General features: G+C 72.9%; 362 protein-coding genes, 1 tRNA gene, 4 pseudogenes and 1 riboswitch (2 of these 368 running past the window's edge). Of the genes and pseudogenes, 218 read left to right on the forward strand and 149 right to left on the reverse strand.

Annotated features, from left to right (window positions below):
* Positions 1-354, reverse strand: the 5' portion of a protein-coding gene (locus MUY14_RS10310) for a TetR/AcrR family transcriptional regulator (protein WP_247022729.1). Its footprint begins 258 nt before the window's first position; 354 of the gene's 612 nt are visible here — the first part of the coding sequence; it begins with the start codon at positions 352-354; its stop codon lies beyond the left edge, outside the window.
* Positions 355-595: 241 nt separating this feature from the next.
* Here MUY14_RS10310 and MUY14_RS10320 point away from each other — a divergent pair, with 241 nt between their 5' ends.
* The 6 genes from MUY14_RS10320 to MUY14_RS10345 all read left to right on the forward strand — a co-directional run bounded on the left by MUY14_RS10320 (position 596) and on the right by MUY14_RS10345 (position 8,559).
* Entirely contained in the window at positions 596-1,888 is a 1,293-nt protein-coding gene (locus MUY14_RS10320; RefSeq protein WP_247022730.1) for a hypothetical protein, read from the forward strand.
* Positions 1,885-2,889, forward strand: coding sequence for a hypothetical protein (locus MUY14_RS10325; protein ID WP_247022731.1), 1,005 nt, complete (start codon positions 1,885-1,887; stop codon positions 2,887-2,889). Before MUY14_RS10320 ends, MUY14_RS10325 begins: the two co-directional genes overlap by 4 nt.
* Position 2,890: 1 nt before the next feature.
* A complete protein-coding gene (locus MUY14_RS10330) occupies positions 2,891-5,884 on the forward strand; it encodes a hypothetical protein (RefSeq protein ID WP_247022732.1) in 2,994 nt (997 codons plus the stop codon).
* A gap of 479 nt (positions 5,885-6,363) precedes the next feature.
* Positions 6,364-6,891: a hypothetical protein gene (locus MUY14_RS10335; protein WP_247022733.1), complete on the forward strand. Its 528-nt coding sequence runs from the start codon at positions 6,364-6,366 to the stop codon at positions 6,889-6,891.
* A gap of 9 nt (positions 6,892-6,900) precedes the next feature.
* Entirely contained in the window at positions 6,901-7,713 is an 813-nt protein-coding gene (locus MUY14_RS10340) for a DUF3592 domain-containing protein (protein WP_247022734.1), read from the forward strand.
* Positions 7,714-7,722: 9 nt separating this feature from the next.
* Complete coding sequence (locus MUY14_RS10345; RefSeq protein ID WP_247022735.1) at positions 7,723-8,559, forward strand: hypothetical protein; 837 nt, start codon at positions 7,723-7,725, stop codon at positions 8,557-8,559.
* Between the two features lie 3 nt (positions 8,560-8,562).
* Here the strand turns inward: MUY14_RS10345 and MUY14_RS10350 are convergent, their stop codons facing one another.
* From MUY14_RS10350 to MUY14_RS10385, 8 genes are all read right to left on the reverse strand, one after another.
* The gene (locus MUY14_RS10350) at positions 8,563-8,979 is read right to left on the reverse strand and encodes an STAS domain-containing protein (RefSeq protein ID WP_247022736.1); all 417 of its coding nucleotides are present in this window, start codon (positions 8,977-8,979) and stop codon (positions 8,563-8,565) included.
* A gap of 132 nt (positions 8,980-9,111) precedes the next feature.
* Complete coding sequence (locus MUY14_RS10355) at positions 9,112-9,660, reverse strand: flavodoxin family protein (RefSeq protein WP_247022737.1); 549 nt, start codon at positions 9,658-9,660, stop codon at positions 9,112-9,114.
* Positions 9,661-9,772: 112 nt separating this feature from the next.
* On the reverse strand, positions 9,773-10,339 hold the full coding sequence (gene mug, locus MUY14_RS10360; RefSeq protein WP_247022738.1) for a G/U mismatch-specific DNA glycosylase: 567 nt from the start codon (positions 10,337-10,339) through the stop codon (positions 9,773-9,775).
* Positions 10,340-10,408: 69 nt separating this feature from the next.
* Positions 10,409-11,551, reverse strand: a complete 1,143-nt coding sequence (locus tag MUY14_RS10365; RefSeq protein WP_247022739.1) for an agmatine deiminase family protein — start codon at positions 11,549-11,551, stop codon at positions 10,409-10,411.
* Positions 11,552-11,628: 77 nt separating this feature from the next.
* Positions 11,629-12,183: a TetR/AcrR family transcriptional regulator gene (locus MUY14_RS10370; protein ID WP_247022740.1), complete on the reverse strand. Its 555-nt coding sequence runs from the start codon at positions 12,181-12,183 to the stop codon at positions 11,629-11,631.
* Positions 12,184-12,261: 78 nt separating this feature from the next.
* A complete protein-coding gene (locus tag MUY14_RS10375; protein ID WP_247022741.1) occupies positions 12,262-13,029 on the reverse strand; it encodes a thioesterase II family protein in 768 nt (255 codons plus the stop codon).
* Positions 13,030-13,042: 13 nt separating this feature from the next.
* A complete protein-coding gene (locus MUY14_RS10380; RefSeq protein WP_247022742.1) occupies positions 13,043-14,692 on the reverse strand; it encodes a non-ribosomal peptide synthetase in 1,650 nt (549 codons plus the stop codon).
* Complete coding sequence (locus MUY14_RS10385; protein ID WP_247022743.1) at positions 14,692-15,714, reverse strand: TauD/TfdA family dioxygenase; 1,023 nt, start codon at positions 15,712-15,714, stop codon at positions 14,692-14,694. The genes MUY14_RS10380 and MUY14_RS10385 overlap by 1 nt, the downstream gene beginning before the upstream one ends.
* A 207-nt stretch (positions 15,715-15,921) precedes the next feature.
* Here MUY14_RS10385 and MUY14_RS10390 point away from each other — a divergent pair, with 207 nt between their 5' ends.
* The 11 genes from MUY14_RS10390 (at position 15,922) to MUY14_RS10445 (ending at position 44,592) form a co-directional block, all read left to right on the forward strand.
* On the forward strand, positions 15,922-16,344 hold the full coding sequence (locus MUY14_RS10390) for a cobalamin B12-binding domain-containing protein (protein WP_247022744.1): 423 nt from the start codon (positions 15,922-15,924) through the stop codon (positions 16,342-16,344).
* Positions 16,341-18,599, forward strand: a complete 2,259-nt coding sequence (locus MUY14_RS47260) for an amino acid--tRNA ligase-related protein (RefSeq protein WP_396126780.1) — start codon at positions 16,341-16,343, stop codon at positions 18,597-18,599. The genes MUY14_RS10390 and MUY14_RS47260 overlap by 4 nt, the downstream gene beginning before the upstream one ends.
* A complete protein-coding gene (locus MUY14_RS10405; protein ID WP_247022745.1) occupies positions 18,596-19,837 on the forward strand; it encodes a glutamate synthase-related protein in 1,242 nt (413 codons plus the stop codon). Before MUY14_RS47260 ends, MUY14_RS10405 begins: the two co-directional genes overlap by 4 nt.
* Positions 19,838-19,943: 106 nt before the next feature.
* Positions 19,944-24,644 (forward strand): non-ribosomal peptide synthetase, encoded by a 4,701-nt coding sequence (locus MUY14_RS10410; RefSeq protein ID WP_247022746.1) that lies wholly within the window; start codon positions 19,944-19,946, stop codon positions 24,642-24,644.
* Complete coding sequence (locus MUY14_RS10415) at positions 24,641-28,960, forward strand: amino acid adenylation domain-containing protein (protein ID WP_247022747.1); 4,320 nt, start codon at positions 24,641-24,643, stop codon at positions 28,958-28,960. The genes MUY14_RS10410 and MUY14_RS10415 overlap by 4 nt, the downstream gene beginning before the upstream one ends.
* Positions 28,961-28,974: 14 nt before the next feature.
* Positions 28,975-29,169: an MbtH family NRPS accessory protein gene (locus MUY14_RS10420; RefSeq protein ID WP_247022748.1), complete on the forward strand. Its 195-nt coding sequence runs from the start codon at positions 28,975-28,977 to the stop codon at positions 29,167-29,169.
* A 1-nt stretch (position 29,170) separates the two neighbouring features.
* A complete protein-coding gene (locus tag MUY14_RS10425) occupies positions 29,171-29,437 on the forward strand; it encodes a phosphopantetheine-binding protein (RefSeq protein ID WP_247022749.1) in 267 nt (88 codons plus the stop codon).
* Positions 29,434-30,186, forward strand: a complete 753-nt coding sequence (locus MUY14_RS10430; protein ID WP_247022750.1) for a thioesterase II family protein — start codon at positions 29,434-29,436, stop codon at positions 30,184-30,186. Before MUY14_RS10425 ends, MUY14_RS10430 begins: the two co-directional genes overlap by 4 nt.
* Positions 30,187-30,691: 505 nt before the next feature.
* Entirely contained in the window at positions 30,692-31,861 is a 1,170-nt protein-coding gene (locus MUY14_RS10435; protein ID WP_247022751.1) for a cytochrome P450, read from the forward strand.
* 19 nt (positions 31,862-31,880) lie between these two features.
* Entirely contained in the window at positions 31,881-33,092 is a 1,212-nt protein-coding gene (locus MUY14_RS10440; protein ID WP_247022752.1) for an MFS transporter, read from the forward strand.
* A 13-nt stretch (positions 33,093-33,105) separates the two neighbouring features.
* Positions 33,106-44,592: a non-ribosomal peptide synthetase gene (locus MUY14_RS10445; protein ID WP_247022753.1), complete on the forward strand. Its 11,487-nt coding sequence runs from the start codon at positions 33,106-33,108 to the stop codon at positions 44,590-44,592.
* Between the two features lie 63 nt (positions 44,593-44,655).
* On the opposite strand, the gene MUY14_RS10450 is transcribed toward MUY14_RS10445, so the two are convergent.
* A complete protein-coding gene (locus tag MUY14_RS10450; RefSeq protein ID WP_247022754.1) occupies positions 44,656-45,864 on the reverse strand; it encodes a helix-turn-helix domain-containing protein in 1,209 nt (402 codons plus the stop codon).
* A gap of 218 nt (positions 45,865-46,082) precedes the next feature.
* On the opposite strand from MUY14_RS10450, the gene MUY14_RS10455 reads away from it, so the two are divergent.
* Positions 46,083-46,286, forward strand: coding sequence for a hypothetical protein (locus MUY14_RS10455; RefSeq protein ID WP_247022755.1), 204 nt, complete (start codon positions 46,083-46,085; stop codon positions 46,284-46,286).
* 47 nt (positions 46,287-46,333) lie between these two features.
* Here the strand turns inward: MUY14_RS10455 and MUY14_RS10460 are convergent, their stop codons facing one another.
* From MUY14_RS10460 to MUY14_RS10470, 3 genes are all read right to left on the reverse strand, one after another.
* Positions 46,334-49,189 carry an AfsR/SARP family transcriptional regulator gene (locus MUY14_RS10460; RefSeq protein ID WP_247022756.1) on the reverse strand — a complete coding sequence of 952 codons (2,856 nt, stop codon included), beginning with the start codon at positions 49,187-49,189 and terminating at the stop codon, positions 46,334-46,336.
* 48 nt (positions 49,190-49,237) lie between these two features.
* Positions 49,238-49,630 (reverse strand): nuclear transport factor 2 family protein, encoded by a 393-nt coding sequence (locus MUY14_RS10465; RefSeq protein WP_247022757.1) that lies wholly within the window; start codon positions 49,628-49,630, stop codon positions 49,238-49,240.
* Positions 49,631-49,973: 343 nt separating this feature from the next.
* Positions 49,974-50,990 carry an aldehyde reductase gene (locus tag MUY14_RS10470; protein WP_247022758.1) on the reverse strand — a complete coding sequence of 339 codons (1,017 nt, stop codon included), beginning with the start codon at positions 50,988-50,990 and terminating at the stop codon, positions 49,974-49,976.
* 115 nt (positions 50,991-51,105) lie between these two features.
* On the opposite strand from MUY14_RS10470, the gene MUY14_RS10475 reads away from it, so the two are divergent.
* Positions 51,106-51,642 carry a TetR/AcrR family transcriptional regulator gene (locus MUY14_RS10475; protein WP_247022759.1) on the forward strand — a complete coding sequence of 179 codons (537 nt, stop codon included), beginning with the start codon at positions 51,106-51,108 and terminating at the stop codon, positions 51,640-51,642.
* Positions 51,643-51,922: 280 nt separating this feature from the next.
* Positions 51,923-53,284 (forward strand): beta-1,3-glucanase family protein, encoded by a 1,362-nt coding sequence (locus MUY14_RS47100; protein WP_315863267.1) that lies wholly within the window; start codon positions 51,923-51,925, stop codon positions 53,282-53,284.
* A gap of 58 nt (positions 53,285-53,342) precedes the next feature.
* On the opposite strand, the gene MUY14_RS10490 is transcribed toward MUY14_RS47100, so the two are convergent.
* Positions 53,343-53,897 carry a CGNR zinc finger domain-containing protein gene (locus MUY14_RS10490; protein ID WP_247022760.1) on the reverse strand — a complete coding sequence of 185 codons (555 nt, stop codon included), beginning with the start codon at positions 53,895-53,897 and terminating at the stop codon, positions 53,343-53,345.
* A 167-nt stretch (positions 53,898-54,064) separates the two neighbouring features.
* Here MUY14_RS10490 and MUY14_RS10495 point away from each other — a divergent pair, with 167 nt between their 5' ends.
* The 3 genes from MUY14_RS10495 (at position 54,065) to MUY14_RS10505 (ending at position 56,506) form a co-directional block, all read left to right on the forward strand.
* Positions 54,065-54,748 carry an AzlC family ABC transporter permease gene (locus MUY14_RS10495; RefSeq protein WP_247022761.1) on the forward strand — a complete coding sequence of 228 codons (684 nt, stop codon included), beginning with the start codon at positions 54,065-54,067 and terminating at the stop codon, positions 54,746-54,748.
* The gene (locus MUY14_RS10500) at positions 54,745-55,065 is read left to right on the forward strand and encodes an AzlD domain-containing protein (protein WP_247022762.1); all 321 of its coding nucleotides are present in this window, start codon (positions 54,745-54,747) and stop codon (positions 55,063-55,065) included. Before MUY14_RS10495 ends, MUY14_RS10500 begins: the two co-directional genes overlap by 4 nt.
* Positions 55,066-55,597: 532 nt before the next feature.
* The gene (locus MUY14_RS10505; RefSeq protein ID WP_247022763.1) at positions 55,598-56,506 is read left to right on the forward strand and encodes a LysR family transcriptional regulator; all 909 of its coding nucleotides are present in this window, start codon (positions 55,598-55,600) and stop codon (positions 56,504-56,506) included.
* 429 nt (positions 56,507-56,935) lie between these two features.
* Here the strand turns inward: MUY14_RS10505 and MUY14_RS10510 are convergent, their stop codons facing one another.
* The 14 genes from MUY14_RS10510 to MUY14_RS10575 are packed head-to-tail and all read right to left on the reverse strand — an operon-like array spanning position 56,936 to position 70,882.
* Positions 56,936-57,454, reverse strand: coding sequence for a flavin reductase family protein (locus tag MUY14_RS10510; RefSeq protein ID WP_247022764.1), 519 nt, complete (start codon positions 57,452-57,454; stop codon positions 56,936-56,938).
* Positions 57,455-57,480: 26 nt separating this feature from the next.
* The gene (locus MUY14_RS10515; RefSeq protein ID WP_396126844.1) at positions 57,481-58,995 is read right to left on the reverse strand and encodes an amino acid adenylation domain-containing protein; all 1,515 of its coding nucleotides are present in this window, start codon (positions 58,993-58,995) and stop codon (positions 57,481-57,483) included.
* 5 nt (positions 58,996-59,000) lie between these two features.
* Positions 59,001-59,936, reverse strand: coding sequence for a hypothetical protein (locus MUY14_RS10520; RefSeq protein WP_247022766.1), 936 nt, complete (start codon positions 59,934-59,936; stop codon positions 59,001-59,003).
* A gap of 24 nt (positions 59,937-59,960) precedes the next feature.
* Entirely contained in the window at positions 59,961-60,899 is a 939-nt protein-coding gene (locus tag MUY14_RS10525) for a 4'-phosphopantetheinyl transferase superfamily protein (protein ID WP_247022767.1), read from the reverse strand.
* Positions 60,896-61,990, reverse strand: a complete 1,095-nt coding sequence (locus MUY14_RS10530) for an acyl-CoA dehydrogenase family protein (protein ID WP_247022768.1) — start codon at positions 61,988-61,990, stop codon at positions 60,896-60,898. Before MUY14_RS10530 ends, MUY14_RS10525 begins: the two co-directional genes overlap by 4 nt.
* Positions 61,983-63,134 (reverse strand): acyl-CoA dehydrogenase family protein, encoded by a 1,152-nt coding sequence (locus MUY14_RS10535; RefSeq protein WP_247022769.1) that lies wholly within the window; start codon positions 63,132-63,134, stop codon positions 61,983-61,985. The genes MUY14_RS10530 and MUY14_RS10535 overlap by 8 nt, the downstream gene beginning before the upstream one ends.
* Positions 63,131-63,382 carry a phosphopantetheine-binding protein gene (locus MUY14_RS10540; protein ID WP_247022770.1) on the reverse strand — a complete coding sequence of 84 codons (252 nt, stop codon included), beginning with the start codon at positions 63,380-63,382 and terminating at the stop codon, positions 63,131-63,133. Before MUY14_RS10540 ends, MUY14_RS10535 begins: the two co-directional genes overlap by 4 nt.
* Positions 63,383-63,384: 2 nt before the next feature.
* On the reverse strand, positions 63,385-64,662 hold the full coding sequence (locus tag MUY14_RS10545) for a type III PLP-dependent enzyme (protein WP_247022771.1): 1,278 nt from the start codon (positions 64,660-64,662) through the stop codon (positions 63,385-63,387).
* Positions 64,646-66,148, reverse strand: coding sequence for a class I adenylate-forming enzyme family protein (locus tag MUY14_RS10550; RefSeq protein ID WP_247022772.1), 1,503 nt, complete (start codon positions 66,146-66,148; stop codon positions 64,646-64,648). Before MUY14_RS10550 ends, MUY14_RS10545 begins: the two co-directional genes overlap by 17 nt.
* Complete coding sequence (locus MUY14_RS10555; protein ID WP_247022773.1) at positions 66,145-67,248, reverse strand: acyl carrier protein; 1,104 nt, start codon at positions 67,246-67,248, stop codon at positions 66,145-66,147. The genes MUY14_RS10550 and MUY14_RS10555 overlap by 4 nt, the downstream gene beginning before the upstream one ends.
* Complete coding sequence (locus MUY14_RS10560; RefSeq protein WP_247022774.1) at positions 67,241-68,593, reverse strand: TrpB-like pyridoxal phosphate-dependent enzyme; 1,353 nt, start codon at positions 68,591-68,593, stop codon at positions 67,241-67,243. The genes MUY14_RS10555 and MUY14_RS10560 overlap by 8 nt, the downstream gene beginning before the upstream one ends.
* Positions 68,590-68,877 carry an acyl carrier protein gene (locus MUY14_RS10565; protein ID WP_247022775.1) on the reverse strand — a complete coding sequence of 96 codons (288 nt, stop codon included), beginning with the start codon at positions 68,875-68,877 and terminating at the stop codon, positions 68,590-68,592. The genes MUY14_RS10560 and MUY14_RS10565 overlap by 4 nt, the downstream gene beginning before the upstream one ends.
* Positions 68,874-69,617, reverse strand: coding sequence for an alpha/beta fold hydrolase (locus MUY14_RS10570; RefSeq protein ID WP_247022776.1), 744 nt, complete (start codon positions 69,615-69,617; stop codon positions 68,874-68,876). The genes MUY14_RS10565 and MUY14_RS10570 overlap by 4 nt, the downstream gene beginning before the upstream one ends.
* Positions 69,617-70,882 carry a glutamate-5-semialdehyde dehydrogenase gene (locus tag MUY14_RS10575; RefSeq protein WP_247022777.1) on the reverse strand — a complete coding sequence of 422 codons (1,266 nt, stop codon included), beginning with the start codon at positions 70,880-70,882 and terminating at the stop codon, positions 69,617-69,619. Before MUY14_RS10575 ends, MUY14_RS10570 begins: the two co-directional genes overlap by 1 nt.
* 184 nt (positions 70,883-71,066) lie before the next feature.
* Here MUY14_RS10575 and MUY14_RS10580 point away from each other — a divergent pair, with 184 nt between their 5' ends.
* The 4 genes from MUY14_RS10580 to MUY14_RS10595 are packed head-to-tail and all read left to right on the forward strand — an operon-like array spanning position 71,067 to position 75,232.
* Positions 71,067-72,068, forward strand: coding sequence for an aldo/keto reductase family protein (locus MUY14_RS10580; protein ID WP_247022778.1), 1,002 nt, complete (start codon positions 71,067-71,069; stop codon positions 72,066-72,068).
* Between the two features lie 14 nt (positions 72,069-72,082).
* The gene (locus MUY14_RS10585) at positions 72,083-73,141 is read left to right on the forward strand and encodes a fatty acid desaturase family protein (protein ID WP_247022779.1); all 1,059 of its coding nucleotides are present in this window, start codon (positions 72,083-72,085) and stop codon (positions 73,139-73,141) included.
* Entirely contained in the window at positions 73,128-74,465 is a 1,338-nt protein-coding gene (locus tag MUY14_RS10590; RefSeq protein WP_247022780.1) for an O-acetylhomoserine aminocarboxypropyltransferase/cysteine synthase family protein, read from the forward strand. Before MUY14_RS10585 ends, MUY14_RS10590 begins: the two co-directional genes overlap by 14 nt.
* Positions 74,462-75,232: a gamma-glutamyl-gamma-aminobutyrate hydrolase family protein gene (locus MUY14_RS10595; RefSeq protein ID WP_247022781.1), complete on the forward strand. Its 771-nt coding sequence runs from the start codon at positions 74,462-74,464 to the stop codon at positions 75,230-75,232. The genes MUY14_RS10590 and MUY14_RS10595 overlap by 4 nt, the downstream gene beginning before the upstream one ends.
* Here MUY14_RS10595 and MUY14_RS10600 read toward each other — a convergent pair.
* Positions 75,181-75,810, reverse strand: a complete 630-nt coding sequence (locus MUY14_RS10600; protein ID WP_396126845.1) for a YitT family protein — start codon at positions 75,808-75,810, stop codon at positions 75,181-75,183. The genes MUY14_RS10595 and MUY14_RS10600 overlap by 52 nt on opposite strands.
* Positions 75,811-75,981: 171 nt before the next feature.
* Between MUY14_RS10600 and MUY14_RS10605 the strand changes: the two genes are divergently transcribed.
* Positions 75,982-76,290 (forward strand): EthD family reductase, encoded by a 309-nt coding sequence (locus MUY14_RS10605; RefSeq protein ID WP_247022783.1) that lies wholly within the window; start codon positions 75,982-75,984, stop codon positions 76,288-76,290.
* On the opposite strand, the gene eno is transcribed toward MUY14_RS10605, so the two are convergent.
* Positions 76,274-77,557: a phosphopyruvate hydratase gene (eno, locus tag MUY14_RS10610; RefSeq protein WP_247022784.1), complete on the reverse strand. Its 1,284-nt coding sequence runs from the start codon at positions 77,555-77,557 to the stop codon at positions 76,274-76,276. The genes MUY14_RS10605 and eno overlap by 17 nt on opposite strands.
* 184 nt (positions 77,558-77,741) lie before the next feature.
* Here eno and MUY14_RS10615 point away from each other — a divergent pair, with 184 nt between their 5' ends.
* Positions 77,742-78,092 carry a UBP-type zinc finger domain-containing protein gene (locus MUY14_RS10615; RefSeq protein ID WP_247022785.1) on the forward strand — a complete coding sequence of 117 codons (351 nt, stop codon included), beginning with the start codon at positions 77,742-77,744 and terminating at the stop codon, positions 78,090-78,092.
* Positions 78,093-78,194: 102 nt separating this feature from the next.
* On the opposite strand, the gene MUY14_RS10620 is transcribed toward MUY14_RS10615, so the two are convergent.
* Positions 78,195-78,767, reverse strand: a complete 573-nt coding sequence (locus MUY14_RS10620) for a VOC family protein (RefSeq protein WP_247022786.1) — start codon at positions 78,765-78,767, stop codon at positions 78,195-78,197.
* An 82-nt stretch (positions 78,768-78,849) separates the two neighbouring features.
* The gene (locus MUY14_RS10625; RefSeq protein WP_247022787.1) at positions 78,850-79,503 is read right to left on the reverse strand and encodes a DUF4230 domain-containing protein; all 654 of its coding nucleotides are present in this window, start codon (positions 79,501-79,503) and stop codon (positions 78,850-78,852) included.
* Positions 79,504-79,561: 58 nt separating this feature from the next.
* Between MUY14_RS10625 and MUY14_RS46840 the strand changes: the two genes are divergently transcribed.
* Entirely contained in the window at positions 79,562-79,693 is a 132-nt protein-coding gene (locus MUY14_RS46840) for a hypothetical protein (protein ID WP_281506280.1), read from the forward strand.
* A 4-nt stretch (positions 79,694-79,697) separates the two neighbouring features.
* Complete coding sequence (locus MUY14_RS10630) at positions 79,698-81,716, forward strand: hypothetical protein (protein WP_247022788.1); 2,019 nt, start codon at positions 79,698-79,700, stop codon at positions 81,714-81,716.
* Here MUY14_RS10630 and MUY14_RS10635 read toward each other — a convergent pair.
* Positions 81,713-82,318, reverse strand: coding sequence for a MarR family winged helix-turn-helix transcriptional regulator (locus MUY14_RS10635; RefSeq protein WP_247022789.1), 606 nt, complete (start codon positions 82,316-82,318; stop codon positions 81,713-81,715). The genes MUY14_RS10630 and MUY14_RS10635 overlap by 4 nt on opposite strands.
* Before the next feature lie 828 nt (positions 82,319-83,146).
* Here MUY14_RS10635 and MUY14_RS10640 point away from each other — a divergent pair.
* The 7 genes from MUY14_RS10640 to MUY14_RS10680 all read left to right on the forward strand — a co-directional run bounded on the left by MUY14_RS10640 (position 83,147) and on the right by MUY14_RS10680 (position 120,200).
* Positions 83,147-84,400: a serine hydrolase gene (locus tag MUY14_RS10640; RefSeq protein ID WP_247022790.1), complete on the forward strand. Its 1,254-nt coding sequence runs from the start codon at positions 83,147-83,149 to the stop codon at positions 84,398-84,400.
* Positions 84,401-84,472: 72 nt separating this feature from the next.
* Positions 84,473-102,076: a non-ribosomal peptide synthetase gene (locus tag MUY14_RS46845; protein ID WP_281506281.1), complete on the forward strand. Its 17,604-nt coding sequence runs from the start codon at positions 84,473-84,475 to the stop codon at positions 102,074-102,076.
* Positions 102,077-102,268: 192 nt separating this feature from the next.
* Entirely contained in the window at positions 102,269-117,019 is a 14,751-nt protein-coding gene (locus MUY14_RS10660; RefSeq protein WP_247022791.1) for a non-ribosomal peptide synthase/polyketide synthase, read from the forward strand.
* On the forward strand, positions 117,016-118,503 hold the full coding sequence (locus tag MUY14_RS10665; RefSeq protein ID WP_315863268.1) for an MFS transporter: 1,488 nt from the start codon (positions 117,016-117,018) through the stop codon (positions 118,501-118,503). The genes MUY14_RS10660 and MUY14_RS10665 overlap by 4 nt, the downstream gene beginning before the upstream one ends.
* Before the next feature lie 15 nt (positions 118,504-118,518).
* On the forward strand, positions 118,519-118,716 hold the full coding sequence (locus MUY14_RS10670) for an MbtH family NRPS accessory protein (protein WP_247022792.1): 198 nt from the start codon (positions 118,519-118,521) through the stop codon (positions 118,714-118,716).
* 329 nt (positions 118,717-119,045) lie between these two features.
* Positions 119,046-119,303: a toll/interleukin-1 receptor domain-containing protein gene (locus tag MUY14_RS10675; protein ID WP_247022793.1), complete on the forward strand. Its 258-nt coding sequence runs from the start codon at positions 119,046-119,048 to the stop codon at positions 119,301-119,303.
* Between the two features lie 24 nt (positions 119,304-119,327).
* On the forward strand, positions 119,328-120,200 hold the full coding sequence (locus tag MUY14_RS10680; RefSeq protein ID WP_247022794.1) for a hypothetical protein: 873 nt from the start codon (positions 119,328-119,330) through the stop codon (positions 120,198-120,200).
* A gap of 730 nt (positions 120,201-120,930) precedes the next feature.
* On the opposite strand, the gene MUY14_RS10685 is transcribed toward MUY14_RS10680, so the two are convergent.
* Positions 120,931-121,830: a LysR family transcriptional regulator gene (locus tag MUY14_RS10685; RefSeq protein ID WP_247022795.1), complete on the reverse strand. Its 900-nt coding sequence runs from the start codon at positions 121,828-121,830 to the stop codon at positions 120,931-120,933.
* An 82-nt stretch (positions 121,831-121,912) separates the two neighbouring features.
* Here MUY14_RS10685 and MUY14_RS10690 point away from each other — a divergent pair, with 82 nt between their 5' ends.
* The 5 genes from MUY14_RS10690 to MUY14_RS10710 are packed head-to-tail and all read left to right on the forward strand — an operon-like array spanning position 121,913 to position 127,002.
* On the forward strand, positions 121,913-122,872 hold the full coding sequence (locus MUY14_RS10690; protein WP_247022796.1) for a cyclase family protein: 960 nt from the start codon (positions 121,913-121,915) through the stop codon (positions 122,870-122,872).
* 9 nt (positions 122,873-122,881) lie between these two features.
* Positions 122,882-123,997: an FAD-dependent monooxygenase gene (locus tag MUY14_RS10695; RefSeq protein ID WP_247022797.1), complete on the forward strand. Its 1,116-nt coding sequence runs from the start codon at positions 122,882-122,884 to the stop codon at positions 123,995-123,997.
* A 9-nt stretch (positions 123,998-124,006) separates the two neighbouring features.
* A complete protein-coding gene (locus MUY14_RS10700) occupies positions 124,007-124,933 on the forward strand; it encodes a VOC family protein (RefSeq protein ID WP_247022798.1) in 927 nt (308 codons plus the stop codon).
* Positions 124,934-124,936: 3 nt separating this feature from the next.
* Entirely contained in the window at positions 124,937-125,863 is a 927-nt protein-coding gene (locus tag MUY14_RS10705) for a fumarylacetoacetate hydrolase family protein (RefSeq protein WP_247022799.1), read from the forward strand.
* Positions 125,864-125,874: 11 nt separating this feature from the next.
* The gene (locus MUY14_RS10710; RefSeq protein ID WP_247022800.1) at positions 125,875-127,002 is read left to right on the forward strand and encodes a S9 family peptidase; all 1,128 of its coding nucleotides are present in this window, start codon (positions 125,875-125,877) and stop codon (positions 127,000-127,002) included.
* Between the two features lie 3 nt (positions 127,003-127,005).
* On the opposite strand, the gene MUY14_RS10715 is transcribed toward MUY14_RS10710, so the two are convergent.
* A complete protein-coding gene (locus MUY14_RS10715) occupies positions 127,006-128,232 on the reverse strand; it encodes an NAD(P)/FAD-dependent oxidoreductase (protein WP_247022801.1) in 1,227 nt (408 codons plus the stop codon).
* A gap of 127 nt (positions 128,233-128,359) precedes the next feature.
* Between MUY14_RS10715 and MUY14_RS10720 the strand changes: the two genes are divergently transcribed.
* Positions 128,360-128,842, forward strand: coding sequence for a TspO/MBR family protein (locus MUY14_RS10720; RefSeq protein ID WP_247022802.1), 483 nt, complete (start codon positions 128,360-128,362; stop codon positions 128,840-128,842).
* A gap of 223 nt (positions 128,843-129,065) precedes the next feature.
* Here the strand turns inward: MUY14_RS10720 and MUY14_RS10725 are convergent, their stop codons facing one another.
* The 3 genes from MUY14_RS10725 to MUY14_RS10735 all read right to left on the reverse strand — a co-directional run bounded on the left by MUY14_RS10725 (position 129,066) and on the right by MUY14_RS10735 (position 131,230).
* Positions 129,066-129,278, reverse strand: coding sequence for a three-helix bundle dimerization domain-containing protein (locus MUY14_RS10725; RefSeq protein WP_247022803.1), 213 nt, complete (start codon positions 129,276-129,278; stop codon positions 129,066-129,068).
* An 85-nt stretch (positions 129,279-129,363) separates the two neighbouring features.
* Positions 129,364-130,872, reverse strand: a complete 1,509-nt coding sequence (locus MUY14_RS10730) for a phosphodiester glycosidase family protein (protein ID WP_247022804.1) — start codon at positions 130,870-130,872, stop codon at positions 129,364-129,366.
* A gap of 79 nt (positions 130,873-130,951) precedes the next feature.
* Positions 130,952-131,230 (reverse strand): hypothetical protein, encoded by a 279-nt coding sequence (locus MUY14_RS10735; RefSeq protein WP_247022805.1) that lies wholly within the window; start codon positions 131,228-131,230, stop codon positions 130,952-130,954.
* 140 nt (positions 131,231-131,370) lie between these two features.
* Between MUY14_RS10735 and MUY14_RS10740 the strand changes: the two genes are divergently transcribed.
* Together MUY14_RS10740 and MUY14_RS10745 are read left to right on the forward strand one after the other, a co-directional pair.
* Positions 131,371-131,769, forward strand: coding sequence for a hypothetical protein (locus MUY14_RS10740; RefSeq protein WP_247022806.1), 399 nt, complete (start codon positions 131,371-131,373; stop codon positions 131,767-131,769).
* Positions 131,770-131,839: 70 nt separating this feature from the next.
* Positions 131,840-133,285: an aldehyde dehydrogenase gene (locus tag MUY14_RS10745; protein WP_247022807.1), complete on the forward strand. Its 1,446-nt coding sequence runs from the start codon at positions 131,840-131,842 to the stop codon at positions 133,283-133,285.
* A 163-nt stretch (positions 133,286-133,448) separates the two neighbouring features.
* Here the strand turns inward: MUY14_RS10745 and MUY14_RS10750 are convergent, their stop codons facing one another.
* Positions 133,449-134,909 (reverse strand): hypothetical protein, encoded by a 1,461-nt coding sequence (locus MUY14_RS10750; protein ID WP_247022808.1) that lies wholly within the window; start codon positions 134,907-134,909, stop codon positions 133,449-133,451.
* A gap of 14 nt (positions 134,910-134,923) precedes the next feature.
* Positions 134,924-136,420 carry a PKD domain-containing protein gene (locus tag MUY14_RS10755; protein ID WP_247022809.1) on the reverse strand — a complete coding sequence of 499 codons (1,497 nt, stop codon included), beginning with the start codon at positions 136,418-136,420 and terminating at the stop codon, positions 134,924-134,926.
* A gap of 183 nt (positions 136,421-136,603) precedes the next feature.
* On the opposite strand from MUY14_RS10755, the gene MUY14_RS10760 reads away from it, so the two are divergent.
* Positions 136,604-136,741: a hypothetical protein gene (locus MUY14_RS10760; protein WP_247022810.1), complete on the forward strand. Its 138-nt coding sequence runs from the start codon at positions 136,604-136,606 to the stop codon at positions 136,739-136,741.
* 215 nt (positions 136,742-136,956) lie between these two features.
* Positions 136,957-141,783 carry an RHS repeat-associated core domain-containing protein gene (locus tag MUY14_RS10765; RefSeq protein ID WP_247022811.1) on the forward strand — a complete coding sequence of 1,609 codons (4,827 nt, stop codon included), beginning with the start codon at positions 136,957-136,959 and terminating at the stop codon, positions 141,781-141,783.
* 304 nt (positions 141,784-142,087) lie between these two features.
* Here MUY14_RS10765 and MUY14_RS10770 read toward each other — a convergent pair whose 3' ends face one another.
* Together MUY14_RS10770 and MUY14_RS10775 are read right to left on the reverse strand one after the other, a co-directional pair.
* Positions 142,088-145,099, reverse strand: coding sequence for a BTAD domain-containing putative transcriptional regulator (locus MUY14_RS10770; RefSeq protein WP_247022812.1), 3,012 nt, complete (start codon positions 145,097-145,099; stop codon positions 142,088-142,090).
* 65 nt (positions 145,100-145,164) lie between these two features.
* Positions 145,165-145,302, reverse strand: coding sequence for a hypothetical protein (locus MUY14_RS10775; protein WP_247022813.1), 138 nt, complete (start codon positions 145,300-145,302; stop codon positions 145,165-145,167).
* A 112-nt stretch (positions 145,303-145,414) separates the two neighbouring features.
* On the opposite strand from MUY14_RS10775, the gene MUY14_RS10780 reads away from it, so the two are divergent.
* Positions 145,415-145,675 carry a hypothetical protein gene (locus MUY14_RS10780; RefSeq protein ID WP_247022814.1) on the forward strand — a complete coding sequence of 87 codons (261 nt, stop codon included), beginning with the start codon at positions 145,415-145,417 and terminating at the stop codon, positions 145,673-145,675.
* Here the strand turns inward: MUY14_RS10780 and MUY14_RS10785 are convergent.
* Complete coding sequence (locus MUY14_RS10785; protein WP_247022815.1) at positions 145,656-147,533, reverse strand: hypothetical protein; 1,878 nt, start codon at positions 147,531-147,533, stop codon at positions 145,656-145,658. The genes MUY14_RS10780 and MUY14_RS10785 overlap by 20 nt on opposite strands.
* 89 nt (positions 147,534-147,622) lie before the next feature.
* On the opposite strand from MUY14_RS10785, the gene MUY14_RS10790 reads away from it, so the two are divergent.
* Together MUY14_RS10790 and MUY14_RS10795 are read left to right on the forward strand one after the other, a co-directional pair.
* Positions 147,623-148,387, forward strand: a complete 765-nt coding sequence (locus tag MUY14_RS10790; RefSeq protein ID WP_247022816.1) for a hypothetical protein — start codon at positions 147,623-147,625, stop codon at positions 148,385-148,387.
* Between the two features lie 114 nt (positions 148,388-148,501).
* The gene (locus MUY14_RS10795; protein ID WP_247022817.1) at positions 148,502-149,029 is read left to right on the forward strand and encodes a hypothetical protein; all 528 of its coding nucleotides are present in this window, start codon (positions 148,502-148,504) and stop codon (positions 149,027-149,029) included.
* A 413-nt stretch (positions 149,030-149,442) separates the two neighbouring features.
* Here MUY14_RS10795 and MUY14_RS10800 read toward each other — a convergent pair whose 3' ends face one another.
* Positions 149,443-150,048, reverse strand: a complete 606-nt coding sequence (locus MUY14_RS10800; RefSeq protein WP_247022818.1) for a DNA-binding response regulator — start codon at positions 150,046-150,048, stop codon at positions 149,443-149,445.
* Positions 150,045-151,178, reverse strand: coding sequence for a sensor histidine kinase (locus MUY14_RS10805; protein WP_247022819.1), 1,134 nt, complete (start codon positions 151,176-151,178; stop codon positions 150,045-150,047). The genes MUY14_RS10800 and MUY14_RS10805 overlap by 4 nt, the downstream gene beginning before the upstream one ends.
* A gap of 107 nt (positions 151,179-151,285) precedes the next feature.
* Between MUY14_RS10805 and MUY14_RS10810 the strand changes: the two genes are divergently transcribed.
* Complete coding sequence (locus tag MUY14_RS10810) at positions 151,286-152,782, forward strand: alpha/beta hydrolase (RefSeq protein WP_247022820.1); 1,497 nt, start codon at positions 151,286-151,288, stop codon at positions 152,780-152,782.
* Between the two features lie 404 nt (positions 152,783-153,186).
* On the opposite strand, the gene MUY14_RS10815 is transcribed toward MUY14_RS10810, so the two are convergent.
* Entirely contained in the window at positions 153,187-154,179 is a 993-nt protein-coding gene (locus MUY14_RS10815) for a hypothetical protein (RefSeq protein ID WP_247022821.1), read from the reverse strand.
* 159 nt (positions 154,180-154,338) lie between these two features.
* Between MUY14_RS10815 and MUY14_RS10820 the strand changes: the two genes are divergently transcribed.
* Together MUY14_RS10820 and MUY14_RS10825 are read left to right on the forward strand one after the other, a co-directional pair.
* On the forward strand, positions 154,339-155,910 hold the full coding sequence (locus MUY14_RS10820; protein ID WP_247022822.1) for a metallophosphoesterase family protein: 1,572 nt from the start codon (positions 154,339-154,341) through the stop codon (positions 155,908-155,910).
* Positions 155,911-155,924: 14 nt separating this feature from the next.
* Positions 155,925-157,343, forward strand: coding sequence for a metallophosphoesterase family protein (locus MUY14_RS10825; protein ID WP_247022823.1), 1,419 nt, complete (start codon positions 155,925-155,927; stop codon positions 157,341-157,343).
* Between the two features lies 1 nt (position 157,344).
* On the opposite strand, the gene MUY14_RS10830 is transcribed toward MUY14_RS10825, so the two are convergent.
* The gene (locus tag MUY14_RS10830; protein WP_247022824.1) at positions 157,345-157,779 is read right to left on the reverse strand and encodes a hypothetical protein; all 435 of its coding nucleotides are present in this window, start codon (positions 157,777-157,779) and stop codon (positions 157,345-157,347) included.
* Between the two features lie 321 nt (positions 157,780-158,100).
* On the opposite strand from MUY14_RS10830, the gene MUY14_RS47105 reads away from it, so the two are divergent.
* Together MUY14_RS47105 and MUY14_RS10850 are read left to right on the forward strand one after the other, a co-directional pair.
* On the forward strand, positions 158,101-160,446 hold the full coding sequence (locus MUY14_RS47105) for an ABC transporter permease subunit (protein WP_315863269.1): 2,346 nt from the start codon (positions 158,101-158,103) through the stop codon (positions 160,444-160,446).
* Between the two features lie 8 nt (positions 160,447-160,454).
* A complete protein-coding gene (locus MUY14_RS10850; protein WP_247022825.1) occupies positions 160,455-161,414 on the forward strand; it encodes a glycine betaine ABC transporter substrate-binding protein in 960 nt (319 codons plus the stop codon).
* A 6-nt stretch (positions 161,415-161,420) separates the two neighbouring features.
* Here MUY14_RS10850 and MUY14_RS10855 read toward each other — a convergent pair whose 3' ends face one another.
* Together MUY14_RS10855 and MUY14_RS10860 are read right to left on the reverse strand one after the other, a co-directional pair.
* Positions 161,421-163,553, reverse strand: a complete 2,133-nt coding sequence (locus MUY14_RS10855) for a hypothetical protein (protein ID WP_247022826.1) — start codon at positions 163,551-163,553, stop codon at positions 161,421-161,423.
* A gap of 66 nt (positions 163,554-163,619) precedes the next feature.
* The gene (locus MUY14_RS10860; protein ID WP_247022827.1) at positions 163,620-164,693 is read right to left on the reverse strand and encodes a spore photoproduct lyase family protein; all 1,074 of its coding nucleotides are present in this window, start codon (positions 164,691-164,693) and stop codon (positions 163,620-163,622) included.
* A 220-nt stretch (positions 164,694-164,913) separates the two neighbouring features.
* Between MUY14_RS10860 and MUY14_RS10865 the strand changes: the two genes are divergently transcribed.
* The 11 genes from MUY14_RS10865 to MUY14_RS10915 all read left to right on the forward strand — a co-directional run bounded on the left by MUY14_RS10865 (position 164,914) and on the right by MUY14_RS10915 (position 181,007).
* Positions 164,914-166,086 carry an ROK family transcriptional regulator gene (locus MUY14_RS10865; RefSeq protein ID WP_247025107.1) on the forward strand — a complete coding sequence of 391 codons (1,173 nt, stop codon included), beginning with the start codon at positions 164,914-164,916 and terminating at the stop codon, positions 166,084-166,086.
* A gap of 228 nt (positions 166,087-166,314) precedes the next feature.
* The gene (locus MUY14_RS10870; protein ID WP_247022828.1) at positions 166,315-167,499 is read left to right on the forward strand and encodes an ROK family transcriptional regulator; all 1,185 of its coding nucleotides are present in this window, start codon (positions 166,315-166,317) and stop codon (positions 167,497-167,499) included.
* Positions 167,496-168,995, forward strand: coding sequence for a sugar ABC transporter ATP-binding protein (locus MUY14_RS10875; protein ID WP_247022829.1), 1,500 nt, complete (start codon positions 167,496-167,498; stop codon positions 168,993-168,995). Before MUY14_RS10870 ends, MUY14_RS10875 begins: the two co-directional genes overlap by 4 nt.
* Positions 168,992-169,990: an ABC transporter permease gene (locus MUY14_RS10880; RefSeq protein WP_247022830.1), complete on the forward strand. Its 999-nt coding sequence runs from the start codon at positions 168,992-168,994 to the stop codon at positions 169,988-169,990. The genes MUY14_RS10875 and MUY14_RS10880 overlap by 4 nt, the downstream gene beginning before the upstream one ends.
* A gap of 20 nt (positions 169,991-170,010) precedes the next feature.
* Entirely contained in the window at positions 170,011-171,066 is a 1,056-nt protein-coding gene (locus MUY14_RS10885; RefSeq protein WP_247022831.1) for a substrate-binding domain-containing protein, read from the forward strand.
* Positions 171,067-171,098: 32 nt separating this feature from the next.
* Positions 171,099-172,247: a Gfo/Idh/MocA family protein gene (locus MUY14_RS10890; protein WP_247022832.1), complete on the forward strand. Its 1,149-nt coding sequence runs from the start codon at positions 171,099-171,101 to the stop codon at positions 172,245-172,247.
* Entirely contained in the window at positions 172,244-173,248 is a 1,005-nt protein-coding gene (locus tag MUY14_RS10895; protein WP_247022833.1) for a sugar phosphate isomerase/epimerase, read from the forward strand. Before MUY14_RS10890 ends, MUY14_RS10895 begins: the two co-directional genes overlap by 4 nt.
* A 9-nt stretch (positions 173,249-173,257) precedes the next feature.
* Positions 173,258-174,112, forward strand: a complete 855-nt coding sequence (locus MUY14_RS10900) for a TIM barrel protein (protein ID WP_247022834.1) — start codon at positions 173,258-173,260, stop codon at positions 174,110-174,112.
* Positions 174,113-174,131: 19 nt separating this feature from the next.
* On the forward strand, positions 174,132-175,109 hold the full coding sequence (locus tag MUY14_RS10905; protein ID WP_247022835.1) for a multicopper oxidase domain-containing protein: 978 nt from the start codon (positions 174,132-174,134) through the stop codon (positions 175,107-175,109).
* Complete coding sequence (locus MUY14_RS10910; protein ID WP_396126781.1) at positions 175,106-179,068, forward strand: ThuA domain-containing protein; 3,963 nt, start codon at positions 175,106-175,108, stop codon at positions 179,066-179,068. The genes MUY14_RS10905 and MUY14_RS10910 overlap by 4 nt, the downstream gene beginning before the upstream one ends.
* Before the next feature lie 82 nt (positions 179,069-179,150).
* A complete protein-coding gene (locus MUY14_RS10915) occupies positions 179,151-181,007 on the forward strand; it encodes an OmpL47-type beta-barrel domain-containing protein (protein ID WP_247022837.1) in 1,857 nt (618 codons plus the stop codon).
* A 233-nt stretch (positions 181,008-181,240) separates the two neighbouring features.
* Here the strand turns inward: MUY14_RS10915 and MUY14_RS10920 are convergent, their stop codons facing one another.
* The 3 genes from MUY14_RS10920 to MUY14_RS10930 form a co-directional block, all read right to left on the reverse strand.
* Positions 181,241-182,782, reverse strand: coding sequence for a hypothetical protein (locus tag MUY14_RS10920; protein ID WP_247022838.1), 1,542 nt, complete (start codon positions 182,780-182,782; stop codon positions 181,241-181,243).
* A 2-nt stretch (positions 182,783-182,784) separates the two neighbouring features.
* Entirely contained in the window at positions 182,785-184,758 is a 1,974-nt protein-coding gene (locus MUY14_RS10925) for a hypothetical protein (protein WP_247022839.1), read from the reverse strand.
* A gap of 588 nt (positions 184,759-185,346) precedes the next feature.
* A complete protein-coding gene (locus tag MUY14_RS10930) occupies positions 185,347-188,244 on the reverse strand; it encodes a BTAD domain-containing putative transcriptional regulator (protein WP_247022840.1) in 2,898 nt (965 codons plus the stop codon).
* 110 nt (positions 188,245-188,354) lie between these two features.
* Here MUY14_RS10930 and MUY14_RS10935 point away from each other — a divergent pair, with 110 nt between their 5' ends.
* From MUY14_RS10935 to MUY14_RS11015, 17 genes are read left to right on the forward strand one after another with little or no spacing between them, the layout of a single operon-like run.
* On the forward strand, positions 188,355-189,107 hold the full coding sequence (locus MUY14_RS10935) for a hypothetical protein (protein ID WP_247022841.1): 753 nt from the start codon (positions 188,355-188,357) through the stop codon (positions 189,105-189,107).
* A 59-nt stretch (positions 189,108-189,166) separates the two neighbouring features.
* A complete protein-coding gene (locus MUY14_RS10940; protein WP_247022842.1) occupies positions 189,167-190,363 on the forward strand; it encodes a hypothetical protein in 1,197 nt (398 codons plus the stop codon).
* A 13-nt stretch (positions 190,364-190,376) separates the two neighbouring features.
* The gene (locus tag MUY14_RS10945) at positions 190,377-190,838 is read left to right on the forward strand and encodes a hypothetical protein (RefSeq protein WP_247022843.1); all 462 of its coding nucleotides are present in this window, start codon (positions 190,377-190,379) and stop codon (positions 190,836-190,838) included.
* A 12-nt stretch (positions 190,839-190,850) separates the two neighbouring features.
* The gene (locus MUY14_RS10950; RefSeq protein ID WP_247022844.1) at positions 190,851-191,045 is read left to right on the forward strand and encodes a hypothetical protein; all 195 of its coding nucleotides are present in this window, start codon (positions 190,851-190,853) and stop codon (positions 191,043-191,045) included.
* Positions 191,042-193,696 carry a hypothetical protein gene (locus tag MUY14_RS10955; protein ID WP_247022845.1) on the forward strand — a complete coding sequence of 885 codons (2,655 nt, stop codon included), beginning with the start codon at positions 191,042-191,044 and terminating at the stop codon, positions 193,694-193,696. The genes MUY14_RS10950 and MUY14_RS10955 overlap by 4 nt, the downstream gene beginning before the upstream one ends.
* Positions 193,693-195,591, forward strand: coding sequence for a hypothetical protein (locus MUY14_RS10960; protein WP_247022846.1), 1,899 nt, complete (start codon positions 193,693-193,695; stop codon positions 195,589-195,591). Before MUY14_RS10955 ends, MUY14_RS10960 begins: the two co-directional genes overlap by 4 nt.
* The gene (locus tag MUY14_RS10965) at positions 195,588-196,079 is read left to right on the forward strand and encodes a hypothetical protein (protein ID WP_247022847.1); all 492 of its coding nucleotides are present in this window, start codon (positions 195,588-195,590) and stop codon (positions 196,077-196,079) included. The genes MUY14_RS10960 and MUY14_RS10965 overlap by 4 nt, the downstream gene beginning before the upstream one ends.
* Before the next feature lie 10 nt (positions 196,080-196,089).
* Positions 196,090-196,635, forward strand: coding sequence for a hypothetical protein (locus tag MUY14_RS10970; RefSeq protein WP_247022848.1), 546 nt, complete (start codon positions 196,090-196,092; stop codon positions 196,633-196,635).
* Positions 196,635-198,647, forward strand: coding sequence for a hypothetical protein (locus MUY14_RS10975; RefSeq protein ID WP_247022849.1), 2,013 nt, complete (start codon positions 196,635-196,637; stop codon positions 198,645-198,647). The genes MUY14_RS10970 and MUY14_RS10975 overlap by 1 nt, the downstream gene beginning before the upstream one ends.
* Complete coding sequence (locus MUY14_RS10980; protein WP_247022850.1) at positions 198,647-198,979, forward strand: hypothetical protein; 333 nt, start codon at positions 198,647-198,649, stop codon at positions 198,977-198,979. Before MUY14_RS10975 ends, MUY14_RS10980 begins: the two co-directional genes overlap by 1 nt.
* A 10-nt stretch (positions 198,980-198,989) precedes the next feature.
* Positions 198,990-199,511 (forward strand): hypothetical protein, encoded by a 522-nt coding sequence (locus MUY14_RS10985; RefSeq protein WP_247022851.1) that lies wholly within the window; start codon positions 198,990-198,992, stop codon positions 199,509-199,511.
* Positions 199,508-200,977, forward strand: coding sequence for a baseplate J/gp47 family protein (locus tag MUY14_RS10990; RefSeq protein WP_247022852.1), 1,470 nt, complete (start codon positions 199,508-199,510; stop codon positions 200,975-200,977). The genes MUY14_RS10985 and MUY14_RS10990 overlap by 4 nt, the downstream gene beginning before the upstream one ends.
* A gap of 4 nt (positions 200,978-200,981) precedes the next feature.
* Positions 200,982-203,234 carry a hypothetical protein gene (locus MUY14_RS10995; RefSeq protein ID WP_247022853.1) on the forward strand — a complete coding sequence of 751 codons (2,253 nt, stop codon included), beginning with the start codon at positions 200,982-200,984 and terminating at the stop codon, positions 203,232-203,234.
* Entirely contained in the window at positions 203,231-203,977 is a 747-nt protein-coding gene (locus MUY14_RS11000) for a hypothetical protein (RefSeq protein ID WP_247022854.1), read from the forward strand. The genes MUY14_RS10995 and MUY14_RS11000 overlap by 4 nt, the downstream gene beginning before the upstream one ends.
* Complete coding sequence (locus tag MUY14_RS11005; protein WP_247022855.1) at positions 203,977-205,401, forward strand: hypothetical protein; 1,425 nt, start codon at positions 203,977-203,979, stop codon at positions 205,399-205,401. The genes MUY14_RS11000 and MUY14_RS11005 overlap by 1 nt, the downstream gene beginning before the upstream one ends.
* Complete coding sequence (locus MUY14_RS11010; RefSeq protein ID WP_247022856.1) at positions 205,398-206,339, forward strand: RimK family alpha-L-glutamate ligase; 942 nt, start codon at positions 205,398-205,400, stop codon at positions 206,337-206,339. The genes MUY14_RS11005 and MUY14_RS11010 overlap by 4 nt, the downstream gene beginning before the upstream one ends.
* Complete coding sequence (locus MUY14_RS11015) at positions 206,336-207,067, forward strand: hypothetical protein (protein ID WP_247022857.1); 732 nt, start codon at positions 206,336-206,338, stop codon at positions 207,065-207,067. Before MUY14_RS11010 ends, MUY14_RS11015 begins: the two co-directional genes overlap by 4 nt.
* A 1-nt stretch (position 207,068) precedes the next feature.
* Here the strand turns inward: MUY14_RS11015 and MUY14_RS11020 are convergent, their stop codons facing one another.
* Entirely contained in the window at positions 207,069-208,031 is a 963-nt protein-coding gene (locus MUY14_RS11020; RefSeq protein WP_247022858.1) for a LysR family transcriptional regulator, read from the reverse strand.
* A gap of 136 nt (positions 208,032-208,167) precedes the next feature.
* On the opposite strand from MUY14_RS11020, the gene MUY14_RS11025 reads away from it, so the two are divergent.
* From MUY14_RS11025 to MUY14_RS11035, 3 genes are read left to right on the forward strand one after another with little or no spacing between them, the layout of a single operon-like run.
* On the forward strand, positions 208,168-208,968 hold the full coding sequence (locus MUY14_RS11025) for an alpha/beta hydrolase (protein WP_247022859.1): 801 nt from the start codon (positions 208,168-208,170) through the stop codon (positions 208,966-208,968).
* 4 nt (positions 208,969-208,972) lie between these two features.
* Positions 208,973-209,767, forward strand: a complete 795-nt coding sequence (locus MUY14_RS11030) for an SDR family NAD(P)-dependent oxidoreductase (RefSeq protein WP_247022860.1) — start codon at positions 208,973-208,975, stop codon at positions 209,765-209,767.
* A 32-nt stretch (positions 209,768-209,799) separates the two neighbouring features.
* Positions 209,800-210,126 carry a hypothetical protein gene (locus MUY14_RS11035; protein WP_247022861.1) on the forward strand — a complete coding sequence of 109 codons (327 nt, stop codon included), beginning with the start codon at positions 209,800-209,802 and terminating at the stop codon, positions 210,124-210,126.
* A gap of 4 nt (positions 210,127-210,130) precedes the next feature.
* Here MUY14_RS11035 and MUY14_RS11040 read toward each other — a convergent pair whose 3' ends face one another.
* The 3 genes from MUY14_RS11040 to MUY14_RS11050 all read right to left on the reverse strand — a co-directional run bounded on the left by MUY14_RS11040 (position 210,131) and on the right by MUY14_RS11050 (position 212,738).
* Positions 210,131-210,292, reverse strand: a complete 162-nt coding sequence (locus MUY14_RS11040) for a hypothetical protein (RefSeq protein ID WP_247022862.1) — start codon at positions 210,290-210,292, stop codon at positions 210,131-210,133.
* 254 nt (positions 210,293-210,546) lie between these two features.
* On the reverse strand, positions 210,547-212,208 hold the full coding sequence (locus MUY14_RS11045; protein WP_247022863.1) for an MOSC and FAD-binding oxidoreductase domain-containing protein: 1,662 nt from the start codon (positions 212,206-212,208) through the stop codon (positions 210,547-210,549).
* A gap of 11 nt (positions 212,209-212,219) precedes the next feature.
* Positions 212,220-212,738 carry a CGNR zinc finger domain-containing protein gene (locus MUY14_RS11050; RefSeq protein ID WP_247022864.1) on the reverse strand — a complete coding sequence of 173 codons (519 nt, stop codon included), beginning with the start codon at positions 212,736-212,738 and terminating at the stop codon, positions 212,220-212,222.
* 68 nt (positions 212,739-212,806) lie between these two features.
* On the opposite strand from MUY14_RS11050, the gene MUY14_RS11055 reads away from it, so the two are divergent.
* The 9 genes from MUY14_RS11055 (at position 212,807) to MUY14_RS11095 (ending at position 222,120) form a co-directional block, all read left to right on the forward strand.
* Positions 212,807-213,682: a DUF427 domain-containing protein gene (locus MUY14_RS11055; protein ID WP_247022865.1), complete on the forward strand. Its 876-nt coding sequence runs from the start codon at positions 212,807-212,809 to the stop codon at positions 213,680-213,682.
* A gap of 1 nt (position 213,683) precedes the next feature.
* Positions 213,684-214,388 (forward strand): SDR family oxidoreductase, encoded by a 705-nt coding sequence (locus MUY14_RS11060; protein WP_247022866.1) that lies wholly within the window; start codon positions 213,684-213,686, stop codon positions 214,386-214,388.
* Positions 214,381-214,806 carry a VOC family protein gene (locus tag MUY14_RS11065; protein WP_247022867.1) on the forward strand — a complete coding sequence of 142 codons (426 nt, stop codon included), beginning with the start codon at positions 214,381-214,383 and terminating at the stop codon, positions 214,804-214,806. Before MUY14_RS11060 ends, MUY14_RS11065 begins: the two co-directional genes overlap by 8 nt.
* Positions 214,807-214,825: 19 nt before the next feature.
* Positions 214,826-215,335: a 2'-5' RNA ligase family protein gene (locus MUY14_RS11070; protein ID WP_247022868.1), complete on the forward strand. Its 510-nt coding sequence runs from the start codon at positions 214,826-214,828 to the stop codon at positions 215,333-215,335.
* A gap of 112 nt (positions 215,336-215,447) precedes the next feature.
* Entirely contained in the window at positions 215,448-216,638 is a 1,191-nt protein-coding gene (locus tag MUY14_RS11075; RefSeq protein ID WP_247022869.1) for an acyl-CoA dehydrogenase family protein, read from the forward strand.
* 164 nt (positions 216,639-216,802) lie between these two features.
* On the forward strand, positions 216,803-217,726 hold the full coding sequence (locus MUY14_RS11080) for an ABC transporter permease (protein ID WP_247022870.1): 924 nt from the start codon (positions 216,803-216,805) through the stop codon (positions 217,724-217,726).
* The gene (locus MUY14_RS11085) at positions 217,726-218,721 is read left to right on the forward strand and encodes an ABC transporter permease (protein WP_247022871.1); all 996 of its coding nucleotides are present in this window, start codon (positions 217,726-217,728) and stop codon (positions 218,719-218,721) included. Before MUY14_RS11080 ends, MUY14_RS11085 begins: the two co-directional genes overlap by 1 nt.
* Before the next feature lie 10 nt (positions 218,722-218,731).
* Positions 218,732-220,414, forward strand: coding sequence for an ABC transporter substrate-binding protein (locus MUY14_RS11090; protein WP_247022872.1), 1,683 nt, complete (start codon positions 218,732-218,734; stop codon positions 220,412-220,414).
* Entirely contained in the window at positions 220,411-222,120 is a 1,710-nt protein-coding gene (locus MUY14_RS11095; protein WP_247022873.1) for an ABC transporter ATP-binding protein, read from the forward strand. The genes MUY14_RS11090 and MUY14_RS11095 overlap by 4 nt, the downstream gene beginning before the upstream one ends.
* Here the strand turns inward: MUY14_RS11095 and MUY14_RS11100 are convergent.
* Positions 222,108-222,602, reverse strand: coding sequence for a polyketide cyclase (locus MUY14_RS11100; protein ID WP_247022874.1), 495 nt, complete (start codon positions 222,600-222,602; stop codon positions 222,108-222,110). The two genes, MUY14_RS11095 and MUY14_RS11100, sit on opposite strands and share 13 nt — an antisense overlap.
* 102 nt (positions 222,603-222,704) lie before the next feature.
* Between MUY14_RS11100 and fxsT the strand changes: the two genes are divergently transcribed.
* Complete coding sequence (fxsT, locus tag MUY14_RS11105; protein ID WP_281506282.1) at positions 222,705-224,993, forward strand: FxSxx-COOH system tetratricopeptide repeat protein; 2,289 nt, start codon at positions 222,705-222,707, stop codon at positions 224,991-224,993.
* A 186-nt stretch (positions 224,994-225,179) separates the two neighbouring features.
* Positions 225,180-225,659: a hypothetical protein gene (locus tag MUY14_RS11110; RefSeq protein WP_247022875.1), complete on the forward strand. Its 480-nt coding sequence runs from the start codon at positions 225,180-225,182 to the stop codon at positions 225,657-225,659.
* A 365-nt stretch (positions 225,660-226,024) separates the two neighbouring features.
* Here the strand turns inward: MUY14_RS11110 and MUY14_RS11115 are convergent, their stop codons facing one another.
* Positions 226,025-226,597 (reverse strand): TetR/AcrR family transcriptional regulator, encoded by a 573-nt coding sequence (locus MUY14_RS11115; RefSeq protein ID WP_247022876.1) that lies wholly within the window; start codon positions 226,595-226,597, stop codon positions 226,025-226,027.
* A gap of 79 nt (positions 226,598-226,676) precedes the next feature.
* On the opposite strand from MUY14_RS11115, the gene MUY14_RS11120 reads away from it, so the two are divergent.
* Positions 226,677-227,567, forward strand: coding sequence for a class I SAM-dependent methyltransferase (locus tag MUY14_RS11120; protein ID WP_247022877.1), 891 nt, complete (start codon positions 226,677-226,679; stop codon positions 227,565-227,567).
* 46 nt (positions 227,568-227,613) lie between these two features.
* Here the strand turns inward: MUY14_RS11120 and MUY14_RS11125 are convergent, their stop codons facing one another.
* Together MUY14_RS11125 and MUY14_RS11130 are read right to left on the reverse strand one after the other, a co-directional pair.
* Complete coding sequence (locus tag MUY14_RS11125; RefSeq protein WP_247022878.1) at positions 227,614-229,524, reverse strand: type I polyketide synthase; 1,911 nt, start codon at positions 229,522-229,524, stop codon at positions 227,614-227,616.
* A gap of 36 nt (positions 229,525-229,560) precedes the next feature.
* Positions 229,561-230,250: an SDR family NAD(P)-dependent oxidoreductase gene (locus MUY14_RS11130; protein WP_247022879.1), complete on the reverse strand. Its 690-nt coding sequence runs from the start codon at positions 230,248-230,250 to the stop codon at positions 229,561-229,563.
* Positions 230,251-230,314: 64 nt separating this feature from the next.
* Here MUY14_RS11130 and MUY14_RS11135 point away from each other — a divergent pair, with 64 nt between their 5' ends.
* A complete protein-coding gene (locus tag MUY14_RS11135; RefSeq protein ID WP_247022880.1) occupies positions 230,315-230,755 on the forward strand; it encodes a MarR family winged helix-turn-helix transcriptional regulator in 441 nt (146 codons plus the stop codon).
* Here the strand turns inward: MUY14_RS11135 and MUY14_RS11140 are convergent.
* The 3 genes from MUY14_RS11140 to MUY14_RS11150 all read right to left on the reverse strand — a co-directional run bounded on the left by MUY14_RS11140 (position 230,740) and on the right by MUY14_RS11150 (position 233,354).
* Positions 230,740-231,519 (reverse strand): SDR family oxidoreductase, encoded by a 780-nt coding sequence (locus MUY14_RS11140; protein WP_247022881.1) that lies wholly within the window; start codon positions 231,517-231,519, stop codon positions 230,740-230,742. The two genes, MUY14_RS11135 and MUY14_RS11140, sit on opposite strands and share 16 nt — an antisense overlap.
* Positions 231,516-232,364 (reverse strand): helix-turn-helix domain-containing protein, encoded by an 849-nt coding sequence (locus tag MUY14_RS11145; protein WP_247022882.1) that lies wholly within the window; start codon positions 232,362-232,364, stop codon positions 231,516-231,518. The genes MUY14_RS11140 and MUY14_RS11145 overlap by 4 nt, the downstream gene beginning before the upstream one ends.
* Before the next feature lie 81 nt (positions 232,365-232,445).
* Complete coding sequence (locus MUY14_RS11150) at positions 232,446-233,354, reverse strand: SDR family NAD(P)-dependent oxidoreductase (RefSeq protein ID WP_247022883.1); 909 nt, start codon at positions 233,352-233,354, stop codon at positions 232,446-232,448.
* Between the two features lie 133 nt (positions 233,355-233,487).
* On the opposite strand from MUY14_RS11150, the gene MUY14_RS11155 reads away from it, so the two are divergent.
* Positions 233,488-234,156: a TetR/AcrR family transcriptional regulator gene (locus MUY14_RS11155; protein ID WP_247022884.1), complete on the forward strand. Its 669-nt coding sequence runs from the start codon at positions 233,488-233,490 to the stop codon at positions 234,154-234,156.
* A gap of 17 nt (positions 234,157-234,173) precedes the next feature.
* Here the strand turns inward: MUY14_RS11155 and MUY14_RS11160 are convergent, their stop codons facing one another.
* The 4 genes from MUY14_RS11160 to MUY14_RS11175 all read right to left on the reverse strand — a co-directional run bounded on the left by MUY14_RS11160 (position 234,174) and on the right by MUY14_RS11175 (position 237,045).
* Positions 234,174-235,007 (reverse strand): hypothetical protein, encoded by an 834-nt coding sequence (locus MUY14_RS11160; RefSeq protein ID WP_247022885.1) that lies wholly within the window; start codon positions 235,005-235,007, stop codon positions 234,174-234,176.
* A gap of 96 nt (positions 235,008-235,103) precedes the next feature.
* Entirely contained in the window at positions 235,104-235,799 is a 696-nt protein-coding gene (locus MUY14_RS11165) for a hypothetical protein (protein ID WP_247022886.1), read from the reverse strand.
* Positions 235,796-236,677, reverse strand: coding sequence for an ATP-binding cassette domain-containing protein (locus MUY14_RS11170; RefSeq protein WP_247022887.1), 882 nt, complete (start codon positions 236,675-236,677; stop codon positions 235,796-235,798). The genes MUY14_RS11165 and MUY14_RS11170 overlap by 4 nt, the downstream gene beginning before the upstream one ends.
* Positions 236,674-237,045, reverse strand: a complete 372-nt coding sequence (locus tag MUY14_RS11175) for a GntR family transcriptional regulator (RefSeq protein ID WP_247022888.1) — start codon at positions 237,043-237,045, stop codon at positions 236,674-236,676. Before MUY14_RS11175 ends, MUY14_RS11170 begins: the two co-directional genes overlap by 4 nt.
* Before the next feature lie 129 nt (positions 237,046-237,174).
* Here MUY14_RS11175 and MUY14_RS11180 point away from each other — a divergent pair, with 129 nt between their 5' ends.
* A complete protein-coding gene (locus tag MUY14_RS11180; RefSeq protein WP_247022889.1) occupies positions 237,175-237,966 on the forward strand; it encodes an alpha/beta fold hydrolase in 792 nt (263 codons plus the stop codon).
* A gap of 3 nt (positions 237,967-237,969) precedes the next feature.
* On the opposite strand, the gene MUY14_RS11185 is transcribed toward MUY14_RS11180, so the two are convergent.
* A complete protein-coding gene (locus MUY14_RS11185) occupies positions 237,970-238,266 on the reverse strand; it encodes a hypothetical protein (protein ID WP_247022890.1) in 297 nt (98 codons plus the stop codon).
* 305 nt (positions 238,267-238,571) lie between these two features.
* Here MUY14_RS11185 and MUY14_RS11190 point away from each other — a divergent pair, with 305 nt between their 5' ends.
* The 3 genes from MUY14_RS11190 to MUY14_RS11200 are packed head-to-tail and all read left to right on the forward strand — an operon-like array spanning position 238,572 to position 241,637.
* Positions 238,572-240,011 carry an NAD(P)/FAD-dependent oxidoreductase gene (locus MUY14_RS11190; protein ID WP_247022891.1) on the forward strand — a complete coding sequence of 480 codons (1,440 nt, stop codon included), beginning with the start codon at positions 238,572-238,574 and terminating at the stop codon, positions 240,009-240,011.
* Positions 240,008-241,009, forward strand: coding sequence for a hypothetical protein (locus MUY14_RS11195; RefSeq protein ID WP_247025109.1), 1,002 nt, complete (start codon positions 240,008-240,010; stop codon positions 241,007-241,009). The genes MUY14_RS11190 and MUY14_RS11195 overlap by 4 nt, the downstream gene beginning before the upstream one ends.
* A 28-nt stretch (positions 241,010-241,037) precedes the next feature.
* Positions 241,038-241,637 (forward strand): TetR/AcrR family transcriptional regulator, encoded by a 600-nt coding sequence (locus MUY14_RS11200; RefSeq protein WP_247022892.1) that lies wholly within the window; start codon positions 241,038-241,040, stop codon positions 241,635-241,637.
* A gap of 2 nt (positions 241,638-241,639) precedes the next feature.
* On the opposite strand, the gene MUY14_RS11205 is transcribed toward MUY14_RS11200, so the two are convergent.
* Positions 241,640-246,220 (reverse strand): DUF6531 domain-containing protein, encoded by a 4,581-nt coding sequence (locus tag MUY14_RS11205; RefSeq protein ID WP_247022893.1) that lies wholly within the window; start codon positions 246,218-246,220, stop codon positions 241,640-241,642.
* A 139-nt stretch (positions 246,221-246,359) separates the two neighbouring features.
* On the reverse strand, positions 246,360-247,403 hold the full coding sequence (locus MUY14_RS11210) for a DUF2235 domain-containing protein (RefSeq protein WP_247022894.1): 1,044 nt from the start codon (positions 247,401-247,403) through the stop codon (positions 246,360-246,362).
* A gap of 133 nt (positions 247,404-247,536) precedes the next feature.
* Here MUY14_RS11210 and MUY14_RS11215 point away from each other — a divergent pair, with 133 nt between their 5' ends.
* Positions 247,537-248,145 (forward strand): NAD(P)-dependent oxidoreductase, encoded by a 609-nt coding sequence (locus tag MUY14_RS11215; protein WP_247022895.1) that lies wholly within the window; start codon positions 247,537-247,539, stop codon positions 248,143-248,145.
* On the opposite strand, the gene MUY14_RS11220 is transcribed toward MUY14_RS11215, so the two are convergent.
* Positions 248,142-249,041, reverse strand: coding sequence for a LysR family transcriptional regulator (locus tag MUY14_RS11220; protein ID WP_247022896.1), 900 nt, complete (start codon positions 249,039-249,041; stop codon positions 248,142-248,144). The genes MUY14_RS11215 and MUY14_RS11220 overlap by 4 nt on opposite strands.
* A 27-nt stretch (positions 249,042-249,068) precedes the next feature.
* On the opposite strand from MUY14_RS11220, the gene MUY14_RS11225 reads away from it, so the two are divergent.
* Positions 249,069-249,839 carry an inositol monophosphatase gene (locus MUY14_RS11225; protein ID WP_247022897.1) on the forward strand — a complete coding sequence of 257 codons (771 nt, stop codon included), beginning with the start codon at positions 249,069-249,071 and terminating at the stop codon, positions 249,837-249,839.
* 65 nt (positions 249,840-249,904) lie between these two features.
* Here MUY14_RS11225 and MUY14_RS11230 read toward each other — a convergent pair whose 3' ends face one another.
* Entirely contained in the window at positions 249,905-250,270 is a 366-nt protein-coding gene (locus MUY14_RS11230; RefSeq protein WP_247022898.1) for a hypothetical protein, read from the reverse strand.
* A 28-nt stretch (positions 250,271-250,298) separates the two neighbouring features.
* The gene (locus MUY14_RS11235) at positions 250,299-251,234 is read right to left on the reverse strand and encodes a GlxA family transcriptional regulator (protein ID WP_247022899.1); all 936 of its coding nucleotides are present in this window, start codon (positions 251,232-251,234) and stop codon (positions 250,299-250,301) included.
* A 72-nt stretch (positions 251,235-251,306) separates the two neighbouring features.
* Between MUY14_RS11235 and MUY14_RS11240 the strand changes: the two genes are divergently transcribed.
* Entirely contained in the window at positions 251,307-251,642 is a 336-nt protein-coding gene (locus MUY14_RS11240) for a cupin domain-containing protein (RefSeq protein WP_247022900.1), read from the forward strand.
* Here the strand turns inward: MUY14_RS11240 and MUY14_RS11245 are convergent.
* Complete coding sequence (locus MUY14_RS11245) at positions 251,639-253,099, reverse strand: aldehyde dehydrogenase (RefSeq protein WP_247022901.1); 1,461 nt, start codon at positions 253,097-253,099, stop codon at positions 251,639-251,641. The genes MUY14_RS11240 and MUY14_RS11245 overlap by 4 nt on opposite strands.
* Before the next feature lie 103 nt (positions 253,100-253,202).
* Between MUY14_RS11245 and MUY14_RS11250 the strand changes: the two genes are divergently transcribed.
* Entirely contained in the window at positions 253,203-254,852 is a 1,650-nt protein-coding gene (locus MUY14_RS11250) for a DUF6461 domain-containing protein (RefSeq protein WP_247022902.1), read from the forward strand.
* 284 nt (positions 254,853-255,136) lie between these two features.
* Here the strand turns inward: MUY14_RS11250 and MUY14_RS11255 are convergent.
* A pseudogene (locus MUY14_RS11255) lies at positions 255,137-255,520 on the reverse strand (alpha/beta fold hydrolase); the annotation flags it as partial.
* Between the two features lie 19 nt (positions 255,521-255,539).
* Positions 255,540-256,301 (reverse strand): GNAT family N-acetyltransferase, encoded by a 762-nt coding sequence (locus MUY14_RS11260; protein ID WP_247022904.1) that lies wholly within the window; start codon positions 256,299-256,301, stop codon positions 255,540-255,542.
* A gap of 55 nt (positions 256,302-256,356) precedes the next feature.
* On the opposite strand from MUY14_RS11260, the gene MUY14_RS11265 reads away from it, so the two are divergent.
* Together MUY14_RS11265 and MUY14_RS11270 are read left to right on the forward strand one after the other, a co-directional pair.
* Positions 256,357-256,929 carry an ABATE domain-containing protein gene (locus MUY14_RS11265; protein ID WP_247022905.1) on the forward strand — a complete coding sequence of 191 codons (573 nt, stop codon included), beginning with the start codon at positions 256,357-256,359 and terminating at the stop codon, positions 256,927-256,929.
* 151 nt (positions 256,930-257,080) lie between these two features.
* On the forward strand, positions 257,081-257,566 hold the full coding sequence (locus MUY14_RS11270) for a carboxymuconolactone decarboxylase family protein (RefSeq protein ID WP_247022906.1): 486 nt from the start codon (positions 257,081-257,083) through the stop codon (positions 257,564-257,566).
* On the opposite strand, the gene MUY14_RS11275 is transcribed toward MUY14_RS11270, so the two are convergent.
* Together MUY14_RS11275 and MUY14_RS11280 are read right to left on the reverse strand one after the other, a co-directional pair.
* Complete coding sequence (locus MUY14_RS11275) at positions 257,530-258,912, reverse strand: MDR family MFS transporter (protein WP_247022907.1); 1,383 nt, start codon at positions 258,910-258,912, stop codon at positions 257,530-257,532. The two genes, MUY14_RS11270 and MUY14_RS11275, sit on opposite strands and share 37 nt — an antisense overlap.
* Positions 258,909-260,369 (reverse strand): aldehyde dehydrogenase, encoded by a 1,461-nt coding sequence (locus MUY14_RS11280; RefSeq protein WP_247022908.1) that lies wholly within the window; start codon positions 260,367-260,369, stop codon positions 258,909-258,911. The genes MUY14_RS11275 and MUY14_RS11280 overlap by 4 nt, the downstream gene beginning before the upstream one ends.
* 159 nt (positions 260,370-260,528) lie before the next feature.
* On the opposite strand from MUY14_RS11280, the gene MUY14_RS11285 reads away from it, so the two are divergent.
* Positions 260,529-262,889 (forward strand): BTAD domain-containing putative transcriptional regulator, encoded by a 2,361-nt coding sequence (locus MUY14_RS11285; protein ID WP_247022909.1) that lies wholly within the window; start codon positions 260,529-260,531, stop codon positions 262,887-262,889.
* On the opposite strand, the gene MUY14_RS11290 is transcribed toward MUY14_RS11285, so the two are convergent.
* Positions 262,868-264,433, reverse strand: coding sequence for a cytochrome c biogenesis protein DipZ (locus MUY14_RS11290; protein ID WP_247022910.1), 1,566 nt, complete (start codon positions 264,431-264,433; stop codon positions 262,868-262,870). The genes MUY14_RS11285 and MUY14_RS11290 overlap by 22 nt on opposite strands.
* A 126-nt stretch (positions 264,434-264,559) precedes the next feature.
* On the opposite strand from MUY14_RS11290, the gene MUY14_RS11295 reads away from it, so the two are divergent.
* From MUY14_RS11295 to MUY14_RS11310, 4 genes are all read left to right on the forward strand, one after another.
* On the forward strand, positions 264,560-265,105 hold the full coding sequence (locus MUY14_RS11295) for a TetR/AcrR family transcriptional regulator (RefSeq protein ID WP_247022911.1): 546 nt from the start codon (positions 264,560-264,562) through the stop codon (positions 265,103-265,105).
* Between the two features lie 265 nt (positions 265,106-265,370).
* Positions 265,371-266,309, forward strand: coding sequence for an alpha/beta hydrolase fold domain-containing protein (locus MUY14_RS11300; RefSeq protein ID WP_247022912.1), 939 nt, complete (start codon positions 265,371-265,373; stop codon positions 266,307-266,309).
* A gap of 33 nt (positions 266,310-266,342) precedes the next feature.
* On the forward strand, positions 266,343-266,795 hold the full coding sequence (locus MUY14_RS11305; RefSeq protein WP_247022913.1) for a MarR family winged helix-turn-helix transcriptional regulator: 453 nt from the start codon (positions 266,343-266,345) through the stop codon (positions 266,793-266,795).
* A 51-nt stretch (positions 266,796-266,846) separates the two neighbouring features.
* On the forward strand, positions 266,847-268,193 hold the full coding sequence (locus tag MUY14_RS11310) for an alpha/beta hydrolase (RefSeq protein ID WP_247022915.1): 1,347 nt from the start codon (positions 266,847-266,849) through the stop codon (positions 268,191-268,193).
* Here the strand turns inward: MUY14_RS11310 and MUY14_RS11315 are convergent.
* Together MUY14_RS11315 and MUY14_RS11320 are read right to left on the reverse strand one after the other, a co-directional pair.
* A complete protein-coding gene (locus MUY14_RS11315) occupies positions 268,177-269,850 on the reverse strand; it encodes an alpha/beta fold hydrolase (RefSeq protein WP_247022916.1) in 1,674 nt (557 codons plus the stop codon). The genes MUY14_RS11310 and MUY14_RS11315 overlap by 17 nt on opposite strands.
* A gap of 139 nt (positions 269,851-269,989) precedes the next feature.
* On the reverse strand, positions 269,990-270,457 hold the full coding sequence (locus tag MUY14_RS11320) for a hypothetical protein (RefSeq protein ID WP_247022917.1): 468 nt from the start codon (positions 270,455-270,457) through the stop codon (positions 269,990-269,992).
* 131 nt (positions 270,458-270,588) lie between these two features.
* Between MUY14_RS11320 and MUY14_RS11325 the strand changes: the two genes are divergently transcribed.
* The gene (locus tag MUY14_RS11325; protein WP_247022918.1) at positions 270,589-271,611 is read left to right on the forward strand and encodes an LLM class flavin-dependent oxidoreductase; all 1,023 of its coding nucleotides are present in this window, start codon (positions 270,589-270,591) and stop codon (positions 271,609-271,611) included.
* 168 nt (positions 271,612-271,779) lie between these two features.
* Positions 271,780-273,561, forward strand: coding sequence for an AIPR family protein (locus tag MUY14_RS11330; RefSeq protein ID WP_247022919.1), 1,782 nt, complete (start codon positions 271,780-271,782; stop codon positions 273,559-273,561).
* A gap of 39 nt (positions 273,562-273,600) precedes the next feature.
* Here MUY14_RS11330 and MUY14_RS11335 read toward each other — a convergent pair whose 3' ends face one another.
* Complete coding sequence (locus MUY14_RS11335; RefSeq protein WP_247022920.1) at positions 273,601-274,365, reverse strand: polysaccharide lyase family 7 protein; 765 nt, start codon at positions 274,363-274,365, stop codon at positions 273,601-273,603.
* Between the two features lie 243 nt (positions 274,366-274,608).
* On the opposite strand from MUY14_RS11335, the gene MUY14_RS11340 reads away from it, so the two are divergent.
* The 3 genes from MUY14_RS11340 to MUY14_RS11350 all read left to right on the forward strand — a co-directional run bounded on the left by MUY14_RS11340 (position 274,609) and on the right by MUY14_RS11350 (position 276,532).
* The gene (locus MUY14_RS11340; RefSeq protein WP_247022921.1) at positions 274,609-275,070 is read left to right on the forward strand and encodes a hypothetical protein; all 462 of its coding nucleotides are present in this window, start codon (positions 274,609-274,611) and stop codon (positions 275,068-275,070) included.
* Between the two features lie 25 nt (positions 275,071-275,095).
* Positions 275,096-275,713: a hypothetical protein gene (locus MUY14_RS11345; RefSeq protein ID WP_247022922.1), complete on the forward strand. Its 618-nt coding sequence runs from the start codon at positions 275,096-275,098 to the stop codon at positions 275,711-275,713.
* Positions 275,714-275,839: 126 nt separating this feature from the next.
* Entirely contained in the window at positions 275,840-276,532 is a 693-nt protein-coding gene (locus MUY14_RS11350) for a flavin reductase family protein (RefSeq protein WP_247022923.1), read from the forward strand.
* A gap of 102 nt (positions 276,533-276,634) precedes the next feature.
* Here the strand turns inward: MUY14_RS11350 and MUY14_RS11355 are convergent, their stop codons facing one another.
* Complete coding sequence (locus MUY14_RS11355; RefSeq protein ID WP_247022924.1) at positions 276,635-276,934, reverse strand: hypothetical protein; 300 nt, start codon at positions 276,932-276,934, stop codon at positions 276,635-276,637.
* 194 nt (positions 276,935-277,128) lie between these two features.
* On the opposite strand from MUY14_RS11355, the gene MUY14_RS11360 reads away from it, so the two are divergent.
* The 8 genes from MUY14_RS11360 to MUY14_RS11395 all read left to right on the forward strand — a co-directional run bounded on the left by MUY14_RS11360 (position 277,129) and on the right by MUY14_RS11395 (position 284,478).
* Positions 277,129-278,043 carry a 2-dehydropantoate 2-reductase gene (locus MUY14_RS11360; protein ID WP_247022925.1) on the forward strand — a complete coding sequence of 305 codons (915 nt, stop codon included), beginning with the start codon at positions 277,129-277,131 and terminating at the stop codon, positions 278,041-278,043.
* A 153-nt stretch (positions 278,044-278,196) separates the two neighbouring features.
* Positions 278,197-279,039 carry an ESX secretion-associated protein EspG gene (locus MUY14_RS11365; protein WP_247022926.1) on the forward strand — a complete coding sequence of 281 codons (843 nt, stop codon included), beginning with the start codon at positions 278,197-278,199 and terminating at the stop codon, positions 279,037-279,039.
* Positions 279,040-279,059: 20 nt separating this feature from the next.
* Positions 279,060-279,527, forward strand: a complete 468-nt coding sequence (locus MUY14_RS11370; RefSeq protein WP_247022927.1) for a hypothetical protein — start codon at positions 279,060-279,062, stop codon at positions 279,525-279,527.
* A gap of 8 nt (positions 279,528-279,535) precedes the next feature.
* Positions 279,536-281,527, forward strand: a complete 1,992-nt coding sequence (locus tag MUY14_RS11375) for a hypothetical protein (RefSeq protein ID WP_247022928.1) — start codon at positions 279,536-279,538, stop codon at positions 281,525-281,527.
* A 4-nt stretch (positions 281,528-281,531) separates the two neighbouring features.
* Positions 281,532-281,876, forward strand: a complete 345-nt coding sequence (locus MUY14_RS11380; protein ID WP_247022929.1) for a type VII secretion target — start codon at positions 281,532-281,534, stop codon at positions 281,874-281,876.
* Positions 281,873-282,430 carry a YbaB/EbfC family nucleoid-associated protein gene (locus MUY14_RS11385; RefSeq protein ID WP_247022930.1) on the forward strand — a complete coding sequence of 186 codons (558 nt, stop codon included), beginning with the start codon at positions 281,873-281,875 and terminating at the stop codon, positions 282,428-282,430. Before MUY14_RS11380 ends, MUY14_RS11385 begins: the two co-directional genes overlap by 4 nt.
* Before the next feature lie 231 nt (positions 282,431-282,661).
* A complete protein-coding gene (locus tag MUY14_RS11390) occupies positions 282,662-283,204 on the forward strand; it encodes a GNAT family N-acetyltransferase (RefSeq protein ID WP_247022931.1) in 543 nt (180 codons plus the stop codon).
* Positions 283,201-284,478: an MFS transporter gene (locus MUY14_RS11395; RefSeq protein WP_247022932.1), complete on the forward strand. Its 1,278-nt coding sequence runs from the start codon at positions 283,201-283,203 to the stop codon at positions 284,476-284,478. Before MUY14_RS11390 ends, MUY14_RS11395 begins: the two co-directional genes overlap by 4 nt.
* Here MUY14_RS11395 and MUY14_RS11400 read toward each other — a convergent pair.
* Positions 284,464-285,684, reverse strand: a complete 1,221-nt coding sequence (locus MUY14_RS11400; protein ID WP_247022933.1) for an SGNH/GDSL hydrolase family protein — start codon at positions 285,682-285,684, stop codon at positions 284,464-284,466. The genes MUY14_RS11395 and MUY14_RS11400 overlap by 15 nt on opposite strands.
* A gap of 410 nt (positions 285,685-286,094) precedes the next feature.
* Positions 286,095-286,358: a hypothetical protein gene (locus tag MUY14_RS11405; protein ID WP_247022934.1), complete on the reverse strand. Its 264-nt coding sequence runs from the start codon at positions 286,356-286,358 to the stop codon at positions 286,095-286,097.
* 227 nt (positions 286,359-286,585) lie between these two features.
* On the opposite strand from MUY14_RS11405, the gene MUY14_RS11410 reads away from it, so the two are divergent.
* Positions 286,586-288,937, forward strand: a complete 2,352-nt coding sequence (locus MUY14_RS11410) for an alpha-L-fucosidase (RefSeq protein WP_247022935.1) — start codon at positions 286,586-286,588, stop codon at positions 288,935-288,937.
* On the opposite strand, the gene MUY14_RS11415 is transcribed toward MUY14_RS11410, so the two are convergent.
* The 3 genes from MUY14_RS11415 to MUY14_RS11425 form a co-directional block, all read right to left on the reverse strand.
* On the reverse strand, positions 288,934-289,881 hold the full coding sequence (locus tag MUY14_RS11415; protein WP_247022936.1) for an FAD-dependent monooxygenase: 948 nt from the start codon (positions 289,879-289,881) through the stop codon (positions 288,934-288,936). The genes MUY14_RS11410 and MUY14_RS11415 overlap by 4 nt on opposite strands.
* 33 nt (positions 289,882-289,914) lie before the next feature.
* Positions 289,915-291,330 (reverse strand): glycosyltransferase family 39 protein, encoded by a 1,416-nt coding sequence (locus tag MUY14_RS11420; protein ID WP_247025110.1) that lies wholly within the window; start codon positions 291,328-291,330, stop codon positions 289,915-289,917.
* A 120-nt stretch (positions 291,331-291,450) separates the two neighbouring features.
* Positions 291,451-292,743, reverse strand: coding sequence for a diaminopimelate decarboxylase (locus MUY14_RS11425; protein ID WP_247022937.1), 1,293 nt, complete (start codon positions 292,741-292,743; stop codon positions 291,451-291,453).
* A gap of 81 nt (positions 292,744-292,824) precedes the next feature.
* Here MUY14_RS11425 and MUY14_RS11430 point away from each other — a divergent pair, with 81 nt between their 5' ends.
* The gene (locus tag MUY14_RS11430; RefSeq protein ID WP_247022938.1) at positions 292,825-293,730 is read left to right on the forward strand and encodes a LysR family transcriptional regulator; all 906 of its coding nucleotides are present in this window, start codon (positions 292,825-292,827) and stop codon (positions 293,728-293,730) included.
* A gap of 10 nt (positions 293,731-293,740) precedes the next feature.
* Positions 293,741-294,175, forward strand: a complete 435-nt coding sequence (locus tag MUY14_RS11435; protein ID WP_247022939.1) for a VOC family protein — start codon at positions 293,741-293,743, stop codon at positions 294,173-294,175.
* 35 nt (positions 294,176-294,210) lie between these two features.
* Here MUY14_RS11435 and MUY14_RS47265 read toward each other — a convergent pair.
* The 4 genes and pseudogenes from MUY14_RS47265 to MUY14_RS11450 all read right to left on the reverse strand — a co-directional run.
* Positions 294,211-294,645: pseudogene (locus MUY14_RS47265) on the reverse strand (DUF6338 family protein); the annotation flags it as partial.
* Between the two features lie 61 nt (positions 294,646-294,706).
* A complete protein-coding gene (locus MUY14_RS11440; protein ID WP_247022940.1) occupies positions 294,707-294,979 on the reverse strand; it encodes a hypothetical protein in 273 nt (90 codons plus the stop codon).
* A 26-nt stretch (positions 294,980-295,005) separates the two neighbouring features.
* Positions 295,006-295,554: a hypothetical protein gene (locus tag MUY14_RS11445; RefSeq protein ID WP_247022941.1), complete on the reverse strand. Its 549-nt coding sequence runs from the start codon at positions 295,552-295,554 to the stop codon at positions 295,006-295,008.
* Complete coding sequence (locus MUY14_RS11450) at positions 295,554-296,855, reverse strand: NAD(P)/FAD-dependent oxidoreductase (RefSeq protein ID WP_247022942.1); 1,302 nt, start codon at positions 296,853-296,855, stop codon at positions 295,554-295,556. The genes MUY14_RS11445 and MUY14_RS11450 overlap by 1 nt, the downstream gene beginning before the upstream one ends.
* Positions 296,856-297,019: 164 nt before the next feature.
* Between MUY14_RS11450 and MUY14_RS11455 the strand changes: the two genes are divergently transcribed.
* The gene (locus MUY14_RS11455; RefSeq protein ID WP_247022943.1) at positions 297,020-297,388 is read left to right on the forward strand and encodes an STAS domain-containing protein; all 369 of its coding nucleotides are present in this window, start codon (positions 297,020-297,022) and stop codon (positions 297,386-297,388) included.
* A gap of 52 nt (positions 297,389-297,440) precedes the next feature.
* Here the strand turns inward: MUY14_RS11455 and MUY14_RS11460 are convergent, their stop codons facing one another.
* Genes MUY14_RS11460 through MUY14_RS11470 form a run of 3 tightly spaced genes read right to left on the reverse strand, consistent with a single transcriptional unit; the run spans position 297,441 to position 298,419 of the window.
* Positions 297,441-297,704, reverse strand: a complete 264-nt coding sequence (locus MUY14_RS11460) for a DUF4235 domain-containing protein (RefSeq protein ID WP_247022944.1) — start codon at positions 297,702-297,704, stop codon at positions 297,441-297,443.
* The gene (locus MUY14_RS11465; protein WP_247022945.1) at positions 297,701-298,009 is read right to left on the reverse strand and encodes a DUF3618 domain-containing protein; all 309 of its coding nucleotides are present in this window, start codon (positions 298,007-298,009) and stop codon (positions 297,701-297,703) included. Before MUY14_RS11465 ends, MUY14_RS11460 begins: the two co-directional genes overlap by 4 nt.
* Positions 298,006-298,419: a phage holin family protein gene (locus MUY14_RS11470; RefSeq protein WP_247022946.1), complete on the reverse strand. Its 414-nt coding sequence runs from the start codon at positions 298,417-298,419 to the stop codon at positions 298,006-298,008. The genes MUY14_RS11465 and MUY14_RS11470 overlap by 4 nt, the downstream gene beginning before the upstream one ends.
* A 118-nt stretch (positions 298,420-298,537) precedes the next feature.
* On the opposite strand from MUY14_RS11470, the gene MUY14_RS11475 reads away from it, so the two are divergent.
* The 3 genes from MUY14_RS11475 (at position 298,538) to MUY14_RS11485 (ending at position 300,458) form a co-directional block, all read left to right on the forward strand.
* The gene (locus MUY14_RS11475) at positions 298,538-298,999 is read left to right on the forward strand and encodes an SRPBCC family protein (protein ID WP_247022947.1); all 462 of its coding nucleotides are present in this window, start codon (positions 298,538-298,540) and stop codon (positions 298,997-298,999) included.
* Positions 299,000-299,084: 85 nt separating this feature from the next.
* Positions 299,085-299,924, forward strand: coding sequence for an aldo/keto reductase (locus MUY14_RS11480; protein WP_247022948.1), 840 nt, complete (start codon positions 299,085-299,087; stop codon positions 299,922-299,924).
* 69 nt (positions 299,925-299,993) lie between these two features.
* Positions 299,994-300,458 (forward strand): hypothetical protein, encoded by a 465-nt coding sequence (locus tag MUY14_RS11485; RefSeq protein ID WP_247022949.1) that lies wholly within the window; start codon positions 299,994-299,996, stop codon positions 300,456-300,458.
* A 6-nt stretch (positions 300,459-300,464) separates the two neighbouring features.
* On the opposite strand, the gene MUY14_RS11490 is transcribed toward MUY14_RS11485, so the two are convergent.
* Both MUY14_RS11490 and MUY14_RS11495 read right to left on the reverse strand, forming a co-directional pair.
* Positions 300,465-301,271, reverse strand: a complete 807-nt coding sequence (locus tag MUY14_RS11490; protein ID WP_247022950.1) for a GAF and ANTAR domain-containing protein — start codon at positions 301,269-301,271, stop codon at positions 300,465-300,467.
* A gap of 37 nt (positions 301,272-301,308) precedes the next feature.
* Positions 301,309-301,851, reverse strand: coding sequence for a hemerythrin domain-containing protein (locus MUY14_RS11495; RefSeq protein WP_247022951.1), 543 nt, complete (start codon positions 301,849-301,851; stop codon positions 301,309-301,311).
* 123 nt (positions 301,852-301,974) lie between these two features.
* Here MUY14_RS11495 and MUY14_RS11500 point away from each other — a divergent pair, with 123 nt between their 5' ends.
* Positions 301,975-303,471, forward strand: a complete 1,497-nt coding sequence (locus MUY14_RS11500; RefSeq protein WP_247022953.1) for a CYTH and CHAD domain-containing protein — start codon at positions 301,975-301,977, stop codon at positions 303,469-303,471.
* A gap of 36 nt (positions 303,472-303,507) precedes the next feature.
* Here the strand turns inward: MUY14_RS11500 and MUY14_RS11505 are convergent, their stop codons facing one another.
* The 3 genes from MUY14_RS11505 to MUY14_RS11515 all read right to left on the reverse strand — a co-directional run bounded on the left by MUY14_RS11505 (position 303,508) and on the right by MUY14_RS11515 (position 305,149).
* Positions 303,508-304,299: a SigB/SigF/SigG family RNA polymerase sigma factor gene (locus MUY14_RS11505; protein WP_281506283.1), complete on the reverse strand. Its 792-nt coding sequence runs from the start codon at positions 304,297-304,299 to the stop codon at positions 303,508-303,510.
* Complete coding sequence (locus MUY14_RS11510; protein ID WP_247022954.1) at positions 304,296-304,742, reverse strand: ATP-binding protein; 447 nt, start codon at positions 304,740-304,742, stop codon at positions 304,296-304,298. Before MUY14_RS11510 ends, MUY14_RS11505 begins: the two co-directional genes overlap by 4 nt.
* Positions 304,743-304,819: 77 nt before the next feature.
* A complete protein-coding gene (locus tag MUY14_RS11515; RefSeq protein ID WP_247022955.1) occupies positions 304,820-305,149 on the reverse strand; it encodes a plasmid stabilization protein in 330 nt (109 codons plus the stop codon).
* 119 nt (positions 305,150-305,268) lie between these two features.
* Here MUY14_RS11515 and MUY14_RS11520 point away from each other — a divergent pair, with 119 nt between their 5' ends.
* The gene (locus tag MUY14_RS11520; RefSeq protein WP_247022956.1) at positions 305,269-306,231 is read left to right on the forward strand and encodes a TIGR03557 family F420-dependent LLM class oxidoreductase; all 963 of its coding nucleotides are present in this window, start codon (positions 305,269-305,271) and stop codon (positions 306,229-306,231) included.
* Here the strand turns inward: MUY14_RS11520 and MUY14_RS11525 are convergent.
* Positions 306,228-306,590: an STAS domain-containing protein gene (locus MUY14_RS11525; protein WP_247022957.1), complete on the reverse strand. Its 363-nt coding sequence runs from the start codon at positions 306,588-306,590 to the stop codon at positions 306,228-306,230. The genes MUY14_RS11520 and MUY14_RS11525 overlap by 4 nt on opposite strands.
* A 293-nt stretch (positions 306,591-306,883) precedes the next feature.
* Here MUY14_RS11525 and MUY14_RS11530 point away from each other — a divergent pair, with 293 nt between their 5' ends.
* Entirely contained in the window at positions 306,884-307,615 is a 732-nt protein-coding gene (locus MUY14_RS11530; protein ID WP_247025112.1) for an ANTAR domain-containing response regulator, read from the forward strand.
* Between the two features lie 837 nt (positions 307,616-308,452).
* Here MUY14_RS11530 and MUY14_RS11535 read toward each other — a convergent pair.
* Positions 308,453-308,662 carry a hypothetical protein gene (locus MUY14_RS11535; RefSeq protein ID WP_247022958.1) on the reverse strand — a complete coding sequence of 70 codons (210 nt, stop codon included), beginning with the start codon at positions 308,660-308,662 and terminating at the stop codon, positions 308,453-308,455.
* 189 nt (positions 308,663-308,851) lie between these two features.
* On the opposite strand from MUY14_RS11535, the gene MUY14_RS11540 reads away from it, so the two are divergent.
* The 4 genes from MUY14_RS11540 to ligD (MUY14_RS11555) all read left to right on the forward strand — a co-directional run bounded on the left by MUY14_RS11540 (position 308,852) and on the right by ligD (MUY14_RS11555) (position 311,846).
* On the forward strand, positions 308,852-309,049 hold the full coding sequence (locus tag MUY14_RS11540; protein ID WP_247022959.1) for a hypothetical protein: 198 nt from the start codon (positions 308,852-308,854) through the stop codon (positions 309,047-309,049).
* Positions 309,050-309,112: 63 nt separating this feature from the next.
* Entirely contained in the window at positions 309,113-310,045 is a 933-nt protein-coding gene (locus MUY14_RS11545; protein ID WP_247022960.1) for a Ku protein, read from the forward strand.
* Entirely contained in the window at positions 310,042-310,986 is a 945-nt protein-coding gene (gene ligD, locus MUY14_RS11550; RefSeq protein ID WP_247022961.1) for a non-homologous end-joining DNA ligase, read from the forward strand. The genes MUY14_RS11545 and ligD (MUY14_RS11550) overlap by 4 nt, the downstream gene beginning before the upstream one ends.
* Entirely contained in the window at positions 310,983-311,846 is an 864-nt protein-coding gene (gene ligD / locus MUY14_RS11555) for a non-homologous end-joining DNA ligase (protein WP_247022962.1), read from the forward strand. The genes ligD (MUY14_RS11550) and ligD (MUY14_RS11555) overlap by 4 nt, the downstream gene beginning before the upstream one ends.
* Before the next feature lie 11 nt (positions 311,847-311,857).
* On the opposite strand, the gene MUY14_RS11560 is transcribed toward ligD (MUY14_RS11555), so the two are convergent.
* The gene (locus MUY14_RS11560; protein ID WP_247022963.1) at positions 311,858-312,484 is read right to left on the reverse strand and encodes a UdgX family uracil-DNA binding protein; all 627 of its coding nucleotides are present in this window, start codon (positions 312,482-312,484) and stop codon (positions 311,858-311,860) included.
* Between the two features lie 84 nt (positions 312,485-312,568).
* On the opposite strand from MUY14_RS11560, the gene MUY14_RS11565 reads away from it, so the two are divergent.
* Positions 312,569-312,985, forward strand: a complete 417-nt coding sequence (locus MUY14_RS11565; protein WP_247022964.1) for a CBS domain-containing protein — start codon at positions 312,569-312,571, stop codon at positions 312,983-312,985.
* A 103-nt stretch (positions 312,986-313,088) separates the two neighbouring features.
* Here MUY14_RS11565 and MUY14_RS46850 read toward each other — a convergent pair whose 3' ends face one another.
* A complete protein-coding gene (locus tag MUY14_RS46850) occupies positions 313,089-313,214 on the reverse strand; it encodes a hypothetical protein (RefSeq protein ID WP_281506284.1) in 126 nt (41 codons plus the stop codon).
* 203 nt (positions 313,215-313,417) lie between these two features.
* Here MUY14_RS46850 and MUY14_RS11570 point away from each other — a divergent pair, with 203 nt between their 5' ends.
* The gene (locus tag MUY14_RS11570; RefSeq protein WP_247022966.1) at positions 313,418-313,960 is read left to right on the forward strand and encodes a malic enzyme-like NAD(P)-binding protein; all 543 of its coding nucleotides are present in this window, start codon (positions 313,418-313,420) and stop codon (positions 313,958-313,960) included.
* On the opposite strand, the gene MUY14_RS11575 is transcribed toward MUY14_RS11570, so the two are convergent.
* The 6 genes from MUY14_RS11575 to MUY14_RS11600 form a co-directional block, all read right to left on the reverse strand.
* Positions 313,957-314,265 carry a DUF3040 domain-containing protein gene (locus MUY14_RS11575; protein ID WP_247022967.1) on the reverse strand — a complete coding sequence of 103 codons (309 nt, stop codon included), beginning with the start codon at positions 314,263-314,265 and terminating at the stop codon, positions 313,957-313,959. The genes MUY14_RS11570 and MUY14_RS11575 overlap by 4 nt on opposite strands.
* 72 nt (positions 314,266-314,337) lie before the next feature.
* Positions 314,338-316,104: an IlvD/Edd family dehydratase gene (locus MUY14_RS11580; RefSeq protein WP_247022968.1), complete on the reverse strand. Its 1,767-nt coding sequence runs from the start codon at positions 316,102-316,104 to the stop codon at positions 314,338-314,340.
* Positions 316,105-316,530: 426 nt separating this feature from the next.
* Positions 316,531-317,943, reverse strand: coding sequence for a GH1 family beta-glucosidase (locus MUY14_RS11585; protein ID WP_247022969.1), 1,413 nt, complete (start codon positions 317,941-317,943; stop codon positions 316,531-316,533).
* Entirely contained in the window at positions 317,940-318,812 is an 873-nt protein-coding gene (locus tag MUY14_RS11590) for a carbohydrate ABC transporter permease (RefSeq protein WP_247022970.1), read from the reverse strand. The genes MUY14_RS11585 and MUY14_RS11590 overlap by 4 nt, the downstream gene beginning before the upstream one ends.
* Positions 318,809-319,798 (reverse strand): carbohydrate ABC transporter permease, encoded by a 990-nt coding sequence (locus tag MUY14_RS11595; RefSeq protein ID WP_247022972.1) that lies wholly within the window; start codon positions 319,796-319,798, stop codon positions 318,809-318,811. The genes MUY14_RS11590 and MUY14_RS11595 overlap by 4 nt, the downstream gene beginning before the upstream one ends.
* Positions 319,799-319,802: 4 nt before the next feature.
* On the reverse strand, positions 319,803-321,104 hold the full coding sequence (locus MUY14_RS11600) for an ABC transporter substrate-binding protein (RefSeq protein WP_247022974.1): 1,302 nt from the start codon (positions 321,102-321,104) through the stop codon (positions 319,803-319,805).
* A gap of 250 nt (positions 321,105-321,354) precedes the next feature.
* Here MUY14_RS11600 and MUY14_RS11605 point away from each other — a divergent pair, with 250 nt between their 5' ends.
* The 4 genes from MUY14_RS11605 (at position 321,355) to MUY14_RS11620 (ending at position 329,229) form a co-directional block, all read left to right on the forward strand.
* Positions 321,355-322,350 carry a LacI family DNA-binding transcriptional regulator gene (locus MUY14_RS11605; RefSeq protein ID WP_247025113.1) on the forward strand — a complete coding sequence of 332 codons (996 nt, stop codon included), beginning with the start codon at positions 321,355-321,357 and terminating at the stop codon, positions 322,348-322,350.
* Between the two features lie 519 nt (positions 322,351-322,869).
* Positions 322,870-325,800: a glycoside hydrolase family 48 protein gene (locus tag MUY14_RS11610; RefSeq protein ID WP_247022975.1), complete on the forward strand. Its 2,931-nt coding sequence runs from the start codon at positions 322,870-322,872 to the stop codon at positions 325,798-325,800.
* Positions 325,801-325,810: 10 nt separating this feature from the next.
* The gene (locus MUY14_RS11615; RefSeq protein ID WP_247022977.1) at positions 325,811-327,388 is read left to right on the forward strand and encodes a cellulase family glycosylhydrolase; all 1,578 of its coding nucleotides are present in this window, start codon (positions 325,811-325,813) and stop codon (positions 327,386-327,388) included.
* 32 nt (positions 327,389-327,420) lie between these two features.
* On the forward strand, positions 327,421-329,229 hold the full coding sequence (locus MUY14_RS11620) for a glycoside hydrolase family 6 protein (RefSeq protein WP_247022979.1): 1,809 nt from the start codon (positions 327,421-327,423) through the stop codon (positions 329,227-329,229).
* Positions 329,230-329,281: 52 nt separating this feature from the next.
* On the opposite strand, the gene MUY14_RS11625 is transcribed toward MUY14_RS11620, so the two are convergent.
* Positions 329,282-329,800, reverse strand: a complete 519-nt coding sequence (locus tag MUY14_RS11625) for a GNAT family N-acetyltransferase (protein ID WP_247022981.1) — start codon at positions 329,798-329,800, stop codon at positions 329,282-329,284.
* 48 nt (positions 329,801-329,848) lie between these two features.
* Positions 329,849-331,120, reverse strand: coding sequence for an ABC transporter substrate-binding protein (locus tag MUY14_RS11630; protein ID WP_247022983.1), 1,272 nt, complete (start codon positions 331,118-331,120; stop codon positions 329,849-329,851).
* A gap of 139 nt (positions 331,121-331,259) precedes the next feature.
* On the opposite strand from MUY14_RS11630, the gene MUY14_RS11635 reads away from it, so the two are divergent.
* Positions 331,260-332,216, forward strand: a complete 957-nt coding sequence (locus MUY14_RS11635) for a LacI family DNA-binding transcriptional regulator (RefSeq protein WP_247022984.1) — start codon at positions 331,260-331,262, stop codon at positions 332,214-332,216.
* A 52-nt stretch (positions 332,217-332,268) separates the two neighbouring features.
* Here MUY14_RS11635 and MUY14_RS11640 read toward each other — a convergent pair whose 3' ends face one another.
* Positions 332,269-333,339, reverse strand: a complete 1,071-nt coding sequence (locus tag MUY14_RS11640) for a lytic polysaccharide monooxygenase (RefSeq protein WP_247022985.1) — start codon at positions 333,337-333,339, stop codon at positions 332,269-332,271.
* A 156-nt stretch (positions 333,340-333,495) separates the two neighbouring features.
* Here MUY14_RS11640 and MUY14_RS11645 point away from each other — a divergent pair, with 156 nt between their 5' ends.
* Positions 333,496-334,689, forward strand: a complete 1,194-nt coding sequence (locus MUY14_RS11645; RefSeq protein ID WP_247022986.1) for an AGE family epimerase/isomerase — start codon at positions 333,496-333,498, stop codon at positions 334,687-334,689.
* A gap of 31 nt (positions 334,690-334,720) precedes the next feature.
* On the forward strand, positions 334,721-335,716 hold the full coding sequence (gene mgrA / locus MUY14_RS11650; RefSeq protein ID WP_247022987.1) for an L-glyceraldehyde 3-phosphate reductase: 996 nt from the start codon (positions 334,721-334,723) through the stop codon (positions 335,714-335,716).
* 1 nt (position 335,717) lies between these two features.
* Here mgrA and MUY14_RS11655 read toward each other — a convergent pair whose 3' ends face one another.
* Positions 335,718-336,866: a cellulose-binding domain-containing protein gene (locus MUY14_RS11655; RefSeq protein ID WP_247022988.1), complete on the reverse strand. Its 1,149-nt coding sequence runs from the start codon at positions 336,864-336,866 to the stop codon at positions 335,718-335,720.
* 661 nt (positions 336,867-337,527) lie between these two features.
* Between MUY14_RS11655 and MUY14_RS11660 the strand changes: the two genes are divergently transcribed.
* From MUY14_RS11660 to MUY14_RS11680, 5 genes are read left to right on the forward strand one after another with little or no spacing between them, the layout of a single operon-like run.
* The gene (locus MUY14_RS11660) at positions 337,528-338,976 is read left to right on the forward strand and encodes a hypothetical protein (protein WP_247022989.1); all 1,449 of its coding nucleotides are present in this window, start codon (positions 337,528-337,530) and stop codon (positions 338,974-338,976) included.
* A complete protein-coding gene (locus MUY14_RS11665; RefSeq protein WP_247022990.1) occupies positions 338,973-339,809 on the forward strand; it encodes an AfsA-related hotdog domain-containing protein in 837 nt (278 codons plus the stop codon). The genes MUY14_RS11660 and MUY14_RS11665 overlap by 4 nt, the downstream gene beginning before the upstream one ends.
* Before the next feature lie 35 nt (positions 339,810-339,844).
* Positions 339,845-340,648, forward strand: coding sequence for a carboxymuconolactone decarboxylase family protein (locus tag MUY14_RS11670; protein ID WP_247022991.1), 804 nt, complete (start codon positions 339,845-339,847; stop codon positions 340,646-340,648).
* Positions 340,645-341,346 carry an HAD family hydrolase gene (locus tag MUY14_RS11675; protein WP_247022992.1) on the forward strand — a complete coding sequence of 234 codons (702 nt, stop codon included), beginning with the start codon at positions 340,645-340,647 and terminating at the stop codon, positions 341,344-341,346. The genes MUY14_RS11670 and MUY14_RS11675 overlap by 4 nt, the downstream gene beginning before the upstream one ends.
* Positions 341,347-341,372: 26 nt before the next feature.
* Positions 341,373-342,374, forward strand: coding sequence for an NAD(P)-dependent alcohol dehydrogenase (locus tag MUY14_RS11680; RefSeq protein ID WP_247022993.1), 1,002 nt, complete (start codon positions 341,373-341,375; stop codon positions 342,372-342,374).
* A gap of 285 nt (positions 342,375-342,659) precedes the next feature.
* On the opposite strand, the gene MUY14_RS11685 is transcribed toward MUY14_RS11680, so the two are convergent.
* Entirely contained in the window at positions 342,660-345,386 is a 2,727-nt protein-coding gene (locus MUY14_RS11685) for a cellulose binding domain-containing protein (protein WP_281506285.1), read from the reverse strand.
* A 252-nt stretch (positions 345,387-345,638) separates the two neighbouring features.
* Between MUY14_RS11685 and MUY14_RS11690 the strand changes: the two genes are divergently transcribed.
* On the forward strand, positions 345,639-347,024 hold the full coding sequence (locus MUY14_RS11690) for a sugar porter family MFS transporter (RefSeq protein ID WP_247022994.1): 1,386 nt from the start codon (positions 345,639-345,641) through the stop codon (positions 347,022-347,024).
* An 81-nt stretch (positions 347,025-347,105) separates the two neighbouring features.
* Here the strand turns inward: MUY14_RS11690 and MUY14_RS11695 are convergent, their stop codons facing one another.
* The gene (locus tag MUY14_RS11695; RefSeq protein ID WP_247022995.1) at positions 347,106-347,963 is read right to left on the reverse strand and encodes an LLM class F420-dependent oxidoreductase; all 858 of its coding nucleotides are present in this window, start codon (positions 347,961-347,963) and stop codon (positions 347,106-347,108) included.
* Positions 347,964-348,258: 295 nt separating this feature from the next.
* A riboswitch (S-adenosyl-L-homocysteine riboswitch) is annotated at positions 348,259-348,337 on the forward strand.
* 14 nt (positions 348,338-348,351) lie between these two features.
* Between MUY14_RS11695 and metH the strand changes: the two genes are divergently transcribed.
* Positions 348,352-351,981, forward strand: coding sequence for a methionine synthase (metH, locus tag MUY14_RS11700; RefSeq protein WP_247022996.1), 3,630 nt, complete (start codon positions 348,352-348,354; stop codon positions 351,979-351,981).
* On the opposite strand, the gene MUY14_RS11705 is transcribed toward metH, so the two are convergent.
* The gene (locus tag MUY14_RS11705; RefSeq protein WP_247022997.1) at positions 351,963-353,114 is read right to left on the reverse strand and encodes an FAD-dependent monooxygenase; all 1,152 of its coding nucleotides are present in this window, start codon (positions 353,112-353,114) and stop codon (positions 351,963-351,965) included. The two genes, metH and MUY14_RS11705, sit on opposite strands and share 19 nt — an antisense overlap.
* A 52-nt stretch (positions 353,115-353,166) precedes the next feature.
* A complete protein-coding gene (locus tag MUY14_RS11710) occupies positions 353,167-354,564 on the reverse strand; it encodes a hypothetical protein (protein ID WP_247022998.1) in 1,398 nt (465 codons plus the stop codon).
* A gap of 268 nt (positions 354,565-354,832) precedes the next feature.
* On the opposite strand from MUY14_RS11710, the gene MUY14_RS11715 reads away from it, so the two are divergent.
* The 14 genes from MUY14_RS11715 to MUY14_RS11780 all read left to right on the forward strand — a co-directional run bounded on the left by MUY14_RS11715 (position 354,833) and on the right by MUY14_RS11780 (position 370,853).
* Positions 354,833-357,412: an AAA family ATPase gene (locus tag MUY14_RS11715; protein WP_247022999.1), complete on the forward strand. Its 2,580-nt coding sequence runs from the start codon at positions 354,833-354,835 to the stop codon at positions 357,410-357,412.
* A gap of 130 nt (positions 357,413-357,542) precedes the next feature.
* Complete coding sequence (locus tag MUY14_RS11720) at positions 357,543-358,604, forward strand: glycoprotein (RefSeq protein ID WP_247023000.1); 1,062 nt, start codon at positions 357,543-357,545, stop codon at positions 358,602-358,604.
* A 28-nt stretch (positions 358,605-358,632) separates the two neighbouring features.
* Positions 358,633-360,471 carry a dynamin family protein gene (locus tag MUY14_RS11725; RefSeq protein ID WP_247023001.1) on the forward strand — a complete coding sequence of 613 codons (1,839 nt, stop codon included), beginning with the start codon at positions 358,633-358,635 and terminating at the stop codon, positions 360,469-360,471.
* Positions 360,468-361,943, forward strand: coding sequence for a dynamin family protein (locus tag MUY14_RS11730; RefSeq protein ID WP_247023002.1), 1,476 nt, complete (start codon positions 360,468-360,470; stop codon positions 361,941-361,943). The genes MUY14_RS11725 and MUY14_RS11730 overlap by 4 nt, the downstream gene beginning before the upstream one ends.
* Complete coding sequence (locus MUY14_RS11735) at positions 361,940-363,136, forward strand: hypothetical protein (RefSeq protein WP_247023003.1); 1,197 nt, start codon at positions 361,940-361,942, stop codon at positions 363,134-363,136. The genes MUY14_RS11730 and MUY14_RS11735 overlap by 4 nt, the downstream gene beginning before the upstream one ends.
* A 1-nt stretch (position 363,137) precedes the next feature.
* Positions 363,138-364,667, forward strand: coding sequence for an Hsp70 family protein (locus tag MUY14_RS11740; RefSeq protein ID WP_247023004.1), 1,530 nt, complete (start codon positions 363,138-363,140; stop codon positions 364,665-364,667).
* A 392-nt stretch (positions 364,668-365,059) separates the two neighbouring features.
* Positions 365,060-366,238, forward strand: coding sequence for a nitrate/nitrite transporter (locus MUY14_RS11745; protein ID WP_247023005.1), 1,179 nt, complete (start codon positions 365,060-365,062; stop codon positions 366,236-366,238).
* A 9-nt stretch (positions 366,239-366,247) separates the two neighbouring features.
* Complete coding sequence (gene cutA, locus MUY14_RS11750) at positions 366,248-366,586, forward strand: divalent-cation tolerance protein CutA (protein ID WP_247023006.1); 339 nt, start codon at positions 366,248-366,250, stop codon at positions 366,584-366,586.
* 13 nt (positions 366,587-366,599) lie between these two features.
* Positions 366,600-367,298 (forward strand): RraA family protein, encoded by a 699-nt coding sequence (locus tag MUY14_RS11755; RefSeq protein ID WP_247023007.1) that lies wholly within the window; start codon positions 366,600-366,602, stop codon positions 367,296-367,298.
* Between the two features lie 55 nt (positions 367,299-367,353).
* A complete protein-coding gene (locus tag MUY14_RS11760) occupies positions 367,354-367,818 on the forward strand; it encodes a DUF6292 family protein (RefSeq protein ID WP_247023008.1) in 465 nt (154 codons plus the stop codon).
* A 68-nt stretch (positions 367,819-367,886) separates the two neighbouring features.
* Positions 367,887-368,531, forward strand: coding sequence for a response regulator transcription factor (locus tag MUY14_RS11765; protein WP_247023009.1), 645 nt, complete (start codon positions 367,887-367,889; stop codon positions 368,529-368,531).
* Positions 368,532-368,603: 72 nt separating this feature from the next.
* A complete protein-coding gene (locus MUY14_RS11770; protein WP_247023010.1) occupies positions 368,604-369,002 on the forward strand; it encodes an ATP-binding protein in 399 nt (132 codons plus the stop codon).
* A 52-nt stretch (positions 369,003-369,054) separates the two neighbouring features.
* The gene (locus tag MUY14_RS11775) at positions 369,055-370,476 is read left to right on the forward strand and encodes a PAS domain S-box protein (RefSeq protein ID WP_247023011.1); all 1,422 of its coding nucleotides are present in this window, start codon (positions 369,055-369,057) and stop codon (positions 370,474-370,476) included.
* A complete protein-coding gene (locus MUY14_RS11780) occupies positions 370,473-370,853 on the forward strand; it encodes a response regulator transcription factor (RefSeq protein WP_247023012.1) in 381 nt (126 codons plus the stop codon). The genes MUY14_RS11775 and MUY14_RS11780 overlap by 4 nt, the downstream gene beginning before the upstream one ends.
* Before the next feature lie 4 nt (positions 370,854-370,857).
* On the opposite strand, the gene MUY14_RS11785 is transcribed toward MUY14_RS11780, so the two are convergent.
* Positions 370,858-371,241, reverse strand: a complete 384-nt coding sequence (locus MUY14_RS11785) for an STAS domain-containing protein (RefSeq protein ID WP_247023013.1) — start codon at positions 371,239-371,241, stop codon at positions 370,858-370,860.
* A 233-nt stretch (positions 371,242-371,474) separates the two neighbouring features.
* On the opposite strand from MUY14_RS11785, the gene MUY14_RS11790 reads away from it, so the two are divergent.
* The 3 genes from MUY14_RS11790 (at position 371,475) to MUY14_RS11800 (ending at position 375,400) form a co-directional block, all read left to right on the forward strand.
* Positions 371,475-372,410 (forward strand): aminoglycoside phosphotransferase family protein, encoded by a 936-nt coding sequence (locus tag MUY14_RS11790; RefSeq protein WP_247023014.1) that lies wholly within the window; start codon positions 371,475-371,477, stop codon positions 372,408-372,410.
* 67 nt (positions 372,411-372,477) lie between these two features.
* On the forward strand, positions 372,478-372,786 hold the full coding sequence (locus MUY14_RS11795) for a DUF4326 domain-containing protein (protein ID WP_247023015.1): 309 nt from the start codon (positions 372,478-372,480) through the stop codon (positions 372,784-372,786).
* Between the two features lie 46 nt (positions 372,787-372,832).
* The gene (locus MUY14_RS11800) at positions 372,833-375,400 is read left to right on the forward strand and encodes a tetratricopeptide repeat protein (protein WP_247023016.1); all 2,568 of its coding nucleotides are present in this window, start codon (positions 372,833-372,835) and stop codon (positions 375,398-375,400) included.
* Here the strand turns inward: MUY14_RS11800 and MUY14_RS11805 are convergent.
* Positions 375,397-376,842, reverse strand: a complete 1,446-nt coding sequence (locus tag MUY14_RS11805) for a phenylacetate--CoA ligase family protein (RefSeq protein ID WP_247023017.1) — start codon at positions 376,840-376,842, stop codon at positions 375,397-375,399. The two genes, MUY14_RS11800 and MUY14_RS11805, sit on opposite strands and share 4 nt — an antisense overlap.
* 39 nt (positions 376,843-376,881) lie before the next feature.
* Between MUY14_RS11805 and MUY14_RS11810 the strand changes: the two genes are divergently transcribed.
* From MUY14_RS11810 to MUY14_RS11850, 9 genes are all read left to right on the forward strand, one after another.
* Positions 376,882-377,358, forward strand: coding sequence for a MarR family winged helix-turn-helix transcriptional regulator (locus MUY14_RS11810; protein WP_247023018.1), 477 nt, complete (start codon positions 376,882-376,884; stop codon positions 377,356-377,358).
* Between the two features lie 1,167 nt (positions 377,359-378,525).
* Positions 378,526-379,500, forward strand: a complete 975-nt coding sequence (locus MUY14_RS11815) for a hypothetical protein (protein ID WP_247023019.1) — start codon at positions 378,526-378,528, stop codon at positions 379,498-379,500.
* Between the two features lie 99 nt (positions 379,501-379,599).
* The gene (locus MUY14_RS11820; protein ID WP_247023020.1) at positions 379,600-379,905 is read left to right on the forward strand and encodes a DUF1883 domain-containing protein; all 306 of its coding nucleotides are present in this window, start codon (positions 379,600-379,602) and stop codon (positions 379,903-379,905) included.
* A gap of 82 nt (positions 379,906-379,987) precedes the next feature.
* Complete coding sequence (locus MUY14_RS11825; protein WP_247023021.1) at positions 379,988-380,464, forward strand: MSMEG_6728 family protein; 477 nt, start codon at positions 379,988-379,990, stop codon at positions 380,462-380,464.
* A gap of 469 nt (positions 380,465-380,933) precedes the next feature.
* A complete protein-coding gene (locus MUY14_RS11830) occupies positions 380,934-383,483 on the forward strand; it encodes a glutaminase domain-containing protein (RefSeq protein WP_247023022.1) in 2,550 nt (849 codons plus the stop codon).
* A 22-nt stretch (positions 383,484-383,505) separates the two neighbouring features.
* Complete coding sequence (locus MUY14_RS11835; RefSeq protein ID WP_247023023.1) at positions 383,506-384,648, forward strand: type III PLP-dependent enzyme; 1,143 nt, start codon at positions 383,506-383,508, stop codon at positions 384,646-384,648.
* Positions 384,641-385,000: an adenosylmethionine decarboxylase gene (gene speD, locus MUY14_RS11840; RefSeq protein WP_247023024.1), complete on the forward strand. Its 360-nt coding sequence runs from the start codon at positions 384,641-384,643 to the stop codon at positions 384,998-385,000. The genes MUY14_RS11835 and speD overlap by 8 nt, the downstream gene beginning before the upstream one ends.
* The gene (locus MUY14_RS11845) at positions 385,000-385,872 is read left to right on the forward strand and encodes a spermidine synthase (RefSeq protein ID WP_247023025.1); all 873 of its coding nucleotides are present in this window, start codon (positions 385,000-385,002) and stop codon (positions 385,870-385,872) included. Before speD ends, MUY14_RS11845 begins: the two co-directional genes overlap by 1 nt.
* Positions 385,873-386,054: 182 nt before the next feature.
* The gene (locus MUY14_RS11850) at positions 386,055-386,681 is read left to right on the forward strand and encodes a DUF4360 domain-containing protein (protein ID WP_247023026.1); all 627 of its coding nucleotides are present in this window, start codon (positions 386,055-386,057) and stop codon (positions 386,679-386,681) included.
* Between the two features lie 72 nt (positions 386,682-386,753).
* On the opposite strand, the gene MUY14_RS11855 is transcribed toward MUY14_RS11850, so the two are convergent.
* The 3 genes from MUY14_RS11855 to MUY14_RS11860 form a co-directional block, all read right to left on the reverse strand.
* Entirely contained in the window at positions 386,754-387,185 is a 432-nt protein-coding gene (locus MUY14_RS11855; protein ID WP_247023027.1) for a hypothetical protein, read from the reverse strand.
* Between the two features lie 116 nt (positions 387,186-387,301).
* Positions 387,302-387,424: a hypothetical protein gene (locus MUY14_RS46855; protein ID WP_281506286.1), complete on the reverse strand. Its 123-nt coding sequence runs from the start codon at positions 387,422-387,424 to the stop codon at positions 387,302-387,304.
* 30 nt (positions 387,425-387,454) lie between these two features.
* Positions 387,455-387,889, reverse strand: a complete 435-nt coding sequence (locus tag MUY14_RS11860) for a MarR family winged helix-turn-helix transcriptional regulator (protein ID WP_247023028.1) — start codon at positions 387,887-387,889, stop codon at positions 387,455-387,457.
* Between the two features lie 74 nt (positions 387,890-387,963).
* Here MUY14_RS11860 and MUY14_RS11865 point away from each other — a divergent pair, with 74 nt between their 5' ends.
* Positions 387,964-390,027, forward strand: a complete 2,064-nt coding sequence (locus MUY14_RS11865; protein ID WP_247023029.1) for an MMPL family transporter — start codon at positions 387,964-387,966, stop codon at positions 390,025-390,027.
* Between the two features lie 290 nt (positions 390,028-390,317).
* On the opposite strand, the gene MUY14_RS11870 is transcribed toward MUY14_RS11865, so the two are convergent.
* The 8 genes from MUY14_RS11870 to MUY14_RS11905 form a co-directional block, all read right to left on the reverse strand.
* Positions 390,318-391,541, reverse strand: coding sequence for an HNH endonuclease signature motif containing protein (locus MUY14_RS11870; RefSeq protein ID WP_247023030.1), 1,224 nt, complete (start codon positions 391,539-391,541; stop codon positions 390,318-390,320).
* A 60-nt stretch (positions 391,542-391,601) separates the two neighbouring features.
* Positions 391,602-391,955 carry an STAS domain-containing protein gene (locus MUY14_RS11875; RefSeq protein WP_247023031.1) on the reverse strand — a complete coding sequence of 118 codons (354 nt, stop codon included), beginning with the start codon at positions 391,953-391,955 and terminating at the stop codon, positions 391,602-391,604.
* Complete coding sequence (locus MUY14_RS11880; protein WP_247023032.1) at positions 391,952-393,022, reverse strand: B12-binding domain-containing protein; 1,071 nt, start codon at positions 393,020-393,022, stop codon at positions 391,952-391,954. The genes MUY14_RS11875 and MUY14_RS11880 overlap by 4 nt, the downstream gene beginning before the upstream one ends.
* Positions 393,019-394,644 carry a PP2C family protein-serine/threonine phosphatase gene (locus MUY14_RS11885; protein WP_247023033.1) on the reverse strand — a complete coding sequence of 542 codons (1,626 nt, stop codon included), beginning with the start codon at positions 394,642-394,644 and terminating at the stop codon, positions 393,019-393,021. The genes MUY14_RS11880 and MUY14_RS11885 overlap by 4 nt, the downstream gene beginning before the upstream one ends.
* Positions 394,637-395,035 (reverse strand): ATP-binding protein, encoded by a 399-nt coding sequence (locus MUY14_RS11890; RefSeq protein WP_247023034.1) that lies wholly within the window; start codon positions 395,033-395,035, stop codon positions 394,637-394,639. Before MUY14_RS11890 ends, MUY14_RS11885 begins: the two co-directional genes overlap by 8 nt.
* 92 nt (positions 395,036-395,127) lie before the next feature.
* On the reverse strand, positions 395,128-395,511 hold the full coding sequence (locus MUY14_RS11895; protein WP_247023035.1) for an STAS domain-containing protein: 384 nt from the start codon (positions 395,509-395,511) through the stop codon (positions 395,128-395,130).
* Between the two features lie 99 nt (positions 395,512-395,610).
* Positions 395,611-396,783, reverse strand: a complete 1,173-nt coding sequence (locus MUY14_RS11900) for a VanZ family protein (protein ID WP_247023036.1) — start codon at positions 396,781-396,783, stop codon at positions 395,611-395,613.
* Positions 396,784-396,857: 74 nt separating this feature from the next.
* Positions 396,858-397,052, reverse strand: a complete 195-nt coding sequence (locus MUY14_RS11905; protein ID WP_125316185.1) for an antitoxin — start codon at positions 397,050-397,052, stop codon at positions 396,858-396,860.
* A gap of 195 nt (positions 397,053-397,247) precedes the next feature.
* Here MUY14_RS11905 and MUY14_RS11910 point away from each other — a divergent pair, with 195 nt between their 5' ends.
* The 6 genes and pseudogenes from MUY14_RS11910 to MUY14_RS11935 all read left to right on the forward strand — a co-directional run.
* Positions 397,248-397,652, forward strand: a complete 405-nt coding sequence (locus MUY14_RS11910; protein WP_247023037.1) for a PPOX class F420-dependent oxidoreductase — start codon at positions 397,248-397,250, stop codon at positions 397,650-397,652.
* 96 nt (positions 397,653-397,748) lie between these two features.
* A complete protein-coding gene (locus tag MUY14_RS11915) occupies positions 397,749-399,413 on the forward strand; it encodes a sulfatase (protein ID WP_247023038.1) in 1,665 nt (554 codons plus the stop codon).
* Positions 399,414-399,580: 167 nt separating this feature from the next.
* The gene (locus MUY14_RS11920) at positions 399,581-399,910 is read left to right on the forward strand and encodes a hypothetical protein (RefSeq protein WP_247023039.1); all 330 of its coding nucleotides are present in this window, start codon (positions 399,581-399,583) and stop codon (positions 399,908-399,910) included.
* Between the two features lie 479 nt (positions 399,911-400,389).
* Positions 400,390-401,511 carry a S1 family peptidase gene (locus tag MUY14_RS11925; protein ID WP_247023040.1) on the forward strand — a complete coding sequence of 374 codons (1,122 nt, stop codon included), beginning with the start codon at positions 400,390-400,392 and terminating at the stop codon, positions 401,509-401,511.
* A 101-nt stretch (positions 401,512-401,612) separates the two neighbouring features.
* Entirely contained in the window at positions 401,613-402,191 is a 579-nt protein-coding gene (locus MUY14_RS11930; RefSeq protein ID WP_247023041.1) for a dihydrofolate reductase family protein, read from the forward strand.
* Between the two features lie 127 nt (positions 402,192-402,318).
* Positions 402,319-402,717: pseudogene (locus tag MUY14_RS11935) on the forward strand (IS481 family transposase); the annotation flags it as partial.
* Here MUY14_RS11935 and MUY14_RS11940 read toward each other — a convergent pair.
* From MUY14_RS11940 to MUY14_RS11950, 3 genes are read right to left on the reverse strand one after another with little or no spacing between them, the layout of a single operon-like run.
* Positions 402,714-403,304, reverse strand: a complete 591-nt coding sequence (locus tag MUY14_RS11940) for a TetR/AcrR family transcriptional regulator (protein WP_247023042.1) — start codon at positions 403,302-403,304, stop codon at positions 402,714-402,716. The pseudogene MUY14_RS11935 and the gene MUY14_RS11940 sit on opposite strands and share 4 nt — an antisense overlap.
* Before the next feature lie 4 nt (positions 403,305-403,308).
* On the reverse strand, positions 403,309-404,178 hold the full coding sequence (locus MUY14_RS11945; RefSeq protein WP_247023043.1) for an alpha/beta fold hydrolase: 870 nt from the start codon (positions 404,176-404,178) through the stop codon (positions 403,309-403,311).
* Positions 404,179-404,213: 35 nt separating this feature from the next.
* Positions 404,214-404,840 (reverse strand): NAD(P)-dependent oxidoreductase, encoded by a 627-nt coding sequence (locus MUY14_RS11950; protein ID WP_247023044.1) that lies wholly within the window; start codon positions 404,838-404,840, stop codon positions 404,214-404,216.
* A gap of 366 nt (positions 404,841-405,206) precedes the next feature.
* Here MUY14_RS11950 and MUY14_RS11955 point away from each other — a divergent pair, with 366 nt between their 5' ends.
* A complete protein-coding gene (locus MUY14_RS11955; RefSeq protein ID WP_247023045.1) occupies positions 405,207-405,719 on the forward strand; it encodes a VOC family protein in 513 nt (170 codons plus the stop codon).
* 51 nt (positions 405,720-405,770) lie between these two features.
* On the opposite strand, the gene MUY14_RS11960 is transcribed toward MUY14_RS11955, so the two are convergent.
* The gene (locus MUY14_RS11960) at positions 405,771-406,196 is read right to left on the reverse strand and encodes a DoxX family protein (protein ID WP_247023046.1); all 426 of its coding nucleotides are present in this window, start codon (positions 406,194-406,196) and stop codon (positions 405,771-405,773) included.
* A 375-nt stretch (positions 406,197-406,571) separates the two neighbouring features.
* Here MUY14_RS11960 and MUY14_RS11965 point away from each other — a divergent pair, with 375 nt between their 5' ends.
* The 5 genes from MUY14_RS11965 (at position 406,572) to MUY14_RS11985 (ending at position 410,672) form a co-directional block, all read left to right on the forward strand.
* A complete protein-coding gene (locus tag MUY14_RS11965; RefSeq protein ID WP_247023047.1) occupies positions 406,572-407,258 on the forward strand; it encodes a TetR/AcrR family transcriptional regulator in 687 nt (228 codons plus the stop codon).
* Positions 407,258-408,361 (forward strand): FAD-dependent oxidoreductase, encoded by a 1,104-nt coding sequence (locus tag MUY14_RS11970; RefSeq protein ID WP_396126787.1) that lies wholly within the window; start codon positions 407,258-407,260, stop codon positions 408,359-408,361. Before MUY14_RS11965 ends, MUY14_RS11970 begins: the two co-directional genes overlap by 1 nt.
* A gap of 14 nt (positions 408,362-408,375) precedes the next feature.
* A complete protein-coding gene (locus MUY14_RS11975; protein ID WP_247023048.1) occupies positions 408,376-409,059 on the forward strand; it encodes an alpha/beta fold hydrolase in 684 nt (227 codons plus the stop codon).
* 28 nt (positions 409,060-409,087) lie between these two features.
* Positions 409,088-410,338 (forward strand): CdaR family transcriptional regulator, encoded by a 1,251-nt coding sequence (locus MUY14_RS11980; RefSeq protein ID WP_247023049.1) that lies wholly within the window; start codon positions 409,088-409,090, stop codon positions 410,336-410,338.
* Positions 410,339-410,423: 85 nt separating this feature from the next.
* Complete coding sequence (locus MUY14_RS11985) at positions 410,424-410,672, forward strand: hypothetical protein (protein WP_247023050.1); 249 nt, start codon at positions 410,424-410,426, stop codon at positions 410,670-410,672.
* A 37-nt stretch (positions 410,673-410,709) separates the two neighbouring features.
* Here the strand turns inward: MUY14_RS11985 and MUY14_RS11990 are convergent, their stop codons facing one another.
* Complete coding sequence (locus MUY14_RS11990) at positions 410,710-411,573, reverse strand: LysR family transcriptional regulator (protein WP_247025116.1); 864 nt, start codon at positions 411,571-411,573, stop codon at positions 410,710-410,712.
* Between the two features lie 106 nt (positions 411,574-411,679).
* Between MUY14_RS11990 and MUY14_RS11995 the strand changes: the two genes are divergently transcribed.
* The 10 genes from MUY14_RS11995 to MUY14_RS12040 all read left to right on the forward strand — a co-directional run bounded on the left by MUY14_RS11995 (position 411,680) and on the right by MUY14_RS12040 (position 437,356).
* Positions 411,680-412,390, forward strand: a complete 711-nt coding sequence (locus MUY14_RS11995; RefSeq protein ID WP_247023051.1) for a type 1 glutamine amidotransferase domain-containing protein — start codon at positions 411,680-411,682, stop codon at positions 412,388-412,390.
* 311 nt (positions 412,391-412,701) lie between these two features.
* Positions 412,702-416,133, forward strand: a complete 3,432-nt coding sequence (locus tag MUY14_RS12000; RefSeq protein ID WP_247023052.1) for a beta-ketoacyl synthase N-terminal-like domain-containing protein — start codon at positions 412,702-412,704, stop codon at positions 416,131-416,133.
* Between the two features lie 57 nt (positions 416,134-416,190).
* A complete protein-coding gene (locus MUY14_RS12005; protein WP_247023053.1) occupies positions 416,191-419,631 on the forward strand; it encodes an acyl carrier protein in 3,441 nt (1,146 codons plus the stop codon).
* Positions 419,628-424,889 (forward strand): type I polyketide synthase, encoded by a 5,262-nt coding sequence (locus MUY14_RS12010; protein WP_247023054.1) that lies wholly within the window; start codon positions 419,628-419,630, stop codon positions 424,887-424,889. The genes MUY14_RS12005 and MUY14_RS12010 overlap by 4 nt, the downstream gene beginning before the upstream one ends.
* Before the next feature lie 10 nt (positions 424,890-424,899).
* Positions 424,900-427,884, forward strand: coding sequence for an amino acid adenylation domain-containing protein (locus MUY14_RS12015; RefSeq protein ID WP_247023055.1), 2,985 nt, complete (start codon positions 424,900-424,902; stop codon positions 427,882-427,884).
* Positions 427,881-433,274, forward strand: coding sequence for a non-ribosomal peptide synthetase (locus MUY14_RS12020; protein WP_247023056.1), 5,394 nt, complete (start codon positions 427,881-427,883; stop codon positions 433,272-433,274). The genes MUY14_RS12015 and MUY14_RS12020 overlap by 4 nt, the downstream gene beginning before the upstream one ends.
* Positions 433,271-434,533 (forward strand): ATP-grasp domain-containing protein, encoded by a 1,263-nt coding sequence (locus MUY14_RS12025; RefSeq protein ID WP_247023057.1) that lies wholly within the window; start codon positions 433,271-433,273, stop codon positions 434,531-434,533. Before MUY14_RS12020 ends, MUY14_RS12025 begins: the two co-directional genes overlap by 4 nt.
* A complete protein-coding gene (locus MUY14_RS12030; protein ID WP_247023058.1) occupies positions 434,530-435,783 on the forward strand; it encodes an ATP-grasp domain-containing protein in 1,254 nt (417 codons plus the stop codon). The genes MUY14_RS12025 and MUY14_RS12030 overlap by 4 nt, the downstream gene beginning before the upstream one ends.
* The gene (locus tag MUY14_RS12035; RefSeq protein WP_247023059.1) at positions 435,780-436,718 is read left to right on the forward strand and encodes a TauD/TfdA family dioxygenase; all 939 of its coding nucleotides are present in this window, start codon (positions 435,780-435,782) and stop codon (positions 436,716-436,718) included. Before MUY14_RS12030 ends, MUY14_RS12035 begins: the two co-directional genes overlap by 4 nt.
* A complete protein-coding gene (locus tag MUY14_RS12040) occupies positions 436,715-437,356 on the forward strand; it encodes an NAD(P)H-dependent oxidoreductase (protein WP_247023060.1) in 642 nt (213 codons plus the stop codon). The genes MUY14_RS12035 and MUY14_RS12040 overlap by 4 nt, the downstream gene beginning before the upstream one ends.
* A gap of 378 nt (positions 437,357-437,734) precedes the next feature.
* Here MUY14_RS12040 and bla read toward each other — a convergent pair whose 3' ends face one another.
* Positions 437,735-438,637, reverse strand: a complete 903-nt coding sequence (gene bla / locus MUY14_RS12045) for a class A beta-lactamase (protein ID WP_247023061.1) — start codon at positions 438,635-438,637, stop codon at positions 437,735-437,737.
* Positions 438,638-438,744: 107 nt separating this feature from the next.
* On the opposite strand from bla, the gene MUY14_RS12050 reads away from it, so the two are divergent.
* Together MUY14_RS12050 and MUY14_RS12055 are read left to right on the forward strand one after the other, a co-directional pair.
* A complete protein-coding gene (locus MUY14_RS12050) occupies positions 438,745-439,614 on the forward strand; it encodes a LysR family transcriptional regulator (RefSeq protein ID WP_247023062.1) in 870 nt (289 codons plus the stop codon).
* On the forward strand, positions 439,611-440,513 hold the full coding sequence (locus MUY14_RS12055; protein ID WP_247023063.1) for a serine hydrolase: 903 nt from the start codon (positions 439,611-439,613) through the stop codon (positions 440,511-440,513). The genes MUY14_RS12050 and MUY14_RS12055 overlap by 4 nt, the downstream gene beginning before the upstream one ends.
* A gap of 384 nt (positions 440,514-440,897) precedes the next feature.
* Here MUY14_RS12055 and MUY14_RS12060 read toward each other — a convergent pair whose 3' ends face one another.
* Positions 440,898-441,464 (reverse strand): isochorismatase family protein, encoded by a 567-nt coding sequence (locus tag MUY14_RS12060; RefSeq protein ID WP_247023064.1) that lies wholly within the window; start codon positions 441,462-441,464, stop codon positions 440,898-440,900.
* 53 nt (positions 441,465-441,517) lie between these two features.
* Between MUY14_RS12060 and MUY14_RS12065 the strand changes: the two genes are divergently transcribed.
* Positions 441,518-441,808 (forward strand): hypothetical protein, encoded by a 291-nt coding sequence (locus MUY14_RS12065; RefSeq protein ID WP_247023065.1) that lies wholly within the window; start codon positions 441,518-441,520, stop codon positions 441,806-441,808.
* 2 nt (positions 441,809-441,810) lie between these two features.
* Here MUY14_RS12065 and MUY14_RS12070 read toward each other — a convergent pair whose 3' ends face one another.
* Together MUY14_RS12070 and selD are read right to left on the reverse strand one after the other, a co-directional pair.
* A complete protein-coding gene (locus MUY14_RS12070; protein WP_247023066.1) occupies positions 441,811-442,023 on the reverse strand; it encodes a DUF2795 domain-containing protein in 213 nt (70 codons plus the stop codon).
* A 34-nt stretch (positions 442,024-442,057) separates the two neighbouring features.
* Positions 442,058-443,050: a selenide, water dikinase SelD gene (selD, locus tag MUY14_RS12075; RefSeq protein ID WP_247023067.1), complete on the reverse strand. Its 993-nt coding sequence runs from the start codon at positions 443,048-443,050 to the stop codon at positions 442,058-442,060.
* A 54-nt stretch (positions 443,051-443,104) separates the two neighbouring features.
* Here selD and MUY14_RS12080 point away from each other — a divergent pair.
* The 3 genes from MUY14_RS12080 (at position 443,105) to MUY14_RS12090 (ending at position 446,194) form a co-directional block, all read left to right on the forward strand.
* Positions 443,105-443,199, forward strand: a tRNA-Sec gene (locus tag MUY14_RS12080).
* Positions 443,199-444,482 (forward strand): L-seryl-tRNA(Sec) selenium transferase, encoded by a 1,284-nt coding sequence (gene selA, locus MUY14_RS12085; protein ID WP_247023068.1) that lies wholly within the window; start codon positions 443,199-443,201, stop codon positions 444,480-444,482. The genes MUY14_RS12080 and selA overlap by 1 nt, the downstream gene beginning before the upstream one ends.
* Positions 444,473-446,194 carry a SelB C-terminal domain-containing protein gene (locus MUY14_RS12090; protein WP_247023069.1) on the forward strand — a complete coding sequence of 574 codons (1,722 nt, stop codon included), beginning with the start codon at positions 444,473-444,475 and terminating at the stop codon, positions 446,192-446,194. The genes selA and MUY14_RS12090 overlap by 10 nt, the downstream gene beginning before the upstream one ends.
* 71 nt (positions 446,195-446,265) lie before the next feature.
* Here MUY14_RS12090 and MUY14_RS12095 read toward each other — a convergent pair whose 3' ends face one another.
* The 3 genes from MUY14_RS12095 to MUY14_RS12105 form a co-directional block, all read right to left on the reverse strand.
* Positions 446,266-447,138 (reverse strand): alpha/beta fold hydrolase, encoded by an 873-nt coding sequence (locus MUY14_RS12095; RefSeq protein WP_247023070.1) that lies wholly within the window; start codon positions 447,136-447,138, stop codon positions 446,266-446,268.
* A gap of 68 nt (positions 447,139-447,206) precedes the next feature.
* On the reverse strand, positions 447,207-447,389 hold the full coding sequence (locus MUY14_RS12100; RefSeq protein WP_247023071.1) for a CsbD family protein: 183 nt from the start codon (positions 447,387-447,389) through the stop codon (positions 447,207-447,209).
* Positions 447,390-447,484: 95 nt separating this feature from the next.
* Positions 447,485-448,744 (reverse strand): cation:proton antiporter, encoded by a 1,260-nt coding sequence (locus tag MUY14_RS12105; protein WP_247023072.1) that lies wholly within the window; start codon positions 448,742-448,744, stop codon positions 447,485-447,487.
* A gap of 183 nt (positions 448,745-448,927) precedes the next feature.
* Here MUY14_RS12105 and MUY14_RS12110 point away from each other — a divergent pair, with 183 nt between their 5' ends.
* Together MUY14_RS12110 and MUY14_RS47270 are read left to right on the forward strand one after the other, a co-directional pair.
* Positions 448,928-449,272, forward strand: coding sequence for a hypothetical protein (locus MUY14_RS12110; protein ID WP_247023073.1), 345 nt, complete (start codon positions 448,928-448,930; stop codon positions 449,270-449,272).
* A 39-nt stretch (positions 449,273-449,311) separates the two neighbouring features.
* A pseudogene (locus MUY14_RS47270) lies at positions 449,312-450,618 on the forward strand (cytochrome P450).
* A gap of 3 nt (positions 450,619-450,621) precedes the next feature.
* Here MUY14_RS47270 and MUY14_RS12120 read toward each other — a convergent pair.
* Together MUY14_RS12120 and MUY14_RS12125 are read right to left on the reverse strand one after the other, a co-directional pair.
* Positions 450,622-451,368, reverse strand: a complete 747-nt coding sequence (locus tag MUY14_RS12120) for a TRADD-N-associated membrane domain-containing protein (RefSeq protein ID WP_247023074.1) — start codon at positions 451,366-451,368, stop codon at positions 450,622-450,624.
* Positions 451,369-451,524: 156 nt separating this feature from the next.
* Complete coding sequence (locus MUY14_RS12125; protein ID WP_247023075.1) at positions 451,525-455,181, reverse strand: family 78 glycoside hydrolase catalytic domain; 3,657 nt, start codon at positions 455,179-455,181, stop codon at positions 451,525-451,527.
* 358 nt (positions 455,182-455,539) lie between these two features.
* Here MUY14_RS12125 and MUY14_RS12130 point away from each other — a divergent pair, with 358 nt between their 5' ends.
* Positions 455,540-456,997, forward strand: coding sequence for an alpha-L-arabinofuranosidase B (locus MUY14_RS12130; RefSeq protein WP_247023076.1), 1,458 nt, complete (start codon positions 455,540-455,542; stop codon positions 456,995-456,997).
* Here MUY14_RS12130 and MUY14_RS12135 read toward each other — a convergent pair.
* The 4 genes from MUY14_RS12135 to MUY14_RS12150 all read right to left on the reverse strand — a co-directional run bounded on the left by MUY14_RS12135 (position 456,963) and on the right by MUY14_RS12150 (position 460,491).
* A complete protein-coding gene (locus MUY14_RS12135; protein ID WP_247023077.1) occupies positions 456,963-458,273 on the reverse strand; it encodes a DJ-1/PfpI family protein in 1,311 nt (436 codons plus the stop codon). The two genes, MUY14_RS12130 and MUY14_RS12135, sit on opposite strands and share 35 nt — an antisense overlap.
* Position 458,274: 1 nt before the next feature.
* Positions 458,275-458,664: a hypothetical protein gene (locus tag MUY14_RS12140; protein WP_247023078.1), complete on the reverse strand. Its 390-nt coding sequence runs from the start codon at positions 458,662-458,664 to the stop codon at positions 458,275-458,277.
* A 94-nt stretch (positions 458,665-458,758) separates the two neighbouring features.
* Positions 458,759-459,412: a response regulator transcription factor gene (locus MUY14_RS12145; protein WP_247023079.1), complete on the reverse strand. Its 654-nt coding sequence runs from the start codon at positions 459,410-459,412 to the stop codon at positions 458,759-458,761.
* Entirely contained in the window at positions 459,409-460,491 is a 1,083-nt protein-coding gene (locus MUY14_RS12150; RefSeq protein WP_247023080.1) for a sensor histidine kinase, read from the reverse strand. The genes MUY14_RS12145 and MUY14_RS12150 overlap by 4 nt, the downstream gene beginning before the upstream one ends.
* A 138-nt stretch (positions 460,492-460,629) precedes the next feature.
* Between MUY14_RS12150 and MUY14_RS12155 the strand changes: the two genes are divergently transcribed.
* Positions 460,630-461,373, forward strand: partial view of a glycosyltransferase gene (locus MUY14_RS12155; protein ID WP_247023081.1) — the 5' end (the start) only. Its footprint extends 1,830 nt past the window's final position; 744 of the gene's 2,574 nt are visible here — the first part of the coding sequence; its start codon is at positions 460,630-460,632; the stop codon falls past the right edge of the window.

A 461,373-nucleotide genomic window follows, 5' to 3' on the forward strand; every position in this document is an offset into this window, starting at 1 on the left:
GATGCGCAGGAGCAGCGTCACGAACGGGAGCTGGTCGACCAGGACGCCGACGCTCGCGCGCACGAGGTGTTCGAGCTGGTCGACGGCACGGCCCTCGAACCCGGCCAGCGCGGCCGCTTCGGCGAAGAGGCCGTCGAGGGCGCGGTTCACCGCCAGGCGCAGCAGCTCGTCCTTGCTCGGCACGTGGTGGTAGATCGCCGACTTCGAAATGCCGAGCTTGCGGGAGAGGTCTTCCATGCTGGTGCCGTCGAAGCCGCGTTCGGTGAACGCCGAAACCGCCACGCGCAGCAGGGATTCCAGGTCGTACCCGGGCCTGCCGCGCCGGGCGGTCCGGTTCGTCGCGGTGTCGGCCATGCCGCCATTCTCGCAAGGGCCACCGCCGGACCGGACGTCCGGACGGCGATCCCGGAGTACCCGCACGAGACGCCGGGCGAGCGGTTCGCGCCGTCGCGGCTGCTGCGGGACGAGGTGGCCGCGGGCGAGGCGGGCCGCAAGACGGGACAGGACTTCCACAGCCGGCAGCAGCCGCGGCGCCTCGTCGTGGACCGGCCGCCGTCGCCGTCTCGTAAAGTACGGGGAGAGCGAGGGGGTGGCGGTGGCCGGATCGGGGGGTGCGCGGCTGCGGTCGGCCGTGCTCGCCGCCGCTTGGGCCGGCATTCCCGGGGTCGAAGTCCTGTCGGCCGCTGACGGCGGGCCGCTGACGCGCACCGTCAAGAAGATCATCGATCCGCTGGTCGTGCGCACCGCCGCGCGGCCGCGGCTGGGGCGGCCGCTGCTCGAACCGGCCGAGGCGGCGGAGCTGACCGCGCTGGTCGTCGCCGACGCCCCGCGGTTGCGGGCGACCGCCGCGTGGTTCACGCACCTCAAGCGGCAGCGGCGGGCCCTGCGCATCACCGCCGGCGACGTCCAGGACGTCTGCTTCCCCCTGGCCTACGAACTGGCGACCGGGTCCGGCGCACCCGGGCCGGACGCGCCGGAGACCGCCGCGGCCGCACTGCGCGAGCTGCACGGCGACGGCGAGGAAGCCGGCGTCGCGCGGCTCGCCGCGTACCTGGCCGATCCCCGGGTGGCGGCCGGCCTCACGACCCGGCTTCAGCGGCACTGGCAGGACGGGACCGATCCCGTTCTCGCGCCCGAAGCCGCCGTGGCGCTGCTCGACGCCTTCGCGGACGACCTCGGCGACGACGCCTGGCGCGCGCTCGAAGGCTCCGCCGCCGGGCACGCCCTGGGACTCGCTTTGCGGCGTCCCGGCGGCGTCGAAGCGGTCCCCGGTTCGCCGGAACTCGGGCTGCAGCGCGGCGATCGCACCGCCGTGCCCCCGCTGCGGCGCCGCGACGAAACCGGGCCCGAGCTGCTCGAACGCAGTGTCGAACGCCGGGTGCGTGCCACCCTGCGGCGGCTTCCCGCGGACGAACGCGGTGGCGTGCACACCCTGGTCGACGACGAGCTCGCCCGCGCCGCCGCCGGGTTCGGGCTCGGCCTGCCCGCGCTGGCCACCTGCTTCGCGCTCGGCGTCGTCCTCGCGCCCGCGCTGCGGCCGCTCGACGGTGGTGCGCCCGGTGCGTCCGCGTTCGCCCGGCAGCTCACCGCCCAGGTCGCGCGCGAGGGGTACGTGCTGCACGCCCGCCGGGCGCTGGCCGGCACCACGCCGCTCACCCCGCGGCCGGACCCCGAGCTCGTGCGCGACCTGCGGGAGTTCGCCAAGCAGTTCCTCGGCCGGCTGTGGATCCGGCTGCACGGCTTCGACGTCCGCGGCGAGCTCCCGGCCGGCGCCGGCGACGTCCGGGACCTCGTCACCGGCGTCGTCCGCTCCACCTCGCTGGACCTGCGGACGAAGGTGCGCCGCGCGCTCGTGGCCCGGCTGCCGGACCTGGAGGCCGTGTCGTGACGCACCCGGTGCACACCCCCGTCGTCGCGGCGGACGGCGGCCTCATCCGGTTCGCGCTGGCCGACCTGCTCGCCGGGGCGCCCGCGACGATGCGCGTCGAGCTGAGCGACGCCGCCGCCGCGGAACCGTGGCTGACGCGGCTCGTCGGCGAAGAGCACACGCTCGCGGCCCTCACCGCCGGGCACGTCGAGGTGCCGGCGCGGCCGGAACTGGCCGCGCTCGCGCTGCTCCTGTGGGCCCGCCGGTGGTGGCCCGCGAGCCCGGTCCTCGGCGTGCCGTCCCTGGACCCGGCGCTGCTGGACCTGGAAACCGCCGTCGCGACGACGGCCGTGGCCGAAGGCGTGCTCGACGGCTTCGAGGCCACGCCGGGGGAGCTGTTCGACGCCGCCGCGGAAGGACTCGCGGCAACCGCGGTTCCCGGCGAAGTCCGGGACCTGTGCCATCGGCTGTCCGCCTGGTTCGACGACCGGGACGACGTCGTGCGCGCCGAAGCCGCGGCCGGACTGGCCGCCGCCGTCTCGCCGGGACAGCGGGCGTACGCCCTGGCCGCGGGTTCCTCAGGAAGCCTGTCCGCGGAAGGGATCGTGGCCGGAGGCCGGACGAGCGTCGACTGGGCCCGGGTGCCGCCGGGGATCCTCGACGCCGCGGAGGACACCGTGACCTGGCGGATCGTCGCCGCGCCGACCGCCACCCGGCTGGAAGTCGAGGTCGCCGGAGCTTTCGCCGATGCGGCCCTCACGGCGTTCGCCACCCGTGACGGCGAGGTCGTCGCGGAAGTCCCCTTGCGGCTGGGTGCCGGGTACTTCGCCGGTGCGGCGGACCTGACCGGCGATGTCCACATCGGACTCGTCGTCGGCGTGACGGCCGAGGGCATCATCGGGACGACGCGGGAAGACCGGGCCGACGTGGTCGCGCTCGTCCGGGCCCGCGAGGCGGTGCCGCCGGAAGCCCGGACGCTGGCCGAGCGGGCAGCGGTCGCGGCCGACGGTGAGGAGTTCTGACGTGCTCGTCGGCCTGCCGCCGCCGCTCAACCCGCCGGACCGGCCGCTGCCCGCCGAACTGGCGGGGGCCGGCTCGCACGGCTACAACTGCCGGTGCGTGGCGCGGCACTTCGGCCTCGACCCGGCGCCGTACGGCGAATTGCCGGCGTGCTCGCTCACCGAAGCCGAGTACCGGCAGCTGCTCGGCGACGCCTCCGAGGCCCAGCAGCGGGCGAAGGGGCTCGCCGCGGCGCGGGACTTCGCGGGCGCGCACCAGGAATACGCCCGGTTGCGGCAGTTCGCGCAGCGGCTCGACCGGACCGACCTCGAACTGGCCGCCGTCAGCGATCTGGCGACCCTCCGCTACGCCGCGGGTGACCTGCGCACCGCCCGGCAGTGCGCCGAGGCCGTGCTGGCCGCCTTCCCGGTGAGCGCGGCCGCGGCCGTCCACTTCGGACAGTACGCCGAGCTGCGGATGGTCGAAGGATCCCGTGAGGTCGCCGACCGCGTGCTGATCTCATTGTCCACAGAGGAGGGTGACGTCGGCCGCGCCCGCGAATTGATCGCGGGCCAGCGGCACCGGGCGGCGCTGCGCAAGGCGGCCGGGCCGGGGCAGTACCCGCCCGAGCTGCTCGACCCGCACGGTACCGACGAGCTGGAGCTGCGCATCCTCGACGTGCGCGTCCAGGTGGCGGCGGGTGACCCGGCCGGCGCGCTGGCCGCGCTCGAAGAAATCCTCGCCGCGCTCGAAACCCTCCCCGGCGGAGCCCGCGACCAGGTCGTGTCGCTGCAGGTGATGGCGCGCGCCGAACGCGCCCGCCTCCGCCGAGCCGGCGGCGAGAACGCGGACGCGCGGGCCGACCTGGTCCGGCTCGACGCCCAGCACGAAGGCGCGAAGTTCGCCATCGACCTCGCCGCGGACCGCGCGCTGGGCGGCGACTTCCCGGGCGCGGTCGCGGCGATCGTCGCCGCCCGCGACGCCCTCGCGGCCACCGGCGCGACCGGTGACGTGGCGGAGGCGAGCCACGCGCTGGGCACGCTCCTGCTGCTCGCGGGCGACCCCCGCCAGGCTCGCGACCAGTTCGAGCACGCCGGGCAGCTCTGGAGGGCCAACGGCGACACGCCGGGCCTGCGCCGGCTCGACGTCGCGCTGGCCCGGTGCGCGGCCGCCGAGGGGGACTGGGCGACGGCGGAGGAGCACGTGACGCGCGCGCGGGCGTCCGGGGAGTGGCTGCAGCGCCTGCACACCGACTTCGTGGCGGCGACGATCGGCTTCGCCCGCGGCGAGGACCTGCCTGCGGTGCTGGATCTGCTGCTCCCGGTGGCGCTGGCGGCGGCGGACTACCGCTTCGAGTTCGCGTCGCCGCGGGCGCGCACGGCGTGGGCCCGCGACGTCGCGGGCCCGGCGACCGAACTGCTGATGACACTGCTGGCCCGGCTGAAGGAGCCGAGGCTGGCCGCGGAGCTGATCGAGCGCACCTGCGCGGTCGGCGCGTACACCGGCACCGGGGCACCCACGCTCGACCTGACCGGCACTCTGCCCGTCCCCGAGCCGGCCCCGCCCGCCGCCGGGCTTCCGCTGGCCGCGCTGGGTTCGGTCACAGCGTCGCTGCCGCTGCGGCTCGCCCCGCCGCCCGCGCTGCGCTGGTCGCCGGACTCGCCGATGGAGCTCGACCGCTGGCTCGACGTCGCCGCCGAGCGGTACGGCTCGCCCCGCCCGGCCGCCGGACCCGTCACGACGTGGCCCGCCGCGGAGCCCGGGCGCGAGACGTTCCTCCTGCGTTACGCCGACGCGGGCCACACCCACCTCAGCTGGCGGACCACCGGGGACCTCGGCACCGTGCACGTCCACCCGATCGGCGCCGCACTGGTCGCGACGGCTTGCGAGGTCCTGGCCGCCGCCTCGCCGACCCCGCGCGCGGGGGAGAGCGTCGCCGACGCCGTCCGGCGCTCCCTGGGTGCGGACGCCTTCGGTGGCTTCGCGGGCGAACAGCGCCTGGCCCGGGTGCTCGCGCTCAACCTGCTGCCCGCCGACCTCGTCGCGCGGCTGCGGGCGGCTGCCGCGGGTGGCCGGCGTCCGCTCCTGCGCGTGCAGCCCTCGCCCAGCCTCGCCGCGGTGCCGTGGGGCCTGCTCGCCCTGCCCGACCGCCGTCCGGACCATGTGCTGGAACCGGGCGAGGAAGGCACGTGCTTCGACGGCGACGAGCGTGTCCTCGACATCGCCGACGTCTCCCTGCTCGCGCCCGCCGGGATCCCGCGCCGCCTGCCGCGCGCCGCCGAGGGGCCGCCGGTGTACGTGCTCGACCCGCGGATCCCCGGCCAGAGCGCGTTCGGGGAGCTGGGTTCGGTGCTCGGCAAGCAGGAGCCGGCGTCGCCGCTGATCCGCCACCTGGACGCGCGGCTCGCTGCCGGTCCGGTCCGGCCGGCGGCCGAGCGCGGGCTCGACCTGGTCCGCCGCACCGACACCGACCGGCGGCTGCTCGCCCGGCTGCTGGCCGAGCCGTGTTCGCGGCTGGTGTTCGCCGGGCACGTCAGCCTGGTCCGCGACGAGCACGGCGCACAGACGGCGCTGCACCTGTCCTGCCCGGCCGAACTGCCCGGCACGGCGGACCCGATCGGGGCGCACCGCCCGTTCACCGCCGCCGACCTCGCCCTGTCCGGAGTGGCCGCGATGCCGGCACGGGTGGCGCTGATCGGCTGCGCCAGCGCAAGCGACTTCGGCCTGCCCGAGCCGTTCGGCGTGCTGCTCGCGGCGGTCGCGGCCGGAGCGAACCTGGTGGCCGCGACGGTATGGGCGCTCCCGACGTCGGCGGCGGTGCCCGGCGCGGACCCGATGGCCGAGCTGGTGATCGCGGTCGACACCGCGCTCGGCGGCGATGATCCGGTGGCCGAGCTGTGCGCGTGGCAGCGCTCCCGGCTCGCGCGGTGGCGTGAGCGGCCGGAGTCGGCGTGTTCGCCGGTCTTTTGGGCGGGGGTGACCTGTCTCGATGCTTCCGATGACGGGCAGGCCTGGTGATCGTGGTCGGTGGCGGGTGGCCCGGTCGCCGAGCTGCGCACCTGGCTTGCGGGGTGGTGTGAGCAGCCGGAGCTGTTTGCCTGTCTTTCCGGTGGCGTTGACCGGCCTGGACATCGCCGGCGACCGGAATCCTGGTGAGCGCGCTGGGTGGCGTCGACCCGGTCGCCGAGCTGCGTTCCCGGCTCGCGCGGTGGCGTGAGCGGCCGGAGTCGGCGTGTTCGCCGGTCTTTTGGGCGGGGTTGACCTGTCTCGATGCTTCCGATGACGGGCAGGCCTGGTGATCGTGGTCGGTGGCGGGTGGCCCGGTCGCTGAGCTGCGCACCGGCTCGCGCGGTGGCGTGAGCAGCCGGAGCCAGTCCGCTCACCCGTCCTCCGAGCGGCGCTGACCTGACCAAACACCTCCGGCGACGGGCAAACCTGGGTTCGGTAGCACCACGGGCCGCCGAAGCTGTGCACATCGCACAGAGAGGCAGGAGCCCATGTTCAAGAAGATCCGCCAGAAGGTCGACGAGGCCACCCAGCAGGGCGCGGCCCGCGGTGCGCAAGCTTTCCAGCAGCACGCGGAGCAGTTCCGGCGGGCGGCCGCGGCCCAGGGGCACGACATCACTCCGCAGCTGCCGACGCCGCAGCTCGCCGCGCAGGCTTTCCGGTCGATGACCGCCGATCCCGCGATGGCCGCGTTCCTGGCGCTGCCCGCCGAAGAGCAGCTGCGCCAGCAGCAGGAACTGCAGGCCTACGGCACCGAGCTGCGGCGGCTGTACGACACCGGCGAGCCGGCCACCCTCGTCGTCCGCGCGCTGGAGCCCACCGACCGGACGGTCGCCGGGCAGGCCCGGTACACCGCGACGCTGGAGGTCACCCGCGCCGACGGCAGCACCTACCGGACCGTCGCTCCGCTGATCACGCCGCTGGCGACGATCCAGCAGTACGCGCCCGGCACCCGGCACGAGGCCCGCGTCGACCCGGCCGACCCGGCGAAGGTCGCCGTGTTCGGCCCGATCGACTAGGGGGACGCGGTGTTCGCCTTCGGACTGCCGGGGGACCCGCGGCCGGGCCGGCGCGGGCGGCGGCTGTGGCTGCTCGGGGTGCCCACGACGCTCGCCTGGGCGGCCGCGGGCTGGTCCGGCTCGCTCGGGCTGCTGGACGGCTTCCGGCTGATGTCGCTGAACCGCGTCGACGCGTGGGGGGCCGACGCGGGCCCGACGGCTTCGCTGGTGCTGTTCTTCAGCCTCGCGATCACGGTCGCGTCCTCGCTCGGCTTCGCGATGCTGTGGGCGGCGGGCCCGTCCCTGGACCGGCTGGCCACCGGCTTCCGGGCGGGCTCGCTCACCACGGCGCTCGGCGTGGCGCTGGGCAGCGGGCTGGCGATCCCGTCGTGGACGCCGCCGGAGTCGGTGGGGCGGCGGCTGCCGTTCCTCGACGGCGACGCCGAGCCGTGGTCCGATGTGGACTGGGTCGTCTACTACGAGCCCTACCTGGTGCCGGCGGTGGCCGCGCTGGTGGCACTGGTGCTGATCGCGGTGCAGCTGCGGACGTCCCTCACCGAGGCGGAGGCCGACGACCGGGCCGAAGCCCTGCGCCGCACCGGCCGGGAAGTGACCGGCCACGTCACGCACGTCGAGTTCACCAACGTCTGGGTGCTGGGGAACCCGCGGTTCGTCGTCCACGTCCGGTTCCCGGCGGAGACGGGCGAGTGCACGGTGGTGACGACGATGATCACGCCGTTCCTCCAGGCCCCGACCCGCGGTTCCCGGGTGCGGGTCCGGTACGACCCCCAAAACCCGGAAGCCGTGCTGGTGGAACCGGATCCGGCCGAATCACCCTTCTGAGGAGCTTTCGTGTCCCTTGCCGCCCTGCTGCGCGGCTTCCTCGGCGGTGGTGTCGCCGGGGGCGCGCTGAGTGCCTTCGTCACCGGCATCATCCTCGAAGACGTCCCGCTCATCCTGACCGGCGTGGGCCTGCCCGTCGCCTACGGTGTGCTGCTGTTCGTGGCCGGCGTGCCACGCCGTGCCCGTGAGGCGGCCGTCGTTCCCCGCGTCGCGCTCGCGAAGATCGAAAGCCGGCGCGCCGGGGGTACGGAAACGGGCGACGTGCCGGTCACCCTCGTGCTCACCGTCGCTCCCGACGGGCAGCCGTCGTTCCGCGTCGAGATCGTCCACCACGTCAACCTGGCCGACCTGCCCGACGTCCGGGCGGGGGACGTCCTCGTGGTCCAGTACCCGCCGGACCGGCCGTGGCTGGCGAAGGTCGTGCCGGTCCCGGGGGCGCAGTGGCGGCGCCGGGCGGCGGACGCGGTCGTCGAGTCCGCGCCCGAGTCCGCCGTGGTCGCGCCGCCGCCGGAGGGGTGCGCGGTCACCGTGGCCGCCTTGCTGGGCCTGCTGCTCGGCGCCGCGATCGTCGTGGGGCCCCACCGGGTGGAGCTGTTCAGCAGCCACGAGGAGGAGCCGGGTTCGTCGTCCACCACGGTGGTGACGTCGTCCTCCTCGTCGGTGTCCATGACGATCGTCGTGGACTCGCCGGACGGATTGCGCGGTGCCCTCGAGTCTTCGGGACTGCCGGCGGAGCTGATCCCCGACCTGGAGCGGCAGGCGGCGAAGGCCCTCGACGCCGGAGGGCAGCGGAGGTGGCAGTTCACGGTCGGCGACGTCACCGTCCAGGTCATCCTGCCGCGCTGAGGCTCAGCTGAGGGCGGGCCGCCGGCTCGTCGACGCCGTGCAGAGCGCCAGCCGCTCGCGGGCGAGCGTCAGCGTCGGGTAGACCGGCAGCAGGTGCTCGAGGCGCAGCGCCGCGATCGGCCGCACGACGGCGTGCTGGTCGCTGGCGATCACGCACGGGATGCCGGCGGCGTGCGCTTCGCCGGTGGTCAGCAGCAGGATCCGCAGGGCTTCGGCCGAGCAGAAGCCGACCCGGGTGAGGTCCACGAGCAGCGCTTTCGGGCGCTTGCGCAGCTCCGCGGTGAGGCGGGCGAACAGGCGCTCGGCGATGTGCTGGTCGAGGTCGCCGACGGCGGCCAGCACAGTGGCCTCGCCGGTCGCGGTGATCGTGACGGTCGTGGTGCGCCGGTGGAACCGGGCTACCGGGTCGTCAGTGCGCATGGTTGCTGCCACCTCCGGTGTGGACGGCGGCTCCACGGAGCCAGGCCGACGCGAAGTGCGTCACGGCTGCTGGGTTGAACCGCGGATACCTGTGCTCTTACCCAGAACTCGCGCGGCTGAAGCACCGCGTTCTCACCCGGCCGGGTACTGCTCCTTTTCGAGCGGCCGGGCCAGGTGGACGGCGTTGCGCACCAGCGTGGCGTTGGTCGACGCGACGGCTTCGGGAGTCTCGTCGAGGTCGTTGTAGTCGCCGCCTTGCATGGCTTCGCCGTTCCAGTAGGTGCCGCCCTGCGCCGGGATCGAGAACCCGGTGTCGTTGAGCGCCTGGAACAGGTCGGCGATGATCTTGTGCGCGCCGTCCTCGTTCCCGACCGCGGCGGCCACAGCGACCTTGCCGAACATCGCCGGGCGGCCGTCCTCGTCCGTTTCGGACAATTCGGCGTCGAGCCGTTCCAGCACGCGCTGCGCGACGCTGGACATGTGCCCGACCCACGTCGGCGTGGCTATGAGCAGGATGTCGGCCTCGTGGATCTTGGCGCGGATCGACGGCCACGCGTCGCCGTGGCCCATGTCGGCTTCCACCCCGGGCCGGACGTCGTAGTCGACGACGCGCACGGTCTCGCCGGTCACGCCCTGCCGCGCGAAGAGCTCGAGCAGCCGCGACGTGATCAGGTCGCGCATCGGTACCTCCGTGATCGGCGTGGGCGCCGGGGTTTCCCCGCTCGCCGGGCGGTAAACCGCGGTCGATCTTGCTCGGCAAGGCACCCACGGCGTCACCGGCGACGCCGGCTGATCAGAGGAAGCTTTCGCCGAGGAGACCGGAGCGGTCCGGGATGCCGGCGGCGACGCGCAGCCGCGCGAACTCGATCGCCAGTGCCTCCGGGGGGAAGTGGGCGTTGAGGCCGCTGGGGTTGGGCACGATCCACACGCGGGCGCCGCCGATCGTCGTGGGCTGCGGGCCGAGCTGGGCGGCCGGGGCGCCGAACGCTGCCCGGTAACCCGTCACGCCCAGCACCGCCAGCCACTCCGGTCCGATCTCGCGGATCCGCTCGGCCAGGTCGCGGCCGCCGTCGGCGAGTTCGGCGCGGGACAGCTGGGCGGCGCGGGCCGTCGGGCGGCGGACGATGCTGGTGATGCCCAGGCCCCAGCCGAGCAGGAGACGCTCTTCCTCCGCGCGCAGGCGGCGGGGCGTGAACCCCGATCGGTGCAGGGCGGGCCAGAACCGGTTGCCCGGGGTGTGGAAGCTGTGCCCGGCCGCCGCCGACGTGAGGCCGGGGTTGATGCCGGCGAACACCACCCGCAGTCCCTCGGCCAGCACGTCCGGCAACACCGCGTCCGCACCACTTCCCGGATCCCGCACGCCTTCGACTTTACCGCCGGGCGGACCCGCCGGTGAGCACGTCCCGGCGCCGGTCGTGCGCACCTCGGATCAGCCCGGCATGTCGTGCGTCGAGCAGTGGATCCCGCCGCCGCCGGCGGCGATGGCGTCGATCGGGACCAGGACCACCTCGCGGCCCGGGAAGTGCTCCGCCAGGATGCCGTGGGCGCGGTCGTCAGCCGCGGAGTCGCCGAACTTCGGGAGGAACACCGCGCCGTTGGCCACGTAGAAGTTCGCGTACGACGACACGAACGCGTCGCCGCGGCCGGTGATCCGGTCCGGGTCGGGCTGGGGGAGGTCCACGACCTCGAGGCGCCGCCCGGCGGCGTCGGTGGCCTCGGTGAGCACTCCGCGGGCCTGGTCGCCGGCGCGGGACCAGACGTCCGGCGGCCCGCCCGGGAAAGCCTTGTCCAGCACCACGACCCCCGGCGCGACGTAGCGGACGAGGCAGTCGACGTGCGCGTCGGTGATGTCCTCGCCGCGCACGCCCGCGAGCCAGATCACCGTGCTGACGCCGAGGGTGGTCTTGAGCTCGGCTTCGACCCGCTGCCGGTCCTTGCCGGGGTTGCGGTTGTCGTTGACCAGCGAGCTTTCCGTGACCAGCAACGTGCCGCCGCCGTCGGTCTCCAGCGCGCCGCCCTCCGCGACCAGCGGGGCCACGACGCGGGGGAGCCGGTACTCCGCCAGCACCGCGCGCGCGACGCCGGAGTCGTTCGGGTGCTGCTGCTTGCCGCCCCAGCCGTTGAAGCCGAAGTCGATGCCGGCCGGCTTTCCGCCCTCCTGGACGAAAACCGGTGCCGTGTCGCGGGCCCACAGGTCGTCGGTCGGGATGGGGACGACCTCGACGTCGGTGCCCACGGCGGCCTGCGCCTGGTTCCGGTCCGCGGGTTTCGCGAGCAGGACGACGTTCTCGAACCCGGCCACGGCACGGGCCAGCCGCGCGATGTCCGCCTGGACGTCGGGCAGGTCGGCGCCCCAGATCCCCGCCGACGACGGCCAGGACATGAGCGTGCGGGCGTGGTGCTCCCATTCGGCACCGAAGGTCCGCGCGGCCGGGGCAGGGCTCACGGCCGGCGAGCCTGGCGAGCCTGGCGAGCCCGGCGGGGTCCGCGTGGTGCACGCGGCGAGGGCGGTGGCGCCCAGCCCGGCCAAAGCCGTGAGAGCGCCGCGGCGGGACAGGAGTTCGGGTGGCATGACCCCAGCGTGACACTGACTGAAAATTCAGTCAAATCGAAACCGACGGATCGTCAGTGACCTCCGCGACAAGGGGGTCAGGAGCCGAGTTCGGCCGTGATCGCGCCGGACAGCAAGTCGCGTGCCCTGGCCAGGGGGAGCGTCCCGGACAGCCACCGCTCCGACAGGCCTTCGACCAGCGCGGTCAGCCGCTCGGCGACGTCGTCCGCCGGGGCGGCCGGAGCCGCGGCCGCGACGAGCTCGGCGATCTCGGCGACCCACGTCCCGGTGGCGCCGGTCAGCCGGTCGCGCAGCCCGGGTTCGAACACCGCGCTGGCGCGCAGCTCGCCCCACGCGAGGCTGTTCTCCCGGACCTCGTCGACGTCCTGCAGCTCCAGCAGCAGGCTCTGCTCCAGCAGGACCCGCGCGTCCCCGGTGTCCGGCAGCGCCCGGGTCGTGTACCGCTCGGCGCGGTCGTTGACGTGGTCGAGCGTGGCGCTCAGCAGCCCGGCGCGGTCCTTGAAGTGGTAGTAGATGAGGCCCGTCGACGCCCCGGCTTCGGCCGCGACCTCTTCGACCCGCAGGCCGCGGACCCCGCTCCGCGCGATCACGGCGACCGCCGCCCGCAGGATGAGGTCGCGTTTGCCCGCCACGCCGCCGCCTTCCGTTGACCGAAGCTTCAGCCGACACCGTAGCGGGGTCCTCCGGGCCGGGAGGACCCCGCCGCGGGGTCAGCCGGCCGCCGGGAGCGGGGACAGGGCCGGGATCCGGGTGGGCAGGGTCCGCCAGATCTCCGGGGTGTAGAAGTGCCCACCGGGGAGTTCGACGTGCCGGTAGCCGTTCCCGGCCAGCGCCCGCCACTGCTCGGCCGCGTCCGGGACGATCACGTCGTCGTCGGCGCCGGTCAGCACCTCCAGCGGGACGCTCGCCGTCGCGCCTTCGGGGGCCCGGAACGTGTCGCGGACCCGGATGTCGGCCCGCATGAGCTCCAGGGCCATCTCGCTCAGCTCCGGGTCGTCGAGCACGTAGCCGGGTAGCAGGCCGTTGGTGCGCATCCACGCCACCAGCTGCTCGTCGGTGTCCTGCTGGGCCGGGAACATGTCCCGCGGGGTGAGCCCGCGGCTCGGCGCGTTCGCCGACGACACGATCAGCGTCTCCGGCAGCGGGCCGCCCCGCAGCCGCAGGCGGTGCGCCACCTCGAACGCCATCCAGCCGCCCATGCTGTGCCCGAACAACAGGTACGGGCGCGGGCGCGCGGCCGCGGTCACGGCGTCGGTCGCGTCTTCGGCGAGCGCGTCCCAGTCCGGGGCGAAGTCGTCGAGGAAACGGCCGTCGCGCCCCGGGTAGCAGATCGTCACCAGTTCGACGTCCGGCGGCAGCACGTCGGCCCACGGCAGGTACGGGCCGGAGCCGCCGCCGCAGAACCCGAGGCACACCAGCGTCTTCGCCGCGCCCGGGTTGGGTTTGGCGCGCACCACGGTGTTGCGGAGGTTGTCCATCGCCGTGCTCCTTTCAGCTCGTGGCGAGCGCCGAGACGTGCTTGGCGAGGTCGGCCAGCCGGGGGTGCCGGTAGACGTCCTTTGTGGACACAGGAACGCCGAAGTTCTTCTTCAGCCGGGCGACCACGCGCAGCGCGACCAGCGAGTGCCCGCCGAGGGCGAAGAAGTCGTCGTCGGCGCCGACGCCGTCGCGGCCCAGCACCTCCGCCCAGACGTCCGCGATCAGCTCCTCGACCGGTCCGCTCGGGGCCGGGCCGCCGTCGGCCTCCGGCTCGGGCAGCGCGGCGGTGTCGAGCTTGCCGTTCGGCGTGCGCGGGAGCGTCTCGAGCCGGACGAACGCGGCCGGGACCATGTGTTCCGGCAGCTTTTCGGCCGCCGTCGCACGCGGGTCTCCGCCGCCGACGTGGTAGGCGATCAGCCGGTCGTCGCGCAGCACGACCGCCGCGGCGGTGACGCCGGGGGCCTCGCACAGCACCGCCTCGATCTCGCCGAGCTCGATCCGGTAGCCGCGCAGCTTCACCTGGCGGTCGAGCCGGCCGGTGAACTCCAAGGTGCCGCCGCCGGTCCAGCGGACCTCGTCGCCGGTCCGGTACAACCGCGTGCCCGGCAGGCCGAAGGGGTCGGGCAGGAACCGTTCGGCGGTCAGGCCCGCCCGGCCGAGGTACCCGGCCGAGAGTCGCGGCCCGGACAGGTACAGCTCACCCGAGGGCGCCGGCCGCAGGGCGGCGTCGAGGACGTGGGCCCGGATCCCGGCCAGCGGCACGCCGATGTGCGGGGCCGGGCCGGTGACCCACGTCGCCGTGGCGTCCACAGTGGACTCGGTCGGGCCGTAGAGGTTCAGCGCCTCCAGCCGGCTCGCGGCCAGTTCCCGCCACATCGGCTCCGGGATCGGCTCCCCGCCGACGAACAGCCGCAGCGGGCGGTCGAGCAGGTGCTCCCGCAACGCCGTCCAGTGCGACGGCGTCAGGTCGAGATCGGTGACACCGCAGTCGTCCAGCCACGCGGCGAGCGCGGCCGGGTCGGTGCGGTGGGCGTCGTCGAGGACCACGACGGTGTCGCCGCGGCAGACGCGTGCCCACTGCTGCACGGAGGCGTCGAAGGACACGCTGGCGTTCCAGGCGACGACCCGGGGCCCGGCCGCGTACATGCCCGCCTGCTCGAGCGCGGCGACGAGCGCGGCCACCGCGCCGTGGTGCGCCGGGACGCCCTTGGGGCGCCCGGTCGAGCCGGACGTGTAGATCACGTAGGCGGGATCGAAGTCCGACACGGCGGTGTCGGCCGCGGCCGGTCCCTCCGCACCGGGTGCGACGACGACCGCGTCCGCCGGGAGCCAGCCCGGCGTCGTCGCCGAGACCAGGGCCCGGATCGCCGCGTCACCGGCCATGAAGGCCAGCCGGTCGGCCGGGTACGCCGGGTCGAGGGGGACGTAGGCGGCGCCGGTCCGCCAGACGGCGAGCAGGGCCACCACGAGGTCGGTGCCCCGGCCGAGAGCGACCCCGACGCGGTCGCCGCGCCCGACGCCGTGAGCGCGCAGGGCGCCGGCCAGCGCGGCGCTTCGGCGGTCGAGTTCGGCGAAGGTCAGCGCGGAATCGGTGTCCCGCACGGCGATCCGCTCGGGCGCGCGGCGGACCGCGTCGCGGAAGCGGGGGAGCAGGCCGGCCATCAGCGGGCCCCGGCCGGCGGGACGGTCGGCGCGCAGTCGGCGACGTCGACGGGCTCGCCCATCGCGACGACGATCTTGCGGTCGCCGCGGAACGGGTCGCGCCCGTGGGTGTTCAGGATGTTGTCGACGAGCAGCAGGTCGCCCGGCTGCCACTGCTTGCGCACGGTCGCGGCGTCGTAGGCGGCGTCCAGTGCGGCCATCTCCTCGCGGGTCAGCGGGCTGCCGTCGCCGATGGCGGTGTTGAACGGGAGGTCGTCGCGGCCGAACTCGTCGATCAGCGTCTCGCGCAGTTCCTCGTCGAGCGACCACTCGTTCCAGAAGGCCAGGTGGTTGAACCAGACCTCCTCGCCGGTGACCGGGTGGCTGATGACGCCGGGCCGCACCTGGCTGGTCCGCAGGTGCCCGTCGGCCTGCCAGCGGGCCGCGATGAGGTTCTCGGCGCAGTAGCGCTCGACGTCCTCGCGGGTGGTCGCGGCGAACGCGGTCCGCCAGTCGGTCGAGATGTGCTCGGAGTAGCTGCGGTCGAGCAGCCAGCCGTGCGCGCGGACCTTCGCCACGAGCTCCGCCGGCAGCGCGCGCAGCACCTTGCGGACGTCGGCGACCGGCGTCGCCCCGCCCTCGGTCGGCGCGATCAGGCAGGAGAACATCAGCAGGCCGGGGAAGGTGAGCGTGTAGCTGTTCTCGTTGTGCATCCGGATCCGCTGGGCGGCCGGCAGGTCGGTCGAGGAGAAGACGCCGTTGCCGAAGTCGCTGCGCGGGGTCGCCTTCTCGCGGTACGGCGTGCGGGCCGGCATCAGCGTGTCGCGGACGCGCCCGAAGTCCTCGACGCTCGCGATCGGCAGGCCGCGCAGGTGTACCGCGCCGTGGCGGTGCAACGCCGCCCGCAGCGACGGCGCCGCTTCGGCGAGCCACGCCACGGCGGCGTCGAGATCGGTCAGCTCGCGCACTTCGGCGCTCGCCGGCTCGCCGGGCTCGACCACCCAGTCGAGCGGCAGGAACTCTTTGACGCCCAGTGAACCCATCGTTTGTCCTTTCGCCGCACCCGCCGCGGGCGTCCACAGTGGAGCCACCCGGGTTCGCTCGTGAGCCGACGCTAGGCCGCGTCCCGGCCGCGCGGCGGCAGCCGGTGCGGCAGTGCGGCGGCAGTTTCGGTGCCCGCCGGGTTGCCGCCGCCCTCCTGCCGCCGCAACTGCCGGTCGGGCTCCGGTGCCCCGCTTAGGTTCGGGAACGTGACTTCGGAACTTCGCCCGGTCGCGGTGGTCAGCAGCACGGCCTCCGACGCGCACACCTGGAACCTCGTCTACCTGCAGCTGCTGCTCGAAGAGCTCGGCTTCGCGGTGACGAACCTCGGCGCGTGCGTGCCGGACGAGCTGGTGGTGCGCGAGTGCCGACGGCTGGACCCGGACGTGGTGGTGCTCAGCACGGTCAACGGCCACGGGCACACCGACGGCCTCCGCCTGGCCCCGCGCCTGCGGGCCGCGCTGGCCGGCGCGGCCCTGGTCATCGGCGGCAAGCTCGGCGTCGACGGCACCCGGGGCGTGGCGGCGGAAGCCGAGCTGCGCGCGGCGGGCTTCGACCGCGTCTTCGGCGACGGCGACATCGCCGCCTTCCGGCGCTACCTGGCCGCGCTGCCGGTGCGGGTGGCGTCGTGAGCGTGCCGTTCGGGGCGTTCGTCGCCCGGGAGCACGCGGCCGGCCGGCTGGTCGTCCAGCCGCGGATGGGTTTCCCGGCGCCGGAGGTCATGCGGGACGGCCTGCGCCGCACCCACGACGCGGCGGCCACCACGGTCGGCACGCTGACCCTCGACAGCTACACCCGCGTCGGGGACCTCGTGACGGCGGCCCGTGCGCTCGCCGACGGTGCGCCGCTCAACGGCTTCCCGCTCGTCACGCACGGCCCGGAGGTGACCCGCGAGGTGCTGGCCGGCGTGCTCGGCCCGGACTTCCCGGTCCAGGTGCGGCACGGTTCGGCCGCTCCGCGCGACATCGTCGCCACGCTCGTCGCCGCCGGCCTGGACGCGACCGAGGGCGGGCCGGTCTCGTACTGCCTGCCCTACAGCCGCACCCCGCTGCGGACGGCGGTGCGGCACTGGGCCGACGCCTGCGCCCGGCTGGCGGCGGCGAGCGGCACGGCCCACCTGGAGACGTTCGGCGGCTGCATGCTCGGCCAGCTCTGCCCGCCGGGCCTGCTGGTCGCGATCAGCGTCCTCGAAGCGATCTTCTTCGCCCAGCACGGACTCCGCAGCGTCTCGCTCAGCTACGCGCAGCAGACCGACCCGGCGCAGGACGAGGAAGCCGTCCGGGCGCTGCGCCTGCTGGCCGCCCGGTACCTGCCCGGCGTCGAGTGGCACGTCGTGGTCTACGCCTACATGGGCGTCTACCCGCGGACGCCGGCCGGCGCGGCCCGGCTGCTGACGTCCGCCGCGCGGCTCGCGGTGCGGTCCGGCGCGGCCCGGCTGATCGTCAAGACGGCCGCGGAAGCCCACCGGATCCCGACCGTCGCGGAGAACGTCGACGCGCTCGAGCTCGCCGCGCGCGTCGCCGCCGGGACGCCGGCCGGGGCCGGCACCGAGGACACCGGCATCCACGCCGAGGCCACCGCGCTCGTCGAAGCCGTGCTGGGCTTGGACGACGACCTGGCCGGCGCGCTGCCGACCGCGTTCGCCCGCGGCCTGCTCGACGTCCCGTACTGCCTGCACCCGGACAACGCCGGCCGGGCCCGCAGCTACCTCGACGCCGGCGGCCGCCTGCAGTGGGCGGACACCGGCGGGCTGCCGATCGGCCCGCCGTCGCGCGCCGCCCGGCCGCACCGGACCGGCTCGGCCGGGTTGCTGGCCGCGCTGTCGCACGTGGAACGGAAGTTCGACACGCCCCCGCCCGGCCGGGCCGGGGCCGGACCCGACAGGAGCGCCATGACCGACACCCCCGACGGGCAGCTGCCACCGCCGCTGCCCGTGCACCTCGCCTCGCCCGTCACCCAGGCCGCGCTGCGCGTCCAGCACCAGGTGCTGAACGCCGTGCGGGAGTTCCTCGGCGGCGAGGGGTTCACCGAGCTGCTGCCGCCGGTGATCGGCCCGGTCACCGACCCCGGTGTCCGCGGCTCGAAGCAGCTCGACGTCGACTACTACGGTCACCGCTACAAGCTGATGACCAGCGGGATCCTGTACAAGCAGGCGTCGCTGCTGGGCTTCGGCAAGATCTTCTACATCGCGCCGAACGTCCGCGCGGAACCGGTCGAGACGTGCTCGACGCGGCGGCACCTCGCCGAGTTCCACCAGATCGACGTCGAGGTCGCGGGCGCGAGCCGGGCGCAGGCCCAGGACGTCGCCGAACGGCTGCTCACGCACGTCGTGAAGCACGTGCTCGCGACGGTCCCCGGCGAGCTGACCGGGCTGGGCCGCGACCTCGCGGAGCTGACCGGCGTGCTGTCCGGGGCGTTCGGCCGCACCACGCACGCCGCCGCCGTCGCCCGGCTGCACGAGCTGGGCCACCCGCAGAGCCCGGACGCGGAGCTCGACTGGGCCGGCGAGGAACTGCTGTCCCGGGCCACCGACCGGCCGTTCTTCGTCGACGACTACCCCAAGGGCTCGCGCGGCTTCTACGACCGCGAAGCCACCACCGAGCCCGGCGTCCTGCGCAACTTCGACCTCCTCGCGCCCGGCGGCTTCGGCGAACTGGCCAGCGGCAGCGAACGCGAGTCCGACTACGCGCGGATCGTCACGCGGATGCGCGAGACCGGCGAGAACCCGGCCAAGTACGGCTGGTACCTCGACATGGTCCGCGAGGGCATCCCCGCGAGCGCGGGCTTCGGGCTGGGCCTGGAGCGGCTCGTCCGGTTCCTCACCGGCCTCGACGCGGTGTGGCGGGTCAACGCCTACCCGAAGGTCCCCGGGCTGGTGGCGCCGTGAAGGCCCCCGGCTTCCCCGAGGCGGCGGTCCGGGACCGGGCCGCGCGGGGCGCCGCCGCGGTGTTCCCGGCCGAATCCGCCTACGGCAGCGAGGTGTTCGGTGCGGCCGGACCGGAGGGCGACGAGCTGGACCGCGCGCGGCTGGTGCCACCGGTGTTCGTGCCACTGCGGCTGGAAAAGCTGATCGAGCTGGGCCGCGAACCGCTGTTCTCCGACGTCGAGCTGGCGACCGGGATCGGCGGGTTCGCCTCGCCGCTGCCGGTGTACCTCTCGGCGTTCGGCTCGACGCAGCTCGGCGGCGGTGACCTCGCGATGGCGGCGTCGCGCCAAGCCGGGCGGCTGGGCATCCCGATGGTGCTCGGCGAGAACGTCGTGCCGGTCAACGGGTACGCGAACGCCCTGCTCACGCGCGTGCGGGCGTACGCCGGAGAGGTGCCCGACGGGCTCGGCGGGGTCGTGGTGCAGCAGAGCACCGAGGACGCCGACGCCGAGGTCTGGAACCTCGTCTACAGCGACCCCGCGGCGTCGGCGCTGCTCGACGGCGGCCGGCTCGGGTTCGAGCTGAAGGTGGGGCAGGGCGCCAAGCCCGGGCTCGGCGGGATGACCCTGCTGGACGCGGCCGCCGCGGCGCGGGTCGACGGGCAGTACGCGCTCACCGGATTCGGCCCGCGGAAGTTGCGTTCGAGCAGTCCCGGGACGTTCACCGCCGAGATCCTGCGGCAGCAGGTCCGCTTGATGCGCAACAACTTCCCGCGCGCCCGCGTCTGGGTGAAGCTGCCGCCGGGCCGGGACGTCGCCGAAGCCGCCCGGGTCGCGTGGGCGGCCGGCGCGGACGCGGTCACCGTCGACGGCGCCGAAGGTGGCACGGGCTGGGCGCCCACGGCGTTCCTCGGCCACGTCGGGCTCCCGCTGGCCGAGTGCCTGCGCCGGATCGGGTCTCCCACGGGCTGCCTGCTGGCGGGCGGGCGGATGTGGGAGGGCACCCGGGTGGTGAAGGCGCTGGCCCACGGCGTCCGCGCGGCGGCGCTGGGCCGGGCGGCACTGGTCGCCGTCGACGAAGACCGCGCCGAGGGGCTGGTGCGGCTGGTCGAGGCGCTGGCGCTGGAGGCGCGGCTGCTGATCAGCGCGCTGGGCAAGTACCGCCCGGACGCGCTGGCCGCCGACGACGTCTGGCCTGCCGCTCCTGCCGCCGCGGAACTGCCGCTCGACCTGCCGGTCGCGGCGGTTCCCACCGCTTAGTTTTTCCCTCAGTGGCGCGGTCCCCGCGCCCAGCAGGTTCCGTGTCCGTCCTTTGTGGTCAGTTCGGGGTGAGCCCAGCATGTCGGTGCAGGACGAGAAACCGGCCGTGACGATCGATTCCACCCGCCCGGCCTTGCGGTGCGGGGCCCGGACGCGCACCTACGGCGAGCTCGAGGAGCTGGTCACGGCGACGGCCGAGCGCCTGACGGCGGCGGGCGCCCGGCCGGGTGACGTGGTCGCGGTGCGCAGCGAGGACCGGTTCGACCAGGTCACCGGGCTGCTCGCGGTCTGGCGGGCGGGCGGGGTGCACCTGCCCCTGGACCCGGCGGCGCCGGCCGGACGCACCGAGCGCTTGCTGGCGGGAGCCGGCGCAAGGCTGCTCCTGGACGGCGGGGCAGTGCGGCCCGGCGGCTGTGAGTCCGCGGTACCGGTCGGCGGCGTGGTGGGGGTCGTGCGGCCTGGCGGCAGTGAGTCCGCGGCACCGGTCGGCGGCGTGGTCCGGCCCGGTGGCAGCCGTCCCGAGCCCGCGGGCGGCGAGGCCCTCGCCTACCTCATCCACACCTCGGGCACCACGGGCGAGCCGAAGGCCGTCGCCGTCGGGCACCGCGCACTGGCCGCGCACGTCGAAGCCATCTCCGCTCGCTTCGACCTCCGCGCCGACGACGTCGTCCTCCACTTCGCGCGGTCCACTGTGGACGTCGCCGTCGAGCAGATCACCACCACCCTCGCCGCCGGTGCCTGCCTGGTCGTCCCCGAAGCGAAACTCCGGTCCGCCGAGGAGTTCTGGCAGCTGCTCGAAGCCGAACGCGTCACCGTCGCGAACGTCGCCGCCGGGTACTTCCACGACCTCGTCGCGTCGGTGCGGGCCGGCCGGGCCGTGCCGCCCACGCTGCGGACCATGGTCTCCGGCAGCGACCGGCTGTCCCCGGCCGCGGCCGCCACCTGGCTCGACCGGACCGGCGTCCGCCTGCTCAACGCCTACGGCCCGACCGAAACCGTCATCACCGCCACCGTGCACGAGGTCCGGCCCGGTCACCCGGTCACCGTCGGCAGCCCGGTCGGCGACCGCGTCGCGCACCTGCTCGACGAGCGCCTCCAGCCCGTCGACGAAGGCGAGCTCTACCTCGGCGGCTCCCTCCTCGCCGCCGGCTACCTCGGCGACGGCGGGCGCACCGCCGTCCGGTTCGTCGCCGACCCGTTCTCGGCCGAACCCGGCGCCCGGATGTACCGCACCGGCGACCGCGCCCGCCGCACCGCCGGTGGCGAGCTGGAGTTCCTCGGCCGCGTCGACGACCAGGTCAAGATCCGCGGCTTCCGCGTCGAGCCCGGCGAGGTGGAGAACGCGCTGGCCGCGCACCCCGCCGTCACCGCCTGCGCGGTCGTGCCGCACGAAGCCGCGAGCGGCACCCAGCTCGCCGCGTACGTCGTCGCCGAGCACCCGCTCGAATACCCGGAATTACGCGAGTTCCTCGCCCAGTCGTTGCCGGAGCACCTGATCCCGGCGAGCGTGACGCCCCTGCCGCAGCTGCCGCTCACCGCCGCCGGCAAGGTCGACCGCGCCGCGCTGCCGGAGCCGGCCCGTGCCGAAGCCGGCTACCGCGCCCCGCGCACCCCGGCCGAGCAGCTGCTCGCCGCGATCTGGGCGGACGTCCTCGGCGTCGGGCGCGTCGGCCTCGACGACAACTTCTTCCACCTCGGCGGCGACTCGCTGACCGCCGTGCGGGTGGCCGGTCGCGTGCTCGAAGTGTTCGGGCCCGTGTCGCCGTACCGGATCTTCGACGCGCCGACCCTGGAGCGCTTCGCCGCCGAGATGCACGACGGCGACGAGCGCCCCGGCCCGGTCCGCGCCCCGGCGTCCGACGCGCCGCTGTCCCGGTTCCAGCGCGGGTTGTGGCTGCTGGACGCCTGGCAGCCGGGCACGCCGACCTACAACGTGCCGTGGGTGTTCGACTTCGACGGCCCCCTCGACGCCGGCGTCCTGCGCGCGGCGCTGCAGCGGGTCGTGGATCGCCACGAGGCGCTGCGCACGACGTTCGAGGTCGCCGGGAGCCTGCCGCGCCAGGTGATCCACCCGCGCCTCGACGTCCCCTTCGAGATCACCGAGGCGGCCGACCCGGCCGGGCTGATCGCGGCCGACGCGCGGACGCCGTTCGACCTTGCGACCGGGCCGCTGCTGCGCGCCCGGCTGGTCCGGACGTCGGCGACGACCGCGACCCTGGCTCTCGTCTTCCACCACATCGTCTGGGACGAAGGCTCGCTCGCCGTGCTCGACCGCGAGCTGCGCGAGTGCTACACCGCGCTGCTCGAGGGCCGCGAGCCGCGGCTGCCGGACCTGGCCGTCCAGTACGGCGACTACGCGAACTGGTTGCGGGACAACGGGATCACCGAGGAACAGCTCGGCTTCTGGGCCGAGCACCTGCGCGGCCTGCCGGACCGCCCGGCCCTTCCGCCCGACCACCCGCGGCCCGCCGAACCGGCGCACCGCTGCGGCTACCACCGCTTCGCGTTCGACGCCGGCCTCGCCACCGCGGTCCGGGAGTTCGCACGGGAGGCCGACGCGACCCCGTTCATGGTGCTGCTGGCCGGCCTCGTGCTCGCGGTGCACCGGACCGGCGGCGCGGCCGACCTCGTCGTCGGCACCCCGGTCAGCGTCCGCGAACGGCCGGAGCTCGACGCCCTCATCGGCTACTTCATCACGCTCCTCCCGCTGCGGTTCCGCGTCGAGGCCGAGGCGACCCGGCGGGACGTGCTCGACCACGTCCGCGGCGTCGCCCTCGACGGCTACCGCCACCAGGACGTGCCGCTGGAGGAGATCACCGGCCGGGTGCTGGGGGAGCGCTCCGGCGACCGGAACCCGTTGTTCCAGCTGGTCTTCGAGATGCACACCGCCGACCCGGACCCGCTGCCCTACGGCGAAGCGAAGCTCTCGCGGCGGCTGCACGTCAACGAGCTGTCCCGGTTCGACCTGTCGTGGTCGGTCGAGGACGACGGCACCGGCTTCGGCGGCCGGATCGAATACGACACCGACCTGTTCGACGCCGCGACCCTGACCGCGCTCGGCGAAGCCTGGCTGACGGCGGTGACCGAGCTGGTCACCGAGCCGGACGAGTTCGTGCGGCCCGAGGAGACTGAGACCGCCGTCCTCCCCGTGCACGAGCTGTTCGAGCGGCAGGCCGCGCTGAGCCCGGATGCCGTCGCCCTCATCTCCGGCGACGACGAACTGAGCTACGCGGAGCTGAACGCGCGTGCCAACCGCGTCGCCCGGCGCCTGCGCGCCCACGGCGTGACCGAAGGCGCGGTCGCCGCCGTGCTGATCGAGCGGGACACCGACCTGGTCGTGGCCCTGCTCGGCGTCCTCAAGGCGGGCGCGGGCTACACACTGCTGGACCCGGAGCTGCCGGAAGCCCGCCGTGCGGACGCGATCGCGGCGTCGGGAGCCCGGTTGGTCGTGGACCGCGCGTTCGTCGCGGCCGCCGACGGTCCCGAGGACGACCTCGGCATCGCCGTCAGCGTCGACGCGGTGGCGTGCGTGATGTTCACGTCCGGCTCCACCGGCCGGCCGAAGGGCGTGGCGGCCTCGCACCGCGCCCTCGCCGGGACCTACCTGGACCAGGACTACGCGCTCTTCGCGCCCGGCGAGGTGTGGCTGCAGTGCTCGCCGGTGTCCTGGGACGCCTTCGGCCTGGAGGTCTACGGCCCGCTGCTGTTCGGCGGCACCTGCGTGCTGCACCCCGGCCAGCGGCCGGACCCGGAGACGATGACCGCGCTCGTCGCCCGGCACGGCGTCACGCAGCTGCAGCTGTCGGCCACGCTGTTCAACTTCCTCGTCGACGAGTTCCCGGCGATCTTCGCCGGCCTGCGGGTGGTGTTCACCGGCGGCGAGCGCGCCTCGGTCGCGCACGTGGCCCGGCTGCGCGAGCGGTACCCGCACGTGCGGATCGTCAACGGCTACGGCCCGGTCGAGAGCATGGGCTTCACCACCTGCCACGTCGTCGGCGCCGCGGACGTGACCGCGGCCGCGATCCCGATCGGCGTCCCGGTCACGCACAAGGACGTCCGGGTGCTCGACGAGCACTTCCGGCCGTCGGCCCAAGGTGAGCTCTACGCGACCGGGGCCGGGCTGGCCCTCGGGTACGTCGGGCAGCCGGGCCTGACCGCCGACCGGTTCCTGCCCGACCCGCTCGGCCCGCCGGGCTCGCGGATGTACCGCACCGGCGACGTCGGCGGCCGCACCACCGGCGGCCTGCTCACCATCACCGGGCGAGCCGACGACCAGGTGAAGATCCGCGGCTTCCGGGTCGAGCCCGGCGAGGTCACCGCGGCGCTGGCGCGCCACCCCGGCGTCAAGGACTGCGCGGTCGTCGCGCACGGCGGCGGGCTCGCGGCGTACATCGTGGCGCGGGACACCGCGCCCGGCTACCAGGACGTCTGCGACCACCTCGCCACGCTGGTGCCGGACTACATGATCCCGGCGAGCGTCACCGTGCTCGGCGCGCTTCCCTCGACCCCGAACGGAAAGCTCGACCGGGCCGCGCTGCCCGACCCGGACGGCGTCGTCGAGGCGGTGCCGGCGGAGCCCGCCGTCACCGAGGCCGAACGGCTGGTCTCGGCGGTGTGGGCCGAGGTCCTCGGGGTCGACGCGGTGGGTGTCGACGACAGCTTCTTCCGGCTCGGCGGCAACTCCCTCGCCGCGGTCCGCGTGGCGCTGCGGCTGTCCACCGAGACCGGCACCCGGGTCGCGCCGCGGCTGGTGTTCGCCTCCCGGACCGTCCGCGCGCTGGCCCGCCGGCTGGAGGTGCGGGCATGACCGGCCGCACCGCCCCGGTGTCCGGGCTCCAGCGCGGGCTGTGGTTCCTCGACCGCTGGAACCCCGGCTCCGCCGCCTACACCGTGCCGTGGGTGTTCACCTTCGACGCACCCGTCGACCCGGCCGTCCTGGAAAGCGCGCTCGGCGGGATCGTCCGGCGGCACGAGGTCCTGCGCACGACGTTCTCGGCCGGTCCGGACGGTCCACAGCAGACGGTCCACGACGACGTCCGGATCCCGGTGCACCGCGGCGAACCCGACCTGACCGCCGGGTTCGACCTCGAAACCGGTCCCTTGCTGCGGGCGACCCTGGCGGACCCGGTGACGCTGGTCCTCGTCGTGCACCACATCGTCTGGGACGGCTGGTCGTCCGGGGTGTTCGAGCGGGAGCTGGCGGAGCTCTACACCGCGGCCGTCGAAGGCCGGGCTCCCGTGCTGCCCGAGCTGACCACCCAGTACGCCGACTACGCCGCCGAACCCGAGCCGTACGACGAACCGCTGGCGTACTGGCGCGAGCAGCTGGCCGGCGCGCCCGAGCGCCTCGCGGTGCCGGCCGACCGGGAGGCGCCCGCCCGGCAGGACTTCGGCGGCGACACCCGCGAGTTCGCGCTCCCGGACGGGCTGGCCGCCCGGATCGGCGAGCTCGCCGCCGAGCTGGACGCGACTCCGTTCGTCGTTCAGCTGGCCGCGTTCGCCGCGCTCCTCAACCGCTACACCGGCGCGGCCGACCTGGTCGTCGGCACCCCGGTGACGACCCGCGACCGGCCGGAGCTGGCCGACCTGATCGGCTACTTCGTCAACATCCTGCCGCTGCGGCTGCGCGTCGACCGCGCCGCGGGCTTCCGCGACCTCGTGGAGCACGTGCGCGACACCGCGTTCGACGCCTACGCCTGCCTGGACGTGCCGTTCGACGTCGTGGTCGACGCGCTGGCCCTCGAGCGCTCGGCCCGGCACGCGCCGCTGGTGCAGGTCGTGTTCGGGGCGCACGCGGAGGAGTCCGAGCCGCTGCGGTTCGGGCCGGTCACCGCGACCCGGCGGGTGCACCACAACGGCACGAGCAAGTTCGACCTCACCTGGTCGACGTTCGACGACGGCGAGCTGCGCGGTGAGGTCGAATACCGCACCAGCCTGTTCGACGCGGCGACGATCGACCGGATGACCTTGCACTGGCGCACCCTGCTGGCCGCCGTGCTGTCCGAACCGGACAGTCCACTGTGGAAGGTCGAGCTGGCGCCTTCGCCGCCCGCTGCCGTCACCGCCGGCGAGTCCCGGTGCCTGCACGAGTCCTTCGAGGACACCGTGGACCGGTTCCCGGACCGGCCCGCGGTGACCTGCGACGGCGTGAGCGTGACCTACGCCGAGCTGGACCGGCGGGCCAACCGGCTCGCGCACGCCCTGATCGCGGCCGGCGTCCGCCCCGGCGACCGGGTCGGCCTGCTGCTGGAGCGCACCGACGCGATCGTCACGGCGATCCTGGCCGTGCTGAAGGCGGGCGCGGCCTACGTGCCGGTCGACCCGGCCGCGCCGGACGACCGCGCGGCGTTCGTCTTCGGCGACACCGGTGTGCGGCTGGTCGTCACCGACCAGGACACCGAGGGGCCGGTGTTCGACGTCGGGCAGGACGTTTCGGCCTACCCCGCGGACCGGCCGCGGGTGCCGGTCCGCCCCGGCGACCTGGCCTACGTGATCTTCACCTCCGGCTCGACGGGCCGGCCCAAGGGCGTCGCCGTGGCCCACGAGCACGCCGGGCGGCTGATGGCGTCCGGGCGCGCGCACTTCGCGTTCACCGAGACCGACGTCTGGACGCTGTTCCACAGCTACGCCTTCGACTGGACGGTCTGGGAGCTGTGGGGGCCGTTGCACCACGGTGGCCGCCTGGTCGTCGTGCCCTACCTGACCAGCCGGTCCCCGGAGGCGTTCGCCGAGCTGCTCGCGGCTGAGGGCGTCACCCAGCTGTGCCAGACGCCGTCGGCGTTGCGGCAGCTCGAAGCCACCCTCCGCACCGGGCCCGCGTTGCCCGCCCTGCGGCAGGTCATGCTCGGCGGCGAGGCGCTGGACCCGGCGGTGGTGCGCCGCTGGTTCGCGCTCGGGCTGTCCGCACCGCTGTGCAACCTCTACGGCATCACCGAGACCACCGTGCACGTCACCACCCACGACGTCACCGGACCGGACGGGTTCGCGCGCAGCCTGATCGGCGCGCCGCTGCCGCACCTGAGCGCCCACGTGCTCGACGAGTGGCTGCGGCCGTGCCCGGTCGGCGTGCCGGGCGAGCTGTACATCGGCGGCGGCGCGCTCGCCCACGGCTACTGGGGGCGGGCCGGGCTCACCGCGCAGCGGTTCCTGCCCGACCCGTTCTCGCCTTCGCCGGGCGCGCGGCTCTACCGCACCGGGGACGTCGCCCGTCGGCTTTCCGGCGGTGGTCTCGAGTACGTCGGCCGGTGCGACAGCCAGGTCAAGGTCCGCGGCTTCCGCATCGAGCTCGGCGAGATCGAGCACGCGCTGGGGACGCACCCTTCGGTCGGCGCCTGCGCGGTCACCGTGCACGACGACCGGCTGGCCGCCTACGTCACCGTGCCGCTGGACTACGCCGAGGTGCGGTCGTTCCTGGCGAAGTCGCTGCCGGAGCACATGATCCCGGCGACGGTGACCGTGCTCGACCGGCTGCCCGTCACGGTCAACGGCAAGCTCGACCGGGCGGCGCTGCCGGCGCCGTCCGCGCCCCGGCCGAAGCGGGAGTACGCCGCGCCGAGCACACCGGGGGAGCGGCTGCTCGCCGAGCTGTACGCCGACGTCCTCGGCGTGGACGGCGCCGGGGCGCACGACAACTTCTTCCACCTCGGCGGCGACTCCATCCGCGCGGTGCACCTGGCGGGCAAGCTGCGGGACCGCGGCTGGACGCTCACGCTGCCCGACCTTTTCGCCGCGCCCACCCCGGCGGCCCTCGCGCCGCTGCTGAAGCCGTGTGCCGCGGTGGCTCCGGCCGCGCGGCCGTTCGCCGGACTGTCCGAAAAGGACCTGGCGAAGCTGCCCGCGGACGTCGTCGACGCCTACCCGATGGCGGCGATGCAGCTCGGGATGATCTACCACATGGAGCTGTCGGGGGACGCCGGCGGCTACCACAACGTCAACAGCTACCGCGTCGCCGGCCGACTCGACGAGGACGCCCTGCGGGGGGCGGTCGCCGACGTCATCACGCGGCACCCGGTGCTGCGGACGACGTTCGACGTGATCGGCTACCGCGAGCCGATGCAGCTGGTGCACGCTTCGGCGCCTGCGCCGGTCTCCACTGCGGACCTTCGCGGCCTTTCTCCTGCCGCGCAGAGATCCGCGGTGGGGGAGGTGTTCGACGCGTTCTGCGCGATGCGCTTCGACCTGCGTTCCGCACCGCTGTTCCGGGTGTCCGCCCAGCGGCTGGCCGACGACCTCTTCCAGCTGACCATCGCCGAGCACCACTCCATTTTGGACGGCTGGAGCTTCACCTCGCTGCTCACGGAAATCCTGGAGCGGCACGCTTCGCCGGACTCGCCGCCGGCGCCACCGCCCGCGTCGACGTTCCGCGACTTCGTCGCCGCCGAACAGGCCGCCGCGGCTTCCGCGGAGAGCGAGCAGTTCTGGCGCTCTCGCCTGGCGGGCGCGGACGGTGCTCTCTGGTCGGCCGACTCCGGGTCCGCGGCGGCGACGGCGGAGATCCCGCGCACGGTCGAGCGGGTCCTGCCGGACGCCCCGGCCCAGCTCGCGGCGCTCGCGTCGGCGGCCGGCGTCCCGATCAAGGCGGCCGCGCTGGCCGCGCACGTCCGGGCGCTGTCGCGGATCACCGGCCGCGACCGGGTCACGACGGGCCTGTCGGTGAACGGCCGGCTGGAGGAACGCAGCGGCACCGAGGCGTACGGGCTGTTCCTGAACACGGTCCCGCTGGTCGTGGACGCTTTGCAGGCCGACCTCGTGCGCGCGGTGCACGAAGCCGAGGTCGAGCTGCTGCCGCACCGCCGGGTCCCGTTCGCCCGGCTGGCCCGGCTCATGGACTCGCCACGGCTCGAAGCGTGTTTCGCGTTCCTGCGGTTCCACGCACTCGGCCGGCTGGCGGGCTCGGCGACGAGCATCGTCGACGACCGGATCGGCTGCGAACCGGACATGCGGTACGAGCCGACCAACTTCGCGCTGGGAGTGGCACTGGTGCAGGACCCGGCTTCGGACCGGATCCTGCTGGCCGTGGACCACCTGCGGTCCTTGGTGCCGGACTCCCTCGCGGACGCGTACGTGACCGCGTACGCCGAAGAACTCGCCGCGCTGGTCGCGGAAAACCGTCAGCTGATCTGAGAGAGGAATCCACTGTGGACGCGTTCAAGGACTTCACGGTCGTCGTCAACGACGAGGAGCAGTATTCGATCTGGCCGGCTTCGCTGGACGTTCCGGCGGGCTGGCAGCCGGCGGGCAAGAGCGGCAGCCGCGAGGAGTGCGTGGCGTGGGTCGACGAGACGTGGACCGACATCCGCCCGAAGAGCCTGCGCGTCGCGCTCGGGGTTTGACGTGCTGGCGACGATCGCGGCGATGTGGGCCGAGGAGCTGGGCGTCCCCGAGGTGCGCCCCGAGGACGGTTTTTTCGAGCTGGGCGGGCATTCGCTGACCGCGTTGCGGGTGGTGTACCGGGTCCGCGACGAGTTCTCGGTCGACCTGTCCCTGCGCGACCTGATGGCGGCGGCGACGTTGACGGACTTCGTGTCGACGGTGGCCGCGGCCCGCGAGACCCCGGCCCGCCCGAAGGTGGCGCTGGTGGGCCGCCGGGGCACGCGATGACCCTCGCGGCCCCGCGCCCGGCCCTCGCGGGCGACTGGTGCTACCGCCCGTATCCGTTGACGGGCGGGGTGCCGCAGCTGGTGTGCTTCCCGCACGCGGGCGGCGACGTGACGGCGTTCAGCGGCCTGGCGGCGGAGCTGGTCCCGGACCTGGAGGTCTGGGCCATCCGCCTCCCGGCCCGCGGCGGCCGCTTCACGGACCGGATGCCGTCCGGTTTCCGTGAGCTGGTGACCGCGGTCGTGGCGGGGCTCGTCCCGCACCTGCGGCCGGGATCGGTGTTCTACGGTCAGAGCTTCGGGGCGCTGCTGGCTTACGAGGTCGCCCGTGCTTTGCCGGCGGATCGATGTCCCCGGCTGGTGGTCCCGGCGTGCGCGCCCCCACCATCCGCGTGGCCGGGCTCGATCCCGCCGACCGACGAGGGTGCCGCGGAGCTCCTCGCGCGATGCGGGCTGGCCGGGGCATTGCCGGACGACGAGACGATCCGCGAACTGGCGGTGGCGACGATCCGGACGGACCTGACGGTCTGCCGCACCTACCGCCCTCCCGGCGTTCCGGCGACGTTCGCGATCCACGCGGTGGCCGGTACTGAGGACGAAGCCCTGCCGCCGGGGACGCTCGCGGAGTGGTCGGCCGCGACGACGGGCCGCTTCACGACCTCGGTCGAGCCGGGCGGGCACCTGCTGGCGACGCCACTGACCCGCGGCCCGGCGGACTTGCTGCGCAAGCTCCACGCGGCCGCAGCCGCCTGACCCGGCCGACCAGCCGGCCCGGCGGACTTGCTGCGCAATTTCTACACGGCCGCGCCCGCCTGACCCGTGGCCCGGCGGACTTGCTGCGCAAGCTCTACGCGGCCGCACCGCTTGACCCGGCCGCCCAGCCGGCACTCCGGCAGCCGTGCCGGCTACGGCGGCAGCCGCCCAGCTGGCCAGCCGGCGCCGGGGTTGGCACCCGGCCGCCCAGCTGGCACTCCGGCAGTCGAGCCGGCCGGCGCCCGGCCACCCGGCCGGCGCCCGGCCACCCGGCCGGCACCCGGCACCCGGCACCCGGCACCCGGCCGGCACCCGGCCACCCGGCACCCGGCCGGCACCCGGCCGGCACCCGGCCGGCACCCGGCCGGGCCCGGCCACCCGGCCGGGCCCAGCCGCCCAGCTGGCCAGCCGGCACCCGGCGCCCCGGCTCGCAGATCCCGTCCGCCAACGAGCCACCACCCCAGCCACATCGCCGAAGCCGCTCATCCCGCCCGAGGAGGCGCCCGTGTCCACCGTTACCGTCGATCTCACCGACCCCGGGCTCTGGGCCCGGCCCGACGTCGGCGAAATCGTCGCCGACCTGCGCAGCCGGGCTCCCGTCCACCGCACCGAAACCGCGCTCGACGGGCCCGTCTGGTCCGTGCTCGGCTACCACCTCGGCTCCCGCGTCCTCACCGACGCCGCCACGTTCAGCTCCACCGGCGGCTCGCTCCTCGGCACCGGTGGCACCCCCGCCGGCGCCGGCAAGATGATGGCCCTCTCCGACGGTCCCCGGCACCGCGAACTCCGCGCCCCCGTCCTCCCGTACTTCTCACCCAAGGGCGTGCGCACCACCGCCGACCGCATCACCGAACTCGCCGCGGAAGTCGTCGAATCCGCCGTAGAGCAGGAAACCGTCGACCTCGTGGACGTCCTGGCCACCGTCCCGCTCGTCGTCATGTGCGACCTGCTCGGCATCCCGGGCGACGACCGCGACCTCGTCGTCGCCGTCTGCGACGAAGCCTTCCTCGCCCAGACACCGGACGCGCGCCGGGCCGGCCACCAGAAGCTGCTGCCCTACCTCTTCGAAAAAGTCGTGCAGCGGCGCAAGAACCCGGGTGACGACCTCATCAGCACCCTCGCCACCCACCGGATCAAGAACCGGCTGCTGCCCATCGAAGACGTCGTCTTCAACCTCGACAACATCGTCGTCGGCGGGGTGCAGACCGTGCGGCACACCGCCGCCATGAGCATCTGGGCGCTGATGAACCACCCCGCTGCTTGGCACCAGCTGAAAGACGCCGACCTCGACCTCGCCACCGACGAGCTGCTCCGCTACACCTCCGTCGGTCTCCACGTCCTGCGCACCGCCACGACCCAGGTCGAACTGGGCGGGCACGTCATCGACGCCGGGGACAAGGTCGCCGTCTGGACGTGGTCGGCCGATCACGACACCGCCGTCTTCGACCGGCCGCACGAACTCGTGCTCGACCGGTCGCCGAACCGGCACCTGGCCCTCGGGGTCGGGGCGCACTACTGCGTCGGCGCGCCGCTGGCGAAGGCCGAGCTCAAGGCCATCTACGCCGCGCTGCTCGACCAGGTCGCCGGGCTCGAGCTCGACGGCGAGCCGGTGCACAACCGGTCGATCATCAACTTCGGCTTCGACCACCTCCCGGTGCGCCTGCGGGCCCGCTGAGCGCGAACGGATACCAGCCATGACACAAGCTCCGGTGCACGAAGCCCGGCCCACCGCGCCCTGGGGCCGGGTGGGGCTGCTGCTCACCGGTCAGGGCGTCTCCCTGATCGGCGACCAGGTGTTCTTCATCGCCGCCGTCTGGGCCGCCGCCCAGCTCGGCGGGACGGCCGCGGTCACCTGGGTGACGCTGGCCGAATCGGTTCCCCGGGCCCTCGCGATGATCTTCGGCGGGGTGATCTGCGACGCCTTCGGGCCCCGCTCGGTCCTGCTGCGGACGACGTCGGTGCGGATCGCCGTGCTGGCCGTCTCGGTCGTCGTCGCGCTGTCCGCGCAGTCGGTGCCGCTGCTGGTCGTCGTGGCCGCGCTGGAAGGCGCGATGCTGGGCCTCGGCTCGCCGTCGTTCGGCACGCTCATGCCGCGCATGGTCCCGAAGGAACGGCTGAGCACGGCGAACTCGGTCCGCACCATGGTGGCGCGGTTCGCCCCGATCCTCGGGTCGCCGTTCGGGGCCTGGCTGGTCGCGACCGGGCACCTCGGGGTCGCGCTCGCCGTCGTCTGCGGCGGCTGCGTGGTCTCCCTCGCCTGCCTCGCCCCGGCGACGAAGGCGATCGACGCGCCGCGGACGGTGTCGAACGTCCCGCTGTGGAAGCGCTCGGGCGACGGCCTCAAGCTCCTGCGCGCCGACCGCCGGCTGCGGCTGCTGTTCCTTTCCGGGCTGTGCCTGGACTTCGCGTTCGCCTGGCCGATGAACCCCGGCCTGCCCGAAGTGGTCATCGAACGCGGCTGGGCGGTCTCCGCCGTCGGTCTGCTCATCGCCTGCTGGGCCGCCGGCGCGCTCGTGTCCGCCGGGCTCGGGGCGCTGCTCGGCGAGCGGGTGCCGATCTCCGTGCGGCTCGTCGGCAGCGGGATCGGCATCGGCGTCCTGCTCTTGGGCATGGTCCTGGTGACGTCGCTGCCCGCGATGGCCGCGATGGCCGTCGCGCTGGGCGTGTGCTCCGGGCAGAACGGCCCGGCCGCCGTGACGCTCTACCAGCAGGCCGCGCCCAGCGACCGGCTCGGCGTCGCCATGTCCATGGTCTCGCTGTCCGGCATCGGCTGCGCGCCGCTGGCCTACGCGGTCTCCGGCGCCATCGCCAGTTTCACCACCCCCGTCGTCGCCTGGATCTGCAGCGCCCTGCTCGCCTTCGGCGGGCCGGTGGCCGCGGCCCGGGCCCTGCGCCTGCCCGAGTGAAGGGATCCCTCCCGTGCGTCCGTTGTCGTTCGGCCAGCAGCGCCTGTGGTTCCTCGACCAGCTGGAAGGTCCCGGCGCGACCTACAACGTCCCCTTCCCGCTGCGGCTGCGCGGCCCGCTGGACCGCCGCGCGCTGCGGCACGCCGTCGCCGACGTCCTCGGCCGGCACGAGGTGCTGCGGACGGTCGTCCCGGTCGACGGCGGCGTCCCCGGCCAGCGGGTGCTACCGCTCGAGGAGGCGACCCGCCGGCTGGTCTTCGACGTCCGGCCGGGTGCCGGCCTCGCCGCGGCCATCGCCCGGCCGTTCGACCTCGCCGAGGACCTGCCCCTGCGGGTCACGCTGTTCGAGCTCGCGCCGGACGACCACATCCTGCTCCTCGTGCTGCACCACATCGCCTGCGACGGCTGGTCGCTCGGCCCGCTGGGCCGCGACCTCGCGGCCGCCTACACCGCACGGCTCGACGGCCAAGCGCCGGACTGGGCGCCGCTTCCCGTGCAGTACCTGGACTTCAGCGAGTGGCAGCGGGAGGTGCTCGGCACCGAGGACGACCCGGACAGCGTGCTGAGCGCCCAGCTCGCGTACTGGACCGAGCGGCTCGCGGACCTGCCGGGGCGGATGGTCCTGCCCGCGCACCGCACCGGCGGCACGACCGGCGCCGCGGGCCTCGTCGAGGTCGAGGTGCCCCAGAACCTGCACAACCGGCTCGTCGCGGTCACGCGGGCCGCGCGCTGCACGCCGTTCATGGGCCTGCAGGCGGCACTCGCCGCGCTGCTGCACCGGTGGGGCGCGGGCGACGACGTCGTCCTCGGCACCCCGGTGTCCGGCCGGAGCGAGGCGGCGCTGGCCGACCTCGTCGGGTTCTTCGTCAACACCCTCGTCCTGCGCACCGACCTGAGCGGCGACCCGAGCTTCACCGAACTGCTGGCGCGAGTCCGCGACACCGGCCTCGACGCCTACGCCCACCAGGACGTCCCCTTCGACCGGCTGGTCGAGCGCCTCGGCGCCGGCCGGTCCGCCGCCGCGCACCCGCTGTTCCAGGTGATGGTCGTCCTCCAGCACGACGACGGAACGGACCTCGCCCTGCCCGGTCTCGACGTCCGGCCGGTGCCGCTGGACCTCGCGACGGCCAAGCTGGACCTCAGCGTCGTCTTCGCCGAGCACGCGAACGGCGTCACGTGCCAGTTCGAGTACGCCGTCGACCTGTTCGAGAAGTCCACGGTGGACGAGATGGCCGCGATGCTGGTGCGGCTGCTCGAACTGGCGCTCGCGGACCCGGAGCGTCCACTCGGGACGCTCGAACTGGCGCAGGTCGAGGCCGTCGCCGTCGAAGCCGAGCCCGAGGACGAGCCGGTCGTGTTCCGGGCGGCCCGCACCGCGCGCGAAGAGATCCTCTGTGGACTTTTCGCCGACGTGCTCGGGCTCGACACCGTCGGCCTCGACGACGGCTTCTTCGCACTCGGCGGCCATTCCCTGCTCGCCACCCAGCTGATCAGCCGCGTCCGCACCGCGCTGCACGCCGAACTCGGCGTCCGCGCGCTGTTCCGGGCCCCGACCGTCGCCGGGATCCTGGCCACCCTCGACGCCCAGGCGCCCGGTCCCGTCCGCCCGGCCCTCACCCGGCGGCCGCGCCCGGATCGCGTCCCGCTGTCTTCAGCCCAGCGGCGGTTGTGGTTCCTCGCCGGGATCGACGGCCAGGACCGCGCCTACAACATCCCGCTGACCCTCGGCCTCGCCGGCCCGGTGGACGTCCCGGCACTGGCGGCCGCCTGCCGGGACGTCGTCGCCCGGCACGAGACCCTGCGCACGGTGTTCCCGGTCGAGCACGGCGAGCCGGGGCAGCACGTCCTCCCGGTGCCCGCCGACGTGCTGGAAGTCGCCGAGTTCACGCCGGCGGCGGTCGAGGCGGCCGGGAGCGCGCCGTTCGACCTGACCCGCGAGATCCCGCTGCGCGCCCGCCTGTTCCGGGACGGCGACGAGGCCGTTCTCGTGCTCTGCCTGCACCACATCGCCGCGGACGGCCGGTCGACCGGGCCGCTGCTGGCCGACCTCGCCACCGCCTACCGGGCCCGGCTCGACGGCGAGGCGCCGGCGTGGCCGCCGCTGCCCGTCCAGTACGCGGACTACGCGCTCTGGCAAGCCGAGCTGCTCGGCGACGAAGGCGATCCGGAGAGCCTGGCGGCTCGCCAGCTGACCTACTGGACCGAGGCGCTGGCCGGCCTGCCCGACGAACTCGCGCTGCCCGCCGACCGCCCCCGGCCCGCGGTGCCGACCCACCGCAAGGACGTCGTCTCGGCCGAGGTCGGCGCCGCCACCCGCACCGCGCTGGTCGCGCTGGCCCGCGACAACCAGGCGACGCTGTTCATGGTCGTCCAGGCGGCGTTCGCGTTGCTGCTGACCCGGCTCGGCGCGGGGGAGGACGTGCCGATCGGCACCCCGGTCGCCGGTCGCGCCGACGAAGCGCTCGACGACCTCGTCGGGTTCTTCGTCAACACGCTCGTCCTGCGCACCGACACCTCGGGCGCACCGGCGTTCCGCGAGCTGCTCACCCGGGTCCGCGACGCCGACCTCGGCGCCTTCGCCCACCAGGACCTGCCGTTCGAGCGGATCGTGGAGGAGCTGAACCCGCCCCGCGTGCTGGCCCGGCACCCGCTGTTCCAGGTGCTGCTGTCCTTCCTCGACGCGGACACCGCCGGGGGCGGCTGGACGCTGCCCGGGCTGACCGTGACCGCCGGCGACACCGTGTCGGGCACTGCCAAGTTCGACCTGAGCCTCACGGTCGAGGACCGCGGCACCGGGCTCGGCTGCAACCTCGAATACGCCACCGACCGGTTCGACCGGGCCACCGCGCAGGACGTCGCCGACCGCCTGGTCCGGCTCTTCGCGATCGTGGCCGCCGACCCCGAATCCCGGGTGGACAGTGCCGAGCTGCTGTCCGAAGTGGACAACCGAAGACTGGTGAGCTGGAACGACACCGCGGCCCCGGTCCCGGCGGCGACGCTGCCGGAGCTGTTCGCCCGGCAAGTCGCGCTGACCCCGGACGCGACCGCGGTCGTCTTCGAGGGCGAGTCGCTGACGTACGCGGAATTCGACGTCCGGGTGGACCGGCTCGCCCGGGTCCTGCGTGAGCGGGGTGTGCGGCCGGGCGACGTCGTCGCGGTGCAGCTGCCGCGCTCGATCGACCTGGTCACCGCCGTGTACGCGGTGCACCGCGCCGGCGCGGCCTACCTGCCGGTGGACCCCGGCTACCCGGCCGACCGGGTGGCGTTCATGCTCGCCGACGCCCGGCCCGCCCTCGTCCTCACGCCCGGATCGGACCTCGGGGAGCCCGCTTCCGATGCCCCGCTGCCCGCGGTCACCCCGGACCACCCGGCCTACGTGATCTACACGTCCGGGTCGACCGGGCGCCCCAAGGGCGTGCTCATGTCGCACGCCGGGATCGTCAACCACCTGGCGTGGATGCAGGCCGAGCACCCGCTTGCCGCCGGCGACCGGGTGCTGCAGAAGACACCGTCCAGCTTCGACGTCTCGGTGCTCGAGTTCTTCCGCCCGCTGATCGCGGGCGCGGCCCTGGTCGTCGCGAAACCGGACGGCCACCGCGATCCCGCCTACCTGCTGGACACCATCCGGCGCGAGCGGATCACCGTGCTGTACGTGGTGCCCGGCATCCTCGACGGGATCCTGAGCCTGTCCGAAGGGGACTCGCCGGCGCTGCGGCAGGTGTTCTGCGGCGGGGAAGTGCTGACCGCCGCGCTGGCCGAGCGCTGTGCGAAGACGTTGAGCGCCGAGCTGATCAACCTCTACGGCCCGACCGAGGTCGCGGTCGACGCCACCGCCCACGTCGTCACCGGCACCCCGATCCCCATCGGCGCGCCGGTGTGGAACACCCGCGCGCACGTGCTGGACGCGCGGCTGAGCCCGGTGCCGCCGGGCGTGCCGGGCGAGCTGTACCTCGCCGGGGCCCAGCTCGCGGACGGCTACCTCCACCGCGGCGGCCTGACCGCCGACCGGTTCCTCGCCGACCCGTTCGGCGGTCCCGGCGCGCGGATGTACCGCACCGGCGACCTCGTCCGCTGGACCGACGGCGGCGAGCTGGACTACCTCGGCCGGACCGACGAGCAGGTCAAGCTGCGCGGCCTGCGCGTCGAGCCGGGGGAGATCGCGGCCGTCGCCGCGGAGCACCCGGGCGTGCGGGAGGCCGCCGTCGTCCTGCGTGAGGAGCGGCTCGTGGCCTACGTCGTGGGCGACGTGGACCCGGCCGAGCTGGCGGAACACGTCGGCGCGTTCGTGCCGCGGCATCTCGTGCCCTCGGCGTTCGTCGTGCTCCCCGCCCTGCCGCGGACCCCGAACGGCAAGCTGGACCGTGGCGCGCTCCCGGCGCCGGACTACACCGCCGGGGTCTCGCGAGCGCCCCGGGACGCCCGCGAGGAGATCCTGTGCGGGCTGTTCGCCGACGTCCTCGGGGCCGAACGGGTCGGGATCGACGACGGGTTCTTCGACCTCGGCGGCCACTCCCTGCTCGCCACCAAGCTGGTCAGCCGGATCCGGGCCGCGTTCGACGCCGAGATCGGCATCGGCGACCTCTTCGACGCCCCGACCGTCGCCGAGCTGGCCCCGCGGCTCTCCGGCGCCGGTGCGGCCCGCCCGGCGCTGCGGCCGGTGCCGCGGCCCGAGCCGATGCCGCTTTCCCCGGCCCAGCAACGGCTCTGGTTCATCCTGCAGTTCGGCGACGACACCGGCGCGTACGACATGCCGCTCGCCTTGCGGCTGCGCGGTGAGCTGGACCGGGACGCGCTGAGCGCCGCCCTCGCCGACGTCGCCGAGCGGCACGAGGTCCTGCGCACGATCTTCCCGGCCGTCGACGGCGAGCCCCGCCAGGTGATCCTGGACGGCTGGCGACCCGAACTGACGGAGCCCGGGACACGGCCGTTCGACCTGTCTTGTGAGCCGCCGTTCCGCGCCTCGCTGGTCGCCGACGCCCCGGACGAGTACCTGCTCCTGCTGACGCTGCACCACATCGCGGCCGACGGCTGGTCGCTGGGCCCGCTGGTCGCCGACCTCGCCGAGGCGTACACCGCCCGCCGCGCGGGCCGGGCGCCGGAGTGGGCGCCGCTGCCGGTGCAGTACGCCGATTACACGCTCTGGCAACGGGATCTGCTCGGCGACGCGGCCGATCCGGAGTCGCTGCTGGCCGCCCAGCTGGCCTACTGGCGCACCCAGCTCGCCGGGGTCCCCGACGAACTGCCGCTGCCGTTCGACCGGCCCCGCCCCGCGGTGGCGTCGCACCGGGGCGACTCGGTGCCCGTCGAGATCGATGCCGGCCTCGACACCCGGCTCCGCGCGCTGGCCGGGTCCGCGCAGGTGACCCTGTTCATGGTGCTGCAGGCCGCGCTCGCCGCGGTGCTGACCCGCTCGGGCGCGGGGGAGGACGTCCCGATCGGCACGGCGATCGCCGGGCGCACCGACGAAGCCCTCGACGGGCTCATCGGCTTCTTCGTCAACACCCTCGTCCTGCGGACCGACACCAGCGGCGCGCCGAGCTTCCGCGAACTGCTCGACCGCGTCCGCGAAACCGACCTAGCCGCCTACGCCCGCCAGGACGTCCCGTTCGAACGGCTGGTGCACGAGCTCAACCCGGCCCGATCCCTGGCGCGGCACCCGCTGTTCCAGGTGTTCCTGGTGCTGCAGAACACCGGCGACGCCGGTCTGGCGCTGCCGGGCCTCGACGTCACGCCGGAGGTCCTGGACTCCGACGCGGTGAAGTTCGACCTCGGCCTGAACCTGGCCGAGCACGACGGCGGGATCAGCGGGTCCCTGTCCTACGCCGCCGACCTGTTCGACCGCGCCACCGCCGAGGCGCTGGCCGGCCGGCTGGTCCGCCTCCTCGACGCGGTCGCGGCCGACCCGGACACCCCGCTGGACCGGATCGGCCTGCTGTCCGAAGTGGACCTTCGCTCGCTCGCCGAGTGGACGGCGACCGGGGAACCGATCTCGGCGGAGACGTTGCCCGCGTTGTTCTCCCGCCAGGTGGCCCGCACGCCGGACGCGACGGCGGTGGTCTTCGAAGGCGAGTCGCTGAGCTACGCCGAGCTGGACGGCCGCGTCGAGCGGCTGGCGCGTGCGCTGAGCGCCCACGGGGTCCGGCCCGGCGACGTCGTCGCGGTGCAGCTGCCGCGTTCGTTCGACCTGGTGGTGGCGGTGCACGCCGTCCACCGCGCCGGTGCGGCCTACCTGCCGGTCGATCCCGGCTACCCGGCCGAGCGCATCGCCTTCCTCCTCGACGACGCCCGGCCGTCGCTGGTCCTCACCGCGGAGACGCGGCTGAGTGGCGACGGGCCGCTGCCCGAGATCACCACGGCCCACCCCGCCTACGTGATCTACACCTCCGGGTCGACCGGACGGCCGAAGGGCGTGCTGATGCCGCACGCCGGGATCGTCAACCACCTGGCGTGGATGCAGGCCGGCTACGCGCTCGGCGCGGACGACCGGGTGCTGCAGAAGACGCCGACCGGGTTCGACGTCTCGGTGTGGGAGCTGTTCTGGCCGCTGCTGACCGGGGCGGCCCTGGTGCTCGCGCGGCCCGAAGGGCACCGCGATCCCGCCTACCTGCGCGAACTCATCCGCACCGAAGGCGTCACCGTGGCGCACTTCGTGCCGGCGATGCTCGAAGCCTTCCTCGCCGAACCCGGTGCCGTGCCGTCGCTGCGGCAGGTGTTCTGCGGCGGCGAGGCGCTCACCCCGGCGCTGGCCGAGCGGTGCACGGCGGCCCTGGACACCCGGCTCTCCAACTTCTACGGCCCGACCGAGTTCGCCGTCGAGGCGAGCCACCACCCGTTCACCCCCGGCGAGCCCACTGTCCCCATCGGACGTCCGGTGTGGAACACCCGCGCGTACGTCCTCGATGGACGGTTAGCCCCTGTACCGCCCGGTGTGCCCGGCGAACTCTGGCTCGCCGGGATCCAGCTGGCCGACGGCTACCTGCACCGGCCCGGCCTCACCGCCGAGCGGTTCGTGCCCGACCCCGGCGCGCCGGGCGAGCGGATGTACCGCACCGGCGACCTCGTGCGCTGGACCCACGCCGGTGAGCTGGAGTACCTCGGCCGCACCGACGACCAGGTCAAGCTGCGCGGACAGCGCTTGGAACTCGGCGAAGTCTCCGGAGCCGCCACCCGGCACCCGGGCGTCACGCAAGCCGTCGCCGTCGTGCGCGAGGACGTCCCGGGTGACCGGCGGCTCGTCCTGTACTGCACCGGCACCGCCGAACCGGCCGACGTGCGGGGTCACCTCGCCGCTGTGCTGCCCGAGTACATGGTGCCGGCCGCGGTCGTCGTCCTGCCGGAACTTCCGCTGACCCCCAACGGGAAGGTCGACCGCCGGGCCCTGCCCGCCCCGGTCACCGAGCCCGGCTCGCTGCGGGCGCCCCGGAACCCGGCCGAAGAGATCCTTTGTGGACTGTACGCCGAGCTGCTCGGCGTCGGCCGCGTCGGGATCGACGACGGGTTCTTCGACCTCGGCGGCCACTCGCTGCTGGCGACGCGGTTGATCAGCCGGGCCCGCTCCGCGCTCGGCGTCGAACTGGGGATCCGGGACCTGTTCCAGGCCCCGACCGTCGCCGGGCTCGCCGCCCGGATCGACCACGGCCGCGCCGTCCGGCCCGCGCTGCGCCCGCGGCCGGTCCCGGACCGGATCCCGCTTTCCCACGCCCAGCAACGGCTCTGGTTCCTCAACCAGCTGCACGGCCGCGACGCCGGGTACGCCGTGGTCTGCGCGCTGCGGCTCACCGGCCACCTCGACCGGGGCGCGCTGACCGCCGCGCTGGCCGACGTCGCCGGCCGCCACGAAGCCTTGCGCACGATCTTCCCGGAGCTGGACGGCAGCCCGTGCCAGCAGGTCCTGGCCGCCGACGGTGCCCTCGACGTCCGGCCGATCGGCGAGTCCGGGCTGGCCGAGGCCCTCGACGCGGCCGCGGCGGCTACGTTCGACCTCACCACCGACCGGCCGTTCCGGCCCGAACTGCTCGTGCTCGGCGCGGACGAGCACGTCCTGGTGCTGGTGCAGCACCACATCGTCAGCGACGGCTGGTCGATGGGCCCGCTCGTCCGCGACCTCTCCGCGGCCTACACCGCCCGGTGCGCCGGCGACAGTCCGAAGTGGACTCCGCTGCCGGTCCAGTACCGCGACTACGCCCTGTGGCAGCACGAAGTCCTGGGCGACCCGGACGACGACGGCTCGATCCTGGGCGCCGAACTGGCGTACTGGCGCGAGCGGCTGGCCGGGCTGCCGGAGGAACTGGTGCTGCCGGCCGACCGGCCGCGGCCCGCGGTGGCCGGGCACGGCGGGGCGTCGGTCCCGGTCGAGATCGACGCGGCGCTGCACGCGGGGCTGCGCGACCTGGCCCGCGAGGGCGGGGTCACGCTCTTCATGGTGCTGCAGGCCGCGTTCGCCGTCCTGCTGAACCGGCTGGGCGCCGGGGACGACCTCCCGATCGGCACCCCGGTCGCCGGCCGCACCGACGAAGCCCTCGACGACCTCGTCGGGTTCTTCGTGAACACGCTGGTCCTGCGCGTCGACACGGCGGGTGCGCCGACGTTCCGGGAGCTGCTCGCCCGTGTCCGCGAGACGGATCTGGGCGCGTTCGCCCACCAGGACGTGCCGTTCGAGCGGCTGGTGCACGAGCTCAACCCGGCGCGGTCGCTGGCCCGGCACCCGCTGTTCCAGGTGCTGTTCGTGCTGCAGAACGCCGACGACGCCGAGCTCGAGCTGCCCGGCCTGCGGGTGAGCGGCGAGCCGGTCGCCGTCCGGACCGCGGCCTTCGACCTGGCGCTGTCGCTGCACGAACTCGACCCGGGCCGCGCGAGCGGGATCGGCGGCGGCCTCGCCTACCGCACCGACCTGTTCGACCGCGAGACCGTCACCGGCTTCGTCACGCGGCTGCTCCGGGTCCTCGCCGCGGCGATCGCGGCGCCGGACACCCCGATCGACCGGCTCGACGTGCTGGCCCCGGACGAGCGGCGCCGGTTGCTGACCGCGCCGGACCCGGTGGACTTCGGCCCGTGGCGCCCGGTTCCGGCGCAGATCGCCGACCGCACCGACGGTGTCGCCGTCGTCAGCGACGCCGGGGAACTCGGCTACGCGGAGCTGAACCGGCGGGCCAACCGGCTGGCCCACCACCTCGGGATCACCCGCGGCACCCTGGTCGGCGTCTGCCTGCCGCGCGGGCCGGAACTGCTCGTCGCCCAGCTCGCCGTGCTGCGGGCCGGCGGTGCGTACGTGCCGCTCGACCCGGGTTATCCGGCCGACCGGCTGGCGTTCATGCTCGCCGACGCCGCCGCGCCGGTCGTCATCACCACGACGGACCTCGCCCCGCGGGTCGAGGGGACCGCGCGGGTGCTGTGCCTCGACGCCGAAGCCGCCGCGATCGCCGCGCGGCCGGCGGAAGCGCCCTCGGTGACGCTGAGCCCGCGTGACGCCGCCTACGTCATCTACACGTCGGGGTCGACCGGGCGGCCGAAGGGCGTGGTGCTCGACCACACCGGGCTTTCGCACCTCTGCGCCTGGTACCACCGCGAATTCGGCGTCACGGCCGCGGACCGGGGCGGGCACGTCGCCGCGCTCGGGTTCGACGCCGCCGTGTTCGAGACGTGGCCGCTGCTCACCGCGGGCGCGTCGGTGCACCTGCCCGCCCAGCGCGTGCTGGACGACACCGGCGCGCTCGCCGACTGGCTCGCCGGGATCACGGTGGCGTTCCTGCCGACGCCCCGGCTGGAGCTGATGCTCGACGAACCCGGGTTTCCCAGCCCGGACCTGCGGGTCGTCGTCGCCGGCGGGGACCGGCTGCGCCGCCGTCCGCCCGCCGGGGCCGATTTCCGGCTGGTCAACGGCTATGGGCCGACCGAATGCAGCGTGATGGCCACCGGCGGGGACGTCACGCCGGACGGCGACGGGCCGCCCGACATCGGCGGGCCGGTGCCGAACACCCGGGTGTACGTCCTCGACCGGCGGCTGAACCCGGTGCCCGCCGGGGTGCCGGGGGAGCTGTACCTCGCCGGGAGCGGGCTGGCCCGCGGCTACCTCGGGCGGCCGGGCCTGACCGCCGCCGCCTTCGTCGCGGACCCGTTCGGCGAGCCGGGAGAGCGGATGTACCGCACCGGTGACGTCGTGCGGTGGCGGCGCGACGGCCGGCTCGACTTCCTCGGCCGGGCCGACCACCAGGTGAAGGTCCGCGGGGTGCGGATCGAGCTGGGCGAGATCGACGCCGTGCTCGGCCGCTGCTCCGGCGTCCGGCAGGCGGTGACCGTGCTGCGCGAGGACCGGCTCGTCGCCTACCTCGCGGCGGCCCCCGGCGTCTCGGCGAAGGCGCACTGCGAGGCGTTCCTGCCCGGGCACATGGTGCCGTCGGCGTTCGTGGTGCTCGACGACCTCCCGCTCACCCCGAACGGGAAGCTGGACCGCACCGCGCTCCCCGCCCCGGTCACCGCCGCAGTGGCGGGCCGGGCCCCGCGGACCGCCCTCGAACGCGCGTTGTGCGGCCTCTTCGGCGAAGTCCTCGACGTGCCCGACGTGTCGATCGACGACGGCTTCTTCGACCTCGGCGGGCATTCGCTCATCGCCGCGCGGCTGATCAGCCTGATCCGCCGGGAACTCGGCGCCGAGCTGGGCATCCGGGTGCTCTTCGAGACCCCGACCGTGGCCGGGCTGGCTCGCGCGCTGGGCACGGGCACCGCGACCGGTACCGACCGCGACGAACTGGCGGTCCTGCTGCCGTTGCGTTCGGCGGGCTCCGGCGCGCCGCTGTTCTGCGTCCACCCGGCCGCCGGCCTCGGCTGGGTGTACTCGGGGCTGCTGGCGCACGTCGACCGGCCCGTCTACGCCCTGCAGTCGCGGGGCCTCACCGAGCCCGACCGGCGGCCGGCGACGGTCGACGAGCTCGTCAAGGACTACCTGGAGCAGCTTCGCCAGGTGCGGCCGCGCGGGCCGTACCACCTGCTGGGCTGGTCGTTCGGCGCGCAGGTCGCGCACGCGATGGCCGCGCAGCTGCAGGAGCAGGGCGAGGAGGTCGGGCTGCTGGCGATGCTGGACGGCTACCCGCCGTCGGGTCCCGTGGCGGCCCCGCCCGACCCGCTGGCCGCGCTGCTGGCGTCGCTCGGGCACGATGTGCCCGACGCTGTGGACCTGGCCTCGTTCCGGTCGATCCTGCTTTCGGAGGGCAGTCCCTTGGCCGCCCTCGCGCCGTCGGTGGTGGACGCGCTGCCCGCGGTGTTCGCCCACAACAGCGCGCTCGCCCGCGCGCACCGGCCGGACGGGTTCGCCGGCGACGTCCTGTTCTTCCGCGCCACGGAAGGGAAGCACGTCGATTCGCCGAGGCCGTCTTCGTGGGAGCCGTACGTCGAGGGCCGGCTGGAGGTGCACGAAGTCGCGGTCCGGCACGGCGAGCTGACCACCCCGGCGGCGCTGTCCGCGGTCGGTCCGGTGGTGGCGCGCCGGCTCGAAGGTCGCGAATGACTCATTCGGGACCGCCGAGGTCGCGAATGGGTCATTCGCGACCTCGGCGGGGAGCCGCAGCGCTCAGACCGCGATCCGCTCGCCGAGGCCGAGGGCGTTCACCAGGTCCAAGGTGCGGAAGCGGGTGCGGTCCTGACCGGCCGGGCGGACCAGGCCGTGCAGGACGAGGCGGCGGACGAACCGGGCGCCGGTCGCCGCCGGGATCCCGGTGAGGCCGGCCACGTCGCCGATCGACCAGCCCGCGTCGAGCCCGGTCAGGCGCGCCAGCAGGGAGACTTCGGCGTCGTCCAGGCCGCGGACCGCCGAGTCGAGGGTGTCGCGCAGCCCCGGGCGGTGGTCCGCGGTGAGCGCGAACGGGTCGGTGCGCACGTGCTCCAGGACATCGGCCGGCTCGTAGACCAGGAACCAGCAGGCGGCCGCCTCGAGCGCGGCCGGGATGCCGTCGAGGCGGCGGCAGAGCGCGGCGACGTCGGCCGCCGTGGTCCGGTCGACGGTGAACCCGGGCCGGACCTGGCGCACTTCGCGGACCAGCAACCGGACCGACGGCACAGCCGCGAGCGCGCCGGGGTCGTCGACGCCGGCGTCGGGTACGGCGAGCGGCGACAGCGGGAAGACGCGCTCGCCGGGCAGGCCGAACGGCGCCGGTGCGGTGGCGAGGACCCGCAGCCCGCGGCACTCGCGCAGCAGGACGGCCAGGTCGTCGAGCCGGACGCGGTCGGCCGGGTGCCCGTCGAGGACCAGCAGCGCCGGGCGGTCGCCGACGAGGACGGCGAGTTCCCCGAGGCCGGTGGTTCTCAGCAGGTCTTGGTGGCTCGTCGCGGACGACCACAGCACGAGCACGCCGCCCGATTCGTGCGCCCCGACGGCCACCTCCTGGGCGAGCCGGCTCTTGCCGACGCCGCCGAGCCCGGTGATGGTCACCAGCCGGTGACTGCCCGCGGCCAGCAGCTCGTGGACGGCCGCGACCTCTTCGTCGCGGCCGAGCAGCGCGTCCAGCGGCGCCGGTGGTGGCGCCGGGTCGGCGCACCGGAGCCGGAAGTCGCCGTCCGCCGGGTGGGCACCGGCCGCCTCGAAGGCCGCACGTTCGCGGCCGCGCAAGCCCAGTCCGTCGGCGATCAGCCGCACGGTGTCCCGGCGCGGCCGGTGCGCGCGGCCCGACTCGAGGTCGCGGATGGCGCGAATGCTCACCGTGGACAGGTCCGCCAATTGCCGCTGGGTGGCGCCGCGTTTTGCGCGGTGCGCCTTCAGCAGTTCACCGAAATTCCGCTGCACGAATAGTCCGTTCTCGTCAGCGCCGTCCCCGATCGCGGGGCCCGGCTTGGTCCGGATGCGGTTTCCACCACGGACCGAGCATCGTGAGCGCGGCTATCCCGGCGGTATCACGCAGCCGCACGGTGGGGGATAACCCGCGTGATAGCGCGCCGATATCGGGATTTCCTAACGTCGGAGGCACAAATCCAGCGCCCACTCCGGACGAAAAGAGACCAACGGTGCGTATTCTCCCGGCCCTGACCGCGATCGCCGCGGCGCTCCTCCTCCCGCTCCTCGGCACCACGACGGCCCAGGCGGACCCGGCGGACACCCCGTGGTCGACGACGGCGGACACCCCGTGGAGCGCGAGCCCGGTCGACACCCCGTGGGCGGCCCCGCTGGACACTCCGTGGAACGGAACGTCGGCCGACACCCCGTGGTGAACCGGCCCGGCGCTCGGCCCGGCCGCGCCGGCAGCGCCCGGCTCCGCTCAGCCGGGCAGGGCCTCCAGCGCCGCGAGGTCGGCGCGGACGCCTTCATCCGGATCCCCGCCCGTGATGCGGTTCTGCAGGTCCAGCGCCTCCCGCAACAACTTCCCGGCCTCATCGCGGCGGCCGAGGTGGGCGTGGGCCAGGCCGAGCCGGTGCAGGATGCGGGCTTCGCCGGCCAGATCACGGGCCGCGCGGGCCCGCGTCAGCAGGCCCGTCAGCAACTCCACCGCTTCCTCGTGCCGGCCCTGGCGCATCAGCAGCCCGCCGAGCCGGTAGCGCAGCTGCACCTCGACCCGCGGTGTGCCCGTCCGGTCGCAGATCCGCAGCGCCTCCGCCAGGTACGCCCCGGCGCGCTCCTCGTGGCCCACGTCGAGCTCCGTCTGCGCCAGCCTGCCGAGCACGTACGCCTCGCCGACCGGGTCGCCGGCCAGCCGGAACTCGATGAGCGCGCACTCGAACCGGGCCTGGGCCTGTGACTCCGCGCCGCGGGCCTCGTCCAGCAGGGCCAGGTTGCGGTGCGCCATCGCCTTGCCGTGGGCGTCGCCCAGCTCCTCGAACGTCGCCAGCGCGAGGGCGAGCGGCTCGGCCGCCGCGTCCGGGCGCGCGCGGCTCAGGTGCAGCGAACCCAGTGAGCACAGCAACGCGGCCTCGCCCCGGCGGTTGGCCGACGCGCGGACGGCCGTCAGCGCCAGCCGGTGCGTGCGCTCCCAGTCGTCGAAGTAGCAGCGGTTTTCGAACAGCGCGACCAGCGTGACCGCCAGGTCCCACGCCCACTCGTCCAGCCCCGCCTCGGCGGCCAGCGCGACGATCGAGCACAGGTTGTCCTGCTCGTCCTCGAACCACACCAGCGGATCGGTGAGGATCCGGTCGACGGCGCCGGCCGGCGGGCTCAGCCGGGGCGCCGAGCCGTGCAGCACGGTGAAGTCGCCGCCGTAGATGCGGTGGTGCGCCTCGCGGGCCAGGCCCAGCCAGCCGCTCGCGACCCGGGCGAGCGCCGCGCGCCGGCCGGCCGCCTGCTCGTGCTCGTCGAGCTGCTCGCGGGCGAACAGCCGGATCAGGTCGTGGAAGCGGTAGCGCGGGCTGCCGTCCCGCTCGACGGCCGAGATCTCCAGCATCTGCGCGTCGACGAGCCGTTCGAGCAGGTCGGCCGCCCGCATCGGGTCGGTCTCCAGCAGTGTCGCCGCCACCCAGACCGGGAAGCTGAGCCGGTCCAGGCAGCTCAGCAGCCGCAGCAGGCGCCGGGCGTCGTCGGCCAGGCCGTCGTAGGTCAGGGCGAGGCTGGCCCGCACCATCAGCTCGCCGTGCGCGAGCTCGTCGAGCCGGCGCCGTTCGTCCGAAAGCCGCTCCAGCATCCACGCGAGCGACCAGCTCGGGCGCGCGGCGAGCCGGGCCGCGACGATCCGCAGCGCGAGCGGCAAACCGCCGACGAGCCGGACCAGCGCGGTGGCCGCGGCCGGCTCGGCGGCCACCCGCTCCGCCCCGATCATCGTGGCGAGCAGCCCGGTCGCCTGCTCCGGGTCGAGCACGTCGACGTCCAGCACGCCGGCCCCGGCCAGCCCGGTCAGCCGGACGCGGCTGGTCACCAGCACGACGCAGCTGGACCGGCCCGGCAGCAGCTCGCGGACCTGGCGCTCCGACTCGGCGTCGTCCAGCACCACCAGCATCCGCTTGCCCGCCAGCCGCTGCCGGTACAGCTCCGCGCGTTCGTCGACCGACGCGGGCACCGCCGGGCCGGGGACGCCGAGGGCACGCAGGAACCGGCCGAGGACGTCGAGCGGCTCGGCCGGGTGCGCGCGGGTCCCGCCGAGGTCGCAGTAGAGCTGGCCGTCGGGCCAGTGGTCGTCGGCGATCCGGTGGGCCACGTGCACCGCGAGCACGGTCTTGCCGACGCCGGGCTTGCCCGCCAGCACCACCACCGGCGTCGCGCGCCGGCCCGGGTCGCCCAGCAGCAGCCGTTCGGTGTGCTCGACGAGCGCGTCGCGGGCGCTGAAGTCGGCGATGTCGGCCGGCAGCTGGAACGGCACGACCGGCGGCTGCACCGGCGCCGCGGGTGCTTCGGGAACCGGGCTCCGCCGGAGCGCGACGTCGTCGAGGAGGATCGCGGACTCCAGCCGGCGCAGCTCATCACCCGGTTCGAGCCCGAGCTGCTCGACGAGCAGTTCCCGGCCCGCGCGGTAGGTTTCCAGCGCCTCGGCCTGCCGCCCGGACCGGAAGAGCGCGAGCATCAGCTGGCCGCGCAGGCGTTCCCGCAGCGGGTTCTCGCTCACCCGGCTCGCCAGCTCACCGATCAGCTGGTGGTGCCGGCCGAGCCGCAGCCCGAGGTCGAAATGGGCTTCGACGGCGCTGAGCCGCTGTTCGTCGAGGTGGTTGGCCTTCGCCTCCAGCAGCCGGCTCCCGGTGCCACTCAGCGCGGGGCCGCGCCAGAGGGCGAGCGCGGTGTCGAGCGTGCGGGAGGCGTCTTCGAGCGCACCCGCGCGCGTGAGCCCGGCGGCCTCGGCGACGAGGTCGGTGAACGTCCGGGCGTCGAGCTGCCCGTCGGCGACCTGCAGTTCGTAACCCGGGCCGCGCGTCACGAGCGTGTCGGGACCGACCGCGGCCGCCAGCGCGCGCCGCAGCCGGGAGACGCAGATCTGGACCTGCGTCCGCGCCGTCGCCGGGGGACTGGCGTACCAGATCGCTTCGATCAGCTGGTCCAGGCTGACCACCCGGTTCGCCTCGACCAGCAGCGCGGCGAGGACGATCTGCTGCCGCCCGGGCGGGATGCGCAGTTCGCCGCCGGTGGTGTCCCGGATCTCGAGGGGGCCGAGGATGCGGTAGACGGGCTGCTCGCCGGACGGCCCGCTCGTCGAACTCACGCTGTTCCTCAATGCCGATCCGTGGCCGGGCACCGCGCTGCCCCGCGCTCACCCGGCCGTTCGTGGATTCCCCCTGGAACCGAAGTCTGTCTTCTGGGTGCGGATAAGCCCATAGTCCGAAAGCGTGAAGCTGTCGACGAAGGCGGTATTTGTACTTCCGCCGTTCGGCCCAGCCACGGCAATGTCCCCTGCCGCCACGACCTCACCGTGCGTCACCGTCACGGTGTGCAGTGTGTACCGCCGGGTCGGACCGGTCACGCGGAATTGTTCAATGGCGCCCCGCCCACGGATCGGCGCCATTCCCGGGTAATGCAGAACGGCGTCGGCCGTGAAAAGCGAACCGTATCCGTCGATGTCCCCGATATCGAGGTAGTGGTAACTGAGCCGCACGTGGTCGATTCCGACGGCGACGGTGTGTTCCCCTGCCTCCGCAGGCGCCATTTCGGCGTCCCTCCGCTGGGTCGTCCCGGGCCGGGGCCCCGGGGTCGGCCGCCGCCAGGACCGGCGGGTGCGCCCAGCTTGACCGGGCCCGCTTCCGAACCGCTATCAGCGGGCTATCGTCGCGACAGGAGACCGTGGAAGCGTGCCCGATGCGGATTCCGGGCCGGCCGCGCTCGGCGAGGTCGGCTACCCGAGGTGACGATCTCCGCCGCCGGGTCCAGCCCGGACCCGGCAGGTCACGCTTTTGGCCGGGACGACACCGAAGCCGGCCGTCGCCGAGTGCGGTGCTGCTCGCGGCCGGGGTGCCACCGCGGCCGGGGACGCAGGTGGTGGTCGGCTGAGCTCAGGCGGCCTTCAACGCGAGCAGGCTCTCCGCGGTGTCGGCGATCGTGTCTTCGATCGGCCGCGGTGACCAGCCCAGCACCCGCTGCGCCTTCGCCGAAGTGGCGTCGTAGTTGCGGCCGAGCTGCGGGCCCAGGATGCGCAGGCCGGGGTTGATCCGGGCGAGGGCCCGCGCGGTCCACACCGGCAGTTCGCGCGTGGGCACCTTCGCCGCCCGGTCGCCGAGGCGCTCGCGCAGTACCGCCGCGATCTCGCGCACCCAGAGGCTGTGCCCGGAGATCGCGAGGAACCGCTCGCCCGCCGCGGCCGGGTCGGTCATCGCCCGCAGGTGCAGGTCCGCGACGTCGCGCACGTCCACATAACCCATGGCGAACTTGGGCAGCGCGGGCAGGTCCCCGGCCAGCATCCGCTGCACCAGCCCCAGCGACGGCGAGTAGTCCGAGCCGAGCACCGGCCCGAACACGCCCACCGGGTTCACGACGGCGAGTTCGATGCCGCCGTGCTCGTCGACGAACCGCCAGGCCGCCTTTTCCGCGAGCGTCTTGGACTTCTGGTACGCCGGGATCCCGGCGTCCACATCGGACCAGTCCGCTTCGGTGAACACCCGTGACTTCTCCGGGTGCCCCATCCCGACCGCGCCGAACGCCGAGGTCAGCACCACCCGCTTCACCCCGGCCCCGCGCGCGGCCCGCAGCACGCGCAGCACGCCGTCCCGCGCGGGCACGACCATCTCGTCGTCGTCCTTGGGCACCCTGGTGAGGGTCGGCGAAGCGACGTGGAGCACGTAGTCGCAGCCCTCGACCGCTTCGCGCCAGCCGGCGTCCTGCTCGAGGTCGGCCCGCAACACGGTCAGCTTCGCGTCCGAGGGCGCCCCACCCGCCGTGAGCATCGCCCGTACCGCGGGCTCCTTCTTCAGATCCCGCACGGTGGTGCGGACCGTGTGGCCGTCGGCCAGCAGCGCGAGCACGCACCAGCTGCCGATGTACCCGGAGCCGCCGGTGACCAGTACTTCGGCCATGAGAAACCTCGCAAGTCGGAGGGAGTGCCTGGCGGGACGAGCGGTGCTCGCCTATGGTTCTGGAGAGGTCTCCATCTAAGGTAGTGGAGACCTCTCCGGATGGCAAGGACGGCACATGGTTCGCTCGGACGCCCGGGAAAACCGGGCACGCATCCTGCAGGTCGCCCGCGAGGCGTTCACCGAAGGGGGCGACGTCTCGATGAACCGGGTCGCGCAGCTCGCGGGGGTGGGGCCCGGCACCCTGTACCGGAACTTCCCGACCCGGGAGGCGCTCGTGCTCGCCATCTACCAGGACGAGGTCGACCGGCTGCTCGCGTCCGTCGAGACGCTGCTCGCGGAGCTGCCGCCGCTGGAGGCGCTGCGGAGCTGGACGGTCGAGCTGGTGGCCGCGATGCGCAAGAAGCACGGCCTCGGAGACGCGCTCAGCCCCGGTGGCCACCAGGCGATCACGGAGCAGACGTACGGCCCGGTCATCGCCGCGATCACGCGGCTGCTCGACGCGGGCAAGACCGGCGGAACCATCCGCGCCGACGCCGACCCCCGCGACTTCCTGCAGCTCACGGGTGCCCTCTGGCGGGCGGCGTCGGGACCGGAGGATCGGTCGGGGTCGATGCTGGCGTTGATCCTCGACGGCTTGAGTGCCCGCCGCTGAAGCGTCGTGGGGTACCGCTGGGCATGGCTGACTCCTGGTGAGCCGGCCCCTGTGCGGGTGGCGGTGCCACGCAGGAGGATCGGGGTGGAACCGGTTCCGAGGATCGCTCCGCGGGGCCGAACTGTCAAGCCTTGACAGGCCGGTGCCGGTGGTATGAACCTTTCTACCGATCGTCCCCGCCGGCCCCCGTGGGCATCCGCCCGGCGCTCAGGGGCGAGCCGGACGACGCCGTCCCCTGACCGGCGGCGGGTCCGCCCACTTCCCCGGCCAGGGAGGAACCATGCCCACGAACGCCCCGCCGCGGCTGCGTCGCCGCGGACCCAGCACCCGGCTGGCGACCTTGGCGGCGGCCCTCGCGGTCGCCGTGCTGGGGCTCGCCGCCCCCGACGCGAACGCGGCCGACCCCCTGATCTCCCAAGGCAAAGCCGTCACCGCGTCCTCGGTCGAGAACGCCGGGACCCCCGCGACCGCCGCCGTGGACGGGAACACCGCCACCCGGTGGTCGTCGCAGTTCAGCGATCCACAGTGGATCCGGATCGACCTCGGCGGCGCCGCGACGGTGAGCCAGGTCGTGCTGCGCTGGGAGGCCGCCTACGCCACGGCGTACCAGATCCAGCTGTCCGACAACGGATCCACCTGGTCCACTGTGTACCAGACGACGACCGCCACCGGCGGCACCCAGACGCTGAACGTCACCGGCTCCGGGCGGTACGTGCGCCTGAACACCACCGCGCGGGCGACACCGTACGGCGTCTCGCTCTGGGAGTTCCAGGTCTACGGCACCGGCGGCGGCACCGTCCCGACGCAGCCCGGCACCCCGCCGGACTCGTTCTGGGGTGACACGAGCACCATTCCCGCCGCCCGCAACGTGCTCACCGTCAAGGTGCTCAACCGCACCAACGGCAAGTACCCGGACAGCCAGGTGTTCTGGAACTTCGGCGGCCAGACCCACTCGATCGCCGAGCAGCCCTACATCGACATGCCCGCCAACTCCGCCGGGCGGATGTACTTCTACCTCGGCACCCCGAACGGCCAGTACGCCGACTTCATCGAGTTCACCGTCGGGCCGGACGTCTTCAACGGCAACACCACCCGCGTCGACGCGTTCGCGCTGAAGCTGGCGATGCGGCTGCACGCCCACGACGGCTACGACGTCCAGGTGGGCGACGACTACCCGACCTTCCAGGAGGACCGGTCGGCCACCTTCGCGAAGTTCCAGGCCGAGGTGCCGGCGGAGTTCAAGGGCCTGGCGACGGTGAACGCGCCGTACCGGATCCCCGCGCCGGGCAGCGCGCCGGACTTCCGCGCCGGCGGCAAGTACGCGAACTACTTCACCGCCTACGCGCAGTCGGTGGGCGTCAACGAGCCCACGTCGAACATCACCGGGTGCGCCGGCTCGCTGGCCGGCAACCCCGACATGTGCGCGGCGCTCAACCGGCACACCGCGCACCTCCCGCAGTCGCAGTGGCAGGACCCGGCGCGGTACTACCAGGCGGCGCCGGCGAACTACTACGCGAAGTTCTGGCACGACCACGGCATCAACGGCCTCGCGTACGGCTTCCCGTACGACGACGTGGCGGCGCAGTCCTCGTTCGTGTCCCACGGTGACCCGCAGTGGCTGGTGGTCGCCGTCGGCTGGTGATCCCCGGTGACGACGGCGTGGCGGCCCCGGTCGCCACGCCGTCGTCCGCTGTCCGGGCTCAGCTCGTGGTCGCGGCGGCGCGGCGGGCGCGGTAGGCGCGCATCTTGTGGCGGGCGCCGCAGACCGACGTCTCGCACCAGCGGCTCACCGCGTTGGGGGAGCGGTCGTAGTAGGCCCACAGGCAGTCTTCGGCACCGCAGATCTTCAAGCGCGCCAACGAGCCGTCGAGGCGCGCGGTGACCAGCGTGGCCAGCACCCGGGTGATCGCCGTGTCCAGCGCGGTGGCGCCGTCGCCGACGAACTCCGCGCCGGGCGGGCCGGCCTGCAGGAGCGGGCGGGTGCCGGTGCGGGCCAGCTCGCCGTTGAGCACGGCCGCCGCGGCGGGTGCGCCCTCGCCGCCGTGCAGCAGCTGCCGCAGCGCCTCGCGGACCCGGCTCATCCGGGTCAGGTCCGCCTCCGACGGCCGGGCCGGGCAGGGCAGTCCCTGCGCTTCGGTCCACGCCAGCAGGCCGGCCGGCGCGGTGAAGTCGTCCCGGTCCTCCAGCAGCTCGCGGGTGTTCACCAGGCTCTGGAGCACGGTGAGCGGGGGTGGTGCCGCCGGTCTCGGGGTCATGACCAGCAGGTTACCAGTAAGTTCGTCCGCTGGTTACCACGAATGGCGCAATCCGGGGCGTTTCAGGTGTTTACCGAGAAATATTCCGGGTACTGCCACTCGGCTGGGTTACCAACACTCGGCTTGGTTGGTAACGTCGATCGTATCAAGCCGAGGAGGTGAACATCGTGACCGAAACCACCGCTGAACGCCGTTCACCGGCCCGGGTCGTGCGCCCGGTGCTGCCGGTGGCCGCGGCCGACCTGGCGGACGGCATGGCCTTCGGTGCCCTCGCGGCCTCGGTCGGGATGGGTGTGCTGGCCCCCGTGGCCATGTCGCTGCTGGTGTTCTCCGGCAGCGCCCAGTACGGCGCCGTCGCGGTCATCGGGCAGCACGGCTCGGTCTGGGCCGTGGTCGGTGCCGCGGCCGCGCTCAACGCGCGTTACCTGTTGATGGGCACCACGATCGCCCCGGCGCTGACCGGGTCGGCGTGGTCGCGGGCGGGGACGGCGCTGCTGATCACCGACGGGTCCTGGGCGATCGCCCACCGCGGTGACGGGCGCTACGACCTGCGGACCCTGCGCGTGGCCGGAGCGCTGTGCCTGTGCGGCTGGACGGCGGGGACGGCGCTGGGCGCCATCCTCGGCGACGCCATCGGCGACCCGGGCCGGCTCGGCCTGGACGCCGCCTACCCGGTGTTCTTCCTCGGCTTGCTGCGCGCGCACCTGAAAACCGCGCGTGCGTGGATCCTGGCGGTCCTCGGCGTCGTCGCGGCGGGTGCGCTGGTTTCGTGGGCGCCCCCGGGTGTCCCGGTGCTGGTCGCCGGCGCCGCGGGTGCCGTGGCCGGCGCGGCCTTGGGGGTGCGGCGATGACGTACCAATGGGTGATCGTGCTGGCGCTCGGCGCCACCGCGCTCACGTTGCGGGTGGTCGTGCCGCTCGCGGCGGGCGGGCGGGAACTGCCTCCCTGGCTGCGCAACGCGCTGACGTGCGCGACCCCGGCCCTCATCGCCGGGCTCGTGGTCACCTTGCTGTGGCCGACCTCGGGGGACGTGTCTTCGACGCGGACGCTCACCGCGCTGGCGGGCGTCGGCGCCGGGGTCGCGTTGCTGGCCGGCAAGCGGTCCATCCTGACCGCGATGATCGGCGCCGCCGTCGTGAGCGCTGTGCTGCGCCTCGTGTTCGGCTGATTCCGAAGTCGGGGCAAGCGACTCGGCCGTGAATCGCAGGAAAAGCTCGCAGGTTCGAAAAGTGTGCTCATCCCGCGGAGAGGATGAAGGGGATGACGGGGCGATGCTGGTCTTTTGGAGTGAAGGACGTTGCCGTACCGGCCACGGCGGGTGAAAGCGCCGAGAGCTGCCGCCCGCCCGATGGGAGCAGTTTCCCGGTCCGGGCCGGGTGGTATCCGCAAACCGGAAAACAAAAGGTCGTCCACCGGCGGGAAAACGCCGCGGATGCCGATCGGGGGAACGTCGTCGTGAAAGGTACCGTGCCGGTGGTTTGCCACCGGCCGCTGGGAGGTTTCGTGTCCGGGTCCGGGTTGCTCCACCGCCGCGAGGACGCGGCCGATCGGAGAACTGCTCAACGCGACCACGGCGTGCGTGCGGCGGTGCCGCGAAAATCCACCCCGTTCAGCGAAAGGAACACTCGCCCGGGTACGGGGTTCGAACCCCGTACCGCTCGCGCGGACCGGTGGTGAACCGAGCTGTGGACACCGCATCGTTGACGACCTTCCTGAGCGTCGCCGAGAAGTCCAGCTTCACCAAGGCGGCCGGTGACCTGAGCGTCGCCCAGCCGACGGTCACCGCCCGGATCAAGAAACTGGAGCGCGACCTCGCCTGCGACCTGTTCCACCGCACCGGCGCGCTCGTCCGGCTCACCACGGCGGGCCAGCGCTTCCGGCGCTACGCCCACAAGATCGTGAAGCTGAGCCGGCTGGCGGAGGAGACCGTGCTGGAAGGCACCGCGGTCGGCGACGTGCTGACCGTCGGCGCCGACAGCGGCCTCACGTCCTACCGGCTGGTGCCGATCGTCGAGTACCTGTACCGGCGGCACCCCGAGCTCGCACTGGAGATCCGGCCGCTGGAAGAAGACCCGTGGAGCCGGATCGGCGATTCCGATGTGGACTGTGCCTTTTTCATCGACGTCTGCGAATCGTCGTCGAAGGCCGACTCGACGTTGCTGTGCCCGGAGCCGCTCGTGGTGGTCGCCGGCCAGGACGGCCCGGTCGGCTCGGAGCCGGTCCCGACGGCGCGCTTGGCGCGGCAACCCCTGCTGTGCGCCCATCGGGGAAGCGGTTACCAGCGGCTGTTCGAGCGCACACTGGGCGACGCCGCCGACACCCGGGTGCGTGCCCTGACGTTCGGCTCGATCGACGCGGTGAAGCACGCGCTGACGGCGGGCCTGGGTATTTCCCTGCTGCCCCGCCTCAGCGTGGCGAAGGAGCTGGCGGAGGGCCGTCTGGTGGAGGTGCCGTGGACGGCGCCGTTCCAGGTCTTCACCCAGGTCGCCTGGCACCGCGAAATCCGCACGGACCCGAGGTTTTCGGTGTTGCTGGACGCGGCCGCCCGCGCGACGGCGGAGCAGGTCGCGGACGCGGGCATGCGCCCGGCTCGCCGTTCTGCTCTCTGAACCGAGTTCGCCCGGCAAGAAGCCCGGCCCGCCGATCCGGCGGACCGGGCTTTCGGGCTTCGAGCGTCTGGGATCGCCAAGGGGCCTGCCGCCGACGATTGCGGTGCGGGGTTGCGGCACGCAGACCTCGCGGGCTGGTGCCGATCCGGCTGGGGACGCGGCCGGCCGAAGGGCCGGCCTGCCGGAAGGCCGGCCTGCCGGAAGCGGGCGAGGGCGCGGGAAGCAGCCGAGCGCCGGGGCCGCCAAAGCAGCCGAGCGCCGGGCCCCGCCGGAAGCAGGCCGAGCGCCAGGCCTTCCGCGAAGCAGGTGCCGGGCGTTCCTGATCGCTCACCCCCGAGAGGGTTTCGCCGCCGCCCGTGAGGCACTGTGGCCAGCAGCGCTTAGCAAAAGCCCGGCCCGCCGATCCGGCGGGCCGGGCTCTCCGGCTCCTCAAGCCCCCAACGGGTACTGCTCCCTCCCGTAGAGCACCGTCGGGGCCGCGTTCGTGTCCCGCAGCCAGACCACCTTGCCCACCACCACCGTGTGATCCAGCAGCGTCGCGGTGTCTCCCACCTCGCAGACCAGCGCCATCCCCGCCGCCGAGAGCACCGGGATGCTGCGCTCCGGCTGCCACGGGACGCCGTCGAAGCGCTCGGCCGGGCTGCCCGTCGCGAACTTGCGGGTCAGCGCCCGCTGGGACCAGGACAGTGTGTTGACGGCGAACGATCCCGTGCCGAGGATCGCCGCGAGGGTGCGGCTGTGGGTGCCCAACGACACCAGGACGCTCGGGGTGTCCGCCGAAAGGGACATCACCGCGTTGGCCGTGCAGCCGACCGGGGTGTCCTCGGTGACCGTCGTCAACACCGTGACGCCGGTCGGCAGTTTCGCGATCGCGCGGCAAAACCCCTCCGTCGGCACCAGGTCCGGTACGGTGCCGAGCGGGGCCTTCGTGGCTTGTGCGGTTGCCATGGTCTTCCCTTCCGGTGCGCCGGCGGTCATCCGCGCTGCCCGATCGCGTGCGCGGTGAGTGCCGAACGGTCGATCTTGCCGTTGACGTTGAGCGGCAGCGTGTCCAGCACCGTGAGCCGGCGGGGCACCATGTACCCGGGCAGCCGGGCGGCCGCCGCGGTGAGCAGCCGGTCGGGGTCGAGGCCCGAACCCGTGCACACCGCTTCGAGCTCGGTCGTGCCGCCGCTGCCGGGCAGGGCCAGCACGATCGCGTCGCGCACCGCCTCCTGGTCCCGCAGCACGGCCTCGATCTCGCCGAGCTCGACGCGGTAGCCCTGCACCTTCACCTGCTGGTCCGACCGTCCCAAGTGGACGAGCGCACCGTCCTGCCAGGACACCCGGTCCCCGGTGCGGTACCAGGCGGTGTCGTCGAGCTCGTCGTCCGCGCCGTGCAGCCGCGCGGTCTCCTCGCCCGGGCCGAAGTGGTAGAACCGCCCTTCGTTGGCGGCCGGGTCGAGGTAGCCGGGGAAGCGCTGGGGGCCGCGGGCGCAGAGTTCGCCCTCCACGGCGGGACGGCCCTGGTCGTCGAGCACGACGTGGCTGACGCTGGGGTGGGGGCGCCCGATCGGCACGGTCCCGTTGGGCGTCACCGGCCAGTCCGCCGGGTCGGCCGGCAGCCGGAACTCGGCGCAGCTGATCGTCAGTTCCGTGGGCCCGTACAGGTTTTCCACGACGCCGCCGGGTGCGGCGCGCTGCCACGCCTCGGCCTGGTGCGTGGTCAGCGGCTCGCCGCAGAAGAGGCTCCAGCGCAGTGACGGCATGCTGTCCGGCCGCAGGCTGCGCAGCCGCTGGGCGTAGGACACCATCGACGGCACGGCGAACCAGTGCGTGAGCCGCTTCTCCGCGACGAACCGCACCGGCGCCAGCAGGTCCTCGCGGCTGGGGACGACGAGCGTCGCACCGCCGCTCCACGCCGTGAACATGTCGAACACCGACAGGTCGAAGGTCAGGTCGAACGTCTGCGAGACGCGGCTGCCCGGCGCCATCCCGTACCGCGGCACGACGTGGCCGAGGTAGGCGCAGACGTTGCGGTGCCGGATCGGGACGCCCTTGGGCTTCCCGGTCGAGCCCGAGGTGAACAGGATGTAGGCCAGGTCACCGGTGCGCGGCTCCGGCGGGGTGCGCGCGGCGCCGTCGCTAGGTTCGGCCATCACCAGTTCCGGCACGCCGAGCCCGGCCGTCTCCTCGGTGAGGACCAGGTCGAGGCCGGCGGCTTCGGCGATCATCCGGTTGCGCTCTTGGGGAAAGGCCGGGTTGAGCGGGACGGCGGTGCTGCCGAGCCGGTGCGCGGCCAGGTAACCGGCGTACGTCAGCACGCTGCGCTCGGCCAGGATGCCGATCCGGGCGGGCACGGACCCCACCGCGGTGACGGCTTCGGCGGCGATGTGCCCGGCGAGCTCTCGCAGTCCGGCGTAGGTCAGGGTGCGCGCTCCGACTTCGAGCGCTGGTTCGGCGGCGTGCTTTTCGGCCGACTCGGCGAACCACTGGTACAGGGTCTCCATGGTGCTCATGCCTCCGATACGGGCTCGGTGGTCGTCTTTTCCTGGACGCGCAGCAGGTCGTCGAAGGTCCGCCGCAGCAGGCCGGCGCGCGGCCGCCCCCGGACGGCGGATTCCGCGGCGAACCGGACGACCTTCGGCAGCTCGCCCCAGCTGACCGCCGCCGCGGCCGCGGCCTCCGCGCAGATGTCGCCGTTCGCGGCGAGCACTTCGAGGTGGTAGGTGTAGTGCCGGCTCGCCGCCCAGAGGTCGTCGCCGTAGCGGGCGGCGGCGGTCTCGTCCCCGGTCAGCACGTCGCTGACGCGCTCGAGCGTCTCGGGCAGGCCGTGCGTCCAGGGGGCCGGGTCGTCGGCGGGGGTTTCGCCGGTGGTGCGGGCCAGCCAGCGGAACCGGTCGGCGTGCACCGGTTCGGCGGCAGTGCCGAGCGCGTAGCGGTCGCGGTTGGCGATCTCCGCCGGCCACGGTGTGTGCGGGGCCAGCGCGCGCTCCAGCGTGGCGTCGTCCAGCCAGCCGAGGAACGGTTCCTGTTCGCCCAGCGGGGTCAGCGCGCGGAAGTGGTCGGCCACCAGCCACCGCCCGTCACGCCGGGCGAGCAGCAGCAGCCAGTGCGGTGAGTGCGCGGTCTCGTGCGCCGGCGACCAGGGCAGGTGGAAGGTGTCGGCGACGGTCAGCACCCGCCCCGACTGGGCGATCTCGGCGTGGAACCCGGCCGCGGCCCCCTCCCAGCCGGTCGCGCCGAAGTAGCCGAGCGGTGCGCCGTCTTCGACGCGGGTGTGCTGGGAGAACACCAGGTCCCCGGGCCCGCTGTCGCTGCGGACCGCCAGCCGGACGGCGTGCGCCAGCCGGGTCTTGACGCCGGGGTCGTCGACTTCGAGGTAGGCCACCAGGTTGGTGGTGTAGCAGCTGAGTTCCGGGACTACGTCCGGGGCGTTGATGAGGTGCACGTCGACCTCCCTTGTCGTGGTGGGTCACCGGTGGGGTGCGGGGTGGAAGGCGCAGCTCAGCGGCACCGGCGACCGGGTGCGCAAGCTCAGCCAGGTGAAGCCGCCCCAGCGCCCGGACAGCGTGCCGGGCGGGACGTCGATCGACCAGGGCCGCCCGCTCATGCCGGTGCCGGCCGCCTTGACGCACGCCTCCTGCACGGTCCACACCCAGGCGAACTCCTTCGCCCGCAGGAGCCGCGGCAGCCCGGCGACGGCGGCGGCGTGCGAGCCCAGGCACCGGCGGACGGCCGAGTCGCTCAGCCGGTCCGGCGGCAGCTGGACGTCGACGCCGACGTCCCCGTGCGCGCAGACGGCCGCCGCGATCCGCTCCCCGTCGTGGGAGACGGTGATGCCGGGCAGCGCGAGGTCCGGGGCGCCGTGCAGCCGGGGCTTCCCGGCCGGGTCGGCGTGGACGGGCAGCGCGGCCAGGTCGGGCCGCACCCGCCGGAGCAGGCGCCGGAGGAGGTGCCGCCCGGCGAGGAATTCGGGGCGGTGCCAGGCCGGCCGGGTGGCGGCTTCGGCGAGGTCGTCCGGGTGGACGGGTCCGTCGCCGAGGTCGGTGCGGTCGGCCGAGGCGACCCAGACGCCGGGAGCGACCTGGGTGCCGTCGGCGGTCACTTCGGGGTGACCGTGGGGGTCGACCCGCGGCTCGCCGAGGCCGGCGACGGTGACGGCCTGGCGGCGGGCGGCGGCGTATTCGCGGGAGAGCGCCGTTCCAAGGCCCGCACTTTCACGTGAAAGTGCGGGGGTGGTACCCGGGGGCGCGGCACTTTCACGTGAAAGTGCCGGTTCGAGGCCCGCACTTTCACGTGAAAGTGCGGGGGTGGGGGTGCTTTTGCGGGGAGGTGCGGGGGCGTGCCTGGCACCGTCATGGGAAAGCCCGAGGTGGTCTCGCGCCGGCCCGCCGTCCGCTCGGGTGCTCATGTCCGCAGCTCCGTGAGCAGGGACTCGGCGTCGTCGGCGATCGCGCCGAGCATCAGCTCGGTCACGCCGCCGCCGATGCCGAACACCGCCGCCTCCGCGCGGACCAGCTGGAGGCCGTCGTCGGCGAAGCCGTCGGCGCCGCGCCAGCGGGCGCAGCTGGACAGGACCTCGTCGGCCGTCAGGCCGATCGACGCCTTCAGCAGGGCCGCGCTCGTCGTGTCATGGTCCGTCACCACCCGCTCGCCCAGCGCCTCGTGCAGCGCGCGCAACGAGCGCACCCGCACCAGGCAGGCCGCGAACTCCTGGCGGATCGAGTCGTGGTCCCACAGCGCGCGGCCGTCGATCTCCCGCCGCGTCAACGACTCCCGCGTCTCCGCCAGCACCCGGCTGGTGAGCGCGGTGGCCCACTGGGCGCCGGCGAGGCGCTCGGTGCCCATGTGCCGGGCGAACAGCGCCAAACCGCGGCCCTGCCGGCCGAGCACCGCCGACGCGGGCAGCCGGACGTCGCAGAACTCGACGTGGCCGATGCCCGCGCCCGCCAGGAGCGTCGTCGTCGCCGGGGTGACGCGCACGCCCGCCGCGTCCGCCGGGACCAGGACCCAGGTGAAGGCCGTGAAGTGCCGCCCGGGCCGGTGCCGGGCCAGCACCAGGAAGTACGCCGCCCGGGTCGCCGTGGTCACCCACCGCTTCCCGCCGTCCAGCCGGACCGTGTCGCCGTCGAGCTCGACTTCGGTGCCGAGCCCGGTGAGGTCGGAGCCGGCCGCCGCGGTGTCCGTGGCGGCCAGCGCGACCTCGCAGTCGCCGTCGGCGACGCGGTCGAACTCCGGCCCGGTGCCGGCGGCCAGGATCGGCAGGGCGCTCGCCGACTGGACCAGCACGCTCAACGTGATCCCGTTGTCACCGCGGGCGTCGACCTCGCGCAGGGTGGCCGCGAGCCGCGCGGGGTCGGCGACCAGGCCGGTCGGCGTGCGCTGCCGGTACTGGTCGCGCAGCACGCCGGCCGAACCGAGCCGCCGCCACACCCGGGCGCCGCCGGCCGCCGCATCCACAGTGGACAGCACGCCGCCGTCCAGGAGGGCTGTGTCAGGCAAAGCGCACCTCCTGGTCGAGGAGGGTGAGCCGGCCGTCGGCGAGGTGCAGCCGGTCGTTGCTGTAGTTCAGCACCGCCGAACGCAGGTCCCGCAGCGACTGCTCCAGCCGCGTGGGGGAGTCCCGCAGGTAGCCGTGGCGCATCCCGATCGCGTCGACCAGCTCGTCGACCGCGCGGTAGCACTCCTCGGCCGCGGTGATCTTCACGGCGTTGATCAGCAGCTGCACCTTCGGCACGCTCAGGTCCGCGGTGGTCTCGACCACCTGGCGAGCGTGCCCGATCAGCGCGTGCACGGTGTCCAGCCGCTGGCGCGACCGCGACAGCCGCGTCAGCAGCAGCTCCGAGTTCAGGTCCGTCTTGCCGCGGCTGCCGCGCACCGACGCGATCACCCGCGACAGCGCCCCGGCCGCCGTGCCCAGCCAGCAGGACGCCCAGCCGAGGTGGGCCAGCGGCCCGAACACGGTGGTGACGATGGTGTGGAAGTCGCCGTGCCGCCCGACGACCTGGTGGGCGGGCAGCCGGCCGCGCAGCTTCATGGCCCCGCTGTCGCTGGCCCGCATGCCCAGCGGGTTCCAGCCACCGGCGGGCTCGATCTCCACCTGCTCGCGGGACGCGTAGACCAGCGACACCTGGTTGTCGGCTTCGGAGTCCGGCGACCGCATCGTGATGAGGAACCCGTCGGCCTGCTTGCCCCCGGTGACGATCGGGGCGAAGCGGTCGACGAGCAGCTCGCCGTTCTGCCACGCGGCGGCGGACTCGGCGGTCAGGAGGTGCCCGCCCTTGCCCGCCTCGGTGGTCACCGAGCCGAGGTAGAGCCGGCCCGCGGCGATCTCCGGCACGAGCTCCGCGCGCAGCTTGCCTTCGGCGTGCGCGAGCACGGCGGCGACCTGCTGGCAGTGCATCGCGAAGATCATCGCCAGCGACATGTCCACGCGGCCCAGCTCGGTGCTGGCCTCGAGCACGTCGGCCAGCGATCCGCCGAGCCCGCCGTCTTCGGCGGGCACGAGCAGCCCGAGCAGTCCGGTCGCGCGCAGCTCGTCGAGCGCCTCCACCGGGAACGTCGCTTCGTCGTCGGTCCGGCGGACGTGCTCCTCGGCGACCTTGGTCACGCGCCCGACGAGTTCGGCGAGCGGGGCGGTGGTCATGACGAGACCCCCTCGCGCTCGAGCTGGGCCTGCACGGCGGTCCACAGCGTGCCGCCGGTGGCGAAGGTCGCGTCGGTGATGTCCTCGTCCGGCAGGGAGACGCCGAAGACGTCCTCGATCTCGAACAGCACGTTGATCGACTGCATCGAGTCGAGCCCTCGCTCACGCAGGGAGTCGTCCGGGCCGAGCTCGCGGCCGTTGAGGAACTTCAGGTACGGGGTCAGCAGTTCGGCCATGCGGGGGTCCATGTTCACTCCTCATCTCGGGGGTCAGTGGTCCTGACCAGTTCCACGCGGGAGGTCCGCGCGGGGGCGCCGGGGCGGTCGCCGTCGACGACGACCTCCGCCGGCAGGGGGTGGCCCAGGAAGGCGACGAGGCTGGCGTACAGCCCGTAGGCGCCGACGTTCGGCACCGCGACCAGGTCGCCGGGGCTCAGTTCGGGCAGTTTCGCGGTGCGCGCCCAGGTGTCCAGCGGCGTGCACAGCGGACCGGCGACGAGCGCCTCCAGGACGTCCGGGCCGCCCGGGCCGAGCAGGCGGGGTGCGAGCGGGGGCAGCCGCCGCATCCCCGACATGCCGCCGAGGTGGTTGATGCCCGACTCCAGCACGACGATGTCCTTGCCGTGCGAGCGCTTGACGTCCAGCACCGCCGTGACCAGAGTGCCCGCTGTGCCGACGAGATAACGCCCGGATTCGAACACGATTTCCGGGCCTTCTTCGCGCCAGCCCGGCAGTTCCTCGGCGAACAGCGTCTCAAGGCCTTCACGCAGCCCGGGCAGGTCGACGGCGGTGCCGTCCTTCGCGAACGGGGCACCGAAACCGCCGCCCAGGTCGAGGGTCCGGAAGCGGACCCCGTGCGGTGCCAGGGCTTCCCGCAGCCGCGCGGCGGTGGCCAGCGCGCGGCGGAACTGCCCGAGCAGGTCGTCCACTTCGGTCAGGTTGGTGCCCATGTACAGGTGCAGCCCCACCGCCTCGGCGTGCTCGTCGCCGGCGAAGCGGGCGGGTTCGGCGACGATCCAGCCGGTGTCGGCGCCGAACTGCGAGGGCACGCCGGTCATCGCCAGGCCCTGGCCCGGCACCGGCTGGTCGTCGTTGACGCGCAGCAGGTAGCGGGCGCGGACCCCGGCCTCACCGGCGAGCCGGTCGAGCTGGGTGATGGCGTGCGGGGAGTCCACGGAGAACTCCCGCACGCCGGCCCGCAGCGCGGCCGTGATCTCGGCGTCCCGCTTGGCGGGTCCGGTGTAGAGCACCTGCGTGCCCGGCCAGCCGGCGTCGAGCGCGGCCCGCAGCTCGCCCGTGGAGCAGACCTCCGGGCGGGCACCGGCTTCGCGCAACGTGCTCAGCACGTCCGGGTGCGGGTTGGCCTTGAGCGAGTACAGCAGCCCGGTGCCCTCGGGCAGGGCGCCGTCGAGCCGCCGGTGGTTGCGGCGGACCTTGGCGAGGTCGTAGACGTAGGCGGGGGTGGACAGCCCGGCGAGTCCGCCGGGCAGCTCCGCGAGCCCCGCGGGTCGCTCAGCGAGCAGCTCCACCGGACACCTCCTCGGCCATCGACGCCAGCGCCGTGCGGTCGACCTTCCCGTTGCCGGTCAACGGAAGCGTCTCCACGCGCAGGCAGCTCGCCGGGATCTTGAACTCCTCGATCCGGGTGCGCATCCCGTCGAGCACGCCCTCGGCGGCCAGCTCGCCGGTGACGAACAGCCAGGCCGGCCGGGTGTCCTTCGGGACCAGCACCGCGGCTTCGCGGACACCGGGCACCCCGCGCGCGGCGGACTCGACTTCCGTGGCGCTGACGCGGAACCCGCGCTCCTTGTAGATGTCGTCGCGGCGGCCGTCGAAGTAGAGGTAGCCCTGCTCGTCGAGCCGGCCGTAGTCGCCGGTGCGCAGCTCCGGGAACAGCCCGTCCACCCGCGGGAACTTCTGCGCGGTGAGCTCGGGACGGCGCCAGTACCCGGCCATCACGTTCGGGCCGCGCACCACGATCTCGCCGACCTCCCCGGCGGGCAGCCGCTCGCCGGCGTCGTCGATGACGAAGACCTCCGTGCCGGGCAGGGCGCGGCCGCTGGAACCGGGCCGGTCCAGATCGCCGTCCACCGGCATGATGGTGGCGCGCTTGCACTCGGTCAGCCCGAACATCAGCTGCACGCGCAGGCCGGGGATGGCCGCACGCAGGGATTCCAGCGTGCCGGTGGGCATCGCCGCGCCGGTGTTGGTGAGCAGCCGCAGGTCGGGTGCGGGCTTCGGGCGGCGCCGCAGCAACGCGCTGAGCGCCTCGGCGACGGCCGGGACGGCGGGCAGCACGGTGGCGCCCGAGCGCACCAGGTTGCCGACCAGCGACGGTCCCACCTCGGTGGGGGCGCCCAGCACCAGGTTCGACCCCGCCGTGACGGACAGGAACACCTGGTACAGGCCGTAGTCGAAGGACAGCGGCAGCGGGCTGTAGACGACGTCGTCGGTGCGGTACTCGAGCACCGACGCGATCGCGCCGGTGGCGAACAGCAGCTGCTGGTGCGTGCTGACCACGGCCTTGGGCAGGGACGTCGTGCCCGAGGTGTAGATCAGGCACACCGGGTCGACCGGCAGCGGGGGAGCGGGTAGGTCGACGGTCCGGCCCGGACCGGCGGCCAGCTCCGCCACCGAAGCCGTCGGGACGCCGGCGGCTTCGGCCGACTTCCGCACGTCCTCGTCGTCGGTCACCACGAGCACCGGCTCGGAGTCGGCGAGCACGTGGTCGAGGCTGCTGCCGCGAACCTGTTCGTGCAGCAGCGAAAACGCGACCCCGGCCCGGGCGGCGCCGAAGACCACGGCGGGCAGCAGCGTGCTCGCCGGGGCGTTGATCAGCAGCCGGTCGCCGCGGCGGGCGCCCCGGACGGCGAGCGAAGCCGCGACCCGCTGGGCGGCGCCGGCGAGCTCCTCGTAGGTCGCCGAGGTGCCGCGGCAGGTCAGCGCGGTCCGGTTCGGCCACAGCCGGGCGGCGTGGTCGAGCAGTTCGTGGAGCACTCGCGGTGCGTAGGTCATCGGGTTCCTCCTGCGGCCAGGACAGCCCGGCACAGGCCGTCGACGTGGGTGAGTTTTTCCGGGACCAGGTCCTCGGCGGCGAATTCGACGCCGAGGTCGCTTTCGATCCGCTCGACGATCTCCATCATGCGGAACGAGCTGAAGCCGGGGATCTCGCCGAGCGTGCGGGCGTCGGCCGGGGGCGGGGTGCCCAGCACGGTCCCGATCACCGCGGTGACGGAGTCGCGCACCCCGGTCGGCACCTCGTCGTTGTCCACTGTGGACACGACGACCGGCTCGGTGGGCTCGGTGAACGCGACGTGGTCGGTCGCGAGGCACTCGAGGAGCCGGTCGTACACCGCGCGCGGTTCCGCCCGGCCCGCGGAGACCCGGCGGCTCGCCAGGTAGACCTGCTTCGCGAGCGCGTTCCACTCGTCGAGGTGCGCCCGGACGGTGTCGGTGTCCAGTCCCATGGCCGCGGCGTGCAGGTGGCGGCTGCGGCTCAGCAGCCACGTCTGCAGCGTCAGCCCCCGCACCGCCCGCACCCGGTCCGGGTGGTCGGCGTAGGCCGCGACGTACGTGCCGGCGTCGGCCAGTTCGACCAGCGGCGTCCGGTCGGCCGGACGGTCCCCGGCGGCGATGTCGAAAGTCAGCGCGCCTTCGGGAAGCGCTTCCGCGAGCTCCTCGCGGCTGAGGGGCCACCGGCCCGGCCGGGCCGCGCCCCACTGGGTGTCGTTGTGGTAGCCGTCCACGACGGCGACGCCGTCGCCGTCCGGCTCGACCAGGAAGCTGTGCTGCAGGTGCTCCTTGCGGTGGTAGGGGACCCACGGCAGGTGGTAGGCGTCAGCCACCGCGTAGCAGCCGGTGCCCGGTTCGAGTTCACCGGCGGAGGCGATCCGCGCACGGCGGGTGACGCGCAAGCCCAGCAGCGCGGCGGACTCGGCCACCTGCGAGTCGACCTGCGGCTCGACGGTGGGGAGCGCGTCCGCGCCCGGGCGGGGCCAGAAGCGCAGGACGCGGCCCATCGCGAGATGGGTGCCCGGGCCGTGCAGGCGGTCGGCGAGTTCGGCCAGGTTGACCTGGACGCAGTCGAAGAGGCGGTGGTCCAGCTGCTCAGCCATGGTGACCACTCCCCGCGACCGCCAGTCCCTGGACCGGCTTCAGCCGATCCATCGCCGACACGAGCGCCTGCTCCGCGGGCGGCTCGGCGGTGAGCTCGCCGTCGAGCAGCTGCTGGTAGGCCGATAGGTCGAGGTAGCCGTGCCCGCTCACGCAGGCGACCACGCCGCGGTCCGACCCGCCGTCGGTGGCCAGGCGCGCGGCGACGGCCAGCGCGTGCCCGGATTCCGGTGCGGGGAGCACCATTTCCGACCGCGTGAAGGCCCGGCCGGCCTCCAGCGCCTCGACCTGGCCGACGGCCTGCGCGGTGACCTGGTCCCGGTGCCGCATGGCGGAAATGACCTTCGCGGCACCGTGGAAGCGCAGGCCGGCCGAGTGCGAGTCGGGGATCGGGTAGCTGGAGCCGATCGTGTACATCGCCTCCATCGGGCTGACCCCGGTGGCGTCGGTCTTGTCGTAGGCGTAGACGCCTCGGGTGAGCTTCGGGGTGGTGCTGGACTCCGCGGCCACCAGCCGCGGGCACTCCGCCCCGGTCGTCGCGGCGTCGGCGAAGAAGGGCAGCGCGATCCCGCCGAAGTTCGAGCCGGCGCCGACGCAGCCGACCACACTGTCCACAGTGGCCTCCAGCTCGGCGAGCTGCTCGATGGTCTCCAGCCCGATCACGGACTGGTGCAGGATGCTGTAGGTCTCGCCGCTGCCGATGCAGAACGCGGCCCCTTCGGTGCGCCCGGCGTACTCGACGGCTTCCCCGATGGCCAGCGCGAGGCTGTTCACCCCGCCGCCGACACGGGCGGCGACGTCGGTCAGGTCGCTCGGGCTGGCGTGCACGGTGGCGCCGAGGGCCCGCATCAGCGTGCCCCGGTAGGGCTTCTTCTGCAGGCTCGTGCCGACCATGAACACCCGGCAGCGCAGCCCGAACATCGTGCAGGCGGCGGCGAGCGCGGTGCCCCACTGCCCGGCCCCGGTGCCGGTGACCAGCTCCTTCACCCCGGCCTTGGCGTAGTAGTGGGCCTGCGCGAGCGCGGTGTTCAGCTTGTGGCTGCCGGAGATGTTGCCGCCCTCGTACTTGACGTAGATCGGCACCCGCGCGCCGATGGCGTCCTCGAACCGGCGGGCCCGCCACAGCGGGGTGGGCCGGAAGCTGCGGTAGGCGTCGAGCACCTCGGCGGGGATGTCCCAGAACTCGCGGTTCTGGGTGGACTGGCGGACCAGCGCGAACGGCAGGTTCACCGACACGCCGGCGTCCGAGCCGCCCGCGGGCGACTCCGGGCTCCGGTCCGGGGGCAGCGGCTCGTCCAGGTGCGGCAGCACGCTGCGCCAGCTGGTGGGCAGGGAAGTGCGGCTCATCGCAGTGCCTCCGTTCCGGTGGCGCCTTCGGCGACGACGTCGACGAGGTCGTCGACGGTCTTGAACGTGCGGCCGACGAACAGGTCGTCGGGCAGGGTCACATCGAGCGCGTCTTCGAGGTGCACGAGTATGCCGACGAACCCCAGCGAGTTGAGGTGCAGCAGGTCGCCGTTGAGCGGTTCGTCGTCGTGGATCTCCTCCGGTGCCAGCGAAAGCCGGGATTCGGCGATCACCACGCGTTTGACCGAGTCGGAGACCGTGGTGCGATCGGGTCCGGTCGTCATCGTTGCCCTCCAAGGGGTTTCGGGGATCGGTTTCGTGCTCCGGTCAGGAATTCGTCGAGGTGGGCGAGTACGTCGGGTAGCGCTTTCCCGTCGAACACGTCGAAGTGGCCACAGTCCAGTTCGCGGACCCGCAGCCGCGGGGACAACCGGGTCCAGTTCTCGACCTGGGTGTCGCGGTGCGGGCTCGCGCAGGCCATCAGCAGCGCCGGGCCGGGGTGGGTGCTGGTCACCCGGTGCCGTCCCGACGCGGTGACGTGCGCGTGGGCGGTGGCTTCGGCCCAGCGCTGGTCGCGGGGCGCGACCTTGGCGTGCACCGACCGCATGATCCGCTCGACGACGTCGGCGCGGTGCACCGAGCCGAACTCGTCGCGGCGGGTGAAGCTGTCGATCATCACGACGGCGGGAGCGGGCCCGGTCCGGGCCAGGCGTGCGCCCAGTTCCCAGGCGAGGACGCCGCCCATCGACCAGCCGATGAGCAGTTCCGGGCGGCGGGGCAGGGTGTCCAGCAGCGGCAGGTACCTCTCGACCATGGTCTCGATGTCGTCGTCGGGCCGCTCACCGGCGAACAACCCGCCGGCCCGGATCCCGCTCACGCCGTTGCGGCGGCCCAGCCGCACGGCCAGCGGGGTGTAGGGGCTCAGGCCACCGCCGCCGGGGTGCACGAGCACCGCCTGCGACGCTTGCGGCCGCCGGCTGAGCGGCAGCAGCAACGGCGGCGGCGCCGTCGTCAGGGTCGGCATCAGCTCGCCTCGCGCAGCCGGCCGTTGGCCTCGATCACCCAGCAGTAGTTCACCAGCGCGGCCAGCGTGATCGGCCCGCGGGCGTGCAGCCTGCTGGTGCTGATCGCGATTTCCGAGCCCAGCTCCAGGGTCGGGCCGTCGTTGAGGCGCAGGGAACCGTTGACGACGATGGTGGCCGCGTCGACCCGGTTCGTGAACTCGCCGGTGACCGCCGGGTCGGTCGCCGCGATCGCCTCGCTGTGGCCGGAACCGTGCTGCTGGATGAATTCCACGGCCTCGCCGGGGGAGTCCACCGCCACCACACCGATCGTGCTGTCGAGGAACTCGCGGCCCAGGTCGTGCGCGCCCAGCGCTTCCACCCGCCAGTCGCCGGTCGTTTCCGGCTGCTGCAGGCCTTCGCCGACGCGGATGGTCAGCGGGCGGCCGTCGTGGCGGGCGCCTTCCAGCAACGCCTTCACGAACTCGTCGGCCACCGGCCGGTCGACCAGCGCGATCTCCAAGGAGGTGCAGCCGGCCGGCGCGGGGAGCTTGCTGTCCAGCGCGATCTCGACCGCCTGGGCCAGGTCGGCGCTCGAGTGCACGTAGAGGTGGTTGACGCCGCCGCCGCTGGCCAGCACCGGGATGGTGCTCGCGCGGTGGCAGTAGTCGATGAGGGACGGGCTGCCGCGCGGGATGAGCACGTCGATCGCGTCCGGGCGGCGCAGCAGGTCGCGCAGCACCGAGCGGCTGGGGTCGTCCAGCACGGAGACCAGGCCCGCCGGCAGTCCCGCGTCCGCCAGCGCGGTGGAGACGGCGGCGCCGAGCTCGGTGTTGGTCCGCGCGATCTCCTTGCCACCACGCAGGATCACCGCGTTCCCGGCGGCCACGTTCAGCAGCGCGCCCTCGACGGTGACGGTCGGCCGGGCCTCGAAGATCATCAGCACCACGCCCAGCGGCCGCGGCACGCGGTGCCGCACGCCCCAGTCGCCGATCGGGGTGCCCGGCGGGCGGCTGGTCAGCTCGTCCAGTTCGCCGGCGACCGTCGAAGTCAAGGTGACCAGTGCGGCGAGGTGGTCCTCGGTCAGCCGGAGCCGGTCGACGAGCACGTCGGGCAGGCCTTGCTCCCGCGCTCGTCCGACGTCGGTGTCGTTCGCTTCGCGGATCCGCGGCCACGCGGCGGTGAGCCGGTGGGCGAGCGCCGTGCAGAACCGCCCGTACGCCTCGGTGCCCAGCGGCGGTGCCGCGGTCGTCGCCGCACGTGCGGCGACGATGATCTTGTCGACCATTGTTCTCCCGATCTCGATTTCCCCCGTCGGATACCTCACGCTCCCAGCAGGAAATGATCCGGGCAAATGTGATCATGGACCGTTTGATGGGCTCATCAATACTTTTGATGAGCCCATTCGTGGCCCCTTCATTCGCGGCTTCAAACGTTGACTACGCGGAAATTTGCTTGGAGTGTCTTGAGGCATGGAACATCGACGACTCGGCCGCAGCGGCCTCTCCGTGAGCAGGATTTCGTACGGCAATTGGATCACCCACGGTTCGCAAGTGGCGGAAGAACAGGCCAGGAAATGCGTGGAAGCGGCGCTGGACGCCGGCATCACCACGTTCGACACCGCCGACATGTACGCGAACACCCGCGCCGAAGAGGTGCTGGGGCGCGCGCTGTCCGGCCTCCGCCGGGAGAGCCTGGAGATCTGCACCAAGGTCTACTGGCCGACCGGCCCCGGCGGCCCCAACGACCAGGGCCTGGGCCGCAAGCACATCATGGAGTCCGCGGACGGTTCCCTGCGCCGCCTCGGGACCGACTACCTCGACCTCTACCAGGCCCACCAGTTCGACCCCACGGTCGAACTGGAGGAGACCATGCTGGCCTTCGCCGATCTGGTGCGCCAGGGCAAGATCCTCTACGTCGGCGTCTCGGAGTGGACCGCCGAGCAGATCACCCGCGCCGCCGCGCTGGCCCGCGAGCTGCGGATCCCGCTGATCGGCAGCCAGAACCAGTATTCGATGCTGTGGCGGGTCATCGAGAGCCAGGTCATCCCGGCCTGCGAGCGGGAGGGCATGGGCCAGCTCGTCTGGTCCCCGATGGCGCAGGGCGTGCTGACCGGGAAGTACCTGCCGGGCAAGCAGCCGCCGGCCGGTTCCCGCGCCACGGACGGCGAAGGAAGCAGCTACATGGTCCGCTGGCTGCAGGACGACGTGCTGCGCCGCGTGCAGGAACTGCGCCCGGTCGCCGAGCAGCTCGGCCTGACCATGGCGCAGCTGGCCCTCGCGTGGGTGCTGCAGAACCCCAACGTCGCCACCGCCATCACCGGCGCCTCGCGCCCCGAGCAGCTCACGGACAACCTCAAGGCCGTGGACGTCGTGCTCGACGACGCCGTGATGCAGAAGATCGACGAGCTGCTCGACGGCGTCAGCCGCTTCGACCCGACGTTCATCGGCGTGCCGCTGACGGCCCTCGTCTGACCCAGGGAGGACCCGTGCCGGACACCGAGTGGGCCTACGACGGGAAGCGGTACCGGATGCACCGCTTCCCCGCGGAAGTGCGGGCCCGGATGAAACCCCTCAACCGCAGCGACAACTGGCACGCCGGGCTCGCCTGGCTCGAGGACGTCGGGTGGATCGCGGCCTGCGTGTGGCTGTGCGTCGCGGTTTCGTGGTGGTGCTACCCGCTCGCGGTGCTGGTCATCGGCGCCCGGCAGCGGGGGCTGTCCACGATCCTGCACGATTGCGCCCACGGCGTCGGGGCCGCCGACCACCGGGTGCGGATGCTGCTCGGCACCGTGCTCACCGCGTACCCGATCTTCCAGCAGCACTACGCCTACAAGGTTTCGCACGTGTTCACCCACCACCCGCGGCTCGGCGACCCGGACCGCGACCCGGACCTGCGGTTCTTCATCGAGCAGGGTGCCTACCGGGCCGCCTCGCCGCGGACCTACGTGCGCCGGGTGGTGCTGATGCCGCTGTTCGGCACGCAGACCTGGGCCTACCTGCGCTACCTCGTCCGCAACCGGTACCGCGTGCTGCGCGAGGGCCGCGGCCCGGAGGCGCCGCAAGCGGTCCGCGGTCCCAAGCGGGCGTTCGACCGCGCCGGGTTCTGGCTGTTCTGGGCCGCCGTCGCCGGCGTGTGCTGGGCGCAGGGGTGGACGCTCGAACTGCTGCTGTTCTGGTTCGTGCCGTACCTGACGAGCTTCCAGATCCTGGGCTGGTACATCGAACTCTCCGAGCACACGCCGCTCGTCCGCGACGCGCGGGTGGACCTGCACATGACGCGCAACCGCAAGAGCCGCGGCTGGGAGAAGTTCCTCACCGGCATCCACAACGACAACTACCACCTGGAACACCACCTCGATCCGCGCACGCCGTTCTGGAACCTCGGCAAGGCGAGGCGGGTGCGGCTGGCCGATCCGGACTACGCCGCGGTCGACGCCGTGCTGGGCGGGCTGTTCACCCGCGGTCCGCAGGGCCAGCCCAGCGCCGTCAGCGCGATCGTCACGTCCATGTCCGAACCGAGGGAGCTGTCCCATGCCGGTCACTGAACGCCCCGCCAGCACGCCTAAGCAGTTCCGGCGGGCCGAATCCGCCGTGATGCACGCGGGCGCCGAGCTGCGCGCCGGCCCGACCGCGCCGGTGATCACGCCCATCTTCCAGACCGCGGCCTACGAGCTGCCCGACACCGGTGCGGCCGCGGGCATCTTCGAGCTGAGCGAGGACGGGCACGCCTACACCCGCCTCAACAACCCGACCTGCGACGTGCTGGAAGCGCGGATCGCCGCGGTCGACGGCGCCCCGGCCGCGCTGGCCGTCTCCACCGGGCAGGCCGCGACCACGGTGGCCCTGCTGAACCTCTGCCAGGCCGGGGACAACATCGTCAGCTCCGACGAGCTCTACGGCGGCACGTGGAACCTGCTGGCCAACACCTTCAGGCGGTTCGGCGTCGAGACCCGGTTCGTCAGCCCGGAAGACCCGAAGAACTTCGCCGCCGCCACCGACGAGCGCACCCGCGCCTACTTCGGCGAGACGCTGCCCAACCCGAAGCTGCGCATCTTCCCGATCGAAGACGTCGCCGGGCTCGCCGAACAGGCGGAAGTGCCGCTGGTCCTGGACAACACGCTGCTGCCGATGGTCTGCAACCCGCTGGACTTCGGCGCGAACATCCTCGTCTATTCGGCGACGAAGTACATCGGCGGCCACGGCAGTGCCCTGGGCGGGCTCATCGTGGACGGCGGCACCTTCGACTGGACCCGCCACGCCGCGCGGCACCCGCTGCTGACCGAGCCCGACCCGGCGCACGGCGGCGCGGTGTGGACCGAGACCGGCGCCGGGCTCGACAGCGCGCTGGGCCGCAGCCCGTACCTGCTCAAAGCGCGGGAAACGCTGCTGCGCGACCTCGGGGCGTGCCTGAGCCCGTTCAACGCCTTCCTGCTGATCCAGGGCATCGAAACGCTTCCGCTGCGGATGCGCGCGCACGGCGAGAACGCGGCCGCGGTGGCGAAGTTCCTCGACGCGCACCCGGCGGTGGCCTCGGTCAGCCACCCGACGCTGGCCGGCGGCGAGCAGGAGGAACTGCTGCGGCGCTACCTCGGCGGCAACGGCGGGCCGCTGGTGCAGTTCGAGCTCACCGGCGGGCAGGCGGCCGGCCGCCGGTTCATCGAAGCGCTCCGCCTCTTCGCGCACGTGACCAACATCGGCGACGTCCGGTCGATGGCCACGCACCCGGCGTCCACCACCCACGCCCAGCTGCCCGAAGCCGACCAGCTGGCGGCGGGCGTCACCCCGGGCTCGATCCGGCTTTCGCTGGGCCTGGAGCACCCGGACGACCTGCTCGAAGACCTCACCCGCGCGCTGGCGGGGGCCCGGTGAGCGCCCGGCCGCTGGTCGCGCTCGCCGCGTCGGCCGAACCGATCGGCGTGGTGCCGCACCTCGCGGTGCGCGAGGTCTACGTCCGGGCGCTGGAACGGGTTTCCGGCTGCTCGGTGGCCGTCGTCGGTGGTCCGGCCCCGGACCTGGCGGAGCTGCTCGGCCGGTTCGACGGCGTCGTCTTCGGCGGCCACGAGACCGACGTCCAGGCCGCCCGCTACGGCGGTCCGCCCCAGGACGGGCCCGTCGATCCGGCCCGCGACGAACTCGCGCTGCGAGTGCTGCCGGCCGCGCTGCGGGCGGGGGTGCCGGTGCTGGGGATCTGCCGTGGGCTGCAGGAGCTGAACGTGGCACTGGGCGGCACGTTGCGCGACCTGCCAGGCGACGAGCACCGCGAGGACCTTTCCCAGCCCCGCGACCGGCAGTACCTGCCCGCGCACGACGTCGACCTCACCGAAGGCGGCGTGCTGCGGCAGCTGCTTGGCTATGCGCGCGTGCCGGTCAACTCGCTGCACCACCAGGCGATCGACCGGGTCGCGCCGGACCTGCGGGTGGAGGCGGTGGCCGCGGACGGCGTGGTCGAGGCCGCCTCGGCGGGCGACGGGTTCTGCCTCGCGGTGCAGTGGCACCCGGAGTGGTACGCCGAGACGGACCCGGTCTCCACCGCGATCTTCCACGGGTTCGGCGTGGCGGCCCGGCTCGCCGCCGGGCAGCGTGCTCAGGGAGTTCCCCTGCCCCGTCCCATGTCCAGCATCGGCATGAACAGCTGAGCGAGCGGCCCGATCGCGCAGGCGTACAGCAGGGTCCCGATGCCCACGGTGGCGCCGAGCGCGAACCCGATCACCAGCACCGCGATCTCGATGCCCCAGCGCACCGCCCAGATCGGGTGCCCGCGCCGGGCGAGCCCGGTCATCAGCCCGTCCCGCGGGCCCGGGCCCGCCTGCGCGCCGATGTAGCAGCCGGTGGCGAACCCGTTGAGCACGATGCCGGCGATCAGCACGACCCAGCGCAGCCACAGCTGGCCGAACGGCGGCAGCACCGCCAGCGCGAGGTCCATCGAGGTGCCGACGAGCAGGACGTTGCACAGCGTGCCCAGCCCCGGCTTCTGCTTCAGCGGGATCCACAGCAGCAGCACGGCGGCGCCGATCAGGTTGGTCCAGACGCCGATGCTGAGCCCGGCCGTGCGGGTCAGCCCCTGCGCGAGCGCGTCCCACGGCTCGACCCCGAGCCCGGCGGCGACCACCATCGCGTCGCTGAAGCCGTAGAGCACCAGCCCGGAGAGCAGCTGGGACACCCGCCGGACCGGCCGCCCGGGTGGCACCAGCGGTGACTGCACCAGTTCGGCCACCCGCACGCGTGCTCCCCCCGTTCGCCGGCACTTCGCCCTGCCAGGGTAACGGCGGCGAGGCTCGCCGGCCGGGCGGCGGGCGCTCGACCGTCCACACCGGACAGCCGGCCCGCGGCGCACCGCGGGCCGGGTTGTGCCAGGGTGGCGGGGACCACCTCCGAAAGGGAACCGATGCACCGGCTCACCGTGCTCTACCCGCCGCCCGCCGACGAAGCCCACTTCCGGGAGTACTACGCCGGCACCCACCTGCCGCTGGCCGCGAAGCTGCCCGGCCTCCTGCACTCGGAGTACTCCTTCGACGTGGCCTCCCTGGCGGGGGAGCGGAAGTACTTCGCCGTGTTCCACGCCGACTTCGAGTCAGCGGAGACGATGGCGACCGCGCTGGGTTCCGAAGCGGGCAAGGCTGTGGCCGCCGATGTTCCCCACTACGCCACCGGCGGCGTGGAGATGATCCACTACCCGCTCAGCGGCGGCCGCTGATCGTGCTCGCGCCGGCGTAGCGCGCCTCCGAACCGAGCTCCTCCTCGATGCGGATGAGCTGGTTGTACTTGGCGGTGCGGTCGGCGCGCGACAGCGAGCCGGTCTTGATCTGGCCGCAATTGGTGGCGACGGCGAGGTCGGCGATCGTGGTGTCCTCGGTTTCGCCGGAGCGGTGGGACATGACCACGGAGTAGCCCGCCTTGTGCGCGGTCTCGACCGTGGTCAGCGTCTCGGTGAGGGTGCCGATCTGGTTGACCTTGACCAGGATCGAGTTCCCGATGCCGCGCTCGATGCCGTCGTTCAGCAGGTTCACGTTGGTGCAGAAGACGTCGTCGCCGACGAGCTGCACGCGGTCGCCGATGGTGTCGGTGAGCTGCTTCCAGCCGTCGTAGTCGTCCTGGGCGAGGCCGTCTTCGATCGAGACGATGGGGTAGCGGGCGGTCAGGTCGGCGAGGTAGGCGACGTGCTCCTCGACGCTGCGCTTGCGGCCCTCGCCGGTGTAGTCGTAGACCTCGCCGGTGTAGAACTCCGACGCGGCCGGGTCGAGCAGCAGGGCGATGTCCTCGCCGGGGGTGTAGCCGGACTGCTCGATCGCGCGCAGCACGAACTCGAGCGCCTCGTCGGCGGAGCTGAGGTTGGGCGCGAACCCGCCTTCGTCGCCGACGTTGGTGCTGTGCCCGGCGTCGTGCAGCGACTTGCGCAGCGTGTGGAACACCTCGGAGCCCATCCGCACGGCCTCGGCGAACGTCGGCGCGCCGATCGGGCCGATCATGAACTCCTGGAAGTCGATCGGGTTGTCCGCGTGCGCGCCGCCGTTGATGATGTTCATCATCGGCATCGGCAGCAGGTGGGCGAACACGCCGCCGGCGTACCGGTAGAGCGGCAGCGAACTGGCGGCCGCGGCCGCCTTGACCACGGCGAGCGACACACCCAGCGTGGCGTTGGCGCCGAGGCGTGCCTTGTTCGCGGTGCCGTCCAGCGCGATCAGCGCCCGGTCGACCTCGGCTTGCGCTTCGGCGTCCAGGCCCACGACCGCTTCGGCGATCTCGGTGTTGACGGCGTCGACGGCCTTGCGCACGCCCTTGCCGTGGAACCGGGCCTTGTCCCCGTCACGCAGCTCGACCGCTTCCCGGGTCCCGGTGGAGGCGCCCGAGGGTACCGCGGCCCGCCCGAGCGACCCGTCCGCCAGCTCGACGTCGACCTCGACGGTCGGGTTGCCGCGGCTGTCCAGAACTTCGCGGCCCTTGACCCGGACGATGGCAGTCATTGCGCTCCTCGGTGAGTTCGCCTAACGGGGGCGGCGCCACGGTGAGCCGCGAGACAGGGGCGAGGCTAGCAGAAATCTCTGAATCGATCCCGAACTTTCCGCGGCGACCGGTCGGCCGATTCGGCAGCCCCCAGCGTTCGGATTAGAGTCGGGTCTGCCGGCAATGCTCAGCAGAGGAGTTCGCATGCAAGGAGTAGACCCCGCGGTGCCGCCCAGTGGCCCGGGCTGCGCGGACTGCGACGCCGCGGACCCGCAGGGCTGGTGGTTCCACCTCCGCCGCTGCGCGGAATGCGGCCGCATCGGCTGCTGCGACTCGTCACCGGGTCAGCACGCGAGCGCCCACGCGGCGGCCTCGGGCCACCGGATCGTCCGCAGCTTCGAGCCGGGCGAGGAGTGGTTCTGGGACTACGAGGAAGAGACGATGTACGAGTCCGGCCCCACGCTGGCGGCCCCGGAACACCACCCCCTGACCCAGTCGGCCCCGGGCCCGGCCGAGCGGCTGCCGGAGGACTGGCCCCAGCACCTGCACCGCTGAGGGGGATGGCCCGCGGAGTGCGCAGCGGGCTCGACGGGCGGGTCTCGGCCGGGCTGCCGCGCGGCCGAACCCGGAACCGCTCGAGATCCGGCGGCCCGCGGCTCAGGCGCCCTGGTGGTCCGCCATGTACCGCGCGTACCAGGCCGGCCATTGCTCGTCGTACTCCCCGGTCTCCTTCTCGTGCTCGCCGTGCGCCGCGGCGGCTTCGCGCAGGGCGCGCTCGAGTTCCTCGGCGGAGCCGTACGTCACGCCGTCGACCCGGCCCGGGAAGCGGTCGGTGATCTCCTGCAGCAGCCACGTGTTGCCGTCGGGGTCGCTGAACGAGGCGAACGACGAGTACGTGCCGCGGTCGGGGTGGATGCCCGGGGCGAAGGCGCCGGTGGCGTCGCGGTGGAAGACCTCGCTGACCGCGACCCCGTGCCCGGCGAGCTCGGCGCGGGCGGCTTCGACGTCGGTGACCACCAGGTAGGTGTTGCGCACGCCGCCGGAGGTGGCGTCGGTGATGCCGGTGCCGAAGTGCACCGACGTGCTCGATCCCGGCGGGGTCAGCTGGACGATCCGGGAGGCGCCGAAGTCGATGTCGGCGTCTTCGCGCCAGCCGAGGCTCCGGTAGAACTGCTTGGTCCGGTCGACGTCGGTGACGGGCAGGACCACGACTTCGAGCTTCATGTCCATGAGCGGAACTCCTTCGGGGGTGACGGCCGGTTCGCCGCGGCCCCCAGTGTCGTCCCGCGCGGGGCCGTTCGCCCCCGGTACCTCAGCCTCCGCGGGGGTTGTCGGCGTAGTTCACCGTGATGTTCTTGAAGCCGAGCGACTGCAGCAGGCCGGTCAGCATCGCCTTCGTGTTCCGCTCCGCGTCGGCGATCAGCGTGCTCTTCGCGGCCGCGGCCTGGATCTGCTTCTGGGCGAGCTCGTAGAGCGCCTGCTGCGAGTTCGGGTTGCCGCTGAGGAACTCGTTGACGCGGGTGAACAGGCCCTGCTGCTGCGCGTAGACGTGCGACTCGTGCACGTCCAGCGTCGCCGGCTCCAGCTGGGCGTGCGCCAGGGTGACCGTGGCGGAGAGGCGGTCGTCGGAGACCTGGACCGCATCGCCCTTCAGCCCGGAGAAGTCCACGTAGGCGTTGTCCGTGCCGACGCCGATGAACATCGTGTCGCTGCCCACGAGGAAACTGGGCAGCACCGAGCTGGTCGTGATGTCGACGACCACCTGGAACGACCCGCTGGCGGCCTCGTAGCGCGAGAGCTCGACGATCGACTGCAGCAGCACCGGACCGGAGTGCTCTTCGGTCTGCGTCGCGAACGGATTGCGCAATTGGGGTAACAGGTGCACCGCCGATCCGACGAGCGCCGCGACGGCGAGAACCACGATAGCGACGGCGATTCCGACGAGCCGCTTGCCCCATGCACCCATGCCGGAGGATTACCCAAGCGAGCGCTTGACGAACCGGTTCCGGGGGTACGTTGTGGTCGTGCGCAAGTTGTGGCTGTGGGTCCTGGCGATCGCCCTCGTCATCGTGCTCCTCGGCTTGATCTTCGGGGGCTACCGGAAGGGCACGAAGCTCGGCGAGCCCGCCGGACCGGTGGTGGTGCAGGTACGTTGAGGCGATGACCGACGGGGTCTCGAACGAGGTCGGCACCGCGTACGGGCCCGTCGTGCAGGCGCGAGACATCCACGGTGACGTCCACCTCCACCCGTCCCCGCCGGCGCCGCCCTTGGTCGAGCGGCCTATTTCCGGGTGGTCCGCGCGGGAGCTCGGCGTGCACGAAGCCATCACGCTGGATCCCGCGGCCTCTGCCGATCCGCCGTACTACGTCGTCCGGCCGCACGATGGCGAGATTCGCGGGCTGCTGAGGGATGCGGCCGGGTCGAGTTCGATGGTCGTGCTCGCCGGGGGTTCGGCGGCCGGGAAGACGCGCGCCGCCTACGAAGCCGTGCGGGCCGTGGCGCAGCTGGGGGAGTGGCCCGTCGTGCGGCCGAGCGGGCCGCGGCAGCTGGTGGACCTGCTGGCTCGCGGTCTTCCGCCGCGGCGGGTGGTGTGGCTGCCCGATCTGCAGCGGCGGTTCTTCGACCTGCCGCACGGGCCCGCGGTCGCGGAAGGGCTCGCTGACGTCCTGGGCGGGCCGGGGCCGGTGCTGGTGGTCGGCGACGTCTGGACCGGGCACTGGGCTGCTTTGTCCACTGTGGACTCACCGGCGGTGCGGGCGTTGCTCGATCTGCCGCAGGTGCGGATGGTGCGGATCGCGGACAGCTTCGCCGGTGCGCAAGCGGAACTGACCCGGTGCGCCAGGCTCGACCCGCGGCTGGCGCTGGCCGTGCGCACCGCCGGGGCGGCGGTCACCCAGGTGCTTTCCGGCGGACCGCAGCTGCTCCGCCACTACGTCGACGGCCTGCACGGCCCGCGGACGCACGCGGTCGTCACCGTGGCGATGGACGCGCGGCGGCTGGGTCACGAGAGTGCGATCAGCGCGGACGTCCTGCGCGCGGCCGCGGCGGACTACCTCGACGAGCGGGACCGCGTCGTCACCGGCGACTGGTTCGCCGACGCGCTGGCGGGCGCGACCCGGCAGCACCACGGCATCGCCGCCCTGACCCCCACGCGGAGCGCCCCGGGACTGGGACCGCCGGACGGCTACGTCCTGCACGACTTCCTGGACCACCACGCCCGCGACGCCCGGGAGGGTGAGCGGCCGCCGGCCGGTCTGTGGAACGCGCTGGCCGAGCACGTCACCGCGGCCGACGACCGCTCGCGGCTGGCCACCGCGGCCCTGCAGCGGGGGCTGTACCGGCTGGCCGCGCGGTACGCCGTGCCCGCGGCCGAGGCCGGGGACGTGCCCGCGATGCGGCTGCTCGCCTTCCTCCTGGAGTTGCGCGGTGCCACGGCGGAGGCGCACGCGTGGACGCAGCGCACCGGCGATCTGGACCGCACCCCGCTGCCTCTCGACCTGCTGCTGAACGGCGGCGGCGAACCTGAGGTCGAGCCGGATCCGCACGACGCCGTGTGGCAGCTGTTCCGGCTGCGCGAGGACGAGGGCCGCGACGACGAAGCCCTCGCCTTGCTGCGGCGGCTCGCCGAGACCCAGCCGCTCGCGGTGTCCATGCTGTCGGTCCGGCTGCGTTGCCGCGGCCTCGACCACGAAGCCGAAACGCTCCTTCGCGCCCACGCGGAGGCCGGCGATCCCGCGGCGATGTGGTACCTCGGGGAAATGCTCCGGGAAAGAAAAGAGATCGACGAGGCGGCCGGCTGGTTCCGGCGCAGTGCCGAACTCAGCCTGCTCGCGGTGCCGTTGCTGGCGGACGCACTGGCTGACCTGGGCCGGCTCGAAGAGGCCGAGGAGCCGTTGCTGATCCAGACGAGCAAGGGTCACCGGCCGGCGGCCAAGCACCTGGCAGCCTTGGTGGAGCGCCTCGGCCGCCCCGCGGAGGCCGAGGCGCGCTTGCGCGTGAAACTCGAAGAGGGCGGGGGCCAGGGGATGGTCCGGCCGGCCGAGCCGCACTGGATGAAACTGCTGACCGGCCTCCTGGACCGGGCCGGCCGCACGGACGAGGCGGAGCAGGTGCGCCGGTACGGGATCGAACCCGGCGGCAACACAGCGGCCGAGTGGGAACTTCCAATGCGTCCCTAGCCCGCGGCCGGCTCGTGCTCCGGGCAGTCGGTGCGCAGGGCGGTCCGGGGGATCGGGGTGCGCAGCAGGTGGCAGTGGTGGGGTACCGCGGGGTCGGGGTGCTCGTCCCGGCCGAAGAACCGGCACGTCGTGCACGTCCGCATCGCGCCCAGCACGCCGGAGCGCTGCAGGCCGCCGATGACGTCGAGCACCGTCTGCAGGGTGGCGGCGCGCTCCGCCACCGGGACGCCGGCCAGCGCCGTCGTCAGCGGATCGTCCCAAGTGGACAGTGCGCGGGCGATCGCGTCGCCCGCCCCGGTCAGTGACAGCACCCGGCGGCGGCCGTCGCTGGTGGGGGCGCGGCTGACCAGCCCTTTGCGCTCCAGCGCGGCGATCGCGTCGACCATGGTCGGGGTGGTGACGTCGGACTCCTTGGCCAGCGCCGCCACCTCGCGCCGGCCTTGCGGCTGCCGGGCCAGCGCGAGGACCGCCTGCTGCTGCAGCGGCGACAGCCCGTGCCCGCGCGCGGTCCGCTGGGCCAGCGAACGCAGGCCGTTGCCCAGCCGTTCGAGGGCGTCAGCCAGCCTGCGGTCGAGGTCGGCGGTGCCGTCGAGACCCGTCATGCGGTTCCCCTTCGGGTAGGAGTCCTAGCGATATCGTACCCGCGGCCCGGCCGGCACCTGCCGTGCAGGTCAGCCGTTTCCGGCGGGGCCGAGGGGGTTGCTCCGAGTGCGTTTGGTGAACGGCGGGAGGCGCGAAAACGGCCGGTGACCCTCCGAATTCCTAGCGCAATTTCGTTACGGTCCAATCGGGTGATCTGCTCCCTGTCCTGTTTCCCGGGCCGTGGGAACACCCCGAATTATGTGAAATAAAGACGGTAGCGGGGTGCACGATACGGTGCACGTGCGTCCGGCCGTGCTGGTTGACTCACCGGTAATTGACGCCGGGAAGATCGAGAATCGCGTTTCCGCAGTTGACGGGCCTGCGTGACCACCTCGATCCCGGGCCGCAAAAGTACCGCGAGATCCGTTGTTTGACCCCTTGTTGGGCCGGGTAACAGGCTTCAGCGGCCCCGGAACGGCTGACTGAACCAGCCGGCGGGGTGGTACGGCGATTGGCCGCTGCCCGCCGTTGTTCGACGTGTCCGCAAGTGCCGGAAACCGTCGGGTAAATGGCTGCTCAACTCGTGGAATGCTGTCGTTGTGGTTGCTACGTTGGGTAGCTCCGAACCGGCCCGATCGCAGGTTGGGATCCCACGATTGGCGGTACTGACGATCACCGGCAAACAGGCAGCGTATTAATTCCAGCGGTTCCGCGAGATGCGCTGGCGGGGATTGCGCGGGACGGCTGTGGTCTTGGTCATTCATTGTGGGCGAGCTTTTCTTGTGATATCGGAGGGTCGGGTCATGCAATCCGTGCGAGACGGTCGAAACGCCTCGGACAGACGACGGGTGACGGCGCAACAGCTGCACGCGGTGCTGGGGCGCGCCGCTCGACGGCACCGGGTGCCGGGGGCGCAGCTCGCGGTGCTGCGGGACGGCGAGCGGGTGGTGGTCCAGACCGGTGTCGAGGACCAGGACCGGGGCACGCCGATGACCGAAGACTCCGCGGTGCCGACCGGTTCGGTCACCAAGGTGGCCACGGCCACGGTGGTGATGGCCCTCGTGGCGGACGACGACCTCGAGCTGGATCAGCCCGTCGCCGACGTCCTCGGCGTGGCCGGCCTGTCCGGCGCGCTCACCCCGCGCCGGCTGCTCAGCCACACCAGCGGGCTCCCGTCCGACCCCGCCGACCCCACCGCGGGCTGCCTGAGAGAGGTGCGCGAGGCGGTCCCCGTCTGCCCGCCGGGCAGCGCCTTCTCCTACTCGAACCTCGGGTACGCGCTGGTCGGGGCCGTGATCGAAGCCGTGACCGGGATGACCTGGCGGGAGGCCGTCGAGGCGATCGTGCTGCGGCCGTCGAAGATCGAGCCGGTCTACGCCGGGAGCGCGCGCGGCGTCTCCGGCCACGGGCGGGCCGCCGGTCCGGCCGGGGCGCGGCCGGTCGAGCAGGTGCTGCCGCCGATGCTGGAGCCCGCCGGGGCGCTGGCGTTCAGCGCGCGTGACCTGGTCGAACTCGGCCGGATCCACCTGGGCAAGCCGGGGCTGCTCGACGTCGTGACCGCGGCCGACATGCACCGGCTCGTCCCGGAGGCCGACCCGTTCGGGCTCGCCGACGGCTGGGGCCTGGGCATCGCCCACTTCGGCACAGGCGACGACGTCTGGCTGGGCCACGACGGCACCGCCGACGGCACGTCCTGCCACCTGCGCATCGACCAGGCGGGCGCGTGCGTGGTCGCCTTCACCGCGAACGGCGCGGCCGGCACGGACATGTGGCACGAGGTCGCCGGCGACCTGCGTGAGCTGGGCTTCGACCTGCCCGAACAGCGCTTCGGCAAGCCCGGCGCGCGACCCGTGCCGGTCCCGGACGGCGACTTCGGCACCTACCGCAACGGTGCCATCGACTACACCGTCCGCGCCGACGGCGCGGGTGCCGCGCTCGTCGTCGACGGCGAGGTCTACCCCGGCCTCGTCCTGCACGACGACGGCAGCTTCACCGTCCGCGACCCCGCGACCGGCCGCGCCACCCCGTGCGGCCGCTTCCGCGGCGCGCCCGGCGCTTCGACCGCGGTCGAAATCGGTGGCCGCCTCGCGCGGCGCTGCTGACCGGAACTCCCCCTCCCCGGGCCCGCCGTGCCGGCGGGCTCCTCAGCCTGCGCCCGGAAGGTACGACCGACGATGACCGTGCAAGACACCCCGGCGAGAACCGGGGTCCTGACCGAGCTGTTCGCCGCCCGGGTCCGCGAAACCCCCGGCGCCGTCGCGGTGGACGGTGCCGATCGGCTCACCTACGCCGAGCTGGCCGAGCGCGCCGAGCGGCTCGCCGCCCACCTGCTCCGGCTGGGACTGTCCCCGGAGGACCGGGTCGGGTTGCTGCTGCGGCGCTCGGCCGAGCTCGTCGTCGCCGAGCTGGCGGTCGTGCTGGCCGGTGGCGCCTACGTGCCGCTCGACCTGCGGGCCCCCGACGACCGGCTCCGGCTGGTGCTCGCCACGGCCGGGGTTTCGGTGCTGGTGACCGACGAACCCGAGCGCGCCGCCCGCGTCCACGGTGGACCCGTGATCGTCGCCGGGCAGGAACTCCCGGAGCGGGACCGCGCGCTGCCCGATGTGGACGGTGACCGGCTGGCCTACCTCATGCACACCTCGGGCTCGACCGGCGCGCCGAAGGGCGTGGCGGTCCGGCACCGGGACGTGGCGGCGCTCGCCGCGGACCGCCGGTTCGCCGGCGACGCGCACCGCCGGGTGCTGCTGCACTCGCCGGCCGCGTTCGACGCGACGACGTACGAGCTGTGGGTACCGCTGCTGAGCGGCGGCACGGTGGTCGTCGCCCCGCCCGGCGACCTGGACGTGGAGACCCTGCGCGGCCTTATCGAGCGGCACGCCGTCACGGCGCTCTGGCTGACGGCCGGGCTCTTCCGGGTCGTGGCGCAGGAAGCGCCGGACTGCTTCCGCGGCGTGCGGGAGGTCTGGACCGGCGGGGACGTCGTCCCGGCCGCGGCCGTGCGGCGGGTGCTGGGCGCCTGCCCCGGCCTCACCGTCGTCGACGGGTACGGCCCCACCGAAACCACGACTTTCGCGACCAGCCACCGGATGCCGTCGGCGGACCGGGTGCCCGACGCGGTCCCCATCGGCCGCCCGCTCGACGACGTCGGCGTGCGGGTGCTGGACGCCGCGCTGAACCCGGTCCCGCCGGGCGAACCCGGTGAGCTGCACCTGGCCGGGGCCGGGCTGGCCCGCGGCTACTGGGCGCGGCCCGGTGCGACCGCGGACCGGTTCGTGGCCGACCCGGCCGGGGCGCCCGGCGAGCGGATGTACCGCACCGGCGACCTGGTGCGCCACAACGCCGAGGGCGAGCTCGAATTCCTCGGCCGTGCCGACGACCAGGTCAAGGTCCGCGGCTTCCGCGTCGAACTCGGTGAGATCGAGACGGTGCTCGCCGCCGCGCCCGGTGTCGCCGAGGCCGTCGTCGTGGCCCGGGAGGACCGGCCCGGCGCCAAGCGGCTGGTCGGCTACGTCGTCGCGGCTCCCGGTGCCGTGCTCGGCGACCTGGGGGACGTCGTCGGCGCGGCGCTGCCGGACTACATGGTGCCGTCGGTCTTCGTCCTCCTCGACGCGCTTCCTCTGAGCGGCAACGGGAAGGTCGACCGCCGGGCGCTGCCCGCGCCGCCCGCGGACCCGGGCGAGCGGGGCGCCGAGCCGCGGACCGAGGCCGAACGCGAGGTGGCCCGCGTGCTGGCCGACGTGCTGGGCGTACCCGGCCTCGGCGCCGACGACGACTTCTTCGCCATCGGTGGCGACTCGATCCTCGCCGTGCAGGCGTTGTCGCGGTTGCGCCGCACGTTCGGCGTAAGGCTTTCGGCCCGGGCGGTGTTCGACGCGCCGAGCGTCGCCGGGCTGGCCCGGCTGATCGAGGACGCGCCGCGCGCCGACGAGGCCGCGATCCCGGTCACCCCGCCCGCCGAGGTGCTCCCGCTGTCCCCGGCCCAGCGGCGCCTGTGGTTCCTCGACGAGCTCGTCGGCAGCAGCGCCGAGTACAACACCGCCGTCGGGCTCACGCTGTCCGGCCCGCTCGACGTCGACGCCCTGCGCGGGGCACTCGCCGCGTTGTGCGCCCGCCACGAGTCGCTGCGCACGACGTTCGACGCGGTGGACGGCGAGGGCGTGCAGCGGATCGCCCCGGCCGGCGAGATCCCGTTGCGCCTGGCCGGAGCCCCGGCGGACGACGACGTCCTCGCGGCCGAGCTGGGCACCCCGTTCGACCTGCGCACCGGGCCGCTGACCCGGGCCGTGCTCTACCCGCAGGGACCGGGCGAGCACCTGCTCGTGCTGTGCCAGCACCACATCGTGACCGACGGCCGGTCGATCGGCATCCTGACCGGCGAACTCCTCGACTTGTACGCCGGAGCCACCCTGCCGCCGCTCCCGCTGGGCTACGGCGACTACACGCGCTGGCAACAGCAGTCCGAAGTGGACAGCCAGGCCGCGTACTGGCGCGAACGGCTCGACGGCCTCGAGCCGCTCGGCGTGCCGACCGACCGCCCGCGCCCCGCACAGCGCGACACCGCGGGCGCCGTCCACCACCACGACCTGCCCGCCGGTCTCGTGCACCGCCTCACCGAAGCCGGCCGCCCGCTCGGGGCGACGCCGTTCATGACGCTGACCGCGGCCGTGCAGCTGCTCCTGGCGGCCTACGGCGGGCAGCGCGACATCGCCGTCGGCACCGCCGTGGCCGGGCGCGACCGGCCCGAACTCGAAGCGCTGACCGGGTTCTTCGTCAACACCCTCGTGCTGCGGTCCGCTGTGGACGGTGACCGGCCGTTCACGGACTTCCTCGCCGCGTTCCGGGAGACCGTGCTGGAGGCGTTCGCGCACGGCGACGTCCCCTTCGACCGCGTGGTCGAGGAGGTCCAGCCCGACCGCGACCCGTCCCGCACCCCGCTGGTGCAGGCCGTGGTCGTGCTGCAGACGCCCCTGGTCCGGCCGCGCGAGGTGGCCGGGCTGCGGGTGCGCGAGCACGACCTGCCGCGCCCGTCCGCCCGGTTCGACCTGGTGATCGAGTTCTGGCCGCGCGAGGACGGCCTGCGGGTCACCGTGGAGTACGCCACCGCGCTCTTCGACGCGGCCACGATCGCCCGGCTGACCGCGAGCCTCGAAGTACTCCTCGAAGGCATCGCCGCCGACCCCGCCCGCGCGGTCGGCGCGCTCCCGCTGCTCACCGCGGACGACCGCCGGTTCCTGCTCCCGGCCGCGGTGGGCGACCGGCCGGGGGACACCGTCACGGACGTCTTCGACCGCGTCGCGGCGAGCCGGCCCGAAGCGCCGGCCGTGCGCTGCGGCGACATCCGCTGGGACTACGGCGAACTGCGTGCCCGGGCCGACCGGCTCGCCGGGCGCCTGGCCCGGCTCGGCGTCCGCCCCGAGGACCGCGTCGGCGTGCTGATGGACCGCTCGGCCGACCTGGTCGTCGCCCTGCTGGCGATCCTCAAGGCCGGCGGCGCCTACCTCCCGCTGGACCTGCGCGCCCCGGAAGACCGGCTGCGGCTGCTGCTCGACGGGACCGATCTCCTGCTCACCGACGAGCGGTGGCACGGCACCGCGACGACCGTCCACGACGGACCGACGCTGATCGTGTCCGATGTGGACGAGCCGGCGACCGCTCCCGAGATCGCGATCGACCCCGAGAACCTGGCCTACGTCGAGTACACCTCCGGGTCGACCGGCCTGCCCAAGGGGGTCGCGGTCCGGCACGCCGACGTCGTGGCGCTGGCCGCCGACCCGCGGTTCGCCGGTGGCGCCCACGAGCGCGTGCTGGTGCACTCGCCGCTGGCGTTCGACGCGTCCACCTACGAACTCTGGGTGCCGCTGCTGACCGGCGGCACCGTCGTCGTCGCCCCGCCGGGTGACCTCGACGCCGACGTCGTCCGGACGCTCACCGCGGCCCACGGCGTCACCGCGATGTGGCTCACGGCGGGGCTGTTCCGGCTGTTCGCCGAGGACGCCCCGGACTGCTTCACCGGGCTGCGGGAGGTCTGGACCGGCGGGGACGTCGTCCCGCCCGACGCCGTGCGCCGCGTCCTGGCCGCCTGCCCCGGCCTGGCCGTCGTCGACGGGTACGGCCCGACCGAGACCACGACGTTCGCGACGTCCTTCCGGATGACCGGCGCGGTACCCGAAACCGTGCCGATCGGCACTCCGCTGGACGGCATGCGCGGGTACCTGCTGGACGAGCACCTGCGCCCGGTGCCGCGCGGCGCGCTCGGCGAGCTCTGCATCGCCGGGCCCGGCCTCGCCCGCGGGTACGCCGGCCGGCCGGGCGCGACCGCCGACCGGTTCGTCGCCTGCCCGTTCGGGAGCCCCGGCGAGCGGATGTACCGCACCGGCGACCGCGCCCGGTGGCGCACCGACGGGACCCTCGAATTCGCCGGCCGCGCCGACGACCAGGTCAAGATCCGCGGCTTCCGGGTCGAACCGGCCGAGGTGGAACGCGCGCTGGCCGCCGAACCCGCGGTGGCGCAGGCCGTCGTCGTGGTGCGGGTCACCGGCGGCCGCAAGCGGCTGGTCGGCTACGTCGTGCCGGCCGAAGAGACCACAGTGGACACCGAGGTGCTGCGCGGTGCGCTGGGACGCACGCTGCCGGACTACCTGGTGCCCTCGGCCATCGTCGTGCTGACCGCATTGCCCTTGAGCGCCAATGGCAAGGTCGATCGGCGGGCGCTGCCGGAACCGGCGTTCGAGGCCGGTGGCCGCGCGCCCCGCACCGAGCGGGAGGCCGTGCTCGCCGGGATCTGGGCGGAGGTGCTCGGCGTCGACCGCGTCGGCGTCGACGACAACTTCTTCGCACTCGGCGGCGACTCGATCCTCAGCATCCAGGTCAGCGCCCGCGCCCGGCGGGCCGGGCTCGCGGTGACCACCGCCGACCTGTTCCGGCACCAGACGATCGCGGCACTGGCCGCGGTGGTCACCGAGGCCGGGGCGGCCCCGGTGCGCGGGCCGGTGTCCGGCGCCGTCGTCCCGACCCCGATCCAGCGCTGGTTCTTCGAGACCGCGCTGGTGCCGGAGCGGTTCGACCAGGCGATCGCGGTCGAGCTGACCGAGGACGTCGACGTGGTGGCGCTCACGGCGGCGATGGCCGCGCTGGCGGAGCACCACGACGCCCTGCGGACCCGGTTCACCCGGGACGACGGCACGTGGCGGCTGCACAACGCCGGCGCCGGCGAGGGGCGTTCGCTGCTGCGCTGGTCGCTGTCGGGCCGCGTGCTGCACCTGGCCGCCCACCACCTCGTCGTCGACGGGGTCTCGTGGCGGATCCTCCTTGAGGACCTCGAAACCGCTTACCGCGGCGAGGACCTCGGGCCGCGCACCACGTCGGTCCAGGAGTGGGCCGCCCGCCTGGCCGCGCACGCCGACGCCGGCGGCTTCGACGACGAACTCGGCCACTGGCGGGCCGTACCGGCCGTCGCCCCGCTCCCGGTCGACGGCACCGGGCCCGACAGCGTGGCCCAGGAGCGCGCGGTCACCGTCCGGCTGTCGGCCGAGGAGACGCGGGCCTTGCTGCGGCAGGTCCCGGACGTCTACCGCACGCAGGTCAACGACGTCCTGCTGACCGCGCTGGGCCGGGTCCTGCGGGACTGGACCGGCGAGGTGCCGGTGATCGACCTCGAAGGCCACGGCCGCGAAGAGCTGTTCGACGGCGTCGACCTGTCGCGGACGGTCGGCTGGTTCACCAGCATGTTCCCGGTCGCCCTCGACGTCCCCGAGGACTGGGGCGAGGCGCTGAAGTCGGTGAAGGAGCAGCTGCGCGCGGTTCCCCGGCGGGGGATCGGCTACGGCGCGCTGCGGTACCTCACCGGTAGCGCCCCGGCCGTCGACCCGCAGGTGAGCTTCAACTACCTCGGCCGGTTCGACCTCCCCGGCGACTTCTACGCTGGCCCGCCCGGTGACGTCTCGCTGGACGCCGACCTCGCCGACCGCCGCCCGCACCTGCTCGACGTGGTCGGCCAGGCCGACGGCGACACCCTCGGGTTCACCTGGCACTACGCGGAAAACGTGCACGACGAGGCCACCGTCGCGCGGCTCGCCGAGAGCTTCCTCGACGCCTTGCGCGCGATCATCCGGCACTGCGCCGAGCCGGGCGCGGGCGGCCGCACGCCGTCGGACTTCCCGCTCGCCGGGCTCGACCAGGCCGGGGTGGACGCGCTGGGCGACGGCGTCGAGGACGCCTACCCGCTGACCCCGATGCAGGCCGGGATGGTCTTCCACGGCCTGGCCCGCCGCGGCGACCGCAACTACTTCGAACAGATCTCCTTCACCCTCGACGACGTGTCCGACCCACGGCGGCTCGGCGAAGCGTGGCAGCGGGTCGTCGACCGGACGCCGGTGCTGCGCAGCCGGATCGTCTGGGAGGGCGTACCTCAGCCACTGCAGATCGTCCAGCGGAGCGCGGAAGTCCCGGTGTCCTACCCGGACTGGTCCACAGTGGACGCGGACGCGGAGCTGCGGCGGCTGCTGGCCGGCGACCTCGCCGACGGGCTCGACCTGACGCGGGCCCCGCTCATGCGGCTGGTCATCGCGAAGGACTCGGCCACGTCGGTGCGGGTCGTGTGGACCTTCCACCACGTGCTGCTCGACGGCTGGAGCGTCTTCGGCGTCCTGTCCGACGTCCTCGCGGTGCTGCGCGGTGCGGAGCCGCCCGCGCGACGGCCGTTCCGCGACTACGCCACCTGGCTCGCCGCGCAGGACGACGAGCGCGCCGAAGCGCACTGGCGCGCCGAACTCGCCGGCGTGGCGCCGACGCCCCTGCCGGGCGGCCGGACCGCCACCCGCGCGCACACGGCCAGCTCGACCGGCCGTGTCCCGGTCGAGCTCGACGACGAGGCTTCGGCCGCGGTCCAGGCGTTCGCGCGGCGGCACCACCTGACGGTCAACACCGTCGTGCAGGGTGCCTGGGCGGCGCTGCTGGCTCGCTACAGCGGCGAGGCCGAGGTGTGCTTCGGCGCCACGGTGTCCGGCCGCCCGGCCGAACTGCCCGGCGCGGACGACATCGCCGGCCTGTTCATCAACACGCTGCCGGTGCGGGTGCGCCTCGACCGCGACCGCGGGGTCGCGGACTGGCTGCGTGACCTGCAGGCGAATCAGGCCGAGGCGCGCCGGTTCGGCCACCTCGGGCTGACCCGGTTGCAGGCCCTCGGCGAAAGCTCCGGGCAGAGCCTCTTCGACAGCATCGTCGTCTTCGAGAACTACCCCGCCGCCGAGGTGCCCGGGCTGCGGGACGTGCGGGCGGCCGAGCGCACCAACTACCCGCTCGGCGTCGTCGCCTACCCGGGCCGCCGGCTGTCGCTGGTGCTGAACCACGACCCGGACCTGATCGGCCCCGCGCTCGCCGGGCGGCTGGCGCACCACCTCGCCGCGCTGGTCCGCGGGTTCGCCGCCGCCCCGCACGAGCCGGTGACCCGGATCCCGATGCTGTCGGCCGCCGAGACCCGGGAGCTGCTGGAAGACCGCAACGCGACGGCGTGCCCGATCCCGGAAGACACGCTGCCCGAGCTGTTCGCCGCCGCCGTCCGGCGGGACCCCGGCGCGGTCGCGCTGGTCACCGACGACGAGTCCGTCACCTACGCCGAGCTGGACGCGCGGTCGAACCGCCTGGCCCATCGGCTGCTCGAGCTCGGCGTCCGGCCGGAAGACCGGGTCGCGGTGCTGATGGACCGCTCGCCCGCCCTCGTCGCCGCGGAGCTGGCGATCGTGAAGGCCGGCGGCGCCTACCTCCCGCTGGACCTGCGGGCCCCGGCCGAGCGGATGCGGCTGCTGCTGCGCGAGGCCGGCGCGGACGTCCTGGTGGCCGACGAGAAGTGGCTGGCCACGGCCGAAGACGTCCACAGTGGAGTGATCGTCACCGGCTCCGGCGATGCCCCGTCGAGCCCGCCGGCCGTCCCGACCCACCGCGACCAGCTCGCGTACGTCATCTACACCTCGGGCTCGACCGGGACGCCCAAGGGCGTGGCCGCGCGCCACCGCGACGTCGCCGCGCTGGCGGCCGACCGGCGCTTCGCCGCGCACGACCGCGTGCTGCTGCACTCCCAGCAGGCGTTCGACGCCGCCACCTACGAGCTGTGGGTGCCGCTGCTCAACGGCGGCACGGTCGTGCTCGCCCCGCCCGGCGACCTCGACGTGCACACGCTCGGCCGGGTGCTCACCACGCACGGCGTGACCGGCGCGTTCCTCACCACCGGCCTGTTCCGGCTGGTCGCCCAGGAGGCGCCGGAGGTCTTCGCCGGCGTCCGCGAGGTGTGGACCGGCGGGGACGCCGTGCCCGCGGTCGCCCTGCGCCGCGTCCAGGCGGCCTGCCCGGACACGCTGGTCGCCGACGTCTACGGGCCCACCGAGACCACGACGTTCGCGACCGTGCACCCGCTGCCCGGCGAGGTCCCGGACGTCGTGCCGATCGGCGCGCCGCTGGACAACACGCGCGTCTACGTCCTCGACGCCGAGCTCCGGCTCGTCCCGCCGGGCGCGCCCGGCGAGCTGCACATCGCCGGCGCCGGGCTGGCCCGCGGCTACCTCGGGCGCCCCGGCCTGAGCGCCGAGCGGTTCGTCGCGGACCCGTTCGGGCCGCCGGGGGAGCGGATGTACCGCACCGGCGACCTCGTGCGCTGGGACGACGAGGGCGCGCTCGAGTTCGTCGGCCGCGTCGACGAGCAGGTCAAGGTGCGCGGCTTCCGCGTCGAGCCGAGCGAGATCGAAGCCGCGCTGGGCGAGCACCCGGCCGTCGTGCAGGCTGCGGTGCTGGCCCGCGCGGACGGCGGCGTCAAGCGGCTGGTCGCCTACGTCGTCGGCGAGACCGAGGGCCTGGCCGAGTTCCTCGGCCGGACGCTGCCGGACTACATGGTCCCGGCCGCGTTCGTCCGCCTCGACCGCTTCCCGGTCAACGTCAACGGCAAGCTCGACCGCCAGGCCCTGCCCGCGCCGGACTTCGGCGGCCACGACCACGTCGCGCCGCGCACCGACCGGGAACGGGAGCTGACCGCGATCTGGGCCGAGGTGCTCGGCGTCGAACGCGTCGGGGTCACCGACGACTTCTTCGAGCTGGGCGGCGACTCGATCCTCAGCATCCAGGTGGTGTCCCGCGCCCGGCGCGCCGGGCTGGAACTGCTGCCCGGCGACCTGTTCACCCACCGCACCCCGGCCGCGCTCGCGGTGGCCGCCCGCGCCGCCGAGGAGGTCGCCGACCGCGGCCCGGTCAGCGGCCCGGTCCCGCTCACCCCGATCCAGCGCTGGTTCTTCGCGACCCAGACCGCCGAGCCGGCGCACTTCCACCAGTTCGTCCGCCTCGGCCCGGACCAGGTCGACGTCGCCGCGGCCCGCCAGGCCGTCGAGGCGCTGCTGGAGCACCACGACGCCCTGCGGATGCGGTTCACCGGCGAGCAGCAGGAGAACGGCCCGGTCGGCGCCGAGACCCCGTTGGTGCGCCTCGACGTTTCCGCGAGCGAAGTCCGCCTCGCCGTGCACCACCTCGTCGTCGACGGCGTTTCGTGGCGCGTGCTCGCCGAGGACTTCGACCGCGGCTACGCCCAGGCGCTGACCGGCGAGCCGATCGACCTCGGGCCGCGCACGACGTCGTTCCGCGAGTGGGCCACCCGGCTCACCGAGCACGCGGCGGCCGGCGGGTTCGACGACGAACTCGGCCACTGGCGCGGCCTGACCGGGGAGACCTCGGTCCCGGTCGACGGCGCCGGGCCGAACACCGTCGCCTCGATGCGCTCGGTCACCGTCCGGCTCTCCGCCGCGGAGACCGGAGCACTGCTGCGCGAGGTGCCCGCGGCCTACCGCACGCAGGTCAACGACGTCCTGCTGACCGCGCTCGGCCGGGTGCTGCGCGACTGGACCGGCGGGGTGCCCGTCGTCGACCTGGAAGGCCACGGCCGCGAGGACGTCTTCGACGGCGTCGACCTGTCGCGCACGGTCGGCTGGTTCACCAGCGTCTTCCCGGTCGCGCTGGACGTCCCCGACGACTGGGGCACCGCGCTCAAGTCGGTGAAGGAGCAGCTTCGCGCGGTGCCGCGCCGCGGCGTCGGCTACGGCGCCCTGCGGTACCTGAGCGGGACGGTCCCGGCGATCGACCCGCAGGTCAGCTTCAACTACCTCGGTCAGTTCGGCTCCGGCCGGCTGGAGTCCGACGAGAGCCCGCGCTCGGCACGGGCGCACCTGCTCGACGTCGTCGGCCGCGTCGAGAACGGCGAGCTGGAACTGACCTGGTACTACGCCGAAGGCGTGCACCGGGAGTCCACTGTGGAGCGGCTCGCCGCCGGGATGGCTTCGGCGCTGGGCGAAATCGTCCGGCACTGCGCGCAGCCGGGTGCCGGCGGCCGGACGCCGTCCGACTTCCCGCTGGTGCGGCTCGACCAGTCCACTGTGGACGAGCTGGTCGGGGACGGCCGCGCGGTCGAGGACGTCTACCCGCTCACCCCGATGCAGGGCGGCATGGTCTTCCACGCCCTCGCCCAGCGGCGCGAGGAGCGCGTCTACTTCCAGCAGGTCGCGTTCGTCCTCGAAGGTGTCAGCGATCCCGGTGCGCTCGCCCGGGCGTGGCAGCGGGTCGTCGACCGGACGCCGGTGCTGCGCACGCGGATCGTCTGGGAAGGCGTCCCCGAGCCGGTGCAGGTCGTGCAGCGGCAGGTCACCGTCCCGGTCACCCACCTCGACTGGCGGGGTGCCGAGCACGACCGGGCCTGGCAGGACGTCGTCGCCGCGGACCGCGCCGAAGGCCTCGAGCTCACCGCGAGCCCGCTGCAGCGGCTGACCCTCGTGCGGCTCTCCGGCACCGAAGTCCGCGTCCTGTGGACCTTCCACCACGTGCTGCTCGACGGCTGGAGCGTCTTCGGTGTGCTGTCGGACGTCTTCGCCGCCTACGCCGGTGGCGAGCTGCCCGAGCGGCCGCCGTTCCGCGACTACGTCGGCTGGCTCGCCCGCCAGGACGACGCCGAGGCGGAACGGTACTGGCGCGGCGAACTCGGCGACCTCGCCGCGCCCGCCCGGCTGCCGTTCGACCGGGCGCCGGCCCACGCCCACGCGACCCGCTCGTCGCAGTGGCTGCGGGTGCCGGTGGAAAGCTCGGCCCGGCTGCAGGACGCCGCCCGCCGCGCGGGCCTGACGATGAACACCGTCCTGCAGGGTGCGTGGGCGCTGCTGCTGTCCCGGCTGAGCGGCGAACGCGACGTCTGCTTCGGCACCACCGTGTCCGGCCGCCCGGTCGACCTGGCCGGCGCCGACGAGATCACCGGCATCTTCATCAACACCCTGCCGGTGCGGGTCACCGCCGACCGCGCGCCGGTCGCGGACTGGCTCGCAGCGCTGCAGGCCCGGCAGGTCGAGGCCCGGCGGTTCGGGCACCTGCCGCTGACGAAGCTGCAGGCGTGGAGCGGGACCACGGGGAGCCTCTTCGACAGCCTCGTCGTCTTCGAGAACTACCCGGTCGACGCGGCCGCGGGCGCGGCACAGGGGCTGCGGCTGCGCGACGTCGACGCCGCCGAGGCGACCAACTACCCGCTCAGCGTCGTCGCCTCGCCGGGGGAGCGGATCACCCTCGACGTCGGCTACGACCCGGACCTCTTCGACACCGCGACGGCCGAGCGGATCGCCCGGCAGCTCACCGGCGTCCTCGACGCCTTCGCCGAGGACCTGCGCCGCCCGCTCGACGGCATCGACCTGCTGACCGCGGCGGATCGCCACCAGGTGCTCGTCGCCTGGAACGACACCGCCCACCCGGTGCCGGACGGCACGCTGGCCGAGCTGTTCGCCGCGCAGGTGGCCCGGACCCCGGACGCCGTCGCGCTCGCCGGCGACGACGTCGAGATCAGCTACGCGGAGCTGGCCGAACGCGCCGGGCGGCTGGCCCGGCACCTGGCGTCCCTCGGCGCCGGGCCCGAAACGGTGGTCGGCGTGCTGCTGGACCGCTCGCCGGACCTGGTCGTCGCCGAACTCGCCACCGTCCTGGCCGGGGCGGCGTACCTGCCGCTCGACACCCGGGCGCCGGCCCCGCGGCTGAAAACGCTGCTGACCGGCGTGCCGATCCTCGTCACCGACGAGAACCGCTCGGCGGCCGCCACCGAAGTCCACAGTGGACACTTGGTGGTGCCCGGCGGCCCGCGCGGGGAAGCCTCGCCGCGGCAGGCCGTTCCGGAGAACCTCGCCTACGTCATGTACACCTCGGGCTCGACGGGCCGGCCGAAGGGCGTGGCCGTGCGCCAGCAGGACGTCGTGGCGCTGGCCTTCGACCGGCGGTTCGCCGCGCACGAGCGGGTGCTGCTGCACGCGTCCCCGGCGTTCGACGCCTCGACGTACGAACTCTGGGTGCCGCTGCTGTCCGGCGGCACGGTCGTCGTCGCCCCGCCGGGCGACCTCGACGTCGAGACCTACCGGCGGATCATCGCCGAGCACCGCGTGCACGGCGCGTTCTTCACCGCGGGCCTGTTCCGGCTGCTGGCCCAGGAAGCCCCGGACACCTTCCGCGGGATGCGCGAAGTCTGGGCCGGGGGCGACGCCGTCCCCGCCGCCGCGGTCCGCCGGGTGCGGGAAGCCTGCCCGGAGACCGCCGTCGTCGACGGCTACGGCCCGACCGAAACGACGACGTTCGCGACGTCGCACCCGATGCCGGGCGCGGTGCCCGAAGCCGTCCCGATCGGGAAGCCGCTGGACAACATGCGGGCCTACGTCCTCGACGCGGACCTGCGGCCGGTGCCGCCGGGCGCGCCGGGCGAGCTGCACCTGGCCGGCGCGGGCCTGGCTCGCGGGTACTTCGGCGATCCCGGCCTGACCGCCGACCGGTTCCGGCCCGACCCGTTCGGGCCGCCGGGGGAGCGGATGTACCGGACCGGCGACCTCGTCCGCTGGAACGCCCGCGGCGAACTGGAGTACACCGGCCGCGCCGACGAGCAGGTCAAGGTCCGCGGGTTCCGGATCGAACCCGGTGAGATCGAGGCCGCGCTGGCCGCGCACCCGGGCGTCGGCCAGGCCGCCGTGCTGGCCCGGGAGGACCACGGGATCAAGCGGCTCGTCGCGTACTACACCGGGGAAGCGGACGACCTCGCCGCGTTCCTCGGCCGGACGCTGCCCGACTACATGGTGCCCGCCGCGTTCGTCCGGCTCGAGCGCTTCCCGTTGACCGTCAACGGGAAGCTCGACCGGCGGGCCCTGCCCGCACCGGAGTTCGGCGCGGCCGGCGCGCGCACCGCCCTCACCACCGAAGCCGAGCGGACGCTGGCCGCGATCTGGGCCGACGTCCTCGGCACCGGCGACCTCGGCGCCGACGCGAACTTCTTCGCACTCGGCGGCGACTCGATCCTGAGCATCCAGGTCGTGTCGCGGGCTCGCCGGGCCGGGCTGACCCTGCTGCCGCACGACGTCTTCCGGCACCCGACGCTGGCCGCGCTGGCCGCGCACGCCGGCGGTGAAGCCGGACCGCGGGCCGAGCAGGGCCCGGTCACCGGCACGGCCCCGCTCACCCCGATCCAGCGCTGGTACTTCGCCACCCAGCCGGCCCGGTTCGACCAGCGCGTGGTGCTGGAGTTCGCCGAAGACGTCGACGTGCCCGCGTTGCGCCGGGCGCTCGACGCGGTCTGGGCCCACCACGACGCCCTCCGCCTGCGGTTCGAGCAGACCCCGCGCGGGCGCGTCCAGCACGGCGAACCGGTCTGGCCGGCGGGCTTGCTCACCGACGACGTCGATTTCGACGCCGGGCACGGGCCGCTGCTGGCCGCGGTGCTCGACGGGCGGCGGCTGCTGCTGGCCGTGCACCACCTCGTCGTCGACGGTGTGTCGTGGCGGATCCTCCTGGAGGACCTCGAAACCGCCTACCGCGGCGGCGAACCCGGGCCGAAGACGACGTCGTACCTCGACTGGGCCCGGCGGCTGGCCGGGCACGCCGCGGCCGGCGGCTTCGACGACGAGCTGGGCCACTGGCAGGCGCTCCCGCCGGTGCCGCCGCTGCCCATCGACGGCGACGGGCCGGCCACGATCGACGGGACCGCCGAGGTGACCGTCCGGCTCACCGGCGACGAGACGCGCGCGCTGCTGCGGGAAGTTCCCGACGTCTACCGCACGCAGGTCAACGACGTCCTGCTGGCCGCGCTGGGCCGCGTGCTGCACGACTGGACCGGCCACGCGCCGGTGATCGACCTCGAAGGCCACGGCCGCGAAGAACTGTTCGACGACGTCGATCTTTCGCGGACGGTCGGCTGGTTCACCACGATGTTCCCGATCGCCCTCGACGTCCCCGAAGACTGGGGCGAGGCGCTCAAGGCGGTGAAGGAGCAGCTGCGCGCGGTGCCGCGGCGGGGGATCGGCTACGGCGCTCTGCGGTACCTGACCGGCACCGCCCCGGACATCGACCCCCTGGTGAGCTTCAACTACCTCGGCCGTTTCGACGACACCGCGGAAGGCCCGTTCCGGACCGGGGCGCTCGACGCCGACGTCGATCCCGACGCGCCCCGGACCCACGCGCTCGACGTGGTCGGCCGGGTCACCGGCGGGACGCTGGAGCTGACCTGGTCGCACGCCACCGGCCTGCACCACCGCGAGACGGTCGAGGCGCTGGCCGGCCGGATGCTGGCCGCGTTGCGGGAGATCATCGCCCACTGCGCCGAGCCGGCCGCCGGCGGCCGCACGCCGTCCGACTTCCCGCTCGCCGCGCTCGACCAGGCAGGAGTGGACGAGCTGGCCGGCGACGGCCGGGCGGTCGAGGACGTCTACCCGCTCACCCCGATGCAGGGCGGGATGGTCTTCCACGGCCTTTCCCAGACCGAGCAAGGCATGTACGTCGAGCAGGCGACGTTCGTGCTCGACGGCGTCACCGACCCGGACCGGCTCGCCGAGGCGTGGCAGCGGGTCGTCGACCGCACCCCGGTCCTGCGCACGGCCTTCGTCTGGGCCGGCGTCGAGGAGCCGCTGCAGATCGTGCGGAACGGGGTGCGGCTGCCGGTCCGCCGGCTCGACTGGACCGGCCTCGACGCGGCCGCGGAACTGCCGCGGCTGCTCGCCGAGGACCGCGCACGGGGGCTCGACCTCGCCGTCGCGCCGCTGATGCGGGTCACGCTCGCCCGGGTGTCGGCGACGGAAGTCCAGGTGCTGTGGACGTTCCACCACGTGCTGCTCGACGGCTGGAGCGTCTTCCAGGTGCTTTCGGACGTCTGCACCGCCTACGCCGGGCAGCCGCTGCCGACCCGGCCGCCGTTCCGGGACTACCTGGCCTGGCTGGCCGGGCACGACCAGGCGGAAGCCGAACGCTTCTGGCGCGCGGCGCTCGCCGGGGTCGAAGGCCCCACGCCGATCCCGGGCGACCGGGCGTCGGGGAGTGTTCCCTGCTCCTCCGAGTGGCTGCCGGTGCACCTGGCCGAAGCCGAGACCGCGCGGCTCGACGCGTTCGTCAAACGGCACGGCCTCACCCACAACGTCGTGCTGCAGGGCGCGTGGGCGCTGCTGCTGGCGGCCTACAGCGGGCACGACGACGTCGTGTTCGGCGCGACCGCGTCCGGCCGCCCGGCCGAGATCGCGGGCGTGGACGAGATCACCGGCATCTTCATCAACACGCTGCCGGTCCGGGTCGCCGTCGACCGCGGTGCCGCGGTGGCGGGGTGGCTGGCCGCTCTGCAGGCCGCGCAGGCCGAGGCCCGCCGCCACGGCCACCTCCCGCTGGCCAAGGTCCAGGCCTGGGCCGGGCTGCCGGGCGGGGTGAACCTGTGCGAAAGCCTGGTGGTGTTCGAGAACTACCCGATCACCGCCGCCGAAGCCGGGCACGGCCTGACCGTGCGCGACCTGTCGGCGCGGGAGACGACCAACTTCCCGCTCACCGTCGTCGCTTCGCCGGGCCGCGAGCTGGCGGTCGACTTCGGGTACGACCCGGCGCTGTTCGACGCCGCCACGGCCACCCGGCTCGCCGGGCACCTGCTGACGCTGCTGCGGGAGCTGACCGCCGACGGCGACCGCCCGGTCGGCGCGGTCCGGATGCTCTCCCCGGCCGAGGACCGGCTGCTGCGCGAGTGGACGACGACCGGCGCGGAGCCGCCGTCCCGCTCGCTGCCGGAGCTGTTCGCCGAGCAGGTCCGCACCCGGCCGGACGCGGACGCGGCCGTCCTCGACGGCTTCGCGGTCAGCTACGCCGAGCTGAACCGGCGGGCGAACCGGCTGGCCAACCGGCTGGTCGGGCTCGGGCTGCGGCCGGAGGAGCCGGTCGGCCTCGCCGTCGGCCGGGCCGGCGCGGTGGTCGCCGAGCTCGCGGTAGTCAAGGCGGGCGGGGCCTACCTCCCGCTCGACACGCGCGCGCCCCTGGACCGGCAGCGGCTGCTGCTGGACGGCGTCCGGTTCGTCGTCGCGGAGGACGAGTACCCGCACGCGAACACGATCCTGCTGTCCTCCGTGGACGACGAGCCGGACACCGACCCGGTGGTCGCCGTCGACCCGGAGCAGATCGCGTACGTCATGTACACCTCCGGCTCGACCGGTACGCCGAAGGGTGTCGCGGTGCGCCACCGCGACGTCGCCGCGCTGGCCGCGGACGAGCGGTTCCGCGGCGGCGCGCACGAGCGGGTCCTGCTGCACTCGCCGCTGGCGTTCGACGCGACGACGTACGAGCTGTGGGTGCCGCTGCTGACCGGCGGCACGGTCGTCGCCGCACCCGGTGACGGCGTCGACGAAGTGGCGTTGCGGGCGCTGATCCGCGAGCACCGGCTGACCGCGATGTGGCTGACCGCCGGACTGTTCCGCGTGCTGGCGCAGGAAACCCCGGACTGCTTCGCGGGGCTGCGCGAGATCTGGACGGGCGGCGACGTCGTGCCCGCCGCCGCGGTGCGCCGGGTCCTGGCCGCCTGCCCGGGGCTGCGGGTCGTCGACGGCTACGGCCCGACCGAGACGACGACGTTCGCCACCGCGCACCCGATGGCCGACGTGGTCCCGGACCGGATCCCGATCGGCAGCCCGCTCGGCGGGATGCGCGCGTACGTGCTGGACCGCTCGCTGCGCCCGGTGCCGCCGGGCGTCCCGGGGGAGCTGTACCTCGCGGGGGCGGGCCTGGCCCGCGGCTACCGCGGCCGGCCCGGGCTGACCGCCGACCGGTTCGTCGCCGACCCGGCCGGCCCGCCCGGGGAACGCATGTACCGCACGGGGGACGTCGTCCGCTGGACGGCCGTGGGCACGCTGGAGTTCCTCGGCCGGGCCGACGACCAGGTCAAGCTGCGCGGCTTCCGCGTCGAACCCGGCGAGGTCGAGGCCGTGCTGGCCCAGCACCCGGCGGTGGCGCAGGCGGCGGTCGTCGTCCGCGAAGACCAGCCGGGCGTCAAGCAGCTCGTGGCGTACGTGGTTTCGGACGCCGACGTCCCGGTGTTGCGCGAGTTCCTGGCCGGCGTGTTGCCGGACTACCTGGTGCCGGCGGCGTTCGTCGCGCTGGAGCGCATCCCGGTGAGCGCCAACGGCAAGGTCGACCGGCGGGCACTGCCGGCACCGGCAGCCGCCGCGACCGGGTACGTCGAGCCGGCGACCGACACCGAACGTGCCCTCGCGGCGATCTGGGCCGAGGTCCTCGGCACGGACCGCGTCGGCGCCGAAGACAGCTTCTTCGCCCTCGGCGGCGATTCGCTGAAGAGCCTGCACATCGCGGCCAAGGCGAGCGCACTGTTCGCGGTCCGGGTAACCCCGGCCGACGTGCTCACCGCACGCACGGTCACCGGGCTCGCCGGCACCGTCGAGGAACTCATCCTGGGCGAGCTCGAAAGCCTCGCCTCCGACCAGGAAGCCTGAGGCGCCTATGACCGTGCGCCTCGTTCCGACGGCGGGCAAAGCGCCCCGATGTGGCGTTGGGTGCGTCCAACGCACCGAACGCCACATCGGGTGCGTCAGATGCACCGAACGCCACAGTGGGGGCATGCCTCCCGAACTCATCTTGGGCGAGCTCGAAAGCCTCGCCTCCGACCAGGAAGCGTGAGACCCCCCATGACTTCGTCCAGACAGGACCGCATCGCGGCACTTCCCGCCCACCTGCGGGAGAAGCTGCGGGCGCGGATGGCGGGCACGGCCGGCGCGGCTCCGGAGATCCCGGCCGCCGACCGTTCCCGTCCCTTGCCGCTGTCGTCCGCCCAGCGCCGGCTGTGGTTCCTCAGCCGGCTGCGCCCGGACGACCCGGAGTACAACAGCGCCTTCGCCCTGCGCCTGACCGGGGCGCTCGACGTCGCCGCCCTGGCGACGGCGCTGACCGCGCTGGTCGCCCGGCACGAACCGCTGCGCACGACGTTCGCGGAGGTCGACGGCGAACCCGTGCAGCGGATCGAGCCGCCGTACGAGGTCGTGCTGCCCGTCGTCGACGTCGACCCCGGTGACCTGGACGCCGTGCTGCGGGCCGAGTACGCGAAGCCGTTCGACCTCGGGCGCGGGCCGCTGCTGCGCGCCCTGCTGGCGAAGCTCGGCACGGACGAACACGTCCTGCTGGTGAGCGTGCACCACATCGCCACCGACGGTGCGTCGATGGGCGTGCTCACCTCGGACCTGGGCGTGCTCTACCGCGGCGGGGACCTGCCCGCGCAGGCGGTGCAGTACGCGGACTTCGCGGCTTGGCAGCACGAACGCCCGACGCGGGCGGCCGGGCTGGCGCACTGGAAGCGGCAGCTCGACGGCGTCGTCCCGCTGGAGCTGCCCACCGACCACCCGCGGCCGGCCGCCAAGGGCACGGCGGGTGCGGTGACCGAGTTCGCCGTGCCGGACGACGTTTCCGCGCGGCTCGCCGAGCTGGCGCGGACGTCGGAGACCACGCTGTTCACCGTGCTGCTGGCCGCGAGCCAGGCGCTGTTCGCCCGGTGGTCCGGGCAGGACGACATCGCGCTCGGGACGGTCGTGCAGGGGCGCGACCGCCCGGAGCTGGAGCGGGTCGTCGGGTTCTTCGTGAACACCGTCGTGCTGCGGTCCACTGTGGACACCGAACGGCCCTTCGCCGCGCACCTGGGGGTGGCACGGCAGACTGTGCTGGACGCGTTCGCCCACGACGACGTGCCCTTCGACGAACTGGTCGGCACCACCCGCGACCCGGGCCGCAACCCGCTGTTCGACGTGATGGTGCTGCTGCACACCGCGACCGGCGGCGGGATCTCCCTGCCGGGACTGGCGGTCGAGGCGGTCGGCGTCGGGCGCGACTCGTCGAACTTCGACCTCACGGTGGAGTTCGAGGAGTCCGGCGGCCGGCTGGCCGGTCTGGTGGAGTACAGCACCGAGCTGTTCGACGCGCCCACGATCGACCGGCTCGTCACGCACCTCGTGCGGCTGCTGTCGGCGATCGCGGCGGACCCCGGCCGGCCGATCGCGGAGCTGCCGCTGATGACCGGGGCGGAGGAGCGGCGGCTGCTGGAGTGGGGGACCCGCACCGGCGACGTCCCCGCCGGCACCGTCGTCGACTCGCTCGACCACCACGCCCGCACCCGCCCCGGCGCGACCGCGCTCGTCTGCGGCGCGACCCGGCTCACCTTCGCCGAACTGGCCGCCCGCACCGACGCCCTCGCCGCGGACCTCGCCGCCCGGGGCGCCGGGCCGGAGCGGGTCGTCGCCGTGCTGCTGCCGCGGTCCGCCGACGCCATCGTCGCGCTGTTCGCCGTGCTCAAGGCCGGTGCCGTGCACCTCTCGATCGACCCCGGCCTGCCGCCGGAACGGATCCGGGTGCTGCTGGCCGACACCGACCCGGTCGTCGTCCTCGAAGACGTCACCGCCCCGGCAGGTACGTGCTCCCGGAGACCGCGCCCGGCCGACGCCGCCTACGTCATCCACACCTCCGGCTCGAGCGGGACCCCCAAGGGCGTCGTCGTCGAACACGCGGCGCTGATGAACCTGCTCGCTGACCACCGCACCGTCTTCGGCGGCGAACCCCTGCGCGTCGCCCTCACCGCGACGCTGTCCTTCGACACCTCCTGGGAAGGCCCGGTCCTGCTCGCCGACGGGCACGAGCTGCACCTGATCGACGACGAGACCCGCCTCGACCCGGCCGCGCTGACCCGGTACGTGCGCGCCGAGCGCGTCGACTTCCTCGACGTCACCCCCTCCTACCTGCGCCAGCTGCTCCCGGCCGGCCTGCTCACCGGCGAGCACCGGCCGCGGTTCCTCATGGTCGGCGGCGAAGCCCTCGCCGACGACCTCTGGCGCGAACTCGCCGCCGCGGACACCCGCGCGCACAACTACTACGGGCCCACCGAGTCCACTGTGGACGCCACCCGCACGCTGATCGACGGCGAGCGGCCGGTGATCGGGCGGCCGCTCGGGAACGTCCGGGCGTACGTCCTCGACGAGCACCTCCGGCTCGTCCCGCCCGGCGTCCCCGGCGAACTCTGCCTCGCCGGTGCCCAGCTCGCCCGCGGCTACCTCGGCCGCCCGGGGCTGACCGCGGACCGGTTCACCGCCGACCCCTTCGGCGCGCCCGGGACCAGGCTCTACCGCACCGGCGACCGCGCGCGGTGGACCGCCGACGGGCAGCTGGAGCACCTCGGGCGCCTCGACGACCAGGTCAAGGTCCGCGGCTTCCGCATCGAACCCGGCGAAGTCGAAGCGGCGCTCCGGGCGCAACCCGGTGTAGCCGACGCCGCCGTGGACGCGCGCGGCGGGCGGCTCGTGGCCTACGTCGTCGGCACCACCGACGGCCTGCGCACCGCTCTGGGCCGGACCCTGCCCGCCCACCTCGTCCCGGCGGCCTTCGTCCCGCTCGACCGGCTGCCACTCACCCGGCACGGCAAGCTGGACCGCCGCGCCCTGCCCGACCCGGAACTCGCCGCCGCCACCGAATACGTCGCCCCGCGCACCGAGCGGGAGCAGCTCGTCGCCGAGGTCTGGGCGGAGGTCCTGGGTGTCGAGCGCGTCGGCGTCGACGACGACTTCTTCGACCTGGGCGGGGATTCCCTGCGCGGTATCCGCGTGGTCGCCCGGCTGCGGGACGCGCTCGGCACCGACGTCCCGGCCCGGCTGGTCTTCACCGCGCCGACCCCGGCCCGGCTGGCCGCCGAACTGCCCGACGCGGCCATCCCCGCCGAGCGGATCCCGCTCCTGCCGCGCGACGGCGGCCGCCTCGAAGCGCCGCTTTCCTTCGCGCAGCAACGGCTCTGGTTCCTCGACGAGTTCGAGCCGGGCAGCACCGAGTACGTCTCGCCGACTGCCCTGAGGCTGCGCGGCGAGCTGGACACCGCCGCGCTCGACCGGGCGTTCACCGCGCTGGTGGCCCGGCACGAATCCCTGCGCACGACGTTCGCCACGGTCGACGGCCACGGCGTCCAGATCGTCCACCCGCCGCACGCCGTGCGGGTGCCCGTGACCGACGGGGACCTGGACTCCGCGCTGGCCGGCGCGGCCGGGCCGGTGGACCTGCACACCGGGCCGCTGCTGCGGGTCGCGCTCACCCGGCTCGCCCCCGACGACCACGTGCTGACCCTGGTGCTGCACCACATCGTCACCGACGGCTGGTCCGCCGGCGTGCTGCTGGCCGAACTCGCCGCGCTCTACCGCGACGAGGAACTGCCGCCGTTGCCGATCCAGTACGCCGACTACGCGGTCTGGCAGCGCCGTCGCCTCGACGGCGCCGAGCTCGAAGGGCAGCTCAGCTACTGGCGCCATCGCCTCGACGGCGTCCCGGTGCTGGACCTGCCCACCGACCGGCCGCGCCCGGCCGTCCGCACGAAGAACGGTTCCCTGCACGAGTTCAGCATCCCGGCCGGGACCACCGCGCGCCTGCAGGAGCTGTCCCGCCGGCACGGCGGCACCCTGTTCATGACGCTGCTCGCCGCCTGCCAGCTCCTGTTCGCCCGCTGGTCCGGGCAGCGCGACATCGCGGTCGGCACCGTCGTCTCCGGCCGCGAGCGCACCGAACTCGAAGGCCTGGTCGGGTTCTTCGTCAACACCCTCGTCCTGCGGTCCACTGTGGACCTGAAGGCCGGCTTCGGCGAGTTCCTCGGCGGCGTCCGCGACACCGTGCTCGACGCGTTCGCCCACCAGGACGTCCCGTTCGACCGCGTCGTCGACGACCTGCAACCCGACCGCGACACCAGCCGCACCCCGCTGTGCCAGGCGATGGTCGTGCTGCACAACACCCCCGACGCGCGGCCGGCCATGCCCGGCCTGGACGTCGAGGAGCTGGCACCGCCGGTCGTCACCGCGGGCTTCGACCTGATGGTCCACTTCCAGGAGACGGCCGGCCGGCTCGACGGCGTCGTCAACTACAACACCGACCTCTTCGACGCGGCCACGATCGAGCGGCTGACCGGCTGGTTGCACACCCTCCTCGACGGCATCGCCGCGACCCCGGACCGCCCGCTCACCCGGCTGCCCTGGACCACCGCCGCCGACCGCGAGCTCGTCCTGACGCGGTGGAACCCGGCCGCGGTCGCCGCCGCGGAACCGACGTTGCCGGAGCTGTTCGCCGCGCAGGCCGCGCGCACGCCGGACGCCGTCGCGGTGACCAGCGGGCGCACCGAGCTGACCTACCGCGAGCTGGACCGGCGCGCGAACCGCCTCGCCCACCGGCTGATCGCCGAGGGGGCCGGGCCGGAGCGGCTGGTCGCGCTGCGGCTGCCGCGCTCGGCCGACCTCGTGGTGGCGGTGCTCGCCGTGCTCAAGGCCGGCGCCGGCTACCTGCCGATCGACCCCGCCTACCCGGCGGCGCGGATCGAGGCGATGCTGGCCGACGCGAACCCGGTGTGCGTCGTCGACAGCGTCGCCGCCGACGGGCGGCCCGACACCGATCCCGGGGTGCGCGTCGACCCCGGCAACACCGCCTACGTCATCTACACCTCGGGCTCGACCGGCGTGCCCAAGGGCGTGCTCGTCCCGCACGCCAACGTCACGCGCCTGTTCTCCTCGACCGCGCACTGGTTCGAGTTCGGCGAGCGGGACGTCTGGACGCTGTTCCACTCCTACGCCTTCGACTTCTCGGTGTGGGAGCTGTGGGGCGCGCTGCTGCACGGCGGCCGGCTCGTCGTCGTGCCCGCCGACACCGTCCGCTCGCCGGAGGACTTCCTCGCGCTGCTGGCCGAGCAGCGGGTGACCGTGCTCAACCAGACGCCCTCGGCGTTCTACCGGCTGGGCACGCTGCCGTCCCCGCCGCTGAGCCTGCGGTACGTGGTCTTCGGCGGCGAGGCGCTGGACGCGTCCCGGCTCGCCGACTGGCGGCGGCGGCACCCCGGCGGCCCGCGGCTGGTGAACATGTACGGCATCACCGAAACCACCGTGCACGTCACCCACCGGGTGCTCGACGAGCACGGTCCGGCCACCGCCGGCGTGCCGATCCCGGACCTGCGCGCGTACGTCCTCGACGCCGATCTCGAGCCGGTCCCGCCCGGCGTCACCGGCGAGCTGTACGTCGCCGGCGCGGGCCTGGCCCGCGGCTACCTGAACCGGGCGGGCCTGACGGCGTCCCGGTTCCTCGCCGACCCGTTCGGCGCGCCCGGCACGCGGATGTACCGCACCGGCGACCTGCTGCGCTGGACCGGCGGCGGCGAGCTGGACTACCGCGGCCGCGCCGACCAGCAGGTGAAGATCCGCGGCTTCCGCATCGAACTCGGCGAGGTCGAGGCGGCGCTGAGCGCGCACCCCGACGTCACCGGGGCGGCCGTGCTCGCCCACGGCACCGGCGACGCGCGCCGGCTCGTCGCCTACCTCACCGGCGCCGTCCCCGGCACGACGGCGTTGCGGGAGTTCCTCGCGCGGTCGCTGCCCGCGCACATGGTCCCCGCGGTGTTCGTGCCGCTGGAGAAGCTGCCGCTCAACGCCAACGGCAAGCTCGACCAGCGCGCGCTGCCCGAGCCGGGTGCGCGCACCGAAACCCGGTACGTGGCCCCGCGCACGGACGTCGAGACCACGCTCACCGGCGTGTGGTCGGCGGTGCTCGGCGTCGACCGGGTCGGCGTCGAGGACAACTTCTTCGGCCTGGGCGGCGACTCGATCCTCAGCATCCAGGTCGTCGCCCGGGCCCGGCAGGCCGGGCTGACGGTGTCGTCGAAGGACCTCTTCCGGCACCAGACCATCGCCGAGCTGGCCCGCGTCGTCACCGCGGGCGCCCCGGTGGCACCCGCACCGGAGGAACCGCGCGGCCCCGCGCCGCTCGGCCCCATCCAGTCGTGGCTGTTCGAGCACCTGGCCGAACCGTGGCGGCTCACCATGTCCGTCCACCTCGTACTGTCCTCGGTGGACGTTCCCGCGCTGGTTTCCGCGCTGCGCCGCGTCGCCGAGCGGCACGACGCCCTGCGGATGCGGTTCTCCCGCGGTGACGGCGGCTGGACGCAGGAACCCGCCGGAACCGAAGACGCCGACGTGCTGCGGCACGTCGATCTGTCCGAAGTGGACGACGTGCCCGCGGCCCTGCACGCCGAAGCGCTGCGCGCGCAGACGTCGCTCGACATCGTCGCCGGGCCGGTGTGGCGCGCGGTGCTGTTCACCTTCGCCGACCGCCCGCCGCAGCTGTTCCTGACCGCGCACCACCTGGTCATGGACGGCGTCTCGTGGCGCATCCTGCTCGCCGACCTCGACCGCGCCTACCACGGCGAAGCACTGGAACCGGTCGGTACGTCCTTCACGCACTGGGCCCGCACCCTGGCCGCGCACGCGAAACTGGGACACCTCGACAACCAGGTCGGGTACTGGGAAACTGCTCTGCGCGAGGCGCCGCCGGAACTCCCGGTCGACCGGTCCGGCCGCGCCACCGCCCGATCGGGGCGCGCGGTCTCGGTGTCACTTGGCCGGACCGAGACCGCGGCGCTCCTCCAGGACGTGCCCTCGGCGTACCGGACCGAGGTCAACGACGTCCTGCTGAGCGCGCTCGGCCGCGTGCTCGCCCGCTGGACCGGCCGCGAGCGCGTCCTGGTCGCGATGGAGGGCCACGGCCGCGAGGAAATCGCGGCACCGCACGAACTGTCCCGCACGATCGGCTGGTTCACCGCCCAGTACCCGCTGGCCCTCACCGTGCCCGGCGGCGACTGGGGCGAGGTCCTCAAGACCGTCAAGGAACAGCTGCGCGCGGTCCCCGACAAGGGCGCCGGCTACGAAGCCCTGCGCTACCTGGGCGACGCCGGCTTCCGCGACCACCCCGCACCGCGGATCTCGTTCAACTACCACGGCCGCTGGGACGTCGGGAGCGACGACGACGGCTGGTACCGCGGCCGGGGCGAGAGCCTCGGGCACGACGTCGACCCGGACGCCACCCGGCCCTACCTGCTCGACGTCATCGGCGTCGTCGAGGGCGGCGAGCTGCACCTGACCTGGGAGTACTCGACCGAAGTCCACGACGAGAGCACGGTCCGCGCGCTCGCCGAAGAGACCCTGGACGCCCTGCGCGGCATCATCGGCCACTGCGCCGAGGCGGGCGGGCGCACGCCGTCGGACTTCCCGCTGGCCCGGCTCGACCAGGCCGGTGTCGACCGCTTGGCGGGCGACGGCCGCGACGTCGAGGACATCTACCCGCTGACCCCGCTGCAGGCCGGCATGCTGTTCCACAGCCTGGTCGACCAGGGCTCGAACGCCTACTTCGACCAGTTCCGGCTGCGGCTCGCGGGCGTCGGCGATCCGGCCGCGCTCGCCGAGGCATGGCAGCGGGTCGTCGACCGCACGCCGATCCTGCGCACCAGCACCGTGTGGGACGGCGTCGAGGAACCGCTCCAGCGCGTCCACCGCGACGTGCGCGTGCCGGTCACGCACCACGACTGGCGCGGCCGCACCCCGGCCGAGCAGGAGGCCGGGCTGGCGGACCTGCTGGCCGCCGACCTGGCCGCGGGCATGGACCTGACCGCGCCGCCGCTGATGCGCCTGGCCATCGCCCGGCTCACCGACGACGAGGTCCAGCTGCTGTGGACCTCCCACCACGTCCTGCTCGACGGCTGGAGCACCGCGCAGGTGTTCGGCGAGGTCGTCGAGCAGTACGCGGCGATCGACGGCGGCCGGGCCGCGCGGCTGGTGCCCCGCCGTCCGTTCCGCGACTACCTCGGCTGGCTCGCCGGGCAGGACCGCGGTGAGGCCGAAGACCACTGGCGTGCCGCACTTTCCGGGTTCACCACGCCGACGCCGCTGCCGTACGACCGGCGCCCGCGCGAAGCCCACGGCGCCGAGTCCGCGGACGCGGTGCTCGTCGAGCTCACCCCGGAGGAGTCGGCCGGCGTGCACGCCGCGGCGAAGGCCGCCGCGCTGACCGTGAACACCGTCGTGCAAGGCGCGTGGGCGGTCCTGCTGTCCCGCTACGCCGGAGAATCCGACGTCCTGTTCGGCACCACCGTGTCCGGCCGCCCGGAGAACCTGCCGGGTGTCGAGGCGATGATCGGCATGTTCATCAACACCGTGCCGACCCGCGTGGAAGTCCGGAGTGGACAGCCGGTGGCCGGGTGGCTGCGCGAGCTGCAGGCGGCGCAGGCCGAGGCCCGCCGCCACGACTTCCTGGCGCTGTCCCAGGTGCAGGCGTTCACCGGGGTCCCGGCGGGCACCGCGCTGTTCGACAGCGTCGTGGTGTTCGAGAACTACCCGATCGAGGACAGCGGGCAGGACGGCGTGCGCGTGGTCGACGTCGATTCCCTCGACACCACGAGCTTCCCGCTGAACCTGACCGCCTACCTGCACGACCGGCTGGGCCTGGAGCTGTCCTACGACCCGCGGTTGTTCGACGAGGCCACCGCGCGGCGGCTGGCCGGGCAGCTCGCCGGGCTCGTCCGTGCCTTCGCCGCCGACCCGGAAGGCCGGCTCGGCGCGCTGTCGTCGCTGACCGCCGCCGAGCGGCACGACCTGCTGACGTGGGGCCGTGGTGAGCCGCGGGAGGTTCCCGAGGGCACGATCCTCGACGTCTTCGAGGCGACCGCCGCCCGCACCCCGCACGAGACCGCGCTCGTCTTCCGCGACACCGTCCTGGACTTCGCCGAGGTCGACGCGCGAGCCACCCGCCTGGCGCGGGAGCTGGTCGCCCGGGGAGCGGGGCCGGAGCGGGTGGTCGCGGTCGCGCTGCCGCGCTCGGCCGACGCCGTCATCGCCGTGCTGGCGATCTTCAAGGCGGGCGCGGTGTATCTGCCGATCGACCCGGACCTGCCCGAAGAACGCGTGCGGTTCCTGCTCGAAGACGCGCGCCCGGCGGTCGTCCTCGGCCGTCCCACCGACCCGGCACCCCCGACGGCGCCCGGGCGGGCGAGCGCGGACACGGCCGCGTACGTCATCTACACCTCCGGCTCGACCGGCACGCCCAAGGGCGTCGTGGTCGAGCACCGCGCCCTGGTGAACCTCCTGGCCGCCCACCGCGGTGGCTTCTTCGGCCGGACGCGGCAGCGGTTCGCGCTCACCGCGTCCCTGTCCTTCGACACCTCGTGGGAAGGGCTGCTGGCGCTGGCCGACGGGCACGAGCTACACGTGCTCGACGACGACACCCGGCTCGACCCGGCGGCCGCCGTCCGCTACCTGCACGGGCACCGGATCGACCTGCTCGACCTCACCCCGGCCTACCTGCGCCAGCTCGTGGACGCCGGGCTGCTGACCGGGGACCACCGGCCGGGCACGGTGATGGTCGGCGGCGAGGCGACCGGCGAGGCGCTCTGGCGGGAGCTGGCCGCGTCCGGCGTGACCTGCCTCAACTACTACGGCCCGACCGAAGTGACCGTCGACGCCGTGCACGAGCCGGTGACCGGGGACCGGCCGCTGATCGGGCGGCCGCTGCCGAACCTGGCCGCGTACGTGCTCGACGCCGACGGCGAACCGGTGCCCGCGGGGGTGCCGGGGGAGCTGTTCCTCGCCGGGCCCCAGCTCGCCCGCGGCTACCTCGGCCGCCCGGGGCTGACCGCGGACCGGTTCGTGGCCGATCCCTTCGGCCCGCCCGGGGGCCGGATGTACCGCACCGGCGACCGCGTCCGCTGGACCGGCGACGGCCGGCTCGACTACCTCGGCCGCGTCGACGACCAGGTCAAGATCCGCGGCTTCCGCGTCGAACCCGGCGAGGTCGAAGCGGTCCTGCGCCGGCACCCGGCGGTCGCCGACACGACCGTGGCCGCCCGCGAAGGCCGGCTCGTCGCCTACGTCGTCGGCGAGACCGGCGGCCTGCGCGACTGGCTGCGCGACCGGCTGCCCGGCCACCTCGTGCCGACGGCATACGTGTCACTGGACGCGTTGCCGCTGACCCGCAACGGCAAGGTCGACCGCCGCGCGCTGCCCGCGCCCGGCCTGGACGCGACGAGGGAGTTCGTGGCCCCGCGGACGGAAACCGAACGGCGGCTGGCCGCGATCTGGGCCGGCGTGCTCGGCCTCGACCGGGTGGGCGTCACCGACAGCTTCTTCGAGCTGGGCGGCGACTCCCTGCTCAGCATGAAGATCACCTCGCGGGTGCGCGCCGAACTCGGCGTCGAGGTCTCGCCGCGCGTGCTGTTCACCGCGCCGACGCTGGGCGGGTTCGCCGCCGCGCTGCCGGCCGGGCCGTCCGCGGTCGAGCCGATCCCGGTCGTCGCCCGCGACGGCGCCCTGCCGCTCTCCTTCGCCCAGCAACGGTTGTGGTTCCTCGACGAGTTCGAACCCGGCGGCACCGAGTACCTGTCGCCCACCGCGTTGCTGCTGCGCGGCGACCTCGACGTCGAGGCGCTGCGGCGGGCGCTGGACACGCTGGTCGCGCGGCACGAGTCGCTGCGCACGACGTTCGGCGCGGTCGACGGCCGCGGCGTCCAGTACGTGGGGGAGCCGTACGCGGTCGACTTGCCCGTCGAGGAGTTCGACGAGGACGCGCTCGCGCGGGAAGCCCTGCGGCCGTTCGACCTGCGCACCGGCCCGGTGCTGCGGGCGCGGCTGTTCCGGCGGTCGCCCACCGAGCACGTGCTCCTGCTGGCGATGCACCACATCGTCACCGACGGCTGGTCGGCCGGGGTGCTGGCCACCGAGCTCGACACCTGCTACGCGGCCCACCTCCGCGGAGACGAGCCGGACCTGCCGCCGTTGCCGGTGCAGTACGCGGACTTCGCGGCCTGGCACCGCGACCGGCCCGAGCCGGCCGAGCAGCTGGGCTTCTGGCGGGACCGGCTGGCCGGGCTCGCCCCGCTGGAGCTGCCCACCGACCGGCCGCGCCCGGCCGTGCGCACCACGGAAGGGGAGTGGCTCGGCTTCGACGTCCCGGCCGGCGTCGCGGCGAAACTGCGTGAGCTGGCGAGTGCCCAGGGCGGCACGCTGTTCATGACGCTCGTGGCCGCCTGCCAGGTGCTGCTGGCCCAGTGGGCCGGGCAGGACGACGTCGCCGTCGGCACGGTCACGGCCGGGCGGGACCGCGCCGAACTGGAGCGGCTCGTCGGGTTCTTCGTCGGGACGCTGACCCTGCGCTCCACAGTGGACACCCGCCGCACCTTCCGGGAGTTCGTGGCCGGGGTGCGCGAGACCGTGCTGGACGCGTTCGCGCACCAGGACGTGCCGTTCGAGCAGGTGGTGGACGCGGTGCAGCCGGTCCGCGACCCGAGCCGGACCCCGCTGTTCCAGGCGATGGTCGTGCTGCAGAACACCGGTGACCGGCCCGGCGGCGGCACGCTCGTCGCGGGCGAGGTCGCGCTGCCGGCGGTGTCGGCGCCGTTCGACCTGCTCGTGCAGTTCGAGGACGACGGCGGTGCGCTGACCGGCGCGGTCAACTACAACACCGGCCTGTTCGAAGCGGCGACCATCGACCGGCTGGTGGCCCGCCTGCGGACGCTGCTGACCGCGCTCGTCGCCGAACCGGACCGCCCGATGGCGACGCTCGCGCCGCTGCCCGCGGCCGAAGCGGACCGGTTGCGCGCCTGGAACGACACCGCGCGCGCGGTCCCGCCGGCGTCGCTGGCGGAGCTGGTCGAGGCGCAGGCGGACCGCACGCCGGACGCGGCCGCGCTGGTGTCGGAGGACGAGACGGTGACCTTCGCGGAGCTGAACGCGCGGGCGAACCGGCTGGCCCGGCTGCTCGCCGAGCGCGGCGCGGGCCCGGAGCGGGTCGTCGCCGTGCGGCTGCCGCGGTCGGTCGCGCTGGTCGTGACCGAACTCGCCGTGGCGAAGACGGGGGCCGCGTTCCTGCCGGTCGACCCCGGCTACCCGGCCGAGCGGATCCGGTTCATGCTCGAGGACGCCCGCCCGGTCTTCGTGGTCGACGCCGGGCTCGACGTGCCGGGCTACCCGGACACCAACCTCGGCCGGCCGGCCGACCCCGATTCACCGGCGTACGTGATCTACACGTCCGGCTCGACCGGGCGGCCCAAGGGCGTCGTCGTCACCCACCGCGGGCTGGCGTCGTTCTCCGCCGCCGAGATCGAGCACTGCGACGTGCGCACCGGGGACCGGGTGCTCGCGTTCAGCTCGCCGAGCTTCGACGCGTCGATCCTGGAGCTGTGCCTCTCGCTGCCCGCCGGGGCGGCGCTGGTCGTGCCGCCGGAGGGCCCGTTGCTCGGCGACCAGCTGGCGGATGTCCTGCGGCAGCGGGGGATCACGCACGCGCTGATCCCGCCGGTCGCGCTGGCGACCGTGCCCGACGTGGCCCTGCCGGACTTCCGCACGCTGCTCGTCGGCGGCGACGCGTGCCCGGCCGAGCTGGTGGCGCGGTGGGCGCCGGGCCGCCGGATGATCAACGCGTACGGCCCGACCGAGGCCACCGTCGTCACCTCGTGGAGCGGGCCGCTCGAACCGGGCGGCACCCCGCCGATCGGGCGGCCGATCGCGAACACCGCGGTGCACGTCCTGGACGCGGCGCTGCGGCCGGTGCCGATCGGGACGCCCGGCGAGCTGTACGTCAGCGGGGCCGGCCTGGCGCGGGGCTACCTGGACCGGCCGGGCCTGACCGCGGACCGGTTCGTCGCGAACCCCTTCGGCGAGCCGGGGTCCCGGATGTACCGGACCGGCGACGTCGTCCGCTGGACGGCCGCCGGGGAGCTGTGGTTCGCCGGGCGCGTCGACGAGCAGGTCAAGATCCGCGGGTTCCGGGTGGAGCTCGGCGAGATCGAGGCGGCGCTGCGGCGGCACCCGGACGTCCGGGAGGCCGTCGTGGTCGCCCGGGAGTTCGACGGGCACAAGCGGCTCGTCGCCTACGTCGTCGGCGAGGTGGCCGACCTGCGCACGCACCTGGGCGACTCGCTGCCGGACTACCTGGTGCCGTCGGTGTTCGTGCCGCTCGACGCCGTGCCGGTGACGGCGAACGGGAAGGTCGACCGCGCGGCGCTGCCGGAGCCGGACTTCACGGCGATGCCGACCGCGGAGTTCGTGGCCCCGCGCACGGACGTCGAGTCGACGCTCGCCGGGGTGTGGTCGGCGGTGCTCGGCCTGCCCCGGGTCGGCGTCACGGACAACTTCTTCGAGCTCGGCGGGGATTCGATCCTCGCCATCCAGGTCGTGCACCGGACGCGGCAGGCCGGGCTGGCGATGCGGTCGAAGGACCTGTTCACCCACCAGACGGTCGCCGAGCTGGCCACGGTCGTGCACGCGGCCGAGGACGCGGTCGAGGAGCGGGTGGCCGTCGTCGGCGACGTCCCGCTGACGCCGATCCAGCAGTGGTTCTTCGCCTCGGAGCCGGCGAACCCGGCGCACTTCAACCAGTCCGTGCTCGTCGAGCTGGCCGGCCCGGTGGACGAGGAAGCGTTGCGGCAGGCGCTCGACGAGGTGATCGCGCACCACGACGCTCTGCGGTTGCGCTTCGAGCGGACCGCCGACGGCTGGACGCAGCACAACGCGCCGGTGGAGGCGGGAGCCGCGCTGCGCGTGGTCCCCGCGGCGGACCTCGAGCGGGCCGCCGACGAGGCGCAGGCGAGCTTCGACCTCGCGCACCCGCCCCAGCTGCGCGCGCTGCTGTCCGACGACGACGATCCGCGGCTGTTCCTGGCCGCGCACCACCTCGTCGTCGACGCGGTGTCGTGGGGCATCCTGCTGGAGGACCTGGAGCGGGCGTACCGGCAGATCAAGGCGGGGGAGAAGGCCGACCTCGGCCCGAAGACGACGTCGTTCCGCGACTGGGCGCACCGGCTGCGGGAGTTCACCGAGGCCGGTGGCCTCGACGGCGAACGCGAGCACTGGGCACGTGACCTGCCGGGCTGCGCGATCCCCCGAGACCGGACCGCGTCTCCACCGGGCGCACCGGATCTGGTGACGGTCGGCATCGACGAGCGGGCGACGGATGCGTTGCTGCACCTGGCGCCCGGGGCGTACCGGACGCGCATCAACGACGTCCTGCTCGCCGCGCTGGCCCGGGCGCTCACCCGCTGGACGGGCGAGCCGGCCGTGTCGGTCGATCTGGAGGGGCACGGGCGCGAGGAAATCCTCGAGGGCGCGGACCTGTCGCGGACCGTCGGCTGGTTCACGACGCTGTTCCCGGTGGCGCTGACGGTGGACCCGGCGGCGGGGTGGCGTGACCTCGTGAAGGCGGTCCGGCGGCAGCTGCGGGCGGTGCCGGGCAACGGGTTCGGGTTCGGGGCGTTGCGGTGCTATCGCGACCCTTCGCTCGGCGCGCGGACCCCGGAGGTGGCGTTCAACTACCTGGGGCAGGGCGACCACGCGGGCGAGGGGGACGGGTTGTACCTGCGCGCCCACCCGCCGATCGGCCGCGAGCAGGACCCGGCGAACCGGCCACCGCACGTGCTGGAGGTGGTCGGCGGCGTGCGGGACGGGCGGCTGGAGTTCTCGTGGTTCTACCGCCCGGACCTGCACGAGCGGGCGACGGTGACGGCGGTGGCGACCGACTTCGCCGCGGCGCTGCGTGCAATCGCGGCCGACTGCCGGGGAGACCGCCCGTGACCCGCGGCGACCACTTGCCGGGCCAGGCTGCGGACGGCACCGACCCGGCCGCGCCAACCGGCGGCGCTGCTCGCGGCCACAGCAGCGACGGCAGCGGTTCCGGTGTCGCACCTGACCGCGCCGCTGGCGATCGCGGCCGCCAGCCGACCCAGCCTCGCCTCGGGGACAGCGGCCGCACCGCGGGCGCCGGTGGTGGCGCGACCGCCGGCGTCGGTGGTGCGGGCGATCGTGGCCGGTCGTCGGTCCCCGTCCGGCTCGGGGGGAACCGGGACTACCGGCTGCTCTGGACCGGGCAGGTCGTCTCCGAAGCCGGGTTCAGCACCACCATGATCGCGTTCCCCCTGCTCGTGCTGGCGCTGACCGGCTCCGCCGCGCAATCAGGTCTCGTCGTCGGTGCGGTCGCGATCGCGCAGCTCGTCGCGGGGCTGCCCGCCGGGGCGCTGGTCGATCGGTGGCCGCGCAAGCTGGTCATGCTCGCGTGTGAAGCGGTGCAAGCCGTTGCGGCCGCGGGGCTCGTGCTCGCTCTCTGGTGGGGCGGGGCCGGCGTGGGGCTGCTGGTCGTCGTCGCCGTCGTGATGGGGGTGTGCCGCGCGCTGTTCGAGCCGGCGGAAGAGGCGAGCCTGCCGCGGCTGGTGGCCGACGAACAGGTGCCGGCCGCGGTCGCGATGAACGCGGCGCGGACCAGTGCCGGGCAGCTGTCGGGCACCGCGCTCGGCGGGTTCCTGTTCGCCGTGGGGCGGCTGGTGCCGTTCGCCTTCGACGTGGTCGCGCACGTGTTCGCGTTCGTGTCGCTGGTGTTCGTGCGGCTGCCGGGCCGTCCCGCGCCGGCCGAGCGGGCGCCCGCGCACCTGGGGCGGGAGATCCTCGAAGGGTTGCGGTGGGTGTGGCAGCAGCCGCGGCTGCGCGTCACGGTCTTCTGCGTGGTGAGCCTGAACCTGTTCTTCTCCGCCTACTACCTGGTGATCATCGTGCTGGCGAACGAGCGCGGCGTGCCGTCCGGCGAAATCGGCGTGATGGCGGCGATGCTCGGCGCGGGCGGGATCCTCGGCGCGCTGGCGGCGCCGTACCTGCACCGCAAGCTCAGCCCGTACGTGCTGATCGCCGGGGTGTTCTGGGCGCTGACGGTGCTGACCCCGCTCGCCGTGTTCGTCCACAGTGGATACGTGATGGGCGCGCTGTTCGCCGTGATCGCGTTCCTGCCGCCGGCGGCCAACACGACGATCAGCACCTACCAGCTCCTGTTCACCCCCGACCACCTCCGCGGCCGCCTCGGCGGGGTCCTCGGCGTGACGGGCGGCCTCGCGGCGGCGCTCGGGCCGGCACTGGGCGGCTGGCTGGTGGAGGTCCTCCCCGGCCCGGCGGCGGTCCTGACCTGCGCGGCCGCCATCGCGGTGGTCACCCTCCTGACGACGTTCAGCGGCACCCTCCGCGGTTTCCCCGCGGTGGCGCAGCTGCGCGAGCTCGAAGAAACCCCCAACCCGTAACAGAAAGGAACCCCGATGGACGACAACACCACCTTCCAGGTCCTGGTCAACGACGAGGAGCAGTACTCCCTCTGGCCGGCGGACAAGGAGGTACCGGCGGGCTGGCGCCCGGACGGCACGACGGGCACCCGCCAGGAGTGCATGGACCACGTGGACGAGGTCTGGACGGACATGCGCCCCCGCAGCCTCCGCGACCGCATGGCGGCGCAGTAGCCGGACGGCTTGGCGGCCGGCTGACAGCGCCGCGACCGTGCGGCGGCGCAGTAGCCCGACAGCTCCGGCCGGGGCGGTTCCCGAGGTGGGGACCGCCCCGGCCGGTTTGCCACGCCGCCGGCCCGCGCCCGTACTTCGGCGGCGAGCCGACCGGGGCGAACCCGGCGCCGTCGATGAGCCCGCTGCGGCTGGGCGCGACCCGGCGCGGTCGCGGACTTCCGCCTGTTCGGCCGGGCATCGGGAACCGGCGGTGAATCGTTGTCGACCGATTCCCGGCCGGGCGGGGTTAAACTGTCCGGCTATCGACCCGTCGCCGGAGGGGGAAAGCCATGCCCGCCGTCTTCATTTCGCACTCGTCGGCGAACAAGACGTTCGTCAAGCGCCTGGCGATGGACCTGGCCCAGCGCGGTTTCGAAGTGTGGTACGACGAATGGCGCCTGGACGTCGGCGCCCGGCTGACCGAGACGATCCGCGCGAGCCTGGGTGCGTCGTCCTTCGTGCTGGTGGCCATGTCGGCCGAGATGCTGGCGTCGGACTGGGTGAAGCGGGAGATCGACCAGGCCCTCGAAATCGAGCGCACCGAATAGCGGGACATCATCCTGCCGGTACGGTTGGACGATTCCGAACTCCCCGCCAGTCTCGCCGACCGGTTGTACGCGGATTTCTCCCAGGGCGGTTATTTGCCTTCACTGCAGACGTTGTGCACCCAATTGCACCGGCAGCTCGACGGGCTCCCGGCCGGCCTCGAGCCGCACCGGGAAATCATCCCGCTGTTCGTCACCCGCGAGGTCGACCTCGACGTCGTCCAGCTCGAAGAGCGCGTCGGCCAGCTGGTGGCCCGCCACGGGACCGGGTACCCGGTCGACGCGACCCAGTTCCGGCTGCCCGACGAGCCGGAGTACCGGATGCTGCGGCGCCGGATGCTCGACCGGCTGGAGAACCTGAAGGAGGACCCGTACTACACGGCGGACTTCGCGATCGACTTCCGCCACCGCTACGCGGCCGTGCTGCGGGACGAAGAAGCGTTGCTGCGCAACCTGGCCACACTGGTGACCCGGCGCGGCATCGCCGGTGGCCGCTTCGCGTTCGCGACCGAGTCGTACCGCTGGTACTGGAAGCTGATGCGCACCCGGATCTTGTCGGCGCTCTGCACGATGCAGAACCCCGACCTGCCGAAGTCCGACCAGGTCGGCTACGACGCGACCCGGATGGACAGCCGCACGGAGGCCGTCTACGGCGTCGCCCGGACGGCGGGGGTCCACGTCATCGACCCGGCCACGCACGACTACTACTCGGTCGACATCGACGCGGCCTCCGGCCTGGTCCGCGACTGGGAGAGCACGTACTACGCGGGCCCGGAACGGCTGATGGCGTCGGGGGAGATGGACATGCTCGCCAAGTGGGTCATCCCGCAGGCCCTGGCTCAGGAGGGCAAGTTCGAACACTGGGACGCGGCCGACAGGCTGCTGATCGGCCTCCGCTGAGCGCCTACGCCGCCGCGGTGGCGGCCGCCCGGATCGGTGGCGGGTCGGGTTTCGCAGGTCGCCGGTTGGGGGCCGCGGGAGGGCTGCGGCGCGGATTGGCGCAGCCCTGGCGATCGAGAGGTCCGGCGCGTGGATCGCCGGCGGTCGTGGTGCGGCGCCCGCTGATCGGCCTCCGCTGAGCGCCTACGCCGCCGCGGTGGCGGCCGCCCGGACGGGTGGCGGGTCGGGTTTCGCAGGTCGCCGGTTGGGGGCCGCGGGAGGGCTGCGGCGCGGATTGGCGCAGCCCTGGCGATCGAGAGGTCCGGCGTGTGGATCGCTGGGGCGGCGGTCGTGGTGCGGCGTCCGCTGATCGGCCTCCGCTGAGCGCCTACGCCGCCGCGGTGGCGGCCGCCCGGACGGGTGGCGGGTCGGGTTTCGCAGGTCGCCGGTTGGGGGCCGCGGGAGGGCTGCGGCGCGGATTGGCGCAGCCCTGGCGATCGAGAGGTCCGGCGTGTGGATCGCTGGGGCGGCGGTCGTGGTGCGGCGCCCGCTGATCGGCCTCCGCTGAGCGCCTACGCCGCCGCGGTGGCGGCCGCCCGGACGGGTGGCGGGTCGGGTTTCGCAGGTCGCCGGTTGCGGGCCGCGGGAGGGCTGCGGCGCGGATTGGCGCAGCCCTGGCGATCGAGAGGTCCGGCGCGCCGATCGCTGGGGCGGCGGTCGTGGTGCGGCGCCCGCGTCGGGCACCGGGTCCCTACGCCGCCGCGGTGGCGGCCGCCCGGACCACCAGGTCCCGCAGGTACCGGTGCTCGGGGTCGTCGTCGTGGATGGGGTGCCACCACATCGCCTCGACCAGCTCGCCCGCGTCGAACGGGCACGGCAGCACGCGGATCCCCGACGACGGCGGGATCCGCCCGGCCAGGCGGCGCTGCAGCAGCGCGATCCGGTCCGAACCCGCCACGAGACCGGGAATGGTCAGGAACGTCTCCGTGACGATCTGCACCCGCGGCTCGATCCCGAGCGTGCGCAGGCGGCGCGCGGCCGGTGTCGACGCCGTCGGGCCGTGGTAGGTCACCACCCACGGGAGCGTCTCGAGCTGCTCGATCGTCAGCCGGTCGCCGACGGCGGCGTTGGTGGTCGCGACCAGGCAGACCCACTCGTCGCGGTAGAGGTCCTGATGGGGGAGTTCGGCGAGCAGGAAGCCGTGGGGGAGGACCAGCAAATCGGCGTTCACCAGCACCTGGGGCGCGTCGTCGACCGTCTCCGGGATGTTCGGCACGAACCGCAGCCGGGCGCCCGGGGCCTCCTCGGCGAGCAGGCGAGCGATCGTGTCGCCCAGAACCGCGATCGTGTAGTCGCTGATCAGGAGCTTGAACTCGCGGGTGGACGAGCCCGGGTCGAAGTCGGGGGCCGCCGCGAAGACGCGTTCGACGCCCGGGAGTGCCGTCTGGACGCGCTCCTTCACGCGGATGGCCAGCGGCGTCAGCCGGTACTGGTTGCCCGTCCTGGCCAGCAGCTCGTCGCCGAAGTGGCGGCGCAGCCGCGCGAGCTGCGCCGAGACCGCCGGCTGGCTCAGGCCCAGCCGCTCGGCCGCGCGCGACACGCTGCGCTCGCGCAGCAGCGCGTCCAGGGTGACGAGGAGGTTGAGATCCACTCCGCCACTATCCACCACGCTGATACTCCGTATCAACGATTTCGTCTTCCTGAATACTCCGTGGCTGCCCGAGAGTGAACGGGTGGATCGCACCGACCCCGAAAGCGCCATCGCCGCCGCTGCCGCCCGCTGTTCCAACCGCGGCCGGTGGGGCGACGACGACGTGCTCGGCACCCTGAACTTCCTCGACGACGCCAAACGCCGTGCGGGCGCCGCGCTCGTCCGCCGGGGCGCGAGCTTCTCGCTCGCCCAGACCTTCGACGCCGATGGCCCGCAACGGGGCTGGCGCCGCCGGACCAACCCCGTGCACACGATGCTGGACACCGGCGTCGACGCCGAGCGCGGCACCCAGGGCTTCCCGCACGGCCTCGGCGGCGCCGACGACGTCGTCTTCATGCCGCTGCAGGCCTCGACCCAGTGGGACGGCCTCGGCCACATCTTCGACCACGGCGTCGCCTACAACGGCCGCCGGGCCGGGGACGTCGTGACCAGCGAAGGCGACCGCGTCACCGGCATCGAGACCACCGCCGGGCGGATCGCCGGCCGCGGGGTGCTGCTCGACGTCGGCCGCGCGCTCGGGGACGGTGAACTGCCGGACGGCTTCGCGATCACCGCCGAGCACCTCGACGCGACGATCGCCGCGCAGGGCGAGACCGCGCGCGTCGGCCGGGGCGACCTGCTGCTGGTGCGGACCGGCCGGCTCGCCCGCGCCCGGCGCGAAGGCTGGGGCGACTACGCCGGCGGCGACTCGCCCGGGTTGTCGTTCACCACCGCGGACTGGCTGCACCGCACGGAGATCGCCGGGATCGCGACCGACACCTGGGGGTTCGAGGTGCGGCCCAACGAGTTCGACGTCGCCTTCCAGCCGCTGCACCAGGTCGTCATCCCGCACGTCGGGCTGTTCCTCGGCGAGATGTGGGACCTCGACGCGCTGGCGGCCGACTGCGCCGCCGACGGCGTCTTCGAGTTCTGGCTGACCGCCGCACCCCTGCCGGTGACCGGGGCCGTCGGCGCCCCGGTCGCGCCGATCGCCGTCAAGTAGGAGGCCGCCATGCCCGCCGTGAACACCGTCCTCGTGGTCGGCGCCGGCCTCGCCGGGACCGGCACCGCGATCCTGCTCGCCTCCCGCGGCGTCGCCGTCGACCTCGTCGAAACCCGGCCCGCGATCGGCGCCGGGGGATCGGGCATCACCTTGCAGGGCAACGCCTTGCGCGTGCTGCGCGACCTCGGCGTGTGGCCCGCCGTGCGGGCCGGGGGCTACTGCTTCGACAGCCTGGGCCTGCGCGCGCCGGACGGCACCCTGCTGGCCGAGTTCCCCGACGCCCGCACCGGCGGCCCGGACCTGCCCGCGACGCTGGGGATGCCGCGGCCCGCGCTCGCCCGCGTCCTCGGGGACCGAGCCCGCGAGGCGGGCGCGAAGATCCGCTTCGGGCTGTCGCCGACCGAGCTCACCGAGGACGGCGACGTCACCTTCTCGGACGGCTCGACCGGCCGCTACGACCTGGTCGTCGGCGCCGACGGGATCCGCTCCGCGACGCGCGGGCTGCTCGGCATCGACGCCCGGACCCGCGCGACCGGGATGGGGATCTGGCGCGCGTTCGGCCCGCGGCCGGCGTCGGTGACGCGGACGGACCTCTGCTACGGCGGCCCGTGCTACATCGCCGGCTACTGCCCGACCGGCGAGGATTCGCTGTACGCCTACGTCGTCGAAAAGGCCCGGAACCGGAGTTTCCTGACCCCGGAGCAGCGGCTCGCGACCCTGCGGGACCTCGCGGCGGGCTACCACGGTCCGTGGGACGAGATCCGCGAGACGCTCGTCGACCCGGCCCGCGTGAACTACACGTGGTTTGAGACCCACGTCGTCCCGCCGCCGTGGCACCGCGGCCGCGTCGTGCTCATCGGTGACGCCGCGCACGCCTGCCCGCCGACGCTGGCCCAAGGCGGCGCGCAGGCCCTCGAAGACGCCGCGGTGCTCGCCGAGCTCCTGCTCGCCGCCGACGCGCTCGACGACGACCTGCTGGCCGCGTTCACCGCCCGCCGGTACGGCCGCGCGCGGGCCGTCGTCGACGCCTCGAACCAGCTCGGCCAGTGGCTGCTCGACGGCGACCGCGGGGACGTCCCCGGCCTGATGCGCGAGATCGCCACCCTCGTCACCCCACCCGCCTGAGAGGAACCCATGATCACCCACCTGCGCCACGTCGACCTCGCCGTGCCCGACCTGGCCCGGCAGCGGGACTTCTTCACCGGCGCCTGGGGGCTGTCCGCCGAGCACACCGACTCGGGGATCGCCTTCCTCGCCGCCGAAGGCTCGCCGGAGCAGTACGTCGTCCGGCTCCGCGAGGCGGCCGACAAGCGCATCGACCTCGTCGCGTTCGGGGTGGCCTCGGTGTCCGATGTGGACACGCTGGCGGAGCGTCTCGCCGTCGCCGGCGTCACCTTGGTCTCCGAGCCGGGCGGCATGACCACGCCCGGCGGCGGCTACGGGTTCCGGTTCTTCGACAACGAGGGCCGCACGATCGAGATCAGCGCCGACGTCGCCGTGCGCCGGCACCGCAGGATCGAAGCGGGCGAGCACATCCCGGTCCGGCTGTCCCACGTCGTCCTCAACTCCGCGAACCCCGAGGAGACCCGCGCCTTCTACGAGAAGCACCTCGGGTTCCGGCTTTCGGACATCCTGATGCACCCGCGGATGGGTGAGATGATGTGGTTCCTGCGCATCAACTCCTGGCACCACAGCCTCGCCATCGCGCGCGGCCCGCACCCGTCGCTGCACCACGCGTCCTTCGAGCTGCGCGGGCTCGACGAGTACATGCGCGGCACCGGGAAGCTGCTGCGCGCGGGCGTCGAGAAGATCTGGGGCCCGGGCCGGCACCTGGCCGGCAACAACACCTTCTCCTACTTCCTCGACCCGCACGGCAACACCGTCGAGTACACGACCGAGCTGGAGCTGGTCGACGAGGACGCCTGGCACCCGCACCTCTACGACTTCAGCGACCCCGCGGTGAGCGACCAGTGGGGCACGGCGAACGCGATGGACGAGTTCGTCGCCCGCAAGTCGTTCAACGACCCGGACCGGGGCCTGTTCCTCGCGCCGCCGGTCTGAGCCGTGCGCTTCGCCACCTACCGCCACGACGGCGGCACGCACGCCGGAGTCGTCGCCGGCGACGGACTCCACCCGCTGCCCGAAGGCACCACCGTCCTGGGGCTCGTCCGAACAGGACTGCCCACCGCCCTGGCACTGGGGGAGCACGCGTTGGGCGCGCCCGCGGTGCCGATCGAGCGGGTCCGGCTGCTGCCGCCGCTGGACCCGCCGACCGTGCGCGACTTCGTCACCTTCGAAGCGCACGTCGAAGGGATCGCCGGCGGCGTCGTGCCGGAGTGGTACGAGGCCCCGACGTTCTACTTCACCAACCCGTACGCGCTCGTCGGCGCCCACGACGACGTGCCGGTGCCACCGGGCTCGCGGGCGTTCGACTTCGAGCTGGAAGTCGCCGCGGTGGTCGGCCGCGACGGCTCGTCGCTGACCCCGGCCGAGGCGCGCGACGCGATCTTCGGTTACACGATCCTCAACGACTGGTCCGCGCGGGACCTGCAGCGCCGCGAGATGAAGGTCAACCTGGGGCCCGCCAAGGGAAAGGACTCCGCGACGACGCTGGGGCCGTGGCTGGTCACCGCCGACGAGCTGGCGCCGTTCCACGACGCCGAAGGCTTCCTGACGCTGGAGATGCGGGTGTCGGTCAACGGAACCGAAGTCGGCCGTGACTCGCTGGCCCACATGGGCTGGCCGTTCGAAGACCTCGTTTCCTACGCCTCGCGCGGCACGTGGGTCCGTGCCGGCGACGTGCTCGGCTCGGGCACCTGCGGCAACGGCGGCTGCCTCGCCGAACTGTGGGGCCGTGGCCGGGAGGTCCCGCCGCTCGCACCCGGCGACGTCGTCGAGATGACCGTCGACGGGCTGGGCACGATCCGCAACACCGTCGTCGCCGGCCCCGACCTGCCACCCGTCGCGCCCGCGCGGCGGCGAACCTCCTGAAAGGACAGTCCGTGTTCGAGTACTTCCCCGGCAACTACGTCTGGAACCTGGGCGTCGTCGCGACGCTCAACAGCGGCGGCCTCATCGACGAGGTCGACCGGGCCTGCCGTCCCATCAAGGAAGCCGCGCAGCGCGGGGAAGACGCCGGGACGGCCGACTTCCTGCGGGCCTGGACCGAGCTGACCGACGAGCTCGCGGACCGGGCCGGGGAAGCCGAGCGGGCCGGGCACGTCCGGACCGCCAAGCAGCTCTACGCCCGCGCTACCAACTACCTCTGCCAGGCCGAGCGGATGCAGAGCGCGTCGGCGCCGGGCCGGCTCGACACCTACCGGCGCGTGCTCGCCCTGCAGGAGAAGGCGTTCGAGACGGTCACGCGCGTCGAAGTCCCGTACGAGGGCACCACGCTGCCCGCGTACTTCAGCCGCGCGGGCACGGGCCGGGCGCCGGTGGTGATTATGTGGAATGGGCTGGACTCCACCAAGGAGCACATGTACGCCTCGCGCCACTGGGAGGAACTGGCGGCGCGCGGGATCTCGTGCCTGATGGTCGACTGCCCGGGTTCCGGGGAGGCGCTGCGCCTGCAGGGGCTCACCGCCCGCGTCGACACCGAAGCCTGGGCGGCGGCGTGCGTCGACTACCTCGAAACCCGCGACGACGTCGACCCGGCCCGCGTCGGCCTGGTCGGCTGGTCACTCGGCGGTTACTACGCGCCCCGGGCGGCGGCGTTCGAGAAGCGGCTCGCCCTGGTCGTGGCCTGGGGCGCGAACCACGACTGGGGTGCGGTGCAGCGCCGCCGGCTGCAGCGCGAAGGCGAGCGCCCGGTGCCGCACTACTGGGAACACGTGCTGTGGGTGTGGGGGCACGACGACCTCGAGCGGTTCATCGACTTCGCCGGCGCGGTCACCCTCGACGGCGTCGTCGAGAAGATCACCGTGCCCTTCCTGATCTGCCACGGCGAGAACGACCGCCAGATCCCGCTCGAGTACGCCCACCGCTCCTACGACCAGGCGACGGCGAGCCCGGACCGGCGGCTGCGGATCTTCACCGCGGCCGAAGGCGGCGCCGAGCACATCGGGCTCGACCACCTTTCCCACCCCAGCACCTACATCGCCGACTGGGTCGCCGAAGTCTTCCGCTGAGCGTCAGGACCGGTCGGCCAGCAGGGCGCGCGCGGTCCGGCCGCCCGAGGCGAGCGCGCCCTGCAGCGAGCTCGTGTCGCGGTGGTCGCCGCACACGTAGATCCCGTCGCCCCAGCGGACTTCGCGGCGGATCGGGTGCGGCGCGGGCATGGCCGGGAGCGCGTGCGGGATCTCGTACCGGCCGATCACCGGCCAGCGGGTCGCGTCGGTGCGGTATATCCGGCCGAGCGCCCGCCGGACCTCGGGCTCGGCGACGGGCGTCAGCGTCGACGCGCTCACCAGGGCGCCGCCCGGTGGCGCGTAGGACGGGCACACTTCACTGAGCACGGCCGTGTTCACGACGGGGCCGCCGCGGGCGTCGACCATGATGACCGGCTCGTGCGACGGGCGCCGGTCCGGCGCGAAGTACCACGTCGTCACGCCGTTCCACAGCGGTTCGACTACGCCGTCGACCAGCCGCGACGCGGTCGAGCCGTCGGTCGCGACGACGATCGCGCGGGCGGTCCAGACGTCACCGCCCGCGGTGCGCACCTCGCCGGGCCCGATCCGGTCGACCGGCGAGCCGGTGCGCACCGAGCCGGCGGGCAGGCGGGCGGCCAGCTGCCGGGGGAGTGCGCCCATGCCTTCGGCGGGCAACGACGGCGCGGAGCGCAGGAAACTCCGCCAGACCAGCCGGAAGAACCGGCTCGACGTGCTGAGCTCGGCTTCGAGGAAGACGCCGGACAGGAAGGGGCGCAGCACGGTGGCCACGGCCCGGTCGGACAGCCCGGCCCGGCCCAGCTCGTCGGCGGTCGTCCCGTCGTCCCCGCGCACGATCGAGCGGGCGGACCCGGCGGCGACGCGGGCGGAGAGCGCACCGAGGGCGGCGAGGTCCTTCGCGGAGAGGTACCGGCGGGCGGCGACGTCCCGCAGCGCCTTCGGAGCGTCGAGCGGGTGGCCGAGCAGCGAGACCCGGTCGTCGTCGGCGACGCGGACCGCGCGCCAGAACCGGCCGAGGCGCAGGGCGTCGACGTCGACGAGCCGCCGGATCGCCGGGTAGGCGGGGTTGAGGACCTGGAAGCCGCGGTCGAGCCGGAAGCCGTCGACGACGTCGGTGCGCACGCGCCCCCCGACGTCGTCTCCCGCCTCGAGCACGGCGCATTCGACACCGGCCTCGTGCAACCGCCGGGCGGCGGCGAGCCCGGCAAGCCCCGCGCCGATGACGACGACGTCCGTTTCGTGGGTGGTCATGGATCGATACTGCATCGGATCGGCCCGCGGCGCATCGGACGTGAGTAGCGTTCATCGCGCGATTCCGCGATGGCGGCCTTAGGCTTCGATGACCGCGCATCGGCCGTGCATCGAGAGGTGAACCGACGTGACGACCCTGCCCCGTTCCCGCCCCGCCCCGGTGGCGGTCCTGGCCGGCTTCCTCGCCGCGGTGGCGGCGGTGGCCGTCGTGGGCGGCCTCGCGGCAACGAGATCGAGGGAGGTCTACGGCGCGCTGGTCCAGCCGCCGTGGGCCCCGCCGTCGTGGCTGTTCGGTCCGGTGTGGACGGTCCTGTACATCCTGATCGCGATCTCGGGCTGGCTGTTCTGGCGAGCGTCGGGAACCCGCCGGGAGTTCGCCTGGTACGCGGCGGGGTTGGTCCTGAACGCGGCGTGGACACCGTTGTTCTTCGCGGCGGGCGCTTACACGGTGGCGCTGGTGGAGATCGTGGTCTTGGACGTGGTGGTCGCGGGAACGCTGGTGGTGTTCCGCCGCCGTTCCCCGCTGGCGGCGGGTTTGCAGCTGCCGTACCTGGCGTGGACGCTGTTCGCGACGGCTCTGAACGCGGCGATCGTCTTCCTCAACCCGTGAGGGTGGTTTGAGGGCGCAGGCTCGCCGCGCGTTCATCGCCGCCTCCCGCGACCAGGCCGGTCCCTCGGCGGCCCGCGGGTGAAATTCCCGGCGCGCATCCCCAGGCGACGCGACGTTTCACGCCCAGCGCCGCGCCCGCAGCCGAGCGCCCACCGCGCGTTCATCGCCGCCTCCCGCGACCGGCCGGCCCCCCAGCCGGCCGGCCTCAGTCGTCAAGCCTGCCTCAGCGCGTCCCCAGCGCCGCCCGGACCGCTCGTTCCACCAGGATCGGCACGAACGCGTGGATGCGCGCCCCGGCGAAGCGGGCTCGTTCGTGGTCGACCAGGTCGTGCAGGCGGGGGCGGGCGATGTTCGCGTAGTCGTGGCCCAAGCGGTCCTCCAGCTGGGCGAAGTGGGTGTCGAGCGCTGCGGAAGCCATCGTGTCGAGCGTGCTCATCGTTCACCTTCCGGTTGCCGTCGTACCGGGAACATGCCCCGTGAGACGGCCGGAAGGTGAATCGGAGGTGAACACCGGACTTCGGTCAGCGGCGGGGCAGCACCACGACCGCGTCGCCGACCGGGCGCTCGCCCGTCGCGTCCGAGGGTGAGCTGACGAGCTTGCCGTCGATCGCCATCGCCGTCGAGCCGCCGCCGTCGAGGTTGATCGCCTCCACCGCGCCCAGGCGCTTCAGCAGCTCGGCGCCCTCCACCAGCGACAACCCCTCGCTGTAGCCCGGCTGGCGGCCGTCGGCGGTGACGATCAGCAGGCGGCCGCGGCGGTCGAGGCCGACCATCGTGCGCGGGTTGCGCTTGACGCCCCAGCCGTAGACGAACGACGGGTCGCCGGGGTGCACGATGCCGTCCGCCGCCGCGTTCACCGACACCCGGCCGTTGCGGACCAGCCACGGGCCGCCGTTGACCACGCCCGCCGGGTGGACCGGGTGGCCGTCCGCGAAGATCCGCGTGTCGACGCGCAGCCGGGTGCCCGGCCGCGCGTGCGCGGTCAGCCACGTCGCCGCCGCGCCGGTGCCCTGGACCGTGTGGCCGGCCGCCGGCACGTCGCCGCCCGGCGGCCGCAGCGCGGTGACGACGTCGTGGGCGTCGAGCACGGCTTCGACGCCGTCGCCCGCCGGGGTCGGGGTGCCGAGCTGCGGGGTGAACAGCACCAGCTCGTCCGGGTGGGTGCAGGTCGTGTCGTGCAGCGGCCGGTCGGTCGGGACATCGCCGGGCTCGCCGCAGTTGCGGATCACGCCCGGCTTGCGGTTGACGCCGTTCACGGCGTGGCCGCCGACGGTGACCGCGGTGCGCGGGACGCCGATCGACGGGCGCTCGCCCAGGAGCAGGGCAGGCCGCCCGGTGGTGGCCTCGCTCTGCAGCAGCCCCTGGTAGACGCCGGCGCCGGCGGGTTCGCCGGGGATGCCGTCGCGCGGGTCGATGACGAAGAACCCGCCGTTGGTCCCGACCAGCGCCCCGGCGGCGGCGGACAGCGCCGACGTCGTCCGCCGCCCGGCCACGGACTCCCCGTGCGAGGCCGCGACCCGCCCGGTGAACCGCTTCGGGTCGACGACGGCGACGCGCACGCGCTGCGGGCCGCCGGCTTCGGGGCCGTCCTGCCCGGTCCACTCGACGCCGCCGCCGAAGCCGTTCGCGCTCATCGCGCTCGCGGTGGCGGCCGCCTGCGCCCGGTCGGTGAAGGAGCCGACGCGCACCCGCCAGCCGAGCGGGCCCCGGGGCGTGTCGGCGAACGCGGGCCAGTCGACCCGCTCGGCACGCGCGTCGAAACCCTTGGCCCGCAACGACGTCACGAGCGCGTCGGCGTGCTCGCGGGTGCCGAGCGCGGACGGTGGCGCGTCGGGGTCGGGGCTCGACCCGCCGGGCACCTGCGTGGTGATCGTCCAGGTGTTGTGGCCGGTGCCTTCGCCGGTGAAGGTGGTGTAGACCGTCACGCCCGGCGCGAGCGCGCGGCCGCCGGTCGCGGCGGTGGCCGGGGTGCTGAGCGCGGCGGTGAGCGCGGCGGACAGGAACAGCGCGGCGGGCAGCTTCGTCTTCACGCGGGGCAACGTACCGGGCGCAGCCGGCTTCTTCCCCGGTTCCGGCCGAATTCCCGGTGTACGCCGGGCGGCGCCGGGCCTACCGCTCGCCGGCCAGGAACTCGGCCGCCCACTGCAGCGCCGTCGTGCAGGCCTCGGCCTCGCTGCCGCGGAAGTGCTCGACGACCTCGCCGCCGGACCACAGCATCAGCGCCACCGTGCCGGGGCGGATCGGGGTGAGGCCGAGGAGCCGCCGGTCGCCGTTGCGGTCGAGGGCGCGTTCGGCGGTGAGCCACTGCCCGGTCGTGCCGGTGCGGGTCACCACCCAGTCCGGGTCCGCGGCCAGGTCGGTCACGGACCGCGGTGCTTCGGCGTGCATGGGAACAAGCCTGACACAACTTCGGCTACGAGGTGTTCATCCGGTGAACGGAAGCTGAACACGTGGCGCGGTTCGGCCGGGGGACCGAGGTGATCGTTTACGGTGTGCCGACCTGGGGGCCGCGACCGCAGGGAGCCGTCATGCCCACCCGCACCACCGTGGCCGACTGGACGATCACCGCGTCCGGCGACACCGCGACGTTCACCCACGCCGTGTCGGCGCCGCTCGTGTCGGACGGCCGCGGGTTCGCGGTCGCGGAGACCGACCTCGCCGCGTTGGACAAGGTGCTGGGCGAAGTGATGAAGCTGCCGGTCTACTGGCTGGCCCGCGGCCGCCGGGACGCCGAGGCGGGCGAAGCGGCCGTGTGGTCCGAGCCGCGCTACGACGCCGAGGACGAATCCGTCCACTTCGCGGGTCCGTGCCGGGTGGCCGAGCCCGGCTTCGCCGTCGACCTGGTCCACCTGCGCGGGCTGCGGATCCGGATCGCGTCCTTCCGGGCCGCGGGCGCATGGCGTCCGCAGCACCGCACGAACGGATAATCGGCCTTCCCCCGGCGCTGCTTTACTGGCGGCAATGCCCGCGTCGGTGGTCGAAGGACGGAGTCGGACCGTGGAGCTGGTCTACGAATCCCTGTACATCGGCGGCAAGTGGGTCGCGCCTTCTTCGGCCCGGACCATCGAGGTCGTTTCGGCCAGCACGGAGCAGGTCATCGGCCGGGTGCCGGAAGCGGCCGAAGCCGACATCGACGCGGCGGTGGCGGCGGCCCGGACCGCGTTCGACGACCCGGTCGGCTGGAGCTCCTGGGAGCCGGCCGAGCGCGCGGCGGTGATGGAGCGGCTGGCGGTCGCGCTCGACGCGCGGGCCGGGGAGACGGCGCGGCGGGTGAGCAGCCAGAACGGCCTGCCGATCTCGATCGCCAACGCCGTCGAGGGCGGGTTCCCGCAGCTGATCCTGCGCTACTACGCGGGCCTGATCCGGACCGCGGTGCTCGACGAGGCCCGCGACGGGCTGCTGGGCGGCAAGGTCCGCGTGCGGCGGACGCCGGTCGGGGTGGTCGGCGCGATCGTGCCGTGGAACCTGCCGATGACGCTGGCCGCGTTCAAGCTCGGCCCGGCGCTCGCGGCGGGGTGCACGCTGGTCCTCAAGCCGAGCCCGGGCACGGTGCTGGACGCGCAGCTGTTCGCCGAGGCGGTCGACGAGGCCGGCTTCCCGCCGGGCGTGATCAACATCGTGCAGAGCGGCCGCGAGGGCGGCGCCCACCTGGTTTCGCACCCGGGCGTCGACAAGGTCGCGTTCACCGGCTCGACAGCGGCCGGCCGGCAGATCGCCGAGACGTGCGGCCGGCTGCTGCGCCCGGTGACGCTCGAGCTGGGCGGCAAGTCCGCGGCGATCGTGCTGGACGACGCCGACCTGAGCGCGAACCCGCAGGACCTGTTCCTGTCGACGATGGTCAACAACGGCCAGACCTGCCACCTGACCACCCGCATCCTGGCGCCGGCGAGCCGCTACGACGAGATCGTCGAGACGTTCACCGGCTTCGCGGCCGGCCTCGCGGTGGGCGACGCCCTCGACCCGGCCACCCAGATCGGCCCGCTGGCCTCGGCGGCCCAGCGCGAGCGCGTCGAGGGCTACATCGCGAAGGGCCTGGCCGAAGGCGCCCGCCTGACCACCGGCGGCGGCCGCCCGGCCGGGCAGCCCCGCGGCTGGTTCGTCGAGCCGACGGTGTTCGCCGACGTGGACAACCACTCGACGATCGCCCGCGAGGAAATCTTCGGCCCGGTCCTGTCGATCATCAAGTACGAGACCGACGAAGAGGCGATCACCCTCGCGAACGACTCCCCGTACGGCCTCGGCGGCACGGTCTGGACCACGGACCCGGCCCGCGGCCAGGCGGTCGCGAGCCGGATCCGCACGGGAACGATCGGCGTGAACACGTACACGGTCGACCCGGCGGCTCCTTTCGGCGGGGTGAAGGATTCGGGGCTGGGCCGGGAGCTGGGGCCGGAGGGGCTGACCGCTTACCAGGCGCTGCAGTCGATGCACCTGCAGGCCTGAGCGGGGCCTACCCGCCTGCTCGCTGACTGCTGCGCCCGTATGACGCGGGCCGGCTCGAGCTCGGCCCCGGTACACCTTCGAAGAGGTCACCACGGCACCCGCCGGTCGCGAGGGGGAAACAGGGTTCTGACCCTGTTTCCCACCCACGACACCGGTGCCGCGGTCAGCGGGTGCGGACCGCCGTCGTGCCGAGCAGCTCGTTGTCCTCGGGACGGGCGTCGCCGGGGTAGGGGGCGTCGATGCTCGCGACGACCTTGAACGCCGCCTTGCCCGCCGCGACGTCCGCCGCCGTGTACGTGTACGCGAAGGGGAACACCGTCTTGCGGCCCGCCGCCGCCGGCACCCACTGCTCCGACTGCCCGACCTGCTGGTAGTAGGTGCCCTGGTCGTTCAGCCGGTACAGCGTGACCGTGACGGTCTCGTCGTAGCGGGCGTTCGCCACCGACACCTTGATCTGCTTGGTGTCGTCGACCCGTGCCTTGGCCGGCACGACGAAGTCCGACAGCGCGACGTCGTGCGTTTCGACCTTGAGCGTGCCGGCGCCGGTTCCGGTGCGGCCGTCGGCGGTCGACCCGGTCACCTCGACCCGGTAGGTGCCGTCGGCCGCGTAGCGGTGGGTGATGGGCGCGCCGGTGATGGGGGCCGAGCCGCCGTCACCGAAGCGCACTTCGCCGCTGACGAACGGCCGGTTCAGGCTGTCGCCGGTGGACGGGGTCATGGTGACGTCGGAGTACACCGTCGGGGTGTCGGGGTAGGTGTTGACCCACGGCGAAAGGGGCGGCGCCACCTCGAGTTCGATGTTGTACAGCGACGCGGCGTCGACATCGTCGGCGACGCGGATCCGGTACGTCTCCCCGGCGACGCCGGAGAACACGGCGGGGCGGCGGTCGCCGGAGGCCACGCAGTCCACTTCGGACAGCGCGTCCGCGGCCGTGCCGCGGTACACCGTGATGCCCGGGCCCCAGTCGTACATCGCCCGCACGCTCACCGGCCGGGTGCGGTCCGGGGTGAACCGGAACCACACGGACCGCTCGGCGGCCGGGTCGCAGCTCGGCTTGACCTCGCCGGGCTCGGCCGAAGCCACCGTCAGGTCGCCGGCGTACTGCCCGGGCACCGTGACCGCCGGGCCGGTCGCGAAGTCGTCGTTCGGCGCCGGCGGCACCGCGGCGAACCCGACGGTCAGGTCGCCCTGGTTGTACTGCTGGGCGAGCAGGACGTGGTAGGTCGTCCCGGCGGTGGCGTGGAACGTCGCCGAGCCGGGGTTGCTCCACGCCGCGCAGGCGCCCGGCACCTGCGTCAGCGCCCCGCGGTCACCGGTGTAGACCGCGACGAACGGCCGCGAGGAGGTGCTCGACGACGGCGTCACCCGGACGATCGCGTCCGCGGCGGCGGTGTAGTCGTACCAGACGTTCCAGGTGGTGTAGGTCCCGCACGGCGTCGGGTCGCCGGGCGCGGTCGTCGCCTCGCGGGCGTCCTGGGACGCCTGGAACGGCAGCGCGGTGACGGGCGTGGCGGACCCGAAGTCGTCGTTGGACGGCGCCGCCGCGTGGGCGACGCCGGGAGCCAGCAGCGCGGCCGTGGCGGCCACGAGGCCCGCGAGCAGCGGGCGGATGGACGGTTTCATGGTGTTCCCCCTGGTCAGACGGCGGCGATGCGCGTGGCGGGCGGCTTGACGGTGGTGGCGATGGAGACCGCCGTGTTGTCCGCCGGGAAGGCGTCTTCCGCCGGGTACTGCAGCCGGACGTCGGCGCGGAACGCGACCTTGCCGGACAGCGCGTCGCCGGGGCCGAAGGTGTAGGAGAAGGGGAACCGGACCTTGCCGGTGGCCCGCGCGGGCACCTGGAGCGTGAGCCGGCCGACGTCGGTCCAGGAGTCCCCGGACAGCTTGGACAGCGCGACGGTGACCGTCTCGGCGTACCGGGTGTTGGTCACGTCCACGGAGATCGGCTTGCTTTCCCCCTGCCGCGCCGAGGTGGGCACGACGAACTTGGCGATCCCGACGTCGTGCGTGAGCACCGTGATCGGGACGTCGACCGTCTTGGTGCGCCCGTCGGGCGACTTCGCGTGGAGCGCGGCCGGGTAGACGCCGTCGGCCGCGTAGCGGTGGTACACGGTGTCCACGCCGACCGGGGCCGACTTGCCGTCGCCGAAGTCCCACGTCCCGCCGAGCGGCCGGTCGATCGCCTGGTACGAAGACGCGGAGAAGCCGACGTTGTCGAACACGGTCGCGGACGTCGGCGACACGTACACGTACGGGTCCAGCGGCGGCGCTGTGGCCAGTTCCAGCTCGACCGGCCCGTAACCGCGGTGCGGCCCGGTCACGCGGACGGCGTAGCGGGTGCCGGCCGCCGCCCCGAACGCGACCGGGTCGCCGGAGCTCCGCCTGCACGCGACCTGCGTCAGCTCCGCCAGCGAGTTCCCGGCGTACACGGTGACGGCGGCGGCCCCGTCGACCCGCGCGGTGAGCGAGCGCGCCGCGTCCGCTGCCGGCAGGGAGTACCAGACCGAGGGCTGGGCCTCGTCGTCCACGCAGGTCGACGCCGGCTCCCCGGCCTCGGTCGAGGCGAGCGAGAGGTCCGGCTGCCGCGTGAACGGCAGGGCGGTCACCGGCTCGGCGTCGGCGAAGGCGTCGTTGGCCGCCGGCGCGATCGTGTCGAGCGCGAACGACAGCGCGCCGCCCGGGGTCTCGATACCGGAGACCTGGAAGGAGTAGGTCGTCCCCGCGGTGGCCCGGAAGGTGATGGTGGCGTCCGTCCCGTAGTCGCAGCCGTCGGCCACGGGCTGCAGGTGCCCGCGCGCCCCGGTGCTCGCGGACAGGACGGTGCGGTGGTCGCTGCCCGTCGTCGTGGCGCGCAGCAGACCGTCCTGGGTCGCGGTGTACCGGAACCAGACCGTCCCGCTCGCCGCGTTCCCCTCGCACCAGACCGGGTCGTCGGCCGCTTCGGTGGCCCCGCCGGTGTCCTCCTGCGCGGTGAACGGCAGCGCGGCGACGGCGGCCGGGCTGTCGAAGTCGTCGTTGGCCGGCGGCGCCGCGGCGTGCGCGACCCCTGGCACGGCGGTGGCCAGCGCCGCGGCCAGCACGGCGACCACGGCCGTCCGCCCTCTCGAGCCGCTCGAGCGTGAAGAAAACAGCACGATTCGTTCCCCCTCGTGAACTTCCCCGCCCCCATGACGAAGATCCCTGCCGGACGTATCGGCGCTGCGCCGCCCGATGTGACCGGGTCGGGGCGGAATTAGACCGGATGCCGCAACAGCCGGGCACCGGCTGACAAAACCGGACACCCGGCGAGGGGTCCGTTCACGGCGAATCGGCTCTCGGTGGCCGCCTGTGGCTACGCTCGGGAGAAGAAGACGACGAAGCTGCGCGTCGCGGCAGCCATCAGTCCGTTCGTCATCGCCCTGACACTGGTCGAGCAGGTCGTGAACCTCATCAACCAGCTGAAGGATCTCTGGTGACGGGCCCGGACCAACCCCCCTCGTCGGGGCCCGGAAGTACTTCGGTGTGCCCCCACTCCGGCGTCCGGCCCCGGGTGGCCACGGGCACACTTCCGGGTGCGGTCGGGCAACCGCCGTCCCCCTTGCGCGCGTGGCCGAAAGGCCGTTGACGGCTTCGTGCTTTGATGGACGTTCAAGAAAGATTCACGGGGAGGTAGGGCGCCATCAGCAACCCGTTGGTCGCGGAGACCAAGGACTCGACCAAGGCGTACTCGGGCATCTCGCTGCTGGAGTCGGCGAACGACCTGAAATCCGCGATCGAATCAGGCGACTGGGCGTCGGTCGCGATGGGTGCCGTGGGCACCGCTCTGGACGCGTTGTCGATGGCGATGGACCCCTTCGGTGCCGTCCTCGCCGCCGGGGTCGGGTGGCTGATGGAGCACGTCGGCCCGCTGAAGGAGGCGCTCAACGGGCTGACCGGCAACGCCGACGAGATCGCCGCGCAATCCGAAACCTGGAAGAACGTCGCCACCGAGCTGGGCAGCATCGGTGAGGACCTGACCGGGATGGTGAAGGCCGACACCGCGTCCTGGACCGGTAACGCCGCTGATACTTACCGTCAGCGGGCGCAGGACACCGTCACTTTGCTGGAGACTGCGCAGAAGGGCTGCGAAGGCGCTTCCAGTGGGGTGAAGACCGCCGGTGAGGTGGTGGCGGCGGTGCGGGCGCTGGTGCGGGACATCATCGCGGAGCTGATCGGGCATTTGATCAGCTGGGCGTTGCAGGTGGTGTTCACCTTGGGTATCGGTCTGACGTGGGTGGTGCCGCAGGTGGTCGGTGCGGTGGCGAAGACGGCGTCGAAGATCGCGGATCTGGTGAAGCGGCTGGTCACGGCGTTGAAGGCGTTGGTGCCGTTGTTGAAGCGGGCGGGGGATTTGTTCGCGGATGCGGCGAAGGCGTTGAAGAACATCAAGCCGGGTAAGGCGGGGCCGCCGCCGAAGCACGCGGACATCAACGGCAACCCGAAGGGCATCGACGGACCCCACGGCAAAGGCGACGGGCCGAACGGCAAGCCCGGCGACGGGACTCACACCTCCGGCGCCAAGGGGCCTGACACCCCGCCCAAGACCGACCCGCCGCCGGCTTCGAAGGGCCCGGACGAGCCGCCGCCGAAGAGCCCGGAACCGCCGCCGCCCGCGACCCGGGGTGGGCCCGACGGGAACTCCACCACGCCTTCGGGCACGCCGAAGGGCAAGCCCAAGGACGGGCCGGACCCGGCCAAGAACAAGGAGCCCGACGAGAAGGTCTGCGAGTTCGACCCGATCGACGTCGCGACCGGCGACGTGCTGTTCACCGAGGTCGACCTCGTGGTGCCCGGCGCGCTCGGCGAGCTCGTCACCCGCAACCACGTGTCCTCCTACCGGGACGGCCGCTGGTTCGGCCCGTCCTGGACGGCGCTGCCCGACGAGCGGCTGACCCTCGACGCCGGCCTGGTGCGCTACCACTCGGCCGACGCGATGGTGCTCACGTTCCCGCTGCCCGCGCCCGGCGCCGGCACGACCTCCCAGCACGGCCCCCTGCGCCTGCTGCACGCCGACGGCGACGACTACGTCGTCACCGATCCCGGCCGCGGGCAGGCCCGGCGGTTCACCCCCGCCGGTGACGGCGAGCTGCTGCTGCGCGAAGTCCGGACCGAGGACGGCGAGTTCCTCGAACTCGACCGCGACCCCGCCGGCGCGCCGCTGCTGCTCACGCACTCCGCGGGCGCCCGGATCGCGTTCGACACCGCCGGCGGCCGCGTGCGGGCCATCCGGGCCGTCTCGCCCGGCGGGGACGTGCTCGTCGCGAACTACGACTACGACCGGTACGGGCACCTCGCGCAGCGCACCAACTCCACGCCCCGGCCCGCGCGCTACGACCACGACGCCGAGGGCAGGCTCACCGGCTGGACCGACCACAACGGCGCCTGGTACCGCTACGTCTACGACGAGGCGGGCCGCTGCGTCCGGACCGTCGGCGACCAGGGCTACCTCGACGGGGCCCTCGCCTACGCCGAAGGCCGCACCACGACCACCGACTCGCTGGGGCACCGGAAGGTGTTCGAGTTCGACGAGGCGGGCAACGTGGTCGCCGAGACCGACAAGCTCGGCGGCGTCACGCGCAGCGAATGGGGTCCGCACAACCGCCTGCTGGCCCGCACCGACCCGCTCGGGCGGCGCACGGAGTTCGAGCACGACGCCGCCGGGATCCTGCGCGCGGTGCTGCGCCCGGACGGCACCCGCGTGCTGCTGACCGAACGCACCGAAGACACGCTCGAAATCGAGGTCGAGGCCGCCGGGGGAGTGTTCCGCCGCCGCTACCCGGCCACGGCGCTGCCCGACCCCTACACCGACCCGCTCGGCGTGGCCGAAGACCAGGACGCCGAACAGCCGTCGACCGCCGAGCAGCCGCGCGACCCAGCCGCCCCGGCCGAGCCCGACCTGTTCGGCCGCCCGCGCGCGGTGCGCGAGGCCGGTGGCCGCACGGCGCTGACCTGGACGGTCGAGGGCGACCTGCGGGCCGTCGTGGCCGCCGACGGCGCCCGGCAGCTGTGGACCTACGACGGCGAGGGCGGGGAGACGTCGCACACCGACGCGCTCGGCCGCGTCACCGTCACCGAGCGCGGGCCGTTCGGGCTGGTCACCGCCACGGCCGACCCCACGGGCGCGCGCACCACCCGCCGCTACGACACCGAGCTGCGCCTGCTCGCCGTCGTCGACCCCGCCGGGCGGACCTGGGAGTACACCTACGACGCCGAGGGCAGGCTGCGCACGCAGTCCGACTTCGACGGCCGGGTCACCCGGTGCGCCTACGACGCCGCCGGGCAGCTGGTCCGCCTGGAGAACGCCGCCGGCGAGGTCGTCGAGTACCGCTACGACCCGCTCGGCAACCTGACCGAGCGCACCTCCGCCGCGGGCACCGAGACCTACCGTTACGACCCGGTCGGCCGGCTCGTGCACGCCGCCGGCCCGGGCACCGCGGTCGAGCTGGCCCACGACGCCGAGGGGCGGGTCGTCCGGCAGACCACCGGCGGCCGCACCACGACCTTCGGCTACGACAGCGAAACGGTGACCCGGCGGCGCACCCCGTCCGGAGTGGACGTCCGGTGGCACCGGACCGGCGACGCCGACCTGCTGGACGTCGCGGGCACCAGCCTGGCGCTGCAGCGCGACGACGCGGGGCGCACGGTCGCCGTAGCCGTCGGGGCGAACCCGTTGGTGCGCCAGGAGTTCGACGCCGCGGGCCGGCTCGCGGCGCAACGGACGCCCGCCGGGATCCGGCGCTACCACCGGCGTCCGGACGGCAGCGTCCTGGCGCGCGAAGACCCGGAAGGCGCGGTGCGGCACGAGTTCGACGTGACCGGCCGGATCACCGCGGTGCTGCGGCCCGGCACGGCCGAGCGCTACGCCTACGACGTCCTCGGCCACCTCGTGTCGTCGTCCCCGGGGACCGGTCCCGAAGCCGGCCCGCGCCGCTACACCGGTGGCGTGCTGGAGACGGCCGGCGCGGTGCGCTACGCCCACGACGCGCAGGGCCGGCTGGTCCGGCGGAGCGTCGGCGACCTGACCTGGACGTTCACCTGGGACGCCCAGGACCACCTGACGGCGGTGCGCACCCCGGACGGCGCCGACTGGCGCTACCACTACGACGCGCTGGACCGCCGGATCGCGAAGCAGCGGCTGGACGCGGCGGGCGCGGTCGCCGAGCAGGTCGAGTTCACCTGGGACGGCAACGCACTGGTCGAAGCCCGGCACACGCTGGGCGGCGCGCCGGTCGAGACGTGGACGTGGGTGCACCACCCCGACGACGGCCGGCCGGTGGCGCAGGCGGTCACCACCCCGGACGGCCGCACGCGGCTGGCCGCGCTGGTCACCGACGACGTGGGCACGCCGGTGGACCTGGTGGGCGTGGACGGCGTGGTCCGGGCGGTGCGGACGAGCCTGTGGGGCCTGTCCGGCGCGGGCGCGGCCGAGACCCCGCTGCGGTTCCCCGGCCAGTACCTCGACCGCGAAACCGGGCTGCACTACAACGTCTTCCGGTACTACGACCCGGCGAACGCCCGTTACATCTCGCCCGACCCGCTCGGCCTCGCGCCGGCGCCGAACCCGCTGACCTACGTCGGCGACCCGCTCGTGGCGGCCGACCCGCTCGGCCTCACCGCGGGCGGCTTCGGCTCGGACCCGAACGACCAGCGCCGGTTCTCCGGCCGATCGAACGCGGGCAAGTGCTCGAAGGCGGCCACCCAGGCGGCGGCGCCGTACCCGAAGACCAAGCCGAACAAGGGCAGCAGCTCCGGCGGGACGTCGTCGAACCAGCCGGGCCCGGCCGCCAAGCCGTGGGGCAGCAAGGACCCGGTCAGCGGCCGCACGACCTCGCAGGGCGGCGGCACGTCGTCCGGGAAGCAGACCCTCGACGGGTCGCCGCGCCCCGGCGGCTCGAAGCCGCAGCCGGGCGAGCTCACCGACGTCAAGGACCTGGAGACCACCAAGCATTCGAGCTACAGCCCGGAGCTGCAGAACGAGCTGAACAACGTCAACGGGTACAAGCCGGACGGCAAGAACCGCTGGATCCGCGGCCACCTGCAGAACGACAACCTCGGTGGCCCGGGTCTGTCGGACAACATGACGCCGCTGACGTCGACGGCGAACAAGAACATGTCCGGCAAGTTCGAGGGCCCGTTGAAGAACGCCAACGTCCGCTTGGAGCAGCTGAAGGCCAAGCCACCGACGGACGCCGAGCTGGGCCGCGCCGGCTTCAGCCCGAGCCAGTTCAACAAGGTCCGGGACGACATCCAGAACCTCAAGGTGGAGTACTCGGTCGAGGCCAGCCCGAACGTGAAGTTCCCGAACTCGCCCAACGGGTTCGAGAGGTCGATCCGCGACCACCTGGTGCTGAACGCGGAGTACAAGGGCCTCACCCCGGAGCTGCAGCAGTACATCGGCTTCGCGAAGGAGCCGAAGTTCCTCCCGCAGTTCCCGCCGGTCGGCACCAAGATGGACACCCTCACGGGCGCCTTCAGCTGACCGGCGGGCCCCGCGGGGCACCGGGCTCGTCGAGCCCGGCGAGTTCGGAGGCCCGGGCCCAGCTGCGCCGCGGTCCAGTGCGCCGCCGGATGGGGCCGTGGTCGCGGGCGCTTTCAGTTGACCGGCGGGCCCTGCGGGGCGCCGAGCCCGGCGAGCCCGGCGAGCTCGGCGAGCTCGGCGAGTTCGGTGGCGATGCGGTCGGCGATCGGGAGTTGGGCCGCCCGGGCCGGTGGCAGGGCGGCGGTCCAGTGTTCCGTCGCCGTGCGCAGGTCGGCGTCGGATGGGGCCGTGGTCGCGGGCGCTTTCAGTCGACCGGCCGGCCCTGCGGGGCATCGGGCTCGTCGAGCCCGGCGAGTTCGGTGGCGATGCGGTCGGCGATCGGGAGTTGGGCCGCCCGGGCCAGTGGCAGCGCCGCGGTCCAGTGCTCCGCCGCCGTGCGCAGGTCGCCGTCGGACCGGGCCACCCTGGCCAGGCCGTCGTGGGCCAGCACGTCGGCGTGGCTGTTGCGGTCCCGGCCGGTCAGGCGCAACGCTTCCGCGAAACAATCACGCGCCTCCGCCCGCGCGCCGGCCGCGGCGTGGATGCGCCCGAGCGTCGTCAGCGCCGCGCTCTCGACGTCCTTGTGGCCGATGTCCCTGGCGAGGGTCAGCGCGGTTCGGCCGTGCCCGAGCGCGTCCTCGTACCGGGCCCGGGCGCGGAAGCACTCGGCCAGGAACACCAGGCTGCGGGCTTCGACTTCGGTGGCGCCGATTGCCCGCGCCCGGGCCCGGGCCTGCTCCAGCAGCGGCAGGCTGACCTCGGTGTCTCCGCGCTCGGTGAGCGCGTAGCCGAGGTTGAGCAGGGCCGTGGCCTCGAGGTACGGGTTGTCGAGGCCGGGCAGGGCCAGCACGGCCCGGCTGCAGGCGATCGCCGCGTCGTGGTCCTCGACCCCGGCGTGGGCGACGGCGAGGTTGAGCAGGGGCGCCGCCCGGTCGCGGGCCGTCCCCGCGGCGGCGACCAGTTCCGTGGCGCGGAGCAGGGTGGGGATCGCCGCGCGGAAGTGGCCGAGGCGGATGTGCACGATCCCGATGTTGGTGTGCACGCGGCCCGCGCCGAGTTCGTCGCCGCGTTCCTCTTCGATGGCGAGCGCGATCCGCAGGGTGCGCAGCGCCTCGTCCAGCCGCTGGACCACGATGAGTGCCAGCCCCTTGCTCCGGTGCAGCACCGCCTCGGTCCCGCGGTCCCTGGCCACTTCGAGCCCGCGTTCGTAGACGTCGAGCGCGTCGTCGAGGTAGCCGCGCCGGACGAGCAGGGGCCCGAAGGTGGCCGCAACGTCCGACGCGATGTCCGGGACCTCGTGCCGGGCCGCCACCCGCAGCGCGGCGATCAGGTTGCGGTGCTCCGCCGCCACCACGGCCCGCGCCTCGTCGGCGGACGCGAAGACCGGGCCACCGGGCTCGCCGGCCGACCGGCCCGGGTCGAGGACCCGCTCGGCTGCCCGGCCGAGGGCGAGGTAGTGCGCGAGCAGCCGCCGGATCGCGGTGTGCCGCTCCGCGGCGGTGCACTCCCGGAGTGCTGTCGTGTGCGCGTACTGGCGGAGCAGGTCGTGGAAGTGGTAGCGCGTGGCGGCGTGCTGGGCCAGCAGGTTCGCGTCGACGAGTTCTTCGAGCAGGGGAGCGGCTTCGGACGGCGGTATCCCGAGGACCGCTGCCGCGGCCGGCGCGTCGAAGTCCCCGCCCGGCAGCAGCCCGAGCAGCCGGAAAGCGGCCTGTTCGGCCGCGTCGAGGTGCTGGTAGGACACGGCGAACGCGGCGGCTACGCTGCGATCGCCCGCGGCCAGCTCGCCGAGCCGGCGATCCTCGTTGCGCAGCAGCTCCGCGAGGAAGCCGAGGGTCCAGGACGGCCGCGCCCGCAGCCGCGACGCCGCGATCCGGATGGCCAGCGGCAGCCGGCCGCAGAGGTCCGCGATCTCCCGCACGAGGTCCGGGTCGAACGGCGGGCGGCCCGGCTCGGCGATCCGGCGGAACAGCTCGGCGGCTTCGGCGTCGCTGAGCAGGTCGAGGGACAGCGCGGTCGCGCCTTCCAGCATGGCGAGCCGCCGCCGGCTCGTCACGAGGACCTGGACGCCCGGGGTGCCCGGCAGCAGGGGCCGGACCTGGGCGGCGTCGGCGGCGTTGTCGAGCACCACCAGCATCCGGCGGCTGGCCACCGCGGCCCGCCACAGCTCGGCACGGCGGTCGAGCCCGTCCGGGACGCGTTCCGGCGGCACGCCGGCGCCGCGCAGCAGGACGTCCAGCGCGGCGGTGGCCGGCACCGGTGCCTGCCCCGGCGTGTGCCCGTGGAGGTCGAGGAAGAGCTGCCCGTCCGGATGCCGCTCGGAGAGCAGGTGCCCGACCCTGATCGCCAGCGTGGTCTTCCCGATGCCGGGCATCCCGTCGAGCGCGGTGATGACGACCGCGCTACCGTCGGCGTCGCGGGTCAGGCCGACGAGCCGGTCGATTTCCGCCGTCCGCCCGGTGAAGTCGGCGACGACCCGCGGCAGGTACTGACGTTCGCCGGCCGGCCGGACGACGTGCTCGGGGGTGCCGCCGAGGATGCGCTCGTGAAGCGCTTTCAGCTCCCGCCCGGGATCGACGCCCAGCTCGTCCGCCAAGCGGGCGCTCGTCCGCGCGTACACCTGGAGGGCCTCCGCCGTCCGGCCTTCGCCGTGCAGGACGGCCATCTGCTTCGCGACGAGCGTCTCGCGGTCGGGGTGGCGGGCGACGAGACCGGCCACCTCCGCGGCGAGGCCGCCGGTGTCACCCAGCTCGAGGCGCAGCTGGATCAGCAGTTCGCGGGCCGCCAGGCAGCGTTCCTCGAGAGCGACGGCGGCGTCGGCGAAGACCCGGCCGTCGAGGCTCGGCAGCGCGTCACCCCGCCACAGCCCCAGCGCCGCCTCGAGCAGTCGCTTCGCCGCTCTCGGGTCGGCCGCGGCCTGTTCCCGCGCCTGCGTGACGAGCCGGTCGAAGCGCAGGAAGTCGACGTCACCCTCCGCGACGACCAGGCGGTAGCTCCCGCCGTCCGTGGCGATGGCCGTGCGGGCGTCGCCCAGCGCGCCCCGCAGCTTGGCGACGGTGTTGTACACCTGGCTGCGCGCCGTCGACGGCGGTGCTTCGTCCCAGAGGGCGTCGATCACCTGACCGGGGTGGAGCGAGCGGTTGGCGTTGAGCGCGAGCAGCGCCAGCAGCCGCTGCTGGCGCCGGCCACCGGCGTTCAGCCGCCGGTCGCCCGACCACACCTCCAGCGGTCCGAGGATGCCCACGCGCAGCGTCCCGAGCCGTACCCCCTGAACTCCCACGCCGGCCAGTATCGCCCGGCGGCCGACCGGGAGTACAGCGACCGGGCCGCTTCACCCCGGAGGTGTCAGCAGCCCGTCCTCGAGCCGACGCACCCCGACGTCGGACTGGCCGGCGCGGCCGGCGAGGCTTGCGCCGTGACCGGCGTTGCGAACACGACGACGGCGGCCAGCGCGAGCGCCCACGCCGCTGCTTTCTTCACCATGACGATCCTCCCCTTGTCGTGCCGATAGCGTCCCGAAGGTCGCTATCCGATCGCTATCCGCGCCGGCTCCCGGGATGCGGAACGGATAGCCCGGCTCTTTAACGTCCCGTTCGTGCGAACACACGGCATCGCCGGACGAGTGTGCCTCGGCGCGTTGGCCGCGGCAGTGCTCCTCGGCCACGCCCCGGTCCCGGTGGCCGAAGCCGCCACCCCGACGGCGGTCCGGCTGCTGCGGAAGGTCGAGATCCGGACGCGCGTCCACTGCGCCCCCGCCGGTGACCGCGGTGTGTTCGGGTGTCACGCCCTCCGCGAACCGGCCGGCACGACCGTCGTCCTCCCGGGCGGGCCGCCGGTCACGGCCGCCGCGTGGTGATGGAGAGGTCGAACTCCTGGACCACGTACCCGGCGTACCGGTCGGCGGGCCGCTTCGCCGCGGGCATCGCCCTCAGCTGCTCCTCCGTGTAGCCGGTCAGGTCCGCCTTCTCGACCTGGGCCTTGACGTGGAAGTAACGCAGCTTGCCTTCGTCGAGCTGCGCCTGCATCAGGCGCGCGTGACCGGCTTCGGGTTCGCCGCGCTCGATCATCTTGGCGATGATGTTCCGGACGTACTCGGGGTGGCCCTGCTCGTAGCCGCCGTTGGCGTTGTAGCCGGCCGAGGGGCCCTTCGCCTCGACGATCACGTAGTTGCCGTCGGGGTCCACGTGCACCTGGTCGAAGTGGTTCGCACCCCGGTCGGGCACGTCGACGCGGCGCAGCGGCCGGTCGGCGAAGTCCGGCTGCCCGAGCCCGTCGCCGACGGCGTGGTCGGCGGCCAGGTCGCCCAGCCGGTTGTTCCAGTGGTTGCTCTGCACGTCGTTGAACCCGGCCTGGTCGATCCGGTCGAGCGCGGTGTCGAAGCGGCTGTCCGGCAGGGGAGTGCCGCGGACCGCGTGGTTGGCTTCGTCCAAATAGGACCAGATGTGCGGCCGCCCGGCGGCGAGGATGTCGGCGTCCTCCAGCAGCTGCGCCGACGCGGTGTCACGTCCGCCGGCCCGCCGGTGGGCGTCGATGGTCTCGGACTTGACGTTGGTCGGGCGGTCGTGGATTTCGTAGTCCCCGCCGGCGTTCCGGCGGAGCGCGGGGAGTTCGGCCCCGTCGTGCTGGACGTCGGTGTTCTTCCGCGCCAGGACGGTGTCGTTCCCCTCGGCCTGCCGCCAGTACTTGCGGAGCAGCTTTTCGGCTTCTTCGTCGTGCTTGTTGAGCCGGTCGACGAGCTCTTGCTGGACCTTCTTCTTGTGCGCCTCGGCGGCATCGTCACCCCGGGCGCGCGCGTCGTCGGCGTCGAGGCCCTCCTTGTCGTGCGCCCCGGGCGCGAACCCGTCGTCGCCGGCGCGGTGGGTGGTGCCGTCGGGGTGGTGGGTGTTCCATTCGCCGTCGGGTGGGATGCGGGGGCGCATGCGTCCGTCGGGGCCGATTTCGTAGTCGGAGGAGAAGACGCGTCCGTGGGAGTCGGTCCAGGCGGGTTTGGTGGGTGCGGTGACGTCGGTGTCGAGTTCGCGGGAGAGGCGGTGGGCGAAGTCGTTGGAGGAGGCGTCGCAGCCGATGAGCCGGATGGGGCGGCCGTCGTAGTCGCCGTTGTGGCGGAGGATGTCGGCGAATTGTTCGGGGGTGTAGTGGTGGTCGCCGATGCGTGCGTGTCCGTCGGGGGTGACGTGGACGTCGACGGTGTAGCGGCCGTGGGGGTCGGGTGGGACGCGGTGGGGGAGGTCGCCGATGGTGGGGTCGTCGGCGTGGTAGGAGCTGCCTGCGGGGGTGTTTTCGGCGTGGCGGGCGTTGATCTGGTCGGGGGTGGGGGGTTCGGGGTCGTGGTGGTGGGGGGTGCTGTCGGGGTCGGTGGGGGTGTGGTCGTGGGGTGCGTGGGTGGTGCCGTCGGTGCTGGGGGTGTGGCCGTCGGTGCCGTGCGGGCGGGTGCCGCTGTTGGTGCCGGGGGTGTGCCCGGTGGGTCGGGTGTCGGGGGCGTGGGTGCCGGGCCCGTAGCCGCCGCGGGCGGCGGGTGCGGGTGCGTCGGGTGTGCGGGGACGGCTGGTGGGCAGGTCCGCGCCGGTGCGGGGCCGTCCGGGTGCGTCGATGTGCGCGCCGGGGCTGCCCGGGGTGCCGGTCCAGCCCCCACCACCGCCGCCGGTGCGCGGGGTCCCGCCACCGAGCCCGCCGCCACCGGGTGTGCCGCCGGGCGGCATCCCGCCACCGGCCATGGGTGCGGCGCTTTGCGGTGGGGCACCGTCCCCGCCGCGGGGTTGGGGGGACGGTGCCGGGGTCGCTGGTGCGGGGGGTGGTGGGTGCGGTGCCGCTGGCGGAGGTGGTGCCGTCGGTGCGGGGAGGTGCGGCGCTGCTGGGTGTGTCGGTCCCGGGGTGCGAGCCCGGCGAGGCCCCGGTGTGGGTGAGGGACGGGCTGCTGCCCCCGGAGTGGCTGGCTGTGCTGTCGCCGCCACGGGTGGGCGAGGGACCGTTGTCGGCGGCGTGGGAGGGAGTGCCGTCGCTGCCGCGGGTCGGCGAGGGGCTGCTGTCGCTTGCTCGGGAGGGTGTGTTGTCGCTGGCGTGCGAGGGAGTGCTGTCGCTGCCGCGAGTGGGCGATGGGCTGCTATCCCCACCGCGGGACGGTGTGTTGTCCCCGCCGTGCGGGGGCGTGCCGTCGCTGCCACGGGTGGGCGAAGGGCTGCTGTCGCTCACCCGGGAGGGTGTGTTGTCGCTGGCGTGGGAGGGCGTGCCGTCGCTGCCACGGGTGGGTGAGGGACTGCTGTCGCCCGCGTGCGAGGGCTCGCTGCCACGGGTCGGCGACGGGCTCGAATCGCCTGCGTGGGAAGGAGAACGCGTCGGCGAGGGACTGCTGTCGCCGGCGTGCGACGGGCTCGAATCCCCGCTGCGGGAAGGCGAATCATCACTCGACCGCGCCGCCGAGGGGCTGCCCTCCGGCGAGCCATCGCCCGCGTGCGAAGGAGCACCATCCCCGTCCGGTGAACTGGATCCGTCGCGGCTGCGGCGGGAGCCCGCATCGGGTGAGGAGTCGGTGTTCATCGGGTCCGAACTCGTCGAATCCCCGTCCGCGTGACCCGAAGCCCCGTCCCCATCGCCGGAGTGCGAACCGTCCCCGCCGGAACCCCCGTCCGGGGAATCCCCGCCGCCATGCGCACGGGTGTGGACCCCGCCCTCACCCTGGGGGATCTTGTGGACGAACCCGCCCTCCTTCACCTTCAACCCGTCCAGCCCGCTGACCTTGCCCAGGACCTTCCCGAACACCTTCGCGATCTTCTCGAAGATGTCCACCAGCTTCGACAGCAGCGGCGAGACTTTCCGGATCGTGTCGGTCAGCTTCTTGAGCAGCTCCCCGATCTTCTTGCCCCACTTCGCGATCGCCGCCGACGCCTGCGCGACCACCACCGGGGTGCCGAAACCGAGGGAGAAGACCTCCTCCATCACCCACGCGATCAGCTTGCCGACCAGGTCCGCGATCAGCTGCCGGACCGTCTCGCGGACGAACGACACCACCTGGCCCATGATCATCGTGACCGTGCTGATCGCCCCGGCCACTGTCGCCGCGCCCGAGAGGGCATCGCTGTGCTCCGCGGCGAACGTGCGGTACGCGTCGGCTCCCGCGCCGGTCCAGCCGGTGGTGCCGTTCTTGACCGCGTTGTCGAAATCGGTTTTGCGTTCACCGAGTGCCTTGGACACGTTGCCCCACGTGTCGGCGTAGGACTGGATGACGGGCGGGTTCCCGGCCACGGAGTCGAGCATGTCCTTCAGTGGCTGGATGTGTTCCATCAGGAACGACGCGACTGAGGACATCAGGTACCCGAACGGGTCGATCGCGGCGCCGGCTATTTCCCCGGCGAGGGAGAGCATGCCGAGGCCGCCGGAGACCCAGTCGCCGTCTTTGATGCCGTTGAAGGCGTCCATGGAGGATTCGGCGATGCCGATGCCGCCGGCCCAGCCGTAGTCGCCGTTGCCGGCGGTGAACGCGCCGGGGCCGTCCGGGTCCTGCTTCGACTCCGCGACCAGCGGATTCCCCTCCGGCATCAGCACACCCCCGTTGAAAGCCCCCATACTGACGTCCCGCGGGAGGTCCCGGTTCCGGGAGACCGAGAATTGCGCCGAACGGTCCAGGGATTACAACCAGCCGTTGGTTTCCGCGATGCGCGCCGCTTCGACGCGGGTGCGTGTCTCCGTCTTGCCGATCGCCGCGGAGAGGTGGTTGCGGACCGTGCCGCGGGACAGGCCCAGCGCCGTCGCGATCTCCGCCACCGTGCCGCCGCCCGCCGCGGCTCGGAGGACGTCGGCTTCGCGGTCCGTCAGGGGGCTGGCGCCCGCGGCGAGGGACTCGGCGGCCAGTGCCGGGTCGACGAAACGCAGCCCCGCGTGGACGCGCCGGATCGCGTTGATCAGCTGCTCCGGCCGCGAATCCTTGACGACGAAGCCGGCCGCGCCCGCGGTCATCGCGCGGGAGAGGTAGCCGGGACGGCCGAACGTCGTGCAGATCACCACCCGGCACGCCGGGAGCGCGTGCCGCAGCTGCCCGGTCACCTCGATGCCGTCGCGCCCGGGCATCTGGACGTCGAGCAGCGCGATGTCCGGTGCCGTGCGCCGTGCCACCGCCAGCACCTCCGTGCCCGAACCGACTTCCGCGACCACGTCGAGGTCGGACTCCATCCGCAGCATCGCCGCCAGCGCGCCGCGCACCAGCGCCTGGTCGTCGGCCAGCAGGACCCGGATCACGCCGGCACCTCGGCGTACACCCGGAAGCCGCCGCGGGGGCCGCGGCCGTGTTCGAGCGCGCCCGACACCGCGGTCAGGCGTTCGGTGAGCCCGGTCAGGCCGTGCCCCGGTGCCGCGTCGGCAGTGGCGGTCCCGTCGTCGGTGACCTCCACCCACCCCGGCCCGAGCCGGACCCGGCACCTCGTCGCGTCCGAGTGGCGCAGCACGTTGGTGACGGCTTCGCGCACGACGTACCCGAACACGCCCCGCAGCGCCGGGTCGACGTCGGCGGCGGTGCCCGGCAGCTCGGCCCGCACACCCGCCGCACGCAGGGCCGCCCGCGCGCCGGCGAGTTCGGTGTCCAGCGTGACTTCGCGGTAGCCCGAAACGGTGGCCCGCACGTCGGAAAGCGATTGGTGGCACAGGTTTTCGAGGTCGCGGATCTCGGCGAGTGCGGGCTCGGGACTGCCCGGCGACTCCAGGATCCGCCGGGCCAGCCCCAGCTTCAGGCTCATCGTCGACAGGTTGTGCCCCAGGATGTCGTGCAGGTCGCGGGCGACGCGCTCGCGTTCCCGCGTCACGGCCAGGTTCCGGACCTGTTCGCGCGCGGCCTGCAGGTGCCCGATGGTGAAGATCAGCGCGAACACCGTGCCCAGCGCGATCGTGACCCCGGCGAGGGTGATCGGCCGCGACCAGGTCACGTGCCCGGTCCCCAGCGCCATCCACGTGATCTGCCCGGCCACCGTCGCGAAGCCGAGCGGCAGCGACCAGCGCAGCGGCAGCAGCATCAGCCCGAGCGCCACGGCGTAGGTCAGCTCGGTCAGGTAGTCGGGTGAGCCCAGGACGACGGCCGGGACGGCGCCGAGCGCGAACACCGCGGCCACGAGCGTGCCTCGCCGCCGGCGCGGCGCCGACGGTCCGGACCACAAGACGTACAGGTAGCCGGCGGCGTAGCAGCCGAGCGCGGCGAAGGCGATGCCGCTGCGCACCCCGCCGTGGTTGCCGTGGCCGATTTCGGCGACCTGGGCGGTCAGGCCGAGGACGGCGGCGGCGTTGACCGCGATCGTGGTGACCCGCTGGCGGCGGGTCCGCCGGAAACTCCAGTCCGGCCACCGGCGCGCCGGGAACCGGTCTTGATCACGTCCACCCACCCCGGTCACCTTACCGATCCGGGAGAAATCGCCCATGACAAATGGCACGGGGTGGGCTCGGCGAGGCGTGGTGTCGTGATCTTGTGCCGATGCGACGAGGAGTTCCGATGCGAAAGTTCTTACCGGCGGCGCTGGTCGCGGTGGCCGTGACGGCGGGAGCGCCGGCCGTCGCGGCGCCGAGAGCCGCTTTGACGTGGGGCGCGTGCCCGGCCGACGTGACCGCGCCCGGGCTGCGGTGCTCGACGCTCGACGTGCCGCTGGACTACCGCCACCCGGACGGGCCCACGATCAGCGTCGCCGTCTCGAAGCTGGCGAGCGCCGACCCGGCGAAACGCCGCGGCGTCCTGCTGCTCAACCAGGGCGGACCCGGGCTGACCGGCCTGGACTTCGCGGCCACGCTCGTCAAGGGCGGCCTGCCGCAGGCGGTGCGCGACAGCTACGACCTGATCGGCTTCGACCCGCGCGGCATCGGCCACAGCACGCCGCTGACCTGCGACCTCACGCCCGAGCAGCGGGGGACCGCGCTGAACCCGCCCACTCCGCGCACCGCCGCCGACGTCGTCACGGCGGCCGGAACCGCCGAAACCGTGGCCCGGCAGTGCGCCGGTTCCGCGACCGGCGGCCTCCTGCCGCACATCACCACGGCGAACACCGCGCGGGATGTGGACCGGATCCGGGCCGCGCTGGGGGAGCCGAAGATCTCCTACTACGGCGCTTCGTACGGCACCTACCTCGGCGCGGTGTACGCGACGCTGTTCCCGGACCGCGGCGACCGGATCGTGCTCGACAGCAGCCTCGGTCCCGACGGCTACGACGTCGACGCGCTGCGCAGCCAGGCCCTCGGCTTCCAGACGCGGTTCCCCGACTTCGCGAAGGTCGCCGCGGCCGAGCCGGCGAAGTACGGCCTGGGCGCGACGCCCGCGGCGGTGACCGCGAAGTTCTTCGAGCTCGCCGGGCGCCTGGACAAGTCGCCGGTGCAGGGGATCGACGGCACCACGTTCCGCACGGTGACAGCGTTCTACCTGCGTTCGGAAGCCCTCCTGCCCGGCCTGGCCGAGCTCTGGCACGACCTCGACACGAACCAGCTGGCGAAACCGGCCGCCGCGGCCGCCGAGACGACCGACAATTTCGCCGCGGGCTACCTCGGCGTCGTCTGCGGTGACTCGAAGTGGCCGGGTTCGGTTCGCACTTACCAGCGCACCGTCGCCGTCGACGGGATCCGCTACCCGATGTACGGCGCGTTCGCGGCCAACATCCGGCCGTGCGCGTTCTGGCCGGCCCCGAGCGAGCCGCGAGTGCGGATCGGCGACCGGGGCCCGGCGGACGTCCTCATGATGCAGAACCTCCGCGACCCGGCGACGCCGCTGCCCGGCGCGCTGCGCCTGCGGTCCGCGTTCGGCGACCGCGCCCGGCTGGTGACCGTCGACCAGGGCGGGCACGGCGTGTACGTCTTCGCGACGAACAAGTGCGGCAACGACTCGGTGACCGATTACCTGGTCACGGGCCGCCGCGCGGGTCACGACACCTTCTGCGCCGCGGACCAGGGTCTGTATCGAAGTCGGCTACACGGCCCGCCACGAGTAATGCGTAAGTCTGGGTGGTGACCGGCGGCGGACGAAGGGAGGCCCGCCGGCTACGGTTCCTGCCCGGCCAATCCGGCTACAACCGCCGCCTGCGTGCCGCACTGCCACCGATCAAGCGCGTCACGCGCTGGCCGGCGGCCGACACCGACCTGTGGAGTGCGGCCGGTCCCGGCCCACGGTCAAGCGTTCGGAGCTGGCCGGCTGGGCCAAGTAGGGCTTCTGCCGCTCACACTGGCGCTGGTTCTGGGGACTGCGGCTGCACCTGGTCTGCACCCCGGCCGGAACTGCCGATCGCCTGGGCGCCGGCCGGCCCGACGGTCGACGAGCGGCAGGTGCCCATGGCGATCTGCGACCACGAACCCCACCGAGCGCGGGATCCGGCTGATTCGTTCGTCCTACCGCAACCGCAAGCGCGCATTACTCGGCTAGGCGCAGGGGAGCGTGCCGGTCCGCAGGGCGTGGTCGCCGTCGTTGCCGTCGTCGGCCCACACCACCGCCTTGCGGCCGGACGCGCACGTCGAACCCGGGGCGATCGCGAAGCCCTCGTTGTTGTAGTTCGGCATCTTCGACGGCCGCGCGTAGGTGGCCGAGACGGTGAACTTGCCGTTGACCAGCTTCAGCGTCGCTGTCTTGCCGGAGCAGGTGTCGTCGCAGACCGACCAGAGGCTGCCGGTCGCCGGCTCGAACTCCAGCTCCATCACCTTCGGGAACCCGGACGCGATGGTCGCCACCTTGGTGAACCCGCCGCCGGCCTGGTCGAGCGCGTAGGCGTAGATCTTGCCTTCGTCCTCGAGCCCGACGAAGTAGAGGCCGGTGCCGTGCCCGGCGTAGGTGGCCGGGTTGTACGCGGCTTTCGTGTGGTCGTCGCGGAAGCCGCCCGCGGTCAGGAAGGAGTCCGGGATCCAGGTGATGCCCTCGAAGCCGCCGTTGTCGTCGACGGCGGGCAGGTCGTCGGTGAGGTCCCACTCGGCGGTCGCGTTCAGGGACTTCGCCGAGGACGTCGTGTCGTACCGCAGCACCTTGAGCAGGCTGCCGTCGCCGTCGTTGTCGCGCTCGGTCGCGGCGAAGACGCCGTCGGGGGTGGCCACCACGCCCTCGGCGTCCGGGTCGCCGCTGCCGCCGCGGTAGTGCAGGGCTTTCCCGGACGACCAGCCGTTCGCGGGGTCCGGGCCCCAGGTGGTGCCGGTGCGGACGAGCCGGTACAGCGTGCCCGGGCCGTTCTTGACCGCCCACAGCACGTCGGCGCCCGCGAACGAGAGCCCGCTGAGGTTTTCGCCGAAGACGCCGGCGGCGTCGGCGACCGCGACGGCCGGGTCGCCCGGCCACTTCGCGGTGGCGGCGTGGGCGGTGCCGGCCGGGGCGGCTAGTACCGCCGCGAGGAGGATTGCGGGTGCCGTGAACCGGCGGAATGTGCGCACGTGTGCTCCTAAAGGCCATGGGGGCTCGGGCGAAACAACGCGGCGTTGCCAAGGAAACCTCTTGACGGACCGGACTGTACCGACTTGATCGACTAGGGGCAACCGTCGGTGTCCGGTCGTGCTCTTGACGTAGTTAGGAAAGTTTCTTAACTTGAGGGCATGGAACTGCGGCTCGCCGAGTGGTACGACCACAACGTCCGGAAGTACACGCGGCGCAGTGTGTTCCGCGGTGCCGCGGCCGGCGGTGCCGCGCTGGCCGCGGGGCGCCTCCTGCTGCCGGGAACCGCCGAGGCCGCCCCGGCCGGACCGGCCGTGCTGCTGCGCGCGGAAACCGTGCCGGGCTCGACGCTGCGGCCCTTCGGCCGGCACCTCGCCTACGGTGCCGACGCCTCGCGGCAAGTCGTCGTCTCGTGGCAGACACCGGCCCAGGTGACCGCGCCGTACCTCCGGATCGGTACGTCCGAAGGGGATTACGGCGCGACCGTGCCCGCCGAGGTGCGCGCGCTGAAGAGCGACTTGTCGTGGCAGACCGCGACGCACACCTTCTCACCGCACAGCCCGTCCGCGATCACGCAGTACTACCAGCACGTCAAGCTGGACAACCTGGTGCCGAACACGACGTACTACTACGTGCTCGGCCACCAGGGCTACGACCCGGCCACCAGCGGCCGGACCGGCGAGGCCGGCACCTTCCGCACCGCGCCGGCGGCGGGCCGCACCGAGGGCTTCTCCTTCACGGCGTTCGGCGACCAGGGCGTCGGCTACAACGCGTTGGCCACCAACAGCCTCATCGCCGACCTGGGCCCGCGGTTCCACCTCGCCATGGGGGACATGAGCTACGCGCTCAACGGCGAAGGCGGGCACCCGGACGAAGACGAGTACGACGCCCGAAAGTGGGACTCGTTCTTCGCGCAGAACGAACCCGTCGCGGCCGGGATCCCGTGGATGGTCGCCATCGGCAACCACGAGATGGAGGGCTGGTACGACGACCACGGCTACGGCGGCATGCGCGCCCGGTTCGCCATGCCGGACAACGCGTGGGACGGCTCGACGTGCATCTACTCCTGGCGCTACCAGAACGTCGGCCTGATCAGCCTGGACGGCAACGACATCTGCTACAACAGCCAGTCCAACCTGGACTACACTGAGGGCAGGCAGACGGCCTGGCTGAAGAGCCGGCTCGCGAAGTTCCGCGACGACCCGACGATCGAGTTCATCGTCGTCTACTGCCACCAGTGCACCTATTCCACTTCGGACGCGAACGGCGCCGAGCTCGGCGCGCAGCAGAAGTGGGCCCCGCTCTTCGACCAGTACCAGGTCGACCTGGTGCTCAACGGGCACAACCACCTCTACGAGCGCACCGACCCGATCAAGGCGGGCCAGGGCACCAAGCAGGTCGCGCCCGGCGGCACGGTGAACTCGAAGACCGACGGGGTCACCTACATCACCGCGGGCGGTGGCGGCGAGAGCATCAACGACTGGATCGACGAGGCAGCGGGCGATTCCTACCTCGGGCACGTCCACGACGCGACGGTCACCATGCGGTGGGACGACGAAGACGGTGGCGGGCACCGGAAGAAGGTGACCTGGTCGCGGGTGCGCTTCCGCGGCTACAGCCTGGTGCACGTCGACGTCACGCCGGCCGCCGGCGGGAAACCCGGCCGGCTGAAGGTGCGGGCGCTGACCGAAGACAACGTCCTCGTCGACGACCTGACCATCCGCCGCGGCTGACCGGAGGACACGCGATGACCACGAACCTTTCCCGGCGCGCGCTGTTCCGGGCCGCCGCCCCGGCCGCCGGGGCCACACTGCGCCCGTTCGGCAGGCACCTGGCGTTCGGCGCGGACCCGGCCACGCAGGTCACCGTGTCGTGGCAGGTGCCCGGCAAGGTGACCGGGTCCTACGTCCGCGTCGGCACTTCGCCGACGACGCTGGGGGCGCCGATCGCCGCCGAAGCGCGCCCGCTGGAGAGCAAGCTGTCCTGGCAGCAGCCGGAGGAGCACGACTTCCCGCCGCACGCGCCGGCCACCTCCACGCAGTACTACCTGCACGCGAAGCTGACCGGGCTGGCGCCGGGCACGACGTACCACTACGTGCTCGGGCACGCGGGTTACGACCCCGTCGCCGCGGACCGGCTCGGGGAGGTCGCGAGCTTCCGCACGGCGGGCACTTCCGGCGCGTTCACCTTCACCGCGGCGGGCGAGCAGGGGGTCGGCTACAACGCGATCGCGTCGAACAGCCGGGTCGCGGACCTCGCCCCGGCGTTCCACCTGGCACTGGGCGGCCTGAGCTATGCGATGCACGAGCCCGGGGACAAGCCCGCCTCGGAGGACTTCGAGTACGACGCGCGGAAGTGGGACTCCTTCTTCGCGCAGAACGACCCGGTGGCGTCCGGGATCCCGTGGCTGGTCACGCCCGGCCACCGTGAGTACGAGAAGTTCCACGACAGCAACGGAAACGGGGGCATGCGGGCCCGGTTCGCCATGCCGGACAACGCGTGGAGCGGGTCCACCGGGATCTATTCGTGGCGCTACCACAACGTCGGGTTCCTGAGCCTCGACGCCGGTGATGTCTGCTACCGCTTCCCGGCCAAGCTCGACTACACCGCCGGCAAACAGCTGAAGTGGCTGGACGCGCAGCTCGGGAAGTTCCGCGCCGACCCGGCCGTCGAGTTCGTCGTGGTCTATTGCAACCACTCCGTGTACAGCACGGGCGACCGCTACGGCGCCGAGCGCGGCGCGCAGGAGAAGTGGGCGCCGCTGTTCGACAAGCACGGCGTCGACCTGGTGCTCACCGCGCACAACCGGCTCTACGAGCGCACCGACCCCATCAAGGCGGGGAAGGGGACCAAGAAGACCGGCGTGGTGAACCCGAAGACCGACGGCACCACCTACGTCACGGCCGGGGGCGGCGGGCAGGCCCTGGACGCGTTCTACCGGAAGGCGCCCGAGAGCTACCTGGGGCACGAGAACGACTCCGCGGCCACGATGAAGTCGTACAAGAAGGGCAGCACGACCCCGACGGTCGCGTTGGTGACGTGGTCACGGGTCCGCTACCGCGGCTACGGGCTGGTGGCGGTGGACGTCACGCCGGGGCAGCTGACGGTGCGCGCGCTCGGCGAAGCCGGCGACAAGATCGACGAAGTGGTGCTGCGGCGCGGGTGACCTACCGGGCGGGCTTGGTCTCGCACCGCACCTGGGGTGCCGCTTCGGTGCCGGACGCGACGCAGTCGACGGTCCGGCCCGGCGCGGGAACGGGGTAGCTGAACACGATCGGCCCGTCGCCGTCCCGGCCGGCCGAGAACTTGACGACGGTCGGCGTCCAGGACCCGGTGCCGTGCACCGTCTTCGAGTAGGACGTCGTGCGCGGCCCGATGGCGGTGCCCGTGCCCTGGCCGTCGTCGTCGAGTTCGTGCACGTTCAGCACGTAGTCCCCGGCGGTGTACTTGCCCTCGTTCTCGTGCCCGGCGTCGGCCGGCGTCGCGCTGACGACCTCGGGCGCGACGGGATCGGCGGCGGCCATCACGGTCGCCCCGATGGCGACCGCCGCGGCCCCGGCGGCGACCACGGCGACCCCGACGCGCTTCGCGGTGAACTCCATGGTCGTCAAGCTAGGGGAGCGCCCCGGCCGGTCACCTCGGCCGAAGGGACAGCGGACCTCGTCCTTTCGGCCGATACCCGCGGTCGGACCTGGTTGGCGCGCCGTATCCCCGTCGAAGATCGAGCCGCGGCGTGGCGGAAGCGACGGATAGGGGTACCCGGCGGTGGACAGGAGCACCGTCGGCGTGTTGGGCTGGAGCCCGGCCGCACTCCGGACGCGGCCGGTGGACCGCCGCCCGCGACGTCGAGGAGCACAGCCCTGAGCTGGTGGGAGTACCTCCGCGAGAACTGGATCGACGTCGTCAACGACGCCATCCTGCACGTGGACCTCACCCTCGCCGCGGTCGCGCTGGCCGTGGTGATCGGCACCGGTCTCGGCGTGCTGACCTACCGGCGGCGCTGGCTCGGCTCCCTCGCGACCACGACCACCGCCGCCTTCCTGACCATCCCCTCGATCGCGCTGCTGGGCATCCTGATCGGCCCGTTCGGACTCGGGCTGACCAACGTCCTTTTCGCGCTGGTGCTCTACGCGCTGCTGCCGATCACGCGCAACACGATCGTCGGGCTGCGCGGGGTCGACCCGGCCGTCGTCGACGCTGCCCACGGGATGGGGCTCGGCCGCGTGCGGGTGCTGTGGCGGGTGCGGCTGCCGCTGGCCTGGCCGGTGATCCTGTCCGGCATCCGGGTGTCGACGCAGATCACGATCGGGATCGCGGCCATCGGCGCCTACGTCAAGGGGCCCGGCCTCGGCAACGAGATCTTCGACGGCCTCGGCCGGTTCGGCTCGGTCAACTCCCTCAACCAGGTGCTGACCGGGACGGTCGGGATCATGGTGCTGGCGCTGCTGTTCGACCTGGCGTTCGTGCTCGTCGGCAAGCTGACGGCGTGGCGGCGCCCGCGCGCCCGCCTCGAAGCGGCGCCGGGGGAGCCGACCGGCACCGGCGGCGAGACGATCGAACTGCGCGAGGTCAGCAAGCTCTACCCGGGCCGCGCGGTTCCCGCGGTCGACGGCCTCTCGATGCGGATCCCGGCGGGCGAGATCGTCGTGCTCACCGGCCCGTCGGGCTGCGGCAAGACGACGACCATGCGGATGATCAACCGGCTGGTCGAGCCCACCTCGGGGGTCGTCACGATCGGCGGCACCGACGTCTCGGCGCTCGACCTCGACGAGCACCGGCGCCACACCGGGTACGTCATCCAGCAGGTCGGGCTCTTTCCGCACCTGCGGGTCGACGCCAACATCGGCGTGGTGCCGCGGGTGCTCGGCTGGACCCGGCGGCGCATCGCCGGGCGCGTGCGCGAGCTGCTCGACGTCGTCGGGCTGACCGCCGAGCACGGCCTCCGCTACCCGCGTGAGCTCTCCGGCGGCCAGCAGCAGCGCGTCGGCGTGGCGCGGGCGATGGCCGCGGACCCGCCGGTGCTGCTGATGGACGAGCCGTTCGGCTCCACCGACCCGATCACCCGTGCCCGGCTGCAGGACGAGCTCCTGCGCCTGCAGCGGCAGGTGCGCAAGACGATCGTGTTCGTCACGCACGACTTCGACGAGGCCCTCAAGCTCGGCGACCGGATCGCGGTGCTGCGGCCGCGGTCGGTGCTCGCGCAGTACGACACGCCCCAGGCGATCCTGGCCGCGCCGGCCGACGACTACGTGTCGGCCTTCGTCGGCTCGAAGCGGAACCTCAAGCGGCTCGCGCTGATCCCGGTGGCCGACGTGCCGCTCGGCCCGGCCGCGGACGGGCTGCCGTCCGTACCCGCCACGGCCACGCTGCGGGACGCGCTGGACACGATGGTCCGCACCGGCAGCACCGCGGTCTCGCTGACCGGGAACGGCGGTGTCTGCGACGTCGCCCGCCTGGTCGCGGCGCTCGAGCCGGCCGTCGGACCGCCGCCTCCCGCGGTGGTCGAGACGCCGGAGAAGACCGCGGCGCCGGAGAAGCGGCGGCGCCGCCGGCTGGGGCTGCTCGTGCGCCCGGTCCTGCTCGCCCTCGCGCTGCTGGCGTTGTTCCTGATCGTGCGCGCGCACCCGATCGACTCGATCGAACAGCGCTACCTCAACCCGGGCGAGATCTTCGCCGAACTCGGCGCGCACCTGCGGTTGACGCTGATCTCGACGGTGTGCACCATCGCCATCGCGCTGCCGCTGGGCATCCTGCTCACCCGCGCGGGCGCGCGCTGGGCCCGGCCGATCGGGCTGGGCCTGGGCAACCTCGGCCAGGCGATCCCGTCGATCGGGCTCGTCGTCCTGCTCGCGCTGTGGATCGGCACGGGCACCACGACGGCGGTGACGGCGCTGGTCGTCTACGCGACGTTGCCGGTGCTGCGCAACACGATCGTCGGGCTGGACGGCGTCGACCCGACGCTCGTGGACGCCGCGCGCGGCATGGGCATGACGAGGACGGCGATCCTGTGGCGGATCGAACTCCCGCTGGCGGTCCCGGTGATCCTCGCCGGGATCCGGACGGCGCTGGTGCTCACCGTCGCGAGCGCGACGCTGGCGACGTTCATCGACGGCGGCGGTCTCGGCGGCGGGCTCGTCGCCGGGATCGGGCTGTACCGCCCGATGCTGAGCCTGACCTTCGGCATCGTCGTCGCCGCGCTGGCGCTCTTCGCCGACTGGCTGGGCCTGCTCGCCGAGGAAGTCCTGCACCCGCGCGGAATGCAACCCTAGGAGGACCCATGCGACGCACGCTCGCCGCCGTTTCCGCACTCGTCGTGGTGCTGGCCGCCGGCTGCACGATCGGCAAGGACGAGTCCGGCCCCCAAGTGGGTCAGGGGTCGATCAAGAAGATCGACGCGCTGAGCGGCGCGCAGATCCGGGTCAGCTCCAAGGAGTTCGACGAACAGCTGCTGCTGGGCCAGATCGCCGTCGTCGCGCTGCAGGCGGCGGGGGCGAGCCCGCAGGACAAGACGAACATCACCGGCTCGAGCAACGTCCGCCAGGCGCTGACCAGCGGCGCGGTCGACCTGTACTGGGAGTACACCGGCACCGCCTGGATCAGCTACCTCAAGCAGACCAAGCCGATCGCCGACGCGCAGGCGCAGTACGACGCGGTCAAGCAGGCCGACGCCGCGAACAAGGTCACGTGGTGGGCGCGTTCGCCGGCGAACGACACCTACGCGCTGGCCGGCAACCCGGCGGCGATCGCCCGCACCGGCGTCAAGACGCTCTCGGACTACGCGGCACTGGTGAAGCGCGACCCCGCCGCGGCCTCGACGTGCATCGGCCCGGAGTTCAAGAGCCGCGACGACGGCTTCCCGGGCCTGGAGAAGACGTACGGCTTCGACCTGCCGGCCCCGCAGGAGCACCTGCTCAACGACGCGGTGATCTATCCGACGGTCGGCAAGGGCGACACGTGCGGCTTCGGCGAGGTGGCCTCGACGGACGGCCGCGTGGCGGGGCAGAAGCTGGTCGTGCTGGAGGACGACAAGCACTTCTTCCCGACGTACAACCCGGCCATCTCGATCGCGTCGGGGGTGGCGCAGAAGTACCCGCAGCTCGAGCAGGTCTTCACGCCGATCGCGGCGAAGCTGGACACGGCGACGTTGACGGAGCTGAACAAGAAGGTGAGCGTGGACGGCCAGAAGCCGGCGGAGGTGGCCCGCGACTGGCTGAAGTCGGCGGGCTTCATCAGCTGAGGCCGGTCACCGCCGGAGGTGGTTCTGGGCCCGTTCCCGGAGGCTGGCCGGGATCGACGGGTCGGTCGCCAGTGCTTCTACCAGGAGCCGGCCACGTTTCGGATCGATGTCCCAGGCCTGTTCGGCGGCGTCCAGCCGGACGGGCGCCCGCTCGCGGCGGTCCTCGGCGATGGTGGCGAGCGCGCCCACCACCGCGGATCCGGGGAGGCATTTCGCCGCGTCGATCCGGACCCGGCCCGGCGTCGCCCGCTTGACCAGCTGCTCCAAGGCCTTCCGCCCACTGGACCGGTCGATCTTGTACAGCGCCTTGGCCGCGTTGAGCCGCAGGGAGTCGGGACGTCCCTTCTGCGCCAGGCTCAGCAACGTGTTCCTGCCGTGCGGACCTGCTTCGCGTGCCGCGTCGAGCCGGAACTCGGGCTTCTCGTCCGTCCGGTCGGCCACCTTCCCCATCAGCCGCGGGCCGTCGGGGTGGCCCATGGCGATGACCTTCTTCGCGGCGGTCTTGGCGCTCTCGCCATCGGCGGTGGCGACGATCTCGGCGTACAGCCCGATGACGACGGCGGTGCCCAGCGTCGTGGCCACGAGTTCGACTGCGCGCACCCGGGTCGGCCCGGCGACGTGCTTGTCCTTGATCAGCTCCGTGATCGCGCCGACGGCCTGCCGTGAGTCGATCCGGTGGGCCTGTCGCAGGAGGGTGAGCCGGCCGGCGTCGGGCGGCCCCGACTTCGAGATGGTCACCAGCAACCGCGCACTGGTCTCGGGATCGGTTTCTTCGAGCGTCTCGGCGGCCTCGGCCCGGTCCGCCCACGCCAGGCGCGGAGCGTTCGCCAGCGCGACGACCGCGTCGATCGGCCCGCGGTGCTCGGTCACGATGCCCGTGGCGGCCCGGAGCCGGACCCGGAAGGTCGCGGCGTCGCTTTCGGACAGCCGGCGCAACGCGGGAACGGCCTGCGCCGGGTCGATCCCGCCGATCAGGAGCACCGCCCGGTACCGCACTTCACTGTCGGCTCGCTTGTCTTCCCGCTCGGCGGTCCTGGTCGCCATCCGCAGCGCCGCCGGGCCGTCGAACGGCCGGACCAGCTCGGCGATCCGCAGCGGAGTCTCTTCGTCCGCCGCGGTCTCCGCGAACCGTTCGGCGGCCGTGATCGCGGTTCCGGGTTCCACCGGCAGGAGTTCCCCGAGCGCTCGCAAGCGTGCGTCGTCGGACAGGTCGCCTCCACCCGTGACGAGCTCGCTCAGCAGATCGGGGCGGTGGAGGACGATCGCGGCGTCCACGCGCAGATCGCCCATGCCTTCGGTGCCCGCCAGCTGCTGCATGGCCACCACGCCCGCGGCCTCGTCGAGTTCGCCGATGAGGATCGCCGTGTCGAAGCGGTCTTGAGCGGTGCCGGTCGGATTCCGTGCCAGGATCTTCAGCGCCTTCATTCCCCGCGCCCGGTCGTAGTCGATCAGCGCGACGACGGCGTGGTACCGGCGAAGTGCACTGGCGGTCGGCACGGCGAAGGTGATCATCGCGTCGAGTTCGTCCGCGGCCACGGCCGGATCGATCAGCTGGAGCTGCTCGACCGATGCCGCCCACCGGTCGTCGTCCAGCTCGTCGTCACGGATCGCGTCGCGCAGGACGTCGATCGTCCGCCGGCGAAGATCACTGTCCGGCACCAGATTCCGGCGGAGCAGGTCGACGACGAACCGGACGTTGGGCTCGCGGTGCCGCTTGTGCAGGAGGTTCCCGAGCCGCCGTTCGACCGCGGGTTTCGCGGGCTGCCACCAGAGCGCGGCCAGGAAGGCCTGCACCCCGGCGTCGGGCCACGGCCAGTTCTTCCGGGGGACGAAGTACTTCCACGTCGCCGGCGCCGCCAGCCGGGGACCACGCGGGTGGCGGCGGACCACGTGGTGCGCGGCCAGGTAGTCCCGGACGTCCGGCCGCGCGAACCGCGATCGCCCGTTCTCGGTGCGGAAGAGGCCCGTGCTGGTGTCGACGGGTTCCGGGCCGATTTCCCCGTCACGGCAACGGTGAGCGAGCTCTTCCAGGAACGCCCGCGCGTCGGGCGGCGGGTGTTCCGTCCGGCTCGGCGTCCGCTCCGCCGATCGGACGATTGCTTCGAGTTCTTCGATTTCCCCGCGCGCCCCGTCCGTCACACATCGGCATGCTAGTTCAGCGATCGCCGCCCGCACAGGTCAAAGACGGGACAGCACCAGGGCGGTTCAGAAGGCGTAGCGCACCCGCAGATAGGGCGCGTGCACGGCGATCAGATCCAGCAGCTCGTCCAGCAAAGCCCGCTTCTGCCCGGCCCGGTACCGGACGTTGACGCCGCCGCCCTCGCTGCGCTTGGTCTCCTGGAGGTCGGGACGCCACAGCACCTGCTCGGCCTTCGGGTGCCAGCCGAGGTTGACCTCGTGGAGGGCGCGGTTGTGGGTCAGCATGATGATCTCCGCGGCCAGCTGGGCCTTCGTGGCCGCGTCCGTCGCGTCGCCGAGGTCCTTCAGCAGGGCGGTCCAGTCGTCGAGCCAGCCCGGGTAGACGACGACCGGGCTGAGGTTCACGTGGACCTCGTACCCCGCTTCGACGAAGTCGTCCAGTGCCTGGAGCCGGTCGGTGATCGGGCTCGTGCGCAGGTCCAGCAACTTCGCCGGCCGCTCGGGCATGAGCGAGAACCGGACGCGGGTGCGGCCGCGGGGGGACAGACCGAGCAGGCCGCGGTTGACGTACTTGGTGGCGAACGACGCCTTCGCGGTCGGCTGCCCGGCGAACAGTGCGATCAGGTCGCTGACGTTGTCGCTGATCAAGGCGTCGACCGAGCAGTCGGAGTTCTCGCCGATGTCGTAGACCCACGCTTCGGGGTCGCACTGGTTCGGCTCCGGCTTCGGGCCCTGCCTGCCGATGTGGCGGGTCAGGTAGCCGGTGATCTGCTCGATGTTCGCGAAGACCGTGATCGGGTTCGAATAACCCTTGCGCCGCGGGACGTAGCAGTAGGCGCACGCCATCGCGCAGCCGTTCGACGTGGAGGGGGCGATGAAGTCGGCGGAGCGGCCGTTGGGGCGCGCGGTGAGCGACTTCTTGGTGCCCAGTACGAGGGCTTCGCGCTTGATCCGCACCCAGCGCCGGACGTTGGTCTCGTCGCCGTGCAGTTCGGGGATCCGCCAGTGGCTGTCGACCTCGACCCGCGTCGCGTCCGGAAAGCGGTCGAGCACCTGGCGGCCGCGGGGGAGCTCGGCGGCGGCGGGCTCGACGTAGATGCGCGACGGCGCCAGCAGCCGGTCCCGTTCGGCGTCGCTCACCGGACCGAGCTTACCGACCGTAGCCGACGGCGGTTCGTGGTGTGGCCGAGGCCGTCGATCGTTTCTTCCGAACGGAAAGGGGAGCCCGTGCATTTTGGCCCCGCCGCGGGAAGGGCGGAGATTCGCGCACCGGGGTCCGTCCACTCGGGACGCGGCGAAGCCGGGCGGGCGACGCAGTAGGCTGAGGCGAATGAGCGCGGTATCCGGCACGGAGCACTCGATGGTCGAAACCCGGCACCAGACCCGGCTGCTCACCCTGCTCCGGGACGAAGGCCCGATGTCACGGGTCGAACTGGGGGAGCGGCTCGAGCTGCCGCGGGCGCGGGTCGGAGCTGAAGTGGCGCGGCTCGCGGAGGTCGGGCTCGTCGAGGCCGCGGGGCCCTCGGCCAGCCGGGGCGGGCGGCGGTCGACCCTCGTCCGGCTCGCCGGTGACCTCCGGGTGCTCGCGGTGGACGTCGGCGCGACGTCGGTCGGGGTGGCGGTCACCGACGCCTCCTGCGAGGTGCTCGCGCACGCCGTCGAGGACTGCGACGTGCGGCAGGGGCCGCACCCCGTGCTGCGGCGGGTCGCCGCGCTCGCCGAGAAGGTCCGGGACGAGGCGCCCGGGCGGCTGGTCGCCGCCGGGATCGGGCTGCCGGGGCCGGTCAGCTTCGCCGAGGGCATGGCCGTCGCGCCGCCGATCATGCCGGGGTGGGACCGGTTCAGCGTGCGCGACCACCTCGGCGGCTTGTGGGGCTGCCCGGTGGCGGTGGACAACGACGTCAACGCGATGGCGCTCGGGGAGCGGCACGCCGGGGTCGCGCGCTCGACCGACGACCTGATGTTCGTCAAGATCGGCACCGGGATCGGCTGCGGCATCGTGCTCGGCGGCAAGGTGTACCGCGGGGTCGCGGGCACGGCGGGCGACATCGGGCACATCCGGCTCGACGACTTCGGCCCGACCTGCGCGTGCGGCGAGGTCGGCTGCCTGGAGGCCTACTTCGGCGGCGCGGCGCTGGCCCGCGACGGGCTGGCGCTGGCCCGCAGCGGCCGGTCGGCGCACCTCGCCGAGGTGGCCGCCGACGGCGGGGCGGTCACCGCGCGTGACGTCGGCCGCGCGGCGGCGGCGGGGGACTTCGGTGCGGTCAACCTCATCCGCGACGGCGGGCGCCGGCTCGGCCAGGTCATCGCGTCGCTGGTCTGCTTCATCAACCCGGGGATGGTCGTGATCGGCGGCGGGGTGGCCCAGCTCGGGCACCAGCTGCTGGCCGAGGTGCGCAGCGCGGTGTACCGGCGGTCGCTGCCGCTGGCGACGGGCAACCTGCCGATCGTGCTGTCCGAGCTCGGCGAGACGGCGGGCGTGATCGGCGCGGCCTGGTCGGCCACCGACCGGGCCTTCACGCTCAGCAGCTGAACGGGCGCGGTGGCTCACGCTCGGTTGCCGAGCAACGTCGCCTAGTAATGTCTGAACCGGACAGACTTTTGCATCGAAAGTGCGAAAGTCTGTCCGGTTTCGCACGTCTATCCGGGTGAAAACCGGGCGCAGGGCGCCCACCTCACCTTGACGAGTGATGCGCGCCACCTTACTTTCGCTGCCTGAGAGACAAAGTCCGTTCAGGGCGCAGCACAAGTTGGGGGCACCGTGGCCGTCACCGGGACGAGGCGAGCCGATCCGGCGAGCCCCCGGACCGCGAACCTGGCCGCGGTCCTGCGCGCGCTGCGGACCGGGCCGCTCTCGCGGACGCAGCTGGCCGCCCGGTGCGGGATCGCGAAGTCGGCGGTGCCCGGCTTGCTCACCGACCTCGCCGGGCGCGGGCTGGTCCGGCCCGCCGGGGTCCTCCCCGGCAACGGGCGGCCGAGCCGGCTGGTCGAGCTGCACGGCGAAGACGCCTACGCGCTGGCGCTGGGCATCGAGGCCGACCGGCTGTCGGCGGTGGTCACCGACCTCACCGGCCGGGTGCTGGCCGAACGGGTCGAAACCGTCGACGTCGCCGCGCTCGGCCTGCAGAGAGGCATGGACGAACTCGCCCACCTCGCCCACCGGGTGCTGCCCGGCCCGCCGGTCGGGGTGGCGATCGCGGTGCCCGGGCTGGTCGACTCGGCCGCCGCCGTGCTGAGACTCGCACCGGCGCTGCGCTGGCGGGACGCCGAAATCGCCGGCCTGATGGCGGCGCGGCTGGCCGTCCCGGCCGAGGCCATCGCCGTCGACAACGATGCCAACCTCGGCGCGCTCGCCGAATCGGTCGAGGGTCCCGCGGAGCTGTTCTACCTCAGCGGCGGGACGACCGTCGGCGGCGGGCTCGTCTCCGGCGGCGCCATCCTGCGCGGTGCTCGGGGCTTCGCGGGCGAGGTCGGGCACATCGCCGTCGACCCGTCCGGTGAACGCTGCGTGTGCGGCCGGACCGGCTGCCTGGAAACGAAAGCGAACCTGGCCGCGGTCGTGAGAGCCGCGGCCCCGCCCGGCGATCCGCTGCACGACCCCGCCCTCGGCGTCGAAGGGCGGGTCGGCCTGCTCGCCCACCGCGTCCGGCGAGGCGACCAGCGCGCGGTCACGGCGGTGCACGAACTCGGCGTCGCGCTCGGCGTCGCACTGTCCACTGTGGTCGACGTGCTCGACCCGGACGTCGTCGTGCTCGGCGGCTACTTCGCCGAACTCGGCGAGTGGCTGGTCGAACCGGTCCGCGTCGAGCTCGCCGCCCGGCCGCTCGGCCACGCCCGGGTCGTGCCGTCGCGGCTCGGCCTGAAGGCCCCGCTGCGCGGAGCCGCCCACCTGGCGGCCGAGCGGCTGTTCGCGAACCCGACGCTCGTCGAGGAGGCCACGGTATGAGCTTGTTGTCGGTCCGCGGGATCGTGAAGAGCTTTCCCGGCGTCCGCGCGCTCGACGGCGTCGACCTCGACGTCGAACCGGGCGAGGTGCACTGCCTGCTCGGGCAGAACGGCGCCGGCAAGTCGACGCTCATCAAGGTCCTCGCCGGCGCCCACCAGCCCGACACGGGGGAGATCACCTGGCAGGGCGAACCCGTCTCGCTCGGCTCCCCGGTCGACGCCCTGCGCCTGGGCATCGCCACCATGTACCAGGAACTCGACCTGGTGCCCGGGCTTTCGGTGGCCGACAACATCTTCCTCGGCCACGAACGCGCCCGCTTCGGGTTCACGCGCATCTCGCAGGCCCGTGACGAAGCCGCCCGGCTGATGGCCCGGCTCGGCCACCCCGGCATCCGCCCGTCGACCGAGGTCGGCAAGCTCTCCGCCGCCGGGCAGCAGCTGGTGTCGATGGCCCGCGCGCTGGCCCACGACGCCCGGCTGCTCGTGATGGACGAACCCACCGCCGCGTTGGCCGGCGAGGAGGTCGACAACCTCTTCCGCATCGTCGGCGAGCTGACCGCCGACGGCGTCGCGGTCGTCTACATCTCACACCGGCTCGAGGAACTGCGCCGGATCGGGCACCGGGTGACCGTGCTCAAGGACGGCCGGACCGTCGGCACCGGACTCGACGCCCGCACGACGCCGACCGCCGACCTGGTCGCGCTGATGGCCGGGCGCAAGGTCGAGACCGTCTTCGGCCCGCGTCACGAGGGGCACGCCAAGACCACGCCGGTGCTCGAAGTCGCGAACCTGGCCCGGACCGGCGAGTTCGAGGACGTCAGCTTCACCGTGCACGCCGGCGAGGTCGTCGGCATCGCCGGGCTGGTCGGCTCCGGCCGCAGCGAGCTGCTGGAGACGATCTTCGGCGCGCGCAAGGCCGACCGCGGGACCGTGGCCGTGCAGGGGAAACCGCTGCGGCCCGGCAGCGTGCTCAACGCCGTCAAGGCCGGCATCGGCCTCGCGCCGGAGGAGCGCAAGAGCCAGGGCCTGCTGCTGGACCTGCCGGTGGTGCACAACGTGACCCTGGCCAGCCTCGGCCGCTACGCCAAGCTCGGCTTCACCGAGCGGTCCCGGGAACTGGACGACGCCGGCGCGAGCCTGCGCCGCCTCGACCTGCGGCCCGCCGATCCCCGGCGGATCGTCCGCACGCTGTCCGGCGGCAACCAGCAGAAGGCCGTGCTCGCGCGGTGGCTGGTCCGCGGGTGCCGGGTGCTGCTGCTCGATGAGCCGACACGCGGCGTCGACGTCGGTGCCCGCGCCGAGCTGTACCGGCTGATCGACGAGCTGGCCGCGACCGGCGTGGCGATCGTGCTGGTGTCCAGCGAAATCCCCGAGGTGCTCGGGCTGTCCGACCGGGTACTGGTGCTGCGCGAGGGCCGCGTCCTCGCCGACCGGCCCTCCGGCGGGCTGACCGAGGCCGAGGTGCTCGACGTGATCCTGGAAGGCAGCGCGGCATGACCGAAACCCAAGCACCACCACAGGAAGCGCTTCCCGCGCAGCGGCGGCGGTTCACCTTCTCCGCCGACCCGCGGCTGCTCGGCCTGGCCGGCGTGCTCGTCGTGCTGTGCCTGGTCGGCCAGTTCACCCGGCCCGAATTGTTCTTCACCGAAAGCAACATCTCGACGATCCTGCGGCTGGCCGCCGCGATCGGCGTGGTCAGCGTCGGGATGACGTTCGTGATCATCAGCGGCGGCATCGACCTGTCCGTCGGCTCGATGGTCGGCCTGGCCGGCGTCTGGCTGACGACGCTGGCGACGCAGTCCTACGGGCCCTTCGTGATGGTGGTCTGCGGGCTCGCCGTCGGCCTCGGCTGCGGGCTGGTCAACGGCGTGCTCGTCGCCTACGGCAAGGTCGTGCCGTTCATCGCGACGCTCGCGATGTACGTCTCGGCGCGCGGGCTCGCCGAGCGGATCAGCGGCCGGCGCACCCAGGTCGTCGCCGACCAGGGCTTCCTCACCTTCTTCCGGGGCAGCTTCCTCGGCATCCCGACGTTGATCTGGCTGTTCGCGCTGGTGTTCGCGGTCGGCTGGGTCGTGCTCAACCGGACCACGTTCGGGCGCCGGACGTACGCGGTGGGCGGCAACGCGGAGGCGTCGCGGCTGGCCGGGATCAATGTCAAGCGCCACCTCGCGCTCGTCTACGGCGTGGCCGGGCTGTGCTGCGGGATCGCCGCGCTCATGGTCGTCGCGCGGACGACGGCGGGGGCGTCGACCAACGGCATGTTCTACGAACTCGACGCGATCGCGGCGGTGGTCATCGGCGGCACGCTGCTGACCGGCGGCCGCGGTTCGCTGATCGGCACCCTGATCGGCGTGCTGATCTTCACGGTGCTGTCGAACATCTTCACGCTCAACAACCTGGACACCGACATCCAGAACATCGCCAAAGGCGTGATCATCGTGCTCGCCGTGCTCTTGCAGTTCCGGGCCAGGAAAGCCAGGACCGGTCCGTAGTACCACCTTTGGAGGCCGTCATGACCGAACAACCCTTCCTCGGCCGCCGGGGATTCCTGCTGGGCGGGGCCGCCGTCGGCGCCGGCGCGCTGCTGGCCGGCTGCACGTCGAACACGCCCGCGAACTCGGAGTCCAACGCGCCGGTCGCCAACGCGGGCACCAACGCCCAGCCCGGCAAGCCGGTCACCATCGGCTTCTCCGCGCCGGCCGCCGACCACGGCTGGATCGCGGCGATCACCAAGAACGCCAAGGCGCAGGCGCAGAAGTTCAGCGAGGTGAAGTTCAACGCCACCGAGGGCACCAACGACGTCAACCAGCAGATCTCCCAGGTGGAGACGCTGATCAACGCGAAGGTCGACGTCCTGGTGATCCTGCCCTTCGACGGCAAGGCGCTCACGTCGGTCGGGCAGCAGGCGATGGACGCCGGCATCCCGGTGATCAACCTGGACCGCATCTTCGACACGCCGCTGGCGTACCGGACGTGGATCGGCGGCGACAACTACCGGATGGGCGTCAACGCGGGCAACTACATCGCCGCGGAGCTCAAGAAGAAGAACGTCGCGAACCCGGTCATCGGCGAGGTCGCGGGCATCGACTCGCTGCCGCTGACCCAGGAACGCAGCAAGGGCTTCGCGGACGCGCTGGGGCGCAGCGGGTTCAAGGTCGGCCCGCGGGTTTCGGCGCAGTTCACGTCGGAGTCCGGCGAGCAGCAGACGGCGAACCTGCTCCAGGGCGCACCCAAGCTGGACGCGCTGTGGAACCACGACGACGACCAGGGCATCGGCGTCAACGCCGCGATCGACACCGCGGGCCGCAAGGAGTTCATCATGGTCGGCGGCGCCGGCTCGAAGAACATGATGAACCTGATCAAGGCCGACTCGTCGCCGATCAAGGCGACCGTGCTCTACAGCCCGTCGATGGCCTCGACCGCGGTCGCGCTGGCCCGGCTGCTCGGGCAGGCCAAGGGGATCGGCGACCTGGCCGAGCACGACATCCCGGCCGAGATCAAGACGTACTCGGCGGTCGTCACCAAGGAGAACGTCGACCAGTACCTGGACGTCGGCTTCGACTCCTGACGCGGACTTTCCAGCTGAACCAAAGGAGGGGTATGAGCCCGGGACGGGAAACCATCGGGATCGGCATGGTCGGCCACGCGTTCATGGGTGCGGTGCATTCGCACGCCTGGCGCAGCGTCCACCGGTTCTTCGATCCACCGCTGGTGCCGAGACTCGCCGTCCTCGGCGGCCGGGACGAGGCCCGGGCCAAGGCCGCCGCGGAAAAGTTCGGCTGGGAGGACGTCGAGACGGACTGGCGGAAGCTGGTCGCCCGGGACGACGTCGGCCTGGTCGACGTCTGCACGCCGGGGGACAGCCACGCGGAGATCGCAATCGCCGCGCTGGAGGCCGGGAAGCACGTGCTATGCGAGAAGCCGCTCGCCAACTCGGTCGCCGAGGCCGAAGCGATGGCGGCGGCGGCCCGGAAGGCCCGGGACCGCGGGGTGCGGGCCATGGTCGCGTTCAACTACCGCCGGGTGCCCGCGCTCGCGCACGCCAGGAAGCTGGTCGCGAGCGGGGCGCTCGGGGAGATCCGGCACGTGCGGTCGGTGTACCTGCAGGACTGGCTGTCCGATCCGGAAGCGCCGATGACCTGGCGGCTCCGCAGGGAATCCGCCGGTTCGGGTGCGCTCGGCGACCTGGGCGCGCACATCGTCGACGCGGCCCAGTTCGTCACCGGCGACCTGATCACCGGCGTCTCGGCGCTGACGAACACCTTCGTCAAGCAGCGGCCCGCCGAGAACGGCGGGACGGACGACGTGACGGTCGACGACACCGCGCTGTTCCTCGCGCGGCTGTCCGGCGGAGCGGTGGCGACCTTCGAAGCGACCCGGTTCGCGCTGGGCCGCAAGAACGCGATGCGGCTGGAGATCAACGGGTCGAAGGCGAGCCTGGCGTTCGACTTCGAGGCGATGAACGAGCTCCAGTGGTACGAGGACAGCGGCACCGAAGCCGGGTTCCGGCGGATCCTCGTCACCGAGCCGCAGCACCCGTACGTCGGCGCGTGGTGGCCGCCGGGGCACCTGCTCGGCTATGAGCACACGTTCACCCACGAGGTCGCCGACCTGCTGGACGCCATCGGCGCGGGCACCGATCCGGCGCCGAGCTTCGACGACGGCCTGCGCGTCCAGCGGGTGCTGGACGCCGTCGAGCAGAGCGCGGCGGCCGATGCGGCCTGGACCGCGGTGGAGGAGCGGAAATGAGCCGTCCGGTCACGCTGTTCACCGGCCAGTGGGCCGACCTGCCGTTCACCGAGGTCTGCAAGCTCGCCGCCGAGTGGGGGTACGACGGCCTGGAAATCGCTTGCTCGGGCGACCACTTCGAGGTCGACCGCGCGCTGGCCGAGCCGGACTACGTGCCGGCGCGGCTGGCTTTGCTGGCCGAGCACGGGCTCAAGGTGTGGGCGATTTCGAACCACCTCGTCGGCCAGGCCGTCTGCGACGACCCGATCGACGCCCGGCACCGCGCGATCCTGCCGTCCCGGATCTGGGGCGACGGCGAACCGGAGGGCGTCCGGCAGCGGGCGGCGGCCGAAATGGCCGACACCGCGCGGGCGGCGGCGAAGCTCGGCGTGGACACCGTCATCGGCTTCACCGGGTCGAAGATCTGGAAGTACGTGGCGATGTTCCCGCCGGTCACGCGCGATGACATCGATGACGGTTATGCGGACTTCGCCCGTCGCTGGCACCCGATCCTCGACGTCTTCGACGAGGTCGGCGTCCGGTTCGCGCACGAGGTGCACCCGTCCGAGATCGCCTACGACTACTGGACGACCAAGCGCGCGCTCGAAGCCGTCGGCCACCGGCCGGCGTTCGGGCTGAACTGGGACCCGTCGCACTTCGTCTGGCAGGACCTCGACCCGGTCGGGTTCATCCTCGACTTCGCCGACCGGATCTACCACGTCGACTGCAAGGACACGAGAAAGCGCTTCGACGGCCGCAACGGCCGGCTCGGTTCGCACCTGGCCTGGGCCGACCCGCGCCGCGGCTGGGACTTCGTGTCCGTCGGCCACGGCGACGTCCCGTGGGAGGACTGCTTCCGGGCGCTGAACTCGATCGGCTACACCGGCCCGATCTCGGTGGAGTGGGAAGACGCCGGGATGGACCGGCTCCGGGGCGCGGCGGAGGCGGTGAAGTACCTGCGCGAGCACTTGTTCGACCAGCCGTCGGCGGCTTTCGACGCGGCTTTCAGCAACCAGAGATGAGGGAGTTCCATGTGCGGTGACCGGCCAGAGCAGCACTCCCGACGGACATTCCTGAACGTGGCGACAGCGGCTCTCACGGTGGGGGCGGCGGCGGTGGCCCTGCCCGGCACCGCGAGCGCGTCGGCGGCCCGGCAGCGGGTCCCGCTCGACAAGATCAGCATCCAGCTCTACTCCCTGCGGTCGCTCCTGCAGAACGACCCCGAAGGCACGCTGTCCGCGCTGGCCGACATCGGCTACCGGAAGGTCGAGCTGGCCGGGACGTACGGCCGCAGCGCCACCGAGTTCCGCGCCATCCTCGACCGGTGCCACCTCAAGGCGTCCTCGACGCACGTGGGCATCGACGGCGACCTGAACCAGACCATCGCCGACGCGAAGATCCTCGGCAACCGCTCCGCCGTCGTGCCGTACGCGAACTTCGGCACCATCGCCGAGTGGGAAGCCTTCGCGGGCCGCATGAACACCGCCGCGGCCGCCTTCAAGAAGGCCGGGCTCGCGCTCGGATACCACAACCACGACCACGAGTTCGCCCCGATCGGCGGTGTGGTGCCCTACGACGTGCTCACCGCGAAGACGGACAAGCGGCTCGTGCACCTGGAGATCGACCTCTTCTGGGCGGTGAACGGCGGCGCGGACCCGGTCGAGCTGTTCCGGCGCAACTACCCGCGCGTGACGCAGTACCACGTCAAGGACCGGACCGCGGACGGGCAGATGGTCGACCCGGGCGCCGGCGTCATCAACTTCCCGCGCATCTTCGCCGCGTCCTGCCACACCATCGGCGAATACATCGTCGAGCACGACCAGCCGGCCGACCCGCTGAGCACCGCCAAGGTCGGGTTCGAGTACCTCCGCACCGTGCGCTTCTGAGACCCCGGGGGAATTTCGCATGCGAGTGTCACGTCGGTCGATGCTGGCCGGAACCGCCGCGGGCGTCCTCGTGCCCGCGGTCGGGATGGCCGATTCGGCCTACGCGGCGGGCTTGAACCGCCAGATCACCCTCTACGCCGAAGCCCTGCCCGGCGGTCTCTACGGCTACGGCCTCGAGCCGGGCAAGGCCACCATCCCCGGGCCGCTGCTGGAGATCTACGAGGGCGACACCCTCGAGATCGAACTGGTCAACCGGACCGACCAGCGGCTCTCGATCCACCCGCACGGCGTCAACTACGACACCGGGTCCGACGGCGCCCCGCTCAACGCGTCGTTCAACAAGCCGGGCGAGACGCGGACCTACACCTGGAAGACCCGGGCCCGGTACGACGCGGGCGGCGGGTTCTGGATGCCGGGCAACGCCGGCTACTGGCACTACCACGACCACGCGATGGGCACCGACCACGGCACCGCGGGCCTCGCGCGCGGGCTCTACGGCGGGCTGATCGTGCGCAAGCGCGGTGATCTGCTGCCCAGCAAGCAGTACACCGTCGTGTTCAACGAGATGATGATCAACCACAAGATGGCACCCGACACGCCGATCCTCGAGGCCCGGCTCGGCGAGCGCGTCGAGTGGGTCTGCATCGGGTACGGCAGCCTGCCGCACACGTTCCACCTGCACGCGCACCGCTGGGCCGACACCCGCACCGGGATGCTCAGCGGCGCCGCTGACAACGCTGCCATCGTCGACAACAAGAACCTCGACCCCGGCAGTTCCTTCGGCTTCCAGGTGATCGCCGGCGAAGGCGTCGGCCCGGGGGCGTGGATGTACCACTGCCACGTCCAGACCCACTCCGACGGCGGGATGGTGGGCCTGTTCCTGGTCCGCAACGCCGACGGCAGCCTGCCCGACGGCGCGCAGGAAGCGATCGACCGGTTCAAGGAGCACGGCCACGCCGGGCACGACATGAACCCCGACGGCCGGACACACGCATGAGGACGGGAGCTATGAAAAGACGATGGTTCGGAAGGCGCGGGGCGCTCGTGCTCGCCATCGGCTCGGTCCTGGCGGCCGGGGCCCCGCTGATCACGATGCCGGTCGCGCAGGCCGCGCCCGCCGCGGTGAACGTGCCGGTCAACGTGCTGGTCTTCCACGGCGCCGCCGCGGACCAGAAGGACCCCGTGCTGCGCGCGGCGGACGCGATCGCGCGGCTGGGCTCGGACAACGGCATCACCGTGACGGCGTCGTCGGATCCGGCCGTGTTCAGCACGGCGAACCTGGCCCGCTACCGCGGTGTCGTGTACCTGTCCGCGCAGGGCGTGACGCTCGCGCGTGAGCAGGAAGCCGCGCTGCAGGCGTACATGAAGGCCGGCGGCGGGTTCCTCGGCATCTCCGACGCCGCCCGCGCGCAGGACTCGTCCCAGTGGTTCACCGGCCTGATCGGGGCTCGCCCGGTCGGTGCGCGCCCGACGCCCGAAGCGGTGGCGTCGGTGACCGCGAGCGCGGAGAACCCGCCGAACGAGACCAAGGAGAAACTGGCCGACAACAACGAGAACACCAAGTGGCTGACCTTCGCCACGACCGGCTGGGCGGCCTACAAGATGGCCACGCCGGTCGCGGTCAGCAGCTACTCGCTGGTGTCGGCCAACGACTTCCCCGGCCGCGACCCGAAGAACTGGACCCTGCAGGGTTCGGCCGACGGGAGCACCTGGGTCGACCTGGACACGCGCACGAACGAGGTGTTCGGAGAACGGTTCCAGACCCGGACGTTCACCTTCGCCAACACGACGGTGTACCCGAACTACCGGCTGAACATCACCGCGAACTCGGGTGAGCCGCTGATCCAGCTCGCCGACCTCAAGCTGTTCAAGGACACCTCGACGACCCCGCCGCCGCCCGAACCGGCGCCGCAGCAAGCGGTCGTCGACGTCCTCGACGCGCAGCACCCGGCCACCGCCGGGCTGCCGCAGAACTGGACGCGCACCGACCGCTGGCTCAACTGGGAGACCAACCCGGTCGGCACCGTCCACACGGTCGCGCAGGTGGAGGAGAAGGGCTACAACCCGGGCGTCGGCGCGAACGGCGCGTTCCACCCGGTCTCCTGGTGCCGCGACTACGACGGCGGGCGCTCCTTCTACACCGGCATGGGCCGCACCGAGGCGTCCTACGGCGAGGACAAGTTCCGCAGCCACCTGCTCGGCGCGTTGCGCTGGACCACCGGCATGGTGCGCGGCGACTGCCAGGCCGGGATCTCCGCGAACTACAAGATCGAGAAGCTGACCGGCAAGAACGCCGCCGGGCAGCTCGACCAGATCGGCGAGCCGCACGGGCTGACCATCGCGCCGGACGGCAAGGTGTTCTACATCGGCAAGGCGGCCTGCCCGACCGGGCCGGTCGTGAGCTGGGACGACCCGAACGTCGGCCTCGGCTGCGGCACGATCCACCAGTGGGACCCGGTCAGCAAGAAGCCCAAGCTGCTCACGACGTTGCGCGTGATGGGCAACCGGGGCAGCGGTGACGAGCTCGTCAAGAACGAAGAGGGCCTGCTCGGGCTGACGCTGGACCCGAAGTTCGCCGAGAACGGCTACCTGTACGCCTACTGGATGCCGCACGAGTCGATCGACCGCGACAAGCGGATCGGCAAGCGCACGGTCTCGCGGTTCACCTACAACCTGACCGCGCAGACCCTCGACCAGGCGACCCGCAAGGACCTGCTGTCCTGGGACGTCCAGATCCACAGCTGCTGCCACGCCGGCGGCGGGATGGCGTTCGACAAGGACGGCAACCTCTACATCGGGTCCGGGGACAACAACTCCTCGGGCGGCTCGAACGGGTACTCGGGCAACAACTGGACGCTCGACTACAAGGGCATCTCGTTCCAGGACGCGCGCCGCACCGCGGGCAACACGAACGACCTGGACGGCAAGATCCTGCGCATCCACCCGGAGGCGAACGGGACGTACACGATCCCGCAGGGCAACCTCTTCCCGAACGGACCGGCGGACAAGACGCGCCCGGAGATCTACGTGATGGGCGTCCGCAACATCTCGCGGCTGCAGATCGACCCGGTGCACAACTGGATGACCGCGGGCTGGGTCGGCCCCGACGCGTCTTCGCCGAGCCCGGAACTCGGGCCGGCGAAGTACGAGACGGCGACCATCATCACCGAGGCGGGCAACCACGGCTGGCCGTACTGCATGGGCAACCGGCAGCCCTACCGCGACCGCAGCAGCACCAACGCGGCCGAGCTGACCGGCTGGTACGACTGCGACAACCCGGTCAACACCTCGCCGCGCAACACGGGCCTGGTGAACCTGCCGCCGATCAAGGACAACATGATCTGGTACTCGCCCGACGGCGGCGGGCCGGTGTTCCCGAAGCGGCCGGGCTCGTCCATCCCGACCTACGTCGCGGCGGACGCCACCTACACCCAGCCGTACCTGCGGGGCGGCGGCCAGGCGGTCATGTCCGGGCCGACGTACCACCGCTCGCTGGTCAACACGAACAGCGGCGTCGCGTGGCCGGCGTACTGGGACAACAAGTGGTTCATCGGCGACGAGTCGAACGCGCAGAACCGGGTCGCGGTGACCGTCGACCCGGCGGGCGTGCCGACGCACCAGCCGCCGGTGTTCGCCGAGACGTTCCGGCAGATCATCCCCGGCGGCGCGGGTGACACCCGGGTGCAGAGCTGGATGGACGCCAAGTTCGGGCCGGACGGCGCGCTGTACGTCCTGGACTACGGCAACGGGTTCTTCTCGCTCGACGCCAACCAGAAGCTGCTGAAGATCAGCTACACGGGTGGCGCGCCGACCCCGGCGCCGGCGGCGACGTCGACGATGGTGCAGAACAAGGCGCTGACGGCGGCGTTCACCGGCTCGAAGTCCGGCGGGGTGTCCTACCGCTGGGAGTTCGGCGACGGCTCGGTGTCCACCCAGGCCGACCCGCGGCACACCTACCCGCGCACCGGCCTCTTCACCGCCAAGCTCACCGTGACCTACGCGAACGGCGAGGCGGTGACCACCCGGACCTCGGTGAACGTCGGCTGCGTGGTGGCCGATCCGAGCCCGGTGGTGACCTTGGGCGACAGCATCACGAAGGTGGTGAACCGCAACGCCGGCGGTGGCTGCACGGTCGACGACTTCATCGACGACGAGAGCACGTGGAGCACGCACGCGGCGTTCGTCAACCACGTCGAGCAGGCCACCGGGACGCTGTCGGACCTCGGGGTGCTGAACGACGCCGAGGTGGCCGAGCTGAACGCGGCGGCCGAGGCGTCGCCGATCGGGAAGCCGGGCACGACGGGCTACGACGCGCTGTTCGACGGCACGGCGGCGTCGCTGCGCGGCTGGGAACAGGCACCGTCGGGTCAGTTCACGCTGCAACCCGACGGGTCGATCCGCTCGGCCGGCGGGCTGGGCATGCTCTGGTACGCCCAGCGCCAGTTCGGCGACTTCTCGGTGAAGGTGCAGTTCAAGGACATCGCACCGGACGGCTTCCGGGCCAACAGCGGCGTGTTCGTCCGGTTCCCGGATCCGCGGACACCGCCGGCCCAGCGCCCGCCGGGCAGCTGCGGCACGGTCGGGTCGGCGCGGGACTCGCAGGCGTGGGTCGCGATCTACTGCGGTCACGAGATCCAGATCTACGACGGCGACTCCGGTGAGCCGCAGAAGACCGGGTCGGTCTACAACTTCGACCCGCGCCCGCTCGACCAGGCGGGCGCCCGGCCGAAGGGCACGTGGAACGAGTACGAGATCAAGGTCGTCGGGCAGCACTACACGATGATCCGCAACGGCGTGGTGATCAACGAGTTCGACAACACGCCGGGCCAGCAGTCGTCGCGCGCGGGTGACCCGCCGACCGACCTGCGGCAGTTCGTCAGCGGGTTCATCGGATTGCAGAACCACAGCGACAACGACCTGATCGAGTTCCGCAACATCCGGGTGCGGCAGCTGTAGCTCCGCCGCGGGTCGTGAGCGGGAAACAGTGTTCCAAACACTGTTTCCCACTCACGCCCCCTTCAGGAAGGGTCTTCCGGCGATGTCCCCACGACTGATCACAGTGCTGCTGGCCGGGTTGCTGGCCGTGCTCGGGCTGGCCACCCCCGCGGTGGCGGCGCCGGTCCAGACGCTGACCTGGACCGGGAACAACAGCACCACCGAATACGCGTCCGCGCCCACCGGCGCGCTGCCCGGCGAGACCACCATCGTCTTCGAGAACAGCGAAGCCACCGGCAACACGACCGGGATGTCGCACACGCTGACGTTCGACACCTCGACGCCGGGCTACAACCACGACGTCCCGCTCAACATCCTGGCCAACCCGTTCGACCCGCAGAACGGGCGGCACGAAGCGACCGTGACGCTGACGCCGGGCAAGTACCGGTACTTCTGCACGATCCCGGGCCACACGTCGATGGTGGGGGAGTTCGTCGTCTCCGACGGCACCGGCGACACGACCCCGCCGGTCGTGACGGCCGCCGTGGCCGGTGACCGCGACCCGTCCGGCAACTACATCGAGTCGGCCACGGTCTCCCTTTCGGCGACCGACGCGGGATCCGGGGTGGCCTCGGTCGAGTACCAGCTCGACGGCGGCACCTGGACCGCGTACTCGGCACCGGTGGTGGTGTCCGCGGTGGGCATGCACATGCTGCACTACCGGGCGACCGACGTCGCCGGGAACGCGTCCGAAGAGGGGATGGCGCACTTCACGATCGTCGAGGGACAGGGCGACACCACACCGCCGACGGTGACCGCTTCCCTCTCGGGTGACCGCGATCCCGCGGGCAACTACCTCGACGTCGCCACGGTTTCCTTGACGGCGACCGACGCGGATTCCGCGGTCGCTTCGGTGGAGTACCAGCTGGACGGCGGAGCTTGGACCCGCTACACGGCGCCGGTCGCGGTGACCGGTGCGGGCGAGCACATGGTCCACTTCCGCGCGACCGACGCCGCCGGGAACACGTCCCCGGAGGGCATGTCGCACTTCACGGTGGTCAAGCGGGACACGACCGCACCGGTGGTCTCGGCTTCGGTGGCGGGCACCCAGGACGCGGACGGCAACTACGTCGGCAAGGCGACGGTCACGGTGACGGCTTCGGACACCGGTTCCGGCGTCGGCGCGGTGGAGTACAAGGTGGACGGTGGGGCATGGACCGCCTACAGTGCACCGGTTCCGGTGACCGCGGCAGGCGCGCACACGGTGGGCTACCGCGCCCGGGACGTCGCCGGGAACGCGTCTCCCGAGGGTTCGGTGTCGTTCGCCGTGGTCGCGGGCGGGGACACCACGGCACCTGCTGTTTCGCTGCAGGTCACCGGAAAGCAGGACGGCGGCTGGAACTACGTGGGTTCGGCGACGGTCACGGTTCTTTCTTCCGACGCGGAGTCCGGTGTGGACTCCGTCGAGTACAAACTGGACAGTGGTGCGTGGACGCGGTACGCGGCCCCGGTGGTCGTGCCCGCGCTGGGCGCGCACACGGTGCGTTCCCGGGCCACGGACGTCGCGGGGAACGTCTCGGCGGAGGTGTCGGGGACGTTCACGGTGGTCGCGGCCCCGCCCCCACCGGACGCGTGCCCGAACTCGGACACCCGCGACACGGTGGTGATCGGCGGCGTCGACAGCCAGGTGGAGAACATCGACACGGGCAACGGCTGCACGATCAACGACGTCATCGACGAGACCGCGGAGTACGCGTCGCACGACCGTTTCGTGAAGCACGTGAAGGCAGTGACGCAGGAGTTGGTGGGCAACGGGGTGCTGTCGTCGGGTGACCGCAACCGGATAGTGACGGCGGCGATCGAGTCGGACATCGGCGGCGCTCCGGCGACGAGCACCGGAACTGGCACCGGCACCGGTGCCAAGCCCCACGCGAAGCCGGAGGTGAAGAAGCGCCTGTAGGTGCCCTGCCGCAGCGGGTCGTGAGTGGAAAACAGGGTTAGAACACTGTTTCCCACTCACGACCGGCTGCGGGTCAGGAGCGGGTTGGGGTGGTCGGGACGACTCTAGGCGGCGATTCCGACGAAGGACGCCGGCAGGTCACGTGCGAGATGTTGGTCGCCGCCTAAAGCCGAAGCGGCTGCTGACCTGGGCCTTGGTGATCATCCCGCTCCCAGCGGCGGTGCGCTGAAGCGTCAGGAGTAGGTCCAGTGGCCGAGCCAGGACTCGCGCCACGCGACCGTCAGCTCGCTCACCCCGTCCACCCCCGACCGGTCCACCTGGGCCTTCCACGCCTCCTCCACCATCGCGCACAGCTTCGACGCCGGCAGCTCGTTCCCACCCGACGCGAACTGGCGCAGGACCGACTTCGGGATCGCGAGCTTCGCCTTGCCGCGGATCACCGACTGCTCCGTCGCGCGGCAGATGAGGTACTCGACCGTGGCCAGGTCGCCCGCCGAGGCGACCTGGCTCAGGGCGCGGTACAGGCAGTCCAGGGGTGCGGCCAGGCCGCGGTGCTGGCGGGCGATCTCCCACGAGACCCAGACCGCCAGGCAGTCCGGCATCTGGAACGGCCGGTAGGCGAACGCCGGGCCGGCGAACGTCTGGTAGTCGGCCGTCGGGTCCGCCGTGGTCTCCGCCGGGCCGTCCGGGTCCGGGGGCAGGCCGAGGCGCTTGAACAGCTCGCGCAGCAGCTTGTGCGGGCGGGCCGGGGTCGAGGACTCGGCGAGCAGCTTGGCCAGGATGCGGTTCAGCCGGTCCGCCGCCACGCCGTGGATCGACAGCTGCAGGTGGACGAACGCCACGTCGGCCAGCGTCGTGCCCGCGCAGCCCGCCACCCCCACCTGCGGGTAGCGCTGCAGGAACGAGACGATCGCGTGCGTCGAGCCGATGCGGGCCGGGCCGACGAAGGTCACCGGGAGGCACGCGCCGACGCGCTGGCGGGAGCGGAGGTCGCCCTTGTACAGCGGGGAAAACTCGCCGTCGGCGTGGTAGACCTCGAACCAGTTGCCCTGCCGGTGGCCGGGCCGCGTGTCGGCGAGCCAGAAGCTGTAGCCGTGCTTCTCGCACAGCTCGCGGAACCGGTCGGCCAGCTCGAACCGCGCGGCCGCGGACACGTCCCGCAGCGCGATCGCGAACCGCACCGCCAGCGACGCGCACGGCGACGCGACCTCCTTGCGCGTGCGCAGGTCGTGGTTGCGGGTCTTCACGACCAGCGGCAGCTGCGCCGGGCACTGCAGCGACAACAGCGGCGCGTCGATGAACGCGGCCGCCGCGTCGGAGACCTCCTTCACCAGGTCCCGCACGGCCAAGCCGTGCCACTCGCAGACCTCGCGCGCCGCCGGGTCGATCGCGATCAGGCCCTCGAAGGTCTGCTCGGACTCGTAGATGAACGTCGGGTTCGGCGACGTCGTCTGGTGGAAGACCCAGCCGCCGTCGTTCTGCTGCGGGGGTTCCGCCGGCCGGCGGCCGTCGACGTGCTCGACGACTTCGGTGCCGTCGAGGGGTTTGCGGGTGCGGGTGCCGATCACGACGCCGGCGCCGTTCGTGGCCGAGCACAGCGTCTCCAGGAACACGGCGTCGCCGTCGTCCGCGGTCACCAGCTCGCGCAGGTAGCCGTGCCGGGCCATCGCGTGGTGCACCTCGAAGTCCACTTTGGTCACCGGCTGCCGCGCGATTTCGAAGCCCGCGCGCGCCAGGTCGGCGACGTTGCGCACGGAGACCCGTTGGCCGCGCATCCTCACCATCCCCCCGAAGAGTCGAACCGGACGTCGGCTTCCAGCGGTTGACGGCGGTCCCACGCCCCGGCGCCCGCCCACCGCGGTGCGCCGATGCGCGAGAGCGGGATCGCCGATTCGCGCCAGGACGCCTGCCCGAACAGCACGAGCGCGGCGATGACCGGCAGTGCCACCGCGACGGTCAGCGCCACCTGCACGACTTCGCCCCGGCTCTGTGTCGCGACGGTCGCGGCGAACCCGGCGATGGCCGCGATGCTGAGCTGGACCAGCGCCTGCGGCAGCGTCCCGAGGTAGCCGAGCACGGTGCGGCGCGGCGGCAGCGACAGCCGGCTGTAGAGGAAACCGGGCAACAGCAGCAGCATGGTGATCACGGACTGGCCGTCGCCGATGTGCCCGAGCGCTTCGGTGGCTTCGCGGCCGTACGGCCACGGGCTGCCGACCAGCAGCCAGCCGAGCACGAACGACACCGTCGCGACGGCGAGCGCGTAGAACGTCACGTTGAGCGGACCGGACTTCGTGGAGTCCTTGAGCACGAGCGTCGCGCGCACGCGGACGTGGTCGCCGCGCGAATCGCGGCCGCCGGAACGACGCCAGTACGCGCGTGCCTCGTTGTCGGAGATACCGTTGACCAGCACGAGGTCCTGCCCGAACTCGCGGTCGGTCAGCTCGCGCGCGGCCTCGCGCAGGTTCGCGGCGGTGAACTCCGGGTGCCGCCGCAGCGAGTTGTCCAGCTCGTTGGTGCCCGTCCGCACCGCTTCGCCCGTGGTGGCCGCGGCGGCGAGCCGGTGGCTGGCGGGCAGGCTGCGCGGGGAAAGCTCGACGCCGGACTGGCCGGCCTCCCACTTGCGGCGGCGCAGCAGGTCGGCGAGGCGGCGCAGCACGGTCTGCGCCTGCAGCTCCAGGATCTTGTGCCGGGCACCGTCGGCCTCCTGCAGCGGCGCGGCGTCCTGCCGTTCGGCCAGCGACCCGAGGTCCGCGGCGAGGCCTTCGACCTGGTGCTGATCGGCGTCGGTGGACAGGTACATCCGCGAGATCTCGGCTTGCGGCGCGGTCCGGGCCACCAGGTGGTAGGACTTGAGCGTCGCCGGGATCATCGTCTGGTAGCTCACGACGTAGCCGCGCCGGCTCGCCGCCAGCCGTCGCCACTGCTCTTTCGCGACGGGCTGCCGCGCGTCGACGTGCAGTGGCGTTTCGTAGCTGAGCCGGTGTTCTTCGACGGAGTCGTCGAGGGCCACCACGAGCATGTAGTCCCGGACGGCGACGTTGAGCAGGTACGCGTATTCGACCAGCAGCTCGGCACAGCCGTCGAGGATGCCGAGCGCGAGCTCGCGGCACTGCCGCCCGTAGCCGGGCACGGTGCCGCCGGTCGTGGCCAGCGCGAACTCCTCCTCGGGGTGGTTCCGCTCGGTGAGCAGCGTCAGCAGCGCCTGCTGGATGAGCCAGCGCGGTTCGTGCACCTGGAAGAGGAAGGTGTTCAGCTCGTGCTTGGCGGTCTGCGCGTTCTCGTCGCTGCCGAGGATCCCGCGCAGCAACCGGTAGAGCCCGGCGGCGACCAGCCGCGACGCTTCGTGCTGGGTGAGCCGCGGCAGTTTCTGGCCGGAGCTGTCGAAGACGTCGATGGGGGAGACGTCCCGGCGCGGCAGCCGGGCCAGCGGCACCCACAGCGACCGCTGCCGCGCCGGACGGGAGGCGGCCCGCTCGCCGTGTTCCTGGCCGATGAGGTCCTGCAGCTGCGCGGTGGCCTGGCGTTGTCCTTCGTCGAGGAGCTTGAGGCTGACGTCGACTTCGGTGCTGCGCCGCGCGGTCCCGTGCTCGACGACGGTCAGCCGTTCGGTCAGCCGCCGCACGTGGTTGAGCCGCAGCGAGGTGTCGAGCAGCGCGAGCCCGACGGCGGCCCCCTGCCGCGACAGCCGGGGCGGGGCGCCGGGGATGGGGATGGTTTCGATGGCGTGCCGGAGACTGTCGATGCCGTCCACACCACTGAGAGTATGAGGTGCGGGGTCTTGATACGAGCAGAATGAGTCATTCAGGACCTCCGAAGACCTGAATGACTCAGTAAAGACGGACGGGATGTGCCCGGGCGCGGTGGCGGGTGGTGGCTTCTGTGCGTCGCGAATGACTTATTGGCGGCGTTGGTGGTCCCCGATGGGTTCATTCGCGGCGTTCGTGGCCGGGTCAGGTGCGTGGTGCGCGGGGTTCGGTGGCGTGAGGCCGAACGGGGTTGGGTGGTGCGCGAGGAGGGGCGGCTCGAGGCCGATCGGCGGTGCTGGGTGCGGTGTGCCCGGTCGCGGCGGCGGTGGTGGCTTTTGTGTGTCGCGAATGACTCAATGGCGGCGTTGGTGGTCTCCGATGGGTTCATTCGCGGCGTTCGTGGCCGGGTCAGGTGGGCGCTGGCGGAACGGGCGCGGATGGGTTGGCCGGGTGGAGGCGGCCCGCGTCGGTCCGGCGGTGCTGGGTGAGGTGTGCCCGGTCGCGGCGGCGGGCGGCAACTTCCGTGTGCCGCGAATGACCCATTGGCGGCGTCGGTGGTCCCCCATGAGCCATTCGTGACGTTCGCCGCCGGGTCAGGTGGGTGGGCCAGGGGGAGGCGGGGCGGAAGCGCGAGCGCAACCGGAGTTCGCCGCTCGCTTCTCCACCTCGTCCGCCGCCGGGTGCAGGCCGCGGGCTCGGTACAGGTCGATCGACTGCTGCCATGCCTCACGCGCCTGTCCCGGGTGGCCGAGGGCGTGGTGCGCGTCGCCCATCGCGGCGAGCGTGCCCGCCTGGCGGTACGTGTTGTCCAGGTGGCGCCACAACGTCAGCGCCTGGTGGGACTGGCCCAGTGCCTCGCCGTACCGGCCGGTCTCCGCCGCGATCGTCGCGAGGCTGTCGAGCGCGTCGGCCTCGCCGTAGACGTCCTCGCGTTCGCGGCACAGGGCCAGGCCGGACTCCGCGTGGCCGCGGGCTTCCTCGTGCCTGCCCAGCCGGCTCAGGCACGCGCCGATCAGGCTGTACGCGCGGGCTTCCCACTTGCCGTCTTCGAGGGTCCGGTACAGCTCGAGCGCGCTCATCGCGTGGCCGAGCGCGCGCTCGTCGTCCTTCTCGTGCGTCCAGTGCAATGCCAGCACGAAGTGGACGCCCGCCTGGCCGAGCGTGTCGCGGATCTCCTTGGCCAGTGTCAAGGACCGGTTCAGGTGGTGCAGTGCCTCGGACGCCTGCCCGAACGGCCCGTAGACGAGGCCGAGGCGGCGGTGCGCGCGCGCCTGCACCGCGAGGTCCTCCAGCCGTTCCGCCGCCGCGAGGCCCGCCAGCCACGACGTGATGTTCGCCTGCAGGTGGCCGCGGCGGTAGTGGAAGTTGTCGAGCGTCCAGGCCAGCTGCCAGACGCACGTGTCCCACCCGGCGTCCTCGGCCGCCTTCCGGGCCGCCAGCACGCATTCGTGGTTGACGTCGAACCAGGTCATCGCGGCGCCGTCGTCGGCGAGCGGGGCTGGGACGCAGCCCTCCGGTGGCTCGCCCACCTCGATCGGCGGGTGCTGCTGGTCGAGCAGGCGGCTGCCGCGGTGACCGGTGTGCAGGTGGAAGCCGATCAGCCGGCGCAACGCCGTTCGCCGCCCGGGTTCGGGCTCCTCGGTGTGGGCCGTGGTCTGCGCGTGCTGGCGGACGAGGTCGTGGAAGCGGAACCGGCCGGTCACCGGCTGCTGGAGCAGGTGGTCGTCGACGAGGCTTTCGAGCAGCCGCTCGGCTTCGAAGGGGGAGACGGCGGCGAGCGCGGCGGCGGCGGGGACGTCGATGTCCGGGCCCGGGTTCAGGCCCAGCAGCCGGAACATGCGCTGCTGCGCGGCATCGAGGTGCTCGTAGGACAGAGCGAACGCGGCGGCGACGCTGCGGTCGCCCGCGGACAGCTCGGCCAGTGCCCGGCCCGCCTGGCGCAGCCGGTCGGCCAGGTGCGCCACCGTCCACGCGGGCCGCGTGCGCAGCCGGGCCGCCGCGATGCGGATCGCCAGCGGCAGGTGCCCGCACAGCTCGACGACGTCGAGGACGGCGCCGGGTTCGGTCGCGGGCCGGTCGTCGGCGACGACGCCGGCGAACAGGTCGACCGCGGTCGTTTCCGGAAGCACGTCCAGGGAAAGGGTGTGCGCCGCCTCCAAGCCGACCAGCCGCCGCCGGCTGGTGATCAGCAGCAGGGCGCGCGCGCTGCCCGGCAGCAGCGGCCGGACCTGGGCGGCGTCCGCGGCGTTGTCCAGCACCACGAGCATCGAGCGGCCGGCGAGTTCCGCCCGCCACAGCGCGGAGCGGGCGTCGGGGTCGACGGGGATCCGGTCCGCCGCCACGCCCAGCGCGCGCAGCAGCGTGTCGAGCGCCGCGGCCGGGGTGACCGGTGCCTGCCCGGACGTGTGCCCGTGCAGGTCGATGAACAGCTGCGCGTCGCGGTACTGCCCGGCGAGCCGGTGCGCCGCGTGGATGGCGAGCGTCGTCTTGCCGATGCCGGCCATCCCGTCGATCGCCTCGATCACCACGGCGGTGGGCGCGGTGTGCGCGACACCGTCCCGGGCGGACAGCAGCCGGGACAGTTCCGGTTCGCGGCCGGCGAAGTCGGCGATGTCGCCGGGCAGGTCGTTGCGGCCCGCGGCGACGGTGACCGGCCGTGCCGGTGCGGTCGCGACGGGCAGCAGCCGGACGTCGTTGTCGAGGATCCGGCGGTGAATTTCGGCCAGCCGGGGCGAAGGGTCCAAACCGAACTGATCGACGAGCACCGCCCGGGCGCGCGAGAACGCGTCCAGCGCGTCGGCCTGGCGGCCCGCCCGGTACAGCGCCGTCATCAGCTGGCCCCACAACCGTTCGTGGCCGGGGTGCCGCTCGCTCAACGCGGTCAGCTCGCCGATCAGCGCCTCGCCCGCGCCGGTCGCGAGGTCGGCGTCGACGCGGTCTTCGACGGCGCCGAGCCGCAACGCGTGCAGCCGCCGCGTTTCCCCCAGCAACGCCACGGAGCCGCCGAAGTCCTCGTAGGCGTCACCGCGCCACAGCGCCAACGCGCGTGACAACCGGTCCGCCGCTGTCACGGGATCGCTTGCGGCCAAGGCGGTCCGCCCGGCCGTGACCAGCTGTTCGAACTCGCGGGCGTCGACGAGCACCGGGTCGAGGCGCAGGGCGTAACCGGCCGCGCGGGTCTCGATCAGGTCGGCCGCGCCGAGGGCTTCGGCGACCGGGGCGAGCGAGCGGCGCACGCGGGACATGTACGTCCGCACCGTGCGCGGGGTGCCGGGAGTGGCGTCCACGTCCCACAACGCGTCCGCCATGGTGTCCACTCCGGTCACCCGCCCGGCGTTCGCGATCAGCAGCGCGAGCAGCGTGCGGATGCGGGGACCGCCCAGGTCGAGCGGCCTGCCGTGCAGCCGGACCTCGAACGCGCCGAGCACGCGGAACTCCGCTCGTGCCTGTCCCTGAGCCGCGCCGGTACCGCTCGGGCTGTCCGTCCCCATCTCTTTCAGGAGTACCGGGCGCCGGTGTGGATACAGGTCCGTTCGGCCCAACTCCCGTGCTGTCGACCGGTTGTCGACGGGTTGTCGACCGGCCTTGCCACGGTGGTCCCATGGACGTCGCCAGCGAGATCGTGCTGCGGCTCGCCGATCCGGCGGCCCGCGCTTCCGTGCTGACCGCCGATGCGCTGCTCGCGATCGGCACCGTGGCCTACGAACTGGACCCGGCGCTCGTGACCGAACCGGTGACGGGCGTCTTCGGCCGGTTCGACCTCGCGGTGCCGCTCGACGCCCGGGTGTCGGCGCTGGCCCAGTTCCGCAAGACCGGGGAACCGGTGCCGTGGGAGGTCGCCGCGTCCTGGGACACCGGGCAGGTCCCGCCGGTCGCCGCCGACGCGGTGTGGTCCGGTGCCGTCGTGGTCCGGACGGCGGTCCTGGACGGCACCATTGTGGACGTCACCGCGAAGCAGTCCGGTGTGGACGATCCGGTCGCACTCGACGCCACCGTCCGGATGGGAACGCCGGGGGCCGATCCGCCGGTGGCGCCGGTCCCGCTGCCCGTGCTCGTGGCGTTCCTCGCCGCGGGCGCGGACACCAGCCCGCGGGACCTGCTGCGGGCGACGCCGGCCGCCCGGCTCGGCGCCGCCCGCTACCCCGTCGCCGACGCCCCGCCCGGGGCGCCGGAGCGCCGGTTCGACCGGCTCGTCTGCTGGGTCGTGCCCGGCACCGCGTTCGACGACCCCGGCTGGCCCGGGGCGCGGACCGGCGCGACACCGGACCAGGGGCGGGCGGACCGGCTGGGCGCCGCGCGGAGCTGGCTCGCCGGCCAGGGCGTCGCCGTCATCACCACCACGGAGCCCGCATGACCACCAAGTCCCGCGCGAAACGCGCATCGACCACGCCCGAACCACCTACGGAGATCGGTATGGCCACCCTCGTGCAACCGGCTTTCCCCTTTGTCGACGTCGTCATCGACACCAGCGCGCTGGTCCCGGCCGCGCAACGCTCGCCCGGCGTCGTCGCCGTCGTCGGCAACGCCGACGGTGCCACCGCGCCCGCGTCGACGCCGCTGGTCGTCACCGCCCACGCCGACGCGCTCGCGCTGTTCGGCAAGGCCGGCGCGGCGACCGCGCTGAGCAAGAGCCTCGACCTGGTGCTCGCCCAGGACCCGCGGCCCACCAAGATCTACGGCGTCCGCACGCCGGCGGCGGGCAACTACGCCGCCGCGCTCGCCGGGCTCGAGGCCGCGGACGACGTCACGTTCGTCTGCCTGGCCGGGGAGACCAACGTCGGCGCGGCCACCAACGGCGGGACCCCCGCGACCGGGCTGCGCGCGCTCGCCGAGCACGTCGAGAACACGTCGGCGGCGGGCAACCGGCGGCTTGCGGTCGCGATGATCGACCCGGCCACCGCGCGGTCCGCGACCTACGTGGACACCGTGCTGGCGGCCAACTCCTACGGCGCGCTCAAGAGCGCGACCGGCCGGATGATCCTCGTCGCCGCGCGCGGCGCGACCACCGACGAGACGGTGAGCCCGAACCCGGTCGCCGACGCGGCCGCGGCCGTGATGGGCGCGATCGCCGGCCAGGCCCCGGCCACCAGCGTCGTGCTCAAGCAGGTGCGCGGCTTCACCATCCCGGTCACCCAGCAGTACGTGCCCGCCGAGGTCACCGGGCTGGCCGGCCAGGGCGCCATCCCGCTGATCGACCCGGCGCTGGTGCCCGGCACCGGGCTGTTCCTCGGCGACGGTGGCACGTTCTCGTCGGACCCGGCGCGCAACTACGTCGACATCTGCCGGGTGCTCGACGACATCGAGTTCCGGCTGCGGGCCGGGCTGATCGGCACGATCGGGGACGCACGCGTCACCAAGGCCGGCCTGACCGCGGTGCGCGTGCGGGTGGAGGGCATCCTCGGCCCGCTGCGGCTGGGCGCGGTGATCGACGACTTCGCCGTCAGCATCCCGCTGCTGGCGATCCTCGCGCTGCCGGAAAGCGCCCGCAGCACCGCCGAGCAGGCCCAGGTGGTCACCGCCCGCCAGACCCGGCAGGTGTCCGTCCTCATCAGCATCACGTACGGGCCCGCGGTGCACCGGCTCAACGTGACCCTCGCCCCGCAATTCTGACCCAGGAGCCACCATGTCGAGTCCCGAAACCAGCTGGAACACCCGCCTCGCCGTGCGCTACACCGACGACAAGGGCGTGGACCACGAGATCTCGCCGATCCAGTCGTTCACGCCGACGTTCGCCACCACGGCCGAGCCGCTGCACAGCATCGAGCGCACGCACGTCGGCGTGGTCGTCCAGCCGTATTCGCTGACCTTTTCGCTGACGGTCAACGCGATCGGCCCGGCCACCGCGCAGCTGACCGCGCTCGCGCTGAACGCGAGCGAGTTCAGCATCTCGATGCAGGAGCGCAGCGGCGACGACTGGTCGTTCTCCACGATCGTGCTCAGCCGGTGCGTCATCACGAGCGCGGCGCCCACGGCGGCGACGGTGGCCGGCGCCCCGCAGGCGACGTTCTCCGGCTTCTCGATGCAGGTGGACGCCACCGACGCCGGCGGCGCGAAGACGTCCGGTCCGCTGCAGTCGGCGCTGTAAGAGGAGGAAACCGTGCTCGACGACCTGGTTCCCGGTGAGGGCAGCGGTGTCATCCTGCCGTCCGAGGGTGACGAGTCCGGGCCGGCCGAGCTCGTGTTCCAGTTCCCGGTGGAGATCGAGGTGCGCGTGGTCGCGCCGTACGACCCGGACCAGCTGGTGACCACGGCTCTGGACCGGCTGACCGCGGCGTTGCAGGGGCTGACGTGACGACCGTGCGCATGCCGGTGCGGATCCGGCTGGACCTGACCGGCGATCCGCTGGACACCCACGTGCTGGACCTGGTGCGGGAAGCGGCCGTCGAGGCCGCGGCCCGGACCGCCGGCCGGGCGTCCCGGGCCGGGCTCCCGGCCGGCACCGGCCCGGCACCCGACGTGAGCGTGCGGTTCCTCGGCGCGCCCGTGCCGGCGTGGGCGGCCGCGCACCTGGAAGCCAGCGCGCACGCCGCGGTCCGGACCGCCGTCGCGAAATTGCGATCGGTGGCCGCGCCGGTGCCGCCGGGCCGCACGACCACCCGGCTGCGGCGGTTCGCCACCGGCGACGAGCTGCTCGACGCGCTCGCCGTCCGGTACGGCGGGGACCCGCGCCCGCCCCGCGTGCTCGTGATCGCGGCGGATTCCGCCGGTGCCGCGGTGATGCTGTTCGTCGACGCCGGCGGCGACGGGTCGTTCGGCGTGGCGTGGAGCACCCAGCTGAACCGGTTCGTGCTGCCGCCGGACGGGCGGGACGCGGAGGCGGTGCCCGGCTACGCGGCCGGGCACCCCGACTCGTTCCACCTCGTGGCCGAAGCCGCCGACGAAGCCGCCTTCCGCAAGGAGCTGAGCGCGGCACTGGTGCGGATCTGGCGCGCGGCCACCCCGGAGGTTCCCGAGCCCCGGCTCGCGGCGCGGGCGGCGGCCCGTGCCCAGCGGTACCGGCTGAAGGGAGCGCTGTACGAATACCGGTTCGGGGGCACCCCGGTGGCGTGGTTCGCCGGCCGTGCGGGCCTGACCGACCGGGCCGGGCTGCCGGTGCTCGTGCTCACCGAGGAGGTGCCGCAGACCCCCGGCAAGCCGTACGGCAGCGACTGCGAGCCCCTGCGCTACGACCCGGACGCGGCCGAAAACGCCGACCCGGACCGGCCCTACCTGCACGAGCTGGAGGTGTCCGACTGGGACGACGGTTCGTTCGGCGACCTGATCGACACGATCACCGCCGAGCTCACCCTGCCCGCGCCGCGGTTCATCGGGTCGTTCCTCTTCGCCGCGCTCGCCGTCATCGCGCGGCGCAGCGAAGGGCTGGGGTGGCTCGTGGGCACGCAGGCTCGCCAGGACGTGCTCCGCCACCTCGTGACGGCCCTGGAAGCGGTGAACGTCCTGTTCTTCGCCTACACCAGGGCGGTGCTGGCCCGCGACAAGGCGCGGAAGCTGCCCTGCCCGCTGGCCGGGCACGCCGCGGAGTGGGCGGGCTACCTGCACCGCGACTACTTCCCGCTGCGCCGCAAGGTGGTCGCGTCGCTGTTCATCGCCGCCTGCCAGGACGCGCTGCTGGAACGCCTGGAGCAAAGCGCGACCGACATCGTCGGCCGGCTGGCGAGCACGGACTGGCTGCCCGCCACCCGCGCCGTGCTGTCGGTTCTGCTCGCCGAGCTCCCCGAACTGTCCGAGCTGCTCGCGAAGCTGCGCCGGGCCAAGGCGATCAACGACGGCACCGCCCGGATCGGCCCGGAGCCGGGGCACGACTACAAGTCGGTGGACGGGGTCGAGGTCGTGCGGACCCCGGTCTTCCCCGGCCGGACCGATCCCGCTCGCGACCCGTTCCGCACCGGGTACCGGATCCAGGACGCCCAAGGCGGCTGGCACACGCTCGAAGAGGTGGAGGCCGAGGTGAAGAACCTGCGGTCGACCGCCCAGCTGACGGATCCGTTCCTGGAGAAGCTCGCCGACCTCGCCGGTGTGGTGCGCCGGCTGCGCACCGCGCGGCAGCTGGACAGCGCGGGCGCGCAGACCGCCGGGCGGGTGGTGACCGACGCCGTCGACCGCGAGTTCTTCGCGGTGCTGGCAGAGATCCAGCAGACCAACCGCGAGAAGACGCAGGAAGCGCGCGAAGACCGGATGGTCGCGTACGGGCTGGCGAGCTTCGAGCCGGACGAGAGCACCGAGCTGCACGCCCGGCTGACCGGGGTGCACAACCTGGCCGACGAGCGGCTGCGGGGCATGTTCACCCAGGGCAAGAGCGGCGCGTCGATCTTCGGCGACGAGCACATCTACGTCGAAGGACTGGCGGCGCTGGCCGGGCACGAGATCGCGAAGGCCCGGTTCCGCGAGTTCTTCGAGCTGGCCGGCTTCACGCTGCTGGCCGTGTTCTTCCCCGAAGCGGCGTTCGTCCTCGGGCTGTTCCAGGCCGCGGAGGGCATCCACACCGCGCACGAGCACGTCGACCTGCAGCGGTCGCTGCTCGGCGGGGACGACATCCTCTCCCGCGCGCAGGTCGAGGCGGAGCTGGCCGGCGCGTGGCTGCAGGGCTTCCTCGCCATCGCTCCGGAGCTGCCCACCCTGGTGCGCAACGCGCTCACCGACGTGCGGGCGCTGGCCAAGGGCGAGCTGAACGCGGTCACGTCGGCGGCGTTGCGGCGGAGCCTGGAGGAGGTGGCGGGGCACCTGGCCGCGATCACCGCGGAGCACTTCGTCAAGAGCTTCCTCACCCAGCTCACCACCGGCTACGTGCTGAACCTGGCGCTGTCGGCGGTGGTCGGCGAATTCGCCGAGTCCGTGGCGGCCGAGTACCGGCTGGGCGGCACGGTCCCGAAGGCCGAGATCGCCGGGCACGCCAAGCGGACGCTGGCCGCCGCGGTGGCCGCGAACCCGGGGGAGGGGTCGTGACGGGCCGCGTCCGGGTCGTCGTCGACCCCGCGGCCGCGGCGCGAGTGAGCGCGCGCGTGCGGGAGTTCCCGCGGCTGCGCGAAGCGGTCGAGAACATCTCCAAGGCCGCCGGCATCCCCGAAAAGCTGGTCGGCGAACACCTCGACCGGTCGGTGCTGCGGGCCCTCGAAAACCTCGGCGAGCGCTACGTGACCGAGATGGGTGCGGCGGTCGAGCGGGTCGGCCAGCTGCGCCAGGAGGTGGACGGCTACTACCGGAAGGCGTTCCGCGCGAAGCTGCGGACCGAGGAGCTGGCGGGGCTGCGCGCGGCGCTGGAACGGCTGCGCAAGGCGAGCAAGGAGCTGGTCCCGCCCGACGTCTGGGCCCAGCAGCAGCTGCGCACCGCGACCGAAGCACCCGCCGCCGCGCCGGAAGCGGTGCCGCAGGCGCCGCCGGAGCCGGTGGCGGACCCGTTCGCGGACCTCGACGCCCAGGCGCCCGCCCGGGCCCCGGCGCCGCGGCCGGCGGACGGGCCGCGGTGGGCGGCCCGGCGCGTGAACCAGCGGATCGACGCGCTGCCCGAGCCGCTGCGCCTGGCGGTCCGCCGGGCCCGGCACCTGCGGCGGTCCACAGTGGACGCCGCACTCGAAGGCAGGCCCGGGGCGGCGATCCGGGTGCTGGAGGAACTGAACGGCCTACTGGGGCACCAGGAACTGGCCCAGGTGACGGAGGCGATCGGCATGACACGCACGCCCGACACGGCGTACGCGCTCGGCGGCGGCCTGCGCGGCAGCCGCCCGCCGGACGCGCGGGTGCAGGCCACCTACCACGTGCTGCCCACGGGGGAGCGGGCGGTGCTCGACCGCGTCGCGGCCGTCGACCCCGAATTCGTGCGGGCCATGGCCCTCGGCGAGGAACGGCCCGGCCAGGCGCAGGGGGTTCCCGTGCCGTGGCGCACGGCGGAAATGGACCGGTTCGCCGCGGAAAACGGGCTCGGCGCGGACGAACGGGCCGGCCTCGAACGCGCGCTCATCGCGCTGAACCGGGCGCGGGAGGCGGAACGGCGTGCGGTGGAAGCCGGCGTCGGCGGTTCGCCCGACGCCCGCTCCCGGGCCGCTCAGCTGGACCGCCAGGTGACCGCGCTCGGGCTGCCGCCGGCCGGGCAGGTCGCCGAGGCCCTGCGGAGTTCCGCGCTGCTGCGGGACCTCGGCACCCGCAACCCCGATCACCTGCAGGAGCTTTCCGGCGCCTGGCTGGAAAAGGCGGTGCGGGACGCGGCCGAAGGCAAACCCCTGGTCCCGCTGGAGGTCTACGTCCGCGACGTGATCATGAGCAAGCACGTCCGTGGCATGGTCGGCGAGTTCGCCGCGGTGTTCCAGCTGGGCAAGGACGTGCTCGTGCTGAAGGCGCCGGACATCGGCGTCACCGTGGGCGGCACCGACTTCATCGTGCTCGTCAAGGGCAGCCGGGAAATCTGGCTCTGCGACAACAAGACGCTCTCGCAGGCCGGGCTCGGCGAGGTGAGCAGCCTGGTCGAGAACATCGGCAAGAACGTGCAGAAGGACGTCGTCGAGCTGACCAAGCGCGTGCGGGACCTCCCGGACCCGCTCACCGGGGAAGCGTCGGGGGTGGCGGACGCCGTCGCCCGCCTCACGAAGGCGCGAGACCGGCTGAAGGGCTTGTCCGCCGCGGAACTCGCCACGCCCGAGGGACAGGCCAAGGCGGCCGCGATCCTCGACGACCCGGACATCCGGGTCCGGCGCGTGATCACGAACGCCGGCGGCGAGCTGAGCTACCTGCAGCAGCGCCTGCAGGACCTGAAGATCGACTTCGCCGACCTGCGCACGCGGTTCACCGAGATCCAGCAACGGCTGCGCAAGCCGGGCACCGAGCCCCGCGGAGGGGAAACACGATGAGCTTCTTCGAACCGTACCTGCACACCCCGAGCGCCGTGCTCTCCGACGGCATCGTGCCGGTGCCGCTGTGGGCGGTGACCCAGCTGTCGATCGACTCGGCGTACTTCGTGCCGCAGGTCGGCGGGACCCGGCGGCGGGTCGCGGTGGTCAGCCACGACGACTCGCTGTCGCTGAGCGCCGTGCTGCTCGGCCCGTTGCGCTTCACCTGGAAGGTCGCGCTGGAAAACCTCGCGGAGTCCAGCAGGCAGGGCACCGCGCTGTCCCGGGTCACCGGTGGCACGCAGAGCGGCCTGGTGCTGATCACGACCGCGACCATCCGGACCGACCTCGCGGTGCAGTCGCTGACGTTCTCGCAGAGCGCGCAGCGGCGGGACACCCTCGACGTGGCGCTGCGGCTGGTGCACCTGCCGCGCCCGGGCAGCCTCGCGAAGCTGCTCGACGTCTCGTCGATCGGTGTCGGCGCCCTGACCGACGCGCTGCCGGTCTGAGGGGGCGACGATGTCCAGGACCCTGCCCGCGCTGATCTCCCGCCCGTTGCTCGCGGTCACCGCGCCCCCGCCGGACCCGGCCGTCCAGGTCGTCCGGCAGGAGCTGACCGCCGGGCTGCCCGTCCGGATCGACCTCGACGCGGCTCGCGCGCTCGTGCTCGCGGTACCGCTCGGGGTGGCCCGTGCGGTGCTCGCCGCCGACCCGTCCGCCGTCGTGTTCACCACCGCGGACCCCGGTGACGGCACGGCTTTCCGCGAGTACGCCGCCGCGTGGCCGCGGCTGACCCTGCTCGTCACCGGGGCGATCGGGGCGACGGTCCCGGTCGTGGCCGGTGTCGGAGTCCGCCTGACCGGCGCGCCGGGAACGGCCGCCGTCGAGGTGACCGTCGACGAACTCGTGCTCACCGCGGGTTCCCTGCGCAGCCCCGGCCGGTTCGGCAGCCGGCTTTCCCTGCGCTGGCGCGATCTCGCGCCGGCGCCGGACGACGGCCCGCCGCACCCGGTGGGCGACCCCGGTGTCCCGGTGTTGCTGTCCCAGCTGGGAAAGGAGAGGTGATGGCCTTCAAGGGCTTCACGTTCGAGCGCGGCCAGGAGGTCGTGCCCGGCACGGTGCCCGCGTGGGCGCTGGTGTTCCGCCACGGCGTCCGCGGCACCGAGCTGTGCACCGTCGGCAGCGACACCTATTCCGGCACGGTGAGCGCGTCGTTGCCGGCCGGCCTGACCGGGGGCAGCTACGAGTTCGTCGTCGAGGGCATGACGGCCGAGGACTACCGGAAGATCAGCCTCGCGCCCGGCACCCCGCTGGACGCGTCCCTGCACCTGTGGTGGAAGGACGCGCCGACCGGGGTGCTCGGCGGGCTCGCGAGGTTCACCGGGCTGGACAACCCGCTGTCGGCGACCACCCCGGTCCCGCCGGACGGCAGCCTGGTCGCCGAGCTCCGGGTGGACCGGTTGTGGCGGCGGCCCGGCCCGCGGCGGATGGACGTCGTGGTGAAGGCGCGCGAACGGGTGGTGGCCCGGCTGGCCGAGCGCCGCGTCGAGGGCCGCTGCTTCGCCGGCCGGGCGAACGCGAACGGCCTCGAGGTGGCGATCAGGAACGTCGCGGGCGACGACGTGCCCGTGGTCGGCCACGGGCTGGGGAAGGCCCAGCCCACGCCGGGGGTGCGGGACTACGCAGCCGTCCCGCCCGGCACCGCGCTGGCCGCCATGGCCGAGCTGAGCACGCAGGTGCAGGGCACGCTCGGGCTCTACAGCCAGGAAACGGCCGTGATCCGCGACGGGACCCTGCACGTGGGCAAGTGGACCGAGGACGGGGCGGACGCTCCGCGGCTGGACGGCGAGCGGCCGATGGACGACGAGAGCGGCCTGCTCGCCGTCGAGCGCGGCGCGGACCTGCCCCGGGACTCCCGGCTCCCGCCGGGGCTGTTCGGCCCGCGGGCGCCGCGGAGCACGTTCTCCGTGACGGCGCTGGGACGACCGGACCTGAAACCGGGCGACCGAGTCTCCCCGGTGCTGCCACCGGAGGACTTCGCCGTCACCGAACCGCCGAGCCTGGGCGCGACCCTGCTGACCTCGGTGCCGAACCTGCCGGCCGGGGTCGCCGACCCGGACGCCGACGCGTCGGTGTGCCGGATCATCGAGGTGCGCCACGAGATTTCGCGCGAACGCGGGTTCCTCACGACGATCCGCGCGGTCGTGCTGGCCGGCGCGGACGACGGGTGGGACGAGATCACGCCCGGGACGGCCAAGGAGGCCCAGCGGGCCCGGCGGTCCGGCGTCCCGTTCGCCGACAGCGCCCAGGGCGCGGCGAGCACCATCGGCGACGTCATCGGGGACCTGACCGGCCGGGCGTTCGGCGTGACGCGCGCGCGGCCGGCGGTGATCCACGACCACGCCGTGTCGCCGGACACGCCCAAGCACACCAGCGAGGTCTGGCACTCCGACACCGCACCCGACGGACGGCCGCAGGCGGCGCAGCGCACCGAGATCACCGCCGACGCGCACGCGGAGCTGACCCAGGTGCCGTACGTGACGCCGTTCGCGTGGGGCAGCTACGGCCTCGTGCTGCCGCGCTACCCCGGCACCCGGGTGGTGCTGGCCAACGTCGGCGGCAGCTCGGCGGACTTCGTCGACGTCGGGGCGCTGTGGCGGCAGGGCGGGGGTCCGGACGCCCGGCCGGGGGACTACTGGCTGGCGTTGCCCGTGGGGATCGACCAGCGGGAGCACCTGCAGGACCCGGCCCGGCAGGTCCCGCCGGACGGCCTCGCGAGCCACGACCTGGTCGACGGGGACGGCACCCGCGTGATCGAGACCGCGCGGTTCGTGCTGCGGGTGACCGACCAGCTCACCAGGGTCCCGGACCGGCCGGCGCCCGATGACGGGCTCGACGACGGCAGCGTGCTCATCGAAAGCCGCTCCGGTGCCGGGGCCGCGCGGATCGTGCTGAAGGGCGACGGCAGCGTCACGATCAGCGCCAAGTCGATCACGTTCGACGCCGAGGACCGGATCGAGCTGAACACCAAGGACGTCCGGGTGCAGCTCGACGGCGGCACGATGGACGTGAGCTGATGGCCTTCCCCGTCACCGAAAACGGCTCGGTCGGGTGCGACCACCAGGGTGCCGTGTCCCTGCCCGCGGTCAGCGACGGGCGGCTCACCGTCGGCGGCGGGAAAGCCGTGCTCTTCGCCGGGCTCCTCCAGCAGCCGTACGTGAACTGCGTCGCGCCCAGTCCGCCCGGCGTCTGCGTCAGCACCCTGCCGGCTCCGCCCGATGCCGGCCGGTCCGCCCGGCTGACCGTGGGCGGCGCCCCGGTCCTGCTCGACTCGCTGACCGCCGACTCCCTGCCCTCGGCCACCCCCGTGACGGTCGCCGCCGGGCAATCCGTTCTCACCGCCTCGTGAAGGAGCACCGATGACTTCCCTGCCCCCGCCCCCGACGCCCCCGGGCGCCGCGCCGGGCGACGACTCCGCCGCCCGCCGCCGCGCGCTGCTCGGCGTCGGCGTGCGCGCCGACCTGACCGACCCCGCCGACACCGCGCGGGACCTGGTGCTGCGCGGCACCGGCGGCGGCGTCGACCTCGACCTCGTCGACGGCGTGGACGCGCTCTGCCAGGACCTCGCGGTCGGGCTGACCACGCTGCGCGGCAGCGACCCGTTCAACCTGCGCTTCGGTTTCCTCGGCCTGACGCCGATGGTCGAGCAGACGTCCCCGGTGCTGGCGCGGGAAGGCCTGCGCAGCGCCGTGGTCGAGCTGGTCGCGGCCGACCCGCGGGTGCGCCGGGTGGTCGACCTGTCCGCGCCGTCGCCCACCGGCGACGTCGCTTCCCGCCGGCTCGACATCACCGTCTCGTTCGAAGCGGTCAGCGGCGACCCGGCCACGTTGAACACCGGTGGCCTCGCCTCCGGCACGCCGTTCGGGGAGGTGGCCCCGTGAGCGACGAGACCAGCATCGACCTGACCGACGTCCTCGCCGTCGACGAGACCGTCACCCGGACCACCGGCAGCGCCGGCTTCGGCGTGACCCCGGCGGGGTTCCTGCCCAAGCCGTTCACCCGGCTGCTGGCCGAGAAGATCGCGCTCGCGCAGCAGCTGATCGACCCGGCCATCGACCTCTCCAGCGGCAGCGTCGTGCGCAAGCTCCTCGAGGTCACCGCGCTGGAGGACGCGCGGACCTGGGCCGCGCTGGCGGCGGAGTACGACGACAGCTTCGTCGGCACCGCCCGCGGCCGCGCGCTGTCCGACCTCGGCGAGGAGCTCGGGATCACCCGGCCGTTCCTCGCCGCGACCGGCTCCGTCACGCTGACGCTGGCGAAGGCGCTGCCCGCCAGCGTGCCGAAACTGGTGCTGCCACGCGGTTCCCGGCTGTCGACACCGGGCGGGCACCGCGTCGCGCTGGCCGCCGCCGTCCAGTTCACGACCGGGGTGAGCACCGCCGTCGTGCCGGTGACGAGCTTCGACCCCGGACCGGTGGGCAACCTCGACCCGGCCGTCGCCGACGCCGGTGGCGGGCACCCGCAGCGGATCGACCGGTGGGAGGTCGCCGACGCGAAGCTCGCCGGGATGATCGCGGCCGACGTGGCGGCCGGCTTCCTCGCCACGGCGTCGTCGATCGGCCAGGGCCTGGTCCGCGTCCAGCACACGCAGGCGCTGACCGGCGGCAACGCCCAGTTCGACGACGACCGCTACCGGGCGCTGCTGCTCGCCGCGCCGCGGTCGCTGTGGACGGCGGACTCGATCGCCGCCACGGTGGCGCTGGTCGCCGGCGTGCGGCAGGTCGTGGTGCGCGACGGCTGGGGCGGGCTGGACCTGTCCCAGTCGATCTTCGGCCAGTTCGCCTTCTTCGAGCGGCTGTTCGCGGCCGACCGCGACCTGTCTTCGCCGTTCTTCGTCACGGTGCTGGTGGCCCCCACCGAGGCCGCGGTCTGGGACGGCGCGTCCGGGCTGCGCGCGGCGGTGCAGCAGGCGATCCGGGACGTCCGCCCGGTCGGGATCTTTCCCGACGTCGTGCGGGCCGAGCAGGTGTTCTTCACCGTCCAGTCCGACGTGGTCACCGCGGGCCTGCCGCTGCCGTCGGGGTCGGTCGCCGGCCGCAACCTGAGTCCCGCCGCGCTGGCGCTCAAGCAGCGGCTCGCGGCCCGGCTGCGCGGGGTCGTCGACGGGCTGTCGCTGGCCGAACCGGTGCGGGCCGCGGCGCTGTCCGCGGCGATGATGGCCGAGCCCGGCGTCGTCGACGTCGGCGACCTGCACCTGATGCGGTTCCCGTACGCGGTCGACGGCGTGGGATCCGGTGGGGAGAGCGACACCTCGCCCGACGTGCTCGACCAGGACGAGAACCTCGTCCTGGGGGCCGACCAGATCGCGGTCTTCGTCGAGTCGCCCGGCCGATTGACGGTGCGGTGAAGCCATGACCACCCGTTCCCTGCTCGACCCGAACCACCTCGGCGCCGGGGTGCTGGCTGCCGCGGCGGCCGAACTGATCGGGCCGCTGTCCCCGGCGGCCACCCCGCGCCCGCTGACCCTGAAAGCCACGACCTCGCCCGGCCAGGCCGAGGCGGTGGTCGACACGACGACCCGGCACCCGCTGGTGCTGTGCACCGTGCTGTCCGATGTGGACGTACAGGGGCTGACCATCCTGCCCGCGGTGAAGACCGGCGGCGGGGCGCCGCAATCCCTGCCGGTGGTGACGTTCGCGCCGCACACCGCGGCGGGCACCGCGCTGGTGACCGCGCTGCCGCCGGCGGGCAAGGGCGACGTCACGGCGCCGTTTTCGGTGCTGGCGCGCGGGATCCTCGGCGGCGAGCTCGGCGTCGGGCTGAGCACCGCGCAGCTGCTCGCCGCGGTCCGGTTCGACCTCGTCGAGGGCGTGCTCGGGCGGCTGCTCACCGTGCTGCTCGACGAGAAGGGCCGGATCCGGCGCACCGCGCGGGAAATCCGCGCGTCGCGGACCCTGGCGGTGGCGAGCGGCAACGCGCTCGACCGGATCGGCGCCGACCTGTCCAGCCCGCGCTTCTCCGACGAGCTGTTCTGGGACGCGGCCGGCCAGACCCCCGCCACCCGGCCGCTCCAGCCGGAGGGCACCCGGGAGGACGACGAGTCCTACCGGGACCGGCTGCGGGTCCTGCGTGGCGTGCGGCTGCCCAGCCCGCCGTGGATCGGCTCCGCGCTGGCCGACTTCCTCGCCGACGTCGGCGTGCCGGGCACGGTGGGCGCCGACGAGGTGGCGGACCCGCAGCTGATCGCCCTGCGGCTGGTGGCTCCGGGCGCGCCGGCCGCGATCGGGCAGCTGCTCAACGCGATCCGGCGGGTGCACCTGGTCTGGCCGGCCGGCAGCACCGAAGGCGACGACGCGCACGCCCACCGCCTGCTGCCTCCGGACTTCGCCGCGCACGTGGACACCCAGCGCGCGGCGCTCGCCACCTGGCAGGTGCAGCCGTTCCAGCCCCTCGCGCCCAGCGTGGCCGAAGCACTGACCACATTGGACGCGCGGTGCGTTCGGCTGGGGGCCCGGCCGTGGCCGAAGGTGCTCAGGGGACAGGACAACGCCGGCGGCTCCCGGTTCGAGCTCGGGTTCGGCGCGCAGCTGGCAGCGCCGGTGGCCGCCCAGCTCGACGCGGCGGTCACCGCGGCGGGCAAGCTGAAGGACCCGAACCTGGTGCCCCAGCCCAGGTCCGCGGACCCGGCCGGGGCGTGGCTGCTCAAGGCGTGCGGCCTGCACACGGTCGAGCCGGACGCCGACGGCACGGTGTTCGTCAGCACCGCGCCGATGGGCCCGCTCGTGGTGGACGTCGAGCCGGACGCCGCCGGGGACGTCCCGCTGACGCTGTCCGCGCGGCTGGTCTCGGCCACCGACCCGGCCCACGACGTCCCGGTGGTCTCGGTGATCACCGCGCTCGCGGGCGCCGGGCTGACCCCGGTCGCGAACCCCGCGGCGGCACTGGCGGCGGCGCGGTCCACCAGCACGGTTTCCGGGCTGGACGCCGCGCTGGACAGCCGGAGCGTGCCGAAGGTGACCGACGTCGCCGCGTTCACCCGCCAGCTGGCCACCGTTTCGCCCCGCGACTACGTGCTCTTCGACCTCGGCGCCACGCGCACGGCGGCGGTGCTCGCGAACTCGGCCGTGCTGAGCCCGCTGTTCACCACGGCCACCGCCGCCGGCGCGAGCAGCGTCGTCGCGCTGGTGACCGGCACCGGGACGCTGGCGCTGCTGTTCGGCGTCACCGGGCTCCCGCTGGCGGGCGCGAACCTGGCGGGGGAGCACACGCTGGTCCACCGCTGGCAGGTGCGCGGGCTCGGCGACCAGCACGCGACGCTGTCGTCGAGGCGCGGTCCCGTCGTCACGATCCCGTTGTTCAACAACGGCATCAGCGTCGTGTCGTGCGTGGTGGGGCAGCGCTCGGGCGCCAACGACCCGTACACGTGGCGGCCGTCGCTGCCCGACGGCACGCTGCTGAGCCTGCGCCAGTACGAGCACCTGCTCAACATCGTCGAGCTGGTGACGCCCGTCGGGGTGCGGGCCGACACCTTCGCCATCCGGCGGCAGCACGTCGACGTGGACGGCTCCGGCCATCCCACGGGCCTGAACATCGCCGCCGCACGGGCCTACCGGCACTACCGCCTGGCGCCGTCCGCGCGGGCAGGACAAGGAGAGATCTCATGAGCGACGAACAACTCGTCTACGGCGTCCCGGCCCACACGATCGTCGAAGCCCTGCGCGGCGCGGGCGTCGCAGAGGACGACGTCGTCGCGGTGCTGGGCCGCGCGATCGCTCGCTCGTCGGGCCCCGGCCTGGCGGCGACGGTGAGCCCGCCGTTCGTGTTCCAGACGAGCGTGCCCCAGTCGGCGCCCCAGTGCGAACTGCACTTCGAGCCGGTGTTCACGCACCCGGACTTCATCGACGGCGTGACGGTGGTGCAGGCGGGCGAGACGCCGACGGAAATCGGGTTCAACCACCGGTTCCACGCCCTCGAGACCGACCTCGGCGGGGTCGCGGAGGCGCTGCGCACGGTCAGCAACTGCATCAAGGAGCTGCGGCTGGAGCTGTTCGGGGTGGTCCAGGAGCTGCAGGTGAAGATCACCGCGATCGACCGGCGGATCGACCCGATCAAGGACAAGACCGAGACCAAGGAGTCCAAGGAGAAGGAGAAGGACAGCAAGGAGGGCAAGGAGTCCAAGGAGAAGGAAGGCAAGGACAACAAGGAGAGCAAGGAGAAGGACAGCAAGGAAGGCAAGGAGAAGGACCGGGGCAAGGACGGGCAGAAGGAGTTCGTCGACCTCGCCGGCACCTTCCCGCCTTCTTCGTCCGACCCCGCGTCCGTTCCGGAGGGCGACGAGCGGACGTTCATCTCCCTCGAGGACCGCCCCGACGTCGGCCGCGACGCACTGTCCGAAGAGGACAGCTGATGCTGCTGATCCTGGCCCACGCCCACGATGCCGCCGCCCGCGCCCTGGCGGACCGCTGGGGCGACGAGGCGCTGTTGCTGACGGTCGACGAGCTGCACCGGGCCCAGTGGGCGCTCTCGATCGACCGATCCGGGCGGGTGCGGGCGGAGCTTTCCCTGGGAAGTCCCGTTTCGGTGACGGGCGTGGTGAACCGGCTGGGGGTGCTCACCGGCGCGGACCTGGCGCGGGTGCGCCGTGAAGACCGCTCGTACGCGGCGGCGGAGCTGACGGCGTTCCTGCTGGCGTGGCTCGACGCGTGTCCGGCGCCGGTGCTGAACCCGCCGAACCCGCGCTGCCTCAACGGCCCGGCGTGGAACCCGGAGGAGTGGGCGGACGCGGCCGCCGCGGTGGGCCTGCGCGTGGCGGCGGTCCACCGTTCGGTCGGGTTCGCCCCGCCCGTGGCGGCCGTTCCGGAGGGGGGCCACCGCGTGCACGTGGTGGGGGAGGTGTGCATCGGCGAGGTGCACCCCACGGTGGGGCGGCAGCTGCGCGAGCTGGCTTCACTGGCAGGAGCACCGTTGCTGACAGCGACGGTGTCCGGGCTCGGCGCACGGGCGGAGGTGCGGGAGATTTCGGCATGGCCGGACCTGGCCGACCCGGCGGTGGCCGACGCCCTCGCGGTGGCTTTGGGCCGGGCCGCGAGTGGTGGGTTGGTGACGGAGGTGGGGGAGTCGCCGGGGCACGTTCCGGAGGCGCCGGCGGGGTATTCGCCGCTTGCCGCTGTGTCTCGGGGGCCGGTCGGCGGTGGGGAGGCGGGTGCCGGGGCCTCGGGCCGCCGGGGCAGTTCCGCGTCGGTCGGGGTGGGGGAGTCGTCGGGGCACGTTCCGGAGGCGGCGGCTGGCTACTCGCCGCTTGCCGCTGTGCTTCGGGGGCCGGTCGGCGGTGGGGAGTTGGGCGCCGGGGCCTTGGGCCGCCGGGGCAGTTCCGCGTCGGTCGGGGTGGGGGAGTCGTCGGGGCATGTTCCCGGAGCGCCGCGGGGGCAGGCGGCCGCTGCTTCCCCGGGCCAGCGGGGCAGTTCCGCGCCGGTCGGGGTGGGGGAGTCGTTGGGGCATGTTCCCGAAGTGCCGCGGGGGCAGGCGGCCGCCACCTCCTCAGGCCGCCGGGGCAGTTCCGCGCCGGTCGAGGTGCGCCAGTCGCCGGGCCATGTCCCCGAGGCGCCGGGCGGCTACTCGCCGCTTGCCGCCGTGCCTCAGGGGCCGGTCGGCGGTGGGGAGGCGGCCGACCCGGCGGTGGCCCGGGGCCGGGCCGCGAGCGGCGGGGCGGTGGCGGAGCCGCCAGACCATGTCCCCGAAGCGCCGCGCGGGCACGCGCCCGCTGCCTCCCCAGGCCGCCGAAGCACCTCCGCACCGGCCGATTCCTCCGGCGTCAAGGCGGTGGCCGGATGACCATCCTCCTCTGGGGCCTGGTCCGCGACCAGCCGATGGCCGCCGTCCGCACTCAGCTCGAGCGGCTCGGTGCGCCGGTCCGGTTCCTCGACCAGCGCCAAGTCCTCGAAACCACCGTCCAGGTCGATGGCGGCCGCACCAGCCGGACCGTCGTGACCGTCGCCGGCCGGGCCTTCGACCTCGACCGCGTCCAAGCCGCCTACGTTCGCCCGCACGACAGCACCCAGCTGCCCGGCCTGCGCACCCGGCCGCCCGGCTCGGTGGAGTGGCGGCACGCCGCCGAAGTGGATCAGGTGCTCAACGCCTGGACCGACCGGACCGGCGCCTACGTGCTGAACCGGCCAGAAGCCGCCGCCGGGAACGCGTCCAAGCCGTTTCAGCTGCGGGCCATCGCCGGAGCCGGGTTCGCCGTGCCGCCGACGCTCGTCACCAACGACCCGGACCGGGTCGCGGACTTCCTCCGCGAGCACGGTGACGTCATCGTCAAGTCGGCCAGCGGGGTGCGCAGCCGCGTGCGGCGGGTCCGGCCCGAGGAGCGGTTCGCGGACGTCGCCGCCTGCCCGACGCAGTTCCAGCGCCGCGTTCCCGGGACCGACGTCCGGGTGCACGTCGTCGGCGCCGAGGTGTTCGCCGTCGAGGTGGACAGCGACGCCGACGACTACCGGTACGCACGGGTGCTCGGGCACCGCGACCCCGTCCTGACGTCGATCGAGCTGCCGCCGGAGGTCACGCTCCGCTGCTTCGACCTCGCCAAGCGGCTCGGGCTCCCGGTCGCCGGCATCGACCTGCGGCGCACCCCGGACGGCGAGTGGTACTGCTTCGAAGTCAACCCTTCGCCGGGCTTCACCTACTACGAATCGCAAACCGGCCAGCCGATCGCGGCGGCCGTCGCCGGGCTGCTGGCCGCGGCCGCGTTGTGCAAGGAGCACCCCCGATGACCACAATGGACACCCGGCCGGTCGAGGAAATCCGCTTCGGCGGCGCCCGGGTCTTCGCCGCCGACCTGTTCGGCCCGGCGGAAGTCGACCAGGTCCGCGCGGCCGTGGACGCGGCGCCGGCCGAACTGTGGCACCACGGACGGCGCACGCCGGGCGTCGGCGGCATGGCCACGATCGGCGAACCGCTCTACCGCAGCCGCGGCCGGCTCGACCACTACGCCGAGTGCGCGCGGGCGGAAAGCCGCTTGCTGTACCGGCACTTCCGCCTCGTCCACGAGCGGGTCGCGACGTTCTTCGAGCAGCGGTACGGGCTGCCGGTCGTGTACGCCGACGAACTCGCCGTCCCCGGGTTCCACGTGTTCGGCTTCGACGCCCCCGGCGAGTACGCGGGCGGCGGCTGGCACGTCGACGCCCTCGAGACGCAGGCGCCGTCCCTGATCGCGCGCGCGGCCGACATCACCGCGGTGGTCACCTTCACCGTGCCGTTCGAACTACCGGACGGCGGCAGCGGCCTGGACCTGGAAGCCGGCGTCCCGGGTGCGCCGCCCGGCCACTACGGCGGGGGCGAGCCGGTCACCGTGCCCTACCGCACCGGCACGATGGTGTTCACCGAATCCGAGCTGTGGCACCGGATCGCCGCGTCGCACTGCCTCACCCCGGGTCAGCGGCGGGTGACCTACCAGGGTCACGGCGTCTGCCTCGACGGCCGCTGGATCTTCTTCTGGTGAGCTAAGGGGCGGCGGAGAGGTCTTCGGGCGGGGTCCACAGTGGTGCGCCATCGGCCCGTTCGGGGCGCAGCCAGTGGTGCCGTTCGGCGGTTTCGCCCGCGATGCGCAGGAATTCCCGGACGGTCTCCGACTCCTCGCCCGCGCGCCAGGCCACCGACCACGAGTACACCGGCTGCAGCTCCTGCGGCCGGTGCACCGGGAAGCCGTGCTCGGCGTACCGGCGGGCGTAGCTCTCGAATTCGAGCAGGAAAGCGCTGTCCGGTGCGCGGCCGAGCACGGCGCGGCAGTGGTCGAACGTGCCGGGGTTGCCCAGCCAGCGCAGCGCGAGACCGGTGTGCTGCTCGAACGAGCTCAGGTAGTGGCCGTGCACGTTGTACAGCGCCGTGCCGGGCGCGTCCGCGAAGACCTCGATGGGGCGCTCGTGCACCGAAACGGCCGCCCGGTTCGGGTCGCCGGGCCTGCCGATCAGCCGGAACGGCTCGAGCCGCAGCGGCGCGTGCTGCCAGCCCGCCGGGTACTCGGCCCGCAACGCGCCGGTGACGCGCAGGATCGCGACGTCGAGGTGGTCGTCGAGCAGCGTGGCGAGCTGGCGGGCGCTGTCCATCTGGCTCTGGACCACCTGGACGCCCGGGTGCGCCGCGAGGTAGGCGTCGGTGACGACCCGGCTGGTGTCCAGCTCGAAGATGTGCGCGACCCGCAGGCGGTTCGGCGCCGGTTCGCGCAGCATCTGGCCGGCGGTGGCCAGCAGCTGCCGCGCGAGCTGCAGGAACCGCTCGCCGCGCGGGGTCAGGGTGACGTGGCGGCTGTCGCGCACGAACAGCGGCGCGCCGACCTCGGCTTCGAGCCGGCGGATCTGCTTGGACAGCGCCGGCTGGCTGATGTACAGCCGGGCGGCGGCGCGCCCGAAGTGCAGCTCGTCGGCGACCGTGACGAAGTAGCGCACCAGCCTGAGGTCGAGGTCCATCCGGGCCTTCCGTGCGGGAGCGTGGAGCGCCAACGATGCCATCCCGGCTATCGATGCGCACGCGGCAGGTCTTGGACGGCCCGGCCCGGGTCGTGTTGGCTTCTCGGCAGACGCCGTCCCCGAACTGGAGGATCCGATGGCACCCGCGGGTACCCCTGTCGTGTTCATCCACGGTCTGTGGCTCCACGCCACGTCGTGGACCCCCTGGATCGAGCACTTCCGGGCCGCCGGGTACGCACCCGTCGCGCCCGGCTGGCCGAACGAGCCCGAAACCGTCGAAGCGGCCAGAGAACACCCGGAAGCGGTCGCGGACATCGGCATCGACGACGCCACGAACCACTTCGCGTCGATCATCGAAGGCCTCGACCGGCCGCCGGTGATCGTCGGCCACTCGTTCGGCGGCCTGATCACCGAGAAGCTACTCGGCCGGGGCATCGGCGCGGCCGGGGTCGCCATCGACCCGGCGCAGATCAAGGGCGTGCTGCCGCTGCCGCTGGCGCAGCTGCGCGCGGGCCTGCCCGCGCTGGGCAACCCGGCCAACCTGCACCGGTCGGTGTCGCTGACCGAAAAGGAGTTCCGCTTCGGCTTCGGCAACGCGCTGACCGACGAGGAGTCGGCCGAGCTGTATCGGCGCTGGACGATCCCGTCGCCGGCCCGGCCGCTGTTCCAGGCCGCGGCCGCGAACTTCGTCCTGCACTCCGAGGCGAAGGTCGACACCGGCCGAGCGGACCGCGGCCCGCTCCTGCTGGTCTCCGGCACCGCGGACCACACCGTCCCGGACGTCGTCACCCGCTCGACGCTCAAGCAGTACCGCGACTCCACCGCCGTCACCGAGCTGAAGCAGTTCGAAGGGCGGGGCCACTCGCTCACGATCGACAGCGGCTGGCGCGATGTCGCCGACGCCGTGCTCGCCTGGCTGCGCGAGCACGGGGTCTGAGCCCGTGGAACTGGATCTGGGCGGCCGCGTCGCCGTCGTCACCGGGGCCAGCCGGGGCATCGGCCTGGCCGTCACCCGGACCCTGGTCGCCGAGGGCGTCCACGTCGTCGCCGGCGCCCGCGCGCCCGGGGCCGAGCTGGAGGAGCTCGCGCGGGCCGGGAAGGCGCACACGCTGGCCGTGGACCTCGGCACCGCCGACGGCCCCGGCAAGCTGGTGGAGCTGGCGCTGACCGAGCTCGGGCGCGTCGACATCCTGGTCAACAACGTCGGCGCCGTCAGCCCGCGGCCGAACGGCTTCCTGCTCGTCACCGACGAGGAGTGGACCCGGTCGATCACCCTCAACCTGCTGAGCGCGGTCCGCGCGACGCGCGCGGTGCTGCCGACGATGGTGACCGCGGGCCGGGGCAGCATCGTCACGATCGCCTCGATCAACGCGACCCTGCCCGACCCCGGCGTCATCGACTACAGCGCGGCGAAGGCGGCGCTGGTCAACTTCACGAAGTCGGTGTCGAAGGAGTTCGGCCCCCGCGGGGTCCGCGCCAACGCGATCAACCCGGGCCCGGTCGCGACGGACCTCTGGCTCGGCTCGGGCGGCGTGGCCGAAACCGTCGCGGCGGGCTCCGGCGCGACCCCCGGCGCGGTGGCCGGCGAAGCGGCCTCCCACGCCGTGACCGGCCGCTTCACCCAGCCGGCGGAAGTCGCCAACCTGGCGGCGTTCCTGGCCGCCGACCGGGTCGCGGGCAACATCACCGGCGCGACCTTCACCCTCGACGGCGGGTACACCACCGAAACGCACTAAAATTCGTCCGGACCATCGGCGACGGGGGAGCGGTGACGGACGAATCCGACGAATGGTTCGCGGTGCGCTGCCTCTTCCGGTGGACGCACGCGGGCGAAGAACCGTACGAAGAGCGCATAACGCTGTGGCGCGCGGCCGACCTCGGCGAGGCGCTGGCGCTCGCCGAGGCGGAAGCACGCGAGTACGCGGAGCGGGCCGAGGTGAGCTACCTCGGGCTCGCGCAGGGATATGCGACGGGCGAGAAGGAGCTGTCGCCGGGCAGCGAGGTGTTTTCGCTGCTGCGCGACAGCTCCTTGCCGCCGGCGGAGTACCTGGAGCGCCACTTCGACACCGGTGGCGAGCACCAGGACCGCGGCTGAGGCGTCACCGCCGCTTGCCGAGCGCCTCCCGCTTGACGAAGCCGATCACCCCGGTGGCGACGAAGAGCACAGCGCCGACGATGATCAGCCAGAACAGGCTCTTGACGGCGATCCCAAGCACGACGAGGGCCGCCCAGATCACGAGCAGCCCGACGAGAATTCCCATGGTGGTTTCCCTCCTGGCGGTGCCCGGGGTGATACCCGGTCCCCCGGGCGGCTACACGTGGGTGGGCGGTGCCCGGTCAGGAGCCCGGCTCGCGACAATCCGGCCTGCCGGGTGGCCAGGGCAGTCGTCGCCAGGATGGAAACGATCAAGGCGGCGGCCTGCATGCCACTCTGCTGGCTGCCGCACGACGGGTGTTGACGCTCGTCCGGTCGCAGGATACTTCGCAGGGGAAGTACTCCGGGAATGTGTTCGGCTCAGAGGTCCAGCACCACGTCCTCGCGCGGCCGCGCGCAGCAGATCAGGGCCTCACCCTCCGCCGCCGGCTCGAGGGGGTCCGGGTCGTACGACACGCTCCCCGAAAGGACCGGCGTCACGCACGTGTGGCACACCCCCGTCCGGCACGACCACCGCGTCGGCACGTCGCACGCCTCGGCGAACTCCAGGAGGCTCGGATACCCCTCGGACCACGGCACGGTCAGCCCGCTGCGTGCGAACGTCACCGCCGGTCCGTTCCCCGGCGCTCCCGGTGGAGCGTGCGGGGGAGTCCGCGTGACGCCCACGAGGCCCGGGTTGATCGCCGGCACCCCGCCGAACAGTTCACTGTGGACACGCGAAGCGTCGAAGCCCAGCGATACGAACGCGGTGCGCATGGCCGTCATGAACGCGTCCGGGCCGCACAAGTAGACGTCCGCATCCACCGGCAAGTCCAAAGTAGACAAGGAGGAGAGGCTGAGTCGCCCGGTGTCAGCCGTCAAGAACACGTGCTCACGGCCGTGGCGAAGGCCGGCCAGAAGCGCATGAGCCTCCGCGGCGAATGCCTGCTCGGCAGCGGTCCTGGCCGTGTGTACCCACCGGACTTCCCGTGGCGAACCACTGGCCGCCAAGGCGTGCAGCATCGCCAGCACCGGCGTGACACCGATCCCCGCCGAGACCAGCACCACGGGACGCTCGTCGTCGGTCAGGACGAAGTCGCCGCGAGGGCCGGCCACGTCGAGCACCGCGCCGGGAGCCAACTGCGTCTGCAGGTAGCTGCTCACGACGCCGTCGCGCTTGACGCTGATGCGGTATTCACGCTCCGACGGCGCCGCCGACAGCGAATAGCTCCGCACCGGAGCCGGATCGCCGGCGCCCGGGACGCGCAACGTCACGTACTGGCCCGGCTCGGCGCGGGGCAGCGGGGAGTCGGCCGCCAAGTGGATCGACGTCACCGTCGAGCTCTCCGGCACCACGCGGGTCACCCGAAGCGGCCGGAAGCCACGCTGAACCCGGGGCGCCGGGGCCGCCAGCAGGTCGCGGAACGAGCCCTGCCAGCCGGGGCTGAGCGCCGGGATGTCGAGCGCCTTGCGCAACACCTCGGGGTCACGGTCCGGCAGGTAGAGCAGCGCGTCGATGGCCGCGACGCTCAGTTCGTGGCGGCCGGCCCGGGTGCGGACGATCTCGTCGCCGGCCTCGACGTGGCCCTCGGTGATGACGCGCAGGTAGAACCCCGGCCGGTGGTGCGCCACCAGCAGGGACGGCATCCGCGGCTCGCCCAGGCGCATGCCGACGCGGAAGCACGTCACCCGCGGCTGCGTGACCTCGAACTCCGCTTCGCCGATCCGGTACCGGTCGCCGATGTGCACCTCGTCGTCCGGGAGGCCGTCGACGGTGAAGTTCTCGCCGAACTGGCCGTCTTCGAGGTCGTCGCGCCCGAGGAACCGCCGCCAGTGCTCGTACGACTCGCGCTGGTAGACCAGCACCGCGCGGTTCTCGCCGCCGTGGCCACCCAGGTCGCCCTGGCCGTCGCCGTCGACGTTGAGGCGGCGGACCAGCCGCGGTCCCTCGACCGGGTACTTGAAGATTCCCGTGTGGACGGTCCGGTCCTGCCAGGCCACGTCCTTCGGCAGCCCGACGTTGAGCGACACCAAGCGCGCCATGGTCGTCTCCTTCATTCCGCCGTGCGCGAGCGCTGGTAGTGCCGCCGGGCCTTCATGCGGTTGCCGCAGACGGCCATCGAACACCAGCGGGCGCTGTTGGGCTTGCTGTGGTCGATCAGGAACAGCCGGCACTCCGGGTTGGCGCACGGGCGCAGCCGGCCGGGGCTCGACTTCGCCAGCGCGTCCCAGGCGAGCACGGCCCGCGCCGCCGCGGACCGGCCCGGTGGCACGTCGAGGACCCACTCGACGCCGTCGCCGAAGGCGGCCCGGTAGGCGACGCCGTCGACGAACCGCGCGGCCGTCGCGGGGGAGGCGTCGCCGCGCACGATGTCCTGCAGGGCGGACCGCGCCTCGACCAGCGTCCGGTGCTCGTCGTCGGTCGCCGGCTGCCCGTGGGCGGCGAGCCACTCCCGGCCGGCAGTGACGTCCGCGAGGTCGTCCTCGGCCCGGCCGTCACGCACCGGGGTGGTGTTCAGCAGGTCGAGCAGCAGGGTCTCGTCCGTCGTGGCCAACCTAACCTCCAAACTCATGGTTGACAGGTTACACCACGGGTGCTTGCATGGCTAACCATCAAACAATCTCAGAAAGGTTAGGCATCATGGGACTGGCCTGGCAGCAAGGACCACTGGCCACCCGGGCGGTGGGGCACTTCCTGGTCGAGCAGCCGCTGCCCGAACGGCTGCTGTTCGCCGAGCCGCTGCGGCGGCGGATGCGCGTGCGGTTCGGCGGCGAGTGGATCGCCGACAGCGAGGACGTCGTCCTCCTGCACGAACCCGGCCGCTACCCGGTGGCGTACTTCCCGCTCGCCGACGTCCGCGGAGACGTCCTGGCCGCCGAAGACCGGACGACGACGCACCGCGACCTCGGCCCCACCGGCTGGTACACGGTCCGGGCGGCGGGCGAGGAGACACCGCGCGCGGCGTGGCGCCACACCGGGCTGCCCGGCCACGCCGACGTCCTGCGTGACCGCGTCGCGTTCGCGTGGCGGGCGATGGACGCCTTCTTCGAGGAGGACGAGCGGATCGTCGGGCACGCGGCCGACCCCTACCACCGCGTCGACATCCGCCAGACCTCCCGGCACCTGGTCGTGCGCGAGGGCGACCGCGTCGTCGCCGAGACCCGCCGCCCGGTCGTGCTCTACGAGTCGGGCTTCGCGCCGCGCTGGTACGTGCCGCGGGAGGACATCGACCTCACGGCACTGACGCCGGTCGACGGCGAGACGTTCTGCCCGTACAAGGGCCTGGCCGGCTACTTCGACATCGGCGCGGGCAAGCGTGCGGCCTGGTCGTACCCGGAGGCGTGGCCCGAGGTCGCACGCGTGTCCGGGTTCGTGTCGTTCGAGCCGGACGTCGTCGACGTGACCCTCGACGGCCGGAAGCTGGTGCTCGAACCGGGCCAGACCGTCACCCCGCACGGCGTCGACCGGGGCCTGGACCCCGAAGAGCTGCGCGCGTTCGCCGAGAAGGGGATCTGAAATGAGCGATCGACGGGTGCTCGTCATCGGCCGCGGCAGTGGCATCGCCCGCGCGGTGACCTCGGCGCTGCGGGCGGCCGGAGCCCGGGTCGTGGTGGCCGGGCGCGACCGGGAGGCATTGGCGAAGGCGTACGACGACCCGGGCGTCGAGGCCGAGTTCGTCGACCTGACCGACGAGTCGTCCATCGCCGCGCTGGCCGGCCGGCTCGGCCAGGTCGACCACGTCGTCTCGACGGCGTCGGCCCGGGCCCGCGGCGCTGTCGGCGACCTGGCGCACGACGTCGTGCTGAAGTCGTTCGACGTCAAGGTGCTCGGCCCGCTGCTGCTGGCGAAACACTTCGCCCCGCGCCTGCCCGAAGACGGCTCGTTCGTGTTCTTCTCGGGGTCGTCGGCGCGGAAACCGGCGGCCGGGATGCTCGCCGTCGGCGCGACGAACGCCGCGGTGGACGCGCTGGTCCGGGGACTGGCGGTGGAACTGGCACCGCTGCGGGTGAACGCGATCTCGCCGGGCACGGTCGACACCGGTGCCTACGACGGGCTGGGGGAGCGGAAGAAGGCCGAACTGTTCGCCACGCGCGAAGCGACGAGCCCGGTGCGGCGGGTCGGGCGTCCGGAGGAGATCGCCGAGGCCGTGGTGTTCGCGCTGAACAGCACGTTCCTGACCGGGGTCTCACTGGCCGTCGACGGGGGTGAGCCCCTTGTCTGAGTTCCGCATCGAAGTCCTCACCCTGCCGGTCGCGGACGTCGACCGCGCGGTCGAGTTCTACACGGCGAAGGTGGGCTTCGCCCTGGACGTCGACTACCGGCCGCACGCCGGTTTCCGCGTGGTCCAGGTGACCCCGCCCGGTTCGGCGGCCGCCATCCAGTTCGGCGTCGGACTGACCGGCGCGGCCCCGGGCACGGCGCGGGACCACTACCTGGTGGTGCCCGACATCGAGGTGGCGCGCGAAGAACTCGCCGCCCGCGGGGTGCCGGCCGGGCCGCTGCGGCACAAGAAGTCCGCGGACTGGCAGGGCGATTTCGCGCCGGGCCCCGACCCGGAACGACGTGCCTACGCGAGCTTCTTCGACTTCGCCGACCCGGACGGCAACACGTGGATCGTCCAGGAGCGCGCCGGAGGGTGACCCGTCGTATGCTCGGCGCGTGCCGCCGCTGGTCGTGACCCTCGCCGTCGACGAAACCGCCCGAGCGGCGTGGAACGCGCTGCGGCGCCGGTGGTTCCCGCCGGAGCGGCTGGTCGTCGACGCCCACCTCACCCTGTTCCACGCGCTCCCGGGCGAGCACCTGGCGGCGGTGCTCGCCGACGGCGCCGAGGTCGCCGGCGACGTCGAGCCCTTCGAGCTGACGGTCACCGGCGCGCGGTCGCTCGGGCGAGGGGTCGCGCTCGACGTCACCGCCGAGCCCTTGCTGCGCCTGCACGCCGGACTGCGGGCGCGGTGGAAGGACTGGCTCACCCGGCAGGACGCGCAGCGGTTCGCCCCGCACGTCACCGTGCAGAACAAGGTGCGCCCGGACGTCGCCGCCGCGACGCTCGAAGCGGTGCGCCGCGACCCCGGTCCCCGCACCGCGACCGCGACCGGGCTCGACGTCTGGCGCTACCTCGGCGGCCCCTGGGAGCACGTCGCCAGTGTGCCGCTCGCCGGGCGCCGCTGACCATCCACTCCGGACTATGGGACGGCCCGGTCCCAGCGCGCGGACTCCCGTTGACACCCCCGCGGCTCGCCGGTGTACTCGGGATCATGACCGCGCACCGAAGGGAAAGCCGTTGACGACCAAGGAAAAGACCGGCTGGATCGCGATCGCGAAGGACGTCGCCGCGAAGCTCGCCGTCGACGCCGTCGAGCGCGACCGCCGCAACGCCACCCCGTTCGAAGAGGTCCGGCTGCTCAAGGAGGCCGGCCTGGTCACCCTGCTGGGCCCGCCCGAGCACGGCGGGGGCGGGCAGACCTGGGACACCGCCTACCGGGTGACCCGCGAGATCGCCCGCGCGGACGGCTCGATCGGCCAGCTGCTCGGCTACCACTACCTCTGGGCCTGGGCCGCGCGGCTGGTCGGCACCGACGACCAGATCGCGGCGGTCGAAGAGCTGTACACGAGCAACAACTTCTTCTTCGGCGGCGCCGTCAACCCCCGCGACTCCGACCTGACCATCACCGAGGACGGCGACGAACTCGTCTACAATGGACACAAGTCGTTCTCCACGGGCAGCCGGGTTTCCGACCTGACCGTGCTCGAAGGCGTCCTGGCCGGGACCGAGGAGCACGTCTTCGCCATCGTCCCGTCCGCCCAGGAGGGCATCGTCTTCCACGACGACTGGGACAACATCGGCCAGCGCCTCACCGAATCCGGCAGCGTGACGATCACCGGCGTCCGCGTCCCGTGGGCGAGCGCCGCCGGGTACGTCGACCGCGAGTTCCGGCCGCTCACCTACAACACGCTCAACGTGCCGGCGATCCAGCTGGTCTTCACCAACTTCTACCTCGGCATCGCCCAGGGCGCCCTCGACGCGGGCCTGGCGTACACCCGTGAGCGCACCCGCCCGTGGCCCTACGGCGGCGACGACAAGGACGCCGCCGCGGACGAGTGGTACATCCTCGACGGCTACGGCGACCTCCAGGCCAAGCTGTGGGCCGCGGAAGCGCTCACGGACAAGGCGGGCGCGGCGATCTCGGCGGTGCTGCACGCCCCGCGCGAGGACCTGACCCCCGAGGTCCGCGGCGAGCTGGCGGTCCTGATCGCGGCGGCCAAGCAGCGCGTGATCGAGACCGGGCTGGAGATCGGGACCAAGATCTTCGAGCTGACGGGCGCCCGGGCGAGCGCGTCGAAGCACGGGCTGGACCGGTTCTGGCGGAACCTGCGCACGCACTCGCTGCACGACCCGGTGGCGTACAAGCGGCGCGAGGTCGGCGTCTACGCGCTGCGCGGCGAGCTGCCGGAGCCCACCTGGTACACGTGAGCCGCCGAAAGCGACCACATCGTGACCGAAAACCGGGATGAACCGGACGGAAGGGTACGGGGGCGCGTTACTTGCCGTCCACCTGGTGAGACGGTTGAACGATCACCGGCACACCTCCTTAAAGTCCCCGATCGTCACCCGATCGGCTGAACTTTGAAGGTGTTGTGTCCGCCCCCTCCCTCCCGCCGCTCGCGGCGCGTTCCCTGCCCGCCGCGGTGTGGCGTGCCGTCCGGTCCGGGCGGTGGACGTCCGGCTGCGCGCTGCTCGTCGTCCTGATCGTGCTGCTCGCCGCCGGAGCCGACCTGTTCGCGCTGGCCGAGGGGCAGAGCCTCACCCCGGACATCGCCACGCTCGGCCCGACCGGGCTGCCGGCGGGCGCGCTCGGCGGGGTGAGCGGCGCGCACTGGTTCGGCGTCGAGCCCCTCACCGGCGTCGACCTCTTCGCGCTCGTCGCCCACGGCGCGCGGACGTCGCTGCTCGTCGGGCTCGGCGCCACCGCGCTGGGCACCGCGCTCGGCGTCCTCATCGGGGTCAGCGCCGGCTACCTCGGCGGCTGGTGGGACCGGCTGGTCACCTGGACCGCCGACGTCATCCTGGGCTTCCCGTACCTGATCTTCATGATCGCGCTCGGCGCCGTCCTGCCGGTCGACTTCCCGCGCCAGGTCACGCTGATCGTCGTGCTCGGGCTGTTCGGCTGGCCGCGGGTGGCCCGGATCGTCCGGGCGCAGACGCTGACGCTGGCCAAGCGCGACTTCGTCGCCGCGGCGCGGGTGATCGGCGGCGGTCCGTGGCACGTCTTCACCAAGGAGCTCCTGCCGAACTTGTGGGCACCGGTCATCGTCGTGGCGAGCCTCGCCATCCCGTCGATGATCGGGAGCGAGGCCGCGCTGTCGTTCCTCGGCGTCGGCGTGCTGCCGCCGACCCCGAGCTGGGGCCGCACCATCAGCACGGCGATCGACTTCTTCGAGACCGACCCGATGTACCTCGTCTTCCCCGGGCTCCTGCTGTTCCTCGTCACTCTCGCCTTCAACGTCGTCGGCGACGCGATCCGCGACACGCTCGACCCGCGGTCGGGCGGTGCGGCCTGATGCGCACCGCCCGCTTCGTGGCCACCCGGTTCGCCGGGATGCTGCTCGTGCTCCTGGTCGTCGCCTTCGTGACGTTCGTGGTGTTCTACGTCCTGCCCGCCGACCCCGCGCGGATGGCCTGCGGCCGCCCGTGCACGCCCGAAGGACTCCGGCTCGCGCGCGAGTTCATGGGCTACGACGTCCCCTGGTACCGCCAATTCTCCGACTTCCTCGGCGGGATCCTCGGCGGCCGGACGTTCGGCACCGGCGCCGCGGCGATCCACTGCACGGCGCCGTGCTTCGGCTGGGACTTCCAGAACAACGTCGACGTGCTCAGCGAGATCGGCGACCGGATCGAGGTCAGCTTCTCGGTCGCGCTGGGCGCGGCGGCGATCTGGATCGTCCTCGGGGTCGGCCTCGGCGTGCTTTCCGCGCTGCGCCGCGGGACCGCGGCCGACCGGATCACGATGGCCGCCGCGATGGCCGGCGTGTCCATGCCCGCCTACCTGGCCGGGATGATCGGCATCACGATCTTCGCCTTCGCGCTCGACGTCGTCCCGAAGAACGGGTACGTGCCGCTGACCGAAGACCCCGCGCAGTGGGCGTGGCACCTGGTGCTGCCGTGGTTCGTGCTGGCGTTCCTGCACGCGGCGATCTACGCGCGGCTCACCCGCGGCCAGATGCTGGAAACCCTCGGCGAGGACTACATCCGCACCGCGCGGGCGAAGGGCCTCACCGAGCGCAAGGTCGTCGGCCGGCACGCCCTGCGCAACGTCCTGCTGCCGGTGATCACCGTGTTCGGCGTCGACCTCGGCGGGCTGCTCGCCGGGACGGTGATCACCGAGCGGATCTTCGGCATGGCCGGCGTCGGGCGGCTGCTCGTCGACGCCATCGCTTCGCTCAACCTGCCGGTGCTGCTGGGCGTGACGCTGTTCTCGGCCCTGCTGGTCACGGTCCTGAACTTCCTGGTCGATCTCTGCTACGGCGCGCTCGATCCGCGGGCTCGCCTCGTCTGAAGGGGAAACGATGAAACGGGGACACTGGCTCTCGCTCGCCGCGGGGGTGACGGCGGCCGTCACGCTGCTGACGGCGTGCGGCGCCAACGACACACCGGCCGGGCCGGGCGGCACCGTCAAGCCGGGCGGGACGCTGGTGCTGCTCAACGACGCGCCGTCGATCACCTGGGACCCGGCGAAGAGCTCGAACCTCGTCGTCACCACGCTCGGCCTGATCCACCGGCGGCTGACGTCGTGGGACGTCGCGCCGGGCAAGGACACCACGATCGTGCCCGACCTGGCCACCGACACCGGGCGGCCGAGCGACGGCGGCAAGACGTGGACGTTCACGCTCAAGGACGGCCTGAAGTACGCCGACGGGACGCCGATCAAGAGCGAGGACGTCAAGTGGGGCCTCGAGCGTTCGTTCGCGGCCGCGTTCTCCGGCGGCCTGGCATACCACAAGGACCTGCTTTCGCCGGGCCTGGCGTACAAGGGCCCGTTCGACGGCGGCAAGGAACTCGACACCATCCAGACGCCGGACGCGAAGACGATCGTCTTCCACCTCGCCCGCGCGTACGGCGACTTCAACTGGGTCGCCAGCACGCCGGCGTTCTCGCCGGTGCCGAAGGGCAAGGGCGCCGAGGCCAACTACGGTGACCACCCGGTCGCGTCCGGCCCGTACCAGCTGCAGAGCTACGAGCGCGGCAAGTCGGCGAAGCTGACGCGCAACCCGAACTGGAGCCGGGACGAGGACAAGACGCGGCTGGCCAACCCGGACACCATCGACTTCGAGCTCGGCCAGGACACCGGCGTCATCTCCAAGCGCCTGGTCGACGACACGGGCAAGGACCGCGCCGCCTTCGGCATGTCGTTCGCCTCACCCGCGCAGCTGGCCCAGATCCAGGGCAACGCGTCGGCGAAGTCGCGGCTGGTGACGTCGGAATCCGGGGCGCTGGCCTACCTTTCGCTGAACACCCAGCGCGGCACCCTCACCAACCCGAAGGTGCGCCAGGCCTTCCAGTACGCCGTCGACAAGGCCGCGTACCAGGTCGCCAGCTCCGGCAGCGCGCAGCTGGCCGGCGACGTCGCGACCACGCTCATCACGCCGGGCCTGCAGGGCCGCGAGCAGTACGACCTGTACCCGGCGCCGCCCTCCGGTGACGTCGCGAAGGCCAAGCAGCTGCTCGCCGAAGCGGGCTTCCCGAACGGGCTCGACGGCCTGGTCCTGGCCACCCACAACGAGCGGGGCTTCCCGGAGAAGGCCGCGGCGATCCAGGCTTCGCTGGCGCGGGCGGGCATCAAGGTCTCCATCAAGCCGCTCGACGAGGACACCTACACGTCCGAAGTGGACACCAAGGGCTTGTCCGACTTCGACCTGACGCTCACCTCGTGGCAGCCGGACATCCCGTCGGCCAACGCGAACATCCAGCCGCTGTTCCAGTCCACCGAGATCGGCAACGGCGGGTACAACGAGTCGCGGTACAGCAACCCCGAGGTCGACAAGCTCATCGCCGAAGCACAGGCCACCGTGGACCCGGCGGAAGCGGGCAAGAAGTGGGCGGCGCTGGACAAGAAGATCCTCGCCGACTCGCCGGTCGTGCCGCTGATCTACACGCGGAACTCGTTCCTGCACGGCTCGCAGGTCGGTGGCGTCGAGATCGGGCGGTTCCCGGCCTACGTCGACTACCGCAAGTTCGGGATCGTCCAGTGACCGGAGCCGGGCTCCTGCGGCTGCACGACGTCGCGGTCTCGTTCGGGGACGTCGAAGCCGTCCGAGGGGTCGGCTACGAGGTCCGCGCGGGCGAAGTCGTCGCCGTGGTCGGGGAGTCCGGCTCCGGCAAGACGGTCACCGCGATGTCCCTGCTCGGCCTGCTCCCGCCCACGGCGAAAGTGTCCGGGCGCGCGGAGCTGGCCGGGCGGGACCTCTACGCGCTGACCCCGGCCGAGCTGCGGGAAGTTCGCGGCGGCGAAGTCGGCATGGTGTTCCAGGAGCCGATGAGCGCGCTGAACCCGGTGTTCACCCTCGGCGACCAGCTCGTCGAGGCGATCCGCGCGCACCAGCCGCTCACCGCGGCCGCCGCCCGGGACCGGGCGATCGAGCTGCTCGGCCTGGTCGGGCTGCCGGAGCCGCGCGAGCGGTTCCGGTCCTACCCGCACGAGCTGTCCGGCGGGCAGCTGCAGCGCGTCGTCATCGCCATGGCGGTGGCGAACGAGCCGAAGCTGCTGATCGCGGACGAGCCGACCACGGCGCTGGACGTCACGGTGCAGGCCGAGATCCTCGAACTGCTGCGCGACCTGCGGTCCCGGCTGGACACGGCGATCCTGCTGATCACCCACGACATGGGCGTGGTCGCCGACCTGGCCGACCGGGTGGTCGTAATGCAGGACGGCCTGGTCGTGGAACAGGGCGACGTCCGCACGATCTTCGCCACCCCGGCCGAGGCGTACACCCGGCAGCTGCTCGGCTCGGTCATCTCACTCGGCGGGGCCGCCACGGCCGGGCTCGAACGCGCACTGGCCGACGACGTCTCGGTCGGGCCGGCGCACGTCGCCGCGGCCGAGCACCCGGCGTCGGCGTCGGTCCCGGACGTACCCGCCGAGGCCCCGCTGCTGCGGGTGGAAGACCTCTCGGTGACCTACCGCGGCCGGTTCCGCGCGCTGGCGGTCCGGGCCGCCGAGGGCGTGAACCTGCACGTCGAGCCGGGGGAGGTGCTCGGCCTGGTCGGGGAGTCCGGCTCGGGCAAGAGCACGGTCGCGCGGGCCGTCACCGGCCTGCTCGCGCCGTCCGCCGGCACCGTCCGCATCGGCGACACCGACCTCACGCGGGTCCGCGGCCGGGCGGCGAAGGCGTTGCGGCGGCGGATCGGCATGGTGTTCCAGGACCCGCTGTCCTCGCTCAACCCGCGCACGACGGTGGGGGAGAGCGTCGCGACGCCGCTGCGGCTGCACCGCGCGGTCCGGCCGTCCGAAGTGGACGGACGGGTCGCGGAGCTGCTGTCGGCGGTCCAGCTGTCGCCGTCGCTGGCCGCCCGCTACCCGCACGAGCTTTCCGGCGGCCAGCGGCAGCGGGCCTGCATCGCGCGGGCCCTGGCCCTGCGCCCGGACCTGCTGGTCGCGGACGAGCCGACGAGCGCGCTCGACGTCACGATCCAGGCCCGGATCCTCGACCTCCTGCGCGACCTGCGGTCCGAGTTCGGCTTCGCCTGCCTGTTCATCAGCCACGACCTCGCGGTGATCGAACAGCTCGCCGACCGCGTCGCGGTGATGCACCGCGGCCACGTCGTCGAGCAGGGCCCGGCCAAGGAGGTCCTGACCGCCCCGGCGCACGCGTACACGCAACGCCTCCTGTCGGCGGCACCGGTCGCCGACCCGGACGCGCAACGCCGCCGCCGCGAGGCTTGGCGTCAGCTGCGCTGAGCAGCGGCCGCGGCGAGCCCGGCGAGGTGGCGCAGCGAGTTCTCGAGGTGCCCGGGACCGAACGGCGGGAACCGGATGCCCCGGTCGCGGATGTACTGGGGCACGGCGGACCAGTCGTAGGAGAGCGTGACCTCGGTGGCTTCCGCACCGAGCGGCGCCAGGTCGTACCGCCAGACCCACCCGCCGAACTCGAGCTCGCCGTCCCCCTTCCGGTGCCCGGTCACCCACCCGATGGCCCGCGGCGCCTCGAACACCTCGACGCGGTTGACCACCTGGTACTCCCCGACCGGCCGGCTGCCGTGGAACATGTCCATCCGGAACAGCTGCCCGACCGCGCTCAGCGGCGCAGGATCGACGGATTCCCGCACCCAGCCGGTCCCATCGATGGCGGCGTGCGCCGCCGGGTCCGCCAGCACGGCGAACACCCGCTCGGCGGGCACGGGGAAGGTCAGGGTCGCGTGCACGTTCTCGTGGTCCGGCATGTCGGGTCCTTTCTCGGGGGCTCTCACCCGGACCACGAACGGGTCGGCCGCCGTTCGACACCGGCGCGGCGAAAACCTGCCGGAAGTCGCGATACTGGATCGATGAGTGACCGTGCCGCCGGGCCGCCCGAGGGTGGGCCGGCCAACCACGTGGCCGGCGGCGTGTCCGGGAACCTGGTCCAAGTTCGCGACGTCCACGGTGACGTGCACGTTCACCCGCCGTCCCGCCCGGTGGCGTCGCTGCCGTACCGGGCGGGGGTGGCACCGCAGCAGGCGGCGGCCTTCCAGGATCGGGTGGGGACGACGCGCCGGCTGGTGGCGGCGTTGGACACCGCGGTGCCGACCGGTCAGCCGCGGGTGCACACCGGTGTGGTGTCCGGGCTGGGCGGTGTCGGCAAGACACAGGTCGCACTGGACTACGCCCAGCGGCTCTGGGACGACGGCGAGGTCGACGTGTGGGTGTGGGTGACGGCGGGGTCGCGGGAGGCGATCGTGTCCAGCTACGCCCGGGTGGCCGCCGAGCTGACCGGCCTCGAGGACACCGACCCCGAGCAGGGCGCGCGGCGCTTGCTGGAATGGCTGGCCGCCGGTTCGGCGCGGTGGTTGATCGTGCTCGACGACGTGCAGAACCCGGCCGACCTGCGGGGCCTGTGGCCCCCGGCCACCCCGGGCGGGCGTGCAGTGGTGACCACCCGCCGCCGGGACGCCGCGTTGCGCGGGCCCGGCCGACGGCTGGTCGAGGTCGACGTGTTCACCCCGGACGAGGCCGAGGCGTACCTGCGGGCCGCGCTGGCCGACCAGCCCCACCTGGCCGAGGGGACGGTCGAATTGGCGGCGCGGCTGGGGCACCTGCCGCTGGCGCTGGCGCAGGCCTCCGCGTACCTGCTGGACCGCGGCCTGACGTGCGGCGACTACCTCGCGCGGTGGACCAGCCGCCGGCGCACCCTCGCGTCACTGCTGCCCGAAGACGACGGGTTGCCGGACGAGCACCGCGCGACCGTGGCCACGACGTGGTCGTTGTCCGTGGAGCAAGCCGACCGGCTGGAACCGCCGGGAATCGCGGGCGCCCTGCTCGAGGTGGCCGGCGTGCTGGACCCCAACGGCATCCCGGCCGCGCTGTTCACCGCCCCCGCGATCACCGAACTGCTCACCGGCCGCACGGGACGGGACGTCGACGCCGAGCAGGCCCGCGACGGGCTGGGGTGCCTGCACCGGCTGAACCTGATCACCCTGGACCCGCGTTCGGACACCCGGACGGTGCGGGTCCACGCGTTGGTGCAGCGCGCCACCCGCGACGCCCTGACCGTCCCGCAGCGTGCGGCGGTGGCGAGGAGGGCAGCCGACGCGCTGCTCCACAGCTGGCCGGACCCCGAGCGCGACACCGCGCTGGGGCAGGTGCTGCGCGCCAACACCGAGGCGTTGACCGAGGCCGCGGGCGAGCACCTGTGGGAACCCGGCGCGCACGCCGTGCTGCTGCGGGCCGGGGCCAGCCTCGGCGGCCGGGGGCTGGTCACCGAGGCCAAGATCTACCACCTCCGGCTTCAGTTCACCGCTGAACGGCAGCTGGGTCCGGACCACCCCGATACCTTGACCGTCCGCGGCCACGTCGCCCGGTGGCGGGGCGAGGCGGGTGATCCCGCCGGTGCGGCGGCCGCGTCCGGGAAATTGCTCGCCGACATGACGCGGGTGCTGGACCCGGACCACCCCGACGTCTTGACCGCCCGCGGCAACCTCGCGTTCTGGCGGGGACACGCGGGTGATCCGGCCGGCGCGGTGGCCGCGTTCGAGGAGCTGCTCGCGGACCGGGTGCGGTTGCTGGGTCCGGACCACCCCCACACCTTGGCCGCTCGCGGCAACCTCGCCTACTGGCGGGGGCGAGCGGGTGATCCGGCCGGTGCGGCGGCCGCGTCCGAGGAGTTGCTCGCGGACATGGTGCGGCTCCTGGGCCCGGACCACGCCCACACCTTGATCACCCGCGGCAACCTCGCTCGCTGGCGGGGTGAGGCGGGCGATCCGGCCGGTGCCGCGGCCGCGTTCGAGGAGGTGCTCGCCGACGCGCTGCTGGTGTGGGGCCCGGACCACCCGCACACCTTCGCCACCCGCAACAACCTCGCCTGCTGGCGGGGGGAGGCCGGTGATCCGGCTGGTGCGGTGGCCGCGTTCGAGGAACTGCTCGCCGACAGCGTGCAGGTGCTGGGCCCGGACCACCCCGACACCTTGACCGCGCGCGGTCACCTCGCTCGCTGGCGGGGCGAGGCGGGTGATCCGGCCGGTGCGGCCGCCGCGTTCGAGGAGCTGCTCCCGGACCGCGTGCGGGTGCTGGGCCCGGACCACCCCGACACGGTGGCCGCCCGCGAGAACCTCGCCCAGTGGCGGACCCCACCCGCCTGAGCGAACTGCGGTTGCCCGGCGACCTGCTCGGCGTACACCTCATCCCGTTCGGCGCCGGCCAGCAGACGGCCGACCACCGGGAACCGCTCGTCGAGGTCGATCAGAGCTTTTGGCGATCGGCGGCGTCCGCGGCACCTGGGGGCAGTTCCGGAGTGCGGTGCGGCATCGTGAGCGAGAATGACGGGTATGGGGTACTTCCTGCAGGCTGTCGTTTCGACCGAGCCTGTGCTCCGGACGGTGGCGGGCTCGGTGGAGGGTGCGTGGGTCGTCCCGCTCGGCCAGCACTTGTCGTTGCTGCCGATGACCGACGAATTGTTCGACGCGGTGACGGCCGCCGGAGGGGGCGAACTCGCCGGGTTCTGGAAAGTACCCGCCGGGTTCGCAGACATAGTGGCCACTTGCTCGGCGGGCGGTCCCATCGCCTACGTCGAGGCTGACTACTTCGGCGGGAGCGGAACCCAGTCCGCACAGGTGTGGGCCGGCGGTGAAACGGTGCTCGGCCCCCTGCATTCGGCTTCGGAAGAGCCGGCACCGGCCGACGGCAGCCCCATCTCCCAGGCGCTCCGGCGACTCGGCGCGGTCAAGGGCGAGCACTTCGACGAGTTCGACGCCATCGGGCTCGGCCGCCACCGCGACACGGACGACTGGCTTCCGTCCCCGAGCTGATGACGGCTCCCGAATCACGGCGCTGCTTCGAGCCCGGCTGGGCTCGACGCTGGAGTCGGTGACCGAAGAGTGGCATTGGTACCAAGGCCGACGGAACGCGCTGGTGATGTTCTGGTTGCACTTCGACCGCTTCCCGGTTCTTGCGCTGCGCGGACGGGCGATCTGCTCCACCTCGAGGAATCGGCACCGCGTGGCTCGTACGACATGGGCGAGCACGGCGAAGGCAAGGTCGTCCCGCCGCGGCGTCAAGCCTTCTTCAGCGGTATGTCGGCTCTCGTCTTCGCGATGCCACCCTGATCTGGGGACTCTCCACGGAACCGGCACCGCACCACCGCATCGAGACAGTGACCATCACGGGCTCTTGATTACAGTCCCTGCGGCGCCTGGAATGCCTGGATCACGTGTGCCGCGAAGCGCTGGGCCGCCGCGGCCTGCGCCGCCGGGGGATCCGCCTCGATTCCGCTGCCGGCCATGATCATCAGGGTCAGGTCGGTCATCCCGACGTCGGGGCGCAGGTGGCCCGTGGCCTTGGCGCGGCGGATCAACTCGGCCGCCGCGGCCAGAGACGAACTGCGCATGGCCGCGAAGTCCAGCGCCTGCGGGTACGCGGTCTTGACCGCCGCGATGAACCCGTGGTCTCGCACCTGAAGCGAGCACAGCTTCTCGACCACGGAACAAAAGCCGCGCCAAGGATCAGGGTCAGCAAGGCCCTCGCCCAAGATGGAACGCCATGCGCGCGCCTGATCGGCGAACGCCTCGGTGACCAGTGCGGCCTTCGTCGGAAAGTGCCGGTACACCGTCGCCGGTCCGACCTCCGCGCGGCGGGCGATCTCGCGGACCGGGACGTCAAGACCGTCCGCACCGAACGCCGTCCGGGCCGCGGACAGGATGCGGGCGCGGTTGTCCCGGACGTCGGTGCGAGGCAAGCGGGCGGTCATCCCTCTCACTTTAGGTGAACCCACCCACCAACCCGTTAACGTCCGGCCGAAGCAAGGACCCCGGAAAGCTGGGCAGGACATGACATCCACCAGGCACGACGGCGACACCTGGGACCCCACCTCCAGCGTCGGCGCGACCGCCACCCTGGCCGCCGTCGCGAGGGCGATCGCGAGCCGTGAAGGGCCCGTCGACGACCCCTTCGCCGAGCCGCTCGTCAAGGCGGTCGGGGTCGATCTCCTGACCCGGCTGGCGACCGGCGAAAAGGCGCCCGGCGACCTCGTCGGCCGGAGCGCCATCGACGGAGCCAAGGTGCGGACCAAGTTCTACGACGACTTCTTCCGCAATGCCGCGAACGCCGGCATCAGGCAGATCGTGATCCTCGCTTCGGGACTGGATTCCCGCGCCTACCGGCTGCCCTGGCCGTCCGGGACCGTGGTGTACGAGGTCGACCAGCCGCAGGTCGCCGAGTTCAAAACGCGCACCTTGGCGGCGTATGTCCCCACAGCCGAGCGCCGGGTGGCCGCGGTGGATCTGCGGAACGACTGGGCCGCCGCGCTGCGGGAAACCGGGTTCGATCCGGGGCAACCGACGGCGTGGAGCGCCGAAGGACTCCTCGGCTACCTCCCGCCGCAAGCACAGGATCGCCTGCTCGACACCGTCACCGAACTCAGCGTGGACGGGAGCCGGGTCGCCACCGAGAGCAGGCCGAACCCGCGGCCGGGCGACGACGAAACCACCAAGAGGAGCCTCGACCGCATTTCCGAACGCTGGCGCGCGCACGGCTTCGACCTCGACCACGCGCGGCTGCGCTACTTCGGTGAGCGCAACGAAGCCGGCCCCTACCTGACCGGCCTCGGCTGGGAAATACACGGCACCAGCGTCCGGGAGCTGTTCGCCGCCTGCGGGCTGCCGCTCGCGGACGACGACCTGCGCATGGGCGGTGTCCACTACGTCAGCGGGACCCGGTAGCGGGCCGCGGGGCCAGGTGCAGGTGGACACTTCCCCTACCCGGAGATCAGCGTCGCGGGCTGACCCTCGCCTCCAGGTGCTCGGCGAGGGCGGCCACCGTCGGGTGGTCGAACAGCGCCGCCGCCGGGAGCTCGATGCCCGCGCGGGCCGTGACGCGGTTGCGGATCTCCAGCGTGGTCAGGGAATCGAAGCCCAGCTCGGTGAACGGCCGGTCGTCCGCGATCACGTGCGGGTCCGGGTGGCCGAGCACCGCGGCCACCTCCGTGCGCAGGAGGTCGCGGAGCTCGGCCCCGGCGGGCTGTCGCGGCCAGGGGCGGGAACCGGTGGCCGGGCGCGGGTTCACGGTCATCGGCGGCTGGGTGAAGCGCGCCGGGATCAGGACCGGCTCGGGCGAGGCGAGGGCCGCGTCGAACAGCGCCAATCCTTGCTCCGCGGTGATCGCCGTGACGCCGGACGCGGTGATCCGGCGGTGGGCGGTCGCGGAGATCCGGTCGCCGAGCCCGGTGCCGACCTCCCACAGGCCCCACGCCAGCGACACCGCCGGGCGGCCTGCCGCGCGCCGCCGGGACGCGAGCGCGTCCAGGAACCGGTTCGCGGCCGCGTAGTTGGCCTGGCCCGCCTTGCCGAAGGTCCCGGCGATCGAGGAAAACAGGACGAACGCCGTCAGCGGAAGGTCGCGCGTGACCTCGTCGAGGACCAGCGCCGCGTCCGCTTTCGGGCCCAGCACCGCGTCGAGCCGCTCCGGCGTCTGGGCGGACAGGACGCCGTCGTCGACCACCGCGGCGGAGTGCACGACGGCGGTCAGCGGCGGGTCGCACGCCTCGACCAGGCGCCGCATCTCGGCGGGGTCGGCGGCGTCGGCGGCGACGATCCGGACCCCGGAGCCCAGCTCGGCCAGCTCGGCCGCGCCGGGAGCCGCCGGGCCGCGACGGCTCACCAGCACGAGGTGCCGGACGCCGTGGGCGCGGACGAGGTGGCGGGCGACCAGCGCGCCGAGTGCCCCCGTGCCGCCGGTGATCAGCACCGTGCCCGCCGGGTCGAGCGGCCGCGCGGCCGACGGCGTGGCCCGCGCGACGCGGAACACGTGGGGCACCCCGCCGTGGACGGCGATCTGCGGTTCCGTGCCGTCGCCGGCCAGGCCTTGCACGTCGGCGGCCGCGCCGGGGTCGAGGTCGACCATCGTCAGCCGCCCCGGGTACTCCGCGGCCGCCGAGCAGCCGAGGCCCCAGACCGCCGCGGCGGCCAGGTCGGGTTCGGGCCCGGTCGCGTTGCGCGTCACGAGGGCCAGCCGGCCGGGCTCGGCCAGCCGCTGCTGCAGGAGCCGCAACGCGCCGGCGGTCGCCGGGCGGACGGCACCGGACGGCGCTTCGACGACGGTCACCGGCTCGCTCGCCGGAACGGGCGCCACCGGCACCCAGCGCGGGCGGTACAGCATCGTGTCGGCCGGGCTCGCCGGCTTGGTGACCATCGACTCCACGCGCGCGAGCGGGACGCCGTCCGTGCCGAACACCGTGACGCCGACCGTGCCGGGCCCCTCGGCGGTGACGTGCACCCGTGCCTGCCGGATCCGCGGCCCGTACAGCTCGACGCCGCTCCACAGGAACGGCATCCGCGGTTCGGTGCCCGGGGCCGCGAGCGCCGCCGCCTGCACCGCGGCGTCGAGCAGCACCGGGTGCACCTCGAAGGAGCCGCCCACGCCCGGCGGGAGCTCGATCTCGGCGCACACGTCGTCGCCGGCCCGCCACAACCGGTTCACCGCGCGGAAGGCGGGCCCGTAGGTGTGCCGCTCGTAGGCCGCGGCGACGTCGATCTCGGTCGCTTCCGCCGGTGGCCACTCGGTTTTCCACGGCTCGGGCCGCGGGCCGGGCGGCCGGAGCCGTCCGGTGGCGTGCCGTCGCCACGGCTGATCCGCGTGCGGGCGGGCGTAGGCGTCGAAGCGCGGCCCGTCGACGACCACCTGCAGGCCGTGGTCTTCCAGCGGCAGCGGCCTGGATCAGTCCTTTGTGGACTCACCGGTGGCCGCGGCGGCGATGTCGAGCGCGGCTTCCGCGGGCATGCGGTCGTCGGCGTCGTCGCCGCGTTCGGGGTGGGTGGCCACTGAGCCGGGATCGACCGCCTCGACGTGGATCCCGGCGCCGCGCAGCTCGGCGGCGAGGGCCGTGGTCAGGCCTTCTAGGGCGTACTTGGCCAGCGCGTACCCGGGCGCCCGGACGGTTTCGACGTCGGCCCCGATCTGGGCGGCGGCACCGCTGGAGACGTTGACGATCCGGGCGGCGGGTGCGGCCTCGAGCATCGGCAGGCAGGCCTGGACGAGCGCCAAGGGGCCGAGGACGACGACGTCGTAGGAGGCGCGGGCCGCGGCGATGTCCGCGTCGAGCAGGGACAGCACGGTGAAGTCGGGCATGTTCGCGGCGTTGTTGACCAGCGCGTCGAGGCGGCCGGCCGTGGCGCGCAGGTGCTCGGCGCACGCCGCGACGTCGGCCGGGTCGGTGATGTCGAGCCGCACGGCTTCGGCGGAGAGCCCTTCGGCGACGAGTTCGGCGGCCCGTTCGCGGGTCTGTTCGAGGTTCCGCCCGGCGAGGACGGCGTGGTAGCCGCGAGTGGCGAGCTCACGGGCGACGGCGAAGCCGAGGCCGTGCGCCCGGCTCGCGCCGGTGACGAGGGCGACCGGTGATTCGTTCATGGCACCTACTGTAGGGAAATCCTACAATTGTGCCAACCCGCTTTCTTGGCCTAGGATCGGCGCCATGTCCGATCGCCCTCGTGCCCTGCTGCGCTGGCCCACGTACCTGATGGGCCGCCTCCACCGCGGCGGCGTCGCGCGGATCGACGAGGAGCTGGCGGCGATCGGCACGTCGTTGCGCGACTTCTACGTCCTGGTCTGCGTCGGCGAGTACGGCCCGCTGTCCCAGCAGTCCGTCGCCGACCGCCTCGGCCTCGACCGCAGCGACCTGGTCAAGGTGCTCGACCGCCTGGAAGCGGCGGGCTGGGTGCTCCGCGAGCGCGACACCGAGGACCGCCGGCGGCACGTGCTGACGCTGACGGAGGACGGGCGCGTGATGGTGGCGAAGACGGAGGAGGTCTCGGCCGCGGTGACGGGCGAGCTGCTCGCGCGGCTGACCCCGCGCGAGCAGGACACCCTGCATCGGTTGCTGCTGAAGGCTTCCGGCGATCAGGCCGGCCGGTAGCGGGTGGCGAGTGCGGGGCTCTGCCCGCCGAACGCGGCCAGTTCCGCGCCGAAGACCGACTCCAGCAGCCCCGCGTCTTCCACGCCTGGCGCGCACACGACCTCGCCCAGTTCCAGCCCGCGCAGCGCAGCCGAAACGACGTCGGCCGCGCTCATCCGCGGGACCGCGCTGAGGTCCAGACCTTGCCGCGAGTGGAACTCGGTCGCGACCACCCCCGGGCACACGACCTGCACCCGGACGCCGGTCTCCGCCAGTTCGGCGCTGAGCGTCTGGGACATGGTGACCAGGTGGGCCAGCGTTCCCGCGTAGACGGTCCGCCGCGGCAGCTGCGCCTGCGGGGCGGGCCCGCTGAAGGCGATCATCCCGGCCACGTTGACGATCGCGCCGCGACCGCGTTCGACCATGCCGGCGACCGCCGCGCGGGCGAGCAGCGTCGGTGCGAGGACCTTGACCTTGACCAGTTCGCGGGCCTTCGCCGCGGGCAGGTCGGCCAGCGGCATGTAGTGCGCGACGCCGGCGTTGCTGACCAGCAGGTCGAGCGGCTCGACGGCGGCGATCTCCGCGACTTCGTCGATGCCGTCGTCGGTGGACAGGTCGGCCGCCACCGTGCGGATCCCGACCTCGGGGTGGGCGGCGGCGAACTCGTCGAGCCGTTCCTGGCGCCGCCCGACGAGCACCAGGTCGTGGCCGTCGGCGGCCAGGCGCTCGGCGAACGCCCGGCCGATGCCCGACGTCGCGCCGGTGACGAGGGCGAGCTTGCTCATGGTCGAACGTCCTTCCGGAGAGGTGGGGCCGGCGCGAGCGCGGCGGAACCGAGGAGGGCCAGCTTGTCCGCGGCGTCGGTGCCGGGATCGGGGTGGTAGACCGCGAGCACGAGCCCGGGTGCGTCGCTCAGCAGCAGCTTTTCCCGGTTCAGCACCAGTTCCCCGACCTGCGGGTGGGCGAAGCGCACGGTCGCGCCGCGCCGGTTCGCCACGTCGTGGCGGGCCCACAGCTCGCGGAACCGCTTGCTGGCCAGGGAAAGCTCGCCGACGAGCTCGATGAACCGCGGGTCGTCGGTCTCGGTCCCGACCGCCTGGCGGAACCCCGCCACGAGCCCTTGGGTGGCGAGGTGCCAGTCGGGGAAGAGGGCCTGCTCGGCCGGGTCGAGGAAGACGTCCCGCAGCCGGTTCGCGCCGGCGACGAGCCGCGGTGAGATCGCCTCGGCGAGCGGGTTGGCCGCCAGCACGTCGAGGTAGCGGCCCTCGACGAACGCGGGCAGCCCGACCGCCGCGAGGAACTTGAGCGTGCCGGGCGGGACCGTCTCCTTCCGGCGCCGCCGTTTCCGGGGCCGGTGCTCGGTGAGGCCGATCAGGTACGCCGTGGTGTCGTCGTCGAGCTGCAGCACGCGGGCGATCGCTTCGAGGACCTGCCGCGACGGGTTGCGGTCGCGGCCCTGCTCCAGGCGCAGGTAGTAGTCGGCGCTGATGCCGGCCAGCTGCGCGACCTCTTCCCGGCGCAGCCCCGGCACCCGCCGCACGCCGCCGGCCGGGACGCCGGCCTGCTCGGGTGTCAGCAGCTCCCGGCGGGCGCGGAGGTGATCGCCCAGCAGGTTCGGTTCGTCGGTCACCACTTCACGGTAAGCCGCGGGCGGCGCCGGTGCCTGGTCCTGTCACCCCCAGGGACGTCGGTCCGGTGTGGACGCCACGCCTCAGCCGACCGGGAACTTGACCCCGGTGAGCTCTTCCGACACCGTCCACAAGCGCCGCTGCACCGCGACGTCGTAGGACTGCGGGCTCGAAGCGACCACCTGCGGGCGCCCGCGGTAGCCGCCGAGGCCGTCGGGGCCGTAGTACTGGCCGCCGAGCGCGGCGGGGTCGGTCGCGGCGCGCAGGATCGGCAGCGCGCCCCGCTCCGAGCTCTGGGTGAACAGCGGCGCGACGGCCGGGAAGAGCGCGCGGGCGATGGCGGGGGAGTTGCGCATCAGCTCGGTGCGCGCGACCCCGGGGTGCGCGGCGACGGCGGCGGTGGTGCCCCGCGGCGCGAGGCGGCGCTGCAGTTCGTAGCTGAACATGAGGTTGGCGAGCTTGGCTTGGCCGTAGGCGGCGACGCGGTCGTAGGAGTTCTCCCACTGAAGGTCGTCGAAGTGGATCGAGGCGCGGATGCGGTGGGCGATGCTGGCGACGGTCACGACGCGGGAGCCTTCGACCGGCAGCAGCAAGTCCAGCAGCAGGCCGGTGAACGCGAAGTGCCCGAGGTGGTTGGTGCCGAACTGCAGCTCGAAACCCTCGCGGGTGGTCTGCCGCGGCGGGTACATGACGCCGGCGTTGTTGATCAGCAGGTCGATCTTCGGCAGCGTCCCGCGCAGTTCGGCCGCGGCGGCGCGGACGGAGTCGAGCGACGCGAGGTCCAGCTCCTGCACGGTGACGTCGGCGTCCGCCCCCAGCTTGGCGGCGGCTTTCTTGCCCTTCTCGACGTCGCGCACGGCCAGGACCAGCGTCGCTCCCCGCTCGGCCAGCACCTTGGCGGTGTCGAAGCCGAGCCCGGTGTTCGCGCCGGTGATCACGGCGACGCGGCCCTGCTGGCCGGGAACGTCGCGGTCGGTCCAGTTCTTGCTCATGGCTGGGGGTCCCTCCGGGTGGCGGCCCTTGCGGACCGGCGGTCTGTTACACCTCCGACGCTAAGGAACCATCGGTCTGATGTCAAGAGACAACCGGTCTGTAAATTTTCGCGGCGGGCGTTAGGCTGGTCGTATGACGTTCCAGCGGGCGCGCAGCGCGGAGCAGCGAGAGGAGCGGCGGCGCACGATCCTCGACACGGCGCTGGCCATGCTCGACGAGATGCCGGTGGCCGACGTGAGCCTCAACGAGCTCAGCCGCCGGGTCGGCCTGGCGAAGTCGAACGTGCTGCGATACTTCGAATCCCGCGAAGCGATCCTGCTCGAACTCCTCGACGGCGCCCTGCGGGACTGGCTGACGGAGGTGTCGGCGGAGCTGGCGGCGGGCGTGGACCGCGACCGCCCGGCGTCCGCGCGGGGCGACGCGTTCGCGGCGGTGGTCGCGCAGTCCCTGGCTCGCCGGACGGTCCTGTGTGACCTGATCGGCGCGCAGGCGGGGGTGCTGGAGCACAACGTGTCGGTCGATGTCGTGGTGCGCTTCAAGCAGTCGGCGCTGGCGGGGTTGGAGACGTTGGCCGAGCTGCTGCGGGGGTACGTCCCGGAGGTGGGCGCGGAGGCGTCTTCGGTGTGCCTGATGGCGATGATTCTGACTGGTGGGTTGTGGACGCACTGCCGGCCTTCGCCGAGCGCTTTGGCGGCGTACGAGGTGGACCCGGCGCTGGCGGGGTTGCACTTGGAGCTGGCACCGGCTTTGCAGCAGGGGCTGGCGATGCTGATCGCGGGAGCCATGTCCCGCAACGGCTGAGCCGGGTCGAGGCGGGATCAGGTCTTGATGGTTTGAACCGAGCCGTTGATCACGACGCTCGGATTGGATCTCCCGTCAGGAGCACGCGAGGTCAGGAAATTCTGGACAAGCCTGGCGGTCGGTGTGACGTGGGGCATCAGGAGCACGGCGATGAGGAACCAGGCGGCGGCCTGCATCAGGTCGCCGATGGGGCCGAACAGGGGAAGCCCGAAGATCGGGGGAACCGTGAAGAACAAGATCAGCAGCTTGGTGAATGGGGCCACGTGTTCGCGGTCGTCGCGCACCCGTGCGACCTCCCGTGAGTGGAAGCCGACGTCCCCTTCGTCGTTGTGCGCCACCACCGTCCAGTTGCGGGCTTCCTGCCCCGTGGCCAGCAGCCTGACGGTGATCGACGCCCCCTTCTCGATGTGGCCGATCCGGAACACGGCTTCCTGATCCGACTCTTCTTCGGCGGTGTCGCGGGACACCTTCATTTCACGTTGAGGCCGAGGTCGGCAGGCTGCTTCGACGATGACGGCGCCTTCCGGGACCGCGAACCTGATCAGCTCGTTCTTCACGACCCGGTTGCCGGTGTTCGAGATGGTGCAGTCGATCACGGCCAGGTCTTGCACCGGTCTGCCCTTGTAGGTGATACCGAGGTGCTGCGCGATTTCATCTTCTGCTCGCGCCAGGCCGATTTCAGTCCTCGCGTCCCAAGACAATTGCTTGTGCGGATCGTTGCGACGCTTGATGCGGTCGGTCACGAGGGTGACCACGCCGCCGACGACCACGCTGATCGCCGCAAGGGCGATCTTGAACGCGACGCCGTTCGTGTCGATGCCGGCCGAGTCCGCCGCGAGGGTCGTCAACATGATCGGGCAGGCTCCTGTTCGCACCGATGGTGAGCTTGTTCATCACTAGTCGGTGCCCGATCACGTTCTGTTACGGGGATCCGCGGTCATCGACTTTCAGGTCGTCGACCGCCGCAGTACCAGCCAAGCCGTGCCGCCCAAGGCCAACGCGAGCACCAACGGGTAAGCCGCGAACAGCGTCAGCGATGGCTGGTCGCCCAGGAAACTCCCGATCGGGCGCCACCAGTTCTGCGTGGTCGCCAGCGCACCCGCCGCCGCGAGGAGGGCCACGCTGGAGAACACCGCCAGGTAGATCCCCGACTGCCGCCAGCGCTGGAACACCACCCCCGCCAGTACGCAGACCGCCGACGTCGCCACGATCGGTCCGGTGAACGCCAGCCACTGCGTGAGCGGGCCGTCCTGGCGCAGCGCGCCGAGCCCGTAGATCCGGGCCTGTCGCCCCCAGCCGCCGGTCAGCCGCTCCACGGCGGCGAAGCCCACCAGCAGCAAGCCGAAGAACAGTGCCTGCCCCACGACCACGAGCGCCGTCGCCGCGGCGAAGCGGCGGCGGGTCGCGCCCAAACCCAGCGTGAACGGGAAGACCTGAGTCATCGTCTGCAGGTGCGCCGTCGCGGCCACGCCCAGCAGCATCGGCAGCAGGTACACCTCGTGGTCGCCGACGGCCGTCTGCCCGTTGGAGACGTCGATGCCCCAGCCCAGCAAGGGGAGCGCGGCCACCGCGGCCAGCGGGTACGCGAGCAGCGCCGGCCAGTTGACCAGCTGGATCCGGGCGACGTCGAGCACGCGGGTCATCGGGTTTCCTTCCCGGCCGCGACCAGCGCGCCGTGGTGCTGGGTGGTGCGGACGACCAGTTGCTGCAGCGAAACCGGCTCGAAGTCCAGTCCGGGGTGGGCCCGGTCCGGGGCGCCGGTGAGGGTGACGCGCAGCGCGCCGCCGATCCGTTCGCGGTGCAGTTCTTCGTACCCGGCCGCGAAACGCTCGACGGCGTCGGCCGGCCCGGTGACCGCGACGGCCTCGCCGCGCAACGACTCCGCGTCCGCGTCGATGAGCACCCGGCCCCCATCGAGGAGGACGACGTGCTCGATCAGGTCGCTGACCTCGTCGATCAGGTGCGTGGAGAGCACGATCGTGCGCGGGTGCGCGGCGTAGTCGGCGAGCAAGCGGTCGTAGAACAGCTGGCGCGCGACGGCGTCGAGGCCGAGGTAGGGCTCGTCGAACAGCGTCAGCGGCGCCCGCGACGCCAGCCCGATGATGACCCCGACCGCCGACAGCTGCCCGCGCGAGAGCTTGCCGAGCAGCTGCCCGGACGGGACGGCGAAGTCCGCCAGCAGCTCGGCGGCGAAGGCGGCGTCCCAGCTCGGGTAGAGCAGTTCGGCGGCCCGCAGGGCGTGGCGCACCCGGAACTTCTCCGGGTAGTGCTGGCTTTCCTTGATGAAGCATGTTCGCGCGAGCACGTCGGCGTTCTCGTACGGGTGCTGCCCGAAGACCTCGACCGTGCCGCCGGTTTCGAAGCTCTGCCCGGTGAGGATCCGCATCAGCGTGGTCTTGCCGGCGCCGTTGCGGCCGAGCAGGCCGTGGATCGTGTTCCCGGCGAGCGTCACGCTGACCCCGTCGAGCGCGGCGAGGGCGCCGTAGCGCTTGGTCACCCCGGTCGTGCGCACCACGTTCATCGCTCCGGCTCCCAGACGTCGATCAGCTTCTTGATCTCCTCGGCGTCCATGCCGAGCTTGCCCGCCTCCGCCATCAGCGGGGTGACGAACTGCCGCGTGAAGTCCCGGCGCCGCCGTTCGAGCAGCTGCGCGCGGGCATCGGTGGCGACGAACATGCCGATGCCTCGTCTCTTGTAGAGGATCCCGTCGGCGACGAGCTGGTTGATGCCCTTCGCCGCGGTCGCCGGGTTGATCCGGTGGAAGGCCGCGAGCTCGTTGGTGGACGGCACCTGCGCGTCCGCGGCCAGGCTCCCGTCGACGACCGAGTTCTCGATCTGCTCGGCGACCTGCAGGAACAGCGGCCGCCCGTCGTCCTTCACGCCGACCACCGCGCACGGCGGTTCGTCGGTTCATTACTCATGTAACTAACCATGGAGGCTCGGCTGCCGCCCTGTCAAGCCCGGCCGTGTCAGCGCGGTGTCCGGGTGGTGTCAGGCGGGCCGCCGAAAGTAGCCGTCATGACGCGGAACACGATCTCCTCGCACTGGACCGGCCTGGTGGCGGTCGAAGACACGGCCCTCGCGGTCACCGACACCGGCGGCCCCGGCGTCCCGGTGGTCTACCTCAACGGCCAGTTCGCCACCCAGGGCTACTGGAAGCGGGTCCTCGCCGAACTCGGCGACGGCTTCCGCCACATCACCTACGACGAGCGCGCCCGCGGCAAGTCGAAGCGCTCGGCCGACTACTCCTTCGAAGCCGCGATCCGCGACGTCGACGCCGTGCTCGCCGCCCGCGGGGTGGAGCGCGCGGTGCTGGTCGGCTGGTCCTACGGCGCGGTGGTTGCGGCGCACTGGGCCCACCGCAACCCCGAGCGCACCCTCGGCGCGGTCCTGGTCGACGGCGCGTACCCGCACGACTGGCTCGACGACGCCATGGAACTGCGGATCCGCAAGCTGTTCAAGCGGATGAGCTGGTTCCTGCCGCTGCTGCGCCCGACCGGCTTGGCGCCGCGCATGACCGCCGCCCAGCAGGCGGAAAGCAACATCGAACTCGGGAAGCTGTCCCGCGAGCGCGAGCTGGGCCCGGTGCTCGACGGCATCACGGTCCCGGTCCGGTACGTCGTCGCGTCGGGAACTTCCTTCGGCAGCAAGGGCGACGAGCAGGAGCGCATCCGCGCCGGCCTCGACGCGGTGCTCGGCCGGAACCCGAACATCACCCGCGAGAAGGTCGCCGGCAACCACGGCGCGATCCTGCGCAAGGACTTCGGCGCGGTCGCCGACGCGGTCCGCGGGATCGCCGCCGGGTCCTGACGGCTACAGCAGGGTGTCGTCGAAGCCCAGCGGGTCCTTCCGGGAGCGGTCGATGGCGCGCCGGGCGCCGTCCTCGTCTCCCTGGCGGAGGCGGGCCAGCGCTTCGAGGTTGGCGGCCTGCCAGGCGGATGAGCGCGTCGGCGGGATCGCCCTTGTGTTTGAGCGCCGACGCGGCGTGACGAAGCTCGGTGAGCATTCCGTCCACTTCGGACGGTGCGGCGGCGACCGCGCGGCGGAAGGGCCGCCGGTGTCCAGCGGTGTCCCGGGGTCGACGGCCGCCACGACGGCGTCGATGAGCAAGGCCCCGAGCGAATCCGGGCCGCGGTCCGCGAAGTCGGCGTTCACCAGCGCCCGCGCGAGCGGCCACGCGCTCCTGGGGCCGGCAGTTGCAGGGGTGCACCCAGCACTTGAGCAGTCCGCTGACGGTGGCGTCCGGGGTCGCCGGTTCCGCCACGACCTGGTCGGTGCTCCGGACCTTGGCCCCGGACGAAACGACGGCGAGCTTCGCCGAAAGGGTGAGTGCCCGGCGAACGGCCGCCTTGACACGCTCGCCCGTCATTCATACATTCGTCGTCACTTTGTATGAATGACGGGAGTTGATCCGCATGCGGCTCGGCCGGACCGCCGTCGTCCTGGGTGGCAGTGCCGCCGGTCTCTGCGCCGCCGGTGCCCTCGCGCCCTTCTTCGAGCGCGTGCTCGTGCTGGAGCGCGACCGGCTGCCGGCCGGGGCCGAGCACCGGCGCGGGGTGCCGCAGAGCAAGCACCCGCACTTCCTGCTGAACTCGGGGCGGCGGGCGATCGGCGCGCTCTTCCCCGGCTTCGAAGCCGACCTGATCGCGGCGGGCGGGCTGCACCTGATGCCGTCCATGGACGCCGCCTACCTCGACGGCGAGGGCTGGTCGGCGCGCAAGCGCAGCTCGATGACCATGATCTACGGCTCGCGGATCCTCATCGAACGCGTGCTGCGCGACAAGGTGCGGGAACTGCCCAACGTCGTCATCCGCGAAGGGACCACGGCCGGTGGACTGACCTTCGAAAACGGGGCGGTGACCGGGGTCGACGCCGGCGGCGAGCACCTCGACGCCGATTTCGTCGTCGACGCGGCGGGCCGCGGCTCCCCGGTGGCCGGCTGGCTGACCGCGGCCGGGTGGCCCGCGCCCGCGACGCGGACCCTCGACGCCAAGGTCACCTACACCTCACGCTGGTACGACCTGCCCGCCGAGCGCCCGACGTCCTGGTGGTGGCGGCACCTGGTGATCATGCCGACGCCGGACAAGGGCGACCACCCGGCCGAGCACGACTTCCTGGTCAACTTCTTCCCCGTCGAGGGCAACCGGGTCATCGCCTGCATGGGTTCGTGGGGCCTGGAAATGCCCCGCACCACCGACGCGTTCGCCGAGGTGGCCCGCCGGGTGCGGACGCCCTTGTTCGCCGCCGCGATGGACCGGTGCGAGCCGGCGTCCGAAGTGCACCTCACCCGCTCGACCGGCAACAAGTGGCGCCGCTACGACCGCCTGCGCACGCTCCCGAGCGGCCTGGCGTTCGTCGGCGACGCCATCTGCGCGTTCAACCCCTTCTACGCGCAGGGCATCAGCTCCGCGGCCGGCTCGGCGCTGCTCCTGCGTGAACACCTTTCCCGCGCCGACCGGCTCGACGTGGGCTTCGGCAAGCGCTTCCTCGCCGCGCAGCGCAAAGCGCTCCAGGTGCCGTGGCGGCTCGCGATGGCCCGGGACCAGGGCTACGCGTGCGCCGAGGGCACCGAGCGGCCGCCCGAGTGGAAGCGCCGGATCCTCGCGGCCGTGTCGGCGCCGGCGTTCAGCCTGATCGTCGGCGCGGCCCGGGAGGACGACGTCGTCGACGAGCACTTCGCCAAGGTGTTCAACCTCGACGAGTCGCTGGGGGACATGCTGCGCAACCCGCGCGTGCTGGCGGGGCTCGTGCGCTACCGCGTCCGCGCGGCGCTCGGGAGGCACCGGGTGCCGTTCGGGTTCGACCCGTGCGCCGAGCCGCCGGCCACGGACTATTCGACGGCGACCGCGCGATGAGCCCGGCGTGCGGGCCGGACGCCGAGGCCGTCACCCGCGGGCTCGGCTTCGACTGCCACGACGTCTCGCCGGTGGTGTCGGTCCGCTCCCCGTGGGACCTCGCGAACTGGACGCTGCCGGTGCTCGAACTGCTGATCGTCGCCGGTGCCGTCTTCGCGCTGGTGCACGCCGTGCGCCGGTACCGCGCGGGTGACCCGGTCAACCTGGCGCTGTGGTGCGCTTCGCTGGTCTACCTGTTCGTCACCGAACCGCCGCTGTACTTCCCGGAGTGGTTCGGGCTCGACGAGCTGTACGGCTTCATCTTCGCCCACAACCGGTTCACCGTGCAGTTCATGGGGGACCGGCTGCCGTTCTACATCGTGGCGTTCTACCCGGCGTTCAGCCAGCTCGCCTACGAGGTCGTGCGGTCGCTCGGGATCTTCCGGCGCGGCGCGCTGCGCGGAGCGGTGGCCGTCGCCTTCGTGTGCCAGGTGTTCTACGAGGTCTTCGACCAGATCGGGCCGCCGCTGAAGTGGTGGGCCTGGAACCCCGGCAACGCCATCGTGAACCACCCGGCGCTGGCGACCGTGCCGATGACCAGCATGCTGCTGTTCGCTTCGGTGTCGATGGCCGCGATGACGTACCTGGTCGTGCGGCTGAAGGGCCGCGCCGCGTTCCTGCTGGCCGGCGTGCTCACCCCGTTCGCCATGGTGATCGCGGGCCTTCCGGCGAGCGTTTTCCCGGGGAACTCCCCGGCGCAGGCCTGGATCCTCGGCGTCGAGCTGGCCGCGGTCTGGCTGGCCGGCGGCTGGATCGTCGCCACCTGCCGGCCGGCCGGGCCGGTGTCCGCCTTCGCGCGGATCTACCCGGCCGCCTACCTGGGCGTCCTGGCGGTCATCTGGCTCTCCGCGCTCCGCGACGTCCCGCTCGAAAGCGGGCTCTACGCGCTCGCCTGCTTCGTCGCGGCCGGGTTGGTGCTGGCCGCGCTGCACCGGGCCCGCCGCCCTGCCCCGGTGTGACCGGGTGCGGTCGGGGAAGATGACGGGCATGGGGCACCACGGATGGCGGGGCAACCCGCCCGGCACGGAGGACGAGGCCCGCCGCCGGATCGTCGAAGCGGCGACGGCGTGCCTCGACCGCGTGGGACTGGCCAAGACGAGCCTGTCCGACGTCGCCGCCGAAGCGGGCGTGACCCGGCAGACCGTCTACCGCTACTTCCCGGGCCTGAAGGACATCCTGCGCGCGGTCGGGCTGGCCGGGGTCGAGGAGTTCGCCGGGCGGATGGAACGCCACCTGGCCTCGTTCGGCACCGCCACCGAAGCAGCGGTGGAATCGGTGGTGTGGGCGGTCCGGACGGTCCCCGCCGAGCCCCACCTCGGCCTCCTCCTGCAGGCGGGCGAAGCCGACTTCTTCACCGACGGCGTCATCTCGCCGCTCGCCTTCTCGTTCGGCACGCGCATCCTGCGCAACCTCCCGGTCGACTGGGCGGCGGCGGGCGTCACGACCGAGGAAGACCTCCGCGGCCTCGCCGAGATCCTGATGCGGCTCTTCATGTCGTTCCTGCAGCACCCGACGACCCCACCCCCGGCGGACGACGAGCTGCGGGCCCTCGTCCGCCGCTGGCTCGGCCCCGCCCTCGGCGGCTAGCGTCAGGGCTTCTTCGGCGGCTTCTGGTACGGCTTCGTCGCGCCGGTCTCCGCGTTGTGCTCGGTGACCTGGATGCCCTGCTCCTCGAGCTTCTTGTACTCGATCGCGTCGAAGATGTTGTCCGGGCGCCGGTACGGGTAGATGTCGCCGTCCGGGTTGGGGATGCCCGTGCTCGTCTGGGCGCCCGGCTTGTCGGGGAAGACGACGTGGGTGTCGGCGTTCGAGTTCTTCGCGAACGTCTCCGACGCTTGGTCCCACTTCTCCTTGACGAAGGTCTTCTGGTCCAGGTTGGACGTTCCGTGGTCGCCGTGCGACCAGTAGCCCTGGCCCGGGTCCTTCATCATCTTGTCGTCGACCCAGCCGGGCATCTTCAGGTGGTTGTCGGCGACCAGGCCTTCGAGGGTGTTGCCGCCGTGCTGCTTGGCGACCGAGTTGGCCTTGAACTCGATCGAGCCCAGGTACGGGTCGTCCGGGGCGCCGTGGCCCTTCTTGTAGCCGCCGGACCAGAAGAAGTGCTTGTCCGCCTTCATCATGTCGTCCAGCTTCGGCTTGAACGCCTCCCACTCCTCGCGCGTCATGCGGTTGACGTCGACGCCGAGGTCGGGCCGCTTCGCCGGCGGGGGCTTCAGGTCCGGGTGCTCGTCGAAGTCGTCCGGGCGGGGCCGCTTCTTCGTCGGCGGCCCGGTCTTGCCGCAGGTGCCGACGAGGCCGAGCGGGTCGCCGGTGAGCAGCGGCTCGGCGACGTAGCCCGCCGGGTCGGGGGCGGCCGCGAGGCCGAGCGGGTCCTGGCTGAGGTAGCGCGCGGTTCCGGGGTCGTAGTAGCGGAACACGTTGTAGTGCAGGCCGGTTTCCTCGTCGCGGTGCTGACCGGGGAACGCCAGCGGCACGGCCCCGGTGTCGGCGCCCGGCAGCGGCGCGCCCCAGAACGCGCTGCGGTCGCGCCAGGTCACCGCACCCCGCTCGTCCAGCAGCTCGGTCGGCGTGCCGGCCGGGGTCGTGATCACGCAGCGGAACCGCTCGCCGGCCGCGGTCCGCTCGACCTGCACGACCGGGTGACCGTCGCCGGGGTGGCGCTCCCACGTCAGGGTCCGGCGCGAGCCGTCCGCGCCGAGCTCGACGCGCTCCACGAGGTCGAAGCCGCTCCAGAGGAAGCGCGTGTCGCCGGCGAGCTCGGGTTCGCCGCCGTCGCCGGTGACCCAGCGGCGCTTGGCGAACCGGCGGCCCAGCGGGTCGTAGTGGTACGTCCAGCGCGCGCCGTCCGGGGTGCGCACGCCGCGCAGCCGGTCCAGCCCGTCCCACGAGTACGTCCACGACCGCTCGCCGCGCGAGCGCACGGTGACGCGGCCCTGCGCGTCGCCGGTGTAGCGGATTTCGCCGGTGGTGAGCCGGCCCGCGGCGTCGCGGGGGAACCGCTCGGTGCCGCCGGGTCCGTGCGCCTCGCTGACGCGGCCCGCGGCGTCGAAGCCGAGCCGCCACGGCCGGGTGGCGTCCCCGACCGCGGCGAGCCTGCCGTCGGGCCGGTAGCCGTACGTGCGCTGCCCGACGCCCGCGATCTCTTCCGCGGCGACGCGGTCCTCGACGCAGAACCGCCGTCGCAGCACCACTTCGCCGTCGACGCTGCGGGTGACCTCGCGCCCGGCTGCGTCGTGTTCGAACCCGACGTCGTGCCCGGCGATCCGCAGCGACCGCGGCAGTCCATCGCCGTCGAAGCGCCACTCACTGTCCACACCGGACGAAGTGCGGCGGCGGAGGACGGTCTCGTCGTGGTCCCAGGCGACGCCGAGCCCGTTGACCGTCTCGGCGATCAGCCGGCCCCGCCGGTCGCGGACGAACTCCACGCGCGCTTCGGCGTTCTCGGCCAGCGCGAGCCGCCCGAGCGCGTCGTAGGCGTAGCGGGTGATGTCCTCGGCCGTGCGCCGTTCGACGACGTTGCCGAGCAGGTCGTAGGTGAACTCGGTGACCTCGCCGAGGCCGTTGGTCAGCCGCCGCAGCTGCCCGGCCTCGTCGTAGCCGAAGGTCAGGCGGCGGCCGTCGTAGTCGGTCTCGGCGACCAGGCGCCCGGCGGGGTCGTAGACGTAGCGCCAGGTCCGGCCGGCCGGATTCGTCACCGACGTGAGCCGCAGTTCGCCGTCGTAGGTGTACGTCGTGCGCGCGCCGGTCGCGTCGATGTCCGCCACCGGCAGCCCGAACGCGCCGTAGCGGCGGCGCCACACGCCTCCGGCCGCGTCGCGGTGCTCGACGACCTGCCCTTCGGCGTCGTGCAGCCAGGTTTCCCGGTCGCCGTGCGGGCCGATCCGCCAGGCGCGGCGGCCCTCGGCCGTCCAGCCCAGCCGGGCGGCGCCGCCGGACGCGGTGTGCACGAGCTGGGGCCGGCCGAACAGGTCGCGGTCGCCGGGGCGCACCGACGCGTCGGTCACCGGCGCGTCGCCGAGCGGGTCGGGCGCCGCACCCGGCCCGGCCGAGACCGCCGCGCCCGGCAGCGCGGTGAACGGGTCGGCCGCGGGCACCACCCGCTGCACGGCGGCGTCCCCCTCGCCGACCCGCAGGCGCACCTCGCCCTCGGCGGCGGGCGCCGTGCGGACGACGGAGCCGTCGGGCCGGATGACCGTCGCCAGTTCGCCGTCCCGGTAGTCGTACCGGGTTTCGCGGCCCAGTTCGTCCACTTGGGACAGCAGCTGGTCGTAGCGGCTCCACGTGTACCGGCGGGAGTTCCCGAGCGGGTCGGTCCGGCCGATGAGCTGTCCGGCGTCGTTGAGCCGGTAGGTCCAGGTGTGGCCGAGCGCGTCGGTGTGCCGGGTGGTGCCGGGCGAGTAGGCGAACGCCGCGTTGTAGAAGCCGTTCGCCCCGACGGCGCGGACGCAGCGGCCCTCGGCGTCGTAGACGTAGCGGTACCAGGTGCCGGTGCGGTCCCGCCAGCCGACGAGCCGGTGCTCGTAGTCGTAGTCCAGCGTCATCGGGCGGCCCGCGAAGTCCGCGACCGTGGTCAGCTGCCCGAGCCGGTTGTAGCCGAACCGGACCAGCGGCGCGGCCTCGGGCGCGCCGAGCGTGACCACGCGGCCGCCGTCCGTCCCGATCCGGAGCTCGACGCCGTCGTCGCGGCGCAGCGCGGCGGGCGTTCCGTCGGCGGCGTAGGCGATCTCGGTGCGGCTGCCGTTCCGCTCGATCGCCGCGAGCCGCCCGTCGTCGCCGAAGTGCAGGTCGCGGTCGCCGGCGGACAGCCGGTAACCGCCGGGGGAGCGGTGCAGCGGCAGGCGCGGGCCTTCCAGCGGCAGCACGGGATCGCCGGCGGGCACCGGGTAGACGAGGACCATGCCGTCCTCGGCGTAGAACCGGACCGCCGCGGGGCCGAACGCCAGCCGCTGGTCCAAAGTGGACGCCCACGACCGGCCGAACCACCGGCCCGCCCGGTAGGCCGAGAGGTGTGTGCGCGACAGTTCCAGCTCGCCCGCGTCGCCCGGCAGGACGAGGTCGACCTGGGTCATCACGACCTCGCCGGTCGCGATGTCCACGGGGTCACCGCAGTAGGTCTTGCTGTCCGACGGCTGGGCCCGGTCGCGCGGCCCGTCCCCCTTCGGCTCGGCCTTGGGGTCGCCCTTCGGCTTGCCGCCGGGCGGCGGCGTCTCGACCTTCGGCGGGGGCGGGCTGACCGGCGGATCGTTCTTGGGCGGTGCGTCCGGCTTGGGCGGCGGGTCGGTCTTCGGCGGGGTGTCGGGCCCGTCCTTGGCACCCGAGGTGTGGGTCCCGTCGCCGTCGCCTTTGCCGTGGGGTCCGTCGATGCCCTTCGGGTTGCCGTTGATGTCCGCGTGCTTCGGCGGCGGCCCCGCCTTACCCGGCTTGATGTTCTTCAACGCCTTCGCCGCATCCGCGAACAAATCCCCCGCCCGCTTCAACAACGGCACCAACGCCTTCAACGCCGTGACCAGCCGCTTCACCAGATCCGCGATCTTCGACGCCGTCTTCGCCACCGCACCGACCACCTGCGGCACCACCCACGTCAGACCGATACCCAAGGTGAACACCACCTGCAACGCCCAGCTGATCAAATGCCCGATCAGCTCCGCGATGATGTCCCGCACCAGCGCCCGCACCGCCGCCACCACCTCACCGGCGGTCTTCACCCCACTGGAAGCGCCTTCGCAGCCCTTCTGCGCAGTCTCCAGCAAAGTGACGGTGTCCTGCGCGCGCTGACGGTAAGTATCAGCGGCGTTACCGGTCCAGGACGCGGTGTCGGCCTTCACCATCCCGGTCAGGTCCTCACCGATGCTGCCCAGCTCGGTGGCGACGTTCTTCCACGTCTCCGACTGCGCCGCGATCTCGTCGGCGTTGCCGGTCAGCCCGTTGAGCGCCTCCTTCAGCGGCCCGACGTGCTCCATCAGCCACCCGACCCCCGCGGCGAGGACGGCACCGAAGGGGTCCATCGCCATCGACAACGCGTCCAGAGCGGTGCCCACGGCACCCATCGCGACCGACGCCCAGTCGCCTGATTCGATCGCGGATTTCAGGTCGTTCGCCGACTCCAGCAGCGAGATGCCCGAGTACGCCTTGGTCGAGTCCTTGGTCTCCGCGACCAACGGGTTCCCCATGGACGACCTCCGATGACCAGGCCGGACGTTTCGTCAAACTTTCAAGCAAGGTAACAGGAGCTGAACAGTCCGTGTCCGCTCCGCTACCCGAATGCCCGAAAATCCGCGAACGTCGGCCCGGCCGGGCAAGGCCGTGTGCTCACACCTCCGTGATGCGCGGCGACTCGAGGTACTTCACGAGGTTCGGGGGCGCGTAGGGCGGCGTCATGGTCTCGTGGCGGTAGCGCGCGCACGACGAGAGCGACTCCGACGGCGGGTCCACCACGCCGATTTCGCGGTGGACCGAGCCGAACCACTTGTAGAGCAGGGTCAGCGAGTCGTGCAGCACGCCGAGGTCGTCGGCGGGCGCCAGGCCGTCGAAGCCGTCCGGGGCGAAGACCAGCCCGCACTTCTCGGCCCTGCTCACCAGCCACTGCCGGGCGAGCGCCGACAGGCCCTGCTCGGGGTAGCCGCCGCCGACGTCGGAGTGCGCCCCGGCGAACCAGACCTGCTCGCGTTCCTGGCCGTTCGCGTCGGGCGAGGGCTGCCAGACCGCCGGGCGGAACGCCTTCCGGTGCTCGTCCACGGCCAGTGCCTGGAAGGCCGACTGCACGATCGACGTCAGCTGCGTGTCGTGGAACTGCCAGCGCCGGTTCAACAGGTTGAGCAGGCGGCCGCCGCTGAGCGGGATGCCCAGCGCGCCCACGGTGTCCCAGACGCCGATGAACCGGATCGGCGTCACGTCCTCGTGCGAGAAGCTGTCGCGGAACTCCCGGGCCGCGGGGCTCGCCGGGCCGGTCGCCGGATCCCGGTCCCGGTAGAGCCGGTAGGCCTCGTCGACCCGGCTCGCGTGCCGGGGGAGGAGCACCCCGCAGTTGCGGATCATGCCCACGGCGCTGCGGGCGGTGTAGGCGCCGCGGCTGAAACCGAAGAAGAACAGTTCGTCGCCCGGCTCGTAGTGCTCGACGACGAACCGGTAGGCGTCCCGGACGTTCGCGGACAGGCCCCAGCCGAACGCGCCACCGGCCAGCCGGTCCCACAGCCGCTTCCCGGTCCCGACGCCCTCGTGGTAGTGCACGAGCTGCCTCGTCCCGGCCGGGTCCACCGCGGCGACGGCGTCCTTGACCTTGACGACGTTCGTCGGTGCCTTCTGGGTGAGTGAGTTCCAGGTGCCGTCACAGCAGACGACCAGTCGTTTCGCCATCGTTGCCTCCCCGGCGCCGGACATGCGTGAGTCGCCGCCGGGTGGGAGCGCGTTACTCGATTGCGTATGGGTAACTCATTCCTTGCGATACTTGCACTTGATGTCAATCGCCCACGTCCCTAGCGTCAGGGGCATGAACCTCACCGTCCTCGCGGCGTCCGGCCGGACCGGCCTCGAGCTCACCCGCGAAGCCCTCCGGCGCGGCCACACCGTCACCGCCGTCGCCCGCGACCCCGCGCGCATCGCCCTCCCCGACGGCCCCGGGCTGCGCAAAGCCGCGGCCGACGTGGCCGACCCGGCGAGCGTCGCCGCGGTCCTCGACGCGGACTCGGTCGTGCTGTCCGGACTCGGCACGGACCGCGCCGGGACGCTGCTGGCCGGAGCCGAGGCCGTGATCGCCGCCGGGCCGAAGCGGATCATCTGGCTGGGCGCGTACGGCACCGGCCCGTCCGCCGAGGTGGCGGGGGAAGCCGCCGGCGTGCTCGGGCAGCTCCTGGGCGACCGGCTCGGCGACAAGGTCGCGGCCGACACCGCCGTGCTCGCCGCCGGCGGCACGGTCTTCCACGCCGGAATGCTCGCCGACGGCCCGGAAGACCCCGAGCGGCGCACGGCGGGACTGGCCGAGGCGCCGCCGTTCGACCTCGGGGCGAAGGTCACCCGGGCGACCGTCGCCGCGGCCATGCTCGACGAGGCGGAAGAACCGCGGTTCGCCGGTGCGGTCGCGTTGCCGCTGGCCGGTTAGCCCGCGACGACCTCTTCGAGCGCCGCCGCCACCTGTTCGCGCAGCCAGGCGTGCGCCGGGTCGGAGTCGTAGCGCTGGTGCCAGGTGCAGCTGATCGGCGCCGCGGGGGCCTCCGCCGGCAGCGGGCGGGTGATCAGCCCGAACGCGTCGATCAGCGGGCGGCCGAGGAGCGCGGTGCAGGTGACCAGCACGTCGCCGCGCGCCGCGGTCTGCAGGGCCGTCGACACGGTGGCCACGGCCGCGACCACCCGGCGCTGCAGGCCTTCCGCGGCCAGCACGTCGTCGATCGGCGCGGTGAGCCGGCCGCGCCGGGAGACCAGGACGTGCGGGAACGCCGCGTACGCGCGCAGGTCGAGGCCTTCGGCGCACGGGTGCCCGGCCCGCATCGCGACGACGAGCGTGTCGTGGCCGAGCACCTCGGACCGGAACTCGGGCAGCTCCGGGCGGCCACCGCCGAGTTCGAGGTCGACGCGGCCGTGGCGCAGGTCGTCGGTGTCGGCGGAGTTCTCGGCCAGCACCCGCAGCCGGACCCCGGGCGCCCGCTCCTGGAACCGGCCGGTGAGCACCGGGACCACGGACGCCGCCAGCGCGTCGTGGCACTGGATCGTGAAGGTGCGGTCCAGCTCCGCCAGGTCCAGCTCGCGGGACGGCGTCAGGACGTCGCGGGCCTGCCGGACCAGCCGGTGCACGTCCTCCCGGACCGCCAGCGCGTACGGCGTCGGCGCCATCGTGTGGCCGGTGCGCACGAGGATGTCGTCGCCGGTCACCTTGCGCAGCCGCCCGAGCGTGCGGCTCACCGCCGGGGACGACAGGTGCAGCCGCTCGGCGGCGCCCATCACGCTGCCCTCCTCGAGCAGCGCGTCGAAGACCGTGAGCAGGTTCAAGTCGAGGTGCACGACCGCAAGACAACCACAGGAGGAACCATGGCCCACGAACTGCTCGCCGCCGCCGTCCGCGAAGCGGGTGCCCGGATCCTGGCGCGCTACGCCGGTGACCCGCGGCCGCCCGGCCTGCCGGAGCTGCTGGCGAATCTGCACGACAACGACGCCGCCGTCGTCGACGTGCTGCGCCCGGCGCTGGCCGGCATCCGGCCGGACGCGCGCTGGCTCGACGACGAACACGGCGCCGGGCCGCTCGAACCGGGCGAGTGGTGGCTCGTCGACCCGGTCGGCGGCAACGTCAACGCGGTGCACGGGATGCCCGACTGGAACATCGGGGTCAGCCTCGTCCGCGACGGGCGCCCGGTGCTGTCGGCGGTGTACGCCCCGGTGCTCGACGAGCTGTTCACCGCGGAAGCCGGCGGCGGCGCGTTCCTGAACGGGGTGCCGCTGCGCGTCTCCGCCAAGACGTCGCTCGACGGCGCGCTGGCCGGCACCGGGCAGGCGAAACCCGGGCACGACGCCGAGTTCTTCGAGCGCATGGGCCGGTCGTTCACCGCGATGTCCGCCGCCGCGCTGTACGTGCGGATCTCGGTGCCGGTCAGCCACCAGCTCGCCCAGCTCGCGGCGGGCCGGATGGACGTGCACTGGCAGCTCGACAACGTCCGCTCGCACGCGGCCGGGGTACTGCTGGTCCAGGAAGCCGGCGGCGTGGTGACCGACCTGGACGGCAAGCCGTGGGACCTCACGAGCGAGAGCTACCTCGCCGCCGCGCCCGGCGTGCACGCGGCGGCGCTGGCGGTCCTCACGGCGTGACGGGGCCCCTGCTCGGAAGTCGTCCGGCCGCCGGTGGACCTTGGTGCGCACGTGCAGGACAGGCCTCAGGCCAGGCTGACCACGACCCCGGTCTGTCCCGACGGGACCTCGCCGTGCTGGGGGATCACCTTCCCCGCCGCGTAGGTGCTGATGGTCAGCATCGGCAACCCGGGGTTGTCGACGAAAGCGCACTCGTCGGCGCGGAGGTGTCCCGGCGGGGCGTACCCCGCGGCGACCACGGCATCGATCTGCGCGCGAAGGACTTCTCCGGAATCGCCGGTCCGCAGGGTGATGACCCCCAGGCAGAGGGGTCCGTTGGCGCCGCCGCCGGAAAACGCGTCCAGCAAAACGGTGCCGGTGCGGGCCCCGACGCGATCCGCGACCGCGGAGAGGTGCGCGCGGCGTTCCCGTGACTTGCGCCAGAAGACCATGACGCACGTTATCCCGTCCGCGGGAGGCTCACGGGGTCCGGAACGCCCGCCGGTACGCCCCCGGCGTAGTCCCCACCTGGTCACGGAACCGCCGGCGCAAGTTCACCGCCGACGTCAACCCGACCCGGGTCGCGATCGACTCCACCGGCAGGTCCGTGTCCTCCAGCAACGCACGGGCCTCCGTCACCCGGCGCGCCAGCAGCCACGCACCCGGGCTCGTGCCCAGCTGGTCGGTGAACCGGCGCGCCAGCGTGCGCGGGGAAACACCCGCCCGCGCGGCGAGATCACCGACCGACAACGCCGTTCCCAGGCGGTCGGCCGCCCAGTCCAAGAGGCCGTCCAACGCATCCGGGGACGCGGCCGGCGGGGCGAACTGCACCTGCCCGCCTTCGCGGTGCGGCGGCATCACCATGTGGCGCGCGACGAGAGCGGCGTGCGCCGCGCCGTGGTCCTTCCGGACCAGGTGCAGGCACAGGTCGATCCCCGCGCCCGCGCCGGCGCTCGTGGCCACGTCGCCGTGGTCCACGTACAGCACGTCCGGCTCGACGTGCACCCGCGGGAACTCGCGCCGCAGCTGGTCGGCGCGGGCCCAGTGGGTCGTCGCCGACCGGCCGTCCAGCAGACCCGTGCGGGCCAGGGCGAACACGCCCGAACAGATCGTCACCAGGCGGGCGCCGCGGGCGTGGGCGCGCAGCAGCGCACGGCGGACGCGCGCCGGCAACGGGGCTTCGAGCGGCGCCCAGCCCGGGATCAGCACGGTGTCGGCGGTGGCGAGCGCCGACAGTCCACTGGGGACGGACATCGCGTAGCCTGCCGTCGTCGGGACCGGGCCGGGGGTCTCCGCGCAGACGTCGAACTCGTAGTGCCGCGGGACACCCGCCCGCGGCGTGCCGAAGACCTCGGCGGCGATGCCGAGCTCGAACGTCGACTGCACCGGCCGCACCAGTGCCACCACGCGATGCATGGCACGAAAGTACCCCAAGGTGTCTTCCCGGACACTGTCCACGGCCCGCCGCGGCCGGGCAGGGTGGCGGGCATGCACCCCGAGATCCTCGAGCAGGACGGCTACACCTCCGCCGCCGTCACGGAAGCCCCCGTCCGCGAACTGTTCCCCGGTATCCGCTTCCGTCCACTGTGGACCGGGAAGAACGGGGCGCACGCCGGGGTCCTGGAGATGGACGCCGGCACGGCGTGGCCGCGCCGGGACGTCCACGAACCCGGGCCCGAGGAGGTCTACGTCGTCGCGGGCACGTTCCACGACGGCGCCCGCGACCACCCCGCGGGCACCTTCCTGCACGCGCCGGCCGGGTCCTGGCACGTGCCCGCGAGCGCCACCGGCTGCACCCTGTTCCTCTTCTACCCGGAGGGCTAGAACGGGAAGTGGTTGTGCTGCCCGGCCACCGTGATCCACCGCGTGTCGGTGAAGGCTTCGACGCCCCACCGGCCGCCGAAGCGCCCGTAGCCGGTGGACTTCACGCCGCCGAACGGGGCCTGCGCTTCGTCGTCGATCGTCTGGTTGCCGACGTGGGCGATCCCGGTGCGCAGCCGCCGCGCCAGCGCCAGCCCGCGGCCCGCGTTCTCCGTGATGACGCCGGTCGTGAGCCCGTATTCGGTGTCGTTGGCGATCTCGACCGCCTCGTCGTCGCTGTCGACCGCGAGCACCGTGACGGCCGGGCCGAAGATCTCCTCGCGGAAGATCCGCATGTCCGCGGTGACGTGGTCCAGCACCGTCGGGGCGTACAGCGCGCCGGTCGCCGGACGGCCGCCGGTGCGGACGCGGGCGCCCTGGGAAACCGCTTCCGCCACCAGTTCTTCGACGTGCCGGGCGCCGCGGGCGTCGATCGCAGGGCCGACGACCGTCGCCGGGTCCGCGGGATCGCCGTGCGGGAGCGCGCCGACCTTCGCGGCCAGCTTCGCCGTGAACTCTTCGGCGATCGAGCGGTGCACCAGGATCCGGTCGGTGGACATGCAGATCTGGCCGGCGTTGTGGAAAGCGCCGAATGCGGCCGCGTCCACGGCGTAGCCCAGGTCGGCGTCGTCGAGCACCAGCAGCGCGTTCTTGCCGCCCAGTTCCAGCACGGCCGGCTTGAGGTGCTGCGCCGCGGTCGTGCCGATGATCCGGCCGACGCTCGTCGAGCCGGTGAAGTTGACGATCCGGACGCGGCCGTCGGCGATCAGCGCCTGCGCGACTTCGGCGGCGTCCTCGCGGGCGTTGGTGACGACGTTGAGCACGCCCGGCGGCAGCCCGGCGTCGCGCAGGAGGTCGGCGAGGAACAGCCCGCTCGCGATCGGCGCGTCCTCACTCGGCTTCAGCACGACGGTGTTGCCCACCGCCAGCGGCACCGCGATCGACCGCACACCCAGGATCAGCGGCGCGTTCCACGGCGAGAACGCCGCGACCACCCCGGCGGGCTCTCGCACGGCCAGGGACAGCTGTCCGGGCGTGTCGGTGGTCAGCACTTCGCCCAGCGGCTGGGTGATCGCGGCCGCGGCCTCGCGCAGGATGTTCGCGGCCAGCCCGGCGTTGAACCGCGCCCAGGGAGCGGCGCCGCCGACTTCGCCGGCCATCAGGGTGACGGCGTCGGCGGCGCGCGCGTCGAGGAGTTCGGCCGCCTTCAAGAAGATCGTGCGCCTTGCCGACGGTGCGGTGGCCGCCCAGCCGGGGAACGCGCGGTGCGCGGCCTCGACGGCACGGGCGACGTCGGCGGGCCGCCCGGCGGCCACGGTCGCGTACACCTCGCCGGTGTAGGGGCTGGTGTCCTCGGTGGTGCGCCCGCCTTCGGCGGGCACCTCCTTGCCGTCGATGAACAGTTCGCGGTGCAGGGTCATGCCCCGAGTCTGGTGCGCGCGCGGCCGGGGCCGGACGGGCGATTCCACTGGGCGGAAGAGTAGTTCAAGGCTCAATCAATGGCGGATCTGGCAGAGTGGCCGCATGGGGGAGAACTTCGCGGCCGCCGTGGCCGCTGCCGTGCCCGTCGTCCGAGCCGTCCTCCCGCCCGCCCCGGCCGCGGCGCTGGGCCGGCTGGCGCTCGAACCGCCACCGCGGTTCCCGGACTGGCCCGAAGCCGAGGTCGTGCGCTCGCTGCGGTCCGTGCCGTCGTGGGTCATCGAGCGCGTGCACGGGGCGGTCGAACTGACGCTGGCGTCGCTGACGATCCCGGCGCCCGCGGTCACCGGGGAACTCACCCCGCCGCAGTCCGGCTCGTTCGGCTTCCTCTCAAGCGACAGCGAAGCGGAAGCGGTGCGGGAAGCGCGGCTGCTGATCCAGTTCCGGCCCGACCTGATCGACCTCATAGCGGACCTGACCGCGGCCGTCACGGCCGACGAAGCCCTCGCGCCGTTCCTGACCGCCGAAGGCGACGAAGCGGCGATCGCGGCCGCACACGGCGCTGCCCACCTTTCGATCGCGCTGGTGACGACGGCGATCGCGGCGCGCGAGGCCGGGCAGCCCGGGATCGCGGCCATCGTGGGGATCGCGCTCGGCGTGGCGGCCGGGCGGCTCCGCGCGACGCCGATGCCCGCCGGGTACGCCGAAGCCGTCCGCGAGAAGGAACGCGCCGAGTACCGGCTGCCCCGGTCCGGGACCACGTTCGTGGACGTCCGCGACCACGTGTTCGCCTTGACCGAAGGCGCTTTCCCGGCGTTCGGCGACTTCGCCGAGAACGGCCTGGCGGAAGCCGCCGCCGGAGGCGTGGTGATCCGCGCCGGCACGGAGGCGGGCTCGGTGCGCGTCGGCGTCCGCGTGCTCGCCGAGCCGCCCGCCGAAGCGGAGACGCACGGCTGGGAAGAGGTCGTGGACCTGTCCTGGCGCGCGGAGCACGGCGGGGCGGCGCTGGCGCCGTCGGCGGGGGTGGGCGTGACGACGCCGCCGTGGCCCGGCGAGTACCGCGTCCGCGTGCACGCCTACGGCCGCGACGACCCGGAGGAGGAGAGCTACGACGTCTGGGTCTGGGCGGCGCCCGCGGAACCGCCCCGGGTGCACGCCCGCGCGGACCGCCTCGGCCACCGCCTGCGCGGCGAGCCCGAACCGGCGCTCGTGGACCGGCCGGAGGTGCGCTACCGCTGGATCCGGCGCTCCAACCTGGCGGTGGCGGCGACGGTCACGGTGGTCACCGGCCTGCCCGCCGCCGAGGTGGTGCGCGGCTTCGGCGCGGACCCGGACCGACCGGAGGCCTTGGCCGAGCTGAGGCCGGCGTACGCCGACCCGTGGCTGACGGCGCTGGACCTCGGCGGCGTCGTGCTGGTGATCGAGGAGAACGGCTACCTCGGTTCGCACGAAGAGGTCCTGACGGCGGTGTCGAGGACGGGCCGGGCGGCGAGCATGTTCTGGAACGTCAACGCGGTGACGAGACTGTCCTTCGCCCGCGGCGGCGAGGTGCTGGCGTCGTTCGAGCCGGGACTGGGGGAGCCGGCCGCCGACCCGGAGGTGACGGCGGCGCTCGCGGGCCTCGACCTGGCGGACTACCGCGACCTCGACGAGAAGGGCCTCGTGGCGGTGGAGCGGTTCACCGGCCGCGGACTCCACGCCGAAGACCTGGAGGACATCGAGCGGGCCGGGGTGGCGTACCGGATCCCGGGATAGGCGCGCGGAAATCGGTTCGCGCAGCGGCCGGGAGTGCGATCGGGTGTTCCTCGGGCCGGTCGCGGTGATCAGCGGCACGGAAACCGCAGATCGCCGCCGCGCTCGAGCGCGCGCTCGGCCGACCGCTCCGTTGTGAACCGGTCCACATCCCGGCGGTGGCCGCAGCCGGGCCGACGACGGCAATGGAGCCCAGCGGCTTCGAACGCTTCGTCGGCCGAGCGCCGCGGTCCCTCGCGGGTTACCTGCGCGACCTCGGCCGCTCGGCTCACCCGCACGGGCAGCCCTCAGCGCGCGATCTCGTCGACGACCGCTGCGAGCTCGGCCGGCCGGGCCAGGATCGGGGAATGCCCGCCGGGCAGGTGCCGGACCACCCTCACCCGGCCGCCCTCGATGATCACCCCGGGCAGGCTCCGGTGGTCGTCGCAGACGATCGAAGCCGACGGGATGTCGCGCCAGCCCGCCCGGTGCGAAGTCCGCGTCCAGTGGTAGCCGAGCTGCCGGACGTTCGGGCCCGCGGCCTCGGTGGCCGGGACGCCGCCGTAGGAGTGCGCGAGCAGCGTCACCGGGCCGTCGAGCTCCGCCAGGTGCGCCCGCACGGCGTCGGCGTCGGCGTGCGTCCCGGCCGCCGGGTCGCCGGACGTGCCCGGGAGGTCCACTGTGGACACCGTCCGGCCGCGGTTTCCTCTTTCATGCGGTGAACAACGACCAGTTCTCGGCGTGGGCGAAGCCCATGTCCGCGTAGAGGGGCACGCCCAGCGGGCTGGCGTGCAGGAACGCCGTCCGCGCGCCGACGGTGTGCGCCTCGCGCAGCACGGCGGCGGTCGCGGCCCGGCCGTAGCCGCGGCGGCGGTAGCGGGGCGGGACGCCGATGTTGAACACGCCCACCATGTCACCCACCAGCACGCCGAACGACGTCGCCACCGGGGTGCCGTCGAGCTCGGCGACGTAGCCGCGCATGGTCGGGTGGTCGAGCACCGACGGCCGGGCGAAGACGGCGAACAGCGCGTCCGGGCCTTCGTACCCGGCGGCCATCGTGGTCCGGTAGCTGTCACTGTCCACACCGGACACGGGCCGGACCTCGAGGCCGTCGGGATCGGTGCCGTGGCCGGCGTCGATGTCCTTCACCATGAAGGGCAGCAGCGACCGCTGGTTCAGGCCGTGGGCGGCCGCGGTGGCGACGATCCGGTCGTCGACCCGCTCGCCGCGCACCTGGACGCTCCACGCCGCGCCCGCCAGCCGCGGTGATTCCGCGAATTCGGCGATTTCGGCCGGGTCCGGTTCGGCGGCGACGCTGATGACGCCGTTGAGCAGGGGCATCGGCGCCCCCGAAACCAGCTCGGCGGTCCCTGCCGCGCCCTCGCGGAAGGAGCCGCCCGGCTGGGTCCCGGCGAACAGCGCCATGGCGCCGATCCAGGCCCGTGCGGCCCGGTCGGTCGTGCCGTTTTCCATCGCTTTCCTTTTCTCTCGCGGTGACGCCTGATGCGTAACCTGCCAAACTGGTCACATGGAGCACACGTTCCCCTGCGGCCACCTCGCGCTCGACTTCGCGGGCACGCTGAAAGCGCGGCGCACCGCCGTGCCGCGGGAAGCGCTGCGCACGCCCCGCGACCTGGACGCCTGGTTCACCGGGTCCGGCGTCGCCGATCGCGCCCCGGGCTGCGGTCCCGCCGACCTCGCCGCCGCGGTCGCCCTGCGCGAGGCCGGCTACGCCCTGGTCCGCGCCCGTCTCCTCGGCGAACCCGGCCCCACCGCCGCGATCGGGGTGCTCAACGCGGCGGCGGCGCGGCCACCCGCCGTCCCGCGGCTGGGCCGGCGCGGACGGACGGTGTCGGCGACGCCGGAGCAGGCGCTGTCCACCGTGGCCCGCGCCGCCGTCGACCTCCTCGGCGGCCCGGAAGCCGAGCTGCTGCGGGAGTGCGGCCGTCCCGAGTGCACCCAGGTCTACCTGGACACTTCGCGCGGCGCGCGCCGCGAGTGGTGCGCGATGGCCACCTGCGGCAACAAGATGAAGGCGCTGGCCCACCGCGCCCGGCAGCGCGGCAACCCGCCGTTGAGCCCGGCGCGCCTGGGTGCGTAGGTCATGCCTTCACGCTAGGGCGGCGGTGTGGACGTTCGATCTACGCCGCGGCGGCGGCGTAAACCGCACGTACACACCGCGGGCTGTCACACGGCGCGCCTCACCGGTGTCTTGAGGGCGTCCACCCCACGACACCAGTGAGGACCAAGCCATGGAAACCCGCCTCGACCTGTTCACCACCGAAACCGGCGCCCGGCTCGGCAAGCGGTTCGCCGCGCTCGGCCAGGTGATCGAGCGGTCGCCGCTGCCGGCGGCCACCCGGGAGCTGGTCAGCCTCCGGGCCAGCCAGATCAACGGGTGCGGCTGGTGCATCGACATGCACACCAAGGAAGCGGCCGCCGCGGGGGAGACGGCCGTCCGGCTCAACCTGGTCGCCGCGTGGCGGGAGTCGACCGTGTTCACCGAAGCCGAGCGGGTCGCGCTCGCCGTGGCCGAGGAGGGCACCCGCCTCGCGGACGCCTGCGAAGGCGTGTCCGACGAAACCTGGGCGCGGATGCGCGAGCACTACGACGACGAGCAGGCCGCCGCGCTGGTCGCGTTGGTCGCCCTGATCAACGCGGCCAACCGGCTGGCCGTGCTCGTGCACCAGAAGGGCGGGTCCTACGAACCGGGGATGTTCGCCGCGTTCGGTGAGTGACGCTTCAGCAGCGTGGCGAGGACGGTGCCGACCACGACCACGGGGACGATCGCGAGGAACGCCCCGCCGATGTGGCCGGCCACGTCGTCGCCCAGCAGGGTGCCGAAGACGGCCACCCCGAAGGCCGCACCGATCGAGCGGGCGAACGTGACCACCGCGCTGGCGGCCCCGATGTCCGCTGACGGCACCGCGTTCTGCGCCGCCGTCAGCGCGACCATCGGGACCATGCCGATGCCGATCCCGGTGACGAGGAAGTAGCCGAGCACGGCGAGCGGCGCGGTGCCGGGCGCCAGCGTGCTCAGCAGCAGGAGCCCGGCGACGTTCAGCGCGAGCCCGGTCACCAGGACCGGCCGCACCCGCGCCGGGTCCGCCACCCATCGCCCGGCGAAGGACTGGCTGACGACCAGCCCGAGCACCAGCGGCAGCAGGTGCACGCCGGACAGGGTCGCCGACACGCCGTCGACGACCTGCAGGTACGTCGGCAGGTACACCAGGACGCTGAACATCGCGACGTTGGCGATGAACCCGACGAGTGCGGCGACGACGACCGTCCGCGAGGCGAACATCGCCGGCGGCAGCACCGGGGCCGCGGCCCGGCGTTCGACCGGGATCACCAGGGCCACCAAGGCGATCGCCGCGACGACGAGCACCAGGGTGCCCGGCGCGGTCCAGCCCCACCGGGGCCCGAAGGAGGTGATGAGGACCAGCGCGGTGGCCGCGCCGGCCAGCAGCAGCGCGCCGGGGTAGTCGATGCGGGCCGTGGACTTCTTCCGCGCGGGGTCGGGCAGGGCGCGCGCGGCGAGGACCACGGCCACCAGCCCGACCGGCACGTTGACCAGGAACGCCCACCGCCACGAGAGGTGGTCGGTGAACAGGCCGCCCAGCAGCGGGCCGGCGATGCTGGCGACGCCGTAGACCGAGCCGAACCGGCCCTGGTACCGGCCGCGTTCGGCGGGCTCGACGATGTCGCCGACGAGCGCGAAGGTCAAGACGATCATCCCGCCGCCCGCGAGGCCCTGCAGGGCGCGGGCGGCGACGAGCTGCGGCAGGTCCTGGGCGAGGCCGCAGAGCGCAGAGGCGAGCAGGAACGCCGCCGTGGCGACGAGGTACAGGCGCTTGCGCCCGAGCATGTCGCCGAGCTTGCCCCACAGCGGCGTGGCGGCGGTCGAGGCGAGCAGGTAGGACGCGGTGATCCAGGCGATGTCGCGGAACCCGCCGAGATCGGCGGCGATCTTGGGCAGGGCGGTGGCCACGATGGTCTGGTCCAGCGCGGCCAGCAGGACGGCGAGGAAGAGGGCCGCCATGGCCGGGCGCACCGCGGGTCTGGCGGGGATGTCGACGCTCATCGGTCTTTCTTTCCCGGAACGGTGATGGTCTTGTATTCGGTGTAGGTGCCGAGCCCGACAGCGCCGTATTCGCGGCCGAGGCCACTGGCCTTGAAGCCGCCGAACGGGCCGTCGAAGCCGATCGGCGCGCCGTTGACGGTGACGGTGCCGGTCCGGATGCGGCGCGCGAAGGCCAGCGCGTGCGCCGGGTCGGCCGACCACACCCCGCCGGAGAGGCCGTATTCGGAGTCGTTCGCGATGCGGACCGCGTCGTCCTCGTCGTCGTAGGGGAGGACGACCAGGACCGGGCCGAAGATCTCCTCCTGCGCGATGCGCATCGACGGGTCGACGTCGGCGAACAGCGTGGGCGTCACGTAGTTGCCCGCTTCCAGCCCGGCCGGGACCTCGGCGCCGCCGGTGACGAGCCGGGCGCCCTCCTCGACGCCGGTGCGGACGTAGTCGAGCACGCGCTGCTGCTGGTCCCGGCGGATCATCGGCCCGATGAACGTCTTTTCGTCGGCGGGGTCGCCGACCGGCAGCGATTCGATCAGGTCCTTCAGCCCGGCGACCACCTCTTCGTAGCGGCTGCGCGGCGCGAGGACGCGCGTCTGCGCGATGCACGATTCGCCGTTGTTGAGCAGGGAACCGAACTTGACGCCCTGGATCGCCGCGCCGAGGTCGGCGTCGGGCAGGAACGCGACGGCGGACTTGCCGCCGAGTTCGAGGCTGACCCGCTTGAGCTGCTCGCCGGCCAGCGACGCGATGCGGCGGCCGGCGCGGGTCGATCCGGTGAACGCGATCTTGTCGATGTCCGGGTGCTTCACCAGGTGCTCGCTGGTTTCGCGGTCCGCGGGCAGCACGCTGACGACGCCCTCGGGCAGCCCGGCTTCCGCCAGCAGGTCCGCGAGCAGGCTCATGCTGAGCGTGTTCTCGGGCGAAACCTTGAGGACGACGGTGTTCCCGGCGAGCAGCGCGGGGATGATCTTGGCCAGGGCCGAGGAGAACGGCGAGTTCCACGGGATGACCGCGGCCACCACGCCGACCGCCTCCCGTCGCACGACCGACCGGAACGGCGCGGCGGGGTCCGACGGCTCGAGCGTCTCCTCCCAGCCGAACTCCTCGGCCGCCTTGAGGTAGGCGTTGGCCTGCCGGGTCAGCCCGGGCTGACCGGCCTGGGTGAACCACAGCGCCGAGCCGTTCTCCGCGGAGATGAGCGCCGCGATTTCGCCGGCGCGCTGCTCGCGCAGGGCGGTCAGCCGCCGGATCACGGCGATCCGTTCCGCGGGCGCGGTCCGCGGCCACGGGCCCTCGTCGAAGGCCAGCCGGGCGGCCGCGACGGCCCGGTCGACGTCGGCGGGCAGCGCCTGCACCGCGCGGCCGAGCACCGAGTTGTCGTGCGGCGAAACGATGTCGAGCGGCTCCGTGCTGCTCGGGGTGGTCCACGCGCCGCCGACGAAGAGCTGGTTCCGGGTGATCACTGGCTGCCTCCTGTGCTGTCTTCTGTCTCATCAATGTAGCACTTAGATCGATGAAGCAGCGCACGTGTGAGACGGTGCACAGACGTGCCAGGGTGACGTACACGCACGGCGTCACCCGACGCTCGCGAGCGCGCGCGGCACCGGCTTAACCTCCCGCCCATGCACCGCCGGGCACCCGTGGCCGAACCGAAAGCGCGGCTCACCGTCCTCGGCCCGCCCGGCGCCGTCGACGGGGACGGCACCGGGCTGGACCTCGGTTCCCCGCAACAGCAAGCCGTGCTGCTGGCGCTGCTCGCCGGCGGCGGCCGGTTCGTGCCGACCGGCGAGCTGATCGACGGCCTCTGGGGCGAGCGCGCGCCGGCCACCGGGGAGGCGGTCGTCCGCACGTACATCTCACGGCTCCGGCGCGTGCTCGCCGGGCACGGCCTCGGTGCGGCGATCCACTCCCGGGCCGGCGGCTACCTGCTCGACCCGGCGGCGTTCGCGGTCGACGCCACCGAGTTCACGCGGCTGGCCGAGACGGCCCGCGTGGACCGCGCGGCCGGGAACGCGGCCGCGGCGGCGGAGCACCTGGAGGAGGCGCTCGCGCTCTGGACCGGCACCGCGCTGGCCGGGGTCCCCGGCGAGGCCGCCGAACGGGAGCGGGCACGCCTGGAACGGCTCAAGCTGCTCGCCACCCAGGACCTGCTCCGGCTGCGCCTCGAGCTGGGCCGGCACGCCGAAGTGGTGGCCGAGGTGCCCGCGCTCATCGAGCTCAACCGGCTCGAAGAACCGCTGTACGAAATCCACCTGCTCGCCCTCGACCGCGGCGGCAGGCGGGCCGAGGCGCTGGCCGTCTACCGCGCGGTCCACGACCTGTTCGGCCGGGAGCTGGGCATCGCGCCCGGACCCCGGCTGCGCGAGATCCACGAAGGGATCCTGCGGGCCGGGGAACCGCGGCGGGCCCCGGCCGGGCGGGCGCGGTGGTTCGTCGGCCGGGACGCCGAACGCGCCGCCTTCGCCGCCGTGCTGAACCGCGGCGGGACGCTCTTCCTCCGCGGTCCCGCGGGGATCGGCAAGTCGACACTGCTGCGCCGGTTCGCCGACGACGCCGCGGCCGCCGGGCGCCCGGCGTGGCTGCTCCACGGCCTGACGACCGCCGAACTGCGGAGCCGGCTCGAGCAGGTCTCCCTGGACGCGCCGAGCCCGGTCCTGCTCGTCGACTCGTTCGAGCGGCACCGCGAACTCGAACCCTGGCTGCGCGAGGACTACCTCCCCGGGCTGCCGGGCGACGCCGTCGTCGTCGTGGCCGGGCGGCACGGACCCGGTGTCGCCTGGCGGACGGACCCGGCGTTCGCCGGCACGCTGACCGTCCGCCACCTGGGAACCCTCGGCCCGGCGGAATCGGCGGCACTGCTGGACGCCCGGGGGATCGCGCCCGGGCTCGGTGCGTCCATTGTGGACTTCGCCGCGGGGCACCCGCTCGTGCTCGCGCTGGCCGCCGAGGTCGGCCGGGACCTGACGGGCGCCGGGCAGCCGGCCCGGCGTGAGGCCGTGCGGTACGTCGTCGACACCGTGCTGGAGGTCCTGCTCGACGACGTGCCCACCGGCCGCCACTGGCAGGCCCTGTACGTGTGCGCGCACGCCCGCTACACGACCGAAGACCTGCTGCGCGTGGCGATCCCGGACGGCGACGCCGCCGAGCTGTTCGACTGGCTGCGGGCACAGCCCTGCGCCGGGACGCCGGGCCACGGCCTGGACGTCGACGGGGTGCTGCGGGCCGCCTTGGACGCGCACCTGCGCTGGCGCGACCCGGCCGGCTACGCGCGGATGCACCGGCGGATCCGCGACCACGCCTTCACGACGCTCCTGCGTGAGGCCACCGAACCGGAGGCGGCCGTGGCCGTCGTGCGGACCCTCGGCCACCTGTGCGGCGGCGTCCTGCGCCGGTCGGTCTCGGTGGCCGGGGAAGCGGGCGTGCGGGCCTCCGTCGTGACGCCGGCCGAGCACGACGAGCTCGTCGCGCTGGCCCGCCACACCCACGGCGAGGCCACCGCCGCGTCCGTCCGGAGCTGGCTCGACCGGCGTCCCGAGGCGTTCACGGTCCTGCGCGGGGACGGCCGCGTGCGGGCGTTCCTGAGCCGGTTGACGTTCGGCGATCTCGACGAACTGGCCGGCGACCCGGCGCTCGCGGCGATCCGGCGGGACGCGGACTTGCCGGCGGGCAAGCACCTCGCCGTCACGCGGCACCTGGTCGGCCCGGCCGGCCCCGGCCCGGTCACCGACGTCCTGCTGGCGCGGTTGCTGCGCGACTGGCTCCACGACCCCGGGCTGGCGGCCTCGTACGTCGTCGTGCGACGGGAGTGGTGGGAACCGCTGCTGGACCACCTGGGCCATGGCGAGATCGGCGCGCCGCACGCGGAGTCCGCCGTCTTCGGCCACGACTGGCTCGCCGACCCGCCCGCTCGCTGGCGGGAGCGCCACGTCGAGGACGAGCTGCGGGACCGCGTGAACCTCTTTCAGCCGAACGTGAAGGAGTAGGCCTGCGTGCCGGGACTGAGCGACAACGTCAGCTCGCCGGGCCCGGACTGCTTGTCCAGCACGGTGTACAGCGTCGGCGGGCCGCCGACCGCGATGGTGTGCGTGCCGTCCACGGTCACCGTTCCCATGCCGCCGAGGACCAGGTGGACGGACGTCGCGCGGAAGGACAGCCGCAGCCGGGCGCCGGGACCGGCGGTCAGGTGCTCGGGATCCGCCGTCCACGTGCCGTCGAGCGCGAAGGTGTCGCGGTCGACGGCCGCGGGGAAGGTGTAGCCGCGGGTCTGCCCGGGCGCGACGCGGCTGCCGCTGGTCGCGAGGGGAGCGTGCTCGGCACCGAGGTACGTCTCGGGGGTCAGCGCACCGGCCGGGGTCGTGTCGGGGACGTCGGTGGGCCGGGGGAGCGAGGGCGCTCCGGCGTCGGTGAGCGCGGCGCGGATCTGCTCTTCGAAACCGGCGTACCCGCCTTCGCCGAAGCTGGTGCGCCGGACCTGCCCGGTCGCGTCGACGAGGTAGGCGGCGGGCCAGTACTGGTTGCCGTAGGCGGTCCAGGTGGCGTAGTCGTCGTCGATCGCGACCGGGTAGGTGACGCCGAGGGCTTTCGCCTGGTCGGCGACGTTGGCGGGGTCGTGCTCGAAGGCGAACTCCGGGGTGTGCACGCCGACGACCGTCAGCCCGGCGTCGCGGTAGGTGTCGGACCACCGTTCGAGGTGCGGGAGGGCGCGCTGGCAGTTGATGCAGCTGTAGGTCCAGAAGCTGACCACCACGACCTTCCCGCGCAGCGCCCGCAGTGACACGGGCCGGCCGCCGGGGGTGTTGAGCCAGGCGGTGATGCCGGTGAACTCCGGGGCGTGGGTCAGCCGGTCGAGCTGCTCGGCGCCGACGGCCCGCTGCGCGGCGGCCGTGTAGTCGGGCACGGCGCGCTGCAGCGGCGCGGCGAGGTCGAACGCGGTGACGGCGGCGACCAGCAGCAGAGCGGCCCCGGTGGCGGCGCGCAGCCCGCGCGCGTGCGCCCGCAGGAACCGCGCGCGGCGGGCGAGCGCACCACCGGAGGCGGCGAGCACGAGCAGCGGAATCCCCGTGCCCACACCGAAGGCGGCGGTCAGCAGCAGGCTGTCGAACCCGATCCGGTGCGTCGCCCCGACGACGGCGATGGTGGCCAGCACCGGGCCCGCGCACGGCACGTACACGAGACCCAGCGCGAGACCGGTGGCGAACCCGCCCCGGCCGGGCGCGGCGGCCCGCCCGCGCAGCCGCGCGAACGGCCGTTCGAGCAGCTCGCCGGCGCGCGGGACGAGCAGCCCGATCCCCAGCAGCACCAGCGCCGCGATCCCGGCGTCCCGCACCAGCCCGGCGGGCAACCCGAGCGCGGCGAGCACGAGTGAACCGAAGAGCGTCGTGAGGCTGAAGCTGGTCACCAGCCCGCCGACGACACCCCAGGGCCGGCGCGCGCCGGCGGTCAGCACGACGGGCAGGACGGGCAGCACGCACGGCGAGACGCTGGTGACGATCCCGGCGAGCAGGCCGGCGAGTACGAGGGTGGGCACGAGCCGAACTTAGCCGTGTTCGTAACCGGTCTGGCTGGTTACGAATCGACGGTAAGGCTTTCGTCATGGTCTCAGCGGTGTGACGGTTGTCAGTTGGAAGGCGACAGCGGAGAGTATGTTGAGGGGGTGAGAGCCGACGCCGCGCGCAACCTCGAACTCCTCCTGACCACGGGCGCCCGCATGCTCGCCGACGACCCGGCCACGAGCATCGCGGCCATCGCCACGGCGGCGGGCGTGGACCGCCGCACGGTGTACCGCCGTTTCACCGGCCGCGAAGAACTCCTGGCGGCGGTGTACGAGGCCCGGTTGGACGCGATCGAGACGGCCATCGAGGCGGCCAGGCTCGGGGAGGCCCCGGTGGCGGTTGCCCTGCACCGGTACGTCGAGGAGATCGTGGGCGTCAACCGCAAGTGGCCGGCGGAGCTGGCGACGATGCGCACGGACCCGGCGATCTGGAAGCGCCGGCTTCGGTCGGTCGAGGCAGTGGACCGGTTCCTGCAGCGGGCGACCGAAGAGGGGTTGATCCGGGGTGGGGTGCCGGAGCGGTGGCCGGGGAACGTGCTCGGCCAGCTGGTGCATTTGGCGACGCGGGAGATGCCGGGGTTGAGCGACGCCCAGGCGGCGGACGTCATCGTGGACACGTTCCTGCGGGCATTCGGGACGGAGAGGTAGTCGGCCGCGGCCGAACGCTCGCCGGCTCGGTGCTTTGGCGGCCGTACTCGGCCAACTCATGTGCTTGGCCGACCCTGCCCACTGCCCGCTTCGCCAGCCTGGCCGGCCCCCTTGGCTCACTTCCCCGCCCGCCGTCTCGCCGCTCCGGCTCACCTGGTCGCCCCGCCGCCCCGCCGCCCCGCCCGGTCGGCTCCCGCGACCCCCAAAAAACCCCACCCCCAGCGCGTATACCAACTATCGGCACCCCCTCCCTAAACTCCACCGGATGCCCGACCCCACCTACGACCCCGAACTCGCCGCCCTCCTCCCCGCCCTGACCGGCCAAGTCCCGGTAGGCATGACCGCCGACCAGCTCGCCCTCTACCGCGCACTCCCGTTCCCCACCATCGACGAGCAGATCGGCGACCGCCCCGTCACCTGGGCCGACCACACCATCCCCGGGTACGGCGGCGCCGGCATCACCGTCTCCGTCATCGAACGTGCGGACGGCCGCCGCAGTGGGCTCGGGATCTACCACGCCCACGGTGGGGGAATGGTGATGGCCGATCGGTTCGCCTCCGTCCACCCGCTGATCGACTGGGTTCTGGAGCACGACGCCGTCGCCGTCACCGTCGAGTACAGGCGGGCGCCCGAACACCCCGATCCCGTGCCCGTCGAGGACTGCTACGCCGGTCTGAAGTGGACGGCCGCGCTCGGGTTCGGACGGCTTGTCGTCTTCGGTGGCAGCGGGGGAGCCGGGCTCGCCGCCGGCACGGCCCTGCTCGCGCGGGATCGCGGAGGCCCCGCGATCGCCGGCCTGCTGCTCCAGTGCCCGATGCTCGACGACCGGAACGAGACCGTCTCCGCGCGCGAGTACGACGGCGTCGGTGTCTGGGACCGGACCAGCAACCTGACCGCCTGGACGATGGTCCTCGGCGACCGCCGCGGGACCGGCGACGTCTCGCCGTACGCGGCTCCGGCCCGGGCGACCGACCTCGGTGGACTGCCGCCGGTGTTCGTCGACGCCGGGGCCGTCGAGGTGTTCCGGGACGAGGCCGTCGCCTTCGCGAGCGCGGTCTGGGCCGCCGGGGGCGAGGCCGAACTGCACGTCTGGGGCGGTGCGTTCCACGGCTTCCACGACATCGCCCCGGAATCGGCCGTCGCCAAAGCCTGCGTGGCCGCGCGGGAGTCGTGGCTGCGGCGGCTGCTCGCGCGGCCCGCCTGAGCGCCGGGGCCGCCGGTCGGTCACCATGGTGCGGTGTCCGAAACCCCCGCGGGCCGGCCCGGGCCCGGCCTGCTGTACCTGGTGAAACAGCTCGAGCTCGTCGTCCGGGCCCGGCTGGACGAGGTGCTGCGCCCGGTCGCGCTCACGCCGTTGCAGTACACCGCGCTCACCGTGCTGGAGCGGCGCTCGGGCCTCACGACGGCGGAGCTGGCGCGCAACTCGTTCGTCACCGACCAGGCGATGGCCGACATGGTGGTCGCGCTCGAACGGCAGGGCTTCCTCGCGCGGGACGGCGACCCGCGCGACCGGCGCCGCCGCGTGCTCCGGCTGACCGGCCCCGGTGCCGACGTCCTCGACCGCGTCCGCGACGACGTGGCCGCGGTCGAAGAACGGATGCTTTCCAAGCTGGACGCCGGTGACGCCGCCCGGTTCCGGGACTACGTCGTCGCCTGCCATTCGGCGCTGTCGGACCGGCCGTCCCACTGAATAAGTACAGGAAACCTGTACTTCCCCCCGTCGTCGTGGCACCCTGCCCGCATGAGCATGCGCAGGTGGTACGGCCGCGTGATCGCACTGGCCGCTTCGATCGTGACGGCGCTCGGCCTGACCGCGGGAGCCGCCGCCGCGGCCGGGCACCACACCGGACAGCTGCCGGACGGCGCCACTTGGGTGGCCGACGTCCCGGCCGCCTGGAACGGCACGACCATCCTGTACAGCCACGGGTTCGGCCCGCTCAGCGCGCAGGACGCACCCGACGACGCCACCCGTGACGCGCTCCTCGCCCGCGGGTACGCCCTGGTCGGGTCGTCCTACAGCGGCGCGTCGTGGTGGGCGCTCGCCTCCGCCGTCGACGACCAGTTCGGCGCGCTGGCGGCGCTCGAGCGGGTGACCGGCCACCCCCGGCGCACGCTCGGGTGGGGCACGTCCATGGGCGGGCTCGTCAGCGCGCTCGAAGCCGAAACCCCGCGCCTCGACGGCGTGCTGAGCACGTGCGGTCTCGTCGCCGGTGCGCTCAACCTGAACGCCTACCAGCTGCACGGCGAATACGCGCTCGCCCGGCTGCTCGCGCCGGAGCAGGACGTCAAGCTGGTCCGGTTCGCCGACGCGGCCGAAGCGAGCGCGTCGGCCGCCGCCCTGACCAAGCTGGCGGCCGACGGCCAGGCCACCCCGACGGGCCGCGCGCGGATCGCGCTGGCCGCCGCGTTCCTCAACGAGGCGGGCTGGCTCACCGGCCCGACCCCGCCGGCGCCGACCGACTACGCGGGCCAGGAAGTCCAGCAGCAGCAGGAACTCGCGCAGTTCGTGCTCGGCTTCGTGGTGAGCGGCCGCTACCAGGTCGAGCTGGCCGCGGGCGGCAACAGCGCGGACACCGCGGGCGTCGACTACCGGGCCCTGCTGGCCGGCAGCAGCCACGCCCGCCAGGTCCGTGCCCTGTACCGGACGGCCGGTCTCGACCTCGACGCCGACCTGGCGGCGCTCACCCGCGACGCGGACATCCGCCCGGACCCGCAGGCGGTCCGCACCCTCGCGCGCACGTCGATGGCGACCGGCCGGCTGCGCGTCCCGACGCTGGACATCCACACCACGGCCGACCAGCTGGTGCCGGTCGAGCAGGAGGACTGGTACGCCGGTCAGGTCCACCGGGCCGGGCGCGGGGCGTTGCTGCGCCAGGCGTACGTCGGGGCGACCGGGCACTGCGCGTTCCGGCCGGCCGAGAGCGTCGCGGCCTTGCAGGCGCTCGAATCCCGCGTCGAGTCCGGGCGCTGGGGCGACGTCGCGGAACCGGGTCGCCTGAACACGGCCGCCGCCGCGCTGGGGGAGGACGGGCGGTACGTCCGGTTCGACCCGCCGCGGCTGACCGGCGGGCTCAGCGCCCGCGGTTGACCGCGCTGATCGCGTCCTGGAGTCGTTGCCGCGCGGTCGAAAGGCCGTCACGCGGGGCCGCCGCCGGTGCGGCTTCCGGCTCACCCGCCGGGCCCGGGACGGGGAAGACCGCCTTCTCCCCGGGCAGCGGGACACCCGGGCAGATGGTCGCCGCCGGGCGGGCGGCGCCGAGGTAGAACCCGTTCACCAGATCGTCCACACAGGAATTGCCGCTCACCGCGTACTGGCCGTGGAACGGCGAATCGGCCACCGAGACCATCGGGACGCCGGCCGCCCGCGCCGCCGACTCGGCCTGTTCGTAGCCCGTCTGCGGGTCGAACTCGCCCTGGACGACCAGGACGTTCTTCGCCGCGCTCGGCGGCAGTTTCGGCAGCTCGTGGCGGGGGAGCTCGGACCAGTACCCGCACGGCTCGCTGAGGCCGTACGCCCAGCCGAACAGCGGGTACGTCGGCCCCTGCAGGTCGCTGAGCAGCTTGTACCAGCCGGACGTGCGCGACGGCTGGTCCGCGCACGCCACCGCCAGCCGGGTGCCGGGCACGTCGGCGTAGTCCGGTTCGGGCTCCGCCAGCGTCCGCACCACGCCCGCGGGGGTCAACGACGCGGCCGGCACCCCGAACACCGCGCGCGAGACGTCGTCGAGGTCCTCCTCCAGCGCCGCGGGCGGCGGGGCGGCCGGGGTGCCGTCGAGCGCGGCCGCGCCCTTGGTGAGGATCAGCGCGCCGGTCAGCCACTGGCGGGTGCTGCCGTTGCCGACGAAGACGTGGTCGAAGATGTCCGGCGAAAGGCCCTCGCGCTTGAAGAACGCGCGCAGCCGTTCCCACTTCGCCCGGACCTGGCCGGCGGTCTTGCCGAGCTGCTCGGGGTAGCGGCGGGCCAGCCAGGGCGCGTAGACGTCGTCGAACTGGCGCTGGTCGATCTTCGGGAACGCCTCGAACGCGGCCTGGAGGCGGCCTTCGAAGTTCACGCTGGAGTCGAGCACGAACTTGCCGGTGCGGTCCGGGAACAGCGACGCGTACTTCGCGCCCAGCCAGGTGCCGTAGGAGAAGCCGAGGTAGTTGAGCCGGTCGTCCTTCAGCAGCGCGCGGATCAGGTCCATGTCGTGCGCGGTCTGCCAGGTGGTGACGTAGGGCGCGACCGCGTCGCTCTGGCACGCCTCGGCCACCGCCCGCGGCGCGCGCTGGTGCTGCGCGATGCTGGCGGCCGAGCGGTCGCGGGCGTCGAGGTCGTCCTCCTCCGGCAGCCGCCCGGTCGGCACGCGGCAGACGAACCCGGCGTCGTCGCCGCCTTCCTGGCCGGTGCCGCGGGGGTCCATGCCGACGACGTCGAAGTGCTCGTTCAACGCCGGTTCCAGCCCGGCCAGCGCGCCGGCGAGCGAGGTGCCCCGGCCACCGGGCCCGCCGGGGTTGACCAGGATCGCCCCGCGCCGGCTCCCGGTGGCCGCGGCCCGGCTGATCGCCACCTCGAGGTCGGTGCCGGCGCCGGGCGCCGCCCAGTCCCGCGGGACGGTGATCCGCGCGCACTGCGCGGGCTGCGCTTCGATCCGCTTGGCGAACGGGCAGCTGCCCCACGCCACCTGCTGCGTCAGGTACGGCGCGAGCGGATCGGGCGTGGTCGCCGCCGCGGGCGCGGTCGTCACCACCAGCACCGAGACGGCCACCGCCAACCCTGCTCGGGACGTTCGCACCGCAGTTCCCTTCATCGCGCTCCGGCCGGGGAATCCAAGCACGGCGGACGGGGGCCGAGCAGCGCGAAGACCGCGGTTCACCGGGCCGGGGTTCCCCGATCCGGTGAACCGCTCAGGTGCGGTACGGCCCGTGGTGCCCGAGGTCGGGGCTGACCTCCGGGTGCGGGCCGTCCTGGCCGGGCACCGGGGTGACCGTGGTCCGCCCCGGTTGCTCGACGACCACCTCGGGGGCATCGCGGTCCTGGAAGCGGGTCTCGACGATCCGGTCCTGGCGGCGGCGGGCCAGCACGGTGAGCGTGAGCACGTGGACGACGGCGAGCAGCAGCAGGAAGACGCCGAGCCTGCCGACCAGCGCGGCCGTCGAGCCCGACCACTGCGGGCCGACCACCGAGAGCAGGGCCAGGACGCCGAACGCGACCAGGTGGAAGACGGTCACCACCAGCCACGCCATCGACCCGGTGCCGTCGCCGTCGTCCGGCCCGCTCAGGTAGCGGCGGCCGCCCCGGTAGAGCACCTGGCCGTCGGCCACCACGATGACCAGTCCGATGATCAGGAAGCCGGTGAGGTCGTTGTCGGGCATGCGCTCCTCCTCGTTTCCGCCTCGGGTACCCGCGCCGGACGGCCACCGGCGGCGGTTCACCGGAACGAGCGACCCCGGTCGGCCTGCTCACACCCGGGAATCAATCCCGGCCGCCGGACGCTGGGAAGGGCGTGAAGAACATCGGTTTCCTGTCGTTCGGCCACTGGTCGCCGGGGGCGCACTCCGAGACCCGGTCGGCCGCGGACTTCCTGCACCAGTCGATCGACCTCGCGGTCGCCGCCGAGGAGCTCGGCGTGGACGGCGCCTACTTCCGCGTGCACCACTTCGCGCGGCAGGCCGGCAGCCCGTTCCCGCTGCTGTCCGCGATCGGCGCGCGTACCTCGAAGATCGAGATCGGCACCGGCGTGATCGACATGCGCTACGAGAACCCCCTGTACATGGCCGAGGAGGCCGGCGCCGCCGACCTCATCTCCGCCGGCCGGCTCCAGCTCGGCATCAGCCGGGGATCCCCCGAGCAGGTCATCGACGGCTGGCGCTACTTCGGCTACGCCCCGGCCGAGGGCGAGACCGACGCCGACATGGCCCGCCGCCGCACCGAGCTGTTCCTCGAGGTGCTCGGCGGCGAGGGCTTCGCGGAGCCGAACCCGCGCCCGATGTTCGCCAACCCGCCCGGCCTGCTGCGCGTCGAGCCGCACTCGGAGGGGCTGCGCGAGCGCATCTGGTGGGGGTCGGGCTCGAACGCGACCGGCGTCTGGGCCGCGAAGCTGGGCATGAACCTGCAGAGCTCCACGCTCAAGGACGACGAGACGGGCGAGCCGCTGCACGTCCAGCAGCGCAAGCAGATCGAGGCCTACCGCGAGGCGTGGAAGGAAGCAGGCCACACCCGCGAGCCGCGCGTGTCGGTGAGTCGCAGCATCTTCGCGCTGACCACCGACCTCGACCGCGCGTACTTCGGCCGCGACCGCCAGTCGCGCGACCAGGTCGGCATGATCGACGAGAACACCCGAGCGATCTTCGGCCGCTCGTACGCGGCGGAGCCGGACGAACTGGTGCGGCTGCTCAAGGAGGACGAGGCCGTCGAGGCCGCGGACACCCTGCTGCTGACGGTCCCGAACCAGCTCGGCGTCGACTACAACGCCCACGTGCTGGAGGACATCCTCACCCACGTGGCGCCGGAGCTGGGCTGGCGCTGACGCCCGCGAGCGGCCCGGTGGCGGCCGGGCCGTTCGTCGCCGTTGGGCCGCGTCTTCGGTCGCGCTGCTGGATCCCGGGAACTCGTTGCTTCGCCCGTTCCTCATCTGCGAGACTGCCGCCAGGTTTCTGACCCGGCCGGCTGCTGGTCGCTCTGAAGAAGAGGTTGAATGCACACCCTCACAAGCAAGCGCGTAGCGAAGTTCTCGCGCGACTTCGGTTTCGGTGGAAGCGAGTCCGAGCAGTTCGAACGGTACGTGGCGGCGAACTACCTTTTCCAGTACGTAGGGGACAGCGTAGAGCTGATCGAAAACTCGGTCCTGGGCGGCGGCTCCGACGAGGGCATCGACATCGCCGCGGTGGTCGTCAACGGCGGTATCGTGTCCGAACCCGCGGAGATCGACGAACTGATCGCGGATCAGGGCGCGAACTCCGCGAAGGTGATCTTCATCCAGGCGAAGACGAGCGAATCGTACGACTCGAAGCTCGTCGCGAAGTTCCTCCACGGAGTGGAGGCTGTGACGAAGTACGCGATGAAGCCGCGGAGCCTGGCACTGCCCCCGCGCTTGGTAGACCTGGCGAACCTGATCGACCGGATCGCGGAGAACGGCGACAAGTTCCAAGACAGCAGGATCCCGTGCGAGCTCTACTACGTGACGACGAGTTCGAACGACGGGGCTGGGGTGCAAGCCGAACTCCAGGTCACGGAGGCGATCTCCCGCATCCGCGAAATCGGTGTGTACTCCGAAGGGGTGAAGCTCCGCACTCATGGGCACGAGGAGCTCTCCGCCAAGCAGAAAGAGCGGCACGGACCGCAGAAGGTGCAGTTCAACTTCGAGAAGCGCCAGACGATTCCGGCCACTGACAGGGTGAGTGAAGCCTACATCGGGCTCGTCTCCGCGAGCGAACTCCTGAAACTCCTCAAGGACGATTCCGGCGAAGTGCGCGCCGGGATCTTCGACGACAACGTCCGTCTCGACCTGGGTTCCCACAACCCGGTGAACAGCCGGATCATGGCGACGCTTCAGTCGGCGGAGCGTGAGCACTTCCCCTTCTTGAACAACGGTTTGACGATCATCGCCACGGAGCTGCGCGGGGCTGGGGACAGGTTCTTCATCTCCGGCTATCAGATCGTGAACGGCGGGCAGACGAGTCACCAGCTCATGCGATGGGCTGAGACGGACGAGGTCAAAAATTCTCGTGAGCTGCTCGCCGACCTCTGGATCCCGGTCAAGATCGTGAGTTCGAACGACGCGACCGTTCGCACGAGTGTGTCGATCGCGACCAACCTGCAGACCGCTATCGGGTCTTCGGACATCCAAGCCAGTTCCCAGATGGCGAAGAACGTCGAAGAGTACTTCGCCCAGTCGGGGCCGGACGGGCTGCGCTACGAGCGCCAGAACCGCGGCACGATACTCGAGTTCGCCCGGACACGTGTGGTGACGACGCCCGAGCTGAACCGCGCTGTCGCCGCCACCCTGTTCGGGGAGTCCTCCCAAGCGATCGGGTCTCCGAAAGACCTCGAGGTGGAAGACGCGTTCGTGTGGGGTGACTACCCCGAGGACACCTACTACTACGCCGCGTGGATCTTGTACCGCATCGACCGGTACTTCGCGCGCACGCCGGAATCGACGACCTTGAAGGCTGCCAAGTACCACATCGCGATGATGGTTTCGGCGATCATCAACCCGGAACTCATCCCGGTCTTCGAGGCACGGGATGTCGATGTCGTGGCTCAGAGGCTGAAGCGGCCGAAGAGGCTGAGGTTCGGGGTCGCCGAGAGGAAGCTGTCCGAAGAGGTTGAGGGCGCGATCGTGAACGCGGTGGACCTGACCGCCGATCTGTTCCGGGACGTGCTGGATTCGGGCCGGAGCTTGCGTAAGGACGACGTGCGGAGCAGAAAGAGCCAAGAAGCTCTGCTGCAGGAGGTGAAAGCGCTCCAGGGCCGCTGACGCCCGCGAGCGGCCCGGTGGCGGCCGGGCCGTTCGTCGTCAGCCGTGGGTGACCTTCAAGCCGTAGAACGCGACGCGTGCGCCCTTCGTCGTGCTGTCCGAAGAGGACTGGTTGTACGAGCCCGCCTTGAAGTACTGCTTGTACGCCTTGAACGACGACGGGATGCTGTAGTGCGTGGTGGTGCCGTTGACCGTCAGGTCGATCGTGTTGCCGCCGGAAATGCCGATCGTGTAGGTCCACGTCTTGCCGAGCGAGACGTGGCCGACGGTGTGCGGCGTCTGCCCGCCGTCGGGTGAGTTCTCCGTGCCCAGCACGATGTCGCCGCTGGCGCGGTAGTACAGCTCCAGCAGCGGTTTCGTGGACGACCCGCCGGTGCCGAGGTGCACCTGGCCGACGCACACGTTCGACGTCACCGACACCACCCGCAGGGTCGCGTTGAGCTTGTGCGACCCGCTCAGGGACCAGTTCGCCGCGGAGCCGTCACGGTTCATCTCGCGCAGCTCCGAGCGCGCGTAGTTCGAATTCGGCGTGGTGACGCCCTTTTCCGGCGCCCAGAAGGTCATCGCACCGTCACGGGTGTCGGTGTAGAAGTAGCTGTCCTGGAAGCCGTTCGCCCCCTGCAGCCGGGACGAGGAGATCGTGGTCGGGCTCCCGGGGGAGCCGACCGGCTCCTGCAGCTGCCAGACCGACAGGTCGAAGTTGCCGCCCGGGGCCACGGAGGGATCCGCCGCCACGGCAGGCAACGCGGTGGCCGCGGCGAGGACCGGAACCGCCAGCAGGACGAACAAGGCACGCACGCGCATCGTGGTGTCCTTTCACGATGAAAACGCTTAACCAGTCGTTCACGGACGTGAATGAATGGTCTGGACAACCCGGCGGCGTGGACCCACGGTAGGTCCGCCCTCACCGGTTGTCAAGATCCGCTGCCCGTTTTCGAAGGGATCAGGCAGACCCGGCGGTGCCGCCGGGCAACGCGACGGCGAGCGCGTCAGCCTGGAGTTACGTTCGACTCGTCGGACCGGAGCTCACCGGAAGGAGCAAGGAAAATGGGGAACTGGACCAGAAAAGCCGCGGCGACGGTGTCCGCGGCGGCCGCGCTGACTTCGCTCGGGGTGGCACCGGCGAACGCGGCGGCAGTGCCGAAACACTGCGTGCTGAACGTCGGAACCGGTGTGCAGCACTGCTCTTCGAGCCGCACGGCGCTGACCGCGCGGGCCGACGGCGACGTCGTGCAGGGCACTTTCTTCGACGGCCCCGACTACACGGGGAACTCGCTCACGATCACCGGGCCGGAACTGTGCAAGAAGGACGGCTGGGTGAACTGGCAGTTCGACCTCGGCGACGACTGGAAGAACAAGATCTCCTCGGTGCAGCCGTGGGGGAACTGCTGGATCTGGCTCTACCCGGAGCCGAACCTCAGCGGCGACCGCGACGGCCCGTTCAAGGAGAACACCGGCAACGTCGGGTCCTTCATGGACGACCGGACCCAGTCCATCGGCTTCAGCTGAGCCACCCGCGAAAGGGAGTGACCGCATGACCAGCAAGCGCACCACCTGGGTGGCGACGGGCGTCGGCCTGCTGACCGCCGCCGGCCTCGTGCTCACCGCACCGGCCGCGTCCGCCGAGGACCAGCCCACCGCCCGGGAACTGCTCGACAAGTGCGACAACGGCACGGACTCGTGCGTGTTCCACCCGGCGGGCCCGCCGGAGGAGCACACCGGCGCCGGCCACCAGGTCGGCGAGGCGGCCTACAATTGCACGCCGGACCTGCAGCGCAGCACGGTGAACTGGTCCGACACGACGGGCGAGTCGAACAGCTTCGGCGTGTCCCTGTCGGCCGAATACGGCTTCTCGGAAGTGTTCAAGGTGTCCATCGAGACGTCGTACCAGCACACCTGGGAGTCGTCGCACACCGAAGGGCAGGCGACCAACGTCGACGTCCGCCCGGGGGAGAAGGGCTGGGTGGAGCGGGCGCCGAAGATGCAGAAGGTGCACGGCACGTACGAGATGCACTTCGGCGACCGCTACTACGGCCACTACATCTGGTACCAGGACTTCGACGCGGACGGCCCGGTCCCCGGCGCGACCGGCGACATCACGCAGCACACCGCGCCGATGACCGACCAGGAACGCACCGAACACTGCGGCTGACGAAGGCGTGAAGGCCACATCCACGGACCGAGTGTCCGTGGATGTGGCCTTCACGGCCCCGAGCCGGGACCGAGACGGCCGATTCCCGCCAGCGGTGCGTCCCCCGTGGACGGCAGGATCGAACCCGTGAAGACGGAAACCCTTGCACACACGGCCATCGAGCCCGGCATCCTCTACTTCGGTACCCCGGTCGTCCTCATTTCCAGCACCAACGAAGACGGCTCCGCCAACCTCGCCCCGATGTCGTCGGCCTTCTGGCTCGGCTGGCGGGCGATGCTCGGGCTCGGTGCTCGCTCGAAGACCACCCAGAACGTCCTGCGCACCGGCGAATGCGTGCTCAACCTGCCCTCCGACGCGCTCGCCGCGGCCGTCGACCGGCTCGCGCTGACCACCGGGTCCGACCCCGTTCCGGACGGCAAGCGCAAGCGCGGGTACTTCCACGTGGCGGAAAAGTTCGCCCGCGCCGGGCTCACCCCGGTGGACTCCGAAACCGTCGCGCCGCCCCGGGTCGCCGAGTGCCCGGTCGCCATGGAGGCCGTCGTCGAGGCCGTGCACCCGCTGGCCGAGGACGACGAGCGGCAGCGCGGCGGGATCGTCGCGATCGAGGTGCGCGTGCAGCGCGTGTTCGTGCACGACGACATCCGCGCGGCCGGCAGCGACGACCACGTCGACCCGGACCGCTGGCGGCCGCTCATCATGAGCTTCCAGAAGCTCTACGGCCTCGGCCCGCAGGTCCACCCCTCGACGCTCGCCCGCATCCCCGAGCGGCTCTACCGCGGCCCGGACATCGACCGCGCCCGCAGGGTCGCGTCGCGTTGAGTTGTGTGAGCGGGGGAGCGAGCGTCTTCACGGCCACTCGTCCCCTTGGCCGAGGCGATCGACGGCTGCTGAGTCAGCAGCACCACCGCCATGACATCCCGCTCAGGCCGCCGGGGATGCCGAAGTACTGGTCCCAGCCGTCGCCGGCCGGGTTCCGCGCGTTGCCCAGCGCCGCGAGGATCGGCCGCGCGACCTCGTCGGGCACGGTGTCTTCCAGGGGGTCGTGCGCGTCTGGCCGATCAGTGCGGCCGTGCGGGTGCCGACGGCGTCGGCGTCCGGGAGCGCCCACGTGCCCGTCTCGTCGATGGCGATGAGGAGCTTGACCACCGACGCCGTGTAGTACGCCCGGTCGGCGTCGAGGGCCGCCTCCTCCTCCTCGTCGGACTCGCGGTCGTACAGCATGAATCCCACGTCGCGGTGCGGCCGCCCGTCGCGACCAGCACCCCGGCCGTCAGCACCCCGGCCGTGAGCCCGCGCTCGCGAGCGTTCCACCGCATCCGTGCTCCCATGCCCGTCCCACGGGCCCCGGCCCGGATCGACCTCTCCGCGGGGGAATACCGTGGCCGCTGCCCGGCGTACGTCATGGGGTGAGCGACTTGCGGATTCTGGTGGTGGGCGCCGGTGCGACCGGCGGGTACTTCGGCGGGCGGCTGCTGCAGGCGGGCCGGGACGTCACGTTCCTCGTCCGGCCCGGCCGGGCGAAGGTGCTGAGGGACACCGGCTTGCGGATCGTCGGGCTCGGCGAGGAGACGGTCCTGGAGCCTCCCCTGGTCGAGACCGGAACGCTCCGGGAGACCTACGACCTCGTGCTGCTGGCGGTCAAGGCCACCGGCCTGGCCCCGGCCATCGACGATTTCGCCCCCGCCGTCGGCCCGGGCACGCTGGTCCTGCCGTTCCTCAACGGACTCGCCCACATCGACGCCCTCGACGCGCGGTTCGGCGCGGACGCCGTGCTCGGCGGCGTCGCGAAAGTGCTGACCACCCTCGACGAAGACGGCGCGATCCGGCGGCTCGGACCGCTGCAGCAGCTGACCTACGGCGCCCGCACCGAGCCCGTCCCGCCCCGGCTGGCCGACGTCGACGCGGCGCTGAGCGGCGCCGGGTTCCCGGCCGCCCTCAGCGGGCGGATCACCGAGGCGATGTGGGCGAAATGGGTGTTCATCGCCGCGATCGGCGCGGTCAACAGCCTGCTGCGCGGCACGATCGGCGAGGTCGTCGCGGTGCCGGGCGGCGCGGAGTTCGCCGAAGCCGTCGTGGCCGAAGCCGCGTCGGTCGCCGAAGCGGCCGGGTTCCCGGTGCCGCCGGCGGACCTCGAAGCGACGCGGAAGACCGTGACGGACCCCGCGATGGGGGGATCTTCGCTGTACCGCGACCTGCTCGGCGGTCACCCGGTCGAGGGGGAGCAGATCTTCGGCGATCTCACCGCGCGTGCCCGGCGGCTGGGCGTCGCCACGCCGCTGCTCGACCTCGTCAGCCTGCAGTTGCGCGTCCACCAGCACCGCATCGGGTGAACCGGTCACCGAGGGCGCTTTGCCCGCGCAGTCCAGGGGATCGTGGTCTTTCGGGCATCGGCGTGGCGGTGCCGTCACGGCCTCTTCCGGCACTGCTACTGTTCGTAAGGGAACTTGCTTGAAGGTTTGACGACGGAGAATCGGCGAGGGGAAATGGCGGAGCGGTTCGAGTTCGTCCTCGAGGTCGTCGAAGCTCTCATAGTGGGCCAAGCGACCGGTGGTGACGTCCGGCGGTACCCGCTGCGAGCGGGCAACCTCCCGGCCGACCCGGTGCGGTTCGTGCGGGTCGCGCGCCAGGTCTACGACGCGCTCGAGGAGCGGCGGCTGTCGGTCTCCGGTGAGCTGCACCCCGGTGTGCGCACGGCGTTCGAGCTGCTCGCCGACCCCCGGGTTTCGGTTGCGGTGAGCGGGATCGACGGCCTCGGCGCCGACGTCGCCGTGCTCGTGGTCACCGACGGCGCCCAGGCGCTCGGGATCACGCAGGCGGCGGACAGCGACGATCTGCTGTTCTCGCTGTTCGCGGACGAGGACCTCGTCGAGGTCGTGACGGGCGTGCTGCCGCCCGCCCCGGCCGCGACCACGGGCAAGCACGTCGTGCACCGCGCCGCCGGGCGCGAAGTCTCGGCCATGGCGGCGAAGCGCATCGCCGACGCCGAGTTCGAGGAAGAGGAAACCGACGCCTTCGGCATGATCGAGGTCAAGGCCGTGGTGCGGCCCGGCCGCCGCCCGCCGGCGCGCAAGACCTCGGACGTCGCCGTCCTCGAGCGCGTGCTCGCCGAACCCCGGCTGGGCGGCGGCCACATCGCCGTCAGCGCGCAGGGGCGCCGCGGCGAGCGGGTCGCCGGTGAACCGCTGAGCTGGCTCGACACCGCCGACGGCCGCTACCTCGTGCACACGACGAGCGGCGAGGCCGGCGAGCTGACAGCGGAATACGTACCGGCCGGGCGGGCCGACCTCGCCCGCGCGATCCGCGACGCCATCGCCGCGGTGTACTGACCGGAAAGGGAACAGTCCTGATGACGGAAGAGACCCAGGCGGTTGCCCAGGCTCTCCAGGCGACGGCGCAGATGCAGACCGCGACCGAACCCGCGCAGAAGGCAATGGCCGCGGTGCGTGTCGGGCTCGCCGGCGCCCAGCTGAAGCGGCTCGCGCAGACCGGCGGCTTCGCCATCGACGACACCACGGGCAACCGGCTGATCGAGGCCCTGGAAGGCGTGCTCGAGTCGCTCGAGCAGCGCTGGGCGAACCTGCAGCGGCTGCACGACGCGCCGGCGATGAGCCGCACCGCGACCGGCCAGTGGGTTTCCGCGCACATGGTGAGCACCGCCGCCGACGAGCACGGCCTCGTCACGCAGCTGCAGGCCGCGCGGCAGGAGTTCCCGACCTACATCGAAGCCATCAAGCTGGCCAAGCAGAACTACAAGTCCCGGGAAGAGACCACGCGCGCGACGCTGACCTCCCTCCCGACCGCCGACCAGAGCTGAGGGAGACCGTGGCACCCACCGCCGAGTCCGTCTCGGACCCGTCGTCCCCGGACTACAACCCGCGCAGTCCCTTGTACGACGTGACGGCCGATTCGTCGTCGAAGTACTTCGTCGGGCCGCTGACCACGGACAAGTCGCCGTCGGGCGACGAAATCCGCGAGATGGCGACCAGGCAGGTCGACGACGAGATCCGGCGCGGCTGGCTCGGCCCGGTCGTCGACCCGGTCCTGCGCGACAAGAAGATCCAGGAGCTGTACCAGCAGCACCTCGACGACGCCAAGCACGGCCTCGACGAGGGCCTCACCATGCGGGAAAACGGTGGTGCCCCGAAGACGCTCTGGGCCAACGCGACCCACGAGCAGATGAACGAGGCCATCACGCAGGACGCCAACCCGGCGACCGTCGCGGAGACGTCGGAGGAGTGGGTGCGGGTCGGCAACGACCTGGGCACGCACCAGAAGACCCTGGCCGACGCGATCAACGCGAGCACCAGCAACTGGCAGGGCGGCGCGGGTGACGCGGTCCGCGAGCACCTCGCCGGCGTCGGCAAGTGGCTGGGCGCGACCGCGCAGGGCGCGACGCTCGCCGGCCGCCAGCAGGAGATCCACTCCCAGGCGCTCAACGAGACCCAGCGGCAGATGGTCGCGAACCCGCCGGTCCAGTTCGACCTGCAGAGCACCAACCAGAAGCTGATGTCGATGACGGACCCGGTGCAGTACGCCGCGGCCGCCGGCGAGGCGATGCAGACCTACCGGGCCCAGACGGCCGCGCGCGACCACGCCGCGCAGATCATGTCCCAGTACGACGAGACCATCGGCGCGGCGGTCGCCACGCCGCGGTTCCCGGCCCCGCCGAAGCTGCCGACCGCCACCGCGACGCGTCAGCTGGCCGGCACCCGGCCCGACGGCAGCGCCGGCGCGGGCGGTGCGCAGCCGCTCATGGCGCGCGACGCGATGGACCAGAACACCGCGGACTGGAAGCCGGCCTCCTTCGACGGCGCCGAGATCGACCCCGCGGGCGGCCCCGGCGGCAGCGGTGCGGGCGGCAGCGGTGCCGGTGGCAGCGGCTTCAGCGGCGCGGGCATCCCGGGCGGCGGCGCGGGCTCGGAAGGCTCCGGCTTCTCCGGCAGCGGTATCCCCGGCGGCGGCAGTGGCAGCGGTATCCCCGGCGGCGGGGCCGGCGGCTCCGGCTTCTCCGGCGCCGGCATCCCGGCGGCCAGTGGTGGCGGCGGCGCGGGCTTCAACCCGGGGTCGATCCCCGAGATCCCGGGCGGCAGCTTCTCCGGCTCCGGCATCCCCGGCTCGTCGGTCCCCGGTTTCGACGACTCGACGACGTCGTCGGGCTTCTCGCCCTCCGGGATCCCGTCGAGCGGCGGCCCGGGCGGGAGCGGCTTCACCCCGGGGTCGATCCCGAACATCCCGGACATCCCCGGCGGCGGCACCACCACCGGCCGCGGCGTCGGCCCGATCCCCGGATTCACCCCGCCCGGCATCGACCCGATCACCGGCCTGCCCACCGGCACCGGCCCGGGTGGCATCCCCGGCGGCGGTACCGGCAAGATGCCGACCATCGGCCGCGGCGGCGGCATCAACGGCGAGAGCATCGCCAGCCGCCTCGGCGGCATCGGCGGAATCGGTGGCAGCGGCGCCGGGGGCGGGTCCCTCGGCGGCATCGGCGGCGGCTCGGGTGCGGGCGGCGGTGGCGTCGGTGGTGGCGTGCGCGGCACGGGTGCGGGCCTGGGCGGCGGAGCCGCGTCCGGTGCGGCCGCGGAGGCCGAAGCCGCGGCGGCGCGCAACGCCGGCATGGCGGGCAAGGCCGGCGCGGCCGGTTCCCCCGGCATGGGCGGCATGGGCGCCGGAGCCAAGGGCGGCAAGGGCGACAACGACAAGGAACACAAGGCGGCCGACTACCTCGAGAGCGACGACCCGAACTTCTTCGCGGGTGAGCAGGTCGTCGCCCCGCCGGTGATCGGCGACTGGAAGAACCAGGATTGGAAGTGAACGCATGACGGCCGCCGGCTTCGAGGTCGAACCGGACGAACTGGTCGCGCACTCGAGTCACGTCGAGAGCCTGGTCGACCGGCTCAACACCGCGTCCGCGGCCGCCGACACGGCGATGTCGGACCACGCCTACGGACTGCTGTGCGCGTTCCTCCCGCCGATCATCCGGCCGACGGGGGAGAAGGCGAAGGAGGCGCTGACCGCGTCGATGGACGGCGTGCGCGGGCTCGCGGACAACGTCAAGACGGCCGCGCAGTCCTACCGCGACGGTGAAGAGGCCAACGCGCAGCCGTTCGAGAAGCAGCTCACGGCGTCGGCGCGCACAGCGGAAACGAGGACGAAGGCATGACCGGCCCGAACGGGCTCGGGGACCTGATGCGGGACCCCGACGAGGCGATCCGCCGCATGGACGACTGGGCGGCCGGCTTCGCGGCCAAGGCCGAGCGCTACCAGGCAGCCCAGGAGGAGACCGAGCGGCTCCGGCTGACGGCGACCAGCTCCGACGGCGCGGTCAGCGTGACCGTCGGCGCGGACGGCACGGTCACCGACCTGACGTTCTCCAACAAGGTCAAGTCGTTCCCGCTGGAGGAGCTGTCCCGGCAGATCCTGACGACGATGCGCCGCGCGCAGTCCGGCATCGCCGAGCGCGTCGCGGGCGTGATGTCGGAGCGTCTCGGCGACGAGGACCGCGAGACCCGCACGGCACTGCTCGACACGCTGCGCGGCCGGTTCCCCGACCCGGACGAACCGGACGAGCCGGCACCGCCGCCCGCGGAGCCGGGCCCGCTCCCGCCGTCCCCCTCGGGCGGCGCGGCGGTCCCACCGTCCCCGTCGGCCCCGCAGGCCTCACCGCCCCCACGGCGCCGGCCGGACCCGGTCGAGGACGACAACAACCCCTGGTGACGCGGGCCGGGTCAGCCGTCGCGTGGCGGCTGACCGGCCCCCGCGCCCGCGTGGCCCGGCTCGGCGTGCGCTGTGGCGGGCTGATCGCACGGCGGCCGGGTGGCGGTGTCCCGATCCGGCCGGGAACGGCGACATCCCCTGGTGACGCGGGCCGGCGAAACCGCCGAAAGTACTGCTGACCGGCCCCGTTCGGGGCTCGACACCGGACCGCCGGGCGGCGACACTGGGCCGATGACCGGCCTTATCACCGGTAGCCGTGTCCGGCTGCGGCCCGCCGCCGCCCCGGACGCCGCCCGGTTCGAGGAGATCCTGTCGCACCCCGAAGTCGCCCGCTGGTGGGCCGACGCCGAGGAGCCGGTGGCCGCCCAGGTGTCCTACCTGCTGGACCCCGATGAAGGCACCACGACCTACGCCATCGAACACGACGACGTCGTCGTGGGCATCGAGCTCGCGTTCGAGGAAGCGGATCCCCAGTACCGGCACGCCGGCATCGACATCGCCGTGCACCCGGACTGGCAGGGCCGCGGCCTCGGCTCGGCCGCCATCCGCGTGCTGGCCGAGCACCTGTTCACCGTGCGCGGGCACCACCGGGTGGTGATCGACCCCGCGGCGGACAACGAAGCGGCGATCAAGCTCTACCGCTCCCTCGGCTTCCGGCCGGTCGGCCGGATGCGCTCCTACGAACGCGGCCCGGACGGCAGCTGGCACGACGGGCTGCTGATGGATCTCCTGGCCGAAGACCTTGTCCCGACGGCCGCACTCGCCGGGTCGTGAGCACCCCGGCGGTCGCGGCCCGGCAGTTGCGCCGGGTCGCCGTGGCGAGCGCCGTGGGGACCACGATCGAGTGGTACGACTACTTCATCTACAGCACGGCGACGGCCCTCGTGTTCGGCAAGCTCTTCTTCACGACGCTGTCACCCGCTTCCGGCACCCTCGCCGCGTTCGCGACGCTCGGGGTCGGCTTCCTGGCCCGCCCGGTCGGCGGGATCCTCTGGGGCCACTTCGGCGACCGCGTCGGCCGCAAGGCGATGCTGGTGCTGTCGCTGCTCCTGATGGGCGTGGCGACGGTCGGCGTCGGGCTGCTGCCGACGTACTCCGCCATCGGGGTCTGGGCGCCGATCCTGCTGCTGGTCCTGCGGCTCCTGCAGGGCCTGAGCGCGGGCGGTGAGTGGGGCGGCGCCGCGCTGATGGCGGTCGAGCACGCCCCGGACGGACACCGCGGGCGCTACGGCGCCTTCTCGCAGATCGGCGTCCCGGCCGGGCTGATCCTGGCGCAGCTGATGTTCTTCGTCCTCGGCCGTTCGCTGACCGACGCGCAGTTCGCGGCGTGGGGCTGGCGGGTGCCGTTCCTGGCGAGCATCGTGCTGGTCGCCGTCGGGCTGGTGATCCGGCTGCGGATCGAGGAGAGCCCGGTGTTCGCGCGGCTGCGGGACGCGGAAGCGCGCAGCAGCCGTCCGATGGCCGACGTCCTGCGCGAGCGGCCGCGGGCGCTGCTCGTGGCGTCCGGCAGCTTCATCGCCAACACCGCGATCGGCTACATCTTCCTGGCGTACCTGCTGTCCTACGGCACTTCGGTGCTGAAGATCGACCGGACCACGCTGCTCGTCGTGGTGATCGTCGGCAGCGTGACGTGGCTGGTGAGCATCCTCGTCACGGCCGCGTGGTCGGACCGCGTGGGCCGCAAACCGGTGTACCTGGCCGGGTCGGTGCTGCTGGTGGTCTGGCCGATCCCGTTCTTCCTGCTGGTCGACACGCGCGCCACCGTGTGGCTGCTGGTGGCGGTGGTGGTGCTCAACGTCGGCCTCGGCGCGACGTACGGGCCGCAGTCGGCGTTGTTCGCGGAGCTGTTCGAGCCGCGCTACCGCTACAGCGGGGCGTCGTTCTCCTACGCGGTCGGCGCGGTGCTGGGCGGCGGCTTCGCGCCGCTGATCGCGACGGCGCTGCAGACGTCCACCGGAACTTCGCTTTCGGTGTCGCTCTACCTGGTGGGGGTGGCGGTGCTGAGCCTGGTCGCGGTGCTGTTCATCCCGCGCTCACAGCCGGTCTAGGCGGACGGCGGCGGCCATCCGCTCGTAGCCCGCGTCGCCGGGGTGCAGGTGGTCGCCGGAGTCGTAGGCCGGCAGCAGGGTGAGCGGGTCGGCCGGGTTGCGCACCGCCGCGTCGAAGTCGGCGACGGCGTCGAAGACCCCGCTGGTGCGGATGAACGCGTTCACCGCCTGGCGGGTCGCTTCGAGCGTGTCGTCGTAGACGCGCCAGCCCTTGAACGGCGTGAGCGTGGCGCCGACGACCCGGATGCCGCGCGCGTGCGCCTGCGCCACCAGCTGGCGGTACGCCGAGGTGATGGCGTCCGGGTCGGTCTGGTGCGGGTCCTGCTGGATGTCGTTGATGCCTTCCAGCATGATGAGCGTCCGCACGCCGCCGACGCCGAGGACGTCGCGGTCGAACCGGGAAAGCGCGTTCTGGCCCGCGCCGGAGCCGGGGACGTCGAGCAGCAGCCGGTTGGCGCTGATGCCCGCGTTCAGGACGCCGAACCGGCCGTGCAGCCGGTCGGCGAGGTAGTCCGGCCAGCGGTGGTTCGCGCCGGCCTGCGAGCCGACGCCGTCGGTGATCGAATCGCCGAGCGCGACGATCGAAGCCTCGGCGCCGCCCTGGACGTCGACGCCGGAAACGTAGTGCCACACGGAAGTCTGCTCGGTGTAGGGCGCGCCGGACTCGCTGCCGGCGAAGTCGCCGGCCCGGGTGAAGTACGACGTCTGCGCCGCGGCCGGGTGGTAGGTGACGGGCCCGGACTTCGTGGGCACGTAGGTCGTCACGAGCAGGTTGGCGTCGGCGGGCACCCGCAGTCCGGCCGGGTCGCTGAGCGCTTCGGCGCCCGCGGGCACGACCACGCTCGGCGCACCGCCGAACGTGAGGTTCCGCAGCGAGCCCGGCACCGCGTCCGGCCCGGTGCCCTGCACCGCGATGGTGACGTGCCCGAAGGTGAGGGGCGTGGCCCCGAAGGCGTTGGAGAGGTGGACGCGGGCCCGCCCGCCGCCGGCGCTGCTGTGCACGACGTTGCGAATCGAGAAGCCGGGGTAGCCGTCCGGCGTGTTCGCGACGGCGGACGCGGGCGCCGCGGCCCAGGTCCCGACCCAGCCGCCGACGGCGTGCTGCGCGAGGTTCGGGAGAGCGCTTTCCGGATTTGCGCTGCCCGCCGATGTGAGGAGTCCGAAACCCGCCAGGATCGCCGCGCTCACGGCCAGAAAGCGTCGCATGTACTCACGGTGTCGCCGCTGCGCCGAGCCAGGGACCGCTGATCAGGTGAGTGCACCGGACAAGATCCCGGACAGCGAGGGGCGGGCCCGTCCGGGATTCTGGGGATGCCGGACGGGCCCGCGCGAGGTGGCCGTTGCCGCGACGGCCGCTCGCCGGGGTGACCCGGTCCCGATCGGGCGGAGGCTGGCCCGGATCGTTGCATCGTGGCAACCCCGGAGGGCGGTGCGAGACGCCCTCACCCCAAGCACGGCCCCCGGCCCCGCGCGGTTCACCCCGCCCGCCGATTTCTCGCACCGCGCCGCCGGTCCCCGCCACCGCCCGCTGCCCGGAACGCCGTGAAGGCCACCTTCAGGAACTTTCACGTTCCTCAAGGTGGCCTTCACCAAGTACGCGCGGGAGCGGTCGAAGCTCAAGCGGCGGCGGGAAAGCCGCCGAGGGCGTGGTGACCGGCGTCGGTCAGTTCCGCCGGGGCCCACTGGCCGGGCGACGGCGTGCCGACCGCGCGGACCAGTCCGGCGTGGGACAGGTCGTGGGCGGTGTTCTGGTCGCAGCACGGCAAACCGTCCACGCGGAGGTCGGGTTCGCAGCTGCAGCGGAGCTCGGCGCGGCCCTGGGCGATCGCCTTGAGCATGGCGATCGCGCGGTGGCTCAGCGCGTTCGGGTAGGGGGACATCGGTCTGGCCTTTCGATGCGGCTGGGTCTCGGCGCGAGTGCTGCAGCTCGTCACTGAGGACTACGCGCCGGACGTGAGCCAGGTTCAGTTCGATCGCCTCTTGACACCGGGAGACCCAGCGAGCAGGGTCAGTCATCGGATGAATCAGCTTCGCCAACGACAGATCGGCCAACCAGGGGCGAACTCTGTCGCAATTCCGCCGTAGTCATCCGATCCCTGGAGGTTCAGTGACGACCTTCCCTCGCCGGCACGCCCTCGGCATCGCCCTGGGTGGTGCCGTGGCCCTGAGCGCCGCCGGCCTGACCCCGGCCGGTGCCGCGATCCCCGTGGACGCCGCACCCGACCGGCCGGACACCCCGATCGTCCCGCCGCCGCCCCCCGTTCCCGTCGCGCTCGACGCGTGGTTCACCAACGACGGCATCGACAGCGCGTCGGCCGCCGGTGGCGACTTCGACGGGTCCGGCTACACCTTCCCGGCCGAGCACGTGCCCGCCGGGCAGACCGCCACCGTCGGCGGGGTGCCGTTCAAGCTCGGCTCCGCAGCGGCCGGTGCGAAGAACAACATCGCCGCCACCGGCCAGCGGCTCGACCTGCCGAAGGGCCGCTACTTCGTCGCGTACTTCCTGGTCGCGGCCAGCTACGGCACCACCGGCGGCACGGCGACCGTGCACTACGCCGACGGCACCACGAGCACCGGCTCCCTCTCCGGCCCCGACTGGTACACCGGCAGCGGCGCGCTCGTCTCGCCGTTCCGCTACGCACCCGGCGGGGTCGTCGACGACAACCCCGTTTCGCTCGCCACCGGCCAGGTCTGGGTCGACCCGGCCCGCGAAGCCGTCGCGCTCACGCTGCCCACGACCGCCGACCCCGCCCCGAACGTCGCCAGCCTCCACGTCTTCGCGCTCACCCTGCAGCCGGTCGCCGTGGGCCGCTCGGCCCTCGTCCTCGACGGCCGGTCGAGCGCGAACCTGCTCACCGACGGCGGCCCGCAAGCCGCCGAAGCGACCATCGTCAACGCCGGCACCGTGTGGCTCGGTGCGCGCGACGACGTCACCGTCACCGTCGACGTCCCCGGCGGCCGGACCACCGTGCCGGCGACCATCCGCGCGCTGGCGCCGGGCGAGCAGGCGACGGTCCGGCTCGGCCTCGCGCCGAACGCGTCCGTGCCACCCGGCACGACGACCCACGGCCAGATCCGCGTCACCGCCGGCCGCGGCACCCTCGCGACGCAGCAGGTCCCGATCACCCTCGGCGTCCCGGACTTCCGGCCGGCCGACGCCTCCCTCGCCACCCACCGGGCGCCGTACTGGTTCAACGACAGCAAGTTCGGCATCTTCATCCACTGGGGCGTCTACGCCGTGCCCGCGTGGGCGCCGGTCGGCCAGCAGTACGCCGAGTGGTACTGGCAGAACCAGCAGGACCCGAACGGCGCGACCTACGCCTACCACCGGGAGAAGTACGGCGAGGACTTCGCCTACGACGACTTCATCCCGATGTTCACCGCGGCGAAGTTCGACCCGCGCACGTGGCTGAACCTGATCGCCGACGCGGGCGCCGAGTACTACGTCCTGACGTCGAAGCACCACGACGGCTTCGCGTTGTGGGACACCAAGGTCAGCGACCGCAACTCCGTGAAGCTCGGCCCGAAGCGCAACATCATCGACGAGCTCTTCACCGCCTCTCGGAAGTACACCCCGCAGCTGCGCAACGGCCTGTACTTCTCGCTGCCCGAGTGGTTCAACCCGGACAACCCGTGGATGGGCCACGCACCGCGCAACCCGTACACCGGCGCGGCGCTGCCCTACACCGGGTACACGGCGGGCAAGGACTTCGTCCGCGACTACCAGGCGCCGCAGGTGCTCGAGCTGATCTCGGAGTTCGACCCGGACGTGCTTTGGTTCGACATCGGCGGCGTCAACGACAGCCGGGCCGTGCTCACCGAGTACTTCAACCGCGCGAAGAACCGCAAGCGCCCCAAGGACGTCACCTACAACGACCGCGGCGGCATCCCGGATCACGACTTCACGACGCCGGAGTACACGACGTACCCGAACACCGTGGTGGCGAAGTGGGAAGCCAGCCGCGGCCTCGACCCGTTCTCCTACGGCTACAACCGCGCGACGCCGGACGACCGGTACATGACGGCGGCGGAGGTCGTCCGCACGCTCGTCGACATCGTGTCGAAGAACGGCAACTTCCTGCTCGACATCGGTCCCGACTTCGATGGCACCATCCCGGCCGTGATGCAGAAGCACCTGCGTGACGCGGGCGCGTGGCTGAAGGTCAACGGCGAAGCCATCTACGGCACGACGTACTGGTCGCGGATGGCCCAGCTCGGCGACCTGCGGTTCACGGTCAAGCAGAACGAGGCCTTCTACGTCCATTCCCTCGCGGCGCCGGGCAGCAGGCTGGTGGTCGGCGCGCCGGTCCCGATCCGCACCGGCGACCGGGTGACGCTGCTCGGCTACCGCGGGAACCTGCACTGGACGGTGGAAAACGGCTCGCTGGTGATCGACGTCCCGGCCGCGGCGCGGCAAGCCGGCCGCTACGCCTGGGTGTTCAAGATCGCCTGGAGCTAGAGGCCGGCGTTCTTGCCGATGTACAGCTCCGCGAACACCGCGGCCGCGGCCGGGGAACCCAGCAGGCGGCGCATCCGGGCTTCCGCGATGCGCGCCGGGAACGGGTTCTCCGCCGCGGCCGCGGTGTGGTGGAAGATGTCCGACAGCCACAGCGAGAACTCCTGGTGCTGCCACACCAGCGGCAGGCACGCGGCGGAGTAACCGGCCAGCGGCGCGGAATCGCCCGCGTAGTGCGCCTGGAAGGCCTCCGCGAGCAGGAAAGCGTCGTACAGGGCCAGGTTCATGCCCTTGGCCGCGATCGGCGCGACCAGGTGCGCCTGCAGCTCTCGCCGGACGCGTTCGTCGGGCCAGTCCGCTTCCGGCTCGCCCGCGGCCGTCCGGAGGGAGAACCGGGTGACGCCGGGCGTGCGGGCCATGTGCGCGCCGAAGCCGCGCGGGTGGATGCCGGACAGCACGCCGTCGGCGGACGGCGGCGCCTCGGCGAGCAGCGCCGGCCAGCCGATTCCGTAGTCGTGGTGGGCTTTCACCGTCGATTCCGCCGGCAGGTACCCCTGGGTGAAGCCGCGGGCGCCGTCGCAGCCGGCGACGAAGTCGCACTCGATCCGGTGCTCACCGCCCGCGCCGGTGTACTGGGCGAGCAGATCGGTCACCAGGAGCTGGTGCGGGTAAACGAAGTGCCGCTGCCCGGTGACGTCGCCGTAGCGGAATTCGAACTCCGCGTGCCGCGGCGCTTTCGCGACGAGCCGTTCACCCAGGCCGCGCCGCTCGAGCCCGCGGACCGCCCACTCCTCGATGAACCCGCCCCGCGGCCGCTGTTCGACGAACGCCCGGCTTTCCCGCTCCAGCAGCACACCGGCGATCCCCGCGCGCCGCAGCAGGTTCGCCACCGCGAGTCCGGCCGGGCCCGCCCCCACCACGGCCACCGCCGTGCGCCTCGCCGCCATGCGCCCGAGGGACGCGCGAACCGGACGAACCGTTCAGTAGAACCGGCGCAGGGCCGGCCACGCCGTCGACCACGGCTCGGTCAGGGTGCTGCACAGCGAGAGCACGACGCCGTTCTCGTCGTTGTCCACCCCGTCGTCGGTGAAGTGCTTGGCCACCGGGCGGCAGCCGGTGATCAGCCGTGACGCGGGCGAACCGCGTTCGAAGCCGCCGACGAGCAGCACCGGCCCGACCAGCCGGTCCGGCGGCGGCCCCCAGTCCGCGTAGGACATGTGCGGGGAGTACGGCTGCGGCAGCCCCAGTCCGGGACCGTAGTGTTCGAGGGCCCCGGCTTCCCCGTAGTTCCCGGTGACGATCACCGCCGTGTCCCGCTCGGCGGCCGGGATCCGCTGCCACGCGACCGCCACGCTGTTCGCGAAACCCGGCCAGCCGACCTGCTCGCCGGGTTCCTTGTTCAGCGCCAGCAGGACGCCGTTCAACGCCGGCGGCGGCACCACCGGGAGTCCGATGAGGACGGACACCACCACGCACACCGCGGCGGCCGCGCCGGTGAGCACGCGCCGGGTCACCCGGCCTTGCCCCAGCCACCGCAGCACCGGCTCCGCGCCGAGCGCGACCAGCGGCAGCAGCAACGGAATGGAGTAGTACGGCTTCCCGCCCGCCGCCAGCAGTTCGAGGCAGACCACGGGGTAGGCGATCGTGAGGGCGCGGGCCCAGCGCAGCGCGGGGTCGCGCCACGGCCGGAGGAGGCCGGCGACCCAGACCGGCACCAGCACCGGCGACAGCAGGACCAGCTGCATCGGCACGAACAGCACGCGGTTCTCGGCGCCTCCGTCCGCGCTGATCCCGCCGGCGACGGTCAGCATCGGCCAGCCGTGCGCGGCCTGCCAGGCGACGACGGGCGCGGCGAGCACGACGGCGATCCCGATCCCGGCCGCGAGCCACCGGGTCCGGAACACCCGGCGCGGCCCGGCGACGGCCGCGCCGGCACCGAGCCCGGAGAGCAGGAGCAGCACCAGCCACTTGTTCGCCAGACCGAGCCCGGCGGCGGTGCCGACCGCGAGCCACCACCGGCCGTCGCCGGTGCGCAGCAGCTTCACGCCGGACAGCGCGATCAGCGACCACAGCAGCAGGTCCGCGGAGTTGGTGGCCAGCATGTGCGACACGACCAGGACGTACGACGACAACGCCGTGGCGAGCGCGGTGAACAGCTGGACCCCGCGGCCGCCGCCGAACTCGCGGGCGAGGAGCGCGGCCACGACGACGGTCGCCACGCCCAGCAGGGTCGCGACCACCCGGAGACCGGTGGGCGTCTCGCCGAACAACGCGGTCGACGCGCGGGCGAGCCACGGCGTGATCGGCGGGTTGTCGACGTACCCCCAGTCCGGGCGGCGGCCCGCCGCGACGAAGTACAGCTCGTCGCGGTGGAAGCCGTACCGGCCGGACAGCACGGTCAAGACGACCGCCTGGACGGCGACGACGATCCCACCGGCAGCGCGGCGAACCGCGGCAGCTCCCGACCGGCCCCCATGGCAGCCTCCCCTCGGCGTGCCGGGATCGTACGCCGGAGATCACGCGGCCGGGAGCGCTCCGACGTACTCGGCTCCGGCGTCCGCGACCAGCTCGGTCAGGGTCTGCGCGCGGCGGATCGGCGTGAAGCGGACCCCGCCGTGCTCGGACACCGTGAAGCCGTGCACGGCCGGGCGGGGGAGCGTGTTGTAGGCGTAGTGCGCGCCGAAGTAGTACGCGCCGGTGTCGTGGGCGACGACCAGGTCGCCGGGTTCGAGCAGCGGCAGCGGCCGTTCGCGCGCCAGGAGGTCGCCCGCGAAGCACAACGGCCCGGCGACGTCCTGCGGCACCCCGGGGCCGGTCTTGGGCGTGCCGTCGGGGTGGTGCGCGGTCAGCCGCAGCGGCCAGTGCTCCGGCTGGAGCACCGTGCGCGCCGCCACCTGCGCGCCGGCGTGCGTCACGGCGATGGGCCGCCCGCTCGCGACCTTCGTGTACTCGACGGCGCTGACCAGGAACCCGCTCTTCGCCAGCAGGGACCGGCCGAACTCGGTGACGAAGCCGTAGCGCCCGTCGGCGAGGGCCGGGACCCGCGCCAGCAGCGTCGAGACGTAATCGGCGTAGGTCGGCCCCGGTTCGTCGGAGGTGAAGTTCACCGGCAGCCCGCCGCCGAGGTCGAGGCTGGTGACCTGCCGGAACCCGGCCCGGTCGTTGATCTCTTCGGCCAGCGCGTGCACGGCGGCCACGCCCTCGGCCATCAGCTCGGGCGGGCAGCCCTGCGAGCCGACGTGGACGTGCAGCCGCGTCAGCCACGGGCGCGCGGCGAACGCCTCTTCGATGCGGGCCCGGTTCTCCCGCAGGGGGATGCCGAACTTCGACGTCGAGGTCGCGGTGCTGGTGTCGCCGATCCGGCCCGCGCCGACCTGCGGGTTGATCCGCAGGCCGAGGACAGAGCGCGGCCCGGTGCCGACCAGGGTGTCGAGCCGGGCCAGCTCCTGGAAGTTGTCCGCGTTGACCGCGGTGCCTTCGGCGAGGGCGTGCGCGAGCTCGGCGGTGGTCTTGGCGGGGGAGTCGAGGACCAGCCGGCGGCCGCGGATCCCGGCGGCTTCGGCGACCGCCGTCTCGCCGGGGCTCGCGACCTCGGCGTCGACCCCGAGGTCACCGAGGTAGCGCAGCAGTGGCGCGAGGCCGCACGCCTTGGCGGCGACCGTGTGCTGGACGCGGCCGAGGGGCGCGAAGGCCTTCGTCAGGTCTTCGACGGCTTCGCGGATCCCGGCGAGGTCGACGAACCCGGCCATCGGGTCGACGAGGCGGTGGCCGGCGGCGAGGGCGCGGAGCTTGCGTTCGGTGCGGTTCACGTTCCCAGGACAGCGCGACCGGGTGGTGCCGGTCCAAGACTTCGTCCGACTGGAGTCATAGGCCCGTCCTATAGTGGCTGGATGGACCTGCGCCGATGGCACTACTTCGCCGTGCTCGCCGAGGAGATGCACTTCACGCGGGCGGCGGCTCGGCTGTTCGTGTCGCAGCCGTCGCTGAGCCAGCAGATCCGCGCGTTCGAAGCGGAGCTGGGGGTGGCGCTGCTCGACCGGTCGGGCCCCCGCTTCGCGCTGACGGAGGCGGGCCGCGTCGCGGCGGCGGAGGCCCGCGACCTGCTCGACCGCCTGGACCGCGCCCGCGGCGTGATCACGGCGACCGGCCGCGGCGACACGGGCCGGCTGCGGATCGCCTACACGCGCTCGGCTCCGGGCCCCTTGGCGGGCGACCTGGTGGCGGCGTACCGCGCGCGGTACCCGGACGTCTCCCTGGCCCTGGAGACGGGCTGGACGAGCCTGAACCTGGCCCGGCTGCTCGCGGGCGAGATCGACCTGGGGTTCGTGCGGCCCCCGGTGGACGCGCCGGGCATCGAGGTCACGGTGGTCGGCTCGGAGGAGGTGCTGATCGCCCTGCCGTCGGAGCACGCGCTGACCCGCCGCCGCGGCCGCCTGCGGCGGGAGTGGATCGCGGCGGAGCCGGTGGTGTTCTGGCCGCGCGGCAACGGCCCCGGCCAGTACGACGCGATCAGCGGCCAGGTCTGGCCGGGCGGCCTACCGCCGATCGTGCGCGAAGAACCGGAGGACGAGCAGCTGATCCGCGCGGTCGCGGAGGGCGCGGGCATCGCGGCGGTCCCGGAACACCGGGCACGCGCGCTGAGGCGGCGAGGGGTGGTCCTGCGTCGGCTGACGGACCCGGCCCCCCGGATCGACCTGGGGCTCGCCCGGCGGGCGGGCGCGGTCCCGGCGGTGGTGCGGGAGTTCGTGGCGCTGGCCGGCGAGCCCGTCGCGGAAAGCCGTGGACGCCGTGGTTAGGGTGAGTCGCATGGGGACGATCAGGCAGGTGCAGATCACTTTCGATTGCGCGGAACCCGAGCGCGTCGCGCGGTTCTGGTGCGAGGTGCTGGGCTACGTCGTCCCGCCGCCCCCGCCGGGCTTCGACAGCTGGGCCGACTTCGACCGCTCGCTCCCACCGGAGCGCCAGGGCGCGGCGTTCGCCTGCGCCGACCCGACCGGCGCGGGCCCGCGGCTGTTCTTCCAGCGCGTCCCGGAAGGCAAGGTCGTCAAGAACCGCGTCCACGTCGACGTCCGAGCGGGCACGGGGCTGAAGGGCGCGGAGCGGCTGGCCGCCCTGGAGGCCGAGCGCGACCGGCTGATCGCGCTCGGCGCATCGCACTTCCAGACGCTGTACGCCGACGAGTACAACGAGTCGTGCATCGTGATGCAGGACGTCGAGGGCAACGAGTTCTGCCTGGACTGAGCGGCCGTCGACGACATCGGGACGGACGCCATCCACCGGATCCGGCTCTCGTTGATCACGATTTTGTCGAACTCGACCTCCGTGGGGGAACCGTCCCCCTCGGCCGGCCGGCTGACCACGGGGTAGTCGAGTACCACGCCCCGGCGTCCCTCTCTGCCGGGCTCGTCGGTGAACGAGCCGAGCAGATCTCCCACCACCGACTCGTCCTCGAGTACGGCTTCGATGAAGATCGCCGGCCTGCCGTCATCCCCCGTCGGACCACCGGCCGGGGTGACCGGCAGGTCCACGTCGTAGTCGACGAGGGTGAACCAGTCGGAGCGGTGACGATGCTCCCCCTGGCCTTCCGGCGATGGGAACCACCGCAACGCCACGCCCCAGGCGGCGGCGATCGCGACGATCATCGCCACACCCACGGTCACCAGCACCTGAACGGGCTGCGCACGCAAGGCGACCGCTTGGTCGGCGATCAACCCAGGCTAGGGCCGATGACGAGCAGGAACAGCACGAACGGCAGTGGTGACGTCGGCACGGTCAGCGGTCCTGCCGAACCTGTGATTCGTCGCCGGGCTCATCCGAGGGCACCGGATCGGCTCCCCACCCCAGCCCGCGAAGTCCGGCTGCGCCAGGTCGGTCTGATCGCTCTCGTGCTCGGCCATCCGTCAATGGTGCCTCAAGGGCCGTACCGGCCCGGCGGTCATCGACGTCGATCAGCGCGCGGATATCCGCGGACGCACTCGGCAGCAACGCGCTTGGATCGATCATGCCTTCGGAGGAGATAGCGGTCTTGCCGAACCGGTTGAACAACTTTCGACGATGGTGCGGCGTCGGCCCTAGGCGTCGCCGAGGGCGTGGCGGACCGCCGTCACCACCTGCGGGTGGCCCAGCGGGAGCGGCGGCGGGATCCGGTCCTCCGCGGTATCGCTGCTCGACCCCACCACCCGCACGACCGTCCCGGCCTCCCGCAGCTTCGCGATGACGCCCTCGTGCTCGGACAGCCACGCTTCGTTCGCCGCCATCGCGTCGGCGGACGGGAGGAACGCGTCCGAGGCCGGGTCGACCAGGAGGAGCTGGGATGCCGCGCCCGGGTGGCGTTCCACCAGCTGGAGGGCCTCCGCCGCGAACGGGCCGCTCGCCACGACCGTGATGTCCGGGTCGGCCGGGCCCTGGTCGCCGAGGAGGTCGTCGGCTTCGGTGAGGGCGCCGCCGGCCGGGAGGCGGCACCAGAAGATCGCGCGCTGGTCCGACAGGGGCCGCCAGCTGCCCGGCAGCTCGTCGTGCCGCCCGGCACCCGCCGGGTCGAGGACGATCACCTTGGCGCCCGAAGGGTCGCCGGCGAGCACGACGGGCGGGCCTTCGGAACGCGAGAGTTCGGCGGGCATCAGGAATCCTTTCCACGACGGGGGAGTTCCGGCGAGTCGGTGTCGAGCGGCACGGACCCCGACCGGACGAGTCCCAATTGGACGGTCTGGCGGCCGGTCAGCCGCTCCAGGAGCCAGTCGGCGGCCGTGCGCACGCGGTTCCCCGGCATCGCCATCAGGTGGTACGCGCGCGTCACGGCCTTCGCCGGGAGACCGGACAGGGGAATGTGCAGCGGGTTCGCCGCGGCCGCGCCGGCGCCGAGGTCGACGACGAAGCCGAGGTCGTGGTGCCGGTAGGTGCCGGCGCGGCCGTAGCCGAGCGACGCCGCCACGTTGCGCCCGGCCAGCTTGCCCTGCCGTTCGGCGTGCTGCGCGGTCATCGCGGTGTACTCGCCGGGGCGGGTGAGGTCGGGGACGGCGGCCGCGTCGCCGCAGGCGAACACGTCGTCGCGGCCCGGGACGTTCAGCCGCTCGGTGACGACCAGCCTGCCCTTCGCCGTCTCGAGGCCGATTCCGGCCACCAGCGGGTCGGGCCGCACGCCGACGCACCACACGAGCGTTCGGGTGGGCACCGACTCCCCGTTCGTCAGCGTCACGCCCTTGGCGTCGGCGTTGTCCACCGACGTCTTCATCAGCACTTCGACGTCGCGGGCGCGCAGCACCTGGTCGGCGGTCCGCCCGAGCCGCCGGTCCAGCTCGGGCAGCACCCGCTCGGCGACGTCCAGCAGCAGCCAGCGGATCCGCTGCCCGGCGAGCTCGGGGTGGCGCGCGGCGAGCGCGGCGGTGAACGCGGGGCCCTGCGCGGCCACCTCGGTGCCGGTGTAGCCCGCGCCCACCACCACGAACGTGCAGCGCGCGTCGCGCTCGGCCGGGTCTTCCGCGGCCGCGGCGAGCTCGATCTGCCGCGTGATGTGGTCACGCAGGTACAGCGCTTCGGGCACCCCGCGGAAGCCGTGCGCGTATTCGGGGACGCCGGGGATCGGCAGGAGCTTGTTCACGCTGCCCGCGGCCAGCACCAGCCGGTCGTAGCGGATCCGGTGCTCGCCGTCCTCCGGGTCGGTGTAGGCGACCGTGCGGTCGTCGAAGTCGACGCCGGTCGCGGTCCCCAGCACCAGGCGCACCCCGGCCAGGGTCTCGGGGATCGACACCGCGACCCGCCGCGGGTCGAGGATCCCGGCGGCCACCTCGGGCAGCAGCGGCAGGTAGAGGAAGTAGTCCGTCGGGTTGAGCAAGACGACTTCGACGTCTTCGCCGGCTTCCTTCCGGAGGCTCTTCGCCGCGTTGTACCCGGCGAAACCGCCGCCGACGATCACGACACGCATGGATCCCCTTTCTTCGCCCGGATTTCGTCCTTCGTCGATTACCCGAGGCCGGAGCGGGGAAACCCGCGGGGTTGACCTCCCGGCCCAGGGGCGTACGGTCAGGGTGTTGGCTGTTGTTCAGACACGTGCTCCGGTCAGCGCCCCAAGCTGCGAAAGGGAGCGCCATGCACGACATCTTCCGAACCGTTCACGAACCCGGCGGCTTGACCGCCACCATGACCGAGCGCCCGGGCGGGGTCCGCGTCGTCACCCTGGTGGGCGACATCGACGCCGCCACGGTGCACACCCTCGACGAAGCACTGGCCACCGGCGAGCGGGTCGTCGTCGACCTGACCCGCGTGGCGTTCCTCAGCTGCGCCGGCGTCCGTTCGCTGCTGCAGGCGAACGACCGCACCGACCTCGCCCTCGTCGTCGGCGGCCACGCCGTGACGCGTTCGCTGGAAGCGACCGGCGCCGACCTGGTGCTGAAGGTCCACCCCCGCGTGGGGGCCGCGCTCGTCGGCCTCACCCCCGAAGCCGGCCGGGAGGCGTGACCGCCGGGCGGCCACCCCTCCCGCCGTCCACTGTGGACTCGGCCGGGACGGGTCAGTCGTCCGGCCATTCGCCGGTCGCCTTGCGGTAGCCGACGGCACCCGCTCGTTCGGTGGCCGCCTTGACGGCGGCGAAGATCGCGCCCTGCACCGCCGCCGCGATGATCACCTGCTGCCAGGTGTAGTCGCGGTCGGTGGCGTCGGGCGCGTCTTCTTCGCCAGCCACGCGCTTCCAGACCTGCTTGAACGCCTGGCCGGCGAGAACGCCGCCGAGCGCGCCGACCATCCAGCTCAGCGGCTTGTACAGCACCTTGTTCACGAGTCGTTCCTCCGTCGCAGGATCAGGCGGATCACGATCACCAGGCCGAGCACGCCGGCGAACACCGGCACCGGGTTGGCGCGGACCGCGTCGGCGCCCCGGCGGAACTTGACGGCGGTCGGCGCGTTCGTCACGTCGGCGACCTTCGCGGTCGCCACGTCGAGCTTCTCGTCGACGTTTTCCTTGACCCGGCTCTTGACGTCGAGCTTGTGCCCGAGCGCTTCCAGCGTTTCGGTGAGCTCTTCCCGGGTGGTGTCCCGGTCGAGCCGCGCCTCTTCGGCGTTCTTCGGGAAGTCGCCGCTCATGCCCGCACCCCCTGCTTCACGGTGTCCACGTCTTCGCGGACGCCGGTGATCGCTTCTTCGGGCACCGGCGGCACCGCCTGCGTCACTTCCTTCTTGCCCACCAGCGCGGCGATCCCGGCGATCACGAACAGCGCGACCGCGACGATCACCGCCGCGAGCCAGCCGGGCACGACCAGCGCGAGCGCCAGCACCGCGGCCGCGACCAGCGTGCCGGCGCCGAACAACGCGAACAGGCCCGCCGCGCCGAACAACCCGGCGCCGACCCCCATTTTCTTGCCCTTGCGCTGCAGTTCGAAGACCGCGAGCCGCATTTCGTCCCGGACCAGCCGCTTGACCTCGTCGGTCAGGTCCGTCACCAGCTGACCGACGGAACGGTCGGCCGCCGGTTCCTTGTTCACTTCTTCGATCACGGAACACCTCCTTACCTGGCCGCCGTGTACCCGGCCCCGCGCCGGATCAACCACGCCGGGTTTGGCCGCGCGAGCGCCGGGTAGCCGATTCGTACCGGCCACCGACCAGGAGGAGTGCATGAGCACGATCACCGAAATCGTGGACGTGGAAGTCCCCGTTTCCACCGCCTACAACCAGTGGACGCAGTTCGAGGAATTCCCGCGGTTCATGGAAGGCGTCGAAGAGATCCGCCAGCTCGACGCCACGCACACCCACTGGGTGACGCGGTTCGGTGGTGTGACGCGCGAATTCGACGCGACGATCACCGAACAGCACCCCGACGAGCGGGTCGCGTGGACGTCGGACTCCGGTCCGGACCACGCGGGCGTCATCACGTTCCACCGCTTGGGAGACGCGCACACGCGGGTGACCGCGCAGATGGACATCGACCCGGAGGGCTTCGCCGAGAACGTCGCCGACAAGCTGGGCGTCCTCGACCGCCGGGTGAAGGGCGACCTCAAGCGGTTCAAGGAGTACGTCGAGCAGTACGGCCGGGAGACCGGCGGCTGGCGCGGTGACGTGGAGCGCCCGGGTACGTAACCCGATCGGGGCGAATCACCCGGCTGGGCGGTGCAGTACCGCCCCGCCGGGTTTCGTGTCCGGGAACGACGGGTAGGCCGCCCCCATGACGACCACCACCGCCGACGTTCCCACCGTCGAGCTGAACAACGGCGTGCGGATCCCGCAGTTCGGGTTCGGCGTCTTCCAGATCCCGCCGGAAGAAACCGCCCAGGCCGTGCGGACGGCCCTGGAGGCCGGCTACCGCCACATCGACACCGCGCAGATGTACCGGAACGAAGCGGGGGTCGGCGCCGGGATCGCGGACGCCGGCTTGAAACGCGAAGACGTGTTCGTCACCACGAAACTGGCGAACGACGCGCACGGCCACGACAACGCGATCACCGCGCTGGAAGGCAGCCTGCGGCGGCTCGGCTTCGACCACGTCGACCTGTACCTGATCCACTGGCCCTTGCCGCACAAGGAAAACTACGTCCGGACGTGGCAGGGCTTCGAGGACATCCTGCGCGCGGGCAAGGCGCGCGCGATCGGCGTGTCGAACTTCCAGCCGGCGCACCTCGACCGGCTGGCGGAGGAGACTCCGACCGTGCCCGCGGTCAACCAGATCGAGCTGCACCCCGCGCTGCAGCAACCGGAACTGCGCGCCTACCACCGGGAGCACGGCATCGCGACCGAGGCGTGGAGCCCGCTCGCCCAGGGCGAAGTGCTCGACGACCCGGTGCTCACCGAGCTGGCGGGCAAGCACGAGCGCACGGCCGCGCAGGTGGTGCTGCGCTGGCACCTGCAGCTCGGGAACATCGTGTTCCCCAAGTCCGCGTCACCCGAGCGGATCCGGCAGGACATCGACGTCTTCGGCTTCGAACTGGACGACGAAGACATGAAGGCGATCGGCGAGCTCGACGCCGGCCGCCGCACCGGGCCGGATCCGGACGCTTTCACGGGGTGACCGCGGCGTTTCCCTGAGCGACGCGGCGGGTATCCCTCCGGCAAGGTCCCCCTGGAAGGAGTGTCCGGCATGACCACGAACGCGTATCTGTCGTTCCTCGCGATCGGCGTCGCGCTGGTCCTGATCGACGGGCAGATCATCTACCGCAGCGGCCGCCGGTACCTGGAGAACTCCTACGGCGATCCGGCGGCGGGCGCTTCGATGACCCGCCTGGTCACGGTGCTGTTCCACCTGGCGACGCTGGGTGTGCTGGCCCTGATCTCGACCATCGACATGGGCGGAAGCGACTTGCCGGGCGTCGTCGGCCGGCTCGGCGTACTGCTGCTGATCCTGGCGATCGCGCACGCGATCACCCTCGGCGTGCTGGCCCGCATCCGCGGCGAGCAAGAGGTCGAGGCGGTCGTCCAGCGCGGCGGCCGGCAGCAGCGGGTGGAGCCGCAGACCCCGACGGTCACGCCGGTGCCGGGCCAGAACGGCCGGTACCCGGACGTCAGCCCGTCGCTGGAGAACCGGTCCCCGTACTCGGCCCAGTAACCGCCCTCAGCCCTCGCGCCCGGCCGCCGGGAGATCGACCTCGGTGTGCCGGGCCGCGAGCGTTCCGGCCAGGTCGGCGAGTTTGACGTTCAGGTCCTGGGACGCGCGCCGCAGCACGTCGAACGCTTCGTCGGCGTCTATGCCACGGCGCTGCATCAGGATCCCCTTCGCCTGACCGATGACGTCCCGGCTGTCGACCGCGCGGCGCAGGTGCTCGGCCTCCAGCTCGGCCGTGACGACGGCTTCGGTGTGAGCGAGCGCCAGCGAGGCGTGCGTGGCCAGCAGGAGCGCGGTGTCGATGGCCTCACGGTTGAACGCACCCGGCGTCCGCGAATAGATGTTGAGCGCCCCCGACAGGCGCGGCGGGCGGGCGTCCGGCACCAGCGCCGTCGCCAGCACCGAGTGGTAGCCGTGCCGGGCGGCCCCCGGGCCGAACGACGGCCACCGCGGGTCGCGCCCGACGTCCTGCGACCAGCAGAGGGCCGGGCCGTCCGGGCGCGCCGAATCCACGCAGGGACCTTCGCCGTGGTCGTACTGCAGCAGGTCGAGCTCCACGGCCACCGGGTCGGTCTCGATCGGCGTGTGGAACCGGCCGTCCGGGTCGCGCAGGGTGACGCTGACCAGGTCGGCGTCCGGGACGATGGCGACCGCGGCGCCGACGACGAGCCTGAGCACGCCGCCGACGGTGTGCGTCACGTCCAGCAAGGTCCGCGTGAGGTCGGCGAACTGGCTCGCCAAGGGGCCCGGCGCCGGTTCGCCGTCCTGCCCGAACCAGGTCCGGTCCCTGGCCCACTCCTCTTCGCTGACGCTCATCGGTCCTCACTGTGTCGGTGATCGGTGTGGGGCCCATTCAACCCGATGCCGGCGCGTTCTCGCTCGAGCCCGGCCCGCGCAGGGCGTTTCGGGCACGGTCGACGAACCCCGGGCCCGGCCACAGCTGCTCGGCGGCCGGCACCCGGTCGGCCAGGTCCGGGTGCGGCAGCGTCGCGGCGGCTTCCCGGGCTTCGAGGACCGCCCGGCCCAACGTGGTCCGCCGTTCGGGGGAACAGCGGCGCCGGACCTCGGTCACGGCGGCGGGCCCTTCCTCGCGGACGTGCCGCCGGACCGCGCGGATCAGCCCGCCCAGCAGCCGCTCGAACCGGACCTCCTGTGGCCCGGCGCCCTCCAGCTCCCGCATCAGCCGCTCCGCTTCGGCGAGGTCGCCTTCGCCGTCGAGGAAGGGCTCTTCGGCGACGGCGTGCCGGACGAGCTGCGCGGTCAGGTGATCCGCGAGGTCCTTGCGGTTCTCCGGGCTGCCCTGGCCGAGTTCGAGCTCGGTGCACAGCCGGTCGAGCTCCCGGTGGTCGCCGGCGAGGACGATCGTCAGGTCGGTTGCGGGGTGGCTGCCGTTCATGCACGCTCCTGGTCCGGCTGGGGATTTCCGAGACGGATACCCGCTGCTCGCGCGCCGAATCCCGTGTCGGCCGCCGGCGAGCCGGGTATGCCACCGGGAGAACCGGCTTCAGGGAGGACGACCATGGCACCGCCGTCGACGGTGATCGAGCGCGAACGCAAGTACGAGATCGCCGCGGGCAGCGGCGTGCCCCGGCTGATCGGCGTGGCCGGCGTCGCGGCGCAGGACGATCCGGTCGAGCAGATCCTCGACGCTTCCTACTACGACACGGAGACCTTCCGGCTGGCGGCCGCCGGCATCACGCTGCGGCGGCGCGTCGGCGGGCACGACGCCGGCTGGCACCTCAAGCTGCCGGTCTCGGCCGACGAACGGCAGGAGATCCAGCTGCCGCTGGGCGGCGACGCCCGGAAGGTGCCGGGCCGGCTCCGCCGCCTGGTGCGGGCGTACACGCTGGGGGAGAAGCTGGTGCCGATCGCGCACCTGCGCACCGACCGGTTCGCCCACCGGCTGGCCGCCGAAGACGGCCGCACGATCGCCACCCTCACCGACGACCACGTGACCGGCGAGGCGGGCGGGACGGCCGCGCACCTCGACGAGTGGCGCGAACTGGAACTGGAGCTCGACCCGGACACCGAACCGGGCCTGCTCGAGGAGTTCGACCACGCGCTGGCCGACGCCGGCGCCTCGGCCTCGCCGTGGCCCTCGAAGCTGCGCCGCCTGGTAGGCGACCGCGTCCCGGCGACGCCGTGCCCGGGCAAGAAGCCGTCGGCAGGTGACGTCGTGCTGGCCTCGCTGCGCGCGCACTCGGCCGCACTGCGCCGCGCGGACGTCGGGGTGCGCCTCGACGTCGACGATTCCGTGCACCAGATGCGCGTCGCGGCCAGGAAGCTGCGGAGCACGCTTCGCAGCTTCGGCTCGCTCCTCGACCAAAATAAGACCGCGGGCCTGGCGGCCGAGCTGCAGTGGCTCGGACGGCAGCTGGCCCCGGCCCGGGACACCGAGGTCACCGAGGAGCGGCTGCGTGAGCGGCTCGGCGACGTACCGCCGGAGCTGGTGCTCGGGCCGCTGCGCCAGTTCCTCACCCGCTACTTCGCCCGCGAGGCGGAGGAGGCGCGCACGCGGGCGGTGACGGCGCTGACCGGCAAGCGCTACCTCGCGCTCCTGCGGGAGCTGGACGCGGTGGTCACGGACCCGCCGTGGACCGCGAAGGCGCGCAAGCCCGCGAAGGCCGGACTGCGCAAGCCGCTGCGCAAGGCGGCCCGGAAGCTGACCCGCGCCGAGGCGGCCACCCACGGCCTGGCGGACGAGCACCTGGAGCACGCCCTGCACGACGTCCGGAAGAAGGCGAAGCGGGCCCGCTACGCCGCCGACACCGTGAAGCCGGTGTCGGGCAAGAAGGTGAAGAAGTGGCGCCGGAACGTCAAGGCGGTGCAGCAGACGCTCGGTGCGCACCAGGACACCGTGGTCGGCCGGGAGGTCCTGCGCCACCTCGCGATCGCCGGGCACGGCGAGGGCCAGAACACGTTCACCTTCGGGGTGCTGCACGCCCAGGACGCCGAGCGGGCGGAGAAGCTGCGCAAGCGGTTCGCGGCGGAGTGGCGGCGGCTCCGGAAGGGCTGACCGCGTCCCGTCCCGGCCGGCTCGGCCGGGACGGGCTCAGCCTTCGCCGGTCAGCTTGCCGCGCAGCTGCTCGAGGGTCTGCGACAGCAGGCGCGAGACGTGCATCTGCGAGATCCCGACGCGGTCGGCGATCTGGGTCTGGGTCAACCCGCCGAAGAACCGCATGACCAGGATCGCGCGCTCGCGCTTGGGCAGTTCCTGCAGGAGCGGCTGGAGGGCCTCGTGGTTCTCCACCATGGCCATCTCGTGGTCCGGTTCCCCCATCGTGTCCGCCAGCGACAGCGCCTCGGCGTCGTCGTGGACGGGCTTGTCGACCGAGAGCGCCTGGTACGCGTTGCCCGCCATCAGGCCCTCGCGGACTTCGTCGACGTCCAGGTTGAGGTGCTCGGCCAGCTCGGTCGGCGTCGGGGCGCGGCCCAGGCGCTGCGAGAGCGTCGCCGAGCCCTGGCTCAGCGACAGGTGCAGTTCCTTGAGCCGACGGGGGACGCGCACGGACCAGCCGGTGTCGCGGAAGTGCCGCCGCACCTCGCCCATGATCGTCGGCACCGCGAAGGACAGGAAGTCGTGCCCACGGGTGGGGTCGAACCGGTCGACGGCGTTGATCAGGCCGATCCGCGCCACCTGGACGAGGTCTTCCCGGGGCTCGCCGCGGCCGGAGAACCGCGTCGCGATGTGCTCGGCGAGCGGCAGCAGCTCGGTGACCAGTTTGCTTCGGACCACGTCCCGCCGCGGGTCGTCCGCCTCGAGGCGGCCCAGCTCGTCGAACAGCGGCTCGCAGTGGGCGTATTCATCCGGGCGGTGGAGCACGGTTTTGCGTTCGGCGCTCACGCGCTCGTTCCCGGGTTCAGCACCAGCTCGATCGTGACGATCCCCGCGCCTCCTCCGGGAAGGACGTCGCAGTGCGCGGTCACCGATCGGCTGAGGGTGGTCAGGACGTGCCAGCCGAACGTGCGGTCGCTCGGCGGGCGCGGGTCGCTCGACCGGGTCGAAACGACGACGTGCAGCCCGTCGATCGCGAGCCGGAAGCGGCAGTGCAGCTGCGAGCCGAGCTCGGCGAGCTGGACCAGCTGGGCGCACGCCTCGTCGACCGCCATCTTCGCGTCGGCGATCGCGTCCAAGCCGAAGTCCGCGCGCGAGACGACGCCGTGCGTGAGCATGCGTACCAGGGGGATCTGCTCCGCCATGGCGGGGAGCCGCAGCTCGACGAGCTCGTCGAGCATCTCGTCGACGGTGGGTTTACCGCCGAACGAGCCACTTCGTGTTTCTTCCATGCTGGAGGTACTACCCATCCGGGCGAATGCCGACACTTGCTGTTCAGGGGTTTCGGAGTTGTCCATCGGGCTCGACGTCACCGGCCGAGCGCCCGTTCGAGTTCCTTCTTGGTCATCTTCGAGCGGCCGTCGATGTTCTTCTTCTTGGCTTCGTTGTACAACTGGTCCTTCGTGGGGCCGCCGGGGCCCTTGCGGTTGCCGGAACGCTCGCCGCCGCGCTGCTGCGGGGACTTGTCCTCGATCGAGGTCCGGCTGGCTTCCCGGGACTCACCCGACTGCGCGCGGTTCTTGTTCACGGTGCGGGCCGCGATTTCCTTGGCCCGCCCGGTGCTCACGCCGCGGTCCTCGGCCGAGTCCTTGATGTGCTCGTACTGGCGTTCACGCTTGCCGCTCCACGACTGAGGCATGGCAGCTCCCTTCCTGGCGCGAGACGGGTACCCGGGTGATCACCGGGTAAACGTCGTCTTCGCGTGGTTACCCACCGCATCGGCCGGGTACGCGACGGGCTGACCGAGAGGAGGCGCCGATGCGGATCGGCTACACCCTGATGACCGAGCAGACCGGGCCGAACGAACTGGTCCGGTTCGCCGCCGGTGCGGAAGCGGCCGGCTTCGACTTCGAGGTGATGAGCGACCACTACTCGCCCTGGCTGGCCGAGCAGGGGCACGCGCCCTACGCGTGGAGCGTGCTGGGCGCGGTCACCCAGAGCACCGAGCGCGTCGAGCTGATGACCTACGTGACCTGCCCGATCATGCGGTACCACCCGGCCGTGGTGGCGCAGAAGGCGGCGACCGTGCAGGCGCTCTCGGCCGGCCGGTTCACCCTCGGGCTCGGCGCCGGCGAGAACCTCAACGAGCACGTCGTCGGCCGCGGCTGGCCGCCGGCCAACGTCCGGCACGACATGCTCGCCGAGGCCGTCCAGATCATCGGCGGCCTGTTCGACGGCGGCCACTTCGACTACGAGGGCAAGCACTTCCGCGTCGACTCCGCGAAACTGTGGGACCTGCCGGAGAAGCGGACGCCGGTCGCCATCGCCGTGTCCGGCTCGCAGTCGGTCCGCCGGTTCGCCCCGGTCGCCGACGCGATGATCGCCGTCGAGCCGAAGGTGGAGCTGTCGCGGGAGTGGGACGCGACCCGGCTCGGGCCGCCGACCCGCAAGATCGCGCAGCTGCCGATCTCGTGGGGTGCCGACCGCGAGGCCGCGGTGAAGCGCGCGCACGAGCAGTTCCGCTGGTTCGCCGGCGGCTGGAAGGTCAACGCCGAGCTGCCCGGGCCGGCCGGGTTCGCCGGGGCGACGCAGTTCATCCGCGAGGAGGACGTCGCCGGCTCGATCGCGTGCGGCCCGGACGTGGAACCGATCGTCGAAGGCGTCCGCGAGTTCGAGAAGGCGGGCTTCACCGACGTGGCGCTCGTCCAGATCGGCGGTGACCAGCAGGAGGGCTTCCTCGACTTCGCCGAGAAGGAGCTGCTGCCGGCGCTGCGCGGCTAGCGAGCGGGCTCGGGCGCGGGTCCGGCCTCGGTGAGCCGCCGGTCCGCGCCCGTCACCCGCAGGGCGCGGCGGACCGCCGGGCTGGTCCCGGTGACGACGAGCAGCTCGGCGCCGCGCTGCTCGGCCTCGAGCGCGGCGTGGAGCAGCACCCGCACACCCGCGACACCGAGGAAGTCCACTTCGGACAGGTCGACGGCGAGCTGCTCCGGCGCCGCCCACAGCCGGTCGGTGAGCAGGGCGCCCAAGTCGCCGGCGGTCGCGCTGTCGAGTTCGCCGCGCACGGTGACGCGGACGGTGTGCGGGGCGGGCCACGTGGTGCGCAGCCGCAGGGCGGGACATCGGGCTCGGGAAGCGTTCATCGCGGTTCGCCGCCGTCCTGGCGCGGCCGGGCGCCGCGCCCTCGAAGGGGTTCGGGGCCGGCTGCTGGTTGAACCGTCTCCCGAAGCCTTGACCAGGTGTGAGCGGCCCGCAACCGCCGTTGCTCCGAACGGGCGCGTGCCGCGCCGAGGCGGTGACCGCTCGTGCCCGCGCTGATCGTGATGCAGTAATCTCGCGCTGGACCCGTTAAAGCGCTAGCGGCCCACTAGTGGCGCGCGCCCGGGTCCTCCCTGGTCTTGAGCGCCCTGAACAAAGGATGAGGGGCGTCGACCAGATGACGGGCGGCCACGAGCAGCTCACCGCGCGGCTGGACGAAGTCACGGTCGCGATGGAATCGCTGACCGCGATGCTGGACACCGAGCTCGACCTCGGCCAGATGTTGCAGGCGGTGTGCGACAACGTGGTGCACGTGGTGCCGGGAGCCGACATGGCGAGCATCACCCTGGTGCGCGACGGCGTACCGGAAACGGTGGCCAGCACCGATCAGCGAGCGGTCAACTTCGACCGCGAGCAGTACCGCATCGGCGACGGCCCGTGCCTGCGCGCGGCGGAGACCGGCCAGCCGGTCCGGGTGGGTGTCGGCGCGGTGGGTGATCTGTGGCCCCAGTTCGTGACGTCGGCGGAGCAGCTGGGCGTGGCGAGTTTTCTGGCGGCCCCGCTGACGGTGGACGAGGACATGTCCGGCGCGGTCAACCTCTTCGGCTTCGGCGAGCACGGTTTCAGCGAGCTGGGCACGAAGATCCTGGAGCTGTACACGGCGACGGTGGTGTTCGGCTTGCGCAGCGCGCGCCGGTACTTCGCGGGCCGGGAGCTGGCGGACCAGCTCAACCGGGCACTCGAGACGCGAGCGGTGATCGACCAGGCGAAGGGGATCTTGATGGCGGCGCACCGGATCACCGCGGAGGAAGCGTTCCAGCGGCTGGTGAAAAGGTCGCAGGACGGGAACCGCAAGCTGCACGAGGTGGCGGCGGAGTTCGTGGCAGCGGTGGCAACGACGACGGCTTGAGTGCCGCGCGGCGGTCGTGGTTCGGTGGCGGCCGGTGTTCGGCGGGACGGAAGTTGCGGTCCGGCGGGCGGCGGCGGTCGTGTGTGGTGGCAACCGGTGGGTGGCGCTGCCTGGTTGGGTGGATGCCGAGTTTGCGGCGCCCCGGACGGGCGCAGAGTTGTTCCGGCGAGCGGCGATTCCGGCCGTGTGGGGCCGACCCGGCGGGCGGTGCTGCCTGAGTGAGGTGGATGGCGAGTAGCGGCGCTTCGGGCGGGCGCGGAGGCTGTGTCCGGCGGGCTGCGGCAATTCCGGCCGGGCGGGGCCGACGTTCCCCGGCGAGCCGGCGGGCGGTGCCGCCTGGGTGGGTGGATGACGAGGTTGCTGCGATTCAGGCGGGCACGGGGCTGTGTCCTGCGGGCTGCGGCGATTCCGGCCGGGTGGGGCGACCCGGCGGGCGGCGGCGATTCCGGCCGGGCGGGGCCGACGTTCCCGGCGAGCCAGCGGGTGGTGCTGCCTGGGTGGGGTTGATGCCGAGTTTGCGCGCTTCAGGCGGGCGCGGGGTTCCCGCGGGTTGCGGCGCTTCGGGCGGGCGCGGGGGCTGTAGCCGGCGGGCGGCGGCGGTCCCGGTCGCCTGGGGCCGACCCGGCGACCCGGCGGGCGGTGGTGCCCGGCTGAGGTGGATGCCCAGTCTGCCGCACCCCAGGCAGGCGCGGGTCTGTTCCCGCGGCCTCGCTGCGCCGTACGCCCGCGGTCCGCGGCAGCCAAGCGGTCACCGCCGGTAGCTGTTCGGCACCGAGTCGCCGGGGACCCTACGCCCGCCGACCGAGCCCACAGCGTGTAGTCCCCGCCGCGGCACACTCACCCCGCCGGTACCTCGTCCGGCGGCGCGTCCGGCTCCACCGCCTGCTCCTGCCGGCCCCGGCCCAGCTGGCACGTCGTGCACACCAGCGTCCGGCCGAGCACCGTGCCGTCGTCCGCGACCACCTGCGCCACGTGCATCGTCGGGAAGCCGCAGACCTCGCAGGGGAGTGAGCCGCCTTCGCGGCTGATGCGGATCTGGGTGCCCATCCGGCCTCCTGATGTGACGTGGGTCTCACCTACCTTGCCGTCTCCTGGGCCTGAGCCGGGCGATTTCACTCGTTCGGCGCAACGTTCGGTGTCTCCGGAGGGCGTGCCGGCGCCTCCTGTGTTTCAGGGAGTGATCCGGGGTAACCGGCCGGTGAAGACGCACCGGCGGATGCCCGGAGGGGAGCGGAGATGCGAGACAAGCGGAACGACCTGCGACCGGTGGCCGACCTCCTGCTGGAGGGCGGTGACTCCCCGCAGCAGGAGCGCACCCGGCACAAGGCGGCGCTGGCGGTGGCCGCGCAGGCCAAGGATCCGGAGGACTGCGCCCAGCTGCTGGAGATGCTCGGCCTGCACCGCGGTGGCGGGCGCGCCAGCGAAGTCGCCTGAGCGCCGTCACGCTGAGTTTCGGGCGGCCGCCGGACGGGTATCGCTGCCCGTGAGGAGGTCGACATGGCGAGACCGGTGTGGAGCGGCGCGCTGAGCCTGGGGCTGGTCACCGTCCCCGTCGAGCTGTACCCCGCGGTGGCGGACCACACGATCCACTTCCACCAGTTCGAACGCGGCACGTCGGACCGGATCCGCAACCGCCGCGTCAACGAGCGGACCGGCGACGAGGTCGACCGGGACGAGATCGTCAAGGGCTACGAGCTCGGCGGCGGCGACCACGTGCTCGTCGAGCCGGACGAGCTGGACGAAATCGCGCCCGAACGGTCCCGCCGGATCGACATCGAGCAGTTCGTCGAGCTCGACGACATCGACCCGTGGTTCTTCGACAAGACGTACTGGCTCAAGCCGGCGAAGGACGACTTCGCGAAGGCGTACGGCCTGCTGCTGCAAGCCATGGACCGCAGCGAGAAGGCCGGCGTCGCGAAGTTCGTGCTGCGCGGCAAGGAATACCTCGCGGCAGTCCGCGCCGGCGAGGGCGTCATGGTCCTCAACACCCTGCACTTCGTCGCGGACCTGCGGAAGCCGAAGGACGTCATGGGCGAGCTGCCCAAGCTCCCGAAGCCGCGGCCGAAGGAGCTCGACATGGCGCTCGCGCTGGTCGACGAGATGACCGCGCCCTGGAAGCCCGAGGACTTCCGCGACGAGTACTCCCAGCGCGTCGAAAAGCTGATCAAGGCCAAGAAAGCCGGCAAGGAGATCACGCACGAGGAAGAGCCGGAACCGTCGGCCGACGTCGTCGACCTGTTCGAGGCGCTCTCGCGCAGCGTGAAGAACCGCAAGAAGCCGGCCGAGGCGAAGAACCGCAAGAAGCCGACCCGGAAGGGCCTCGCCGAATTGTCCAAAGCGGACCTGGACAAGCTCGCCCGCGAGCAGGGCGTCAAGGGCCGGTCGAAGATGACGCGCGCCCAGCTGGAGAAGGCGCTGAAGGCCTCGTGACCGGACCCGGCTGGCGCGAGCCCACCCTGGCCACGCTCACCGGCCGCCGGTTCTCCGACGCGGACTGGATCTTCGAGCGCAAGCTGGACGGCGTCCGCGCGATCTGCGTCCGCGACGGTGGCCCGCCGACGCTGTACTCGCGCAACCACAAGGTGATGGACAACGCCTACCCCGAGATCGTCGAGGCGCTGGCGGCCCAGGGCGGCCCGCGGTTCGTCGCCGACGGCGAGATCGTGGCGTTCGACGGCGCGAACACGAGTTTCGCCGCGCTCCAGCCGCGGATCCACGTGAGCGACCCGGACCGTGCCCGCGCGACCGGCGTGCGCGTTTACTACTACCTCTTCGACCTGCTGTACTTCGACGACCAGGACACGACCGGCCTGCCACTGCGGCAGCGGAAGGCGCTGCTGCGGGACGCGTTCGGCTTCGAGGGCCCGCTGCGGCTGTCGTCGCACCGGAACACCGAGGGCGAGAAGTTCTTCGAAGAGGCTTGCCGACGCGGGTGGGAAGGCGTCGTCGCCAAGCGGGCCGACGCGCCCTACCACCACGGGCGGTCACCCGACTGGCTGAAGTTCAAGTGCGCGCAGGGCCAGGAGCTCGTCATCGGCGGCTTCACCGACCCGCAGGGCTCGCGGCACGGCTTCGGCGCGCTCCTGCTCGGCTACCACGAAGACGGCGGCCTGAAGTACGCCGGCAAGGTCGGCACCGGCTTCGACGACGAGCTGCTGACGTCGCTGCACGCGCGGTTGCGGAAGCGGGAGACGCCGGACTCGCCGTTCGCCGGCGCGGTGGGGGAGCGCGGCGCGCACTGGGTCCGGCCGGACCTGGTGGCGCAGATCGACTTCTCGGAATGGACGCGCGACGGGCGGCTGCGGCACCCGCGGTTCGCCGGGCTGCGCGAAGACAAGAAGGCCGGCGACGTCGTACGGGAGCGGGCATGAAGATTTCGCACGCGGACAAGGTGTTCTACCCGGCCGATGGCGTGACCAAGGGCGACGTCGCCGAGTACTACCGGACCGTCGCGGACGTCATGGTGCCGCACCTGCGCGGCCGCCCGCTGACCTTGCGGCGCTTCCCCGACGGCATCGCGAAGCAGGGCTGGTTCCAGAAGCACCCGGGCGAGCACTTCCCGGACTCGATCCGCGTCGAGAGCGTTCCCCGCAGCGGCGGCGGCACCGACGACTACGTGGTGTGCGACGACGCCGAAACGCTGGAGTACCTGGCGGACCAGGGAACGGTGGAGTTCCACGTCTGGCTGTCCACTGTGGACGCGCCCGGGCGGCCGGACCGCTTGGTGCTGGACCTCGACCCGCCGGACGGCACCCCCGTCGCCGAGCTGCGCGCGGTCGCCCGGCGCATCCGCGACCAGTACGAGCGCGTCGGGTTGACGGCGTTCGTCCAGGCCACCGGCGGCCGCGGCTTCCACGTGCTCGCACCGCTGGACGCGAAGACGGACACGGAGGTCGTGCTGGAGCTGTCCCGCGCGCTCGCCGACCGCGTGGCGGAGACCGATCCGGACCGGCTGACCACGGCCCAGCGCAAGGAAAAGCGCGGCGACCGGATCTTCCTGGACGCCAACCGCAACGGCTACGCGCAGACGTTCGTGGCGCCGTATTCGCTGCGGGCCCGCCCCGGTGCGGCGGCGGCGACACCGCTGGACTGGCGGGAACTCGGCAAGGCCGAACCGGCCGGCTGGAGCCTGGCGAAGGAGAAGCAGCGGCTGGCCCGCAAGGACGACCCGTGGCGCGACCTGGACCGGCACGCGGGGTCGGCCGAGGCGGCGCTGAAGCAGCTGGACTGAGGGCGCGCGGCTCAGCCGAGCAGCTTGCCCGCCGCCTTCAGGTCCGCCACGAAAGCCGCGTACGCTTCGTCCCGGTCCGGTGCCCGCAACACCGCCGACGGGTGCACCGTCGCCACCGCGGACGGCACCAGGTCGGCCAGGTCCTCCGGCGGCTCGACCGGCTCCCCGCGGTGCTGGGTGAGCCGGAACTCGGTGCCCAGCAACGACTGCGCGGCCGTCGCGCCCAGCAGCAGCACCAGGTCCGGGCGGACCGCTCGCAGTTCCGCCAGCAGCCACGGGCGGCAGGCGACGACCTCGGTGCGGCCCGGCTTCCGGTGGATCCGGCGCTTCCCCTCGCGCTTGAACTTGAAGTGCTTGACCGCGTTGGTCACGTACAGCGACCGCCGGTCGAAGCCCGCTTCCTCGAACGCGCGGTCCAGGAGCTTCCCGGCGGGGCCGACGAACGGCTCACCCGCCACGTCTTCCTTGTCACCGGGCTGTTCTCCGACGACGAGGACCTTCGCCCCGGCCGAGCCTGCACCGAAGACCGTCTGCGTGGCGTCCTGATACAGCGAGCACCCTTCGCAGCCGGACGCCGCCGACCTCAACCGGGCGAGATCGGTGGTGTCCGGCGGCTCGGCGCGGCGGTGATCCGGCATGGGGCGGGAGATTCCCGTTCGCCGCGCCGAGTAAACCCGGCGACCCCGGGTAGCCGCCGGCTAACCGGATGGAAGGAGTTCACGATGACCACCGCACGCGACATCATGACTCCGGACGCGACCTGCGCCCGCGAGTCGGACACCGTGCACGACGCCGCGGTCACCCCGGCCCGCAAGGGAGTCGGCGCGCTGCCGAGCTGCGGTGAGGACGACCGGCTGAAGGGCATGATCGCCGACCGTGACATCTTCGTGAAGGTGCTGGCCGAGGGCAAGGACCCGCGGGCGCTGCACGTCGGCGAGCTGGCGGGGGGCGGGGTCGTGACGATCGGTGCCGATGACGACGTGGCGGAGATCCTGCGCACGATGTCCGAGCACCGCGTCCGCCGGCTGCCGGTGATCGACGGGCACGAGCTGGTCGGGATCGTCGCGCAGGCCGACGTGGCCCGGGCGCTGCCGAACCCGAGCGCCGGCGAACTGGTCGAGGCGCTGTCCTACGACTGATCGCCACGCGGCGCGGGGACCCGAGGGGGTATGACGCGCAGCCGGGGAAAGTGGAAGTGGCGACCCGCGTCGCCCTGGACACGCCGGCGGACCTGGCCGAGCACTACCCGCCGGGCGTCGCGGACCAGGCGAAGCGGGTCGCCGACGACCCGGCGGTGCTCGGGCTCGGCGACGTCAACGCCTGGCCGATCTGCCCGATCAGCCGCTTACCCGACGATCTGGTCCGCACGGTGAAGGACCTCGCGACCTCGTTCGGTGCGATCAACCTCGAAGACATCGCCGCCCCGCGCTGCTTCACCGTCGAGCGGCGGCTGCACGATGAGCTCGACATCCCCGTCTTCCACGACGACCAGCACGGCACCGCGGTGGTCGTGCTCAGGGCGCTCCACAACGCGCTGAAGCTGACCGGCCGCGACCCGGCCGGGACGTCGGTTGCTGCTGCTCGCCGGCTACCCGGCCCACGGGATCGTCTGCGACCGCGAAGGCGTCCTGCACGAGGACCGCGACCTGATGGGCGAAAAGGGCTGGCCGGCGGCGAACACCAACGCCGGCGGCACCACCGGAACGCTTCAGGAGGCCTTGCGCGGCGCGGACGTCTTCCTCGGCGGGATCCTGGCGCCGGCGGATGTGGCGGCCATGGCCGGCCGCGCCATCGTGTTCGCGCTGGCCAACCCGGACCCGGCGGCGGCCGGGCGGCACGCGGGGATCGTCTCAACCGGCCGCAGCGACTTCCCCAACCAGATCACCAACGTACTGGCGTTCCCGGCGATGTTCCGCGGCCTGCTCGACTTGGGCGCGCCGCGGGTGACCGCGCACATGCTGCTCGCGGCGGCCCGCGCGCTGGCCGACGTCGTGGGGGAGGACCTGGCACCGGGGCGGATCGTGCCGAGCGTGTTCGACGAGGGATTGGTGCCCGCGATGGCCGAAGCGGTGGCGGGCGCGGCGAAGGCCGCCGACCAGTCCACTGTGGACTAGTGGGCGCCCGCGGTCGGGGAGGCGCCGTCTTCGGTGGGCTGGCGCTCCGTCTCGGCGCGGGCGATGTGCCACGCGACCAGCGCGCCGGCGCTCACCGTGCCCCAGAGCACGAGGGCGGCGTCCCTGGCGAACAACCCGACGAGCAGCATGACCACGGCCGTGACGTCGCAGAGGATCAGCAACAGGTTGAAGCGCCTGGACCCGCGCAGCTCGCGGCCGCTGAAGGCGGCGGCGAACGCCGGGTCGCTCGCCCGCAGCTCGGCTTCGATTTCGCGCAACGCGTGGTGGTCTCGCTCCGGAAGCATGGGTCCTCCTAGCCTCGGCTACCGGAGTGGTACCCGCTCGCGGCCCGTTCGAAGCGGTCCTTCACCGGAAAGTCAGTGGTTGTCGCGCGGAATGCCCTTCGTCTCGGCGATCCGCTGGTACGCCACGGCCGGGCGCAGCACCATGCCGTCGCAGAGCTGGTCGACCATCGACCGCTGGATCTCCTGCCACGGCGTCTGCGACTCCGGCACCGGGTAGCCGCCCGCTTCGGCGAGCTCCTGGTGGCGCGCCGCGAGTTCGTCGTCCGGGATGAGGACGTCGGCGGTGCCCGCGGCCAGGTCGATCCGCACCCGGTCGCCGGTCCGCAGGACGGCCAGCCCGCCACCCGCCGCGGCTTCGGGGGAGGCGTTGAGGATCGACGGCGAGCCGGAGGTGCCCGACTGGCGGCCGTCGCCGAGGCAGGGCAGCTCGTGCACGCCGCGTTTGATCAGCTCCGCCGGCGGCCGCATGTTCACGACCTCCGCGGAGCCCGGGTAGCCGAGCGGGCCCGTGCCGCGCATGACCAGCAGCGAGTGCTCGTCGACGCCGAGACCGGGTTCGTCGATGCGGGCGTGGTAGTCCTCCGGGCCGTCGAAGACGACCGCGGTGCCCTCGTAGACCCCGCCGGCCAGGTAGCGGCGCCGGAACTCGGGGGAGATGACGCTCGACTTCATGATGGCCGCGTCGAAGAGGTTGCCCTTGAGGACGAGGAACCCGGCGTCGGCGGTGAGGGCGGTGTCGAACGTCCGGATGACGTCCCGGTCGCCGGCCTCGGCGTCGCGGCAGTTGTCGCCGAGCGTGCGGCCGTTGACCGTGCGGGCGTCTTCGTGGATCAGGTGGTGCCGCATGAGCTCGTGCACGACGGCCGGGACACCGCCCGCGCGGTGGAACTCCTCGCCGAGGTACTTGCCCGCGGGCTGCAGGTCGACCAGCAGCGGGACGGCGTGGCCGAGCCGCTGCCAGTCGTCGAGGGGCAGGTCGACGCCGATGTGCCGGGCGATGGCCCCGATGTGGATGGGCGCGTTGGTCGAGCCGCCGATCGCCGAGCTCACCACGATGGCGTTTTCGAACGCTTCGCGCGTGAGGATGTCCGACGGCTTGATGTCCTGGTGCACCATCTCGACGATCCGGCGTCCGGTCAGGTAGGCGATCCGCGCGCGATCGCGGTGCGGCGCGGGGATGGCGGCGCAGCCGGGCAGGCTCATCCCGAGCGCCTCGGCGAGCGCGTTCATGGTGGAGGCGGTGCCCATGGTGTTGCAGTGCCCGGGCGACGGCGCGGACGACGCGACGAGCTCCATGAACCCGGCGTCGTCGATCTCCCCGGCGGCGAGCAGTTCGCGCGCCTTCCAGATGATGGTGCCGGAACCAGTGCGTTCGCCCTTGTACCAGCCGTTGAGCATCGGCCCGCCGGACAGCACGATGGCCGGGAGGTCCACGGTCGCGGCGGCCATCAGGCACGCGGGCGTGGTCTTGTCGCAGCCGGTGGTGAGGACGACGCCGTCGATGGGGTAGCCGTAGAGCGTCTCGACGAGCCCGAGGTAGGCGAGGTTCCGGTCCAGGGCGGCGGTCGGGCGCTTGCCGGTCTCCTGGATGGGGTGCACGGGGAACTCGATGGCGATCCCCCCGGCCTCGCGGATGCCTTCCCGGGTGCGGTCGGCGAGCTGGAGGTGGTGGCGGTTGCAGGGGGTGAGGTCGGAGCCGGTCTGCGCGATCCCGATGATCGGCTTGCCGGACTGCAGCTCCTCCCGGGTGAGACCCCAGTTCATGTACCGCTCGAGGTAGAGCGCGGTCATCCCGGGGTCGGCCGGGTTGTCGAACCAAGCTTCGCTGCGCAGTCCCATACCGTGCAGTCTGTCAACGGCGGCGCCGGAATGCACGCCCCTCACGCCCACCCCGGCTCCGGCACCAGGCGGCGCGGTGGTGCCGCGAATGACTCATTGGGGGACGTTGGTGGTCGCGAATGAGTCGTTCGCGACCTTCGGTGCGCCGCGGGCTGCCGGTGCGGGCGTCGGCCGGGCCGATCCCTCGGGTCGTGCTGCATCCCTCGCTGGGGGTCGTGGCGGCGATCCGCGGCGCCGGGCGGTGGTGCCGCGAATGACTCATTGGGGGCGTTGGCGGTCGCGAATGAGTCGTTCGCGACCCTCGGGCGAGCCGCGGACCGCCGGGTGCGGGCGTCCGCCTGGCCCGGATCCCTCGGCCAGGCGAACGCCCACGGCGCGGGATCGTGGCGGCCACCCGCGCCGGTGGCCGCCACGAACCTCCAGGGCTCAGCCCAGGCCGTTCATCCCGATCACCCGGGAGTACCACTGCGCGCTGCGCTTCAGCGTGCGCACCTGGGTCGCGTAGTCCACGTGCACCAGCCCGAACCGCTTCGCGTACCCCTCGGCCCACTCGAAGTTGTCGAGCAGCGACCAGTAGAAGTACCCGCGCAGGTCCACCCCCGCCGCCAGGGCGTCGTGCGCCGCTCGCAGGTGGGAGTCCAGGAACGTCACCCGGTCGGTGTCGACGATCTCGCCGCCGTCGGCGATGACGTCCGGGTAGGCCGCGCCGTTCTCCGTGATGTACAGCGGCACCCGCCGGTAGCCGCGGTGGACCTGGAGCAACGACTCCGTCAGTCCGGCCGGCTGGACCTCCCAGCCCGAATCCGTGCGCGGGGCCGCCGGGTCCGGGACGAAGTGGACGTCGCCCGCGCCGACCCACTCCGGGCCCGCCGGCTCGCTGCCCGGGACCGGGCGGCCCGCGACGCGGTAGTCGCGGTAGTAGTTCACGCCCAGCCAGTCGACGTGGGCCGCGATGACCGCCGCGTCCTCGTCGCGCACGACGTCGGCGAGCCCGAACGGCGTCAGGTCGGCGACCAGGTCGTCCGGGTAGCCGCCGCGCAGGACCGGGTCGAGGAACAGCCGGTTCTGCAGGCCGTCGATGCGCCGGGCCGCCGCGACGTCGGCGACGTTCGCCGGGTCGTGCGGGGCGACCGGGTACAGGTTCAGCGTGATCCCGGCCGGGACACCCGGCGCGTGGCGGCGGATGGCGTCCATCGCCAGCCCGTGGCCCAGCAGCAGGTGGTGCGTCGCGGCGACGGCGGCGGGGTGGTCCGTGCGGCCGGGCGCGTGGATGCCGCCCGCGTAGCCCAGCATCGCCGCGCACCACGGCTCGTTCAGCGTCGACCAGCTGGCGACGCGGTCGCCGAGGCGCTCCAGCACCGTCTCGGCGTACTCGGCGAACCGGTAGGCGGTGTCCCGCGAGGTCCAGCCGCCCTTCTCCTCCAGCGCCTGCGGCAGGTCCCAGTGGTAGAGCGTCGCCCACGGCTGGACGCCCGCCTCCAGCAGGCAGTCGACCAGCCGGTCGTAGAAGCCGAGCCCGGCGGCGTTCGGCTCGCCGCCGTCCGGCCGCACCCGCGGCCAGGCCAGCGAAAAGCGGTAGGCGCCGAGGCCGAGACGTCGCATCAGGGCGACGTCCTCGCTGTACCGGCGGTAGTGGTCGGCGGCCGGGTCGCCGGTGTCGCCGCCCACGACCGCACCCGGACGGCGCGCGAAGACGTCCCAGACCGAGTCGGTGCGACCGTCGGCCGAGGTGGCCCCTTCCACCTGGAACGCCGCGGTGGCAGCGCCCCAGACGAACCCGGTCGGGAACATCAGCGCTGTCTCCGCCCGAACGCTGTCGGGATGTACGGACATGTTCACCCTTTCACGGCACCTTGCATGATCCCGGCCACGATCTGGCGGCCGAGGAGGACGAAGACGATGAGGATCGGGATGGTGGCCAGGGTCGTGCCGGCCAGCACCAGCGAATAGTCGACGTAGTAACCGCTCTGGAGCTTCTCCAGCGCGACCTGGACGGTGGGGTTGCCCGCGTCCAGCACGACGAGCGGCCACAGGAAGTCGTTCCAGGACGTCATGAACGTGAACATCGCGAGGATCGCCGCGGCCGGGCGCACGGCGGGCAGGCAGACGTTCCAGAAGATCCGGATCATGCTGCACCCGTCGACGCGCGCGGCCTCGATGAGCTCGTACGGCAGGGCGTCCACTGTGTACTGACGCATCCAGAAGACGCCGAACGCGGTGACCAGGTTGGGCACGATCACCGACTGCAGGCCGCCCGCCCAGCCGAGCTCCGACATCGCGATGAACAGCGGGATGATGCCGAGCTGCGTCGGCACGGCCAGCGTGACGACGATGAACACGAACATCCCGTTGCGGCCCTTGAACCGCAGCTTGGCGAAGGCGAACCCGGCCAGCGACGAGAACAGCACCGTCGTGAGCGTCACCGTGCCGGACACGATGACGCTGTTGGCCAGCGCCTTCCAGAACGGGACGGTGTCGAACACCCGGGCGGCGTTGGCGAAGAAGTTGCCGCCGGGCACGAAGGGCGGGATGCGTTCGGTGAGCATCCCGTTGTCGCGGCTGGCCACCAGGAACGACCAGTAGAACGGGAACAGCGAGCCCAGCACGAAGATCGCGAGCACGATGTACGTCGCCTTGCGCGGTTTCCCGAGCGTGGCGACGGACTTCCGGATGTCCGCGTTGCGGATTCTGCTCTGCAGGGTCGTCATTTCTTCTTCACCGCCGGGGTGCGCGCCAGCCGGCCGGTGAGGAAGAAGTTCACCAGCGCGATGAGCACGATGATCACGAACAGCACCCAGGCGATCGCCGAGGCGTAGCCGAGGTTGTAGTTCTCGAACGCCGACTGGTAGAGGTACAGCGTCACGGTCTGGAACTGGTTGGTGGAGCCGCCGTTGTTCGACCCGGGCATGGCGTCGAACAGCTTGGGCTCGGTGAAGATCTGCAGGCCGCCGATCGTCGAGGTGATCGTGACGAAGATCAGCGTCGGCTTCAGCAGCGGCAGCGTGACGGCGGTGAACCGCCGCCACATGCCCGCGCCGTCGATCAGCGCGGCCTCGTGCAGCTCCTTCGGGATGGCCTGCATGGCGGCCAGCACGATCAGGGCGTTGTAGCCGGTCCAGCGCCAGTTCACCATGATCGCGATGGCGACGTGGCTGCCGAAGCGGCTGGCCTGCCAGTCGATCGGGTCCAGCCCGATGGTCTGCAGGACGCCGTTGATCAGGCCGTACTTGGGGCCGAACAGGTTCGCGAAGATGATGCCGATCGCGACGAGGCTGGCCGCGTACGGCAGCAGGATGCCGACGCGCCAGCCGGTCGCGCCGCGCAGCCGGGCCCCGAGCAGGGCCGCCAGCAGCACCGCGATGACGAGCTGCGGGATGCTGGAGAGCAGGAAGATGCTGACCGTGTTGGCCAGCGCGTTCCAGAACTGGCTGTCGGCGAACAATTCCTTGAAGTTGTCGAAGCCGATGAACTCCGGGTTGTCGTCCCCGGCCTTCCAGTCGAACATCGAGACGTACGCGGTGTAGAGCAGCGGGAACAGCCCGACGATCCCGAACACGATGAAGAACGGTGCGACGTAGAGGTACGGCGATACCTTGACGTCCCACCGGCTCAGCTTGTGCCGGAAGGTGGGCCGGGGAGACGTGCGCTCCCCGGCCTTGCTCCCTTCCGGCGCGACTTTGTCGATGACGGTCATGAGGTCAGCGGGTGATCTTCTTCGCCTGGTCGACCAGTTGCTGCCAGCCGTCCGCCGCCGACTTGCCCTGTTCGACCGCCTGCAGCGCCGGGCTGGAGGCGTTCTCCTGGATCTGGCCGTCGCCCGGGCCCTTGTACTGCGGCTTCTGGACCTTCTTGGCCTGCTCGGCGAACAGCTCGCCGACCTTCGCGCCGCCGAAGTAGGCGTCGGTCTGGCTCAGCAGCGTGGGGTCCGAGAGCGCCTTGACCTGGCTCGGGAAGGTGCCCTTGGCCTGGAACGCCTTGATCTGCTGCTCCGGCGCGGTCAGCCACGCGGCCAGCTCGGCGGCTTCCTTCGGGTGCTTGGACTGCGTCGGCACGGTCAGGTACGAGCCGCCCCAGTTGCCGCCGCCGCCGGGGAAGGCCGCGGTGACGGCCCACTTGTTCGCGTTCTCCGGGCCGGCCTGCTCCTTGATCACGCCGAGCATCCACGCCGGGCACACCTTCGTGGCGAAGGCGCCCTGCTTGAAGCCGGAGTTCCACTCGTTGCTGAACGCGGTCAGCTTGGCCGACTCGCCCTTCGCGACGGCGTCGGTGACCTTGGTCCAGGCGTCCTTGATGCCCTGGTTGCCCTCGACGGCGAGCTTGTCGTCGCTGCCGATGTAGCCCTGGGGGAGCTGGTTGACCATGGCGTTGAAGTTCTGCGCGGCCGAGTCGAACCAGGCCTTGCCCTTGGACTTGGCGACGTAGTCGGCGCCGGCGGCGAAGTAGCTGTCCCACGTGGCGAACAGCGGCTTGACGGCCTCGGGGTCGTCCGGCAGCCCGGCGGCCTTGAACATGTCCTTGCGGTAGCACATGGCGAGCGGGCCGATGTCGGTCCCGTAGCCGATGACCTTGCCGTCCTTGGTCTTGGCGGCGTCGTACTTCCAGCCGAGCCAGCGGTCGGGGGAGGCGTCGGCGGGGCCGATCTTGGTCAGGTCGTTGAACTTCGAGCCCTTGTCGAGCACGTCGGACAGGTGGCCCTCTTCCACCGCGGCGACGTCGGCGAGACCCGAGCCGGCGGCCAGCTTGGTGATGAGGTCCTGGTGGTACGGGCCGCCCTGGCCGGTCTTGCGGTGGGTGACCTTGATGTTGGGGTGCAGCCGCTCGTACTCCGGGATGAGTGCCTCGTAGCCGAACTCGGTGAACGTCGACAGCGTGAGCTCGACGTGCTCGTTCGGGTTCGCGGCGGCCGGCGTCTGGTCACCACCGCCACCGCAGGCCGTGGCGCCGAGCGCCGTCATCGTGATGCCCAGTGCGAGGACCAGGCCGTTCCGGATCGTTCTCACGTGTCCAACCACCTTGTTGACGGGAATGAGCGCTCTCACTGCTGGGAGCCGATCTGGGAGCGCTCCCAGGTGTCGCAGAGTCTGCTGGGGCCCTCCACCGGTGTCAAGGGGTCGTAACCGGAGTGTTTCCTGCGAGGAGCGCTCCCGGACTTCGTCCACGCTTGCCGGTTAAGCTGTCGACGTCCGGGTGGTTGAGGGAGCGAGGGCGGTAGGTGTGGGGCCTCGAGCAGGGGATGAAGAGCGGCCGACGCTGGAGGACGTCGCGGCGTTCGCCGGCGTCTCGCGGTCGACGGCGTCGCGCGCGCTGAACGACGACGCGTACGTCAGCGCGGCGGCGCGCGAGAAGGTCCAAGCCGCGGCCCGTGACCTGGGCTATTCCCCCAACCAGGCGGCCCGTTCGCTGGTCACCCGCCGCACCGGCGCGATCGCCGTGGTGCTCTCGGAGCCGGAAGCCCGGCTCCTCGACGACCCGTACCGGACGTCGGTCATGCGCGCCGGGTACCGCGAGCTCGCCGACATCGGCCGCCAGATGGTGCTGATCTTCAGCGACACGCGCGAAGACCTGAGCAAGACGGTCCGGTTCCTCGAGGGCGGGCACGTCGACGGCGCGCTGGTGTTCGCGCCGCACCGCGCCGACCCGCTCCCCAAGGCACTGCGCCTGCTGCGCATCCCGGTGGTGTTCGGCGGCCAGGCGGCCGGCATCCGCCGCGGCGTCCACGTGGTCGACTTCGACAACGAGGGCGGCGCCCGCCTGGCGGTGGAACACCTGGTCGCGGCCGGGCGGCGGCGCATCTGCACGATCGCCGGGCCCCAGGACCAGAGCGCCTCGATCGACCGCCTCGCCGGCTGGCGCAAGACCCTCCTCGACGCCGGCCTCGACCCCGCCGACCTGGTCGAAGAGGCCGACTTCACGCTGTCCGGCGGCGCGAACGCGATGTCCGCCCTGCTCGCCCGCCACCCGGACCTCGACGCGGTGTTCGTGGCGAGCGACATGATGGCGGTGGGCGCACTGCGCACCCTGGACGCGGCGGGCCGCCGCATCCCGGCCGACGTGGCGGTGGTCAGCTTCGACGACAACGCGACCCTCGCCCCGGCGATGGACCCGCCGCTGACGTCGGTGCACCAGGACCCGCGCGAGCAGGTCCACGCGATGGTGGAGACGCTGCTGCAGCTGCTCGACGACCAGAGCCTGAAACCGCGGCAGCAGGTCCTGCCGGTCTCGCTGGCGGTGCGCGCCTCGAGCTGAGGTTCGGTTGCGCGCGCCTCCAGCTGACGTTCGGGCCGCTCCCGCCGGGCGGCCCTCGGCGGTGCGCGCCTCGAGCTGAATTCCCGCACCGGCGGAGGCGAGGGTGTGCACGGCCGCAGCCGGCCCGCATCGACCCGCCCTTCGAGTCCGCCCGTTTCACGCGCTGCCGCCATTCGGGCGTGCGCCGATCTCTCGCGTGCTCAAACCGTGGGTCCGGTCGACGGCGTCGATAGGTGTCACCCTTCCGGCCGAGATGTACGCCTTCGGCGCTAAACGGCGTTTCCTCACCACTCCAAGTCACCACAAGACTGCGCCGAACGAGTGAGGCACCCACTATCGGGTGGAGCTGTTCAGGAGTGTTCAGCGGACCGTCGTTCGCCCCGTGCGCAGAAGTGACGTCGGCGGCCGGGGTGTCCTTCTGACTCGATTCTTTACATCCAGGTTTCCGGCTGGCTACCGTCTGCGCCTGGAAGCGCTCCCAGATCGCTGGCTCCCTACGGACAAAGGAGTTCCGCAGCCATGCGTTCCTCTCCCCGATGGCGCAGAACGCGCCGCTCGCGCGGCCTGGCCCTGGCCACCGCCGTGGTCGCGGCCGCCGCCGCGCTGATCGCCCCACCACCGGCGCTCGGCGCCGATGTCGCCTGTTCCGTCACCTACACCACCAACGACTGGGACTCCGGGTTCACCGCCAACGTCTCGCTGCGCAACGACGGCTCGCCGCTCGACAGCTGGAAGGTCGGCTGGACCTTCCTCGACGGCCAGAAGGTCCAGCAGGGCTGGAGCGCCACCTTCGCCCAGACCGGCGCCGCGGTCACCGCGTCGAACCTGTCCTACAACGGCCACCTCGGCACCGGGGCGAGCACCAGCTTCGGCTTCAACGGCTCGAAGGGCTCCGCCAACCGGCCGCCGGCCGACTTCTCCGTCAACGGCACCGCGTGCACCGGCGCCAACAAGGCCCCGACCGTCACCCTGACCGCGCCCACGTCCACCGGCACCTACTACGCCCCCGCGACGATCCCGCTCGCCGCGACCGCCGCGGACAGCGACGGCACCGTCAGCAAGGTCGAGTTCTACGCCGGCGACACGCTGCTGGCCACCGACACGGCCGCGCCGTTCGAGGGCAGCTGGGGCAACGTCCCGGCCGGGACGTACTCGGTCACCGCGAAGGCCTACGACAACAAGGGCGCGAGCACGTCGTCCAGCCCGGTCAGCGTCAAGGTGCTGTCCGGTCCCACGATCGTCGCCACCCCGGCGACCGCGCAGGTCAAGCAGGGCGGCACGGCGACGTTCGCCGTCAGCCTCGCCGGCGCGCCGACCGCCCCGGTGACCGTCGCCGTCGCGCGGACGGCGGGCAGCACCGACCTCACCGCGAGCCCCACGAGCGTCACCTTCTCGACGACGAACTGGAACACCCCCCAGAACGTCACCGTGACGAGCGCCGACAACGGGGGAGCGCTGGGCAGCGCCACCTTCACCGCGAGCAGCTCCGGCTACACCGCGGCCACGGTGACGGTGAACGAGATCTCGTCGTCCACTTCGGACTACCAGCTCGCGTTCCTCACGCAGTACAACAAGATCAAGGACCCGAACAACGGCTACTTCCGCAAGTTCGGGAACATCCTGGTGCCCTACCACTCGATCGAGACGCTCATCGTCGAGGCGCCGGACCAGGGGCACGAGACGACGTCGGAGGCGTTCAGCTACTACCTGTGGCTGGAGGCGTCCTACGGCCGGATCACCGGTGACTGGGCCCCGTTCAACCAGGCCTGGACGTCGATCGAGACCTACGCGATCCCGTCCGCGGCCGACCAGCCGGGCAACTCCGGCTACAACGCGAGCAAGCCGGCGACCTACGCGGCCGAGTACCCGAGCCCGAAGCAGTACCCGTCGCAGCTGCAGTCGAACGTCTCGGTCGGGGCCGACCCGATCGCGGCGGAGCTGAAGGCGGCCTACGGCTCGGCGGACGTCTACGGCATGCACTGGCTGCTCGACGTGGACAACATCTACAAGTTCGGCCACTGCGAAGACGGCACGAACACCGCGCCGGCGTTCATCAACACCTTCCAGCGCGGTTCGCAGGAATCGGTCTGGGAAACGGTCACGCAGCCCAGCTGCGACGTGCTGAAGTTCGGCGGCAAGAACGGCTACCTCGACCTGTTCACCGGCGACTCGTCGTACGCGAAGCAGTGGAAGTACACCAACGCGCCCGACGCGGACGCCCGCGCCGTGCAGGTGGCCTTCCAGGCCGAGAAGTGGGCGGCCGCGCAGGGCAAGAGCGCGGACGTTTCGGCGGTCGTCAAGAAGGCGTCGAAGATGGGCGACTACCTCCGGTACTCGCTGTTCGACAAGTACTTCAAGAAGATCGGCAACTGCGTCGGCGCGTCCAGCTGCGCCGCGGGCACCGGCAAGGACAGCGAGCACTACCTCGTCTCCTGGTACTACGCCTGGGGCGGCTCGATGGACTCGTCCAGCGCCTGGGCGTGGCGGATCGGTGACGGCGCGGCCCACCAGGGCTACCAGAACCCCTTGGCCGCGTACGCGCTTTCGGCGGACCCCGGCCTGAAGGTCACCTCGGCCACCGGCGCGAGCGACTGGGCGACCAGCCTCGGCCGGCAGCTGGAGTTCCTGCAGTGGCTGCAGTCGTCCGAAGGCGGGCTCGCCGGCGGCGCGACCAACAGCTGGGAAGGCCAGTACGGCACCCCGCCGTCCGGCACGCCGACGTTCTACGGGATGTTCTACGACCAGCAGCCGGTCTGGCACGACCCGCCGAGCAACCAGTGGTTCGGCTTCCAGACGTGGGGCATGGAGCGGATCGCCGAGTACTACCAGGCGACGAACGACGCCCGCGCCAAGAAGATCCTCGACAAGTGGGTGCCCTGGGCGATCGCGAACACCACGGTCGGGGCCGGCGGGAGCTTCCAGATCCCGGCGGACCTGGGCTGGAGCGGCGCGCCGGACACCTGGAACGCGACCAGCCCGGGCTCGAACACGAGCCTGCACGTCACGGTGAAGAACTACAGCAACGACGTCGGGGTCGCGGCCTCGCTCGCCAAGACGCTGCTCTACTACGCGTCCGGGTCGAGCAACGCCCAGGCGAAGACGGTCGGCGAGCAGCTGCTGACCGCGCTGTCGGCGAACACCGACACCCAGGGCATCGCGGTGCCGGAGACCCGGACGGACTACAACCGGTTCGACGACGCCTACAACGCCACCACGGACCAGGGGCTGTACGTCCCCACCGGCTGGACGGGCACGATGCCGAACGGCGACCCGATCAACTCCAGCTCGACGTTCGGATCCATCCGCTCCTTCTACAAGAGCGACCCGCAGTGGCCGAAGGTCCAGGCCTACCTGGACGGCGGCGCCGCGCCGACGTTCACCTACCACCGGTTCTGGGCGCAGTCGGAGATCGCCACGGCGTTCGCCGCGCACGTCGCCCTGTTCGGCTGAAAGGCACTCGATGAAGCGACTGCTCTCGTTGGTGGTCGCCGCACTGGTCGGGGGCGCCGTTCTCACGGCGTCCCCGGCCGCCGCGGCCCCCGCCCCCGCACTTTCACGTGAAAGTGCCCACCTGGGGTCCGCACTTTCACGTGAAAGTGCGGCCTCGGGAACCGGGACGGGCTACTGGCACGCCAGCGGTTCCCAGCTCGTGGACGCGACCGGTGCGCCGGTGCGGATGACCGGCGTCAACTGGTTCGGCGCCGAAACCGGCAACTACTCGCCGCACGGCCTGTGGAGCCGCAACTACAAGGACATGCTCGACCAGATGGCGAGCCTCGGCTACAACACGCTGCGGCTCCCGTACTCCAACCAGCTCTTCGACAGCGGTGTCAAGCCGACCAGCATCGACGCCGTCCAGAACCCGGACCTGCAAGGGCTTTCCGGCCTGCAGGTGCTCGACAAGATCATCGCCTACGCCGGCACCAAGGGCATGCGCGTCATCCTCGACCAGCACCGGCCGGACTCCGGCGCGCAGTCCCCGCTCTGGTACACCAGCGCCTACCCCGAGAGCCGGTGGCTGTCGGACTGGACCATGCTGGCCCAGCACTACAAGGGCAACACCACGGTGATCGGCGCCGACCTGCACAACGAGCCCCACGCCATCCAGGGCGGCGGGGGAGCGTGCTGGGGCTGCGGCGACACCGCGACCGACTGGCGCCTGGCCGCCGAACGCGGCGGCAACGCCGTCCTCTCGGCCAACCCCGACTGGCTCGTCATCGTCGAAGGCGTCGACTGCGTGAGCGGCACCGGCGACCCGCAGTGCGGCTGGTGGGGCGGGAACCTGTCCGGGGCCAAGCAGTTCCCGGTGCGGCTGTCCAAGCCGGACAAGCTCGTCTACTCGGCGCACGAGTACGCGACTTCCGTGTTCGCGCAGCCGTGGTTCTCCGACCCGTCGTTCCCGGCTAACCTGCCCGCACTGTGGGACCACTTCTTCGGCTACCTGCAGAAGCAGAACATCGCGCCGGTGCTGCTCGGCGAGTTCGGCAGCACGCTGGCCGACCCGCGCGACAAGACCTGGCTGCAGGAGCTGATGAAGTACGCCGGCACCGGGCCCACCGGGATGAGCTTCACGTACTGGTCGTGGAACCCGAACTCGGGCGACACCGGCGGCATCCTCAACGACGACTGGACCACGGTCAACCAGGTCAAGCAGGGGATCCTGCAGCCCTACCTGATCCCGCCGGTGGGTTCCGGCGGCGGGACGACCGATCCGCCGCCCGCGGTGAGCTGCTCGGTCACCTACCACGTCGACAACACGTGGCAAGGCGGGTTCGTCGCCTCCGTGACCCTCAAGAACACCGGGACCGCGCCGCTGAAGACCTGGGCGCTCGGCTGGACCGAGCCTTCGGGGGTGCAGATCACCGGGGGCTGGGGCGCCACCGTCACCCAGTCCGGGCAGCAGGCGACCGCCAAGGCGCCGACCTGGGCACCCGACCTCGCCGGCGGCGCTTCGACGTCGATCGGCTTCCAGGCGACCGGCGCCTCGACCGGCTCGCCCGGCGGCTTCGCCGTCGGCGCGACCGCGTGCACCACCTGACCCCGTCCACCGAACACGAAGGAGCACACTCGATGAGGAGTGAATTCTGGTCCCCGAAGAGGAAAGTGCGGCTCGCCGCGGCTTCCTCGGTGACGGCCGCCGCGGTCGTCGCGGGGCTGCTGGTGGCCGGCGGCAGCCCGGCGACCGCCGCCACCGGGTGCAAGGTCACCTACACCACCAACCAGTGGGACACCGGCTTCACCGCGAACCTCGCGGTGACCAACCTCGGCGACGCCCTCACGAGCTGGGACGTCCAGTGGGACTTCGCCGGCAACCAGCAGGTGCAGCAGGGCTGGAGCGCCACGTTCAGCCAGAGCGGCAAGCACGTGAGCGCGAAGAACCCGTCGTGGGGCGGCGCGCTCGGCTCGAACGCGACGGCGAGCTTCGGCTTCAACGGCTCGTACTCCGGCACGAACGCCGTCCCCGGCACGTTCACGCTCAACGGCGTCGTCTGCGACGGCAGCACGGGCGGCTCGACGACGACCCCGACGACGCCGACGACCCCCACCACGCCGACCACCCCGACCACGCCCACCGGGCCGACGACCACGCCGCAGCCGGGCACCCACGTGGACAACCCGTACGCCGGTTCGAAGGGGTACGTGAACCCGGACTGGTCGGCCGAGGTGAGCGCGGCGGCCGCGGCCAAGGGCGGCACGCTCGGCGCCCAGATGGCCAAGGTGGCCAACACCTCGACCGCGGTGTGGCTGGACCGGATCGCGGCCATCGAAGGCACGTCGAGCGCGCGCGGCCTGCGCGGGCACCTCGACGCGGCGCTGGCCCAGCAGAGCGGCGGCACGCCGGTGACGATCCAGATCGTCGTCTACGACCTGCCGAACCGCGACTGCGCGGCACTGGCGTCCAACGGTGAGCTGCAGGCGGGCTCGGGCGGCCTGGCCCGGTACAAGAGCGAGTACATCGACCCGATCGCGTCGATCCTCTCGGACGCGAAGTACGCGCCGCTGCGGGTCGTGGCGGTCGTCGAGCCGGACTCGCTGCCCAACCTGATCACCAACACCGCGACGGCCAAGTGCGCCGAAGCACAGTCGACCGGGGCGTACACCCAGGGCATCCAGTACGCGCTGAACAAGCTGCACGCGATCTCGAACGTCTACAACTACCTGGACATCGCGCACTCGGCGTGGCTGGGCTGGGACAGCAACTTCCAGCCGTTCGTCAACCTGGTCAAGCAGGTGCTGCAGGGCACCACGGCCGGGGTGAGCAGCATCGACGGCTTCATCAGCGACACGGCGAACTACACCCCGCTGACCGAGCCGAACCTGCCCGACTCGAGCCTCAACGTCGGCGGCCAGCCGCTGCGGTCGGCGACGTTCTACCAGTGGAACCCGTACTTCGCCGAGGTGCCGTTCGCCACGGCGATGTACAACGCATTCGTGTCGGCGGGCCTGCCGAGCGGCATCGGCATGCTGATCGACACCTCCCGCAACGGCTGGGGCGGCGCGGCCCGGCCCAGCGGCGCGTCCGGGTCCACTGTGGACAGCTACGTCAACTCCGGCCGGGTCGACCGGCGGCTGCACCGCGGCAACTGGTGCAACCAGAGCGGAGCCGGGCTGGGGACGCGGCCGACGGCCTCGCCCGCGGCGCACTTCGACGCCTACGTCTGGATCAAGCCGCCGGGTGAGTCCGACGGCGCGAGCTCGCAGATCCCGAACGACGAAGGCAAGGGCTTCGACCGGATGTGCGACCCGACCTTCCACGGCAGCGACCAGGCGAACGGCGGCAACCTGACCGGCGCCCTGCCGAACTCGCCGCTGTCGGGCAAGTGGTTCCAGGCCCAGTTCGAGGAACTGGTCCAGAACGCCTACCCGGCGGTGCAGTAACGGTTTCCGGGCCGGGCGGTGCCGCGCAGCCGCCGCCCGGCCCGGGCTCCACTCACAGGTCTTTGCGGAAACTCAGCCGGTCCAGGCCCGGCCCGTCGTAGTCGGGCTGGACCGGCAACCCCTCGAACTCCTTCGGCCCTGGTTCGGTGACGAACCCCATCCGGGTGTGGAACGCGTGCGAACCCTTGTTCACCGGCGACGTGATCGCCCGGACGACCGACCGCCCGTTTTCGCGGCTGTGGGCGAAGAAGCGCTCGTACAGCGCCGCGCCCAGGCCGCGCCCGCGTTCGGCGGGATCGACCCCGACGAAGTGGATGTAGCTCTCGGCCGGCCGCGACGGCGAGAGGAACCCGATCAGGAACGCGACGATCCGGTCGTCGCCGGTCACGAGGAAGCTGCTGCCGGTGAAGTGCTGGAACATGAGCTTCGGCAGGAGCAGCGCCCGTTGACGGGACCCTTCCGCACCGCCGAGCCCGCCCCACCAGGTGTCGAGGACGGCGAGCACGGGCAGGTGGTCGTCCGGCCCGGGGCGGCGGACGGCGTGGCCGAGGAGCGGCGCGAGATCGGTCATGGCTTCCACCCTGCCAACCGGCCCGGGCCGAAGCGAGCGGGTTTCGCCTCACGGCACCAGGCGGTGCACCCCCACCAGCACCTGCTGCCAGACCGCGGCCGGGTCGGCGCCCTGCTCGACGGCCTTGAGCCCGGGCGCGATCACCGTCTCCTGGATCTTGCCGTCACCGGGACCCTTGTACTGCGGCTTCCCGACCTTCTGCGCCTGCGCGACGAAGACCTGCCCGCTCAGCGCGCCGCCGAAGTAGCCGTTCATCTCGCTCAGCAGGTCGGGGGAGGTGAAGGCCTCGACCTGGCTGGGGAAGTTGCCGCTGACCCGGAACGCGTGCAGCTGCTGCTCCGGCGCGGTCAGCCAGGCGGCGAGGGCGGCGGCTTCCTTCGGGTGCGCGCTCGCGGCCGGGACGGTCAGGTAGGACCCGCCCCAGTTGCCACCGCCGTCGGGGAAGGTGTCGGTGATCGCCCACTTGCCCGCGTTGCCCACGCCGGCCTGCTGCTCGATGACGCCGAGCATCCACGAAGGACAGACCTTCGTCGCGAACGCGCCCAGGCGCAGGCCGTTGTTGCCGTCGTCGGCGAACGCGGTGAGCCCCGCGGACTGGCCCTGCTTCACGGCGGTGGTGACCTGGTTCCAGGCGTCCCGCAGCGCGGTGTTCGTCTCCAGCGTCGAGTGGTCTTCACGGTCGAGGTAGCCGACGGGGAGCTGGTTGACCATGGCGTTGAAGTTCTGCGCCGCGGAGTCGAACCACGCCTTGCCCTTGGAGCGCTTGACGTACCGCTCGCCCGCCTGGAAGTAGCTGTCCCAGGACTCGAACATCGTCTTCACCGAGCCGGGGTCGGTGGGCAGGCCGGCGGCTCCGAGCAGGTCCTTGCGGTAGCACATGGCGAGCGGGCCGATGTCGGTGCCGTAGCCGACGAGCTTGCCGTCCTTGCTGCGACCGGCTTCGTACTTCCACTCGAGCCAGCGGCCGGGCCGGACGTCGGCGGGCCCGGCCTTCGCCAGGTCGGTGAACTTCCCCGACTGCGCGAGGACGTCGGCGAGGTGGCCTTCCTCGACCGCCTGGATGTCGGCGAGCTCCTGGCCGTTCTGCAGCTTGGCCAGCAGGTCCTGGTGGTACGGTCCGCCCTGCTCGGTGCGGACCTGCCGCACCGTGATCCCGGGGTGGGTGAACTCGTAGCCGGGGATCAGGTCGTCGTAGCCGAACTGCCCGAACGTCGCCAGCGTCAGCGTGATCTTCTCGGGCGTGGCCGGCCCGCAGCCACCGGTCAGGACCAGCAGGACCACCGCGGCGGCGCAGGCCAGCCGTCTTCGGATTTGCTTCATGTGCGCGCACTCCCCGTCCACGATTCACTCCCTCGTGATTGGGAGCGCTCCCGGAGGGGAGTCTCGTTCCGGGTGCGGCGGGTGTCAAGGTGCGCGACGGCGGGTGTCCGGACGGACACCGGGCGAACGGAGGAGCGCGGTGAAGCGGCCGACGATCACTGACATCGCGCGGGAGGCGGGGGTGTCGAAGGGCGCGGTGTCGTACGCGCTCAACGGGCGCCCGGGCGTCTCCGAGGCGACGCGGGCGCGGATCACGGAGATCGCCCGCCGGCTCGGCTGGACCCCGAGCAGCGCGGCGCGGGCACTGGCCGGCGGCCGGACCGGGGCGATCGGCCTGGTCCTGGACCGCGCCCCGGACGTCCTCGGCGTCGAGCCGTTCCTGGTGGCGCTGCTGGAGGGGGTCGAGCGCGAACTCGGGCCGGTGTCGTTGCTGCTGCCGGTGCGCGGGGCGGGGCACCGCAAGGTGGACGGCCTGCTGCTCGCGGGCCCGTCGTGCGCGGTGGCCGCCCCGGGCGTACCCGCGGTGCTGCTGGGCGGCCCGCGGCCCGGGCCACCGGGCGTCCCGTCGGTGTGGGTGGACGACACCGCGGCCGCGGGCGAGGTGCTGGGCTACCTGGCGGCGCTCGGCCACCGCCGGGTGGTCCGGATCGCGGGCCGGGCGGTGTTCGCCGACCCCCGGGCGCGCGCGGAGGCGTTCACTTCGGCGGCGGCCCGCCTGGGTTTCGTGGAGACGGCGACGGCCGACGCGGGCACGGCGGAAGCGGGCGCGGGGGTGGCCCACCGCGTGCTGGCGGTCCCGAATCCCCCGACGGCTTTGGTGTGCGACACGGACGTACTGGCGGTCGCGGCCCTGGCCGCGGCGCGCGAGCTGGGGCTGGCGGTACCGGGCGACGTTTCGGTGGTGTCGTGGGATGACTCGCCGTTGTGCCGTCTGGTCCGTCCGGCTTTGTCGGCGGTGCGGCGGCCGTTGGCGGAGTTGGGTGCGTTGGCGGCGGTGGTGTTGCGGGATTTGCTGGTGGGGGAGGCGGCGGGGGATGTGTGTGCTCCGCGGCCGTTGTTGGTCACTCGGGGGAGTACCGGGCCCGCTCGGCCGTGAAGGCCGCGCCGGTGGACCGGCGCGGCCTTCGTGGACCGTCCACTGCGGATGGTCAGCTGCCCTGGCAGGACAGCGAAGGTTGCGGCGGGTTGGTGCCCGTCGCGTTGACCACCAAGCCGAACGTCGTTTGCCCGTCCGGGGCGATGCGGCCGTTCCAATCGGCGTTGCGGACTGTCACCACCGAACCGGACTGGCTCAGGGTGCCGTTCCAGACGCTGCCGACCGTCTGGCCGGCGGGCAGCGTCCAGCCCGCCTGCCAGCCGTTGTACGCGGACGTGCCGTGGTTCATCACCGTCACCGTGGCCTGGTAGCCGCCGCTCCACGCGTTGGTGATCTCGTACATCGCCATGCACGAGCCGACCGGCGTGGTCGGGGTGGTCGGCGTCGTCGGGGTGGTCGGCGTCGTCGTCGGCGTACCCGGGTTCTTCACGCCGGTGACCTCGCCGTGCCCGCCGTCGAACGTCACGTCCGAGCAGCCGTAGAACGTCTCCGCGCTGTCGGAGCGCTTCCACACCGAATAGATGATGTGCCTGCCGGTCTTGTTCGACGGCAGCGCGCCGCTCCACTTGTACTGGCCCTCGACCGTGCCGACCTGGCCGGTGACCGGCGGGTGGTCGATCGTCAGGAACGGCTGGTCCTCCAGCGAGTCCCAGGTCAGCGGCTGGTTCGGGTTCCAGCCGTCCTTCGTGACGTAGGTGTAGAACCAGCCGGGGTGCGCCGCCCACGCGTTGTAGGAGAAGTCGAACGTCGCCCCGGACGTCAGGTGGGTCAGTGGCCAGTCGCCGACCTGGTCGAAGCCGGCGTAACCCGGGTTGCCGCCGGAGCAGAGCTTCCCGTCCGGGATGAAGCCGCGTGTGCGCCCGGCGCCGTCGGAGCGCAGCACCGCGAACCAGTTGTACAGCGAGTTGGCGCCGCTGGTGTTCACCGCGGCCGAGCAGGCCGGGTTCTGCGGGATGATCTGGCCGGTCGAACTGAGCCCGTCCTGCCAGCACAGGAACGTCCGGCTGCCCGGTTTCATCATCGCGCCGTGCGCCTCGGCCGTGCCGGTGTTCAGCAGGATGGCGGTCAGGCTCGCCAGCAACACGGTGACGGCGGCGAGGATCGTACTTCGTCTCCTGGTCACGTCTGTCCCTTCGTCGGGTAGCGTGCGTCGAAGACTGGGAGCGCTCTCAAGGTCAGGATACGCGGTGGCGGTCACTTCCGGAACAGCCCGCGGTGACCGGGGCGGCCCCCTTGGCCTACGTTGACGGAGGTCGTCGATCACCGAGAAAGGCACAGCGTGGAAAGTCCGTCTCCGGTCCCCGCCTGGGTGCGGGCCGAACCCCTCCGGCTGCTCGGGTTCGCCGCGCGCGCGGCCCACCCCGATGGCGGGTTCGCCTGGCTCGACGACACCGGGCGGCCGGTGCTCGACCGGCCCGTCGAAACCTGGATCACCTGCCGGATGACGCACGTCTTCGCGCTGGCGCAGCTGCAGGGCGCCGCGACCGAGGCCCAGGTCGCCCACGGCGTCGAGGCGCTGACCGGCCTCCTGCACGATCCGGACCACGGTGGCTGGTACGCGACGACAACGTTGTCAGAGAAGCGCGCCTACGAGCACGCCTTCGTCGTCCTGGCCGCGTCGAGCGCGACGGCCGCCGGGGCGGCGGGCGCGGAAGAACTGCTGGCCGAGGCGCTGGACGTCGTCGAACGCCGGTTCTGGGAACCCGGGCCGGGGCTCGTCGCCGACGTCTGGGACCGCGGCTGGACGCGCCTGGAGGACTACCGTGGCGCCAACGCGAACATGCACACCGTCGAGGCGTTCCTGGCCGCCGCCGACGTCACCGGCGACCGGGTCTGGGCCACCCGCGCGCTGTCCATTGTGGACCACCTGGTGCACGGCGAAGCCCGCGCGCACGGCTGGCTGCTGCCGGAGCACTACGACCCGGCCTGGCGGGTGCGCCTCGAGTTCAACCGGGACGAGCCCGCGCACCCGTTCCGCCCGTTCGGCGCGACGATCGGGCACCTCTTCGAGTGGGCGCGCCTGGCCGTGCACCTCAAGCGCGCGCTCGGCGGCGACGCCCCGGACCGGCTGGTCCCGGACGCGGCGGCGCTGTTCGAGACGGCGACCCGGACCGGCTGGGCCGTCGACGGGCACCCCGGCTTCGTCTACACCACGGACTTCGACGGCACGCCGGTCGTGCGCACCCGGCTGCACTGGGTCGTGGCGGAGGCGATCGCCGCCGCGTGGACGCTGCACCAGGAAACCGGCGAGCCGGTCTACCTCCAGCGGTTCGAGGAGTGGTGCGCGCACGCCGAGGCCTGCTTCGCCGACCGGGAACGCGGGTCGTGGCACCACGAACTCGACCCGGAGAACCGCCCGGCCGCGACGGTCTGGGCGGGCAAGCCGGACGTCTACCACGCCTATCAGGCGACGCTGCTGCCCACGCTCCCGCCCGCCGGGTCGTTCGCCGGCGCGCTCACCGCGCGTCGCTAGACTCCCCACGACCCGCCGACCGAGGAGAACCATGTCGCCTTTCGCCGCCGCCGGGAACCGGTACGCGGACATGCCGTACCGGCGGGCCGGACGCAGCGGGCTGAAGCTGCCCGCCGTGTCGCTCGGCCTCTGGCACAACTTCGGGGACGACAAGCCCCTCGACGTCCAGCGCGCGGTGCTGCGCCGGGCGTTCGACCTCGGCGTGACGCACTTCGACCTGGCCAACAACTACGGGCCGCCGCCCGGCGCGGCCGAGGCGAACTTCGGGCGGCACTACGCGGCCGACTTTCGCCCGTACCGCGACGAGATCCTGGTGTCGTCCAAGGCGGGCTACCTGATGTGGGACGGCCCGTACGGCGAATGGGGCTCGCGCAAGAACCTCCTCGCGAGCCTGGACCAGAGCCTCGCCCGCACCGGACTGGACCACTTCGACGTCTTCTACTCCCACCGCCCGGACCCGGAGACGCCGATCGAGGAGACCATGGGTGCCCTCGACACCGCCGTCCGGTCGGGCAAGGCGCTGTACGCGGGCATCTCGAACTACTCGCCCGAGCAGACCGAGGCCGCGCTCGCCGCGCTTCGCGACCTCGGCACGCCGCTGCTCATCCACCAGCCGTCGTACTCGATCCTCAACCGGTGGGTCGAGGACGGTCTCCTCGACACCCTCGACGAGCACGGCACCGGCTCGATCGCGTACTCGCCGCTGAGCCAGGGCCTGCTGACCGACCGCTACCTCGACGGCGTCCCGGCCGACTCGCGGGCGGCCGGCGCGAGCCCGTTCCTCACCCGCGACCGCCTCACCGAGGAGACGCTGGACAAGATCCGCGCGCTGAACGACGTCGCGAAGCGGCGCGGGCAGACGCTGGCCCAGCTCGCCATCGCCTGGGTGCTGCGCCGCGGGCGCGTGACGTCGGCGCTGATCGGCGCCAGCAGCGTCGCGCAGCTGGAGAACACCGTCGCGGCCACCGCGAACCTCGAGTTCACCGACGACGAGCTGGCCGAGATCGACCGGATCGCCGCCCGGTAGCTCAGCAGCCGATCCGCGAGGCGCCCACGGCGACGTCGTCGAACCACAGCGTGTCGGCGTCGCCGGCGTAGCTCTCCCAGCCGAGCCGCAGGTCGGTCACGGCCGGGTGCCAGGACCGCGCGAGCCACTGCTGGTCGACGTCGGCGGTCGGGACGCCGTCGACGACGAGCCCGGGCACTTCGGCCGAACCCAGCCACGTCCGCAGCTGCCCGCCCGCGCCGTCGAGCCGGAACTCGAAGCAGGACCAGGCGCCGGTGGGCAGCGGGACGCTCTGGGCGACCCCGGCCGGGCTCTGCGCGGGCAGGGTGGCGTCGTCGGACTCGCGGTTCCACTGCAGCGCGCGGTTCTGCCCGCCCGCTCGCAGGTCCTTGCCGTCGGTGCTGTCGCGCATCGCGAGGAAGGTGACGTGCCCGGCGGGCAGCGCCGTCGTGTGCCGGACCCAGAACCGCCCGTAGAGCACGCCGGTGCCGCTCACACTGGTGCCGAGGAACGCGTGGTTGCAGTAGCCGCCCTGGCCGGTGACCTTCACCGAGCGGCTGCCCGAGTGCGCCACCGAGGCGTCGACGGTCACCGTGCCGGTGCCCTGGCAGTTCGCCGCGCCGACGGTCCAGCGGCCGCCCGGGGTGCCGCCGGTCTGCTGCTCGAAGTCGTCGCAGAGCGCGGCGTCCGCGCAGCCCGCGGGCGGGGGCGCCGACGTCGTCGTCGTGGGCAAGGTGATGGGCGTCGTGGCGGTCGTCGTGATCGGGGGAGCGGGGTCGCCGCACGCGACGCCGTTGAGCGCGAAGTCCGTGGGATCCGCGCCGCTCCCGGTGCCCTGCAGGCCGAACGACACCGCACCGCCGGCGGGCAGGGCGGCGTTGTAGGGCATGCTTTCCGCGGTGACGGCGGTCCCGGACTGGCGGACGGTCGCGTTCCACGCCGAGGTGACGGTCTGGCCACCGGGGTAGTGCCATGTGAGGGCCCACGAGGAGAGCGCGGTCGCGCCGTTGGTCACGGTGAGGTCGGCGGTGTAGCCGGTCTGCCACTGGTTCACCCGGTACGCGACCGAGCAGGCGGGCGCGGCGGCGGCCGGGCCGGCGGCGAGGACCGCGGTGGTGCCCGCCGCGGCGAGGCAGAGGGCGGCGAGGGCACCGGCGAACCTGCTGGGCATCGGGATCCTCCCGGGACGCGGACAGGGGCGCCGTGGCCTGCACCACGACGCCCCTGGGTGGTGGCCGCGTTCTGGCGAGGCGACCTGGCATGGGAGCGCTTCCAGCCGCCGAAAAAGTAACCCCCGGATGTCGCTCTTGTAAAGCGGGACCCGGACGCGCCGCGATCCGGTGGTCGGTTTTCCGGCGCCGCCGGGCCCGTGCTCGGCCACTGAACGGTACTGAACGGCCGAACCCGTTGTCGGGCAACGGGTGTGCTGATCGCGCTGCGCTACCGCCCCGCGCTCCGCGATGCCGCCGTTGGGGTGGAATCCGGCAATCCGGTTCAAGATCACGACGGGTCCTCGCCGGAGCCGGAACGGACTCGGTGTCCCGCTTGGGTGGGAGCGCTCTCATTTTCTCCGGGTGGACGGTCGAGTCCTCTGTGGAACGGATCGGCCCGCGCGGGCGTCGAAGCGCCGTGCCCGAAACCGCAGACCGACGTCCGGCCGCACCTCCTCCCCGCCGGGCCCGCCCGGTCCGCCCGGTGCGGAAACCCTTGTTGCGGGCTCAACATCTCGAAAATCACACGGTCCCGGCAGCGGTGACGCCCTGGGCCCCCGCTGTCACGCTGGGGTACTGTCATCCGTGTGCACCAGTACTCCGAACCGCACTGGGTGAACGATGAGCCGACAGGTCAAGCCAGGGAGTAAGCCGTACCGTGCACAACTGCGCGACCGGCTGGCCGCTCTGGGCTTCCCCGAAACGGCGATCCCGGCCCGGGTGGCGGAGAACCTGGTGGTGGAATGCGGGATCCCGCCGCGCACCGCGTGGCGGCTGGCGTCCGAGCTTTCGCTCGACGTGGCGGCGCACCGCTACAACGCCGCGACCGGCGATCCCCGCGCGGGCATGCGCGGGACGCGGATCTGGGAGTACGAGCAGTGGCCCGAACGCGGTGTCCGGCCGACGATCGCGGCACTGCGGGTGCTGGCCGGCGTCTACGGCACCAGCTGGAAATCCCTGCTGGGCCTGCGTGATCTCGAGCAGCTGCCGGCCAAGGACCTCGCCGAGTACCACGCGGAAGAAGAACCGGTGGCGGTCGTGCCCGTCTCCGCGCCGCCCGCTCGCGCGGAGGTGCGCGGCGAAGCCCGGCCGGACGAGGAAATCGGGGCAAGCGCACTTGATGACGCGATTCTGCTGACCCAGACCAACGTCGACGACGTCCAGCTCGACGACCTGTGGTCCGACCTGGACTTCCTGGGCGGCGCCTACACCCGCACCGCGCCCGACGCGGTCCTCGGCCAGCTCGCCGTCATCGACGAACGGACGTCGGCGCTGCTGAAGGGCAGGCAGCGGCCGAAGCAGACGCAGGACCTGTTGCTCGTCGGGGCGAAGTGCTCGGCGATGATGGCGTGGATCGCGGGCGACCTCGGCCGGTACCGGCTTTCGCGCCAGCTGAACTCCGCCGCTTGGCTCTACACGCAGTACGCCGACGACTTCCTGGCCCGCCGCTGGGTGCGCACTTCGCAGGCGCGGGTGGCGTTCTGGTCCGGCAACGGCATCGAGTCCGCGCGGCTGGCCGCCGACGGGCTCAGCTACCACGTCGGCCCGCGTCTCACGGACGCGCCGCTGATCCTCGCCGAGGCGCGCGGCTGGTCGTCGGTGCAGGCCGAGCCGCAGGTGCTGGACGCGATCGCGCGCTGGACCAGCATCGAAGACCCGGACCTCGGCGCCGGTGGCGAAGACCGGTTCTTCAACATCACCAAGGACCGGCGCCACTACATGGCCGGGACCTCGCTGCTTTCGGTCGGCCAGGCGTCGGCCGCGCTGCGCGAGTTCACGACCGCCCGCGAGGCCTACGAGAAACTGTCCTTGGAACACCGCTGGGAGGCCATGGACCCGATGATCCGGATCGACACGGGCCGCGCGCACCTGAGGCTCGGCGACCTCGACGGCGCCGCCGCGCAGGTGGAGCAGGTGCTGGCCGCGGACGTCGGCAGCCAGCCGGACATGGTGCACTCGATGCTGAAGGTGCTCGCCACCGAGCTGACCGAGCCGCGCTGGCGCGCGGCGGTGACGGCGCGGAACCTGGCCGAGGCGGTCCTGGACGCCCACGCTTCGGCGCGGCCGTGACCGGCGACCCCACCCGGGCGGAGGTGGCGCCGGACGCTCCCGCGCGCCCTGGGACCGGGCACGAGGACGACTGGGCGCTCGAAGGCCACACCCGCCGGGACGTGGTCGTCGTCGCCGATCGCTTCGCGCGGTTCGCCCGCGGGGAGCGGGTCCTCACCGTGTCCGGCCTGCTGGCCCTGCTCGCCGCCGACGACACCGACCCCGAACCCGCCTCCTGCCACTGGGTCGTCCACCTCGGCCAGGGCATCGACGCCACCGACCACGACCTGCTCGAAGCGGCCCGCGAGAAGAGCGGGGTCACCGTGACCTTCGCGGACCCGCGGGCCTTCCGGCGCGTCCCCGAACGCTCGGTCCTCGTGCACAAGGACCGCTCGGAGAACGTCCTGCTGGCGGGCGTGCACAGCCCGTCGGCCGGGCACTGCCAGGCCGAGCTGCGGATCCACCGGGACAACGAGCTGATCCTCGACCACCACACCGGCGAGCACGTGCAGGGCATCGTGATCGTCGAGGCGATGCGGCAGATCTGCATCGCCCAGTTCGAGACCGCGATCCGGCCAGGCCTGGCCACGCCCGCGTACGCGGGGGTCTGGAAGCGGATCGACCTGTCGTTCCAGGACTTCCTGTTCCCGCTGCCGGCCACGGTCGAGTCGCTCATCGAGGAGTCCGACCTCGGCCGGGAGAGCAACCTGAAGTTCCGCGCCACCACGGCGGTGCGCCAGCAGGGGCGCACGGTGGCCACCGCGAACATCGAGTACTCGATGATCGCGCAGGGGCGCATCGACGCACTGGAACGCCGCAAGGCCGACCAGGCGACCCGCGCCTACCTCGGCTGAGCCGAAACCCACTCCGGAAGGGAAACCACACCACGATGTCCGAAGAGCCGGACCGTTCGGCGTCCTTCGCGCAGGGACTCAAACTCATCCAGCAGCTCGGCGGGGCCGACCGCCCGGCCGTGCTGGACCTGTTCGAGAGCATCGGCGAGGCCGAGTTCGGCGAGCAGTGCGTCGGGTTCATCTACGGCGACGTCTACCACCGGCCCGGGCTCGAGCTCCCGGAGCGGCAGCTGACGACCGTCGCCGCGCTCACCGCGCTCGGCTACGCGGGCTCGCAGCTGCAGTTCCACGCCAAGGCCGCGCTCAACGTCGGCTGCACCCGCCGCCAGCTGGTGGAGGCGGTCATCCACGTCAGCTCGTTCGCCGGGTTCCCCGCCACGCTCAACGCGCTCACGGCGCTCAAGGCGGCGTTCGAGGGCCTGCCCGAGGACGAGCCGGCGGCCGAGCCCGCCGAAGTGCCGTGGGCGGGCATCGAAGACCGCTACGAGCGCGGGCTGGCCGCGATGAAGGCGGTCGACGGCGAGGCGGGGGAGAAGGTCGCCGTCGCACTGGCCGACATCGCGCCCGACCTGGCCGGCTACATCATCGAGTTCACCTTCGGCGAGCTCTACACCCGGCCGGGGCTGAGCCTGCGCCACCGCGAGATCGTCACGATCGCCGCGTGCGTCGCGCTCGGCACGGCGCTGCCGCAGCTGAAGGTGCACATCCACGGGCTGCTCAACGTCGGCGGCACCGAGAAGGAGGTCGTCGAGACCGTCCTGCACCTGGCGTTCTACTGCGGGTTCCCGGCCGCGCTCAACGCGATCGGAGCGGTGCGGGAAGTGTTCGCGCAGCGATGAGCGGGTTCGGGAAGCTGCGCGCCGTCGCGCTCGACTGCGACGGCGTGCTCATCGACGACACCTACCTGGCCATGATCGCCCGGTTCGTCACCGCGCACGGCGGGGTCTACGACGCCGCGGCCGAGCGGGACGTGATCGGGCTGCGCGACATCGTCGTCGCCGAGAAGATCACCGCGCTCTGCGGCCTCGACCAGCCGCCCGAAGAGACGCTCAAGCAGCTGTGGGCCGCGCGGCAGGAGTACCTCGCCGAGCACCCGATCCGCGTCGCCGAAGGGGCGCGGGACTGCCTGGAAGCGCTCTCGAAACTGCCCGTGCGGCTGGTCTGCTACGGCGGCCGGACCCGCGAGCACACCTTCGACCGGTACCTCGGCGAGTTCGTGGACCTGCTCGACCCGGCGGTGCCGTACGTGAGCATCAACGAGCACCGCCCCGGCGTCGAGCACATCACCCGGACCGTGCTCGGCGCCGGCTTCGACGAGATCGTGTTCGTCGACGACGTCAGCCGGGTGGCCGAGGACGCCCGCGCGCACGGCGCCGGGTTCGTCGGGTTCCCGTCGAGCCCCGCCCACGCGCGCCAGCGGGACTTCATGGCCGGCCACGGCGTCCGCCACTTCGCGGCGTCGCTCGCCGAATTGACCCCGGAACTCCTGGAGATCGTCGACGCGGAGCTCGCGACTTCGACACACTGGCTTCGTTGAGGATTCCCCGCACCCTTGGAGCCGCCGTGAAGTACTTTTCGCTGCCCCGTCCCGGCGCCGGGCTCGTCTCGGGCGAGCGCGACGTTCCCGAACCCGGTCCCGGGCAGGTCCTGGTCCGGCTGCGCGGGTGGGCGGTCAACGCCCGCGACCTGATGATCGTCAAGGGTTTCTACCCGAAGCCGGTGAAACCGGACGTCGTGCCGCTGTCCGACGGCGCGGGTGAAGTCGTCGCGGTCGGCGAGGGCGTGCGTGCCTGGGCCACCGGCGACCGGGTGGCCGCGACCTACTTCCCGGACTGGCTGTCCGGGCCCGGCACGCCGGAGAAGACCGCCGACGACCTGGCGGGCACCCTCGACGGCGTCCTCGCCGAGTACGCCGTCTTCGCCGAGGACGCGCTCGTCGGCGTCCCGGCGCACCTCGACTACGCCGAAGCCGCGACACTGCCCAGCGCGGGCGTCACGGCGTGGCGCGCGGTCGTCGAGGAAGGCGGGCTCGTGCCGGGCCAGACCGTGCTCACCCTGGGCAGCGGCGGCCTGTCCACCTTCGCGCTCCAGTTCGCCGCGCTCGGGGGCGCGCACGTCGTGTCGACGTCCGGCTCGGACGAGAAGCTCGAGCGGCTCCGCGAGCTGGGCGCCGCCGAGACGCTCAACCACGCGACGACGCCGGAGTGGGGTGCCGCGGTGGCCCAGCTGACCGGCGGCGGCGTCGACCACGTCGTCGACGTGGGCGGCGGCGGCACGATCGGGCAGTCGATGCTCGCCGCGCGCTACGGCGGGCACGTCAGCGTCGCCGGCGTGCTGACCCACGAAGGCGGCGCCGACCCGATCCTCGTGCTGGTCAAGCAGCTGACCCTGCGCGGTCTGACCAACGCCTCCCGTGAGACGTTCCAGGCGATGAACCGGGCGATCGAGCACACCGGGCTCCGGCCGGTGATCGACCGCCGGTTCGCCTTCGACGAGGTCGAAGAAGCCCTCAAGCACCTCGAGTCCGGTAGCCACGTCGGGAAGGTCGTGCTCGAAAGCGCCTGAGCGGCCCCGGGCCCCGGGTAACTTTTGCCGTCCCGGCTGGGTATTTGTGTACCCCGGATCGTTCTTTTCGCAGGTCAGCGGGGGTGTGCCCGGGCAAAAAAGTCGGGTTTCGGCAGGAATGGCGGCTGTCGGCGGCACCGGGGAGAGTGGTGTTCACCAGGACATCGCCCGAGCAGGCTGCGGCTGCTCAGGCGGAACGTCCGGGACTGGGGGCGCGGGGAGGGGGTTTCAACCGCCTGGGGGTGGGTTGAAACCCCCTTCCCGCCCGCGCCCCCCCCGGCGGGCTCAGGAAGTGGTGCAGGCCCGGCCGTTGAGCGAGATCGCCGTGGGCCTGGTGTTCGCCGTGCCGGACGTGCCGGTGAACCCGAACTCCGCGCTGCCGCCCGGCGGGATCGTCTTGTTCCAGCCCGCGTCCACCGCCGACACCGCCGTGCCGGTCTGGGTGACCTGCGCGTTCCACGCCTGCGTCACGCGCTGGCCGTCCGCGAACGTCCACGCCACCGTCCAGCCGGCCACCGCGGCCGTGCCGGTGTTGCCCACCTTGACCGAGGCCTGGAACCCGCCCTGCCACTGGTTCGTGACCGTGTAGGCCGCCGTGCACGAACCCGACGGCACCGGGGTGGTCGTCGTCGTGGGCGGTGTGGTCGGCGTCGTAGTGGTGGACGTGGTGGTGGTCGTCGGCGGTGGCTCGGTGCCCCCGGAGTCGCCCACGATCACGCCGCGCCCGTTCGTGCCGACGTAGACCCGGCCGTACACCCGCGGGTCGCCGCTCAGCGCCGCGCCGATGTTGCCGTACTGGTGCCGGTCGTCGTTGATCCGCGTCCACGATCCGCCCGCGTCGTCCGACCGGAAGATCCCGCGCACGCCCCCGATCTTCGCGATCGTGTATAACGTCGCATACGTCCGGCCGGTGGCGGCCTTGCCGAACCCGATGTTGTCGGCCTCGGTGACCCCGCTCAGCTTCGTGAAGGACGCTCCGGAGTCGGTCGAGTGCCAGAGGCCGTACGCCGTGCCGGAGCCGCCGGCGAGCCAGACGTCGCCGGTCACCCCGGGCATCGCCTTGAAGTGCGCGGAGCCGGTGGGCAGGCCGGTGGCCGCGGTCGCGGTGAAGGTCGCGCCGCCGTCGGTGCTGACGTAGAACTTCCCGGCGGCGAACCCGTAGAACCGCTTCGGGTCGACGCGGTCGGCCTCGACGACCGCGCCGGCCGGGATGCCCGCGGACGCCGTCCACGACGAACCGAAGCCGACCGAGTAGTTCACCGGGGTGCCGTCCGGGCTCCACACGAACCGGCTGCCGTCGGCGGCCGCGGCGACCGTGCCGCCGCTCGCGCCACCGGACGGCTCCGCGCCCTGGAACCAGTTCTTGCCGCCGTCGGTGGAGAAGGCGATCCGGTTGTCGTTCGGCCGCGCGCCGCGGTCGAGCGTGCCGGCGCGGACGATCGTCGCCGGGGTCAGCTCCGCGTAGTCGAGGCTCGCGGTCGTGGTGAAGACCGGCTGGGTGTACATGGTGGCCGGGACGGCGTCGAGGCTGTCGTGCCGGAACCCGCCGATGTCGCCGAGCCCGGAGAGCAGGGCAGCGCCCGACGGTGGGCTGATCAGGTCGAGCACCGCGGTCTCCTCGAGGCCGCCGACGACCGGTTTGAGCGTGAACTTCCCGCCGCTGTCCCACTTCGTGAGGTCGGTCGTCCCGTAGATCGTCGCGCCGGTGCCGTAGAGGAAGTGGTTCGAGTCGAAGGGGTCGATCTCCGCGGACTCGGTCATCCAGCCCAGCTTCGGCGACGGCACCGGGGGAGCGGCCGGGACGCCGAAGGTCAGCCACGGCACCGAAGAGATGTCCTGGGTGAACCGCTGCGATCGGTCGGGGTAGCTCGTGAAGTCCCAGATCCGCGTCCAGGTGGCGCCGCCGTCGGTGCTGCGGAAGAAGATCACGTCCGGCCACCACGACACCTGCGTGGCGACCATGAGCGTGTTCGGGTGCTGGCGGTCGATCGTCAGCCCGCTGTAGCCGAAGTAGTCGTCGGTGCTGTCGGACGGGATCGGGCTGATCCGCGTCCAGGTACCGGTCTTCGTGGCGTACTTCCAGACGTCGCCCTTCGCGCCGTCGTAGGGGCCGCCGGTGTCGCTGGTCGCGAGGTAGAGGTAGCCGCCGACCGGGTCGAGGACGCCCTTGTGCGCCAGGTACCCGGTGGGCTGGCCGGCCAGGCGCGCCCAGGTCGTGCCGCCGTCGGTGCTGCGGTAGACGGTGTTCTGCTTGTCCGCGACGCCGACGTAGATCGTCTGCGTGGTGCTGCCGCGGGTGCCGGTCGACGGGTCGAACGTCACCCAGGTGACGCCTTCGTTGTCGCTGGAGTAGCCCGACGGGTCGCTCGGGTCGGGCGCGTAGGTGCCGGGGTTCGGGAAGGCGGTCACCTTCGCCCAGGTGACGCCGGAGTCGGTGCTGCGCCAGAGCCCGTTGCCGCTCGGGGCGCCGAGGTAGAGAACGCTGTCGCGGTTCGGGTCGATCGCGAGGCGCTCGCCCATGCCGCGGCCGGGCATGTTGCCGCCGAGCTTGAAGGGCAGCGCCGCGGCCTGCCAGGTGGCGCCGCGGTCGGCCGACCGGAGGATCGCGCCGGTGTTCGGGTCCCAGCTGTTGGTGTACATCCCGGCCGCGACGTAGACCCGGTCCGGGTCGACGGGGTCGGTGGCGAGGCTGACGACGCCGTTGTGGCCCCAGTCGGTCCAGCCGACGGAGTCCAGCAGCGGGAGCCAGCGCCCGGTCGAGGGGTTCCAGCGGTAGGCGCCGCCGATGTCGGTGCGCGCGTAGACCAGTCCGGGTTCGGTCTGGTTGAAGACGATGCCGGGGACGAACCCGCCGCCGCCGATCTCGGCGTTGCGCCACGTGTAGGCCGCCGCGGCGGCGGGGGCTTCCGGCGCGCCGGCGGTGATCGCGACGGCGGCCGGCAGGAGGAGGGCGAGCGCGGCCGCGAGGAGCCGGCGAGCCCTGGGTGCGCTGGGGGAAAGCAGTCGTCTCACGTCGGCCTCCACGGCTCTGGGAGCGCTTCCAGAGGGACGGTAAACCAGCGTTCGGAACGTTGTAAAGCGTTCGACGATTTCGTCGTCCGACACTGTCCACAGTGGATTCGAAGGCGCTTGAGAGCGTGTCACGTATGTGAACGACGATCAGGTGACTGAATTGTTATCGCGCACGGCCTTGTCGGGCTTTTTCCGGCGTGTGAGTGTGGTGCCCGCTGGCTGGACTGGACCTACGAAAGAGGCGACCCGGCAATGACGCAGACAGCCCCGGCGCGGCACATCAGCCGGACCACTTTGTACTTCTTCGGCGCGCTCGGCGGCATCCTCTTCGGTTACGACCTCGGCGTCATCTCCGGGGTGCTCCCGTTCATCGGGAAACTGTGGGCGCTGACCAGCTGGGACAAGGGCGTGATCACCGCCAGCCTGTCGGTCGGTGCCATCGTCGGTGCGCTGTTCTCCAGCCGCACCAACGAAGCGCTCGGCCGCCGCCGCACGATCATGGTCGCCGCGGCGATCGTCATCGCGGGCACGCTGGCGGCGACGTTCTCGCCCACGTTCACGCTGCTGGTGCTGTCCCGCTTGATCATCGGCCTCGGCATCGGGCTTTCGTCTTCGACGGTCCCGACGTACTTGTCCGAACTGGCGCCGGCGCGGCTGCGCGGCGCGATGGGCGCGCTGAACCAGATCTTCATCGTCACCGGCATCCTGATCGCGTTCCTGGTCAGCTACTGGCTCGGGCCGATTTCGGCGTGGCGCTGGATGTTCGCCGGCGCGATCGTCCCCGCGGCGATCCTGCTCGTCGGGCTGGCGTTCCTGCCCGAGACACCGCGCTGGCTGGTCAAGAACGGCCGCGAGGAGGAGGCCCGGCGCGTGCTGGCCAGCGCCCACGGCAACTCCGTGAACCTCGACGAGGAGATCACGACCATCCGCGACGTCATCCGGATGGACACCGAGGAGAAGCCGCGCTTCCGCGACCTGTTCGCCGGCTGGGTGCGCCCGATGCTGTTCGTCGCGGTGCTGCTCGCGGTCGGCCAGCAGTTCAGCGGCGTCAACGCGATCAACGCCTACTTCCCGACGATGCTCATCGGCCTCGGCTTCGCCACGCAGGCGGCGCTGCTGTCCGGTGTGCTGCTGGGCGTGACGAAGTTCCTGTTCACCGCGTGGGTCGTGTTCGTGGTCGACCGCTGGGGCCGCAAACCGCTGCTGCTCATCGGCAACGTGATCATGGTGCTGACCCTCACCGCGGCGGGCCTGGTCGTGCTCAACGTCCACGACACGTCTCTGCGCGGCATCCTGATGCTGGTGATGATGGTGCTCTACCTGGTCGGCTACGAACTCGGCTGGGGCGCGGTCGTCTGGGTGATGATGTCCGAGGTCTTCCCGCTCAAGGTCCGCGCGGCGGGCATGGGCGTGAGCAGCGTGGTCCTCTGGGCCGCGACGGGCATCGTGAGCGCGGTGTTCCCGATCATCTCCGACCCGAAGTCCCTCGGCATCGGCGGCTCGATGTTCCTGTTCGCGGGCATCAACGTGGTGCTGTTCGGGCTCACGAAGTGGCTGGTCCCGGAGACGAAGGGCCGCTCGCTGGAGCAGATCGAGCTGGACCTGCGGGCGCGGCAAGGGGTGGCGGCCGAGAGCTGACCCGCCCGGCGGTGCCGCGAATGACTCATCCGGGACCTCGGACGTCCCGGATGAGTCATTCGCGACCTCCGCGAACCGGCTTCAGCCCACGGGTGCGGCCAAGCCCAGCTTGCCGGCGAGGCGGCCGACCCACGCTTCCACTTCCTCCGGCGCCCGGTCCGGCAGCCCGAAGATCGTCTCCGTCACCCCGAGCGCGTCCAGGTGCGCCAGCCGCGAAGGGTCCGGGCGCTCGCCCAGCGCGCAGATCCGCGGCGCTCCCGTGCGTCCCTCCGCGGCCCAGATCTCGTTCAGCAGCGCCACGTGCCCGTCCAGGTCGGTGTCCGCCGGGGTCGTGATCCAGCCGTCCGCGTGGCGGGCGATCCAGCGGAACGTCTTCTCCGTCGGGCCCGCCCCGAGCAGCACCGGGACGTGCGCCTGGACCGGCTTGGGCCACGCCCAGCTCGGGCCGAACGACACGAACTCCCCGGCGTAGGCGGCTTCCTCCTCCGTCCACAGTGCACGCATCGCCTCGAGGTACTCGCGCAACGCCGTGCGGCGGCGGTTGCCCGGGACGCCGTGGTCGTTCAGCTCGTCGACGTTCCAGCCGAAGCCCGTGCCGAGCGTGACGCGGCCGCCGGAGAGGTGGTCGAGGCTGGCGATCGTCTTGGCCAGGGTGATCGGGTCGCTCTCCACCGGCAGGGCGACCGCCGTGGACAGCCTGATCCGCGATGTCACCGCCGCGGCCGTCGCCAGTGCGACCCACGGGTCGAGGGTGCGGCTGTAGCGGTCGTCGGGCAGGGACGCGTCGCCGGTGCGGGGGTGCGGTGACTCCCGCTTGACCGGGATGTGCGTGTGCTCGGGTACGTAGAAGGTGGCGAATCCGGCGGCCTCCGCGACACGCGCGGCGGCCGCCGGGGTGATGCCCCGGTCGCTGGTGAACAGCACGATTCCGTAGTCCACGGAGCGAGCGTATTAGAACGTGTTTCAGTTTTCAAGGTTGCCGCTCGCTCGCGGGGGGTCGCCGGTCGAGTACGGTTGGTGACCGGGTCCACGACCGGTCGAGCGGCTCTGGACGCGCGGCGGGTGCGCAGGCGGGGAGCAGTGCGGCGGAGGGCGTCACGGGCACGGTGGGTGGGTCCGCGACCGAACGGGGAGGCGACGTGTCAATCCTTTGTGGACGGAGAGTGTCCCAGCCAGTGGACGCCCGGGCGGGGCGGGATGGCGTGCGCGGCCCGGGATCCGATACCGTGGACCACAGGCCGAGAGGCGCTGCAACGGACCACCGGGTCCGCCACGCTCGGCCGGGATTGACCAACCAAGGGCGCCTCCCGACAAAGGGAGGCTGCCGGTGAGTACCCCGCGAGAGTCCGAGGCGCGCCTGCGCGAGCTGTTCGACCAGCGGGTGGCGGTGCTGGACGGCGCCTGGGGCACCATGTTGCAAGGTGCCGGGCTGACCCCCGCCGACTACCGCGGCGACCGCTTCGGCGAGCACACCCACGACGTCACCGGCGACCCCGACCTCCTCAATCTCACCCGCCCGGACGTCATCCTCGACGTCCACCGCCAGTACCTGGCCGCGGGCGCGGACATCACCACGACGAACACCTTCACCGCCACCAGCATCGGCCAGGCCGACTACGGGCTGCAGGACCACGTCCACGAGATGAACGTCCGCGGCGCGCAGCTCGCCCGCCAGGCCGCCGACGAAGCGGGCGGCAAGTTCGTCGCCGGCTCGATCGGCCCGCTCAACGTCACGCTCAGCCTGTCGCCGAAGGTCGACGACCCGGCGTACCGCGCGGTCACGTTCGAGCAGGTCAAGGCCGCATACGCGGAGCAGATCGCCGGCCTCGCCGAGGGCGGCGTCGACCTGCTGCTCGTCGAGACGATCTTCGACACCCTGAACTGCAAGGCCGCGATCGCCGCCGCCCGGGAGGTGGCGCCGGACCTGCCGCTGTGGATCTCGGTGACCATCGTCGACCTGAGCGGCCGGACGCTCTCGGGCCAGACCGTCGAGGCGTTCTGGAGCTCGATCGAGCACGCGAAACCGCTGGTCGTGGGCGTGAACTGCTCGCTGGGTGCCGAGGAGATGCGCCCGCACGTCGAGGAGCTCGCCCGGATCGCCGACGCCTACGTCGCCTGCCACCCCAACGCCGGGCTGCCCAACGCCTTCGGCGGGTACGACCAGACGCCCGAGGAGACCGCCGGGCTGATCGGCGGGTTCGCCCGCGACGGCCTGGTCAACCTGGTCGGCGGCTGTTGCGGCACGACGCCCGCGCACATCGAGAAGATCGCGGCGGCCGCGAAGGGGATCGGCCCGCGCGAGGTCCCCGCGCCGCGCACGCACACCCGGTTCAGCGGGCTCGAGCCGTTCGGGATCGGCCCCGACACCGGGTTCGTGATGATCGGCGAGCGCACCAACGTCACCGGCTCCAAGCGGTTCCGCCGGCTCATCGAGTCCGACGACCACCAGGCCGCCGTGGACGTCGCGCTGGAGCAGGTCCGCGGCGGGGCGAACCTGCTCGACGTCAACATGGACGCCGACCTGCTCGACTCCGAGCAGGCGATGACGACGTTCCTCAACCTCATCGCCACCGAGCCCGAGGTCGCCCGCATCCCGGTGATGGTCGACAGCTCCAAGTGGACCGTCCTGGAAGCCGGCCTGCGCTGCCTGCAGGGCAAGGGCGTGGTCAACTCGATCAGCCTCAAGGAGGGCGAAGAGCCCTTCCTGGCCCAGGCCCGCACCATCCGCAACTACGGCGCCGGCGTCGTCGTGATGGCCTTCGACGAGCAGGGCCAGGCCGACACCGCCGACCGCAAGGTCGAGATCTGCGGCCGCGCGTACGACATCCTCACGCAGAAGGCCGGCTTCGCGGGCGAGGACATCATCTTCGACCCGAACGTCCTGGCCGTCGCGACCGGCATCGCCGAGCACAACGGCTACGCGAAGGCGTTCATCGACGCCCTGCCCCGGATCAAGGAGCGCTGCCCGGGCGTCCACATCTCCGGCGGCATCTCGAACCTGTCCTTCTCCTTCCGCGGCAACGACGTCGTCCGCGAGGCGATGCACTCGGCGTTCCTGTTCCACGCCGTGCAGGTCGGCCTGGACATGGGCATCGTCAACGCCGGCCAGCTCGCGGTCTACCAGGACATCCCGAAGGACCTCCTCGAACTGGTCGAGGACGTGCTCTTCGACCGCCGCGAGGACGCGACCGACCGGCTGGTGGCCTTCGCCGAGAACGTCAAGGGCAGCGGCACCAAGCGCGTCGTCGACCTCACCTGGCGCGAAGGCACGGTCGGGGAGCGGCTGTCCCACGCGCTGGTCCACGGCATCGTCGACTTCATCGAGGACGACACCGAAGAGGCGCGGCAGCAGATGGCCCGCCCCCTCGACGTCATCGAGGGCCCGCTGATGGACGGCATGAAGATCGTCGGCGACCTGTTCGGCTCCGGGAAGATGTTCCTGCCGCAGGTGGTCAAGAGCGCGCGCGTGATGAAGCGGTCCGTCGCCTACCTCGAGCCGTTCATGGAGGCGGAGAAGGAGAAGGCGCGCCAGGAGGGCCGGCTCGCCTCGACCGGCGGCCAGGGCAAGATCGTGCTCGCCACGGTGAAGGGCGACGTCCACGACATCGGCAAGAACATCGTCGGGGTCGTGCTGGGCTGCAACAACTACGAGGTGATCGACCTCGGCGTGATGGTGCCCGCCGGCAAGATCCTCGACACCGCGGTCACCGAAGGCGCGGACGCCGTCGGGCTGTCCGGGCTGATCACGCCGTCGCTGGACGAGATGGTCGCCGTCGCCACCGAGATGCAGCGGCGCGGGCTGAAGCTGCCGCTGCTGATCGGCGGCGCCACGACGTCGCGCCAGCACACCGCGGTCAAGATCGCCCCGGTCTACGACAACGTGACCGTGCACGTGCTGGACGCCTCCCGCGTGGTCGGCGTGGTGTCGGACCTGCTCGACGCGGACCGGTCCATCGTGCTGGCCGAGAAGAACCGGGCCGACCAGGAGGTGCTGCGCGAGCAGCACGCGAACAAGCAACGCCGCCCGATGCTCACGCTGGAGCAGGCCCGCGCGAACCCGGAGAAGGTGTCGTTCGACGGCCTGCCGACCCCGGCGTTCACCGGGCGCCGCGTCGTCGAGCCGAGCATCGCCGAGCTGCGCGAGATGGTCGACTGGCAGTTCCTGTTCCTCGCCTGGGAGCTCAAGGGCAAGTACCCGGCCATCCTGGAGCAGCTGGTCGCCCGTGAGCTGTTCGACGACGCGAACACGCTGCTCGACGAGATCATCGCGAACGGCAGCTTCCGCGCGAAGGGCGCGTACGCGTTCTGGCCGGCGCACCGCGAAGGCGACGACATCCGGCTCGACGGCGACTACGCGCACGTCGGCTTCCCGATGCTGCGGCAGCAGACGTCGAAGCCGCTGGACCGCGCGAACCGCTGCCTCGCCGACTACATCGCCCCGGCGGGCGACCACCTCGGCGGCTTCTCGGTCACCATCCACGGCGCCGACGAGCTCGCCGCGAAGTACGAAGCCGAGCAGGACGACTACAAGGCGATCATGGTCAAGGCGCTGGCGGACCGGCTCGCCGAGGCCTTCGCCGAGCACATCCACCTGCGGGCACGCCGCGACTGGTTCGAGCCGGACGCCGAGCCGTTGCTGGCGGACCTGCACGCGGAGCGGTTCCGCGGCATCCGCCCGGCGCTCGGCTACCCGGCCAGCCCCGACCACAGCCAGAAGCGGGAGCTGTTCGAGCTGCTGGAGTCGGACGAGCTGGGCATGGCGCTGACGGAGTCGTTCGCGATGACGCCGGCGGCCAGCGTGTCCGGGCTGATCTTCGCGCACCCGGAATCGAAGTACTTCACCGTCGGGCGGCTCGGCCGCGACCAGATCGAGGACTACGCGCGCCGCAAGGGCGTCGAGGTCGCCGAGGTCGAGCAATGGCTGCGCCCCAACCTGGCCTACGAGCCCGGGGCGTAGTCCTTCAGCTCGATGTCGGTGGCGAACCTGTCGGTCGCCTTGAGCATCAGGCCGAGCAGGAAGCGGGACTTGAACGTCCAGTCCCGCAGCTTGATCCGCAGCGGTGACGGCGGCGCGAGGAACGGGCCCGCGCTGCCGCGTTGCGAGATCTTGGCGTAGCCGCGGAACTGTTCTTCGTAGCGCGCGAAGGCCACGCGGTGGTCGCCGCCGGCGGCGAGGAGCTCCCCGGCGAGGACGTACGCGCCGACCAGCGCCAGCCCGGTCCCGAACCCGCCGAGGGTGTTGCCGTAGGCCGCGTCGCCCAGCAGCACGACGCGGCCGCGGGAGTAGCGGTCGATCGTGACGCGGCTGAGCGAATCCAGGTAGAACTCGCGGGCTTCGGGGACCTTGGCGATCAGTTCGGGCACCCGCCAGCCGGCTCCCCGGTAGGCGTCGGCCAGCAGTTTCCGCTGCCGCGCGGTGTCCGTGCGGTCGTAGGCCGGCTCCGGCGAGGCGAAGACGAAGAACGCCGACGCCTTCGGGCCGCCGACGGCGGTCATCCGGCCCGGCTCGTTGTACATCACCGCGTCGCCGTCGGCGACGTCCTCGCCCAGCTCGGCCAGCGCGTAGTGGTACCCGAGGTACTCGACGTAGTCGCGTTCCGGGCCGAACGCCAGCCGCCGGACGTTCGAGTGGATGCCGTCGGCGCCGACGACCAGGTCGAACCGGCGCGGCTCGGCGGTGGCGAAGGTGACGTCGACGCCGTCCGCGGTCTCGGTCAGCGCCGTGATGGTGTCCCCGAAGAGGTATTCGCAGTCGCTGTGCGCGTAGAGGATTTCGGCCAGGTCGCCGCGGCGGATCTCGATGTCTCCGCCGGTGAACTCGCCGGGGATGACCGCCTGCGGCTTGCCGGCGGCGTCGATGATCGTCTGGTCCTGCCCGCCGGTCTGGCGCGCGAGGACGTCGTCGAGGATGCCCATCCGGTCGAGCACGCTCCGGTGGGTGGCGCCCTTGAAGTCGACCGCCTGCCCGCCGGGCCGCACCGCCGGAGCGCGTTCGTCGACGGTGACGGTGCAGCCGTAGCGGGTCAGCCAGTGGGCGAGCGCGGGACCGGCGATGCCGGCGCCGGAGATCAGGACGGTGAGGTTCTTCATGCCGCCGAGCTTCGCCAGGGACGCTTACCGGTCCCTGACGAAGCGCTGACGGCTATTCGGCGGCGCCGGTCAGCAGCGACTGGTACCAGGCGTCGTACGGGTGGTTCGTCGCCGGGTAGTTCGCCAGCGGCGTCGTCGCCTGGCTCGCCGAGTCGAAGTCCCAGCCGCGGACGAGCTTGCCCGACTGGCGGGCCGAGGTGATGAACGCCGACTCCGTCGCGGGCGCGCCGTAGAACAGCGCGCCCTGCTGCAGCTCCGCGCTGTCGCCCTGCTGGAACTCGTCGAACGCGACCTGCCGGTAGCGGATCCGGTCGCCGGTGACGCCCGCGGTGTCCGCGCGCAGGGTGTTCGACGGCGTCGGCCCGTCGGCGCCGGTCCACACCCGCACGCGCCGGGAGCCGCTGGTGGCGGTGTCCTTGGCGAAGCGGGCGTCGGACGTCTTGGCGTTGCCGGTCCAGGCGACCGTCGTGGCCGACAGGGTGCCGGTCCAGTTCCAGTTCTGGCTGCCGCTCTGGCTCTGGTGGATCTCCCGCAGGTGCGTCGCGTCGGTGAACGCGACGGTCGGCTGCACGCCGTTGTCGTACTGGTGGGAGGCCTGCCAGGTGAGCTCGCCGTCCGCACCGAGCTTGCCGACGTGGTACCAGAGCGTGGTCGCGGTCTGCGACTGGTGGACCTCGACGAGGTCACCGTTGTCGTTCAGCGCGACGGCCGGGGTCTGCCCGCTGTCGTACTTCCCGTGCCGCAGCCAGGTGACCCGCCCGTCGGCGCCGTAGGTGCCCGTCCAGTACCAGAGCGCGCCGCCGCCGGAGTCGTGCACCTCGACGAGCTGGCCACGCCCGTTGAGCGCGACCGCGGGGTGGTAGCCGACGTCCCTCTTGTACTCGGCGCGGCTGGTGCCGTCGCCGGACAGCAGCGGCAGCACACGCCCGCGCAGCGCGTCCACGGTCGGCTGCCCGGCGGGGTAGTCCTGCGCCCGCAGCAGCCGGCTGCCGAAGACGGACTCCAGCTCCTGGTTGACGGCGGTGAGGTTGCCCGCCGCGAACGAGGGGTTGTCGGTCAGGTTGTCCTTGAGGTCGAGCATGACGACGATCGGCGCGGCGGCCGGGTGCTGTGCCGACCAGGTGTTCACCGCGGTCAGCCAGTCGCGCAGGTCGTTCGACGCCGGGTTGCCGCCGCTGTGGTCGACGAGGTTGCCGGGGGAGTCGTGGCCGACCCCGTAGTCGTGGGTGCTCGCGTAGCCGTTGTCGTGGACGTCGAGCTCGATGAACCGGACGCCGTGGTCGAGCTGGTAGGCGATCGAGTTCTTGGCGCCGTCGACGTTGCCCGAATAGCTGTTGTGCGTCGCCCGGAACACCGAAGCGGTGAACGGCGGGCTCGCGGCGTGGGCCGTGCCGGTCAGCAGCGCGGTGGTGGTGAGCGCGGCGACGGCCAGTGCGGGCAGGCGGATCATCCTCGGGTCCTCACGTCGGGGAACGGGGTGTGTCCATCCTGGCCGTTGTGCGAGTGGTTGTCTTGAATTCCGTGAAAACGGTTGATCACGGTGTCGGGAGAATACCCGGAAAATGCTCACGGAATAGCAGATCAAGTGTCCGATCTGTCGGGTTTGTCGAGCCGCTTGGCGAATTATGCCAAATCGCTTCGCGCATTCGGGTACTTGGCGGGCCCCTTCGTTGTCATTATCCGGAGAACAGCTGTGCGCGGGTGGGGAGGCAGTGGGTGTGGCGAACGACTGGCCGCTGGTCGGCCGCGAACAGGAGCTGGCGTTCGCGCGCCGGGCGCTGGCCGACGCCGAGGTGTGCGGCCTGCTGCTGACCGGGCGCGCCGGTGCCGGCAAGACCCGCTTGGCCAAGGTGCTGCTGGCCGAACTGGCCGCCGGCGGGGCGCGCACGCACTGGGTGCGCGCGATGTCGTCGGCGTCGACGATCCCGTTCGGCGCCTTCGCCCACCTCCTGCCGGGCAGCGCCGACGGCACGGCGGACCGCGCGCACCGGCTGAACCAGGTCGCGGGTCACCTCACCCGCGGCGCGGAAGGGCGGCGGCTGGTGCTCTGCGTCGACGACGCGCACCTGCTCGACGACCTGTCCGCGACCCTGGTGCACCAGCTGGCCGCGACGGCGTCGGCGTTCGTCATCGTGATCGCGCCGCACGGCGTGAGCGTGCCCGACCCGGTGTTCGCGATGTGGAAGGACCGCGTCGCCGAGCGCCTCGACGTCGGCGAGCTGAGCCGGTCGCAGACCATCGAGCTGATCACCGCGGCGCTGGGCGGGCGGCTGGAGGACGGCGCGGAGCACCGGCTGTGGCACCTGAGCCTCGGGAACCCGCTGTTCCTGCGCGAACTCGTCCAAGGCGGGCTCGACAGCGGTTCGCTGGCGGCCACGGACGGGCTGTGGCGGTGGAGCGGCGCGCTCACCGCGACCCCGCGGCTGGTCGAGCTGATCGAAACCCGCACCGACCGCGTCGACGCCGACGAACGGCGGCTGCTGGAACTGCTGGCGTTCGGGGGGCCGCTGGGCTGCGAACCGCTGGTCCGGCTGGGCGCCGCGAACGTCCTCGCCGCGGCCGAGCGGGCCGGGCTCGTCGTTTCGGAACGCACCGGGCGGCGGCTGAACGTCCGCCTGGCGCACCCGCTCTACGCCGAGGTGATCCGGCGCCGGACGTCACCGCTGCGGCAGCGCGACACCTACCGCATCCTGGCGAGGACGCTCGACCTGACCGGCGCCCGGCGCGCCGAGGACAAGCCGCGGCTGGTCCGCTGGCGGCTGGCCGCCGGGCTGCCGACCGACCCCCAGCTCGTCCGCGCCGTGGCGGAGACGTTGCTGCGCAAGGACTTTCCGCAGGCCGAGCAGCTGGCCGCGGAAGCCGTCCGGCTCGGCGGCGGGTTCGCCGGGAAGTACCTGCTGGCCCAGGTCCGGATCGCGGGCGGGCGGCACGCGGACGCCGACGCGCTGCTGGCGGAGCTCGCCGGCGAGACGGTGTCGGACGCCCAGCACGCGCGGGTCGCCGGGACGCGGGCGCGGAACCTGGCGTTCGGCCTGAACCGCTTCGCCGAGGCGGAAGCCGTCCTGGACACGGCGGAGACGGCGGTGTCCGGCCCGGCCGACGAACTGGTGGTCGCCCGTGCGGCCCTGCGCGCGGCGGAAGGTGCGTGCCGCGCGGCGCTGGACCTGCTCGGCCCGGTGCTGGACCGCAACCCCCGCGGCGACGCACTGCGCCTCGGCGCGTTGGTCGTGGCGGCCGGTGCGCTGGCCGAGTCCGGCCGCACGGAGGCGTGCCTCGGCGTCGTCGAGGAGGGACTGGCGATCGCGGTCGCCGACGCGTCCGCGCCGGGCGCCCGCGTCCGGCTGGAGCACGCGCGGGTGGTGGCGCTGTGCCGCGCGGGCCGGCTGGAGGAGGCCGAGGACCTGGCGGGCGAGGACTACCGGGACGCGGTCGGCGACCGCTGGGGCCCGGCACTGGCGGCCGCGGCGGCGTCCCTCGGCACGGTCGCGCTGGCGTACGGGAACGTGCGCGGGGCGATCCGGCGGCTGCGCGAAGCCTTGGCGGTGGAGGGACACGACCAGCCGCACGAGTTCCGTCCCGCGGTCCTGGGCGCGCTGGCCCGGGCGTCGGCGATGGCCGGGCAGGTGGTGGAGGCGGACCTGCCGGGCCCGCTCGGCCGCTGGGCGGCGGCCTGGACAGCGGCGTCCCGCGGCGAGCTGACCCGCGCGGCGGCACTGGCTTCGGAGGCGGCGGCCGAGGCGGAGTCGACGGGCCGGTCGGCGATCGCGGCCGAGATCCGGCACGACGTGGTCCGCTTCGGCGTCCCTTCGTTCGGTTCGGACCTGGACGGTCCGCTGGTGGCGTGCTACTCGGCGCACGCACGGGCGCTGTCCTCAGGGGACGCGGTCGCGCTGGACGCGGTGGCGACGGCGTTCGCCGACATCGGGGCGCGCCTGCTCGCGGCGGAGGCAGCGGCGGAGGCGGCCCGGGCCCACCGGGCGGCGGGCAAACTGGGGAGCGCGGTCGGTGCGGCCCAGCGGGCGCAGTCGTGGCTGGTGTCCTGTGAGGACGCCGCGACGCCGGCGCTGGCGTCGCTGGACACCCCGCTCGACCTGACGGTCCGGGAGCTGGAGATCGCCCGCCTGGTGGCGACGGGCTTGACGAGCCGCGCGGTGGCGGACCGCCTGGTGGTGTCGGTGCGGACGGTGGACAACGTGCTGCACGGTGTTTACGCGAAGCTGGGTATTTCGGGACGGCGCGAGCTGGCTTCGGTGGTGGGGCAACCGGAGCCGGGGAGTAGCGCTTCGGCCGGCCCGTAGGTAGCCGGCGGCGCGGGGGCCGGTGAAGCCGAGTAGGCCGCTACTCATGACCGGAGCGGTTCCGGGCCCAAGACTGGATGACAACGGAGGGGCACGGGCTTCACCGATCCGAATGTCAGGAGTGCACACGATGACGACTTCATCGGGCGACGTTTTCCAGAACGAGCAGGGCACCGGGGGCGGCGGTCAGTTCAACGAGCAGGCGTCCACGGGCGGTTCGGGGAACATCTTCCAGAACGAGCAGGGTTCCGGGGGTTCCGGGGGCGACCAGTTCAACGAGCAGGCCTCGACGGGCGGTCGTGGGGACATCTTCCAGAACGAGCAGGGCTCGGGTGGGCACGGTGGGAACCAGTTCAACGAGCAGGCCTCGACGGGTGGTCGTGGGGACATCTTCCAGAACGAGCAGGGCTCCGGCCGCGGCGGCAACCAGTTCAACGAACAGGCCTCAGCCGGCCACCACGGCGATGTGTTCCAGAACGAGCAGGGCTCGGGCGGTCACGGCGGCGGCCAGTTCAACGAGCAGGCCTCCACCGGCGGCGTAGGCGACATCTTCCAGAACGAGCAGGGCTCGGGTGGGCACGGTGGGAACCAGTTCAACGAGCAGGCCTCGACGGGTGGTCGTGGGGACATCTTCCAGAACGAGCAGGGCTCGGGTGGGCACGGTGGGAACCAGTTCAACGAGCAGGCCTCCACGGGCGGCCACGGGAGCATCTTCCAGAACGAGCAGGGCTCGGGCGGTCACGGCGGGAACCAGTTCAACGAGCAGGCCTCGACCGGCGGCCACGGCAACATCTTCCAGAACCAGCAAGGCGCGGGCCACGGCGGCAACCAGTTCAACGAGCAGGCCTCCACGGGCGGTCACGGGAGCATCTTCCAGAACGAGCAGGGTTCCGGCGGTCACGGCGGGAACCAGTTCAACGAGCAGGCCTCGACCGGCGGCCACGGCAACATCTTCCAGAACCAGCAAGGCGCGGGCCACGGCGGCAACCAGTTCAACGAGCAGGCCTCCACCGGCGGACACGGCAACATCTTCCAGAACGAGCAGGCCCAGGGCCACCACGGCGGCAACCAGTTCAACGAACAGGCCGCCACCGAGCACCACGACCGCGGCCACGAAGAGCACCACCACGGTGGCCACGACCACCACGCCGACCACCACGCCGACCACCACCACGACGTCGAGCACTACTGAGCCGGCGCGGTAAGCACGAGGAGCGGTCATGCAGGAGCCGAGTGGCGGGGGGCGCATCGCTCTCGACACCCTCGACCTCGCGGTCAAGGGCGCGACGGCCTACGGGCGGGACGACCTCGTCCGGCGCCTCACCGACGCCCGGCGCCTGCTGTCCGAACCGGACGTCACCGTCTACGTCGTCGGGGAATTCAAGCAGGGCAAGAGTTCGCTCATCAACGCGCTGCTGACCGCCAAGATCTGCCCGGTCGACGACGACATCGCGACCGCGGTGCCGACGGTCGTCCGGTTCGCGCCGGAGTCCGGGGCTCTGGCGACCTACGAGCCGGCCGATCCGTCGTCGCCGCCGTGGACCGAGCGGATCTCCCTCGAAGACCTTCCGTCCCACGTCAGTGAAGCCGGGAATCCCGGCAACCTGCGGAAACTCAAGTCCGTCACCGCGTCGATCAGCCGCCAGCTGCTGTCCGGCGGGCTGGTGCTGGTCGACACCCCCGGCGTCGGCGGGCTCGGCTCGCTGCACAATGCCGTCACCGTCAGCTCGCTCCCGCGGGCGCACGCCGTCCTGTTCCTCTCGGACGCCTCCCAGGAACTCACCGCCGCCGAGCTGCGGTTCCTCCGGACGGTGAAAGAACTCTGCCCGAGTGTCTTCTTCGTCCTCACCAAGATCGACCTCTACCCGCAGTGGCGCCGCATCCTCGACCTCAACGCCGGCCACCTCGCGGCGTGCGGCATCAGCATCGACACCGTCGCCGTCTCCTCGGAGCTGCGCACCGTCGCCGCCCGCTCGGCCGATCAGGAGCTGAACGTCGAGTCCGGCTTCCCGCAGCTGGTCAAGTGCCTGCAGGGCGTGGTCGGGGACGCCGAGCGGTCGGCGCTCAACGCCGTCGGCCTGCACGTCGGGTCCGCGGTCGGGCAGCTGCACGCCACCCTGCGCGCCCGCCGCACCGCGCTCGCGCACCCCGAGCAGTCCGCCGCGCTCGTCGCGGAGCTCGGGCGCGTCAACGAGCGCGTCGACGCGCTGCGCAGCCAGTCCGCCAAGTGGCAGCAGCTCCTCTTCGACGGTTTCGCCGACATTTCGTCCGATGTGGACTACGACCTGCGCGCCCGTTCCCGAGGGGTGTTGCACGAAGCCGAAGAGGCCATCGAGGACGGTGACCCGGCCAAGAACTGGGCCGAGTTCGAGAAGTGGCTCCGGCAGCGCCTGGCGAACGAGACGCTCGAGAACTACGCGACCTTCGTCAAGCAGGCCAGGGTGCTGGCCGGCCGCGTCGCCGACCACTTCGAGCTCGCCGAGTCCCAAGCCGTGCTGCCGCGCGAGATCCAGGCGCCGGTCCGGGTGGTGGAGGAGATCGACATCGACGCGTCCTTCACCGGCGTCAAGACCCGCGGTACCACCGGGATGGCCGCGTTCCAGAAGGCCTACAGCGGCTTCCTGATGTTCTCCATGCTCACGAAGATGGCCGCATTGGCCATCCCGACGCCGTTCGGGGTGGCGGCCGGCCTGCTCATGGGCCGCTCCGGCTTCCTCGACGAACGCAAGCGGCAGCTGGAAAAACGCCGCGGCCTGGCCAAGACGGCGGTGCGCCGGTTCGTCGACGAGTTCAACCTCCAGGTCGGCAAGGACTCCCGCGACGCGATGCGAACCGTCCAAAGAGAACTCCGCGACGCCTACAGCGCGCGCGTCGAAGAACTCCAGCGGTCCCTCACCGAAGCGCTGGCGAACGCGAAGAAGGCCGTCGTCGACGTCGACACCGAAGCGGCCGAGCTCAAGCGGCTCGAAGCCGACATCGAAGCCCTCGAGGTGCTCGGCCGGCGCGCCGAGGAGCTCACCGTCCGCAGCGCGCCCAAGCCCAAGGCGGTGGCCAGATGACCCCCCTCTACCTCCAGGTCCGCGGGTTCGTCGCCCGCGCGTGCGCCGGTTACGCGGGTACGCCCGCCGAACCGCAGCTGCGGCAGATCGCCGGCCGGCTCGCCGAGCCGCTGCGGGTCGCGATCGCCGGGCGCGTCAAGGCCGGCAAGTCCACCCTGCTCAACGCGCTCGTCGGGCAGGAGCTCGCGGCGACCGACGCGGGGGAGTGCACCCGGGTCGTCACCTGGTACCGCAACGGCCCGACCTACCGGATCGTGCTGCACCCCGTCCGCGGGATGCCGCGCCAGCTGCCCTTCGGCCGGCTGTCCGGCACCCTCGGCCTCGAGCTCGGCATGGCGCCCGACGACGTGGACCGGCTCGTCGTCGACTGGCCGTCGCCCGCCCTGCGCGCGATGACGCTGATCGACACGCCCGGCCTGGGATCGGCCCGCGCGGAGGTCTCCGGGCGCACCGAAGCGGCGCTCGTCCCCGAGGGCGACGGCGTGGGCACCGCGGACGCCGTGGTGTACCTGATGCGCCACGTGCACGGCGACGACGTCCGCTTCCTCGACGCCTTCCACGACGACCCCGCCCAGCGGCGCCCGGTGAACACCATCGGCGTCCTGGCGCGGGCCGACGAGGTCGGGCACGCCCGGCCCGACGCACTCGATTCGGCGGCGAAGATCGCCGCCCGCTACGCCCGCGACTCGCGCGTGCGCGGGCTCTGCCAGACGGTGGTCCCGATGGCCGGCCTGCTGGCCAGCTCCGCCGCGACGCTCAAGGAGTCCGAGTTCCGCGCGTTCCGGCGGCTCGCGGCCGCGCCGGAGGCCGAAGTGGCGCGGCTGCTGACCTCGGCCGACCGGTTCGCCGCGGGTGAGTCCGATGTGGACGTCCCGCCGGCCGAACGCGCCGAGCTCCTCGCCCGCTACGGCCTGTTCGGCGTGCGGCTGGCGGTCGAGCTGGTCCGCGACGAGCTGGTGACGGGCGCGCGGGCGTTGTCGGGCGAGCTGCTGGCCCGCAGCGGTCTCCACCGCCTCCGATCGCTGCTGACGACGCAGTTCGCCGCGCGGGCCGACGTGCTCAAGGCGCGGTCGGCGCTGCAGGCGGCGGAACACGTGCTGCGCGCCTACCCGGACCGCACCGGCGGCCTGCTGCACGAATGGGAGCGGATCGTCGCCGGAGCGCACGAGTTCGCCGAGATCCAGCTGATCGACTCGATCCGGCTCGGCGTCGTGCTGTTCACCACCGACGAGGCCCGCGACGCGGAACGCCTGCTCGGTGCGACCGGGGTGGACGTGCCGAGCCGGCTGGGGCTACCGGGGGACGCGGGCCGCACCGCGATCCGGCAGGTGCTCGGCGCGCAGCTGCTGAGGTGGCAGCGGCGCGCCGAGCACCCCGCCTCCCCGCGCGACGTCCGCGACGCGGCACGCGTCCTCGTCCGCACGTGCGAAGGAATCCTGCTCAGCGAAGCCAGGGCGGAGGTCTTGTCGTGACCGACCAGCCGAAGGGCAAGATCAGGAAAGCCGTCACGGCCGCCGCCGGCGCTGTCGCGTCGGAAGTGGTCGGGAATGCGTTCACTTCCGGTGCTCCGCAGCCGCCGCCACCCGCGTCGCAGCCCGTCGCCGCGGAGACCGCGCACGACGTCCCCGCCCACGAGTACGTCCCCGAGGTGGGGACCAGCACGGTCACCCGCGGCGAGGACGGCCACGTAGAGGCGCGGACCGGCACCGTCTGGCACCCGGAAACCGCCGACGGCGTGCCGCTGGCGGACCTGCCCACCGTCGAGGAGTTCGAGCAGATCGAGGTCCGCGAGGACGAGTTCGGCAACTTCGTCATCGACGCGACCGAGCGGTTCGTGGTGCACAACCACGGCCGCGACGAGGTCTACACCGACCACCAGCACCTCGTCGTGCCCGGCGACGGGACTCCCGGGGACACGGACATCGACGTCGTCCAGGACGCCGGCATCGTGATCCACGAGAACCCGGACGGCTCGATCACCGTCGAGCACGAGGGTTCGCTGAGCTACGAGCTCACCCCCGACGCGCCGGGGCACGGCGACATCGAGGTGTTCCAGGAGGAGACCGTCGTCCTCGACGAAGCCGGGACCGGGCCGCCCGGGATCGAGGTCGGGATCACCGTGGAGGAGCAGGCGAAAGCCGACGACCCGTTCGGCGAGCCGGCCGGACCGGCCATCCACCAGACCGAGGTGGTCACGGACAAGGGACGCGGGGTCACGGTGACCGCGCAGGTCACCGCACCGGCGCCCACGCTGCCCGGGACACCGCCCCCGCCGGTCGTGACGTTCGCCAGGACGCCGTCCACAGTGGACGCCGCGCCGGCGGCCGCCGAGACCACGCTGGCGGCCTCGGTCTCCCTTGCGGAGCACCCGGTCCCGCGGCACAGCTTCGCCGCCGAACGCGAACCGGCGCACCACGACGCCGGCGAAGTCACGGGCGGCCACGCGCACCCCGCGGCGGCGGAGCACCCGTTCGAGCCGCCGCGGCACCCCGACCCGGATCCCGTGCCGGTGGCGGACGAGCCGCCCGGCCCGCCGCCGGTGGAGCCGCCCGTGCGGCACGAGGACCAGGCACACGAAGACCACTTGCACGAAGACCACCCGGGTGAACCGGTTCCTGACGAACACGTGGTCCTCGACCACGCGCACGCTGACGGCGGAGGCTGAAATGGGCTACGGACTGGGCATCGACCTCGGCACGACCTTCACGGCCGCCGCCGTCGACCGGGCCGGCCACGTCGAAATGGTGTCACTCGGCGACCGCACGGCGGCCATCCCGTCGGTGGTGCTGCTGCGGCCCGACGGCAGCGTGCTGGTCGGCGACGCGGCGAGCCGGCGCGCGGCCGTCGAACCCGACCGCGTGACGCGGGAGTTCAAGCGGCGCCTGGGCGATCCGACACCGGTGCTGCTCGGCGGCGCGCCGCACTCGGTGGCGTCGCTGATGGCGCACCTGCTCGGCTACGTGGTCCGGACGGTCGCCGGCCAGCAGGGCGGTCGTCCGGACCGGATCACGCTGACGCACCCGGCGAACTGGGGACCGTACAAGCGGGAATTGTTCGCGCAGGTCCCGAAGCTGACCGGGATCGACCACGTCGGCCTGATCACCGAGCCCGAAGCCGCGGCGGCGCACTACGCCGCCCAGGAGCGGCTCGAGGAGGGTGCCGTCGTCGCGGTGTACGACCTCGGCGGCGGCACGTTCGACGCCACGGTGCTGCGGAAGCGCAACGGCGGCTTCGAAATCCTCGGCACGCCCGAAGGCATCGAGGGCCTGGGCGGGGTCGACTTCGACGAAGCGGTGTTCGGCCACGTCGACCGGGCGCTGGAGGGCCGGCTGTCGCAGATCGACCCGGACGCCCCGGGCGCGGTGGCGGCGGTCGTGCGGCTGCGGCAGGAATGCGTACTGGCGAAGGAAGCCCTGTCGGCGGACACGGAAGTGGCTGTTCCGGTGCTGCTGCCGTCGGTGCAGACGGAGGTCCGCCTGACCCGCGGCGAGTTCGAGGAGATGATCCGCCCGTCCATCACGGCGACGCTGGGTTCGCTGCACCGCGCACTGCGTTCGGCGAACCTGCGCCCGGCCGACCTCGGCACGGTCCTGCTGGTCGGCGGCTCGTCCCGGATCCCGTTGGTGTCCCAGCTGGTTTCGGCGGAACTGGGCCGCCCGACGGCGGTGGACATCCACCCGAAGTACGGCGTCGCCCTGGGCGCGGCGGCCCTGGCTTCGGGCCGCTCGGCCGTGGTCCAGCCCCCGGCCCCGGCGCCCGTAGTCCCTTCGCCCCGCGAGGAAACTCGTGCGATGGCCATGCCGGAGTTCGGCGCGGGCGCACCGCCGCCGGCGCTGGGACGCGGGAAGCCCGCCGGCCCCGGCCGCCGAGCCTCCCGCCGCGGCGTGGTGGTGGGCCTGTGCGCGATAGCGGTGGTGGCGATCGGCGGGGTGGCGGTGGCGGTCAGCAGTTCGGGCGGCGGCCCGTCGGGAAGCACCCCGCCACCGTCGACCAGCCCGGCGAGCGACACGGCGTCGCTGGTGACGCTGCCACCCGCGGAGACCCCGCAGACGACGCACGCGACGGCAGCGCCGCCACACACGAACCCGGCGGCCACGACGCGCCGGAAGACCCCGCCGAGGACGACCACGCCGACCAAGACGACGACGCCGACGACAACCACGACCCCGACAACGACGGCGACCCCGACAACCTGAGCCTGCCACCGCCTCGCGGCTTGGCTGCGGCGCCCCAGCAGGTGGGCAGGCGGGCAGGCGGGCAGGGCGATCCGCAGCCAACGCCGGGCCTGGCCGGGTGCCAGACTCGGCGCCGGGCCTTGCGATTCGCTGCGTGCGACCGGCACCCGGTGTCTTGGTTGTGGCGATCGGAGCGCGGCGGTCCGGCTGGGCGATTCGCCGCCGGGGGTCGGCGCTGGGCCTGGCGATTTGCTGCGTGCGATCCGCACCGGTGCCTTGTGGCGATCGGAGCGCGGCGGCTCGGCCGCACAACCCGCCGCCTCCGGTCGAGGCTTCACGACCCTGTCCAGCCTTCCCCCGCCCAGGATGTGAGAGATTTTCCAGCCCATGGAGTGAAGTCCCGCATCCCGCCGTTGACCAGCACCTCTTGCCACCCGCAACTGGACCGGGTGATCTTCCTCCGGTCCGCACCGCCGCGACCCTCCACCGCGGCCTGGCAGCTCGCGCTCCTCGCCGCCGTGCAGGTCTGCGCCATGAGCGTCTGGTTCTCCGCCTCCGCCGTCGTCCCCGCGCTGCGTGCCGAATGGGGGCTCTCGCGCGAGCACACCATCCTGCTGACCGCCGCCGTCCAAGTCGGGTTCGCCGGTGGCGCCGTAGTCTCCGCCGCACTGAACCTCGCCGACCGGATCCCTCCTCACACGCTCATCGCGGCCGGCGCGATGCTTGCCGCGCTCACCACCGCCGTCCTGCCGTGGAGTGCGCACGGGCTCGTCGTCCCCCTCCGGTTCGCCACCGGCTTCGCGCTGGCCGGGGTCTATCCGGTCGGCATGAAGGTCGTCGTGTCGTGGTTCCCCCGGAAGCGTGGGCTCGCGTTGGGCGCACTCCTCGCCGCCCTGACCGTCGGCTCGGCGCTGCCGAACCTCCTCGCACCGCTCGACTGGCGGGCCGTCCTCCTCTGCGCCGCCGCGCTGGCGACGATCGGCGCTGCCGTGTCGGCCCTCTTCGTCCGCGAGGGCCCGGAACGCGCGCCGTCACCGCCGTGGCGCCCGCGGTACCTGCTGCGGATGGTGGCCGACCGGCGGCAACGGCTGGTGTGCCTCGGCTACTTCGGGCACATGTGGGAGCTCTACGCGCTGTGGGCGTGGCTGCCCGCCTACCTCGCCGCGACCGGGAGGCCCAGCGGGGTGACCGCCTTCGTCGTCATCGGCGTCTGCGGAGCGGCCGGGTGCCTGCTCGGCGGCGCGCTCTCGGACCGGTGCGGCCGGGCGGTCGTCGCGATGGGGGCCATGGTCGTCAGCGCCGGCTGCGCCGTGCTCTCCGCCGCCGTCGCCGGGACCGTCCTCCTGCTGGTCTGGGGCGTCGCCGTGATCGCCGACTCCGGGCAGTTCTCCGCCGCGCTCGCCGAGACCGCCGATCCGCGGTACGTCGGGACCGCGCTCACCGCCATGACGGCGTTCGGGTTCCTGCTCAGCGCCGGCACGATCCAGCTGCTGCCGCTCCTGGCCGACGCCGTCGGGTGGCGGGCCGCCGTGCCCGTGCTCGCGGTCGGGCCCGCGCTCGGTGCCGCCGCGATGCAGCGCCTGCGCCGGTAACCTCGCGGCATGGCGGCGGAGCACGTGATCGTGACGTCCACGACGGACTCGGAAGCGGTGGCGCGGGAACTCGCCACCCAGGCGGTGGCGGGACGGCTGGGGGCGTGCGCCCAGGTCGTCGGCCCGATCACCAGCGTCTACCGCTGGGAAGGCGCCGTGCAAACGGATCAGGAATGGCGCGTCGAGATCAAGACGACCGCCGCCCTCGTCCCCGCGCTGACCGAACGCCTGCGCCAACTGCACGGCTACGACCTGCCGGAGGTAGTCGCCACGCCGATCGTCGGCGGCAGCGCCGAATACCTCGCCTGGCTGACCGCCGAAACCCGTGGCCAGGACCCGGGTTCCTGACTAAAGTCAGGGAATGGAACTGAGCCGGCGCTTCGCGACGCTGACCACCGCCCACCTCGCCGACGCCTGCATCCGCGCCGGGCTGCCGGTGCGCTGCGCCCCGGCAGCGACGCGCGCGGTGGTGCCCGGCGGCCGCCTGTTCGGGCCGGCCGTCCCGGCGCGGCACGTCGGCAGCGTCGACGTCTTCCTGGAAGCCTTCGAGACCGCTGCGGACGGCGGTGTGCTGATCGTCGACAACGGCGGCCGCCTCGACGAGGCCTGCGTCGGTGACCTCGTGGTGCTCGAGGCTCGTGCCGCCGGGTTGTCCGGGGTGCTGATCTGGGGCCTGCACCGCGACACCGCGGACATCCGGGCCATCGGGCTCCCGGTGTTCAGCCTCGGGTCCCTCCCGACCGGCCCGCTCAACCTCGGCCCGCGCGTCGACGGCGGGCTGGCCGAAGCGATCGTCGGGACCTGGCGGATCGGGCCGTCGGACCTCGTGCTGGGTGACGACGACGGCGTCCTGTTCGTCCCGCTCGACCGCGCCGAGGAGCTGTTCGCGCTCGCCGAGGCGATCCGCGACACCGAACGCCGCCAGGCCGACCGGATCCGGGGTGGCGAGCCGCTGCGGGAGCAGGTGCGCTTCGCCGAATTCCTCGCCGCGCGGGAAGCGGATCCGGGCCTGACGTTCCGCGCGCACCTGCGGGCCGTCGGCGGTGCGATCGAAGAGTGACCACGAAAGTGTGATCGTTCACCCGACGGGGTAACCCGGGCCGGGAGGCGGGACCATGAACGCGCTCATCGGCTTCGGCAAGGACATCGAATACCACTTCGCGCGCGGGTTGCGGACCTACCTGGCCCGGGTCGCCCGCGCCGTCGGCGTCGGGTTCGAGTCGTGTTCGCTCGACCTCGACGTGCCCAGCTCCGGGTACGTCGCCCTCGACCGCACGCTCCCGGACCTCCCAGCGCACGACCTGGCTCTGATCTGGGACGAGGTGCACGGCTGGGCGGCGGAGATCGAACCCGCGAGCGGTGGCACCGGGAAGGTGCTCGGCTACCTCGGCGGCGCCGACGTCGTGCCGCCGCCGCGTGCGGTCGCCGGGTTCCTCGAAGCGCTGCGGGTCGCCGGGCCGCCCGCAGCCGCGTTCCCGCCGCCGGTGTTCCGGCGGGCCGGGCACCACGAGGACCTCGTCGACCGGCTGCCGGTCACCGGCCCGGAAGGACTGCTGCGGCCGAGCTCCGCTACTTGGTGAGCACAGGACGGGAGCGCCCCGGGCACCTAGGATGAGGCGGCCGAACCCCGTCCCACCGAAGGAAGCCCGTGACCGCCGATGCGCCCCACCCCGTCCGCGTCCTCCTCGTGGAGGACCACGACATGGTGGCGGAGGCGTTGCAGCAGGCCCTCGACCGCGCCGACGGGATCACCGTCGTCGGCCGCGCCCGCTCTCGGACGGAGGCACTGGCGGACGCCCGCGAGCACCACCCGGACGTTGTGCTGCTGGACCGGCGCCTGTCCGACGGCGACGCGCTCGGCGTCATCACCGACCTCGCGGCCGGCGGTGCCCGCGTCCTGGTGCTGACCGGCGACGCGACGCCGGCGATCGCCGCTCAGGTGGCGAAGGCGGGCGGTGCCGGGCTGCTGTTCAAGTCGTCGCAGCTGGGCGTGCTGGAGTCCGCCGTCCGGGACGTGGCCGCCGGCGCCGTGGTCTTCGAGCCGGACCTGCTGCCCGGTGTCTTCGACCGGCTCACCGGCCGCGTCCCCGCGGTCGGCACGGCCCTGACCGCGCGTGAGCGCGAAACCCTCGACCTGCTCGCCGAAGGCGCGACCACCGACGAGATCGCCCTGCGGCTCGGCGTGTCCCGCAACACCACCCGCAACCACGTCCAGCGCGTGCTGGAAAAGCTCGGGGCGCGCTCGAAGCTCGAAGCCGTCGCCGTGGCCCGCCGGGAAGGGCTCATCGGCTGATGCAGCTGCACTAACCGCGGAGGACGGGTTTGCATCTCGTGCGGGCCCGCGCGGTCGACGAGGCTGGAGGGTGTGGACGTCCATGCCCCCCTCACCGCGGAGTGCGCCGTGACCGGCTCGGCGGGCGGACTGGCCCTCGTGCGCCGGTTCACCCGGCTGACGCTGCGCGGGTGGGCGAGCGGCACCGCCGTCGACGACGCGCAGCTGGTCGTCACCGAGCTCGTGACCAACGCGCTGTGCCACGGCGTCGGCCGCCCGCTCCTGAGGCTGGCGCCGGCCGGCGGGCAGCTCCGCATCGAGGTCTTCGACGACGATCCGGCGCCACCCGTGCGCCGGCCCCCGGGTGCGGACGGCGGCTGGGGCCTCACCCTCGTCGAGCGGCTCTCCTCCGCGTGGGGGACCGCGCGCCACGGCCGCGGGAAGGTCGTCTGGTGCGCGCTGCCAGCGGCTTCGGCCGAACTCGCCGGGTGAGCGCCGCGGACCGCGCCGTGCCGGGCGGGTGGCGATCCGGCAGAGTTGCGGCATGGACGACGACCGGTTCCGCTTGCTGGTGCAGGGGGTGCTCGACTACGCGATCTTCATGCTGGACCCGCAGGGGCGGATTTCGAGCTGGAACGTGGGGGCGGAGCGGATCAAGGGCTACCGGGCGGAAGAGATCATCGGACAGCACTTTTCGGTGTTCTACCCGCCGGAGGACGTCGCGGCCGGAAAACCGGCCAGGGAGCTGGAGGTCGCGGCCGCGGAGGGGCGGCTGGAGGACGAGGGGTGGCGGATCCGCGAGGACGGCACCCGGTTCTGGGCGAACGTGGTGATCACGGCGCTGTACGACGATCGGGGTGAATTGAAGGGTTTCGGGAAGGTCACCCGCGACGTGTCGGACCGCCGGGCGGCCGAAGTCGCCCTGCGGGAAAGCGAAGAACGGTTCCGCCTGCTCGTGCAGAGCGTGGTCGACTACGCCATCTTCGTGCTGGACCCGCAGGGCCGGATTTCGAGCTGGAACGCCGGCGCCGAGCGGATCAAGGGCTACCGGGCGGAGGAGATCATCGGGCAGCACTTTTCGGTGTTCTACCCCGCCGAAGACGTGGCCGCCGGAAAACCGGCCCGGGAACTGGAACTGGCGGCCGCGGAAGGGCGGCTCGAAGACGAGGGGTGGCGGGTCCGCAAGGACGGCACCCGGTTCTGGGCCAACGTGGTGATCACCGCGCTGCTGGACGACCGGGGCCGGCTGCAGGGCTTCGGCAAGGTCACCCGCGACATGACCGAGCGCCGCAACGCCGAGCAGGCCCTGCGGGACCGCGGCCGACTGGTCGGGCACCTCGTGGAGGCCCAGGAGGTGGAGCGGCGCCGGATCGCCTGGGACGTCCACGACGAGTCGATCCAGTCCATGGTCGCCGTCGGCATGCGCCTGCAGCTGCTCGCTTCCCGGCTGCCGGAACCGGCCGCGGCCGCCGTCGGCGGGCTCGACGAGTCCGTGCAGGCCGCCATCGCCAGGCTGCGCGGCCTGGTGTCCCGGCTGCGGCCACCCGAGCTCGACCACCACGGGCTCGTCGAAGCGATCTCGGCCTACGTCGAGGAGGTCACGGGCCGGTGGGGACTGGCGCACTCGGTGCGCGACGAGCTCACCGACGAGCCGTCCCCGGAAGCGGCGACCACCGCCTACCGGATCTGCCAGGAAGCGCTATGCAACGTCCACAAACACGCCCGGGCCACCCGGATCGACGTCACGCTGTCCACAGTGGACACCGGAACCCGGTTGCGGATCACCGACGACGGGATCGGCGCGGCCGCGGGCGAGGCGGGGGCGGGTCACTTCGGGCTGGTCGAGATGTACGAACGGGCCGAGGCGGCGCACGGCTGGCTTTCGGTGACGAGCACGCCCGGACAGGGCACGACCGTGGAGTGCTGGTTGCCGAAGCTGCCCGACGTGACGGGACTCGAACCATGACCGAGCTGCGGGTGCTGATCTCCGACGACGACGTGATGATCCGCGACGTCCTGAGGGAGGTCCTCGAGGAGGAGCCCGACATCGCCGTGGTGGCGGTGGCGGCCGACGCCGACGAGGCGATCCGGCTCGCCGAGCGGCACCGGCCCGCGGTCGCCGTCCTCGACGTCCGGATGCCCGGCGGGGGCGGCGCGCGGGCGGCGCGGGAGATCGCCCGGTGCAGCCCGGGCACGGCGATCCTGGCGTTCTCCGCCTACGCCGACCGGGCTTCGATCGCGGGACTCGCGGCGGCCGGCGTCACGGAGTACCTGGTGAAGGGGGCGCCCAACACGGCGATCGTCGAAGCCGTCCGGCGGCTGGGCCGTCCGCCGTCGGCTTGAGCGGTCACGGCCGGACGTTCGCCGCGACGCTGTCGAAGTCCGTCGGGAGCAGCGTGAACAACCGCCGCACGGCGCGCGACGGCCCCGCTTCGACGCTGAGGCGCGCGCCGGTCGCGTCGGCGAGCAGCTGAGCCCGCAGCAGGGAGTTCAGGCCGGCGACGGAGAAGAACGTGACCCTGGAGAGGTCGATGACGACCTCTTCGATCGGCACGTGGACGCGGGACTGGAGGACTTCGTCCAATTTCCGCGCGGTGCCGAGGTCGACTTCGCCGGACACCTCGACGAAGACGGTGCGCGCGGCGGGGTGGCGCACGCGCACGGACATGTGGCCGCCGACCGTCAACCGGCCGGCGAGCTCGTGGTCGGCCGAGCGTGGTTCGGGAACCATCACGGCACACCCTTTCCTCGGGCAGCGGGGGCGAACCGGACGTTCGGGACGGGATGCCAAAGGCAGCCTGCCGGCCCGGAGCGCGGGAACGTCCGGCAGCGGCTGACGGCTCAACCGTGAACCCCCAGCATAGTGCATCTGCACTAGACGGGCCACCAGGCATAAACCGGTGGACAGCGTGGTCGTCACGCGGTGTGATGGGCCGCGACCGACCGCCGACGTGGGGGAGTGCCTTGGTCACGGGTGACCTGTCTTCCGGGGAAGCCACCATCACGCTGCCGGTCGTCCGGCAGCTGATCGACACGCAGTTCCCGCGGTGGGCGCACCTCCCGCTCGAGCCGGCGCCGTCGCAGGGCGTGGACAACGCGACCTACCGGCTCGGCCCGGAGCTGTCCGTGCGGCTGCCGCGGTACGCGCGCTGGACCGGGCAGGTGGCGCGGGAACAGGAGTGGCTGCCGAAGCTGGCGCCGCACCTGCCGCTGCCGGTCCCGGTTCCGCTCGCCGAAGGAAAACCGGGAGCGGGCTACCCGTTCCCGTGGTCGGTCCTGCGCTGGCTGCCCGGCGACGCGGTCGACCCGGACACCGGCACGGCGGGTGAGCTGGCGGGGTTCTTCGCCGTGCTGCAGCGGATCGACGCCACCGGCGGCCCGCAACCCCAGTGGAGCAACGGTTTCCGCGGGGTGGCCATGACCGACGAGCGCGACTCGGCGATCGCCCCCGCCCGCCTCGCCCCGCGGATCGAGGCCCTGGCGGGACTGATCGACCTCGACGCGGTGGCGGCGGTCTGGGAAGCGGCCCGTGCGGCACCGCCGTGGGCCGGCCCGCCGGTGTGGATCCACGGCGACCCGGCCCCGGGCAACCTGCTGGCCCGCGAAGGCCGGGTGAGCGCGGTGATCGACTTCGGCACGCTCGCGGTCGGCGACCCGGCGTGCGACCTGATCGTCGCGTGGTCGGTGCTGTCCGCGGCGGAACGACGGGAGTTCCGCGCGGAGCTGGACATCGACGACGCCACGTGGGCCCGCGGCCGCGGCTGGGGGCTGACCGCGGTGCTGCCCACCCGCGCGGAGCTGACCGGCCCCACCGCGGCCCGGGCCCGGCGCCGGCTGGACGAGCTGGTGGCGGATCATCGGATGCCGGCGGTCCGGCATCGCGCGTCCGAGGTCCGGTGACCACGGCCCGGCTGCCGAACCACCGGCGACGTGCGAGACCAGCCGCGAAGCCACCCAGGGAGGTCGCATGCCCACCACGGTCGTCAACCTGAAGGGGCACCGGGACGACCCGGAGTACGCCGACGTCGTCTACGTCGGGCGGGCCATGCACCGCGGCGGCTGGCACCTCGAAGGCTCGAAGCTCGCCAGTCCCTTCCGGCCCGGTCCGGACGGCTCGCGCGAAGACGTCGTCGCCCAGTACCGCGAGCACCTGCTGTCGCGGCCGGATCTGCTCGCCCTGCTGCCCGGGCTCCGCGGCCGCCGCCTCGGGTGCTGGTGCGTCCCCGAACCGTGTCACGCCCAGGTCATCGCCGAACTCGCGGATCACGGGGGGTAACGAAACGCACCCCCTCCGCGAGTAACCTGACACGAGGGGGTGATCGATGGTGTCCGCGCGGCGGCACGGGGGCTTCGACGAGGCCGAACTGCCCGAGACCCACCGGATCAGGTGGTGGCTGGCGGCCGGGGTGGCGGGGCTCGTCGCCGCCGGGTTCGCCGTCGTGCCGTACCTGCCGTTCTTCCAGACCTGGACCTTCGTCCGCGACCCGAAGGTCGCGAGCGTCATCACCTGGACCGTCCTGCAAACCTCCGTCGTGCTCGTCTCCGTCGTGCTGACGCTGTACTTCGTCGGCAAAGCGCGGCTCGAAGCCGCCGCCTACCGGGCCAACCAGATCGACATCCGGCTCTTCGCCGACGAACGGCCCGAAGGCAGCCACGACCGCGAGATCGACTCCGCCGTCGAACTGACCGCCACCTTCAAGCGGTTCCTCAACGATTCGCGCCTCTACACGCCGACCCCGGTGCCGGGCGTCGGCAGTTCGTACGACTTCATCCAGATCGTCGAGCACGCCGGCGACTCCGCCGACGGCTGGTGGAAGGCCGCGACGAAGCTGATCCGGCTCGCGCAGCCACCCGCCGCGTTCACCGTCAGCGGCACCATCCGGCCGGGCAACACGAGCGGCCGCTACCAGCTCATCCTCGAGCTCGTCCGCGTCCCGCGCTTCGCCGCGAGCCCGCTCGTCATCGAGGACGAGAACTGGGCGCGCGTGCTGCACCGCGCGGCGAACGCCGTGGCCGCGCTGGTCATCCCGCGCAGCGCGTACGTCCGCACGAACATCCACTGGGTCGCCTGGCGGGACGCGAAGATCCCCTACGAACTCTTCGACGCCTACCAGCGCGCCAACCACTTCATCACCTACCGCCGCTACGACGAAGCCCTCGCCGAGTACTACCGCGCGGTCAGCCTCGATCCGGCGAACGTCTACATCAGACTCGAGATCGCCGCGCTCCAGGAGCAGCTCGACCTCCACCTCGACGCGCTCGCCACGTACGACGACGTGATCACCGTCTGCAGCCGGGGTCACCCTACGCTGGCCCGCTGGTGGATCGGCCCCGACTTCGCGCGCCAGCCCCGGCACGACACGCGCGGCCGCGAAGTCGCCCTGCTGATCGCCCGCTACCGGCACGCGCTCGTGCTCGGGCACGGCGATTCCGTGGCCGGCTCCTGGTGGGTGCGGCGCACCACCGCGGGCGTCCCGGGTGACGCGCGGGCGCAGCGCCGCACCGAACTGCGGGCCGCGATCGAGCTGCGCTTCCGCCGCTACGTCGACCTCGACGTCCGGACGCAGCGGTACGCGATCCCGCGCGAGAAGCGGCTGGCGCTGCACCGGCGCGTGCTGCGCGTGCCGGTCGAGGAACTCGTCGTCCAGGAGGCGACCCCGGCGCAGCTGGCCGAGTACAACCAGCGCGCCGCGGAAATGCGGTCCTACCTGGGCGCGCTCTCGCAGTACGAAATCGAACGGCTCATCGAGGACTACCGCCGGTTCGGCAGGCGCTGGCGCCGCAGCTGGCAGCAGCTGACCAACCGCGCGCTCGACCTGTCCCTGGTGTGGGCGGTGCTGCGCCGGGCGATGGCGGACATCGAGCCGGTCACCGGCGCCGTCCCCGAACCGCAGCCCGCCTACCCCGGCAGCCGCGTCCGGCTGGCCGACGTCTGCCCGGACCGGCGCTGGCCGCCGGACCCGCGGGCGCTCGACGCCACCGTCGAGGCCGCCGGGCCGCGCAGTTCGTGGGAGGAGTGCTACAACGCGGCGAGCGTGTACGCGGTCGCGATGCTCGAAGTCGGCCCCCGCGGCGAACGCGACCTGCGCGACCGCGCCCGGAATCCCCGCCTGGAAGGCGAAGCGCGCGACGAAGTGGCCCGGCGCGCGGTGCGCGAGCTCTACCAGGCGGCGACGATCAGCCACAGCGGGCGGCTCCCGGAGCGCCGTTCGTGGGTGATGGGGGAGGACCCCGACCTCGCGGCGTTGCGCGGGCACGAACTGTTCCGCGTCTTCGAGATGGTCACCTTCTCCCCGGACCGCGCGGCGCCGCTGCGCCCGCAGCGCGCCCACGTGTGGGAGCAGGTCAGCTACGTCCGGCAGCTGGTCGCCGAGATCGCGGGCTGCCGCGCGCACTTCTGGCGGACGCGGCCCGAGGAGCCGGCACCGGACAGCCGGACCGTCGACCGCCGGCGCGCCGCGGACCGCGACGCCTGGCGGAAGCTGACCGCGCTGGCCACCGGGAAGCAGGACTGGTACACGCGCTACCAGGCGATCTGCGCGTTCCGCGAGTGGTCGGCCGAGTCCGGCTACCCCGGGTCGATCTCGGGTTTCCCGCTCTACAGCGAGGAACGCCTGCACGCCCAGCTGCGCGGCGCGGCGGGCCGGCGCGGGAAGACCGGGCTGGACGCGAACGTCGTCGTCCGCGAATACGTGCGCCTGTGCGACCAGCGCCTCGACCAGCTGGTCGCCGACATCGCCGAACTCGAGCACACTTTGGTCGCGGAGGACGACTACGCCGCGCGCGCCCAGCTGTGGGCGGCGCTGTGCTCGTGGTTCGACGACGACATCGCCGACGGTTCGTCCGCCGGCGAGCGGCGTGAGCGGTTCCGCAAGCTCGCGCGGCCCTAGGACGGCCGCGTGTAGCGGTGCTTCACCCCGACCGGGAAGTACTCGGGATCCCCGGCCGGGCGCAGCACGACGTCGGGCAGCTGCCGCTCCGCCGGGACGTAGTGCGCGAACTCGCTGTTGAGCCGGACCAGTTGCGCGCGCACGGATTCCGCGATCCGGCCCGCGTCGGCACTCGCGCCCGGCGCCGTCTCGACGGTGATCCGCAACCGCCGGTCGCGGTCGGCGTCCTCGACCGACTCGATGACGAACTTGCCGGTGACGGTGTCGCTGATGCCCGGCTGCTCCAGGCCGACCGTGACGTTCTCCGGGTAGACGTTCGCGCCGAAGAACGACACCGTGAACAGCGAGCGGCCGAACACGTAGACGAACGGCAGCTCCGGTCCGGGTGGCGGCGTGAAGCCGTGGCGGGCGCAGTAGGCGAGCAGCTCGGCGTGCGGCAGGACCCCGCCGTCGTCGGCGATGTGGTAGCGGATCAGCGGGATCCCGCCGTCCGCGCTGAACACGAGCGTGCCGTCGTGCACCTCGAAGAACCGGCTCGCCGGGTCGTACTGCACGAGGGTGGGGAGCCGGGCGTCGCCGAAGACGTCGCGGGCGAGGTCCGGGTGGCCGGCGAAGAACCGGCGGATGGCCACGGACACCGGCGTTTCGGTGCCGAGCACGCCCGCGTCCGCCGTGCCGTAGAGCGAGGCGATGTCGGTGACGGGGTCGGCGACGCCGGCGCGCCGGGCGACGAGGTCGCGCCACTGTTCGCTGAACACCTCGCCGGCGAGGACGAGCTTGATCGCGTAGGCGGGCCAGTCGACGCCTCCGGCCAGGCCGGTGTCGACGACGTCCTTGACGAACGGCGGGTAGCCGAGGAGAACGACCTGCTCGAAGTGCGGCGCGAGCTCGGGGAGCACGCGCAGGATTTCGGCCTTGTTGTTGCCGGGCGCGACGACGGTGACCGGACAGCCCTTGGCGGCGAGGTGCCGCACGCACGCGGTGGTGAAGAGGCCGCCGACCCAGGTCCCGAGCGGGAAGCAGACGACGGCGAGGGTCCTTTTGCGGTCGGCGTGGAAGCCGTCGACGAGCACCTGTTCGAAGCGGCGGGCGACGTGCAGTTCGTCTTCGAGCGCGCGTGGCCAGATGGTGGGGTGGCCGCTGGAACCGGAGGAGACGGCGATCATGTCGTTGCCGTCGAAGGTCCCGCCGCGGCACAGCTCGGGCAGCGGGTACTTCCGGTGGTAGCCGGCCTTGTCGACGAGCGGGAGTGTCTTGAAGGCGGCCATCGTCGTGACGGCTTCGGGTGCGATGCCGTGTTCTTCCAGGAACTTCCGGTACGCGGGCACGGTTTCGGCGGTGCGGCGGAAGAGCTCGAGGACGTGCGGCCCGGCGGCCGGTTGCGGGGGCGCGAAGAAGGTGTCGAACGCCTGCCGCACGCGGGTCTGCCGACCGAGGTCCATGATCGGAGCATAGCGGCCGGTGCGTGTCATGATGAGCGCGTGAGCACCTCCGCGGAGCAGCACCCCGCCGGCGCGCCGTTGACCCTCTACCTGGTCAAACGGCTCGAATTGGTGATCAGGGCACTGCTCGACGACGCGCTGCGCCCGCTGGGGCTTACGACGCTGCAGTACACGGCGCTGACGGTGCTGCAGGCGAGCGGCCCGCTGTCGTCGGCGCAGCTGGCCCGCCGCTCGTTCTTGCGGCCGCAGACGATGCACGAGATGGTGCTGGCGCTGGAGAAGCGCGGGCTGATCGCGCGGACCCCGAAGGCGGGCAACAAGCGCGTCCTGCTGGCCGGCCTGACGGACGCGGGCCAGTCCCTGCTGGCCGGCTGCGCCCCCGCGGTCGGCGAGGTGGAGCACGCGCTGCTGGCCGACCTCAGCCCCGGGCAGCGTGCGACGTTCCGCGAGGGGCTGCAGCACGGGGTGACGGCGCTGGGAGCGCTGTCGGACGTCCGTCGCTCTCAGGAAAACTGATTCGGTTCCGGACGCACCTTTTTGTGGCGACCGGACGATCGGTGAGGACCGAGTGGAGTCTTCACTCAGGCTTGCTGACACTTCCGGATTAGTCCGGACGAGTGGAAGCCATAAGCGGCGCGTAGCACGGGTGTGATGCGGAACGTTGAAGGGTACGTCCCATGCCAGCGCATTCGCATCTGGAGGTTCGCCGACGTGACCCGGGCTCACGACGTGGCCGGCGCCGCCTCGGTAGCCACGCGCCGGCTACTGCTGGTGGCCGGCACGGCTGTGGGCTTGTGGCTGATCCTGTGGCTGACCTCGGGCGACGCTTCAGCGGCGACGCCGGGTGCTTCGGCGGGGGGTGGCCCGGGTGGGCTCGGGGCGGTCACGCAGGTGGTGCGTTCCGCGGCGCAGGATGCGCATTTGCCCGCTCCACTTCCGGCGGCGAAGGTTGTGCCCGACTCGGTGGCGCGGATTGCGCGCCCAGCCGCTCCGGCGGCGCACCTCTCGAGCTCGGCGGGACCGGCCTCACAGGCCGCGCCCCTGGCGGGCCCGCCGGTTCCGCCGGTGGTCGAGGCGGCGGCGAAGGTTGTGCGCGCGCCCGAGGCCGGCGCACAGGTCACCCGCTCGGCAGGGTCGGTGACTGGTGGCGTGGTTTCGGTGGTGGTCGAGCGCGCAGGGCAGCCCGCTCGCTTGGCGGGGTCCGTGGCTGCCTCGGTGGTTGAGCCGGGGCCGCGGGGTGCCCGGTCGGCGGGGTCTGTGGCTTCCTCATTGGTTGAGCTGGGGGCGCAGGCTGCCGGCTCGGCTGGTTCGGTGGCTGCCGGTGTGGTTTTGCCAGCGGCGCACGTTGCCCGCTCGGCTGGTTCGGTGGCTGCCGGTGTGGTTTTGCCAGCGGCGCACGTTGCCCGCTCGGCTGGGTCGGTGGCCGCCGGTATGGTTTCGCCGGGGGCGCACGTTGCCCGCTCGGCTGGGTCGGTGGCCGCCGGTATGGTTTCGCCGGGGGCGCACGTTGCCCGCTCGGCCGGTTCGGTGGCTGCTGTTGTGGTTGTGCCGGTGGCTGCGCAGGGAGCGCGGGCTGTCCGCTCGGCTGGGTCGGTGTCTGCTGGTGCGGTTTCGCCAGTGGTTGAGCCGGGGGCGCAAGCTGCCCGCTCAGCCGGCCCGGTGGCCGCTGGTGTTGTTTCGCCAGTGGTTTCCCAGGCTGTGCGCTCGGCCGAGCCGCTGGTCGAGCTCACTGGGCAGGCCGCTCGCGCGGCGGAGCCGGTGGCCGCCGCGGTGGTTTCGGTGGTCGGGCCCGTATCCCAGGCCGCCCGCGCTGCCGAGCCGGTGGCCGCTCTGGGGACTGCGCCGGTGGTGCGGTCCGTTGAGGCTGTCACCAAGCCCGTCACACCCGTGCTCGAGCCGATAGCGCGGGTCGTGCGCTCCGCCGAGCCGATTACCAATGCGGCTGCTGCTGTGGTCGGACCCGTTGCCTCGATCGCCGGGCCGGTCAGTGAGACCGCAGGTGTCGTCGCGGGGACCGTGCTCGACCCGGTGACCGCTGTCGTGCAAGTCGTGGCGAGGCCGTTGACCTCCACCGTCGGCGCCGTGGTGAAGCCCGTCGTGCGCGTGGTCGGGCCGGTGCTGTCGCCCGTGACCCGGACCGTCACCAAAGTTCTCGCGCCGGTGACCGATGTCGTGCAGCCCGTGGTGAACACCGTCGAGCCGATTGTCGCTCCCGTGACCGGCACCGCCGGGAACGGCGGTGAATCCCATCCCAGGCCCGTGCCCGACGTCGTCGAGCCCCCCTTGTTGCAGGGGAAGTTCGTGCCGCCGTCGCGGAAAGCTGTTCTCCCGGCGCCCGTGAACGTGACCACGCCCGGGCACAGCCGGCTGTACGACGCGGAAATCCAGCGGCCGGGGCAAAAGGCGCACCGGGCACGTCCGGCGCACCAGCCGGACCGGACGTCCCAAGCCGGCCGGGGACCCGCGAAGAACCCGCCCGCGCCGATGGCTCCCGGGGCGCCGGCGCCGTCCGATCTCGCCGGTAGTGGCGGCAGCTCCATTCCGCCCGCGTTCCTGACCTCCGACCACGGGACCCGCGACCTGCGGCCCGACGCGCGGGTGTCCGAGGACTTCGTGCCGCTCTTCCGGCCCTGCGAACCGGGCACCGGTCCCGGCTAGGCCCGTCTCGATCTTCCGCTCCGTCGCGATTCGCGGCGCGATCCGCGCTGCCCGCGACCAGAACTCGAACCGACCAACCACGCGTGGAAGAGAGACGTAATGGAAGCGAACGTGTTCGACCTCGGGAAAGTGCGAAGAGACGCGGTGGTCACCGTCCGCCTGGACGCGATGGCCAACGTCAGGCTCCTGACGGAGGTCAACTTCCAGGCATACCGGCGCCGGCAGTACTACCGGATGCACGGCGGGGTGGCCACCGCACCGATGTTCAAGATCCACATCCCCGCCAACGCCCACTGGTTCCTGGTGCTCGACGTAGAGGGGCTGGAAAACCTGCCCTTGCGCCCGCGGGTGAGCGTCGAGCCGGAACCGGCCGCCGCGGCCAAGGGACGCACGGACCGCCGGTGATCCGGTCCCTCCGCGGCCCCCGGACCCCGGGTCGCGGAGGGATCCACGTGTGGGCGCCCGGCGGCGGGGTAACCCGCGTCCGATGCAGACGTTCCTGCCTTGCGCCGACTTCACGGCCAGCGCCCGCACACTCGACCGGCGCCGGCTCGGCAAACAGCGCGTCGAAGCACTCCAGGTGCTGCGGGCGCTGGTCGTGCCGGGTTACGGCTGGCGCCACCACCCCGCGGCCAAGATGTGGACCGGCTACGAAGAAGCCCTGACCCGCTACGGCTTCGAGGTCTGCGCGGTGTGGCGCGCCCTGGGTGCGGCCGACACGTGCGCGGTGAAGCTCGCCGACGAGTACACGCGATCCCTCGGCGGCACCACGATCCGCACGCAGGCCGAGCTCGCGGCCGCCGGCGAGCTGCCGCCTTGGCTGGGCGACGACGCGGTGCACCGCAGCCACCAGTCCGCACTGGTGCGCAAGGACCCGGACCACTACGGCGCGCAGTTCCCGGACGTGGAGGCGGACTTGCCGTACGTGTGGCCGCTTTCGGACCGCCCCGCGCGCACGGCCTGAGGTCGCACCCGGCCTGGGATGGAGCTGCCCGGCGTTGCCGAAAGCGCCGGTGGCCGGCCCGGCTTACTACGCCGGAAGCCTGCGTGGGCGGACGGGGAACACCTGGGACCGACCGGGCTGCCACGAGCGGCTCGCTGCGGCCGGCGCTGCCCGGGGAGGTACTGGTCGGGTGCCGCACACCGGCGCCGCCGGCTCTCGACTGGCGCCGCCGGCTCTCGACTGGCGGCCGGGCCACTGCCCGGCCATCGCCCCGCGAGCCTGCCCGAGACCAACTTCCAGCGAGCCGGTTCTCCCGCCGCGCCACCCGACCCAGTCCACACCCTGTCCGCGGCGTCCGAATCGTCCCCGGACCTGCGGCTCCCGTGGTCCGCACCCCGCCTCCCAGCCGACCTTCGGCGGATTTACAACGTTGTACCAACGATGTAAAAGTTGGTCCGCGCCTGTTCGCACGCCGTCGAAGGGGTCACCGATGTCCTCGCCCGCACGTGCTCACCTCACCCGTCGCGACCTGCTCCGGCTCGCCGGGGGAACCGCCGCCGCCGTGGCCGCCGCGCTCTGGTTGCCCGCGACCGCCGCCGTCGCCGGGACCTTCAGCCCGATCCGGCCGCCCGCCACGCCGCTCATCGTCCGGTCGCCCTACCTGTCCACCTGGCAGCCCGCCGACAACTTGCCCGGGACCTGGGCCAGCTTCTGGACCGGGCACGTCACCGCGCTGTGCGGCCTCGCCCGCATCGACGGCGCCGCGTACGTCTTCGCCGGCTCGCCCGGGCTGCCGTCCGGTCCCGCCCTCACCGCCATGACGCAGGTCAGCCTGCAGGTCACCGGCACCCGCTCGACCTACGTCCTCACCGGCGGGGGCGTGAACCTCACCGTCACGTTCTTCTCACCGGTCGACCCGGCGAACCTGCAACGCCAGAGCGTGCCCTTCGGTTACGTGACCGTCCAGGCAGCCAGCGCCGACGGGCGCGCGCACGCCGTCGACCTGCACTTCGACACCTCCGCCGAGTGGGTGCACGGCGACACCGCGACCCCGGTCACCTGGACCCAGCAGCAACGGAACGGCTACACCCTCCTCAGCTGCACCCCCGCCGGCCCAGGCGTCCTCCAGGAGAACGGCGACCAGGCCAGCTGGGGCGCACTCGTGCTGGCCGCGCCCACGTCCGGGGTGAGCTGGCAGATCGGGCAGGACACCGTCGTGCGCGCCGCTTCGGCCGGTCAGGGTGCCCTGAACAACACGAGCGACACCGCCCAGCCGCGCGCGATCAGCGACCGGTGGCCGGTGCTCGCGTTCAACCGGGACCTCGGCACCATCCCGGCCGGTGGCTCGTCGGCGCCGTTCACGCTCTCGATCGGGCACGTCCGCACGCCCGCCGTCCGCTACCTCGGCACCACCCTGAACCCCTGGTGGACGCACTACTGGGGCAGCTGGCAGGACATGGCCGTCTGGTTCGCGAACGACTACGCGAGCGCGCTGTCCGCCGCGACCGCGATCGACCAGCGCCTGCACGACGACGCCGTCGCCGCGGCCGGGGGCGGGAGCACGGGCGAGCACTACGCCGCGATCTGCGCGCTCGCGCTGCGCCAGGCCTTCGGCGGCACCGAGCTGGTCGACCGCGGCGGCTCGCCGTGGGGTTTCCTCAAGGAGATCTCCTCCAGCGGCAACATGTCCACAGTGGACGTCACCTACCCGGCGTTCCCGGGCTACCTCTACCTTTCCCCGGCCTACCTTCGGCTGATCCTGGAACCGCTGCTCGACTACCCCGAGCACGGCGGCTGGCCGATGCAGTTCGCCGAGCACGACATCGGCGCGCACTACCCGGACGCGGCCGGGCACAACGACGGCAACGAGGAGAGCATGCCGGTCGAGGAGTCGGCCAACATGCTGATCATGGCCGCCGCGCTCGTGCAGCGGCTCCCGTCGGCCGAGGCCGTGTCTTTCGCGAACACCCACTACCGGATCCTGCGGCAGTGGGCCGAGTACCTGATCGGCGCGACCCTCGACCCCGGCTTCCAGAACCAGACCGACGACTTCACCGGCTTCATCGCCCACAGCGCCAACCTCGCGCTCAAGGGCATCATCGGCGTCGGCGCGATGGGGATCATCGCCGCCGCCGTCGGCAACGCCGCCGACGTCCAGCGCTACCGCTCGACCTCCCGCAGCTACATCAGCCAGTGGGTGACGCTCGCGCAGGACCCGTCGAACCAGCACCTCAAGCTCGCCTACGACCAGGACGGCACCTGGAGCCTGAAGTACAACGGCTTCGCCGACCGCGTGCTCGGCCTCGACCTGGTCCCGCTCGGCGTCGCGGCGCAGGAGGCCGCCTGGTACCAGGCCCGCGCGGGCGCCCACGGCGTCCTGCTCGATCCGCGCAACAACTACACGAAGGCCGACTGGGAACTGTGGACCGCGGCCTGGCTCACCGACCAGCCGAACATCCGCACCACCCTGGTCGAGGGCGTCTACAGCTTCGCGAACAGCACGCCGCAGCGGGTGGCGTTCACCGACTGGTACGTCGTCGCGGACGCGACCCAGCGCGGCTTCCAGGCCCGCCCGGTCGCCGGCGGCTACCTCGCGCTGCTGACGCGCCCGGCCGCGTCGACGACGGTGTGGCGGAAGCTGCAGAACCAGCGTTCGGGCAAGGTCCTCGCCGTCTCGAACATGGCGCTGGCCGACACCGCCGAGGTCACGCAGTGGACGGACAACGGCACGGCCGACCACCTCTGGGCCGTCGTGGACAACGGCGACGGCACCGTCCGGATCGTCAACCGCAACAGCGGCAAGGTCCTCGCGGTGCACGACCAGAGCCTCGACAACGGTGCCCACGTCCAGCAGTACCAGGACAACGGCACGCCGGACCACAACTGGCGGATCGTCGACGCCGGCGGCGGCTGGTCCAAGATCGTCAACGTCCGCAGCGGCAAGGTCATGGCCGTCGACCAGCAGTCCACGGCGGACGGCGCCCAGGTGACCCAGTGGGACGACAACGGGACACCGGACCACCTGTGGCGGTTCGTCTGACGCGGTTTGCGACACTGGCGCCGTGCGCGCCGACCCCATCCGCCGGTTCCTGGCCGAGCAAGACCCGCCGACCCCGTGCCTGGTCGTCGACACCGACGTCGTCGCCGCCCGGGCGCGGGAGTTCCGCGCGGCCTTCCCCGGCGCGCTGATCCGGTACGCGGTCAAGGCCAACCCGGCGCCGCCGGTGCTCGACGCGCTGGTGGCGGCCGGGGCCGGCTTCGACGTGGCCGGCCCCGCCGAACTGGCGCTGTGCCTGGCGCGCGGCGCCGAGCCGGCGGACATCGCCTACGGCAACCCGATCAAGAAGCCGCGGGACATCGCGTTCGCCTTCGAGCACGGCGTCCGGGAGTTCACTTCGGACGCCCCGGACGACGTCGACCACCTGGGCCGCCACGCGCCTGGCTCGGCCGTGTCGATCCGGGTGGTGTTCGACGCGCCGGACTCGGTGACGCCGTTCGGCCGCAAGTTCGGCTGCGAGCCGGCCGAGGCGCTGGACCTGGTGCTGCGCGCGGCCGCGCTCGGGCTGCGGCCCGGCATCGCCTTCCACGTCGGCTCGCAACAGCCGGACGTCACCGCGTGGGAGATCGGGATCGCCACGGCGGCGAAGCTGTTCGCCGAGGCCGGCGCGCAGGGGGTCGCGATGACGCGGCTCAACCTCGGCGGCGGCTTCGCGACCGCGCACCGGACCGGCGTCCCGTCGCTGGACGCGTACGCGACGACGATCGCGGCGGCCCTCGACACGCACTTCCCGAGGAACCGGCCCGAGCTGCTGCTGGAGCCGGGCCGGGTGCTCGTCGCCGACGCGGGCCTGCTGCGGACCGAGGTCGTGCTCGTCGCGCACCGGGGCGAGCGGCGCTGGGTGTACCTCGACATCGGCCGCTACAACGGCCTCGCCGAGGCCGAGAACGAGGCGATCGCCTACCGGTTCGAGCCGGTGGACCCGCCCGGCGGCCCGAGCGGCCCGGTCGTGCTCGCCGGGCCGACCTGCGACGGCGACGACGTGCTCTACCAGCGGACGCCGTACCAGCTGCCGCTGGCCTTGCGGACCGGCGACCGGCTCGACGTGCCGGGCACCGGGGCCTACACCGCCAGCTACGCGTCGGTGGGCTTCAACGGCATCGAGCCGCTGCGCACGTACTGCCTCGGGAGGTGGGGGGATGTCTGAGGTCGGCCGGTTCACCGGGCGGCACGTGCTGGCCGAGCTGCACGGCGTCGACCCCGGCCTGCTCGACGACCCCGTGCGGCTGGGGGAGCTGCTGCGCGCCGCGGTGACCGAGGCGGGCGCCACGGTCGTCGACGTCGTCGCCAAGCGGTTCGCGCCGCAGGGCGCCACCGTGATCGCGCTGCTGGCCGAGTCGCACGCGTCCGTGCACACCTACCCCGAGCACGGCTCGCTGTTCGCGGACGTGTTCACCTGCGGCGAGCGCGCCGACCCCGAGCACGCGCTGCGGTTGCTGGCGAAGTCGCTGGACGCCGCTTCGGTCCACCTGTCCGTCCTGCACCGCGGAGAACGCTGATGCCCCAGATCCCCGAACCGGTCGGCCCCGGCCTCACCCGCGTGTGGGAGGTCGGCGACGTCGGGTACGACGAGCGCACGCCGTACCAGCACGTGCTGATCGGCAAGACCGCGCAAGGGGTCTCGCTGTTCTGCGACGGCGAGCGCCAGAGCACCGAGGCGAGCCAGCTCGTCTACCACGAAGCTCTGATGCTGCCCGCGCTGCTGCTGGCCGATCAGGTGCGCCGGGTGCTCGTCATCGGGTCGAGCGAAGGGGTCGCCTCCCAGCTGGCGGTGGCCGCCGGGGCGGCGCACGTCGACCACGTCGACATCGACGAGCAGGCCGTGCGCGCCTGCGCCGAGCACCTGCCCTACGGCTACACGCCGGCGGAGCTGGAGCGGGCTTCGCGGGGCGAAGGCCCGATCCGGGTGTCCTTCGAGGACGGCTGGACGTTCCTGGCCGCGGCGGCGGACCAGGGGCTGACCTACGACGTCGTCGTGATCGACCTGCCGGACGAGAACACCGACCCGGACGCGCAGCACAACCGCTTGTACGGCACGGACTTCCTCACCCGCTGCGCGCGGCTGCTCGCGCCCGGCGGCGTGGTGACCGGCCAGGCGGGCTGCCCGACGCTGTGGCGCAACGAGACGCTGCGGGCGTCGTGGCGCCGGTTCCGCGAGGTGTTCGGCACGGTCCTGTACTTCGGGTCCGACGAGCACGAGTGGGCGTTCCTGTCCGGCCGCGCCGACCAGGTCGACGACCCGGGCGCGCTGGTGGCGCGGCGGTTCGCGGAGCGGGGGAGCGCGGCGGCGACGCTGGACGCCGAGGCACTCCTCGGCGGCGCGACCCCGCCGTATTCGCTCCGGCACGGGAGTGGTCCGGACCACTCTTGACCTTCGAACATCCGAGTATTCCTCGTTTTTTGCCGTGAAATTGCGGGAAATGGATTTCCCGTACTCTTCGCGGTGGTGTTACTCCGTTCAGTGGCCGTCGAATAGGTTGCGATCGCGCTACGATCTGCTCCGCGCGCGATCGGCTCGATCACCAGGCACCGTGGCCCGTTTGGAGGAGCGTCATGTTCGTTGTTTCGGTCGTCGCCGGAATGGTTCTGTCCGCGCTCGCAGTTCCCGTCGATTCCTCGGCCGCTTCGGCTCCGACCGAAAAGATCACGCTCGACATCAAGACCATCAACGGCTCCGGCTGCCCGGCCGGCACCGCCACCGCGTCGGCGGACGTCGCCTCGGACAACACGTCCTTCACGGTGCACTACGCGAACTTCACCGCCAAGGCCGGCGGCGGCGCTCCGGCGCTCGAAGCCCGGAAGAACTGTCAGATCAACGTGCTCGTCCATGTGCCGCAAGGGTTCACGTACGCGATCGCCGAAGCCGAGTACCGCGGCTTCGCGCACATCGAGAGCGGGGCGAGCGCGCTCGAGCAGGCCAACTACTACTTCGCGGGGACGTCGCCGACCGCGCGGGTGCGCCACGCCTTCCCCGGCCCGTTCCACGGCGTGTGGCGGGCCTCGGACGTGACCGAGGTCGCGGAGCTGGTGTTCGCCCCGTGCGGGGAGAGCCGCAACCTGAACGTCAACGCGGAACTGCGGGCGGACGCGGGCACCTCGAGTGGTGCGACTTTCATCGAAATGGATTCCGAACACGCGAGCGTGGACACGATTTACCACTTCGCGTGGAAGACCTGCTGAATTCCGCGGGCATTGCCGGAAACGGACCGCTCACCGGGACCCCGCCGGTGAGCGGTCCACCCGTTCACGCGCTCAGACGTGGGTGACCAGCAGGGTCACGCCCGCTTCGCCACCGCAGTCCACGAAGACCGGGCCCACCCCGTTGCCGATGGTCTGCACCACGGTGGCCTTGGCCACGAAGTGGTCCGGGCCGGCCGACAGGATCCGGATGTTCTCGAGTGCCGGCCGCTCCGGGAAGCCGCCGAGCACGGACTTCAGGCCCGTGCCGCCGCCGCAGTCGCCGGTGATCGTCACCTCTTGGCCGCGGCGGGTGGTCGGGTTCGGGCTCACCTGCACGGTGGCCCGCGCCCCCTTCGGGGGCTGGTTCGCGTTCGTCATCGTCCCCTCCGTGCTCCCCGGTTGCGCGGTCGCGCCCCCGGCCATCCCGATGCTCGCCGCCGTGACCAGGCCGGCCGCGAGGGCCAGGCCGAGTGCGGTGCGAACGGTTTTCGGGTTGCTGCGCATGGTGTTCTCCTCCCTTGAACCCGGTCTCGGTCCGCCGGATCCACCCGGTCAGTCGCCGGGGGACAGGCCCGAGGTTCTCGGGGGAGGAGAGTGAGACGTGGATCACAAACGAGGGGTCAGCGTGCGACGCGAGGCTGTTCGGTCTCGGCGGTCGGCACCAGGCGGCATCGTCGTTCGAACCGCTCCATCAGGACGGTAGCGATCAGGAGGGCCACTGGGGTGCTCACCGCGATCCACATGCCAGGGAACCTACCCAGCCCCGCGACGTCTCAATCGCCCGCCGACAGGCTCGTGATCACCTCCAGTAGCCGGGCGCGGAAAGCGTCGTCCGCCCCGAGCCCGCCGAGCAGGGCGGGCTCGGCGCGCACCGCCCGTTCGTGGATCGCCCGGCCGGCCGAAGTCAACCGGGTCAGGTGACGCCGGGCGTCCGCCGGGTCCGGCGTCCGCGTCACGAAACCCGCCTTCGCGAGGCGGTCGAGCGTGCGGCTCATGGTCTGGTCGGTCACCTGGCAGTGCTGGGCGAGCGTCCGCTGGGGGAGCGGCCCGTCGCGCAGCGAGTGCAGCGCGATCAGCCCCGCGTGGGTGAGCCCCATGCCGGCGAGGACGGTCACCCAGCGTTGCTCGACCAGCCGGGCGGCGGCGGCCAGCAGGCGCCCGGTGGGCCACGTGCTCAGGTCGGGTTCGGGGGCTGTGCTCACCGTCACTCCGCGTCGTCGTGCAAAATGTTCAGCCTGCTGAACAATGGGGCGTGTTCGCCCTCGAAAGGACCTTAGCGACCATGAACGACTCCCCGCGCCGCCTCCGCTGGCTGCTCCCCGCGTTGCTCGTGGTCGCCTGGCTCGGGCTGGGCGGGTTCGGCGGGCCGTTCGCCGGCAAGCTGAGCGAGGTCGCGAAGAACGACAACGCCGCGTTCCTGCCGAGCTCGGCCGAGGCGACCGAGGTCTCCGACGAGCAGAAGGCGTTCACCCCGCGCCAGGTGCTGCCCGCGACCGTCGTCGCCGAGCGCCCGGCCGGCCTGACCGCCGCCGACCGGCAGTTCCTCGAGGCAAAAGCGCGCGAGCTCGGCAGCGTGCCCGGCGTCGTCGGCCCGCTCGGAGCCCCCGAAAAGGCGCCGCGGGACGACCAGGCCGTGCAGCTCAGCGTGCCGATCCTCGCCGACGGCAACCCCGGCGAGGTCGTCAAGGAGGTCCGCGCGAAGCTCACCGGCGGCCCCGAAGGGCTCATCGTGCTCGTCACCGGGCCCGCCGGGCAGATCGCCGACCTGGTGAAGGCGTTCGGCGGCATCGACGGCATCCTCCTGCTCGTCGCGGGCGGCGTGGTCGCGCTGATCCTCATCGTCGTCTACCGCAGCCCCCTGCTGCCGTTCCTGGTCCTGCTCTCGGCGGTGTTCGCGCTCGGGCTCGCCAGCCTCGTCGTCTACCTGCTGGCCAAGAACGACGTCCTCGCGCTCAACGGCCAGAGCCAGGGCATCCTCTCGATCCTCGTCTTCGGCGCGGCCACCGACTACGCGCTCCTGTTCGTCGCGCGGTTCCGCGAGCAGCTGCGCGACACCCCGAGCCGCTTCGACGCGGTGAGGCTCGCCTGGCGCGCGACGCTGGAACCGATCGCCGCGTCCGCGGGAACCGTCGTGCTCGGCGTGCTGTGCCTGCTGTTCAGCGACCTCAACTCGAACAAGGGACTCGGGCCGGTCGCGGCGATCGGCATCGGCGCCGCGTTCCTGGCGTCGACGACGTTCCTGCCCGCGGCGCTGGCGCTGTGCGGCCGCGGCGCGTTCTGGCCGTTCAAGCCGGCGCTCGGCTCGCCGCACCCGGAGACGGCGGGCATCTGGGGCCGGGTGGCCGGGCTGGTCGGCCGCCGCCCGCGGGTGGTCTGGGTGGTGACGGCGCTCGTGCTCGGCGTCGGCGTCGCGTTCCTGCCGCAGCTCAAGGCGTCCGGCACCGCGCAGTCCGACGTGTTCCTCACCGAGGTCGAATCCGGCACGGGGCAGGAGATCCTCGGCCGCCACTTCCCGGGCGGCCTCGGTGCCCCGGCGGTCACGATCGCCGACGCCGGCGCGTTGCCCGCGGTGGTCCAGGCGTCCACGATGGACGGAATCGCGCAGTCGTTCCCGCTGCCCGGCCCCGACGGGAAGCCCAAGGTCGTGAACGGCCGGGTGCAGATCCTGTCCGTGCTCGACGACCCGGCGGACTCGGAAGCGGCGGTCGCGACGGTCGGCAAGCTGCGCGACGCCGTCCACGCGGTACCGGGCGCGAACGCGAAGGTCGGCGGCCCGACGGCGATCCAGCTGGACACACAGCAGACGTCCAAGCACGACCGCGCGCTGATCATCCCGATCGTGCTGCTGGTGATCTTCCTGGTATTGGCGCTGTTGTTGCGGTCGCTGCTCGCACCCCTGCTGCTGATCGCCACGGTGGTCCTGTCGTTCGCGGCGACGATGGGCGTGTCGGCGCTGGTGTTCAACCACATCTTCGGCTTCCCGGGCGCGGATCCGGTGGTGCCGCTGTTCGGCTTCGTCTTCCTGGTGGCGCTGGGGATCGACTACAACATCTTCCTGATGACCCGCGTCCGCGAGGAAGCACTGACCCGCGGAACATGCGCCGGCACGCTACGCGGGCTGTCGCTGACCGGCGGGGTGATCACCTCGGCCGGCGTCGTGCTGGCGGCGACGTTCTCGGCGCTGGCGGTCATCCCGATCCTGTTCCTGGCGCAGATCGCGTTCATCGTCGCGTTCGGCGTCTTGCTGGACACGCTGCTGGTGCGGTCGCTGCTGGTGCCGGCGCTGACCGTGGACGTGGGACGCCGCGTGTGGTGGCCGTCGAAGCTGGCCCGCGCGGAGGAGTAGGGCGTGTCCTGGGGGGTCTTCATCGGAGGCGAAGGCCGATGCAGGCGCGGTGGTAGGCCGCTCATTTGGCGTATCCAGGTGGCCGGGCCGCTGAATTGCTTGAGCCGGGCTCGACCACGTTGCGCAGCTTGGAGAGGCTGGGTGTCCGGCCTGACCGGGGGTGAAGATCACCGCCAAGGGGATCCGTCCAGGCGCGCATCGCCCGACCGGCCGCGGATTGCTTTATGCGCGAGCGGAACATCTGTGGACATGGGTGTGGGCCCGTAGCCGGTGGCTGCGGGCCGATCCCATCACGCTGCGAAGGGCAGTGGCTGATGCAGGTTGTTGCGCCGGGGTTTTCGGCGTTTGTCCAGGAATCGCGGAGGTAGGAACTCGGGGTGGCCGTCGGGGGCGAGGCGGACTTGCCAGCCGGAGCGGTGCATCAGCCGGTGGTGATGCGCGCACAACAAGACCAGGTTCGCGAGATCGGTGGGGCCGCCGTCGGCCCAGTGACGGATGTGGTGACCTTGACAGTGCCGCGGTGGGCGATGGCAGCCCGGGAAGGCGCAGCCTCGGTCACGCAGGAACAGGGCTCGGCGGAGGCCGGGTGAGATCAGGCGGCGGGCTCTACCCAAGTCCAGAGGTTCGCTGCTGGCGCCCAAAACGGACGGGATCAGCTTGCAGTCGCAGGCGTGGATGCGGGCTTCGACGGCCGAGATCAGGCCGGTGTCGCCCAATGTCGCGTGGCCGACACCGGATCTCAGGTCCGCCAGGGACACCGCGACCATCACGTGGGCACGTTCACCAGCCTGAGTCGGCAGCTCTGGCGAGTTGAGCGCGAGGTCGATCGCGTCGGAGAAGGCGTCGCCGTAGCGTTCCTGCGGGGAACGGAAGTCTCCACCGTCGTCGGCGGTGCGGCGTTCGGCGAGGGTGTCGAGTAGGGCGCTGGCTCGGGTGCCGGTCTCGTCGTCGAACCGGCCTGTGAGTTCCCAGGTTCCGGTTCTTTTGCGGCGTAACGAGAGTTCGCGAGCCGGGGTGGCGGGCTCGACATCGACCGGCTCGGCGCCGTCGGGGTCGAGGTGGGCCAGGATCCGGGCGCCGAGGGCGACGACTTGTTTGTGGTCTGCGTCGGCGGCGAAGGCGAGCAGGTCTTGTTCGGCGGTGTCGCGGTGCTCGACGGGGATCCGAGACACAGCCTCGATGATGGTGTCGATCATCGGGGTGCTCAGGGCGCCCGTCAGAGCGGCAGCGCCGGTGGCGGGGGCGACAGCGGCCGGGGAGTCGAGGGTGTGCGCAGAGGTGAGGGCGTGGGCTCGGGCGACGGTGCGCTGGGCGGCTGCGTGGGGAATGTCCGCGAGGTGTTCGAGTAACCGGGCAACAGAGCGGTACCCGAACAGTTCCATGACCCCGCGGGATTCGATTTCCACCAGCAGAGTACCGATTTCCGCCTCGGCAGACCGCACCACGGTGAGCAGCCCGCGGAGACGGTCGGCCAAGGCCTCCGCGTCCGTCTGCCACACCGCTTCTCTGTCCACACACCAAGATTACCGGCGTCCGAACATCTGTTCATCACTCGATCAGGTGGAGGTCAAAGCCTAAGAATCGTGCAAGGCCCGCGAATCCGCAGTCTCACCGGTCAGATACTTGGCCGTACCCGTCAGCGCAAAGAGACGGTCGAGCGCCGGCTTCCGATTGTCCAAGAACAACCGACGACCCGTCCCGACGACCGCACGGTGCACCTTGACCAGCTCCGACAGCCCGGACGAGTCGCAGAAGTCGATCTCGCCGCAGTCGAGGCGCACCTCCCGCACGCCGGGGTCACCGGCGAGGCGGTCGGTGACCAGGCGCACGAGCATGCCGGCCGTGGCGAACTCGAGGTCGCCGGTGACCGTGACGCGCGCCGTGCCCTCGTCCGCGATCGTCCAGGTGCAGGTCAAGCCGCTGGTCATGCCGTTCGCTCCGTTCCGGCGGCCGGCTCCACCAGGTGCGTGCGGGCAGCTCGGAGCAGGCCGGTGGCGCGCGGGAAGTCGCGCAGCTCCGCTTCGAGGAGTTCGAGGGCGGGCACCAGCGAAGCGGCGGGGACGCCCCGCGCCGTGAGGATGCCCGCGGTCCAGGTCAGGAACCCGGTGAACAGCTCTTCGTCGCCGACGTACAGCGCCGTCGCCAGGTACTCGACGATGTGCGCCAGGTCTTCGGCGGTGTACTGGCGCTGCAGGTCGGTGTAGTCCCGCATCGCCGGGATGCGCTCCTCCAGCCCGGCCAGCACCGCCTTCACGAGCCGGCCGGAGCTGCGCGTCACCAGCGTGTACTCCTGGTCGGCCAGGTGCGGCAGGTCGTCGAGCGGCTGGTGGGCCGCGAGCGGGCGGGGGAGGGGCTTCGCGAGCCTGTCGGCCGCCGTCCGGGCGTCCGGGGCCCACGCTTCGGCGCCCAGCAGCCGCGCGTAGCGGCCGTCGGGGCCGAAGGCGGCGCCGCCCGCGATGACCGGGGTCGCGGCCGCCTGGCAGGCGGTGATCGTGGCGTGCGCGGTCGGCAGCCGGGTCGCGATCGAGCTGGACAGCGCGACCGCGTCCGGCCCGGTCCGGTGCAGGTGGGCCACCAGGTGCGGGGCGGGGACCTGCGCGCCGAGGTAGTCGACCTGGAACCCGCGCAGGCGCAGCACCTCGGACAGCAGCCGGGCCGGCATCGCGTGCCATTCGCCGTCGACGCACGCGACCGTGACGCGGCCGAGGTGCGGCTCCGGGCGCTTCAGCACGTGACCGAAGGTCGCGATCACGCGGTCGTTGATCGCGGTCGCGGCGTGCTCCTGGGCGACGCTCAGGCGGTTGGCCGCCCACTCCTGCCCGACCCGCCGCTGCACCGCGGCGATCACGTCGAGCAGCACGCTCTCCGGGTCGGTCCCGTCGCTCAGCGCCTGGATGACGACGTCACCGGCGGCGTACTCGTCGCCGGTCGTGACGGCGGCCCAGAGCCGCTCGGCCTGCTCGGCCACGCCGGTGCTGCGGGTAGCGGTGCTCATGCGGTGTACCTCCCGCGGCCGTGCCCGCCCACCGCCGCCAGGTGCTGCCCGCGCGGCGCGGTGATCGCCAGCACGGCCATGTCGTCGTGGGTGCCGCGCCCGATCCACTGCGAGGCGAGCATCTGCACCCGCTCGACGACGGCGTCGGCGGGCATGTTGGCGCACTCGGCGAGGGCCTGGTGGAGCCGGTCCTCGCCGAACATGGCGTCCCCGAGCGGGCCGCCCTTCGCCTCGATGATCCCGTCGGTGTAGAGCAGGCAGGTCTCGCCCGGGTTGAGCGTGACGTCGGCGCTCACCGACTCGATCTCGGGCAGGACCCCGATGAGGCTGCCCTGCGTCTCCGCCTCCTCGACCCGCCCGTCGGCCCGCACGATCAGGGGCGGCGGGTGCCCGGCGGCGGTGACGCGCAGCCGGACTGTCGCGCCTTCGCGGCGCGCGGAGGCCAGCACCAGCGTGACGTACCGAGCGTCGGCGTTGTCGCCGAGCGTGCGGTTCAGCAGGTCGAGCAGCCGGTGGTGCTCGCCGGCCATCGGCAGCAGCGCCCGCAGCGTCGTGCGGATCTTGCCGGTCAGCACGGCCGCTTCGAGACCCTTGCCGCAGACGTCGCCGAGCACGGCCAGCGACTCGTCGTCGCCATCGGCGGTGACGGCGGAGTGGACGTCGTAGAAGTCGCCGCCGATCCGCTCGCCGTCGCGGGCCGGGCGGTAGCGGCCGGCGAACTCGACGCCGCCGAGCTGCTCCAGGGTGGGCGGCAGCAGCTCGCGCATCAGCGTGTCCGTGATGGACGCCTGCAGCGCGAACACCCGCGCCGCCGACATCGCCGCGCCGGCGCGGGCCGCGAACAGCCGCGCGAAGAGCTCTTCCTGGTCGGAGAAGGACGCCCGGTCGCCGCGGCGCAGCAGCACCAGTGCGCCGGCGGGCACGCCGTGGCCGGGCAGCGGCGTCACGACGATCGACCCGACCGGACCGAACCCCGCGGGCAGCACCCAGCCGGGTGCCGCGTCCGGGTCGAGCCAGCGCGAAGGCACCGGCGGGAAGCCCTGCAGGGCCTCGCCGAGGCCGGGCAGCTCGTCCGGGTCGATCACCAGCCGGGAGCGGGCCGGTTCGCCGCCGCGCACGCAGGCGACGGCGGGGAAGCTCCCGCTGTGGGTGGGGGCCAGGACCAGCGCGGCGTCGGCGAGGTGCTCCGCGGCCAGCCGGGCGGCGACCTCCATGCAGCGTTCGAGGTTGAGCGAGCCCAGCAGGGCGGCCGACGCGTCGCTCAGGAAGGCGGTCCGCTCCTGCTCGCGGGCCAGGGCGTCGCGGGCCACGCGGGCGTCGGTCTCGTCCACGAGCCACCACGTCACGGCGTCGCCGTGCAGGATCGGGTACGCCGCGAACGACCGCTCTCCGACCTCGCCGCGGGCGACCCCGCCGGGGCCGTGGGCGGCGGTCAGCCAGTCCGCGACCGCGCCGTCGAGCGGCCGGCCGGGAGCGGCAGCGGGGAAGAGCAGGCGGGCGGCCTCGTTGAGCGAGCGGATCACCCCGGATCCGTCCGCGACGACCGCCGCGATGGGGGCGGCGGCCCACTCCCGGCCGGCGTCGACCGGGGTGGCGGGCGCGGTGCGCGCGCGGTCAGCCACGGGCTCCGGCCGGGTCCGGGTCGGTGACCAGCTCGGCCCACAGGGTCTTGCCGCTGGGCCGGCGCAGCTGGCCCCACGCCGCGGCGCAGCGCTCCACCAGCAGCAGCCCGCGGCCGCCGTGGTCGGACGGCGCCCGGCGGCGGGCGGTTTCGCCACCGCCGTCGTCGACCTCGATCCGCAGCTTGGCGGCGCCGGGCAGCAGCCGGACGTGGTAGGGCGCGCGGCCGTGGCGCAGCGCGTTCGAAGTCAGCTCGTCCACCACCATCACCGCGGTGCTGACGACGTTCACCGGCAGATCGCACAGCACGGTGCGCACCCAGTGGCGGACCCGGGCCAGCTCGGAGAGCTCGGCGGAGATGCCGAGCTCGTGCCGCACATCGCGGAGCTTCACAACCGCCTCCTTCGCCGTGCCCGGCCCCTGGGGGAGGCCTTCCCCTTCTTCATGCCCGGATCCGGGGCCGCTCACACGGGTATCGGAGCTCGTCACGCGTCTCCCCAGGAAGATAGGGCCGCTTCGAGGGTCGGGTGCACCGGCATCAGGTCGCCGAGCCCGAGCAGTTCGATCGGCCGGACCACGACGGGCGCGGTCGTCACGACGGCGTAGCGGCCACCCGCCCGGAGCAGCTCCCGGCCGAGCCGGAGCAGGACCTGCAGGCAGCTGGAGTCGCAGTACTGCACGTCGGCCATGTCCACGACGATCCGCGCGGCGCCGGGATCCGCTGGCACCAGGTCCGCCAGCTTGGCGGACACCGCGAAGTCGAACTCGCCACGCAGGGTGTATACGCGCAGGTCCCCGTCTTCGGAGCTTTCCAGGGACCAGCCGTCATCGGAGGATCGCTGCCGGGGCCGCGCTGCGTCGGTGGTCATGAAGCACTCCTGGTCGGGGATCGGGACATGGGCTGGCGGCTCAACCCGTTCCCGTCGCAATCTACCAAAGCCGCCCGTCGCGGGCAGCGCCGTGTCCCGTCACCGTCCTTTAAGGACTGGCTCCCGGGGCGGCGCGTCGGCCGCCGGAGCAGGGACTTCGGTGCCGGGCGGCACGATGGCGGTGTTCACGGTGCGGGTCAGCCGTTCGTAGGGGGCGCGGTGCTCGTCGTCGAGCAGCACCGCCAGCGGCGTCCAGACCCCGACCACGAACACCGACGCGGCGAGCGCGACGGGCAGGAGCAGCTGCTCGGGGTGGGCGCCGAGGTCCCAGTGGTCGAGGTCGAGCGCCCACCAGCCGAGCCACAGCGGGGACAGCAGCACGCCGTTGCGGACCAGCAGCGAGATCGGCCCGGCCCGGCGCCCGCCCCGGCGCGTGACCCGCAGCAGCATGGCGCGCTTGCCGGGGGTCGAACCGGTCACCGCGGGCAGCACCACGAACCAGACGAGGGCGAGGATCACGACCGGCGTGTCGCGGTGGCGCAGGTCCTCGCCGAACAGCGTGAGCAGGCCGAAGAGGAAGCCGAGCAGCGCGGCGAACCCGAGCAGGTCGCTGGCCAGCGCGAAGAGCCGCCGCGTGAAGGTGACCTTCGCGGCGTAGCGGCGCCGGTCGTGCTCCGGCTCCGGCGAGGGCAGCAGGCGGCCGAGCGGGCCGGCCACGAGCCAGCCCACGACGACACCGGCGGTGTTGAGGATCAGGTCGTCGACGCTGAACAGCCGGTACGGGCACGGGTAGACGAACCACAGGCCGGTCAGCTGCGTCAGCTCGAAGAACAGGGAGACGCCGAAGCCGATGAGGGCCGCGGGCACCAGCCGCATCCGCTGCGCGTACCGGACGTAGAAGCCGAGCGGCGCCAGCATCACGACGTTGAGCGCCGTGGTCCAGACCGCGGGGTTGTGCAGGAGCGCGCCGGGGCTCCAGTGCCCGCGGGCGCGCTGCGAGACCACTTCGACGAAGTAGAAAGGCCGCAACTGGGGAGAACTCGCGTACGTGTGCCCCGCGCAGTACGCCGGATCGGCGGGCAGCGGCAGCACCGTCTGCGTCGCGATCGCCAGCAGGTAGAAGAGGAACGTGTAGAAGACGAAGGTCGGCCAGCCGCCGGCGCGGCCGCGGCGGCGGTAGCTGACGAACGCGGCCGGCAGCATGACGGCCAGCACGAGCAGCGGGAAGAGGAGGAGGGCGGTGCGGACGGGGACGAGGTAGGTGGCGACCACGGAGCCGGTGGTACCCAGCCGCGCGGGAGGTGAAGCGTGCTTCCCCCGGACGGCTGGGTTTCACCGGCGGCCGGTCACTGCGGAGGCGCGTCCTGCTGCCCGCCGCCCTGCTTGTGCAGGAAGTCCTTCACCTTGTCGGAGCCCTGGTCGATCTTGTCGGAGTGCTCGCCGAACCGCTGCTTCGCGGCCTCGGCGGCCTTGTCGACACCCTGGTCGGCCTGCTCCGGGTTCTTCCCGAGCGCTTCCTTGGCCTTGTCGAACAGGTTCATCCGTCCTGCCTCCGTCCGGAATTCGATCATCGGTCGTCCCGAGGAGAACACCGGCTCCCGGCGGCCGCAACCACGAGGCACCCGTCGCGGGGATTTCCGGTGTTTTAGCGGGTGAAAGGTGGTGCGCGGAGTTTGGGCCCGGGGCTTCGGGGTAAGGGCCGATTCCTTTCCGGGGCGGCGCCGGTCGGTACCGGCATGAGCGATCCCCTCCTGAACGCCGCCGCCCGCGAGGTGCTGGACGGCCCGCACACCGCCGTGCTCGCGACCTCGAACGCCGACGGCGGGCCGCAGTCGTCGGTGATCTTCGCGAAGCGCGACGGCGACGCGGTCGTCTTCAGCACGATCCACGGGCGGCTGAAGACCCGGAACATGCTGCGCGACCCGCGGGTCAGCCTGCTGGTCGCCGGCGAGCCCGGCCGGTACGTCGAGATCCGGGGGAGCGTGGAGCTCACCGAAGACCCGGAAAAGGTGCTGCTGCACGAAATGTACACCCGCCACATGGGCGGGGCGACGCCGCCGCCCGAGCCGGGCGCGCGGCGGGTCGTCGTCCGGATCCTCCCGGAAAAGGTGTACCTGTGGCCGCCTGCGGGCCGGGGGTGAACCACTCGGCGGCCCGGCCCGTATACCGGGTGAGGATCGCCGGTCCCGCCGCACGGGCCGGGCGGTCACCGCCGCGATCGACGACGTGAGGCCCGCATGCTTGGAAGAACCGCCCCGGCCGCGCCCCTGCCCGACTTCGGCCTGCCCCGGCCCGGCCGCCGGCACGCCGTCGCGGGCCGGGTGCTGACGGCGCTGGCGGCGCTGCTCGTGCTGTTCGCGCTCCTCGCACCGGACGACCTCACCGCGTTCTCGGCCGAGGCGCTCGTGCGGGTGCCGGTGGAAGGTGTCGTCGTCGCCGCGTTCGTGCTGGTGCTGCCGCCGCGTCCGCGCCGCGTCGTCGCTGTCCTCTTCGGTCTGGTGCTGGGGCTCCTGACCTTGATGAAGGCGCTGGACACCGGGTTCTACGCCACCCTCGAGAAGCCGTTCGACCCGGTTTACGACTGGAGCTTCTTCCGCGCCGGAGTCGAGTTCCTGGCCGGCCAGATCGGGGACGCGGCCACCGTCGGCGCGCTCATCGGCGCCGGCGTGCTCGCGGTGGTCGTCGTGGTGCTCATGGTGCTGGCGATGCTGCGGCTCTCGCGCGTCGCGGCCGGGCGCCGGACCGCGGCGACGCGGGTCGTGGCGGTGCTCGGGGTCGTCTGGATCGTCTGCTCGGTGTTCGGCGTCGAGCTCGCGCCCGGCCAGCCGGTGGCCGCGCAGAGCGCCGCCGCGCTGGCCTACGGCGACCTGCGGCAGGTGGGCGCCGACCTGCGGGAGCAGCGCCCGTTCGGCGAGGTGGCCGCGGAAGACGCGTTCCGCGCCACCCCCGGTGCCCAGCTGCTGAACGGGCTGCGCGGCAAGAACGTCGTGCTCACCTTCGTCGAGAGCTACGGCCGCGTCGCGCTCGACGACCCGGCGATCGGCCCGAAGATCGGTGCGACGCTCGACGCCGGCACCGCGGAGCTGCGCGCGGCGGGCATCGGCGCGAAGAGCGCTTTCCTGTCGTCCTCGACGTTCGGCGGCGGCAGCTGGCTGGCCCACTCGACGGTGCAGTCGGGCATGTGGATCGACAACCAGCAGCGCTACAACGACCTCCTCGCCAGCGACCGGCTCACCCTCGGCGGCGCGTTCCAGCGCGCGGGCTGGCGGACGGTCTGGGACGTGCCCGCGCACACGAAGGACTGGCCGGAGGGGCAGAAGTTCTACCACCCGGACGCCTACTACGACGCCCGCGCCATCGGCTACCACGGCCCGGGCTACGCCTACGCGACCATGCCCGACCAGTTCACGATGTCGATGCTGCAGCGCAAGGAACTCTCGAAGGCGGGACCGGTGATGGCCGAGGTCGACCTCGTGTCCAGCCACGCACCGTGGTCGCCGCGCCCCTGGCTGGTCGACTGGAACCAGGTCGGCGACGGCTCGGTCTTCGCGCCGCAGCCGGCGGCGGGCGAAGCGCCGGAATCGGTCTGGAAGGACCCCGCGAAGATCCGCGACGCCTACCGCGACGCCACGGACTACTCGCTGAAGACGCTGATCTCGTTCATGCAGCACTACGGCGACGAAAACACGGTGCTGGTGTTCCTCGGCGACCACCAGCCGCCGGTGGTCACGCCGCAGGGGGCGGTGCACGACGTGCCGATCACGATCGTGGCGAAGGACCCGAAGGTGCTGGATCGGATTTCCGGCTGGGGCTGGACGGACGGGCTGCACCCGGCCGCGCGGGCGCCGGTGTGGAAAATGGACTCGTTCCGCGACCGGTTCCTGACGGCGTTCGCTCGTTGACCGGCCACGGAAGGAGCACGCCATCCGTCCAGGGGCGCGGGCTAGCCCGGATGGAGCAGTGCCGTGACTTTCCGCTGCGCGCGAATTCACTGGCCCGATGAATTGCCGGTAATTCTTCCGCACTTCTACGCTTCTCGACGTCGGGTTCTCCGCGCTGAGGAGTGGTCATGCGAAGGAAATTGGCGGTTCTCGGGGTCGCTTTGTTTTCGCTGTTCGGTCTGACGGTCGTACCCGCGGCCGCGGCCGGCGGCGATTTCGCGCCACCCGGCTGCTTCGGCGAGCGGTACGCCACCCTCTTCGGCCAGGGTGTCTCGGTGAGCTGCTTCCCCGGCGAGGGCTACGGCTACCGCGTGCTGGCGCACTGCGCGAACGGTTCCGCGTTCTGGTTCGTGGCCGGTGATTTCGTGCCGTACGGATTCGGTCCGGCGGTCGCGGAGTGCGCCGGGGCGCTGCTGGTGCCGGCGCGGGTGGTCGGCTACCAGGTCGACGAAATCTGATTCGGGCACGGAACCGTCCGGTCACCCATTTCCCGGGTGACCGGACGGTGTCGTGCGCGCGATTTACGGGGAGTTTCCAGCGCGGCGGTCGTCGCGAACAGATCCGGCCGGTTCGGCCGTGGTCAGCTCGGCGAGCACGCTCTCCTGGACGCGAACGCCGGGTACGTGAGGTGTCGGCGGCGGGGGACGGTCGTGCACGTTCGCTGCCCCGCGGTCTCCGGTTCGGTCCGGGGTCCGCGCCGCCGTGGTGTACTTGGTCCAGACCTTCGTCGGCGCGGACGGGTGAGCCCGGTCCGTGCCTCTTGGCGTGCCCGGAACTTGTTGTCCCCCAGTGTGATTGCGTGTTCAGTCCGCAATGGACAGACGTTCGCTCCCGCGAATTCCGGACAGAAGACCGGACAAATCTGGACCCACCGCGCATCGGCCCGCACACTCGGCGGACGGTGTGTTTCTTTCCCCCGGTCCCTGGAGGAGTCCCCATGCGTCGAAGAATCTCCCTTGCCCTCGGCGGCGCCGCCGTCCTGACCGCGTCCCTCGCTTCCGCCTCGCTGAGCCCGGCCGTCGCGTCGCCCGGGCTGATCGCCGCCATGCAGCGGGACTTCGGCCTGACCGCCACCCAGGCCGAAACCCGGCTCGGCCAGGAAACGTCCGCCGCGCGGGTGATGCCGGCCGCGCAGCAGGCCGCCGGTGCCGCGTTCGGCGGCGCGTGGTTCGACCCCGCGCTCGGCAAGCTCGTCGTCGGCGTGACCGACCCGGCCGCCGCCGACGCCGTCCGGAGGACCGGTGCCGAGCCCACCACCGCCCGGGTCAGCGCGGCGAAGCTCGACGCCGCCAAGGCCGCGATCGACGCCTCGGCCAAGGCCGACCCGGCCCCGGCGGCCGTCAGCGGCTGGCGCGTCGACCCGCGGGCCGGCAGCGTCGTGGTCACCCTGCGGCCGGGCGCGCACGGTGCCGACGTCGACGCCTTCCTGGCCCGCGCCGCGAAGTCGGGCCCGGTGACCGTGGCGAGCGCGCCGGCCGCGCAGCCGTTGTCGGCGGGCACCGTCGGCGGCGACCCGTACTACATCAACGGCAACACCCGCTGCTCGATCGGGTTCTCCGTGCAGGGCGGCTTCGTCAGCGCCGGGCACTGCGGCGGCGCGGGCAGCTCGGTCGTCGGCTGGGACGGCTCGGCGATGGGCAGCTTCGCCGGCTCTTCCTTCCCCGGCAACGACTACTCGTTCATCCGCATCGGCAACGGCTGGTGGACCGCACCGGTCGTGCTCGGCTGGGGCACGGTCAGCGACGCGCTCGTCCGCGGCTCCTGGGTCGCGCCGGTCGGCACGTCGGTGTGCCGCTCGGGCTCGACGACGCACTGGCACTGCGGCACGGTGCTGGGTCTCAACGAGACGGTCAACTACTCCCAGGGCGCGGTCTACCAGATGACGCGGACCAACGTCTGTGCCGAGCCCGGCGACTCCGGCGGTTCGTTCATCACCGGAGACCAGGCCCAGGGCGTCACCTCGGGCGGCTGGGGCAACTGCAGCTCCGGCGGCGAGACGTGGTTCCAGCCGGTGAACGAGATCCTGCAGACCTACGGCCTGTCCCTCGTCACGGCGTAAGAAAATTTCTCCGGCGGCGGCCGATGAATCCGGCGGCCGCCGCCGGTAGGTACCGGTGAGGCTGCGCCAAGGGGGCGCGGCGGGACCCACCGGGAGCAGTCATGAGCGTCATCGTCACCGAGTTCGTCACCCTGGACGGCGTCGCCGAGGACCCGGACGGCTCCGGCGGCACCGCCACCGGCGGCTGGGCGTTCCGGCACGGCCCGGAAGCCGTCGCCGGGGACAAGTTCCGGCTGGGAAGCCTGCTCGAAACCGGCACCCTGCTGCTCGGGCGCACCACGTGGGAGCTCTTCTCGAAGCTCTGGCCCGGCCGCACCGACGAGTTCTCCGCCCGGCTCAACGCGGCCCGGAAGCTGGTCGTCTCGCGGACGTTGACCGACGTGTCGGCGTGGCAGAACTCCACGCTGCTGCCTGGGGATCCGATCGAGGTGGCCGAGCGCCACGACGGGGACCTGATCGTCATCGGCTCGCTCGGGGTCGCGCAGGCGCTCGGCCGCCGCGGCCTGGTCGACGAGTACCGGCTGCTCGTGTTTCCGAGCCTCGTCGGGGCCGGCCGCCGGCTCTTCGACGGCGCGGCGCCCGCGGACCTGCGGCTGGTCTCCAGCACGGAGGTCGGCGCCGCGGTGCTGAGCACCTTCCGGACGCGCGGTGTGATGTCCAGGGACGTTGTCCCGAGTTGAGGTGACCTGGTGGCGCCTGTCGTGCAGACAGGTGAAGGCCTCCGGATGTGAAGTGGAGCTGTCTAGGAACCGCTTCACCTACCGGAGGCCTTCGTGTCCCACCCTGACCCCACGCACCCGCCTGTGACTCACCCACATCGACCGGGTCATCGGCGAACCCCTGCGCCGCTACGAACACGCCTGTCCCGGATCGCTGATCCATGTCGATGTCACCGAGTTCGGCAACATCCCCGACGGCGGCGGGCACCGCTTCGTCGGACGCCCAAGGCGAGCGCAACAAACGCGCCACCCCCGAAACCGCAGCCACCGCGGTAGTGCGCCGGGCAGTGGCCTGGTTCGCCGGCCGCGGCGTCACCGTCTAACGGGTCCTATCCGACAACGGCTCGGCCTCTATCCCTGCGAGCAGCAACGCCGAGCAGCGCTACCGGGCTGGCTGCACTTCCACGATCACCACCGACCCCACAGCTCAACCGGCGGCAAGCCGCCGGTCACCCGGCTGACCAACCTTCCTGGACATCACAGCTAGGTCCGCAGCAGGCTCCCGAGCCAGCCGCCCAGTACCTGCTGGACCTCGGCGCGGGTCGTCGCGGGGTCGTCAGCTGCGGCGATCATCCGCGCCGCCTCCAGCACCGCGCTGAGCACGAGCTGGGCCAGGGCGCGGACGGGCTGCTCGACGATCAGCCCGTCCGCCCTGGCCTGCTCCAGCACGGTGACGAGCAGGCCGAGGCCGTACTCCGCCTCGATCTCGCGCCAGACCTCCCAGCCGAGCACGGCCGGGGCGTCGGTGAGCGAGATGCGGCGGACCTCTTCGCGCAGGCAGGCGTCGAGGAAGACGCCCAGGCCCTGCAGCATGCCGGTCAGCGGGTCCGCGGCGCCGGCGAACGCGGCTTCGACCTCTTGGGTCAGCTCGCGCTCGAGCTCCTCGACGACGGCGCGGAACAGGCCCTGCTTGTCGGCGTAGTGGTGGTACAGCGCGCCCCGGGTGACGCCGGCGGCGCGGGTGATCTCGTCCGCCGGCACGGCCTGGTAGCCGCGGGTGGCGAACAGCTCGCGCGCGGCGGTGACCAAGGCGGCCTTCGTGCCGGCGGAACGGTCCTGCTGGGTACGTCGCACCCGCCTAATCTGCCATGGCACCCGCGAACTCGACGACGTGGCGGGCCAGCACGGCGGGCTGGTCCTCGGAGATGAACGTGTAGGAGTCGGGTACCTCGACGAGTTTCGCGTCCGGCAGCAGCGCGGCGAGGCGGTGCGCGAGCCGGATCGGGAACAGCTTGTCCTCGGCCGCCCACGCCAGGAGCACCGGCCGGTCGAAGGTCCGCAGCTTTTCGGCCGCGGCCAGCGTGTGCCGCGGATGGACCTCCCGGAGCAGCTTGCGCAGGTCCCGCCGCACTCCGGCCGACTTCCGCAGCTGCCCGAGGTAGGCCTGCGCGACCGCGTCCGGCAGCGGCCGCTTGGTCACCCAGCCGAACAGCAGCGGAAGCCGGTACAGCGCGCGGATCCGCAGCAGCTGCCCGAGCACGGCCATCGACCCCGGGATCCGCGCGATCGGCGGCAGCGCCTTGAAGATCGGCGGGAAGAAGTACTCGAAGCAGTCGGACGGCGTGAGCACCACGCGCCCGACCCGCTCCGGACGGCGGCTGAGCATGATCTGCGTCAGCGCGCCGCCGGTGTCGTTCGCGACGAGCGTGACGTCGCGGAGGTCGAGCGCCTCGAGGAAGCCGGCGATGACGTCGGCGTTCCCGGTGGGGGACAGGTCGGCGTCCGCGCGCATCGGCAGGTCGTGCGCGCCGAGCGGCAGGTCGGGCGCCAGGCACCGGAACCCGGCCGCGGCGACTTCGGGGACGACTTTCCGCCAGAGTTCCGCGTTCGTCAGCACCCCGTGGACGAACACCACCGGGGCGCCGGAGCCCCGCTCGAAGTACCGCACCTCGCCGGCGGGCAGCCGGACGCGGTGCTCCTGACCCAGGGTTTCGCTCCGTTGCGTCATGCGGTCAGGTTACATACATGGTGTATGTATGTAAATCAGTTCGCGACGGTGAACCGGGTTCGGTGGTGGCGCGGCCGTTCCGCTTCGTCCAGCAACGCGACCGCGAAGTCCTCCATCGAGATCGCCGACCGGCCGTCGGCGTCGACGAGCAGTTCGTCGCCGCCGAGGCGGTAGTGGCCGGTCCGTTCGCCCGGCTCCAGGAGTGCGGGCGGGCTGGCGTAGGTCCAGTCGGCGGCGGTGTCGGTCCGGTATTCGTCGTGCTGCGCCTGACATGCCGCGGCGATCGGGCGCAACTCGGCGGGGAAACCCGGGTCTTCGAGCACCGTCGTGCCGGCGGGGGTGAGCAGGCTCGCCGCGCCGCCGACGGCCAGCAGCCGGACGCCGGTGCCGGCGAGGCCTTTGAGCAGGCCCCGGGTCGCTTCGACCAGCTCGTGTTCCCGGCCGGGTGCGGGCCGGGTCGCCGTGATCACGAGGTCCTGGCCCCGGCTGAGCACGGCGACGTCGTCGGGGTTCGCGGCGTCGCCCGGGCGGACGGGGACCGGCAGATCCTCGGCGCGCCGAGGATCGCGGGCGACGGCGGTGACTTCGTGACCTCGGGCGACGGCTTCGACGACGACGCGGCGGCCGACGTTGCCGGCCGCGCCGAACACGGTGATGCGCATGGGGACTCCTCTGCGTCAGATTGCTTAGCGCTAAGAAGTCTAGCTTAGGGCTAAGGTAACTGTGCGCGTCAGGAGCCGGGTACGAACGATTGGCGATGGGAAGGCGGCGCGATCGGCCGGGGAGGCGCGGCGGTGCCTCGGACTTGGCTTCGGGGAAAGGTCGGACCCGGGGCCCCGCCGCCCGCGGGACAGCTGACACGGTGTCCTGCGGTGGATCCACCCTACGAACCGCCGGGGCGCCTGACCAGGGCCTCGATCCGGTGTCGAAGGTTTGTCGCCCGGTCGGTCACGACACCTACCGAGAGTGGTCCGTGGTAGCCTGAAGTTGAAACTTCAATCGATTACGTACCGCGCGCGGGAGTCCCGATGTCGATCTTTCGCCTGAACCACGCCGTGCTCTATGTCCGGAACCTGGCGGAGAGCGTCGCTTTCTACCGGGACGTGCTGGGCTTCGGCTACATCGACGGCGGCGACGCCCACCGCGGCGCGGCCTTCCTGCGCGCCCCCGGTTCGACCAACGACCACGACCTCGGCCTCTTCGAGATCGGCGCGCACGCCGAGGATTCCGGCGCGGGCCAGACGTCGGTGGGGCTCTACCACCTCGCGTGGGAGGTCGACACCCTCGGCGACCTCGAGCGGATCGCGGGCCGGCTCCGCGAGGCGGGCGCGCTGGTCGGGTCGTCGGACCACGGCACCACGAAGTCGTTGTACGCCAAGGACCCCAGCGGCATCGAGTTCGAGGTGGTCTGGATCATCCCGCGCGAGCTGCTGACCGACGCGGACCGCGCGAAGAGCGCGGCCATCGGCCGGCTGGACCTCGCGGGCGAGCTGGCGAAGTACGGCCCGGACGCCCGCAGTGGCGTGGGCATCTCCCGCTAGGCGAACCCGGCGGCGCACCGGTGGAGCGGGCGCCGCCGAGCCCTCCCTTCGTCAGGCGGTGACGCCGGCCCGGTCCGGCTGTGCTTCCCGCTGTCGCGTGGCGAGGTTGCCGAGCGCGAAGCGGCCGGGGCCCACGAACGCGACGATGAGCAGCGACCAGCAGAACAGCGTCGCCGCTTCGCCGCCGTTCTGGATCGGGAACAGGCCGTCCGGGGCGTGCGAGGAGAAGTACGCGTAGGCCATCGAGCCGGAGCCGAGCACGGCGGCGACCCGGGTGCCGAAGCCGACGCAGACGAGCACGCCGCAGACGAGCTGGATGAGCGCGGCCCACCAGCCCGGCCAGGCGCCGACGGCCGTGGGGGCCTTCGCGCCGAACAGGCCGAACAGGGTCTTGAGGCCGTGGCAGGCGAACAAGAAGCCGATGACGATGCGGTACAGCCCGATGACGTGCTCGCGGGCCGGGTCCAGGCGGTGCATGGTGCCTCCGGTGTCGGTGCTGGGCGGCATCGAACCGGCCGGGGGAGGGACCGGCCGCTGCGAATTCGGTACGCGCCCAGATATACCGTCCGTCAGTGACTCGTCACAAGGTCCTAAGGTCGGTTAAGCACATTTAAGTAATGGTATTCACTGGAGTTTCCGGCCGCAGGCAACGTAAAACCGCCGTCCGGGTGATCTTGATCCAGTGGTCCAGACCAGTTTGCGGAGTGGTCCGCTCCGGTGTTTCGGGAATGTTTCCGAACCATTGACCCTGAACATTGTTCTGAGAAAATTCTGAGGACTCGAACCGTACCCTGACGGTGACGTGGCGCACCCGAACACGTTCGTCACGAACATGTTCGCTATGGTGGTGGCATGACACCGGACAGCACGTACAACCGGCGGGAGCGCCCGGCGAAGCCGGCGTTGACGCGTGACGGCATCGTGGCGACAGCGGTCGCGCTGATGCGCGCCGAAGGCGTCGAGCGCGTCACCATGCGACGGCTCGCCAAGGAGCTCGACACCGGGGCCGCGTCGCTCTACGTCTACGTCAAGGACACCGAGGAACTGCACGCCGCGGTGCTCGACGAGCTGCTCGCCGAGGTCGACCTCGGCGGGGAGGGGGACTGGCGCGAACGCCTGTGGGCGGTGCTGGACTCCTACCGGGCGGTGCTGTTCGCGCACCCCAGCCTGGCCCGCGTCGCGCTGGTGACGCGGCTGAGCGGGCCGAACTACTTCACGCTCGTCGAGCGCGTGCTCGCGCTGCTCGACGAAGGCGGCATGGCACCGGGGCAGGCGGCGTGGGCGGTCGACGCGCTGCTGCTGAGCGCCACCGCGGCCGCCGTCGAGCACGGCAGCCGCCGGGAGAAACCCGGTGCCGCCCGCGAGCACGACGTCCTGGTCGAGTCGGTGGCGACGGCGTCGCCGCGGACCCACCCGCACATCGCCGCGCTGGCCGCCGACCTGGTGTCCGGCCCCGGCCCCCGCCGCACGAGGTGGGCGTTCGACGCGCTGCTCAACGGCGCGCTCGCCACCCCGCGCCCCGAACCCGAGGAGTCCTGATGCCCGCGATCGCCATCACCGGCGGCGGCCTGGGTGGGCTCACCCTGGCCCGCGTCCTGCACACCCGCGGCATCGCCGCGACGGTGTACGAACTGGACGCCACGCCCACCGCCCGCGACCAGGGCGGCACGCTCGACCTGCACGAAGAATCCGGGCTGCGTGCCCTGGCCGAGGCCGGCCTGCTCGACGGATTCCGGGCCCTCGCCCGGGAAGAAGGCGAAGCCCTGCGGATCCTCGACCGCCACGGCGTCGTCCGGTTCGAAGAGACCGCCGAAGACAGCGGGGGCGCCCGGCCCGAGATCGACCGCGGTGCCCTCAAGCGGATCCTCGTCGAATCGCTGCCGGACGGAGTGGTCCGCTGGGGTGCCAAGGTGACCGCGGTGGCGCCCGGGCGGCTCACCCTGGACACCGGCGAAGTCGTCGAAGCCGATCTGGTGGTCGGCGCGGACGGTGCCTGGTCGAAGGTCCGCCCGCTGCTGTCGGACGCCGTGCCGCGCTACTCCGGACTGTCCTTCGTGGAGGCCCGGCTGTCCGATGTGGACGACCGGCACCCGGCGGTGGCGGCGCTGGTCGGCGCCGGGTCGATGTTCGCGCTCGCCGCGGGGAAGGGGCTGATCGCCCAGCGCACCGGCGGCGGGTGGATCCGGGTGTACGCCGCCGTCGAGACCGCGGATCCCGCCGCGGTCGCGGACTTCGCCGAGCGGGACCAGTTGCTCGAGGTCTTCGCGGACTTCGACGCCGGGCTCCGGGCGCTCATCGCGGAAAGCGACGGTGCCCTGATCCCGCGGCCGATCCACGCCCTGCCGGTCGGGCACCGCTGGGCGCGCGTCCCGGGTGTGACACTTCTGGGCGATGCCGCACACGTGATGTCACCCTTCGCCGGCGAGGGCGCGAACCTCGCCATGCTCGACGCCGCCGAACTGGCCCTCGCGCTGGCCGGTCACGACGACGTCGAAAGCGCTCTCTCGGCCTACGAAGCCGCGATGTTCCCCCGCGCGGAAGCCGCCGCCCGGGACTCGGCGGACAACCTCGAAGCCTGCTTCGCCCCCGGCGCGCCCGCCGCGATGGTCGAGCAGATGACCCGGTTCGCCGCCCGCCACTGACGAAAGGGACCACCATGACCTTCGACCTCCTCGACACCGGTGCCGGCGACCGGACGGTGCTGGTGCTGCACGGCGGCGCCGGACCCCGCGGCGTCACCTCGATCGTCGAGCACTTCGCGCCGCGCGCCCGGGTGCTCGCCCCGACCCACCCGGGCTGGTCGGGCACCCCGCGCCCGGACTGGTGCACCGGCGTCGACGACCTCGCGCTGGCCTACCTCGAGCTGCTCGAGGACGAAGACCTCACGGACGTCACCGTGGTGGCCAGCTCCTTCGGCGGCTGGGTCGCGGCCGAGCTGGCCGTCCGCGACCGGGGGCGGCGGCTCGGCAAGCTCGTGCTGCTCGACGCCATCGGTCCCGAGGTCGACGGCGTCCCCGTGCGGATGCCGCAGCCGCCGGCCGGTGCGCCGCAGCCGCCGCCCGGCGCGCCGGGGCCGAACCCGGCCGACCTGGAGGCGTTGCGGACCTACGCCGGCCCCGGCCTGGCCGATCCGAAACTGTTGCGCCGCCTGGCGCGGGTCCGGATCCCGGCGCTGCTCATCTGGGGCGAGGACGACACCGTCGTCCCGCCGGCCTTCGGCAAGGCCTACGCGGCCGCGTTCGCCGACGCCCGGTTCGAGGTCGTCCCGGGCGCCGGGCACATGCCGGCGCTGCAGGCTCCCGATGCGACGTTCGACTTGATCGACGTGTTCCTCGAATAGCTTGATCCATACCCCGTAGAGTGGCTCCATGGTGGACGAAGAAGTCGTCTCGGAGCGCATCCGGCAGATGGCCGCCGCACTGGCGGGCCGCGCGGACGAACTCACCGGCGAACTGATCCAGCTGTACGCGGCCGACCTGCCGCAGCTGGTCAACGACGACGAGCGCATGGTGAGCCTGCTGTCGGCGAGCGTCTACCAGAACATCGAGACCGCGCTGCAGATCTTCCGGCACGGCATCGACCCGGCGACCGTCGAGCCGCCGGCCGCGGCGATGGAGTACGCGCGGCGGCTGGCGCAGCGCGGCACGCCGGTGTTCGACCTGATCCGCGCGTACGACCTCGGCCAGGCCGCGATGCTCGACTTCGGGTTCCAGGAGTGCATCCGGGTCGTCGACGACGCGGCGCTGCTCGGCGCCATGATGCGCCGGCTGCTGAAGGTCGCCTACGAGTTCATCACCCGGGTGGTCCGCCAGCTCGTCGGCGTCTACCAGGACGAACGCGATCGGTGGCTGCTCAACCGGAGTGCCGCGCGGGCGGCCAAGGTGCTGGACCTGCTCGGCGAGAACGGCGGCCCGCCCGACGTCGACGCCGCCGAGGCGGTGATCGGCTACCGGCTGCGCGGCACGCACGTCGGGCTGGTCGTCTGGCACGCGTCCGAAGCCCACGACGTGCTGTCCCACCTGGAATCGGTCGCGGGTGCGGTGCTCGAACGCGCCGGTGGTGCGGGCCGCCCGCTGTTCGTGCCCCGCGACGAAGCCGGCGCGTGGGCGTGGCTGCCGGTCGAGGCGGTCCGGCGGGAAGACCTCGACGCGGCCCTCGCGGACGCCGATCCGGGCGTGCGGGTGACCGTCGGCGACCCCGGCACCGGCGTCGACGGTTTTCGCGACACCCACCAGCAGGCCCGACGGGTGCACGCGCTGGCCCTGGCCGCCGGCGAGCACTGCGACCGCGTCCTGACGTTCCGGGAAGTCGGCACGGTCGCGCTGATGACGAGCGACCTCAACGCGGCGCGCCTGTGGGTTGCGAGCACGCTCGGGCCGCTGTCGGCCGACGACGAGAACTGCGGGCGGCTGCGCGAGACGCTGCGGGTGTTCCTCGCTTCCGGCGGCAGCTACACCGCGTCGGCGGCCGAGCTGACGATGCACAAGAACTCCGTCCAGTACCGCGTCCGCAAGGCGCAGGAACTGCTGCCGCGCGGGCTCGGCGAGGGACGGCTGGACGTCGAGCTGGCGCTCAACCTGTGCCGCCGGCTCGGGGCGGCCGTGCTGGCCGCGGCGTGACTTTGGTGCCGCGAACCACCGGTGGCGGAGATCATTGGGTCGCGGGCACGAAGCCGTGATCGGCCGTTCGGCCTACCGTTCGGCTATGGGTGAGAACGGTGGGATGCTCGCGTTGGTGCGGCTTCGCCGAGGCGTCGTGGGCGAAAGCAGACGCGTCTGCCACCTGATCCCCGTCCCGACGGGCCCGGTCCCGGGGCACCTGACGGCGCTGTGCGGCGAGTCGATCTTCCCCGGCGAGGCCGAGGTGCTCGACGGGCTGCGCGGCATGCCGTGCCACGCGTGCCTGATGCAGAGCGCCCCGGCGGGCGGAAACCTCCTGGCCAACGCGGGCTGAGCCGCGCGCGGCGGGGAGTGAGCGCGGCGGGAGCCCGCTAGAGCGAGCTCCAGGCTTGGGCGCGCTGGAGCAGGCGGTCGCGCACCAGGCTCACCGCCGGGCGGGGTGGCGTGGTGCAGGTGACCAGGTACCAGGTGTTGAGCGGTGGGGTCTCGGGCTCGTGGACCAGCTCCACCGAACCCGTCTCCAGTGCCGCCGCCGCGAGGTAGCGGGGCAGGACCGTCGCGCCCGCGCCCGCGATCACCACCGCCAGGACCGCGCGCAGGTCCGGGACCACCACCGCGACCCGGTTCGGCGGGCGCCTGCCGAACTCGCTGCGCCAGTAGCGGCGGATGATCGGCAACTCCTCGGCGTAGGCCACGAGCGGCAACGCCGCCAGCGCGCCGACCGGGTCGGCCGCCAGCCGCGCCGGGTCGATGCCGCGGGCCAGCGCCGGGGCGGCGACCAGGACGAACTCTTCGTCGATCATCGGGGTCGCGGTCAGCGCGCGGTCGCGCGGCCGCACCGACGAGACGACGAGGTCGAGGCGGGCCGCGGTGAGCGCGGCCAGCAGTTCCTCGGCGAGGCCGAGCGTCACGGTGAGCTGGAGCCCGCGCGTGACCAGCGGGGTGAGCGCGGGCAGTACCCGGGTCGCCATCGCGTCGCTCGCGCCGCCGAGCGCGACCTTGCCGAGCGGGACGGCGTCGTCCGGGCCGGGCGTGAGCGCGCCCCGCAGTTCGTCGATCCGGGTGCCGACGCGCGCGGCCAGCTCGACCGCGCGGGCGGTCGGCGCGGCGCCGTGGCGGGACCGGGTGAACAGCGGCTCGCCCAGCTCCTTCTCCAGCCTCGACAGCTGGCCGGTGACGGCGGGCTGGGTCAGGCCCAGCTCCGCCGCGGCGGCGGAGAGCGAGCCACCTTCCATAAGCACCGTTATGGATGGTACCGGCCGCGCCGGACTACCGGCCGGGTTCGCGCGGTTGACCCCGGCGTGCGGGGCACCGGGTCCCGCGGACAAGGAAAACCCCGACATGGCAAGGATCCTGATGATCGTTTCGGCCGCCGGCCGGCTGCGCCTCGCCGACGGCACCGACCACCCGACCGGCTTCTGGGCCGAGGAGGTCGCCGAGTCGTACCGGGTGCTCACCGAAGCCGGGCACCACGTCGACGTCGCCACCCCGGAGGGGCGGCAGCCGGTCGCCGACCCGGTCAGCTTCGACGAGCGCGGCGGCGTCGGCCCCGTGGCCGGCGCGAAGTACCGCTCGTACCTCGACGCGCTCGACGACCTGGCCGCGCCGCTGAAGCTGGCCGACGCGACCGTCGACGGCTACGACGCGCTCTACCTGCCCGGCGGGCACGGGCCGATGGCCGACCTGGCCACCGACCCCGCGCTCGGGCGGCTGCTGGTCGCCGCGGACGACGCGGGCAAGCTCGTCGCGGCGCTGTGCCACGGCGTCGCCGGGCTCCTCGCCGCCCGCCGGGACGACGGGACGTTCGCCTTCGCCGGGCGCGCGATGACTTCCTTCAGCGACGACGAAGAACGCCAGGGCGGCCTGGGGGAGCGGACGCCGTTCTTCGTCGAGGCGCGGCTGCGTGAGCAGGGTGCCGCCGTGACGCCGGGCGCGCCGTGGTCGAGCACGGTCGTCGCCGAGGCGAACCTCGTCACGGGCCAGAACCCGCAGTCCAGTGTGGACACCGCGGCCCGTGTCGCGCGGCTGCTCGATTCTGGATCGATTTCGTGAAATGGATTGTCGGTGAATATCCGACCGGCAAAGGGAACAATTCGCCAATGGTCACGTGCAGTAGTGGATCGGGTGTCCACGGTGGCGGGTGGGGCGGGTTCGATCATGGATCGCGTGGCGAACTCGTGCGTCTGGTCCAGGATCGATAGGTCATTCGGCTGAACTCTGCGGATTGCGTATCCCCCCGCGGCGTCTTGAGCCTTAACCTTGCGTGATTCTTCACCATGAATCGCACTGGGGAGTGAGATGAAGTCGACGTCACCGCCGTGGTTTCCGCGCGCCCATTCGCCGTCGGGAGCCGATACCCGGCGATGACGCAAGACGGCTGCATCAGACGTTTCGCGGGAATCGCGCGGCAGTCACCCGACCGGATCGCCGTGGTCGAGCACGACTCGGCGGTGAGCTACGCACGGCTGGCCGAGCTGGCCGGCGGGCACGCCGCCCGGCTGCTCGACGCCGGTGTCCGGCCGGGTGAGTTCGTCGGCCTGCTCGCCGGGCACGGGACCGCCGCGATCGCCGCGATCCTCGGCACCCTGGCCGCGGGCTGCGCGTACGTTCCGCTCGACCCGACGTTCCCGCGGGACCGCCTCGCCCACCAGGTCGCGGCGGCCCGCGTGTCGGCCGTGCTCACCGTCCCCGAGCACGGCGACCTCGCGGAAGCGTTGTGCCGCAACGCTTCCGCGCGGGTCGTCCGGTCCGGTGCGGACACCGCGCCGCTGCCGGTGCCCGACCCGGACCCGGCCGCGCCGGCCTACGTGCTGTTCACCTCCGGCTCCACCGGCACGCCGAAGGCGGTCGCGCAGACCCACCGCAACCTGCTGCACGTGGTGGACAACCAGATCGCGACGCTCGCCGTCACCGCGGCCGACCGGCTCAGCCTGCTGGCTTCCTTCGGCTTCGACGCGGCGATCCCGGACCTCTACCCGGCGCTGCTGACCGGCGCCGCCGTGGTGCCGGTGGACGTGCGCGCCCACGGCGTGGCCCACGCCGCGCGCGAACTCGCCCGGCACCAGGTCACCGTCTACCACTCGACGCCGACGGTCTACCGCTACCTCCTCGACGCGCTCGAGGGCACCCTGCCCTCGGTGCGGACCGTCCTGCTGGGCGGCGAGCAAGCCACCTACGCCGACGTGCGCCGCGGCCGCTTCGCCGCGGATTGCGTGTACGTCAACGGGTACGGCGCGACCGAGGTGACCTTCGCCGCGCAGTACCGGCTGACCGCCGCCGACGTCCCGGCCGACGCCACCGGCCCGCTGCCGATCGGCACCGCGCTGCCCGGCTACACGCTCACCGTGCTCGACGGCGGCGAACTCGAAGTCAGCGGCGAATACCTGGTCGACGGCTACTTCGACCAGCCGGGCCCGGCGTTCGGCACCACCGCCGACGGCGTCCGCAGCTACCGCACCGGCGACCTCGGCGAGGTCCGGCCGGACGGCACCCTGGTCTGCCTCGGCCGCCTCGACCGGCAGGTCAAGGTGCGCGGGTTCCGCGTCGAACTGACCGAGGTCGAAGCCCGCCTCGGCGAACAGCCCGGCGTCGCCGAAGCGCGCGCGATCGTGCGGGACGGCGAGCTGCTCGCCTACGTCGTGCCGGCCGGGGAACCGGACGTGACGGCGTGGCGGGCCGCGCTGGCCGACGTGCTGCCCGCGCATTCGGTGCCCGCCGCGGTCGTCGCCGTCCCGGCGTTCCCGCTCACGGTCACCGGGAAGCTGGACGAGGAAGCTCTTCCGGGCCCGCGCCCGGCCGCGCCCGTCGAGGCCGGGCCGATGACCGCGGCGCAACGGCGGGTGCACGCGATCTGGGCCGCGGTGCTGGGCCACGACGGGTTCGGCATCGACGACGCCTTCTTCGACGTCGGCGGGCACTCCCTGCTGCTGGGCCGGGTCCAGCAGCGGCTGGCCGCGGCGTCCGGCGTGGACGTCCCGCTGCTCGGCCTGCTGGAGCACCCGACGGTCGCGGCGCAGGCCGCCTACCTGGAACCGGCTGCTTCGGACGGTCCGCGCACCGCGGTGGCCGAGCCGGACGACGACGAGCCGGGCAGCGACCTGATCGCCGTCGTCGGCCTCGCCTGCCGGTTCCCCGGCGCGCCGGACGCGGACGCGTTCTGGTGGAACCTCTGCGCGGGCGTCGACGCGGTCCACGACTACGCCGACGACGAGCTGGCCGCGCTCGGCATCGGGCCCGGCCTGCGCGCCGACCCCGCGCACGTGCGGGCCGGCGGCCGCCTCGACGGGATCGAAGACTTCGACGCCGGGTTCTTCGGGTTCACCGCCGAGGAAGCGGCGCGCACCGACCCGCAGCACCGCCTGTTCCTGGAGACGGCGTGGCGGGCGCTGGAGGACGCGGGCCGCGATCCGGCGCGGGAACACGGCCCGGTCGGGGTGTTCACCTCCGCCGGGGTCAACCGGTACTTCCTCTTCCACCTCTTCGGGAACCCGGCGGTGACCGGCGACGTCGACCCGGACGACTGGGAAGGCCGGCTGCTCGGGCGCCAGCTCACCGACCACCTGCCCGGCCAGGTCGCCTACCGGCTCGGGCTGACCGGGCCCGCGCTCGCCGTCCAAAGTGCCTGCTCCAGCTCGCTCGCCGCGGTCGGCCTGGCCGCGCAGAGCCTCGCCGAATACCGCTGCGACCTGGCGATCGCCGGGGGCGTGAGTGTGACGTGGCCGCGGTACCGCGCGGGCGGAATGGCCTCGGCGGACGGCCGCTGCCGCTCGTTCGACGTGGCCGCCGACGGGGCCGGCTTCGGATCCGGCGCCGGGGTCGTCGTGCTGCGGCGGCTGTCGGACGCGCTCGCCGACCGCGACCACATCCACGCCGTGCTGCCCGGCTGGGCGATGACCAACGACGGCGCCGACCGCGCCGGGTACGCCGTGCCGAGCCCGGCGGGCCAGGCGGCCGCGATCGCCGAGGCGCTCGCCGTGGCCGAGGTCGATCCGGCCGACGTGGGCCTGATCGAAGCGCACGGCAGCGGCACCCCGCTGGGCGACGCGATCGAGGTCGCCGCGCTCAACCGGGTGTACCGCGACGTCCCGCCCGGGACGTGCGCGCTCGGTTCGGTCAAGACGAACATCGGGCACCTGGACGCGGCCGCCGGCGTGGCCGGGCTGATCAAGGCCGTGCTTGCGGTGCGTCACGGCGTGATCCCGCCGAACTTGCACTTCACCGCGCCGCACCCGGAGGTCGACCTGGCCGGCGGCCCGTGCTTCGTGCCCGTCAAGGCCACCGACTGGCCCGACGCGCCCCGCCGGGTGGCCGGGGTCAGCGCGTTCGGCATGGGCGGGACCAACGTCCACGTCGTCGTCGAAGAAGCACCGGCGCCGGGCCCGCGCGTGACCGCCGAGGGCCCGCACGTCCTGCCGGTCTCGGCGCGCGACCCGCAAGCGTTGCGGGAAGCGCTGTCCGCGGTGCGGGACCGGCTCGCGGCCGACCCGCCGGACCTCGCCGACGCCGCGTACACCCTCGCCGTCGGCCGCCGGGAGTTCGCCAGCCGCGCGGCCGTGGTCGCTTCGACCGTCGAGGAAGCCGTCGAGGCCCTCGACACCCTGCTGGCCGAAGGCGGCGACGTCGCCGGGCCGCCGGGCGCGGCCCGGGAGCTGGCCCTCCGCTGGACCGGCGGCGCCGACGTCGACTGGACCGCCCGCCACGACGGCGCGGAGCCGGGCCGGGTGCCGCTACCCGGCTATCCGTTCCAGCGCGGCAGGTTCTGGATCGACCCGCCGGTTCCGGGACACCACCCGTGAGCCGCACGCACCACCACCCGGCCGCCACCGCGGCCGGACCGAACTGGGGAGTTCTTCGTGACCGACACGCTGCCCGTCGCGGGCACGCACGGCCCACCGCTGTCCTTTCCGGACACCACGGTCGCCGGACTGGTCCTGGCGCAGGCGGAGAAGACGCCGGACGCGCTCGCCGTGCGGCAGGGCACCACCCGGCTCACCTACGCTGAGCTCGTCACCGCGGCCTGGGGCGTCGCCGCCGCCCTGCGCGAACGCGGGGCAGGCCCGGGGACCCGGGTCGGGGTGTGCGCCCACCGGACGCCCGCCCTCGTGAGCACGGTGCTCGGAGTGCTGCTGTCGGGCGGCGCCTACGTCCCGCTCGACCCGGGCGGGCCACGTGCCCGGCTGACGGGGATCGCCGCCGACGCCGGGGTGTCCGTCGTCGTCGGGGACGCCGCGGTCGCCGAATTCGGTGCGGGAACGGGGATCGGCGTCCCGCCGCCCGCCGCGCCCGGCACCTGCCCGGCCACGCCGGACACGACCGCGCACGTGCTCTACACCTCCGGCTCGACCGGGCGACCCAAGGGCGTGCTCACCAGCCACCGCAACGTCGTCGCGTTCGTCACCGGGTTCGCCGGCCGGCTCGGCGTCGGCCCCGGCACCCGCACGCTCGGCATCTCCTCGCTGGGGTTCGACGCCTTCACGATGGACGTCTTCGTGCCGCTGGCGGTCGGCGGCTCGGTGCAGCTGGCCGGGACGGCCGACCGGGCGGACCCGGAACGGCTGCGCCGGTTCGTTGTCGAGCACGACGTGAACTGGGGCTTCATCACTCCGACGCTGCTGTCGCTGCTCGACCCCGCCGACGTACCCGGCTGGCGGACCGTGGCCTGCGGCGGCGAGCCGGTGCCGGCCGAGCTGGTCGCCCGCTGGCTGCCCGGACGCCGGTTCTTCCACGTCTACGGCCCGACCGAGACCACCGTCGTCGTGGTCACCGACGAGGTGACCGGCGTGCCCGCCGACCCGCTGCCGCTGGGGACGCCGACGCCGTGGCACCGCGCCCACGTCGTCGACGGCGAACTGCGGCCCGTCGCGCCGGGTGAGGTCGGCGAGCTGGTCATCGGCGGGCCCGGGCTCGCCGCGGGCTACCTCGGCAGCCCGGAGCTGACCGCGCGGAAGTTCGTCGAGGACCCGTTCACGCCGGGGGAACGGCTCTACCGCACCGGCGACCTGGCCCGGCTCCGCCTCGACGGCAGGCTGGAGTTCGCCGGCCGCGCCGACCGGCAGGTGAAGATCCGCGGGCAGCGCATCGAACTCGGCGAAGTCGAGGCCGCGCTGGGCGCGCACCCGGATGTCGGTGCCGTCGCCGTCGAAGCCGTGCCCGGTCCGGGCGGCACCCGGCTGATCGCGTTCCTCAGCCCGGCGTCGGCACCGTCCGATGTGGACCTGCACGCGTACGCGGGGGAGCGGCTCACCGAGGCCATGCGCCCGGCCGTCATCCGGCGGCTGGACGTGCTGCCGGTCAACCCCGTCACCGGGAAGGTCGACCGGCCCGCGTTGCGCGCGCTCGCCGAAGAGGCACCGGTCGGGGACCTGGGCGGCTCGCCGGTCGCCGAGGTGTGGCGGCGGGTGCTGGGAGCCGGTGCCGGACCCGACTTCCTGCTGTCCGGTGGCGACTCGATCGCGGCGATGCGGCTGGTGGCGGCCCTCCGGAAGGAGCTCGCCGCCGATGTGTCCGTCGAGGACGTCTTCGCGGGGCGGACGCTCGAGGAGCTGACGCGGCGGGTGGCCGCGGCCGCCCCGCTCACCGGCCCGGGCTTGACCACCGGTCACGCGCCCGCGCTGTCCCCGCCCCAGCGGCGGCTGTGGTTTCTCGACCAGCTCGCCCCGGACGCGGCGCCGTACAACATCGCGATGGCGTTCCGGCTGACCGGACCGCTCGACGTGCGTGCCCTGCGCGCGGCCCTTCGCGCGGTCGCCGAGCGGCACGACGTGCTGCGCTGGCGGATCCGGCCGGTCGACGGCGTCCCGCGGGCGGACTGCCTGCCCCCGGCCGACGTCGAGCTGCCGGTGCTCCCGCTGACCGAGGCCGCCGTCGGTGAGCGGCTGGCCGCCGACGCGGCGGCACCGGTCCGGCTCGACCGCGAAGCGCCGTGGCGCGTGCGGCTCTACGAGCTGGGGCCCGGGGACCACGTGCTCGGCTTCACACTGCACCACGCCGTGTTCGACGGCTGGTCGCAGGAACTGCTCTGCGCGGACCTCGCCGCGGCCTACTGCGGCGAACCCCTGCCGCCGCTGCCGGTTTCCTATGCGGACTACGCGGTGTGGCGCGCCGAGCGCGACGGCCGTCGCGAAGCCGTCGACCTCGCCTGGTGGACCGAGCACCTCGCGGGCGCGCCGTCCACAGTGGACCTCCCGCGGGACCGGCCGCGCGCGGCCGTCCAGACCTACCGCGGCGCGACGCACCACCAGGCCTTCCCCGACGGCGTCGCCGAGGCCGTCGCAGCGCTGGCCACCCGCACCGGAACCACTCGCGCGGGCGTGGTGCTCGCCGCGTTCGGGCAGCTGCTGCACCGGCTCACCGGCGGGGACGACCACCTGGTCGCCACCGTCGTCGCGGACCGGCAGCTGGCCGAAACCCAGGACGTCGCCGGGTTCTTCGTGGACATCGTCCCGGTGCGGCTGCGCGCCGCGGACGCGGACGCGGACTTCACCACGCTCGTCCGGCGCGGCGGCGAGGAGCTGCTGGCCGCCACCGCGCACCCGGCGGCGCCGATCGACCGGCTCGTCGGCGCGCTCGGCGTACCCCGCGACCCTTCGCGGGCGCCGCTGGTGCAGGTGATGGTGAACGTCCTCAACTTCACCGAACCCCGGCTCGACCTGCCCGGGCTGCGGGGAACGTGGGTGCCGGTCGAGAAGCCCGGTTCGCCGTTCGACCTGACCGTCTACGTCCTCGGGCACGGCGTCGAGCTGCTGTACAACCCGGACCTGTTCGACGCGGCCCGGGTGGCGGCGCTCGCCGAGGACTTCACCGCGCTCCTCGCGGCGCTGGCCGCCGAGCCGGACCGGCCGGCCGGGGCGTGCGCGCCGGAACTCCCGCGGGCCTCGGTGCGCACGGCCGCACCGGAAGCGGCCGCGCGGCCGAAAGCCGAGCCGGCACCGGTCGTCGACCCGGCCGCGCTGGCGGCGACCGAGGCGCTGATCGCCGCCACCTGGCGCGAAGTGCTCGGCCTCGACGCCGTCCGGGTGACCGACAACTTCTTCGACGTCGGCGGGCATTCGCTCGCCCTGGCGAAGGTGCACGCCGAGGTCACCGCCCGGCTCGGCCGCCGCATCCCGATGGTCGACCTGTTCACCCACCCCACCGTCCGTGCCCTCGCCACCCACCTCCACGCGGGGGCCGCGCCCAGCCCGGAACTCGCCAGGGCCGCCGAGCGGGTCGCCGCCCGCCGGGGGCGCACCCCGTCCAGAAGACCCCGCCGCAGTGCCGGCACAACCGGCCACGAACAGGAGCGACACCAGTGACGAACGACCTCGAACCGGGCGCCGAACCCATCGCCATCGTCGGCATGGCCGCCCGCGTCCCCGGTGCCGGTGACCTCCGGCAGTTCTGGCGCAACCTCGTCGACGGCGTCGAGTCCATCAAGCCCGCCACCCGGGAAGAACTGATCGCCCGGGGCGCCGATCCGGCCACTTTGGACGATCCCAGCTGGGTCAACGCGACGACGGTGGTCGACGGCTTCGACGAGTTCGACGCCGACCTGTTCGGCATGACCAGCCGCGAAGCCGAGATCACCGACCCGCAGCACCGGGTCTTCCTCGAAGCGTGCCATGCGGCGCTGACCGACGGCGGCTACGACCCGGCCCGCTACGGCGGCGCGATCGGCGTCTACGGCGGCACCGGGCGGACCGGCTACCTGATCGAGAACCTGCTGCGCAACGAGCGTGTGCTGGCCTCGCAGCACGGCGGCATCGGGATGTCCACCGGCAACCAGCCCAGCTACCTGACCACGTCGGTGTCCTACAAGCTGAACCTGCGCGGCCCGAGCCTCGCGATCCACACGGCGTGCTCGACGTCGCTGGTCGCGGTGCACCTGGCGTGCGAGGCGCTGCGCAACGGCGAGTGCGACCTCGCGCTGGCCGGCGGCGTGAACCTGGAGATGCCGCACGGCATCGGGTACATGGGCGTCGAGGGCTTCACCTCACCGGACGGGCACGTGCGCGCGTTCGACGCCGGCGCCAACGGCACGGTGTGGAGCAGCGGCGTCGGCGTCGTCCTGGTCAAGCGGCTCTCCCAGGCGCTGGAGGACGGCGACCACATCCGCGCGGTCGTGCTCGGCAACGCGATCAACAACGACGGCGCCACGAAGGTCGGCTTCTCCGCGCCCAGCGTCGCCGGGCAGACCGAGGCCATCGCGCAGGCGGTCGGCATGGCCGGGGTCGACCCGCGCACGATCGGCTACGTCGAGGCCCACGGCACCGGAACGGCGCTGGGCGACCCGATCGAGATCACCTCACTGTCCACTGTGTACGGCCACGGTGTCCCGGACACCGGCTGGTGCGCGATCGGCTCGGTGAAGTCGAACATCGGCCACCTGTCCCAGGCCGCCGGTGTCGTGGCGCTGATCAAGACCGTGCTGGCGATGGAACACGGCCTCATCCCGCCGACCATCAACTACGAAGAAGCCAACCCGGGCATCGACTTCCCCCGGAGCCCGTTCCACCCGGCGACCACCGTGACCAAGTGGGAAGCCGCCGACACCCCGCGCCGGGCGGGCGTGAGCTCCTTCGGCGTCGGCGGCACCAACGCCCACCTGGTGCTGGAAGAGGCACCCGCGCCGCGGCGGCACCGCCGTCCGCACCCGGCGCACCTGCTGCGGGTGTCGGCGAAGACGCCGGAAACGCTCGCCACCGCGGTCGAGCGGCTCGCCGACCGGCTGGCCGGCGACGTCGACCTCGACCTGGCCGACGTCGCGCACACCCTCGCCGCCGGGCGGACCGAGTACCCGCACCGCGCGGTCGTCGTCGCCCGCGACTCCGAAGACGCGGTCGACGGCCTGCGCGACCCCCGCCGGCTCGCCACGGCCCAGGCCGGTGAGCTCAAGGTGGCGTTCCTGTTCTCCGGGCAGGGATCGCAGTACGCGGGGATGGGCGCCGAGCTGTACCGCAGCGAGCCGGTCTTCGCGACGGCGTTCGACGAATGCTGCGAGCTGTCCGGTCTTCCCGGCCTGAAAGAGCTGGTGCTGGGCCGCGGCGGGGACGCCGAGCTGAAGGAGACGCGCTACACGCAGCCCGCGCTGTTCGCCGTCGAGTACGCGCTGGCCCGGCTGTGGCGGAGCTGGGGCGTGCGGCCGGGCGCGATGATCGGGCACTCGGTCGGCGAGTACGTGGCTGCGACCGTGGCCGGGGTGTTCACTCTCGCCGACGCGATGCGGCTGGTCGTGCGGCGCGGCGAGCTGATGCAGGCGATGCCCGCCGGCGCGATGCTCGCTGTCCAGCTCGACGAGGAATCCGTCGCGAAGCGGCTGCCGGAAGGGCTTTCGATCGCCGGGGTCAACGGGCCGGGGACGTGCGTCGTCGCCGGGCCGTCCGGTGCCGTCGCGGACTTCGCGTCACTGCTGAAGTCGAGCGACGTGCAGTGCCGGGAACTGGTGACCTCGCACGCCTTCCACTCGCCGATGATGGACCCGATCCTGGCGGAGTTCACCGAGGCCGTCGCCGCGGTGCCGCGGTCGGCGCCGTCGCTGCCGTTCCTCTCGAACCTGACCGGCGGCTGGATCACCGCCGAGCAGGCCACCGATCCCGCGTACTGGGCCGCGCACCTGCGCCGGGCGGTCCGGTTCGGCGACTGCGTGCGGACGCTGGCCGGCGGCGGCGAGCGGTGGGCGCTCGTCGAGTGCGGCCCCGGCCACCAGCTGGCCGGCCTCGCCCGTGGCCAGGTGCCGAAGGGCTCGCCCGCGCCGCAGCCGAGCCTGCCCGGCCGCAGCGACCGCGAGGGCGACGTCGAAACGCTGTACGCCGCGGCCGGTCTGTTGTGGACACACGGGGTGCCGGTCGACCTCACGACGGACGGCCACCGCGTGCCGCTGCCCGGCTACCCCTACGCGCGCAAGCGGTACTGGGTCGACCCCGATCCGAAGGGGACATCGGCCGAGCCCGCACAGCCGAGCGGGCCGCTGCCGCTCGACGAGTGGTTCGCGGTCCCGTCCTGGCGGCAGGCCGGTCCGGAACTGCGGCGCGAGCCGTTCGCGTCCTGCCTCGCGTTCGTCGGCGACGACGTCCTCGCGGACCTGCTGCGGGACGCCGGGGTCGCGGTCACCGAGGTCCGCCCCGGCGACGCCTTCACGACGACCGAGCGCGGCTTCACCGTCCGGCCCGGGGTGCGCGAGGACTACGACGAACTGGTCGCCACCCTCGGTGACCGCCCCGAGCGGGTGGTCCACGCGTGGGCCCTCGACGGCACCGAAACCGGGATGGCCGCCCAGGAGCGCGGCTTCTTCAGCGTGCTCAACCTGGTCCAGGCCTGGGGCGAGCCGGTCCGGATCGACGTGCTGAGCACCGGCACCGCCGACGTCACCGGCACCGACCTCACCCGGCCCGAACACGCGACCCTGGCGGGCATCGCGCGGGTGCTGCCCCTGGAAGTCCCCGGCACGCTCGTGCGGCGGATCGACGTCGAGGCCGTGACCGAGGACGTCGTCGCCGAGCTGTTCCGGGCGGCCGAAGCGGAGGTCGCCCTGCGGCGGGGCCGGCGCTGGGTCCTGGAGCACACGCAGCTCACCGTGCCCGAAGCGGCGCCGGTGCTGCGCGACGGCGGCCGGTACCTGATCACCGGGGGCACCGGCGGCATCGGGGTCACCCTCGCCGAGGACTTCGCCCTGCGTGTCCGCGCGAAGCTCATCCTGCTGACCCGCAGCGGCCTGCCGCCGCGCGAGGAGTGGGACGCCTGCGACGGAACCGACCGGACCGGGCGCGCGATCCGCGCGATCCGGCGGATGGAGGCCGCCGGGGCGGTGGTGCACGTGGTCGCCGCCGACGTGACCGACCCGGCCGCCCTGCGGCGGGTCCGCGAGCTGGCGGAAGCCGAGTTCGGCGGGCTGGACGGCATCGTGCACGCGGCCGGCCTGCCCGGCGGCGGCGTCGCGGAGGTCAAGGAGCGGGCGGCCGCGGAAGCGGTGCTGGCCCCGAAGATCGGCGGCACCCTGGCGCTGGCCTCGGCGTTCGCCGACCTGCCGATGGACTTCGCCGCCCTGTGCTCGTCGGTCACCGCGGTCTCCGGCGACTTCGGGCAGGTCGACTACTGCGCGGCCAACAACTTCCTCGACGCCTACGCCCGCGGCGACCACGGCTGGCGGGCCCGGGTCGTCTCGCACAACTGGGGTGGCTGGGACGAGGTCGGCATGGCCGCCGAAGTGGCCGCGCCGGCGACGATCCGGTCCACCCGCACGAAGGCGGACGGCCCGATCGCGCACCCGGTGCTCAGCACGCGCACCGGCGAGGACTGCCACGGCCTGGTCTCGGCGGCCGCGCACTGGCTGCTCGACGAGCACCGGATCGCCGGCGTCCCGGTCGTGCCCGGCACCGGGCACCTGGAAACCGTGCGGGCGGCCGTCGAGGCGGCGCTGCCGAAGCCCGGCGACGGCCACGTCGTCGAACTGCGCGATGTCGCCTTCCTCGAACCGTTCTCGGTGCCCGAGGGCACCGTCGCGGAGTACCGGGTCGGCTTCGACGGTGACGGGTTCGCGGTGACCAGCCGCGCGGGTGGCGTGACGAAGACGCACGTCCGGGGTTCCGCGGGCTGGGTGCCGGCGCCCCCGGCGTCCACTGTGGACCTCGACGCGGTGCGGGGCCGGACGAGCGTGCTCGACGACGGCAACGCGTTCGGCACCGGCCGGACCAGCATGGTCACCTTCGGCCCGCGGTGGGCCGCGCTGCGCACCCACCACGTCGGCGCGCACGAGGAGCTGGCCTCGCTCGTCGCGCCGGTCTTCGACACCGGCTGGGGGCTGCACCCGGCGCTGCTCGACGTCGCGACCGCGTTCGGCCGCGGCCGGGGGAGCGGCACGTACCTGCCGATGAGCTACGGCCGGGTGGTCGTGCACGACGTGCTCCCGGCGAGTTTCCACAGCCACCTGCGCTACCGCGACTCCGGCGGTGACCAGGTCATCGCCGCCGACCTGACGCTGTGCGGCGACGACGGCCGCGTACTGGTCGAGATCGAGGACTTCGTGCTCCGCCAGGTCGACGAGGGCGCGGTCAGCGGCGGGCTCACGGCACCGGTGGCCAAGTCCACTGTGGACTCCATCGGGATCCGGCCGGTCGACGGCGCCGAGGCGTTCCTCCGGGCGCTGACGCCGGGGCTCGGCGGCCAGGTGGTGATCAGCACCCGCCCGGTGCGCGACCTGTTCGCCCGCCGGGTCACCGCCGAAGCGCTGGAAGAAGCCGAAGAGGTCGCCGAAACCATCCAGCCGCAGGTCCAGGACGACTACGTCGCCCCGCGGACCGACCTCGAAGCCGAGATCGCCCGGCAGTGGGCCGAGGTGCTCGGCGTCGAGCGTGTCGGCGTCGACGACGACTTCTTCGCCCTCGGCGGCAACTCGCTGGTCGCCATCCAGCTCATCGCCCAGGTCCGCAAGACCACCGGCGCCCGGCTGGCCATGAAGACGCTGTTCGAATCCTCCACGGTGGCCGCGCTGGCCGAGCGGATCGAGGAGCTGCGGACCGCCGCGGCCCCCGCCGCCGAGGCGCCGGCCGCCACCACCATCCCCAAGCTCGAGCGCTGAAGCAGGAGACATGACCGACACGAAGGAATGGACGTTCCCGGCCTCGTTCGGGCAGGAGCGGATCTGGCTGTCGAACCAGCTCGACCTGGCGTCCCCGGTGTACAACCTCCCTTGCCAGGTGCGGCAGGACCTGCCGCTCACCGAGGGGCAGTGGCGGGCCGCGCTCGGCGTGGTCGTCGGGCGGCACGAAGCCCTGCGCACGGCGTTCCGGATGGACGGCGGCGAGCTCGTCCAGGTGGTGCACGCCGACGTCCCGATCGACCTCGAGGTGCACGACCTGCGTGACCTCCCGGAGCGGGAGGCCCGCGCGGCCGAGCTGGCCGAGGCGATCGCCCGCCGCCCGATCCCCCTGGACGCGGCCCCGCCGTGGCGGGCCCAGCTGTGCCGGCTCGGCGACGCCGACTGGCTGCTGACGTTCGTCGTGCACCACACGGTGTTCGACGCCGGCTCGGTCCTGGTGCTGGCGAGCGAACTCGACGAGGCCTGCGACGCGGCCGCGGAGGGGCGGCTGCCGAAGCTGCCCGAGCTGGCCATCCAGTACCCGGACTACTCGGCGTGGCAGCGCGGCCAGCTGCCGCTCGTGCGCGCGCAGCTGGACTACTGGCGCGAGCGGCTCGCCGGGCTCCCGCCGGTGCACAGCCTGCCCACCGACCGGCCGCGGCCCGCGGGGTTCGGCTTCGACGGCGGCCAGGTCGACTTCACCCTCCCGGATGGCCTGCTCGACCGGGTCGGGGAGGTCGGCCGCGAGCTGTCGGCGTCGCCGTTCATGGTGCTGCTCGCCGGGTACACCGCGCTGCTGGCGCGGCTGTCCGGGACGACCGACGTCGTGGTCGGGGTGCCGGTCGCCGGGCGCGACCTGCCCGAACTCGCGCCGCTGATCGGCATGTTCGTCAACCAGCTCGCCATCCGGGTCGACTGCGGCGGCGACCCGGCGTTCGCCGAGCTGGTCGGCCGGGTCCGCACCGCCGTGCTCGACGCCATCGAGCACGGCCGGGTGCCCTTCCAGCTGGTCGCCGACGCGGTGCGCCCGGAGCGCGACCCGGCGGTGCAGGCGCTCTACCAGATCGGCTTCAACTTCATCCCCGACTCGGGCATCGAGCCGGTCCGCTACGCCACCGCCAAGGACGACGTCGCGATCGACCTCACCGCGACCGGTGGCCGGCTGCTGTACCGCACCGACCTGTTCGACCGCGAGACCGCGGAGTCGATGGCCGAGCGGTTCCTGCGCCTCCTCGTCGCGGCGGTCGAGGACCCGGCGGTCTCGGTCGCGGATCTGCCGCTGCTGTCGGACGCCGAACGCCGTCAGGTCGAAGAGTGGAGCGGTTCGTCCACCGAGGACGCTCCGCTGTTCGTCGAGCGGTTCGAAGAGCAGGTGCGGGCGACGCCCGACGCGGTCGCGGTGGACCTCGGCGGCACGTCCTTGACGTACGCCGAGCTGAACGCGCGGGCCAACCGCGTCGCGCACCGGCTCGGTGCCGGCGGGGTCGTCGGCGTCTGCGCACCGAACTCGGCGGAGCTGGTCGTGGGCATCCTGGGCGCGCTCAAGAGCGGCGCGGCCTACGTCCCGCTCGACCCGGCGAACCCGGCCGCGCGGCAGGCACTGGTCCTGGCCGACGCCGGGGCCCGCGTCGTGCTGACCGCAGGCGACGGCGCCCTCGACGTCGAGACGCTGGACCTGGGCGATCCGGCGGTGTGGGCGGAGTCGTCCGAAGCGGACCCCGCGCGGCCGGGGCCGGACGACATCGCCTACGTCATCTACACGTCCGGCTCGACCGGGCGGCCCAAGGGCGTCCAGGTGGGGCACCGGGCGCTCGCCACCTACCTCGGCTGGGCGCGGGAGGCGTACCCGAGCCTGGCCGGCCGCGCGCTGCTGCACACGTCGGCGTCGTTCGACCTCACCGTCACGACGCTGCTCGGCCCGCTCACCGCCGGCGGGTCCATTGTGGACTCGGGCCGGCCGGACTTCGTCAAGGCCACCCCGACACACCTCGCCGTGCTGCCGGAAGAGTCGTACCCGGCCGGTGACCTGGTCCTCGGCGGCGAGGCGTTGCCGGGCGAGGCCGTGCGGCCGTTCGCCGGGATCTTCGTCACCAACGAATACGGGCCGACCGAAGCGACCGTCGGGTGCATCGCCCACCGGCTGGACGGCCCGGTCGACGGGCCGGTGCCGATCGGCCGCCCGAACCCGGGCACCCGCGCCTACGTCCTCGACGAGCGCCTGCGGCCGGTGCCGCCGGGCGTCGTGGGCCAGCTCCACCTGGCGGGCGCCCAGCTTGCCCACGGCTACCTCGGGCTGCCCGAGCTGACCGCGGAACGGTTCCCGGAGGGCCCGTACGGGCGGATGTACGCCACCGGCGACCTCGCCCGCTGGCGCCGCGACGGCACCCTCGACTACCTCGCCCGGACCGACGACCAGGTCAAGCTGCGCGGCTTCCGGATCGAGCCGGGCGAGGTGGAGGCCGCCCTGCGCGAGCTGCCGGAGATCCGGGACGCGGCCGTCGCGGTCCGCGAAGGAACCCTCGTCGGGTACGTCGTCGGCAACGCGGACGGCGCCGCCGAGGCGCTGCGGGCCACGCTGCCCGAGTACCTGGTGCCGACGGTGTTCGTCACGCTCGACGCGCTGCCGGTGGCGGCGAGCGGCAAGCTCGACCGGGCCGCGCTGCCCGATCCGCAGCTCGGCGGCGAGGCGGAGTACGTGGCCCCGAGCACCGCGGCCCAGGAGCTGGTCGCCGAAGTGCTGGGCGAACTCCTCGGCATCGAGAAGCTCGGCGTGCACGACGACTTCTTCGCCCACGGCGGCAATTCACTGCTCGCGATCCGCGCGATGGCCCGGATCCGCAAGCAGGTCGGCGTCGAACTGCCGGTCCGCGGCCTGTTCTCGTTCACCACGGTGGCCGGGCTTGCCGCCGAGGTCGAACGGCGGCTCGAAGCCGACCTCGACCAGCTCAGCGACGAAGAGGTCCGGGCCCAGCTGGCCGAAGGTGAGCAGGCGTGACGACGATCGACGAAACCAGCAGCGCGGCCGCGCGCCGGGCCCTGCTGGAACGGCGGCTGCGGCGGCGCGCCGAGCCGGCCGCGACCATCACCCCGCGGCCGGAGGGCGACGACGTCCCGTTGTCGTACCAGCAGGAACGCGTCTGGTTCATGGAGCAGTTCGCGCCCGGGACCACGTCGTACAACATCCCCGTGCCGATCCGGCTCACCGGCCGCCTCGACGTCACCGCGCTGCGGGCGGCCCTCGATTCCCTGCCCGTGCGGCACGAGGCCCTGCGCATGCGGTTCCCGGCCGGGGACGACGGGCAGCCGTCCGTCCACGTCGAACCGGTCGTCACCGTCCCGCTGTCCCTGGTGGACGCGGCGGACGAGGAAGCCGCCCGGGCGGCCGTCGACGCCGCCGCGGCCGAGCCGTTCGACCTGGCCGGAGGACCGTTGCTGCGCGCGACCCTGGTGCGCGTCGCCGACGAGGAGCACCTCCTCGCCGTGTGCACGCACCACATCGTCGGCGACGGCTGGTCGGTCGACCTGCTCCTGCGCGACCTCGCGGCGGGCTACCACGGGACGGCGGCCGCGTTGCCCGCGCTGTCCATCGGCTACGGCGACTTCGCGCACTGGCAGCGGCGGACGCTGACCGGCGCCGAACTGGACCGGCAGCTCGACCACTGGCAGGAGACCCTCCGCGGCGTCGAACCCCTGGAGCTGCCCACCGACCGGCCGCGGCCGGCGACCCAGACGTTCGACGGGGCGATCCACGAGTTCTTCGTCGAGCAGGACCTCGTCCGGGCGCTCGGGGACCTGAGCCGCGAGCACGGCGTCACGTTGTTCATGACGTTGCTGGCCGCCTACCAGGTGCTGCTGTCCCGGTATTCCGGGCAGGAGGACTTCGCGGTCGGTTCGTCGTCGGCCGGGCGCGGGCTGCCGGAGCTGGAAGGCGTCGTCGGCATGTTCATCAACATGCTGCCGCTGCGCGCCCAGCTCGCGGGCGACCCGGGCTTCACCGAGCTGCTGGCCCGGACCCGGCGGCACGTGCTCGACGCGTTCGACCACGCCGACGTCCCGTTCGAGCGCCTGGTGAACGCGCTCGGCGTGCCGCGTGACGTCAGCCGCTCGCCGGTGTTCCAGGCGATGTTGGTGCTGCAGAACTACGAAATGGGCCGGCTGGGCGCGGCGGGGAAGTCCGAAGTGGACTTCCGCTGGCTGCCGATGGACCTGCCCTCGACCCGGTTCGACTTCGAGTTCCACGCCATCGAGGTCGAGTCCGGGCTGATCGGCAAGTTCGTGCACAACACCGCGCTGTTCGGGGCGGAGACGGTCGCCGGCATGGCCGGGCGCCTGGTCACGCTGCTGCGTTCGATCGTCGCCGACCCCACACGGCCGCTGTCCGGGCTGGACATCCTGGGTGACCAGCGGGACCTGGTCGTGCACCGGTGGAACGACACCGCGGGGGAGATCCCGCCGGGCACGCTGCACGGCCTCGTCGAGGCGCAGGTCGCACGCACGCCGGACGCGCCCGCGCTGACCTTCCGCGGTGAGTCGCTGTCCTACCGGGACCTGGACGCCCGGGCCAACGGGCTGGCGCACCGCCTGCGCGAGCTGGGCGTCGGGCCGGGCACCTTGGTGGGTGTCTTCGCGAACCGCTCGTTCGAGCTGGTCACCGGCCTGCTCGGGGTGCTCAAGGCGGGCGGCGCCTACGTGCCGCTCGACCCCGAGTACCCGGCGGACCGGCTCGCGTTCATGCTCGAAGACGCGGCCGCGCCGGTCGTGCTGACCCAGGCCGCCCTCCAGGACACCCTCCCGCCCGGCGACGCGACCGTCGTCGTGCTCGACGAGCCGACCGGTCCGGCCACCCCCGTGGAGCCGTTGGCGAGCGCGGACGATCCCGCGTACGTCATCTACACCTCGGGCTCCACCGGGCGGCCGAAGGGCGTGCCCAACGGGCACCGCGGGATCGTCAACCGGCTCGACTGGATGCAGCGCGAATACGGCCTCGACAGTTCGGACGCGGTGCTGCAGAAGACCCCGGCGAGCTTCGACGTCTCGGTGTGGGAGTTCTTCTGGCCGCTGATGACCGGTGCCCGGCTGGTGCTGGCCGAACCCGGCGGCCACAAGGACGCGGCCTACCTGCGCGAACTCCTGGACTCCGAGGGCATCACGACCGCGCACTTCGTGCCGTCGATGCTGACGTTGTTCCTCGCGGAGCCGGGCATCGAGTCGGTGACGGCGTTGCGCCGGGTCGTCTGCAGCGGCGAGGAACTCCCGCTCGACACCGCCCGCGAGTTCGTCCGGCGGCTGCCGCACTGCGAGCTGCACAACCTGTACGGCCCGACCGAGGCCGCGATCGACGTCACCGCCTGGCACTGCACGCCCGAAGCGCTGGCCGAGGTGGCGTCCGTGCCGATCGGGGCGCCGATCCGCAACCTCCGCGTCTACGTCCTGGACGGGCGCGGCAACCCGTGCCCGGTCGGCGTACCCGGCGAACTCCACATCGCCGGCGTGGGCTTGGCGCTGGGGTACCACAACCGGCCGGAGCTGACGGCGGAACGGTTCGTCACGGATCCGTTCCACGGCGGCCGGATGTACCGCACCGGCGACCTCGCGCACTGGCGATCCGACGGCACGATCGCGTTCCTCGGCCGCCTCGACCACCAGGTCAAGCTGCGCGGGCTGCGCATCGAGCTGGGCGAGATCGAGGCCCGGCTGCGGGAACAGCCCGGCGTGGCCGACGCCGTCGTGCTCGTCCGGGAGGACACGCCGGGGGACAAGCGGCTGGTCGGGTACGTGGTCGGCGAGGTGGAAGGCCTGCGGACCGCGTTGAAGGAGACGTTGCCGGACTACATGGTGCCGCCGTCGTTCGTCACGCTCGACGCGCTGCCGCTGACGCCGAACGGGAAGCTCGACCGCAAGGCGCTGCCCGCCCCGGTCGCCGCCCGGGACGCGAGCACCGCGCTCGTCGCACCGGCCGGCGCCCTCGAAGTGCTGCTCGCGGACATCTGGCGGGACGTGCTCAAGGTCGAGGAACTGGGCGTCGACGACGACTTCTTCGACCTCGGCGGCCACTCGATGCTCGCCACGCAGGTCGTCGCGCGGATCGCGAAGGCCGGGCACCAGGCCGGCGTGATGGACCTGTTCCAGCACCGCACGATCCGCGAGCTGGCCGGGTTCCTCGACGGCGACCGCGACGACTCGGGACATCTGCTGTACGAGCTGACCAAGCCCGTCGCGAAGCCGACCCTGACGTACGTCTGCTTCCCCTACGGCGGCGGCAGCGCGATCGTCTACCAGCCCCTCGCCGACGCGCTGCCCGGCGGGTATTCGCTGTTCTCCGTCGCGATCCCCGGCCACGACGTCGGCCTGTCCGAGGAGGCCGTGCCGTTCGACGAACTGGTCGAGCGGCTCGCCGACGAAGTCCTCGAGCGGATCGACGGGCCCCTGGCCATCTACGGCCACTGCGGCGTCGGCAACGCCCTCGCCGTCGGCGTGGCCCGGCGCCTGGAGGAGCGCGGACGGGAACTGGAAGTCGTCCACATCGGCGCGATCTTCCCGTTCGCGCGGATCAAGGGCGCCGTCGGGACGCTGCGGACGCGGCTGGAGAAGCTGCGCAGCAACCGGTACTACGCGAACTGGCTGAAGGGCATGGGCGTCGACACCGACGACCTCGACCCGGCGCAGGCCGACCGGATCATCAGCAACATGCGGGCCGACAGCCGCGCCGCCGAGGAGTACTTCAGCGGCCTGCTCGACGCCCGCGTCGCCAAGCTGCGCGCGCCGATCATCTCGGTCGTCGGCTCGGAGGACCCGGTCACCGACTACTACGCCGAGCGCTACCGCGAATGGGAGTTCCTCACCGACCGCACCGCGCTCGTCGTGCTCGACCAGGCCGGGCACTTCTTCCTCCGCTACCGCGCGGACGAACTGGCGGAGATCATCACCCGCGTGCACCCCGCCGTGGACGAGCCCGGCGACCTGCACGTTTCCGCCCGGGGCGAGGACGCGGGCTGGGCGGTGCACGACACCCACCGGTCCGAAGTGGACGACCAGCCCGCCGTGCAGCCGAGCATGGCCCGGTTCGTCACGGTCACCGTGGGCCAGCTGGTCTCCTCGACCGGCTCCGCGCTGACGTCGTTCGCGGTGCCGATCTGGCTCTACACCAGGACCGGCTCGGTCACCGACCTCGGCCTGCTCTGGGCGCTGGCCCTGCTGTGCGGGGTGCTGGTGCTGCCGGTGGCGGGCGCGCTCGTCGACCGCGGCGACCGCCGCAGGATCATGATCGCGGCCAGCGCGCTCGCCGGCGTCATCCAGCTCGCGCTCGCGGTGCTGCTGACGGCGGGGAACGTGCAGCTCTGGTGGCTCTACACGCTGATCCCGCTCGGGTCGGTCGCGGGGTCGATCCAGCGCATCGCCTACCAGTCGTCGGTCGCGCAGCTGGTGCCCAAGCAGTACCTGGGCCACGCGATGGGGCTCGCCCAGCTGTCCAACGGCTTCGCGCAGCTGCTGATGCCGGTGATCGCGGCCGGGCTGCTGGCGGCCATCCAGCTGACCGGGATCCTGGTCCTCGACATGGCGAGCTACGTGTTCGCCATCGTCAGCCTGCTGTTCGTCCGGTTCCCCGACCTGCTCGGCTGGCGCCCGCGCGAGCCGCTGCTGACGGCGATCGCGGGCGGGCTCAAGTACTCGTGGAACCACCGCGGCTTCCGCACGATGCTGCTGTACTTCGCGCTGGCCAACGTCTTCCTGGCCCCCGCGCTGGTGCTCGTCTCGCCGCTGGTGCTGTCCTTCGGCACCGTCACCGACGTCGCCCAGGTCGCGCTGGCCGAGGCGGTCGGCGCGGTGGCCGGCGGCATCGGCATGGCGCTCTGGGGCGGCCCGCGCAAGCGGCGCATGGTCGGTGTCCTGTTCGGCAACGTCGGCATCGCGCTCGGCAGCCTCGTGATGGGGCTGCGGCCGTCGCTCATCGTCGTCGCCGCGGGGGTGTTCCTGCTGGCCGCGGCGATGGCCGTGTCGCAGGGCATCTACGCGACGCTGGTGCAGGTCAAGGTGCCGCAGCGCTACCACGGGCGGGTGTTCGCCATCAACCAGACGATCACCTGGTCGACGCTGCCGATCGGGTTCGCGGTGCTCGCGCCGCTCGCGGTCGGCTGGTTCTCGCCGCTGCTCGCGCCCGGCGGCGCGCTCGCCGGGTCGGTCGGCACGGTCCTCGGCACCGGCGAAGGCCGCGGGGTCGGGCTCGCCTTCGTCGTCTACGCGCTGATCCTGCTGCTGATCAACGCCGGCGGGTTCGCCGTGAAGCTGCTGCGCCGGTTCGACACCGAGGTCCCGGATTCGCTGCCGGACGACCTCGTCGGCGCCCAGGAACGGGAGCGCAAGCTCGCCGGGAAGGAGGCCGCGTGAGCGACGTCGTGCTGATCAGGGAAGCGCGCGGGCACTGGGTCGGCGAGGTCGCCGCCGCGGTGCACGCGGCCGGGCACCGCGCGGTGCTGTTCGCGCCACCGGTGGAGGCGGCCGAGCGGACCTCGCTCGCCGCGGTCGTGGACGAGGTGGTCGCCGTCGACGACGTCTACGACGCCGAAGCCGTCGCCGCCCGGATCCGCTCGGCGGTCGGGGTGCCCGCCGCCGTGCTGACCGGTTCGGACGGGGCCATCGCGAGCACCGCCCGGGTCGCCGAGCTGCTCGGCGTCGCGCGGTGCCCGGCGTCGGTGTTCGCCCTGTGCGCGGACAAGTTCGCGGTCCGGGAAGCGCTGGCCGCGGCCGGCCTGCCGGGTCCCGCGGCGGCGCTGATCTCCTCGGCCGCTTCGGCGGCCGAGGTGGCCGAGCGGGTCGGGCTGCCCGCGATCGTCAAGCCGGTCAACGGCGCCGGGAGCAACCTCGTGCGCACGGTGTCCACTGTGGATGAGCTGGCGGCCGCGTACGAGCTGCTGGCCGCGCGGCTGCCCGAGTCCGCGGACCCGCGTTACCACCGTCCACTGGGGACGCTCGACCCGGCGTCGACGTTCCTCGTCGAAAGCCTGCTGCGGGGGCCGGAGTACGCGGTGGACGTGCTGGTCCGCGACGGCGTCGCCGAGCCGGTCGAGATCCTCGACAAGCCGCTGATCGACGAGCGCAAGTTCGAGCTGGTGCTGTCCTGCCCGCCGGCCGGGCTCTCCGGCGAGCGGGCCGCACTGGTCACGTCGGCGGCGTCCGCCGCGGTCCTCGCGCTCGGGCTCGACAACACGATCGCGCACGTCGAGGTGATCGACGACGAGCGGCGCGGCCCGACGATCGTCGAGGTCAACGCGGGCCGCCCGGCGGGCTCGATCATGCCGCTGCTGGCCAAGCTGCGCACCGGCGTCGACGTGTTCGCCGAGCTGACCGCCCTCGCCCTCGGCGCGCCGCCGCCCGCGCGCGAGCCGGCGAAGCTGCCGATCCCGCTGGGCATGCTGATCCTCTACGCGACCGGGTCCGGCACCCTGACCGGCATCGGCGGCCTCGACGAGGTCGCCGCGCTGCCGGAGGTCGTCGACGTGGTCACGACGGTCTCGCCCGGCCAGGTGCTCACCGACGAGCAGGAGACGTACGCGGTCAACCTCGTCGTCGCCGGGTTCGCCGACCACGAAGACCTGGCCGCGCTGCACGCCGAGGCGAGCAAGCTGATCCGGCTGGAGGTCGCGTGAAGACCGCGTTCATCGTGCGGGAAACGCACGGGCAGTGGATCGCGGACTTCGCGGCCGCCGTCCGGGCCGCCGGCTGGCGGGCCGAGCTCGTCACCGAGCCCCTGGACGACGGCGAGCCGGAGTACCAGGTCGACGGCTTCGTCGTGGTCGACGACGTCCGGGATGCGCCCGCGGTGGCCGAAGCGCTCCGCGAGCGGGAGCCCGCCGCGGTGCTGACCGCGGCGGAGGGGATCATCGCGAGCACCGCCCGGATCGCCGAGCTGCTCGGCGTCGCCCGCTGCCCGGCGGACGTGTTCACGCTGGCGCACAACAAGTTCGCCGTCCGGCAGGCCCTCGCCGCGGCCGGGTTGCCGGGGCCGCGGGCCGCGTTGTTCGCCGATCCGGCGCAGGCGCCCGCGATCGCCGCGGAGGTCGGTCTCCCCGCGATCGTCAAGCCGGTCAACGGCGCCGCCAGCACACTCGTCCGCACGGTGTCCACTGTGGATGAGCTGGTCGCGGCCTATCACCTCCTGGCCACCCGGCTGCCGGAGAACCCGGACGCGCGCTACCACCGCCCGCTGCCGGGACCCCTCGACCCGTTGCGGGTGTTCCTGGTGGAGAGCCTGCTCGACGGGCCGGAGTACGCGGTGGACGTGCTCGTCCGGGACGGGGCCGCCGAACCCGTCACCGTGGTCGGCAAGCCGCTGATCGACGAGCGGAAGTTCGAGCTGGGCATGGTCTGCCCGCCGTTCGGGCTGTCGGCCGAGCGAGCGCGGCTCGTCACCGAGGCCGCGTCCGCCGCGGTGCTGGCCCTGGGGCTGGACTCGACGTGCGCGCACGTCGAGGTGATCGACGACGCCGTGCTCGGCCCGGTGATCGTCGAGGTCAACGCCGGGCGGCCCGCCGGGGGAGCGCAACCGGCGTTGCTGAAGCTCGCCACCGGCATCGACGTCACCGCCGAAGCGGTTTCGCTGGCTCTCGGTACGCCGCCACCCGCGCGCGGCACCGGGCTGCCCGTGCCGGTCGGATACCTCGTCCTCTACGCCGAGGGCACCGGACGGCTCGTGCGCGTCGAAGGCACCGAAGAAGTCGCGGACCTGCCGGAGGTCCTCGACGTCGTCACCATCGTTTCGCCCGGCCAGGTGCTCAGCGACGACCAGGAGATCTACGCCGTGAACGTCCTCGTCGCCGGCTTCGCCGACGTCGACGACCTGGCCGCGCTGCACGCCGAGGCCGCCAAGCTCGTCCGATTCGAACTGGAGGGGTCATGACCGCCGATCTCGCTGCGCCGCTGGGGCAGCTGCAGGGCAACGAGCACACCAAGATCGCCGTCTTCCCGGCCGCGGACTTCGCGGCCGTCGAGGCGCAGCTGCCGCAGGTGCGGGAGCACCTGCGCGACCACGGCGCGATCCTGCTGCGCGGCCTGCCCGCCGACCTCGACCTGTTCAACCGGGTCACCGAGACGATCGGCGGCGCGCTGCTCAGCTACACCGAACGTTCGACGCCGCGGTCGAACGTGGCGGGCAACATCTACACCTCGACCGAGTACCCGCCCGCCGAGTCGATCCCGATGCACAACGAGAACTCGTACTCGGCGAGCTGGCCCGCGCGGCTGTTCTTCCTGTGCGACACCGCCGCCGAAACCGGTGGGGCCACGCCGATCGCGGACAGCCGGGCGATGTACCGGCTGCTGCCGGCAGACCTCCGCGAGCGGTTCGCCGGCGGCGTCACCTACGCGCGCGCGTTCCGCGAAGGGCTCGGGCTGACGTGGCAGGAGGCGTTCCAGACCGAGGACCGCGCGGTCGTCGAGGACTACTGCGCGCGCAACGGCCAGACGTTCGAATGGACCGAGGACGGGCTGCGCACCCGGCACGTCCGGCCGTCGTTCGTGGTGGAAGAGCACACCGGGGACACCGTGTGGTTCAACCAGGCCAACCTGTTCCACGTCTCGAGCCTCGGTGAAGAGGTCAGCGAGGCGCTGCTGGAGCTGTACCCCGAGGCGGACCTGCCGCGCAACGCCTACTTCGCCGACGGCAGCCCGATCCCGGTCGAGGACCTGGCGAAGGTGCGGGAGGTCTACGACGAGGTCAGCTACGCGTTCCCGTGGCAGGCCGGCGACATCATGGTGATCAACAACATGCTGATGGCGCACGGCCGCGAGCCGTTCACGGGCAAGCGGCGCATCCTGGTGGCGATGACGGGATGACCGCCCCGGTGGTGGTACTGCTCGCGCACCCGCGGCCCGGGAGCTTCAACCACGCGCTCGCCGGCCGGGTCGTCGCGGCACTGGAGCGGGCCGGGGTGCCGGTGCGGTTCCACGACCTGTACGCCGAGGGCTTCGACCCGGTGCTCACCGCGGAAGAGGCCTACACCAGCGGAACCCGGGCGGAGGAGTTCCTCGCCGCCGAACCGGACCCGCTGGTGCGGCGCCACCGCGAGGAACTGCGCGAAGCGGGCGGCCTCGTCGCGATCCACCCGAACTGGTGGGGCAAGCCACCGGCGATCCTCAGCGGCTGGCTCGACCGGATCCTCGTCCCCGGCGTCGCGTACCGCCTCGACGACGCGGGCGGCGCCCCCGAGTCGCTGCTTTCGTTGCGGCGGCTGCTGGTGGTGAACACGTCCGACACGACGGAGGAGCGCGAGCGAACGCTGTTCGGCGACCCGCTCGACGCGATCTGGCGGCGCTGCCTGGCGCCGTACCTCGGCGAGCCGCAGGTCCACCGGCTCGTGCTGCGGGTGGTGGCCGACGCGGGCGGAGACCGCCGCGCGGAGTGGCTCGACGAGGTCGAAGCGGAGGCGGCCCGGCTCTTCGGGGCGCGTGTGACGTCGGACGGCGGGTCTTGACCTCAGTGCGGTAAGGCGGCGGGTCTTGAATGAGTCATTCAGGTCACCGGAGGTCTTGAATGGACTCAAGACCTCCGCCGCCCGCCGCCCGTGCGACCCAGCGCTCGCCGGACCCGGCAACCCGACGCCTTCCCCGACCCGCCAACCCAACGCCCGCCCAAGCGCTCTCCCGACCCGGCACCTCACGCCCGTGCAACCCAGCGCTCGCCGGACCTGCGCAACCCCACGCCCGTGCGACCCAGCGCTCGCCCGACCCGCCAACCCCTCGGCCGCCCGAGCCGCTATCCGCCTACCGGCGGCCGCCGCCCGCTGGCGGGGTTGGCCGGGGCCAGGGAGCCGGTGCGGTGAACGACCCTTTCATGAGCTTCTCCGGGCCCCTCAGCGGTAGGTGTCGAGGACCAGCTTCGCCGCCTGGGCGAGCAGGCGGTCGTCCGGCTTGGCGTCCTTCGCCTTGCGGTCGGACAGCACCACCAGCACGATCGGCGCGCGGTCCGGCGGCCAGACGACCGCGATGTCGTTGCGCGTCGCGTAGTCGCCGGTCCCGGTCTTGTCGGCGACCGTCCAGCCGGCCGGGGTGCCCGCGCGGATCACCGCGTTGCCCGTGAGGTTGGCGCGCATCGTGTCCGTGTAGAAGGTCCGCTGCTCGGCGGGCAGCGCCGTGCCGACGGCGAACGCGCGCAGGTCGGCCGCCATCGCGTGCGGGGTGCTCGTGTCGCGGACGTCGCCCGGGGCCAGGTCGTTGAGGCCCGGCTCGATCCGGTCGACGTGCGTGGTGGTGTCGCCGATCCCGCGCAACACCGCGGCCAGCCCGGCCGGGCCGCCGAGCTCGCGGAACAGCAGGTTGGCGGCGGTGTTGTCGCTGTAGCGCAACGCCGCGTCGATCGCGTCGCGCAGGGACAGCCCGGTGTGCTTTTCGCCGATCGGCGAGTTCGGCTGGACGTCGGCCTTCGTGTAGGGCAGCACCTTCGCCAGCCCCGCCATGCTCGTGCGCTGGAGGACGGCCGCGGCGGAAAACGCCTTGTGCGTCGACGCGTAGCCGAAGCGCTCGTCGGCCCGGTGGGCGATCTCGCGGCCGGAGCCGGTGTCGATCGCGTACACGCCGAGGCGGGCGTCGAATTCGCGTTCGAGCGGAGCGAAGTCCGGTTGGGGCGCCACCGCGATCGAGGAGGTCGACGGCGCTGCCGGGGCCGGCGTCACGGTCGGCGTTTCGGCGGCGCACGCGGTGAGCGGGACGAGGGCCAGCGCGGCGAGCGCGGCCCACCGGACGTGGGGGAACGGCACGGTGCTTCCTTCCGGTCTTGATCGACATCCGCAGTCTCGCCGCGTTCGCTCATGCTGTCCAAGACGCGAACGCACGGTTCGATGCCGGAATCGCATAGAGTGAGGTCGTGGACCTGGTCGGCGGCTGCAGGGCGTTCGTGAGCGTGAGCGAGACGGGCAGCTTCACGGCGGGCGCGGCGCTCGCGCGCATCCCGCAGCCGGTCGCGAGCCGGCGGATCGCGGCGCTCGAACGGCACTTCGGCGAGCGGCTCTTCGACCGCTCCACCCGCCGGGCCCGGCTGACCGCGTTCGGGCGTGACGTGCTCCCGTCGGCCCAGCGGCTCGTCCGGCTGGCCGACTCGCTGGAGCACGACGCCCGTCGCGCGCGGCTGCGGCCGATGCGGGTGGCCGTGCCCGGCACGTGCGGGGTGCGCGAGCTCGCCGAACTGGCCGCCGAAGCCCGGGCGCTCGACGTCCACCTGGAGTTCCGCGCCGCGGAGCCGGGGGAGCGGGCCGAACTCGTCCGGACGAGCGAGGTGCGGGCCGCGCTCACCGCCGTCCCGGCCGAGGAGGGCGTGTGGTCGGTGCCGCTGGGCGTCGCCGGGGTGGCGCCGCCGGGACCGCGGGTCGTGCACCTGGAGACGCTGCGGGCGGGCCGGTCCGGCGGCCCGCGGCGGCGCGTGTGGATCCAGCCCGAGGACGACGTCCCGCACGTCCGCGACCGGGTGCTGCGGGTCCGCGACGCCGTCGGGCTGCCCCCGGCGCAGGTCGCGGTGGCCGGCTCGCTGACCGCGGCGGCCGCGGAGGTGTTCGCCTCGGCGGACCTGCTGGTCTGCTCGGTCGCGCAGGCCGCCGACCTCGAGCTGCATTGGCGCCCGATCGGCGAACTCGACCTCGCGCGCGGCTTCGGCGTCGCGGCCACGCTGGGCGAAGACGCCGAACGGCTGCGCACGGTGCTGCGGGAAGCCGTCGGACGCTGCCTGGGAGCCGCGTCGTGAGCACCGAAGCACTGGTCCGCGACCTGCGGGCGGAACTAAACGACGGCGGCCTGCGCGGCTCGTTCCTGGTGCGCGACCTGCGGTCGGGCGCCGAGGTGGGGATCGACCCGGATCGCGAGTACCCGATCGCGTCCCTGGTGAAGGTCCCGCTGGCGGCGGCGACCCTGGAGCGCATCCGCCGCGGCGAGCTCGACGGCGCCACCCAGCTGGAGGTCCCACCCGGCCGCGTCACCACGCCCGGCCCGATCGGCGTGACCCGCTTCCGCCACCCGGCCCGCATCGCCGTCGAGGACCTGCTGTACCTGAGCACGTGCCTCAGCGACGGCCAGGCGGCCGATGTCCTGTTCGGTCTGACGCCGCCGGCCGAGGTGGCGGCCCTGCTGACCGGCTGGGGCCTGAGCGGGATCGCGCTCCGGCACGAGCTGCGCGACCTGGTGGACACCCCGGCCGAGCGCTTCGACGCGGCCGAAGCCGACCTGGCCCACGCCCTGGCGATCGGCGCGGGCACGGCGGGCCAGGGCCACCGCCTGGCGCAGCTCGACGTATCGCGCGCGAACACGGCGTCCGCCCGGGCGGTGCTGGAGCTGTTACAGGCGCTGTGGACCCCCTCGAAGATCGACCCGACGGTGGCCGCGGGGGTGCGCGACCTGATGGCGAACAACGTGATCCGCCACCGCCTGACCCCGGACTTCGCCTCCGACGCGGCGAAGTGGTCGTCGAAAACGGGAACGCTGCTGAACATGCGCCACGAGGCCGGCGTGGTCGAGCACGCGGACGGTGGCGTGTTCGGTGTGGTGGCCCTGACGGAATCCCGTGTACCGGCGGCGATCCAGCCGGAGGCGGACGTGCTGATGTCCCGCGTCGCGCGGGCGTTGCGTGACCACTTGCGTGGTGCGTGAACGTCGATGGCTACGCGGCAATGGACGAGCACGGACGCGAGCTGACGGTCCTGTACTACCGCGACGCGGCGGCGATCGATGGCTGGAAACAGCAGTGGTACGCGAACTACCACATCGAGGTGACGAGGGTGGAGCGCGCTTACGCCTCACGCGGCAGGAGCAGCCGAGCGAACCGGCGTGGCTCGGCAGGCGCGCCGGAGGACCTGCGCGCGAAATCGACCGTTGGCCGACGAGCTTTCCGGTTGCGCCTTCGCCTGCGCGGATCGGCCGGAATCCGCAACCCGCTGCCGCACTGCGCTCGGCTCACCCAGAGCCCTCGGCCCGCCGCCGGACCTCGCGGCCCGAGGCCCTGCCGCCCCCAGCCGCCACCGCGCATCGCGGCTCTCAAGCCGGCGTGGTCACCCCGAACTCCACCTCCTCCGTGGTCATCGTGCCCGCCGTGCGGCCTGGCGCCGTCTGGTACTCCCAGTACATGTTCGTGTGGGCGATCACCTGCCCCGGCGGCGGAGCACCATAGGCCGACAGGTCCTCCGTCGTGTGCGCGTCCGAAACCAGCGCTGCGTCGTACCCCCGCGCGAGCGCCCCGTGCAGCGTCGACCGGATGCACGCGTCCGTCTGCGCTCCCGCCACCACCAGCGCACCCACCCCTCGTTCGGCCAGCACCGCCTCGAGATCCGTCGCCTCGAACGAGTCCCCATATTCCTTGTGCACCAGCGGTTCCGCCTCCCGCCGCACCAGCTCCGGCACATAAGCCCACGTTTCGCTGCCTCGTGGCAGCTCGTCGCTGGTGTGCTGCACCCACACCACCTCCGTCCCGGAAGCGCGGGCTTTCTCCACCAGGGTCACGATGTTGGCGAGCACGGACGAGCGGTCGTGGGCCGACGCCATCACGCCGTTCTGGACGTCGACGACGAGCAACGCGGTCTTCGGCCGGTCAGTCAATGTGGTCATGGCGGAACCCTAGCCACCACCACCGACAATTTCCGGAAGTAGCATGTCCCGCCATGGACTACGGGATGGTGTTGCTCGGTGTCGCCGTGCTGGCCGGGGTCGTCGCGCTGGGAACCTCGGCCACCGACCGGCGGCTGACGCGGGTCGACCGGCGGCTGGCGCGCGTGGAGCGGAAGCTCGACGCCATCGCCGAAAAGCTCGGGGTGGCCGTCGAGGAGCCGGCGCTGCCGGAGGTCGTCGCGCTGGTGCGTGAAGGCAGGAAGATCCAGGCGATCAAGGTCTACCGCGAACGCACCGGCGTCGATCTCAAAGACGCCCGTGACGCCGTGGAGCGCCTCGGCTGACGCTACGGCGCCCCGCCGATGTGCTTGGCCGACACCGCCTCCCAGACGGCGTCGAAGTCCTCGTACCGGTCACTTTGCGGCAAGCCGCCCAGTGAGCCGAGGACCGAGTCGCCGCCGCCGGCCGCGGCTGCTCGGCGGAGGAGTTCGTCGCGGCCGCACGGGTACTCGGTCTCGGCCAGGTGCTGTTCGAGGCTGGTTCGGTCCGGTGCAGGCATGCTCGTCGCGTACCCGCGGCGCCCGGCCCGAAACTCAGCCGACGACGATCGTGTGCTCCCCGCGCGGGACCAGCTCCCCGATCACGGGGTGCCCCGGCAGCTCCCCGGCGACCAGCAGCCCGCCGGACGTCTGCGCGTCCGCCAGCAGCAGCGCCTCGTCCTCGGACACCCTCGACAGGTCCGTGTGCGGCCGGACCCAGTCGAGGTTGCGCCGGGTGCCGCCGCTGACGTACCCCTCGCGCAGCGCCGAACGCGCGCCGTCGAGGTACGGCACCGCCGCCGGGTCCAGCCGGGCCGTGACGCCGCTGGCCCGCGCCAGCTTGAACAGGTGGCCCAGCAGGCCGAACCCCGTCACGTCGGTGGCGCACGTGGCCCCGGCCGCCAGCGCCGCGCGGGAGGCCGGCGCGTTCAACGCCGTCATCACGTCGATCGCCTGCTCGAACCGTTCCCCGGTGGCCTTGTGCCGCGAGTTCAGCACGCCGACGCCGAGCGGCTTTGTCAGCGTCAGCGGCAGCCCGGCCCGCCCGGCGTCGTTGCGCAGCAGCCGCGCCGGATCCGCAATGCCGGTCACGGCCAGGCCGTACTTCGGTTCCGGGTCGTCGACGCTGTGCCCGCCGGCGAGGTGGCAGCCCGCCTCGCCGCAGACGTCCAGACCGCCGCGCAGCACTTCGGCGACCAGCTCGAACGGCAGCGTCTCCCGCGGCCAGCCGAGCAGGTTGAGCGCCACCACCGGCGTCCCGCCCATGGCGTAGACGTCGGAGAGCGCGTTGGCCGCCGCGATCCGGCCCCAGTCGTAGGCGTCGTCGACCACCGGGGTGAAGAAGTCCGTCGTCGCGATGAGCGCGGTGTCCCCGGAAATCCGGACCGCGGCCGCGTCGTCGCCGGTGTCCAGCCCGACGAGCAGCTCGCCCGGCGGATCGACGGGCGAGGCGCCGGTGAGGCCGCGGACGGCCGCTTCGAGTTCGCCGGGCGGGATCTTGCACGCGCACCCGCCGCCGTGCGCGTACTGCGTCAGTCGGTAACCCACGGGTTCATCGTGCCCGCTCGCCGCGACCTTGGCAGGATGGCTGCCATGGTTCAGGGAGGCGTATCCGGCCTGGTGACCGGCGCGATCTTCAAAATCGCCGAGCGGCAGGTCCTGCCGCTGGCGGGTTCGATTCCCGTCCGCCTCCGCCATGCCTGACCCCCGCCGCGCGATCCCGCGCACCGACGCGCTCCTGGCCGAGCCCGGGATCGCCGAAGCCGCCGCCGAACTGGGTCGTGACCTGGTGAAATCCGTCGTCCAGGACGTCCAGCGGGCGGCGCGGGCGGGGGAACTCGCCCCGGCCGAGGTCACCGCCACCGTGCTCGCGCGGCTGCCCGGGAGTGCCTCTTCGCTGCGGCCGGTGATCAACGCGACCGGCGTCGTCGTGCACACCAACCTCGGCCGCGCCCCGCTGTCGGCGGCCGCGCTCGACGCCCTCGTCGCGGCCGGCGGCGCCACCGACGTCGAGTTCGACCTCGCGACCGGCGACCGGGCCCGCCGCGGCCGGAGCGCGCTGTCCGCGCTGGCCGCCGCCGTGCCGGACGCCGGCGCCGTCCACGTCGTCAACAACAACGCGGCCGCCCTCCTGCTCTGCGCGCTCGCCATGGCCCCCGGCCGCGAGATCGTCGTCAGCCGCGGCGAGCTGGTCGAGATCGGCGACGGCTTCCGCATCCCCGACCTCTTGGCGTCGACCGGCGCGCGGCTGCGGGAAGTCGGCACCACGAACCGGACGACGGCCGGTGACTACGCCGCCGCGCTCGGCCCGGACATCGGCTTCGTGCTCAAGGTCCACCCGTCGAACTACCGGATCACCGGGTTCACGGCGGAAGCACCGCTCGAAGAGCTGGCGAAACTCGGCGTACCGGTCGTCGCGGACATCGGCTCCGGCCTGCTCGCCCCGCACCCGCTCCTGCCGGACGAACCGGACGTGGCGACCGCGCTGCGGGCGGGCGCCGCGGTCGTCACCGCGAGCGGGGACAAGCTCCTGGGCGGCCCGCAGGCCGGGCTGCTCTTCGGCGACGAGGACGTGATCGAACGGCTGCGGCGGCACCCCGCGGCCCGCGCCCTGCGCGTCGACAAGCTCACCCTCGCCGCGCTCGAAGCGACCCTGCGCGGCCCGGTGCCCCCGGTGCGCGCCGCGCTCGAAGCGTCCGTCGAGGACCTGCGACGCCGTGCCGAAGCCTTGGCGCGGAGCCTGCGTGACGTCGGCGCGGAAGCCGTCGAATCGGCCGCGGCGGTCGGTGGCGGCGGCGCGCCCGGCGTCGAGCTGCCCAGTGCCGCGGTCAGCCTGCCCGCGCGGTACGCGGCGGCCCTGCGGACGGGCGAGCCGCCGGTCGTCGGCCGGGTCGTGCGCGACCGCTGCCTGCTCGACCTGCGGACCGTGCGCCCGGACGAGGACGCGAAGCTGCGGGAAGCCGTGCGCCGATGCGGGTGATCGTCACCGCCGGCCACGTCGACCACGGGAAGTCCACACTGGTCCGCCGGCTGACCGGGATGGAGCCCGACCGGTGGGCCGAGGAGCGCCGCCGCGGGCTCACCATCGACCTCGGGTTCGCGTGGACGCGGATCGGCGGCGAGGACGTCGCGTTCGTCGACGTGCCGGGCCACGAACGGTTCGTCCCCAACATGCTGGCCGGGGCCGGACCCGCGCCGGCCGTGCTGTTCGTCGTCGCCGCGGACGAGGGCTGGATGCCGCAGTCGGCCGAGCACCTCGCCGCGCTGGCCGCGTTCGGCGTCCGCCGCGGCCTGCTGGTGGTGACCAAGGCGGACCGCGCCGATCCGGCCGCGGCCACCGGGGCGGCGCTCGCCGAGATCGCCGGGACGTCCCTGGGCACCGTGCCGAGCGTCGCCGTCAGCGGCCGGACGGGCGAGGGTCTCGACGAGCTGCGCACGGCGATCGGCGAGCTGACCGGCGGCCTGCCCGCACCCGATCCGGCCGCCGACGTCCGGTTGTGGATCGACCGCGCCTTCACGGTGTCCGGGGCGGGCACGGTCGTCACGGGCACCCTGGCCGCGGGGACGATCGCCGTCGGCGACGAGCTGCACCTGGGCGCGACGCCGGTGAAGGTCCGCGGCCTGCAGGCGCTCGGGGAGCCGCGCACGACCGTCACCGCCGTGGCTCGGGTGGCGGTGAACCTCCGGGGCACGCCGCGGGGTGACGTCGGCCGCGGCGACGTCCTGCTGACGCCCGGCCGGTGGCGCACCACGGCCGAGTTCGACGTGCGGCTGCGCGGCGCGGCGGCCGCCGACCTGCACCGGGACCTCGTGCTGCACCTGGGAACGGTGGCGCGGCCGGTGCGCGTCCGTCCACTGGGGACGGACACCGCACGGCTCACCACGACCACCGCGCTGCCGTTGCGCGTGGGGGACCGGGGCCTGGTGCGCGACCCGGGCGAGCACCGGATCGCCGCCGGGTTCGACGTCCTGGACGTCCGCCCGCCGCCGTTGTCGCGCCGCGGCGCCGCGCGGGACCGCGGCCGCGAGCTGACCGACCCCGATCTCGCCGGGAGTTACCTGCGCCGCCACGGTTTCGTCCGCGCGGACGACTTCACCGCGATGGGCCTGCCCGAGACGGGGGAGCGCCTGGGCGGCTGGTGCGCGGACCAGGACCGGTTCACGGCGTTGCGCGCGGAGGCGGCGGAGATCGTGGGCGGCTGGGACCGGACCGCCGCGGGCGTGCCGGTGGAAGCGCTGCGGCAGCGACTCGGCTTGCCCGCGCCCGAACTGGTCGTCCCCGTCCTGCGCGGGACGGGCTTCGAGGTCGCGGGCGGGCTGGTCCGCCGCCCCGGCGCCGGGTTCGCCCCGGCGGTCGAGGAAGCCCTCGAAGCGGTGGCGAAGCGGCTGGCCGAGCACCCGTTCCGCGCACCGGAAGCGGACGAACTGCGCGCACTCGGCCTCGGCCGACGCGAATTGGCGGCGGCGACCCGCCTCGGCCGGCTGACAGCGCTCGCCGAAGGGGTCGTGCTCGGCCCGGACGCGGAGGACCGCGCGGTGGCCGAGCTGAGCAGGCTTCCGCGCCCGTTCACGGTTTCCGAGGCGCGCAAGGCGCTCGACAGCACCCGCCGGGTGATGATCCCGCTGCTGGAACGCCTCGACGCGGCGGGCCGCACGGTACCGCTCGGTGACGGGACCCGCCGGGTGCGCTAGATCCCGCCGTCGCACGTCCGGGGTTCGTCGGCCGCGGCCCGGCTCGGCCCGGCTGCCGAACAATCGCGACGCTAGATCCCGCCGAAGAAGTCGCCGAGTGCGGTGGCCAGTGCTTCCGGGTTCTCCTCGGCCATGTGGTGCCCGGACTCGATAGCGTGCCCGCGCAGGTCGGTCGTCCACCCGTGCCAGACATCCAGGACGTCGCCGTAGAGGTCTTCCAGGTCGTCGTCGCTGGACCACAACACCAGTGCCGGGCAGGTGATCCGCCGCCCGGCGGCCTGGTCCGCGTCGTCGTGGGCGCGGTCGACGCCCAGGCCCGCGCGGTAGTCCTCGAGCATCGAAGTGACCGTCGCCGGGTTGTGGATCGCACGGTGGAAGTCGGCGAAGTTCGCTTCGCCGAGCCGCTCGGGCGTGTTCTTGGTGCCGACGTCGTACCAGGCGTCGGGGTCGGCGGTGATCACCCGTTCGGGCTTTTCCGGCTGGGCGAAGAAGAACCAGTGGAACCACTCGCGCGCGAACCGCGCGTCGCAGCGGGCGAGGGCCTCACCGATCGGGACGGCGTCCAAGATCGCCGCGCCGCGCACCGCCGTGGGGCGGTCGAGCGCCAGCCGCGTCGCCACGTACGCGCCGCGGTCGTGGCCCGCCACGAAGAACCGGGAGTGCCCGAAGTGCTCCATCACGGCGACGCAGTCGGCCGCCATGACGCGCTTGCTGTACGGCGTGTGCCCGGCGTCGGTGGGCGGCTTCGTGGACTCGCCGTAGCCGCGGGTGTCCGGGCACACCACCGTGAACCGCTCCGCCAGCCGCGGGGCGACGCGGTGCCACGTCGTGTGCGTGCGCGGGTGCCCGTGCAGCAGCAGGACCGGTGGGCCGGAACCGCCGTGGCGCACCCGCAGGGTCACGTCGCCGACGTCGATGTGGTCGAGCGTGAAACCGTCGAACATGGTCGTCCCCGAACGCGAAAAGCTGCCGCACCCCGGGAAACCCCGGGGTGCGGCAGCGGCAGGACAGGTCAGTTCTTGTCCTTGACGCCCTTCACGGCGTCCTTGATCTTCTCGCCGGCCTGCTTCAGCGAGCCCTTGGCCTGGTCGGACTTGCCCTCGGCCTGCCACTGCTCGTTGCCCGTGGCGTCGCCGACGGCTTCCTTGGCCCGGCCCTTGAGCTCTTCGCCCTTGTTTTCGATCTTGTCGTTCATCGGGGTGCACCTTCCCGTTGCGGCGACATTTCCGGATCGGCCAGTCGCCAAAAGGGCCTTGACGAGTGGTTACCCGGCCGTCGCGGATCTACACATCAGGTCGCCGGGAGGTGGCCGCCCATCCGTTCGATCCGCTGGATCGCCGGTTCCGCGACCACGCCGTGCACCAGCACCGACACGGCGACGGCGAGCGCGCCCACCCGCCACAGCACGTCCTGCTGCGGCACCGGGAGCCGGTTGAGCGCGTAGGCCAGGTAGTAGAGCGTGCCGATGCCGCGGACGCCGAAGAACGCGATCGCCGCGGTGGCCGGGCGCCCGGCGGAGCTGCCGAACAGCGAGAGCCAGCCGATCACCGGCCGCACGACCAGGACCGCGGTGACGGCGATCACCACTTCGAGCACGCGCAGGCCGCGCAGCAGCCCGTCGCCGATGGCGAGCCCGAGCCCCAGCAGGGCGAGCGGGACGAAGAGCCGCTCCAGCTGGTGGCCGAAGGCGTGCAGGACGCCGTGGTAGTCGTGTTCCCGCTCCAGCTTGCGGACGACGACCGCCGCGACGAACACGGCGGCGAAACCGTTGCCGTGGGCCACTTCCGCCAGCGCGTACGGCAGGAAGGCGAGCGCGAGCAGGACCAGTCCGTCGCCGTATTCGGCCAGCCGGAGCCGGTCCGACGACGTGTGGAAGATCGCCCAGCCGAGCGCGCGCCCGGCGAGCAGCCCCACCAGCACGCCGATCGCCACGGGCAGCAGGAGGTCCACCAGCACCCACGAGAAGTCGAGGTTCGGCCTGCTGCCCGCCAGGGCGAGGCCGAGCAGGACGAACGGCATGGTCAGGCCGTCGTTGAGCCCGGCCTCCGTGGTCAGCGTGAAGCGGATTTCGTTGTTCCTGGCCAGGTCCGGTTCGACATCGGGGTGCGGCACGCCGACGTCCCCGGCCAGCACCGGGTCGGTCGGCGCCAGCGCGGCGGCCAGCAGCAGCGCCACCCCGGGGGCGAGCGCGAGCCACCAGTACCCGAGCACGGCGATCACCGCGATCGACAGCGGCATGGTCAGGGCCAGCAGCCGCCACGTCGAGCCCCAGCGCTTCAGGCCGAACCGGCGGTCGACGGACAGGCCGGCCCCGGCGAGCGCGACGAGGATACCCAGCTGGGTGAAGGATTCGACGCCTTCCAGGTGGGCGGCGGGATCGCTCCAGCCGTTGCCGTAGGGCGCCGGCAGCGGCAGCAGGCCCAGCACGATCCCGGCGATCAGCATCACCAGCGGTACCGAGAACGGCCGGTCGGCCACGAGTTTCGGGACGATCGCGGCGGCGAGGGCGAGCAGTCCGGCCACACCGAACAGCACCGTCAACGACGACAAGGGTTCCTCCTGCCCGCTCAAGCCGTGCCGCCCGGGCGGGAGGTCCGTGCCGGGACCAGGCCGAGCGTGAGCCGGGTCCGCCGTCGCCCCGGATCGGCCGTGCCGGAGTAGCGTTGGCCGTCAAGGTGCGTCGCGCCCGGAGTTCCCGGCTGTGCGTGCGGCGAAACCGGTGAAGGAGGCGGCGTGACGGCGAGCAACGGGGCCGGCCGGCCGTGCCGGTTCTGCGGCCGGAACCGCGACCCGCGGGTCCCCGGCCGGTCCGGGCCGATCTGCCTGGACTGCGTGCGGGCCGGCCTGCGGGTGATCCGTGACGGCGCGGATCGCCGGACTCCGGCGGGTGACGTGCTGGCGGCGGTGACGTCGCCGCTGGCCGCGGTCTGCGACTTCTGCGGCCGTCGCGAGCGCCGGACGTTCCTCGGCCTGCGGCGTCCGCTGCTGCGCGTGGACTGCGCCGCGCGGGACGCGGTGATCTGCGCGGACTGCCTCGACCACGCTGGGGACGTGCTGAACGTCGCACTGCGCGGCTGACGGCGTTTCCGGCGGGGCGGCCCAGGGTAGCCGGGCGCCATGTCCGCCACCCGAGGGAAGATCGACACCGCTTCGGTGGCCGAGACGGTCAAGGTCGCCATCGGTGTGGCACTGCCCACTTTGGTCGGCGGGGTGATCAAGCGCCGCCCGCCGGCGATGGCGCTGGTTGAGAAGCTGCAGGCCGACCGCCCGGCCGTGAAGCTGTTGCGGCGCCTGCTCGAGCGCCACGACGGGCGGCCGCTGAAGCTGCGGGTGCCCGGCCGGTCGGTGGAGCTGGCGTTGTCCGGCGAAGACGTCGGCGGGCTGCTGGCCGTCGCGCCGACGCCGTTCAGTCCGTCCACAGTGGAGAAGCGGGCCGCGCTGCGGCACTTCCAGCCGCACGGCCTGCTGATCTCGGACGCGGCGGAACGCGAGCCGCGCCGGGCCGTCCGCTGCACGAGCTGGCCGGGCCCTTCGCCCGGGCGATCGCGGACGAGACCGCCGTCCTGCTGGGCGAGGTGACCCACGAGGGCGAGCTGAACTGGGACGCCTTCAACGTCGCTTGGTGGCGGCTGGTCCGGCGCGTGGTGCTCGGCGAGCGGGCCCACGACGACGAAACGCTCACCGACCTGCTGGAGAAGCTGCGCTTCGACGCGAACTGGGCGTACGCGCACCCGCGGCGGAAGCGCGTGCGCGCGGAGTTCCACGAACGCCTGACCGCCCACCTCGGCCGAGCGGAGCCGGGCAGCCTGGCCGCGGCGGTCGCCGCCACGCCCGGCGACGGTACGGCGGCCGACCAGGTGGCGCACTGGCAGTTCGCCTTCGACGCCGCGGGCATGGTGGCCTTCCGGACCCTCGCCCTGCTGTCCACCCACCCGGCGGCGGCCGATCGCGCCCGCGGGGAAATCGCCGGGATCGACCCGGCGGAGCCGCACCAGCCGAGCTACCTGAGGGCGTGCGCACTGGACGCGATCCGCCTGTGGCCGACGACGCCGATGCTGCTGCGCGAGAGCACCGAAGAGACGCCGTGGGGCCCGGCGGGGACGACGGTCCTGGTGTACACGCCGTTCTTCCACCGCGACCCGGAGCTCCCCTACGCCGACAGCTTCGCCCCGGACATCTGGCTGGACGGCCGCGCGGCGGCGAACCCGGCCCTGGTCCCGTTCAGCGCGGGCCCGGCGATCTGCCCGGGTCGTGACCTGGTCCAGTTCTGCGTCAGCACCCTGCTGGCGAACCTGCTGCGCAACCACGCGTTCGAGCAGACGACCGGCCCGGTACTGGCCCCGGGCCGCGCACTCCCGGCAACCCTGGACAACTTCCACCTGAAGTTCACCGTGCGGCCGGTGCCGCCCCGCCAAGGCGGCTGAATCCTATTTCTTCAGCTCGATCACTTCCGAGAGGGACTTGGCGTTCTCAGCCGGGAAAAGCTGCTTGGCTCCGGCCATCGCAATGAGCCGGTTGCGCAAGTCGGCGTCGTCCAGCAGTTCCAGAACGTCGAGTGCTCGCTGGAGATTGTCACTCTCTTTGAGGTTGTCGCCAGCCTTTTCGAACCAGGTGCTGGCGCGTTTGTCGGCGACATCGGACCGCTGGTAGAGGAGGGCGGCGATGGACGTGTTGACGACTCCGGCTACTCCGGACACGATCGATGTGTCCAGGCTGGCGAAGTAGGCCATGACCGCGCCTGCCAGGATCGTCGCAAAACCGATGGCGCCCAGCGTCAGACTGAACCAGAACGCGATCTTCGACCGTGTCAGCGCCTCATCGGCGTACCGCGTGTATCGGTTGACATCGCGAGAAGCCGCGTCGGCGGCGTTCACGACGATTTCGGCCGCAGCGCTTTTGAGCCGAACTTCCTGGGGGTGCTGTCCATCGATGGCATCTCTGCCACCGTCGGTTGGCCGGTGGTGTCGTTCGCCGTCGGCGGCCTCGCGCTCGAGCGTCCACCGCTCTGCCTTTTCTTTCGCTTCCGAGACCTTGTTGGCGGCTTGCTCTCGAAGCTCGATGCTCAGCTCGCTGCCGTGAACATCGCGTCGTCGCCAGATCACCTGCCCTGCGACCGCTGCCGTACCTGCGACCACCGCGAAAGTCGGCGTCACCACCGTCAGCAGGTCAGACAACGCACCACCCACGTAGACCTCCTGGTGCTGACCTCATCGTTGAATCACGGTAGGTCGCTTCGGAGAGGCCCCCTGTTACAGGGCAGATCCACCCATGCGAAAGGGTGGCCTTCGGTGCGGCAAACGCACCGAAGGCCACCCGGGTGCTTCAGCCGGTCACGCGGGAGCGGTGAACACGTACGAACCCGCCGGCACGAAGTAGGTCCCCGCCGCCGACGGGACCGCCTCCGCCGGGGCCGCCACCGCGCCCGGGTTCGACGTCGGGACCTTGACCGTCGCCGACGACCCGGGCGGGACAGTCACCCGCAGCGTCAGCTTCCCGGCCGACACCGACCAGTCGCTGACCGCGCCACCGTACGGTGTCTCATAAGCCGACTTCGCCGACGTCAACCCACCGCCCGGCCGGGGCGCCACCAGCAGCGACCCGTACCCCGGGGACGCCGGTGACAGCCCGCCGACCGAGCGGTACAGGAAGTCGCCCACCGAGCCGAGGCCGTAGTGGTTGAACGAGTTCATGCCCGGGTCGTTGAAGGTGCCGTCCGGCTTGATGCCGTCCCAGCGCTCCCAGATCGTCGTCGCGCCGTGGCCGATCATGTAACCCCAGCCGGGGAAGTCCGGCTGCAGCAGCACCTGGTACGCGACGTCGGCGTGGCCGTGCGCGGCCAGCACCGGCAGCAGGTTCTCGACGCCGAGGAAGCCGACGCTGAGGTGTCCGTTCGCCGCCGCCACCCGTGCGGCCAGCTTGTCCGCCGCCGGCTGGACGCGGGCCGCCGGGAGCAGCCCGAACGCCAGCGCCAGGACGTACCCGGCCTGGGAGCCGGACCCCACCGTGCCGTCGGCCTGCGAGAAGCGCGAGGTGAACGCCGCCCCGATCTGGTCGGCGAGCGTCCCGTACTTGGCCGCATCGGACGTGCGCCCGGTGGCTTCCGCCATCCGGGAGACCAGCCGCGACGACCACGCGAAGAACGCCGTCGAAATCAGGTCCTGCGCGGTGTTGTCGTCGACGTTGAGCCAGTCCCCGTACGTCTGGTGGTCGCGGATCAGGTCCGCGCCGGACGTCGAGCACAGGTACTCGACCCACTTGACCATGGCCGCGTAGTGCGCGTCGATCACGCCGGTGTCGCCGTAGCGCTGCCACAGGGTGTAGGGCACGATGACGCCCGCGTCGCCCCAGCCCGCCGTGCCCGAGCCGCCCAGCACACCCGGGGCGACGTCGGTGAACGAGCCGTCGTCGTGCTGCGCGTCGACCAGGTCGTCGCTGAACTTGCCGAGGAAGTTCGCGACGTCGAGGTTGAACGTCGACGTACCCGCGAAGATCCCGATGTCGCCGGTCCAGCCGAGCCGCTCGTCGCGCTGCGGGCAGTCGCTCGGGACGGACAGCATGTTCGACCGCTCACCCCACAGGATGTTGTGCTGCAGCTGGTTGACCAGCGCGTTCGACGTCGTGAACGTGCCGGTCTGCGCGCCGGACGTCCACATCGCGCGGCCGGTCAACGTCGAGGCCGTCGGCGCTGACGGCAGGCCGGTCAGCTCGACGTACCGGTAGCCGTGCACGGTGAACCGCGGCTCGTACGTCTCCGCGCTCCCGGTACCCGCCAGGGTGAAGCGGTCGGTCGCCTGCGCCGCGCGCAGGTTCGTCGTGTAGATCGTGCCGTCCGGGTCGAGCACTTCGGCGTGCCGGACGGTCACCGTCGTACCCGCCGCTCCGGTGACCGAAAGCCGGTTCCAGCCGCTGAAGTTCTGGCCGAGGTCGGCCACCCACACGCCGGGCTTCGGCTGCGTCCACGCGACCGGCTTGAACTCCTGCTGGACCGTGACGCCGTTGTCCACTTGGGACACCAGGTTCGGCTTCGCACCGGACCGCAGGCGGGGTGCCAGCCAGCCGCGGTCGTCGAAGCCGGGCCGGTCCCAGCCCGCCGGGGCGAGCCGGGCGTCGTACGTTTCGCCCTGGTAGAGGTCGTCGGCGCGGATCGGGCCGTCGGCGGTCTTCCAGGTGCCGTCGGACGCGACCGTCGTGCTGGTCCCGTCGGTGAACGTCAGCACGAGCTGCGCCGAGTACCACGGCTCGGTGCCGTACTTCTGGCTGCCGGCGATGCCGACGCTGCCGGAGTACCAGCCGTTTCCCAGCATCGCGCCCAGCGCGTTCTCGCCCGGCCGGATCTGCCCGGTGACGTCGGAAACCCGGTACTGGACGCGTTTCGCGTAGTCGGTCCAGCCGGGTGCGAGGACCTCGTCGCCGACCTTGACGCCGTTGAGGTGCGTCTCCTGCAGTCCGAGCGCGGTGGTCAGCAGCCGCGCGCTGGCCACCGGCTTCGAGACCGTGAAGCTCTTGCGCAGCAGGGGAGAGGGCGCCGAGACGGCGACGTTCGAGCCCCACGGACCGGTGCCGTACGCAGTCAGCGCGCGGGCCGCCGTCCACGAGCTGTCGTCGAACGTCCGCTGCTGCCAGCCGACCGGGCCGGTCTGGCTCGCCTTCCACGAGCCGTCGGTGCTCACGGCCGGTCCACTGGGGACGGTCAGCTTCGCGATCAGCCCGGCCGGGCTCTGCGTGGTGTTCTCGGCGCTGATCGCGATCGTGTTGGACCCCGCCGTGAGGAGGCTGCCGACGTCGACGACGGCGGCTGTCTTCCACGAGTCGGTGACTCGCGCGGAATCGCTCACCTTCGTGCCGTTGACCCACACGGTCGCGGTGTCGTCGCCGGTCACGACGAGCGTCGCCTTCCCGGGCGCCGCCGCGAGGTCCACGGTCTTGCGGAAGAACCGCGTGGCCGGGGGCACGCCGCCGAGCGGATCGCCTTCGGGGTACCAGATCCAGTTCGCGCCGGCCAGGTCCGGGCCCGCGGTGGCGCGGCCGAGGAACGCGCCGGTCCATTCCGCCGACGGCGCGCGCAACGCGGTTTCGAAGCGCTGCACCGCGCTCCAGCCGCTCTGCCGGCCCTGGCCATCCCAGACGCGGACGCGCCAGGTGTACGCCGTGAGCGACGCCAGCGCCGGACCGCCGTAGGCCACGTCGGCCTGCTGCGCGGAAGTGACGCGGCCGCTGTCCCAGACGTCCGTCCCGCCGGCGGACACCACGAGCTGGTACGCGGACTGCCGTTGCTGCGGTGCCGAAGAGCCCAGTTTCCAGCCGAACCGCGGCTGCGCCGGGTCGACGCCGAGCGGGTTGACCCGCTGCCCGACCGTGGCGCTCGCGACCGACAGCGGGGTCTGGTCCGAGCCGTTCGGCGTACTGACGCCGGTGCCCCACGGTGCCGTGCCGTAGGCGCCGAGGTCTTGGGCCGCGGCCCAGCCGCCGTCGGCGAAACCGGGCTGTTCCCAGCCTTCCGCCGCGGTGGTCGCGCTCTTCCAGGTGCCACCGGTGGTCACGTCCGTGGTGCCCGAGCCGGTGGTGACGCGCAGCCGCCCGAGCAGGCCCGCCGGTCCGCCGGCGTTGCGGGCGGCGACGGCGAGGGTGTTGACGCCGGGCTTGAGCGCCGGCTTCAGGTCCACGGTCAGCGCCGTCCGCCAGGAATCCGCGGTGCGCGCGGAGGAAGCGAGCGGCGTGCCGTTGAGCCAGACGTCCGCGGTGTCGTCGCCGGTGACGGCGAACCGGGCGTCGGTGACGGCGCCGGCCGGGACGGTGAACGTCGTGCGGAAGTACCGGGTGGCGGCGGGCGCCGAGACGCGGGCGTCGCCTTCGGGGTACCAGATCCAGTGCGCGCCGGCGAGGTCGACGGGTGGCGCGGCGCCGGCCGGGGGCACCGCGGCGGCCGAAAGGACCAGGATCGCGGCGAGCGTGGTGGTGGTCGCGCGCCAAAGCTTGGAGGGCAGCATACGGGCTCCCTGGTGGCGGGGATGGGCGACGAATTTGAACGTTTCAATAAGACGTGATACGTGACTGTAATGACGAACTCACACGTTGGCAATACTCCACCGGGGCGCACGCACTGCATCGGTGCAGGGAAATGTAAATCGTTTTAGATCGTGAGGATGTCCGTTTCGCGACTGATGGGGGCGTTGACGAACGGGGGATCGGACTGGATAGTGCTCGCTGGTAACGCTCACATTATTCGGCCAAGCCATGGAGGCTTTTATGTCTCATCGTCGAGACGGCAAGAATGTTAGCGCTAACAGTCGGCCGAGGTTTTGGCTCTCGCTCGCCGGTGCCGTGGTACTGGCACTCGCGAGCTTGATGACCGCCTCGACCGCGTCGGCCGCCGCTTCGCTGCCGTGCGACATCTACGGGGCCGCGGGCACACCGTGCGTCGCCGCGCACAGCACCACCCGCGCCCTCTACGCCGCCTACAACGGCCCGCTCTACCAGGTCCAGCGCGCGTCCGACGGCGCCAAGACGAACATCGGCCTGCTGGCCGCGGGCGGGTACGCCAACGCCGCCGCGCAGGATTCCTTCTGCGCCGGGACGACGTGCCTGATCACCGAGCTCTACGACCAGTCCCCGCGCCACAACGACCTGACGATCGAAGGCCCCGGCGGCGCGGGCGGGCAGGACACCGGCGTGCCGGCGGACGCCCTGCCGGTGACCGCGGGCGGGCACCAGGTCTACGGCGCTTCCTTCTCCGGCCGCATGGGCTACCGCGACAACTCGACGTCCGGCGTCGCGAAGAACGGGCAGCCCGAAGGCATGTACATGATCACCTCCGGCACCCACGTGAACGGCGCCTGCTGCTTCGACTACGGCAACGCCGAAACGAACAACCAGGACACCGGCAACGGCCACATGGACGCCCTCAACTTCGGCACCGAGTGCTGGTTCCAGCCCTGCCACGGCGCCGGCCCGTGGGTGCAGGCCGACCTCGAGAACGGGTTGTTCCAGTCGAGCGCGGGCGGCAGCCAGAACACCGCCAACACCGGGATCACCGCGCCGTTCGTCACGGCCCTGCTGAAGAACAACGGCCAGAACTTCTTCGCGCTCAAGGACGCCAACGCCCAGTCCGGCGGCCTGCGGACGACGTACTCCGGTCCGGAACCGACGCGCGCCGGGTATTCGCCGATGCACCAGGAAGGCGCGATCGTGCTGGGCACCGGCGGGGACAACAGCAACGGCTCGATCGGCTCGTTCTTCGAAGGCGTGATGACCGCCGGGCTGCCGTCGGACGCGGCGGACAACGCGGTCCAGGCCAACGTCGTGTCGGTCGGTTACGGCGGCCCGACCGGCTCCACCGGCACCTTGAACCCCGCTTCGGAGATCTCCCTGCGCGCGACCACCGCGTGCTGCACGAGTGACTACATCCGCCACCAGAACGACAACGCGGTGATCTCGGCCGTCAGTTCCACTTTGGACAAGGGCGACGCCACCTGGATCGTCCGCCGCGGGCTGGCCAGCGCGTCCTGCGTGTCGTTCGAATCCCGCAACTACCCCGGTGACTTCCTGCGGCACTTCAACTTCCAGGTGTACCGCCAGCCGATGGACGGCAGCGCGGCCTTCCGCGCCGACGCGACCTTCTGCCCGGTGACCGGGAAGAACGGCCAGGGTTCGTCGTTCCGGTCCTACAACTACTCCGGCAAGTACCTGCGGCACTACAACAACACCCTCTACATCGCCGACACCAGCGGCGCCCACGCCTGGGACGCCGCCGGGTCGTACAACGACGACGTCAGCTGGGTCGTGGCCCAGCCCTGGGCGCCCTGATCCGGCGCACGGCCACGACCACCGCCGCGCCGAGCAGGATCAAGACGATCGGCACGGCGGTGGGCAGCCACGGCCAGGCCCGGCCTTCGAACACGACCCCGTCGGTGGGCAGCTCCAGCACCTTCGCCGTCCAGCGGGCGGTGGCCACGTCGGCGCTGCGCGCGAGCCGGCTCACCGCGGTGTCGTAGGCGAAGCCGGGCCGGTCGTGGACGTACTCGGGGGCCGGCTCACCGGCCGGTGGCGCGATCCCGCGGGCCGCGCCCGGCACGAGCAGCCGGTCGAGGCCCGGCGCGGTGAGCGCCGCCCGCGGCAGGAAAGTCAGCCCGTGCCGCGACCGGACGGGGCCGCCGTCGGCGCTGAGGGCGAGCGTGCGCGAGGACAGCGACTGCCCCTCGGTGTCGAACACCGAGGCCAGCTCGATCTCCCCGACACCGTCGGTGAGCAGCACCCCGACGGTGTCGGGGTTCCAGCGGAACCCCGCGTTGACGATCGCGGCGGCGTCCGGGACCCCGGCGGGCGGCGTCACCGGCACCCGGGTGCCGTAGTGGCGCCAGCCGATCTTCGCCGCGGCGCCGGCCGCCACCGCGGGCCCGGCCAGCCGCTCGACCCAGTGCAGCGTCCCGTCTATGCCGGAGAGGACCCCGGCGGTGGTGACGACGTCGCCGTCGTCGACGAACCGCTGCCCGCGCACCCACTTCACGGCCGGGTACTCCTTCGCCCAGTCGTCGAGCTTCAGCCAGTGCGCGGTGGCCGGGCGCCCGTCGAGCAGCCCCGCCGAGGCGAGCACCCCGCCGCCGTTGCAGACGCTCAGCAGGTTCGCGCCGTGAGCGGCCTGGGCGCGCAGCCACGCCGTGACGACGTCGCTGCCGGGCTCGCCGACGTCCGGCAGAGCGGGTACGACGACCAGGTCCGGCGCCTTCGGGCCGAGCCGCGCGGCCAGGTCGTCGAAGCCGAAGTCCGGCACCAGGTCGAGGCCGCCGGTCAGCGGTTCCGGCTCGCGGTGCGGTGCGACCGTGTAGACGTTGAACTTCCCGGTCGCGGCGAGGATTTCGTACGGCGCCAGCGCGTCGGAGACGACGGCGCCGTGGTCGCCGACGACGATCACCGCGGTCGGCTTGGCCGGGTCGTGGGGGACCGGCGCCGCGGCCGGGAGGGGCCGCGCCGGACCGGGGGCGTAGAGGGCGTCGAACGCCGAGAGGGCGGAGACGGTCGCGCCGACGGCCGGGACGGCGAGCACGGCGACGACGAGTGCGCACCACTTCAGGAAGGTCCGCACGTCAGTGCCAGTACTCGGCGCGGCGCCACACCATGGCGGCGAGCATCAGCGGGACCATGAGCACGTGCCCGGCGACCATCAGCGCGGTGCCGGAGAGGGCGCCGAGCCAGTAGGGCACGAGCAGCGCCACGAACGGCAGGTACATGGCGGCGGCCATCTCGGCGATCCGTGGCCAGGAGTGCCGGCGCAGCGCCATGGCGAGCACCATCGCGACGGTCATGTCCGTGGCCATCACGAGCGCTTCGACATCGGCCCGCTCGAGCCAGGCCGACGGCCACAGCGGGGCGAGCGCGACCATGCCGACCAGCATGGCGACGACCATTTCGACGTAGTGGCCGGCGAACCGGGCGAGCTTGCGGGTGGTGGATCTCGGTGTCTCGGCGGTGGTCATCGCGGGTCCCTCCAGGTTTCGTCCTGGACGAGAATCCCGGCCCGGCGCCGTGCTGCCAGGTGCCGGAAGTCATGACCCGGGTCATGTGACCGCGTCAGAGCAGGCCGAGGTCCCTCGCGCGCAACGCGGCCTGCGTGCGGTCGCGGGCACCGAGCTTGCCCAGCAGGTTCGTCACGTGGTTCTTCACCGTGCCCTCGGCGAGGAACAGCGTCGTGGCGATCTCGCGGTTGCTGCGGCCGCCGGCGAGCAGGCGCAGCACTTCGAGTTCGCGGTCCGACAGCGGCACCACCAGCGGCTGCGGCCCCGGCTCGGGCGCGTCGGCCAGCTGCGCGAACCGCGCGACGACCTTCGCGGCGACCGAGGGCTGCAGCACGGACTCCCCGCGCGCGGCGGCCAGCACGGCCTCGATCAGCCGCGCCGACGAGACGTCCTTGAGCAGGTAGCCGACCGCACCCGCGCGCAACGCGGCGAAGACGTCTTCGTCGTCGTCGAACGTGGTCAGCGCGATGACCTGGACGGCCGGGTGCGCCAGCCGCAGCCGCCGGGTGGCACCGACGCCGTCGAGGACCGGCATGCGCAGGTCCATCAGGACGACGTCCGGGGTCAGCGCGGCCGCCCGGCTCAGCGCTTCCTCGCCGTTGCCCGCTTCGCCGACGACGTCGATGCCGTCGTGGGTGGCGAGGAGGGTGCCGAGGGCTTCGCGGAAGAGGGCCTGGTCGTCGACGAGCAGGACGCGGACCGGCGTCATCCCGGGACCTCCATGCTCAGCGCGCTGCCCTCGCCGGGCGCCGAGGTGAAGTCGAGCTTGCCACCCAGGTTCTCGGCGCGTTCCCGCAGCCCCAGCAGCCCGAAGCCGGCGGGCGCGCCGTCGTCGCTGCCGACGCCGTCGTCGCGCACCGAGACCCGCACCGACGTCTCGGCGTAGTCCAGCAGGAGGTCCACCCGCGCGGCGGACGCGTGCTTCCGGACGTTCGTCAGACCCTCCTGCGCGGCCCGGAACAGGGCCTCCCGGTGTGCTTCGGGCAGCGGGCGTTCGGCGCCGGACACGGTGAGCCGCGCCGGTACCCCGGCTTCGGTGGCCAGTGCCTCCAGGGCTTCCGGCAACGGCGCCGGCCGCGGTTCGCGCAGCGCCTTGACCGACCGGCGGACTTCCGCGAGGGCGTTCTCGGCCTGGTCCTGAGCCTTGGCCAGGACTTCGTCGGCCTTGCCGGGATCGGTCGGCAGCACCGCCCGCGCGGCCTTGACCTGCATCTGGACGACGGTGAGCGAATGCCCGAGCCCGTCGTGGATGTCCCGGGCGACCCGGTTGCGCTCCTGCGCCGTGGCCAGCCGTTCCGCCTGGGTGGCGTAGTCGCGCAGCTTCGCGTGCGCTTCGGCGAGTTCGCCCCGGGACCGCTGCTCGCGCACGAGGAGTTCGGTGATGACGGCCGCGAACAGCACCGAAACCAGGGTGCCGAGCCCTTCGCGCAGGCCTTCGCCGAGCGACATCCCGAGGTGCACGAGCGGCACCACGGCGATCACCAGCGCGACCACCGGGAGCGGCAGCCGCAGCAGCACGCACTGGCTGACCAGCACGACCAGGAACAGCGTCGCCCCGACGCCGGCGTTGACCGTGAAGACGAAGAAGGACAGCGGGAGCTGCACGGCGACGTAGCCCGCCGCCCAGCCGAGCCGGCCGCGGTCCTGCACCCAGCCGAAGCCCAGCGTGGCGAGGGCGGCGAAGGCGGCGCCCAGCACGAGGGAGAGCACGGGTTCCCCGGAACCGAGGACCCCGAGCACGACGGAGAGGAAGGCGCCGCAGGTCAGCACCCCGAGGGCCCGGTTCATGGAGCCACTCTGGGGCGTCGCCGGGCCGCGGTCAACCACCGCGGGCCGGAGGAAAGCGCTCTCTGCTCACGCGGCCGCCCGCCGCCACAACCCGTAGGCTGGCGGTGACGGCGAAGCCGAGACGGGAGTCCGACATCGATGTCAGTGCTCTGGGGCGTGTCCTTCGACGCCACCCCGCTTTCCGGGGTCGTGGTGGAGTTCCTCAAGACGGCGGGCCGGCTGCGCGGGCGCCGGGTGCACCTCGACCTCGGCTACGACATCAAGGCCGACAAGGGTGCTTTCTTCCGGCCCTACCGCGACGAAGCGGGCCTGCTGCCGGACTGGGTCACGCTCGACCGCGTCGAGGGCGTCGAGCAGATCCGCGGCTACGACCGCGCGTTCGTCGAACGGGTGCTCCGGGAAGTGGTCCAGGGCGGCGACGAGACGCTGCGCCCGGAGATCGACCGGATCGCCGGTGAGCTGGCCACGCGCATCGTCGCGACCTGGGAACGCCTCGGCGTGACCATGGTGGCGGTCGAAAACGGGACCCTGCCGGAGAACCTGACCTACACCGAAGCGCTGTACCGGGCGATCGACCGCTACGGCGCCCGGCACCGGCTCGGCCGGTTCGTGTTCTGGCGCGACCACGACCTGATGTGGCAGAGCGAACCGGGGATCGCCAAGTACGGCCGGTTCCCGTACCCCGGCGTCCCCGCGCCGCGGAACTCGCCGCACATCCACTACTTCGCGCTCCACGAGCAGGCGAAAGCCCGGACCCTGGAGTGGGTTCCCGCTCTGCGGAACATCGACGTCCTGCCCAACGCGTTCGCCATCGCCCCCGCGCGGATCGACGAGCGCAACGCCGGTTTCCGCCGGGACCACGGCATTCCCGCGAACGTCCCG

The organism is Amycolatopsis sp. FBCC-B4732 (assembly GCF_023008405.1).
GTDB classification, from domain to species: Bacteria; Actinomycetota; Actinomycetes; order Mycobacteriales; family Pseudonocardiaceae; genus Amycolatopsis; species Amycolatopsis pretoriensis_A.

Excerpts from the sequence above, each read along its gene's own strand:
- MUY14_RS11785 (WP_247023013.1), bottom strand. The coding sequence starts at position 371,241 with ATGGTTCCCGAACCACGCTCGGCCGACCACGAGCTCGCCGGCCGGTTG.
- MUY14_RS11995 (WP_247023051.1), top strand. The coding sequence starts at position 411,680 with ATGGCAAGGATCCTGATGATCGTTTCGGCCGCCGGCCGGCTGCGCCTC.
- MUY14_RS10775 (WP_247022813.1), bottom strand. The coding sequence starts at position 145,302 with ATGGTGAAGAAAGCAGCGGCGTGGGCGCTCGCGCTGGCCGCCGTCGTC.
- MUY14_RS11415 (WP_247022936.1), bottom strand. The coding sequence starts at position 289,881 with ATGGCGGCGAGGCGCACGGCGGTGGCCGTGGTGGGGGCGGGCCCGGCC.
- MUY14_RS10700 (WP_247022798.1), top strand. The coding sequence starts at position 124,007 with ATGATCACCCACCTGCGCCACGTCGACCTCGCCGTGCCCGACCTGGCC.
- MUY14_RS11970 (WP_396126787.1), top strand. The coding sequence starts at position 407,258 with ATGCCCGCGATCGCCATCACCGGCGGCGGCCTGGGTGGGCTCACCCTG.
- MUY14_RS11895 (WP_247023035.1), bottom strand. The coding sequence starts at position 395,511 with ATGACCACCGACGCAGCGCGGCCCCGGCAGCGATCCTCCGATGACGGC.
- MUY14_RS12035 (WP_247023059.1), top strand. The coding sequence starts at position 435,780 with ATGACCGCCGATCTCGCTGCGCCGCTGGGGCAGCTGCAGGGCAACGAG.
- MUY14_RS11010 (WP_247022856.1), top strand. The coding sequence starts at position 205,398 with ATGACCATCCTCCTCTGGGGCCTGGTCCGCGACCAGCCGATGGCCGCC.
- MUY14_RS11260 (WP_247022904.1), bottom strand. The coding sequence starts at position 256,301 with ATGGAAAACGGCACGACCGACCGGGCCGCACGGGCCTGGATCGGCGCC.
- MUY14_RS12065 (WP_247023065.1), top strand. The coding sequence starts at position 441,518 with ATGGACTACGGGATGGTGTTGCTCGGTGTCGCCGTGCTGGCCGGGGTC.
- MUY14_RS11545 (WP_247022960.1), top strand. The coding sequence starts at position 309,113 with ATGGCGAGACCGGTGTGGAGCGGCGCGCTGAGCCTGGGGCTGGTCACC.
- MUY14_RS10750 (WP_247022808.1), bottom strand. The coding sequence starts at position 134,909 with ATGAAACCGTCCATCCGCCCGCTGCTCGCGGGCCTCGTGGCCGCCACG.
- MUY14_RS10850 (WP_247022825.1), top strand. The coding sequence starts at position 160,455 with ATGCGACGCACGCTCGCCGCCGTTTCCGCACTCGTCGTGGTGCTGGCC.
- MUY14_RS10620 (WP_247022786.1), bottom strand. The coding sequence starts at position 78,767 with ATGGACATGAAGCTCGAAGTCGTGGTCCTGCCCGTCACCGACGTCGAC.
- MUY14_RS11345 (WP_247022922.1), top strand. The coding sequence starts at position 275,096 with ATGACCAGCAAGCGCACCACCTGGGTGGCGACGGGCGTCGGCCTGCTG.
- MUY14_RS10930 (WP_247022840.1), bottom strand. The coding sequence starts at position 188,244 with ATGGGGACGGACAGCCCGAGCGGTACCGGCGCGGCTCAGGGACAGGCA.
- MUY14_RS11005 (WP_247022855.1), top strand. The coding sequence starts at position 203,977 with ATGCTGCTGATCCTGGCCCACGCCCACGATGCCGCCGCCCGCGCCCTG.
- MUY14_RS11190 (WP_247022891.1), top strand. The coding sequence starts at position 238,572 with ATGCGGCTCGGCCGGACCGCCGTCGTCCTGGGTGGCAGTGCCGCCGGT.
- MUY14_RS11365 (WP_247022926.1), top strand. The coding sequence starts at position 278,197 with ATGGCGGAGCGGTTCGAGTTCGTCCTCGAGGTCGTCGAAGCTCTCATA.
- MUY14_RS11990 (WP_247025116.1), bottom strand. The coding sequence starts at position 411,573 with ATGGAAGGTGGCTCGCTCTCCGCCGCCGCGGCGGAGCTGGGCCTGACC.
- MUY14_RS11630 (WP_247022983.1), bottom strand. The coding sequence starts at position 331,120 with ATGAAGCAAATCCGAAGACGGCTGGCCTGCGCCGCCGCGGTGGTCCTG.
- MUY14_RS10525 (WP_247022767.1), bottom strand. The coding sequence starts at position 60,899 with ATGAGCACCCGAGCGGACGGCGGGCCGGCGCGAGACCACCTCGGGCTT.
- MUY14_RS11975 (WP_247023048.1), top strand. The coding sequence starts at position 408,376 with ATGACCTTCGACCTCCTCGACACCGGTGCCGGCGACCGGACGGTGCTG.
- MUY14_RS11520 (WP_247022956.1), top strand. The coding sequence starts at position 305,269 with ATGCGGATCGGCTACACCCTGATGACCGAGCAGACCGGGCCGAACGAA.
- MUY14_RS11150 (WP_247022883.1), bottom strand. The coding sequence starts at position 233,354 with ATGAGCAAGAACTGGACCGACCGCGACGTTCCCGGCCAGCAGGGCCGC.
- MUY14_RS11880 (WP_247023032.1), bottom strand. The coding sequence starts at position 393,022 with ATGAGCACCGCTACCCGCAGCACCGGCGTGGCCGAGCAGGCCGAGCGG.
- MUY14_RS10810 (WP_247022820.1), top strand. The coding sequence starts at position 151,286 with ATGCGAAAGTTCTTACCGGCGGCGCTGGTCGCGGTGGCCGTGACGGCG.
- MUY14_RS10615 (WP_247022785.1), top strand. The coding sequence starts at position 77,742 with ATGCAAGGAGTAGACCCCGCGGTGCCGCCCAGTGGCCCGGGCTGCGCG.
- MUY14_RS10580 (WP_247022778.1), top strand. The coding sequence starts at position 71,067 with ATGGAACATCGACGACTCGGCCGCAGCGGCCTCTCCGTGAGCAGGATT.
- MUY14_RS11245 (WP_247022901.1), bottom strand. The coding sequence starts at position 253,099 with ATGACCCTGCACCGCGAACTGTTCATCGACGGCAAGGAGGTGCCCGCC.
- MUY14_RS12040 (WP_247023060.1), top strand. The coding sequence starts at position 436,715 with ATGACCGCCCCGGTGGTGGTACTGCTCGCGCACCCGCGGCCCGGGAGC.
- selA (WP_247023068.1), top strand. The coding sequence starts at position 443,199 with ATGCCTGACCCCCGCCGCGCGATCCCGCGCACCGACGCGCTCCTGGCC.
- MUY14_RS11705 (WP_247022997.1), bottom strand. The coding sequence starts at position 353,114 with ATGAAGAACCTCACCGTCCTGATCTCCGGCGCCGGCATCGCCGGTCCC.
- MUY14_RS10675 (WP_247022793.1), top strand. The coding sequence starts at position 119,046 with ATGCCCGCCGTCTTCATTTCGCACTCGTCGGCGAACAAGACGTTCGTC.
- MUY14_RS11495 (WP_247022951.1), bottom strand. The coding sequence starts at position 301,851 with ATGAACGGCAGCCACCCCGCAACCGACCTGACGATCGTCCTCGCCGGC.
- MUY14_RS10440 (WP_247022752.1), top strand. The coding sequence starts at position 31,881 with ATGACACAAGCTCCGGTGCACGAAGCCCGGCCCACCGCGCCCTGGGGC.
- MUY14_RS10430 (WP_247022750.1), top strand. The coding sequence starts at position 29,434 with ATGACCCTCGCGGCCCCGCGCCCGGCCCTCGCGGGCGACTGGTGCTAC.
- MUY14_RS11485 (WP_247022949.1), top strand. The coding sequence starts at position 299,994 with ATGACCACGAACGCGTATCTGTCGTTCCTCGCGATCGGCGTCGCGCTG.
- MUY14_RS10630 (WP_247022788.1), top strand. The coding sequence starts at position 79,698 with ATGACCGACGGGGTCTCGAACGAGGTCGGCACCGCGTACGGGCCCGTC.
- MUY14_RS11625 (WP_247022981.1), bottom strand. The coding sequence starts at position 329,800 with ATGACCGATCTCGCGCCGCTCCTCGGCCACGCCGTCCGCCGCCCCGGG.
- MUY14_RS11980 (WP_247023049.1), top strand. The coding sequence starts at position 409,088 with ATGGTGGACGAAGAAGTCGTCTCGGAGCGCATCCGGCAGATGGCCGCC.
- MUY14_RS12145 (WP_247023079.1), bottom strand. The coding sequence starts at position 459,412 with ATGACGCCGGTCCGCGTCCTGCTCGTCGACGACCAGGCCCTCTTCCGC.
- MUY14_RS11620 (WP_247022979.1), top strand. The coding sequence starts at position 327,421 with ATGAGGAGTGAATTCTGGTCCCCGAAGAGGAAAGTGCGGCTCGCCGCG.
- MUY14_RS11210 (WP_247022894.1), bottom strand. The coding sequence starts at position 247,403 with ATGGCGAAACGACTGGTCGTCTGCTGTGACGGCACCTGGAACTCACTC.
- MUY14_RS11225 (WP_247022897.1), top strand. The coding sequence starts at position 249,069 with ATGGCCCACGAACTGCTCGCCGCCGCCGTCCGCGAAGCGGGTGCCCGG.
- MUY14_RS11760 (WP_247023008.1), top strand. The coding sequence starts at position 367,354 with ATGAACGCGCTCATCGGCTTCGGCAAGGACATCGAATACCACTTCGCG.
- MUY14_RS11660 (WP_247022989.1), top strand. The coding sequence starts at position 337,528 with ATGAGCCGACAGGTCAAGCCAGGGAGTAAGCCGTACCGTGCACAACTG.
- MUY14_RS11535 (WP_247022958.1), bottom strand. The coding sequence starts at position 308,662 with ATGGGCACCCAGATCCGCATCAGCCGCGAAGGCGGCTCACTCCCCTGC.
- MUY14_RS11055 (WP_247022865.1), top strand. The coding sequence starts at position 212,807 with ATGGGACTGGCCTGGCAGCAAGGACCACTGGCCACCCGGGCGGTGGGG.
- MUY14_RS10335 (WP_247022733.1), top strand. The coding sequence starts at position 6,364 with ATGTTCAAGAAGATCCGCCAGAAGGTCGACGAGGCCACCCAGCAGGGC.
- MUY14_RS11330 (WP_247022919.1), top strand. The coding sequence starts at position 271,780 with ATGCACACCCTCACAAGCAAGCGCGTAGCGAAGTTCTCGCGCGACTTC.
- MUY14_RS11725 (WP_247023001.1), top strand. The coding sequence starts at position 358,633 with ATGCAGGAGCCGAGTGGCGGGGGGCGCATCGCTCTCGACACCCTCGAC.
- MUY14_RS11530 (WP_247025112.1), top strand. The coding sequence starts at position 306,884 with ATGACGGGCGGCCACGAGCAGCTCACCGCGCGGCTGGACGAAGTCACG.
- MUY14_RS11465 (WP_247022945.1), bottom strand. The coding sequence starts at position 298,009 with ATGAGCGGCGACTTCCCGAAGAACGCCGAAGAGGCGCGGCTCGACCGG.
- MUY14_RS10830 (WP_247022824.1), bottom strand. The coding sequence starts at position 157,779 with ATGGAGTTCACCGCGAAGCGCGTCGGGGTCGCCGTGGTCGCCGCCGGG.
- MUY14_RS10875 (WP_247022829.1), top strand. The coding sequence starts at position 167,496 with ATGAGCTTGTTGTCGGTCCGCGGGATCGTGAAGAGCTTTCCCGGCGTC.
- MUY14_RS10470 (WP_247022758.1), bottom strand. The coding sequence starts at position 50,990 with ATGGCCGAAGTACTGGTCACCGGCGGCTCCGGGTACATCGGCAGCTGG.
- MUY14_RS11085 (WP_247022871.1), top strand. The coding sequence starts at position 217,726 with ATGCGCACCGCCCGCTTCGTGGCCACCCGGTTCGCCGGGATGCTGCTC.
- MUY14_RS11205 (WP_247022893.1), bottom strand. The coding sequence starts at position 246,220 with ATGGGGAACCCGTTGGTCGCGGAGACCAAGGACTCGACCAAGGCGTAC.
- MUY14_RS10375 (WP_247022741.1), bottom strand. The coding sequence starts at position 13,029 with ATGGACAACCTCCGCAACACCGTGGTGCGCGCCAAACCCAACCCGGGC.
- MUY14_RS11720 (WP_247023000.1), top strand. The coding sequence starts at position 357,543 with ATGACGACTTCATCGGGCGACGTTTTCCAGAACGAGCAGGGCACCGGG.
- MUY14_RS11240 (WP_247022900.1), top strand. The coding sequence starts at position 251,307 with ATGCACCCCGAGATCCTCGAGCAGGACGGCTACACCTCCGCCGCCGTC.
- MUY14_RS11370 (WP_247022927.1), top strand. The coding sequence starts at position 279,060 with ATGACGGAAGAGACCCAGGCGGTTGCCCAGGCTCTCCAGGCGACGGCG.
- MUY14_RS12130 (WP_247023076.1), top strand. The coding sequence starts at position 455,540 with ATGACCGCCTCGACCGCGTCGGCCGCCGCTTCGCTGCCGTGCGACATC.
- MUY14_RS12140 (WP_247023078.1), bottom strand. The coding sequence starts at position 458,664 with ATGACCACCGCCGAGACACCGAGATCCACCACCCGCAAGCTCGCCCGG.
- MUY14_RS10995 (WP_247022853.1), top strand. The coding sequence starts at position 200,982 with ATGACCACCCGTTCCCTGCTCGACCCGAACCACCTCGGCGCCGGGGTG.
- MUY14_RS10785 (WP_247022815.1), bottom strand. The coding sequence starts at position 147,533 with ATGGCCGGTGGCGGGATGCCGCCCGGCGGCACACCCGGTGGCGGCGGG.
- MUY14_RS10900 (WP_247022834.1), top strand. The coding sequence starts at position 173,258 with ATGTGCGGTGACCGGCCAGAGCAGCACTCCCGACGGACATTCCTGAAC.
- MUY14_RS10555 (WP_247022773.1), bottom strand. The coding sequence starts at position 67,248 with ATGGCTGAGCAGCTGGACCACCGCCTCTTCGACTGCGTCCAGGTCAAC.
- MUY14_RS10465 (WP_247022757.1), bottom strand. The coding sequence starts at position 49,630 with ATGGCGCCTGCGGAGGCAGGGGAACACACCGTCGCCGTCGGAATCGAC.
- MUY14_RS11525 (WP_247022957.1), bottom strand. The coding sequence starts at position 306,590 with ATGAACGCTTCCCGAGCCCGATGTCCCGCCCTGCGGCTGCGCACCACG.
- MUY14_RS11355 (WP_247022924.1), bottom strand. The coding sequence starts at position 276,934 with ATGCTGTACGACCGCGAGTCCGACGAGGAGGAGGAGGCGGCCCTCGAC.
- MUY14_RS11195 (WP_247025109.1), top strand. The coding sequence starts at position 240,008 with ATGAGCCCGGCGTGCGGGCCGGACGCCGAGGCCGTCACCCGCGGGCTC.
- MUY14_RS11230 (WP_247022898.1), bottom strand. The coding sequence starts at position 250,270 with ATGGTCTTCTGGCGCAAGTCACGGGAACGCCGCGCGCACCTCTCCGCG.
- MUY14_RS11115 (WP_247022876.1), bottom strand. The coding sequence starts at position 226,597 with ATGACCGCCCGCTTGCCTCGCACCGACGTCCGGGACAACCGCGCCCGC.
- MUY14_RS11390 (WP_247022931.1), top strand. The coding sequence starts at position 282,662 with ATGACCGGCCTTATCACCGGTAGCCGTGTCCGGCTGCGGCCCGCCGCC.
- MUY14_RS11130 (WP_247022879.1), bottom strand. The coding sequence starts at position 230,250 with ATGAACGAATCACCGGTCGCCCTCGTCACCGGCGCGAGCCGGGCGCAC.
- MUY14_RS12090 (WP_247023069.1), top strand. The coding sequence starts at position 444,473 with ATGCGGGTGATCGTCACCGCCGGCCACGTCGACCACGGGAAGTCCACA.
- MUY14_RS11045 (WP_247022863.1), bottom strand. The coding sequence starts at position 212,208 with ATGGCGCGCTTGGTGTCGCTCAACGTCGGGCTGCCGAAGGACGTGGCC.
- MUY14_RS12000 (WP_247023052.1), top strand. The coding sequence starts at position 412,702 with ATGACGCAAGACGGCTGCATCAGACGTTTCGCGGGAATCGCGCGGCAG.
- MUY14_RS11875 (WP_247023031.1), bottom strand. The coding sequence starts at position 391,955 with ATGACCAGCGGCTTGACCTGCACCTGGACGATCGCGGACGAGGGCACG.
- MUY14_RS46845 (WP_281506281.1), top strand. The coding sequence starts at position 84,473 with ATGACCGTGCAAGACACCCCGGCGAGAACCGGGGTCCTGACCGAGCTG.
- MUY14_RS11455 (WP_247022943.1), top strand. The coding sequence starts at position 297,020 with ATGCACGACATCTTCCGAACCGTTCACGAACCCGGCGGCTTGACCGCC.
- MUY14_RS10970 (WP_247022848.1), top strand. The coding sequence starts at position 196,090 with ATGTCCAGGACCCTGCCCGCGCTGATCTCCCGCCCGTTGCTCGCGGTC.
- MUY14_RS11490 (WP_247022950.1), bottom strand. The coding sequence starts at position 301,271 with ATGAGCGTCAGCGAAGAGGAGTGGGCCAGGGACCGGACCTGGTTCGGG.
- MUY14_RS10535 (WP_247022769.1), bottom strand. The coding sequence starts at position 63,134 with ATGACCACCGCCCCGCTCGCCGAACTCGTCGGGCGCGTGACCAAGGTC.
- MUY14_RS11580 (WP_247022968.1), bottom strand. The coding sequence starts at position 316,104 with ATGGGACTGCGCAGCGAAGCTTGGTTCGACAACCCGGCCGACCCCGGG.
- MUY14_RS11615 (WP_247022977.1), top strand. The coding sequence starts at position 325,811 with ATGAAGCGACTGCTCTCGTTGGTGGTCGCCGCACTGGTCGGGGGCGCC.
- MUY14_RS10945 (WP_247022843.1), top strand. The coding sequence starts at position 190,377 with ATGTCGAGTCCCGAAACCAGCTGGAACACCCGCCTCGCCGTGCGCTAC.
- MUY14_RS10350 (WP_247022736.1), bottom strand. The coding sequence starts at position 8,979 with ATGCGCACTGACGACCCGGTAGCCCGGTTCCACCGGCGCACCACGACC.
- MUY14_RS11670 (WP_247022991.1), top strand. The coding sequence starts at position 339,845 with ATGTCCGAAGAGCCGGACCGTTCGGCGTCCTTCGCGCAGGGACTCAAA.
- MUY14_RS11335 (WP_247022920.1), bottom strand. The coding sequence starts at position 274,365 with ATGCGCGTGCGTGCCTTGTTCGTCCTGCTGGCGGTTCCGGTCCTCGCC.
- MUY14_RS11475 (WP_247022947.1), top strand. The coding sequence starts at position 298,538 with ATGAGCACGATCACCGAAATCGTGGACGTGGAAGTCCCCGTTTCCACC.
- MUY14_RS11025 (WP_247022859.1), top strand. The coding sequence starts at position 208,168 with ATGGCACCCGCGGGTACCCCTGTCGTGTTCATCCACGGTCTGTGGCTC.
- MUY14_RS10515 (WP_396126844.1), bottom strand. The coding sequence starts at position 58,995 with ATGGAGACCCTGTACCAGTGGTTCGCCGAGTCGGCCGAAAAGCACGCC.
- mgrA (WP_247022987.1), top strand. The coding sequence starts at position 334,721 with ATGTCGCCTTTCGCCGCCGCCGGGAACCGGTACGCGGACATGCCGTAC.
- MUY14_RS10715 (WP_247022801.1), bottom strand. The coding sequence starts at position 128,232 with ATGACCACCCACGAAACGGACGTCGTCGTCATCGGCGCGGGGCTTGCC.
- MUY14_RS11165 (WP_247022886.1), bottom strand. The coding sequence starts at position 235,799 with ATGACCCGCGTGCTCGACGTCGCCCGGATCCAGCTGGTCAACTGGCCG.
- MUY14_RS10510 (WP_247022764.1), bottom strand. The coding sequence starts at position 57,454 with ATGGCAACCGCACAAGCCACGAAGGCCCCGCTCGGCACCGTACCGGAC.
- eno (WP_247022784.1), bottom strand. The coding sequence starts at position 77,557 with ATGACTGCCATCGTCCGGGTCAAGGGCCGCGAAGTTCTGGACAGCCGC.
- speD (WP_247023024.1), top strand. The coding sequence starts at position 384,641 with ATGTCTGAGGTCGGCCGGTTCACCGGGCGGCACGTGCTGGCCGAGCTG.
- MUY14_RS11100 (WP_247022874.1), bottom strand. The coding sequence starts at position 222,602 with ATGCCGGACCACGAGAACGTGCACGCGACCCTGACCTTCCCCGTGCCC.
- MUY14_RS10695 (WP_247022797.1), top strand. The coding sequence starts at position 122,882 with ATGCCCGCCGTGAACACCGTCCTCGTGGTCGGCGCCGGCCTCGCCGGG.
- MUY14_RS10660 (WP_247022791.1), top strand. The coding sequence starts at position 102,269 with ATGACTTCGTCCAGACAGGACCGCATCGCGGCACTTCCCGCCCACCTG.
- MUY14_RS10825 (WP_247022823.1), top strand. The coding sequence starts at position 155,925 with ATGACCACGAACCTTTCCCGGCGCGCGCTGTTCCGGGCCGCCGCCCCG.
- MUY14_RS11690 (WP_247022994.1), top strand. The coding sequence starts at position 345,639 with ATGACGCAGACAGCCCCGGCGCGGCACATCAGCCGGACCACTTTGTAC.
- MUY14_RS11285 (WP_247022909.1), top strand. The coding sequence starts at position 260,529 with ATGCACCGCCGGGCACCCGTGGCCGAACCGAAAGCGCGGCTCACCGTC.
- MUY14_RS10985 (WP_247022851.1), top strand. The coding sequence starts at position 198,990 with ATGACTTCCCTGCCCCCGCCCCCGACGCCCCCGGGCGCCGCGCCGGGC.
- MUY14_RS11400 (WP_247022933.1), bottom strand. The coding sequence starts at position 285,684 with ATGCGACGCTTTCTGGCCGTGAGCGCGGCGATCCTGGCGGGTTTCGGA.
- MUY14_RS11945 (WP_247023043.1), bottom strand. The coding sequence starts at position 404,178 with ATGACGCAACGGAGCGAAACCCTGGGTCAGGAGCACCGCGTCCGGCTG.
- MUY14_RS10865 (WP_247025107.1), top strand. The coding sequence starts at position 164,914 with ATGGTCGAAACCCGGCACCAGACCCGGCTGCTCACCCTGCTCCGGGAC.
- MUY14_RS12095 (WP_247023070.1), bottom strand. The coding sequence starts at position 447,138 with ATGTTCGACGGTTTCACGCTCGACCACATCGACGTCGGCGACGTGACC.
- MUY14_RS11215 (WP_247022895.1), top strand. The coding sequence starts at position 247,537 with ATGAACCTCACCGTCCTCGCGGCGTCCGGCCGGACCGGCCTCGAGCTC.
- MUY14_RS11235 (WP_247022899.1), bottom strand. The coding sequence starts at position 251,234 with ATGCATCGCGTGGTGGCACTGGTGCGGCCGGTGCAGTCGACGTTCGAG.
- MUY14_RS11380 (WP_247022929.1), top strand. The coding sequence starts at position 281,532 with ATGACGGCCGCCGGCTTCGAGGTCGAACCGGACGAACTGGTCGCGCAC.
- MUY14_RS10635 (WP_247022789.1), bottom strand. The coding sequence starts at position 82,318 with ATGACGGGTCTCGACGGCACCGCCGACCTCGACCGCAGGCTGGCTGAC.
- MUY14_RS11795 (WP_247023015.1), top strand. The coding sequence starts at position 372,478 with ATGCCCACCACGGTCGTCAACCTGAAGGGGCACCGGGACGACCCGGAG.
- MUY14_RS11540 (WP_247022959.1), top strand. The coding sequence starts at position 308,852 with ATGCGAGACAAGCGGAACGACCTGCGACCGGTGGCCGACCTCCTGCTG.
- MUY14_RS11155 (WP_247022884.1), top strand. The coding sequence starts at position 233,488 with ATGACGTTCCAGCGGGCGCGCAGCGCGGAGCAGCGAGAGGAGCGGCGG.
- MUY14_RS11915 (WP_247023038.1), top strand. The coding sequence starts at position 397,749 with ATGCTTGGAAGAACCGCCCCGGCCGCGCCCCTGCCCGACTTCGGCCTG.
- MUY14_RS10415 (WP_247022747.1), top strand. The coding sequence starts at position 24,641 with ATGACCGGCCGCACCGCCCCGGTGTCCGGGCTCCAGCGCGGGCTGTGG.
- MUY14_RS11825 (WP_247023021.1), top strand. The coding sequence starts at position 379,988 with ATGCAGACGTTCCTGCCTTGCGCCGACTTCACGGCCAGCGCCCGCACA.
- MUY14_RS11910 (WP_247023037.1), top strand. The coding sequence starts at position 397,248 with ATGAGCGATCCCCTCCTGAACGCCGCCGCCCGCGAGGTGCTGGACGGC.
- MUY14_RS10965 (WP_247022847.1), top strand. The coding sequence starts at position 195,588 with ATGAGCTTCTTCGAACCGTACCTGCACACCCCGAGCGCCGTGCTCTCC.
- MUY14_RS11180 (WP_247022889.1), top strand. The coding sequence starts at position 237,175 with ATGACGCGGAACACGATCTCCTCGCACTGGACCGGCCTGGTGGCGGTC.
- MUY14_RS12100 (WP_247023071.1), bottom strand. The coding sequence starts at position 447,389 with ATGAACGACAAGATCGAAAACAAGGGCGAAGAGCTCAAGGGCCGGGCC.
- MUY14_RS11135 (WP_247022880.1), top strand. The coding sequence starts at position 230,315 with ATGTCCGATCGCCCTCGTGCCCTGCTGCGCTGGCCCACGTACCTGATG.
- MUY14_RS11170 (WP_247022887.1), bottom strand. The coding sequence starts at position 236,677 with ATGAACGTGGTGCGCACGACCGGGGTGACCAAGCGCTACGGCGCCCTC.
- MUY14_RS11510 (WP_247022954.1), bottom strand. The coding sequence starts at position 304,742 with ATGGAAGAAACACGAAGTGGCTCGTTCGGCGGTAAACCCACCGTCGAC.
- MUY14_RS10670 (WP_247022792.1), top strand. The coding sequence starts at position 118,519 with ATGGACGACAACACCACCTTCCAGGTCCTGGTCAACGACGAGGAGCAG.
- MUY14_RS10935 (WP_247022841.1), top strand. The coding sequence starts at position 188,355 with ATGGACGTCGCCAGCGAGATCGTGCTGCGGCTCGCCGATCCGGCGGCC.
- MUY14_RS11060 (WP_247022866.1), top strand. The coding sequence starts at position 213,684 with ATGAGCGATCGACGGGTGCTCGTCATCGGCCGCGGCAGTGGCATCGCC.
- MUY14_RS11575 (WP_247022967.1), bottom strand. The coding sequence starts at position 314,265 with ATGCTTCCGGAGCGAGACCACCACGCGTTGCGCGAAATCGAAGCCGAG.
- MUY14_RS11405 (WP_247022934.1), bottom strand. The coding sequence starts at position 286,358 with ATGTCCCCCTACCCGAACGCGCTGAGCCACCGCGCGATCGCCATGCTC.
- MUY14_RS10905 (WP_247022835.1), top strand. The coding sequence starts at position 174,132 with ATGCGAGTGTCACGTCGGTCGATGCTGGCCGGAACCGCCGCGGGCGTC.
- MUY14_RS12125 (WP_247023075.1), bottom strand. The coding sequence starts at position 455,181 with ATGCTGCCCTCCAAGCTTTGGCGCGCGACCACCACCACGCTCGCCGCG.
- MUY14_RS11955 (WP_247023045.1), top strand. The coding sequence starts at position 405,207 with ATGTCGATCTTTCGCCTGAACCACGCCGTGCTCTATGTCCGGAACCTG.
- MUY14_RS11110 (WP_247022875.1), top strand. The coding sequence starts at position 225,180 with ATGGGGTACTTCCTGCAGGCTGTCGTTTCGACCGAGCCTGTGCTCCGG.
- MUY14_RS11755 (WP_247023007.1), top strand. The coding sequence starts at position 366,600 with ATGGAACTGAGCCGGCGCTTCGCGACGCTGACCACCGCCCACCTCGCC.
- MUY14_RS10590 (WP_247022780.1), top strand. The coding sequence starts at position 73,128 with ATGCCGGTCACTGAACGCCCCGCCAGCACGCCTAAGCAGTTCCGGCGG.
- MUY14_RS11865 (WP_247023029.1), top strand. The coding sequence starts at position 387,964 with ATGAACGACTCCCCGCGCCGCCTCCGCTGGCTGCTCCCCGCGTTGCTC.
- MUY14_RS11160 (WP_247022885.1), bottom strand. The coding sequence starts at position 235,007 with ATGTTGACGACCCTCGCGGCGGACTCGGCCGGCATCGACACGAACGGC.
- MUY14_RS10365 (WP_247022739.1), bottom strand. The coding sequence starts at position 11,551 with ATGCCACCCGAACTCCTGTCCCGCCGCGGCGCTCTCACGGCTTTGGCC.
- MUY14_RS10540 (WP_247022770.1), bottom strand. The coding sequence starts at position 63,382 with ATGGACCCCCGCATGGCCGAACTGCTGACCCCGTACCTGAAGTTCCTC.
- MUY14_RS11710 (WP_247022998.1), bottom strand. The coding sequence starts at position 354,564 with ATGATCCGCCTGCCCGCACTGGCCGTCGCCGCGCTCACCACCACCGCG.
- MUY14_RS10975 (WP_247022849.1), top strand. The coding sequence starts at position 196,635 with ATGGCCTTCAAGGGCTTCACGTTCGAGCGCGGCCAGGAGGTCGTGCCC.
- MUY14_RS11965 (WP_247023047.1), top strand. The coding sequence starts at position 406,572 with ATGACACCGGACAGCACGTACAACCGGCGGGAGCGCCCGGCGAAGCCG.
- MUY14_RS11595 (WP_247022972.1), bottom strand. The coding sequence starts at position 319,798 with ATGACCGTCATCGACAAAGTCGCGCCGGAAGGGAGCAAGGCCGGGGAG.
- cutA (WP_247023006.1), top strand. The coding sequence starts at position 366,248 with ATGGCGGCGGAGCACGTGATCGTGACGTCCACGACGGACTCGGAAGCG.
- MUY14_RS11805 (WP_247023017.1), bottom strand. The coding sequence starts at position 376,842 with ATGGACCTCGGTCGGCAGACCCGCGTGCGGCAGGCGTTCGACACCTTC.
- MUY14_RS11845 (WP_247023025.1), top strand. The coding sequence starts at position 385,000 with ATGCCCCAGATCCCCGAACCGGTCGGCCCCGGCCTCACCCGCGTGTGG.
- MUY14_RS10605 (WP_247022783.1), top strand. The coding sequence starts at position 75,982 with ATGCACCGGCTCACCGTGCTCTACCCGCCGCCCGCCGACGAAGCCCAC.
- MUY14_RS11985 (WP_247023050.1), top strand. The coding sequence starts at position 410,424 with ATGGGTGAGAACGGTGGGATGCTCGCGTTGGTGCGGCTTCGCCGAGGC.
- MUY14_RS46855 (WP_281506286.1), bottom strand. The coding sequence starts at position 387,424 with ATGTGGATCGCGGTGAGCACCCCAGTGGCCCTCCTGATCGCTACCGTC.
- MUY14_RS10355 (WP_247022737.1), bottom strand. The coding sequence starts at position 9,660 with ATGCGCGACCTGATCACGTCGCGGCTGCTCGAGCTCTTCGCGCGGCAG.
- MUY14_RS12015 (WP_247023055.1), top strand. The coding sequence starts at position 424,900 with ATGACCGACACGAAGGAATGGACGTTCCCGGCCTCGTTCGGGCAGGAG.
- MUY14_RS11480 (WP_247022948.1), top strand. The coding sequence starts at position 299,085 with ATGACGACCACCACCGCCGACGTTCCCACCGTCGAGCTGAACAACGGC.
- MUY14_RS11435 (WP_247022939.1), top strand. The coding sequence starts at position 293,741 with ATGGGGACGATCAGGCAGGTGCAGATCACTTTCGATTGCGCGGAACCC.
- MUY14_RS12070 (WP_247023066.1), bottom strand. The coding sequence starts at position 442,023 with ATGCCTGCACCGGACCGAACCAGCCTCGAACAGCACCTGGCCGAGACC.
- MUY14_RS10820 (WP_247022822.1), top strand. The coding sequence starts at position 154,339 with ATGGAACTGCGGCTCGCCGAGTGGTACGACCACAACGTCCGGAAGTAC.
- MUY14_RS11800 (WP_247023016.1), top strand. The coding sequence starts at position 372,833 with ATGGTGTCCGCGCGGCGGCACGGGGGCTTCGACGAGGCCGAACTGCCC.
- MUY14_RS10500 (WP_247022762.1), top strand. The coding sequence starts at position 54,745 with ATGACGTACCAATGGGTGATCGTGCTGGCGCTCGGCGCCACCGCGCTC.
- MUY14_RS11445 (WP_247022941.1), bottom strand. The coding sequence starts at position 295,554 with ATGCCCGCCGAACTCTCGCGTTCCGAAGGCCCGCCCGTCGTGCTCGCC.
- MUY14_RS10910 (WP_396126781.1), top strand. The coding sequence starts at position 175,106 with ATGAGGACGGGAGCTATGAAAAGACGATGGTTCGGAAGGCGCGGGGCG.
- MUY14_RS11930 (WP_247023041.1), top strand. The coding sequence starts at position 401,613 with ATGAGCGTCATCGTCACCGAGTTCGTCACCCTGGACGGCGTCGCCGAG.
- MUY14_RS11920 (WP_247023039.1), top strand. The coding sequence starts at position 399,581 with ATGCGAAGGAAATTGGCGGTTCTCGGGGTCGCTTTGTTTTCGCTGTTC.
- MUY14_RS10565 (WP_247022775.1), bottom strand. The coding sequence starts at position 68,877 with ATGACGACCGGACCCGATCGCACCACGGTCTCCGACTCGGTCAAACGC.
- MUY14_RS11200 (WP_247022892.1), top strand. The coding sequence starts at position 241,038 with ATGGGGCACCACGGATGGCGGGGCAACCCGCCCGGCACGGAGGACGAG.
- MUY14_RS11960 (WP_247023046.1), bottom strand. The coding sequence starts at position 406,196 with ATGCACCGCCTGGACCCGGCCCGCGAGCACGTCATCGGGCTGTACCGC.
- MUY14_RS11340 (WP_247022921.1), top strand. The coding sequence starts at position 274,609 with ATGGGGAACTGGACCAGAAAAGCCGCGGCGACGGTGTCCGCGGCGGCC.
- MUY14_RS11855 (WP_247023027.1), bottom strand. The coding sequence starts at position 387,185 with ATGCGCAGCAACCCGAAAACCGTTCGCACCGCACTCGGCCTGGCCCTC.
- MUY14_RS10475 (WP_247022759.1), top strand. The coding sequence starts at position 51,106 with ATGGTTCGCTCGGACGCCCGGGAAAACCGGGCACGCATCCTGCAGGTC.
- MUY14_RS11830 (WP_247023022.1), top strand. The coding sequence starts at position 380,934 with ATGTCCTCGCCCGCACGTGCTCACCTCACCCGTCGCGACCTGCTCCGG.
- MUY14_RS11850 (WP_247023026.1), top strand. The coding sequence starts at position 386,055 with ATGTTCGTTGTTTCGGTCGTCGCCGGAATGGTTCTGTCCGCGCTCGCA.
- MUY14_RS10940 (WP_247022842.1), top strand. The coding sequence starts at position 189,167 with ATGGCCACCCTCGTGCAACCGGCTTTCCCCTTTGTCGACGTCGTCATC.
- MUY14_RS11020 (WP_247022858.1), bottom strand. The coding sequence starts at position 208,031 with ATGGACCTCGACCTCAGGCTGGTGCGCTACTTCGTCACGGTCGCCGAC.
- MUY14_RS10880 (WP_247022830.1), top strand. The coding sequence starts at position 168,992 with ATGACCGAAACCCAAGCACCACCACAGGAAGCGCTTCCCGCGCAGCGG.
- MUY14_RS11050 (WP_247022864.1), bottom strand. The coding sequence starts at position 212,738 with ATGAGTTTGGAGGTTAGGTTGGCCACGACGGACGAGACCCTGCTGCTC.
- MUY14_RS10550 (WP_247022772.1), bottom strand. The coding sequence starts at position 66,148 with ATGACCTACGCACCGCGAGTGCTCCACGAACTGCTCGACCACGCCGCC.
- MUY14_RS11820 (WP_247023020.1), top strand. The coding sequence starts at position 379,600 with ATGGAAGCGAACGTGTTCGACCTCGGGAAAGTGCGAAGAGACGCGGTG.
- MUY14_RS10625 (WP_247022787.1), bottom strand. The coding sequence starts at position 79,503 with ATGGGTGCATGGGGCAAGCGGCTCGTCGGAATCGCCGTCGCTATCGTG.
- MUY14_RS10915 (WP_247022837.1), top strand. The coding sequence starts at position 179,151 with ATGTCCCCACGACTGATCACAGTGCTGCTGGCCGGGTTGCTGGCCGTG.
- MUY14_RS11015 (WP_247022857.1), top strand. The coding sequence starts at position 206,336 with ATGACCACAATGGACACCCGGCCGGTCGAGGAAATCCGCTTCGGCGGC.
- MUY14_RS11250 (WP_247022902.1), top strand. The coding sequence starts at position 253,203 with ATGGGGGAGAACTTCGCGGCCGCCGTGGCCGCTGCCGTGCCCGTCGTC.
- MUY14_RS11500 (WP_247022953.1), top strand. The coding sequence starts at position 301,975 with ATGGCACCGCCGTCGACGGTGATCGAGCGCGAACGCAAGTACGAGATC.
- MUY14_RS47100 (WP_315863267.1), top strand. The coding sequence starts at position 51,923 with ATGCCCACGAACGCCCCGCCGCGGCTGCGTCGCCGCGGACCCAGCACC.
- MUY14_RS11000 (WP_247022854.1), top strand. The coding sequence starts at position 203,231 with ATGAGCGACGAACAACTCGTCTACGGCGTCCCGGCCCACACGATCGTC.
- MUY14_RS11040 (WP_247022862.1), bottom strand. The coding sequence starts at position 210,292 with ATGGGAATTCTCGTCGGGCTGCTCGTGATCTGGGCGGCCCTCGTCGTG.
- MUY14_RS10725 (WP_247022803.1), bottom strand. The coding sequence starts at position 129,278 with ATGAGCACGCTCGACACGATGGCTTCCGCAGCGCTCGACACCCACTTC.
- MUY14_RS11515 (WP_247022955.1), bottom strand. The coding sequence starts at position 305,149 with ATGCCTCAGTCGTGGAGCGGCAAGCGTGAACGCCAGTACGAGCACATC.
- MUY14_RS10560 (WP_247022774.1), bottom strand. The coding sequence starts at position 68,593 with ATGAGCCGCACTTCCCTGCCCACCAGCTGGCGCAGCGTGCTGCCGCAC.
- MUY14_RS10885 (WP_247022831.1), top strand. The coding sequence starts at position 170,011 with ATGACCGAACAACCCTTCCTCGGCCGCCGGGGATTCCTGCTGGGCGGG.
- MUY14_RS10920 (WP_247022838.1), bottom strand. The coding sequence starts at position 182,782 with ATGCGCGGCCAACGGGTCTCCGTGCGCAACGTCGCCGACCTGGCGCGC.
- MUY14_RS11450 (WP_247022942.1), bottom strand. The coding sequence starts at position 296,855 with ATGCGTGTCGTGATCGTCGGCGGCGGTTTCGCCGGGTACAACGCGGCG.
- MUY14_RS11090 (WP_247022872.1), top strand. The coding sequence starts at position 218,732 with ATGAAACGGGGACACTGGCTCTCGCTCGCCGCGGGGGTGACGGCGGCC.
- MUY14_RS11590 (WP_247022970.1), bottom strand. The coding sequence starts at position 318,812 with ATGACGACCCTGCAGAGCAGAATCCGCAACGCGGACATCCGGAAGTCC.
- fxsT (WP_281506282.1), top strand. The coding sequence starts at position 222,705 with ATGAGTGACCGTGCCGCCGGGCCGCCCGAGGGTGGGCCGGCCAACCAC.
- MUY14_RS10735 (WP_247022805.1), bottom strand. The coding sequence starts at position 131,230 with ATGCACGCCGAAGCACCGCGGTCCGTGACCGACCTGGCCGCGGACCCG.
- MUY14_RS11610 (WP_247022975.1), top strand. The coding sequence starts at position 322,870 with ATGCGTTCCTCTCCCCGATGGCGCAGAACGCGCCGCTCGCGCGGCCTG.
- ligD (WP_247022962.1), top strand. The coding sequence starts at position 310,983 with ATGAAGATTTCGCACGCGGACAAGGTGTTCTACCCGGCCGATGGCGTG.
- MUY14_RS11275 (WP_247022907.1), bottom strand. The coding sequence starts at position 258,912 with ATGAGCGTCGACATCCCCGCCAGACCCGCGGTGCGCCCGGCCATGGCG.
- MUY14_RS11140 (WP_247022881.1), bottom strand. The coding sequence starts at position 231,519 with ATGAGCAAGCTCGCCCTCGTCACCGGCGCGACGTCGGGCATCGGCCGG.
- MUY14_RS11780 (WP_247023012.1), top strand. The coding sequence starts at position 370,473 with ATGACCGAGCTGCGGGTGCTGATCTCCGACGACGACGTGATGATCCGC.
- MUY14_RS10740 (WP_247022806.1), top strand. The coding sequence starts at position 131,371 with ATGCCCACCCGCACCACCGTGGCCGACTGGACGATCACCGCGTCCGGC.
- MUY14_RS11905 (WP_125316185.1), bottom strand. The coding sequence starts at position 397,052 with ATGAACCTGTTCGACAAGGCCAAGGAAGCGCTCGGGAAGAACCCGGAG.
- MUY14_RS11120 (WP_247022877.1), top strand. The coding sequence starts at position 226,677 with ATGACATCCACCAGGCACGACGGCGACACCTGGGACCCCACCTCCAGC.
- MUY14_RS11560 (WP_247022963.1), bottom strand. The coding sequence starts at position 312,484 with ATGCCGGATCACCGCCGCGCCGAGCCGCCGGACACCACCGATCTCGCC.
- MUY14_RS11385 (WP_247022930.1), top strand. The coding sequence starts at position 281,873 with ATGACCGGCCCGAACGGGCTCGGGGACCTGATGCGGGACCCCGACGAG.
- MUY14_RS10890 (WP_247022832.1), top strand. The coding sequence starts at position 171,099 with ATGAGCCCGGGACGGGAAACCATCGGGATCGGCATGGTCGGCCACGCG.
- MUY14_RS10895 (WP_247022833.1), top strand. The coding sequence starts at position 172,244 with ATGAGCCGTCCGGTCACGCTGTTCACCGGCCAGTGGGCCGACCTGCCG.
- MUY14_RS11270 (WP_247022906.1), top strand. The coding sequence starts at position 257,081 with ATGGAAACCCGCCTCGACCTGTTCACCACCGAAACCGGCGCCCGGCTC.
- MUY14_RS12060 (WP_247023064.1), bottom strand. The coding sequence starts at position 441,464 with ATGACCACATTGACTGACCGGCCGAAGACCGCGTTGCTCGTCGTCGAC.
- MUY14_RS11565 (WP_247022964.1), top strand. The coding sequence starts at position 312,569 with ATGACCACCGCACGCGACATCATGACTCCGGACGCGACCTGCGCCCGC.
- MUY14_RS11740 (WP_247023004.1), top strand. The coding sequence starts at position 363,138 with ATGGGCTACGGACTGGGCATCGACCTCGGCACGACCTTCACGGCCGCC.
- MUY14_RS11430 (WP_247022938.1), top strand. The coding sequence starts at position 292,825 with ATGGACCTGCGCCGATGGCACTACTTCGCCGTGCTCGCCGAGGAGATG.
- MUY14_RS10980 (WP_247022850.1), top strand. The coding sequence starts at position 198,647 with ATGGCCTTCCCCGTCACCGAAAACGGCTCGGTCGGGTGCGACCACCAG.
- MUY14_RS11775 (WP_247023011.1), top strand. The coding sequence starts at position 369,055 with ATGGACGACGACCGGTTCCGCTTGCTGGTGCAGGGGGTGCTCGACTAC.
- MUY14_RS12150 (WP_247023080.1), bottom strand. The coding sequence starts at position 460,491 with ATGAACCGGGCCCTCGGGGTGCTGACCTGCGGCGCCTTCCTCTCCGTC.
- MUY14_RS11655 (WP_247022988.1), bottom strand. The coding sequence starts at position 336,866 with ATGCCCAGCAGGTTCGCCGGTGCCCTCGCCGCCCTCTGCCTCGCCGCG.
- MUY14_RS11300 (WP_247022912.1), top strand. The coding sequence starts at position 265,371 with ATGCCCGACCCCACCTACGACCCCGAACTCGCCGCCCTCCTCCCCGCC.
- MUY14_RS11320 (WP_247022917.1), bottom strand. The coding sequence starts at position 270,457 with ATGCCCGACAACGACCTCACCGGCTTCCTGATCATCGGACTGGTCATC.
- MUY14_RS11730 (WP_247023002.1), top strand. The coding sequence starts at position 360,468 with ATGACCCCCCTCTACCTCCAGGTCCGCGGGTTCGTCGCCCGCGCGTGC.
- MUY14_RS10380 (WP_247022742.1), bottom strand. The coding sequence starts at position 14,692 with ATGGCCGGCCTGCTCCCCCGCTTCCGCGACGCGGTCCGCCGCGCGCCC.
- MUY14_RS11265 (WP_247022905.1), top strand. The coding sequence starts at position 256,357 with ATGGAGCACACGTTCCCCTGCGGCCACCTCGCGCTCGACTTCGCGGGC.
- MUY14_RS11675 (WP_247022992.1), top strand. The coding sequence starts at position 340,645 with ATGAGCGGGTTCGGGAAGCTGCGCGCCGTCGCGCTCGACTGCGACGGC.
- MUY14_RS10575 (WP_247022777.1), bottom strand. The coding sequence starts at position 70,882 with ATGGTCGACAAGATCATCGTCGCCGCACGTGCGGCGACGACCGCGGCA.
- MUY14_RS10385 (WP_247022743.1), bottom strand. The coding sequence starts at position 15,714 with ATGGGTTCACTGGGCGTCAAAGAGTTCCTGCCGCTCGACTGGGTGGTC.
- MUY14_RS11950 (WP_247023044.1), bottom strand. The coding sequence starts at position 404,840 with ATGCGCATCACCGTGTTCGGCGCGGCCGGCAACGTCGGCCGCCGCGTC.
- MUY14_RS11310 (WP_247022915.1), top strand. The coding sequence starts at position 266,847 with ATGAGCATGCGCAGGTGGTACGGCCGCGTGATCGCACTGGCCGCTTCG.
- MUY14_RS10570 (WP_247022776.1), bottom strand. The coding sequence starts at position 69,617 with ATGCCGACCCTGACGACGGCGCCGCCGCCGTTGCTGCTGCCGCTCAGC.
- MUY14_RS10490 (WP_247022760.1), bottom strand. The coding sequence starts at position 53,897 with ATGACCCCGAGACCGGCGGCACCACCCCCGCTCACCGTGCTCCAGAGC.
- MUY14_RS11925 (WP_247023040.1), top strand. The coding sequence starts at position 400,390 with ATGCGTCGAAGAATCTCCCTTGCCCTCGGCGGCGCCGCCGTCCTGACC.